This window comes from Pedobacter sp. MC2016-15 (assembly GCF_026239695.1).
GTDB lineage: Bacteria > Bacteroidota > Bacteroidia > Sphingobacteriales > Sphingobacteriaceae > Pedobacter.
This window is the reverse complement of the sequence record NZ_JAPIVS010000002.1, coordinates 344,847-806,219: the sequence shown is the minus strand read 5'-3', so window position 1 is coordinate 806,219 and position 461,373 is coordinate 344,847. Positions and strand designations below refer to the sequence as shown.

Genomic DNA, 461,373 nt, shown 5'->3' with positions numbered 1-461,373 from the left:
TTTTTTGGTGGTAATGATGATGACCCCGTTACCTGCCTGTGCACCATAAATTGAAGCTGCAGCAGCATCCTTGAGGATCTCTACGGACTCGATATCATTAGAGTTGAGGGAGCTCAATGGGTTTGATGAAGCAAGGTTGACCGTACGGCTACCTGCAGACACCTGTACCCCGTCGATGATGTACAGCGGCTCGTTTCCTGCGTTCACAGAACCCGTACCACGGATACGTACCTCGGTGGCACCACCCGGAAGTCCGTTGCTGGAGTTTACCTGCACACCCGCAGCCTTGCCCTGAATGGCGCGGTCCGGACTCGCAACGGCAAGGTTTGCTATTTCTGATCCTTTAACTGAAGATATGGCTCCGGAGATCTCTTTTCTCTTTTGTGTGCCGTAACCAACTACCACGACTTCATTGAGTCCTTCGTTTGTTTCAGGCAGTACGATGTCAAAGGAAGTCTGGTTGCCAGTGGCGATCTCCCTGGTTTCGTAACCAATGAAAGTAAATACCAGAACGCCGCCACCTGAAGGTACCGACAGGGAAAACTGCCCATCTGCACCCGTCGTGGTTCCTGTTGGCGTGCCTTTCAGCTTTACACTTACGCCGATTAAAGTTTCTTTGCCGGTAGCGCCGGTTACACGGCCCTTTAATACCCTTTGCTGTGCAAATCCCTGCACACAAAAAAGCACTGCCAGCATGAAAGTAAAAAGTAGATTTTTTCTCATAGCTGGAGTAGTTTAATGGTTAAAAATAAATGTGGTTCCATAATATTTATTTGTTTAGTTATGCATTTTTATTCCCGGAAGATTCTCGGGCATTCTTTTTTGCCAGTTATACTCCGGAGCTTTTACGGCCAGGGGAGCTACCTGATCCAGGGTATTCCCATCGTAAAGCCTTCCGTTTTTCATGACATATTTAATGGTGTTTGTATTCCGGATATTTTCCAGCGGATTTTTGTCCATGATCACCAGATCGGCCAGTTTTCCTGTTTCTACAGAACCCAGGTCGCCATCCAGTCCGATGCCCCTTGCCCCGTTAATCGTAGCGAGTTTGAGCACATCAATATTGCGCATGCCTCCCGCCTGGTTCATCCAGAGTTCCCAGTGATAACCCAAACCCTGCAGCTGCCCGTGTGCACCTATAGAAGGGTTACCTCCGGCTTTAAGTACCTCATTGATGATCTTCGACTGGCGGGTAAACACATATTCCTCATCCGCAAACCATTCCTTTCTGCGTCTCGCCCTGCGGTCAATATCTTCCTTTGCACTGAAGTGGTTCAGTTTGGTATCATTCTGGATATTCTCTTTCTCATAGAAATAACTCTCCCCACTCGGGCCACCATAACCCAGAATTAAAGCTGAGGAGTAGGTAATACCGGATTTGGCGATAAAATCTATGTAGTCGCCATACCAAGGGAACATCGGATAACCATGTTCATGCCCCGGATAACCATCCAGCACCTCTGTCAGGTTTAACTTCATATCCAGGTTTCCTTCAGTGGTCGGCATCAGCTGCTGCTCTTTAGCAGCCATGATCACCCACTGACGCTGCTGGCGGTTACCCACAGCATACATCTTAAGGGTTTTGGTATTCCAGTATTTCGAATATTGTTTGAGCACACTCCTGGTATGGTCAAGACTTTTCAGGTTATATGCCCAGTAGGCCAGTCCGGGACCTGTAGAATACAACCTCGGGCCGAGCATTTTCCCTGCATCAACCAGGTTTCCGTAAGTCAGGATATCAGTTGTTCCCGGCTGCGGGTCACGGATGGTGGTTACCCCATAGGCCAGCTGACTCAGATACGCGATTGGCTGCCCGATTTCGATTCCTGAAGCTCCACCCAGGTGGGCATGCAGGTCGAAAAATCCCGGAGTGATCGTTTTACCTTTTACATCGATCACCTTTGCTTTTGCTGAAGGCGATAGCGATCCCGAAGCACCTACGCCAACGATACGGTTATTCCTGATCAGGATGTCTCCATTCTCGATGACGTCATCCCCTTTCATTGTGATGATACGGCCACCCTGCAGCAGCAGTTCATCCTGTGGAATATCGCGGGCAATGCTCACCGACACTTCTGCTTCTTCAGGTGTGTATCCTGTAGTTTCCTTTTTGTCCAGATCGTAGGCGAACATACTCGAGCCGAGCGACCAGTACACTTTCTTTCCATCTTCAGACCATGACGGGAACTCCGCACCAATCTCAGTGATCTTCCAGCTGGGGTACGAGGCTTTGCTGACATCAGCTACGGAAATTACCGGTGTTACGGCCCCTGCTTCAGGAACGGTCACGATGTAAATATCATTGGCAATCAGGGCCAGTGCTTTATCCCCTTTTGGAGATTTGATGATCTTTGATGGTGTAGCAGTCCTTCTGAAGAAGCTGAACTGTGCGCCGTTGGTGTTGCTGAAATCGTAGGTAGTGATGCCTGTGAGTTTTACAGCCCCTTTTTTGTTCTGCCCTTTCCAGTCGACCGAAAACAGGCCATCTGCCATATTACTCATATAGATCAGTCCGTCGTTATTGGAGAAATGCGGTTTCGCACCAATAGCTTTGGAGATAAAATTAAGTTTTCCACCAGTTGCTGCAATCCAGCTGACAGACTGCTTCGCAGCAGCCCTGTTATTGGTCCCCAGGCGGTAACCTGTAGCCAGCCCCTGCACAAAGATGATCTTTGTCCCGTCGGGCGACCATACGGGTTCCTGAAAGAGAAACCCTTTTTCTGTGAGCAGCTGAGGTTTACTCCCCGCAGCGGCATTTATCTTATACAACGCCCCATCTTTGTCGTCCCAGGTGACATAGGCTATCGTTTTCCCGTCGGGCGACCATGCCGGTTGTGCTTCCGTAAGTTCCATACTGGTCATCCTTTTTGGCGTACCATTTGGATAATCCATGATATACAACCTGTTAAAAGCTGTAAATACCGCTTTTTTACCATTTGGAGATACCGTAAGATCCCTGATCTGGTTTGCCGCTATCTGTGCATCATCCCTGATCGGGTATTTGAACTCCAGCTTGGGGCCGATCATGATTTCCGTCTCTACCTGGAAAGGAATTTCTTTAGCTCCGGAGGCATCTATAGCGATGCTGTATATTTTACCACCATAGCTGGCCACCACATTTTTGCTGTCTGGCGTAAAAGACATGGCGGGCAGCACACCCATCGGGGCCAGCGACTCCTGTTCATCATGTTGCACCGGATAGGCAAGCCATTTCTCCTCAGCCGTAGCCAGGTTATGCAGGACCAGACCAGTTTCCGTATTGTAACGGGTACCGTATACCAGCCATTTGCCATCGGGCGATAGGGTTGGCGAAAATGCCGAGCCATATCTCGAGACTACGTTCTCCATCTCCCCCGTTTTACGGTCGAACGTAGCCAGGTTGTACTGTGGTAATTGTGCATTGTAATCCCACATCCCCTTACGGCGTGAGAACCAGATTTTTCCGCCATCCTTGCTAAAGGCAGGCTCTATGGTTTTGATATCATCCGGTGTGGGCGTCAGCAGGGAGCCTGTGCCCCCGGCGATATGGTAGAGGTTCAGTTTTGGGGTACCTACACCCTTGGCAACCACGATATATTGTCCGTCGGGCGACCATTCCAGTCCCTGGAAATATTCATCCCTGCTTTTGGTAAGCTGTTTGCCCATCGCTGCCGTTTCTGCATTCATGATCCAGGCATTTTCTGCACCATCCCTGTCAGAGATAAAAGCAATGGATTTGCCGTCAGGGCTATATTTTGGCTGGGAGTCAAAGGCAATACCCGAAGTGAGCTGTCTGGCTTTTCCCCCTGCAAAAGGTATCTCATAGATATCCCCCAGCATCGCAAATATGATCTTTTTACCATCCGGGCTCACATCGAGCGACAGCCAGGTACCCTCAGTAGTATTCAGTTTAATGCTCCTGCTACCTTTCAGCGGCAATTCTGCTGCACCTTCCAGTCTTGCACTGCTGGCAGGACGGAGAAAGAAGGGCTCAGTTTTATCTTCCGCTTCATGGTCATGATCTATCGTACAGGCGCCACTTTGGGCAGCTGCAAACTGAGGACTTACACTCAGGATTATCAGGCTAAATACAAGGCTGAAAGAGGTATTTGATATTTTCATTTGCTGATCGGTAATTTTGATATACATAGATATCAAAGAATCAGCAAAGAATCCCCCTTAGGTTCATATTGTTAAATCATTAGACAATATCAGCTAAGTCATGTCAGGGTGTCTTCATCTTGTCTGCCAGCACCTTCATGAAATAGCCCCCCACTACACTGCGGGCCTGGAAGCCTACCATCCTGCCGTCCAGCGTCTCATGCCAGTCGCTCATGGGCACCCGTGAAGAAGTTTCCATCGCATAGTTAAATACGGGCTCCGCCAGGGCTTTAAAGTCTACCCTCTTTTCGGCCATCGTTGCCGTCCAGATGATCCAGTCAGATTTAGTATAAGTTTTACGGCTATCGAGAGGCAGGCCGAACGCATTCTGGTGGTTCAGGTAAAACCTGATCTCACGGTCATACACCTGCTGCGGAAATAAATTCAGCGCCAGCACTTTGTCCCAGACCATATTGTATTTCTGGCTCCAGGTATTCTGGTCGTCAAAGACCAGCGCATAGTGGTCGCCCGCATCGGCTTTCTGCATCCATTTTGAGACCATGCCTGCGGCAAGCTGCCGGTATTTTGCCCCTGTCTGTTTTTCTCCCAGCATATCAGCCATGCGGGCATAGGCCCCTATAGCTACTATAGCTTTTACAGATAAGTTTGCGTTGTGGGCAAGGTGCCCCGCAAAGTCATCCGTACACAGCTGGTTGCCCGGATCAAAACCTGCCTGTGCCAGGTAGTCTGTCCAGACCGTCAGTGTCTTCCAGTGTTTCTTCGCATACTCAGCATTTTTCTCTGCCGCAGCAATGGCCGCCGTCAGGATAATCATGTTACCCGATTCCTCCACCGGCATATCTTCACCATAGGTCTGCCCGTTGGCTATAGGATAAGTACCCAGATCATGCGCAGCAAAGGGCTTTGTCCATTTGCCGCTTTCGCTATAGCTGAAGATACCGTTCAGCATTCCTTTCAGCAGTTCCGGGTTATAAAGAAGATATAAGGGTGCCGAAGGATAGGTCACGTCAACGGTATTGATAGAGCCGTTGCTAAAGTTTTCCTTGGAGAGGAAGAGCAGTTCCCCTTCCGGACTTCTCACCAGCTGGTGTGCGGCAATACTCTGGCGGTAGGCCAGGACACAAACTCTGGCATAATGCTCGCCACCCGCAGCAAGGGCATCCTTGTAAACGGTAGTATCCGTTAGATTACATTTCCCGATCACCTTGTCATAACCGATAGCTGCCTCACTGAGCAGCCCTTCCATGGTCGCTCCCGGAACATCGCGCCACAGCGGTTTCAGGTTTTGGTTGAAATACTGCACTGCATATAACTCATCGTAACCAAGGACCAGAAACTTCTTTTTACTTTCTGCCCCTACGCTGCCAAAAGGAATTATAGTATTGAGCATCAATGATGTTCCCCTGAGGTTGCGGCTTGGTTTGGCATCTTTCCTGAAGGAAGCCAAAGCATCTTCTGCACGCGTAATATATTGTTTTGCGTTGGCAGAAAAAGGTATCGAGACATATAGATATCCCCAATCAATCCGCACATCATCGCCTTTATTCTTCAGCAGGGGCTGAGCTGTAGTTCCCACTTTTAAGATCGACTGCCCTTTGCTGGTATAAGCTATTGCGCGTACTTCCTGTGAAGACTGGTTAACGGCAAGGTCAGAAGAAATCCCGGTAAAAACCGAAACCTGGTGCTGCAGTTCGTCGCTGGCACTCACTTCGAAGCTGAGGTAAGAGGCCGGACTGGATAGTAATTTAATATCCTGCAGGATCAATGGCGAGCTAAACGTTAGTTTAAGGTTTACCGCACCACATTTGAAAGTATATATCGTCTGCGTAGCCGTCATCTCTACATGAGTTTGTTCGGCCAGCGGAAAATGATCAATCGGGCGGTCGGCCACCTGCTCCGCAATACCTGCATCCAGCCATGCGCCGCCGCCTGTATTCAGACAATGAACAGCAAGGATATTTTCGCCGAGTTTTAAAGCCGATTTGATCTCCTCATCAAAAGGGATCACGACCATATTGCCCGTAGCACCTTTGCGGTTGACGATCAGCTTTCCGTTGAGAAAAACTTCAGCATCATCGTCCTGATGAAGTTTAAGCACCAGGGGTCCTGTGGGTATCGTCTTGAGCCTGAACTTACGGCGTACCCAAAGATCTTTACCCGTCCAGGCTGTGCCTACCCGGGCGCGGGCATCTCCGAAAGGTGACATCCCGATTTTCCATTTATGATCCGGGAATAACTCCCCCTGCCAGCCATCACCGGGGTACTCATCCTGATACTGCCATCGGGATGGCTTCTCCTCGCCAGTTGCCAGAATGCTGCTGTAGCGTGGCGCCAGAGTTCCCATAAAACGGTAAATCTGCTCATCAACTTTGATCAGGCCTACCATCGGCTGCTCTTTGCCCGTCCAGTGTTTACTGTTGGAAGCATTCAGCTGATCGGTACCAGACCAGATACTGAAATAAGGATTGTGGGTGACCAGCGGATAAGCCGGAGCATGGGCCGACTGTGAAAATGCCTGTTGTACAGCAGCAACAAAAGTCAGTAAAAAAAGAAATCGGAACGTGCGCGGTTTTTTGAAAAACTTCATATCTGGTTGTGATGGAAATATCACTAAAATATAAATAAAATAGTATTTTTAAATAAAAACACTTAACCCAAGATCAATGGAAAATTCAACTCCTGAAGAAAATTTTGCGAAAACCGGTTTAATCCTGCCGCCTGCCCCAACGCCCATCGGCGTTTACACCCCTTATCTGATTGATGGTAAATATTTATATATCTCCGGACACGGACCAGTACAGAATGACAAACAACTGATCAAAGGCCGCATTGGCAAAGACATCGATATGGAACAGGGTAAACTGGCTGCACAGCAGGTAGGCCTGACCATCCTCTCAACGATAAAAACCAATCTGGGAAGTTTAAATAAAGTGAAACGCGTAATCAAGGTACTCGGAATGGTCAACTGTGTTCCTGAGTTTGAAAAACATCCCTATATCATCAACGGATGCAGCGAACTTTTCGTGAAAGTCTGGGGTAAACAGAATGGTATCGGTGTAAGAAGTGCCGTGGGCTTTGGCTCATTGCCAGACAACATTCCGGTAGAGATCGAAGCGCTGTTTGAACTCGGACATTGGGAAAAAGGCCTGCTCGACTAAACCAGGCCTGTATTTTAGTAAAAAAAGAGATATACAGATATCTGTACATCTCTTTTTTTATTTGATTAACTTACCTTTTTCAGTTCTTCCTGAACGCGTTTGGCGACAATCTTGTCTTCACCCGGTTTCAGCATAAAAACAGTAATGTTAATGCTGTTTGGAGAGAACTTCATGATCTCCACAGAAGGGTTGCCATTGCGCAAGGCCAGGGCCAGATCATCACTGCTGATCTTTACCTTAGCTGTATCCCATGCAATATTTAACAGCGGGTTGTGGTTGGCAATCGGCGGAACAGTCACTGTAGTGGTTACGCCTCCAACGGTTTTAACGGCCGACTCAATTACTGCCACCCGTGCTTCCCAGTCTTTCCATTCTTTATCGTGGTCCAGTTTTACGTAGTGATCCAGTGCGGCGTACATACCCAGGATTTCTTCCTTGTTCACCTTCATCCCGCGACCGATGTTGTTCCCAAATGGCGGAGCATTCAGGCGTGCCGCTTTGATCAGGTCTGCCCTGCCCATCAGGATACCGGCACTCTGCGGACCACGGATAGCCTTACCGCCAGAAACACATACCAGGTCGAAGCCCAGCTCATTGAATTTCCAGAGATTGGTAACAGGGGGAATATCAGCAGCAATATCAATCATGGTTGGGATTTTGTGCTTTTTTGCGATGGCCAGCCATTCCTCATGTTTAATCTGACCATCATTGGTAGCCAGATTTAAAAACCACATCATGGCCGTTTTAGGGTTGATGGCTTTCTCCAGCTCTTCAGCAGTTTCCACTTCCACCACTTCGATACCCGTATTCGTTGGGGCATGCACATAATGCACGTTATGGGATTTTTGCACAATCATCTGTGTTTTCTCGAAACCCTGCAGGTTTGGCAGCTGGGCAATTTTCTTCAGGTCGGTACCCGTAAGGACCCCAGCAGTTCCCAATACTAAGGCCGACCAGCAGCCCGAGGTTACCATGGCCGCTTCGGCATGGCAGATCGCAGCGATCTTCTCTCCTACCTTATCCTGGATATCACCGATCATGATAAAATGTGTGGAGGAATCGTTGATGGCTGCAACCACATCTTCGTGCATCAGTGAAGCGGTATGTGTGGTATAGGTTCCCGCAGCATTGATAAATGTACGGAGGCCCAGTTCTTTGATCAGATCGCGTTTAGCAACGGTGGATACAGCCGCATTAGCGGAGAGGAATGGAATCCCTGCACCTACAGCGCCCACTACCGGAGCTACTGAAAGGTATTTAATGAGATCTCTGCGTTTCATATTTTTTGATATAAAATGGATATAAAAACAAATGGGGACAGAAATTAATCCCTGTCCCCATTATCATTAGCTATGAATTAATTGAAGTTGAAAGGTAGACCTGCCTTTTTATCCCACCATACTTTAGTGAGTAAGTTGTCATCAGTGTTCTCAGAGAATCCCTGTCTGCTTAAAGCTTCCAGGTAGTTCGCCTGGTTTACCAGTCTTTCAGAAATCGGAAGAGCGAAACGACGGAACATAAATCCACCTGTTACGTTACCTACATAGTTTACTTTTTTCAGGCGTGGGTAACCAGTACGTCTCCAGTTGGCATAAACCTCATAGTCATCACCAAACATAGATAACCATTTTTGTGTGTTGATCTGCTCAATCTGTGCTTCAAGAGAAGCAGTAGATACGTAAGGGTTAGCAGCCAGGTATGCGTCGATCTGAGCAGCAGTGATTACACCTGAGCTCACACCTACAGTTGGCCATAATGCCCATTGCGTCATTCCTGAACGTACAGCTGCATTGTATGCAGATGCAGCAGTAGTAGTGCTTGTCCATCCTCTTGCAGCAGCTTCAGCAACCAGTAAGTTGGCTTCAGCAGGGCCCATGATAAGGATAGGGGCAGCGAAGTTGATTACCAGCTGAGAAGGCTCAGAATAGGTATCAAAATCTGCAGGACGAGTATTCAGACTTGCACTCACCATACCTCTTTGTACAGCCGGGCTATTGTTGGCTACATATGCGCCACCAGCACCATTTTGTTGCCATACGATAGAGATCACAGATAAACGTGGGTCATTGGTCGACTTCAGTCTGTCGATAAAAGTAGCAGCATATTTACCACCCTCTACATTATCGCCACCCGGAGTTGCATAATCACCGTTTGTCAGGTTCTGAGTTTTAGGGTTGATGTTACCTGTAGTATTGGTATATGTGATCTTCGCGATATCTGCATCAGATGTCATGACACCACCTGCGATAGCAGTTTGCACCCATGTCTGAGCTGTTGCAGGGCTCGCCTCAGATAAACGCATTGCCAATCTCAGCATCAAAGTGTAAGCGAATTTTTTCCATTTGCTCACGTCACCTTTGTAGAATAAATCTCCTGTAGTGAATGAAGGGTTTGAAGGGTTTAATGCTTCTGCAGATTCTTTCAGTTCTTTCAGCATATCCAGATAGATGGCCTGCTGCGTATCATATTTAGGGCTCAATGTACCTTGTTCACCTTTCAGTGCGTCAAAGTAAGGAACGTCTCCGGCAATATCAGTTAACTGGTGGTAAGTATAGGCACGCAGGATACGCACAATCGATTTTTTGTTCACGTCAGTTGCGGCAAGAGCGTTGTTTAATACGTACAACCTGTTCAGGTTATTGGTATAGAAAGCAACAAAGTCAACCGATGCACCATTGAAGCTGAAATATTTATCTCCAACACCAGGAACTTCCTTGTAAGTTGAGAAATATTGCATACCGCTTGCCATTACTGAATAGCTGTTTCTTGGTGTGTTTAATAATACGTTAGTAAAGATATTTTCAGGAATAATAAATCCCACTGCATTCTGAGGTGCATTTAATTCTGCAAGTTTGTCCTTGCTGCAGGATGGCAATAACGCTATTGCCGTAGCAGCCACAAGACAGATGCTTTTTATAAATTTCGTTTTCATATTCTATCGATATAATTGTTAGAATTTAACATTCAGGTTCAAACCAATTGTGCGTGTTCTAGGCTCACCAGCTCCTGCAGTACCTGTGGCATTACCAACAGATTGTTGCATCTCAGGATCAAGTCCTGCTGCTTTGGTCTTTTTATCTCTGTATAGGATAGCAAGGTTACGTCCAACGATACCGATTGAAGCCGATTGGATACCGATTTTTTGTAGTTTCAACGAAGGCAGTGTATAGTTCAGGATGATCTGACGCAGTTTCACGAAATCTGTGCTGAAAGTTGAAATCTCTGAAATCGTGTTACCTAAGTTGTTATAGTAGTTATCTACATCGGCAACGCCCCATAGTCTGCTGAATGGCGCACCTGTCTGGTCAACACCTGTTAACTGCACACCTGTATCCCTGCCTGGTAAAGTTTCGTTGGTTAAACCGAACCTCGAAGCGTATAACCACATGTTGTTATAGGCAACAGCACCAAATTTGGCATCGAACAATACGTTTAGTGAGAATTTTTTGTATTTGAAATCGTTACCAAAACCCATAGTCCAAGGTGGGTTAGCCACACCAAGATCTTTTTCTACGCGCACTTCATAACCACTCGCTCTGTTATAAACCTGGTTGCCATTGGCATCTTTCAATAATCCCCAGCCACGAACAGTACCATATGGAAGTCCTACGGCGTTCAGGATTCTCACCTGGTTAGAGATACCTTGTCCTACTTCAATTGTTGTTAAACCCGGAGCAAGCTCAACGATTTTACTTTGGTTGTAAGCAAAAGGAATGCTTACGTTCCAGCTGAAATCTTTAGCCTGAACCACAGAACCACTCAGTAAGATCTCGATACCTTTGTTAGTCACTTTACCTACGTTAGTGAAACCAGCAAGGAAACCTGATGTTGGAGAGATTGTTGGTGCCAGCTGATCGTCTTTAGTTACGCGGCTATAGTAAGTAGCGTCAAAGCTCAATCTGTTTTTGAGGAACCTTACCTCGAAACCACCCTCTGTAGTGTAAACACTTAGCGGACGGATACCGAAGTCGATCAATGTATTGGTATTGTTTTGTACCGGTACACCACCAAATGATGTTCCGAAGCTATATACCTGGTTGATCTGGCCCGGAGTTACGGTATTACTACCTACTTTAGCCCATGAACCACGCAGTTTTAAGAAACTTACTGCTTCAGGTAATTTAACCAGGTCTGACATGATCACACTTGATCCTACTGATGGATAGAAGATAGAGTTGTTTCCAGCCTGCAGTGTTGAGAAGGTATCTTCCCTTCCTGTGAATGACAGGTAAACGATTCCTTTGTAGTCAAAATCAGCCGATCCGAATACAGAGTTAGTACCGGAAGTACCACGGTTTCTGTAAGGAACAAGGTCAGTATTAGGGTTAATTGTAGCTAAGTTAGAGATGTGGATAAAGTTTGGCACCTGGAAGTTGATACCACCAAGGTTTGTGTTTAAGTCCGACAAACGCTCACGGTTGGCGCCCACCATTGCATTCACTTTAAAGTCTTTGAGGAACGTAGTATTGTAGTTCATCATCGCGTTAAAGTTGGTACGGTCATTCTGACGCTGACCAGTATTTAAATAACCAAGCGGTGTAAAAGCTGTTCCCATTGGTACATAATCCTGAAGATCTGTGTAAGCAAAGTCTCTTGCTACAGTACCTTTGATGAATAAGTTTTCCAACAGGTTCACACGGATACTACCGTTTGCGATTAAACGCTGAGTTTTATCACTGTTACCAGTGCTGTACGCTACAAAGTAAGGGTTGGAAGCTGCAGGAACCGGATTCCATTGGATCTCATTTCCGTTTGCGTCTGTACCATTACCATTAGGACCTGCGAAGTTTCTCACATCCACTGTATTGGCGGCAAGGAAAGTTCCCCAGCTTGAGTTACGTTCTGCATAACCTACACCCGGTCTGTTTTTAGCATCTTCGATGTTGTATTGGATGGTAGACTCCAGGTTAACCAGGTTGTTTTTACCCATGTTAGCTCTGGTGCTTAAGTTCACCGTTTTTCTGTTATAGGTAGAGTTTGGCGTTTGCGCTTTAGAGCTCAGGTCTGAAACTGATAACCTGAAGTTCAATTGCTCGCTACCACCAGAGAAGGCAACAGTGTTTGTCCAGTCGCGGCTCAGGTTGTAGAAGTTGTTGATGTTGTTTTTTACTCCAACTGCTGAGTACGGACGTGAAACGCCATCAAACTGAACTACGCTGGATCCATCGACTTTGGCACCAAATGATAAACGGCCGGAACTTAAGGCTGCTGCCTGAGTTGTAGGTTTTACCCCATCGATACCAGCTCCATATTGTTCCTGGAAGTTTGGATAAGCAGATGGAGAACCATAAACAACGTTAGAGCTGTATTCTACACCGATACCTTTTTGAGCCTTACCGGATTTGGTAGTGATCAAAATTACACCGTTTGCAGCCTGGCTACCATAAAGTGCCGCTGCTGCACCACTTTTTAATACAGTGATCGTTTCGATATCATCAGGGTTGATGGAAGAGATACCATCACCACGGTCAACGTTCAGACCTACAGTGTTTGTACCTGCACCACTGTTACCAGAGTTGATCGGTAAACCGTTTACAACATATAAAGGCTGGTTGTTTGCGTTAGGGTTGATCGCGCCTGCTCCCCTGATTACCACGCGGCTTGATCCGCCTGGTCCTGAAGAGATCTGGCTTGCATCCACACCGGCGATTTTACCAGTCAGTGAGCTTGCTACGTTATTTTCACGTGCTTCTGTCAGTGAAGAACCTGTAACCTCAGAGCTGGAATATACCAGGCCTCTTCTTGCTCTCTTCACACCAAAAGCCGTAACTACTACTTCACTTAAACCTTTGGAGTCTTCAGCTAAAGTAATATTGATTGATGTTCTTTTGTTTACCTCTACTTCCTGTGTTGCAAATCCGATGGAAGAGAAGATCAGGGTAGATACGTCAGGTGCATTGATGGAGAAATTACCATTTGCATCTGTAGTTGTTCCTGCATTGGAACCTTTAACTTTTACACTTACACCAGGAAGCGGTGCACGTTTGGCATCAGTTACCTTACCTGTAATTACGATTGGCGGAACAGGAAGGTGGTTAGCGATTGGGCTTTCATTAATGAAAAACGGTTTAGTCGTTTTAACAAAAGAAAGGTTTGATGATGGCGCTGCGGCGGCTTGCAGCACTGCCGCTACAACCAGGATACCGGTAAGTTTCATTGCTTTCAATGACGAAGAAACATGGGTTTTGTTCTTCTTTGTAGCGAAACTCTCGTGTACGGTTAAGCGGGCATGATTACATTTTTCATGTAAAGAATTTTTCATACTTCGGATGTTTGGTGAGTGGGTTAGTAAAATTTTCGAATTTTTTGCCGGATGTATCAAATGCTTACTTGGGTAGATCGCATCGGAGATCTGGTCGGGCGAAAGTTTAGCTACTGTTGGTTTTCATTGTTTTGTATTTAGTTAAAGTTGATATTTTGAGCTTTCGTTTCTGGTATGTTTGGGACAGAAACTCCGCTTTTATTTCCTTTTTTATCACTAAAATGTATTATTCGATTTAATCATCCAAATTTTTCAACCAAAATCTGATATTTTTTGTGTTTTCACACTTTTAAACCACAGATTTTATCCTTTTTGATTTTAATGCCGGAATAATCCTACAAATACTAAGTGTATTTTAAACACTAAGCCTTATTCTTTATCCCGAATCTTCAAAAGAGCCAGTTTTACACTTGGTTAGCAATCCAATATTATAAAAGTATTACTTTTTTTCAATAATAAATATTAAAAATCAATTATTTATTATTCATATCCACAAAAAAGCCAAATAAGCTCTGATTTTATTAAAAACTCAATAATTTAAAATCCCAAATAAAATGAATATCCTCCAGATTGAATATTGCTACTTCTTATGTGGTATAACAGGTAAAGTACTCACCACCTGTAAGAGTAAACGCTTATAAAGTCTGGCTTTTACGATAAAAAAATTAATATCATTCCTGTTATATATGCGGAGGACTGAAGATTTTCTGTTAGTTTCATCCTTATTATTAAACTTTAAACTCACATTATGTATAAGATCCCACTCTTATTCACTGCACTGGCAATGCTTTTTGCCGGCAGTACACATGCCCAAAGCAGTCCTGCTTACAGCATGGTCATTAAGGGAGGTCATGTCATTGACCCCAAAAACAAAATCGATGCACTGATGGATGTAGCTGTAAATGACGGGAAGATCGTCATGGTTGCCAAAAACATTGATGCCAAACAGGGCCGTCAGGTTGTAAATGCCAAAGGTCTCTATGTTACTCCCGGACTGGTAGACATACACGTACACTTTTTCTGGGGAACGGATCTTCAGGGAACCTACAGAAACGGACCTCTGGCCTTACCTGCAGATGGGTTCACCTTCCCTGCCGGAGTAACTACGGTTGTAGATGCCGGATCATCCGGATGGAAAACCTTTGAAACATTCAAAAAACAAACGATAGACAGGTCACAGACCCGGGTATTTTCAGAGCTGAATATCGTAGGCGAAGGGATGGCCGGTAGTAAATTTGAGAATGACATCGATCAGATGGATGCTCAGAAGACTGCCGAAATGGCTAAAAAATATCCTGAGAATATTGTTGGCGTAAAACTGGCGCATTTCAATGGCCACCGCTGGGAACCCGCAGAAAGAGCCGTCGAAGCCGGAAAACTTGCGAACATCCCGGTAATGATTGATTTCGGTGGTGCCGATCCTTACCTGCCGCTGGATTCATTGTTTAGTGTAAAACTGCGTCCCGGCGATATCTATACGCACTGCTTTGGTGGTGATGACGGTGTAGGTATCACAAAAACAAACGGAAGAGAGCAAATTGTGGATATCAAAACCAATAAGGTAAAACCTTTCGTGCTGAAAGCCCGCGAGAGAGGGATTATCTTTGACGTAGGCTTTGGTGGTGCCAGTTTCCTTTTCTCACAGGGAACTCCTGCAATCAAGAGTGGCTTTTATCCAAACTCCATCAGTACCGACCTGCACACGGGCAGTATGAATGGCCCGATGAAGAGCATGCCTAATATCATGTCGCTGTTTATGGCCATCGGTATGCCTTTCAATGAGGTGATTGCTGCCAGCACCTGGAACCCTGCAAAGGAGATTAAACACGAAGAACTGGGAAACCTTTCTGTAGGTTCTGTAGCAGATATTGCGATCTTCAACCTGCGTGAGGGCGACTTCGGTTTTTATGCCAGGGATGGTCAGGTGAAAGGTAAAAACAGACTGGAGACTGAGATGACGATCAGAAACGGAAACATCGTTTATAACCTGAATGCTATCGCTACTCCAAATATCTTACCTGTTGCTCCTCAGGAGAGAAAGCCAGTGAAAGAACACTAAGAGATATCTTTATATGTTTACATCAAAAGGGGCTTGAATCATATGATTCAAGCCCCTTTTTTTATGATCCTTACTTTGTTGCCGTGGCGGGCTTTGGCAATTCTTTTCTCGGGATCATCTCCTCACGCTGTGAGGTTTGATAAACAAAAGTTGCCACTACTGTAGCAGCCTGTTTCAGATCGTCCTCAATCAGACGGTCGTACGTATCCTGGTTACTGTGATGCGTACGGGTGCCATAATCAAGCCTGTCCTGAATAAACTGAAAACCCGGAATTCCAATAGCATCAAAAGGTATATGGTCTGTACTGCCGGTATTATTGAGCGTAACAGTTGCTGCCCCAAGATCTTTGAAGGGTTCTAACCATGATTTAAATACTGCGCCTGCGGCATCATTGCCCTGCGCATAGATTCCACGGATCTTACCCGCCCCGTTATCTAAGTTATAGTAAGCAGAAACCTTTGCCTGTGCAGACTTAAGGGTCATTGTTTTTGGATCCCCATAGTGGTTCAGCACATAATTTCTTGAACCATGCAGACCTTGTTCTTCAGAGCTCCATAACACTACACGGAGGGTACGGCGCGGCTTAAATCCTAAAGACTTTAAGATCCTCATGGCTTCTAACATGACCGCGCTGCCCGCAGCATTATCAGTAGCGCCGGTAGCTGCATGCCATGAATCCAGGTGACCACCAATGATCACGAGTTCATTTTTTTTATCGGAGCCTGCAAGCTCCCCCACTACGTTATATCCCTGCAGATCATCAGCAAAAAATTGAGTTTTCACCTCCGCTTCCATCTTTACAGGCACACCAGCATTTACCAGGCGCAAGATCCGCTGAAAATCCTCACTGCTTGTTTCCAGCTCAGGTGCCGGAGTTTTAGACGTATCGGCATAATCTCTGCCACCACTGGTAAATATCGTACCATCTGTACCGCGGCCCTGGCTCAATACCAGACCTACGCCCTCTTCCACATAAAATTTACTGAGTGCAGCACGAAAGTTTACCAATGCAGCCATGTTTCCTGCCGCTCTTGGTCTTGCTCCTGCCGAAGCTTTTGCAGCTGCCATTTCTGAGAGCTGGGCATCAGTAATACGTGTAGCGTCTGCCTCAAAAGATCGCTCTGCCAGAGGTTTTGTATTCAGCATGACAATTTTACCCTTCAGCTTGCCTTTGTATGAAGCAAGATCTACAATCGAGTCGGCCTTGACAACCACCACTTCCGATTTGATCGGGCCGTTGGTCCCTGGTGTCCAGGCTTTTGGTATAGCAATCACAGCATGATAATACGGTACGGTGATCGCTGCATAGTTTTTCTGTACTTCCCATCCTTTTCCAAACTTGCCCCATGGCTCGCGTTTTACATTCACCAGTCCCCAGGTTTTCAGGGCGTTTACCGACCAGTCCTGTGCACGTTTCAGACCCGGCGAATTGGCCAGTCGTGGTCCCGTTACATCGGTCAGGTTAAATGCAGTTTCCATCACTTTGGAATGTGACATCCCCTCTTCCCTGATCCGGCTGATCATCTGTGCATCAGATCCTTTTTGAGAAAATGCGTTGCCAAAAGTTGCTGCTGCGAGCAGAAAGCTAAAAAGTACTTTGTGTTTGGTCATGAGGCGTTATTGGTTTAATGGTAAAACGATCTAGTAATAACTGCTGTTCAGGTTGGAATTTGCTTTTTCTGCAGCCTCAATAATAGAGAAATCAGAAAGAATCAGCGGCGCTCCCTTTTTCACACAAACGTTATGTTCAAAGTGTACTGCCGGCGACTGGTCTGCAGACACTACAGTCCATCCGTCATCAAGCATATAAATTTTGTGTGTACCCATGGTAATCATCGGCTCTATCGCCAGCACCATATTTTCCATCAGCTTCTTGCCCTTACCCTGCTTACCATAATTTGGGATCTGAGGATCTTCGTGCATTTCACGGCCTACGCCATGTCCCACGAAATCCCTGATCACACCATAACCATGCTGGCCATTGGTGTAACTTTCTATTGCATGTCCGATGTCACCGGTACGCTTCCCGGTAATCGCATGTTTGATACCTTCGTACAGTGACTCTTTAGTGATTCTCACCAGGTCGAGCACTTCAGGAGTACTTTCCCCAATTACAAAAGTATAGGCATGATCTCCATGGAAGCCATTTTTATAGACTACTGTATCAATGGAAACGATATCGCCTTCTTTTAAAATATATTTACCGGGAAACCCGTGTACAACCTGTTCATTCACAGAAATACATAGTGAATAGGGATAGCCGTGGTAACCTTTGCAGGATGGTGTAGCACCATTATCCCTGATGAAGGTCTCTGCCATTTCATCCAGCGAAAGTGTAGTAATACCCGGCTTTAATATTTTTGCTACTTCAGTTATTGTAGCGCTAACGAGCAGGCAGCTTTCACGTTGAATAGCAACTTCCTCATCAGATTTATATACGCTCATATTAAATATTTTTTACAAAAATAAGAATTCTGAAGGAATATACTTTGAATTGAAGTCCCATAATGTCAGCGCTCCAGCCATTTTAAAAAAAGCTGCGCCTTAATTCTGCTGACGATGATCTTTTCAGGAGATTTTACCTTTGAGAAAATCACCAGCTTTCTGTTGAAGTAAGATTCCACGTCGTCAATAAAGTCCCTGTTGACAATAAACTGCCGGTTTGCCCGGAAGAACTGATAGGGATCGAGCAGCAGCTCCAGCTGTTCCAGGGTGTAGGACACGATAAAGCTCCTGTTGTCCTGAAGATACAGAGACACGGTCCCCTCAGAGGAATAGATCAATCCAACCTCAGCCAGCTTAACAGGAATGATTTTTTCCCTGTAGTTCACCAGCAGGGTCTGCTTGTAGGGAGACTCCATTTGCTGAATTACCCGCTCCATATTGACGGCACGTTCGCCGCCAGACAACAGATGCTCTTTAAAACGTAAATACTTCTCCACGCTTTTCTGCAGCATATACTCATCTATGGGCTTCAGCAGGTAGTCTATCCCATTGGATTCGAAAGCTCTGATCGCATACTCATCAAAAGCAGTACAAAAAATGACCGGAACTTCAATGCTGATTTTTTTGAATACTTCGAAACTCAGTCCATCGCCAAGCTCAATATCAGAGAAGATCAGCTCTGGCATCGGGTTTTGCTCAAACCAGGCCAGGGCAGCGGCAACGGACCCCAGAATGACCTCCACCTGAATATCACCATCGATTCCCAAAAGCATGTTTTTCAGCTCATTCGCTGTTCTCTCTTCATCTTCTATTATAATTACTTTCATGATTGAGCAAGGGTATGGTGACCGTGAATTTTTCATTGTCATTGGTCACCTCCACGGATTCGCCGACCAACAACTTATAGCGTTCAATGATGTTCTTTAAGCCCATTCCCGGGCGCTCCAGCCTGGAACGTTTGGGCTGGAAATTGTTTTCCACTTTTAAAGCAGGCAAATCTGTCGTGCTGATCGAGATATACAAAGGCCTTTCTTTGGAACAGACATTGTGTTTGATGGCATTCTCTATCAATAGCTGCAGGGAAAGCGGCGGTAATAGTAGTGACTGATGCGCTGGCTGGATATCAATATGCACTTTAAGCATATCTCCAAAACGCTCGTTGAGGATATGAAGGTAGGAGCTGATAAACCTGAGCTCTTCCTCAAGAGTTGTCAGGTACTGCTCGTTAAAACTCAGTAAATACCTGTATACCCCGGCCAGGTGGACGATGTAATTTTTTGCCGGAGGATCGCTGACCATAGTCTTGAGGGTACTGAGTGAATTGAAAAGGAAATGCGGGCTGATCTGCTGCTGGAGCGATGTCAGTTGTGCCCTGAGATGAGCCTGCTCAAGAAGGGCCTTTTCCACTATGGTGGTCTTGAGCCTGGCACTGGTGTATCTGTCGGAAAAAATAAAATAGCACACCAGGCTAAGGAAGGTATTCCCCCCGAGGTGCACGATGAGATCCTTTACTGAGCGGTATCCGATTTCATTGGTGTAGAGATAGTTTTCGGGTCTGATCCGATCGATGAGGAAACCCAGCACAAAAAGCACTACCATTCCCAGCAGGATAGCCAGAAAATGTTTAACAAAACCCGACAGCCGCGTAAAATGATTTGTAAGGAAGTAGCCATCGATCAGCCAGCAACCGGCCATAGGGACAAAGATCTTGAAGGCATGGTCTAAAAAATGCCACCATTTTGCCTTCGCCAGATCTTCCTGTCCTAGAAGTGCCGTACCGGTGATCATGACTGCCGCAAGTATCAGCAGCCACTTGATCTGGTATTTTTTATACATATCCAAAGGTAGCACAAATGTATTGATTTGGCTGTTAATCAGCCTGTCAGTTCAGCATAGCAATTTGGCTGCTTCATTCCCAATTTGGATCACTTGGGTTCAAATCTGACATTCCGGACAACTGCAGGTGCTACCTTTGAGACTCAAAATAAATAATATAATCTGACAAATATGAAAACATCAATTTTAATTCTGGTATTTGGAATACTATCCTTTAATACCTCTTTCGCACAGAAATACTTCGGAAAAACGTACCCGGCAACGCAAAATGTAGATGAGTATTTTGACGCCGCCGATGTCACAAAGGCGCATACTGTAATGGGTAAAACCGAGCTTGGTAAAGGCTTTCGTTCGCTGGAAAAAACGCAGGCAAAGATTGTCGAGCTGGCAAAACAGAAAGGCGCTGATGGCGTGATCTTTTCTATGGAGGAAGAAGTCTTTGCTACTTCTACATCCAATGGTGGTACTATCAGTACAAAAAAGGAGAACAAGGCAACAGTCTCTTCAAACAGCACCACCAGCAACTTAAAAGAAAAGAAAATAAGAGCAGTATTTATTAAGTACAAATAATTTAATTTTTACCTCAGCAAAGCCGTTTGTCTTAAACGGCTTTGCTGTTTCCGACGCTTTCTCTTTCAAAAATCATCTCCTATGAAAAAGAAAATCATTGTTATTGCGCTGATCTTACTGGGTCTGTATTATACGATAAATGCACAGGAAAATCCAAAGAAAACAGTACCTGGAAACCCGGCATTAGTATCCAGTAAAGAGGAACTGCAGAAGCTCATGGACGCTTCGCAGGGAAATTTTAAATACCAGGTTGAAGACTATTTCAAGGCGCCAAAGTCTTCGAATTTTTCACTCTCCCCCAATGGAAAATCTTTAGCGTATAAAGAGCGAAACGAGCAAGGCAAAGCTGTCGTGCGCATCAAAGAAACCAGCTCAGGCAAGGTCACTACTGCCCTGGAAGAAAAAGATAAGTTAATCGCTGCTTTTGGATGGGCAAATGAAGGCAGGCTGATCTATATGATGGACAATAACGGAGATGAGAATTTTCATCTTTATGCCGTCAATACCGATGGCAGCAACAATATCGACCTGACACCCTATGAGGGTGTAAAAGCTAACCTGATCAACAGGCTTCCGGAAAATGAGGACTTTGTGATTGTGACCATGAACCTGGAGGACAAACAGATCTTTGAACCATACAGAATCAATACACAAAGCGGAAAAGCAGAGAAATTATATGAGAACAAGGATATCTCAAATCCGATCAATCAGTTCGACTTCGACAAAGACGGCAACCTGAAAGGATTCAATAAAATCAGTCACCTGGATATCCAGCATTACTACAAAACAGAAAAAGACCAGGATTTCAAGCTGATAAAAACCACAAAATGGGATGATAAATTCTCCATCTTGTCCTTCAATTATGCTACAGAAAATCCTGATGATGCTTATGTGCTTACTGATCTTTACAATGACAAGGCACAAATCGTCCTGTTCGATTTTAAAAAGAAAAAGGTAATAAAGAAAGTTTATACAGACCCGGTATTCGACCTTTCCAACTTAAAGTTAGCAAAGACACGAAAATGGGAACTGGATTATGTGGATTACCAGGGAGAGAAATATACCATCAAACCGATCAGCAAATCCTTCAGGAAAATTTATGCAGACCTGCAAAAGAAGTTTAAAAACTATCAGATTGAGATCACGGGACGTACCCTTGATGAAGATCAGTATCTGATTAAGGTGTCGGGCGACCGCCAATACGGGAAATTTTATCACTATGACATTGCGACAAAAAAATCAACCTTACTGATTGAGCTGAAACCTGATCTCAGGGAAGAAGATATGGCGGTGATGAAACCTATTCAATTCCAATCCAGAGACGGCCTGACAACTCATGGCTATATTACCCTGCCAAAGGAAGCATTGAATGGAAAGAAAGTGCCAGTGATCGTGAATCCGCACGGAGGACCGCATTTATTCAGAGACCTCTGGGGATTCAATGCAGAAGCACAGTTGTTTGCCAGCAGGGGGTATGCAACGCTGCAGATCAACTTTAGAATATCTGACGGATATGGGAAGAAGTTTTATCAGGCAGGTTATCATCAGACCGGCAGAAAGATCATGGCCGACCTGGAAGATGGTGCAAATTATGCCATCAGGCAAGGCTGGGTAGACAAACAGAATGTGGCAATTTTCGGCGCCAGCCATGGTGGATATGCGACGCTGATGGGCTTAATTCAAAGTCCCGGATTATACAAGACAGGTGTGGATTATGTAGGTATTTCCAATATTACTACTTTCTTTAAGTCGCTGCCTTCATTTACTGGCCCTTACATTGAATGGTTAAAATACATCTGGTATGACATCGATACCCCGGAAGGAAAAAAACTGGCGGATGAGGTTTCCCCTATCTATTTTGCAGACAAGATCAAAGCTCCGCTCTTTGTTGTGCAGGGTGCTAACGACCCGAGGGTAAATATTGCTGAGTCTGACCGCATAGTAGAGGCCATCAGAAAGAAAGGTCTTGATGTACCCTACATGGTAAAATACGACGAGGGACATGGTTTTATCAGAGAATCCAACCAGATTGATTTCTATAAAGCAATGATGGGCTTTTTCAGTCGCCACTTGAAATAAGCCCATCATACTCCATTCTGTCAGTTATTTTTTATCCTCCAGGAGGATCCATCTGTTAACTGTATTGTTTGGCGCCTCTAATACTACCTTGTAAAATTTGGAAGGCTGATCTTTGACACTGATAAAAGCATGCTGATCTGTCACCGGCACTTCAGCCATAAGTTTGTATGTGTCTGGCTTGCCATCTTTGAAAGCATTGGTGGTGGCCAGCCATACTTTTACTGTGCCTGCCGGATCAACCGCTTTCCAGGTAATATCCACATTACCCTGAACATAGATAGCTGCAGGCTCTGCAACAGAAACTTTGCCGATCAGGGCTGTGCCGTCAATTTCACGCTTCACATTTTGTGGCACATTGATATTCATGAAACGGGTAATCGTAGGCATAATGTCTACGATCGCTGGCTGGTATCGTGCCGCATACGCATTGAGCGGGCGATAGTTGCTCAGCATCCAGGTGTTACGCTGGCGTGGCGACTGCCCGCCATGGCCACTACCTGTTTTCTCGTCGCGACCGTGGTCGGTCGTCACTACCAGCAGCCATTCTTCTTTAAAATGTGCTTTCCGATACGCTATCGCCTCATATAATTTACCCAGTTGCGCATCCAGCATTTTCACGCTGGCATAAAACTCAGGACTATCGCCATGCATGTGACCCATATCATCGGTATATTCCAGGTACACCCATGAAAGATCAGGACCATGCTGCTTTATTGTTGCCGAGGCTTCCTGTATGACCTTTTCATCTATCAGGTGCATAAAGTTACGCGCGGGATCGTGTTTGAATTTTACCGTATCCAGTTCATATCCATCAAAGAAATAGTCGACGTCGAGATTCCCCGCTTCCGGCAGGTGGTAGCCCAGCAGTTTGGTACGGTTATCTTCCCAGCTGGAGAAAATAGCGGTTTTCTTTGCCGGGTACTGCGCTTTTAACAACCTGAAAACATTCTGATAGTTATAGTTCGGAGCTTTGATATCATTGTCAGGAACATTGTGTTTATTGACCCAGGTGCCTGTCAGCAAGCTGTTATAACCTACCGCAGATATCGTAGGTGTTTGATTATAGGCTGCCACATCACCACCCACATGCATGCGGGTATAACTGCCTTCTGATCTGATCTTTTTGATATTTGGCAAATCCAAACGCTCAATCACATCCGCCGGGATGCCATCAGCAATAACGTACACGGTCTTTCTGGTTTGCTGTGCAAATCCTGCTGAACTGAAAAGCAGCAGCAAGAGGGATAAAATTGATCTGTTGGTCATCTTCATTATTTGAATAAATGTATTGATTTATATCTTCAGTACTATGGTTTCAGCAGCCACATTACCCCATTAATATTATCCCCCTCAGGAAATTGTCTGCTGATTGCCTCAGCAACATGCTGCTGGTTCAGCTGCAATTCGGTCTCGGGATACATCCAGCGTTTAGGAATCTTTCTGTCATTCAGCATACCTGCACCAGATACATCAAAGACAGGGAAGCCCGTTCTGCGCTGCTCATAAAATGACTGCCAGCCGCTGTTCATGAAGGATGCAATATACTTTTGTGTGATGATCTGTTTGATAGGATCACCATTGTTGAGTTTGGTGCTGCTTTGCGCAAGGTAGGCATCGATTTCCGGCTGTGCGATATTGTAGAACTTCATCGAGGCATTCACACCCTTCTGATAGTAATCTTCAGCATTTCCGGCAATCCATCCTCTTACCACGCCTTCGGCAAGTATAAACTGCTGCTCAGCATAACCCAAAGCGACACTTGGCTCGTTCACAGGATTATTGTAATATCTTGGATTAACCTTGGAGGCTTCACCCGCAACTACACGGATCTTGTTTTCATTGACAGCGGCACTTCCTTTTACGCCACCATAGGCGTTAAAATCTGTAGCTGGCAGTGCCGAGTTTTTTGGTGCTTTATCGGCAAAGCTAAACAACCTCACATCTCTCAGTGATTTTAACAGATCCACAAAGGTCTCCTCCATATAATTGGTGGTTTGAATATCATTGTTGTTAAAATATGGATAGCGGTTACCCTGCAGATCGTAAAATTTCAACTGAGCATTGTCATCATTACTCGTGTACAAGGGAAAGGTTCCGGGTGTATTCACGATATCTGAAAAGCGCTTTTTGATATCAAACTTTGCATTGTCCTGCTTGAGAGACATACTCATCAGCACCCGTAAAGACAGGGAGTTAATAGCAGCTTTCCAGCGCTGCATATTGCCACTATACACAATATCGCCCTGCACTGCTGCAGTAGATGAGCTGATCAGGGCATTGGCAGCCTTCAGATCATCAAGGATGCTCAGATAAATATCTTCCTGCTTGTCGTAGACAGGCTGCGTCATCCCCTCCTCAGCCTTGAGCGCCGCACTGTAGGGAATGTCCCCGAATGTTTGCGTGAGTTGCAGAAAATACCAGGCCCTGAAAAACTTAGCCAGCGGAAGATATTCTGGTTTGCCCTGTGCAGCTGCCGCCTGCTCCATCTTTAAGACCTGGCGCAGGTTATCATAGGTGCTGAAGCTTGTCCTTGCCCAGCCATAATACTGGTTAAGGCTTACCGCATCAGTATATACCATCTGGCGGGTGGTAAATGCAACGGTAATATCCGTCGATTGAAAAGCAGTTTGCTCTATTGAGTTCAGCAGCAGATCCGGTGTTGCAACTGTCGACTTATTTGGGTCGGTCTGGAACTCGCTGAATTTTTTACAGCCTGACTGCATGATTAGCATACTAACCATCAGTATTGAAATAAATTTGTTCATATTACCAGTGATTAAAATTTCATATTAAGATTTAAACCAATTGAGCGTACAGATGGAGTCTGCAGGTTATCCTTCGCCGGATCCGGATCTACGTTTGGCATTTTTGACAGTAACAAAAGGTTTCGCCCCACCGCAGATACATTCAGGCCTTTGATAAAACTTTTAGACAGCCACTGGTTTGGCACCTGCCAGGTTAGGGTTACCTCACGCAGTTTCAAAAAGGATTGCGAGAAATAATTATAGTTATTATAGGCAGCGTTGCTGGTGGTGGTCATATAATCAATGTAGTTGACCGCCTTGGTATTTGGCGCGAACGTACGTGTATCACTGGTAATATTTCCCAGAGCGTCATAGCTTGCCGCACCACCGGTGATCACTACACCCTGGCCCACAAAAGTGGCTTTACCCTGATTGGCATCCTCACGGAACTGGTTAACTGTACCCGGGTGAGTTCCACCCCACCACATTTTCTGGTTGGTAGTGGAGTACATCATCCCTCCCAAACGACCATCAACCAGGAACTTCAGGCTGAAGCTTTTATAGTTAAACGTGTTTTCCATACCATAAACCCAGTTTGGATCTCCATTTCCTACAGCGCGAGCAAAGTTGTCATTTACCGGGAAACCATTACTGCCATAGATGACATTTCCATTTGGATCTGTCTGATACACTGTAGTCAGGATCTTATCTGTACGGTCGCCCACTTTTAAACCATTTAGCGTTGCTGCACCCCCATAAATCTCTTTCAGGTAACGGCGATATTGGGCGAAGTTGACCGCTACATCCCACTTAAAATCTCTGCTGCGAACAGGTGAACCGCTAAGCACAAACTCTACACCTTTGCGTTGAAATACGTTACCATTCACCAACTGACTGCTGTAAGCACTTGAAACAGACATCGGAATGCTGGCTATATTGTTGAAGTCACGCGTTTGATAATAAGTAGCTTCAAATCCAATGCGGTTATCAAAGACTTTGGTATCCACACCGATCTCCCAGCTATCAGAAGTCTGTGGGTTTAAGTTATTCGTCAGTAACACATTTCCGTAGGTTAAAGAAGGCTGACTGTTCCAGATGACCCCCTTTGTAAATGAAGGCAGGTACGCATAGGTATAGTCATCATCAGTAAGCTTTCCACTTGATACTCTCGACCAGCCACCTCTCAGTTTTAAGTAAGTGATATCTTTTGGTAATTTAAAGAGCTGAGAAAGTACAAATGAAGTATTCAGCGAGGGATAGAAGAAGCTGTTATTGGCAGTAGGCAGGGTGGAAATGATATCATTTCTACCCGTCGCGGTTACATAAATACCATTCAGGAACTCTAAATCCAATACACCGTAAACACTGCTTGTCCTTCTTTCCTCCAGAAAGTTCTCTCCCTGAAGGGGGCTCGCTGAGTTACTCAGGTTATAAAAACCGGGGATGATCAGCCCGTCAGTGTTCGTAGAACCGTATTTGTTGTTGCGGTAATAATTGGCGGCCCCAACCTGAGCATGGATCTTGAATTTGTCAGTGAATGTATGGTTATAGTCGCCAATAAGGTCGGTATTGATATCAAAGTAATTACCGGTTTCCACAGTAAACTGACCTCTCGACTTATTACCATAGCCAATATAACTTTTAGGCTCTTTGAAAGTACGGTTCAATCCATATGTGTTTATCCCGTTTCTGAATTGTACTGAAAACTCAGGACTTACTTTGTAAGACAGGTTCAATGAGCCAAAGGTATTGTCCTTATTGTAACCACGCAGGTATTCATATGCCTGGAAATAAGGATTATTATAGTAGGATACATTATAATTACGCTGCTGCAGGCCAACCTGTCCCGGCGCCCAGTAATTCCTGAGGTCTTTAACGCTTACATCAGCACCAGTCCATAAAACAAGGTTATAGAGATAGTTGGTGGGGCCGTATCCGGTTTCGGGATAGTTATCGGTGAACTGTTTGTTGTAGCTCAGCCTTGCATCCATAGTGATGGCGTCTGATAATTTATAATTCCCTGATATAGTGAATGAACTATTATTGAGATCGGTATTTGGCACAATACCCTTCTGATAGATATGCGAGGCCGAAGCACGGAACGATCCTTTTTCGGAGCTTTGCATAATACTGATGTTATTACTTGATATAATACCCGTATTAAAAAAATCTTTGACATTATCTTTACCTCTTGAGATATAGGGTAGCGGAACCAATTTTCCTGTTACAGGATCTACAGGGCTGTTAAACTGCGGCGTTTCAAAAAAACCACTTGGCGTGCCGGGATCGCGCTGATCAAGTTTAGGACCCCAGATCCATCCAGAACCCTCAGCTCCTCCGCCAGAACCATCAACATACTCATACTTACCATAATTACCGGCACCATAGGTAGTTTGAACTTCTGGAATACGGATGAAACCTGGCTGCACCTGGTTTGATGAATTTACTTCTACGCTCAGGCTTTTACCTTTACCGCGCTTGGTAGTAATCATAATCGCACCATTGCCACCAATGGAACCATACAGTGCAGATGCGTTGGCACCCTTTAACACAGTAATACTTTCAACGTCGTCGGCATTTACTTTGTACAAATCCGCGGTTTGATCGGGAATCCCATCAATTACGATCAGCGGTTTGCGACCACGTAAGGAGATACCGGGATCCTGAAACAGGTCAGTTGAGGTGCTTATAGTTAAACCCGCCACACGACCTGTAAGTGAGTTTACCAAATTGGGTTCCCGTGCTTTGACTAAGCTTTCGCCTTCTACTTCCTGTACCGCATAACCTAATTTAGCTTTTTCCTTTTTGATACCAAGGGCAGTTACTACCACCTCGGACAGACCATTGGCGCTTTCTTCCAGCACGATGGTATAAGTGTTTTCATTACCAACAACAATTTCCCTGGGCTGAAAGCCGATATAGTTACATACCAATACATCACCAGCATTGGCTTTCAGGGAGAAATCGCCATCCTGATTGGTTACAGTCCCGGTATTTGTTCCCTTAATGATAATAGACACACCCGGAAGACTTTCCTTTTTAATATCGGTGACGTGGCCTCTGATCATTTTTGCTGCAGGAGCAACTGCTGAAGCAATAACGGGTTTCACCATGATCTGGCTGCCCGACTGGCTGTAGGTAAAGCCCAGGTTTTTACCAATGGTGTTCAGCACTATAAATACATTTTCGTCATTTACGCTGAGGTTGACTTTTTTATTGAGCAGGTTTGTATTGTCAACACACACAAAGCTGAAGTTCGTTTGTTTTTGTATCACATCAAATACAGTGCTCAGCGGCATGTTTACGGCCTTTAGTGAGCATTTCGTTTTTGTGATTTCGGGATTTCCATCCAGGCCACCGGCATAAGTGATTTGACAGGATAATAAAAGCAGTATCAGGGTAAATGCCCTGGAAAGGGTGGAAATTAAAGACGTAGGGTAAATCTTTTTTTTCATAAGTTTGTAATTCGTTTATTAGATATCCAATAATTTGATAGCGATTGGACCGGCATTTGCAGATGTCGGTTCTTGATTTTTAAGCCGCAGCCTGGCAGGACTTAAAGGGTTGATGTGGACTTTTCCTTATAAGATTTTGATTTGATGTAAATTTTGTTCCCTTCCCGGTGATAGGCCAGCGTGCCCGATGCACAGATGGTATTCATCACTTCAGTGAGGGCTTGATTATTGAACATGGCATAGAGTTTTGTGTCTGCCGTAGCCTGGTCGGTAAAGACTATCTTCACGCCGTACATTTTCTCTATGCGCGGGGCAACTTCTCCCAATTCCTCATTTTTAAAGATCAGGACATTGTTTAACCAGCCTAAAACCGATGCTGAGTCAAGCTGATCCTGAAATACCCGCTGCGTATGGCGATTCACAGACAGCTCCTGCCCGGGTTTTAACATGTATTCTTCGCTCTGCTCATCTTTCAGTTTAACTCTTACTTTTCCTTCAAACAGGGATACTGTGTTTACTGCATCGCTTTTGCCGGCGCTGATGTTAAAATGTGTACCTAAAACCTGTACATTCATTGCTGCTGTTTGTACGATGAAAGGTCTGTGTGGATTTTTGCTGACCTCAAAAAAGGCTTCTCCGGTGATGGAAACCTTACGGTTGGCATCGTCAAATGATTTTGGATAAGAGAGTGAGCTTTCAGGTCCCAGGATGACTTTGGTGCCATCTTCGAGTGTCAGCTTTTTCTTTTGGCCCGATGTGGTGTTAACGCTTAAATAAATTGCTGATCCTTCAGCCCTCAATGATTCAAAAGCAAACCATCCTGCAGCAATGACAATTACTGCTGCGGCCGCAGTGATGTAGCGGTTAAAGCGGTGCCATCTGGCAGGGGCTAAAGCCGGCTGCTCCGCAGCTATTCTGGAATGCAGTCTATCCAGCGCATTCATGCTTTCTGCATCAGCAGACCTTTGATACCCAAGCCAGATGAGCTTGATTTCTTCAAATGTTTGTTCGTTTTTTTTATCTGCAGCGAGCCAATCCGCCAGTACTTCGTTTTCTTCAGTGCTGGTAGTGTTAGACAGGTATCGTGTGATCAGCAGATAAAGCTCTTTCTCTTCCAAATCAATCTTGTTTTAAGTCAGGACGTAAAACAGAGATGAACTCATGACAAGAAAAAAACTTTTTTTTTTTAAAAGGCCATATTATCCAGGCGATAGCTTTCTTTGAGGTATTTTACGGCCCTGTACATCTGTGTTTTTACAGAGTTAAGGGAGATCTCCAGCAGATCAGCAATTTCCTGATAACTCAGGTTATCTTCCCTGCTCATTCTGAAGATGACCTGCATTTTTTCTGGCAACTTTTTAATGAGGCGTTCAAGATTTTGTGCCAGCTCTTTGTAATCGAAGACCTGATCGGGGCTTGCATAATGAAGATCCAGGTCTTCAGGCATTTCTTCCAGAGTGGTGAGAACGGCCATTTTGTGCTTACGGTAATGGTCGTACACACGGTTTTTAACACATTTGTACAGTAATGCAGAAAGAGAAGAATGAATGATGATAGAGCTGCGGTCCTGCCACAGTTTATGAAATACTTCAATCACCAGGTCTTCGGCAGCATCACTGGGATAGGGTAACAATGACCTGGAGAAACGCAGAAGGTTAGGGTGATACTTTAAAAATAATTGATCAAAAGCCGGCGTTTCGCTGTTTTTGATGCGGGAAAGCAACAGATTATCTTCTAAGGCGTTGTTAGTCATATCGCTTCAAAGATGTCGCGATGATATTAACTGACTGTTAAAATGAGTTGATTAAATTAATAAATGACAGCAGAAATCGCTGTAAAACAAAAAAGCTTCAGATTTCTCTGAAGCTTTTTGCAGAAGTGGTGCGGGACGGGATCGAACCGCCGACACAAGGATTTTCAATCCTTTGCTCTACCGACTGAGCTACCGCACCAACTTTTATTGAACTTGATTTCGATCATGTTCCCCGTTGTTGGGAGTGCAAATGTAGTTTCTTTTTTTTAATAACAAAACTTTTTTTGAAATAATTTTAAAAAGGCCTTTCAATTATTTAAAACTGCTCTAAATTTTAAATAATTATGCAAGCATAGTAATTTCTTTCTGCTATTTATTTTAACTTAGCATGAAGTAAAAGATATCCCGGTAATGATTTCACAAATTCTATTTATAGCCCTCACCATAGCGGCAATCGCATTTTTCAGCATCAACCTGAAAAAAGTGATCCGTAATATCAGGCTTGGCCGGCCGGCAGATCGCTCAGATCAGCCAGCTAAAAGACTGACAACCATGCTAAAGGTTGCCTTTGGTCAGACCAAAATGGTAGTGCGCCCCATCCCTGCTGCCCTCCACTTTATCGTCTATGTGGGCTTCGTTATTATCAATATTGAAGTACTGGAGATCATGATCGACGGCGTATTTGGTACGCACCGCATCTTCGGTGGCCTCGGCAGTCTGTACAATTTTCTGATTGGTGGCTTCGAAATTCTCGCCCTTGGTGTATGGATTTCCTGCGTCATCTTCCTCATCAGAAGAAATATTTTAAAATTAAAAAGATTTATGGCCCGCGAGCTGACAGGATGGCCAAAATCTGATGCCAACTATATTCTCTTCACCGAGATCCTGCTGATGACCGCCTTCCTGCTGATGAACGCTGCAGATGCAAAACTACAGCTGCTCGGTTCGCATCACTACATCAGTGCCGGGGCTTTTCCGGTTAGTCAGTACCTGCAAAACCTGCTGCCTGCAAATGAGGCAAGCCTGATCGCCATAGAAAGAGGCTGCTGGTGGTTCCACATTATTGGAATCCTCGCCTTCCTCAACTACCTGCCCTACTCCAAACATTTCCACATCCTCTTTGCGTTTCCAAATACCTATTTCTCCAATCTGGAGCCAAAAGGCGAATTTACGAACATGCAGAGTGTAACCAACGAGGTGAAGGCCATGCTTGATCCTTCATTTACTCCTCCTGAGGGAGATCCCGGACGTTTTGGTGCAAAAGATGTAAATGATCTGACATGGGTAAACCTCATGAATGCCTATACTTGCACTGAATGCGGACGCTGTACTGCAGTATGCCCGGCAAACATCACCGGCAAACTCCTTTCCCCACGTAAGATCATGATGGATACCCGCGATCGTATGGAGGAAGTAGGGAAAACGCTGGACAAGGGTGGTGCTGCATTTGAAGACGGCAAATCCCTGATCGATGATTATATCACCCGTGAAGAGTTATGGGCCTGTACCAGCTGCAATGCCTGTGTAGAAGCCTGCCCGATCAACATTGACCCGCTGGCCATTATTACCGACCTGAGAAGGTATGCCGTAATGGAGGAGTCGCAGGCGCCGTCAAGCATCAGCAGCATGCTGGGCAATATTGAAAACAATGGTGCGCCATGGAAGTATTCACCGGCTGACAGGTTTAACTGGGCCAAAGAAAACTAATTAAGCTGCATAATGACTGAGAAACTAAATATAGAAGTGCCTACCATGGCAGAAATGATGGCAAGGGGCGAAGAACCTGAAATCTTGTTCTGGGTAGGCTGTGCCGGAAGTTATGACGAACGTGCACAAAAAACTACCCGCGATATCTGCAAGATCCTTCATCACGTAGGCATCAAATATGCAGTGCTTGGTACAGAAGAAAGTTGCACCGGCGATCCTGCAAAACGTGCCGGAAACGAATTCCTGTTTCAGATGCAGGCGATGACCAATATCGAGGTATTGAACGCCTACAACATCAAAAAGATCGTTACCGGATGTCCGCACTGCTTTAACACGATAAAAAACGAATATCCCGGACTGGGCGGTATTTACGAGGTAATCCACCATACCCAGCTGATCCAGGACCTGATCAATGACGGAAAGCTGAAAGCCGAAGGCGGAGAAAGTTTCAAAGGCAAAAAGATCACTTACCATGACCCCTGCTATCTGGGACGTGGTAATGGTATCTACGAAGCACCGCGTGCGGCGCTGGAAGTACTGGATGCACAGCTCGTAGAAATGAAACGCTGTAAATCCAATGGCTTATGCTGTGGTGCCGGTGGTGCCCAGATGTTCAAAGAACCCGAAAAAGGAAACAAAGACATCAACATTGAGCGCATCGAAGAAGCACTGGAAACCAGCCCAAATATCATCGCGGCAGGATGCCCTTTCTGCATGACCATGCTGAGTGATGGTGTGAAGATGAAGGATCAGAATGACAATGTAAAGGTTTTAGATATTGCAGAAATTACAGCAAGAGCGAATGGATTGTAACCCGCTATTTATTACGTCGTTAAACTCCGGCAGCAACGGAAACTGTTATTATGTTGGGAACTCGAAAGAGGCCATCATGGTAGATGCAGGGATCTCCTGCAAGGAGACCGAGAAAAGGATGCTCCGCCTGGGTTTATCGATGAAAAAGGTAAAAGCGATTTTCATTTCCCATGAACATGGAGACCATATCCGTGGCCTGACAGTACTGTCCAAAAAATTTGGTATTCCGGTGTATATCACGCCGGGCACGCTGAACAATTGCCGGCTCAACCTGCCTGAAGAACTGACGCGAACGTTTTCGAGTCACGAGACTGTGCAGATCGGGTCCTTAAACATTACCTGTTTTCCAAAAATACATGATGCCGCAGAACCCCATAGTTTTATGGTTTCCTGTGGTGACATCAAAGTGGGGGTCTTCACCGATCTTGGCCGCGTCTGCGATCAGCTGAGTCTGCATTTTCAGCAATGTGATGCTGCCTTTCTTGAAGCCAACTATGATGAAGATCTTTTACAAAACGGAAAATATCCCTATTACCTCAAAAGGAGGATCAGTGGTGGCTGGGGTCACCTCAGCAATACACAGGCGCTGGAATTGTTTAACAACTTCCGGCCAGCCAAACTGAGTCACCTGCTGCTCTCACATTTATCAAAAGATAACAACGACCCTGAACTCGTAGAGCACCTGTTTAACCAGCATGCCCGGGGCACAACAATTGTGATCGCTACGCGTCATATGGAAACACCGGTATTTACTATTGGTGCAGCTTCAGGCTCATCTGCCGGAACTTATCTGACAGGTCAATCAAGTCTTCAGCTTCAAGGTTTTTAAGCGGTATGGCTATGAAAGTGGCCATACTGTCAATATCTCCGCCCCTGCGGTCGTTATAGGTCTGCACAATGACGTCATCCCCCCTGGTTCTGAGAAATAAAGTGCCCGATAAATTGGTGCCGATATAATCAAGCACACTGTATTTCATCAGGTTACAGGAGAAGTACTCCACTTTCCCGTTATTGAAATAACGTTTGTAACGGCAAAAGCCCCTGTCCGTAATCTGAAGTTCGTACTTCTTTATATTTTTTGGACCAGATTCCGCGTTATAATGTTCTGTAAGCTTCTGCTGCATATACCCGGCCTCTTCTTCCGCAGGTCCGGACGAAGAAAAAGAAATAAAACCCAGACACAACAGCAGTGCTGCACATATTTTCAAGGAGAATGTAAACTTTTTCATCTGGCCGGCTATTACAGGATATGAAATTAAATAAAATGTTAAATTTGTACTATGAGTTTTTCTCCACAATCTAAAGTCTGGATCTATCAGGGTGACCGTCCCTTCACCGAAACCGAAATGACATCCATCCGTGCGCAGCTGGATGATTTCACTTCGCAATGGAAAGCTCACGGCCATCAGCTACAGGCAAAAGCAGAGATTCTTTACAATTATTTCATCGTCTTTATCGTTGATGAGGCCACTGCAGGCACCACAGGCTGCTCTATTGATGCTTCTGTAAGAATTATCAAAGGTTTTGAACAGGAATACGGCATCGATCTTTTTAACCGTTTCAATATGGCGTACAAGGTTGATGACAAAGTTGTGGTGGTCAACAAGGAAGATTTTGAGACGCTGATCAGTATCAATAAAGTAAACCGTGACACCATAGTTTTCAACAATCTGGTACAAACACTGGCAGATTTTGAGACCAAATGGGAGGTTCCTTTTAAAGACAGCTGGCATAACAAGGTGTTTGCCGACCTGCTCTAAGCACTAAAACTTCAGCGGTCCCAGTCTCCGGATATTCTTCATGATAAGGAAATGCCGGTGCCGGATAAACTTTGTGGGATTACGTGGTGTCCAGCGTATCGGATTTGGAAAACAGGCGGCAATCATGGCGGCCTGCGAACGACTCAGATCTCTGCATGACTTACCATAGTAAGCCTGTGCTGCAGCTTCAGCCCCATAGATCCCATCGCCCATTTCAATCACATTCAGGTATACTTCCAGAATCCGCTGCTTGCTCCAGAAGATTTCGATGAGTATCGTAAAATAAGCTTCGAAGCCCTTCCGTACCCATGATCTGCCCGGCCACAGGAACACATTCTTCACCGTCTGCTGCGAGATGGTACTGCCACCCTTCATCTTGGTAGAATCTGCCTTATTTGCGCTATATGCAGCCCTGATACCGGCAACGTCAAAACCTACGTGATGTATAAACTTCTGATCCTCACCCGCGATGGCGGCACGCTTCATGTTATCGGACATCTGCTCCAGGTCTACCCATTTCTTTTCTGTTTTAAAAGATTTACCATCCGATTTCCTTTCGATGTTTTTCATGATCATCAGTAAGGTGAAAGGAGGATTGATAAATCTGTAGGCCAGCACCCATAGTACGGTGACCAGGATAAAATACAGGAGTACCTTTCCTATCGTTAACTTCAGTTTCTGCAGATTGAATTTGCTTGTTTTACTTTTAGCAGTACGCTTTTTTGCCATCGCTCAAAGGTAGTAAAAAGCCGACATTTGTCATGTCAGTGCATATATTTAAAGCAATATAAACATTCACACGGGCTCATCTGTTACTCCTCAAATTGAGTTACTATGGAAACGAATAAAGTAAAGAAAATACACGATTTTGGTCAGAGTATCTGGCTCGACTTTATTGACCGGGAGATCATCAAATCCGGCAAGCTAAAGCAACTGATCGACGAAGATGGCGTGAGAGGACTTACCTCCAATCCGGCCATTTTCGAAAAAGCGATCAGCAGCAGCTCAGATTACGATGCAGATATCGCCGAGTTATCAAAGGAGAACCTGAGTAATGACGACATCTTTTACCGCCTCGCCGTAAAGGATATCCAGCAGGCCGCGGATATCTTACTGCCGGTGTACAATGAAGAGGTGAAAGGTGCTGACGGTTATGTGAGCCTGGAAGTTTCGCCCCTGCTGGCACTGGATACTGAAGGTACCATCAAACAGGCCCTGGAACTGTGGAAGGCTGTGGACCGCAAAAACGTGATGATCAAGATCCCGGGTACGCAACCTGGACTGGCGGCGATTAAAAAAACTATTTCCGAAGGACTGAATATCAATGTAACCTTATTGTTTGGTCTTGAGCGCTACAGAAAAGTTGCTGAAGCTTATATTGAAGGACTGGAAGAGCGTGTGGCAAAGGGACAAAGTATCAATGAGATTTCTTCTGTAGCCAGTTTCTTCCTGAGCCGTATTGATGTCCTGATTGATCCGATCCTGGAAGAAAAACATTTGGGTGAGCTGAAAGGCGAAGTAGCTATTGCTTCTGCAAAAAAAGCCTACGAAATCTACAAGGAACTGTTCAGCGGAGAACGATGGGAAAAACTGGGTGCCAAAGGTGCCAGGCCACAGCGTTTGCTATGGGCAAGTACCAGCAGCAAAAACCCTGCTTTTAAAGACACCAAATACGTAGAGGCACTGATCGGCCCTGATACCGTAGATACGATCCCTATGGAAACCTTAGAGGCCTACCGTGATCATGGAGATCCGGAAAGCAGGCTGGAAATTGACCTTGAGGGTGCTTCATCTGTACTGGCACAGCTGCGTCATGCAGAAATTGATCTCGATCAGCTGACACAGCAGCTGGAAGATGAGGGTATTGAAAAATTCAATGCACCTTATGAGAAATTATTAAATGCAATAGAACAGCAAAAACAATCTGCTTAATACCTAGATTTGTCCAGGTTATAACAGACAAAAAAATGAAGTTTACAGCATCAAGACTTTCAGAAGGAAACAAGGTTTTCCCGGCAGAGATCCATTTAGAAGAAAACAGTATTGAGGTAAAGATCCCCGGCTTGTTCAGCGGTGATTCCAAATACCTGAATTATGAAGATATTACTTCGATTGAAGTAGACTCTCCTATGATTGGATTTGCAACACTACGCCTGTTCACTACCGGCACTAAGGTAGAGGTTCACGGATTCTCTAAGAGTGACATCAAGGAAATCAGAAGGATCATTGATGAGAACAGATCGAAAAAAAGAAGATTCTAATCTTCGCTGAAAAAACTAAAGCATAAAAAAAGCGCTCCAAATGGAACGCTTTTTTTATATCGTTAAAGATGAGATTACTCAGCTACAACTTCGAAAGGAACTTTAACTTTCACTTCTTTGTGTAAGTTTAAGTTGGCTACATATTCACCAACAAATTTAGGTTCAGTTTCGAAAGTGATACGGCGACGGTCAACATCAAAACCTTGTTGTTTCAAGGCGTCAGCAATCATAATGGTGTTTACTGCACCAAAGATTTTACCAGTTTCACCAGCTTTAGCACCGATAGTCAGCTTAACATCAGTTAAACGTGTAGCGATACCTTCAGCATCTTTCTTAATTTTATCTTGTTTAAACGCTGCTTGCTTTAAGTTTTCTGCCAATACTTTTTTAGCAGAAGTAGTAGCTAAAGCTGCAAATCCTTGTGGGATTAAGTAGTTACGACCGTAACCTGGCTTTACGTTCACAATATCATCTTTCTCTCCAAGAGATTTGATGTCCTGTTTTAATATAATTTCCATGTCTCAGATCCTATTTTAATTGGTCAGCAACGAAAGGTAACAAACCAATGTGACGAGAGCGTTTTACCGCCTGAGCCACTTTACGTTGAAATTTCAATGAAGTACCGGTTAAACGGCGTGGTAAAATTTTACCCTGGTCATTGATGAATTTTAACAAAAAGTTTGCGTCTTTGTAATCAATATATTTAATACCATTCTTTTTGAAACGGCAATATTTTTTTCTGTTATCGTCCACTTTTGGAGCGGTAACATATTGTATTTGATCCTTAGCCATTATGCTGCAGCCTCCTCTTTCTTAGGTTTTTTGTTAAAAGCACCACTGCGTTTCTTCTCATTATACGCAACCGCGTGACGGTCTAATCTAATGGTCAGGAAACGTAGAACACGCTCATCGCGTTTTAGTTCTAATTCCAATTTGTTAATTAATTCACCTGAAGATTTGTACTCTGTAAGGTGGAAAAATCCGCTTGCTTTTTTCTCAATCGGATACGCTAATTTTCTCAAACCCCAATTGTCCTCTTGAACAATTTCGGCTCCGCTGTCAGTGATGATTTTGCTGAATTTCGCTAATGCTTCTTTCGCAACTTCTTCTGACAACAACGGGGTTAGAACGATAACAGTTTCGTACTGATTCATTGTTATGATTATTTTATGTTAAATTCCCGTATGAAACGGGGTTGCAAACTTAGGAATAAATTTCTATAAATCAAACGGTTCAGCTGAAAAATTATACAGCTTTTTTATTCCATACGCTTTTGACCCATAGCGTATTGGATACCGCCCAGCAGGTGTTTGAGGAACAGCGGATCAGTATAAGAATCATCAACATGCCCCAAACCTGTGTAAAAAGCCCTGCCCCCATCATAGTCATGATACCATGCCATGGGATGATGTGCCCCGTTCATGCCGCCACTGTAGGTGCTTTCATCGAGTTCGATCAGCACTTTGAGATCAGGGTTGATCTCCTTAAAGTTATACCATTCGTCTTTCCTGGACCAGGTGGCCGGCAGATGTTTGGTGGAAATGCTCTTGCGGTTGATCACATGCAGATCAGCCATTTGCTGCGCAGGGTGTTTCACGAAGTACGCCCCTACGAGTTTGCCGTACCAGGGCCATTCATATTCCGTATCTGTAGCCGCATGTACGCCCACAAAACCACCTCCTGCTTTGATGTACTGTTCAAAGGCTTTCTGCTGCTCATCACCCAGAACATCACCGGTGGTATTTAAAAATACTACTGCAGCATATTTTTTCAGGTTCTGCGGACTAAACTGCGCAGCATCTGTAGTGGTATCGACACCAAATTTATTGTCGATCCCCATTTTCTGAAGAGCGGGGACGCCCACAGCAATAGAGCCATGGTGATATCCTGCGGTTTTGGAAAAGACAAGAATCTTGTATTTCTGCGCACAAACGGCATTTCCGATAAATACTGCCACTACGATAAGCAGATATTGCAAAATAGATTTAGATTTCATTTCAGGTTATATTTGTGCATACAAGCTACCTAATCTAAATAAGAAACGAAAATCTATTATATATTTTAAGACCCATGCCGGCGTATTATTTTCCCACATCTCTCTTCTGCTCCACAAAAATTTTATAATTTCGCATTGAAATGGAAAATTTTATTGTTTCTGCCCGTAAGTATCGTCCGGCAACGTTTGAAACCGTTGTAGGGCAACAGCATATTACGGGAACTTTAAAAAATGCCATTAAAAACAATCAGCTTGCCCAGGCCTTCCTGTTTTGCGGACCAAGGGGTGTAGGTAAAACCACCTGCGCCAGGATCCTTGCCAAAACCATCAACTGTACCAATCTTACCAATGATGTTGAAGCCTGCGGAACCTGCGAATCCTGTGTTTCCTTTCAAACCGGGCATTCCTTTAACTTCCATGAGCTGGATGCGGCTTCGAATAACTCTGTAGACGATATCCGCAGCCTGATTGAGCAGGTACGTATTCCGCCACAGGCCGGAAAATATAAGATCTATATTATTGATGAGGTGCACATGTTGTCGGCAAATGCATTCAATGCCTTTCTGAAAACACTTGAGGAACCGCCTTCCTATGCGATCTTCATCCTGGCCACAACAGAGAAACACAAGATCCTGCCTACCATTCTATCGCGTTGTCAGATATTCGACTTCAACAGGATCCAGGTAGATGACATCTCGGGTTTACTTAATAAGATTGCCGGACGTGAAAATATCAGTGTCGAAGCTGACGGTCTCCATATTATTGCCCAGAAAGCCGATGGTGGGTTGCGCGATGCGCTTTCCATGTTCGACCAGATTGTCAGTTATACCAATAAAAACCTGACCTACAAGTCGGTGATCGACAACCTGAATATTCTTGATTACGATTACTACTTCAGGTTAACACAATACCTTACCAGCGCAAATGTGAGTCAGGCGCTCGTCTTATTTGATGAGATCCTCAACAATGGCTTTGACGGGAACAATTTTATCAACGGACTGGCCAGTCATCTCCGGAACCTGCTGGTTGCCAAAGATCCGCAAACCGTGAAACTGCTGGAAGTGAGCGAGAATATCAGGCAGAAATACCTGAGTCAGAGTCAGCAAACACAGATATCTTTTATCCTGACCGCCCTAAACCTGGCGAACCAATGTGACCTTACGTACAAAAACAGTAAGAACCAGCGGCTGCAGGTGGAGCTTGCACTCATCAAGATGTGCCACATCCCTTCCGTGCTACAGCTGGCGCAGATGCCAATTACCGCTTCCACAACGGCAACTGACTCAGATCAGATTAAAAAAAAAACTAGCATAAGTTCTGAGGCACCGGCAGTAACAACGCCGAAGGCTCCTGTAGAAACGGCCCCAAAAGCAGCTACAGAAAGTACGCCGATTGCAGAATTACCAAAGACCATTCCGATCACGCCGCAGCCGGCAAATCCTGAAGCTGCCCGTATACCGGCAATGCCGAATTTGAATTCGATCAATAAAATCGCGCTTAAGCCCAACAACGCCGGAAGTCCTGCAAAAGGAACCATGATCCCTTCACTGACATCGATGACCAATGCCGATGGGGAGATTGAGAGTGATGAACCGAAGTATGTTTTTGGTGAGGATAAAGAGCCTTTCAGCTTTGAGGAGCTGATGGTACTGTGGGATGAATACGTGCTGAAAGTTAAAGATGAGAATAAAATTAACTTTTATACGATCCTGACTACCAATGAGCCGGTGCTGACTGGTCCGGCAGAAATTACCGTACTGATCACGAACCTGGCACAGGAAAGTATCCTGCAAAATGAACTGGTAGAATTCCTGAACTTTTTAAGAACCAGGCTGAAGAACTTTGACCTGGGGATTGTGACTAAAAAGGTAGAAAATAAAATTGAAAACCGGCTGTACACCAGTATCGAAAGATACCACTACCTGGTAGAAAAAAACCCCAAACTTGAAGATCTGCGCAAGCGCTTCAACCTGGATCTTCTTCCTTAGCTCTTGTTGGGATCGTCATTAATGGGATAACCTTCTTCGTCCAGATCGGTGCGGTCATCTTCAGGTGTCCTTGCCAGATACTCATCTTCAGCATCCAGTTCTACAATATCTCCCTTATCAATGTGCATACCCAGATCGTCGAGGTCAGACTCCTGCTGCTCTCCCTTATTGGCATATTCGTCACCTATATATGGATTGGCTTCGTCATAATCAGAGTTATCATCGCCACCATTGGCAGCCGTAGTTTCATAAGGCAGCGGATGATCATAATCCTTATCAGGACTTTTTACGTCCAGTTCATAGCTGCCTTTTTCTTTATTATAAGATAAGTCGTTAAAATCTTTTGTTTCGCCAAGATCAGAACTGTGAAGTTTGTCCTGAGCTTTTAAATTTTCATCGTTATTATTTTCATTCGTACCCATATGCTTCGTTTTATGTCAATATAACGTTACATAATCTTTATTTGTTTTTGTAATTTACGCCGGAATGAGGCTATAATCTCAAAATTTATATCTTTGTTTCTTTCATAAGTAATAATTGAAATCATAATATGTCTATACAAAAAATTAAAGTAGCCCAGCCGGTTGTAGAGTTAGATGGTGATGAGATGACCCGCATCATTTGGAAATTCATTAAGGATAAACTGATCCTGCCTTACCTTGATCTTGATATCAAATATTATGATCTTGGCGTAGAATACCGTGATGAAACCAATGACCAGGTAACGATCGACTCAGCTGAAGCCATTAAAAAATATGGTGTGGGTATTAAATGCGCAACGATCACTCCTGATGAGGAGCGTGTAAAAGAGTTCGGTTTAAAACAAATGTGGAAATCTCCAAACGGAACTATCCGTAATATCCTGGATGGAACTGTTTTCCGTGAGCCAATTGTAATGAGCAATGTGCCACGTTTAGTACCAAACTGGACTGCTCCGATCTGCATCGGACGTCATGCTTTTGGCGATCAGTACCGTGCTACAGATTTCGTAACAAAAGGAAAAGGTAAACTAACCATCTCATTTACTCCTGAAGATGGCAGCGAAGTTCAATCTTTCGATGTATATAACTTCCAGGGTGATGGCGTTGCATTGGCAATGTACAATACTGATGAGAGTATCCGTGGTTTTGCTCATGCTTGTTTCAACCAGGCACTGATCAAAAAATGGCCTTTATACTTATCTACAAAAAATACGATCCTTAAAAAATATGATGGCCGTTTCAAAGATATCTTCCAGGAGATCTATGAAAGTGACTTCTTAGAGAAATTCAAAGAAGCAGGTATCACTTATGAGCACCGTCTGATTGATGACATGGTTGCTTCTGCATTGAAATGGAACGGTAACTTTGTATGGGCTTGTAAAAACTATGATGGTGACGTACAGTCTGACACAGTTGCTCAAGGTTTCGGTTCATTGGGATTAATGACTTCTACACTGGTTACACCAGATGGAAAAACTATGGAAGCTGAAGCAGCACATGGTACAGTAACCCGTCACTACCGTGATCACCAGGCTGGAAAACCAACTTCTACAAACCCTATTGCTTCTATCTTTGCATGGACAAGAGGATTAGAATTCCGTGGAGTATTGGATGGCAACCAGGAGCTGATCGATTTCTGTCACGCTTTAGAGCAGGTTTGTATCGAAACTGTTGAAAGTGGAAAAATGACTAAAGATTTAGCTGTTTGTATCCATGGTAACAAAGTAGAGCACGGTAAGCACTACTTATATACTGAAGAATTCTTAGCTGCAATTGACGAAAACTTACAGTCAAAATTAGGTTAATACCTGAATAAACTAAAAGCTTTAAATATTTCAAAAAGCCTGTTCGTATCTGATATGAACAGGCTTTTTTTTTTGAATAGGTTCGAGAGAAAAAGGTATTAAAAAAGTATTAAACAAGAGATCAACAGGTAGTTATTGTGGGGTTGATCTGGGGTTGTTCTGAGGTTGTTCTGCATAGAGGCATGGCAACCCCAGAGCAACAGCACAGCAAGCCCAGACCAACCCCAGAGCAACCACCTGTTTAATACAAGTTTATTAGGAATTTAACCCCATTTTTTACAAAAGCAATCCAGAACTCAACAAAAACCGATCTGCAATCGTTATCTTGAGCAAAATGAAAAACATCGCTACACTTATTTTAGCCGCTTCAGCGCTGTCTGGATTTAGCCAGATCAAACAGGATACTTCCAAAAAACTCAATGAAGTCGTGATTCGTCCTTACTTCAGTTCGCAACCCCTGATCAGATCTACCGGCGCGGTTGGAACCATAGATTTCAATACCATATCCATGCAATCTGCAGGCTCCCTTGTACCTGCGATGAACACCATACCTGGCGTACGCATGGAAGAACGTTCCCCGGGCAGTTATCGCTTATCCCTCAGGGGTAGTCTGCTCCGCTCTCCTTTCGGGATCCGGAACGTTAAAATCTATTTTGATGATTTCCCCTTAACGGATGCAGGGGGAAACACCTATCTGAACGCCCTTGATATTGCCGCAGCAGGAAGCATCGATGTACTCAAAGGTCCGCAAAGCAGCATCTATGGTGCAAACTCAGGTGGGGTAGTACTGATCCATCCCCAGCTACCGGGTGCCGACAGCACGCGGGTCGACCTGAACGTTGCAGGGGGGTCCTACGGATTGTTCCGGCAGAATGTGGTACTGGCCAGACAATGGAAAAAGTACCAGCTCAGTATTGTCCAATCCTATCAGCGCAGCGATGGCTACCGTGAGAACAGCGCCATGGAGCGCAAGTATATACAAGTCAACCAGAAATGGGACTATGCCAAAAATGCAAGTTTGTCGGCCCTCGCATTTTACTCTGACCTGGATTATGAAACACCGGGCGGGTTAAACGCGGCGCAGTTTGCCGCCAATCCAAAAGCTGCCCGGCCTGCAGCAGGTTCTATACGGGGTGCCAGTCAACAACAAGCCGGTATCTCTACCAAAACCATCTACGGTGGTATAACCAACAACTGGCAGATCAGTCGCGCTTTTAAACATGTGATATCCGTATTTGCGACGCATACGGATCTGGAAAACCCATTTATTACCAACTATGAGTTCCGCAAAGAGTCTACATTTGGTGTCCGTACCTATGCAGAGTATGAAAAAAATACGGCAGAAGTGAACTGGAAATTCAACCTCGGACTGGAAAGCTCTTCTACATCAACAGATGCGAAAAACTACGACAATAATTTCGGTACCGCTGCCAACCCGCAGGCATTTGATAAACTGAGGGCCGGGGCCAACTTCGGCTTTGCCAATCTGAACATTGACATCTCCAGAAAACTATTGCTGGAACTATCGGCCAGCGGAAACCTGTACGGCTACCATTACAAAAGCAGCTTCCCCATAGTGGTAGCGGAGCGAAAAAAAAGTTTCGATCTGCAGTTTATGCCAAGGGCAGCACTTTCCTACCTGTTTACTCCCGACTTCTCCGCAAGGGCTTCGGTGAGCAAGGGCTATTCACCGCCGACCCTGGCAGAAATCCGTTCATCGGACAATGTCATCAACACAGACCTACAACCTGAAAAGGGCTGGAATTATGAAACCGGTCTGCGGTATCAGCTGACAGAAAAAAGGGTCACCATTGATTTAACAGGCTTCTACTATCGCCTCAACAATGCCATTGTACGCAGGCAGAACGAAAGCGGTACTGAATACTTCATCAATGCGGGTGGCACCAAACAACTGGGCCTGGAAACATCCTTGTCGGCATGGCTTATTCCACAGAACAGCAGCGAATTTGTACGAGGTTTATTGCTGAACAACTCCTACACCCTCAGTCATTTTCAATTCGACAACTATTTCAGCGGAACCACTGACCTCAGTGGCAAAGACCTTACAGGCGTGCCACGAAGTGTTATCGTCACAGGCGTCCAGCTGCTCTTACCAAAAGGTTTGTATGTGTTTATGCAACACAACTACACGGCGAAACTACCCCTTACCGATGCCAACACGATCTATGCAGGGAAATACCACCTGGTACAGGGGAAAATCGGCTGGAAGGACATTAAAATTGGTAAAACCCAACTGGAAGTTTATGCAGGTGCCGATAACATCCTGGATCAGAAATACAGTTTAGGGAATGACCTGAATGCCGTAGGTGGCAGGTATTTCAATGCCGCAGCTCCAAGAAATTTCTACGGTGGATTAGCCCTGCACTATTAAGCAGGTGCCCCCGGCACAGATGAATTAAACCGGAAGCCCTTCGCTGCTTTCCGGTTTAATTTTACAACTGATACCGGTCTACGATTTCCAGCTCATTGACCACAATCTCCGTCGTGTAGCGCTGCTCCCCCGCTTTATCCGTATAAGCCTGCACACTCAGTTTTCCCTCTACACGTAATGCCGCCCCTTTCTTGACCACATCTTCTACCAGTTCTACCTTCTGGTTCCAGAAAACCAGCTGAAACCACTGTGTCTGATCAACAGCTTCACCCTGGCTGTTCTTGTAAAACTCATGAACACCAATACTTAGCCTGGCCAGCTTTTTTTCACTGGCAAAAGTGATAATCACGGGATCCGCACCCGCATAACCTGTTAGCCGCACACTGTTTTTTACTTTTTCCATAAGCCTTGGTTTTAATTAGAAGAATCATACAGGGCAAATATGAAATACTGACAGCATTACAGTCGTGTATTAACCGGTTAAAAACGGGTAATTGAATTTTAACTGGACATTTAATCCGCTTCAAATTAATTTTACCACAGAACAACCTATAACTATGAACCATTGTCTGGATTGTGGCGCAAAATTATCGGGACGCCTGGATAAAAAATTCTGTGACGACTACTGCCGGGGGCATTACAATAACCAGCTGAACAGAGACAAGCACAGCAGGCTGAAGGAGATCAACAGTATTTTAAAAAAGAATGCTTCAGTTCTGGAAAAATTCGCAGAAAAAGGAATCATTACATTGAGCCGGCAAACACTGCAAGCCGCAGGTTTTGATTTCAACTTCTTTACGCATCAGTTATCAGGACAACAGGGTGAGCTTTATCACTGCTGTTATCACTATGGCTATCATTTTGTGAGCGATGATGAACTGGTGCTTAAATTTATACCCTGGACAAATGTGAAGTGATACGTTCGTAGAGCAATTGCTGGTCCACGGGTTTTGTCATGTAATCATTTGCTCCGATATCAAAAACCCGCTCTTTCGTTTCCTGCATCAGATCGGCCGTGAGCGTAATAATGGTGATATCACGGTATTTTTCGCCCGCAAGTCCGTCACGTATGGCAATAATTGCTTCATATCCGTCCATCACCGGCATTTGCAGATCCATGAGAACGATATCAAACTCCTCTTGTCTCATCGCCTCCAAACCCGCAAGTCCGTCGGCTGCAAATTTGACAGCGGTATTTTCCCATTTGCTGAGCATCATTTTGAGCACCATTTGGTTCATCGGATTATCTTCAACCACCAGAATCTTTTTATTTAGCAAATCGTAACGGTCTGCAGGAAAAATGCTCTTTGGTTTGACTTTCGTTTTGCTTTGTAAATACAGCAGATCTACCTTGCAGGTGCTGCCCTGTCCCACTTTACTTTCGAGGCTGATTTCTCCGTTATGAAGTTCTACCAAAGCCTTTACCACACACAAACCAATCCCGAAACCTCCAAACCGCCTTTTATTATCTACCTCAACCTGCGAGAACATGTGAAATACGGTTTCTAACTTCTCAGGAGGAATACCTTCACCAGTATCTTCAATGGTCATCACCATTTTCACTTCATTATTCTCATTCATCGTAGCATCAACCAGGAACAGAATATGCCCTTTGGAGGTAAATTTGATCGCATTGTTGAGCAGATTATTCAGGATCTGATCAAGGCGTGCCGCATCCCCGATTACCAGCACATCGTCGCCTAATGAGGACCGGAACTCGAAAATCAGTCCTTTATCATGAGCCTGTGCAGCAAAACGCTTTTGCACTGCCCGAAAGACCCCTGAAGGAGAAAAAGCAGCATATTCCAGCTTCAGTTCTCCCTTTTCAATTTTAGAAAAATCAAGAATATCATTCACCGAGGAAATCAGGTTTGAAGATGCCTGTTTGATCATTTCAAAGTTTCCGCGAAGCTTCTGATCCTGAATCTCATTTTCCATCAGCTGCGTGAGACCGATGATCGCATTGAGGGGCGTCCGCAGCTCATGACTCATATTGGATAGGAACTGGGTTTTGACATCGTTCATTTCCCTGGACCGTTGAAGGGCTACATACTGCAGTTCTTCCTTTTTTGATTTCAAAAGCCTGATACGGTTGGCCATGGACAGTGAAAGGGCGACAAGCTCGAGCGCAATACCCATTTTTGTCAGGTTGTCGAGAAAAATTGTATGATAACTATAACCGAAATTGAGCAGGATCACGATGGTAAAACAGATAAAGAGCACTGTAATCCCTGAGGCATAAAACCTGTCGATTTTTATTCCTCTGACCAGCATGGTGATGATGGCACTCACAATGAGCAACATTCCGGATAAGGTGAGCATGTTCACCAGCGGATAGATCTGATGTACATGCGAAGGCAGAAGAATGGTAACAAGTAAACTCATGGCCAATAAAAAATAGAGGAGCTTGAGCACCTTGTGGATCAAGGGCGTCCTCGCTTTAACCTGCAGCACAATTTCACTGTATTTTCCAAAAAAATAACAGCCTGCAATTGCAAAAATCAGCACTGCATGTAAGTTAAACCAGTTATTCCCACGAACGATATACTGATGGAAATATCCATCCAGCGCCGAGTGGCACAGACCTGTAAAAACAACATACAGGGAGTAATAAAGGAAGGTGATTTCCCTCAGTGCCACAAAGAAAAACAGATAGGTGAAGGCTATAGTAAACAGGATTCCGTAAAACACGCCAAAGAGCAACTGTTCGTGATAGGTTTTAAACAATAATTCCTCCTGGCTGTGCAATAATAAGGGTAGTGTATTTTTCTCTCCATCGTTTTTGATTTCGATAAAGGCCTGCTTTTGTTCATGAGGCTGCAGACGAATCACAAACAGGGTCTTCCGGTTATCAACCGCTCTTTCTGAAAAGCCAAGTTTATCACCACTTTTCTGGACTTCCATCTTACCTTCCTGGTTAAAGAGATACAAGTTTGCATTGTCTGTTACAGGCTCGGCGGTTTCCAGATAATGGGTTAATGGGATATCGAGATCATTCCGAAGTTGAAAACGGATCCAGAAAGTATTTTTGGTAAAACCGAGATTGCCAAAGTTCCCGGATAATGCACGATAGGAAAGTTGGGCTTTACCCTTCCGTACATCATCAATGCTGAGGTCTTTATTTCCCGCATCGGCGATCTCGGCATGTTTGAGTAAAGATACGGACCGGGGAAGATCGCCATCTTTAAAAATATATTGAGCAGAGCCTGAATGAATAGCAAAACAACATATCAGGAAGAGAAGAAATCGTTTCAATATAAAGTTGCAGTGGTGACTTAAAGGGCCAAAGCTAAATCAAGTTCAACAGCATTCCAAGTAAGTTTGGCTTAAACACATTCCTCAGGGAGGTAAGCGCAGGAGCTGATAAATTCTTCCACGATTTCTGAAACCTATTGTTTTGATTTAGTAATTTGGCCAGTCAATTCAAGAGAAATGATATCAACAAAAGAACTGTCCTTATTACCTGATAGTGGGAAATTGAAAAGTGCATGTAAAGCTATGGCCGTGCTGGATGCGATCCTGTGTCAGGAATGGGTTTACCGGTACTATTCTTACAACAGTGAATGGAGTGAAGACGAAGAGTTTTTTGAGATGCGCAATGGGGAGGGTGACCAGCTGCTGATCCTTTTCAGGGCGGAGGGCACTGTCATTAACGGTTTCTTTGCCGATGCAGAACAGGGCGACAAAATACAGCTTACACAAGGTTTGCCGGAAGTTTTCCATGAGTTTATGTTCGGTGAGCCGGTAAATTCTGCAGGTACTACTTTCTGTGTCTGGAAAACTGAAGGTCAGGATTGGTCAACCGGCTTGACTGCCAGCACTGATGACCACTCTGAAGAACTGCTGAACCCGCTGGACGGAAAGCCCGAAACTTATATCAAATGGGCCACAGATTATTTCAAAGGACACTACAAAGAAGAAGGCATTTCAGCTGAGGTGGTAACCGCGGTTTACAATCATGAAACACTCAGCAAGGAAATGGTCTTAAGCCTTGTACCTCAGCTGGAAGACTGGGATTTACTGTATGAAGATCTGGCAGAAATTTCATACCCGTATCATATAAACAGCTAAACCGTTTTCAATAACATATAATTCATACTTTTGCAAAAAAATTGCGCATAGTATGAAGCTACTCAAACTGATCTCAAACACAAAAACAAGTCTGATTACCCTCTGCCTCGGCGGTATCACCCTCGGGATGACAGAATTTATGATGATGGGCGTTCTGCCTGATGTAGCTAAATCCCTATCTGTCAGTATTCCTGAAGCAGGTCACCTTATCGCTATTTACGCCTTAGGAGTAATCATTGGTGCACCGGTAATGGTGGGGGTTTTGGGTAAATATCCACCCAAAAGAGTGTTGATTGGTTTGATGATCACAGTAGCCTGTGGAAATATTTTATTCAGCATTGCCCCTACTTACGGCTTGCTGCTGATTGCCCGCTTCCTGGTGGGTCTGCCCCATGGTGCTTTCTTTGGTATCGGAGCTGTTGTAGCCAGCAAGCTTGCCGATAAAGGCAGTGAGGCGAAATCAGTATCAGTGATGTTCGCCGGATTGACGATTGCCAATATCCTGGGGGTGCCGCTGGGTACTTTCATCGGGCATAACTTCAGCTGGAGAATTTCTTTTTTCCTGATCTCTGCAATGGGGCTGATCACCGCAGCAAGCATCAAACGCTGGCTGCCGATGTTACCTTCTCAGTCGGATGTGAAGTTTGCCGACAGTTTAAGGGTATTCAAAAAGCCGGAGCTCTGGATTATCATTGGTATCTCTGCCATCGGTACCGGTGGTTTATTTGCCTGGATCAGTTATATCGCGCCGCTGATGACTGAAGTAGCACATTTCGACAGTAATATGATTACCCCGATTATGATTATCGCTGGTTTGGGTATGGCCGTAGGGAATTTTGTGGGAGGGCGTCTGGCGGACAGGTTCTCACCCCTGAAAACGACCTTATACCTGTTGCTGGCCATGATCATTGTTTTGATACTCGTAGCCTTGCTGAGCCAGTTTAAAGTAATTGCCCTGATCCTCACATTTATTACCGGCGGACTGGCATTTGCCGTGATTGCGCCGATGCAGATGCTGATGATCGGTGCTGCTAAAGGGGCGGAAATGCTGGCTTCATCGGCCATGCAGGCCAGTGCCAACATGGGAAATGCCCTGGGGGCTTTCCTTGGCGGACTGCCTATCGCTGCAGGCTTTGGCTATACCTCTCCAGAATATGTTGGGGCTTTGCTTGCCTTTGTCGGCTTTTTACTGTGTCTCCTGCTCAGCTGGAGATTCAGTGCAAAAGTAAAACTGGATCAGGCGGCTATTGCCTAGCCATATCAAGTGCTGTTGCTTTCTCTCTTTTCAGGTACATGATCAGCAGACCGGTGAGAATAAACGGAATACTCAGGATTTGTCCCATATTTAAGAGCATCCCCGCTTCGAAAGCACTCTGATCTTCTTTGATAAATTCTACGGCGATCCTGAAGCAGAAAATCAGGAAGATCACCATTCCGAAATAAAAGCCTGAGGCCTTTGCATATTTGCTCATCAGAAAATAGACCAGGCTGAAGATCAGGATATAGGCAATTGCTTCGTACAATTGTGCCGGATGACGCGGGATTTCATCGACCTTCAGAAATACAAAGGCCCAGCTCAGATCTGCAGGTTTGCCAATGATCTCGGAATTCATCAGGTTTCCCATACGGATAAAAGCTCCTGCCAAAGGCACCACCAGTGCAATCTGATCGAGCATAAACCATAGTTTCAGCTTAAACTTGCGGCAAAACAGGATCAGACTGACCATAATCCCTATGCCACCGCCATGACTGGCAAGCCCCTGAAAGCCTGTGATCTTGAACTCGGGTGTAAAGGTAAAGGGCAGGATGATTTCCAGCGGGTGCTGAGAATAATAATCGAAATCATAAAAAAGGCAGTGCCCCAGTCGCGCGCCGATGAGCGTGCCGAGTACTACATATACCGTTAAAGAATCCATCAGGGCTACATCTATCCCGTGTTTCACAAACTGCTTTTTAACAACGATGTAACTGGCGACAAAGGCCATCAGGAAAAACATCGAGTAATACCTCAGGGCGAAGAATCCTAAATCGATCAGAGAATCACTGGGATTCCATAGTACTGTATCTAAAACCATATACGGGTTAAAATATTTTGCTTAACTGCCTGCAAATATAGACCATATCCGCAGTTATGCAATGAGGTTGCAGCATATAGGGGAATTGCAAGCGGAATCTTATATTTGTATGCTAATCAAATATCCGGTACCTGCATCAAGTATGTTCAATCGCTTTAAGATCTCCTTTTTCTCTCTGTTGCTGACGATAAGTCTGTGTATTGCTTTGTCTGCCACGGCGCAGAAAGTTGTGGCTGTAAATGACAGGGTTGACCAGCATATGTTCACATTCACTGAAATTGAATGGCTGAAGGATGATTCAAATCAGCTGACTTTCAATGACATCAGCAGCAAAAACTATAGTGGTCGTTTTCAGCCCAACCTGAGCAGCACTCCCCAGACCAAAGACCTGAAGGCTACCTACTGGTTCAGGATTAGGATTAGACACAGTAGTCTTGCAGAAAAAAGGTTTATCCTCGAGTTTTTTGACCAGACGATCGACCATGTTACAGCCTACTTACCGCAGAAGGATGGCAGTTACCGGCTAAAGGAATTTGGGGATACTTTTGATTTTGAAGAAAGGGAGTTGCACCATAAAAACTTTGAACTGAATATCCGCAATGACAACGATCAGACGCAGAGCTATTATTTCAGATTTAAATCCTCACAGATCGCAGATGTAATTATAGTACTGCGATCGGTCGACTGGTTCATTTCCTATGCGCTGGACGAGTATTTCTACTTCGGTATCTTCTACGGGATGATCCTGGTGTTCAGTTTCTACAACCTGATCATGTTTATTGCCATGCGGCAGCGGCAGTACCTCTATTATGTATTGTATAACCTGAGTGTGGGTTTCTTTGAGATGAGCACCGATGGTATCGCTTATCAGTACCTCTGGTCTTCAGCCACACACTGGAACCAGATTGCCTATGCTTTTGCGCTGTATGCTACGAGTGTATTTGCATTGTTATTTACAAGGGAGCTGCTGTTCGTTAAGTCGAAAGCCCCCAGGTTAAACCAGCTGATACTTTATATCATTGCGATCAGGACGGTCTTGTTCCTGTATGGACTGCTGGTCGACCGCTCCTTGCTTACCTATAAGTTTATTGAGTTTATACCCCTGGCAGTGGCTTTTTATACCGGCATTTACATTTATAAAAACGGGTACAAACCCGCGCGTTTCTTTGTGCTGGGATACAGTTTTCTGTTCGCGGGCTTTAGCCTGAAGCTGCTGATCATGCTGGGGCTGACCTGGCTGAACTTCGGGGTGGCCACCTATTACAGCCTGAGCATTTGTTTTGTGCTGGAAATGGTGTTTTTGTCTTTCGCCATTGGTGATAAGGTGAGGATATTGAAGCATAAAAAGGATAAAGTGCAGCGACAGATGATGCGGCAGATGGCCGAGAACGTGAAGCTGAAAGATACACTGAACCAGCAGCTGGAAGTAAAAGTTGAAGAACGTACCAAGGAAGTGTTTCATAAGTCGCTGATCATTGAGGCAAAAAATGCAGAGCTGCAGGAAGCGAACGACCTCCTGAAACAACAGGCAGAAGAGATCTCCAGGATGAATGTGCTACTGGAACAGGACAACCAGGAGCTACAGTTTAATGTAGAGAAGGTGACGCGCGACCGCGTGATGTCAGCGGATGTGGACTTCGAAGAGTTTAGTAAGATCTACCCGGATAAGGAAAGCTGTAACCTCTTCCTGTCGGAATTAAAATGGAAGGACGGCTATCAGTGCCGCAAATGCAAAAACACCCATTATTACAACGGACATATCCCCTACAGCAGACGCTGCAGCAAATGCGGATACGAGGAATCGGTAACGACGTATACCGTGTTCCATAACACACGGATTCCGATCAATAAAGCTTTCTACATGATCTTCCTGATTTACTCTACCAAGGGAAAAATCTCTTCCCATAAACTCGCAGAAATCCTGAATATCCGTCAGAGTACCTGCTGGACTTACGGTTCAAAAATCAAACTGCTGATGGAAGAACGGAAGACTATCCTCAAAAAAACCAACAAAAACGGCTGGAGCAAGCTGGTACTGGAGTAAAATTCTGCTATTTTTTGCTCAGGTATCGTAGCGTATCATTTCTCTCTGCAGCGCCTTAGCGTAAAGGACCTTTACACGCTGATTTACAGCACTAAAGGCTGCAATTCTACTGTGGTATTATAGCGTATTAAAATACTTATAACAACCTATATATCAATAAGTTATACAAAATAAATTTCTGATTTTGCTTGCATTTGCCCCGGAAATGAGCTTAACTTTAGCCCACCAAATAAAAATCAAATACACGCAAAATCATGAAAAAAAAAGTTACTCTTTTTATCTTTTGCCTCTTGTGCGGGTTCACAGCTGCAATAGCGCAGAACATCACGATAAAAGGTGAAGTCAAAGATCAGCAGGGTTTGCCCCTGCCGGGAGTTTCGGTAACGGTTAAAGGTTCTACGCAGGGCGTAGTTACCGGGACCAACGGAAGCTACCAGTTATCAGCTCCAAAAGAGGGCACACTGGTTTTCTCCTTTATCGGGTACAAAAGCATCGAGGAGCCGGTCAGTAACCGGACAACAGTAAGTATCACCTTAACAGACGACAACCAGCAACTGAACGAAGTTGTAGTAGTTGGTTATGGTACACAGGTAAAGAAAGACCTGACCACGGCCGTAGTATCGGTGTCTTCCAAAGATATCCAGAACCAGCCGATCACCAATCCACTGCAGGCCTTACAGGGTAAAGCAGCGGGTGTGCAGGTAAACTCGCAGTCGGGAAAACCAGGCGCAGGAATTACCATCAGCATCCGTGGAAATACATCGATCACAGGTTCAAACAGTCCGCTCTACGTCATTGACGGGGTGACCTCAAGGGATGCAAGTTTCATCAACCCCAATGACATTGAGTCGATGACCATCCTGAAAGATGCATCGGCTGCTGCCATCTACGGTTCCAGCGGTGCAAACGGCGTAGTGCTCATCACCACCAAAAAAGGTACTGCAGGTAAACTCAAGGTGGGCTTTAACGCTTTCACAGGTTTCTCCAACTTCTGGAAGAAACAGGATGTACTGAACAGCGAGCAATACATCGCCCTGCAAAGGGAACTGGGTTATACTTCATTTGGCGGCACGCAGAATACCGACTGGCAGAAAGAAACTTTTGGAACGGGTACACAGAACAACTACCAGGTTTCTCTATCCGGTGGTACCAAAGGCGGACAGTACTACTTCTCATCCGGATACCAGCAGGATAAAGGGGTAGTGGCGCCGGCAAAGCTGGACAGGATCAGCATGAACTTTAACGGTACCCAAAATATCACCAAATGGCTGAAACTGACCGCTACGGCATCATTGACATCCAACAACTCTGTAGACGTTCCGGATAATGCAGGCTCTACCAAGGGTGGTGTCATCTTAGGGGCGCTGACTACTCCCCCTACACTCACCATTTACGATCCAAATGGTAATTTCACGGCAGTTCCGGCAGGGTATGATTCTCCGATAGGAAACGCCTTTGGATCGACCAACAGAAACAGACAGTTCAGGTTTATCGGTGCTTTTGCCGGAGAAATAAAAATTACACAGGACCTCTCGTTCAAATCAAGCATCAGTACCAATGGCAATAAAGCCTATTACAACTACTTCCTGGACCCGTATAAAACTGTCTACGGACGGACGGAAAGAGGTATCTATAACAACAGCAAAACCAAAGACAATGTATGGCTGAATGAAAATATCCTGAGCTATAACAAGACGATCGGGAAGAATGTATTCGGTGCGGTAGCAGGTTACACCATCCAGGAATCCAACTACTCACTGAAACCATATTCAGAATCACGTTATATTGATGCTTCTACAGGTGCGCCGATTGCTCCTACGCTGGCCGTAAACGTAAATACTGATGCACAGTGGGCCAAGCAGTCGTACCTGGGAAGGATTACTTATGCTTATGACAGCAAGTATCTCTTCAGTTCCAACTTCAGGGCTGACGGATCATCCCGTTTCGCGCCCGGACATCGCTTTGGTTACTTCCCTTCGTTCTCTGCAGGATGGAGAATCTCAGGGGAGAATTTCCTGAAGGACAGCAAAACGATTAACGACTTGAAACTACGTGGTAGCTGGGGTCAGGTAGGTAACGATGAGGGTATTGGCGATTACGCGTATCTGAAACTGTACCAGATCACCGCACAGAATTCATACAACCTGACACAGCCTGCAAATGAGCTGCTGTCATGGGAGAAAACTACACAGACCAATATCGGGATCGACTTAACGATGTTTGACAACCGTGTAACCTTTACCGCGGATGCCTATCTGAAAAAAACCAATGATCTGCTGATCAATGTGCAGCTGCCGCCGTCCACAGGACTGGGCACACAGGCGCTGAACGTGGGTTCAATGGAGAATAAAGGTTTGGAGTTTAACCTCTCAACCAAGAACTTCCAGAAAGAGAAATTCAGCTGGACGACAGACCTGAACATCTCCTTCAACAAAAATAAAGTGACCAGCCTTGGTGCTGCTACCAGCTCGCTGGATTACGCTGGACTATATGAGCGTGATGCCGCAGTAAAAGTTGTGGCTGGACGCCCTTTGGGTAGTTTCTTTGGTTATGTGTATACAGGTGTCAATCCCCAGACGGGAGATGCGATGTATCAGGATACGAATGGCAATGGCGTAACGGGGGCTGATGATCCCGCAGACCGTACTTTCATCGGCAATGCACAGCCAAAATATACTTATGGGGTAAACAACAATCTGACTTATGGAAACTTCGGATTATCACTGTTCTTCCAGGGTGTTCAGGGTAGCCAGATGTTCAATGCCTCGCGACTGGACCTCGAAGGTATGTATGACACCAAAAACCAGAGTACAGCAGTGCTGGACAGGTGGACTACACCGGGACAGATCACGGATATCCCAAGGGCACTGGTAGCTTCGTCGAGAAACTCACTGACATCAAGCAGGTTTGTGGAGAACGCTTCGTACCTGAGGCTTAAAACGGCTACCCTGTCTTACAACTTTGGTAAAACTACTTTAGGCAACTGGAAGATGGATAAGCTGATGATTTTTGCATCCAGTTATAACCTGCTGACTTTTACCAAGTACAGCGGATTAGACCCTGAAGTAAGCCGTTATACCTCAAACACGCCGGATATGGGTGTTGACTATGGTACTTACCCACAATCCAGGACTTTCATATTTGGTGTAAACGTTGGCTTTTAATTCTTAGAAAAATGAACTCAAAAATATATTCACTGATCGCCGCCGGGGCTTTTGTCCTCTCAGTTCAATCTGGCTGCAAAAAAGATTTTTTAGATAAAAAACCGATTAACCAGGTAACGGCCGACCAGGCATTTACCGATGCCGCAGCAGCGGAAAAGTTAATCAAGGGTGCCTATGACGGAAGATACAACGACTATAACATCTGGGATTACCAGGTAAATGGGGATGTACAATCTGACAATTGCTACGCAGGAGGTGATAACCAGGCAAATATACAGATCGACCTGTTCACACCAAATGCCACCAATGGCAACGTATCCAGGGACTGGTCGGCACTCTACGGAGATATCAAAAATGCCAATGAGGTTTTGGAGAATGTGCCGAAGATCAATGACGCGGCGCTGGATGCCGGCGGCAGAAGAAACCAGATCCTGGCAGAAGCAAGTGGTTTACGTGCCTATGCTTACTTTAACCTGGTAAGGTTATTTGGACCGGTGCCACTGATCCTGAAAACACCGTCGACCATTGCCGAAACACAGCCTGCAAAGGCCACGGTAGATGCGGTATATGCCCAGATCATTACAGATCTTGAATTTGCAGCAACCAATGCGATGAGCAGCGCTGCAAACAAGGGAATCTTTACCAAAGGCGCAGCAAATGCCTTGCTGGCGAAAGTACATGCGTCTAAACCTACGCCCGACTGGGCGAAAGTGAATACCTATGCCGATGCAGTGATCGGAGGTGGTTATACACTGTTTGCCAATTTCAGCGGCCTGTTTGATGAAGCGAATGAGAACAACTCCGAATCTATCTGGGAGATGCAGTTTGACGGCAGTCAGCATAGTAACTGGATGCCGGGAATTATTACTGGTACAGGATGGAAAAGGTTTGATACCCCAACCAATGACCTGGTAACGGCATACGACAACGAAGGTGATGCCATCCGTAAAAATGCGAGTGTGCTGTTTAAAGATGTCAGCTCAGACGGATGGTCAGACAATTACTGGCCAAAATCGAAATACCCTTTCATCAACAAATTCAGGGCGGATACCAAAACCAATATCTATATGTTGCGTCTGGCGGATATCCTGCTGTTAAAAGCTGAGGCACTGAACGAGATCAGTGGCAGCGGCTGGTCACAGTCGAAAGTGATTGTAGACCAGATCCGGAGAAGGGTTAGTCTGGCAGGTACGCCGGCAGCAGATCAGGCATCCATGCGTCTGGCGATTGAGAAAGAGCGCCGTCTGGAACTTGCATTTGAAGGCCACAGATGGTTCGACCTGCTGAGAACCAACAGGGCTATTACTGTCATGAATGCACAAAGAGACGGTAACGGTGGTTTATTGAACTATAACGTGACCGCAGCAAAACTATACTTCCCTATCCCTCAGGCAGAGGTTGACAGAAATCCAAATATCAATAAATAATGAAGAGATATATCATATGTGCTGTTGCGATGGCCCTATCGGCTTGTTCAGCGAAAAAAACTTCGAGCGACGTTTCCTTCTGGCTTACCAAAGGTGACCGTTCTGCCCTGCTGGCAAAGCAGGATGCGGTCATGAATTTTACGGAGGTTGATAATGCCAACCCGACCATTACTGTTGATGCATCCAAAAAGTTCCAGAGCATTGACGGCTTCGGGTATACCCTTACCGGTGGCAGTGCCGGTCTGATCCATGCGATGGCCCCTGCGGCGCAGGACTCGCTGCTGCAAAATCTGTTTTCTACGGAAAAGGATGGTATCGGGGTGAGCTACATCCGGGTAAGCATCGGTGCCTCTGATATGAGTGCCGATACCTTTACCTACAATGACCTGCCAGCGGGACAAACGGATGTTGAACAGGCAAAGTTTTCCATCAGCAAGGACATGGGCGCGCTGGTGCCGGTATTGAAGAAGATCATTGCCATCCAGCCAAACATTAAGATCCTCGGTTCACCCTGGTCGCCCCCCACCTGGATGAAGACCAACAACAACTTCAAAGGAGGTAGCCTTAAACCTGAGTATTACCAGTCGTACGCAAAATATTTCGTTAAATATATCGAAGCAATGAAAGCTCAGGGGATCACCATTGATGCGATCACGATACAGAACGAGCCTCTTCATCCGGGCAATGTACCGAGCATGTATATGGAAGCCAAAGACCAGGCGATTTTTATCAAAACTGCTCTGGGACCTCTGTTCAAATCATCGGGTATCAAAACCAAGATCATTTTATATGACCACAATGCAGACAGACCTGACTATCCCCTGGACATCCTGAATGATCCGGAAGCGAAGCCTTATATAGATGGTTCTGCCTTCCATTTATATGCCGGAAAGATTTCTGCCTTAACTGCTGTGCACAATGTACATCCTGATAAAAACCTGTACTTCACCGAGCAATGGGTGGGTGGCCCGGGTAAATTTGATGAAGACCTGAAATGGCATGTATCTACGCTGATCATTGGTGCTACCCGCAACTGGAGCCGCAATGTGCTGGAGTGGAACCTGGCCGCAGATCCTTCCTATGGTCCGCATACAAAAGGCGGATGTGTCACTTGTCTGGGCGCCCTTACGATCAGTCCTGAGGTAAGCAAAAATGTTGCCTACTATGTGATCGGCCATGCTTCAAAATTTGTGAGCCCGGGATCGAAAAGGATTGCATCTGACATTACTGGTGATTTGCAAAATGTAGCATTTGAGACACCAGAAGGAAAAACAGTGCTGATCGTTGCGAATGTGAACAGTGAAGAGCAGACCTTTAATATCCGCAGCAAAGGCAAGGCCGTAACCGCTGTGCTTGCTGGTGGTGCCGTAGGAACATTTGTGTGGTAAAACATTTGCTTTGGCAAGGCTATTGCTGAAAAATTAAAAAGCACACATATGAAAAAACTGATTGTACTATTTGGCGGGCTGGCGGTCTGTATGGCTGCCTGCCAGAGCAAAACTACCGAAGAGAAAATTGACAGCCTGGCGACAGCGCCGGATACTGCAGTGTCATCCTCCAAAGCATGTTATGCTTCAATGAAAAACAGGGATACAGTTACGCTGTCCTATACGAAGGCGGGAAACACCATCGCTGGGGAGTTTAGCAATAACCTGTTTGAGAAGGACAAAAACTCTGGTCAGATCAATGGAATTATCAAGGGAGATACCATTATTGCAGATTACACGGCCAAAGGCGAAGGGGTAACCTCAGTAAGACAAGTGGTGTTTCTGAAAAAAGGCGACCAGTTGCTGGAGGGCTATGGTGATACGGAAGAGAAAGATGGCAAGATGGTCTTTAAGCAGATCAGCAGCCTGAAGTTCATCAGTGCTGTGGGGCTGACGGCAGTAGATTGCAAGTAAGCGTTCCGAATTTAAAATCCTTCGAAACGCTCCCAAAAGCCATCGACCGGCAGTTTGGCAAATATATTTACAGGCTCCTTTTTTACGGGATGTAAAAACTGCAGCCTGCGTGCATGTAAACAGATACTACCTTTACGGCTGCCCCTTGGGTAGCCGTATTTGTTATCGCCCACAATCGGGCATCCCATGGTTGACAGCTGCACCCTGATCTGGTGTGAGCGTCCTGTAAGGGGGTCCACTTCAATGAGGTAGTAGCCACCAAGTTCACCCAGCAGCCTGTAGCTCAGCTCTGCGCGCTGGCTGCCCTCCACTTCTTTCAGATGCGGGGTAACCACATTGGTCTTCGGATTCTTCACCAGCCAGTGTACCAGCGTTGCTGAAGGTACGGCAGGTTTGTTGCGCACAATTGCCCAATAGGTTTTCTTTACCTCACGGTTTTTAAAAACTGCATTCATGCGCTCCAGTGCCTTACTGGTTTTGGCAAAAAGGATAACCCCACTCACGGGGCGGTCCAGCCGGTGCACAACGCCCAGAAAAGCACTTCCGGGTTTGTTATATTTTACGGCAATGTACTTTTTTACCATCTCATCCAAAGGCTCATCTTTGGTTTCGTCTACCTGTACGATATCACCTGCCCGCTTGTTGATGGCGATCAGGTGATTATCTTCGAAGAGTATGTCTTTGTCTGTTACCGGCATTTAGTATTGCTCCTTTTCATTTGGAAAGTCGTTCGCTTTCACGTCTCTGATATATGATTTTGCTGCACCCAGGATTTCTTCGTACAGGTTCACATACTGGCGAAGGAAACGCGGCTTAAAGCCTTTGGTTAAACCGATCATATCGTTTACCACCAACACTTGTCCGTCGCAGTGCTGACCCGCACCGATACCGATGACAGGGATGTGCAGGCTTTCAGCTACTTCTTTAGCCAGTGCTGCCGGGATCTTTTCGAGTACCACGGCAAAACATCCTGCGTCCTGCAGCGCCTTTGCATCGGTTTTAAGTTTCTCTGCTTCGGCTTCATCTTTGGCTCTCACCGTATAGGTACCGAATTTATAAATCGACTGTGGCGTTAAGCCCAGGTGTCCCATCACCGGGATCCCTGCAGTGATGATCCTTTCGATAGAATCCACTATCTCCGTTCCCCCTTCAAGTTTTACCCCATGGGCTCCGGATTCTTTCATGATCCTGATGGCTGAGCTCAGTGCTTCCTTGGAGTTACCCTGGTATGAGCCAAATGGAAGGTCTACCACTACAAAAGCGCGGGTAGCTCCCCTTACTACACCCTGTGCATGATAGATCATCTGATCCAGCGTGATAGGCAATGTAGTTTCGTGACCAGCCATTACATTCGATGCTGAATCACCTACCAATAAAACATCCAGACCTGCATCATCGAGAACGGTAGCCATGGAATAATCATAGGCTGTTAACATCGATATTTTTTCGCCACGATGCTTCATTTCCTGCAGTATGTGGGTCGTGATACGTTTTACTTCTTTATTTACAGACATAAATTTATGCTTTAAGCGGACAAAATTAGGGTATTCATTTGAGAAACCGGTGTCTTCACACTTATTATCTCCGGCATGGAACGTAACATTTTAATCCTTTCAAAAAAAATCTTGATTTAACTCCGCAAAAACGTATCTTTGTATCCCGAAATGAACGGAGTATTCAACACTATATTTTTAAGCTCTTACAACGGTATCAATCCGTTAATCTCCGGTTCATTAACCCCTTTTTTCAAATTATTTTCTCATTTTAATTACAATGACTAACTACACCAAGTTACCTGCGATCTTGTTATTGGCTGACGGTACCGTTTACCACGGTAAAGCTGCCGGAAAAATTGGTACAACAACAGGAGAGATTTGTTTCAATACCGGAATGACAGGGTATCAGGAAATTTTTACTGATCCTTCTTACTTTGGTCAGATCATGGTCACTACCAATGCCCATATCGGTAATTACGGAATCCATAAAGAGGAAATCGAATCAGATTCGATCAAAATTGCAGGTTTGGTTTGTAAGAATTACAACATAGGTTACAGCCGTAAAGAAGCAAGTGAATCGATCCAGGATTATTTCCAGAATGAGAACATAGTGGGTATTTCAGACATCGACACCCGTTCACTGGTAAGAAAGATCAGGGACCAGGGGGCAATGAATGCGATCATCTCTTCAGAAATTACTGACATTGATGAACTGAAAGCAAAACTGGCAAGCGTACCATCAATGGACGGTCTTGAGCTGTCTTCACAGGTATCTACCAAAGAACCTTATTTCTATGGTTCTCCTGAAGCTAAATATAAAGTAGCGGCAGTAGATTTCGGGATCAAGAAAAACACCCTGCGTAACTTTGATAACAGGGATTTATATGTACAAGTGTTCCCGGCTAAGACTTCATTTGCAGAAATGGAAAAATGGGGTGCTGATGCTTATTTCATCTCTAACGGCCCTGGTGATCCGGCAGCGATGCCATATGCCATTGAAACCGTAAAAGAGATCCTTGAGGCAGACAAACCATTGTTCGGTATCTGTTTAGGTCACCAGTTACTGGCACAGGCAAACGGTATCGGTACGATGAAGATGTTCAACGGCCACAGGGGCTTAAACCACCCGGTTAAAAATATCATTAAAAATCACTGCGAGGTAACTTCCCAGAACCACGGTTTTGGTGTGATCCCTGACGAAGTGAGAAACTCAGATAAAGTAGAAATTACCCACATCAACCTCAACGATCAGTCGATCGAAGGTATCCGTGTAAAAGGCAAGAGAGCATTCTCGGTACAGTACCACCCTGAATCTTCTCCGGGTCCGCATGATTCACGTTACCTGTTTGATGATTTTGTGAACATGATCGGTGCTGAGAAAACCTGGTAATCCCTACCCGCGTTTAATCATCATTTGACAGCCATATTTGAAAAGGATTGTGTAAAAACAATCCTTTTTGCATGAAACCTAATTACATTTATCCTATGGATAGCAACAATGCCATTATCAGTGTCCGTAATCTTGTAAAAAGTTATGCCGACTTCAAAGCGGTGAAGGGCCTGAGCTTTGATGTCTATGAAAACGAGATTTTCGGGCTGCTGGGTCCCAATGGCGCAGGTAAAACGACGACGCTGGAAATCATTGAGACCCTGCGGGAGAAAACTTCCGGTGAGATCTTCGTGGATGGCCTTTCTGTAGATCAGGATGCCAATGCGATCAAACGTATCATCGGGGTGCAGCTGCAGGCGGCAGGATACTATCCAAACCTGAACCTGGTAGAGCTGATGGAACTTTTTGCAGGTCTGTATGGCGTAAACATCAAACCGATGGAGATGCTGGAGAAGGTAAACCTGCAGGATAAGGCAAAAGCAAAATACAAAGCCCTTTCGGGCGGGCAGAAGCAGCGTTTTTCTATTGCTACCACCCTGCTCAATTCTCCGAAGATCATCTTTCTGGATGAACCTACTACCGGACTTGATCCGCAGGCCAGGAGAAACCTCTGGGACCTGATCACTGAGATCAGGAAAAATGGAACTACCGTAGTGATCACTACACATTATATGGACGAAGCCGAGCAGCTGTGCGACCGTGTTGCCTTTGTGGAGCATGGCGAAATCATCGCTCTGGATACCCCGGATAACCTCATCGATCAGTTGCTGAGCCGTGGTTTTGAACGGAAAAAGGAAGTAAAAAAGGCCAACCTGGAGGATGTTTTCATCAGCCTGACGGGCAGAGAATGGCGCGAAGGCTAAAAGATACCTACAATGAACAAACCCTATAACCATACCAAGGCTACCCTTGCGCTTGCCAAAGCAAGTTTCCGCTCGATCATGCGCAGCCCTTCGGCCGTAGTCTTCACTTTAGCTTTCCCGCTGATATTTATCCTTGTTTTCGGATTTCTGGGTGGCGGTGGCATTAAGGTAGACCTGGCTATTGCTCCGGGATCGGACCTGGAGAACCCTGTGATCAAGACCCTGGAATCAACATCTGTAGTGAAGCTGCTGAAAGATAAAACTGCGGCAGAGATCGACCAGGAACTGGAAAAAGGTAATATTGCCGGAGTAATCGATGTGCATAAAAATATAGCGCCGCAGCCAGCCTACCTGGCGGATGTGAGGTATACCTCGGCTGCGCCGGATAAGGGGAATATCCTTAAATCGGTATTGAACAACCTGATGTACAGCCTGAACAGCAGAGACCTGAAACCTTCGGTAGCGGAGTTCAGGGAGAGCACCGTGCATGGCAGGACATACAGAACGATCGACTTTATTTTACCGGGGCAGCTGGGTTTCTCGCTGCTGAGTACGGGTGTTTTTGGTACGGCCTTCGTTTTTTTCAGCCTGAGGCAAACCCTGGTGATCAAACGTTTTTTTGCGACACCGGTAAAACGGGCGAGCATCATTCTGGGTGAGGGACTGGCAAGAATCGGCTTTGCCCTGCTGGGAGCGATATTTATCATCCTCATCGGCCATTTCTTTTTTCATTTTACGCTGATACACGGGGCGCTGACGGTGCTCAATATGCTTATCCTTTCTATTATCGGGCTGGTGGTCTTTATGGGCTTCGGCTTTGTGGTATCGGGCATTGCCAAGAGTGAAAGTACTATTCCACCGATCGCCAATATTATTACCCTGCCCCAGTTTCTATTGTCGGGCACTTTTTTCTCGATAGACCATTTCCCGGTATGGCTGCAGCCGATCAGCCGCGCCCTGCCCCTGACCTATCTGAACGACGCGATGCGCAAGGTTGCATTTGAGGGCGCAGGACTATGGGATGTGAAATTACAGATTTTGATTATGCTGGTCTGGGGTGTTGGAATCTACGCACTGGCAGTCAAGGTTTTCAAGTGGGAGTAATTTTTATAGGGCAATCCGTCCCTATAGTTTAAATTTTATTTTAACTTTGATTATCAACTGGGTAATTGTAATATTTACACTAAGGATATATAACACTTAAAACAAATAAAATGAGTTTAATTATTGATGTTCATGCAAGGCAAATCCTCGATTCAAGAGGTAACCCTACTGTTGAAGTAGAAGTAATCACTGAAAATGGTCAGATGGGCCGTGCGGCTGTACCTTCTGGTGCAAGTACTGGTAAACACGAAGCTGTTGAATTAAGAGACGGTGATAAAAAAGTCTACATGGGCAAAGGTGTTTTAAAGGCTGTTGACAATGTAAACAAGAAAATTGCTAAAGAACTTCAGGGAATTGATGTTTTCGAGCAAAATCTGATTGACAAAGCGATGATCGACCTTGACGGATCAGAAAACAAAGGTAATTTAGGTGCTAACGCGATCTTAGGCGTTTCTTTGGCAGTTGCCAAAGCTGCTGCTGCTGAGAGCAGACAACCACTGTACCGTTATATTGGCGGCGTAAATGCAAACACTTTACCTGTACCAATGATGAACATCCTGAATGGTGGTGCTCACGCGGATAACAAAATTGACTTCCAGGAGTTTATGATTATGCCATTGGGTGCAGGCAGTTTCTCTGAGGCCCTTCAAATGGGAACTCAGGTATTTCACCACCTGAAAGACGTATTAAAGAAAAAAGGATATTCTACAAACGTAGGTGACGAAGGTGGTTTTGCACCAAACATCGGTTCAAACGTTGAGGCTATCGAAACAGTATTGACTGCTATCGAAACTGCCGGTTTTACTCCTGGAAAAGATATCTGGATCGCTATGGATGCTGCTGCATCTGAGATGTACGATTCAAAAACCAAAACTTATAACTTCCACAAATCTTCAGGTGAGAAATTATCATCTGATGAGATGGTGAAATACTGGGTAGACTGGGCTAACAAATACCCTATCGTTTCTATTGAGGATGGTCTTGATGAGGATGACTGGGCTGCATGGGAAGCTTTAACTTTAGCTATCGGTAACAAAGTACAGTTAGTAGGTGACGACTTGTTCGTAACTAACGTAAAACGTTTACAACAAGGTATCGATAAGAGCATCGCTAACTCGATCCTGGTTAAAGTAAACCAGATTGGTTCATTAACTGAAACTATCAACGCGGTAACACTTGCACAAAACAGCGGTTATACTTCTGTAATGAGTCACCGTTCAGGCGAAACTGAAGATACTACTATTGCTGACTTGGCAGTAGCATTAAACTGTGGTCAGATCAAAACCGGTTCTGCTTCACGTTCAGACAGGATCGCAAAATACAACCAGTTGTTACGTATTGAAGAAGAATTAGGTTCTGCAGCACGTTTCATCGGTAAAGACTTCAGATTCATCAAAAAATAAGGTTTTCCTTATTCGCTGACATGGATTGTTAACATCCGTGAATATGAGCATTTTAAAAACATCCGGAGTTTTAAACTTCGGATGTTTTTTTTTATATACATTTGTCTTATGAACAGAGTGCTGGATATCTTTAGGAACAAATACTTTCTGTCGGCCGCAGCCTTTGTGGTATGGATGTTATTCTTTGATAAAAATGACATGCTCTCTCAATACGAATACCGTGCAGAAGTGAACAAGTTGCAGGACGAGAAAGATTTCTATGAGAAGGAAACTGCCAAAGTAAAGAAAGACCTCAACGAACTGAATACCAACCTGAACACTGCTGAAAAATTTGCCAGGGAGAAATACTTCATGAAAAAGGACAATGAAGACGTGTTTATCATCATCCGGGAAACGCCGAAAGACTAAACAGCGCCATTTCTTTTCCTGATAAACCACTCCGTACTGAGCAGCAGCAGCAACAGGGCGAACAGCCACCTGAAGTTGATCAGCTCATCATACCTGCGGTCTTCATAACTCAGGGTCTTCATCTGCCCGCTCTTCAATAATTCACGCTGCAGATCCTGTACCTGGTTAGCCCCATACAGTTTCCCATTTGTCTGCTCTGAAAGCTGGAACAGCAGCTGGTGATTGGCTACCGTCTGCTGAAACTCTGCCACCAGCGCATTGATAAAAAAGGATCCCTTCGCTGTGTATTGCTGTTTGCCGATTTCCGTACTGGCGACATAACTATAATTTCCCGGCGGCAATATGCCTGCATCCAGCTGGTAGGCAGATTCAAATCTGGAGAAGCTGAAATTGTAGGATTTACCACTTTCATTTTTCAGCCTGATAGACACATCGGCAGTATTTACGGGGAGATAGCTGTCGTTATAGAGGCTGGCATTGATGAGGATATGCTCATTTTCATCAAAGATCGGTTTCGCCGGGCGTACCACAAACTTTCGTTTATCATCCTGCACAGACAGGTATTGTACCACCTTAGCCATAAGGGAGGAGAATACGGGCACCTGCTGGTTTTCTTTGGCTTCAGAGAACTTCCATTTCCATAATCCTTCACCGATGAGGTAGCCGGTTTTACGGCCATTGAGGTTCATAAAAAACAATTGCGGCAGCTGCGTAGGTTGCTTGCCCCGGCGCTGGTTCAGGATCGACTGGAAGTCGCCCAGGGTTTTCAACTCTCCTGCCGGCGCCTGCAAAGCATCAAAATTCTCTACCACTTTCCTGGAAGCCGCATCCAGGTCGAAGAGCGAAGTACCTGTGTTGATATCACTGTAAGCATAGGTTATTCCGCGGCCATTGGCAGCGATATTCACACCATTTTGCAGCTGGTTAAACTGACTGATATTGCTCTGGGCGCCTACAATAAACCACAGGGGTACCTTTGCAGAACGGATCTTTTCCATGAAAGCGCCCGCATCAGCAGCAGTGCCGGGCAACTGGTAAAGAATAACCAGTCCGTACACTTTTGGATCAACACGCGCCAGCTCCTCTCCCGTGTGCAGGGATACCTCATAGTGTTTGTTCAGAGCTATGGCCCCTTTCAGCGCTGCCAGATCAGGATGTGGCGCCGCAGCAGCAATCAGCACCTTCTGCCGGTCGTCTATCACCTCTACGATCAGCTTTTGGGTATTGTTTTTCAGGGATACCTCTCCTGATACTGCAGAAAGGCTGATGGTATACTGGTGTGTACCGAGGCTATTCGCCTTGAGCGATACAGGTATGTTTTTGATGAATTGTGCCGAATTGACTTTGAGGAGTTGCTCATGGAGTTTCTTTCCGTTTTCGGAAACGGTCAGCCTTGTCTCCATCCCAGTGCACTGATAGGCTTCTGCCTGCACCTCAATCCTGAAATCATTATCCAGATAAACGAGGTCGTTACTGCTGACATTTGCTATCAGCACATCTTTCTGTGCTGTGGTATCACCAAGGGCGATGGTATATACGGGTGCTTTTAGTTCGGCAATGTCATTGACAGGACTGCCTCCCCTGTTGAATATGCCATCAGTGGCAAGCACTACTGCCCCTACGTTTCTGTTCAGCAGTTCATCCTTCAGCTGACTGACCAGCAGCGATGCATTGCTCAGCTTGCCGGAATAGCTAAAATTAAGCCCCTGGCTTACCTGATTAGCAAAGCTATATGTTCTTACCTCATATTTGGACGATAACTGATCTCTGAGCTCCTGAATAGATTTTCTGTAACGGAGACTGTCAAAACCCGCAGGCATCACTGCAGTGATGGACTGGGAATTGTCCTGAGCGATCACGATGATGGGTTTCTCCAGCGTGTAGCTGATCTGCCTGATCAGCGGCGAAAATAACAGCCAGAGGATCAATGCTAGGGCCAGCCCACGGAGGGCAGCCAGCGTAATCCGCATCCGCTTTGCCATTGCCTCAGCACGACCATAGAGCAGCCACGCAAAGAAAAGCCCCGACAGTATGCAGCCCAGTACCGCTAAAAATGAATAGAAAGTAAATGAATTGCCCATTGCCTGAAAGTAAAGATGCAAAAAAAAAGCGTCAGGGAGAACCCCTGACGCCAGTATCTGTTGCAGTTTGCAGACTATAACATACCGCCGCAAACCGACAGCACCTGTCCGGTTACGTAAGCACTCATGTCTGAAGCCAGGAACACACAAACGTTAGCCACGTCTTCAGGCTCTCCTGCTCTTTTCAAAGGAATACCTTCTTCCCATCCCTTAACTACTTTCGGATCCAGCACTTCTGTCATCTCTGTGCGGATAAATCCGGGAGCGACAACGTTGGTGCGGATATTTCTTGAACCGAGTTCTTTGGCTACCGATTTAGAGAAGCCGATGATACCTGATTTTGAAGCTGCATAGTTCGCCTGTCCGGCATTTCCCTGAACACCTACTACAGAGCTCAGGTTGATGAATGACCCTTTACGGGCTTTCATCATGATCTTCGATGCTGCTTTAGTTACATTGAACACTGATTTCAGATTCACATTGATGACATCATCCCACTGCTCTTCGCTCATACGCATCAACAGGCCGTCTTTAGTGATACCGGCATTGTTTACTACGATATCCAATGCTCCAAATTCAGCAACAATATCATTGATCAGCTTTTCAGCTTCATCAAATTTTGAGGCATCAGAGCGGTATCCTTTGATTTTTGTTCCAAAAGATTGCAGTTCCTGCTCCAGGGCTTCCCCTTTTTCTACTGAAGACAAATAGGTGAAAGCTACGTTAGCGCCCTGCTCAGCAAATTTCTCTGCAATCTTGCGGCCTATGCCTTTCGAAGCACCGGTAACCAGTGCTGTCTTTCCTTCTAATAATTTCATATATAATATTTTTATAATTAAATAGCGGGTTCCTGCTGACTCAGGCAGTGAAAACTACCCAGTCCCCAGATGATATCTGTAGAATCTATACCTACCACTTTTCTGTCAGGGAACACACCACGGATAATTTCCAGTGCGATCTCATCATTTACATCCCTGAAAGTAGGTACGATCACGGCAGCATTGGCAATATAAAAGTTGGCATAGGAAGCCGGCAGCCTGGTGTCTTCATGAATAACGGGCGAAGGCATCGGCAGCTGCACGATATTCAGGGGCATCCCGTTGATCAGGCGCATTGCTTTCAGCTCTTCCAGGTTTTCTTTCAGCAGGATATAGTTTTCATCCAGGGGATTAGACTCAATTACCGTTAATACCGTATTTGGGTTTACAAATCGGGTGATGTCATCAATATGCCCGTCAGTATCGTCACCAACAATACCATCGCCTACCCACAGCACCTGCAGCGCACCGTAGCATTCTTTAAGGTACTCTTCTATCTGCTCCTGGTTAAGATGAGGGTTTCTGTTTTCGTTTAACAGACATGCCCTGGAGGTTAAGATCGTACCGGCACCGTTAAATTCAACAGATCCGCCTTCCATGACGATACCCGGGTTAAATACCGGCAGGCTGAAATGGTCGGCAATCCTGGTAGGGATCACATCATCCAGCTCGTAGGGCGGATATTTGTTACCCCAGGCATTGTAGCCCCAATCTACTACCACCTTTTTATCATCAGCCGCAGGGTTGATCAGAAAAGCAGGTCCGTGATCACGGCACCAGGCATCATTGCTGGGGTTAAAGTAAAACTCTATCTGCGTCAGGTCTGCACCGGCTTCTTCCAGCTTGCCAATAGCAAAAGCTTTGGTAGCCTCATCATTGACATTGATACGCACTTTTTCTCCGGTAGCCACGATCTTGATAAATTCGCAGTACGGCGCATAGATCGTATCCAGTTTGCCGGGCCATGAGGCTTCTTTATGCGGCCATGTGAGCCATGTAGCTTCATGTTTTTCCCATTCTGCCGGAAAGCGGTACCCGGCTCTCCTTGGCGAGTGATCAAATAGACTCGTCATCAATATATCTTTTAGTAATTTGCGAATAGCTGTCAATTCTTCTGTCACGCAGGAAAGGCCAGTGTGTTCTGTAGTTGTTCGACTGCGTCAGATCCAGCTCTACCACTTTCAGTTCTTCCTGATCATGTGAAGCCTTGTACAGCAGCGAGCCGAATGGATTGGATACAAAAGATCCGCCCCAGAAAGATACGCCTGCTTCTTCACCTACACGGTTGATGCTCACTACAGGTACCCCGTTGGCGATCGCATGTGAACGCTGTATGGTTTGCCATGCATTGTATTGCTCAGTATTGGTGGCTTCATCCTGTGTGGTTGCCCATCCGATTGCGGTAGGGTAAACCAGGAAGTCTGCACCCATCAGCGCCGTTAAACGGGCAGCTTCAGGATACCACTGATCCCAGCAGATCAGCACCCCAATTTTTGCATATTTCGTTTTGAATACCTTATATCCCAGATCGCCGGGAGTAAAGTAGAATTTCTCATAAAAGCCCGGATCATCAGGGATATGCATCTTGCGGTATTTACCCAGGTAAGCACCGTCAGCATCCAATACAGCAGTAGTATTGTGGTATAACCCTTCAGCTCTTTTTTCAAAGAGAGAGGCTATGATCACGACGTTCAGTTCAGCAGCTACGGCCGACAAAGCATCGGTTGAAGGACCAGGAATAGTTTCTGCAAGCTTGAAGTTTTCATAATCTTCTTCATCGCAGAAATACAGCGATGTAAACAATTCCTGCAGGCACACCACCTGGGCACCCTGCGCTGCAATCTCGCGGATCTTTACAATTGCCTTATCTAAATTTTCTTGTTTGTTACTGGTACAGCTCATCTGCACCAATCCAACTTGTACTTTAGCCATTCTATGAAATTTTGTGGTGCAAAGTTAAAGAAAATATCGAAACCGATCTTATCAGATATCTTTTCCCTGATTATGGGGATACGGGAGGGACCTGTAAAACAAGGCTATCCTTGTACTCATCCTGCAATTCAAACAGGCATTTGGCACAGAGACAGCTGTCATAGTGCTCACTGATATACTGCACCTCATTGAGATCGAGATGTACCACACTGCACTGGCATTTGGTATAGGAGTTAGCCTTACACTCTATTGCCGAACCGCAGCGCTCGCATGGTATGATTTCGTGTTTAGCCATTGACTCCGTTTTAAAAAACAAAAGTACGGTAAAATGAATTACCGTACTTTATCTCTTTAACTTTATGAGATTTAGATTATCCTGAGCAGCTGATGCATCCTTCTTCCATAGAGCAAACAGGGCCGTCAGTGATTTCTTCCACAACCTGCTCGATCACCTCAGGGATCACAGGCTCCATCGCTTTACCGGCCTGGTTCTCCACCGTGAACTTAACAGCCTGTGCAGCTGCCTGCGTACGCAGGTAGTACATACCAGTTTTCAGACCTTTCTTCCATGCGTAGAAGTGCATTGAAGTCAGTTTGGAAGTATTAGGTGCATTGATAAACAGGTTGAGAGATTGCGACTGGCAGATATAGGCACCACGATCGGCCGCCATATCAATGATGCTGCGCATTTTAATTTCCCATACTGTTTTATACAGTTCCTTGATATAATCAGGGATTTCTGCAATGTCCTGTACAGATCCGTTAGCCAGGATAATCCTGTCTTTCATCGCTGGTGTCCATAACCCCAGAGAAACCAGGTCTTTCAGCAAGTGTTTGTTTACGACAACAAACTCACCACTCAGTACACGTCTGGTGTAGATGTTTGAAGTATAAGGCTCAAAACATTCGTTGTTACCAAGGATCTGTGAAGTAGAGGCCGTAGGCATCGGTGCTACCAGCAGCGAGTTACGCACACCATCTTTTACCACCTTCTTACGCAGGTCTTCCCAGTTCCAGCGGTTGCTGGCCGGTGTTACATTCCAGAGGTCAAACTGGAACTTACCTTCAGACAAAGGAGAACCTTTGAATGTTTCGTAAGCACCTTCCTTCAGCGCAAGATCGTGCGAAGCCGTCATGGCCGCGAAGTAAATCGTTTCGAAGATCTCTTTGTTCAGTTCTTTGGCACCATCACTTTCAAAAGGAAGACGCATCAGAATAAAGGCATCTGCCAATCCCTGTACACCCAAACCTACGGGACGGTGACGCATGTTGGAATACCTTGCTTCCTCGATCGGGTAATAGTTGTGATCGATCACCTTGTTCAGGTTTACGGTAGCCTGGTATGTCACCTCATATAACTTCTGGTGATCAAACTCTCCGTTAACCACAAACCTTGGCAGTGCCAGCGAAGCCAGGTTACATACGGCAACCTCATCTTTAGAGCTGTACTCCATGATCTCTGTACAGAGGTTGGAACTTTTGATCGTTCCTAAGTTCTGCTGGTTGGATTTGCTGTTTGCAGCATCCTTATATAAAAGATATGGTGTTCCGGTTTCGATTTGTGAATCGAGGATGGCAAACCACAATTCCTGTGCTTTGATCGTTTTACGGGCACGTCCTTCTTTTTCGTAACGTGTGTATAAGTCTTCGAACTCCTTGCCAAAGCAGTCGGCCAGTCCCGGTGCTTCATCCGGACTAAACAGGCTCCATTCGCCATTTTCCTCCACGCGCTGCATAAACAGGTCGCAGATCCAAAGGGCATAGAATAAATCACGTGCACGCATCTCTTCCTTACCGTGGTTTTTACGCAGATCGAGGAAGGAGAACACATCCGCATGCCATGGCTCTAAATAGATCGCGAAGGCACCTTTACGTTTACCACCGCCCTGATCTACATAACGTGCAGTATCATTAAATACTTTTAACATTGGAACGATACCGTTACTGGTACCATTGGTTCCGCTGATATAAGCACCTGTAGCCCTGACGTTGTGGATGCTTAATCCGATACCGCCGGCACTTTGTGAAATTTTGGCAGTTTGTTTAAGCGTATCATAGATCCCTTCGATACTGTCATCCTGCATCGTTAACAGGAAGCATGAAGACATCTGTGGTTTTGGTGTTCCGGCATTGAACAAGGTAGGTGTACCATGTGTAAACCAGCGCTCGCTCATCAGGTTATAACTAGCGATCACACTGTCGATATCACCTTTGTGGATACCCACCGCCACACGCATATATAAGTGTTGCGGACGCTCAACGATCACGCCATTGATTTTCAGCAGGTATGACTTTTCCAGGGTTTTGAATCCGAAATAGTCAAATCCGAAGTCCCTGTCATAGATAATCGTACTGTCCAGGATTTCTGCATTGGCTTCGATCACGGCCCATACATCATCTGCAATCAGCGAAGCAGATTTGTCAGTTTTAGGGTCTACGTAGCGGTACAGCATCTCCATCGTTTTTGAAAACGACTTGGTGGTATTTTTATGCAGGTTTGATACAGCGATCCTTGATGCCAGCAGCGCATAATCAGGGTGCTTGGTAGTTAAAGAGGCAGCAGTTTCTGCGGCAAGGTTATCTAATTCTGATGTCGTAACGCCATCATATAAACCTTCAATTACCTTTTTGGCTACATCAATAGGATCAACCAATTCGGCATTAAAGCCATAACATAACTTCTCGATGCGGGCAGTGATCTTATCAAACCGCACCGCTTCTTTGCGACCATCTCTTTTTTCTACAAACATATTTCTTAGGGTTTTGTATTATCTAATTAAAAATCATCGTCCAGGGAGAAAGCTGATGCTTTGTCTTCTGAAGATGTAAGTACTCCACTTTTCTGGTAATCACCAACACGTTTCTCGAAGAAGTTGGTTTTTCCCTGTAAGGAAATCATTTCCATGAAATCAAAAGGGTTAGTGGCGTTGTATATTTTATCATATCCCAGTTCTGCAGACCATCTGTCGGCCACAAACTCAATATACTGGGACATTAATTTGGCATTCATACCAATTAAAGCAACCGGCAGGGCGTCAGTTACAAATTCTTTTTCGATCTCCACGGCATCTTTGATAATACCATGCACAGCTTCCTGTGATAGTCTGTTGTTTAACATTTTGTAAAGCAGGCAGGCAAATTCGCAGTGCATACCTTCATCCCTTGAGATCAGCTCATTGCTGAAGGTCAGTCCCGGCATCAGGCCACGTTTCTTTAACCAGAAGATCGAGCAGAAACTACCGCTGAAGAAAATACCTTCAACTGCAGCAAAAGCCACCAGACGCTCGGCAAAGTTTCCGTTATCGATCCATCTCAATGCCCATTCTGCTTTTTTCTTTACACATGGTACAGTTTCGATGGCGTGGAATAACCTGTCTTTCTCGGCTTCATCCTTGATGTAGGTGTCTATCAGTAAGGCATAGGTTTCAGAATGGATATTCTCCATCATGATCTGGAAGCCATAGAAGCAGCGTGCTTCGGGCAGCTGCACTTCGCTCATGAAGTTCACAGCAAGGTTTTCGTTGACGATACCGTCGCTGGCAGAGAAAAACGCGAGGATATGTGAGATAAAATGACGCTCTCCATCATTCAGGTTGTCCCAGTGTTTCTGATCGTCAGAGAGATCTATCTCTTCTGCTGTCCAAAAACTAGCTTCACTCTTTTTGTACATTTCCCAGATTGCCGGGTACTTGATTGGCAACAGGACAAAGCGATCTTTGTTCTCTTTCAGTAATACTTCTTCTTCCATGGTTGAATTTAAAAATGATGTAAGCCTAAGCGGTTAGCTATTAAATCCTTAGCCAATAATATTTTGATAAGATTGACAGGATTTTTATTATAACAAATATAAACTTTGAGGCATTTATTCGTTAGCAATAGTTGTTAACAAGTGTGCGTAATTATCCACATGAAGGGGAAAAGATTACCGATAAATTACTTTAGAAAGTTGTAAATGATTCAGGGCTGGACAAAGCAATCCCGTATAAATGTGAATAACATTTAGGAATCTGACTATATGCGAATGAAAATCAATAATTAAGAAGGCTGGCCGTAAGCGATGCTAACTTTTGACTGGCCTTTGTTGTAGAATCCAAGTTCTTTGGCAGCACTTTCGGAAACATCAATGATGTAACGTTTGCTGTGCGGGCCCCTGTCATTGACCTCAACTTCTACGGATTTACCATTGTCGAGGTTGGTTACAGTAACGATTGTTCCAAGGGGAAGAGACATATGGGCACAAGTGAATTTCTTTGCCCGGTATTTTGCGCCGCTGGTTGTTCTGCGGCCTTCAAATCTTTTATGATAATACGTTGCTAGTCCTGTTCTTATCCGTGTTACTATGCCTGTTCCGGGATCTGTGCCGGTGTCTTCCGACTGTGCGCTGACCTGCAGAAACACGAACATACTCAAAAAAAGCAAACAGTATTTGATCTTATTCATCTATTGATTTTTAGTTATCAGATGGAGCCTTTGATGATTAAAATAGTTATTTTAATCAAGTCGGGTTCATGTTTAATTTCGTTAGTGAACGCTCAAAGATAGGTAAAAAAACCCGGGCTTTCCAAACGAAAAATGCCCAATGAGCTGATCATCGGGCATTTATGCGGTTTATGGGTCATTAGACCCTATTTATCGGGTACAAAATTCATCGAAACTGAGTTCACACAGTGACGTGTATTTTTGGCAGTGAAACCCTCTCCAAGGAATACATGTCCGAGGTGTGCCTTACAATTTGCACATACAATTTCTGTACGGGAACCGTCTGCATCAGGAATTCTGAGTACGGCACCTTTGATCTCATCATCAAAACTTGGCCATCCGCAGTGCGAGTCAAATTTAGAATCAGAGCGGTAGAGGGCCGCGTTACAACGCTTGCAGGTATAGGTTCCTTTTGCCTTGTTGTTGAGCAAAGTTCCGGTACCCGGATATTCAGTGCCTTTGCGCACGATTACATCTTCTTCCTCTTTTGTTAATTTATTCCATCCCATTTTGCTGGTAGTTTTAGTGGTATTTTCTTTTTCTTGTTTCTGGGCACAGGCAGTTAAACCGGTGATCATGACGAAGCTCATGATTAAGATTAGTTTGTTCATCATTTTTCTGTGTGTTAAGCCTTATATACGATTAACAGCAACGGCTGGTTTTTAGTGTTTAGGCCGGGCAAATTGACAGTATTTTGATGATATCACACAAAAAAAATGAGGCTTAACCAATTGGCAAGCCTCATCTTACAGGATATGTTAAAATACTATTTCTTTAACAGGTCAGCCATAGCCTGACCAATTTCAGCAGGGCTTTCTACAACACGGATACCGCATTCTGCCATGATTTTCATTTTTGCAGCAGCAGTATCATCAGCACCACCAACGATTGCACCAGCGTGACCCATTCTACGGCCTGCAGGAGCAGTTTGTCCGGCGATGAAACCTACAACTGGTTTAGTACCATTTTCTTTGATCCACAATGCAGCTTCAGCTTCCATACCACCACCGATCTCACCGATCATGATGATACCTTCAGTTTCAGGATCGTTCATCAACAGTTCAACAGCTTCTTTAGTGGTTGTTCCAATGATTGGGTCACCACCGATACCGATAGCTGTAGTGATACCTAAACCTGCTTTTACTACCTGATCAACAGCTTCGTAAGTAAGTGTACCTGATTTAGACACAACACCAACAGTACCTTTTTTGAAGATAAAGCCTGGCATGATACCAATTTTAGCTTCATCAGCAGTGATTACACCAGGACAGTTAGGACCGATTAAACGGCAATCTTTTCCGGCGATATATTCTTTTACCTGAATCATATCCTTTGTAGGGATACCTTCAGTAATACAAACAATAACTTTAATTCCAGCTTCAGCAGCTTCCATGATAGCATCTGCAGCAAATGCAGGTGGAACAAAGATGATAGATACATTGGCACCAGCCTGATCAACCGCATCTTTAACCGTATTAAAAACCGGTTTGTCTAAATGAGTTTGTCCGCCTTTACCAGGTGTTACCCCGCCAACTACGTCAGTTCCGTATTCTATCATTTGTGAAGCATGGTAAGTACCTTCATTTCCGGTAAAACCTTGTACAATTACTTTCGAATCTTTATTTACTAAAACACTCATGTATCTATAATTTTTTATGCAAATCTAAGATTATTGCATGGATTGCCAAATGCAATTCCAACATTAATGAAAAGAAACAAAAATGCTACTTAGCGATGCCTTCTGAATGGAACTGTAAATCGTACAGACGTTTATAATAGCCATCCAGCTTCAGCAGTTCCTGGTGGCTGCCCCTTTCCATAATCTCCCCCTTATCAAGTACAATGATCTGATCTGCTTTTTGGATCGTAGACAGGCGATGGGCAATCACAATAGAGGTGCGTCCGTGCATGAGCTTGTCAATGGCCGACTGGATGAGCATTTCTGTTTCGGTATCTACAGAGGAAGTAGCTTCATCCAGCACCAGGATTGAAGGGTTATACACCAGCGCCCTGATAAAGGAAATCAGCTGGGCCTGTCCGGCAGAGAGAGTGGCCCCTCTTTCCATCACATTATACTGGTACCCTCCCGGGAGTCGCTCGATAAAATCATGCGCCCCAACTTTCTCCGCAGCCTCCACTACCTCATCCATCGTAATATCAGGGTTGTTCAGGGTAATGTTATTGAAGATCGTATCCGAGAACAGGAACACATCCTGCAGTACGGTACCGATGCTTTTTCTCAGATATCCCAGCTCATAGGCTTCGATATTTACGCCGTCAACTTTGATATCGCCTTTCTGGATATCATAAAAGCGGTTCAGGATATTTATCGTGGAAGATTTACCAGCACCGGTGGCACCTACCATGGCTACAGTCTGCCCGGCCTTCACAGTAAAGTTTAGATTTTTGAGTACGTATTTATCGTCATTGTAGGCGAACCAGACATGACTGAACTCGATGTTGCCTTCGATTTTTGCCGGGGCATAGGTGCCGTTGTTGACCGTCTTTTCATCAGTATCCAGCACTTTGAAAACGCGCTCTGCCCCAACCATCCCCATCTGTAAGGTATTGAATTTATCCGCCAGCTCGCGGATTGGCTTAAACAGCATACCTATATAAAGGATAAACTCTGCAATGGTTCCCGGGGTTACATCCAGTGGTTTGGAGAGGATACTTTTGGCGCCATACCAAACCAGCAGCCCTAAACACATGGCCGAGATGATCTCTACTACCGGAAAGAAGATGGAGTAGTACCAGTTGGAACGGATATTGGCATCGCGGTAGCGCTTATTAATCTTTTTAAACTTACGGTATTCCTGCTCTTCACGGGCAAAGTACTGGATGATCGAAATTCCGGTGATATGTTCCTGCAGATAGGTGTTAAGGTTGGATACCTCTGTGCGGATCTCCTGGAAAGCCGACTTAATAGAGCGCTGGAATATGGAGGTAGCGATGATCAGCAGCGGCATGGGCAGCAGTACCATGAGCGTCAGACTCCAATCGGCATAAAACATAACACAGATAATCGCAATCACCTGCAGGATATCACCGATGATCACGATCAGTCCTTCGGAAAAGATATCGGATATCGTTTCCAGGTCTGACACGGTACGCGTGATGAGTTGCCCGATGGGTGTTTTATCAAAATATTTTAAGCGCAGTGTGGTGATATGGTTGAATACATTTATCCTGAGGTCGCGTATGGCAGACTGCCCGAGGATGTTGGTATACAGCGTATGGCTGTACTGGATGGCACTTTGTAACACGAGCAGCAGCAACATCACTACCGTCATCATGAGTAAGCCATTGTACTGACCTTTCAGGATGTAATGATCCAGTGTATATTTGATCAGGAAAGGCCTCACCGGAGCTACCAGCGCTAACAGGATCGTGAGCACTACCGACCAGATAAATATCCTGCGGTAAGGCTTTACGTATTGAAAAACTCTTTTCAACAGGCCTACATTAAAAGCATCACCGGTAATTTTAGACATAATTAATTGACAAATGGATAAATGATGTTGACCAGGTAAAGTCCGCAGGCGGGTACAGACTGCCCGGCATTGCTTCTGTTTTTACTTTCTATAACCGCAGAAAACGCCGCGAGATCAATTTCTTTGCGCCCCACCAGCACGAGGGTACCCACAATTGCACGTACCATATTTCTCAAAAACCTGTCGGCCGTGATCGTAAAGACCAATCCGTTTTCGGTTTGCCTGAAAAAAGCTTCCGTGATTTTACAGTTGTTAGTCGCCGTATCTGTATTGCTTTTGCTGAAGCTGGTAAAATCTACAAAGTTCATCAGGCTTGCAGCGGCAGCATTCATGGCATCAATGTCCAGCGCTGCCTTGTACAGCCAGGAACGGTTGAGCTTGAAAGGGTCTTTATGAAAGTGAAAATGATATTCGTAAGATCTTGCAGTGGCATGGAAACGTGCGTGGGCATCTGCATCTACGGGAAAGATCCGCTTTACGGCGATGGCATAGGGCAGTAAGGCATTGATGCCGTTAACGCCTGTAGCAGCTCTCTCTGCCGGAACTCCCTGCAGGTCGATATGTGCGAAGAACTTGCTGGCATGTACACCTGCATCGGTTCTGCCACAGCCCAGGCTAACGACGGGCTGTCTGAAAAAAACAGAAAGTGCTTTATCCAGTTCCTGCTGTACAGTTACCGAGTTTGGCTGTGTCTGCCAGCCATGATAAGCTGTACCATCGTACGATAATTCTATAAAAAAACGTTGCGTATCCAATTGACTGCAAAAATACTTTTTTCCCTCCAACAAGACAGGCGTTTAGTTGTCTTTTAATATATTTGTTGGAAATTATTAAATTGATATGATACAAAGAGTACAATCTGTATGGCTTTTTCTGGCAAGTCTGACGCTATTTTTATTACTTATTTTACCGGTTGTGACTACAGCAACCAGCACAGGTGAAGTTTGGTTACAGGTAGGCGGAATTTATGAAAAAGTGAACAACGTTACTCAAAAGACTGTATCCTATTCAGCACTGTTTGGCGGCACGATCCTCGCCGGTATCGTTTCTCTGGCCGCTATATTTTTATTCAATAACAGGGCTCTGCAGAAGCGTATCATCCTTTTGACCATCTTTTTGATTGTGATACTGATCGCAGCGCTGATCAACTATGCGCTGAATATCCCTGGTGGAATTGTGGGTGCAACTTTTAATGTAGGCGCCTACCTCCCTGTTCTGTCTGTGATTTTTTGTGCACTGGCTTTCAGAGGTATCCGTAAGGATGAACAGCTGATCCGCTCGGCCGACAGGCTGAGATAAGGGCTATTTGATTATTATTTCGTTATGTACCAAACAAATACCAAATAATAAGCGTACCTTCGCGGCTTAATAAATAAAGTTATAATGATAAACCCATTTAAATTATTGGGGATAAGTGATGACGTTGTTAATGCCGTACAGGATTTAGGTTTCGAAAATCCAACACCTATTCAGGAGCAAGCTATTCCTGTGCTGTTAGAGGGCAATAATGACTTTGTTGGTTTGGCCCAAACAGGAACAGGAAAAACAGCAGCATTTGGTTTGCCGCTAATCGAACTGATTGACTTCAGTTTAAGAAAGCCTCAGGCATTAGTTCTGTGCCCTACAAGAGAGCTTTGCTTGCAAATTGCCAGCGACATCAAAAATTACTCAAAAAACATTCCTGGTGCGAGTGTAGTTGCCGTTTACGGTGGCGCAAACATTATGCAGCAGTTGCGTGAGATCAGAAACGGTGTACAAGTTGTTGTTGCAACACCGGGTCGTATGTTAGACATTATTGGCCGTAAGGCTATCGATTTCAGCAGTGTAAAGTACGTAGTACTTGACGAGGCTGATGAAATGCTGAACATGGGCTTCCAGGAGGATATCAACGATATCTTATCTACTACTCCTGACGACAAAAAAACATGGTTATTCTCGGCTACTATGCCTCCTGAAGTGAGACGTATAGCAAAGAACTACATGGACAACCCTACTGAGTTGACCATGGGTACCAAAAACACGGGTAACGTAAATATTGAGCATGAGTACTATGTAGTACGTGCAAGAGATAAATATGCTGCCTTAAAACGTATTGTGGATTTCAACCCTGAAATTTTCGCAGTAGTGTTCTGTAAAACCAAACTGGATACACAGGATGTTGCCGAAAACTTAATCAAGGATGGTTACAATGCTGATGCTTTACACGGTGATTTGTCACAACAACAACGTGATAAAGTAATGCAGCGTTTCCGTGACCGTAACATGCAGTTGCTGATTGCAACGGATGTTGCTGCACGTGGTATTGACGTAAACAACGTAACTCACGTAGTGAACTATTCATTACCTGATGAAATCGAAAGTTATACGCACCGTAGCGGACGTACAGGAAGAGCTGGTAAAACAGGTATCTCTATCTGTATCATCAATTCTAAGGAATTGGGTAAAATCCGTCAGATTGAAAGAATCATTGGTAAACCATTTACCAAAGCTGAATTGCCTACAGGATTTGATGTTTGCGAAAAACAATTGTTCTCTTTGGTACACAAAGTTCACAATGTTGAAGTAAACGAGGCTCAGATTGAGCAATACATCCCAAGGATCATGGATGAATTTGCTGAACTGAGCAAAGAAGACGTGATTAAACGTTTCGCATCTTTAGAGTTTAACCGCTTTTTAGAGTACTACAAAAATGCTCCTGACTTAAATGCAGCAGCAATGGATGAACGTGGCGAGCGTGGAGAACGTGGTGCAAGAGGCGCAAGAAACAGTGATTACACCCGTTTATTTATCAACTTAGGTTCGGTAGATGAATTCACAAGAGGCGACTTATTATCTTTTGTATGTAACAACGGTAAAATCAGTGGTAAAAACATTGGTAAAATTGACCTTAAAGGTGTTTATTCATTCTTTGAAGTTGAAAATGCAAGTGTTGATACATTGTTTGCAAACTTCAAAGATATCCAGTTTAACAACCGTGGTGTAAGAATCGAGAAATCTGGTGATGCTCCTGAAGGTGGCAGAGGCGGAGAAAGAAGATCTTACGGTGGCGGTGAACGCAGAAGCTACGGCGGTGGCGGTGGCGGCGAGAGAAGAAGCTATGGCGGCGGCGACAGAAGAAGTTCTGGCGGAAGACGTGAAGGTGCAAGCTCTGGCGGCGGATTCAGAGATTTCTCTGGTAAACCACGCGAAGGCGGAGAAAGAAGACGCAGATCTTAAGACACAGCTCTTATTTCATACAAAAGGCCCGGTTTATCCGGGCCTTTTCTGTTTGGATTAATATCCCAAACCGGTATCATTACCCCGTGGATCGGCACCAGTCTCCAGCTCTCCGTCTGGCCTGACCAGAATGGCATCTACCCTGCCGATACCACCACGTTCCTTGAATTTATATCCTTTGGCTTCCAGGTACGTCCTGGTTGCGGGGGCAATTGCGCCTTTCTCTACTCCAATCTCATCGGGAAGCCACTGGTGGTGAAAACGAGGGGCGGCAACCGCAGCCTGCATGCCCTGTCCGAAGGCCAGCACGTTCAGCACGGTCTGGAAAACAGAAGTAATTATCGTGGATCCGCCGGGGGTGCCTACAACCATCAGCAACTTACCCCCTTTTTCTATGATTGTGGGCGTCATCGAACTGAGCATGCGTTTACCCGGGCGGATGGAATTAGCCTCTCCACCGATCAGCCCGTACATATTTGGGGAACCTGGTTTTACAGAAAAATCGTCCATCTCATTGTTGAGGATAAATCCTCCGCCTTCAACAACAACCAGAGAGCCATAAGATCCATTCAGGGTAGTAGTAGCAGATACGGCATTGCCCTCGGCATCTACAATGGAAAAATGTGTGGTCTGTTCACTTTCATAACCCGGTAATACACCCGGTTTGATATCAGCGCTAGAAGTAGCCTTTTCGAAAGTTACATCTTTGATGCGCGACTGGATATAACCGGCATCCAGCAGTGCCGTTTGGGGCACCTTAAAGAAATCCGGATCGCCCAGATAGCTGGCTCTGTCGGCATAAGCCCTGCGTTCTACTTCTACCATCAGCTGCACCGTAGAATCCTGCTGAAAGCCCCATTTTGGCAAAGGATAATTAGCTACCTGTTTCAGCATAGTGAGCAGAGCGATACCACCACTGGAGGGTGGCGGCATAGAGATGACATTGTATTCCCCGTAACCGCCCGATACAGGTTTTCTCCAGACAGAAGTGTAAGCCTTCAGGTCCTGCGCAGAAATCACTCCCTGCGTATGTGCCATTGAGGCCACGATTGCCGCGGCAACCGGTCCTTCATAGAAACCTGCCCGACCTTTATCGCGGATCAGCTTTAAGGTATTGGCCAGTTCGGGCTGTTTTAACAGGTCACCCTCTTTCCATACGGCCTCTTTTACAAAAGCCACGGGTTTTCTGTTGTATCTGATAAAATCGTTCTTGTGCCTGTTTAGTTCTGATGCCTGCTGCGCAGTAACAGCGAATCCTTTTTCGGCGAGTTCAATCGCAGGCTGAATGTCTCTTCGCCATTTGAGTTTGCCGTATTTGTTATGAGCCTTTACCATGCCATCCACAGATCCCGGAATCCCGGAGGCCAGTGCGCCGAGCAAACTTTTATCTGTTACAGGATTTCCCTTCTCATCCAGGTACATGTCGCGGGATGCCTTTCCGGGAGCAGCTTCCCTGTAGTCGAGCGCATCAGCGTCCCCATTTTTACCTCTGTACACCAGAAAGCCGCCACCACCAATGTTTCCGGCATTGGGATATACCACTGCCAGCGCAAACTGAACGGCAATAGCGGCATCTACAGCATTGCCTCCACCTTTCATGATGGCTACTCCAACCTTTGAAGCCTCGGGATGTGCAGAAACTACCGCGGCATGTTTATATTTTTGGATTTCCTGCCCTGCAGCATCCTGAGAGGTACTGAGTTGCACACACAGAATAAGGAAAAGGGAGGTTAGGGATATCGCTCTGGTCATCATCAGGATTGTTTAGGTCCTTAAAAGTACCTGATTAGACTGGCATTAAAAACAGTTTGCTGCCGGGAAGGCAAAAAAAATCCGGATCAAATGATCCGGATCCGGTAATAAGAGGTAATAGATAAAATCTAAAATTAATTTGCGGGTTTATCCGAAATCTGAGAAGCTTTCAAATATACTTTTCCGCCTTTTTTGTTGACATAATATTTACGGTTTTTACCATCAATATATACATCAGTTCCATCCGGGGCCATTTTGCCCTTATAAGTTTTGTCTGCAACTTTCGAAGATCCCTTCACAGCAACTTCAGCAGTTTTATTTCCAACAGAGGATGCCGTTTTATCGATCGTCTGACCAACAGTTTTCTTTTTTTCCTGTGCTTGAGCAGATAAGGAAATGGTACCGGCAATTGCAAGGGTTAGTAAACCCGATAAAATGTTCTTGTTCATCGTTATAGATTTTAGGATATAACAGAACAAAATATGTATTGTTTTAATTTAACTGATCCGTAAGTTGCTGCATTTCAGGCGCCGGGGCATGACCTTCGTAAAGGATATTGTATACGGCAAGACAGATGGGCATCTCTACCCCGTATTTTTCATTAACAATGTGCATACATTTTGCGGCATAGTATCCTTCAGCCACCATGTTCATCTCCAGCTGGGCAGATTTTACGGTATATCCCTTACCTACCATATTGCCAAAGGTACGGTTACGGCTAAACTGTGAGTAAGCAGTAACCAGCAGATCACCCAGATATGCAGACTCCTTGATATCTCTTGAAATGGGATGAACGGCATCTACAAATCGCTCCATCTCGCGCACAGCATTGGATATCAGTACCGCCTGGAAGTTGTCGCCATAACCCAGGCCATGACAAATACCGCTGGCTACAGCATAAATATTCTTGAGCACGGCACCATATTCTGTACCGAAGATATCATCTGAAGTTACGGTTTTGAGATACCGGGTATTCAGCAGCTCCGAGAAATGAGCGGCTGCATCCACATTGATGGAAGCTATGGTGAGGTAGGAAAGTTTCTCCAGCGCCACTTCTTCTGCGTGACAGGGGCCACTGATTACCAGGATATCCTCCAGCGGCACGCCAAAATGCTCATGCATAAACTCACCGATGATCTGATTTTCATCGGGCACCACCCCTTTGATGGCTGAGACAATCTTTTTGCCACGCAGCATTTCAGGGTTTACATCTTTCAACGTTTCTTTTAAAAAGGCTGCCGGTACATTTAAGACAATATAATCAGCAGGACGGATGACCTCCGTGATATCACCTGATATATGGTCTGCAGGAATATCAAGCTGTACAGCACTGAGGTATTTAGGGTTATGTTTATATTTTTTCAGGTAGGTAATGGATGCTGTATCACGCAGCCACCAGTATATTTCCTTTTCCGTAAGGTTATCAGAGAGCATCTTTATCACAGCAGTTGCCCAGCTCCCTCCCCCAATCATTGCGACTTTTGGTATCATTCTGTATAAATAAAAAATCCCGGCTTATTGTTTAAGCCGGGACAAATTACTTATTTTATTGCTAAAGGATCAGCTTACTTTTTATCCGGAGAGGCAAAAAGCTGATCTTTAGTGGTTTTCTCTACCTTCATGCCATCCTTCAGTTTGTTCTGAATCGCTGAATAAGGGCCGCTTACCACTTCTGTACCAGCCTTTACTCCTGTTTTGATCTGGATGTACTGGTCGTTCTGAATACCGGTAGTTACCTCTACCTGTTTCACCGTGCCATTGGCGTAAGTATAAACATATTGTTTAATCGTTTTATCATTCAGCTTTGTTTTTTGCTTATCGGCATTTGCATCAGCATTTTTATTTTCGCCCTCATCCTTACCGCCTTTGGTAAATACCGACTGAATCGGAACGGACAGACTGGTTACAGATGAACTTTCGATATCAACTGTCGCAGAAAGCCCCGGTCTGAATGGTGAGGGCAGACCTTTTGCTCCACCTTTGATGCCGGAATAGGAATCTGTAGCAATGCGCACTTTTACGACAAAATTAGTCACCTGATCAGTGCTTGCAGTAGTGGTTGCAGTACCCACATCTTTGGATGAGCTGGCAATTTCTGTCACTACACCTTTGAATTTCTTATCCTCAAATGCATCCACCTCGATCACGGCGCTATCACCTACATTGACGCGGTTGATGTCATTTTCATTCACATCTACGTTTACCTCCATGGTGGTCAGGTTGGAGATTCTCATGATCTCGGTACCTGCAAACTGTGCTGTACCCAGGATCCTGTCGCCCAGCTCCACCGACAGCTTGGAGATCACCCCGTCAACAGGTGCAAAGATTGTAGCCTTTGCCAGGTTGGCACTCGCTTCCTGCACATTGGCACCTGAAGTTTCCAGGTTAAATTTGGCAGCGATCAGCGATTGTTTTGCTCCTTCAAGGTTAGTCTTAGCGGTAACGAACGCCGATTTTGCAGCGTCGAACTCAGCAACAGAGATTACTTTTTTCTTGAAAAGCTCTACGTTACGTTTATAGATTCCTTCCTCATTGGCAAAGCTGGCTTTAGACTGCTCCAATACCTGGGCTGCCGAAGCTACGCTGGCTTTTTGTGAGCTGTACGAAGCACTGGCCCTGTCGAAACCTGAGCGCAGCACATCTGGTCTTACCTTAAATAGCAGCTGACCTTTTTTTACGATGTCACCTTCTTTAACCAGTAACTCTACCACCTCTCCCGATACTTCGGAACTGAGCTTCACTTCTGTTTCGGGTTGCACTTTTCCGCTGGCGGTAACAGTTTCAATAATTTTGCGGCTTGCAGCCTTCTCTACAGTGACCTTCTCCATCTTTTCACCGCCAATCAGGCCCGTCAGTTTTGCTACAACCAGCAGGGCGATGAGTACACCTACGGTGATGAGTATGTGTTTTAACTTCATTTCTTTATGTTTATTTGTCTGGGTTTTTACTTAAAAATTGATCTGCCTTCCCAAGTAATAATCTATCACTTTGGATCTGAACAGCAGGTCGTATTTGGCCTGTATAAAATCTGTCTCCGCCTTGTTCCTGTTGGTCCTGGAAGTATTGTAATCCAGTGAATTCACCAATCCTACATTGTAACGCTGCTCGATCACATTGAAGGCATCTTTCTGTGCATTGAAGGTGTTCAGCGTAGAACTGTAACGGCTGTCGGCTGCACGAAGATCGGCAATTGCCTGTGCAATAACCTTGTATAAATTAATTTTTGCCAGATTTTCCTGCAGTTTGAAATCTTCAAAGTTGATCTGTGCTCTTTTCACATTTGAACGCGCCTGAAGCCCATTGAAGATCGGGATCTGCAAGCTCAGGCCGATACCCTGGTTAAACCTGGCACTGATCTGGTCAAACAGGTGCTGATTCTGACTTTCAGCAGCAAGCAGATAGGAGTATGAAGATCCAATATTACCGCCAAAAGAGACCCTCGGCGTAAGTGCGCCCTTTGCTACGGCAATCCCTCTTTCAGCGGCCTTTGTATTTAATGCAGCCAGCTTCACATCAGGAAAAACCATCATAGATGAGTTGAACACATCGTTTACGTTAAAAACTTTCTGTGCCATGGCAATATCCTGAACGGTTGGGGCCACCACAGTATACTCATTGGTTTCTGTCCTCATTTCCATCAGTTGTGACAGCGTAAGGTAAGAGATGGTAAGCTGATTCTGCGCATTGGTGACGTTTAACTCGGCAGTTGCAGCCTGGGCCTTTGCCTGCGACACGTCGGCCACCGTTTTATTTCCTGCATCCAGCAGTGCTTCTTCCCTTTCTTCGGTCTGCTTGGCTACCAGCAACTGTTCTTTGGAAGCTTTGAGCAATTCTACATTAAACACTACCTGGAAGTAGGCTGTAACCACCTGCAGGATCAGATCATTCTTCACCTTATCCAGATTACTGTTTCCGGCATCCAGCAAGATCTTATTCTGACGGATCTGGTTGATTTTTGACAATCCACCAAATAAATCCACCGAAGTACTCAGACTACCGTTACCCTGGTAAAACTTCTGGTTTACTACCTGGAAGGTGGTACTGTTCAAACCACGGCCAAAACTCAGGTTATTGTCGACATTGGCATTGAGGCTGGGATACAATGCGGCTTTCGACTGCTGAAGGTCTACCGCAGCAGAAGATACGTTAAGCACTGCCCGTTTAATATTGAGGTTATTTTGCAGCATCCTTTCAATAGCCTGCTGTATAGTTAATGTTTCTTGTGCCTGTGCAGAAACTGAAAGTCCCAGACTCAGGAACCCAATTGCAGCCATACAGGTTAATTTTGACAACAGACTATTGTTAGTAAACATTTTCATAATTCTAATTTCACAATATTAAGATAAACAACTCATTCAATTTTGTAATTTTCCCAGTACAAGCCTCTTTATTTCTTACATTTGGTCATGTACCTGGTTAAATCTCCTCTTTTATTAAAATGGTATTACCCATCCTTAGTCTGGAACAAAAGCCGCAACGAAAAAGTCATTTATTTAACCTTTGACGATGGACCCATACCTGTTGTTACAGACTTTGTTTTAAATACTTTAAAAAGTTTCAATTGCAAGGCAACTTTCTTCTGCATCGGTGACAATATCACTAAACATCCCGAAATATTTGAACGTGTCAAAAACGAAGGACACGCCATTGGAAACCATACTTTCAACCATCTAAAAGGCTGGAAAACAGCCGACCAGCAATATATTCAAAATTTTCAGCAATGCCAGCAGCTCACGCAATCTGACCTTTTCAGGCCTCCATACGGAAGAATCAAAAAATCTCAGATCTCCTCTCTTAAAACGATAAATCCTGCACTAAGGATCATCATGTGGGATGTTTTGAGCGGAGATTTTGACCTTCAGCTTTCCCCTCAGAAATGTTATGAGAATGTGATCAGGAATACGGGTAACGGATCGATCATCGTATTCCATGACAGTCTCAAAGCATTCGACCGCCTTAAGTTTGCTTTACCCGCTGCGCTGGCATATTTTGTTAAACAGGGTTATCAATTTCATACTTTATAATTTCAGCTGCTGACACGAAGTTCAGGCCAGAAATGGCAGAATAGCAAACACACTGTTTTACAATAGGTTAATTTAAATATTCAAATAACAACTGTTCGATTATGAACGCTGGAGTTCAGTAACGGACAGCAAATCAGGCACAGCGGCTGAATGCGTGTTTAAGCGCTTTTATTTAGAACATGTATAAATAATATAATGATATCAATATGATGCCCTTAGCCTGTTTTTTTTTGTAAATTCGCTAGAAATTTAATCTAATATATTACCTTTTAACACATATTATCAATGGCTTTTGATATTGAAATGATCAAAAAGGTGTATGCAAACTTTGGCCCCCGCGTTGAGGCGGCACGTAAACTAGTAGGCAGACCTTTAACACTCTCAGAAAAAATCTTATATACCCACCTTTGGGACGAAAAAGCGAATACCTCATATGTTAGAGGAACGGACTATGTAGATTTTGCACCTGACCGTGTTGCAATGCAGGATGCGACAGCTCAAATGGCTTTGTTGCAGTTCATGCAGGCTGGAAGGCCAAAAGTTGCCGTACCTTCAACAGTACATTGTGATCACCTGATCACTGCAAAATATGGTGCAGAAATAGATTTACCGGCTGCAAATACAGAAAGTAAAGAAGTATTTGACTTCCTTGCATCGGTATCAAACAAATATGGTATTGGTTTCTGGAAACCAGGAGCAGGAATTATCCACCAGGTAGTATTGGAAAACTATGCTTTTCCGGGTGGAATGATGATCGGTACTGACTCACACACAGTAAATGCTGGTGGGTTAGGAATGGTTGCTATTGGTGTTGGTGGTGCTGATGCCTGTGATGTAATGGCAGGATTACCATGGGAGCTTAAATTCCCTAAATTAATCGGAGTAAAACTAACCGGAAAATTAAACGGATGGACTTCTCCAAAGGATGTGATCTTAAAAGTAGCAGGTATCCTGACTGTAAAAGGTGGTACCGGAGCTATCGTTGAATATTTTGGTGAAGGTGCTGAAAGCATGAGCTGTACTGGTAAAGGTACCATCTGTAACATGGGTGCTGAAATCGGTGCAACAACTTCTACTTTCGGTTATGATGAGAGCATGGAGCGTTACCTGCGTGCTACAGACAGAGCTGATGTTGCTGATGCTGCAAATGCGGTAAAAGAACACCTTACCGGTGATGCTGAAGTGTATGCTGAGCCTGACAAATATTTTGATCAGTTAATTGAAATTGACCTTTCAACTTTAGAGCCTTACCTGAATGGTCCTTTCACTCCGGATCTGGCTACACCGATTTCAAAAATGAAAGAAGTGGCAGCAGCTAACGGATGGCCAATGAAAATTGAAGTAGGACTGATCGGTTCTTGTACCAACTCTTCTTACGAAGATATCTCAAGAGCAGTGAGTGTTGCTAAACAAGTTTCTTCAAAAGGACTGACAGCTAAAGCTGAATATTGTATCAACCCGGGATCTGAGCGCGTACGTTTTACGATTGCACGTGATGGTTTCCTGGATGTATTTAACCAGATCGGTGCAAAAGTATTTACCAATGCCTGCGGACCTTGTATCGGAATGTGGGACAGGGTTGGTGCTGAAAAACAAGAGAAAAACACCATCGTTCACTCTTTCAACCGTAACTTCGCTAAACGTGCTGACGGTAACCCTAACACTTTTGCATTTGTAGGTTCTCCTGAACTGGTAACAGCTTTGGCTATTGCTGGTGATCTGAGCTTCAATCCACTGACAGATACGCTGACCAATGCAAACGGTGAGCAGGTAATGCTTGACGAGCCTAACGGTGACGAACTGCCAAAACAAGGTTTTGATGTTGATGATGACGGTTATCAGGAGCCTGCTGCTGATGGTAGCGGTGTTCAGGTACTGGTATCTCCATCTTCAAACAGGCTGCAATTGCTTGATCCTTTTATCCCTTGGGAAGGTACAGACCTTAAAGGATTAAGACTGCTGATCAAAGCTAAAGGAAAATGTACTACTGACCATATCTCTATGGCTGGCCCATGGTTAAAATTCCGTGGTCACCTGGATAATATCTCTAACAACATGCTGATTGGCGCTGTCAATTTCTTCAATGAGAAAACTGACGATGTTAAAAACGTGTTGACTGAAGAGTACGGACCTGTTCCTGCAACTCAGCGTGCTTACAAAGCTGCTGGTATCGGAACTATTGTGGTCGGCGACGAGAACTATGGTGAAGGATCTTCACGTGAGCATGCTGCAATGGAGCCACGTCACCTTGGTGTTCGTGCCGTATTGGTAAAATCATTTGCACGTATCCACGAAACAAACCTTAAAAAACAAGGTATGCTTGGATTAACCTTCGTGAATAAAGATGATTATGATCTGATTCGTGAAGACGATACAATTGATATCGTTGGTTTAACTACTTTTGCTCCTAATGTGCCTTTAACGCTGGTATTAAACCATGCTGACGGTACTAAAGACGAGTTCCCTGTTAACCACAGTTACAATGCACAGCAAATCGAATGGTTTAAAGCCGGTGGTGCATTAAACATCATCCGTAAACAAGTAGCAGTATAATCACTGCTGATTTGATATCAAAAAGCTCCCGTATGATACGGGAGCTTTTTTTTTGCCTGCATTTTATTGAGCTATGCTACGCTTTACAAATAAAACCAGATGAGTAGAAATGCAATAATGGAGATCACAATCGCTATGGTCATGCTCCACCTTTCCCCCGGTCTTTTGCTCCTGAATTTATATGCTCTTTTTTTTAAACCTGGTGATTCCATATGTGTTCCTTTCTGATAGTATGATGCATAAAATACAATATTCCATAAATGTGGACCTATTGATGGTGATAAGGTTCTCCTTTTAAGATGCTGAAAGCACGGTACAACTGCTCTACAAAGAACAAACGTACCATCTGGTGAGAGAAGGTCATATCTGACAGGGAGATACTTCCATTGGCTCTTTTGTAAACGCTCTCGTCAAAACCGTAAGGACCGCCAATGACAAAGGTCAGTTGCTGAACACTTCCGATCATCTGTTTGTTTAGATACTCAGAAAATTGTACAGAACTGTATTTCTTCCCTTTCTCATCCATCAGGATCACGGTATCCAGGTTACTGATCTGCTTCAGGATCAGCTCAGCCTCTTTCGTCTTCTGCTGGGCTTCGGTCAGGTTCTTTGTGTTTTTGATATCAGGAATGATCAGGATATTAAAACCGATATAATGTTTAAGCCGGTTGAGATACTTTTCTATACCTTCAATAAGGTATTTATCTTCAGTCTTCCCGACCACCAGTAAAGTAATTTTCATGCTAGGTTCATTTGTATATATTTGTGCTGCAGCTATGGTTTAGCGATCTCAGCTGACCCGGCATTGAACAGCACAGCTTCAAAGATATGGTAAAATCGAAAGATAGTATTTTAAAGGACTATCAAAATAACGTAGAAATTCAGGCTTCGGCCGTCAGTGCCTTAAAGAAAACCCTCAATCAAATATCTTATTCCCGTCTGGGCATGTTCCTGATAGAGATCCTGCTGGTCGCCATTATCATTAGTTATGGCTATCACTGGAGCATGGGAATCCTGGCTGTGATACCCCTGATCGGATTTATGGCCTTGCTCAAACGGCAGGTAAAAGTACAGGATCAGCTCAATTATACAGAGAAGCTTCTTTTTGTATACCAGAATGAAGTCGATCTGATCATAACCGGCAAACAGAAATATGATGATGGCAGCATCTTCGCCGATGAATCTCATCCATACAGCTCAGACCTAGATATTTACGGTCCCTCCTCTTTGTATGCCTTGTTAAATCGTTCCAACACTGTAGAGGGAATGCAATTGTTAGCTGCCAGCCTCGGTAGCCCGGTACACACAAATGATCTTCCGGAACGCCAGGAGGCCATCCGGGAACTGCGGGAAAACATCATGAAGACTTTCCATTTCAGGGCAGGACTCCAAAATCATCAGCCGCAGCAGCTGGAGCTGATTAAATACAGGATGAGTCATGATATGGCTGAGGATGTAAAGTTTACGGAAAGCGCTGCATTAAAGGCCTACACTGCAGCAGTACCATTTATCTCTTTGGCGTTTTTAATTGTAGGAGCTATCTTCGGCGGTGTCGCCTGGTCTTTCCTCAGCTTGTACATTCTTTTCAACTGGTGCTTTACTGCCTATTACGCAAAAAAACTTCTGGCACTCAGCGGAGCCTTCAGCGGTGGTGCAATCCTGCTGGGAGCGGTATCAGGTTCGGTGAAATGGACTGAAGAAGTACAATGGAAAAGCAGCTATATCCAAAAGTTTTTTACAGGTGATTCCGGGAACCAGCAATTGAGTAAACAGATTAAAACCTTGTCTGGTATCGTGAATGCTTTTGACGCATCGAACAGCATGATTCTGGGACCTATCCTCAATGGTTTATTGTTATGGAGCCTCCGGCAGTCGGTATCCATGGGAAAATGGTATGCAGCATGGGGCATCAGACTGATCTCGGCCCTGCAGACCATCAGCCGCTTTGAAGAGCTGATCTCCTTTGCTACACTCGCACATAACGAACCTGAATGGCAGAACCCTATCTTTTCAGATGAGTTCCATTTTGAAGCCAGGGCTTTGGGCCATCCCCTGATCAGGGAGGAGAAGAGGGTTGTGAACCATTATGAGTTTGGGAAATTGCCGACGGTAGATATCGTTACGGGCTCCAACATGGCAGGTAAAAGTACCTTTCTGCGTACCGTGGGGATCAATATGGTATTAGCCTTTACCGGCGCCCCGGTATGTGCAGCATCCATGAAAACCTCGGTATTTGAGATACTCACTTACATGCGGATCAAAGACTCGCTCAATGATCAGACTTCTACCTTCAAGGCAGAATTAAACCGTCTGAAGATGATCCTTGAAGGCGTAAAAAAATTACAGCACCCATTGGTACTGATTGATGAGATGCTCAGGGGCACAAACAGTAAAGACAAATATCTCGGCTCCAAAGTCTTCATCCAGCAGATGATGAAAGAACATACGCCCACTTTGTTTGCTACACATGATCTCCAGCTGTCAGAAATGACAGACAGCCATCCCGATGAACTGAGAAACTATCATTTTGATATACAACTCTCCCATGGTGAAATGAAATTCGATTACCAGTTGAAATATGGTGCCTGCAAAACATTTAATGCTGCATTGTTATTAAAAGAAATAGGACTGAGTTTTAATCCTGAAGAATTGAATTGAGTTATATGCAGTCGTTAACAGGAAGTTAACACTAAATGCTCATATTGGCATCTATATCATGAACATATGATCAAAGCATCCGATTTCGGTAATGATTTTTCCTGGGGACTGGCAACGGCTGCCGCACAAATAGAAGGAGCCTCAGACATGTATGGTAAAGGGCCTTCCATCTGGGATACCTTTTCCAAACGTTCCGGCAAGATCAAAAAGGGGCATCACCTGGCCATGGCATGCGACTTCTATCACCGTTACAACGAGGATATTGCGCTGGTAAAGCTACTGGGCTTTTCGGTGTTCAGGTTTTCCATCTCCTGGCCCCGGATTCTGCCAGATGGAGAGGGACTGGTTAACGAGGAAGGGATCAGGTTTTATCACAATGTGATTGATGAATGCCTGGAGCAGGGACTTGTACCCTATATTACCCTGTACCACTGGGATCTGCCGGAAGCGCTGGAGCAGGAAGGCGGATGGACAGCCTTTGGCATCAATACGGCATTCAATGCATTTGTTTCTCTCTGTGCAAAAACTTACGGCGATAAAGTTAAAAACTGGATGGTACTCAATGAGCCATTTGGGTTTACCTCTCTGGGTTATATGCTGGGGGTACATGCCCCCGGAAAGACAGGACTCACCAACTTCTTTTCTGCCGTACACCATACTGCCATTGCGCAGGCCGACGGAGGAAGGATCCTCAGGGCCGAAGTATCCGGTGCAAATATCGGCACCACCTACTCCTGCGCAGAGATTGTGCCCTATACCCAGAGTGAAAGTGATATCCTGGCAGCCTCCCGTGTAGATTGCCTCATGAACAGGCTTTTTATTGAGCCCGCCCTTGGAATGGGATATCCGGGTGAAGAATGGGAGGTAATGGAAAAATTCTCTATATCACACTCTACATGGCGGCATACGGAACGGTTAACGTTCGACTTTGATTATATCGGTATCCAAAACTACTTCCCGCTAACCATTAAGTATAATGCATTTATCCCTACCCTGCAGGCCTGGGAGGTAAAAGCTAAAAGCAGAAAGAAACCACATACAGCTATGGGATGGGAGGTAAATGCAGACAGCTTCTATAATATCATTAAACAGTTTGCGTCCTATCCAAAAGTAAAAAGCCTGATGGTTACTGAAGGCGGAGCGGCATATCATGATAAACTGGTGGATGGAAAAGTAGATGATCAGGACCGGATAGAATATTTTCAACTTTACCTTGCGGCATTGCTGAGGGCTAAGCAGGACGGCATGAACATCACAGGTTATATGGCGTGGACCCTGATGGACAACTTTGAATGGGCAGAAGGTTACAATGCCAGGTTCGGACTTGTCCACAATGATTTTAAAACACAGAAACGCACCATTAAGTCGTCCGGCTACTGGTGGCAGGACTTTCTGAAAAAATAGACACAAAGAAGCCGGATGATTACTCATCCGGCTTCTTCAAACCATTCAGAGGCTAAACGCCTTTTTTACTGGTCATATTTACCTTTTTCGCTGGCTGAGCAGTTTTGCTCGGAGCTTTGGCATTTGAAGGTTTCGGCGCCGCCTTAACTTTCTTTTCTACTTTTTCCTCTACTTTGGCACCTTCAGCAGCAACTTCTGCTCCCGGAGTTTCTTCAGTAAACAAAGGAAGTTCCTTTAACAAATGGAACCAGGTAACGATTTTCTTCATGTCTGAAGTGTATACCTTTTCCTGATCATGTGCAGGGGCAACCTCAAGGAATAACTTCTTTAATGTAGCGGCATCAGCCTTTGCATCAGGAACATCTCCATTGATCGCTGCAAGATTTGCCAGAACATCAACCAGTTTCAGGTCATCATCTTCACCATAAATGGTAATGTCTTCCAGTGAAGCCAGTTTAGTGGTAGAGATATTAGCTACGATTTTAACTTTTTGAGCATCTAAGCCCTCCAGTACATACCCTGCCTTATTTTGTCCAACAAGTTTAAATAAACCTGGTCTGCCGGATATGGCTACAATTCCTCTTAAATTCATATCTTAATCTGCTAACACTTCAATACTTAAAATTCTGTCTCCTTGTCTGATATCATCAACAATGTCAACATTTTCAATCACTTTACCGAAAACAGTATGGTTTCTGTCCAGGTGAGCAGTGTTTGCTCTGCTGTGGCAAATAAAGAATTGTGATCCGCCAGTGTTTCTTCCGGCGTGAGCCATAGATAATACACCACGGTCATGGTACTGGTTTTCGCCAGACAATTCGCAATCAATTTTATAACCCGGACCACCTGTACCAGCTAAATGTGCTTTAGCAGGATCTTTAGAGTTAGGACATCCGCCCTGAACCATGAAGTTAGGGATCACACGGTGAAAAGAGATACCATCATAGAATCCTTCACCAGCTAATTTCTTGAAATTTGCAACAGTATTAGGTGCATCATTGTCATAAAACTCGACAGTCATGTCGCCTTTTTCAGTTTTTATTATCGCTTTGCTCATGTTCTTTTTTTTCTAACTGACAAATTTAGTAAATTGTAACGACTAGATGAACTAAATTCGTAATTGAATGCCTGAGGGTATTCCTCTTGCTCATCATATATCTTTGCGTACATCAATGAAACGAAGCTTCCTCACCCTCATATTGTTAGTATTTACCCTGGCATTAAAAGCCTCCTCAATCCTGATCAGCATGGATGAGGATCAAAAAAACCACCTGAAAGCCTATGGAATTGCCTATTGGAGTATCAAACAAAATGCTGAGGTAAGCTGGCTGCTCAACTACAGGGGAGGCAGCTTCATGATCCGCTATGATAAGGCTGTGGAAGATGAGTGTAAAGCACGCGGGGTATCCTATACGGTGCTGGCTGACGGTAAAGTCACGGCCATTCTGAATGAAATCAGTGATCCCGGTGTCAATATGGAAATGGTGAAACTGGAGAAAGCACCCAAAATTGCCGTGTACTCGCCAAAAAGCAAATTACCATGGGATGATGCTGTAACGATGGTGCTGACCTATGCGGAGATCCCCTACGATATCGTGTATGACGACGAAGTGTTAAAGGATAAACTGAACGGGTACGATTGGCTCCACCTGCACCATGAGGACTTTACCGGTCAGTATGGCCGTTTCTGGAGCAACTTCAGAAATGCCACCTGGTATAAGGAAGATGTAAGAACGCAGGAGGCCACAGCGAAAAGAAATGGCTTTGCCAAGGTTTCCCAAATGAAACTTGCGGTAGTGAAAAGGATGAAGGAGTTCTGTATAGGCGGTGGTTTTCTGTTTGCAATGTGCTCCGCTACTGACAGCTTTGATATTGCGCTCAGTGCTGAAGGGCTGGATATCTGCGCCAGCATGTACGACGGGGATGCTGAAGATCCTCATGCACAGTCGAAATTGAACTTCGACAGGACCTTCGCCTTTAAGGATTTCAGGCTGGACCAGAATCCCGGCAGCTATGAGTTCTCGGATGTGGATGTTACGCAAACGCGTACCTTAACCCAGCAGAATGACTACTTTACCCTGTTTGAGTTCTCTGCCAAGTCTGACCTGGTACCTACGATGCTCAGCCAGAACCACACACGTGTAATCAAGGGCTTTATGGGACAAACTACAGCTTTCAGAAAACAGCTGCTGAAACCCAGCATCACTGTTCTCGGCGAAAATAAGGGAGCATCAGAAGTACGCTACCTGCATGGGGAGATTGGCAAGGGGCAATTTACCTTTTACGGAGGACATGACCCGGAGGATTATCAGCACGCAGTGGGCGATCCGCCTACAGATTTAAACCTGCATCCTAACTCAGCGGGCTACCGCCTGATCTTAAACAATGTGCTGTTTCCCGCAGCGAAGAAAAAACCGCAGAAAACTTAATCGTAGAAATTCCAGTTTACCCCGATCTTGAACATTTTGTCGGGCATAGGATATCTGTATACCGTATAGTATCCCTGTGAGCCTATACCCTGGTTGGCATACTCGTACTTTAAGAAGATATTAGCTTTCCTCAAGCTGGCCCTGATCCAGAAATCCACTACCGGCACCGTCTGGAACTTTACACCCCTGCCAATATAAAACTGGCTGATCGCGGGGTTATATGCATAATTGGCGTACTTGGTATTGTAGCGCACATCCACTCCAAAGTTGGTCTTGAGTACTTTAAATACCGTCTGGTCGAGATAAAAACTGTTGAAGGTGTAAAACTCCGGCGTTGGCATAACGGTCTGGTTGCTGGTCTTCTGGTAAACGATGTAGCTATCCAGGTTAAAATTACCGAAGGTTACTTTTTTGCCCAGGGTGATCTTCAGGAGGTTGATGGCTCCGCCCTCTTGTGCCGGCGCAACTGCAGTAGAATCTGTGATCACGCCATCCGTCCTCGGTTGTGTGAAGTACAGATATCCATTGATACGGGTATATTCTGCCCCTGCATCCAGCCTCAGCTGGTCATTGATATATTTGAAGGAGAAGTTTGCCGTTTTAGTGCGGTCGAAATTGTTGAGCCAGTTGTAATGGTTTCCGTAATACCTGTCGTAAATCTCTGCGGGCGACTGGTTCTGCAGATACGCGCCCAAAACAATCCTGCCCACATTATTGCTCACGAGCACATTACTTTTAGCCTCATACAGGAAATCCCCGGCCTGACGACCCTGGAAGATCTGCTGCACATCAAAGTTGAGATCTACGCGGTTACTGAACCTGTAGCCTGCAGATCCCAGCAGCGTAATATTCTGAAAAGCTTTGGTGTGTTCATAAAAGTTGGTTTTATCAATACGCCCGACTACCTGTTTGTAGTTGTAAAAATCATGCCTGATCCCTGCATCGAGCTTCAGCTCATTTTTGATGATCGACTGTGATTTGCCTCTCAGGAAGAAGCTGTATATAAATTCGTTTTGGATATGTTGTACCGAAGTACTGTCATTGGTAAATGACAGGTCGTTCTCTCCTGCCGGCAGAACGGTATTTTCTGCAGAACCATAGGCTGTCTTTTGAAAAGCATAGGAATCTTTGTCGTACCTCAGACTATGCGTTATCTTGTTGGTAGGCAATACCTTTTTGGTAATCTCCTGGTCGATGCTATCAATGCGGCCTACGAAATAAGACTGCTTGATCAGGAAGGTATTTTTACGATAAATCTGGCGGGCACCTTCCAGTCTGTTCTGCTGTGCCGCCCTGTCTATAGTAGCACCGCTGTTAAAAAGGGTATCGTTTGTAATCGAACCATTTTCGTAAGCTTTCAGCGTATTGAAAATCGCATTTGCAAACAAGGTATAGCGCTTGCTTGGTGAGGTATACCAGGTGAATATTGTTCCGTTGAGCACATCCCCACGCTGACGGGCATAAGATCCGTTGGCACCGATCCTGTTATAGCTGGCCCCAATATTCCAGTTCTTTTTGATGTTCTGAGAGTGCAGCACCCTGAAGATCTGCTCTACGTCGCCACTGTACTGACCTGCATAATACAAGTTGGAGAAAGGCGTGCGCGCCTGATAATACATGATATCGTCATGGCCCTTTGCGTACCAGTCGAGCGAATGAAAGCCCGCATCAAAACCAATTCTTTTGGAAGGTTCGTAAAATAAAGACTGTGCTGCCAGCCCGATGTTTCCGGTATTGACCGTTGGTCGTCTGGGCTGTACAATGGGACTAAAGTTCTGCATGCCCCTCAAACTGGTATCAAGGGCTAAAGTCTGGATACTGTCTTTCGTCAGTTTTAATGTGGTGTAGCGGACAAACCTGGAGGTAAAGACTACCGAGTCTTTGCTGTTCTCCAGTTTATTTCTCAAAGAGTCCAATTCCTTATTTTCATTCACTGTGGTCTTCAGATCCTGGGCAATAACCTGCTGTACACCAAAGGCGAGGCAGATGAAGAAAAATAAAACAATTGTTTTGAACATTATAACTGAGAAATTAGCTGGCTTAAAATTTGGGTCATTCTTGGTTCCGCAATCCTGGCCGTTTCTATGATCTCCTCTAAACTTACGGGCTGCAGTTCCTCCGGGAAGCCCTCGTCAGTTAATACAGAAATAGCGAAAACAGGAATACTCATATGATTGGCAACAATCACTTCGGGTACGGTACTCATCCCAACAGCATCGCCGCCGATTATGCGCAGGTATTTGTATTCTGCCTTAGTTTCCAGGTTAGGGCCTGTTACAGATACATAAACCCCCTGATGGCAGGTGATTCCTTCTTCCGCAGCGATGTCCAGTGCTTTTTTGATCAGTTCCTTATGATAAGGCTGACTCATATCCGGGAACCTCGGGCCCATGTCAGGGTCGTTACTCCCGCGTAGCGGACTTTCCGGCTGCAGGTTGATATGGTCGTTGATCACCATCAGGTCGCCCTTTTTGAAGTCGGAGTTCAGCGAGCCTGCCGCATTGGATACAAACAGGTACTGTATGCCCAGGGCCTTCATAACCCTGATGGGGAAAGTGATCTGCTGCATGGAATAACCTTCATAATAATGAAGCCTGCCCTGCATGGCCACTACCTTCTTACCTTTTAAAGTTCCAAAAATCAGCTTTCCGGAATGAAATTCAAGTGTGGAGATGGGGAAGTTCGGGATATTTGAATACATCAGGCTAAACTCAACCTCTATTTCATTCACCAAACCGCCGAGTCCTGTGCCCAGTACTATTCCTATTTCCGGCTGGAAACTATCATTTTTTCTCTTTATATATTCAACGGTTTCGCGCAGTGTCTGAAACATATTTTAAAATCTTTTGATTAAAGGCCTGGGTATGGTTTTCTTCAATAATTACCTTAATAGGCAAGTAAAATACGGGCAAATTTAACAGTAATTCTTTGAATGTAACATCAAATAAACGTTGGGCATCCTTTTCTGTTGTGATGATGATCTTTTCTTTTGCAGGATGCTCTGAAAATGCCTCTGCCAGCTTCGCTATATTCTGTAAGCTGTACGAGTGGTGGTCAGGATAATCATGGTGTATGATAGCTGGTGTATACCGCCTGAGTTCATCCAGCAAAGGTTTTGGATTGGCAATTCCCGTCAGGAGGAAAACGGTTTTTCCTGCAAGAGCCTGAGCTTCCAGTTCTGCCTTGCTGAAAAGCCCGGTCAGGTTCCCATAATTTATAGCAGAGAAGTATATTTTTCCTGAGGCCCCTGAACCGAATTTTTCCGCACAGCTGGCTTTCTGCTCATCGCTCAGGGTTGCCGGGGCCTTGGTCACTAATAACAGATCTGCCCGTCGGTATCCCCAAAAGGGTTCCCTCATATTCCCTGCAGGCAAAACAAACTGTGGCTGCAGCAACTTCTGGTATTCGAAAAGCAGGATACTCAATCCCGGTTTAACACGTCTGTGCTGAAAAGCATCGTCCAGGATAACCAGGTCATGTTCGCCTTTCAATTTCTCTATACCCAGTACGCGATCTTCGCAAACAGCTACCGTAATCCCCGGAAATTTATGGTAGAACTGCAGCGGCTCATCTCCTACTGACCGTGCCGTTGCATTTTCATCAGCATATAAAAACCCCTTGGTTTCGCGGCCATAACCGCGGCTCAGGATGGCAATTTTATACTCTCCCAGCAGGTTCACGAGGTATTCTGTCACGGGGCTTTTCCCTGAACCGCCCAGCACGAGGTTGCCTACACAGATGACGGGGATATCAAACTTTCTGGATCGCAGAAGACCCCGGTCGTACAGCATATTGCGCAGTATAACTACGATACCGTACAACAAAGAAAAGGGCAGCAATAGTAACCGGAGATATTTTATCATGCTATGGCTTCAAAAATAAGAATTATTTAAGCAATGGGGCTACGCTACTAAAATTAGCTATAAGCAAATAGAAACCCTACCTTTGCAGAAAATAATAAATTTATACCATGCTCAAAGGATTTTTTAATGTACCAATACCGGTCAATGAACCAATCTTTGGTTATGCACCAGGAACTAAAGAACGCGAATTACTAGCCGCAGCTTTAACTGAGGCGCGTTCAAAAGAAGGTGATATCCCTATGTATATCGGGGGAAAACCTGTTTATACGGATACAAAAGGAAAAGTTACCCCACCGCACGATCACCAGCACATTCTAGCAAAATACAGTATAGGTAACAAAACACATGTTCAGCAGGCCATTGATGCATCTCTTGCAGCAAAAGCACAATGGGAAAACCTGGCCTGGGAACAGAGGGCATCGATCTTCCTGAAGATTGCTGATCTGATTTCCGGTCCTTACCGTTATAAGCTGAATGCAGCAACGATGCTCGGACAATCAAAAAATGCTTACCAGGCAGAAATTGATGCCGTTTGCGAACTGGTAGACTTCTTACGTTTCAACGTGAGCTATATGTCTGAAATTTATCAGCAACAACCTCCGGTTTCTCCAAAAGGGGTGTGGAACAGAGTAGAACAACGCCCGCTTGAAGGGTTTGTATTTGCACTTACGCCATTCAACTTCACGGCTATCGCAGCAAACCTTCCTACTTCAGCAGCGCTGATGGGAAATGTGGTAGTTTGGAAACCTGCTGACACGCAAATTTATGCCGCTAACTTACTGATGGAGATCTTCCGCGAAGCAGGATTACCTGATGGTGTAATCAACCTGATCTATGCCGACGGACCTGAAGTTGGAGAGGTAATTTTCAACAGTCCTGATTTTGCAGGTATCCACTTTACAGGCTCTACGGCAGTATTCCAGAACATCTGGAGAACTATCGGTACCAATATCCATAAATACAAAACCTATCCACGCATCGTGGGCGAAACTGGTGGTAAGGATTTTATCCTTGTTCACGGTTCTGCAGATGCTGAAGTATCAAGCACAGCAATTTTACGCGGTGCTTTTGAATACCAGGGACAGAAATGTTCTGCAGCATCAAGGGTTTATATTGCCAAAAGCCTGTGGCCGGCAATTAAAGAACTGATGCTTCGTGATCTGGCTACCTTCAAAATGGGCGGCACAGAGGATTTCGGTAATTTTATCAATGCGGTGATCGATGAGCGCTCATTTGATAAACTATCTAAATATATTGATCAGGCAAAAGCCGATGCAGCGGTAGAAATCATTGCCGGTGGAAACTACGATAAATCTAAAGGTTACTTTATCGAACCTACAGTTTTAGTGGTAGATGATCCAAAGTATACGACGATGTGCGAAGAGTTGTTCGGCCCTGTACTGACAATCTTTGTTTATGAAGACGATCAGTTTGAGCAGATTTTAGAAGTAATTGATACTACATCTATCTATGCTTTAACAGGTGCTGTAATTTCACAGGACCGTTATGCGATAGAACAGGCAACCATCGCGCTGCGTAATTCTGCCGGAAACTTCTATATCAATGATAAATGTACAGGTGCCGTTGTTGGCCAGCAGCCTTTTGGTGGTGCCAGAGGCTCAGGTACAAATGATAAGGCCGGTTCAATGATCAACCTGCTGCGCTGGGTATCTCCGCGTACAATCAAGGAATCATTTGATCCGCCAAAAGATTACCGCTATCCGTTTTTAGGATAACCGGAATGATAAAAAGGATGCTCCATAAGGGCATCCTTTTTTTATGTCCAAATTTTTAGCAAATTAGTGCTCTACCCGTTAATGGGGATTTCAGGCGGAAGCATTTTACCGCACATTTGCAGGAAAAACATCATGGAAGTACAATCCAATATCAAATCTACACTTCCCATTGCTGCCATCATCGTAGCTTCACTGGGATATTTTGTAGATATCTATGATCTGCTGCTTTTTAGTATTGTGCGTGTGCCCAGCCTCAGATCTTTAGGGCTCAGTCCCCAGGAAGTGACCTCCTCCGGAATTTTTTTACTGAACATACAGATGACCGGCCTCATGCTCGGTGGATTGTTCTGGGGAATTTTAGGGGATAAAAAAGGACGCCTGACCGTTCTGTTCGGCACTATATGTTTGTATTCCCTGGCCAATATCGCCAATGGATTTGTTCATTCTGTAGAAAGTTATGCCTTCTGGCGTTTTATTGCGGGATTTGGCCTTGCCGGGGAGCTTGGTGCGGGTATTACACTGGTAGCAGAGCTGATGCCTAAAGAAAAACGCGGCTATGCTACAAGCATGGTTGCAGGAGTTGGGATCTCGGGAGCTATCGTTGCATTTTATACGGCGAACTTCTTTGACTGGAGAACTTCCTTTTTTGTTGGCGGGGGACTGGGACTGATCCTTCTTGTACTGAGGATCGGTGTTTCAGAATCGTTTATGTATCACATCGCCAGGAAGGAAAACGTAGTCAGGGGAAATTTTTTCCAGCTGTTTAAGAACAGAAAAACCTTTTTAAAATACCTGCGCTGCATTGTCATAGGTTTGCCAATATGGCTGATTGCAGGTATCCTGATCACCCTCTCCCCTGAGTTCGGCAAAGCACTTGGCGTGCAGGGCACAGTGAATGCCGGTGTGGCCGTCGCCTGTTGTTACGGGGCATCGATGCTCAGCGACCTTTTCAGTGCACTGCTCAGCCAGTATCTAAAAAGCAGGATCAAAGTGGTCTGCATCTATCTTGTCATCGCTATCATCTCAATCAGTACCTTCTTTATCCTGCGGGATCTCAGCCTGCCCGCCTTTTACGGTGTTTGTCTTTTCCTCGGCTTTACCGCCGGCTACTGGGCGATGTTCATTACGATCGCTGCTGAACAATTTGGCACCAATATCCGCGCTACCGTAACTACTACTGCCACCAATTTTGTAAGGGGTGCACTGGTCCCGATCTCGCTGCTGCTGCAATATCTGCGTGGCATCTTTAACGGGTCCATTATCACTGCAGGGATCATTGTATCTGTCCTGGTGCTGGCAGTTGCCTTCCTGGCACTGAGCCAGATGGAAGAAACTTTTTCAAAGGATCTCGATTACAGCGAGGAGTAAATCATTTTTTGTTGATATCCTGTATAATCTGATCGGTTAACCTGGGCACAAAGTAATACTTTTTGATATTCTCAAGGGTCACCAGAATTCCTTTGGTGTAAGCATGGCGCTGGAAGTTGAAAATCGTTTCCAGCACATCGGGGTCTATATAGCGGGAGTTACTGCCATCGATGATGACATTGGTTTCCTTTGGAATATTGTTAAGTACGACCTGTATTGCTGCTTTGTTGAGAAATGAAACCTCTTCTGCCAGTTTAATCCTGAGGTTCTTTTTGTTACCCTCTTCCTGTATCCTGTAAAAAAAGGGGTTGCGCATATTGATCCTGAGCAGGTAAAAGATAGATAACACCATACCTATGGCTACGCCTTTTAGAAGATCTGTCAGCAGTATGGCGACAATGGTGACCACGAAGGGCACAAACTGATCCCAGCCTTTGGCAAACATCTGCCTGAAGAGACTGATCCTGGTCAGCCTGTACCCTGTTACAAGCAGGATTGCAGCCAGGCAGGAAAGCGGGATCTTGTTGATCAGTGCGGGGATAAACAGCAGGGCAACCAATAACCAGCAGCCGTGGAAGATCGCCGACATCTTTGTCCTTGCCCCGGAGTTAACGTTTGCTGAGCTGCGCACGATCACGGAGGTCATGGGTAAACCTCCCAGCATTCCGCTGCAGATATTCCCGATACCCTGTGCAAGGAGCTCGCGGTTGGTGGGAGATACTCTTTTGATCGGATCGATCTTATCAATGGCCTCCAGGCTGAGCAGTGTTTCCAGGCTGGCAACTATAGCGATAGTTGCAGCGACGGTCCACATCTCCCTGCTGTTAATGGCGCTAAAATCAGGATGGATGAACAGTCCGAGGAAGCCCTCCCAACCTTTCACTACGGGAATCTTGACCATCTGCTCTGCCCGTAGCGCATATGCCGTCTGATTTAACATTAACCCTAAAACTACGCCTGTCACCACTACAATCAGCGGTGCAGGTATACCGCTGGGCATTCTTACCCTTGTACCATAGACCAATATGGCGATAGAGAGTGTACTGATGATCAGTGCTGCAGGGTTAAACTGGCTGAAAGCTTCTCCCAGGGCGGCGTACGCTCCACGGTGGTCATTCCTGAAGACACTCTCATCCAGGAAATCCAGGTCTATCCCCAGAGCATGGGGAAGCTGTTTCAGGATCAGGATCAGTCCGATGGCAGCCAGCATGCCCTCAATGACACTTGAAGGAAAGTAGTTACCGATCGTACCGGCCTTGATCAGTCCGAGGATAATTTGCAGGCATCCCGCCAGGACTACCGCCAGCAGGAAAACAGGATACTTTTCGAGTTGTGTGATAGCCCCAAGTACGATCACGGTCAGCCCCGCTGCCGGCCCGCTTACGCTCAGCTGTGAGCCGCTCAGGGATCCCACGACAATGCCGGCTATTACGCCGGTAAGCACGCCCGCAAAGAGTGGAGCGCCGGAAGCCAGCGCAATGCCCAGACACAGTGGCAGGGCGACGAAAAAAACGACTAAACTCGACGGTAAGTCGCGCTTCAGATTCTTCTTCGAGATGTACTTTTTTACATCCCATTTCTGAAAGACAAATGTTCTGCTCTCCATAACATGATGATTTATTCAAAACCAAATCTATTTCCCCGATCTCTTGCAAATCCCGCACCTGCGATTCTATTGTCCTGAGAAATTATTGCATCATGTTATAAATGGGTCTTTTGGCGCTTAAATCTAAGTGTTCTAACAATAATTTTTCAGTATCGCGTAACAATTACCTGACAATAAATGTACTTTTGCAATCTAAACAAACCGATGAAAAAAGCTTATTTTCTCTTACTTTTATTTATTCCCGCAATATCTTTTAGTCAAAGTAACAATGCGCCCTCATCGTATGATCCTCATGATATCAAGATCACCGGCTATCTGCAGACGCAGTTTCAAAAGGCGCAGTCCCCGGGTATCTCTTCATTTTCAGGTGGCAATTTTGATGAAAACTCTGACAACAGGTTTATGATCCGCAGGGGCAGGTTAAAGATCGACCGGGTGGATAAATATTCAAGTATAGTATTTCAGCTGGATGCTACCCAGAATGGCGTAAACCTGATGGATGCCTTTATTCAGCTGCAGCAGCCTGATCACAACGAACTGCGTTTAACAGCAGGGCTTTTTAACAGGCCCTTCGGTTATTCTATCGTTTACTCTTCAGGTTACCGTGACTTCCCGGAGCGCGCCAGGGTGTTTCAGACGCTGATGCCGAGAGAACGTGATATTGGGGCTATGGTAAGTTATCAACCGCTGAAGTTTATCACTGCAGAACTGGCGCTCATCAATGGAAGTGGTTTGTATGCCAGGGATTATGACTCTAAAAAGGATATCGTAGGAAACCTGATCTTCAAATTTGATAGTCTGGCCAACAAAAAGCTGCTGGTCGACTTTGGGGCTTCGATCTACAAAGGTTCAGTCAGGAATGACACTGAAAGCTTCTTCACACCAGGTGCCAATGGTTTTATCAAAAATACCAGTACGCTAAATGAAGGTGCAAATCTCAAAAGAAATTATTACGGTGGAAACATACAGATGGAATACCGCCACCGCGCGGGCAACACGACATTAAAAGCCGAATATATTACGGGTACCCAGCCCGGCGTAGCTGCTTCAACCTCGGTGACAGGCCCTGTAGCAAGCCAGAGTTTTACTGAACAACCTGCAACAGACCTCTATCTTCGGGATTTCACCGGATATTATATCCTCTTTACGCAGCAGATCGCTAAAACGAAGTTAAATGCCATAGTGGGTTATGATGTCTATGATCCCAATAACAAAGTTGATGATAGTGAGATTGGTACTGATAACAATACCTCGGCAGGTGATATCAAATTCAGCACCCTCGGCTATGGCCTTACCTACCTCTTTAACACACGGGTAAAAGTAACTGCCTATAACGAGAGGGTAATCAATTCACCTACACAACTGGCTGACTACCGGAATGACATCAGGGATGATGTATTTACTTTGCGTCTACAATATCGCTGGTAATTGATACATTTATACAAACTATTCCTATGGATAATAAAATCTCATTACTACAGGACAAAATAAAAGAAGCCCATTTGGGTGGTGGCGCCGCAAGGATAGAAAGCCAGCACAGCAAAGGTAAATTGACCGCCAGGGAAAGAATCCACTTCCTGCTGGATGAGGGTTCTTTTGAAGAGATAGGCATGCTGGTGACTCACCGGAGTACCGATTTTGGTATGGAAACGGAAAAATATCCGGGGGATGGTGTGGTTACGGGGTATGGAAATATCAACGGTCGACTGGTATATGTTTTCTCACAGGACTTTACTGTTTTCGGCGGATCACTTTCCGAAACCCACGCAGAAAAGATCTGTAAGATCATGGATCTTGCTCTCCAGAACGGAGCGCCCCTGATCGGTCTGAATGACAGTGGTGGTGCACGCATCCAGGAAGGTGTGGTATCGCTGGGTGGCTACGCTGATATCTTTTACAGGAATGTGCAGGCGTCAGGGGTAATCCCGCAGTTGTCGGCCATCATGGGACCATGTGCCGGAGGAGCAGTTTATTCGCCAGCCATCACAGATTTTATCCTGATGGTGGAGCATACTTCGTACATGTTTGTAACGGGCCCAAGTGTGGTGAAAACCGTCACCCATGAGGAAGTAAGCTCCGAAGAACTTGGCGGGGCATTTACGCATGCTACAAAATCTGGTGTCACACATTTCGCCTGTGCCAATGAGCTGGAAGCCATCAACCATGTGAAACGCTTACTGAGTTTCATGCCCCAGAACTGCGAAGAAAGACCTGCAGCTTTGGCCTACGACTCCAGTCAGGATGAAAACAGACCGCTGCTGGACCAGGTGATCCCTGAAAACGCTAACCAGCCTTATGACGTGAGGACTGTGATCGAACAGCTGGGTGATGAGGACAGTTTCCTGGAGGTACATAAAGATTATGCAGAAAATATTGTAGTTGGCTTTGCACGCCTGGCCGGCCGCAGCATCGGCATTGTGGCCAACCAGCCTGCCTACCTGGCAGGGGTGCTGGACATCAATGCTTCTACTAAAGCTGCGCGCTTTGTGCGTTTCTGCGACTGCTTTAATATCCCGCTGCTGGTGCTGGAGGATGTTCCGGGTTTCCTGCCGGGAACGGATCAGGAATGGCAGGGTATCATCACCAATGGGGCAAAATTGCTGTACGCCTTTAGTGAAGCTACTGTTCCACGGATCACCGTAATCCTCAGAAAAGCCTATGGTGGCGCCTATGATGTGATGAACTCCAAACATATCGGTGCAGATATGAACTACGCCTGGCCTTCGGCAGAAATTGCTGTGATGGGCGCTAAGGGTGCTGCAGAGATTATCTTTAAAAAGGAAATCAGCACTGCTGCCAATCCTGCAGAAAAACTGCTGGAAAAAGAGCAACTCTACGCGGGTATCTTCGCCAATCCCTACAGAGCTGCAGAGCGTGGCTTTGTGGATGAAGTAATTAGACCATCAGAAACACGGGTAAAGCTGATTAAGGCATTCAGGATGCTCGAAAACAAAGTTGTAAATAATCCCCGCAAGAAACACGGCAACATTCCTTTGTAAATAAAGCAAACATGTTGTGATGCTTAGGGCCATCTTTATATATTTGTTTTTTTTATAAATATATAAAGATGGCTAAAAAGAAAGATGACCAGCAGAAACACGTATCTGTCGTAAATAAGAAATCATTAGAATTTTTTGAAGAATATATAAATAACCCATCCCCTACGGGCTTTGAATATCCTGGCCAGAAACTTTGGCTGGATTACCTTAAACCGTATATCGATGATAGCTTTATTGATAACTACGGCACAGCAGTTGGCGTAATCAATCCAAAAGCAGAATATAAGGTAGTGATTGAGGCTCATGCCGATGAAATCTCCTGGTTTGTAAACTATATCACCAGTGATGGCCTGATCTATGTGATCAGAAATGGGGGTTCAGATCACCAGATCGCTCCTTCGAAAAGAGTAAACATCCATACTGAAAAAGGATTGGTAAAGGCAGTTTTCGGATGGCCGGCAATTCATACCCGCGGTGCCGGAGAAAAAGAAGAAGCTCCTGCATTAAAAAATATCTTCCTGGATTGCGGATGTACCAGCAAAGATGAAGTGGAAGCATTAGGCGTACACGTGGGCTGTGTGATCACTTACGAAGATGAGTTTATGGTGCTTAACGACCGCTATTATGTTGGCCGCGCACTGGACAACCGTGCCGGAGGGTTCATGATCGCTGAAGTAGCGCGTCTGTTAAAGGAGAACATGCAAAAACTTCCATTCGGACTGTACATTGTAAACTCCGTACAGGAAGAAATAGGTTTGAGAGGTGCTGAAATGATTGCACACAGGATTAAACCTGATGTGGCCATCATCACAGATGTAACGCATGATACTTCTACACCGATGATCAACAAGATCACTCAGGGTGACCTGGCCTGCGGTCGCGGTCCGGTGGTATCTTATGCACCTGCAGTACAAACCAACCTGAATAAATTACTGATAGAAACAGCGCAGAAAAACAATATCCCATTCCAGCGCCAGGCATCTTCACGTTCTACAGGAACTGATACTGATGCTTTCGCTTATTCCAACGGCGGTGTTCCTTCAGCACTGATCTCTCTGCCGCTGCGCTACATGCACACTACGGTTGAGATGATTCATAAAGAAGATGTAGACAATGTGATCAGCCTGATCTATCACTCCCTGCTGAATATCAAAAAAGACCACGATTTTAAATACAACAAATAAGATTACATCTGAGCCTTAGATTAACCAAATTAAAAATGAAACCTACTTTATTAATTCTCGCTGCTGGCATGGCAAGTCGCTATGGCAGTATGAAACAAATTGATGGCTTCGGACCCAACGAGGAAACAATCATCGAATATTCAATTTACGATGCCATCAAAGCCGGCTTTGGCAAGGTAGTATTCATTATCAAAGAAGAGTTTGAAGATAACTTCAGAGCGCTGTTCGACCCTAAACTAAAGGGCAAAATTGAAACAGCGTATGTGTTCCAGAATTTCGATCTGAAGCAGTATGGACTTGATGTAGAAATAGAAAGAGCCAAGCCATGGGGAACGGGGCATGCTATTCTTGCTGCCAGACATGTGATTAATGAGCCTTTCTGTGTGATCAATGCCGATGACTTCTACGGACTGGACTCTTTTCAGAAAATGGTAAGTTTCCTTACTGAAGAGGTGACCGGCAGCAACTATTCGATGATCGGGTACGAGATCGCCAAAACTTTGTCGGACTTCGGCTCTGTATCCCGCGGAGTATGTAAGGTTAGCCATGATGGCTATCTCGAAGAGATCATTGAAAGAACTAAAGTATTGCGCGAAGGGGAAGCGATAGTGTATGAAGAAGAGGGTAAGCAATATCCTTTACCGCTGGAAACGCGAGTTTCTATGAACTTCTGGGGCTTTACGCCCGAGGTATTTAAACTGGCAGAGGAACTGTTCAGGGAATTTGCGCTGACACATCAGGAAGACCCTAAATCCGAATTCTTCATTCCTATCATTGTAGAAACTTTGCTGAATTCAGAAAAAGCAGACTTCAAGGTTGTGCCTACTGACAGCAAATGGTTTGGTGTCACTTATAAAGAGGACAAACCAGTGGTGAAAGAAAGTATAGATGAGCTCATCAAAGAAGGTGCTTATCCAGAAAATCTTTGGGCTTAACCTGGCGCTAAACATCGTATTCAACAGGAGGCCAGATAGGTCTCCTGTTTTTATTTAAGCTCGTTTAAACACATGCTAAATGCTTTAAGCTATCGCGCAAATATTTAAGGGCTGCAGTAATTTGATTCTCAACAGTCCTTTTTGATATCCCCAGTCGCAGCGCGATCTCCTGATTGGAAAGCTGTTCCATCCTGCTCATGCAAAATATCTCCTGACAACGTTTGGGAAGGTTCCCCAGAAAACCAAAAATCTCTTGTTGCAATTCCTGTTGTTCAATTTTATGCTCGCCAAGATTATTTTCCGAAGCATGATAGAGCACCATACTATCATCGGTATAGACCAATGGCAGCTTTGCAGCACGCATCCTGTTGTAGATCTGATACCTGATCGCGGTAAGCATATAACCGGAAAATGTTAGGATATATAAATCGCCACGCCTGCCCCATATATTCAGGAATACATCGTGCACAACTTCTTCGCTGCTCTCTTTGTCCTTCAGATATTGATATGCTGTCTTATACAACGGTATCCAATATCTTTTGAAGAGCTCATTAAAAGCTGCTTCATCGTCCTTTCGGATAGAGGACCATAACTCATGGTCACTGATTTGTGTTTGAAACATATTTGGTTAATAGTACCTTAATAACGCTCAAAAGAGTCAAAGGTTTATATTTCCATGCGTTTTTTTTATCTCTGAGGAAATTGGAGGGCTTTTCAGGCTCTGACAGAGGGATATGCCAGATTAAAAAGAAAATAAAAATTTTATAAATGTATGTGTGTGCTCCTGTAATTTCTACACTTAAGCATTGTAACCATAATATAAACCTTCATGATAAGCAGGGAAGAATTCCTCAATCTATACGAAAAACACTTAGCAGGATTATGTTCTGAAACAGAACACGAGCTTTTATTCTCTTATACAGATGATCTGAAACTATCAGATGATATGTGGACAGATCCGACTTCTACAGCGGATGAAATCTATAACCGTATCCGGGAGAAATTACACCAGAGCCGGCATTCGCAGCTCCTTTCCAAAAAAAACCAATCAAAAAACTGGCTTACAGCAGCGGCAGTAATCTTTTTTACTGCAGCACTGCATACGCTGCAACAGCCGCTCAATTAAATGCAAATAAACTCGACAAATAGCCTATAACAAACAACTAAAACAATTTATCTAACACAAGTAATTATGAATGATCGCTACCATAGCATTCAAATGAGATGCTTCAAAAGTTCCAGACTGCGAAGACTTGCAGGACTAACATTCCTCTTTATCTTCAGTACCTTGTTCCAGGTACAGGCAGCCAATCCTCTGCATCCAATGACATCGCATGAGGGAAACATCATCTTAACTTCGAAGCTCCAGCAGCAACAGGTTAAAGGACAGGTAAAAGATGACACAGGACAACCTCTGCCTGGTGTGAGTGTCAAAATCAAAAACGCACAGGGAGGTACCACCACTGATGCCTCCGGTAATTTTGCCCTCGCCGTACCGGATCTGAACATCACCCTGGTATTTACGAGTATCGGATTTACTACACAGGAGGTTGCCCTCGCTGGTAAATCCACACTGAATGTAGATATGAAAGGTGAGTCTAAGACCCTCAACTCAGTAGTTGTGGTAGGTTACGGCTCCAGCCGCAAGTCAGATCTGACAGGTTCCGTAGTAGCCGTAAAAGCTGAATCTCTGGCTCAAAGGCCTTCTACCAACGTAGAGCAGCAGCTCTCAGGTAAAGTATCAGGGGTAAACGTTTCTACCAATTCAGGACGTCCGGGTGGAAATACCAACATCGTCATCAGGGGTGCCAACTCGGTTAACTCCAGCAATAACCCGCTGTACGTAGTAGATGGTGTGGTGCTGAGTAATGGGGTTACGGATGTCAGCCCGATCAGTTACCTGAATCCAAATGATATCGAATCAATGAACGTGCTGAAAGATGCATCGGCAACTGCCATCTATGGTGCCCGTGGTGCCAATGGTGTAATTTTGATCACCACTAAACGCGGTCAGCAGGGCGGACAAATCAATTACAACAGCTACGTAAGTATCAGCACCATGGCCCGCAAGCTGGATGTGCTCAACTCAGCTGAGTTTGATGCCGTTCAGGACGCTTCATACCGCAATGCAGAAAAATATGATCCTGTAGGCTTTGCAAGTGGCAAATACAGAAATCCTGCAGAGGTCAGAAGAAGCCTGCCGGAACTATATGATGCCAATGGAAAAGCAAGGTACGATACAGACTGGCAGAAAGAAGCGACACGTCAGGCTTTCAGCCAGAACCAGAATCTGTCATTTACAGGTGGTAATGCAGAAAGTACCTATGGTCTCTTCCTAAACTATGCCGATGAAAACGGTATCCTGAGGGAGTCTAACCTGAAAAGATATTCAGGACGTTTTGTAATGGACAGCCAGATTAAACCATGGATGAAGGTTGGTGGAGCCTTAACATTCAACAGTGTTGAAGACAACAGGGTTGATGGTGGTCAGGGTGGATTGAACGTAACACGGATGCTGGTAGAGACGCTTCCGATCATTCCATTGAAGTTTGCTGATGGCTCATGGGGCTCAAATGCCGCTTACCCGGATATGGAAGGTGGTGAAAACCCGGTTAACCTTCAGCAAAACCGCAGAAATATCTTTAAAACACAAAGTGCCATCGGGAACGTCTATGCAGAAGTTAAACTGCTGAAAGACCTGCAGTTCAAAAGTACACTCGGTGTCAATGTGATCAACCAGACTGAGGATTTCTATTCAGGAAGGTTCCTGAGACAACAGAGTGCCGACGTACAGGGTGAGTCGCGCATTACAAATACCCGCACCAATTACTGGCAGTCGGAAAACTATTTCACGTACAACAAACAGATCAACGAGAATCACCGCTTAGATGCGGTATTGGGTATCAGCTGGCAGCATAGTGATCAGGAAGAAAATATGGCCGGAGCTCAGGGCTTTACGGACGACTTCTACAAATACTATAACCTGGGCGTTGGAGCGGTACCGCTGGCACCAACATCAGCCTACGAAAAATATACTTTCAACTCTTACTTTGGCCGTATCAACTACACGATCAAAGACAGGTATATGTTTACGGTTACTAACCGCTACGATGGTTCCTCACGTTTTGGTAACGACTTCAAATATGGTAATTTCCCTTCCGGTGCATTTGCATGGCGCGCCTCTGAAGAGGATTTCCTGAAAAACAGCCGCGTGATCTCCAACCTGAAATTACGTACAAGTTATGGTCTGACGGGTAACTCAGAAATCGGACAATACCGCTCGCTGTCGAGCCTGGAGAACAGTACTGCCATCATCGGAGGTGTGCGTGCTTCAGGGATAGGTATCAACACGCTGGCCAACCCGGATCTTAAATGGGAAAAAACAAGTCAGTTTGACGTAGGTTTTGAACTGGGATTATTCCAGAACCGTATCTCCATCGAAAGTGATTTCTATTACAAGAAAACAACAGATATGTTGCTGAATGCTCCTGTACCTACTTCAAGTGGTTATGCCAGCATTTACAAAAACATTGGTAGCTTAACAAACAAGGGTATTGAGTTTTCGATTACTTCAGCTAATATCCAGTCGAAGGACTTTAACTGGAGTACAACGTTTAATATTGCCATCAACGACAGTAAAATCAAAGCACTGGGTGATGCCAACGATGATATCTTCCCTAATCCTTACTTCCTGTCCAACACCAACATCATCCGTGTAGGAGAATCCGTAGGATCATTCTTCGGTCTGATCAGAGAAGGTACATGGGGTACAGCAGAAGCTGCGCAGGCTGCAACATTTAATGCTAAACCGGGTGACATTAAACACAGGGACGTAAATGGCGACGGGGCAATCAATGATGCCGACCGCGTGGTCATCGGAAAAGGTATCCCGACAGGTTATGGTACGCTTTCCAACACTTTCAAATACAAAAACCTGGACCTTACAGTTGATTTACAATACTCGTATGGTAACGATATCCTGAACCTCTCGCGTCACTCTGCTGAAGACCGTACGGGACAGGCCAACAGTTACGCCACTGTACTGAACGGATGGACACCTACCAATCAGAATACAATGATCGCAGAAAACAGGCCTTCATTAGCAGGATACAGCACCACAGTAGACAGCCGCATGGTTGAAGACGGATCTTACATCCGTGGAAGAAATCTGCTCCTTGGTTATAACTTCCCTGCTGCAGTAACTAAAAAATTAAAAATGAACAATCTCAGGGTATATGCTTCTGTGCAAAACTTCTTCCTGATCACCAAGTATACTGGCTATGATCCGGAGGTAACTACTTACGCGGACAACTTTGCACAAGGTATCACCTTCTTTGATTATCCAAAACCAAGAGTATTCTTGCTCGGTGTTAACGTAACCCTATAACCTGTTCATTTAAATCTAAAAAACATGAAATATCAATCTAAATATAATCCACTGTTTATCCTTTTGATTCTGGTGCTTCCCGGCGTGTTTACGGGATGTAAGAAATATCTCGATGAGGATAACCGTTCCAATTATACACAGGAAAATTTCTTCCAGACAGCTGATCAGGCGCAGGCCTCTATCAATAATTTATATGCGAGCCTCCGTACCATTACTGATGGTACAGGTACCTATGGAGAAAGTCCTTACATGATGCTGGAGTTCCCTACAGGGATCGCTTCTACAGAAGTAGGTCAGAGTCAGTTTAACAATACCCTCCGCACGCTCTCTGCCAATGCAGACAACAATTACTTTTACGTATGGTGGGCCAACTCCTACAATGCTATAGCCAACGCAAACCTGGCCATCGAACGTATCCCTGGTATTAACATGGATGAGGCACAGAAAAAACGTATGCTCGGTGAAGCCGCTTTCTTCAGGGCTTTCTACTACTTTCACCTGGTAAGGATTTATGGAGATGTTCCGCTGCTGCTGAAATCAGTAAATGCTTCTTCTCCTGAACTGTATCCTGAAAGATCATCACAGGCGAGTGTTTACGACGCGATTGTGGCAGACTTACTGACAGCAGAAGCTGCTGGCTTACCTACGGCCGACGTAACCGGAAGATTAAATGTGGGTGCCGTGAAGTCATTACTGGCAAGTGTTTACCTTACCATGGCCGGATATCCGCTGGAGAAAAAGGAGAACTATCAGAAGGCTGCGGATAAAGCAAACGAGGTGATTAACTCGGGTTCTTACCGCCTGTTCGCTACTTACCCGGAATTGCGTAATAAAGCAAACAAAAATCTGGGCGAGTTTATCTTCCAGAATCAGTATCAGGTGGGTATCAACACGACGAGTGTTACCCAGGCTTTCCTGCCAAGATCAAGAAAAATCACAAAATTCTCTGACGAAGTGGGAGCTGTAACGCCGGCACCTGAGTTCTATAATTCTTATGAAACAGGTGATTTGCGTACTAAAGAACAGCAGTATTATTACTCAAGTTATGTAAGCGTGCTGACAGGTCAGCCGGTAAACTTTGGAGGTCAGTATATCTTCAAGTTTTTTGATAACGAAGCTGCCACTACTGCGCAGAGCGATTTAAACTGGACCTTCCTACGCTATCCTGAGGTGCTCCTGATTTATGCAGAAGCATCAAATGAAGTAGGTGGCCCAACACCAGCGGCATTTAATGCAGTAAACCTGATCAGAACACGTGCACAACTGCCAGCACTGACAGGCCTTTCTCAAAGTGCTTTCCGCGAAGCGATCTGGCGTGAAAAATACCATGAACTGGCTTATGAAAATAAAGTATGGTTTGATATGGTACGTACAAGAAAGGTGTATAACCTTGCAAATGGCGGGTTTAATGACTTTGTAGGTCATGCCTTCCCTGGCGGACAGGTGCTGACTGCAAAATATCTGCTCTTTGGTATCCCTACAAGGGAAATCAACAACAACAAAAAACTCAGTCAGAATCCAGGCTGGTAAAACAAAAAAAGAGGGCAACCATTACAGTTGCCCTCTTTTTTTATCAGTACTAATTTCCTATTGAGGATTTTGAGTTACAACTCCGTTTGAGTTGATAATCTCATCCTGTGGAATCAGCAACTGCCATCTGATATCATTTGCAGGAACAGAAAGCAGACCACTTGCAAATGTTGCATTGTGATTCGCACCTGTTCTGTCCAGTGCAGAGTTTGTACGTTTAAGATCGTAAAAACGGAAGCCTTCACCCCACAGTTCCACACGTCTCTGGTTCATGATTTCAGTGATCAGCGCAGCACCAGTTCTTGTTGATAATACATAGCTAGGATCCCTGTTTACCGCCAGTGGCTGTAAGGCAGCAGCAGCAGCAGCGTTATTTCCGCTTCTGGCCAATGCTTCAGCTTCGATAAGATACATTTCTGCAGCTCTCATGTATGGAACATCACCCACACTTGAGTTCACATCTGCAACCTTGAATTTTCTGCTCATATATGCAAATCTCACCGACGTTGTAGTAGGCAGTACAAAATCAGCAGTATTTCGTCCTGTTGGATCCCAAACACGCTTACGCACATCCGTAGCAGATATAGTGTTATACAAAGCCGAGTTGATAGATTTCTGACTTACACGGTTAACTGTTGAGTTGTAGTTTGCACCCATGTTCGCGAAAAACGAATAGAAATAATTGGTCTGATCCGTTTGTATTCTCGAACCCCACATCCACTCTGAGTTTTCATAATTGTTGAATCCATTCAGATATTCAGGGCTAGTCTGGCTACTATTGTTCATCAACGCAAAACCAGTACGGGCTGCTTTTGCAGATTCAGCTGCTACTGTCCAGTTCTGTTGCGTTAATGCAATACGTGCCTTTATACCCTGTGCAACATTCACATTAAAGTTTGATTTGTTTGTGCGGCTATAACCTGCCAGGTTAACAATCGCTGCATCAATATCGGTATTTATCTGTGCATAAACCTCAGCAACTGTACTTCTTGGTGTAGCAGTTGTTGTTGGTGCAATAACGAGTGGCACTGCCAGTGAGCTATTTGTTCCACCAGCCACATAACGCTGCCCGAATAACTGTACCATCTGGAAATATGCCCATGCACGGTAAGTTAAGGCCTGACCTTTGATCGCTTTCTTGTCAGCATCTGTCCCTGTCGCCGCGTCTACATTAGCAATGATGTTGTTGGCATTACCAATAATATTGAAATAGAACTGGTAGTGGTACAGGTTGCTGGAAGAACTTGGGTTGGTATGTGCCAGCCATCTGTAATCACTCAATAACCATGTACTTGAAACACTATTAAATACCACGTCATCAGCAAGAATATCCATATACAACATATTGCCACTCTGTCCTCCCTGTACCTGAGTCCCCAGAGTCTGAGAATACATCATACGATGGATACCATTTACAGCAGCAGTTAAATTGGCGGTATTGCCTAAAGCTAATTCAGTTGATACCGACTCTGTGGGTGTTGTATCCAGGTAATCCTTCTTACAAGAAGCAAGGGTTGCCATAAACACAAGCCCTAATATTGCCTTATTATATTTTATTTTCATGTCTTTTATATTCAATGTTTAAATACTAGAAATTTACAGTTGCACCTAAAGAGATGGTACGGCTAAAGTTGTAGTTATTACCTACTGTACCATTGAATGATGTAGATGCACCCATACCTCTTCTTGCAGATGCCGTGGCAAGATTATCACCACTTACGTAAATGCTGGCGCGGTCGGCACCAATTTTCTGCATCCAGGTTTTTGGCAAATTGTAATTCAAAGTGACGTTGTTGATCTGGAAGTAAGATCCATTGGTTAACCAGCGTGTACTTCCCCCAGCCTGATTCGCAGTCTGGCTGTTATCTAATCTTGGAACGTCAGTGATATCTCCAGGGTTTTTCCAGGCATCCAGGGCGTCAACGTGCATCGCCGTACCATATGTTCCACCATGCATCAAGCCTGCATAAGCACTGTCATACACTTTTCCACCTGTCTGGAAAGAAAAGTTCACATTCAGTGTGAAGTTTTTATATCCCACAGAGTGTAACATGGAACCTGTCAGATCCGGGATAGCAGTATCACCGGTATAGCGGTAGTTAGCTTCGCCAATTACGTTTGTCACAGTATCTGTACCAATCACCCTTGTATTGGCAGTGATTGCATTTGTTTTATATAACGCACGTCCGTTGTCAGGGTCTACACCATAGAACTCACGCAGGTAGTAATCATATACAGAGTGTCCAACGCTCAGTCCTTTTGTTCCACTTTGAATCAGAGGCTGGCCGTCAGGCATTTTTGTAACCTGATTTTTTAAGTGGGTTAAGTTTAATGTAGCCGAGTAAGTAAAATTCCTTGATTTCACAATCTGACCGGTTACAGATAGCTCCACACCTTTATTGTAAACAGATCCAATGTTGGTAGCCACTTCAAAGTTTCCATCGCCAGGTGTTCCACCTACTGAAAGCGGACTCTGTACGTTAAAAATCAAACCATCAGTTGTTCTTTTAAAATATTCGATACTACCACTCAAACGGCCATTTAACAAACTGTAGTCAACACCGGCATCAAAGTTTTTAGAAGTTTCCCAGGTCAGGTTTTGATTTCCAAGTGATTGCTGAATGATACCTGCTGCGGTTTGGTTATTAATACCCAGCTGATATAAAGCCTGATAAGGGAAGTAGTCAGTATTATTATCACTGTTGAGTACACCATCGTTACCCAAAACACCATAAGAAGCACGTAATTTCAACTGGTCAACCCAGTCAGCCTTAAAGAATGACTCACGGTTCAGGTTCCAACCCGCACCAACAGACCAGAAATTTTCCCATCTTACAGAACGACCAAACTTAGAGTTACCGTCTCTTCTTAAACTTCCGCTCAAGAGATACTTGCCATCAAAGTCATAACTCAAACGTGATAAGTAACTATCAATTCGCGCATTACGCTCGTATGAATTGGTACCTAAAATTGTAGAGAAGTTAGTCAGTTCAGTGATACCCTGAACAATTTGACCACTGCGGCTGCCAGATAAGTAGTTGTATTTAAAATTATAGTTCTCATGACCTCCGATAATATTGAAATTATGCTTTCCAATATGTTTTGTATAGTCAAGGATTTGTGAAAGAGTAACAGTAGTGGTACGGAATGAATACTGGTATGATCTTCCACTTGGTGCACCATCACCCACCTGAGTATTGTCATATTCACGCTGTTGTGTATCCTGGAAATCGAATGCAACGTTGGCTGTACCAGTCAGTCCCGGAAGGATATTTACAGTAGCATAGGTTCTTCCATTCAAGGCACCTCTTGCCGTATTTTGTGTGTCGTTCAGGTTTTCATAAATCACGTTTCTACCTGAAGCAAAAGGACGTAATGCACCAATATCATATTGTGACTGACCATTAGCATCCAGGATTAATGCACCCGTTGTCGCATCGCGCAGGTGTACCGGATAGATAGGGCCTATAAACCTCGAAATATAAAAAGGATTGATGATTGCAGTCTGGCTATTTGCATCTACATTGGCGAACATTGCCTGGGTATAGTTACCTGCAATATTGAAACCTGTGTTAAACCATTTCGTAGGCTTGGTATTTACATTGATCCTACCATTATAACGTTTTAGGTTTGATGCAATCAAATATCCTTTCTCATTGGTATAACCCAAAGAGGTATAATAGTCACTCTTGTCGGTACCACCCGAATAGGTTAATGAATAATTTTGTCTGCTTTTGCCACCCTGCGCAGCCTGATCTGACCAGTCAAGGTCATCACCATATTTAAGACTGGCATTTGGATTTAATACGCCGTTGACATCAACTATTTCATTATCACCCACATTAAATGGATTGTAGCCTAACAATGTTTTGATACCTGAATAGTTCGCATTATTGTATCTTGTGGTTATACCTGATGCAATGCTGTTAGCAACGTCACGTGGAATAGCAAGACTACCGTACTGTAGGGTATTTCTATAGGTTTCCCACATTTTAGGATAATACTCCTGAGCAGTCAGACGCTCATATTCAGGCAAACCTCTGCTGATTACACCGGCACTGGCTTTGAATTGCAAATTGTCTTTACCCTTGCGGCCTTTTTTTGTAGTAATCATTACGACACCATTACCAGCCCTTGATCCATAAAGAGCCGCTGTAGCCGCATCTTTCAATAGTGAGATTGAAGCAACATCTTCCGGGTCAATGTTAGCGATATTGCCGTCATAAACTGCACCATCAACCACATAAAGAGCGTCATTTGAAGCGTTTACTGAACCAAAACCTCTGATTCTGATCGAAGGTGAGGAACCAGGTGCCCCGCTAGCTGTTGAAGCCTGGATACCAGGAGCAGATCCAGCGATGGCGCTCAATACGTTCGTAATAGGACGTTTTTCAAATTCAGCACTGCCAATTTGCGCTGTTGAACCCGTAAAAGTCTGCTTATTTACTTTACCGAAGGGAACAGTAACAAGAACCTCATTCAGCTGATTTTCATTTGGAACAATAGTTACATTGACTGTACTTCTTGATCCTGCTGATACTTCCTGAGTAGTAAAGCCAATATATGTAAATACCAAAACAGCACTATTGCCATTTGTTACTTTAATTGAATAATTACCATTGGAAGAAGTTTGTGTACCGATTGTAGTACCTTTTAATTTTATTCCTACACTAGGAATTGGTAATCCGTCATCTTTAGATATAACGGTACCAGTAATGGTTCTTTCCTGAGCCCATGCAGTCACTGCAACAAACATCAAGACGAACAAACTTTGTAAAAGTTTACGCATGTTGTGGGGTTTTAGATAAATAGTTAATAATCGAACCCCTAATTTATATTTCCAGAGGATTAAAACATACTGTTTTAACAAGAATTAGGGAAAATTAACTGCTTTTCTGAGATATTATTGTCCAATAGATAATAATTATTGTTTTTTGTAAAATAATCAAAACAATTTACCAGGGACATCTGTATACAAGCAGCATTTCCATCCAAAATTCTGCAAAACAGCACAAAAAAAAGAGGGCAACCATTACGGTTGCCCTCTTTTTAATTTGTATCAGAAATGAAACTTATTTCGTTTCGTCTTTTACTTCTTCGAAATCTACATCAGTAACGTTATCGCCACCTTGTGCTGCAGATTCTCCTGCCGGCTGACCTGCAGCTCCTTCAGGAGCGCCGTCCTGACCTGCTTTGTACATTTCTTCAGATGCAGCATTCCATGCAGCCTGAAGCTCTTCCTGAGCAGCATCGATATCAGCAAAGTTTCTTGCTGCGTGTGCAGCCTGTAATTTTGCCAGACCAGCTTCAATTGGTGCTTTTTTATCAGCTGAAAGTTTCTCACCGAATTCTTTCAATTGTTTCTCAGTAGAGAAGATCAATGCATCAGCACTGTTGATTTTATCAGCTTCTTCTTTAGCTACTTTATCAGCATCTGCATTTGCTTCAGCTTCTTCTTTCATCCTTTTGATTTCTTCATCAGTTAAACCAGATGAAGCCTCGATACGGATTTTTTGCTCTTTACCAGTAGCTTTATCTTTTGCACTTACATGCAGGATACCGTTAGCATCAATATCAAATGCAACTTCTACTTGTGGAACACCACGTGGCGCTGGTGGAATACCATCCAGGATGAAACGGCCAATTGTACGGTTCTGAGCAGCCATTGGACGCTCTCCCTGTAAAATGTGGATCTCAACTGAAGGCTGATTATCAGCAGCTGTAGAGAAAGTTTCAGCTTTCTTAGAAGGAATAGTAGTGTTTGATTCGATCAGTTTTGTCATCACGCCACCCATAGTCTCGATACCTAATGAAAGAGGAGTAACATCTAATAACAATACATCTTTAACCTCACCAGTTAATACACCACCCTGGATTGCAGCACCGATAGCTACTACCTCATCAGGGTTAACACCTTTAGAAGGCTCTTTACCGAAGAAAGCTTTTACAGCATCCTGGATTGCAGGGATACGTGTAGAACCACCTACTAAGATAATCTCATCGATATCTGATGTTTTTAAACCAGCATTTTTCAATGCAGATTTACAAGGCTCGATTGTGCGTTTGATCAGATCAGCAGCCAGTTGCTCAAATTTAGCACGGCTTAAAGTTCTAACCAAGTGTTTCGGACCACTTGCATCAGCTGTAATATATGGAAGGTTAACTTCAGTTGAAGTTGAGCTTGACAATTCAATTTTAGCTTTCTCAGCAGCTTCTTTCAAACGTTGTAATGCCATTGGATCCTGTGCAAGGTCCATACCATTTTCGTTTTTAAATTCTGCTGCTAACCAGTCAATAATAATGTGGTCAAAGTCGTCACCACCTAAGTGAGTATCACCATCAGTAGATTTTACTTCAAATACACCATCACCTAATTCTAATACAGAAACGTCATGTGTACCACCACCGCAGTCAAACACAACAATTTTCATGTCTTTGTGTGCTTTATCAAGACCGTAAGCCAAAGCTGCTGCTGTAGGCTCGTTGATAATACGTTTAACATTCAAACCAGCGATTTCACCAGCTTCTTTTGTAGCCTGACGTTGTGCATCATTGAAGTAGGCAGGAACAGTAATAACTGCTTCAGTAACCTCATGACCCAAAAAGTCTTCCGCAGTTTTTTTCATTTTTTGCAAGATCATTGCAGAAATTTCCTGTGGAGTGTATTTACGGTCGTCGATTTCAACTCTTGGTGTGTTGTTATCTCCCTTAACTACGTTGTAAGGAACACGGCCAGCTTCTTTAGAAACCTCAGCAAAGCTGCTGCCCATAAAGCGCTTAATCGAATAAATTGTTTTTGTTGGGTTAGTGATCGCCTGACGTTTCGCAGAATCACCTACTTTACGCTCACCATTCTCTGCAAATGCAACAATGGATGGCGTTGTACGTTTACCCTCACTGTTGGCTATAACTACAGGTTCGTTACCTTCCATTACGGCTACGCAAGAGTTTGTTGTTCCTAAGTCTATACCAATAATTTTTGACATGCTATTTATCTTGTTTATGTGATGAATTCTAATTTTCTAATTCTGTTTAACAAGCAATGTGCCAATCGGCATTTGGCAGGTAAACAGGCTGGTATTTTATAATTTTTGCTAAAATGTATTAAAAACGATTTACAATTCTGACAGGTTGTCATAAATCGGCTTTTGCTTTGGCAATAAACCTGTTAAAGACCAAGCAGTCTTTCAAGATGATGATAACCAATGCCAAAATAGCTCTTTGTATCTTTAATTTTCGTCGAAATATCGTCGTGCTTTATCTTAGTCCCTTTAACTTTTGAGCCGGTGATCAACACATTTTTCGGTGTATTCGCCTCTGATATAAATTCAAAAACTTTGGTCTTATATCCAAAGTACTCGAGGATCAGTGCCCGGATACCGTCAGTAACCATCACAGCCTGCCTCTCCAGGAAGATACCATGTCTGGTGATAAATCCAAGGTCATTCTCAGCCTTTCCTTTTTCCATTTCCCTGCGGATTTGTTTATGGCAGCAGGGCGCAACAACAATCAGCTCAGCTCCCGCGCTGATACCTTTGGCAATGGCGTCATCAGTAGCAGTATCACAGGCATGCAGCGCGATGAGTAAGTCGATACCTTCTTCCTGATAATCTTCAATAGTTCCCTGTACAAAGCTTAAGCCTGTAAAACCAGACTCGTCTGCAATCCTGTTACACAGATCCACCATGTCCTGCCTGTACTCCACTCCTCTCACACTTACCTCCATCTTTAACACATTAACCAGGTAATCATACAAAGCGAAAGTGAGGTAACCTTTGCCGGAACCCATATCTACAACTTTCTTCAACTTTCCCGCAGGCAGCTCTCTGATCAGCGGATCAAGCAAGGCTACGTACTGATTAATCTGCTTATACTTATCCTGTGCATTTTTAAAGACGATACCATTCTTATCCGTAATTCTCAGTGCCGTCAGATAGGGTTTCTGCAACGATGCAATGAGTCGTGCTTTTTCCTTATCATGGCTCAGCGGTAACTGATCCTGCATGGTCGCTTTGTTCATATTAAGAGAATAGCCCTTTGATGGATGAGATAAAAGAACAATGTCGTTGTCAACCGTAAAGCAGGTACAGTTCCGGAAACCACTCTCAAGATAATCGAAAACCAGACGGAGCCCTTCCTGGGGCGCATAGTTCTTAACGATATCCTTTGTTTTATACCTGTAGGTAAAAGCGAGCATCGGCATCCGTTTGATCAGCACTTTCCGGACATATATATTCTTGAGTTCAGGCTCCTCACCCATGTAGTTACCAAGGGTAATTTTGATGAAAGTATCATTGGTAACACTCTCCGATACGAGCGTCTTAAACTGTTCAATTTTTTCAGACTCTGACATGATATCAAAATTAGGCTAAACTATTTATGCATAAAAAAATGCCTTTCCGTTTTACAGAAAGGCATCTTTATTCCGGAGAATGGAAAATTATTCTCCTTTGTTATCTTTTGCTTCTTCAGCAGCCGGAGCTTCTGGAGTTGCTTCTTCTGTAGCCGGAGCTTCTTCAGCAACTGGTGCTTCTTCAGCAGCAGCTTCAGCTTTCGCTGCAGGTGCGTCAGATTTTTTAGCTTTAGTTCTGCCACGACGGGTAGTTTTCTTCTCAGCAGCTTCAGTATCTACACCATAAACTTCGTTGTAATCAACCAGTTCGATTAACGCCATCTCAGCGTTATCACCTAAACGATTGTTTAATTTGATAATTCTGGTATAACCACCCGGACGGTTAGCTACTTTAGCAGCTACGTCACGGAACAATTCAGTAACTGAATCTTTGTCCTGTAAGTAACTAAATACAATACGACGTGAGTGTGTAGTATCGTTTTTAGATTTAGTGATCAAAGGCTCAACATACATACGTAAAGATTTAGCTTTAGCTAATGTTGTAGAGATCCTTTTGTGTTTGATCAGTGATGAGGCCATGTTAGCCAACATCGCTTTACGATGGGAGTCAGTTCTGCCTAAGTGGTTGTTTTTTTTACCGTGTCTCATTTTTATTTTATTGAGTGCATACCGTCTCTTCTGAATTAAAGAGGGAATTATGCACTATTAACAATTTGTGATTTGTTATGCTTACTCTTCTTCCAGTTTGTATTTACCTAAGTTCATGCCGAAAGACAATTGTTTAGATTTTACAAGCTCCTGGATTTCAGTAAGTGATTTCTTACCAAAGTTTCTGAATTTTAACATGTCAGCTACATCATAAGAAACAAGATCAGCCAGTGTGCGGATATCGGCTGCTTTTAAGCAGTTTAAAGCACGAACTGAAAGATCAAGATCAACTAATTCAGTTTTAAGGATTTTACGCATATGCAGGATTTCCTCATCCACTTCTTTAGTTTCTTCTTTTGCCTGAGATTCAAGAACCAGGTTCTCGTCAGAGAATAACATGAAATGCTGAATCAAAATTTTGGCTGCTTCTTTCAAAGCTTCTTCAGGATGGATAGATCCATCTGTAGCGATTTCCAAAATTAATTTTTCATAATCTGTTTTTTGTTCAACACGATAGTTTTCAATCGTGTATTTTACATTTTTCATTGGGGTAAAGATCGAATCGATAGCAATTACACCAACAACAGCATCATTAATTTTATTTTCTTCAGCCGGAACATAACCACGTCCTTTATTGATAGTCAATTCTACCTCTAAAGTAACTGATTTCTCCATGTTACAGATCACGAAGTCTGGATTAAGCACTTCGAAATTGTTAGAGAATTTAGTGATGTCACCTGCTAGAAACTGATCCTGGCCATTAACTACAATAAAAACTTTTTCAGAGTCACCTGAATCACCAGCTTTTTTGAAACGAACTTGTTTCAGGTTCAGGATAATTTCAGTTAAATCTTCTACAACACCTTTCATTGTAGAAAACTCATGTGATACACCAGAAAAACGAATACTTGTAATGGCATAACCTTCCAGGGAAGAAAGAAGTATTCTTCTTAAGGCATTACCAATTGTTACACCGAAACCGGGTTCTAAGGGACGAAATTCAAATATACCATCGAAATCCGTTGATTTCTGCATGATGACCTTATCGGGTTTCTGAAATGCTAAAATTGCCATTTATAATGTTTTTAGATCGTTATGAATATTTTGTAACGCAAAAAATTTAGCTGCCCGCGAAGGCAGCTAATTAAATATATGATTACTTCGAGTAAAGCTCGATGATTAAGTTTTCTTTGATGTTCTCAGGAATCTCATCACGATTTGGATAAGCTAAAAACTTTCCGCTTAACTCAGATGCATTCCAGTCTAACCAATTGAATTTATTGATTACTCTGCCTGCTACTGAATTAGTGATGCTTTCCAAAGTTTTAGATTTCTCACGTACTGCTACAACATCACCTGCTTTTAATTGGTAAGAAGGAATGTTTACTACTTCACCGTTCACTGTTACGTGTTTATGGCTAACTAACTGGCGTGCAGCTGAACGTGTAGTCGCAATACCTAATCTATAAACTGTGTTATCTAAACGGGCTTCCAATAACTGTAATAAGTTATCACCTGTGATACCCTGACGGGAAGATGCTTTTGTAAACAAGTTACGGAACTGACGCTCTAATACACCATAAGTATATTTCACTTTTTGTTTTTCCATTAACTGTACTGAATACTCAGATTGTTTACCTCTTCTTTTAGACGCACCGTGCTGTCCTGGGGGATAGTTTTTTCTGTCTAGTACTTTATCAGGGCCGAAAATTGGCTCTCTGAATTTACGCGCGATTTTGGACTTTGGTCCTGTATATCTTGCCATTGCTTTTTGTTTTAAAGTATCATGCAACCTGAAGCTGCAGACTCTTAGCTTTAAAAATTAATAAATTAAACTCTTCTCTTCTTAGGAGGACGACATCCGTTGTGCGGAAGCGGCGTAATATCTTTGATCGAAGTTACTTCGATACCAGAGATCTGTAATGTTCTGATAGCAGACTCACGACCTGATCCAGGACCTTTAACAAAAACCTCTACTTTACGCAGACCTAAATCAAATGCTACTTTACCGCAATCACTTGCAGCCTGACCTGCAGCATATGGAGTGTTCTTTTTAGAACCCTTGAAGCCCATTTTACCTGCTGAAGACCATGAAATAGTTTGACCATTGTTGTTTGTTAAGGTAACAATGATATTATTAAAAGTCGCATTGATATGTGCCTGACCAACCGGTTCAATAACAACAATACGCTTTTTGGTTACTTTTTTACTCTTAGCCATAATTATTATCCGTTACTAATTTTATTTAGTAGCTTTTTTCTTGTTAGCAACTGTTTTTCTCTTGCCCTTACGTGTACGAGAATTGTTTTTAGTGCGCTGACCGCGAACTGGTAAACCTTTTCTGTGACGTAAACCACGGTAACAACCGATGTCCATTAAACGTTTGATGTTTAACTGAACCTCAGAACGTAAAGCACCTTCTACTTTCACGCCGTCGTTAATGATGGTACGAATTGCTGATAACTCATCATCAGACCAATCCTGTACTTTTTTGCTAAAATCGATACCTGCCTCAGTTAATATACGCTGAGCAGTTGATCTGCCTACACCGAAGATGTAAGTTAGTCCGATTTCGCCTCTTTTGTTTCTTGGTAAATCTATACCTGATATCCTTGCCATATTTGTACTAAATGTTGATTATTTGACGACAGATTGAGTAACCTGTACATTCAATCTAATCATACTGCAATAATTTATTATCCCTGACGCTGCTTGAACTTCGGATTTTTCTTGTTAATTACGTAAAGCTTGCCTTTACGACGAATAATCTTGCAATCAGCACTGCGTTTTTTAATTGATGACCTAACTTTCATTTTATTTATATCTATAAGTAATCCTGCCCTTTGATAAATCGTAAGGCGACATCTCTAATTTAACTTTGTCCCCAGGTAATATCTTAATGTAATGCATCCTCATTTTACCTGAGATATGAGCGATAATTTCATGTCCGTTCTCCAGTTCAACTCTGAACATGGCATTGGATAATGCTTCTCTTATTACACCGTCTTGTTCAATCGAGGCTTGTTTAGCCATATAATCTTGATTTTTACTTAATTAGCTGCTATTAAACAGGGTTGCAAATTTAAGAAAAATATTTAATTATTTACCTTTTTTCTTTTAAAACTTCTTCAATCAAAGAAAAGGTTGATAAAACATCTGCTTTCCCCTTTTTTATTGCAACAGTGTGTTCAAAATGTGCCGAAGGCTGACTGTCTCTGCTTGTTACTGTCCAGCCATCAGACCAAAACTCTATATTAGCTGTACCGGCATTGATCATCGGTTCAATGGCAATGACCATCCCCTCCTCTAACTTCATACCTGTACCCCGTCTACCGTAGTTAGGGACCTCTGGCTTTTCGTGCAGCTGAACGCCGACACCATGACCAACAAGCTCTCTCACCACACCGAAACCATTCTGCTCTGCGAAAGACTGTACTGCGAAGCCCACATCTCCGAGACGGGAACCAACAACAGCTTTATCAATAGCTCGCTTCAGACATTCCTGAGTAACGTCAACCAACTTCTGACGGTCAGCGCTGATTTCCCCTATAGAGAACGTGTAAGCCGAGTCACCAAAGAAATTGTTCTTGATCACACCACAATCAACGGAGATCAGATCTCCTTCCTGAATCACATAATCACTGGGAAAGCCATGAACAACCTGCTCATTAGGCGATATACAAAGTGAATAGGGAAACCCGTTGTAGTTTAGAAATGCCGGTATCGCTCCGTGATCTTTTATGTAAGTCTCCGCAAGTTTGTTCAGCTGCATTGTGGTTACCCCAGGGCCGATGATCTTTGCCACTTCTGCAAGTGTTTCAGATACAAGCATGGAACTAATTCTAATGAGCTCAACCTCCTCCGGAGACTTATAATAGATCTTAGACATTCATATTAAATTACCGCACTGCTGCCGCTTGTATTTGCAGCGGGAACACCAGTACGACCTGTAACTCTTCCGGTTTTCATTAATCCGTCATAGTGACGCATTAACAGATAACTTTCAATCTGTTGTAAAGTATCTAATACCACACCTACTAAAATCAGCAGGGAGGTACCTCCATAAAAATGGGCGAACTCTGATTTAATACCGAACTTAACGGCCAGTGAAGGAAGGATGGCAATGATCGCTAAGAATACAGAACCTGGAAAGGTGATCTTAGAAATTACATCGTCAATAAATGAAGAGGTATCCAGACCTGGTTTTAAACCCGGGATGAAACCACCATTTTTCTTCATATCATCAGACATCTGTACGGGATTAACTGTAATCGCAGTATAGAAGAATGTAAATGCAATAATTAAAAATGCGAAGGTTAAACTGTAAGCCAGTGATGTTGGATCACTGAACTGGATTAACCATGTATTTTGTAAAGTAGGGAAAAACTGTGTAAGTGTTGTTGGAATGAACATCAATGCCTGGGCAAAGATGATTGGCATTACACCAGCAGCATTCACTTTCAATGGGATGTATTGTCTAACCCCACCAAACTGTCTGTTACCAACGATACGTTTTGCATATTGTACAGGCACTTTACGTACACCCTGTACGATAAGGATCGTAAACATCACCACGGCGAACAAAGCAACGATTTCGAGTACAAGTGCAATTAAGCCCCCGTCTACAATAACCCTTGAAGTGATCTCCTGATAAAGAGCCATCGGAAGACGTGCGATGATACCAACCATGATGATCAGTGATACACCGTTTCCAATACCTTTATCGGTAATTTTCTCACCCAACCACATTACAAATAATGTACCTGCCGACAAAACGAATGTTGAAAGAACGAAGAATAAAGTAGGATCAATCAGAATAGCTTCCTTAGGAACCTGAGTTTTCACATATCCTACAGCCTGAACAGCTGTAATCACTACCGTCAGGTATCTTGTGATCTGATTGAGTTTATTCCTGCCGCTCTCTCCTTCTTTCTGCATTTTCTGGAAGGAAGGCACAGCAATACCTAATAACTGAACTACAATTGATGCAGAAATATATGGCATAACCCCCAGTGCAAGGATCGATACACGGGAAAATGATCCCCCGGCAAACATATCCAGCAGACCCAAGATTCCAGATTTCTGATTATCGCCTAGGGCTGTTGCATCAACGCCTGGTAAAACAACGTGAGAAACGAACCTATAGACCAAAAGAATTACGAGCGTAAATACTATACGCTCTCTTAATTCCTGAATTTTCCAAATATTACTTAAAGTAGTAAACAGCTTCTTCATTAATTACAATTTTTCGATTGAGCCTCCAGCAGCTTCAATTGCTTTTTGTGCAGTTGCAGAGAAAGCGTGAGCTTTAACTTCAACTTTAGATTTTACCTCACCACGGCCAAGGATCTTAACCAGGTCGTTTTTATGTGCTAAACCATGCTCTTGCAATGTAGCAAAATCAATTGAAGTAAGGCTGAATTTCTCAGCTAATCCTTGTAAAACATCTAAGTTTACACCTACATATTCAACACGGTTAATTGGTTTGAAACCTACTTTAGGTACGCGACGTTGCAATGGCATCTGACCACCTTCAAAACCGATTTTGGTTTTGTGACCAGAACGTGATCCGGCACCTTTATGACCACGAGTGGAAGTACCACCACGACCAGAACCAGTACCACGACCAATTCTCTTACTGTTTTTAGTAGAACCTGATGCAGGTTTTAAATTACTTAAGTTCATTTTTGAAACTTATTGTGCTGCCCTTCGCTTTCACTAATCAGGGACAACGGTTAAACATATACAAAGGTTGCAAATGTAATAGAAAATATTACACTTACAACCTCTGCGAATTATATACTTTCGATGGCAACTAAGTGATTCACTTTTCTTACCATTCCAATGATAGCAGCGTTTGCTTCAACTTCAACAGACTGGTTCATTTTGGTCAAACCTAATGCCTGCATCGTTCTTTTCTGACGTTCGCTTCTGTCAATGATACTTTTTACCTGGGTTATTTTGATCTTAGCCATGTTCTTATCCGTTAAAAACTTTGTTTAAATCAACACCACGCTGTTGTGCTACTGTGTAAGCATCACGCATTTTTGTTAAAGCATCAACAGTTGCTTTTACCACGTTGTGAGGATTTGATGAACCTTTTGATTTTGCTAATACGTTATGTACACCAGCACTCTCTAATACAGCGCGCATTGCACCACCAGCGATAACTCCGGTACCTACTGCAGCTGGCTTGATCAATACAAAACCACCTGAGAATTTACCGATTTGTTCGTGAGGAACAGTACCGTTTAACAAAGGAACCTTTACAAGGTTCTTTTTAGCGTCATCGATACCTTTAGCAATTGCTTCAGTAACCTCTTTCGCCTTACCTAATCCGTAACCTACGATTCCGTTTTCATCTCCAACAACTACGATAGCTGAGAAGCTGAAAGTACGACCACCTTTGGTTACTTTAGCAACACGTTGTATACTAACTAAACGGTCTTTTAATTCGACCTCGCTAGTCTTAACTCTTTTTATATTGATAGTTGACATTCTTCTCTTATTTTCAGATTAAAATACTAAACCAGCTTCGCGGGCACCTTCTGCCAACGACTTTACGCGTCCGTGGTATAAATAGCCATTTCTATCGAAAACAACTTCTTTAATGCCTGCTGCGATTGCTTTTTCAGCTACTAATTTACCAACAGCTACTGATTGCTCAGATTTGTTGCCATTACCAGAAAAATCTTTAGATAATGAAGAAGCTGATACCAATGTGTTTCCAGTTACGTCGTTAATGATCTGCGCATAAATTCCTTTATTGCTTCTATAAACTGATAAACGTGGACGGCTTTCAGAACCTTCTAGTTTTTTTCTGATTCCTTTTTTTATACGATCTCTACGAGATAATTTTTTCCCTGCCATGATGATTATTTTTTAGAAGCTGATTTACCTGCTTTTCTTCTTAACACTTCTCCTACAAACTTGATACCTTTACCTTTGTATGGCTCTGGTGCACGTAATGAGCGGATTTTCGCTGCAACCTGACCGATCAGTTGTTTGTCGATACTCTCTAAAATGATTTTAGGAGTCTGACCTTTTTCTGAAAGGGTAGTTACTTTAATCTCTACCGGCAATTGGAATACATAGTGGTGAGAATATCCTAACACAAGATCCAAAGTATTACCTTCGTTAGTAGCACGGTAACCCACACCTACTAATTCTTGCTGAATTTTATAACCTTCTGTAACACCAACAACCATATTGTTGATCAGTGAACGGTATAAACCGTGCAATGCTTTGTGTCTTTTTTGCTCAGTAGGGCGTAATACTGTAAGTACACCATCTTCCTGACTTACAGTGATCTCTGAATCTACTGCTTGTTGTAATTCTCCTTTAGGGCCTTTTACAGTTACTACGTTAGCAGCATCTACTGTAATGGTTACTCCTGCAGGTACATTAATTGGGGCTTTTCCTATTCTTGACATTTTGTAATCCTCCTTTAATTAATAAACGTGACACAAAACTTCGCCACCAATGTTTAGTCTGGCTGCTTCTTTATCAGTCATCACTCCTTTAGAAGTAGACAAGATAGCGATACCTAAACCGTTCAATACTCTTGGCATATTATCAACGCCTGCATACTGCCTTAAACCTGGTTTGCTGATACGCGCTAATGTGCGGATCGCAGGGATCTTAGTGATCGGGTTGTACTTCAAAGCGATTTTGATCGTTCCCTGAACAGTGTTGTCTTCAAACTTGTAGTTGGCGATGTAACCTTTGTCAAAAAGTACTTTAGTAATTTCCTTTTTAAGATTTGATGCAGGAATTTCTACAATTCTGTGATTTGCCTTGATGGCATTTCTTACCCTTGTAAGATAATCTGCTATTGGATCTGTATTCATTTTTATTGATTTGTGATAGTGGTTTCCTTTCCGAACCATTCGGAGCGACCTTCCATCGGTTAATTTTTCTTTTAAACGTACAACGTTAGCCGCTTCAGCCCTTGGGCGAATCGGCTAACGTAACACGATATTTTTTACCAGCTTGCTTTGGTAACTCCAGGAATTTTTCCTGCTAAGGCCATTTCACGGAAAGTAACCCTTGAAATACCAAAAGTACGCATGTAACCACGAGGGCGGCCAGTCAGCTTGCAACGGTTGTGCAAACGTACAGGTGACGAGTTTTTTGGTAACTTGTCAAGTCCTTCGAAATCACCAGCAGCTTTAAGTTCTGCGCGTTTCTCTGCAAATTTAGCAACCAGCTTCTGGCGCTTTACTTCACGAGCTTTTAAACCTTCTTTTGCCATTATTGCTCTGTATTAGATGTTTGATTCTTAAACGGTAATCCGAATTGTTTTAACAATTCCAATGCTTCAACATCAGTTGTTGCAGTAGTTACAAAGGTAATATCCATACCTAAGATCTTGTTGATCTTGTCGATGTTGATCTCAGGGAAGATGATTTGTTCGGTAATACCCAATGTGTAGTTACCTTTTCCATCAAATCCTTTGTCATTGATACCTTTGAAGTCACGGATACGCGGCAAAGCTACGGAAATTAAACGATCTAAAAACTCAAACATGTTGTTATCACGTAAAGTTACACGTACACCTACCGGCATACCCTTACGTAACTTGAAGTTTGAGATATCTTTTTTAGATTTTGCACCTACTGCCTGCTGACCAGAAATGGTTGTCATCTCTAAGATAGAGCTGTCCATGATCTTCTTGTCAGTTACAGAGAAACGTCCAACACCCTGGTTGATAGCAATCTTCTCTAACTTAGGAACCTGCATTACGCTTTTGTAATTGAACTTGCTTTTCAGGGCAGGAACAACTTCCTCTTTGTATTTAGTCTTTAATCTTGGTATGTAAGTCATTATTTGATCTCCTCTCCTGATTTTTTAGATACCCTAACTAATTTCCCATCAGCGTTAAGCTTTCTGCCAACACGCGTAGTTTTTCCTGATTTAGGATCAATTAACGCAACGTTAGAAATATGAAGAGCAGCCTCTTTTTTAATGATACCACCGTTTGGAGTAGCAGCATTTGGTTTTGTATGTTTAGATACAAGGTTCACACCTTCTACCAGAATTCTACTTTTAGTAATTAATACTGAAAGTACTTTACCTTCCTGGCCTTTTGAATCACCAGCGATAACCTTTACTAAATCTCCTTTACGGATTTTTATCTTTGGTTGAACAGTTACTTTATTTTTCATATTATAATACCTCCGGTGCTAATGATACAATTTTCATGAATTGTTTTTCACGCAGTTCTCTCGCTACCGGGCCAAAAATACGTGTACCACGCGGCTCATCTTGTGCATTCAATAATACTGCTGCATTATCGTCGAAACGAATGTAAGAACCATCCTTACGTCTGATCTCTTTTTTTGTTCTTACCACAACTGCTTTAGAGACAGTTCCTTTTTTAATGTTTCCTGAAGGAAGTGCGCTTTTCACGGTAACAACAATTTTGTCACCAATTGACGCGTACCGTTTTCCGGTTCCACCAAGTACACGAATTACGAGTACTTGTTTTGCGCCGCTATTGTCGGCTACATTGAGTCTTGATTCCTGTTGTACCATGTTATTTAGCCCTCTCTAAAATTTCCACTAATCTCCAGTTCTTGTTTTTACTCAGCGGACGAGTCTCCATGATCAGTACTGTATCTCCAATACCGCAATCGTTTTTCTCGTCATGAGCCATAAATTTGGTAGTTTTTTTTACGAACTTACCATAGATCGGGTGTTTCACTTTACGTTCTACAGCAACAACAACAGATTTATCCATTTTATTGCTTACCACCAACCCGGTTCTTGTTTTTCTTAATTGTCTTTCCATTTCGACCTAAAGTTATTTAGTTTCACTAGCAGACGCTGCTTTACGCTTTGTCAATTCAGTATTTAATCGGGCGATGTCTTTTCTTACCTTAGTGATACGGGTAGGATTCTCTATAGCCGAAATTGTGTGTGCAAATTTTAACTTTACTAAGTTTTCTCTCTCTTCTGCAATCCTGACTACTAGTTCTTCTTGTGAAAGCCCTGTGATTTCTGAGTTCTTCATTTTATTAATTTTTATGTTCTGGGTCTAGCGGTTATAATAACAAGTTACTTACAACATTGACCCCAAAACTCTTTATGCCTCTACGTAATCTCTACGTACTACAAATTTTGTTTGGATAGGTAATTTCTGAGCTGCTAAACGCATTGCTTCTTTGGCAATTTCCAAAGATACGCCTTCTGCTTCAAAAATGATACGTCCTGGTCTCACTACTGCTACCCAGTATTCAGGAGCACCTTTACCTTTACCCATACGTACTTCGGCTGGTTTCTTAGTTACCGGTTTGTCCGGGAAAATTCTAATCCACACCTGGCCTTCACGTTTCATGAAACGAGTTACCGCAATACGGGCTGCCTCTATCTGACGACTGGTAATCCATGTCGCCTCTAAAGATTTAATCCCGAAAGACCCGAATGACAGTTCAGCACCACGTGTTGCTAAACCTTTCATTCTGCCCTTTTGCATCTTTCTGAACTTCGTTCTTTTTGGCTGTAACATCTTATTTTAATATTATCGTTAAACGATCTGTTGACTAATTATTTACGGGGACCTCTGTTTGCAGGGTTACCACCTCTGTTATCTCTTCCTGGACCACCTTGACCCGGACCACCCTGACCTGGACCTCTTCCGCCACGACCGGCACCGCCTTTATTGTCGTTTCTTCTGTCGCCACCGCCACGGTTGTCTCTGTCTCTGCCGCCTGCACCGAAGTTACCTTCAGGTCTGCCACCTTTACCAGGAGCATTGTTTGCAGCGCCAATGTTAGGAGAAAGATCACGTTTACCGTAAACTTCACCTTTACAGATCCATACTTTCACACCGATCTTACCATAAGTAGTCAATGCTTCAGCTAATGCATAGTCAATATCAGCACGGAAAGTATGCAAAGGAATTCTTCCTTCTTTATACTGCTCGTTACGAGCCATCTCAGCACCACCTAAACGGCCTGAAGTCATGATTTTGATACCCTCAGCACCCATACGCATGGTAGAGGCGATTGTAGATTTCATGGCTCTTCTGAATGAGATCCTTGCTTCTAATTGTTTTGCAACACCTTCTGCTACCAGCTGTGCATCAAGCTCAGGACGTTTGATCTCAAAAATGTTAATCTGAATCTCTTTTTTTGTAAGTTTCTTTAACTCTTCTTTGATCTTGTCAACCTCAGCTCCTGCTTTTCCGATAACGATTCCCGGACGGGCAGTGTGGATAGTTACAGTGATACGTTTTAACGTACGTTCGATAACTACTTTAGCTACTCCTCCTTTGGCAATACGCACAGAAAGGTATTTTCTTATTTTTTCGTCCTCAACTAATTTGTCAGCATAGTTGTTGCCACCGAACCAGTTAGAATCCCAACCTCTGATGATTCCCAACCTTGCTCCTATTGGATTTGCTTTTTGTCCCATTTCTACTAATTAGTTTGAGTTTCAACGTTTTTACTATCTACTATCAAAGTCACGTGGTTAGAACGTTTACGTATTCTGTATCCACGGCCTTGAGGTGCTGGTCTCAGTCTTTTCAACTGACGGCCGCCACCAACCATTATAGTTTTCACGTATAATTGGTTTTCTTCAGGGCGAGAACCTTCATTTTTAGTTTCCCAGTTTTTGATCGCTGACAACAGAAGTTTCTCAACTCTGATTGCCGCATCTTTATTGGTGAATTTTAAAATATGTAATGCTTTCTCTACACGCTCACCTCTGATAAGATCTACAACCAAACGCATCTTACGTGGTGAGGTTGGACAATTGTTTAATTTCGCTACTGCTTCCATCTCTTAATTATTTTTTCTTTTCAGAGTGACCCCTAAATGTTCTGGTTGGAGCAAACTCTCCCAGCTTGTGACCAACCATGTTTTCTGTTACGTATACCGGTATGAATTTGTTACCGTTATGCACTGCAAATGTATGATTCACGAAATCTGGTGAAATCATTGATCTGCGAGACCAAGTTTTAATGACAGACTTTTTGCCTGATTCATTCATAGAGATTACTTTCTTCTCTACGTTATGGTCAATGTATGGTCCTTTTTTAATCGAACGTGCCATTATTTCTTCCTTTTCTCTATGATGAAACGATTTGAGTATTTTTTAAGTGTACGGGTCTTAAAGCCTTTAGAATAAACTCCATTCCTTGACCTTGGCTGACCTCCTGATGAGCGACCCTCACCACCACCCATTGGGTGATCGACTGGGTTCATCGCTACCGGACGAGTTCTAGGACGACGTCCTAACCAGCGTTTACGACCTGCTTTACCTAATACTTCATTTGCATGATCCGAATTGGAAACTGCTCCTATTGTTGCTAAACAAGTAGTCAGAATTGATCTAACCTCACCTGAAGGCATTTTCACAGTTGCATATTTACCATCACGTGCTGCTAATTGAGCATAAGCACCTGCACTACGTGCCAATTGTGCTCCACGTCCTGGTTGAATTTCAATGTTATGTACAATTGAACCTAACGGAATGTTAGCTAATTTTAAAGTATTTCCAACTTCTGGAGTTGCTGTATCTCCCGATACTACTTTCTGCCCCACTTGCAATCCTTCCGGTGCAATGATATAACGCTTCTCACCATCTGCATAATGTAATAATGCGATACGTGCTGTACGGTTCGGATCGTATTCAACAGTAGCTACTGTTGCAGGAATATCAAACTTATCACGTTTGAAATCAATCAAACGGTAAGATTTTTTGTGACCACCACCCATGTAGCGCATAGTCATCTTTCCTGTATTGTTACGTCCACCGGATTTCTTAGAAGAAACAACCAATGATTTTTCGGGCTTGGTTGCTGTAATCTCCGAGAAATCAGCCCCAACTCTAAAGCGGGTTCCCGGAGTGACTGGTTTAAATTTTCTTAAGCCCATAGTTATAAATTATTCAATTCTTATTAAATGTTCGCGTAATAATCAATTGTTTCACCTGCTGCCAGAGTTACAATTGCTTTCTTATATTTCGGGCTACGTCCCGTAACCAAACCACCTTTTGTATTTCTTGACTTTAATTTTCCGTTTACAACCATAGTGTTGATTGCAAGAACATTAACGCCATACATTTTTTCGATAGCTTGTTTAATCTGCAGCTTGTTTGCTTTGTGTTCTACTTTGAAAGTGAAGCGGCTGGACTTCTCTGTAAGAGCAGAAGCTTTTTCGGTTAATATTGGTTTCTTTAAAAATTCCATATTACTTGGCAAATGCCTCCTCCAATGTTTTAACAGTATTTGCAGTTAATAAAAGTTTACCGCAGTTTAATACATCATATGTGTTCAACTGATCAGCGGTGATAACTTTCACTTTCTGAATGTTTCTGCTTGATAAATAGATATTGTTATCCTGTGCAGGTAAAACCAATAATGTTTTTTGTCCTGTCAAGCTTAAAGCATTAACCAGGTTTAAATAATTTTTGGTTTTGATCGTATCAAAGCTGAAATCTTCCAAAACAAGGATGTGGTTATCCTGAGCTTTGTATGACAACGCAGATTTACGTGCAAGTGATTTTAATTTTTTGTTCAGTTTGAAACTGTAATCACGTGGCTGAGGACCGAATACACGACCACCACCATTGAACAAAGGAGATTTGATACTACCCGCACGGGCGCCACCAGTTCCTTTTTGTTTATACAATTTACGGGTTGAACCTGCGATTTCGTTACGTTGTTTAGATTTGTGTGTTCCCTGACGTTGGTTAGCCAAATACTGTTTCACATCTAAATAAATTGCGTGATCGCTAGGTGTTACACCAAATACCGACTCAGGAAGCTGCACCTTGGCACCTGTCTCTTTTCCTGAAATGTTTACTACATTAACTTCCATCTGCTTACTTGTCTAAGATTACGTAAGAACCTTTAGCTCCTGGAATGGAACCACTAACTACAACAAGATTTTGATCAGCATAAACTTTCAAAACCTGTAAGTTCTGAATTTTCACTCTGTCTCCACCCATTCTTCCTGCCATACGCATTCCTTTGAATACACGTGCAGGATACGAAGCAGCACCCAATGAACCCGGAGCACGCATTCTGTTATGCTGTCCGTGAGTTTGACCACCAACACCACCAAATCCGTGGCGTTTCACAACACCTTGAAAACCTTTACCTTTCGAAGTTCCCACAACATCAACAAAATCGCCTTCAGCAAAAATATCAACCGTTACAGTATCACCTAAGCTAAGTGATTCCTCAAATGGTTCAAATTCTACCAACTTGCGTTTCGGAGTTGTGTTTGCTTTCGCAAAGTGGCCTTTTAAAGGCTGGGTAGTGTTCTTCGCTTTAGCTTCATCGAAGCCTAACTGTACTGAAACGTAACCGTCTTTCTCTGCGGTTTTTACCTGTGTTACAACACAAGGCCCAGCTTCGATCACCGTACATGGAATGTTTTTTCCATCGGCGTCGAAAATGCTGGTCATTCCTACTTTTTTTCCAATAATACCTGACATTTTCTTTTTTTAATTTAACACCCATCGAAGCAGTAGGGCTTCGTTCAAGGTGGATACACTTCCCGTTAAGGGAGGGCAAAAATAGGAAAGAAATCTTAATTTTCAAATAGTTAGCGAATAAATTTTTCAAATAACTGCTATTATTTTTAAACAAATCAGGTAAAATGCAATTGAAGCTCGTTTTTATCGTATTTGCTTGTGAATCAAAGCAATCTATTTTTTCAGCCCTACCTAAAAATGCAGGAGTTTCATTTTTAAGATATCATTACTAAATTCGTATAAACGAACACTTATGAACAAACTCATTTTATCCCTTCTGACAGCGCTGATGATCAGCTTTTCGGCCGTCGCACAGGTTCCTGTCCCGGCTCCGGCCGCTGCAGATACCACCACCAAAGCCCCGATGACAGACTCGAGCCTCAAAGGCCAGTACCAGTCACTCCTATCCCGTTCCAAAAGTTATTATGGTGCTAAACTCATCAATCCCGCACGTCTGGGCGCTTTTTACAAGAGCGTTGCAGATTCCATCAGGAAAGAACGTTCAGGCAGTAAAACAGCACAAAATAAGATCAAAACCCAGGCACAGTTAATTGACACGCTCAATGGCCAGATCCAAGCCAGGGAAAGCGCACTGGAGGCCGCCAACTCAAAATTTGATGATATTGCTTTTCTCGGAATATCTTTCAGCAAATCTACTTATAATACGATTGTATGGTCAATCATCATCGTTCTGGCACTGGGACTGATATTTGTGATCAGCCGCTCGGCCAGAAACATACAGGAAGCAAAACACCGTACAGAGCTCTACGAAGAAATCTCTAAAGAATACCAGACTTATAAAACCAAGTCTAACGAAAAGGAAAAGAAACTCGCCAGGGAGTTGCAGGATGAGCGCAACAAGCTGGACGACTTAAAAAATAAAGGACTATAAACAAAAAGGCCTCCGGAAATCCGGAGGCCTTTTTGTTTAACGTAAAAAGCTAATTAAACTTTGATTTCTACTTCAACACCGCTAGGTAATTCAAGTTTCATCAATGCATCAACAGTTTTAGAGTTAGAGCTATAAATATCTAACAAACGTTTGTAAGCACATAATTGAAACTGCTCACGTGCTTTTTTGTTCACGTGTGGTGAACGCAAAACTGTGAAGATTTTCTTTTCTGTAGGCAACGGAATTGGTCCGCTAACCACTGCACCTGTAGGTTTTACAGTCTTAACGATTTTCTCAGCAGATTTATCTACTAAGTTGTAATCGTAAGATTTTAACTTAATTCTGATTCTTTGGCTCATGATATTTGTGTTAAGGCTGCCTGTTAGAGCTATTAATAACAGGCGGCCGGTTTATTTTAATACTAATCTATAGATTTGATTCTGCCTTTTGATTTGGCAATAACTTCATCCTGAACGTTTCTTGGAGCCGGATCGTAGTGATCAAATTCCATTGTAGACGTTGCACGGCCTGAAGTGATTGTACGCAGCTGCGTCACGTAACCAAACATCTCAGAAAGAGGTACAGTAGCTTTGATCACTTGTGATCCGTTACGTGTATCCATTCCTAAAAGCTGACCACGACGACGGTTCATGTCACCGATTACATCACCCATGTTTTCTTCAGGAGTAAGGATTTCGATTTTCATGATTGGCTCCATCAATACAGGGTTACATTTTGGTAATGCCTCACGGTATGCCATTTTAGCTGCCAGTTCGAATGACAAGGCATCTGAATCGACTGCGTGGAATGAACCATCAATCAAACGTACTTTCATGTCTGGAAGAGGATATCCGGCTAAAACACCGTTAGCCATAGAAGCTGCAAATCCTTTTTCCACTGAAGGGATAAACTCACGTGGAATAGATCCACCTGTGATTTCGTTTACAAACTGTAAACCACCTTTTTCAAAGTCAGCATCAATTGGAGAGATCACCACCTGGATATCAGCGAATTTACCACGACCACCTGATTGTTTTTTGTAGGTTTCACGGTGTTGTACTGTTCCGTTGATCGCTTCTTTGTAAGCAACCTGTGGAGCACCCTGATTAACTTCTACTTTGAACTCACGTTTTAAACGGTCGATCAGGATATCTAAGTGAAGCTCACCCATACCAGAGATTACAGTCTGACCAGTTTCCTCGTCAGTTTGAACTCTGAATGTAGGATCTTCCTCAGCAAGTTTAGATAATCCCATACCTAATTTATCGATATCAGCCTGAGTTTTAGGCTCGATCGCTAAACCGATAACCGGCTCAGGGAATACCATTGACTCCAGAACGATTGGTTTTTTCTCATCACAAAGTGTATCACCAGTTTTGATATCCTTGAAACCTACAACCGCAGCAATATCACCAGCTCCAACATTAGGAATAGGGTTTTGCTTGTTTGCATGCATCTGGAAGATACGCGAGATACGCTCTTTGTTTTCAGAACGTGCGTTATAAACGTATGAACCTGCTTCAAGGTTACCTGAGTAAACACGGATAAAGCAAAGACGACCTACGAACGGGTCAGTTGCAATTTTAAATGCTAAAGCTGCAAATGGCTCTTTTTCATCAGGTTTACGTAATTCTTCAGCACCAGTTTCGGGGTTAGTACCTACGATACCTTCTGAATCCATTGGTGAAGGCAATAATTCCATCACGTAATCCAGCATCGTCTGCACACCTTTGTTTTTGAAAGATGAACCACATACCATAGGAACGATTGTAGCATCCAGAACTGCTTTACGTAAAGCATCAAGGATTTCACGCTCAGTGATAGAGTTCGGATCTTCGAAGAATTTCTCCATCAAAGACTCATCATAATCAGCTACAGATTCCAGTAATTTCTCTCTCCACTCAGCAACCTCATCAAGCATATCCTCAGGAATTGGCACTTCAGTAAAGGTCATACCTTTATCATGCTCATTCCAAACGATACCACGGTTGTTGATCAAGTCAACCACACCTTTGAAGCTGTCTTCAGCACCGATAGGCAATTGCAGAGGAACTGCGTTACTGCCTAACATACTTTTAACCTGTCCAACAACTTTTAAGAAATCTGCACCTGAACGGTCCATTTTATTTACGAAACCGATACGGGCAACGTTGTAGTTGTTGGCTAAGCGCCAGTTAGTTTCAGATTGAGGCTCAACACCATCAACTGCTGAAAAAAGGAATACCAAACCATCAAGAACACGCAGGGAGCGGTTTACCTCTACGGTAAAATCCACGTGACCCGGAGTATCGATGATGTTGATATGGTAGCTCTGACCTCTGTATTTCCAGCCAACAGTTGTAGCTGCAGAAGTAATAGTGATACCACGTTCCTGCTCTTGTGCCATCCAGTCCATCGTAGCTGCACCTTCGTGCACTTCTCCGATTTTGTGACTTACACCTGCATAATAAAGGATACGCTCTGTAGTAGTAGTCTTACCAGCATCAATGTGCGCAGCAATACCGATGTTTCTTGTATATTTTAAGTCTCTTGACATCTTATGATTTCAATAATTAAAAACGGAAATGTGAGAACGCTTTGTTGGCTTCAGCCATTTTATGCGTATCTTCTTTCTTCTTAACAGCAGCACCTTCACCTTTAGCAGCTGAAACGATTTCTCCTGCTAATTTTTCTTTCATGGTTTTTTCACCACGTCTGCGTGCGTAAGAAATTAACCATTTCATGCCTAAAGCAATCTTACGGTCAGGACGAACTTCTGTAGGAACCTGGAAGTTAGCACCACCCACACGGCGTGATTTAACCTCTACTGCAGGCATTACATTTGTTAAAGCACGTTTCCATACTTCTAAACCGTTCTCACCAGCTTTTTTCTCAGCTAATTCTACTGCATCGTAAAAAATAGAGTAAGCGATGGATTTCTTTCCATCATACATCATATTGTTTACAAATCTCGTTACCTGAACATCGTTAAATTTAGGATCAGGAAGGATAATTCTCTTTTTTGGTTTTGACTTTCTCATTTTCTGTTCCTCCTAATTATTTCTTTTTACCTTTTGTTGGTGCGGCAGCTGCCTGTCCTGGTTTAGGACGTTTAGTACCATATTTTGAACGACGTTGGTTACGACCAGCAACTCCTGAAGTATCTAAAGCTCCACGGATGATGTGATAACGTACACCTGGTAAATCTTTAACACGACCACCACGGATCAATACGATAGAGTGCTCCTGTAAGTTGTGACCTTCTCCAGGAATATAAGCGTTAACTTCTTTTCCATTGGTCAAACGTACACGCGCTACTTTACGCATTGCTGAGTTTGGTTTTTTAGGGGTAGTGGTATATACACGTGTACATACACCTCTTCGCTGTGGACAACTGTCCAACGCCGGAGACTTACTCTTGAACTCCAGTGCTACTCTACCTTTTCTAACTAATTGTTGAATGGTTGGCATTGCTATTTGTTTTTGTTGTTGTTATTTAAAACTTTACCCCTCAATAAGGGACTGCAAAGGTAAGACAATACATTTTATAAATCAAGGGGTTAACAGAGATTTAATGAAAAGTATTCAAATAAAGCTTCTCCACCTTTTTCCGGGCCCAGTCTGTTTTTCTTAAAAATGTAAGGCTCGACTTCAAACTGGGATCATTATTGAAACAGGCAATCTTTATCAGCTTGCCCAGTTCCGGCCAGCCATAATGCCACACCAGTTGTTTCAGAATGAACTCCAGGGTTTTCCCGTGCAGGGGATTGTTGGCTTGTTTTTCTTCTGTCATATGATTTTGCTGCCGCAAAGATAAAAACAATAGCACATTAATGAGGGTTTTGTTCTTAGTTTGTTCGTACTTTGTTCGTCCTTAAACTATAGTCTCACTATCCCTGGTCTATAGTCAGACTATATCATGTTTACCCCATCTCTACCTCAACTTAACCCTAACTTTACCAAATGGGTAAACAAGGAGTAGATTTATAGTAAAGTTAGAGTAGAGATGGGGTAAACATGGTATAGCCCAGGCATAGCTTAACTATAGTGGAAGTATAGCTTTACCACGAACAAACCACGAACAAAGGTACAAGCAAGATATATCTCAGGTGTGATCTGTTGATAATTCATTAGGTTTGTAGTAAATAGAGTAGAATACTCTGATTAGACATAAAATTATGAACTTGAATTTAGGTGATTTCGTTCGTTTTGTAGACGAAAATATAGAGGGTACCATTACCCGCATCATTGATAAAGACACGATTGGCGTAACAGATGCCAATGATTTTGAGATTCCCGTACTTGCTTCAAAAGTGACCTTGGTACATGGCGATATCCCGGAAGACAATGCTGTGGTCAGCAACAGACAGCAGGTTGCCGCGCCGGTAGCAGAATTCAAAAAAGAGGGTGTTTATCTTGCGCTGGTGGCCGATCAGCACAGTGCTGTGGTGGCACACTTTCACCTGGTCAATGAAACTTCCTTCCAGCTGCTGGCGAGCATGACCACAGAAAAGGGAGGCAACTATAAAGGTGAGTTTGCTGCTGCCATTCCGGCGAATAGCACAAAAAGAGTATACTCTGCCAATATGGGCAATATCCAGTTGTGGCCGAAGTTTAAGATTGAGGTCCTCTTCTCTACCGCAGCGAATGTAGAACCTCCTGCAGCACTTGTTTATGAAGAAAATATCAAAGGAAAGGATCTTTCTGTAGCTAAAGTTGAGATTGCCCTGCTCAAACAGAAAGGCTGGCTGATCAGGCTCGACGAACCGGCACCAGTATTGGACATGCAGAAATTAAAAGAGAGATTCCAGTAACCTGGAATCTCTCTTTCATCAATTAAGAATACTATTTCTTCCAGCTGTTATTGGAATCATCAGCATCCGGTAACACATGCTCAGGATCCAGCACTACTGATACTACCTCTTCGGTAGTGTCATAGTTCACCGTCCAGGTTTTATTTCTCATCCAAACATCTACCGGTATCTTGATGATGTCAGTTTTACCACTTGCAGTTTTCACTTCCAGGATTACTGGCATCGGCATTTGCTCCAGATTGGCAATAGCAATATTGTAGCCCTCGATCTTACCATCTTTTTTTGATGGCGTCACCGAAGTTACAGCCTGATCGGTTTTCCAGTTCTCCATAAACCAGCCTCTCCAGAACCAGGAAAGATCTTCACCTGCTCCATTTTCCATCGAACGGAAGAAGTCGAACGGTGTAGGGTGTTTAAAGGCCCACTGTTTGATATAATTTTTAAAAGCATAATCAAAACGGTCTTGTCCCAGCACATAATCGCGCAGGATATTCAATCCCCAGCCTGGTTTGCTATATAGGTTAACTCCTATATTTTGTTCCACCATCGCATCAGGTGTTAACATAATATATTCCCTGTTCGGCTGTGCCATATATTTTGCCGCTTTATGCAAGTCGTCACGTCCGTCTTTGTACTCCCCGTTATTAAATGCCGCAGACGATAAACCATTGATGAAAGTATTGAAGCCTTCATCCATCCAGCCATACTTCCTTTCGTTACTGCCCACGATCATCGGGAACCAGGTATGTCCGAATTCATGATCAATTACTCCCCACACCTGACCTTTTTTAGCTTTCCATCCGCAGAAAACGATACCAGGATATTCCATACCACTGATGTTTGCTGCAATATTTACTGCCATAGGATAAGGGTATTCAAACCATTTGTTGGAATAATGTTCAATCGAAGCCTTTACATATTCTACTCCCCTGCCATAGCTGTCAGCGCCATTGCTTTCAACCGGCTGTGCAGAAACAGCAAGAGATTTTTTACCACTTGGCAGGTTGATCCTTGCGGCATCCAGTACAAACGCTTTGGAAGATGACCAGGCAATATCCCTTGTATTGGACATTTTGAATTTCCAGGTCAGTTTATCCTTTGCAGGACGGGATTTCGGATCAAGCACTTCTTCCGCAGAACGGATCGATACCGTTTTATCGCTTTGCTTTGCCGCATTCCAGCGTTTCAGCTGCTCTGCTGTAAATACCTCCTGCGGGTTGAGTAGTTCTCCGGATCCCATCAGAATATGATTTGCAGGTGTCGTAACACTATAGTTTACATCACCGTATTCACAGTAAAACTCACCGGCACCCCAGTATGGAAGCGTATTCCAGCCCAGTACATCATCGTAAACACTCAGTCTTGGGAACCATTGTGCAATCGTATATATTTCTCCGTTTTGAGTAGTCAGGTGTCCCATTCTGTCAGATCCGTTGATAGGGATAACAAAGGAGAAGTCCATCTTTATCGTCACCACCTCTCCCGACGCAGCCAGAGGCTGGTCAAGACGGATCTGCATCCGAGTATCTTCAGTGATGGACGTAAATTTCACAGGACCTCCTTTTTTAGCAACCGTAAGTCCGCTGATCGTGTATCCACCATTTACCTTTTCTCCGCGGGCACCGTAACGGCTTCCCAGTTTGATCAGTGAGTTACCACGGGAATCCTTGTTGAAAAGATTTTGATCCAGCTGCAGCCAGATGTAAGGCAGTTGATCAGGGCTATTATTTTTGTAGGTGATCGTCACCGTACCGCTTACTGTATTGGTTTTGTCGTCAAGCGTTGCAGCAATATTATAGTCTGCACGGTTTTGCCAGTATTTTGCTCCCGGGTATCCGCTTGCCGAGCGAAATTCATTTCCATTCTGAGTGTAGAACAGCGGACTGAAAGCAGCATGTGGATCATAGTTTCCTGCAGCCGGGGCTTGCTGCGCATTAACGTTGATACCAAATGCAAAAAACACTGCCATAAGGAGTGTTCTCTGAATAAAAGTGTTATTCATTGTTTACGATTTATAGGTTTAGGAATGTTGTTTTTTCTAATTCTTTCTGCCAGTTGGTACAGGCGGTAATTTTCTGCCTTCAGGAGGTAGTTTCAACCAGGTTTGATACGCTTCTGCGATATAAAAATCGTAGTTAAAAGGGCGTTCGCTTTTTACCCGGGCCACCGAAGGGCGGTACATGTTAATAAAATCTTTCAGTTCCTGTCCCTGCAGCTTGATGAGATCAGCTACATGCTCTTCATTAAAATACTGGTTGATCTCGCTTTCGTAAGAAGAGGTTTCTTCAAGCCGTTTTACTTTGGCGCGCTCACGCTTGTCCTTTCCGGAACCAAAGGCCAGTCCTACACCACCGGCACGCTGGATATTCTTTGTTGGTGCAATGCCAGACACACGGCTGAAGCCGGGAGCATTGGGATCTTTCAGCTGCAGATCGTTAGACAACCTTGCTCCCTTTACATCCACCTGTTTCAGATTGGTAGACTGCGAAGGAAGATAGATAGTTTTGGCCTGCAGGTTAGTCAGGTATAAGGTATCCACATGGTAACCCGGCAGGGAGAATTCCAGCAGGTCGCCCTTATTGGCCTGAATCGTAAACTGCCCTGCGGCACCCGTTACCACCACCTTCTGGTTGTTCAGGTTTCTCACCGTAACCTTCTGAAGAGGGAAACTTTTATTTTCATAATCAAACACCCCGCCGCTGATTCCCGTCTGCGCAAACGTGTATAATGGTATCGTCAGCAACAGGACGATAAATAACCTCTTAAGCATTTCCATTTTATTCTCTTTTCAGGTGATGAGTCCTGCATGAATATGCAGCACCCAAATATAATTTAGTTTGTCACTATGTGTTATTCTTTAACAAATATTAACAGGTAATAGTTTAGTTATTTCAATAAAGCCGAGTACTGCGCTTCATCAAAACTAATTAGAACAGCCTTTCCATCCTGCTCCACTACAGGGCGTTTAATGGCACTCAGGTTTTCGAGCAGTACTGCAATGGCGCTTGCTTCGTCTTTCACCTGGCTCTGCTGTTCTTCAGAGAGCTTTTTCCAGGTTGTACCTTTTTTGTTCAGCACCTTCTCCCATCCAAAGACTGCACACCATTCCTGCAGCTTTGCGGCCGTGATCCCCTGTTTTTTAAAATCATGGAACTCATAATCAAACCCATGCTCTGCTAACCAGGTCCTCGCTTTTTTTACTGTATTACAATTGGGTATTCCGTATACTGTCATATCTTAGAAATAAAGCGCTAAAGCTAGCTATATTTCTTAATTCGTCACATTTTTTTAGCCGTTCATCACATTTTATCATATCAAATCAAAAACTACTGTAGTATTGTACCGATGAACATAAAAGATTTAAATAAAATAGAATTTTGGGCAGCAAGTTTGATTTATGGCTGCGCGGTATTGATACTCATATCAAATGGTTCCAATGCACATACCCAGGTTCCGGACCAGTTTAAGAATGCTGGAATCGAGTTTAGCTATGTTTCCAATTATTTTATCCCGGAACTGTTTCGCTATTCAATCCTCTATTTCAGTTTTCTGCTGCTAAACTTCTGCTGCCTGCCACCACTCTACAGAAAAAGCAATATCGGGTTTAACACTGCTATTCTAATTGCCACCTACCTCATCTCCGGATTGGTGATCAGTATTACCCAGACTTACACCAAAACCTATGTGCTCTCGCAATACCCCGATATTGATGATGCCTATAATCACATTTTCTTTCAGGGCTTCACCTATTCGGCCTGGCTGGTAGTTCTCATCTGCATTTATGTAGCACTAAAAAATCTGCTCATCTACTTTACAGATAACAAAGAGGGCAGCATCCAGGACAGGATGAAACTGGAAATTGTTTTTGGTCTTGCTTTCTGGTTTGTGGGGATGTTATTGTGGCTCGCTGCCGGTGTAGACTTTGAGGTGATCATTTGCTGGACTTTCGTGGTGATGGCCTGCATCTTTACCATCATCTATTCAATCTATTATCTCATCCCTTCAGTAGGATCCGCTGTTAGGCCATACCGTACCTATTATGGTAAAATTACCCTGATTACTATACTGCTCGCAGTACCTGTGGGCATAATGGCTGCGCTGATTGCCGGCAGAGGTGAACTCTTTATCGTAGTCAACCTTTTTCAGATCCCTGCGCAACTGTGCCTCAGCGCCCCGCTGGCCTGGTACATTTATAAAAACAGAAATGAAACCGAGCAGGAGATCTTCAGCCTCAAAAAAGAATTGGGAAAATCAGACGCTTCGCTGGGTTTTCTGAAGTCGCAGATTAACCCCCATTTCCTTTTCAATGCATTAAATACACTCTACGGGACAGCACTGCAGGAAAATGCAGAGCGCACCGGTGAGGGCATCCAGAAGCTGGGAGATATGATGCGTTTTATGCTGCAGGAAAATATGCAGGACAAGATTGCGCTCAGCAGGGATATCGACTATCTGAACAACTATATCGAGCTTCAAAAATTAAGAACATCCCTGTCTGTAGATATCGTCATCAGTACTCAGATCGAAGAAAACTTCAGCCCCCTGCAAATTGCACCTATGCTATTGATACCTTTTGTAGAAAATGCTTTTAAACACGGCATCAGCCTGCAGTCGCCCTCGCATATCAAAGTTACACTCCAGACCAGGGGAACAATGTTGTATTTCGATGTAAACAACAGTATCCATCTCAAAGCAGATGGCGATCCTGAAAAACTGCAGAGCGGAATAGGCCTGCCAAATGTGCGGCAGCGGCTGGATCTGTTCTATCCAAAAAAACATGAGCTGATCATCAGGGAAAGTGCCAAAGAGTTTTTCGTACATTTAACGCTGAATTTAGCTTAAAAAATGATTGCTATCGCGATAGATGATGAGCCTATAGCTCTGGATATTGTAAAATCTCATGCCTCCAAGGTGCCTTTTATCACCCTGGAGGCAGTTTTCACCAATGCCTTTGATGCCATGGCATGGCTGCAGAAAAACCCGGCAGACCTTATCTTTCTCGATATCAAAATGCCCGACATCAGTGGGATCGACTTTCTGAGCAGCCTCAGCAATCCTCCTCTGGTGATTTTCACCACAGCCTATGCAGAGCATGCGGTGAAGGGCTTTGAACTGAATGCGCTCGATTATCTTTTGAAACCCTTCTCCCTGTCCAGGTTCCTGAAGGCATGCAGCAAGGCCGAGGAATTATACAGCCTGAGAAACAAGACCGGCGGAATGTCCGCTGTGCCTGAACATCTTTTTATCAAAGATGGTTATGAACAGGTTAAAGTGATCATCAGCGACATTCTGTATATCGAAGCTGCCGGCAACTACACCCTCATCCATTTAAATAATAACACTTCCCTCAGCACCAGAATGCCAATCGGCGATATGCAGCTACTCTTGCCTGCCCGCAGATTTGTGAGAACACACCGGGCGTATATCGTAGCTAAAAGTGCTGTCAGCAAATTCGACAGAAACCAGGTATGGATCGGCGATAAAATTATACCAGTTGGCGCAACATACGCACAATCATTACTGGAGTTTTAGCAAAAAAAGACACATTTGTTCAAAAAAATCATTCCACTAATATGTGTAGGGGAACATTTTATCTGTATTATTGTCACATGTTTTAATCATATTAGGACAGAAATGGTTCATTTACCCGGCAATTTTTACCTTTTTATATGTTCAAATACACATTTAGACAACAGGTAGTACTAGGATTTACCCTCTCCTTATTGTTCGTACTGATCTCTGCAATTACTTCTTATCTGAGTATCAAATCCATGAATAACGATTCTGCATGGGAAAGTCACACTTATGATGTGATTGATCATGCCCAGAATCTAGAAGTCAGGATATTAAATACCGAGACTGGTTTGAGAGGCTTTATTCTCACGCAGCGCCCGAAATACCTCGACCCTTACAATCAGAACATGAATAAAATCATGCCGCTGGTAAAAGAATTACAGCGACTGACGGCAGATAACCCGGAGCAGCAGGCAAGACTGGATTCCCTGGAGTTTTATACAGGACAGAAAATCCGCGACATGCAGGAGATCCTGAATACCAATGCTTCACTGGGACAAAATGAAGCGATCAAAAAGGTACTTACCGATAAGGGAAAGCTGTTTAAAGATAACATGCTGAGGGTAAATAATCAGGTAATCAAAGCCGAAACAGAACTGCTGACCATTAGAAAGGATAAAAGAGTGTCCAGCGGACAACGCTCTACGGTTATTGTCCTGCTGAGCTCAGTAATCATATTAGGTCTGGTATTGTGGTTGTCGAGTTTTATTAAAAGAACCTTCAATGAACAAAAATTAACAGAGATAAAAATCCGCGAGAATAACGAGGAGCTGGCCCGGGTATCTGACGAAAATGAGCAGAAAAACTGGATGTTATCCGGAGCCTCTGTAGTGAATGAGTCGCTCCGTGGAGAACAGGAGATGGAGGAACTCTGCACACATGTCATCACAGACATGTGCAATTATGTAAATGCCAGCGTGGGGGCCATGTACCTCTACAATTCCAAAACACATAAACTTGAGCTGACAGGCAGATACGCCTTTGAAGTAAAAAAAGGGAAAAACATAGAAATCGGGCTGGGCGAAGGTATCGTAGGCCAGGTAGCGGTAGAGAAGCAGCTTAAACAGATGCACAACCTGCCTGAGGATTATATTAAGGTAAGTTCAGGTCTGGGCAGCACGGCCGCAAAATCACTGATTGTGATGCCCGTACTGTTTGAAGAGGAACTGAATGCCGTAATCGAATTAGCACTGCCGGTTATCCCTACCCCATTGCAGGTCAACTTTTTTGAAAGGATCACCACCAATATCGGCGTAGCCATCAACCGTACACAAGCCAGGGAGAAACTGCGTGAGCTCTTTATGCAGACACAACAGCAGGCCGAGGAACTGGAAAGTCAGCAGGAAGAATTGCGTACCACCAATGAAGAGCTCATCCATAAATCTGAAGAACTACAAGCTTCCGAAGAGGAGCTGAGGGTACAGCAGGAGGAACTGCGCGAAACCAATGCAGAGCTTGAAGAAAAAGCCAACCAGCTCGAGGAGCGCAACCAATTGGTAAACGAAGCCCGTGAGGCCATGAGCGTCAAAGCGGCAGAGTTGGAAGTATCAAGTAAGTATAAGTCCGAGTTTCTGGCCAATATGAGCCATGAGCTGCGTACCCCACTGAACAGTATCCTCATTCTGGCCAGGATCCTGAAGGAGAACAGACCGGACAACCTCAATGAAGAGCAGCTAAAATATGCCGGTGTAATCCATAATGCGGGTAACGACCTCCTGACGCTGATCAATGATATCCTTGATCTCTCAAAAATTGAATCCGGAAAAATTGAACTGGATATTGAGCCTGTGAGACCACAGGAGATCAAACAGAATATGGAATCGCTGTTTACGGAAATTGCCAAAAGCAAAAAGATAAGTTTCAGAACTGTTCTGGGTGCTGATGTGGCGGAGAAGTTCACTACCGATCTTTCTAAAGTAGAGCAGATTGTAAAAAACCTGCTGTCCAATGCCTTTAAATTTACTCCGGAACAGGGAGAAATTAAGCTGGAAATCAGTAAGGCCGGAAAAGATATCGCTTACTATTCTGAGCAGCTGCAAAATAGTACTGAGCAAATCCTTTCCTTCAGTGTCAGAGATTCTGGCATCGGGATTCCCGAGGATAAACAGAAACTCATATTTGAGGCCTTTAAACAGGCAGACGGTACCACCAGCAGAAAATACGGAGGTACCGGCTTAGGGCTGTCCATCAGTAAAGAACTGGCGAATATCCTCGGTGGCGAGATCCAGGTGGAAAGCGAGCCCGACAAAGGCAGCTGTTTCACCCTGTACCTTCCGGCAACACATATGGAAGGAACACTGTCGATAGAACAGACAGCGAATCTTCATCCGGAGACGATCATCAAACCACTGATTCCTGAACCTGTTATCGTACCCGTAAATAAAAACCAGAAACAGACGCTGCTGATTGTGGAAGACGACCTGGTGTTTGCCGATGTACTTAAAGATTACGCAGTGGAAAAAGGATTTAACCCTATCCTCGCCCATAGTGGTGATACCGGACTGCAGATGGCGGAGGATGAACTGCCTGATGCCATCATCCTGGATATTATGCTGCCTGTAATGGACGGCTGGGGCGTGCTGAAAAGACTGAAAGCAAACGCACTTACCAAACATATTCCCGTGCACATGATGTCCGCAGGCGAGGTTAAAGGTGAACGCGCCCTTAAAGAAGGAGCTATTGGATTCCTCAAGAAACCTATAGAAAAGGATGAACTGGACGATGCGTTTTCGGCGCTGAACTCCGGCAATATCACCTACGATTTCAAAACCGTGCTCGTAATCGAGGATCATGAACTGCAAAGCCTGGTGGTCAAAGAGCAGCTGTTAGAAAAGGGTATCGAGGTAGCGCAGGCCTTTACCGGCAAGGAAGCCCTGGAAATGCTTGATCAGCGTACCTTTGATTGTATTATCCTGGATTTAAACCTGCCTGACATCACCGGATTCGACCTCCTTGATCAGATCAAAACCCAGGAGAAATTCACCCATGTACCTGTCATCATCAATACTGCGATGGAGCTTGACCAGGATAATATTGCCCATATCATGAAGTATTCTGAGGCGATGGTGCTCAAGTCCAATAAGTCGAACGACAGACTGATCGATGAAGTAAGTCTATTCATGAATAAGCTCAATAAGCAGGGCGATACTAAATCTGCCCCTGCCGGAAATGCTAAATCCAAAACCGTTTCCACCATTGAAAAGGTATTAAAAGATAAGACCATTCTGATTACAGATGACGACATGCGGAACATCTTCGCCTTATCGAGTGCCCTGCAGGTGTATGACATGAACATCATTATCGCCAATAACGGCAGGGAAGCAGTGGATAAGCTACAGGAAGAAAATAAGATCGACCTGGTGCTGATGGATATCATGATGCCTGAAATGGATGGCTATGAAGCGATGAAACTGATCCGTGAGCAGAAGGAACACAAGAAACTACCAATTATCGCCTTAACAGCAAAAGCGATGAAGCACGACCGCGAAAAGTGTATTGAGGCTGGGGCAAATGATTACATCGCCAAACCTGTGGATATCGACCAGTTACTGTCGATGATGAGGGTTTGGTTAAGCTAACATAATGGGAAAACTACCGGAACAAAATGGCCAGGAGCTGATCAGCTTTGAGGAACTCAACGCCTTAACGGTCTTCATAAAGAACGTCCACGGCTTTGATTTCGGCGATTATTCTCCTGCTTCACTGAAGCGGAGAGTAACCAGAATCATGCAGCTGCAAAAACTAAGCCTCTTCGATTTACGTACATTGCTCACAAACGACCTGGATTACTTTGAATCTTTTTTGATTGAGGTGACAGTGAATGTGACCGAGATGTTCAGAGATCCTCTCTTTTACAAATCTTTAGCAGCAAATATCATCCCCTACCTGCAATCCTACCAAAGGATCAAGGTGTGGAATGCAGGATGTTCAACTGGTGAAGAATTGTATTCGTTTGCCATATTTTTTGCCGAACAGCAATTGTATGACAGGAGTTTTTTTTATGGTACAGATATCAATGCAGATGTTTTAGAATTTGCAAAAAATGGAATTTACGATTTGCAGAAGATGAAGCAATATTCTGAAAATTATCAGAAAACCGGAGCCACCCATACCTTGTCAGATTATTACTCTGCACGTTATGAGGCTGCCTCCATCAACCATTCCTTAAAAAAGAATGTGCTTTTCTCTGCGCATAACCTGGCTTCGGACGGGGTATTCAATGAGTTTCAGCTGATCTCCTGCCGTAATGTGCTGATCTACTTCAATACTGCTCTACAGGAGCGGGTGATCGACCTTTTTTATCACAGCCTTGCCAACTTTGGTTTCCTGTGTCTCGGCTCCAAAGAAACCCTCAGAAGTACCGAAATCGGACGCTTCAAAATAATCGATCAAAAAAATAATATATACCAAAAAATAGCCTAAGTCTTCCTTCTGCTGAAGCCCCCTAGTAATTATGGAAAAGATTAATATCCTCATTGTTGATGACAGACCCGAAAATATAATTGCTTTAGAGGCACTACTGGAACGGGACGATGTAAATTTAATCTCCACTACTTTACCCAATGAGGCGCTGCGCATGGCCTGGGAGATGGACATTGCTATTGCACTGGTAGATGTGCAGATGCCCGAAATGGATGGCTTTGAGCTGGTAGAGATCCTGAAAAGTAACCCCCGTACCAAGGATATCCTCGTGATCTTTGTGACGGCTATTTCAACGGATGCCAAGTATGCTGTACGCGGACTGAATACTGGTGCTGTAGATTATCTCTACAAACCACTGAACCCTTATGTGACTTCTGCAAAAGTAGATTCATTTATACAGTTTGTACGTACGCAGCGTGATATCGTAAAAAAGAACAAAGAACTTGAATCTTACCAGAAAGAGCTGATCAGGGCCAGAGACCTTGCAGAGCAGGGCAAAAAGATCAAAGAGAACTTCCTTGCCAATATGAGCCATGAGATCCGTACCCCGATCAACGGGATCATCGGTATCACCAACCTGCTGGAAAAAACAGAACTGACGGACGAGCAGAAAGAGATGATTGATCTGCTGGAAATCTCTTCCAACTCGCTGCTGGGTGTGATCAATGATATCCTCGACCTTTCTAAAATTGAAGCCGGAAAATTCAAGATCAACAGGGCCCCGACAGACCTCGTTGTGATCTGCCATTCGGTTGTAAACCTGCTGCGTATCCGCGCCAAGGAGAAAAACCTGGAGCTGGTTACGGAGTACGATGAAGACCTGCCCAAATCTATTATGGCAGACTCCCTGAGGCTGAACCAGATTCTGATGAACCTGATTGGTAATGCCATCAAGTTTACAAGTAACGGAAGCGTGACGCTGAAAGTTGAGATCACGGAAAGAAAAGCGAACAATGTAAGATTGAAATTCTCCATCAGGGATACCGGCATAGGTATTCCACAAAATAAGATCGACAAAATATTTGAAACCTTTGAGCAGGCAGATGACAATACTACGCTGAACTTTGGCGGAACAGGTCTCGGCTTATCTATTGTACGTAATTTAGCAGAGCTGAAAGGTGGAGAACTCACTGTTACCAGCGAAGAGAATGTCGGCAGTACATTCTGCTTTATCAACTGGTACGAAGTTCTGGAAACATCCCCTGAAGATGCGAAGAGAGTGCCGGAAAAACTGGCTGTATTTGAAGATGTAAAAATCCTTGTTGCCGAAGATAACCCCATCAATAAGTTCCTGATCGTAAAAGTACTGAAGGGCTGGAACATCATCGCTGATGTGGTAGAAAACGGGAAGGAAGCCCTGGATAAGCTGGCAGAGAACGAATACGATTTGATTCTTATGGACACCTTTATGCCGGTTATGAATGGCCTGGAGGCTACCAAGCTGATCAGGGAAGGTTATGTCGAAGGTAAAAAAGATGTCCCTGTCATCACCTTCTCAGCGGCTGTAATGGAAAATGATAAAAAAGCAGCGATAGATGCTGGTGCTAATGATGTGCTGAGCAAACCATTTGAACTCGGCATCCTTCATGAGAAGATTACCGAGTATGCTGCAAAAAAGTAAGATTATTTATTGAAAGCTGTCATCGTCTGGGCAGGCCCGATGGTGACAAAGCTTTTGATGAGTTCAACACTCCTGTCAATCAGTACCGGTAATTCAGGCTGTTCATCTTTATCAAAGGGGCCAAGCACATAATCTGCCTGCCGTCCTTTGGCAAAGTTATCGCTGATGCCAAAGCGAAGACGCGGATAAGCCTGTCCACCGCAGATGCCCTCTATACTTTTCAGGCCGTTATGCCCTGCACTGCTGCCCTGTAATTTGAGTCGTAACTTGCCCAGCGGTAGTGCCAGGTCGTCCACAATTACCAGTACATTTTCCAATGGGATGTTCAGATCATGCATCCAGTAATTCACTGCTTTTCCGCTTAAGTTCATGTACGTGGTCGGTTTGATCACATGCAGTTTTCTGCCTTTAAATGAAACTTCTGAGTAGTAGGCCAGGCGCAGGTTGGAGAAGGATCCATCCAGTTGTTTTACCAGTTCATCGGCGATATTGAATCCAATATTATGTCTTGTATTGGCATATTCAGGCCCGATATTCCCCAGACCCACGATTAAGTATTTCATCCTCAAAGATAAGATTTTGACATAAAAAAACAGCACTGAAAAGATTCAGTGCTGTTCCAATTTGCTGAAGGGTATTCAGCTTATTTTTTACCGGCTTGTTGCTCAGCTTGTTTCAATGCTCTTGACATACCTACAGAAACGATTGTATCTTCAGGAGTGTTAGTCACAGTGTAAGCACCTTTAGCAAGGTCACGTACACGGAACAAGTTACCTACTTCAAGTTTAGCAATGCTTACTTCAACTACCTGTGGCATATCTTTTGGTAAAGATTTAACACGCAGTTTACGTAATTTCTGAACCAGTTTACCACCCATTTTAACACCTGGAGAAGTTCCGGTTAATTTGATAGGGATCTCCATAACGATTTCTTTGTCTTCGAATAACTGAAGGAAATCAACGTGTAATAACACGTCAGTTAATGGATGAAACTGTAATTCTTTTATGATTGCTTTGGTTTTAGTACCATTGATATCAATTTCTAAGAAGTTAGCTTCAGGAGTATAGATAGCCTCCTTTAATTCAGTAATCACTACAGCAAAATGTGCTTGTTCTTTACCACCATACAATACTGCAGGAACTTTACCTTCATAGCGAAGCTCTTTAGCATCGCGTTTCCCTACGTTCTCTCTTGGAGAACCGCTAATTGCGATTGTTTTCATTTTATATATTTATTTATTGTTATTAATCTATTCTAAACAGGTCACTGATTGATCCGTGCTCATTTACATTGGCAATGGCCTTTGCAAATAGCTCAGCAGTACTCAGTACCCTGATTTTTGAGCTCTCCTGTTTCAGTGGAATAGAATCTGTTACGATCAGTTCCGTCAGTACAGAATTTTCAACAGTTTCATAAGCCTTACCTGATAATACAGGGTGTGTACAAACTGCTCTCACACTCTTCGCTCCCTTTTCCATGATCAGCGCTGCAGCTTTCGCTAATGTACCTGCAGTATCACAGATATCATCAATCAGCACGATATCCATTCCGGTAACATCTCCGATGATCGACATAGATTCGATTTCATTGGCACGTTTACGGCGTTTATCACAAATGACAACCTCTGCATTGAAGAACTTTGCAAAAGTACGTGCCCTGTAAGAACCACCCATATCCGGTGATGCGATAGTCAGGTTTTCCAGCTTCAGGCTCTTGATATAAGGAACAAAAATGATTGATCCGTCAAGGTGATCTACCGGAATATCAAAAAATCCCTGTATCTGTGCCGCATGTAAATCCATGGTCATGATACGGTGGATACCGGCAGACTTCAGGAGGTTAGCTACCAGTTTTGCACCAATTGCCTGACGGGGCCTGTCTTTTCTGTCTTGTCTTGCCAGACCGTAATAAGGAACAATAGCAGTAATATAATGTGCTGAAGCTCTTTTTGCGGCATCAACCATCAGGAGTAATTCCATGAGGTTGTCAGAAGGCTGATAAGTAGACTGGATCAGGAAAACGTCACATCCTCTTACGGATTCGTCATACGCGGGCTGAAATTCACCATCACTAAACCTGTTTATAGAAACACTACCAAGGGGTCTGCCGTAACTTTCGGCGATCTTGAGGGCTAATTCTTTAGTGCCTGTACCGGCAAAAAGTTTAACGGGGTTAAATTGCAGTGGCATGATTAGACGGGTATCAACACTGGGTTAAAAAAAATCGGATTGCGTATTTTACCTCACAATCCGAATATGTTTAGTTGCCCGACCAGGATTCGAACCTAGACAAACGGTACCAAAAACCGTTGTACTACCTTTATACTATCGGGCAATCTCCCTTCAGATTAACCGTGGGTTGTTCTGAATTGGAATGCAAATCTACGCAGATTTTTCATATTTGCAAATCCTCTGCAAAAATAATTGAAAATAATTATAAAAACGCGTCCTGAGGCCATTTAAGGCGTTATTTTTTGTTAAACTATAATTATCTATGTACTTATGTCAATCTTATTGATTATTTTCGGCTGCATTTTTATAGCCAAATTTATATATCAATTACAAAATGAACTACTCAAAAATTAATAACATTACAGGATGGCTCTGTTTCATCATTGCCAGCTTTACCTATATACTCACGCTGGAACCCTCAGTAAGTTTCTGGGACTGCGGTGAGTTTATAGCATCTGCCTTTAAAATGCAGGTAGTGCACCAGCCAGGTGCTCCATTGTTCTTAATGATTCAACGCTTCTTTTCGATATTTGCCTTTGGTGATACCCAGAAAATTGCCTACTTCATGAACATAGGCTCGGCTATGGCAAGTGCAGCAACTATATTGTTCCTGTTCTGGACCATTACGGCACTCGCCAAAAAGATGATCCCGAAACGCAACGAAGATCTGACCCTGGGTGATATGGTGATGATCATGGGTGCAGGTGCCGTAGGTGCCCTCGCTTATACCTTCTCTGACAGTTTCTGGTTTTCGGCAGTAGAGTCTGAGGTATATGCACTATCCTCCCTGTTTACCGCTATTGTATTCTGGGGCATCCTGAAATGGGAAGCCGTAGCTGATGAGCCGCGTGCCGACAGGTGGTTGCTGTTCATTGCCTATATCATGGGATTATCCATCGGTATCCACTTACTCAACTTATTAACTATTCCGGCAATTGCCTTTGTATACTATTTCAAGAAGGAAAAAAATCCAACCAACATGGGTGTATTCAAAACCTTCGCTGTTGGTATCCTGATCCTGGCCTTTGTTCAATATGGTATCATTCAATATGTAGTTTCCTTTGGTGCCTATTTCGACCTGTTCTTTGTGAATACGCTGGGTATGGGCTTTGGTACAGGGGTGATCTTCTTCGCCATCCTGCTGATCGCCGGTTTTGTATGGGGTATCCGTTATTCGATCAAAACACAGCATAAAATCTTAAACCTTGCATTACTGTCAACAGTTCTGATTGTTTTTGGTTACTGCTCGTTTGCCATGATCATCATCAGGGCTAAAGCGAATCCAAACTTAAACAACAGTAATCCTGATAATGCATTCTCATTCCTGAGCTACCTGAACAGGGAACAATACGGAGACAGGCCATTACTTTTCGGCCCTAACTACAACTCTGAGAAAGTCAGCCTTAAAGAGGGTAAAAACATTTACAGAAAAGGAGATACCAAATATGAAGTAGCCGGTAAAAAAACGGATTACGAATATGACAGAACTACACCTTTCCCAAGGATGTACAGTGATGAGCAGAGACACGTAAATGAATACAAAAGCCTGATGGGTTTTGACGACAGTCATTTCCCGGGTCTCATTGATAACATCAACTACCTGTTCAAATACCAGATCGGCAACATGTACATGCGTTACTTCATGTGGAACTTTGTGGGTCGCCAGAATGATGATCAGGGTGCAGGTATTTATCAGGGTCAGTTCCTGAGCGGGGTTAAACCTATTGATGCGATGATGCTGGGCGACCAGTCGCACCTCCCTCCTTCTATCGTGGACAACAAAGCTTACAACCGCTTTTTCTTCCTTCCGCTGATCATTGGTCTGATGGGAGCAATATGGCACTTCAAACGTAACCAGAAAGACGCTGGTATTGTAGGTCTGCTCTTCTTCTTTACAGGTCTGGCCATTGTGCTTTACCTTAACCAGAAACCATTGGAGCCAAGAGAAAGGGACTATGCCTATGCAGGCTCATTCTACGCCTTTGCAATCTGGATAGGCTTTGGTGTCTTCGCCATCAGGGACTGGGTATTCAATAAGATCAATGCGCAAAATGGCGCTATCATTGCCACAGTGATCTGTCTGCTGGGCGCTCCGGTAATTATGGGCGCACAGGGTTGGGATGATCACGACCGTTCTTCAAAAATGGTAGCACACGATATCGCAGTGGATTACCTGGAGTCATGTGCTCCTAATGCGATCCTGTTCACCTATGGTGATAACGACACCTACCCTTTATGGTATATTCAGGAAGTTGAAAATGTAAGACCTGATGTACGTCTGGTAAACCTGAGCTTATTTGATACAGACTGGTACATCGACGGCATGAAGCGCAAGCAAAATGAGTCTGAGCCACTTCCGATCAGCATGAAACCTTCGCAATATGTACAGGGTGTAAGAGATGTAATGTACTACCAGGATTATAAAATTGCGGGTTCTGTAGAATTAAAAAACATCCTGGATGTCCTGCTGTCTGATGATGATGCTGACAAAATTCCTTTGCAGAACGGAACCAAGGAAAACTTTATACCTACCAAAAACTTCAAGATGACAATCAATCCTGAAGAAGTGGTAAAAACAGGAACCGTTAGTGCGGCAGATTCTGCCAGGATTACCCCGGTAATGCAATGGACCTTCAATAAAGGTTACGTTACCAAAGGTACACTGGCGATGCTGGATATCCTTGCCAACAACAACTGGAAGAGACCGATTTATTTTGCAAGTACGGTACCTTCAGATCAGTTTAATGGTCTGGATAACTATTTGTACACCGAAGGACTGGCGATGCGTTTATTGCCGCTTAAAATAGATACTGCTGCCAGCAGAAATGAACTGGTAAATACTGATGTGCTGTACCGCAACATGTACACCAAGTTTAAGTGGGGTAACGTGAAAGAAGCGAAATATCTTGATCCACAATCTTCTGATGATATCTCTATCTTCAATAACATCTTCAATACTACGATCAGCGGATTGATCAAAGAGGGTAAAGTTGAGGATGCCAAAAAGGTTGTTACGCGTTATTTCGAAGTAATGCCTGATAAATTCTATGGCATGCGCTCTATGATGGGTACTTATTTCCTTGCAGAAAACCTCTACACCCTGGGCGATGCACAGCTTGCAAATACACTGATGTCCAAATCGGCTGATTATATCCAGAAGGAGCTTACCTACCTGGCAGATGTGTCGCAAAGCAGAGGCAGGTTCATCGGCGGACAAAACGTTCAGCTCGGATTGCAGTTCCTCAACCAGATGGTAAAAACTGCTACAGAGCAAAAACAAACCAAACTTGCACAGCAACTGGCACAACAATTCCAGGGACTGGAAGCGCGTTTCTCACCATACTTCGCTCAGCAGCCTCAAGAGTAGGCTGAGCGAAATCCAGGGCATAAAAAAGCGGCCTGCAAATCTGAGATTTGCAGGCCGCTTTTTTATGCCTTATGTACTTTCCCTTTTGAATAAAGTAACTCCCTGTTTCAAAGCCTTATGTTGCGTTTCAGCAACATACAGCTTTGAAACAGGGAGTTACTTTATTCATTCACTACTCCCATTGAACAAAACTTGTCAATACGGGTGGCTATCATTTTGTCAGTTTTCTCTTTACCCAGTTCTTTCAGGTCTGCCAGGATCTGCGCTTTCAGCGTTTCCCCCATGGCAGCAGGATTTTGGTGTGCACCACCCAGAGGCTCTTTAATGATGCCATCAATCAACTGGTTTTTGTACATATCAGTAGAAGTCAGCTTTAAGCACTCTGCTGCTCTCTCTTTGTAATCCCAGCTGCGCCAAAGGATAGAAGAGCATGATTCAGGTGAAATTACCGAATACCAGGTATGTTCAAGCATATATACTTTATCACCGATACCGATACCCAATGCACCTCCAGATGCTCCTTCACCAACGATGAAGCAAACGATAGGCACTTTCAGTACCGACATTTCGAGCAGGTTTCTGGCAATAGCCTCGCCCTGTCCGCGTTCTTCGGCCTCAATACCCGGATAAGCACCCATGGTATCGATAAATGAAATTACTGGTTTGTTGAATTTTTCTGCAAGACGCATCAGTCTTAATGCTTTGCGGTATCCTTCAGGATTGGCCATACCGAAATTGCGGTACTGACGTTCCTTTGTGTTTTTACCTTTCTGATGTCCGATGATCATTACCGTTTGTCCGGCGATGGTAGCAAAGCCACCGATAATCGCTTTATCGTCTTTCACGGTGCGGTCGCCATGCAGCTCAATGAAATCGTCACAGATCATGCTGATATAATCCAGCGTCTGTGGTCTTTCAGGGTGGCGTGACAATTGAACTTCCTGCCAGCCGGTCAGATTGGTGTACAGTGCGCTCTGAGTTTTGGCTAATTTCTCCTCCAGCTCTATCAGTGTAGCAGACATATCTACTTTTGTTTTATCAGCAACCTGTTTAACCTTTTCAATTTGCTGCATCAATTCAGCAATAGGTTTTTCAAAATCAAATGACGTTTTTATCTGTTCCATAAGTGGGCGGTAAAAATAGGTATTTTATTTAAAAAAAGGTCATTTTATTTCTCTTTGCCATTCTGAATATAAAGAACTGAGATTGCCCCCAGGATCATAAATATTCCTGCCAGTACAATCGCGTAAATCGCTTCGCCATGATAGAACTGCTTCACGATCAGCCCTCCGAACAAACCGTTCACAATTTGCGGCATGGTGATAAAAAAATTGAAGATCCCCATATATACCCCCATCTTCCGGGCAGGTATGGCGCCCGACAAAATCGCATAGGGCATCGAGAGGATACTTCCCCAGGCAAGACCGATACCGATCATAGAGATGATCAGGTAATCCGGATTACTGATAAAATAAATTGATAACAAGCCCGCTCCTCCGGCAGTAAGTGAAAAAGCATGCGCTATCTTACGACTTGTTGCCCGCGCTAAAGAAGGCAGAATCAACGCATAGATTGCCGAAACACCATTATATACCCCGAATAGAAATCCTACCCAGTTACCAGCATCCGCAAACTTTACCGATGATGTATCTCCGGGAAGTACTTTATAAATATGCTGTGCGATAGCAGGTGTAGTAAATACCCACATAGAGAACAGTGCAAACCAGGAGAAGAATTGTACCAGTCCCAGCTGTTTCATCGTCAAAGGCATATTAGAAAAATCCGAAAGGATGGACCACAGGCCTTTCTGTTCCTCTTCTTCAGGTTCCGCAGCATGATACAGCGCCATCTGTTCAGGCGGATATTCCTTGGTATTCAGTACCGTCCACAAGATGGTAAGTAGCAGGATTGCCGCCCCGGCATAAAAAGAGTAAATCACATTATGTGGTACCTGACCAGCGGCAGCTACTTTAGATGCCCCCAGGTATTCTGAAAACACATAGGGCAGCCATGAGCCCGAGATCGCACCTGCACCGATCAGGAAAGTCTGCATAGAAAATCCAAAGCTTCGCTGCTCTTCAGGGAGCTTGTCCCCAACTAAAGCCCTGAAAGGCTCCATCGCCACGTTGATAGATGCATCCATGATCATCAGCATCCCTGCACCAATGATAATCGGCGGCAGGAAACCTGCCATTGCACCCGCATTGGGCATCAGGATCAGCGCCATCGCTGTCAGTATTGCCCCTATGAGAAAATATGGCCTGCGGCGGCCAAACCTGTTCCAGGTTTTATCGCTGTAGTAACCGATGATAGGTTGTACAATCATGCCCGTCAGCGGTGCCGCCAGCCAGAACAGCGATAGATGTTCCACATCGGCGCCAAAAGTTTGCAGTATCCGCGACGCGTTGCCATTCTGCAGCGCAAAGCCAAACTGAATACCAAAAAATCCAGCACTCATGTTAAAGATCTGGAGGTTGGTCAACTTAGGTTTAACAGCAACAATTTTATTTTCTTCCATAGCAGGTTTATAGGTTCGGAGCTTAGAAAGCCAGGACCTGTGCGGTCATTGGCAATACCCATACAGGTATCGTATTCTCCCTGATATCGTTTATAGTTAAGTCGGACAACTGATCGCGTACAGTGCCAACAGCGTTGCCCTGCAATATTTCCGCAGGGATCTGCAGGTTGCATTCCATCCTGTAATGACGGTCAAAGTTGACCAGGATGAGCAGGCGCTGCATAGCCGTATAGCGCACATATCCGTACATCCTTTTGTTCATATTACCGGCAACAGGAATTTCCCAGAGCTTGCCATGGGCAATGGCTTCAGACTTACCGGCAAACTGCAGCAGTTTTACATAGTAATCCCGCAGCGCCTTTTGTTCGGTGCCCAGTCCGCCGCCATCAAAGGCGCCGTTGTTCATCCATTTCTGGTGCTCAGGTACGCCCCAGTAATCAAATATCGAAGTGCGGTTATCATCGCCGCCAAAACCCTCTGCAGCCCTGGCAGGCTCACCCACCTCCTGACCAAAATAAGTCATTACCGGACCGCCGGATAAAGTTGCAGACACCACCATTGCCGGCAGTGCCAGTTCGGCTCTTCCAACAAAACCATTTGAGGCAATCCGTTCTTCATCGTGGTTTTCAAGGAAACGCAGCATTTTGTCGCCAAAGCCCGCGCTTTCATGTTGCCACACCCTGCGGATATCATTAACATCCGCATGTTCCTCACTTCTGATCAGCCTTTTTAGTCCGTCATATAAGCCCACCTTATCATACAGGTAATCAAACTTACCCGTTGTCAGGAAAGACTCATACTTTGAAGGATCATAGGCTTCCCCAATAAATACAAGGTCAGGATTCACCTTCTTCACTTCAGGGATCACCCAGTTCCAGAAGGCCAGCGGTACCATTTCCGCCATATCACAGCGGAAACCATCTACCCCTTTATTTGTCCAGAACACCAGGATATCGCGCATTTTCGTCCACACTCCCGGAGTAGGATCAAAATGTTGTTTCTCGTGGTCCAGGTAATCTATGCCGTAGTTCAGCTTCACCGTCTCATACCAGTCGTCCACTGAGGGCCGCTCAGAAAACACGTTATTACCCGTGGCTTTGGCCGGTGATTCCTTATAATATTTTTGCTGCAAAGCGCTGAGTGGCGTTTGTTCATGAGATTTTGCGGCAGGAACCACAAAGTCCTTCCCCGGAACGTAATAGTAATCATTCGAAGCCCCAAAAGCCAGGTTCACATCATCAGCCTCGCCAAAGTCTTTTACACCGGCGGGCTTCATGCGCGATTTGTACTCACGCGCTACGTGATTAGGCACAAAGTCGATAATCACCTTCATGCCCTTGTCATGTGTCCTTTTTACCAGCGCCTCAAATTCTGCCATACGGTTTTTCACATCCGTAGCCAGATCGGGGTCTATATCATAGTAGTCTCTCACCGCATAAGGAGAGCCTGCCCTACCCTTCACCACATTGGCATTGTTTGCAGGCAGCCCCGCGCTGCTGTAATCCGTCAGCGTTCCATGAGCGATCAGCCCTGTATACCACACATGTGTAGTTCCCAGTTCATGGATACCCTCCAGTGCGCGGTTATCTATGTCAGCAAACTTACCACTGCCATTCTGTTCAATCGTTCCGTAAGGAACATTATTCTGCTGCTTATTGCCAAACAACCTTGGCAAAAGCTGATAGATCATTAGCTTGTTATTCTTGTTCTGTGCCATACCTGCATCCATAATTCCTGTAACCAGTAAAGTCATTAAGACAGCCGTGCGGCAAGAGCTCATCATACGGTCAACCCTTTATAAGCGATTACCGTTTCACCTGCCGGCACACTGTGCAATTGGTTAAAGATATTAATGTCCATTAATGTTTCTGCAGGATTCACGATAGTAATCTCCTCACGTGTCACTTTTATTTGCAGCTGCACACCACGGAAGCCAATTTTAAAAGCAAAAGACTGCCATTCTTCCGGCAGGAAAGGACTGAATGAAAGCTGGTTATTGCGCACACGCATACCTCCGAAACCTTCTACAATGCTCATCCATGTACCCGCCATCGATGTGATGTGCAGACCGTCTTCCGTATCATTGTTATAATCATCAAGATCCAGACGCGAAGTACGCAGGTAAAACTCATACGCTTTTGCACCATCATTCAGCTTTGCTGCCAGGATGCTGTGTACACAAGGCGACAAAGAACTTTCGTGTACCGTACGTGATTCATAGAAATCAAAATTGCGGCGCAGCGATTCGATGTCATAGTTATCCTCAAAGAAATACATCCCCTGCAGTACATCCGCCTGTTTGATAAAACATGAACGCAGTATCCTGTCCCAGCTCCATTTCTGATTGATCGGGCGTTGTGATGCAGGCAGTTCACTTACCAGCGTTTGTTCCTTATCCAGGAAGCCGTCCTGCTGCAGGAATATTCCCTTTTCCTCATCATATGGAAGATAGATATGCTCAGATACCCTTTTCCAGTCGGCAAACTCCTGCGACTCGTCGAGCGAAGTTTTCGTTACGATCTCCTGGTATCTTGCAGCGTTTTCCGCCTTAACAATCTCCGCAGCTTCCATCGCATAATCCAGACACCATGCCGCCAGCGTATTCGTATACCAGTTATTGTTTACGTTGTTCTCATATTCATTTGGTCCCGTTACTCCCAGCATCACATACTGCTGTCTGGCTTCACTCCAGTTTACCCTTTGTTTCCAGAATCTGGCAATGCCGATCAGCACCTCCAGTCCGTATTCAGCCAGGTAACTTTGGTCGCCCGTATAGCGGATATAGTTAAAGATCGCAAAGGCGATAGCTCCGTTACGGTGGATCTCTTCGAAAGTGATCTCCCATTCGTTATGGCATTCTTCACCATTCATCGTCACCATCGGATACAGCGCCGCACCCTTATCGAACCCAAGCTTCTCAGCATTCTCAATGGCCTTTTCCAGGTGTTTATAGCGATATACCAGGAGGTTTTTTGAAACTTCCTGCGGAGCTGTAGACAAGTAGAACGGAATACAATATGCTTCCGTATCCCAGTAGGTGGAGCCACCGTATTTCTCACCGGTGAAACCTTTAGGGCCGATATTTAAACGCGCATCCTTGCCTGTATAAGTTTGGTTCAGCTGGAAAATATTAAAGCGGATCGCCTGCTGTGCTGCAACATCCCCTTCAATGATAATATCACCTTCTTCCCATTTTGTTGCCCATGCAGCAGCCTGTTCTTCAAGCAAGGTTTTAAATCCTTTTAGTACAGCCGCCTCCAGCACAGATTTTGCTGTAGCTGTTAAGGCTGCAGGTTCATAGTTCTGTGAAGAAAGGTTAGTCGCTATTTTATAAATATCAACAGGAGTATCAAGTGTGATATCAAAAGATGCCTTCTCCGCAAGATATTTATCTTTCACGTCAGCATCTGCTTTAAGCGCGATCTGGTCAGCTTTTACATATACCAGAGTTTTTACGCCCGTAACCACTTCGAATTCCGTCTTCCTTGTGCGCATCGTCAGGAACGAACCACTATCATCCTGCGTTCTGCTTACCTCATCCCAGAACTTCTCATCATAATTGGAATCCTGGTTTTTAACATCGCCGTCAATGAAAGAACTCAGTTCCAGCTTTCCGGAGAAATTAAGTGCTGTCAGCTGGTAATGTAATGCAGCAACCTCATCATTTGCGATGCTGAAGAAACGTTGTGCCTTAACACTGATTTGCTTTCCTGAAGCCAGCTCTGCGGTAAAACTGCGTTGCAGGTAACCTTCCTTCATGTTCAGGATACGTTTGAAATCTCTCAGCTTGCAGGCATGTAAATCCAGCTCCTCGCCATCAAGGTGGATCTGAAGACCCATCCAGTTGGCAGCATTGAGCACCTTGGCAAAGTATTCAGGATAGCCGTTTTTCCACCAGCCAACCCTTGTCTTGTCAGGATAATAAACCCCCGCCACATAATTTCCCTGTAGTGTTTCGCCGCTGTAACTTTCTTCAAAGTTGGCACGTTGTCCCATGCGCCCGTTGCCGAGGCTAAAAAGACTTTCAGATATTTTATTTAAATGAGGATCAAAACCTTCCTCTATGATATTCCACTCTTCTGCTTGTATGTAATTCTTCATCAGCGTAACTTATTTATTCTTTTGAACCACCAGATCTATCAATTGCTGTACTGATACGCCAGCAAGATCTTTCACATAAATATCTGCACCCGGGAGGTTCTTTTCTTCTCCCACAGCCACGACGGCCATTTTTGCCGCTAGTGCAGCTTCTACCCCTGCCGCAGCATCTTCAAATACGATACAGTCTTCTGCTGAGGCCTCCAGTAGCCCGGCACCTTTCACAAATACTTCCGGATCAGGTTTAGATGTCGTTACGGCATTGCCATCAACGATAGCATCAAAAAAATGCGTCAGGTTTGTTCTTTCCAGTATCAGTCCGGAGTTCTTGCTGGCAGAGCCGAGGGCAATCTTAATCCCTTTTGCATGCAGCGCTTCCAGGAGTTCCAGCGAGCCCGGTAAAACTTCTGAGGCCGACATCTTACTGATCATATCTACATACCAGGTATTTTTCAGGGTCGCCAGTTCTTCTTTTTCCTGCTCCGTTTTTTGTACGCCGCCCCAGTCTAAAATTTTGTCGAGGGAGCGCATACGGTTCACCCCTTTCAGCTGTTCATTCTGCTCATGGCTAAAGTCAAAACCTAAAGAGTTTGCGAGTTTTTTCCAGGCCTGGTAATGATATACTGCGGTATCTACCAACACCCCATCCAGGTCAAAAATGCATGCTATCGTCGTATCTTTCATCTTAATTCAGTTCTAGTACCAGCGTAGTTTTAGCCGGAACGGTAATCTCCTTGGTTGTATTTAGTTTCCCGCCAGTAATCACATTCGTTAATCCTGCAGTGTTCTTTAGCTGTGCAGCAAACCTGTCAGTCTTCAAGGTTTTGGCTTTATCTTCAACATTAAGAATTACCATCACACTTTTCGGGCCGTTTTCAGTAGTTCTGAAATAGACATACATCCCATCTTCAGGCACATACTGGATCAGTTTTCCTGTGGTTAAAGCCGGGCTGTCCTTGCGGTAGTGCGCCAGTTTACTCACAAAGTTAAAGGCTTCATTTTCCTGCGGAGTACGTCCGGCAGCAGTAAATTTACTCATTTTATCTCCTGCCCATCCACCTGGAAAATCAGATCTTACCAGGCCATCCGGATCAGAATAATTTTTCATGAGAATTTCAGTACCGTAGTACAGCTGAGGTACGCCACGAAGCGTGAGCAGGAGCGCGATACCTGATTTATATTTATTGATATCTTCATTTACCATTGAATAAAAACGGCTCATGTCATGATTATCAAGGAAGATCTCATTGCGGGTAGCATCCTGATAAAGGAAATCCTGGGAGAGGATATTGTATAAACGGAAGATCCCGTCCGTCCATCCCGATTTACCATTCAGTGCCTCATAAATCGTATTCTTCAATACATTGTCTGTTACACCTGGCAGCTGTGAATCAAAGCCCCTGTTTACTGTATTTCCCTGCGTAAAGTACGCCTGTGAAGCTACAGAGTTTACCAGCGTTTCACCAAAAATCGACAAGTGAGGAAATTCAGCTTTCAGCTTCTGCGCCCAGTCGGCCATATATTCCGGTTCGTTATAAGGATAAGTATCCAGTCTCAGTCCGTCAATACCTGCATACTCGATCCACCAGATGTGGTTTTGTGTCAGGTAATTTTGTACGTATGGATTTCTCTGGTTCAAATCTGGCATCGTAGGTACAAACCATCCGTCCAGCATTTTCTTTCTATCGCCTTCCGCAGCATGAATGTCCATTACAGGCTCATCGCGGTAGCTGCTTTGCGTAAAAACCGGCCATTGGTTTACCCAATCTTTCATTGGCATATCCTTGAAGATCCAGTGACCTGTACCGATATGGTTATGAACAATATCTTTTATGATTTTAAAGCCATTTGCATGCGCTTTTTCTACGTAAGTTTTAAACAAGGGATTTGTTCCGTAACGCGGATCAATCTGATAATGATCAGTTACAGCATAGCCATGATATGATGCTTTTGGCATGTCATTTTCTATCTCTGGTGTCATCCAGAGTGTAGTCACCCCTAAGTCTTTGAAGTAATCAAAGTGGTTCATTACCCCCTGGATATCGCCCCCATGGCGGTAATACATAGAGTCGCGGTTCAGCGTTTGCTCTGCCAGCCCTTTCACCTTATCATTGGAAGGATCGCCATTTGCGAAGCGGTCTGGCATCAGGAGATAGATCAGGTCTTTGTTGGTAACACCTTGTATGCGGGATGGCGAGGCATCCCTGTTTTTCAGCTCATAGCTAAAATCGAATTTCTTTTTACCCTTCTCCAGAAATGAGATCGGGAATTTGCCGGCTTTCGCATCAGCGGATATTTCCAGGTCGATGAAGAGATAGTTAGGGTTTTCTACCTGGTGGATTTCTACCAGTTTTACACCAGGGTAGTTCAGCGTAGCTGTGTAGCCTTTAATGTTTTTACCATGCACCAGCAGCTGCAGTTTCGGATTTTTCATTCCGGTAAACCAGAACAGTGGATCTACATGATCCAATTTCGACTGTGCCCATGTATTTGCTGAGAGCAGCACCAGGAAAATAACGTATAACTTCTTCATTTTTTTGCTTGTTTTCTAAACTGACCGGAAAGATAATTTGAGAGGGATAAACTAAAAAAAGTGCCCTGATAAAGATCAGGGCACGGGTGGTGTGTGTTTGTTATTGTAATAGTATCGAGTAAACGTAATTTCCAGGGATACTTACGTTAAAGGTAATCTTATAAGTTCCTGCAGCAGCTACAGGAATAGCTGTTCCGCCAGCTACCAGCGTTCCGTCAGCAGTTGCGTTGCTTCCGAAGTTGATGGCGTCAGTACCGTTAGCCCTGAACTTCAATGTTCCGGCAGACAGTGCTTTGGTTACCGTCCATACTTTGGTAGTCATATCATAGGTCATTGGCGTTTCAACATTTCCAGTTGCGGCACCCATTACAGCCCATGTAGTTTTTACTGCCGAGTAAGTCAGTGCCGTAGTGTTTGCTTTTAGCAGGTAATATCCCGCACCTGTAACCTTCAGGTTATCTCCAGCTCCGGCAACTATTTTACCAGCTGCAGCTGTTCCGTATATCACATTGTCCCAGTTTGGTGCAGAAGTGATTTTGAATTCATTCACTGCGTCAGGGAAATAGATAAATCCTTCGTAAGCTTTATCATCAGCAACAGAAGAGATCTTCGCTGCTGAAGCAGGAGTCCAGGCAGTAGTCTGATAACTACCCGGCACATACAGTGACGGATAGTCAATGATGATCTGGTACGGAGTGATCGTATAGGTCAGCGTATTGGAGTAGGCTGCAGGATGTTTATCGCTGATGCTTGCTTTTACCCTTACATCAATCTTGCCTGCTACACCATTAACCAGTTTCAGCTGATTGCTGATACTGTTGATTTCAGCAACGGTTACTGTTTTTGTGAGTAATGATCCCGCAGATAATTCTTTGGGCGCTTTAAAGTTATTTCCTGCAACATCAACCTGAACGGTATAAGATACTACATTGCCTTCAAAACCAAAGCTGGATGCGCTGTAGTTAAAGACCCCAAAATTTGTTTCAGCGTTTTCCTCCTTCAGTACCTGCGTAGCTACTGCAGAAGAAGTTAATGCCGGTGCGGTACCGTTTCCGGCCACCACTTTATTTTCGTCCTTTTTGCATGACATGAACATCAGTACGATCATGCTGAAGGCTAAGCTTTTTATAGATAATGCGTTCATCTTTTTATGTTTATATTTTTATCTGAAAGATGGAGCCGTTGATAATTAAAATAATGATTGTAGTATATCTAATCATTATTTTAATTATCACGGGTTCATTTTACTTGAATTAATAGCCTGGATTTTGAACTAGGTTCGTGTTTGCGATGATATCAGCTGATGGCAGAGGGAAGATACTACGAGTGGCAGCAACTGCACGTCCTGCTCTAACACTGCCTTTCCATGGCCACAGGTAAGAACCGTCAGTGAATTTACCAAAACGGATCAGGTCAGTACGTCTGTAACCTTCCCAGTAAAATTCTTTTGCTCTCTCTGCTAAAATATTGTCCAGCGTCAGTGCAGCAACGTTTCCGGAGTCGTTACCATAAGCACGACGACGCAAACGGTTCACATAGGCAACGGCCTCAGCAGTTGAACCACCAGAACCACCACGCACTACAGCTTCAGCATAGTTCAGGTAAGCCTCAGCCAAACGGAAGATTGGGAAATCCACTGTACTGAAGGTACCGTTGGTAGAAGAACCAGCAACATTTCCCTGAGTTATGTTTCTGAATTTGGTGACACGCAGACCATCTGTAAAGACACCGATATCATCATTGGCAGCTTTCGTACCGAAAAACATATATCTGGAGTCAGTAGTTGTTGCATTACCAAACATTGCCGGCAAAGTAGAGCTGGCATGGATACCGCCCCATCCGCCATTTGGCACACCAAACGAAGTAGGGTTCATATCACTGTTGATCGATGCATTGATGATGAAAGTTGTTCCACCATAGTTCTGCGTAAAGTTTCCATCGTAGTTGATAGCCAGGATAGTTTCCGGATTACTTTTATCATTATCCGCCAGGAACAGGTTTCTGTAGGCCGAATGCAATTGGTAAGGACCAGCGATTACCTTGTTGGCATAAGTAATGGCCTCAGTATTTTTTGCAGTACCTGTATACACTGCGGCATTCAGGTATAAACGAGACAATAACATATCTGCAGCACCTCTTGTAGCCCTGCCATATTCATTGGCAGTCTGCAATTCAGGTTCAATAGCCAGCAATTCAGATTCTACATATTTGAATAATTCTGCACGTTTGATCTGCTGTGGAGAAACAATTCCAATTTCGTTTGCTTCAGTCAGGATTGGCGGGTTACCAAACAAGTCCATCAGCACCCAGTACTGGTAAGCACGTAAAAACCTTGCCTCAGACCTGTATGCAGCAATGGCAGTTGCATCAGCACCCGTGATGTTACGGGACGCCAGTTTCTCAGGCGTACTTTCACGTAAAAACTCATTCGCTACAGTAATCTGGTACAAACTTCTGGTGTACAATCCGCGCAGGATGATGTTTTCTGAGCTGAACGTAAGGTAGTTCAGTTCATATACCCCAGGGTCATTCCATACACACAGACCTTCATCTGTGGTCAGTTCCTGAGCATTCCAGTACAGACGGATAAAGTCAGAGGTACCCGCGTCGATACCGCCAAGATCACTCTTGTCAGATGCCAAACCACTGGTTGTAGCATAACTTGCATAAACTTTTGCAAGAACTTGTTTATATCCTGCCGCCGAGCTGTATACCTTATCGGCAGTCAGGTCATTGGTAGGCGTTAGATTCAGGTCTTTTTTACAAGACGAGAGCGTAGCCACCAGGATGGCTGAAGCCGTAAATATTTTGAATAGTTTCATCTTCTTAAATTATAAATGTTAAAAACCAACGTTTACACCCAGACTGTATGTTCTTGGTCTTGGGTACAGGTTGTAATCAATACCCAATGCATTTTCAGGGTCGATACCTTTGTAATCAGAGATCACAAATACGTTCTGAACGTTTGCACTGATGCGCAGCGTAGTAGCTCTGTTTGGTGAGAGCCTGCCGAAGTTATAGGCAAGACCTGCGTTATCCATTTTCAGGAATGAGGCATTACGTACATAATAATCACTCAGGAACTGGTTGGATGTGAAGTTGGTTTGCAGCAGTGAGCTACCTGCGTTATTGATCAGTCCGCTTGGGCTCAGTACATTTCTGTTTACACCCAGGTTAGAAGACACGTTGTCATAGATGTAGTTGCCCAGGTTACCACGAAGCACTGTACTTAACGTCCATTTCTTATAGTTCAATGAAGTCGTATAGCCCAGGATTACTTTCGCCTGTGGTGCTTTATAGAAATATCTGTCCTGATCATTTACCACGCCATCATTGTTCAGGTCGTCATAAACACCTTCGATTGGTAAACCCTGCTCATTATATACTTGTTTGTACACAAAGAACGAACCTGGCTGATATCCTGCAGCATTCCATTTTAACGTAGTACCGGTAGCACCAGTGATATCACCTGCTCCGATTTTATAGTTAGGATCCGGATTTAAGGAAAGGTTAGTTACTTTATTTCTGTTGTAAGTTACGTTAAAGCCCATATCCCAGGTAAGATCTTCAGTTTTGATGATACCCACGTTGATACTTGCCTCAATACCTTTGTTCTCCATGTTCCCCACATTGGTCAGCAATAAGTTGCTGAAGTTGGTTCCTACCGGAATAGGTACAGTACTCAGCAGGTCTTTGGTTTTTTTGTAATACACATCTACACTACCAAAAACACGTCCTTTAAACAAACCGTAGTCGATACCGGCGTTATAAGTTGTAGAAGTTTCCCATTTCAGGTTTCTGTCGTAAGCAATTGGCGTATAGAAATGGTAGTACTGACCACCGATATAATACTGCTGCTCATTGGCACTGTTGTAATAGTTTGGCAGGAAGCTATAGTTAGCAATACCGTCCTGCTGACCAGTGATACCGTAGCTTAAACGTAGTTTTAAATCAGACAGAACTTTACTTTCTTTCAGGAAAGACTCATTGATTGCCTTCCAAGTAAAAGCTGCTGAAGGGAAATAACCCCATCTGTTGTCTTCGCTGAATTTAGAAGATCCATCGGCACGCATTGTACCAGAGAAGATGTACTTATCTGCAAGCGTGTATACCACACGACCATAGTAAGAAAGCAATCTGTTCTGCTGTGTATCGAAAGGAAATACTGGAGTGCTCAATACAGTACCTGTAGCTCTGTAGCTGGCGAAGTTATAAGTGGTAGTTGAGTTATCATAGTAACCGTAACCAGCCGTAGCATTGATATTACTGTTAATACTTTTCAGGTCTTTGGCATAGTTGAAGTAAAATTCAGCCAGTTTATTGTGCTGAACAGAACTGTATTGCGAGGCCAAACCTTCAGTACCAAAGCTCTGTGCTGCAAATGCAGGAATATTGGTTGTTCCATATCCTTTGGATACATCGTAACCTACGTTCGCATTAGCGTGTAACTCAGGCAGGAAATGGAAAGAGTAGTCCAGTCTTAAGTTACCAAAACTTCTGTCCGCTTTGCCTCTGTCTGTTTTTTGCTCAATCAGTCCCAGTGGGTTTCTTGGTGCATTAGGATTTAACTGTCCTGTAGAACCTACCCATTCAAAGTATCCGCCATATTGATTATTTGCATAAACCGGCTGAGTTGGGTCAAACTGGATAGCAGCTTTTACGGCATCCTGGTTTGCAAAGCGAGATTCGCTCAGCGTACCTTTCAGGTTTAAGTCTACTTTCAGGTGGTCTTCAAAGAATGATGGGTTTAACGTTAATGCAGCTGAGGCACGCGTTAAGTTATCTGTACGGAGCGAACCTTTTTGATCAAGATACCCTCCTGAAAAACGGTAAGGAACTTTTTTAAATGCGCCGGCAATACTCAGATTGTTGTCTGTGCTGAATACATTTTTGTAGATAACATCCTGCCAGTCGGTATTTGCCGTTCCCAGCAAAGCTTTCTGGTCTGCATTTCCATTCGCATTTACATAAGCACGGATCTGGTCAGCATTTAAGACATCCACTTTTTTAGCAACCGTCAGGTAAGAATTAGTAGAACTGAAGTTGATTACCGGAGCGCCCGATTTACCTTTTTTGGTAGTGATCAGGATTACACCGTTAGATGCCCTTGATCCATAGATCGCAGTGGCATTTGCATCTTTCAGAATAGTAAAAGTTTCGATATCATTAGGGTTGATCAGACTGAGTGGGTTACCTACACCGGCAATTACATTACTGCTGGTAGCACCAGGCAATAAGTTACTGCTGAAAGGAACACCATCAACTACGATTAAAGGGTCGTTACTTGCGTTTAGTGAAGCACCGCCCCTAACGCGGATCGTGCTTCCTGAACCTGGTGCACCACCATTTGAGGTAATAGATACACCGGCAACTTTACCAGAGATCAGCTGTTCAGGAGAAGTGATATTACCCTGTTGAAATTCTTTGGCACCAACAGTAGTGATAGATCCTGTAAGATCTTTTTTCTGTGCGGTACCGTATCCGATTACCACTACTTCGCTGAGATTTTGTGCATCTGGTTTGAGGGAGAAGTTGGCCACAGTACTGGCTTTCACCACGATGTCCATATCTTCAGAACGGTAGCCTATATAAGTGGCTGTCAGCGTCACAGGTCCGTTTGCCAGACCTGTCAGTCTGTAGTTACCTTTTGCATCTGTACTGGAAACTTTTGGCTGGCCTTTTACCTGGACAGAAACACCGGGAAGTCCCAGTCCTGTTTCGTCAATTACTTTACCAGTAACGGTGCCGGTTTGTGCTTGTACGGCAATTGCTGCGAAGGTTAAAACCAGCAGCAAAACTCGCCTCATCACGTAAAATACTTTCATATTTATTGCTCTTTTTGGGTTATATATTTGGGTAGTGTTTAAGTGTTTAATACACTCCGGTTAAATTTACATCTGCCGTCATTATTTCCAAATTTTATATCAAAATAAATTTTAGCACGATATTTTATACTCCCAAAAAGAGATTTATCACCAATAAATTCTTAACAACTATTTACACATTTTAAACAAATACAGATACATGATATTGATTTACAATGTATTACATCGATTTAAAAACGAATTAAAGTGTTTTTTATACACTAAGCCTAATTTGACTATTTTTCCGGGAACGATTCCGGGAACGTTCCCGGAATTACTGACTATTTTACAGCAGCAGTCAGATTAAAAATCAGTAATTCTGCGTATTTTGAGTCGGACACCGATTTTTTTTTCAAAAAACAGAGACAAAAACGGGCTGAAAAACAGCAGCCCGGACTTAACTTTTTGCGGTAGAATTCCGCTTGATTAATTTTGAATCGAGGACCACAGTTTCACTGTTGTTAACCTGCTCCGGAGCAGCTAACATTTTGAACAGAAGCGATGCAGCTTCAACACCTATCTGTGTAGAAGGCTGGGTTACTGTAGTGAGTGAAGGGTTTAGCAAAGGCGCGATCTGAAGGCTTGAAAAACCAACAACTTTCACCTGCTGAGGTATCGATAAATTCAAATCGTAACAGGCATAATAGGTAGCGAATGCCAAACGCTCTACGGAAGTAAAAACGCCATCGGGTTTTAGCTTTTTGAACATGTCCTTGAGGATGACATCATTTCGTTTATAACTATTGGTACAGTCTACGATCAGGTCGTCATCAAATGGGATATCATATTTTTCCAGTGCATCCAGGTATCCCTGCATCCGGGTTTTTCCGATAGACAGGTTTTTGTTGATCACCAGATAAGCAATGCGTTTACAGCCCTGTTTGATCAGGTGTTTCGTAGCAGAAAAACTACTGTTATAGTCGTTGGTAATCACGCGGGGCGTGATAATATCCTCATAAACCCTGTCGAAGAACACCAGCGGCAGGCGTTGCTGATTAAGCTCATTCAGGTAGTTATGGTCGTTTTCTTCGCCAGAAACAGACATAATGATGCCGTCTGCACGGCCATTGTGCAGGTGCCTGATAAAGGCGACCTCTTTTTCATAATCATCATCCGTAGCGTAAATTAGGATGTGGTAGCCCTTTTCACGGGCCACACGTTCTATCCCATGGATAGCCTGTGAAAAGAAGTTATTTCCCAGTTCAGGAACAATTACCGCTATAGTTTTACTGCGTTGCTCACGCAGGTTACTGGCATAATGGTTTGGCTGGTAGTTATGCTCCTTTGCCGCAGCCAATATCTTATCCCTGGTTTCTTTGCTGATATCACCATTATCCCTGAAGGCCCTGGAGACCGTAGAGGTGGATAGGTTCAGCACCCTGGCCAATTCTTTTATATTGAAGTTACTCATTTAAGCAGCTATAACGATTAATCTTTCCAGCGCCATTCACCGGCAATCTTCAAAGGTAGCTCCAGTTTGTTCTCAATCAGGAAAGCTTTCAGGTTTTCTTCTGTTTGTCTCTGCACAGGAATAACCGGTGTATTCGCCAGTGCATCGAGCAGCATCGCACTGTACCGTACTGTATTTTTAAGTTCCTGCTCGTCTACCAGACTAAAATCATCTCCGTCAGAGTGGTAAAACTGTCCTGAGTGGTTTGGCAACTCGCCTCCTGCTCCGCCACCTGTAGGTATTCCCTCCAGCATGAATGGCTGGTGGTCACTATGGAGGCCTGCGCCCGCACGGAATACATTTTTAAAGCCTGTATCAATCTTTGCGATCTGACTTCCCCAGCCGGTGAACAGTTCCTTCATCTCTGCTCTGCTTGTTGCAAATCCTTTCGGATCATTTGTCATGTCATAGTTCAGCATAAACTTCAGCTGATCCAGTTCATTGTTAGCCTTTGCAGACCTGATATAAGCTTTTGAACCCAGCAAGCCCTGTTCTTCGCCCATAAACAACACAAACTCTACCGTGCGTTTTGGTTTCAGATTCAACACTTTGAAAGTCCTAGCCATATCAATTACAGCAAATGAACCAATTCCGTTGTCTATCGCTCCTGTTGCCAGGTCCCAGCTATCCAGGTGCCCGCCTATTACGATTTTTTCTTTTGGCAGGCTACTGCCTTTCAGCGTTGCAACTACGTTTCTGGCCTTGATCATCCCAGAGAAGTTGGTCATGTTCAGACTGGCATATTGTGGTTTTGACTGCAGCTGTTCTTTCAGCTGCATGCCATCTTCCAGGCCGATACATACTGCAGGCACAGGAATTAGTTTTCCCGTTACAGATGCTGTACCTGTCAGCAAAACACCGCCTTTAACACCATTGATGATGATCACTCCAGCTGCACCATATTTGGTAGCTATAGCCGTCTTTTCAGAACGGTGCAATGTTGGTGTTCCTGCCGGCGATCCCGGTAAAACACCCAAATATATCAGGGCGATCTTCCCTTTTACTTTGTCTTTATCTTTGAGGTAATCCTCTTCCAATCCATTTCCCATATCTGCAATTGCGGCAGAAACCGATGCCTTTACAGGGGAGTGGGCAAGTGTTACAGATTTCACTCCACTCAGGCCATTTGGAGAGTCTCCAATTTTAGTCTCATTTGTCAGTCTGCTCCAGCTTTCAACCTCAAATGGCTGGTAGCGGACTTCATAACCATAAGATTTCAGCAGTTTATACACATATTCTTCGGCTTTGGCTCCGTTAGCAGATCCTGTCAGGCGGTGCCCAATGGTTTCCGTGGCAGATTTCAGGTTACTATAGGCAGCAGAATGCGCCTGTACTTCGGCATTGATTTTTTTGAAATCTGTATTTAGGTCATCCTGGGCATATGCCGATACGGCCAGCCCCGCAAACAGGAGGGAAAGGGAAAGCTTCATGAATAAAAATTTTGATGAAAATAAGCTTAAAAATAACGCCTGCGAAATTATTTTACAACAAAAAGCCTGGTGGGGACAAAAAGCCTACTTTTTGCGCTCTGTGGTATAGCGAACCAATTGTTCCAGACCAGTTCTGGCGTCGCTTTCAGGGAAAGTATATAAAATATCAAATGCTTCCTGCTGATATTGCAGCATTTTCTGCTCAGCATAGTGCACGCCTTCATTCTGATTTACAAAATCAATGATCTGCTGTATTTTGACAGGTTCATCATTGTGGTTTTTTACCAGGTTGATTACCTTTTTCTTTTCTGGTTTACTCGTACGGTTCAGTGCATAGATCAGCGGAAGCGTTACCTTTTTCTCCTTGATATCTATCCCCAGCGGTTTACCCACGTCATCTGTACCAAAGTCAAACGTATCATCTTTGATCTGGAAGGCTATACCCACCTTTTCACCAAAGAGACGCATTTTTTCGATTGTTTCTTCATCGGCACCTGCCGAGGCTGCACCACAGGCACAGCAGGAAGCAATCAGGGAGGCCGTTTTCTGGCGGATCACATCGAAGTACAGCTCTTCGCTGATGTCCATTCTCCTTACTTTCTCAATCTGCAGCAGCTCACCCTCGCTCATCTGTTTCACCGCTTCAGAGACAATCTGCAGCAGACGGAACTCCTGGTTATTTACCGAGAGCAGCAAGCCTTTCGCCAGCAGATAATCGCCCACCAGAACGGCAATTTTGTTTTTCCAGAGTGCATTGATGGAGAAAAAACCCCTGCGCTCATAAGCATTGTCTACTACATCGTCATGTACCAGTGTAGCAGTATGCAGTAATTCTACCAAAGCAGCACCACGGTGTGTAGATTCGATTATTCCACCACAAAGCTTGGCAGCAAAAAACACGAACATGGGTCTGATCTGTTTGCCTTTTCTTTTTACGATATAGTGCGTGATACGGTCCAGTAATGGCGCATCACTATGCATTGAGGCTTTGAACTTTTCTTCAAAGACATCTATATCTGTGGCTATGGGTTTCTTAATCTGATCTATTCCTGGCATTCAGGTCTTAAAATTTGTGCAAACTTAATTAAATTCAGTCAAACTGACGCTTAATTTAAAAATGATGTTATTTTTTGGAACTGATGTGCTGAAAGATCTGCTCTGCGTGTACCCTTGAATTTTCAATAAACCATTTATGTGTATCCATTCCGCCGCACACCACTCCTGCGAGGTATAAGCCCGACTGATTGGTTTCCATTGACTCAGGATTATATAAAGGTACATTAGTGATCTCATCCGCAACCTGAACACACAGTTTTCTGAGCATTTCAAAATTGGGTTTATATCCCGTCATCGCGATCACAAAGTCATTTTCAAGGACCACATCACCCTCAGGGGTTCTTACAGAAACGGAATGCTCTTCAATCCCTGTCAGTTCAGAATTAAACAAAGCTTTGATCGAGCCTTCCTTAATGCGGTTCTCAATATCAGGGCGCACCCAATATTTAAGATGCGGTCCGAGTTCGCCACTGCGGATCACCAGGGTTACGTTAGCACCTTTGCGGTAGGTTTCCAGTGCCGCGTCAATAGCTGAGTTATTTGCACCTACAACCACTACGTTCTGAAAGGAATATAAATGCGGGTCTTTGTAGTAATGGGCTACTTTCGGCAATCCTTCACCCGGAATATGCATCAATACCGGCACATCATAAAAGCCTGTGGAAATCACTACGTTTTTTACTTTATAGGAGTTCTTTGATGTGCTTACTTCAAAATCATTAGCTGCTTTTTTATTTACTGCTGTAACTTCTTCAAACAAATGCAGGTTCAGCTCAAACTTTTCAGCCACCCGGCGATAGTATTCTACCGCTTCATTTCTGTTGGGCTTAGGGTTGATACTTACAAAGGGTACGCCTCCTATTTCCAGCTTCTGAGAGGTGGAAAAGAAAGTCATAAATACAGGATAGTTATACAGACTGTTTACCAGGGCCCCTTTGTCTACAATAATGTAGCTCAGGCCAGCTTTTATCGCTTCTATGCCACAGGCCAGTCCTATCGGGCCCGCACCTACAATCAGTACGTCATATTCTTCCATTCGTCAATCAGTTCCTTATATCTTAGTGTGAGGCAATAGTATCTGTTCTTGTTAAACCGGTAGTTTTGATCGCGGCATATCCGCCTGCAACATCGATCACATTATCCACACCCCTGGCCTTTAATATAGATGCAGCTACCATCGATCTGTAACCACCTGCACAATGCAGGTAATACGTTCCTGAGGGGTTGACCTCATTCGTCCAGTCGTTGATATAATCAAGCGGACGGCTATCTGCAGATTCCAGATGTCCTGCCTCATATTCACCAGGTTTGCGAACATCCAGGATAGATAATGCAGGATTTTCATTCAGCCTTGCTTCAAAGTCCTGCACGGATACTGAAGTGACAGTGTCCAGTTCTTTTCCTGCTGCTTTCCAGGCTGCGATTCCACCTTCCAGGTAACCTATGGTGTAGTCGTATCCAACCCTTGCCAGGCGTGTAATCGCTTCCCCGGCTTTGCCATCTTCCACGATCAGCAATAGCGGTTGTTTCAGGTCGGTTATCAGAGCACCTACCCAGGGCGCAAATTGTCCGCCCAGACCAATATTGATTGAGCGCGGAATAAATCCTGAAGCAAATTTCTGAGGATCCCTCGTATCTAAGAGCAATGCACCTGTATGGTTTGCCGTAGCTTCAAATTCCTCAGCTGAAAAAGGAACATTTCCCTTTTTCTGTACATCAGCAAAACTCGCATAGCCTTGTTTGTTCATGGCCGCATTTTTGGCAAAGTACTGCGGCGGCGGTAAAATACCATCGGTTACCTGCTCAATGAACTCTTCCCTGCTCTTTGCTTTCAGCGCATAGTTTACCTGTTTCTGGTTTCCCAGCGTGTCAAAGGTCTCCTTGCTCATGTTCTTTCCACAGGATGAGCCTGCACCATGGGCAGGGTATACCAGGATATCATCCGGCAGTGTCAGGATTTTAGCATGCAGCGAATCGTACAGCACTCCTGCCATCTCCTCCATTGTTTGCGTTCCCTTTTGCACCAGGTCTGGCCTGCCTACGTCGCCAATAAACAAGGTGTCCCCCGTAAAAATACAATAAGGTTTACCATCCTTATCGCTCAGCAGGTATGTTGTAGATTCCGGAGTATGCCCGGGAGTATGTAATGTTTTAATACTGAGTTCGCCGATGTAAAAAACCTCAGCGTCTTCAGCTATATGAGAATCAAAATTGGTTACTGCCGTGGGGCCGTAAATGATCTCCGCACCTGAATGCTTCGCAAGGTCTACATGGCCCGAGACGAAGTCGGCATGAAAATGTGTTTCAAAGATATATTTGATACGGGCACCAGCCTGTTCTGCCTTTTTCAGATAGGGTTGAACTTCGCGCAGCGGATCAATGATTGCAGCCTCGCCGTTACTCTCTATATAGTAAGCTGCTTCAGCAAGGCAACCGGTATAAATTTGCTCTATCTTCATGATATTCAAAAATAAGTTTAATATCCTTGGATTGATGTTCTAAATGTCCTTCTTACACAAGTTTTACTTTAAGAAGTTAACTCACCCCGGATGGATTGTTCCATCAGAAAGGCAATCTGTGCATGGGAAAGATCCTGACCCATCAGGTACATCAGCTTAGTCACCGTAGCCTCAAAGGTCATGTCAAAGCCGCTGATGATGCCCATCTGCTGTAAGCGTTTGCTGGTTTCATATTTGCCCAGCTCCACAGAACCACCCTGGCACTGAGAGATATCTACAATCAGCTTATCCTGGTCTATGGCCTCCTGCAAACTTGCGATAAACCATGAAGCAGTAGTGGTATTACCCGAGCCGAAAGTTTCCAGGATGATCGCATCCACGGACGACCGTGTGATGGCTTGTACAGCCTGTGGCGTAATACCGGGATATAACTTCAGCACACCGATGTTGGCATTGAAACGGGATTGTATTCTCAGTTCCTCCAGCGGATGTGGATTGATGTAGTTTGAGTAAAATGACAGGTTTACTCCTGCTTCTGCCAGGATATGGTAATTGGGCGACAAAAAGGCTTCAAATTTCTCTGAATTGTATTTGATGGCTCGGTTACCCCTGAACAGCTGGTAATCGAAATAGATACAGACCTCGGGCACCATTGCCTTCCCCTTGTTTTTTGTAGCTACGATCTCCAGTGCCGTGATCAGGTTCTCCTTGGCATCAGTCCTGATCTCTCCTATAGGCAACTGCGAACCCGTTAATACTACGGGTTTGTTCAGGTTCTTGAGCATGAAGCTGAGTGCCGAAGCGGTGTAAGCCATGGTATCAGAGCCATGGAGGATCACAAATCCATCATAGTCGTGGTATGAATCACCGATAATGCCAGCCAGTTCCGCCCAGATCACAGGATTCATATTAGAGGAATCCAGTATCGGATCAAAGGAGTGCACATCCAGCTGATAGTTGAGACGGGCAAGTTCAGGAACATTCTGCTGGATCTGTTTAAAATCGAAAGGAATCAACGCGCCGGTTTGCGCGTCATTGACCATACCAATGGTTCCTCCGGTATAGATAATTAGAATTTTAGTCATATCAGACGTTGAATATTTTGATAGAATTGGCAGTAGTTACTTCTGCCACCTCATCGACAGAGATATTGTAAATGTCTGCCACCCGCTGTGCAATGTGAATCAGGTAGCTGCTTTCATTGGGTTTGCCCCTGAAAGGTACAGGAGCCAGGTAAGGAGAGTCTGTTTCCAGTACCACATGTTCCAGCGGTACGTTCATTAAAACAGCATCCAACCCAGCTTTCTTGTAGGTCACTACCCCACCAATGCCCAGGTAAAAACCAAGTTCGATGGTGCGCTCCGCCTGTTCCAGATTACCGGTAAAGCAATGCAAAATCCCCCTGAGGTCATCTCCTTTTTCGGATTCCAGCACTTCAAACACCTCATCAAAAGCTTCACGGCAATGGATAACAATGGGTAGCTGCAGTTCCTTTGCCCATCTGATCTGCTCAGAGAAGGCTTTTTGCTGCATACCCAATGTAGTTTTATCCCAGTAAAGGTCAATTCCAATCTCTCCAATGGCATAGATTTTCCGGCCTTCGATACTGTTGTGGATCTCTTCCAGCACAGCATCATAACCTTCTTTTACATCGCAGGGATGCAGTCCCATCATGGCGAAACAGTTTTCCGGATACCGTTTTACGACATCGTCTATTTTGGCGATAGAAGAAATGTCAACATTGGGCAGAAATAAACGGTTAATGTCCAGATCAAAACAGCGTTGAAAAAGTGCAGCCTGTTTTTCTTCATCTGTTTCATAGTACAAATGCGTGTGGGTATCTGTTAAAAGCATAAAACAAAGTTAATAAAAAAACCCTGTCCGGATTAGGACAGGGTTTTTCCATGGGTAAAAACCAAATAATTATTTAGCTGCAGGAGCCGTAGTTGGCGCAGCAGCTACAGGAGCACCTGTAGGTTTTTTGATGTCAGTAAGCTCTACTTCAAAACATAATGGAGAGAATGGAGTGATACCACCCTGTGGCATACCACCTTCACCGTAAGCTAAAGCTGAAGGAATGATCAAAGTGATTTTTCCACCTTTACCGATTAATTTCAAACCTTCGTCAAATCCAGGGATCGCTCTTCCCAATGTGAAAGGACGTGGACCGTACTGAGCCATAGGGCTGAATTTATTATTTTCTTTTGCTACTTTCTCTACGCTTGTATCAAAGATATTTTCTTTACCGTCAGATTTTTTTGTCAGTAATTTACCAGTGTAGTTTACCATCAAAGTATCAGCAGGAGTTGCTCTTTGTGCATCACCAGGAGCAGTGATTACATATTGCAAGCCAGAAGCTGAAGTCTGAACTTTCAGTTTGTTGTCTGCGATGAAGTTTTTGATTTTTCCAGCTTCAGCAGCTTTATGTTTTTCAACTGTAGCTTTGAAATCAGCCTGGAAGAATTCAGTTGCTTTTCTCTGGAAAGTTGAATCAGCTTCACCAGCAGCTTTGTGCATTACTTTTTCGATCTTCACAGTAAACACCATGTATTTATCTTTTTGAGTAGCTGGTTTTGGCTGGTTAGAATATTTAGCCATTGAATCCAGGTCAATTTTAAAAGTAGCACTGTCACCTTCAGCCAATAACATCAGGGCGTCAGAGATATCACCTGCCCATTGTTTTTTAGATACAGGGAATACAGCTGGTTGCTGAATATCGTAAGTACTGCTGGTTACAGAGTCTTTTTCAGTTTTTTGAATCGCATTGATTTTGATGATATCACCTTCAACGATTTTCGGTTTATCTTCGGTTTTATGAATCTGGTACATTAAACCACCCGGACCTTTTTTAAAGTTGTTACAAGCTGCTAAACCAAGTGTAGCAGCAAAAAGAAATACTAATGTTTTTTTCATTTTTTTGTTTGATTGTTTTTCAATTGTAATGAAGCTTGCTGCGGCTGTTGGCCTCGCAGGTTTCATTGTTTGTTTTATTGTAATAATTGAGTTTTATATTCAGGCACTATTGATTTAAAGTAGCTGATGGTATCTTCCAGGTTTCTGTCAGAATAGCCACCGGCAGCATTCCTGTGACCACCGCCGTTAAAGTATTTTTTGCAGATCTCATTGGCAGGAAAATCTCCTGTAGAGCGCAAAGATAATTTAACTTTATCAGATCTCTCAATGATAAAGGCCGCCAGTTTAATCCCATTAATAGACAAAGCGTAGTTTACAATCCCCTCAGTATCTCCGGTCACAATTTCAAAGTGTCTCAGTTCTTCAGCAGTAACCGATATGATTGCCGTATTCAGTTCTCTGATGATCTCCAGTTTATTTGTGAGGCAGTTCCCCAGGAAACGTAAACGGTTTTCTGTAGCATTATCGTATACCAGCTGGTGTATTCTCCAGTGTTCAGCTCCTGCATCAATCAGGTCGGCACCGATGCGGTACACGTCAGACGTTGCAGAGGCAAACCTGAAAGAACCGGAGTCTGTCATAATACCAGTATACAAACACGTAGCAATGTCCTTAGTCATTGCTTCAGCATCCTTCAGTTCATTGACGATAAAATCGTATACCAATTGTGCAGCAGCACAGGCATTGATATTCCAGTGTCTGTAATCATCAAAATCCTCAGGATCCAGGTGATGGTCGATCATTACCTTATATGCGGGAGAATTGCGTATTACCTCGCCCAGTTCATTGATGCGTGTCAGGGTATTAAAATCGAGACAAAACACAATCGCTGCATCGGCAACCAGCTGTTCAGACTTCTCTTTTTCTTCGGTATAGATCATTACATCGGCATTGTTTGGCAGCCAATGTAAGAAGTAAGGATAGTCTGTAGGCGTGATTACTTTTACATGATGCCCCTTTTGAATCAGGTAAGCATACAAGCCCAAAGAAGAGCCCATCGCATCACCATCAGGTTTATGGTGCGTTGTAATTACAATTTTCTGCGGCGTTGCCAGCAATGATTTGAGTTCAGAAAGGGATAGCATATTCGCTGCAAAGCTAAGAATTTAATGATTAAATGATTCCTTTATATTTGATGTTTAATATTAACAGCAGAAAATGTAGTTTTGCAAAACAAATAAATCTAAGATGAGTACAAACAGAACATTTACAATGATTAAGCCAGATGCGGTAGCAAATGGACATATCGGTGCAATTATCAATGACATTACTGCTGCGGGTTTCAAAATCATTGCCTTAAAATACACTAAGCTAACTGAAGAAACTGCCGGTAAATTTTATGAAATTCACAAAGAACGTCCTTTCTATGGTGATCTGGTTACTTTCATGTCTTCAGGACCTATCGTAGCTGCAATTCTTGAGAAAGACAATGCTATTGAAGATTTCAGAAAACTGATCGGTGCTACAAACCCTGCACAGGCAGAAGATGGTACTATCCGTAAAAAATATGCACAGTCAATTGAAGCCAATGCTGTTCACGGATCTGATTCAGATGAAAATGCTGCAATTGAAGGAGATTTCTTCTTTACTGCTGCTGAACGTTTCTAGTTCCTGCTGATGATCTCAAAATAATACAATATAAGCACCCCAAAAAGGTGCTTATTTTTATTTAAAACCTAAACCAACCGAAAAATTATATTCATGAAGAAATTATTGATTACGTTATTGATCCCTTGCTGTGCAATTGCAGTAGATGCCCAAACCAAAAAACCTGTGGCTAAAAAAACTGTCAGCACTGTTGCTGCCCCTGTAAAATTTGCAAGCACAATGGATTCTGCAAGTTATGCTTTTGGGATGTCTATGGCTGCCAGCCTTAAAAATGGCGGATTAAAAACGCTTAACTACGACCTGCTGATGAAAGGGTTTAAAGCTGAATTCAGCGGACAAAAAACGGCATTAACACAGCAATCGGCAGAAAAAGCAATTGGCAATACGTTCAAAACAGTAAGCCAGGCCAAATATGCCGGCATCATTGCAGAAGGAAAACAATTTCTGGATAACAATAAAAAAACAGCAGGTGTACAAAGCACTGCCAGCGGTTTGCAATACCTGGTATTGACACAGGGAACAGGCACAAAACCAGGGCCAACTGATTCTGTACTGGTACATTATAAAGGAACCCTAATTAGTGGTAAACAGTTTGACAGCTCGTACGATCGCGGAGAGCCTATTACGCTGACACTTAACGGAGTGATACCAGGATGGACAGAAGGCATGCAGCTGATGTCTACCGGCAGCAAATACAAATTCTTTATTCCCTATCAGCTGGCTTATGGAGAGCGTGGCGCAGGTCCTGATATTCCGCCTTACAGCACACTGATTTTCGAGATTGAATTGCTTAAAGTGAACGGGAAGTAACATTTGCCCCAAACCATTCCTGTGATAGTTTGTTGTAATCGCATAAATTAAAACAAACTATTATGAACATTAGGAAATATTCCCCGCTTGCATTCGTTGCACTGTTAGTTACAACTCTATCCAGCTGCTCCCTGGTTGAAGGTATTTTTAAAGCAGGAGTATGGACGGGTATTATCGTAGTAGTGGTGGTACTTGCCCTGATCATCTGGTTGATCAGTAAGATCTTTGGTGGCGGCAGAAGCTAGAATTATAAAAATATAATCTCATTGATAACTTCAGAACCGGCGCGTTCATTCAGTTTCTGGATGATGCCGGTTCTCACCATCAGCAGTTCATTTTTTATGACTGACGATTCTATGCGTACAAAAAGCTTTTTATGCGCAATGTAGATCTGGGTAGTCCTGTTGCCAATAGCAGTACCCATGATTTCCGGCCACATGGCTATTACCCCTGTTTCATCAAATTTCCCTCTTAACCTGTAAACCGACAGCATTTTTGCAATGGCGTCTTTCAGGGGCATATCATTAGGTTTACGCATGATGTATAGATCCGTTTACGACCTCAAACAAAGTTACAGGAACTTTGATCCGATCAAAAATATTTACTACTCTTTCTCTGCCCGTGTCTGTGATGAAGATCTGTCCAAAATCATGATGTGATACCATCTCCATCAGCTTGTGCATCCTGTGGTCATCAAGTTTATCAAATATATCATCCAGTAGAAGCAGCGGTTTAAACCCTTTATACTTTTCAACATAGGCATATTGCGCAAGCTTCAAAGCAATCAGGAAGGATTTCTGCTGACCCTGTGAGCCAAATTTTTTCAGCGGCATATCAGCGATGCTGAAAATCAGGTCGTCTTTATGGATACCTGTTGTTGTTCTTTCCAGCACCTTATCCTTTTCTATGGATTGCTGCAGTAAGGTTGCAAAGGGAGTATCATTTAATTGTGAATGATAAACCAGGCTCACCTGTTCTGCCTCCGTCGTCAGGTACTGATAGTATTTATTAAACAGCGGTATGTAATCCTGCATAAACTGCCTGCGTTTTTCAAAGATCTTTTGTCCGGAAATCAGCAGTTGCTCGTCAAAGATTTCCAGCAATGCCGGATCATACCGTCTGGTGGCGGCAATTTGTTTCAGCAGTGCATTTCTGTTGAGGAGGTGACGGTTGTAAGTAATCAGTTCATCGAGGTAGGAGGCATCCGTCTGCGAGATCACATTATCCATAAAACGGCGGCGTTCTTCACTTCCGTCCATGATAATCGTTACGTCATATGGAGAAATCATCACCAGCGGAAACAGGCCAATATGGCTGGCCAGCTTATCGTACTCCTTTTTATTTCTCTTGAACTGCTTTTTCTGATTCTTCTTTACCCCGCAGGTGATCTTCTCATTTTTTTCCTGGCGGTCAAAATCCCCCTGGATTAAAAAAAGCTCTTCGGCAGTTTTGATTTGCTGACTATCGATCGGGTTGAAATAGCTTTTGCATAGGCAGAGGTAGTGAATTGCATCCAGCAGGTTGGTTTTCCCGGCACCATTATTCCCTACAAATGCGTTTACAGTTTTGGAAAACCGTAAATCAGCATCAGAATAGTTCTTAAAATTGAGCAGAGTAATATTTTTTAACCACATAGTATGAGCTTCAAAGTTACCGTTTAGCTTTGTTAAAATAACCTGATGTGGAGATTTGTTTACCTTAAGAAGCTATCCCTATCAAATTCAGGAGGTTCGAAAGCCCGGTGTCTGTTATTTATTTATGTAAATACTAAAAAAAGAGGTTGATACTTTAACCGAAAAATGTATTTTTGCAATCCTTAATTTTTTTAAAAAAAATGTCCACAACAGAAAAAGAAGTAAATCATAATGTCAGAAAAGGCTCATTCTTAGAGGAAAACTCTAAAAGCCTTTTATTCATTGCCGCTGCGGTAATCGTATTAGTGATCATATACTTTTGGTATCAGAATGTATATTTAAAAGACAGGGCCGAAGAAGCTAACAAAAAAATGTACAAAGCCGAGCAATATATCGGAGTGGATTCATTGGCTAATAAAGCGATCAACGGAGATTCAGGATATCCTGGATTTGAGAAAATTGCTGAAGAATATAACAACACCAAATCTGCAAACTTAGCCAACCTTTATCTTGGCGGAATCTATTTACGTAAGGGTGAATACAAAAAAGCAGCAGACGTTTTAGGTAAATATTCAGAAACCGGAAGTCCTGTAGCAGATCCATTGGCTTTAGGTATGCTGGGCGACGCTTACAGCGAGCTTAAAGATTACAGCCAGGCGATTACTTATTATAAAAAGGCAGCAGACAAATCCAGCAACAAATTTACTTCACCTATGTTCCTTAAGAAACTGGGTCTGGTTTATGAGACACAAAAAGATTTTGACAACGCTGAAAAAGCATATACAAAAATTAAATCTGAGTTCCCTGCAAGTCAGGAAGCAGCCATGATCGATGAATATATTGCTCGTGTAACTGCCGCTCAGGGAAAGTAAAATAAAATATTTTGACAAAGGCCTGCATTTTATGCGGGCCTTTTTTTATGGCTAATACTTACATTTGCTCCATGGCAACAAATTTAAAAAACCTATCCGATTTTTCTCACACCACCGTTCCTGACGGCAGTGCTTACAAAATAGCCATCGCTGTGGCCGAATGGAATGCAGACGTAACCGGCAGCTTGTACAAAGGCGCTTATGACACCCTGATCAAACACGGTGTTAAAGAAGAGAACATCCTTTCAGTACCTGTTCCGGGCAGTTTTGAATTAACCGGCGCAGCCGAAATCCTGCTGAACAAACACTCCGAACTGGATGCCGTAATCTGCTTAGGTTGTGTCATTCAGGGAGACACCAAACATTTTGATTTTATCTGTGATGCCGTAGCAAATGGAATAACACAGGTGGGTATCAAATACAGCAAACCCGTTATTTTTGGCGTGCTTACAACCAACGATTTACAGCAGGCGCTGGACAGGTCGGGAGGCAAACATGGCAATAAAGGTGACGAAGCAGCGATTACAGCTATAAAAATGGCTCATTTACTGGTAACTATCTAGTCTCCTGTTTGTTTTTTTTCTGAAATAGCGTAGCTTAGCGCAAGAAAAACAATATTCACGGGGACAGTCAAATGAAACATCACGATCGATTGATTCATAACCGCTGCACAACAAACAAATACTTATGAAAAAAGTAGCGATCGTAATGCTTGGCGTATTTTTTGCAATTACAGTTTTAGAGTCTTGCGGATCACGGATCTGCCCTGCATACCAGTCTTATCCCAAAGGCAGCCGGAGAAAGTAAGCTCTTAAAAAATTTTCAAAGACAATGACAGAGTGGAAAAACATTACTGATCTTAACCAGATCAGCGATATAAAGGCAATGCCGGGTTTTAGTTTAATCTTCAAACATAGCACCCGGTGCTCAATCAGCATGATGGTTAAGAAAAGGTTTGAGCTCGACTGGGATGTAATCCCTGAGAATACAAACCTGTATTTTCTGGATCTGATCAGCCACCGTGCTATTTCTGCTCAAATCGCAGATACATTTCAGGTACGTCATGAGTCGCCGCAGATCTTACTGATCAAAGACGGTAACTGCGTGCTTGATGCTTCTCACGGAGATATCTCTGCAGATGAGGTGGCAGGAGTGATCAATAATTAAATGACATTTCAACTTTATTACATTTCAAACCTATTGCTTAACTTTGTGGTATGATCGCACTTCCGGTTGTTCCAGCAAACACAGTACAACGTAAACCAGATTGGCTTAGAGTTAAGCTTCCGGTAGGTAAAGAATATGCGCAGGTGCGCAGCCTTGTAGACACCCATAAGCTACATACCATTTGTGAGAGTGGTAACTGTCCTAATATGGGCGAATGCTGGGGTTCTGGTACCGCAACCTTCATGATCCTTGGTAATATCTGCACCCGTTCCTGCTCATTTTGCGCAGTGGCAACAGGAAGACCTAAAGCTGTAGACACTGATGAGCCCAACCGCATTGCAAATTCGGTAAAACTCATGCAGGTAAAACACTGCGTTATTACTTCGGTAGACCGCGATGATCTTAAAGATGGTGGCTCTATCATCTGGGCAGAAACACTACAGGCTATCAGACGCGAAAGCCCTGAAACAACCTTGGAAACATTGATTCCAGATTTCAGAGGCATCTGGGATAACCTGTACCGGGTTCTCGAAGAACGCCCTGAAGTGGTATCTCACAATATAGAAACTGTGCGCCGCCTAACCAAACAGGTTCGTGTTCAGGCTAAATACGACAGAAGTCTTGAATGTTTAAAAAGAATTTCCGACTTTGGTGTAAGAACTAAAACAGGTATTATGCTTGGGTTGGGAGAAACAGAAGATGATGTGTTTGAAGCCATGGATGACCTGGTAGCAAATGGTGTGCATATCCTTACATTAGGACAATACCTGCAGCCTACACGCAACCACCACCCTGTGCTTGACTGGATTCATCCTGATCAGTTTGCCAAATATAAAGAGATCGGTTTGGCTAAAGGATTAAGGTATGTGGAGAGTGGTCCTTTGGTGAGGTCATCATATCACGCTGAGAAACATCTTTTTGATTTTTAAAAAGGGGTTTTCTTTCAAACAAATCATGTTTGAACTTGTTAGACTTTCTGTATATTAGCAACATTGGCAGCGACTAAAAAAATATCCCTCACAGAAGATGACCTGGTGCGTGCACTCAGAGGTCACGAGACTATTGCCATACAGGCACTATACGATATGTATTCTGGTGCCCTGTTAGGGGTTATCTCCAGAATCATCCAGCAATCCGAAATTGCTGAGGACCTGTTACAGGAAACTTTCATAAAAATCTGGAACTCTGCTGACAGTTACGACAGCAGCAAAGGGCGTCTTTTTACCTGGATGATCAATGTTGCACGCAACATAGCTATAGATAAACTTCGTTCCAAAGACTTTAGAAATTCTAATAAAAACCAAGACATAGAAAATAACGTAGATTTCATTGACTCGCAAAAAAAGATCACTTTTAATGCTGATACACTTGGTCTAAGGGATATGGTTACTGCACTTAAACCAGAATATAATGATGTATTAAACATGGTATACTTCAAAGGTTATACCCATGTTGAGGCCGCAGAGGAACTGAATTTACCATTGGGTACGGTGAAAACCAGAATCAGGATGGCTATTATGGAATTAAGAAAGCATTTTAATTAAGTGGAAGAATCAAAGGCATACATCGAAACAGGCATACTTGAACTTTACGTGCTCGGGCAATTAAACGCCCAGGAACAACGGGAGGTTGAAGCGATGGCACACCAGTTTCCTGACATCAGGGAGGAACTAAACGCCATCGAGATTGCTATGGAGCATTATGCCTTAAGTCATTCAATAGAACCTACTGTAGGTTTAGAAAAACAAATATTCGAAAAAATTATCCCTGCTCCTGCTCAGGAGCCTTCAGTAAATTCTGCTACGCAGAAAGAAGCAATTGTAGTGCCTTTACATGATGACAGATCTGCATCCACCATCAGAACATTAAAATTTTCTTTGGTGGCCTGTATTGCACTCCTGGTAATCAGTACCGCAGCACTGTATTCTGCACACGACAAGCTGAATTCTGCAAATGAGCAGATCGCTTCTTTAAGTACAGACAGAGAAAAGTTTGCCGCTACCGTTAGTTATATCAAAAATGAGAACAAAGAGCTGCAGGAGATTGCAGCAATTGCTTCTGATCCGACGTGGTCATCGGTAAAGCTTGCAGGTACAAAAATATCACCACAGGCAAACATGATGGTTTACTGGCATAAACAAGGCCAGCATGTCATGGTAGACAACACCAAAATGGAACTGCCTGAAAATGATGATACCCATCAGTATCAGTTATGGGCTATCGTAAAGGGTAAACCCGTTGATCTTGGTGTATTTGATGCACAAACACAACCTAAGAAGTTACTTCTTCCTATGAAAGAAGTAAGTGATGCACAGGCTTTCGCAGTTACGCTGGAAAAACGTGGCGGAAGCGCAGCACCTACTATGGAAAAGATGGTTGTAATTGGTTCCGTGTCTATTTAATTAATCCTTTTAGCGTGTAAGCGAGGTGGTCTGCCAGAGCAGATGCCGAAACACTTACCTGTCCTTCTGCCAGTTCATCCCCTGTTTTACCATGGAGATAACACGCAATAATTGCCGCATCCTTTGCACTGTATCCCTGGGCTGCAAATGACGCCGTTAAACCTGTAAGAACATCTCCCATTCCACCCTGTGCCATCGCAGGATTTCCTGTAGAATTTACCGTAACGCTTCCACTCTGATCAATGATAAAGGTAAACTGATTTTTCAGGACAATGATGCAATTGAGCGCTACTGCTTTATTTCTTGCAGTCTCCAACCTCTCCCACCAGGATTGATGCTTACCAAACAGATGATCAAACTCCTTCATGTGCGGCGTCAAAATTGAATCCGAAGGAAGGTGATTTAAAAACTCAGGGTAATTGCCGATAATATTCAGTGCGTCAGCATCAAGGATGAGGGGACGGTTGAGTTGAAAAATGCTCTTCAACAGATCGGTACTTTCTTTTCCTGTTCCCAGGCCCGGACCTATCGCTATAGTACTGTACTTTTGGATGCTCCTTGCACTCAGCTCCCCCCTGTCCAGATACATTACCTCTGGTAAGCTGGTATTGAGGGCCGTGAGACCACTTTCAGGGATGGATACTGTCGTAAGCCCGGCACCTCCGTGTAAACAAGCCCTGGCTGCTAAAAGTGCGGCCCCCATAGTTTGCTGCTGACCAGCGATGATCAGCGCATGTCCATATGTCCCTTTATGTGAAAACAACTCCCTTGGCTGCACCATTTCTCTGAGGTCTGAAGCCTCAACCAAATGATATAACGACGGACATTGCTGAATAAAGTCTTCATCAAGACCAATAGATACTACCTTGAAGTGTTTAAGTGCCTGCGCAGCTTCCGGAAAGAAAAAGTTAATCTTGGGGCGCTCAAAACAAATTACCAGATCGGCCTTGAGGTATACACTATTTTCTTTCAATTCTCCCTCAGCAGGAAAGCCAGTAGGTACATCAATAGCGATCACATGTCTCTTTAAAGCATTCACCTTTTGAGCCAGTTCTTTATATGGGCCTTCCAGTGGAGCATTCAGCCCCGAACCGAGGACGGCGTCAATAATTACTTCATCTTTGATATCAGGCAGGTCTTCAACCTTATTAACAGCCAGCATCGGGAACCATAAATCCTCGAGCCTTTTCAGGTTAGCGGTATAGTCTGCACTCTCTTTTTCTGAAAAAGCGATAAGATATACAAATACACTCGTATACCCTTGAGCCTTTAACAGCCTTGCTACCGCAAGACCATCACCACCATTATTTCCTTTACCACACAAAACGGCTATGGTAGTTTCATGATCTGCCACCTCCTCTATAAATGCCTCAACAAACGCTTCTGATGCAGATTCCATCAGGTCGATGGATGTTATTTCCTTGTTTTTAATCGTGATTGCATCTGCATCACGCATCTGTTTTGCGGATAACAAGTTTTTCATGTGTAAACATTTATTTTTTTAGGTTATGCAGAAATCATGCCCGTCACATCAATACAAGTTAATAATTTATATTCATTTCTTTTTTAAGAAATTTACCTGTCAGACTGATAGGATTTTGGGTCAATCCTTCCGGTGTACCTTCAAAAATAATTCTTCCTCCACCTGCACCACCTTCTTCACCAAGGTCAATTACCCAGTCGGCAACCTTAACCACATCCAGATTGTGTTCAATTACGAGTACAGTATTTCCTTTATCCACAAGCTCATTGAGTACACCGAGTAAAACATTGATATCCTCAAAATGCAAACCTGTGGTAGGCTCGTCAAGAATGTAAAACGTTCTGCCTGTATCCTTTTTAGAAAGCTCTGTAGCCAGTTTTACACGTTGTGCTTCACCACCTGACAAAGTGGTTGAGGATTGTCCCAGGGTAATATACCCGAGTCCCACATCTTTCAGTGTTTTGATCTTCCTGTAGATCACAGGCATATTTTCAAAGAAATCACAGGCATCCTCGATGCTCATATCCAGCACATCACTGATAGATTTGCCACGATAGCGCACTTCAAGCGTTTCCCTGTTGTACCTTCTGCCCCCACATTCTTCGCATGGCACATGCACATCAGGAAGGAAATTCATTTCGATTACCTTCATTCCTGCACCCTGACAGGTTTCACATCTCCCACCTTTCACGTTAAATGAAAAACGTCCGGGTTTGTAGCCTCTGATCTTTGCTTCGGGTAGCTGCACATATAAGTTCCTGATATCCGAGAACACCCCTGTATAAGTAGAAGGGTTTGATCTTGGCGTCCTTCCTATTGGCGCCTGGTCAATTTCTATCACTTTATCAATCTCCTTTAAGCCATTGATCTTTTCGTATGGCAGGGGATGTTTTTTTGCCCTGAAGAAGTGATGATTTAAAATCGGGTAGAGCGTTTCTGTAATCAGACTTGATTTACCACTGCCCGACACACCTGTCACGGCAATGAACTTACCCAATGGAAAATCTACCGAAACATTTTTCAGGTTATGGCCACTGGCCTTCAGGATCTGTAATTTATGTCCGTTACCTTTTCTTCTTTTCTTAGGAACCGTTATTTCCTTTTCACCGTTCAGATAAGCGGCAGTAAGCGTTTTTGATTTCAGGATCTTTGCAGGAGTTCCCTGTGCAACGATCTGCCCACCGTGTAAACCCGCAGCAGGTCCTACATCAATCACCCAGTCGGCTTCAAGGATCATATCTTTATCATGCTCTACCACCAGTACCGTGTTACCGAGGTCGCGCAGGTTTTTTAATGCCCCGATCAGTCGTTCGTTATCTCTCTGGTGCAAGCCAATACTTGGCTCATCCAGAATATACATCACGTTCATCAGCTGCGAACCGATCTGCGTTGCCAGACGTATACGCTGTGCTTCACCTCCTGAGAGTGTTCTTGCCGTCCGGTCGAGCGACAAATAATTCAAACCCACATCTGAGAGAAAGCCCAGACGGATACGGATCTCCTTCAGAATCTCTTTGGCAATAACATTCTGACGTTCCGTTAAACGGGTATCCACATCAGCGAACCAGCCTTTAAGGCTGTTAATATCCATTTCTGCCAGTTCAAAGATATTCTTACCGTCAACCTTAAAATGCAGGCTTTCCTTTTTCAACCTTGCCCCTTCACACACAGGACAGGTTTTAAGCTTGCGGAAAGTCTCCATATCGTCTATAGCTCCTTCGCCTTTTTTCTCATTCTGCTCTTCGAGCAGTTTAATGATTCCGTCAAAGGTAATCTGGTAGTTCTGAACATTCCATTTATTGTATTCCACAGCTACAGACAGCAGCTCCGGCGTACCGTTCAGGATCATGTCTATATTTTCTTCCGTAAGCTTCTCTATAGGCGTAGAAAGTGAGAAGTTATATTTTTTTGCCAGGGCCTTGATCACCTGGAACAACCAGATATCCCTATACTCACCCAGCGGTGCCAGACCACCGTTAAGGATACTCAGCTTGGGGTTAGGCATCACTGACTCCCTGTCTACTACAAAAATATAGCCCAGTCCGTCGCATCGTTCACACGCACCATACGGTGAGTTGAAAGAGAAACTGTTTGGCTGAGGTTCATCATAGGAGATACCTGTTGTCGGACACATCAGGAAGCGGCTAAAGTGAGAAACGTTATTCTCCTTGTCGCTGATCTTGATGATGCCCTTACCTAAACGCATGGCGGTCTGCACAGAGTCGACAAGGCGTTTATGGTCTTTCCTGTCCACCATCAGGCGGTCTACTACAATTTCAATATCATGGATCTTGTACCTGTCTACCTGCATTTTGGCAGTCATATCCTGAATTTCACCGTCAATCCTCACCTTCACATAACCCTGCTTACGGATCTGCTCAAATAATTCGCGGTAATGACCTTTACGTCCCTTTACAACCGGCGCAAGGATGTTTACTGCCAGTCCGTCATATTTTGTATAAATATTGTTCAGGATCTGATCTTCGCTCATCCGCTCCATCTTCTCTCCTGTATTGTAAGAGAAAGCATCCGCGGTACGGGCATAAAGCAAACGCATGAAATCGTAGATTTCTGTGATCGTGCCTACAGTAGATCGTGGGTTTTTACTTGTTGTTTTTTGCTCAATTGCAATTACCGGGCTCAGGCCCGACACTTTATCCACGTCCGGGCGCTCCATACCGCCCATAAACTGGCGTGAGTAGGCACTGAACGTCTCCATGTAGCGGCGCTGCCCTTCGGCATATATGGTATCAAAAGCCAGTGACGACTTCCCGCTACCGCTTAGTCCGGTGATGACCACCAGTTGGTTACGCGGAAAAGATATATCTATATTTTTAAGGTTGTGGACCCTGGCACCATACACTTCTACATCTTTTTGCTCGCCCAGGTCAATGGTATTTTTGCTCATATATATTTATAAACGCTATTGAAATCTTCAAAATAAAGACAGCAAATTTGCAGCCACAAAAATGCTAAAAATTTTATCATTAAAAAAGGGGATGCAGCTTTTGATAATCTGCCTTAAAGCAGATTCTTAATGATCTTCTCAATGGAAAGACCTTCCGCTTCTGCGCGGTAGTTCCTAACGATCCTGTGGCGTAATATTGCCTCTGCAACAGCCTGTACATCCTCAATATCCGGAGAGTACTTACCAGATATCGCTGCATGACATTTGGCGCCAAGAATCAGGAACTGGGATGCTCTCGGGCCGGCGCCCCAGTTAACATACTGATTGATTTCTGTTGTTGCCAGCGGACTTCCCGGGCGGGTTTTGCCCGTCAGTTTCACGGCATATTCCAACACATTATCCGTAACCGGGATTGTTCTGATCAGTTGCTGGAAATACTGGATCTGATCTGCATTGATCAGCTTTCTGAGGTTTACCGTTTCGCCCCCGGTAGAATTCCTGACGATCGTCATTTCATCCGCGAAGCTTGGATATGTCAGCTGGATATTAAACATGAACCTGTCCAGCTGCGCTTCCGGAAGAGGATAAGTACCTTCCTGCTCAATCGGGTTTTGTGTTGCGAGTACGAAAAATGGTTTGGGGAGAATATGTTTAAATCCTGCGGCAGTAACCGCTTTTTCCTGCATGGCTTCGAGCAGGGCGGCCTGAGTTTTTGGCGGCGTTCTGTTGATCTCATCTGCCAGTACAATATTAGAAAAGACAGGACCTTTGATAAATTTAAAGTTCCTGTCTTCTCCTAAGATCTCTGCGCCGATAATATCGCCAGGCATGAGGTCTGGCGTAAATTGTATGCGGTTAAATTGTAAATCCAGCACATCTGCAACAGTTTGCACCAGGAGGGTCTTAGCCAGTCCCGGAACACCCACCAATAAACAGTGGCCATTGCTGAAGATGGAGATGAGCACAGCTTTCACTGCTTCATCCTGACCAATAACGACTTTACTTATCTCATTCTTAATATCAGTATAAGACTGGTGTAAGGCATCTACTGCCGCGATGTCGTTATGGTATGCTGTCATCTATTTTGTTTCTGTGCTCGTTTGAGGTTTCGTCCAGATTTTCAGTTCACTGCAATCCTGGTAATCGCTATCGATCCTAATGTAAGTGTTCTTTCTTCTTTTTTCAAACCATTCACTCATTACACGGTCACTTTTTTGTTGCTGGGCTTTCTCCTTAAACTTGGTATAATCCTGATCAAGATTTCCCTTGTGTGCCGGAACACTGGATTTAAGGAAGACGATTTTGTAACCCTGTTTACCATCCTGACCTGTAAAAGGTACCGGTTTAGAAATTTCGCCCACTTTCATGGTATCAATCACCTGGTAAACTTTAGGGTCTAATTTATCCGCAGGAATGAACGTTGTTCTTGCAGTAACGTTATCGGCAAAAAGGATCATCCCTCCGTTGTACTTAGATTCTTTGTCGGCAGAGTACAGTGAAGCTGCTGTGGAGAAGCTTAGTTTTTTATCCATGATGTTCGTGTAGATACTGTCAGCATGTAGTTTTGCACGATCTAAACTTTGTGGCGTATTCTGCGGGCGGATCAGGATATGGCGTGCATGAACCTGCTCACCCCTTCTCTCAATTACCTGCAACACATGGAATCCAAACTCAGTCTCAAATACAGGAGAGATTTCTCCAGCCTTAAGTTTAAATGACCATGCAGTAAACTCTTTGGCCATATCGCCACGGCTAAAGAAACCCAGGTCGCCACCTTCAGGAGCAGATCCAGGATCTTCAGAATAAGTTTTTGCCAGGAAGCCGAAATCTTCACCGCTTTTCACGCGGAGTCTGATGGCATCCAGTTTATCCATATATCTTTGTTTTTCAGCTTTTGTAAGTTCCGGATTCAGCGTAATTTCCCCAACTTCATATTCTGCCGGGATATCCGGTAAGCTGTCTTTTTTATAAGAATCAAAATATTTCTTTACTTCTGAAGGCGTAATGCTCACCTTTTCAGTAATTGTTCCCTGCATTTTATTGGCCTGCAGCTGATCTTTAACATCAGGTCTAAGCTCATCTTTATACTGCAACACAGATTTATTCAGGAATTCTTCCAGTTTATCCTGTCCGCCTGCACGTTGCATCTGGTAACGCATCCTTCTTTCAAGTTCGTCGTCTACCTGCTTATCATCCACCATTACAGAGTCAATCTCTGCCTGTTGTTTTAAGAGGTGCTGAACCAGCATCTGCTGCATGATATAACATTTTACCTTTTCATCAGGTGGATTACCCGAGTTAAGGTACATAACGTATTGCTGATTAAGTTCAGATAACAAGATCACTTCACTTCCAAGTACGGCGATCACCTTATCTACGCTTTTGTTCTGAGCCTGTACATTCATCATAAACAAGAGGAGCAACCCACCTGCCATCAATAAAACTTTCTTCATTATACTTTCTTCAATTATATTTTATTTGCAAATTTACTATTATTCAACCATTTGTATGGTGTATCATCTGATCAACTTGCCAAGCAAATTCTGATCGATGGTTATTTTATATTTATTTCTCAGTGAAGTTACCCAGTCGCACTCAATTTTCTTCTGGTAATCTGCGGTCACTTCAGTTTGTACCTCATCAAAGGGTTTGGAAGAATAATCCTGTTTGTGGGTATTATAATATTGCTGTATCGTATCTTCTTCTTCACCTATCTTGTCCCAAATCTTTACCTGCGAGATGTTGAAAAGCAGTAAAGCTTCTTTGTATTCCCTGATCACCAGAGAATAATCTACCTGCTGGGCTTCAGGCGGTGTCGCCGATGTTAGCGCATCTTCATAGTTCTTTGTGTCAGCCAGATAAGTACTGTCTTTATCCAGACCCGCTGCCCTGGCATCCTCAACTTTGAGTTTAAAGTCTATGTAAATGTTCAGGAAAGAGATCAGTTCAGTTAATGTAGGCTGGGTATTTCCGGGGCGGTGTTTTTTATACACCCATACAAATTCCTTCTGGCTGATGGGATTGCTGTTTACTACAGCAACGTTTTGTGCAACAGTACCGAAATAGAAAAAACAGAGAATAATAATACAGCAGGTTTTTCTCACAAAAGATTTGCTAGGGTATTTTTTAAGCTATAAAAGTAATAAATAAAGGCGCTATAATAGGATATTTAACTAATTTTAACACAAAAAATATTCCCATATCATACTCCATTCATGGCAGAACAATTGACTACAAGTGCCGAAGCACTTCGTTTATTTTTTACTGATGATATCTATCTGGTGAGGACTGAAGATGTTGCAGCACCCCTGGTAACGGCAGTTCCCGCAGCTCCGGCTCCAGAAATTGCGCCGGCAACAGTGTTCAAATACCTCGGTAAAAACCAGAAAAATGTGCTCATCCTCGTGAATGATAGTGAAAATGACGTGAGTTCTGAGAGTGGCAGAGAGTTGCTGCGGAATTTGGTGAAAGCGATGCAGCTTACTGCAAATGATTTTGCTTTGCTGAACTACTTTAACTACAGCCATGTGAAATTTGAGGAGCTGAGTACGTTTTTTAGCAGTACGCTTGTACTGGCATTCGGGGTCAGTCCGGCCCAGCTTGGTCTTATTGATCAGCCACAACATAGTATCGGCACACAAGGAGAAATAAAGCTGGTCTTTACTGGCAGATTAGACCTGCTGTCAGCAGATCAGGAGGGGAAGAAGAAATTATGGAGCAGCCTTAAACAATTTACATTTTAGATGAGACAACTCGTATTTGCCACCAACAACCAGCATAAAACCAATGAAGTAAGAACCCTGCTTGCAGGTCAGTATGAAGTGCTTAATCTAACAGACATCGGTTGTACTACCGATATACCTGAAACCGCTGATAGTTTTGCCGGGAACGCAGAGCTGAAGAGTAGCTTCGTTGCTGAAAACTTTAAGCTCGACTGTTTTGCTGATGACAGCGGACTGGAAGTTGAGGCGCTGAATAATGAACCCGGCATTTACTCGGCACGTTATGCCGGAGGGAGGAGTGATGAAGCAAACCTAAACCTTGTACTGCAAAAGCTGGAAGGTGTGCAAAACAGGAAAGCCCGTTTCAAAACAGTAGTTTCACTGATCAGGGACGGTGAGAAATTTCTTTTTGAGGGCACCATAGCAGGTACGATCAGAGAAAAGCCAACCGGCGGTAATGGATTTGGATATGATCCTATTTTCCAACCGGATGGATATGACTGCACTTTTGCGGAAATGGATATGGCCGAGAAGAACCAGATCAGTCACCGCGCTATTGCCATGCGTAAGCTTATTGCTTTTTTAAAGGAAGAAGCTGTTTAGACAAAGAGTCTGCTTTCTTAATAATCTTAGGCATAGCTTTCGTAGCCGAATCAATTACTTTTGTGGGTATAATTGCCTTTAAGCCCTTTGGTGCTGCCTTTGCAGGAACCGGCTTTTTAGGCTTCGGTGCCAGCCTCGGGTTGGTCACGTCTTTTTTGGATCGTGGCCTTAACTCTGGTTTCCATATAAAACCAGTCAGAATGACCTCCTGTTTGATATCTGCTACAGGAGTGGTGGCTCCTTCCACATTTTTTATAGGTACGACATCACCGATTTCACTGTTCCTGAAGACGATCTTGATCCTGCTGCTCACAGTTTGGTTCATCTTATCATATTTCTTCCCGTCATCGGTTTTTGTGAAATAAACACTTTCTGCGTTTCCATCCACATACATGCTGCTCAGCTTTCCATCAGTAAAAAATCCGGTGATCATCTTGCCTTTGATCTGATTGAATTTGGTAGTATCAATAGGGTCTACATTTACGGCAAAAGCCTTTTGGATCACCTGCACAGAGTTGATTTTTTTATTTCTCAGCTGCAGATAAATGGTGTCACCAGTTTGCTGTGAGCCTTGTGACCATATAATCGGATCCCTGTACCAGCGCAGGGTAGAATCTGCACTCGTATAAAAAAGTGAATCGGCCTTGGCCTGCATGTTAGATTTAAACACATTTACATGCCTGTATGCTTTGATACTCCGGGTACGTATCGTGTCCAGCGGGTTTACAGGGAGGCTATCTTTTGCTACGGGCTTTTTGACCCCAAGCTGCATTTTAGCTTTCGGAATTGAATCTACCTTTTTCATCCCCGGGGGTAGCTTTAGCGTGTCTGTCTTGAGCGAGTCTTTTTTTAACGCTAAGACCTTTGTCTTCTGCAAGCTGTCTGTTTTTAAGCTGTCTTTCTTACTTTCAGGCGGTTTGATTGCTGCGGGTGGATTTTTCTTATTTTTATCCGGCGCAGGTGCTTTCTTGCTTACGCCGTTCATTTTGCTTTCGCGATCTTCCTCACCAAGCTCGTTATCCTTTTTAATCATCGGCCCTTTGATGAGTTTCAATGATTTCTGGAGCACCATCTGCGTTTCCAGCGTGTCGGCACCCAGCCACAAACTATCAGGCTGTTTTACATTATTCACCATCACTGAGTCGTTGGTACCCATTCCGGCATATGCATTTTTGGTGACCACCGTTCGCTGGTCTGCCTTATAATAATATCCAAGCTGACCGCGCATGAGCATCTTATCTACGGTATCCCTAAATGTGATATTCCGCACTGCCCTGCCATAACCTGCCAGACCATCATAGTACAAACTATCACCCTTCATAGATCTGCTGCCAGAGGTGTAAAGGTTTTTCTTTCCAAAATAAGCATACCTGGTTTTGGTATTGTAGGCCCCATTTTCTGTGTAGAGGTTGCCATCCTTTTCTTTGATATTGGTAGGGCCATAGAAGTACGCCCAGTTAGAAAAGGTATTGTATCTCAGCGTATCAGATTTGATAGTACTCTGCTCAGTAACTACCAATACGTTGTATCTGAAATAAGCATCCCTGGTATTGGCAAAATAATAGCCGTTTTTACTGGTGATGGTAGCATCTTTATTCACGATTTTTCCGCCATCCACATATGTTCCAACTTTGGGTCCCATACTGTAGTCGAGCACATTGGTTGTCAGTACAGAACTTTTATCCACCAGCCTTACATTGCTGGTTAAATGCGCAAGTTTGGCATTTCCGTCGTAAGTGAGGAAATCCGAATAAATATTGATCGTATCAGCCTGGTTGATATGTACATTGTTATAGGCTTCAAAGTAATTTTTTGCAGTATAAAAAACAGCACTATCGCAGGTTAGAATGGCATTATCCTGTTTAAAAACAGGTTTTCTTAAATAGGTGATATCGGTTTTGGTAATGATCCTGCTTCGCTCTGAACTTTGCAGAATGATCTTGGTTTTCTGCTGTGCAGAAAGGCACAGGGGCAGCAGAAAAAACAGGAAAAATCCTGCTAGCATTTTCCCGGATGTGGTATGAAGTAAATTCATGAAAGCGCCATGAATGTTAAAAGCGTGGTTTTTTTGCACTTTACAAAGTTAGTTTTTTGCTCAGCAATATTCATATAGTTAATTCTTGTTTTTTCTGTAGTTTTGAAGATGTTGCCTCTGCAAACTTTCGCTGAATACATACGTCAAAATGACCTTTTTGGTCGTCACCATAAAATATTACTTGCTGTAAGCGGAGGAAAAGACTCTGTCCTGATGGTTCATTTTTTTAAAGAGGCAGGGTTTAATTTTGGTATTGCACACTGTAATTTTGGATTAAGGGCCGGGGAGTCTCAAAGGGATGAGCATTTTGTCCGTACTCTTGCCGCTAAAATGGATATCCCTCTGTATGTAACGCATTTCGAGACAAAAACTTATGCGGCAACACATAAAATATCTACCCAGATGGCAGCCCGCGAATTGCGTTACCGCTGGTTTGAAGAAGTGCGGACAGCAGAAAACTTCGATTTTATCGCTATTGCGCAACATCAGGATGATGCCATAGAAACGGTTTTACTCAACCTGGTAAGGGGTACCGGGATTGCAGGTCTGCATGGTATTCTCCCTAAGCGGGATTTCCTGATCAGGCCTTTACTCTTTCTCTCCCGGAAAGATATTGACAGACTGATCAGTTCAAATGCGATAGAATATGTTGAGGACAGCTCTAACCTCAGTGCCAACTATGCAAGAAATAAACTCAGGCTGGAGGTGATTCCAAAGCTTAAAGAGATCAATCCCAATCTGGAGGAGACTTTTGCACATAATATTCAACGCTTCTCCGATACGGAGATCATCCTGCAACAGCGGGTATCGCAACTCAGGGAGGAAATCTGTGAAGAAAGGGTAAATGGGGTTTATCTAAATATTGATAAGATCAAAGCGCTGCATCCGCAAAGGTTGCTGGTATATGAACTTCTGAAGCCTTACGGATTTACTGAAATGGTTGCTGAAGAGCTCATAGCTTCACTGGACAAACAAAGTGGCACTTCCTTTTACAGCAGCACATACCGCATCACGATAGACAGGAATTTGCTGATCATCACAGCACTGGCAGAGGTACATGAGCACCATACAATTCACCGGGCAGACAAAACAGTTGACCTTGGAAGACAGCTGATTGAAATTACTTATACAGAGGAACCGGGCTTCGGAAAAAATAAAAATCAGGCTTATGTAGATCTCGACAAAGTGATTTTCCCGCTGATCGTTAGAAACTGGCAGGAGGGCGACCGCTTTATGCCGCTGGGAATGAAAAACTTTAAAAACCTCAGTGATTTCTTTATTGATCTGAAGGTGCCCCTGCCCGAAAAAGAGAACATCCCGATCCTTGTGAATGGCAATGGGGAAATCATCTGGGTGACAGGTTTACGACAGGACAACCGATATAAAGTGAGGGCAACCACAAAAAAAGTCGTTATATTCGAACAGAAATTTAAATAAATGAGCAACAAGTACGCTTTTCTTGAAAAACAATACATTGGCCGCGATTATATTAGGATCTGTATCCGTTTATTAATGGCAGCCTTCTGTTTTGGTGCATATGTATATGAAAGAGACCGCGATAATACACAGGATCTCTTTCTGGTGGTCGGTTTTGGGATCATTGGAATCTCTATTATCCTGCTGTTTATGATACAGTACAAGATTATCATCCACAATAAGAGCATCGTTCTCGATGGATTGTGGACGGCCAAGAAGGTGAAGATCGACCTTAACAGCATTGTAAGTGTGAGAAAAGATACCTACAGCAACTATTTATTTAACAACCCTGTATATAATTTACACCGTAAGGGCAGCATCCGTTTTTATTCTTCAGGTAAGGATGCGATAGTTTTGACAGACCGAGATGGTCTGATGTATTACATTGGCACACAGCGACCTAATGAGATGTATCTGGTGATTCAATCGGAAATGGGACAATAATCTCGTTACGTACGAAATAATTGCAATTGTTTAACATAAAGCTCAGGTTTAGTACTGTAATTTGCAATCGCAAAACAAAAGACTTGTGAATGTGTAATACACTTATGCAATCATTATAACCATTATTAAGAATAATCTCTCATGAAGATAGGTATTGTTTGCTATCCCACATTTGGCGGTAGCGGTGTTGTGGCTACAGAACTGGGAAAGGCGCTGGCCGATGAAGGGCACCAGGTACATTTTATTACCTACAGCCAACCTGCCAGGTTAGATTTTTTCTCTGCCAATTTGTACTACCACGAAGTTTCTGTAAGAGATTATCCTCTCTTTGACTACGCTCCCTATGAGTCTGCCCTGGCCAGTAAACTGGTAGATGTCGTACGCTTTGAAAAACTGGATATTCTCCATGTTCACTATGCCATTCCACATGCTTCTGCAGCTTTTATGGCAAAACAGATCCTGGAGACCTATGGCATCCATATTCCATTTGTTACTACCTTGCATGGTACTGACATAACGCTCGTAGGTAAAGATCCAACATACAAACCTGTAGTAACGTTCTCCATCAATAAATCAGACGGGGTAACTACAGTGTCAGCAGATCTTAAAGAAGACACGAAAAAGCATTTTGATATCACCAATGAGATTGAGGTTATCCCCAACTTCATTGACTTCTCCAGGTTTAGCCTGAAGCCAAAAGATCACTTTAAAAAGGCTATTGCGCCAAATAATGAAAGGATCTTAATCCATACTTCTAACTTCCGCAAGGTGAAGAGAACAGCTGATGTGATCAGGATGTTCAAACTGATCCATGATCAGATCCCTTCGAGGTTACTGATGGTTGGAGATGGTCCGGACCGCGCAAATAATGAGCAGTTATGCCGTGACCTCGGTATCTGCGATCAGGTGCGCTTTTTGGGTAAACAGGATGCTATTGAAGAAATTCTCTCGGTGTCTGACTTATTCCTGATGCCTTCTGAAACGGAAAGCTTTGGATTGGCAGCATTGGAAGCGATGGCCTGCAAGGTGCCGATTATCACCTCAAATGCCGGTGGATTGCCGGAACTCAATGTAGACGGTTTCTGTGGTTATATGAGTAATGTAGGTGATGTAGAAGATATGGCCGCTAAGGCAGTGTCAATCCTTAAGGATGATGAAGTGCTTAACCGCTTTAAAGAAAATGCATTTACCCGTGCAAAAGACTTTGATCTGAAGAAGATCCTGCCATCTTATATAGAGATGTACAATAAGATTATTGATAAAAGCGCTGCACAGGTCATGTTGACGCAGGGTGTATAAAAACTTTATTTCTTAGGTACAAAAATAAAACAAACGGGAGCACCTATCTCAATCTTTTTACCGGTGTCTTTAATTTCACCGGTAATTTGATTACGCTTAAAAATTACGATATCATTGGTATTCTGGTGACCAACCAGCAGCCAGTTTCCGCTGGGATCAATGGTAAAAGCTCTTGGGTTTTTACCATTGGTATTTACCTGGCCTTTTTTGGTGAGCTTGCCGTCTTTGCCGATGGCAAAAGTAGTGATGGTGTTTGCTGTACCTCTGTTTGCAGCATACAAGAACTTGCCATCTGCCGAAATCTGGATATCTGAGCCGCCGTTTTCTCCCTTAAAATTTTTGTCGACCATACTGGTTTCCTGAATCTTATTGAGTGTACCTTCATTATAACTGAAGGCGGTGATATCACCATGCATTTCCTGTATCAGGTAGGCATATTTGCCACTCTTGCCAAAAACGATGTGTCTTGGGCCGCTACCGGGTTTAACGCTGATACTGTCTTTAAGGGTTAGCACATTTTCTTCAGCATCTTTATCATAAGCATAGAGGCTTACTTTATCTTCACCCAGGTCGTTACATACGATATATTTACGGTCAGGAGTAAAGCGCACCATATGAACGTGTGCGCTTTCCTGCCTTGATTTATCTATACTCGATCCTGTATGCTGTATTACCTGTTTTGCAGGCGTTAAAGCACCGCTACGATCTCTTTCAAACACTGCAATGCTGCCACCGCTGTAATTGGCGGTAATCACATGCTTGTCGTCAGCAATGAGGTAGCAGGGATCGGCACCCTCCGAGTTTTGTTTGTTGAGAAAACCTAATTTACCTGTGGCTGCATCAAAACTAAAAGCACTCACTGTGCTCTTGTCTGCATCTTCATTCACGGCATAGATAAATTTTTTATCTGCTGTCAGTGCAAGGAAACTGGGATTGATCACATTCTTCTGTACGCTTACCTGATTAAGGTCGGCAGTAGCAGTATTGAAATCATATACATAAATCCCCTCGCTTTTGCCCGGAGCTGTATAAGTTCCGATCACCAGACGATAGTCGGCTTGTTGTGCTTCTGCAGTAAAGGAAGATGTAACCACGGCTAACAGATAAAGTAATTTTCTCATTCTAACAAAATAACGCTTAGGGGTGATATTTATTGGATCAAATGTTTGATCTGGATCAGTTCATGCTCCTCTAAATAGCGCCATCTTCCGCGAGGAAGATCTTTTTTAGTCAGGTTACCATAAACTACACGGTCCAGTTTCACAACTTCGTAGCCTAAATGTTCAAATATTCTGCGGACGATCCTGTTTTTACCGCTGTGGATCTGAATACCAACTTCGCGTTTTGAACCACCTGCAACATAAGAAACAGAATCTGGTTTGATGATACCATCCTCAAGCTCCAGTCCAAACTGAATCTTGTTGAGGTCGCCCTGGCTCAAGCTTTTGCTCAGCTCAACATGGTAAATCTTAGTGATACCATTTTTAGGGTGCGACAGTTTATCTGCCAGATCACCATCATTGGTCATCAATAATAATCCTGTGGTATTACGGTCTAAGCGACCTACAGGGTATATACGCTCTCTGCTTGCTTTTTCTACCAGTGACATTACTGTACGGCGCTCCTGAGGATCATCCGTAGTGGTAATATAATCTTTAGGTTTATTCAGCAATACATATACTCTCTTCTCGCGTTTAAGCAACTCTCCGTTGTAGCGTACTTCGTCTTTCGACGGGTCAACTTTATGTCCCAGTTCAGAAACAGGAACACCGTTTACCGAAACTACACCTGCAGCAATCAGCTCATCAGCTTTACGGCGTGAACAGATACCTGAGTTAGCAATGTAACGGTTCAAACGGATTTTGCCGTCATCCACGCTATTGCTTTCTTTTCTGCTTCGCATTACCGGCGCTGCTGCCGGACGGTCTTTGGAGAATGGTTTTCCACCTGATAAAAGTGGGCTGCCATCTGCTCTTTTTCTGAACGGCCTGCTGTCTGTACTTCTTGAAGTGCTGGATTTTTTATCGAAAGTTCTGAATGGTCTTTCGCCATCTGAACTGAAATTGTCTTTTTTTACATAACTGCGGCTTTCATTTCTTGGCATCTCTTTGGAACTGCCTTCCTTGAATGCGCGTGGTTTGAAGCTGGAAGGTCCTCCTGCGCTTCTCGGGCTTTTTGGTCTGAAGCTGCCTTCAGTATCTCTGCCTTCTCTTGGTTTAAAGCTGCTTCTTTCTCCATCTCTCGGAGGCCTGCTTTTAAAGTCTTTATTGTCTCCCTCTCTTCCGCCTCTCGGTTTAAAGCTGCTTCTCTCACCATCTCTTGGTGGTCTGCTTTTGAAATCGTCACCATCTTTTGCAGCTCTCGGTCTGTAGTTGTCTTTCCCTGCTCCGGATTTTCCTTTATCGTTCCCGTCTTTACCCTCAAACTTGCTTTTACCTTTGTAAGAATTATCTGTTCCACTCTGGCTTCTACCTGTTGTGCTTCGGTTTCCCGGTTTGGACTTGTCATCCCGACTGTTCCTGTTGTTATTTTTTATCATGATACGCTGTTAACCACATACTTAATGCGGGGTGCAAATTTAATAAAAATAGCTCAAACCACCTCTTATATTTTCCATCCAAATGTTAAATTTAAAATCGTGCTCTACAGGCGTTTAAACCGGACTTTTGGCCCTAAATCCTGTAAAAGCTTGATAATTAGCTTTATATATTGTATGTTTGCAGGCGTTTTATAATTGTTAACCAAAAAAAGGAGGAAAATGATAAAGAAACACATAATAACATGTTCAGTAATTTTAGGGTTACTGGTTATGGCAAAAGTGTTTGCTTACTACATGCCCCAAGCAGCAAAAAGTCAAAAAAAAGAAGTCAATACCACTGTTAAAAACACATTAATACCCACAATACCTACTATAAAAAAAGAGCCGGCAACTCTGATGGCTCAGTTAAATTTCGCAGAAGAATCCCTGCCCATCGGCGACAGGAAAGTAGAGCGAAAAATGAAGAGAGTTCTTGCTGCACATAATTTCAGCAATCTTCAAACCAATCGTTTACATCATTTAGCAGCAGAATGGTTCCCGATTATCGAACCCATCCTCGCAGCTTACGGTATCCCGGACGATTTTAAATATGTTCCGCTGGTTGAATCGGGTATCCAGGGCGGAATGTCTCCAAAAGGAGCAAACGGATTCTGGCAGTTTATGCCTGGCACTGCCAGAAGTTACGGACTGAAAGTGAATTCGGAAGTCGATGAACGCAAAAACCTGCGTAAATCTACTATCGCTGCCTGCAAATACATCAAAGAACTTTATGGGATCTTCGATAGCTGGACCTTAGTGGCTGCAGCCTACAATGTAGGTGATAACCATATGAGAAAACAGATCAACAGGCAAAGCCAGGATAATTATTTCAAAATGAAGCTTAACCGTGAAACAGGCGGTTATGTATATAAGCTCATTTCAATGAAACAGATCCTGAAGAATCCTTCGCGCTATGGTTACCATGCACCTAAACGTGTGCTGGCAATGAATACCGGAAGAGAATAATTATATTGACATGCAATTGGGGAAGCCGGCACATGATGCCGGCTTTTTGCGTTTTTAACCTCTTAGGATCTCCAGCTTACTGGTCCAGATTTTTTTATACCCTGCTTTGTAATCGTCGTTTAGAAAGGACTGATCAATAAGTTCAGAAACTTTTGTGGGCTCGGTTGTAAATTTCTTCAGCACTCGGTTGCAAACAACTGGTGATATTCCTAGTACAGTGGCTAATTGCTCAAAATCATGACGTGAGATTCTTTTTTTTCTGCCATTCAACTGTAATGCCATATCCTCCTTGTCTTTTGGATTGATCAGCTGCCCGTTGGTGAGGTCGTAAGCAGGTGCAAGTTTGATTTCATTTTCTAAATGGAGCACAGAAAAGTTTTTCATATGCATATCGTTGTTTCCGCTTAGGAAGGAGAATACCAGGATTTCGAAGTAGTTTAACAGATCCAGCCCTACACTGTGGCAATATTTCTGTATTAACTTACCGCAACGTTCATAGGTACTGTTGTATTTCTGTTCTGTCTGAAATTCTGCCAGCTGACAGAAATCTTCCATATGTATTTTTACTTTTTTTAATCTGTCAAACCGCCTGGCCAGATAGACCAGATCTCCGTTTGATGCCGGGAGCAATGTATGAGCACAAGTGTCAATCCTGAATAACTTTGCCAGGTGCATTGTGAGGTCCTCAACCTCGGGCATATGATCAATAGCTGTATGCTGAGGTTTCAAAATATAATCACCCCATAATCCAACAATTGTCAATCTGGCGCCTCTTTCTCCCTTACTCAAAGATACTGATAGCTTGGGCTGAACACCTGTAAGGGATATTCGCTGATGAACAGTTGTATTCGCCAGTTTAAGCAGCAGATCTTTATTGAGCTCCAGCACTGGTAAATTCTCACTTCCAAAAAAACGCTTACAGCATTTTGGATGATACGATCTGTCGGTATCTACAGGTTGATAGCAAAAGTAGCAATTACTCATTTTTATCCTCCTCAACCGGATAGACAGTTACTGCCCCAATAGTATCTCTGCACAATGTTAATAAGAGCTCAAATCTGTCTGCACCCTTAAAGTGCCAGTGCTCTCTGGCGATGTTTAGCAACCATCCTTCGGGTATAAGTCCATCGAAAAACGCGAAGAGGATTCTACTGGTATAAGGATAGGGAGAGAGTGGTAAAGTGAGGCTGATAGGCTTTGGATTGCTGCTCTCGAGATAAGCCTGTTCATATATAAACCGATAACCATCATCATACTGTTCCAGCCAGCCGGCCAGCACATCACGATATAAAATCTTCGCTTTTTGTGCCATGTTTATCCAATTTTATCTATGACACCAACTTGTTTACCAAACAGCCTTAAGACTTCATTAACTTTATCAAGGCGAAGCGTAGGTTTTCCTCTTTCAAGTTCCCTGATGAAACGAATACCTACGCCTGCTTTAAAGGCCAATTCCTCCTGTGAAAGCTTTAGGCTCTTCCTTTTTTCTTTGATAAATAATGATAATAGCTCCATATTGTACCCCTTAGGGTATAAATATAATGAATTTTATAAATATTGTACCTTATCGGGTATAATATATTTCAATGCTCTTAAAAGATACCCGATAGGGTATCAATTGTCAAAAGTCATCAACTAAAGAAATTAGTATCTTTCGCTTTGCTTATTTAACTTTGTAACATGCAAGGATTTAATGTTAATAAAATTAAGACTTTGAATGCTGCGCTGTATGTGCTTAACCACCTCGGCGAAGCTGACTGCCACAAAACTTTCAAAATCCTTTATTTTGCGGATCAGGCTCACTTGAAAACGTACGGCAGACCAATTACGGGTGATGCTTATCAAGCTATGAATTTTGGTCCTGTACCTTCATTTCTGTATGATATTTTTAAAGCAGCAGAGAAAGGATCTCACCCTCTTCAGGAGGCCATGGAAGTGTCTCATTCCTTTTCGATCCGCAGAGAGGCAGGGGTACCAATTGTCACTCCTACAAAAGATGCAGATGTTGACGAACTTGCAGAGTCTGAAATCAACGTTCTTAATAAATCACTGACTGAAAACGAAGGACTAAACTTCGAACAATTGGTTACAAAATCGCATGACCATGCATGGATAGAAGCATGCGAAAATGTAGATATTGAAATGTCATATTTAAATATTGCAAAAGCAGCTGGTACTAGCGATGATATGCTTTCGTACATTACATTAAATGCTGAGAACGATCAAAAAATTTATTAAATACTATTGCTATTTTGATTAAAAAACCGGGAATGACCATCAGTCACCCCCGATCCTCATTACTCCTATCACAAATCAGCAATTCCGTCTATCTTCCTCTTCTGGCTTATGATCCTCTCCAGGATCAAATGATTTCATGGTTATTCTGTTTTGAGCCTAGGTGCATCTCTCATGTCCACTAATGGCCATGCCTGTCCACAATTGACCAGATATGTCCATATTTAGCAGCATCAAAAAAATCATTTATGGCAGTGTTGGTTTTGCTTTTCGTTTCAGGAAGTCCGCCTATACTACGCCTGTCCTGCACATTCAGAGCGCGTCCTTAGGTAGTAAAAAACGCGCTGACAATATGGACCACAGGCGGAGTATACGCGGACTTTGGTAGAGCGATCACCGGACATAGCTCGTTAGTAACAGCAGTTGAATTTGTCTATCAAATTCTGCGCTAACTGCCGAAGCTTGCGTAATTACAGTTGAAATTTGGCCAGATAATACGCTATTAAATAAACAGTCTTATTGACAGTTGCGTTTTATGACCTTCATTGTATCCCTACAGGATTGTGCTTTATTATCAGAAACCTGATAATCTGTATACCGTGAGTTCATACATGCATCTTTCAACATCCTGTACTGAGTATTGATTGCAGGTAAATAAATTTTAACCAATTGAGCCTTCAAGGCATGTTTACTTAGCTTGCTATTGTTCTCATTATGCTGAAAATCACAATATGCATTAAAGGATTCAAAATCCTTATCTCCGTTTGTAAGAGGGAATAGTTTAGACTCTACAAAATGAATACAAGCGTAGAATGCTGTTGTAACTACCCAATCATTAAAACGTTTCTCTAATCCTAATAGATGATCACATAATTCCTCGTTATGCTCTCCGTGTTCAAATCTCATTCTTCCAGCTAGTCAGTATTAAGCTTAAGTACAAATCCATCACAATGGAGTACATAATCATTAATTTCTTCCTGGTAATCAACGAATGAAAAATTTACAGTACAGGTATCTGTATTAAGATCTTCTTCAAGTTCTTCCACAAAATCATAAACTGGCAAAAATGATTCTTTGAAAAAATCCTCTTCTTTAACAGAAATTAATATTGTGAGATAATTCCAAGAATTTATTTTCAAAAATGCTTCATTATTATGGATATCCCTGGCATTTAGATGATGCAAAAGATCGGTAACCTTCTCACCAGATTTATCTAAATTGTTTTTAAGCTGATCAAGAAAAACTTTCTGAGCAATTTGAAGACCTTCTCGTTTTCCTGTAAGATATGCATCTATAACCTGATCGCCAGTAAAAAGCTTCTGCTGGGAAGTCTCGACTTTCCATTTTTCAGAGAAGTTAGTTGAAGTAGTGATGGTTGACATATTCCTCTTAATTAAGGGAGCGCAAAAATAGTGTTTTTTTTTCAACAACTTACAAGCTGTAAAAAAATATGCCACAAGGACATACACACGTTTTATTACTCTATCTATATTACAGTTATGTAACATCACTAATGTACTGTTGTTTTCAATGTAAACAAATATATTACCTAATATATTGTGTAAATATTACAAGTATACACATAGTGATGTGCTAGCTTTAGGATCAAAAGTCCCAAAAAGAATGGTAAAGATATTTTGAAGCCACGTCACTGATTGCGGCATCCTGCTTCCTGAGCTTTAATCTTTATCTCTTCCATTTTCCCAGCCCATTCTTTGATCAAAGGTCTAAAAACCTTTAAGCGTTTTTTATAATTCTTTACCGGTTTCAAATCTTTGAAAAGCTCCTCAAATTTCTTCCCATATTTTTCGATCACTGCTGTTTGAGCGTCCGTTCTTGGCACAAAAACATCTAGCTTATCACCCCATAGGCATTCAAAAAACTTCATCACCATTTCATTATTATACGGGTTCCCGGGATATGCATGTGCATATACATAACACATTGAAATGCGCTGCATGTGTATTTGCATATATCTTCTGATCTTGCGCCCAAAATGAATGTTGATGAGCATGAAGTCAAAACTTAGCCGAAGTTTGCCTCCACCCTCCAATAGTATCTCTTCAGGATAATTGATCAGTGGTCGCACTTCCTTCTCCCAGTCTTCGATCAACAGCCTGCTCTGGTCATCATGTGCTTTTGGTGCCAGCCGGCGATCCTTACTGAGTTTGATCAGTAGTTTACCATACCGGTGATTAATTTCTGCAAGTACCGGATCAACATAGATATTTCCGCTACGCTGAAACTCCGTTAAGCCATGTCTGATCCTGGACAGGAGACATGATTTTTCCTGTTCGCTTCTCGTGCTGAAATAAGGATAAAAGCGAAAGCTATTGATATAACATTGCATCATTTCAGTAGTATTGATGTGCAATGCGGTAACCGTATCCCTCAAATCCTGAGGGATACGGATAGGTTTTCTAACATTGTTCATAACAATATGGTTCTTGAGATGACCCTACCAACCTTAATTTATCATTACTCTCTGCGAGATATCTGTCTAAAGCAGATTGGATAAAATAAGAACTTAAGGGCTCGGGCGTCATGTTATTGATGGTCTTGAAGATTTCATATGGCAATTTTGACTCAAAGAAATAACCAGTTCGGGTGAGTACATCTATGATATCGTTTAAAATATTGAAGGTTTCTTCCGTTTTCATCATCTCATCGAACTCGGAAAATTCTTCTTCATACAACCTAAAAAGCTCTTCCTGATAAACTTCCTCATTTACACGATAGTAAGCGTGAACGAAGCTACCCTCAGAATACTCGTTAGTGACGGCAATCTTAAGCAGAGCTTCATTGCTGATGGATGAACATAAAGAATCCGGATTGCACTCTTCCAATGCAATAGCAATCCTTGCCAAATCATGCGGGGTATAAAAAGGTCTTTCCAGCGCTTCAATTTCCTGAATGTAGCCTTCCGGGGCACCAAGAAGGAATGTTAGTTGCGCAGCAGTATAACCCTTACCAATTCTCTTGAGCATGATGCGGTAAGTAGTATCTAATTGATAAGCCGGGATTTCATGAATGGTTGTCATTTGATTTTAGTTTATGATTGATAATTGGACAATTTTGGGCAAAGCGTAGCCACAACGAGTAGTTTCATCGTTAGCAGAATTCAAAAAAAGGCAAAGAAGATCTGGATCAATCCGGCGGCTTGGCCGTGATCTGATACGTGTGGGAAGAAAGGTGGTGACTGTTGGCGGCGGTTGATTTCTTGTGTTTCATTTTGATGCTATTGATTTAAGTTGTCAATAGAACCATTGTACAAGAAATGAAAGAAGGCCTTAAATAAAACAGGTCCGGCAGCAGTTCTTGTAGCCCAATGCATACCCGGTGAAAGCGGGGAATAGTAAAACTATTCTAAGCACTACAATAAGCTGCGCCGGACCTATATTTGCAAATATAGGCACCCCGGGGCTCTACTTATCTCGTGCTTAGTAAAGTTTCACATTTGCAATGGACGAGGTTCTTAGTAGAACACCTCAATTTTTTTGAGATGCTATAAAATTAATATATTGTTTAACAAATACTCATATATGCTTTATTTTAACATTACAAATGTAATCCTAAAGATTTAATTAAACAATAAAGAAATTATTTATTTTATTTGAGAATACCCCTACAATCACTTCATCCCCCATATCGTACGTTTCACACGTCAGAATATCAGCTTCACTATTTTAGTACCTTAGCTTGCTATTTATATACTGTATACTTGAACATCCTTTTTGTTCTATGCTATATGAATCAGTTTGTAATCATCCTTTCTACAATGATCACTGCGATCTATCAGGTAAATCAAATGCAGTTAACACTGAGTACCTTTGACAGCATCATCAGCTGGACATGCGACCTCGAAGATGAAGATAAAGTTTTACGTCTGGTAACTACTGAGGATATATCAGTGCCCGTAATGATAGAATTGAGGAGAGCAGGCATCATATCCAGTGTAATGCAGATCTTTATCACAGAAAATCAGAATAGTTGATTCAGGTATAAGACAAACCATCATCGCATTTCTGTCATCGTATCTACTGGGGAGCAGTGTCTCCCCCGCTTCTACAACTGGTAACATTGTTAATATTTTAGAAATCAGATTCATACATATATTTATTTTTTATTGATGAATGACAAATTACACTTAACACAATAGCGCGGTCAGAATATATCGTTATCTTTGAGTCAAGACTTATCCGCTTACTTATCGCTCTCTGATTAATGGCCCATACTCTACAAAAAGTTAAAACGATAAACCTCATCCAGTGGCTCTCCTATGTGCTGATCTTATGCACTGTTTGTTCACTGACACTCGTTTTTTCTCACAGCTGGCCGAACGGACTATCGATGACAAAGCTTTTCCTGCTGGATGGAACTCCATATAATGCCGACTCATGGGGGCCCATGATTTCAGCCTTAAAATATATTAAAGGTAATCTGGGTGACGATGTTTACGATGCTCTTTTTTTAAAGGGTGTAAAATTCCAGTATCCCCTAACTAGTCTGCTCCTGTTTGACCTGCCTTCAAAATTTACAGGTTTATCCTACGATCAGCTGATTGTCCTCTTTAACCTGATCTCCAGGATATCTGTTTTTGGCACTGCTCTGCTTACCGCGCATTTGCTTCTGCAGGTACTCAAACGTGCCAAAGGGTTACCCGCGCAGGTTAAACCCTATAACCCGGTAGTTCTTTATGGTCTGGTGATGTTGTTAACACTGATGTTTTACCCACTGATTCAATCATATTTGCTGGGACAGATTCAAACTTTGCTTACCTTCCTTACTACACTTGCGATCTTATGCTGGCTGCAAAACAGAAAAGTTGCCGTAGGGATTATTATCGGATTTATTTGTCTGATTAAACCACAGCTGGGCCTGCTGCTGGTATGGGCGCTCCTGCGCAGAGAGTGGAAAATGTTCATCCCTGCAGCTGTAGTGGTTTCCATATTTGGAGCCATATCCCTGGCCATGTACGGTTTTAAGCTGAATTTTGAATACTTCTCAGTACTCTCTTACCTTTCCCATCATGGTGAAAGTTACTATGTGAATCAGTCTGTAAATGGATTAATGAACAGGATAACTTTTAATGGTGCCAACCTGGAATGGGATCAGAAATTCCCTGCCTATTCTCCTCTGGTATATTATGTAACACTGGTTTCTTCACTGGCCTTTATTGGTTATGGTCTGTTTGCAGGAATAAAAAACAGAAAGCCACATGTCATTGAGTTTTGTCTGGCAATCATGTGTATTACAATGGCATCCCCAATTGCATGGGAACACCACTATGCAATCCTGCTACCCATATTTGTAGTCATGTCGCCCTTTGTCTGCTATTATTATCAGAACAGCAGGAAATCGCTCCTGCTGCTTGCATTTGGATTTCTCCTGATTACTGAATACTTTGAATTTGTAAAGGTAACCGCAGATACACCATTCAATTTCCTGCAGTCCTATTTATTCTTTGGGGCATGCATTATGCTGTATTACTTAGCTGCAGTAGCAAAAAAAATAACCACACCTGGCCCCGTAGAGGTTCCTTATTTCACACCCGACCAACTTAAGAAAGAAGAAGTTTACGCTTAGGGCAACTCTACACGTGAGAACAGGTTAGGGTAATCTGTAATAATCCCGTCAACCCCTAAACCAACCATATACTGCATCTCTTTGGGGCTGTTTACTGTCCAGGGTACAATCTTAATCCCCGCAGCATGACAACGGTCTACAAGACCCTTGCCCACTAAAACAGAATAAGGGCTATATACCGTCGGGTTAAAGCCAAGATCTTTGATGTTATTCTCAAAATCCTCTTTCTCATCAATCATCAGCGCAGTCTGCATCTTCGGATACTTCTCGTGAACATACTGGAGGCTCCTGATGTCAAAAGCCTGGATGATCGTGCGCTTACTGATTTTCTTCGCATTTACTACATCCATCACCAATTGTGAAAACTCTCCAGGCTCAGGGTGAAACTCAAGGTCGCCCTTACGTACGGTCTTGATCTCAATCCCATAATTTGGCTTAGGCAGCTTATGCAGCTTGACGTAAGCCTCAACCGAGTCGATCACCTCCGATAACAAAGGTTTGTACGCTTTATACTTCTGCTGACCAGGAAAACGTGCATGCACCTTACTTCCCACATCAAACTTTTTGATATCTGCATAATTCATCTTATACATATTAAAAGTTCTTTCGGTTTTCAGAGGTATTGCTTTCCCTGCCGGCGTAAGACTGATCTCGTTATTAAAATAAGGCTCATGAGAAAGTACTACCTGATTGTCTTTAGAAATCACCACGTTCATGCCCAGCGTGGTTACGCCAAGATCAAGTGCCCGCAGCATTGAGCCGATGGTATTTTCCGGCATTAATCCCCTGGCACCTCTGCTTCCCTGTTTGTCAAAATGCTGTGCATGTGTATGCAGGCACAACATAACAAGAGCCACTAATGCGGTTGCTTTTACTTTTCTCATCATTCAAATTTGGTAATCACTTCTTTTATTTTTCAACAGGCGTATAGATCTGCTCAATCAGGTTCCAGTTATGATCTGGCTGACGCTCGTAGATAAATACATAGTTGAAAGTTTCTCTCAGGTTAGCCCTGTAATCTACCGTAGCCACACCATAGGTATAAGCGAGGTCTCCCCCATTGGCTTTGTCTGCCTGTGTAGTTTTATACGTAACTCTTTCCATCAGACTATTATAGAAAGCTACAATTTTGTCTTTACCGATGACAGGCTCATATCCCGGGAAAAGCACCCTGGAATCGGGATTCAGGAAGCCACCATAGGCACCGATACCATGAGATTTAATCATGGCGCTCAACGTTTTTTCTGTAGTAAGGATAATCTCCCTGCCCGCAGCAATTTGTTTTGGCCCCAGGAACTGTGGTTTAAAATAATCTTTAGCTTCTACAAAACTTTCCTTTACCGGACGCAGGGGTTTATTGTTGGCTGCCCCCATGTCAATTACCAGTTCCCATTTTCCGTTGATAGCTTTCCAAACCGAGAGGTACTGACCATAAGATTTTGAAGTGCCATCAACCACATAGGCACCACTGGTAACACCCCAGTCGGCACTACGCGATACCCGCGCAAAGTCTGGCGTCCAGCTTAAGTTCTTATTGTTGGGCTGGTTGGCATAATAGGTTTTCGCGTTTACAGGATTGGGTCTGAAAACCACAGCATTTTCTGCACTGAAAGAGTTGTAGGCAGATTTTTCACCATTTTTAGCCACTGCTTCGGCAAATTCCTGTTCTGCTTTTAAAAGAGATTTGGTAGTACCATCTGTACGTTGCGCATAGGCGCTGATGGTTATGGATGCGGCCAGCAGGCTGCAGATAAGTTTATTGATCATTTGAGATATGTAGTATTAAATTATATTTTATTCCAGGTGGTACCTTCTTTACTGTCTTTTAACTGGATACCGATATCCTGCAGACCAATGCGGATCTTATCTGAGGTTGCATAGTCTTTGTTCTCCTTCGCGCTTTTGCGGATATCGATCACCATATTCAGCACGTCATTCAGTTCAGTATTGGAAGAATCCTCATCCTTAAGACCAAAGATATCATACACAAACTCCTGCATCAAATGCTTCAGCGTATCCAGCTCACGGGCCGAGATCTTACCTTTACCATCATACACAGTGTTGATGATCCTTGCGGCTTCAAACAGCTCTGCAATTACAACAGGACTGTTAAAGTCATCGTTCATTGCTTTGATACAATTCTGTCTGATGGCTTCGATGTCAAACTCAGTGGTATCAGAAGGAGACAGCTTATCCAGTAAGCTCAGCGAGTTCATCAGTCGCCTGAAACCCTTTTCCGAAGCATCCAGTGCATCATTAGAGAAATCCAGTGTACTGCGGTAATGTGCCTGCAGCATAAAGAACTTCACTGTCATCGGGCTGTAGCCCTTTTTCAGCAGAGGATGCTCGCCGCTAAACAACTGCAGCGGCATGAACCCATTACCTGCTGTTTTAGACATTCTGGATCCGTTTACCGTTAACATATTCGTGTGCATCCAATACTTCGCAGGATGTTTATGATAGCAGGCTTCAGACTGCGCAATTTCATTGGTATGGTGTGTTGCAGCAAGGTCCATTCCACCGCCGTGGATATCAAACTCAGCACCGAGGTACTTGGCACTCATGGCAGAACATTCGATATGCCAACCCGGGAAACCCACTCCCCATGGTGAAGGCCAGCGCATCAGCGTTTCCGGCTTGGCTTTAATCCAGAGCGCGAAATCCAAACGACCACGTTTCTCATCCTGCCCCGTCAGCTCCCTGGTGTTCGCCATCATATCATCAAGGTTCCGGTTGGTCAGGATGGTATAGTTATAAGTATTATTATATTTCTCTACGTCAAAATATACGGTACCATCAACCTCATAGGCATAACCGTTTTTGATGATATCTTTGATCATTTCAATCTGCTCAATGATATGACCTGTAGCGGTAGGCTCAATGCTGGGTGGCAGGGTATTAAACATCCGCAGCACATCATGGAAGCCCAGTGTATACTTCTGCACAATCTCCATAGGCTCCAGCTGCTCCAGCTTTGCGCGTTTGGCAAACTTATCGTCACCCTCGTCGCGGTCGCCCTCCAAATGTCCTGCATCCGTGATATTCCTCACGTAGCGCACTTTGAAGCCCAGAAATTTAAGGTACCTGAAGATCAGGTCAAAGGAGATGAAAGTACGGCAGTTACCCAAATGAACATCACTGTAAACTGTCGGACCGCAAACGTACATTCCTACGTGATCACCATTCAGCGGTTCAAAGTTCTCTTTTTTACGGGTAAGGGTATTATATAGCTGCAAGCCGTGTTCCATCGGTATATGATATTATTTCGTTATCCGGGACAAATTACTGATCCCAACTGGCAAAGTTAAATATTTGCCGATATATTAATTGATCCTAATGTCACTTCTTATGGGAAAATGGTCAGACAATTTAGCCTGTATAATCCGGTGATTGATGATCTTTATGGGTTTGGTGGCCGAGATATAATCGATCTGGAAATTAGGAAATTTCCCGTTATACGTACGGCCAAGTCCTGTGCCCTCTTCCACAAAAGAGTTATTCAGAGATTTTGTAAGCTGCGTTACCGCATAAGAAGCAGGTGTATCATTGAAATCCCCGGCTACCAGAAATGGCGTCTGACAGGTCTTCATATGCGCTTTCATGATGTCCACCTGTGCAGCACGTTTGCTGAAAGCTGCTTTCAGCATTCTCAGAATGCGTTTGGCTGGGGTGATCTTAGCATCCATGTCCTTTTTTACCTGATCCAGGTACTCATAGTCCTGCTTCACGAAGGAGATCGACTGCAGGTGGACATTATAGACCCTGAGTTTTTTATTCTTTACCATGATATCTATATAGATACTGGCATTCCCACCACGGTTGGTATTAAAAGATATGGTGCCTTTATCTACAATAGGATATCTCGAAAAGATAGCCAGCCCCATCGCCTCGTAATTATTTTCTGAAGTTGGTATAAAATAATAATGAGGGATCTTCAGCATCTTTTTTAAACTATCCGTAATATCAAATGGGCCTTTGCGCCGAGAGTAATATTCCTGGAAACAGATGATATCAGGATCTTCATTCTGCACTACTGCCAGCATCTGCTGTTTCACAGACTCATTGTTATCCTCGCCATAGGGTTTAAAGCTATGCACGTTGTAAGTCATCATCCGTACCAGATCAGGGCTGCTCTTCGGTCCTACACCAGACTCACCAACAATGCCGACAGTAGCGATCAGTGCATGCCAGCCTGAAGCAATCAGGACAACCGTGATCAGCGCAAAGATGATCCTGCGCTGCACCAGCCAGAAGGCTACCATCAGTACATTAAGCAGCAGGAAGAATGGATATGCCAATCCAAAAAACGCAATCAAAGCATGTTCACGGGGATCAAATTTACCGGCAACCATGCCCAGCACCAGCGCAATTGCCAGCACTACAGCCAGGAACAGGTAGATCTTGGTGAAAAATGTGATTCTACGTTTCTTCATTAACTTTTGCTCGCCTTAAACAAGGTTTCCTTTTCTTCTTTACTCAATTTATCATATCCTGATTTAGAAATCTTATCCAGGATCATGTCCACTTCCTTTTGGTTTACCTTACTGGCGGCATTCTTTGATCCGCCTTTGGGTGCATCATTGCGGACGACCTTAAGTTTAGACTTTTTCTTAAAAATACCACTCCAGTCTTTCCCGTTCTGCAATAACTTGATATAGATAAAACCCATAAAGGCGCCGCCCAGATGCGCAAAACTTCCACCAGGGTTGGAATATCCTATCCCAATCAGGTCGATCAGCAGATAGACCAGCACCACATAACGCAATTTTACCGTACCGATGAACATCAGGCTGATAGAATAATCTGGCAGCAGCGTTGTCACCGCCACGGCAATAGCCATTACCGATGCCGAAGAACCAATCACCGTGGCCGCATAGGCACTCGGGATAAATGGAGGGAACACATTAAATGCCAGTGCAAAAAACAGTGCGCCCATCACACCCCCGCTGAGATATACAAAATGGAACTGCCTGGGCTTTAAGAAATCAATAAAGATGTTCCCCATCCAGAACAGCCACAGCATATTAAATAAGATATGAAAGATATCCTCATGTAAAAACTGATACGTCAGTACCGTATAAAAACGGATAGGTATTTTTGGCAGCGCCGCCGGGAAAGCAAAATATTCCCTTGCATAGTCGAGAAAACGGATATTCGTATTACCGGCAAGAAAATAGGTAACGCCAAAAAGCGCCACGGCAACAAACACAATGGTATTGATCCCGATATAGAAAAACACAGGGTTACCAGAGCGGAAAACTTTATATTTAAGATCTGCTAAAAGATTATTCTTAGTCATAATAGTCGTAAAATGTATTTTTGTCTTTCCAGATTTTCACTAAAATGAAGCCCAGCAGTGCCCCTCCCAGATGCGCATAATGCGCTACAGAATCTCCGGCAACACTGGCCACGCCCAAACTCAGCTCTATCAAAATATACACCGGAATGATGTACTTCGCTTTTACAGGCACCGGGATAAACATGATGTACAGCTCTGCATTAGGGTACAGCATACCAAAGGCTACCAGCAATCCAAAGATAGCACCCGAGGCGCCTACCATTGGGCCAGAGTAAATCCCCAGCAGCGTTTGCCCCTGCTCCGGACCAATACCTGCGAGGTTAAGGGAAGACATCCCCTTGAATAAATCAATCGTTACTGCTCCGGGGTTAATTGCCGATCCCGTGATCTGATAAACTTCAAAAGCCTGTACCGCCCACTGCAGGCCCAGTGCCCCCAGCCCTGTGATCAGGTAAAAGTTGATAAAACGTTTTGGCCCCCAATGCCCTTCAAGCACTGATCCGAAGGTATAAAGCGCAAACATGTTAAACAGGATATGCGTAAAACCACCATGCATAAACATGTAGGTAATAGGTTGCCATATTTTAAACAAGGGAGAGTCGAAGTAAAAAGCCCCCAGGTAGAAGCCCAGCTCTATTCCTTTTGACTCAAAAACATATTTAGCCGCAAAAAACAGCGCATTGATGATGAGCAGGTTTTTAACAACAGGAGGTATATGGATATTATTCATTCTTTTATTTATCAAATTTCTTGTCCAGTTCTGCCAGTGACATGGTCTGGATCACCGGTTTACCACTGATACTAAAGTTAGGTGCCTTGCAGGCAAATAACTGCTCGATCAGCATATTCATCTCTTCCTGCCCCAGCACCACGCCGCTTTTAATCGAGCTGTTCCTGGCCATGCTTCTTGCCAGTGCATCCCTTTTGTCCAGCTTCAGCTCCTGCTGCGAATTTTTAAAGCCCTCGATCAGGTGTTCAAAAAGCTGGGTTTCATTGATCTGATTACTACCCAGGTCTACAGGTATCCCTTCAATCACGAGCGTATTCTTCCCAAAGTCACGCACCTCAAATCCAAGGCTCTTGATATCTTCCAGTAAGCTTTTTGCCAGTTCATAATCATTGGGGCTCAGCGTAACCGTCTGCGGAAACAGACTCTGCTGCGATGCCCCTTTCCTGTCTTCCAGGTGAAGGCTGAAACGCTCATACAAGATCCTCTCATGTGCCGCCTGCTGATCGATCAGCATCAGTCCTGATTTGATCTGCGAGATAATATATTTGTTATGCAGCTGCATCAGCTGTTTCTGCACGGGCGCATATTTATCCTCAGGTCCATTGCCAGGCAGCTCCATCGTTACCTGCGGCGCAGGTTCATGTTTGGAGATTTCGTACAGTGAGCCCCAGTTTTTGGTGCTCTGCTCTTTGGGTTCGCTGGTTCTGAAGGCACTGAAACCACGTTCTGCAGGCTCCGGAGACTTGTCGCCACTAAAGGGATTGAAATCCGGGTTAAAGCTGATGCTTGGCGGCACAATCTCGTCCAGTGATTTAGGACTGATCATTCCGCTGAATGCCGTCTCCTGGTCAAAGTCGATCGTCGGACTGATATTAAACCTGCCCAGCGAGCGTTTCACCGCAGAGTGGATAATCGCATAGATAGACTTCTCGTCCAGGTATTTGATCTCCGTTTTTGTAGGGTGCACGTTCACATCGATCTTTGAGGGATCGATATCGATGAAGAGCACATAAAGAGGAAAGTTATCTTCTCCCAGCAGCTCATCATAAGCCTTATTAATGGCGTGGTTCAGATAAGCATCTTTAATGAAACGGTTATTCACAAAAAAGAACTGCTCACCACGGGTTTTCTTTGCAAACTGAGGTTTACCGATAAAGCCCTTTAAGTTGATGATCGTCGTCTCTTCCTCAACAGGGATCAGTCGTTCGTTATAGTTATTTCCAAATAAATGGACAATACGTTGTTTGAGTGGTGACGAAGGCAGCCTGAAAATCTCCAGTCCGTCATGGTGCAAACTGAATGCAATGGAAGGGTTGGCCAGCGATACCCGCTGAAACTCGTCAATCACATGGCGCATTTCGGCAGGATTGCTCTTCAGGAAGTTCCGTCTTGCCGGCGTATTAAAAAATAAGTTTTTGATACAGATGCTGGTTCCTTCAGGCGTAGCCACCGGTTCCTGTAAGGTCACTGTAGCGCCATCGATCTCGATCAGCGTTCCCAGCTCATCTTCATGCCTGCGCGTTTTCATTTCCACCTGTGCAATGGCCGCAATAGAAGCCATAGCCTCGCCCCTGAAGCCCATTGTACGGATCGCAAAGAGGTCTTCTGCTTTGCGCACCTTAGAAGTAGCATGGCGCTCGAAACACATACGTGCATCTGTTACGCTCATTCCACATCCGTTATCTATTACCTGAATTAATGCTTTCCCTGCATCCTTAAGGATCAGCTGTATCTTATTTGCACCCGCATCTATCGCATTCTCCAGTAACTCTTTTACTGCCGAGGCAGGCCGCTGAACTACCTCTCCGGCAGCTATTTGATTGGCAACATTCTCGGGTAAAAGTTGTATTATATCTGACATTTATCTCCTTCGTAAAGGTTGCTAATTTAACGAAAATAAGCCTTATACATAAATCTTTTGATTATAAATACCATTTCGTGACGAAGCCGGGACAAGCTTTTTATATCTTTAACGTTTTCTATGTACTAACGTCATTTATGCTAAAAAACAACCTTTTACAAAGCCTTACCATTTGTCTCACGGCAATCTTCAGCCTCAGTGCCTGCGCGCAGGAACACGGAAAAAATGAAGACCTGCTCAAGATGAATACCACCATCCTTCAGCGCACGGTGCTGCTCAATAACCAGTCGGCCCTCGTTCCACTCGCCGGCCTCGATAAAGCCACAATTGCCTCGGTGAGCCTCGGTTTTGGATTCCAGTCCATCTCTGACAGCCTGCTCAATAAATACAGCAAAATTACTTCCTTCAGCTCCGGCAGTTATGAGCCTGCGGCTGATCTGTATAAACTTGAAGACGACCTCAAGCTATTCAACACGGTGATTATTTCCATTTCAGATCTGGAAACCACCAACCCGAAATACACCAATTTTATCAGTTCCATTGCTAAGAATAAAGCAGTAATTATTGCTTTGTATGGTGATCAAACTGCCCTTGCCGCATTTGATACCATCAACTCTCCCCTGGTGTGGTCGCAGCAAAAAAGCGCTGAGGCAGCGGCACTGATCCCACAGATCATCTTTGGAGGTATCGCGGCAGAGAACAGACTGACCACTGCGATCTCAGCAAAATACACGATCGGATCTGGGTTCAGCACTACCGCTACCCGCTTAAAATATACCCTGCCTGAAGATGCGGGTGTAAACGCAGATAACCTGCGCGACATTGATAACATTACCGCTGAAGCTATCAATGCTCATGCCGCCCCAGGTATGGTGGTACTGGTAGCCAAAGATGGCAAGGTGATCTTTAACAAAGCTTATGGCAGTCATACCTATGGTGGCCCTGCTGATAAAATTACGGATATCTTTGACCTGGCCTCGGTCACCAAAATCACAGCCACCACTCCTATGGTGATGCGACTGGAAGAAGAGAAAAAGCTGAAGCTGGACACTAACATCGGTGCTTATATCGCACTGGCGAGAAACACGCCGATGAACAATATCCCTGTTCGCGAAGTGATGCTGCATCAGGCAGGCTTCATCCCTTACATCCCTTTTCATGATAGCGTGAAACCTACCGATCACAGTTCAGATTCATCAGCGGCCTATCCTACGAAAGTAGCCGACGGATATTTTATCCGGAAGGATTATTTCAGGGATGTGATGTGGCCGCGCATGCTCAATGCACCGATCAGAACCCCGGGTAAATATGTATACAGCGATATCAGCATGTATGTCATGCGTGAAATTGTAGAACATATCAGCGGTGAGAAGTTAAATGATTATACCCAGGAAAACTTCTATGCCCCATTGGGGATGCAGACTGCCGGATTTTTGCCAAGGGATAGGTTCAGCAAAGAGCAGATCATCCCTACCGAGCAGGATACTTACTTCAGAAAAACACTGCTGGTGGGCTTTGTGCACGACCAGGGGGCGGCACTTGCCGGAGGTGTTTCCGGACACGCGGGTCTCTTTGCCAGTGCCAACGATGTCGCGATTATGTACCAAATGTTCCTGAACAAGGGCACGTACGGCGGCCAGCAATATTTCAAACCGCAGACGGTAGAAACTTTTACTTCCAAACAGTCGAACGTGAGCAGAAGAGGACTGGGCTTTGACCGCTGGGATCCGGATCTGGCAAAGAAATACCCTTCAGAAACGGCATCATCCCAAACATTTGGACATACCGGTTATACAGGAACCTGTGTCTGGGTAGATCCTTCACGTGGATTGGTCTATGTATTTCTGTCCAACCGTGTGAATCCGGGCGTGACAGACAGACTGGTAAAAATGGGTATCCGCTCCCGCATACAGGAAGTAATCAACAAGGCGATCGACAAAGGCCTGTAATTTTTCTTACTCAGATACAGGAGGATATACACCGAATGTTAAAGAATTGAAAAAAACATTTTGTAATCAGAATCAATTCTGCTATCATTGCAGCCTGTTAAGCAATTAACAGGCTTCAAAGCCTTCTTAGCTCAGCTGGTAGAGCAACTGACTTGTAATCAGTAGGTCATTGGTTCGATCCCGATAGAAGGCTCAGGTTTAAAAGCACAAAAAAATCCGTCAGTATCAATGATACTGGCGGATTTGGCATTTTAAGGGCTCTTATTTCTTTAATCCGATTTCCCTCAGCCTTTCGTCAAGGTACTCACCGGCAGTCATATCGCTGTACAATTTCGGATGCTCCTCATCAATACATGACTCCAGGCTGGTCAGGTCCATATCCGCACGCGGATGCAGGAAGAATGGCACAGAGAAACGCGAAGTTTTCATCAGTTCCCTTGGCGGGTTCACTACTCTGTGTGTGGTAGAACGCAATTTATTATTTGTTAAGCGCTGCAGCATATCACCAACATTCACGACAATATCAGAATGATGTGCTTTGATAGGCAGCCATTCGTTACTTCTTGTCAGCACTTCCAGTCCATCAGCACTGGCACCGATCAGCAGCGTGATCAGGTTGATATCCTCATGTGCACCAGCACGCACAGCATCATCAGGTAAGGCATCCGGATCCTGAATAGGGAAATAGTGTATTCCTCTCAAAATAGAGTTACCGTTATGGACATGAGCATCAAAGTAATCAATCGGCAGTTCCAGATAGGTTGCAATAGCTCTCAGCAAATGTTTACCATTACTTTCCAGCTTCTGGTATACCTCGTTGGTAATCTCATTAAACTGAGGGATCTCTTCCAGGAACTCGTTGTCAGGATATGTGAATTTCACCGGGTCTCCGTCGGTTACCGTCTGGCCAATCTGCCAGAATTCCTTCAGGTCGGCCGTCTTAGCACCTTTTGCTGTTTCTTTACCAGGGCTTGTATAACCACGCTGACCGGCAAGCTCCGGCTTTTCATACTGGGCTTTCTGATCTGCAGGCAGGTTGAATACCGCCTGGATGTTTTCATATAATTTATCGATCAGTTCCTGGCTTAAGCCATGATTCGTAATCGTTACAAAACCTGAATCGTTGAAAGCCCTTCCCAATTCATCAGAAAACTTTTTACGTTGCTGCTCGGTTCCGTCAATGTAAGAACCAAGATCCAGGGTTGGAATATAAGGTGTAGACATAGATAATAACTTAATTTTTATATGATCGAAAGTATAAAACAATTGTTAATAAAGTTATCTTTTCAAAATTAACAACCGTCATTCTCCTAATTTACAATAATTTAAGTTATTAACATTCAAATCATCTTATTTGTGTTTATCAGCAGACTGTAATTTTGGTTTAGAATCCCTGGATTTGAAATCTGTGCTCTCCTGCAATCCGTTAATTAGGAACAAACACATAAACAAATGAAAATGAAATATCTGTCAATTATGATTCTGGTCCTTCTATCTGTGCAGGGTGCAGATGCACAGCAGCAGAAACTACAAAAAGCCACCTTCGGCATGGGTTGCTTCTGGTGTACAGAAGCGTTGTTTGACCGTTTAGTGGGTGTTAAATCAGTAAAATCAGGCTTCGAAGGCGGGCAGATTGCCAATCCTTCTTATGAAGAAGTATGCACAGGAACCACTGGTCATGCAGAGGTAACTGAAATTACCTATGATCCTGCAAAGATCTCTTACGACGAACTGCTGGAAGTGTTCTGGAAAAGCCACGACCCTACAACGTTAAACCGTCAGGGTGCAGATGTGGGTACACAATACCGTTCGGTGATTTTTTATCACACACCGGAGCAGAAAGCCGCAGCAGAGAAATATAAAGCGGAGATCAACAAGACCAATGCCTACGGAAAACCTGCGGTTACAGAGATTACCAAAGCGCAGCCTTTTTACCTGGCAGAAAGTTATCACCAGGATTATTTTGCTAAAAACTCTAACCAGCCATACTGCAGACTGGTAATTCTTCCAAAAATGGAAAAGCTGGAAAAACTATTTAAAAGCAAGCTTAAACACTAAGCTATTTAAATAGCTTATTTTCAGACTATTAAACTTCTAATCCCCTTTTTAGGGGATTTTTGCTATACTGAGATTTCTCTTCCTTTGGATATACATAAATGAAAAGAAATGAGCACAAAAGCAAAATTTGAAAACCTGAAAAACGCTGAATCAGTTTTAAATCCGGAAGATCTGGATACCTTTTATGACACACTGGAACCGATCAGTATCGAAGAGATTCTTGGCGAATGGACAGGTGGAGAGCTTAAGACCGGTCATCCTATTGTGGCTGCACTGGAAGGTATTGGCTGGTATGGAAAAACCTTCATTTCACAGCTGGATGTACAGCCACTGATCTGCCTCAGCAAAGACGGCACGCTCTTTTCTGATACGGAGTCGATGAATGGTGAAGCTAGCATCTGGCCTGTAGAATACAGAGGTAAGGTTTCTACCGCACTGGTTTATGATGGTGTGCCTATTCTGGCGCATTTCAGAAAAGTGGATGAGGATACCCTCATAGGTATAAGAGATGGTAAAGATGCCCGTGATCAAAACGGAAACCTCTTCTATTTTTTCCTGGAAAGAATTTAATCCGGCAGATCGAAATCCCCCTGTGCGGGGGGATTTCATCAACGATTAGCACCCTTATCGGGGATTTTACAGCAACTGTAAAAGCTGTTACTTTGACACGATAATTAACTGAAAACAAGACGACTAACACGCATGCTTTCACAAAGAATGTCAAAAGAAACAGATATGAAAACACTAGCAACAACCATTTTTTTATGGTTAACAATTGCCGCTACACATGCGGCAGAAACAAGCAATCACTGCCGGTCCGTAAGGGACAGCCTGCGTCAGGATTTTAAAAGCGTAATCGTGACCGGAAATACCATCGTGTATTTTGTTCAGAGCAGGAAAAATCAGATAACCCTTGACGAGGGTGATCCGGGAGACATCTCCATCACAAAGGTAGGACACAAAATCCGTATCAGTTCCAACAAAATCATCCCTCTGGTGGTAACGGTATATTTTAAAGATATCTATTGTATAGAGGCTACAGATCATGCCCAAATCCGCTCCTTAGGGAAAGTAAACCTCAGGAATCTGCAGGTCATCCTCAGAGATAATGCTTTCGGACGCATTAAGGCAAATACCACGAGCCTTTATACCGTAACTGCAGGCGATTCAAAATTGGAGTTAAGAGGTAAAACTACCGAGCATTTTGTGCTGGGAAACCAAAATGTGAATACCAGTGATTTCATGGCCAGCAATACGGAACGCAGGGACCATAGCGAAATGATTGCCCGATGGGAAAAATAAAAAAAGGCTGCAGGTATACTGCAGCCTTTTTTTATTAAGGGAATTTCACACCCCTGTATTTGGTAATATCCACAATTGGAATACTTGATGAATATTGCGTATTGATCGCTTTGATAAAAGCATTGGCTACAATAGCATATCCCATTGGCGTGAGGTGAATACCATCCAGTGAGAACAGGTTGCCGGTCACAAAAGCTGCACTTACTGTTGCACCATTGACCGTTTTACCAGCACTGTATTCTTTCAGCAATTCATAAGCATCTACTACTGCCAGACCTTTGGCGGCAGCGACAGACTTAATCGTGGCGTTATAGGCCGACACATAATCATTAACCACTGCAATCTCTTCCGGATCCAGCACCCACTTGCTTTCAATTGGGTTCAGAGGACTCAATCCGTAAGGCACCCCTCCGGTAGGAACACCAATTACTCCAGCAGATCCAAGCGGAAGCACAAAACGATCCTGTGCAGTTGCCGCCCGTGTTGTGCCAGCCCCGGTCCTGATGTACAATGCATTTACAGAAGGAGCTGTGGCCCTAACCGTGGCCAGCAGTACTGGTAAAGTAACGGTATTAAAATGAGGTGTACTCAGCACATCCGGAATGGTAGCTACCACCCCTTTGGCACCAGTGCCGGTAAGCTTACCAACTGCCGCATTGTACAGCGCTGAGAATGTTGCTTTCGGTGTAGGTACATCTCCGGCACCACCAGTTGTTGCATACAGGAGGATATCGTTATTACCTAACCACATACTAAAAAAAGTAAATGGTTTTGCCGTTACAAAATCCAGGTATGCCGTTCTGTTTGAAGGCGGCGTATTTGGCAGTAAGCGCTCAAAATATCCGTTCAGATTCCCATATTCCTGGGTTGTGATCTGCAGCAGTTTGATCCCCGGCACACCATAATTGTTTATGTCACCGGTATACTTTGTGTAATAGGTTAAAGGGCCAAAGGTAGGGTCTGTTACCTGTGCACGTATTGCCAGGTTGCTGGTTTCAGTGGTGATCACCGGATTGCCCGTTGCAGTAAAACTGGTCAGCTTCAGATAACCCGAGCCGTTAGCCTGGGCCTGAGTAAAGAAAGGCGTAAAGAAGTCTCCCCCTCCCACAGTTTTCATTTGTCCGGCGAGCATCTCCGGATAGGAGTTTTGCTGCCCCTCCAGATACAGGCCACCGTCTGCATATCCGGCAGTGAGTGAATTACCCACGGCGATATACCGCGAAAAATCTGCCGATCCTTTGGAAGGCACAACTTCCTTAAACTCTGGCTTGCAGGATGCCATAGCCAGTACGGCCACGACAAAAATATTTTTGATGATATATATAGGTTTCATGATATTGTCTTTAAGATTACCATTTATAGGTTAGTGCGATCCCCGGGATATAAACAAGAGTTTTGAAAGATCCGTCAAGGTTGGTTTCAATATTCCTTTCCGTCCGTGATTTCACATTTTCATAGAGGAATGAAAGGTCTATGTTAAACCGTTCAGATGCCTTGTAGCCCAGACCGGCACTCAGCAGGACACGGTCAGCATCCGGCACTTCCGGCGTTACATAACCCTTGCCAACAGGAGTAAAAGCATAACCCACACCTGCGCGCAGTACCAGCTTCGCCGTAGTCTGATTCTGGAAACCCAGTCGCAGTGCCGCAGCATCGTGATAATTCCGCGGTGAATCCGAATCAGGGATCCTGCTATTGTTATCGTAATCAAAAGAGAGATCTTTATACTTGTTCCAGTGAACCCAGTTGGCGTCAAACAGAATGGTAGTTTTATCAGATGGATAAAATCCGAAACCAATAGTAGAGGTTGCCGGAAGTGGCAGCGTTGCATTAAATTTTGTCGGGAAACTGCTGATGAGCGCATCTGGTATATCAAAGGTGGCATCCCCGTTTTTCACTCTCGCGTTTACTGAAGAGCGGTGGGTAACACCGATAGAAACACCCGATATCGTTTCTACATAAATCCCCGCATTCCAGCCAAAATCATGTGTACTGCCTTCAAGTTTTGCCATACCAGACTGCCCGTTGTTTAAGGTCAGCGGTACTGCTCTTCTCAGGTCTACATGACCATTGGAGTAGACAAGTCCGGCACCGATCCCGATCTGGTCAGTAATTTTATAACTCAATGTAGGCTGTACAAATATTGCCCTCAGATCCAGCGAAGTAACCGTATATTTTCCCGTCCAGTTTTCGTCCCAGTGCATGGCACCACCAAAAGGCGTATAGATGCCGAGTCCGAACCGCAGACGGTTGGATGGTGAACCAAATACTGCATACCCCATAATAGGTGTGGCAATCTTATCCTTATTATGCTCCGTGATGTTTGATCCGCTCTCCCTGAAAGATGTTTTCAGAAAAATGGGACTGATCCCCGCCTGTACGCCATTTTGTTTCAGAAAGGATACTGCTCCGGGGTTGAAGAACACGGAAGCTTCATCTAATGCAGCACCCGTTCCGGCACCGCCCATGGCAATTTGCTTTTGTCCCTGAAGGTTGACCTGAAAAGATTGGGAATAGCCAAGAAAGGGCAAGCCCAGTAAAAAAATGAGTAATTTCTTTTTCATAATATTTGGTTAGTTGTCTTCATTGTTAACGGGTAAGATCCTATGCACGCATAACAATATACGAGTTTAGCAATTAATTAGATCACCGCCAAAAAAAAGAGCCAGTTTTTTCTGAGAAATCTTCATTTCAGGACGATATTTCGCAATCTGTAATTTAAAAGTAAAAACGGTCTCCACTATATAATTCACGTTGCAACAACTATACCTTTGTAACAAGTTCTAACAACTATTGTTTGAACGGTTTACCTAATCTTGAAAATTGAAATTATGAGCTTATTAGACGCGCTGAAATGGCGATACGCAACAAAGAAAATGAGCGGAGAAGCAGTTCCGCAAGACAAAGTTGATCAGATTATAGAAGCAGCCCGCCTGGCACCTACTTCATCAGGTCTGCAGCCTTTCAGAGTGATTGTGGTGACCAATCCTGAACTGAAAGAGAAGATTAAACCAATCGCTTATGGTCAGCCGCAAATTACAGATGCTTCTCACCTGTTGATCTTTGCCTCATGGGATAACTATACTGAAGAAAGAATCAGGTCTGTTTTCTCTCATGCCGCACAGGAACGTGGATTGCCTGATGATGCTCCTTCAGATTATGAAGTGCAATTAACTGGTGGCCTTTTAGGTAAAACAGCTGAGCAAAACCAGGCACATACAGCAAAACAGGCTTACATCGCTTTTGGAACTGCCATTGCTGAGGCCGCACTTTTACAGGTTGATGCCACTCCGATGGAAGGTTTTAACAATGCACAGCTGGATGAACTGCTGGGACTGCATGAAAGAGGTCTGCGCAGTGTGACGATCCTTGCTTTGGGTTATCGCGCACAGGAAGGCGACTGGCTGGTAAATCTGAAAAAGGTACGTACTCCTGCCAACCAGTTTCAGATCGACTTTAACTAAGAATTTACAATAGATAAAAAAGGGGGAATCAGGGCAATCTGGTTCCCCTTTTTCGTAATCAGGGCCGCTACAGTGCCTCTTTTTAAATGTCAAAATATGTTAAAGACTTTAGCAACATAGGCAAGCTCTTGCTTAAATCAATATATTAGCACATTAATTCCGCATTATCAGAAATACATGAACTACTTAAAATTATCATTTGCATTTTTTATACTTTGTTTTTCTATAAGTATAAGTGCATCAGCCCAGCAGGACACCGCCATTTTAAGCAACATTCTTAACAAATCCAAGATCATTGCCGAGCGCTATCCTGCAGAAAAGGTCTATCTGCATTTCGATAAACCTTATTATAGCGTAGCTGACACGATGTATTTTAAGGCATACCTGACGTTTGAACAGAATGTGCCCTCACCATTGAGCAAGGTGGTGTATGTGGACCTGATCAACAGCCAGGACTCTATTGTAAAATCACTCAAACTACCCGTAACCAATAGCGTAGCCTACGGAAGTCTGGACCTGGACATGGTCAATATCAAACAGGACAATTACCATGTGAGGGCCTATACGGTATGGATGTTCAATGCCGGACCGGAGTATTTCTTCACCAAGAACATCCCGATCGGAGAAGCGATCGACAAAAAGGTGATCACACATATCAGCTATAACAATACACAGACCGATAAAAGTCAGGTCATCAATGCAAAAATCCAGTTCAAAAACCTGGATAAAATACCGGTGGCAGGAAAGGCTGTCAACTGGAGCGTCACTTCAAATTATGAAGTGGTAAGCAGAGGGAAGGGGGTGACCGACCAGAGCGGGATCTTAAAACTCAGCATCAGTCCCCGCAAAAATGAGCCAATCACCACGGGAAACCTGGTTACGGAGGTAAATATGGGTCCTCAGGATCCTCCCGTAACTGCTTCATTTGTGCTGAAGCCGGTTGTAGGAAACAATGATATCCAGTTTTTTCCTGAAGGCGGAGAGCTGGTAAAGGGTGTACCTACACAAATAGGCTTTAAGGCAATCAATCAGAAAGGTCTGGGCATAGAACTTACCGGTGTACTGACGGATAATGATGGCAATCAGATCACTACTTTCAGCTCAACGCACCTGGGAATGGGCTCTTTTTACCTGAATGCTGAAGGCAGTAAAACCTATAAAGCAAACATCACCTTCAAAGATGGTACGAAAAAGACTTTCAATCTGCCAAAATCCGTTGAATCTGGCATGTCGATACAGGTAAATGCAACTAACCCGGATGTGGTGAACTTCAAAATCGTTGCAAACGATGCCTACTTCCAGCAAAATCAGGGAAAAAGCATTTCCATCGTAGCACAGAACGGCGGAAGGGTTTATTATGCGGCACAATCGAAACTGTCAACGCAGGTCACTGCAGCTAAAATCCCTGCCGATAAATTCCCTTCAGGGATCATCCAGATGACTTTGTTTGGAGCAGACGGACAGCCGGTAAGTGAAAGGATGTTTTTTGTGCTGCGCAAAGACGGTATGAATCTGAGCCTGAAATCTGACCTGCCTGCCTACAAACCACGACAAAAAGTTAGGATGACCATATCAGCTAAGGATTCTACCACCCGCCTGGTTGGGGATTTCTCCCTCAGTGTGACAGACCTGCAGAAGGTACCTGTTGATGAAAATACTGAAACAACGATCTTAAGTTCGCTGCTGCTGACTTCAGACCTGCAAGGTTATGTGGAACGCCCGAATTATTATTTTATTAAAACCGATGAGAAAAAACGTCAGGAACTGGATGTGCTGATGCTGACACAGGCCTACCGCCGCTTCTCTTATAAGGAGATCCTGGCCAACAAATTCCCGGTGACGAACTTCATGCCTGAGGAAGGTATTACCTTTACGGGTACCCTGAGAGACAGAACGGGGATGCCCCTGAAAAAGGCCGGGCTCCGCTTAACAAGTCCGGGCAGAACGCTTTCTTCACAGGCGCTCACCACCAACATGGGTGTCTTCACCTTCAAAAACCTGGTTTTTGAAGATGGTGCCGAACTGGTGATCAATGCCAATTACGGTGCAGGAAACAACAACATGATCATGCTGGATGCGCCATTCATACCGGAAATAACGAAAAACCCTGCAGCAGCCGTTGAACAGGTGAACATTGACAGTACTTTATCTTCGTACCTGGACAACAGTAAAAAACAATACAGCAACCTGCGCACCTTAAAGGAGGTAAAGATTACCGGGGCGACAGTGAAAAAACCAAGTCATGCAGACCACATTGCCTTAACGGGCTTAAGTATGATGGCGGATCACACAGTGGCAGGCGAACGCCTGCAGGATTGTAACGACCTGCTGATGTGTCTGAAGACATTTGCTACAGGGATGACTTTTGATACCGACAAATTCTATGTGAGCCGCAGCTATAACCAGGGTGACAGAACTCCGGCGCAGATCTTTATCAACGGAAATGCCGTGGATGCCATCTCGGTGAATAGTGTCATGCCGAAGGATGTGGAGTCGGTAGAGATATTTACTCAGGATCAGCTTGGCCTGGTGTTCAAACAATACCAGTGTAATGGTGTGATCGTGATCAATACGAAAAAGGTAGAGAAATCAAATATGACACTGGCAGACCTGAAAAAGATGATGCCGCAAAACAACATCCTCAAGTTTACGCCTAAAGGATATACCAGGGCTAAAGATTTCTACTCTCCGAAATATACTACACAAACAAGTTCTTATACCGGTAATGATCTGAGAACAACGATCTACTGGAACCCGAAAATTGTAACCAACGCCGCAGGAGATACTGTTGTTGAGTTTTACAATTCTGATGGTAAAGGTACCTACAGGGCCGTGATCGAAGGCGTGGATATCAATGGTAACGTGGGCCGCTTTGTGTACCGTTACACTGTAAAGTAAAAAAACAACATAGCCTAATCAATGCTGGTTGCTGCTGAAACGCAGCAAAAGGCATCAATTAGGCTATGTTGTTTTTTTACCAGATCCTACTGATCAAAAACGCACTTCAGCCCCTCAGCAGTCATGATCGCCTGATAAGGTTCCTCGCGGTGTTCCTCATCCCCGCAATCCCATAGAGAATAACCCTGCAGGTAACGGTCGAGATCCCTGTCGATATTCAGTTTAACCCCAACCGGAACTCTCAGCACCAGTTTAACCTGCTGATTACGCCAGTTTACATTTTTCATCAGGTGCAACTGCGGACTAAACTTCAGCACAGAATCTTTCTGTGTGAAATCATAATGTATATTTTTAGCATGATACAATGCCGTTTCAAAGTTTATCCCCTGTGAGCTGTAGCTTTCCGTAAGTGATGGTAAAGTTCCTTCACTCTTCTCGATCCTGATACTCACATTTCTGGGCGCCTTAAATGGCCCACTTTTGTCATCCTGAATAATCCTGCCCGTATACTCTTTTGCACTCAGCTGGTAACGCAGACTGTCTTCCCTGCTGAAAAAGCGTGATCTGTCAATAGACAGTGTATATAGCGGATAAGCTTTCACAGGAACATTCTGAGTAAACTCGGCATCTTCTTTAAATTCAGTGCTGATCTTGGCGGTATAAAAGATAGCTACAGACAAGGCACAGATCCATAACAGCAGCAAGGCATAGGAAAACATCTTGTTGATGCTGCGGCTGTTGAATGCCACACGGATAGACAGCAGAATCAGCGAAAACAGCGGGATGATAACAACAAACAGTGCCGCAATAACAAAAGTGCTGAAATACGCTTTATCAACAATGTTTAAGGGAAAGATCTCCGTGGTAGAAGAATCCCAGAAACCAAGCAGCGCAGCAACGCTGATCAGGGCAGAGATCAAAGCCATGGATGCGCTGATCATTATGACAATCGCTATAAACTTCAGGATCGTCTTCCCGGCTGTTCTTATAAAAGTGCCCAGCACCTCTGCAAATTCTGTCACAAATGTACCCGACTCCTTAACGAAAGGCCGCATATGGTCGCCCGCATTCCTGAAACTATCTTTCAGATTGGACATCTCCTCTTCAAAGTTCCTTTTGAAACCCTGCAGGTTGAAGGCTTCCCCTTTCATGGCCATCTTCTCGGCGCGCGTTACTGCCCTTGGTATCGATACCCACAGGATCAGATAGGCAATCAAACCCGAGCCACCCAGAAAAACAGTCATCACCGCAATGATCCTCAATATACTTACATCCATCCGCAGGTAATGACTTAAGCCCGCACAAACCCCCGCTGCCATTGCCTCCTCGGTATCCCTGAAGATCTTCCTCTCCCCGAAGCCCGAGGAATGAGCATTGCGGTAAGGTTCCGGTTCCTCCTCTGCGGATTCATTCTCAAAATCTTTTACCGATCCCATCAGTTCAATCACCACCTGCACATCTGCCAGCTCAATCACCTGCTTCTGCTGCGTATGCAGCATTTCGGAAAACATCTCGGCAATCCTGTTTTCGATATCACTGACAATCTCAAAGTCGTCGGCACTCTTGCCAAAATGCTGTTTAACTTCAATCAGGTAAGTATTGAGCAGTTCGCAGGCATCCTCTTCGATATGGATGATCGAGTTGCCGATATTGATGTTTAGTGTCTTTTTCATAGTCTGAGGTTAATTTTTCTTTGATTCTTTTGATTGTGCAATGGCGAAGGACAATTCCTGCCAGGTACCATCCAGCTGGGAAAGTATAGAAACACCTTCCGGAGTGAGCGTATAATATTTCCGCGGGGGCCCACCCGTAGACTCCACCCAGTTATAATTGAGCAGCCCGTTGTTCTTCAACCTGGTGAGCAGCGGATATAAAGTGCCCTCCACTACCAGAAGCTTGGCTGATTTGAGTTCTGCAATAATATCAGAGGCATAGATCTCTCCCCTTGATATGATCAGGAGCACACAATATTCGAGTATGCCCTTGCGCATTTGTGTTTGTGTATTTTCTGCTATCATAAAACAAAGTTATGTGTTTAAAACAGTAATATGCAATACATAGTACTATACGTACCAGAAAGACACACACAACACATTGATTATCAGGAAGAATATTTTTTATTATTTTAATACTACAATAACAGTAGGATATCATGGAAACAATATTCTACTTTTGCAGATTAAAAATGATTAAGATTTTATGCTCAAAAAATCTATTGACCTCATCAGAATTGAAGCCGCGGAAAACTCAGACCAGTCGCTCAAAAGAACCCTGGGACCTGTAAACCTGATTCTGATTGGCGTAGGACTGACGCTCGGCGCCGGACTTTTCTCTATCACAGGGCTTGCCGCTGCAAATTATGCCGGACCTGCCGTTACCCTTTCATTTATCATTGCCGCCCTCGGCTGTGGCTTTGCTGCATTATGTTATGCAGAATTCGCCTCCATGATCCCCGTAGCAGGCAGCGCCTACACCTACTCCTATGCCACTATGGGCGAGTTTTTTGCCTGGATCATTGGCTGGGACCTGGTCCTTGAATATTCAGTAGGATGTGCTACCGTAGCCATCAGCTGGTCCCAGTACCTGACACGTTTTCTGGCATCTTTCGATATCTATCTCCCTGCACAGCTTACCCTGTCGCCTTTTGAAACGGCGAAACTCAGCGACGGATCTATCGTACATGGCTGGATAAACATTCCCGGAGCCCTCATTGTCGTCCTCATGACCCTTGTCGTGATTCGCGGTACCAAAGGCTCTGCCATCGTCAATGGAATCATCGTATTCCTGAAGGTGGGCGTAGTGCTCGTATTTATTGCACTCGGATGGAGATACATCGATCCTTCAAACTATAAACCCTATATTCCTCAGAACACCGGTGAGTTTGGTCATTTCGGCTGGAGTGGCGTGCTGCGCGGAGCAGCATTGGTATTTTTTGTATTCATCGGCTTTGATGCCGTAGCCGCATCAGCACAGGAGACTAAGAAACCATCAAGGGACCTTCCTATCGGGATACTGGGTTCATTGCTGGTATGTACTGTACTCTTCGGTTTGTTTGGGCATGTGATGACGGGACTGGCAAACTACAAGGAATTTGCCGACAGTGGTGCACCGGTAGCCATAGCGATTGAGAAAACTCCGTTCGCCTGGCTCAGTCAGGCCATCATCCTGGCCATCCTGATCGGTTATACTTCAGTGATTCTCATCGATCTCATGGCGCAGTCGAGGATGTTCTATTCGATCAGCCGCGACGGCCTCCTGCCAAAAGTATTTTCAGAGGTGCATCCTAAATACAAGACACCCTATAAATCAAACATTTTGCTCTGTGGCTTCATCGCCATCTTCGCAGCTTTCGTTCCTATTACTGTAGTAGGCGAGATGACCAGCATTGGCACCTTACTGGCATTCCTGATGGTTTGTGTAGGTATTCTGATCCTGAGAAAGACCGATCCTGATGCTGAGCGTCCCTTCAAAGTTCCTCTGGTTCCGCTGATTCCTATACTCGGTATTCTGACCTGTTTAGCTATGATGGTGTTTATGCCATGGGAAACCTGGCTCCGTCTGATTGTATGGCTGGCATTGGGTCTTATCATCTATTACTGTTATGGAAAAAAGAACAGTGTGCTGCGGAAATCGTTGCATAAATAGTACATCTATATGTTTCAACATATTAAAAATCAAGGTTATGATCATCATTACAAAAGCATTGTCAACACAAAGAAAGAATTAGTAACATTTTAGTATAGGCCAGGGTTTTGGCGCAGCGTTTGTACTTAATCTGGTACCTACTAAAAACATCAATTCTATGCTGGCTAAAATGAATCTTCTTTTCCCCGCAATTGCAAGGCAAGAGCGTGAGACAAAACAAAAAGCATTAACTCACAAACAATGGGTAAGTGTAGACAGAATCGTAATGGTCGTATTATTTGTAGTCACCGTCGCAGGAGCGATTATTTTCTCCTGATCTATATCACATAAGAACCTAAATAATAGATTAATTTTTAGCACCTGGAGATACCGGGTGCTTTTTTTTTTGCCCCTACAGCAGTAAGGTATCAATACGATGGGCCTGAACACGCTCCTGAGATGCAGCCCAGGAATAGATGGTGAAATGCCCGTCCTGTGAAGCTACCATGGCGATGGCATCATTCTGATCATGTACAAACTGCGCCGCCGAAAGGTGTCTTGTGCCACCCACTTTTGCAGCATGCATGGTCACTGCTCCGCCACCGGCAATAGGCTCTACAAAAGAGATATCCTCAATGGCATCCTTTCCCTTGGCACGTCCGATCTTGGCACCAAAAGCCAGCAATTCAAATTCATCAGTAATTACCGTAGCTCCATCTACGGCAGTAAGGCCCGCAAGATGCTCTACTTCCCTTCTCAAAGCCGTTTGCCAGAAGATCTGGCTCGCTTCCTTACGTTCCTGCCGTAACAGGTTGGAGAGGCCCACAAAGGCAGGCTGTATGCCATACTGGATAGGCTTGACGATCGACTGTAACCAGCTTCCTGTACCATGGGGCACCACGAGCAATGTCCCGCCACGCTGATGCGAGCGCATGGATACGGCCAGTTGGATCATCACATTTACGGTATCGTTCCAGTACGAAGGCGCGGTAAGGTCTAATAATGATAATAAAATCGGCGGACAATCCGGAAGTCTTGTCGTATCGCCATCTACAATTTTAATCTGGTCACCCTTGAGTACTGCGATGTTGGTGAATTTGCCAAAACCGTATATACGCCTGTGTTTGATCACCAGCAATGCCGGCTCAGAAACATCCACGACAAAACAGAAATTCGGGATACTGGTGGTTGTTCCCCAGATATACAATCCGTCATCCTCCAGCCAGATGCCCAGGTGAATTCCCGCACGCTCAATACCGGGCGCAATCTTCACCAGCGTAGTAGGCGTTAAAGGCAGGCGCTGTCTGAAAAGCAGTGGATTTCCCGCTTGTACCGGCGGTAAAAAGGCCAGTGAAATCTTTGGCGAATGTCCCTCTTCCTTACGTATACTCGCCCAGAAAGCAGCATCGAGAATAGCCTCCACGATCTCTGCCGAAGGCAAATGTGCAAGATCTTCTTCCCCACTATCCCTGGCAGTGTCAAGATGCCCGGCAAAAATAGCTTCAACTTTTGTAGCAATAATGCGCGCTGCCTGATAGGTAGGTTTATAGATCATGGCTTAAAGTTACTAAAAAACTCCATGCCACAAAACGGCTTTGCTTCTGTCCCTGCGACATGCCAACCGTTCTCACTGCAGTAGCTCCTGCCCTGTCAATCGCATCATATACCATCGGCAAATGGGCGCTTTTGGAAACCAGTGTTGTAAACCAGCGGCATTGACTGCCGATCTCAGCGCTCTCCCGCACCATCTTCCTGATAAACTCCACTTCACCACCTTTACACCAGAGTTCAGCATGCTGTCCGCCAAAGTTCAGCACTACTTCTTTCCCCTTTTGTTTCCCCAGATTTCTTACTTTACGCTGCGAGCCCATCTGCGCTTCTTCTGCAGAAGTATGAAAAGGTGGATTACACATGGTAATGTCAAATAATTCTCCGGGCTTTACAATGCCCTTAAAAATATGAGCTGCGGAGTGCTGAAGGCGGAAAGTCAGGTCGTTTTTTAAGGCCGGGTTTACAGCCGCAATATTCTGAGCCGAACTGAGTGCCCGTTTATCTACGTCAGAACCTACAAACTGCCAGCCGTAGGACTGGTGACCAATAATCGGATAGATGCAGTTGGCACCTACCCCAATATCCAAAACTCGCACTTTGTTTCCAGTGGGGATGACATTGTTATTTCCTGCAGCCAGCAAATCTGCCAGGTAATGGATATAATCGGCTCTGCCGGGTATGGGGGGACAAAGATAATTTGCTGGGATATCCCAGTTTACAATCCCATAAAAATGCTTTAGCAAAGCGGCATTCAATGTTTTTACCGCTTCAGGGTCGGCAAAATTTACAGACAGGTCGCCATAGGGATTCGTAAACACGAAACGCGCCAACTGCGGGTAACTTTGAATTAATTCCGGGAAATCATACCGCGAACGGTGTAAATTCCTGGGATGGAGTTCCTGTTTTTCAAGAGACATACTTTAATGATTTACCCTTACCGGTCCGTCTAGTGACACTTGTACGCGTTTCATACAGTATAAACCGAAGAACAGGATGTAGGCATAACAGGCTACAGGCAGGAAAAACGAGTTCTGGATACCGATAGAATCGGCCATCGCGCCCTGAATCACCGGAACCAGCGCACCACCTAAAATCGCCATCACCAGCAGTGATGAACCCTGACTTACATATTTACCCAAACCTGAAATAGCCAGCGTATAAATATTTGAGAACATGATCGAGTTAAACAAACCAATACCTAAAATCGGATACAAAGCCATACTGCCTTTGCTGAATACTGAGATCAGCAGCAGTGCGATATTTACACCCGCAAACAATACGAGCGTACGCGCAGGGGCAGATTTACCGATGACAAAAGCAACGATATTAAGAACAATAAAAATGATAAAGAAGCTCGTTTGTGCAAAGGTCAGGTCTACGATACTGAATACCACGGCATAAACCGCTGCAGCAGCAAGGATCATATAAATGAATTTCTTTGCCTGTGCCAGGCTGCTCAGGGAGATCGCTCCAAGGAACCTTCCGATCATCGCACCACCCCAGTACAGGGCAAGGTAGTTTTTGCTCACCACCTCCGGCAGGTTCATGATATCCTCCTGTGCCATGAAACTGATCAGTAAACTTCCGATCCCCACTTCAGCACCTACATAGCAGAAAATCCCGAACACGCCCATTTTCAATTGCGGAAACTTTAAGGCACCCAGTCCTCTTTCAGCAGATTCTTCAGAACTGAAAGAAGGCAGTTTCACACGGCTGATGATTACCGCCAGGGCAATCAGGATACCGGCAAAGATCAGATAGGGAATACGTGTAGAATCGGCGGTAACTTTACCATCAACTAAAAATAAGGTATAGATCAAATGGCCTCCCAGAACCGGAGCGATCGTTGTTCCAAATGAATTGAAAGCCTGGGTAAGATTTAAGCGGCTCGAAGCACTTTCTTCAGGACCCAGCAGCGTAACGTAAGCATTTGCAGTGATCTGCAGGATGGTAAAGCCCAGGCCCAGAACAAACAGGGCCGCAAGGAATACGCCATATACAGACATACTGGCTGCAGGATAAAACAGGCAACAGCCGATAGCGGACAGGATTACACCCGAAATAATTCCTTTTTTATAACCAACTTTGTTGATGGGGTCACCATTATAATAAGAGATCATGAAATAAATCAGGGAGCCGATAAAGTAAGCGCCGAAAAAGGCAAACTGAACGAGCATCGACTGCAGGAAAGTTAAGCTGAACATCTCTTTCAGATGCGGGATTAAGATATCGTTCATGCAGGTGATAAAGCCCCACATGAAGAAAAGAAGTGTCATTGTAATGAGAGGGATAACTGAACTGGTTTTTTTAACGGGAGTACTGATTTCCATGTTTAAATTAATGAATCTGGTTTATATATGTATCTGGTTTAACAAAAGGGTAAGTGTAACAAGTACACAAATAAACTGTTTACTCAACGAATAATTGTGTTGAGAAGGTAAAAAAGTGATTATATAGTGCATCACATCAAATAATAGTTATAATTTATACGTTTGAGGCAATATTAAAATGATATGCGAAGATTAGTAAAAAGTTTTGGATATGCGTTATCCGGAATCACTTATACTGCAAAAACACAAATGAACTTCAGGATTCATCTTGCTGCGATTGCTATGGTAGGGATTGCCGGCTGGTATCTTCATTTGTCGGCCGCCGAGTGGACCTGCATCGTCATCGTCATTGGTCTGGTACTGGTAGCAGAACTTTTAAATACAGCGGTAGAATTGCTGGTCGACCTGGTTTCGCCGGGTTTTAATGCACAGGCAGGCAAGGTCAAAGATGTTGCTGCAGGCGCAGTCCTCGTTGCGGCAGGTATTGCGGTGATCTCAGGGGCTATTATTTTTATTCCAAAGCTGATCTGACATGCTGCACAAAACCCGCGGTATCGTCTTAAAAACTACGCTGTACAGTGAAAGCAGTGTGGTAGTGCAAATCTTTACGGCAAAGTTTGGGATTCAGTCCTACCTGATCAACGGCGTGAAAAGACCCAAGGCAAAGATCAGGATGAACATGCTGCAGCCCCTGCACCTGGTAGACATGGTGGTTTACCACAAAGCCAACACCAGCATCCAGCGTATCTCGGAACTCCGCCCTTCACCGGTTTTCCGCACCATCCCCTACGATATCATTAAAAGTACCATTGTGATCTTTTTAAACGAGGTGCTGTATAAAAGTATACGGCAGCAAAATGCGGATGAAAATATCTTCGACTATATCTTTAACGCCATATCCTGGTATGACGAATCCGAAAATGCAGGCGCCAACTTTCACCTGGCCTTTCTGTTAAAACTTTCACGCTTCCTGGGTTTTGCCCCAAGCACGCAAACCAAGAGCAATCAGAGTTTTTTCGACCTGCAGGAAGGTGAATTTAAATCCCTGCCCCCTCTGCACCCCTATTTTATCGAAAAAACACCGGCATTGTTGTTTATTTCGCTTTTCAGTACCCCTTTTGAAAATTTATCTGAAATAAAAATTGACAATACCACCCGGCGACTGATTTTGGATAAAATACTGGTTTACTACACCTTACACACCGCTTCTTTTGGAGAAATAAAATCGCATCAGGTACTTCTTGATGTGTTATCATAAAAATATGCGAAAAGTTTTGGAGTTTTAAATTAGAGGTGTATATTTGCACTCCCAACAACGGGGAACAGCTTACTCAGCTGGCTGAAAAGCGAAAGAGTAGAACCAAGGGGAGATTAGCTCAGCTGGTTCAGAGCACCTGCCTTACAAGCAGGGGGTCACTGGTTCGAACCCAGTATCTCCCACCAAATAAACCCTTCAGACACCTTTTGAGGGGTTTTTATTTGAGAAACAGCAGTCATGCTGAATACAAATGGCAGAACCGAAGGGAGATTAGCTCAGCTGGTTCAGAGCACCTGCCTTACAAGCAGGGGGTCACTGGTTCGAACCCAGTATCTCCCACTAAAAAAACCGCTTTCCAAAAGGAAGCGGTTTTTTTGTGTCCAAATGATATTCATAAAAAAATCCCGGGAAACGAATTTCCCGGGATTTTTTATATCCTCTATATAGAAGGAATCATAGGTTCCTAGTTAACATCCCAGAATAACTTGGTTGTTACTAAGTCGCCACCGATTGCTGCAGCAGCTGCAGCTCTCTGAGTACCGTTTAATGTTTGCTCGTTGATCGGATAGATCAAACGTACCGGAATGGTTAAACCAGAAGGTACACTTTGTCCCGGAGGCGCAGTTGCAGCACTTGGTGGAGCAAGCACAGGGAAATCCAAACGTCTCCATTCAGTCCAGCTTTCGTAACCACGGTTATACAAAGCGATCCATTTCTGGTTACCGATTTTCTCTTTATAATTTGTAGAAGCAGTTGCATAAGCTACAGCTGGCTGTGCAAGATAAGTTGCAGCAGCGGCAGCACTTCCACCCCAGTAAACGATAGAGGCAGTAACCGCATTGTTATAATGTGATGCAGCAGTTCCAGGGACAACAAATCCTCTTTCCGCTGCTTCTGCCAATGCAAATTCAGTTTCAGGATAATCTAACAACAAAGCTTCAAAATCATATGCTGTAATTCTTGTAGCCATGGTAGAGAAGTTTGCATAGGAGTTAGAGAAACCGTAATAACCACCCACATAAGCACCACCAACAGTAGTGAAGAAGCCTGGGCGACGTGGATCTGCCAGTGTATTCATCCTGTCAACTAAAGCACTTGCAGCAATATAGTCAGTTCTTGATGTTAAAGCTCTGTTTGCATTTGTTGAAATAGGGTTATTGTTTGGTGTAGAAGTAGTATAAGGGAAACGTGCATTATCTGCCGCAGAAGCCAGAACATTTGGAGCCGCAGCTTCAATTACTCTTTTTGCTGTTGCAGCATCTTTATCTGCAAGAATAAGACCTAGTCTTAACTTCAGAGAGTTTGCAAATTTAACCCATGCAGCAATAGGAGCTGCGTTTGAACTGTAAATTAAGTCGGCAGTACCAAAACCAGCTGCCGCAGGTTTAAATCCAGCAATAGCCGCATCAAGACGTACCAGTAAATCAGCATATACTGTAGCAGCATCATCATACTTAGGCTGAACGTTGTTGATGTTCAAAGATTCAGAATAGGGAATGTTACCGAAAGTATTTACCAGTGTAGACCATGCCAATACTTCCATTACCCCAATCTGCGCCAGTTGATTTGATTTCACATCAGCATTCATCAGGGCATCAGCATTGATGATTCTTTTAGACTCATTCAGGTCGCTCAGTACATCCTTATAAATTGCACTCCAGAATGCCTGTGGCAATGGTCTGGCTAACAAGTTATATCTTGGCTCATCCAGGTATTCTGTGGTTGTCCATTGCTGAACATAGAAACGGAATACGTTTGTGTTTACACTCGGACTGGTCAGTACATCTGCAAAACTTTTCTGCGCCGCTGTAAACAGCGTAGCAGCAGGCACTACAGTAGCCCGTTTCTGGTCGATATTATATTCGTCCAGGTTTTTGGCGCAACCGCTTAATAAAGCTGCTGCGATTAAAATGCTATATAATCTTTTCATCTCGTATCTTATAATCTTAATTTAACATTGAAACCGATCGTTCTCACAGCTGGGTAAGCACCACTCTGGTATCCTTGCAAGTTACCTGAACTCAAACCGTCTTCAGGATCTGCATAAGGAACATTTTTGTGGATGATCCAAAGGTTACGTCCAAGCAATGAAACGTCAATACCTTTGAATGCGCGCAGTTTGCTTACAAATTTTTGTGGTAATGAATAGCTTAATGCTACCTCTCTCAGCTTGATATAACCAGCGTCATAGATCGCAGAAGCACGTGGAGGGTTGTTTGGATATCCGTATGGAGAGTTACCTGAGTTAGACACATCAATACGAGTTGTATTTGGCTGACCGTTAGCCAGTACACCCGGAAGGATGATACCACCACCATTTGCCAACGTATTTCTAACCGGGTTGCCCAAGTCATTTGTACCTACAGAGTTTGGATATAAACCTGTTCCCTGACCATACCATTGATCCAGCGACCACAGGTCACCGCCTTTACGAATATCAACAAGGAAGTTTAGGGATACGTTTTTGTATTTGAAAGTATTTCCGATACCGCCCATCCAGTCAGCATTTGGATCACCAATGATTTCCGCTGAACTTGGAGTAGCAGCATAGTAACCGTTAGCGTTAACTACTGGCTGACCATTAACATATACATAGTTTGTTCCTTTGATCACGCCATAAGGCTGACCAACAGCTGCGTTGTAAGTAACCGCGCCTGACAGTGAAGCCTGGTTGATCTCGATGTTTTGTACATCAGCATACAATGAAAGTACTTTACTTCTGTTCATTGACCAGTTCAGGTTCATTGTCCATGAGAAATCCCTGGTTTTAACAGGAGTTACGAAAGCCGAAACCTCGATACCTTTATTCTGTACCTCACCGGCATTTACATATTGTCTCAAGAATCCTGTAGCAGTAGTTACAGAAACAGGAGTAATCTGGTCGATCGTGTTAGTTTTATATACAGTAACATCCAATCCTACACGGCTGTTCAGATAAGAAGTTTCTAAACCAGCCTCGATACTTTTAGTACGTTCCGGTTTAAGCGCTCCGTTATTTTTAGTATCAGGAAGAGAGAACAATGGAATAGAACCATAAGCAGTTGGCTTAGTATAAGTGTCAAATACACTTAGTGGAATCGCATCGTTACCTACTTCAGCATAGTTTAATCTCAACTTAGCATAAGAAAGCCATTTCCAGTCTTTCAACAGATTAGAGAAAACAAAACTACCTGCTACAGATGGGTACCAGAAAGCGTTATTGCCATCAGGAAGGGTAGTCGACTGATCTCTTCTGATGGTACCATCAAGGAAGAACAAGTCTTTGTAGCCAAATGTTACACTGGCAAAGTGACCGTCTACTCCTCTTCTTTCATAAAGCTCAACCGGAGCCTCAATCGGACTTACTGAGTTAGACAGTGAATATAATCCCGGAACAACCAAACCACCGTTGGTAGTCGCTCTGATGTTGGTCAGTCTGCTACGGCGAATGTTTGTACCTAATAAACCTTTGAAAGAGATATCTTCAGTGATGTTCCTGTTAAAGTTTAAGAACAGGTCAAAGTTAGTTTCTGAGAAAGTACCATTCGCACGGGTGTAAGAAGGTACGCCCACAGCACCGATAGCCTGATGCTCTTCCTGAATGTCTGATGTTCCGTCATATGAAACACGACCTACCACATCAAACCAATCGTTCACTTTGTAGTTAGCAGTAGTATTACCGAAGAAGTGATCTCTTGTATCGGTAGCTACATTCTGGTAGCGGGAGAAATAAGGGTTATCGGCATAGATTGGTCTTGAGCCTGTAGCATCACTCCAGTTCCAGCTTATGTTTTGCTGATTTCTGTTATAAGCTTCTTCCAGTTCTTTGATATCCGCACCAACGTTCCACCATTGACGGAAACCCTGGTTAGGGTTCAGCCCGCTGTAACCAGTACCATAACGGCCACGGCCATCAATTTTTGAATAGTTGGCAGAAGCCGATATTGTCAGGTTTTTAGCAACTTCATACGATCCGCCGAAGTTGAATAAGTTTTTTGTGATTTTACTGTTTGGTAGAACGCCTCTTTCATCGTTACGGGTGTAACCGATTTTAAAAGTACTTTTTTCACCACCACCATCAATAGCTATACTTTGGTTAGAAGTTACAGCAGTTTCATAGAAAGTATCCGGACCATTTTTAGCAGCCACCCATGGAGTAGCAGTTTTATAGTTCGGAGAGAATGGATCTAAAGCAGACCATTGGTAAACCAACAGGTTCGGATCAAATTTTGGTCCGTAAGAAGCATCAGAGCTGAACTGAGATGTCATTACTCTTCCGGTTCCAAAGATATCCCTGTACCAGAAACCTGGAGTAGGAACAGTGTTGCCCACCCCGTCAGTAGCCGGAGAGTTGTAACCTTGTCCGTATTCAGTCTGGTATTTGGCAAAAGTAGATTTATCGATTTTGCCAAAGGTTACGCCGCTGTTTACAGTGATGTTTGTAGAATTTTTAGCTCCTTTTTTTGTAGTGATAATGATTACACCGTTTGCAGCCCTTGAACCATAAAGCGCTGTCGCAGCAGCACCTTTAAGTACAGTCATGGAAGCAACGTCATCAGGGTTGATATCTGCCGCAGCGTTACCATAGTCATAACCTGCGCGACCAGTTTGCTGGTTAGTCGTATTTGCCGATGCATTACTTACCGGAACCCCATCAATAACGAATAAAGCCTGGTTATTTTGAGTAATCGATTTAGCTCCGCGGATCACTACGTTAGTAGATCCACCCATAGCGTTACTACGTTTGATATCCAAACCTGCAACCTTACCACCCAATGAGTTTACCAGGTTGTTATCTCTGGTTCTGGTCAGCTCTTCAGCTTTCAGTTCCTGAGCAGCAAATGGCAATTCATTTTTCTTCCTGGTAATACCGAGAGCGGTTACTACAACCTGCTCCAGTTGCTGAGAATCTTCAGATAAAGAAACGAGAACTCTGTTAGAAGAAGGAATGTTTACACTTTGCATCAGGTATCCGATAAAAGATACGTCGATTGTGGTTGCACCTTGTGGTACTTTAAGTGAAAATTCACCGGCTGCATTTGACATTGCACCTTGTCCGCCTTTAACTCGAATGGTAACTCCCGGAAGAGGTTGTCCGTCGGTTTTTGAGGTCACTTTTCCTGTGACGGTTTTGTCTTGTGCTATCGCTCCTATGGCGATAAGCAGGAAGACAAAACAAAAGAGTAGTTGTTTTGTCATTGATTTAGGTTTATAATAATTAATAGTGCCGCAATATATATTTTTAAAAGCAAATCTTGCAAGTTTTTTTTGCTAAAATTTGCATTTTGAGACTAAAGAACCAAAATTCAAGCTCTAAAAAAGCCAAAAAAGCGCTATTTTAATATAAAAAACCCCGATTTCATTTAAAAATTATATTTTCTGGTTTTTTTTCAGAGAGTATTTCCAATTTAACCCCTATAATCTCCTAAAATAACCACAAATTGGTGGGATTTCAGACCTCAATGACCTGCAATTGCCGAATTATCACAAAAAAGCAATTATAAAAATAAACCCTATAGAATTAGTAGAATACTATTACATTTGCACAAATTTTTATTACCATACTAATTCATATGTCTAAACTTTACAAGCTTGTACTAGGGATAGTTCTATCCTTTTTCACAGTTCAGATGGCGCTTGCGCAATCTGTTAAAATATCCGGTGTGATCACCGAGAAAGCCACAGGCCAGCCCGTTCCGGGTGTAAGCATCTCTGTAAAGGGGAGCACAACAGCCACACAAAGCAACGGAGAGGGTAAATTCAGTATCAGTGCCAATGAGAACGATATCTTAAGAATCTTCTCCATCGGTTATACTGAGCAGGACATCAAAGTGACCAGCCGCAGTACAACCCTGAATATCGCTATTGAAGAATCACAGAATGCACTGAGCGAGGTGGTAGTAACCGCACTGAATATTCCTAAGGAAAAGAAGTCGCTCGGTTATGCCGTACAGGAACTGAAAACAAAAGATATTGCCGAAGCCCGGGAGGTTAACCTGGTAAATGCCCTTGCAGGGAAAATTGCAGGTGTAAACGTAACCAACAGCCAGGGGGATATGGGTTCATCAAGGATCATCATCCGCGGGGAAACTTCCATCTCAGGTAATAACCAGCCCCTGTTTATTATCGACGGAGTGCCGGTAGATAATACGCAGGCTTTAGGAAATTCTGCATCGGCAATCACAGGATCGAGAGATTATGCCAACCCGATTTCAGACATCAACCCTGATGATATCGAATCGATGAGCGTACTGAAAGGCCCAAATGCTGCCGCACTTTACGGATCACGTGCCGCAGCGGGTGTGGTACTTGTTACTACTAAAAAAGGTAAAGGTGCACAGGGACTGGGTATCACGGTTACTTCAAATGCCACTTTTTCCAGTTTGCAGATTCTGCCGGATTACCAGAATTCATACGGACAGGGTGCCAATGGCGAGTTCAGCTATGTAGATGGCGCCGGTGCCGGCCTCAACGACGGAGTGGATGAGAGCTGGGGACCACGACTTGACGGAAGGTTAATACCTCAGTTTTATTCAAATGGCGTTGCAGTTCCTTTTGTAGCCCATCCCGACAATGTGAGGGACTATTTCAGAACAGGACGCACACTCAATAACGGTATCGCCTTTGCAGGTTCCGGCGAAAAGTTTGATTACCGCATGTCTTACAACAACATGGACCAAACGGGCGTAATACCAAACTCTTCACAATCAAAAAACTCCTTCCTGTTTAATTCAACCTACAGGATCACGCCTAAACTGACACTGAATACTTACGCAAACTATGTCAACAGCAGTGCAGATAACATCCCGGGATCGGGTGGTAAAAGATCTACCAGTACCATGCTCCAGTTCACCTGGTTTGGTCGCCAGGTAGATGTAAACCAACTCCGCGATCTCTATGAAAGCGGACAAAACATCAACTGGAACAACAGCTATTACAGCAACCCTTTCTTTGTTGCCAATGAAAACACCGTCAGCCAGGTACGTAACCGTATTATCGGTAGTGCAGAGTTAAACTATAAAATTATCGATGGCCTTTCTGCAAACTTCAGAACAGGTAATGATAACTATACCGACCGCAGAAAAGCAAAAATCGCTTTCGGCACCAACGGAACACCATTTGGTTCTTATGAAGAAGATGCATATACTTTTAATGAAAACAATACCGAAGCCAGACTGGATTACACCAGAAAACTGAGCAAAGATTTCAACCTCGATGTATTACTAGGCGGAAACATCCGTACCACAACGCTGGAAAATAACGACCAGATCGCAAACAGGCTTGCCGTACGTGGTCTGTATACCTTAAGTAACTCCAGAGATCCACTCATCTCTTCTAACTATTATACAAAACAGAAGATCTATAGTGCGTTCAGTTCTGCACAGCTATCCTTCAGGAACTATGCTTACCTGAACCTTACTGCCAGGAACGACTGGTCCTCTACCCTTCCTGAAGCCAACCGTTCGTACTTCTACCCATCAGTTAACGGAAGTTTAATCCTGACTGAAGCCTTTGACATCAAAAGTGATGCGCTGACCTTTGCGAAACTTCGCGGGGGATGGTCTAAGGTAGGTAAAGATGCCAACCCATACCAGCTGATCAATACCTATGCCTTCATTGCGCCTTTTGATGGTAACCCGCAGCAATATGCAAACACTACAGACCTCAATCCAAATCTGAAACCAGAAACCACCAACTCTACAGAGGCAGGTTTTGAACTCGGCTTCTTCAAGAACAGACTGAGATTAGACGCGAGTGTTTACAATACCAACAGTATTAACCAGATCCTGAGCCTGGATGTAAGTACCTCTACAGGATTTAGCAGCAAGCTGGTCAACGGCGGAACGATCAATAACAAAGGTATCGAGCTTCAACTGGGTATTACACCTGTGAAAACAGCCAACTTTACCTGGGATATCAATACCAACTTCTCCTCAAACAAAAGCAGGGTGAAATCGCTGTATGGTAATATCCAGAACTATGTACTGGGTTCATACGGTACCGCACAGATCCTGGCAGCAGTGGGACAGCCTTATGGTACAATATACGGAACAGCCTATGAAAGGAATGCCGCAGGCGATATCCTGGTAAGTGCCGACGGCAGACCAGTGGTAAGTGCTACAAAGAAAGTGCTGGGCAAATACACACCAGACTGGATGGGCGGTATTACCAACAGCTTTACCTACAAAGGTATTAACTTAAGCGTGCTGGTAGATGCCCGTGTAGGTGGCAAGATTTATTCAGCTACCAACAGGACCGGAACAACAACAGGTGTGCTGGCCTCAACCCTTCCGGGCCGTGGTGCGGAGAACGGTGGTTTAACTTACTATTTCCCTGATAACAATACCGGAGCCAGAGCAGTACAAATTCCTGCCGGCAGCGCAGCCCCTGGTGGTGCAAGGGTATATGATGACGGTATGATCTTCAATGGCGTACTGGCAGACGGCAGCGCCAACAGCAGAATCATCCCGGCATCACAGTATTATAAGTCGACCGTTAACAGCGATGAGGCCTATGTATACAGTGCATCTTATGTGAAACTGAGAGAGATCAAATTGGGTTACAGCCTGCCGCAGTCATGGATCAAATCTGTGGGTCTGCAAAATGCAACAGTATCCCTGGTTGGCCGCAACCTGCTGATCATCCACAAAGATGTGCCAAACATCGATCCTGAAACAGCCTTTAACACCGGCAACGGACAAGGACTGGAAGCATTGACACTTCCTGGAGTACGTAACATCGGGTTCAACCTCAACCTTAAATTTTAATGATAATGAAGATCAAATATATATATCCTCTGCTGGCAGTACTTGTACTGGCTACTGCATCCTGCAAAAAATCCCTGGATGAAAGCAATGTAAATCCGAATGCTTCGGAGACGGCACAGCCAGACTACCTGCTTACCGGCGTAATCAAATCAACCACCGATACCTACCATTACTGGAGCAGTGGCAACACCCTTAACCCGGCTTCTCTGTTTATCCAGCACTATGCGAAGATCCAGTATACCGATATGGACAGGTACATCTTCAGCAATGCCGATTTCCAGACACTATGGTCTGTAAACTACTCCCGTGGCGTAGTGAACCTGAACCAGATCATCAAACTGGCGGATGCTTCGGCTACGCCAAACTACAAAGGTGTAGCCCTGGTATGGCGTTCATGGCTGTTCAGCGTGCTGACGGATGTGTATGGCGATATTCCCTACACGCAGGCGGGCAACATCAGCGAGTACCTGCTGCCAAAGTATGATACCCAAAAAGATGTCTATGTTGGTTTGCTGAACGACCTGAAGACTGCCCAGGCGGCACTGGACCCAAGTGGTAAAGCCATCGCAGGAGATATTCTCTACGGAAACTCTATCGCCTCATGGAAGAAATTCGCAAACTCCCTGCGCTTGCGTATCGCCCTGCGTATTGCCGACCGTGAGCCAGAGCTGGCACGCCAGACGATTGCAGAGATACAGGCCTCAGGCATTGGTTATATCAGCTCGAACAGCGAAATCGCTCAGCTGGCCTACAAAACTTCGCCAAACCAAAACCCCATCAGCAACCTGTTTGATACCCGCCCCGACGAACACAGAGTGAGTAAAACACTGGTTGATCAGCTGACCGCATTGAACGATCCGCGTTTAGCTGTCTTTGCACAGAAAGCGGTAGCTACACAAACCTATGTTGGTGCAGCGAACGGATTGGTGTCTAACCTTCCGGGAAAAGATCAGGTATCCAAACTGGGTTCATTCTTTGTTGCCCCTGCGGCGCCGGGCTTGATCATGAGTTACTCAGAAGTATTGTTTAACCGCGCTGAAGCTGCCGCAAGAGGATTCACCGGTGAAGATGCTGCTGCTCTCTATAACCAGGCAGTGGAAGCCTCACTATCACAATACAGTGTGTCTGCAGCGGACATTGCTACCTATAAGGCCAGTCCTGCGGTGCAGTACAATGCGGCAAACTATAAGAAATCTATTGGTGATCAGAAATGGATTGCCCTTTATAGCCAGGGACTGGAAGCCTATACAGAATGGAGAAGATTAGATTATCCACAGCTAACTCCTGCGGTGGGTGGCGTTCTCAGCGGACAGATCCCTGTCAGGTTCCTCTATCCAGGAACAGAGCAGTCGTTAAATCCCGATGGATATAAAGCGGCAGTAGCCCACCAGGGTGCCGATGCCTTAACCACCAAACTGTGGTTTGATGTAAATTAATAAAGAAAGCCTTAAATCGAAAGAGCCCCTTAGAACGAAATCTAAGGGGCTTCTTTCTGCCTATTTACCTAATACTCCCAACGCCTTACCAACCACGTTGTCAACAGTAAAGCCGAACTCTTTGTAGAGTTCATCCGCCGGTGCAGACTCGCCAAAAGTCGTCATAGCAATAATATCACCTTCATCGGTTACATATTTATGCCAACCCAGCGGGGATCCTGTTTCAACTGCCAGACGTTTTCTGACAGCCTTAGGGAATACCTCTTCTTTATATACAGTATCCTGTTTTTCGAAAAGCTCCCATGAAGGCATACTAACTACTCTCGCTGCGATACCTTTTTCTTTCAGTTTTGCCTGTGCATCAAGCACCAGCGCTACTTCAGAACCTGTCGCAATCAGGATCAGCTCAGGGGTACCCTCACTGTCTGATAAGACATAAGCACCTTTTTCCAGTCCTTCGGCCTTGCCATATTTATCCTGGTCGAGCACCGGCAAGCCTTGTCTTGTAAATACCAGTGCTACCGGACCATCCTTGTGTTCCAGTGCCACACGCCATGCATGTGCTGTTTCATTGGCATCTGCCGGGCGGATCACTGTAATATTAGGGATCGAGCGCAGCGATATCAGCTGTTCTACCGGCTGGTGTGTTGTGCCGTCTTCACCCAAACCTATACTATCATGTGTATACACAAAAATCGGACGTATCTTCATGATGGCGGCCAAACGGATTGGCGGACGCATGTACTCAGAGAACATGAGGAAGGTTGCGCCAAAAGGAATGACCCCTTTTGTAAGTGCCATACCTACCAGGGCAGAACCCATGGCATGCTCGCGGATACCAAAGTGGAAGTTACGTCCGCCCCTGTTTTCAGAGGTAAAGGAATCGTATTCTTTCAGGTTTGTTTCTGTGGATGGTGCTAAATCTGCAGCACCGCCAATTAATCCCGGAAGACTTCCTGCAATAGCGTTGAGTACTTTTCCGGATGCCTGGCGCGTAGCCATTTTATCTTTAGACGCAGGGAACACCGGCAGTGCATCTTTCCAGTTTTCCGGAAGCTCACCTTTCTGTGCCAGCTCATACTCTGCAGCCAGTTCAGGGAACTTTTCTTTGTACTTGAGAAAAAGCTCGTCCCATTTCTGGTTGGCATCTGTTCCTTTTTTACCGGCAGCCTGATAAAACTCTGCTACCTCATCAGGAACATAGAAAGATTTTTCAGGATCAAAGCCAAAGAACTCTTTTACCAGTTTAATCTCATCAGCACCCAGTGGAGAGCCATGGGAGCCTGCGGTATTTACTTTATTCGGACTGCCATAGGCAATCTGTGTACGCACTTTGATCAGGGAAGGTTTTTGTGTTTCAGCCTTTGCGTTGCGCACAGCGTTGATGATGCCAGTAATATCATTCCCGTCGTTTACTACCTGCACATGCCAGCCATAAGCTTCAAAACGTTTGGCTACATCTTCATTAAAGGCGATATCAGTACTACCCTCAATAGAGATATGGTTATCATCATACAGGTAGATCAGGTTGCCGAGCTCCAGGTGGCCAGCCAGAGAAGCTGCTTCTGAAGTCACACCTTCCATCATATCACCATCACTGCAGATAGCATAAATTTTATAGTCAAAGAGATCAAATCCCGGTTTGTTATATCTTGCTGCCAGGTGTTTCTGCGCGATGGCAAAACCGATACCGTTGGCAAAGCCCTGACCCAGCGGACCAGTGGTTACGTCTACCCCGTCAATCAGTCCGTACTCCGGGTGACCGGCAGTTTTACTGTGCAGCTGGCGGAAGTTTTTTAAATCATCGATGCTTACATCAAATCCTGTTAAATGCAATAAACTGTACTGCAGCATACATCCGTGTCCGGCAGATAAAATAAACCTGTCCCTGTTGGCCCAGTCGGGGTTTTTAGGGTTAAAGTTCATATAATGCCCATACAGGACGTGCCCCATAGGTGCGGCGCCCATCGGCATACCCGGGTGACCGGAGTTTGCTTTTTGTACCCCGTCTATTGATAAAGTTCTTACTGTGTTAATTGCCAGTTCTTCAATTTGATGAGTTGAATCCATTTTAAAAATATTTTATGATACTTAAATAATGTCTGTGACCAGAATTTGTTTGATAAACCTTATTTTTTGACAGAGAATCTATAAACTGTATTTGTGCTATAGGTAGCTCCCGGTTTTAACACCGTTGATGGGAAAGAAGGCTGATTAGGGGAGTCAGGAAAATGTTGTGTTTCCAGACATAAGGCAGAGCGGTAACCATAAGTAGCCTTTCCCTTTCCATTGTTGATTTTATCCGTCATAAAGTTTCCACTGTAAAACTGTATTCCCGGCTCTTCGGTAAGCACTTCCATGATGATGCCGGTTTTCTGACTGCTCACTGTAGCGGCCTTACGTAATCCGGAGCCTTTTCTTAACACCCAATTGTGGTCGTACCCTTTACCGCTTTTCAGCTGCGCGTTATTGTCGTCGATATTCAGCCCGATCAGTTTTGGCTTAGTGAAGTCGAAAGGTGTACCGGCAACTTTTTCCAGTTTACCTGTTGGAATCAATGTCGTATCTACAGGGGTGTACTCGTCAGCGTCAAGCTGCAGCGTATGGTCTGTGATCGTTGGATCACCGGCACCATTCAGGTTAAAATACGCATGGTTTGTTAAATTCACCACTGTAGCTTTATCTGTAGTTGCTTTGTAGGCAATTTTGAGTGAATGGTCGTCTGCTAATGTATAGGTAACTTTTACATTCAGCGTACCCGGATAACCACCTTCTCCATCTTTGGAAACATAACTCAGTTCCAGCGTATTGTCACTGGTCTTTTTGCCATCCCATACTTTTTTATAGAAGCCGTTGGCACCGCCATGCAGTGTATTCTGACCATTGTTGATATCCAGCTGATACGATTTACCATCGAGTGAAAATTTACCTTTTGCAATCCTGTTCCCGTATCGTCCTACTACTGCACCAAAGAAGTTTTCTTCCTTTCCCTGGTAAGGAGCCAGGCTATCATGACCCAGGATGACATCTGTCAGCTGGTCTTTGTTATCTTTAACCAGTAAAGAGACCAGTCGCGCGCCAAAGTTGGTGATTGCCACCTCATCGCCGCTTTTATTCTTCAGCGTATATAAATGGATTACCTTATTGTCTACAGCAACGTCAAAAGCTGCAGAATCAGGAATTACAGCGGCTGCAGTACTGGTTTGCAGTGTGTCTGCGGTATCCGCTTTTTTTGTTGAATTGGAATTACAACTTGCCAGTACGCCTGCAGACAGGAGCAAGACAAAAAATAAATTTCTGTTCGTGTTCATGATTTCATTATTGGTTTATATATAGTCAACGCCAAAATAGAGAAAATTATATTAACCGTCAAAACAACGATTAACATAATTCTTCTTAAGTTTGCACTTATCAAGCTTTTGGCTAATATTAACAGGGATTATCTTAAAATACGTGAATGACATACAATACAACAGAAACAAAAATGCTGCTTGCAGTAGATTGCATTATTTTTGGTTTTGATGGAGAAAACTTGAAGATCCTGCTGATCAAGAGAGGCTTTGAACCGGAGAAGGATAAATGGAGCCTGATGGGTGGATTTATCAAAGAGGGGGAAAGTCTGGACGAAGCAGCAAACAAGATCCTTCTTCAGCTGACAGGCCTGGAGGGAGTTTACCTGGAACAGTTGTATGCTTTTGGCAACCCATCGCGAGATCCTGATGAAAGGATTGTCTCTGTAGCTTATTTTGCGCTTATAGATATTCATAAATATGAAACACAGCTCAGTGACAGGTATCATGCCGAATGGTTTTTGGTAAACGAAATGCCGGCACTGATCTTCGACCATGGACAAATGGTAGAGATTGCCCGGCAAAAAATCAGGTATAAGGCTGCGCTGCACCCCCTGTTGTTTGAGCTGCTGCCAAAGAAATTCACCATCCCGCAGCTGCAAAGCTTATACGAAGGGGTATACAATACTAAAATTGATAACAGGAACTTTATCCGGAAGCTCACTTCGACAGGGCTGCTGATCAAGCTGGAGGAAAAAGACAAGTCCAATTCTAAAAAGGGCGCCTTTTATTTTAAGCTGGATAAGAAGAAGTATAAAGCGAAGTTCCAGGCATTCCTGAATTTCATTCCCAACCCTGAAAACCTCATCAGTTAAGCCTTTTATCACCTTAAATTTAATCAACATCCATTATTTCTTTCCTGTTTTCTGATACTTCTGGAAGCTACAGCTGCATGCCCGGTATTTGCTCTGGATAAAATTGTATTAAAAGACTAAAAAAATTGCCAGCAAATGCTTCTTCTGCAGGGGTTGGTCTGGGGTTGTTCTAGGCTTGTTCTGGGGTTCATTTGTGCTGGCCCAGAGAAACCCCTGAGTAACCCCAGACCAACCCCTGCGTGATCAGCTATACAGTATATCTTTCTTTACTTTTCAATACGTATTTATACTGAACAAAGACAGTATAAATACTTACAACATACTACAAAACAGGTATTTACCACCTTGTATATCCAAGCAGGATATTTTAAATTGGAGGATTATTTCACTTCAGCAAGTATTTAATCTTATGGGAATTTTAGATGGTGCCTTTGGCGATTTTACAGGTAGAATTGGAAACATGGTGTTCTACAAGCTCAATGGAAAGATTGTAGGCCGCACGATCGGCAAGGTAGACAGCCGCTCAGAAAGTCAGGAGGAGATATTAATGAGGACCTCCCTGATCTCTCCTTTTCTCACACCTCTCAAGGAGTTTATACGGATAGGATTTAAGCATACGCCTAAACCCCAGGACTGGGATTTTTACAGCGTAGCTACCTCTTTGAATAAACCCGGCGCAATTATGGGTAAATACCCGAAGCTAAAAATCAATTACAAAAAAGTTATCCTTTCAAAAGGGAATGTTAGTCCGGCAAAGGATGTCAAGGTAAGCCTGAATGATCATCAGCTTCAATTTAGCTGGAAGCCCGATCTGGAGGCTAAAAATGCAGATGCATCGGATCAGGTGATGCTGGTAGCCTACTTCCCTGAAATGTTAAAAGCAGTATTTGTAACCAGTGGAGCAAGACGCTCAGCAGGCACAGACATGCTGCAGTTGCCAACTTTTACGGAAAGAACAATCATTGAAACATATATTTCTTTCATTACTGACGAAAGGAACGATGTTTCAGACAGTGTTTACGCAGGTCGGCTGACCTGGAATAAAAGCCTGCAATAATGGCAATTTTACGAAAAGGTTTTCTGGGAGGGTTCAGCGGGCCGGTCGGCCCCGGCAGTGGCGCGCTGTGGAAAGGGCGTAATATCCTGAAAAGCCGGCCGGGAAAAAGAACCAAACCAGTGCAGCCACAGCCGCAGCATGCCATTATGGATGTGTTGTCCAGGTTCCTCAGCCCCTTTAAGCGTTTTATTAAAACAGGTTTCTACCACAAGAAAAATAAGGACAGCCCCTTCAACCGTGCGATGCACTACAATTGGGACAGAGCCCTCATTGGCTCTGCCCCAAATTATAAAATCGACTATAAAAAAATTATTTTAAGCAGGGGTTCCCGGGAGCCTGCCTGGGCTGGAACAGCGGTACTGGAAGCAGCGGATCAGATCAAGGTCAGCTGGGAAGTGCCGGTAACAGCTAAGATGAAGTTGATTGGGAGTGACAGGGCAATCATTATGGTTTATAATGAGAACGAACCGCAGCATATCTGCTATTCCGATAAGGCAATCAGATCGGACCTGTCTGCTACCGTAGAAATGCTCTACATATACCGGGGTCGCGAATCTCATGTATGGATATTCTTTGTTTCTCCTGATGGCAAGAGTGTGTCCAACAGCGATTATCTGGGTTCGGTACTGACAGGAACCATTGATGATTCCATCAATTAAATACCTCAACAGGAATGCCATATTTACAGGCGAGAAGAGCGATATTCTCTATTATATCTTTGCCTTCAGGAGAATCCAGCGCCAGTTCCCACTGCGATAACCGGATTTTCTTTACATCTCTGCTTAACAGGATTTCTGAGTGAATCTGGGCTTCGATGTACAGTAAATCACTCACATCACCTGGTCTCAGCTGTATATTTGTTACACTTGAACATAAGACGCTAAATGTAGGATCACTCAGTTCCATGATGATCTTGTCCAGGTAAAATATGTTCGCCAGACGCCCGGCGGGATCGGCCCCTTCAATATTAAATGAATCGTCACTGGTAAATGTGCATCTGTGTTTGACATAGTCCTTAAAAATGAAATGTGATTGTCCGTACGTTGAATTGCCGGCACCGCCCTCCCTGAGGTTGAAGATATTTAAAGCCCCATATTTAGGACGGATCCTTGGATCAAATGAGGAGTTATTACCACCCTGATAACTCCCTTTCTTCCTCATTCTGTCAATTACATCCTGCACATTAAGAAAATCACTTTCCGGATAGCTATACTGGAACAATCCATCTTCTACCCTATCGCGGCTATTCATGTAATTTGCCCCCATATGCTTACGTTCAAATACATTTTGCAGCTGATTCGCCGGCATAGAACTAAAAATAGTCTCGGGTAAAAAATTGTATGTTAAATCTGCACTCTGCATCAGTGTAACTATATCTGTATAAACAGACTCTGCCTCAGTCGCAGAACAACCAATTCTGTCGATGATTCTTTGTTTCACAGCATCCTCAGCATCCTCAGAATCGTTGATGATACGTTTGCCTGCTCGTGAACTTACTTCGGCAGTAGTCATTCTTGTTTGCGCCCCACCTTTTCTCTTAAATTTATCAAACATCGTCTGTTCTTTGCTAATCAAAATATTCTACTGCAATAAATGGGTTGTGTGCTAAAAAGGACCCCAGCGTTGCAGCGAGCTGCCGGTTATCCTGAGCCGTTCCCCGGCTAAGCTCATAATTATCAAAACATATTTTTGATACATCTCTCGTCAGCAGCACCTCGGCATGAATCTGTGCCTCAAGAAAATAATTCGTCAATATTAAGTCGGGGAGGTTTTGATGCTGCCCCTGGGATTTTCGGTAGAGGATATCAAATGCATTGTCATCCATACTGCGCAGCAGTGCTCCCATATTAAAAAAATTGCTTAACCACTTTGGTCCTGTCGCTAAAAATGAGTCTGCCCCGGTAAAAGTGCATCGCTGCTTCATATAGTTTTTAAGTACCAGGTAAGAATGACCGTAATCATCTGCTGCACCTGTACGATGTTCAAAAATATTTAGTGCTCCATATTTAGGGCGTATGACCGGTCTGAAAGCAGCATTATTGCCTCTATCATAGCTTCCATTTCTTCTGATCCTGTCAATAACCTCCTGAGCTTTAAAATCAGGCTCTATTGTTCCATATCTGAACAGGCGGCTTTCGAAATGATCTCTGTTACTTTTCAGCTCAACATCATCACTCCGTTCAAAAATATTTTCATAACGCGCTGAGATATTCTGATTAAAAACCTGATCGGCATTAAAGTTCACCGTAAGTTCTGCGTTCTGCACATACGCAACCATATCCCTGTAGGCTTGTCCTGCTTCAGCTGGTTTTTTGCCATATTCTACAACAATATGTTGCCTTACTGCCGCCTCATTTTCACGGTCATCGTCACTGATGCGCTTACTGGCCCAGGAATTCACGTCCCCTGCCGTCAGCGTTGCCATAACTGCCTCCGCTTCACCTGGCATAAGTTGAGCCTCCATTTCTCGCAGAGCCTTATTCTGATCTATTTTCTTAATCGGTGTCATTGCAATTAGATTATGAATTAACAATATTAAACATCTCGGCAATCGCGATAAATACCCGATACCGGGGAGTTAAGCTGTCATCACTCCTATATACCCCTGATAATCCCCTACTACTTAGCAACAATTATTTGACAAGGAATTTTCCTGAAAAATTTCGTTTAATAAATAATTAAACGTTAATTAGACATTTAATCATTTAACGAAGCCAAATATGTATGTTATAGGAGTAGATTATGGTTCAGACTCTGTCCGTTCCGTACTCGTAAATGCCGGGAATGGCGAAGAGATCTCATCATCAGTATTCAACTATCCCCGCTGGCAAAAAGGACTGTATTGTGATCCTGCCATCAATCAGTTCAGACAGCATCCGCTGGATTATACCGAAGGCCTTGAACATACGATCAAAGATTGCCTGGCCAAAGCCAGCGGACGGGTAGCTGCAGATGCAGTAAAAGCTATTGCTGTAGATACGACAGGCTCAACCCCTGTGGCGGTAAACGCCGCGGGCACACCCCTGGCCCTGACCCCGGATTTTGAGGAGAACCCTCATGCCATGTTTGTCCTCTGGAAAGACCATACCGCAGTAAAAGAGGCAGCCCAGATCAATGAACATGCCCTGAAATACAAGATCAATTATCTGGATTATGAAGGTGGCATCTATTCTTCGGAATGGTTCTGGGCAAAGCTCCTGCGTACCCTGAGGACAGATGAAAAAGTGCGTGAAGCCTGTTACTCATGGGTAGAACATTGCGACTGGATTCCTTTCCTGCTTACGGGTGGAAATGATGTCAAAGAAATGAAACGCAGCCGCTGTGCCGCGGGACATAAAGCATTATGGTCAGAAGAATTTGACGGCCTTCCTCCCAATGAGTTTTTCACAGATCTTGATCCCCTGCTGGATGGCTATACTTCACGATTATTCAAAGAAACCTATACCTCAGATCAACCTGCCGGAACGTTAAGTGAAGAGTGGGCAGCCCGTCTGGGCCTAAACACTTCGGTAGTGGTGGGCGTTGGTGCCTTTGATGCACATATGGGCGCCGTTGGCGGGCAGATTGAGCCTTATCACCTGAGTAAGGTGATGGGCACCTCTACCTGCGATATCCTGGTAGCACCCACTGCTGATATCGAAGGCAAGCTGATCAAAGGCATCTGCGGTCAGGTAAACGGTTCTGTTATCCCCGGAATGATGGGCCTGGAAGCCGGACAGTCGGCCTTTGGCGACACCTATGCCTGGTTCAAAAATATCCTGAGCTGGCCCCTCAAAAATCTGCTGCACCAATCGGTGCTGATTGAAAAAGCTACAGCCAATGCGCTGCTGGAAGAAATGCTGGACAGGATCATTCCGGAGCTGAGTAAACAGGCGGCGTTACTGCCAAAAAATGATGACGATGAACTGGGGATCGACTGGTTCAATGGCCGCAGAACGCCGGATGCCAATCAGGAACTTAAAGGTGCGCTGAGCAACCTCGACCTGGGCACGGATGCGCCACGCCTGTTCAGGGCACTGGCCGAAGCAACCTGCTTTGGTGCCAAAAATATCGTAGACCGATTTATTGCTGAGGGTATTCCTGTTAAAGGGATTATCGGCATCGGCGGCGTAGCCAAGAAATCACCGTACATCATGCAGATGATGGCCGACGTGCTGAACATGCCGATCCGCATCCACCAGTTTGAACATACCTGTGCGCTGGGAGCAGCGATGTTCGCCGCCGTAGTAGGAGGCATCTACCCAACAGTTGAAGAAGCGATGAAAGGGATGGGCAGCGGATTTGATTCGGAATACTTCCCGGAGGAGAAAAATGTGGCTTACTATGCCGGCCGCTATCCGCAATACCAGTCGCTGGGCACTTACATTGAACAACATACACATCATGAATAATCAACCGAACTTATACCAGGACATCAGGGAAAAAGCATATGCCGCAAATATGCAGCTGCCGAAACTGGGTCTTGTGCTTTTCACCTTTGGAAACGCTAGTGCTGCCGACAGAGAGAAGAAGGTTTTTGCAATCAAACCGAGTGGGGTTCCCTATGAGGAGCTGTCGCCGGAAAATATGGTCATCGTAGATTTTGACGGAAATACCGTTGAAGGAACGCTAAGGCCATCGTCTGATACCAAAACCCACGCAGTGTTGTACAAACACTGGGAAAATATTGGCGGTATTGTGCATACTCACTCTACCTATGGAACTGCCTGGGCGCAATCCCTGAAGCCTATCCCGGTGTATGGCACGACACATGCCGACCATACCACTGCAGCCATCCCCTGTGCCCCGCCAATGAGCGATGAGAAGATCAAGGGTAACTATGAGTATGAAACTGGTTTTCAGATCATTGAGCACCTCAATGAACAGGGATTGAATTACAGTGATGTGGAGATGATCCTGGTGGGCAACCATGCTCCCTTTACCTGGGGCAAGACGGCCGACAAAGCGGTATACAACAGTGCCGTGGTAGAAGAACTGGCGAAAATGGCATTCCTGACCGAACAGATCAGAGCCGACGTACGCCCAATGAAAGATGCATTAATTCAGAAACACTATGAGAGGAAACACGGTGTGGATTCCTATTACGGTCAATAAACAAATACTATGACAAGCAACCTAAAACAACTCGAAGCCTGGTTCATTACCGGAAGCCAGCATTTATACGGAGAAGAAACCCTGAGACAAGTAGCAGAGCACTCGCAGCAAATCGCAGGAGCACTGAATGATTCTCCACAAATCCCTGTAAGAATCGTCTTTAAGCCTACAGTAAAAACAGCGGATGAGATCTATGCTGTATGCCAGGAAGCCAACAATGCAGAAAACTGTATCGGCATCATTGCCTGGATGCATACCTTCTCTCCGGCAAAAATGTGGATCGGCGGATTAAAAATATTGCAGAAACCTTTACTGCACCTGCATACACAGTTTAACCGCGATATTCCATGGAGCACGATGGACATGGATTTCATGAACCTGAACCAGAGTGCACATGGCGACCGTGAGTTTGGCTTTATCATGTCGCGGATGCGCATCAACCGTAAGGTGGTTGCCGGACACTGGGAAGATCCGGAAGTCAGGGAAAGTGTAAATACCTGGCTACGTGCCGCTGCGGGATGGTTTGACATGCAGGGAGCAAAATATGCGCGTTTTGGCGATAATATGCGTAATGTGGCCGTAACTGAAGGTGATAAGGTGGAGGCCGAAATCAAATTCGGCTTCTCAGTGAATACCTATGGTATCGGCGACCTGGTAGCGGTGATCAACCAGACTACGGATGCTGATATCGACCGCCTGGTAAAAGAATACGCAGACAGCTATGTGATGGCGGAAAGCCTGATTAAGGGCGGCGCGCAGCATGGCTCCTTAAGGGAAGCAGCGAAGATTGAGATTGGATTACGTAATTTCCTGGAGCAGGGTAATTTCAAAGGGTTCTCGGATACTTTTGAGGATTTACATGGCATGAGTCAGCTGCCTGGTATCGCGGTGCAGCGACTGATGAGCGATGGATATGGTTTTGCGGGTGAGGGCGACTGGAAAACAGCTGTACTGGTGAGGACGATGAAGGTGATGGGCAGCGGCCTGGAAGGTGCGAATGCGTTTATGGAAGATTACACCTATCACTTTAACCCGAACAATTCCTTTGTTTTAGGATCACATATGCTGGAAGTTGATGCTGCCCTGGCCAAAGGTCCTGTAAAATGCGAGATACATCCACTCGGTATTGGTGGCAAAGCAGATCCGGTAAGGCTGATCTTTGATGCAGCAAATGGCCCTGCCCTGAATGCATCGATCATTGATATGGGCAACAGATTCCGAATGCTGGTGAATATGGTAGACGGTGTGGATGAACAACATGAGCTGCCTAAGCTGCCGGTTGCACGTGTATTGTGGAAACCGCAGCCGGATATGAAGACAGGTTGTGCAGCCTGGATTTATGCCGGCGGAGCCCATCATACCTGCTATAGTCAAAATTTAACTGCAGAACATCTTTTAGATTTTGCAGATATCGCAGGGATTGAGTATGTTGGCATCGATAATCAAACTACTATAAATCAATTGAAGAACGATTTAAAGTGGAATGAGGTATATTATCAGTTAAACAAACATTAAATACCATGAAAATTTCTAACCAAATTAAATTATGACCAACAGCTTAGCAACTACAGACTACGTAGTTTTTATCGTTTATTTCCTGGTTGTTTCCCTGTATGGATACTCAATCTATCATAAGCGGCAGAGAAATGAACATGATGCAAAAGCATTCTTCCTTGCGGAGGGTACCTTAACCTGGTGGGCCATCGGCGCCTCCCTGATTGCATCCAATATTTCCGCAGAACAGTTTATCGGTATGAGCGGAGAGGGTTTCTTCCTCGGTGTTGCTGTAGCCGCCTATGAGTGGATTGCGGCCATCGCACTGATCATTGTGGCCGTCTGGTTTATTCCGGTTTACCTGAAGAATAAGATTTACACGATGCCACAGTTTCTTAAAACGAGGTATAATGAGTCGGTAGCCCTGATTATGGCGATCTTCTGGTTGTTCCTCTATGTTTTTGTAAACCTGACCTCGATCCTGTACCTGGGTGCAGTAGCCATCAACGGGCTCACCGGCGGGGAGTATCTGCATGTGATTATGATCGGCCTTGCCGTATTCGCCTTGTTTATTTCACTGGGCGGAATGAAGGTAGTTGCCTATACTGACGTAATCCAGGTGGCGGTGCTGATCTTCGGCGGACTGGTAACGACCTATATCGCGCTTACTGTCGTTGGTGAGAAATATGGCGTGGGCAGCAATGCCATTGCCGGTTTCAAGGTACTGATGGATCAGGCTCCTGACCATTTCAAGATGATCATTCCAAGACCTACGGCTACATCTACACAAAATGAGATCAGCAAGTACCTGACTTTCCCTGGTCTGGCCTCTTACCTGGCGGGGATATGGATCATCAACCTGAACTACTGGGGTTGCAACCAATATATCACCCAACGGGCGCTGGGCGCAGACTTGCATACCGCAAGAACGGGTATCCTGTTTGCGGGTTTGCTGAAACTGATGATGCCACTGATCGTGATGCTGCCGGGTATCGCGGCTTATGTACTGTATAAAGGCGGACACCTTCCGCAGCTGATTGGTGGAAAAGACGGAGCCTATTCGGCAGTGCTGACATTCCTCCCTACAGGATTAAAAGGCCTTTCTGTTGCGGCCCTCACCGCAGCTATTGTAGCTTCTCTTGCAGGTAAGGTAAACAGTATCTCGACGATCTTTACACTGGATGTGTATTCAAAATATTTTCAGAAGGAAACGGATCAGAAAAGCCTGGTTTATGTAGGACGTGTTACGGTAGTGATCGGCCTGGTACTGGCTGTGCTATTTACCTGGAACGACTTGCTGGGTATTGGTGGTGTGGGTGGTTTCACCTATATCCAGAAATACACCGGTTTTATCAGTCCGGGAGTATTCGCTATGTTTTTCTTAGGGATGTTCTGGAAAAGGACTACCGGTGCAGCGGCGATTGCGGGTGTACTGGCGGGCTTCCTGTTCTCAGTGTTCTTTAATGAGCTGGCTCCGGGACTGCTTGGTCATGAGACGATCTTGTATACCGCCTATCCAAACGGCTCCGGCGGATGGGAAATCCCCTTCCATATCTGTATGGGATTGTCCTTCGCCTTTACGATGGTGATTATGATTGCCATGAGTTATGCCGGACCTAAAGTAAACCCTAAAGCTTTTGAGCTGGATAAAAGCATGTTTAATGTGAAGCCTTCAACATTGGCGCTGATCATTCTGACACTGCTGATCATTACAGCTTTATATGTCAAATTCTGGTAAGAACAAAAAAGCCGTCCCCCTATTAGGAGACGGCTTTTTCTTTGTTATTTATCCCACCAGACGCGGGTATTGATATTGTCTGCCCCTTGTCTTGCGATTGCTGTATTAAGCGCATCCGGGTTTTGCAGACGCTCATCCAGCGGATATTTTAACCTGCGCGGTATGAGACCGCCGTTCTGGTTATCCGGACCTGCTTTCAGCACTGGGAAACCTGTTCTTCTCCACTCAAACCAGTTCTCCAGTCCGGTATAAAACAGAGAGATCCATTTCTGTGTAATGATCTGGTTTAGCGCAGTGCTGTTATCAAACCTCACACCCGTACGTGTCAGGTAGTCGGCCGGCATCGTCGTGTTCAGGTAAGTAAAAGCACCCTGGATACCCTTTTCATAATAGCCCTGTGCAGTTTCCGTACTGATCAGGTTTTTGAGCCTCGCCTCGGCCAGCAGGAACTGCAACTCTGCGAAGCCCATGATATAACCTTTAGCTACAAGCAGACCTGCAGGAGTGATTGAATTTTCGTAGTAAAAGGCACCAATACGGCTGATGTTGTTTGATCCACCGTTAAAGTTGAGTGCTTCCGTATCACTCAGGCCGTTTGGCATGCCCACATACTGAGGGTTTCCGGCAGTTACGGATGAGGCTGTTGGCCTTGCAAAAATCGCCAGTCGCGGGTCACCGAATGCCTGCAGCGTATTGCCGAAGGTATTACTCAGGCGGTACTCATCAAAACCACCGATCCTGTTGGTATAGTTAGGAAACTGGTTCGGGGCTTCAGCATAGTAGGAATAATCGCCGTCATCGGCATTGCCGCTAAACAGAGGATAGGTTGCAGGCGTAGAAACGATCGTCTGCAGGGTAGCGGCTACCGACTGCTTTGCCGAGATACGCATCAGGTATCTTACCCTGAGGCTGTTCGCGAGCTTTCTCCATTTCAGTAAATCCCCCTGGTAAATCAGGTCTCCCTTCACCGTTGCATTGGCAGTGGAGAGGATCGTATTGGCTTTTTCCAGGTCTGCCAGAATACCAGCGTAGATCACTTCCTGTGAATCATATTTCGGTTTCAGGATATTTACATCTCCTGAAGTAGCTTCTGTGTAAGGGGCATCACCATAGGTATCTGTTACTACGGAGAACATCCATGATTTAAGGATCAGCGCTATCCCTTCATAGGCAGGCTGCGCCGTGGATGCAGACAGCTCGGATAGTTTTTTCACGTCCCTCATGTTGCTGTAATAAGAGTTCCAGACATTGTCTTTGTTATCCCAGAGATAGCGGTCGTCATCTACAAACTGATATTTCGCAGTTTGCTGCACCACCAGCGTTCCTATACCCCAGGCCTCGCCCATCTGGGTATTGATGGCTGAGCGGATGATGGATGGAAGTAAGAGGTCAGGCGTGATGACCGTAATGGCATTGGGGTCCTGGTTCTTCTCGGCAAAGTCTTTGGTACATCCTGCAGCGATCATCGTGCAGAACAGGCCGCTGAAGAGAAATTGTTTTATAGTGATTTTCATTTTTTAGCTGTTAAGGGTGTGTTAGAAGTTGAATTTCAGGTTCAGACCATAGGAACGGGTTGTAGGTATAGACGAAGATTCTACACCGGGAACATAGGTTCCGCCAGACATCGCAATCTGTTCCGGATCAATATGGGGAACATTAGAATGTACCAGCCAGAGGTTACGTCCCACCAGGGAAACTGAAAGGTTGCTGATGTTGTACTTGCTGAGGAATTTGGAAGGAATGCTATAGCCTAAGGTCAGCTCACGAAGTTTCACGAAAGAAGCATCATATACCGCAGGCTCTGCGATAGACCTTCCGTTGGTGAATGCCGAGTTCCATGCCCTTGCTGTCAGGACGACATCATTGGGGCGGAAACTGCCGTCAGCATTCTGGATTACTCCCGGACTGATCACTCCGTTGCCGGCAACACTGAGGTCATATCCATTGGCACGCCCCAGTAATGTTTCTTCCAGCTGCCCTGCCTCACGTCCCACTACCTGCGTCAGTGAGTACACCTTACCGCCTTTGCGGATATCAAACAGGAAGCTCATGTTTACCCCTTTGTAGGAGATGGTATTGCGCACTCCTGCCAGCCAGTCTGGATTGTAGTTACCCAAACGCTCTCTGGTGCCTGTACTGAGCGGGCGACCATTAGCGTTATTGATCACCTGACCAAAGTACGGGCTGCTGGCATCAGTTACTCTCTGGTAAACCTCGCCGTACATATCACCCATGCGGTTTCCTACCCTGGCTTCGATAGAGATAGCCTCTTTGCTGGCCATCTGGTACACGCTGATGTTATCCGTCAGCTCGATCACCTTACTTCGGTTCATAGAGAAGTTGACATCAAAATCCCATCTTACCGCTCTTTTCACAGGTGTTGTCGTTACCGACAGTTCCAGTCCTGAGTTGCGGATCTCTCCTGCGTTCAGGATCTGTGTGTCCCATCCGCTGGTAATAGATACAGGAACGTTGTTCAGGATCTGGTTTTTTGTAGTCACGTGATAGTAACTGAAGTCGAAACCTAACCTGTTATCCAGGAATTTCCACTCCAGACCACCTTCCAGTGAAGTACTGATCTCAGGTTTGATATTGTAGTTTCTCAATACACCCGGCGTACTGAACACAGGGTTGTTTCCGATCGGGTTCTGCTTGTTATAAGCTTGTGTAAATGCATAAGGGCTGGTATCATTACCACCTCTTGCAGCACTCAACCTGATTTTACCATAGCTGATCCACTTTGGCAGGGCAACCATTTCAGAAACCAGCGCACTTAATGACGCTGAAGGATAGAAATAAGAGTTATCGGTAATACCGAGTGTAGCATAATTTACCGGCAAGGTAAGAGCGCTCGACCAATCATTACGTGCAGTTACGTCCAGGTACAGGTAGTTGCGGAACGAAAGCTGCCCGAAACCGTATACACTGTTAACTCTTTTTCTTGGGTTAAAGATTTCTGTAACCAGTGGTATTGATGAGTTGTTCAGGTTATAAAGACCCGGTGTCAGCAACTCTGTTGTAAAAGTAGTGATCTGGTCGGTATTGTTGATCCTGGCATTGGCACCCGCATTGAGTGACAGGCGGAAATCCTGATTTAAATCCTTATTGGCACTGATCAGGAAGTCGAGATTTGTCTCTGTGTTTTCCACACGTTCTTCACGGTAGGCACCACGCGGGTAACGCTGAGTACTGAAAGAACGTTTGCGCTCCCTGATTTCGTTACCATAGTCCGTTCCGCCGCGGAGCAAAACGTTTAACCAGCTATTGATGTCATATTTTACGGCGATGTTTCCGATCAAACGGTGCGCATCCTGTGAGTTGGTATTTTCATAGAGGTTGAAGTAGGGGTTATCATGGTAGTTGTAGTTGAAATTGAACTGCTGACGGTTCTCCATTCCCCTTACCCAGTATTCTTTGAGTGAATTGAGATCTACCTGTTGGCCCATCCAGTTATTGAGCAGGTAGATGATATTTTCTGTACCATAACTGATGTTGGGTCTGTTGCCGCTTTCGCTAAGGATATAGTTGATACTCGCCTTTACACTCAGCTTTGGTGTGAGCTTGTAATCTGAGTTGAAGGCGAAAGTGTTCCTTTTGAGGTCTGTATTGGGAACGATACCTTTCTGATACAGGTTGGTATAAGACACCCGGAAGTTTCCTTTGTCGTTAGCACCCGTAACAGCGATATTATTATTGGTAGTCAGCCCTGTTTCGTAGAAATCGTTGAGATTGAACTTGTTGGTCCATGGTGTGGCAATGATATTACCACGGGCAGCGAGGTTGGCTGCAGAACCAAGGCTTCCGTCGTTGATCAGGTAAATATCCCCTCCACGATAGCCGTTGGTAGTGGGTGAGTCAAACTGCGGGATCAGCTGACCGTTAAAAGCAGGTCCCCAGCTTTCGTCGACACCGTCCCTGATCCCCGAACCCAGACCATCTACAAAAGAAAATTCCCCGTCGTTACCCTGCCCGTATTTCTTCTGGAATTTAGGCAGCACCAGCGGAGATTCAAGCGTTAAGCCTGTGTTTACACTCACTCCTACGCCTTTGGATTTCTTTCCGCTTTTAGTAGTAATGAGGATTACCCCGTTCGCAGCACGTGAACCATACAGCGCCGCAGCATTGGCACCTTTCAGCACGTTTACCGATTCCACATCATCAGGATTGATGAGTGAAGCACCATTTCCGTAATCTACCTCCTGGTAGTTGTTTCCTGAAGAGCCATAGTTTTCATTGCTGATGGGAATACCATCGATCACATACAGCGGCTGGTTGTTGTTGATGTTGAGTGATTTATCGCCCCTGATCGTGACACGTGCAGAGCCGCCGACACCCGAAGGACTGTTCATAACGGTTACACCGGCGATTTTACCTGCCAGTCCGTTGGAGAAGTTGGTTTCACGGGCCTTATCCAGGTCGTCCCCTTTAATCTCCTGTGCAGCATATCCCAGGGATTTTTTCTCTCTGGAGATACCGAGTGCGGTGACCACCACCTCTGTCAGTTCATTATTGTCCTCACCCAGCGTGATACGCAAGTCACTGCGGCCGTTCACCTCTACCTCCTGGCTTTGGTAGCCAATGAAGCTGAGGAGCAGGACAGCTTTTTCATTGGGTATACTCAGGCTGAACCGCCCGTTGCGATCGGTCGTAGTACCGCCGCCCCCACCTTTGATCCTCACGGAAACACCAGGCAGCACGAGGCCATTTTTATCGGTTACGGTTCCGGTAACGGTAATTGCTTTCAGCTGCTGGTTGCTGGTAACTGGACCGGGCACTGCCGCCATGGCTGGCACTATTCCCGAAGCGCCAAGAAAAAGTAGGGAAAACATCCCTTTCCGTAAAGAAAGGGGCAATTGTTGAAGGGTAAAATTTCTCATATATTGCTAATTATTTCGTTGGATTGCCAAATCAGGCTTTATCCTGCAATAATAGAGATCAGGTGTTACCCTAAATATAGTTTTAGGTTAAATTTAATGATTGCTAAACCGTAATAGCACAAATGAAAAAGAGCACCTTACCAAGTGCTCTCATTAAAAAGTTTACAATTACTTAATTAAAAATGTAGTTCTGATGGTCTTAAAATTTACCCTGACTGTCTGGTGTTTCTGCCAGTGGTGCTTCAGGGTCAAGCTCCACACAGCCTTCCTTGTCTTTTCTTGCAAACAAAATCGGATACAAAAACAAGAGTGCTCCCAGCATCAGGAACAGTCCCGAAGCTTCCAGCACATATCTGCTCCAGCTGACATCATTGGCATCCATGATTAAATAGGCAACCAATGCCAGCACACCAAGGATAATGGCGATTAGTGCTTTCTGTAGTTTCATTGCTTTTATCATGACCTTAATTTTTTTGATGAGTAAAGATAGTCAACAAAAACCAAACCAATTTAAGAATTTGAAGATCAATGTATTTCCTGCAACTTCTACCTTTTTTCATTCTAAATCCGTAACTTTGCATCCTTATTTTTTTTAAGATACTGGATTGATGTATAGGGAATTTAAACAATTAGAACTACCTAAAATAGGTAAAGAGATACTGGAGTTTTGGAAAGCAGAGAACATATTCGAAAAAAGCATCTCCACGCGGCCAAAATCTAACCCTTTTACTTTTTACGAAGGCCCGCCTTCTGCTAATGGAATGCCTGGTATTCACCACGTTATGGCCCGCGCCATCAAAGATATCTTTTGCCGCTATAAAACACTCAAAGGTTTCCAGGTGAAACGTAAAGGGGGCTGGGATACTCACGGGCTTCCGATCGAACTTGCTGTTGAGAAAAAACTGGGTATCACCAAAGTGGATATCGGGGTTAAAATCTCTGTAGAAGATTATAACGCAGCCTGCCGTGAGGAAGTGATGCGCTATACCGATATCTGGAACGACCTGACAGAAAAAATGGGTTACTGGGTAGATCTTGAAAAACCTTATATCACCTACGAAAACGATTATATTGAATCGCTTTGGTGGATCTTAAAAACATTTTACGACAAGGGTCTTTTATACAAGGGATATACTGTACAGCCTTATTCTCCGGCTGCAGGAACAGGTTTGAGCTCACATGAGCTGAACCAGCCGGGTACCTACAAGATGCTGAAGGATACTTCTATCACCGCACAGTTTTTCCTGAAAAAAGATCAGCAGCATCCTCTGATGCCTGTACTTTTTGAAGATGAAACTGATGATACTGCCATCATCGCGTGGACAACCACCCCATGGACATTGCCTTCTAACGGAGCTCTGGCCGTAGGTGAGAAGATCAGCTATGTGAAGGTGAAAACCTTTAACCCCTATACTTTCCTGCCGGTGAGTGTCATCCTCGCGAAAGACCTGCTGGCCAAGCATTTCAAAAAAGATGCAGAAAACCTTTCTTTTGAAGATTACAAGGAGACGGATAAACTGATCCCATGGAAGATCGCCGCAGAGTTTACAGGTAAAGAGCTGGTGGGTCTGCGTTATCATCAGCTGATGAACTATGTGACCAATGCCGAACTCGAAGAAAAAGCTTTCCGCGTGATTCCGGCCGACTATGTAACTACTGAAGACGGAACGGGTATCGTGCATATTGCTGCAGTTTTTGGTGCGGACGATTTCCGGGTATCCAAAGAAAGCGGCATTCCTTCCGTGATGGTAAAGGATGATCAGGGCAATGAACTTCCGCTAGTGAACAAACAGGGGAAATTTGTTGACGAAGTGACTGATTTTGCGGGATATTATGTAAAAGAGGAATACTATACTGATGAAGAACGTAAAGCAGCAGATTTTAAATCTACTGATGTACTGATTGCCATCAAGTTGAAAGAAGACAATAAAGCATTTGACGTAAAAAAATATGAACACAGTTATCCGCACTGCTGGAGAACTGATAAACCTGTATTGTACTACCCACTGGATAGCTGGTTCATCAAAACTACTTCTGTAAAGGAGAAAATGGTAGAGCTGAACAAGACGATCAACTGGAAACCTGAAGCTACAGGCACAGGGCGTTTTGGCAACTGGCTGGAAAACCTGGTAGACTGGAACTTGTCGCGTTCACGCTACTGGGGTACTCCCCTGCCGATCTGGAGAACAGCTGACGGTACGGAAGAAAAGTGTATCGGCTCTATCGCAGAACTGAACGCAGAGATCAAAAAATCTGTAGATGCAGGTTTCATGGAAGCTTCTTTTGAGCTGAAGGATATGCACCGCCCATATGTAGATGATGTCATCCTGACCTCTTCCAAAGGGGAGAAAATGGTTCGCGAAGCGGATATGATTGATGTGTGGTTTGACAGCGGGGCAATGCCTTACGCGCAATGGCACTTCCCTTTTGAGAACAAGGAAGAGTTTGAAAACGCTTATCCTGCAGACTTTATCGCTGAAGGTGTAGACCAGACACGCGGATGGTTTTTTACGCTGCACGCCATAGCGGTGATGCTGAGCGAGACCAGTGACGAGATCAAAGCGATCAATGAGCGTGTAGGCAATAAAGGTATCGCTTACAAAAACGTGGTATCCAATGGTCTGGTGCTGGATAAAAACGGTAACAAGATGTCCAAACGTCTTGGAAATGGTGTAGATCCTTTCCATACAATTGATACGTACAGTGCTGATGCGACAAGGTGGTATATGATCAGCAATGCTTCACCATGGGACAACCTGAAGTTCAATATGGACGGACTGGACGAGGTGCGACGTAAATTCTTTGGTACTTTATATAATACTTATGCTTTCTTCGCTTTATATGCGAATATTGATCAGTTTGAAATTGATGAGCAAAATGAGACTCCGGTAAAAGACCGTACGGAACTTGACCGCTGGATCCTGTCACTGTTGCAAAACCTGATCAATGAGGTGGATGAAAGCTACAATACCTATGAGCCTACAAAGGCAGCCAGGTCTATACAAACTTTTGTGGATGAGCACCTGAGCAACTGGTACATCCGTTTGTCGCGCCGCCGCTTCTGGAAAGGTGAAATGACGGCTGATAAAAAAGCAGCATACGAAACTTTATATACCTGCCTGGTAACGGTATCACAACTGATGTCGCCTATCGCACCGTTTTTTGCCGACTGGCTGTACCAGAACCTGACGGTAAACAAAGCTGCAGATGCTGAGCAGTCGATTCACCTGACGCTGTGGAAAGAAGGTGATACTTCACTGATTGACACAGAATTGAACGAGCGTATGCACCTGGCGCAGGATATTTCTTCGATGGTTTTATCACTGAGAAAGAAATCAGGAATCAATGTTCGTCAGCCACTGGCGAAGATCTTAATTCCAATCCTGGATCCTGCTTTTAAAGGAAGGGTAGAATTGGTTAAAGAAATTATTTTATCGGAAACCAACATCAAAAATATTGAGTATATTACAGACACTGCCGGATTCATCACCAAGAAGATAAAACCGAACTTTAAAGCCCTTGGCCCGAAAGTTGGTAAGGACATGAAATCTGTTGCAGAACTGATCAGTAATATGACTCAGGAAGACTTGAGTAAGTTTGAAGCCGAAGGCCTTTACAGGGTTCCGGGCACCAGTTACGAGATTCTTTTAGCAGATGTTGACATTATTGCTGAAGATATTCCGGGATGGCAGGTGACCAACCTTGGCAGCCTTACCGTTGCCCTGGATGTAACCATCACGGGAGAATTAAAAGAAGAAGGACTTTCAAGGGAACTGATCAACAGGATCCAGAACCTGAGAAAAGAATTAAATTTTGAAGTAACGGACCGTATAGCAGTTACTTTACAAAACGATAACCTGATCAGGGCAGCAGTAGAGAATAATAAAGCCTACATTTGCGCAGAAATTCTCGCAGATGAGCTTACCCTCACTGATGGTTTCGACAGAGGAAACAAAATCGTAATTGATGACATTGAACTACAAATTTTGATTGCAAAACAATAAATAGATTTATGGAAAACCCGAACAAAACGCGTTACTCGGATAGCGAACTTCAAGAATTTAAAGTGCTTATACAAGACAAACTTCGTATGGCCAGAGAGGAATTTCTTGATTTAACGAATTCATTAAGCAGTCCAAATTCTAACGGTACTGAAGATACTTCAGGAACGTACAAAACTCTGGAAGACGGATCAGCAACAATGGAGAAAGAGCAGCTAAACCAGCTTGCAGCGCGTCAGAAAAAATTCATTGATAACTTAGAGGCTGCCCTGGTGCGCATCGAGAATAAAACATATGGTATCTGCCGTGAAACGGGTAAACTGATCCAGAAAGAACGTCTGCGTGCAGTACCTCACGCCACATTAAGTATGGAAGCTAAACTGAAGCAGGCATAATGAAAGGTTATACTAAACCATTGCTGGTGATATTCCTTGTGTTGCTTGCCGATCAGGCACTGAAGACATGGATCAAAACCAATATGTACATTGGCCAGGAGTTTAAGGTCATTGGCAACTGGTTCATTATACATTTCACTGAAAATAACGGAATGGCCTTTGGAATGGAGTTTGGCGGCGAATTCGGGAAACTGGCATTATCGCTGTTCAGAATCGGCGCTGTAGCAGGTATCGGCTACGGGCTGGTACACCTGATCAAACATAAATACCACAGAGGGCTGATTTTAAACGTGGCGCTGATCTTTTCTGGCGCACTGGGTAATATCATTGACTCGGTGATCTACGGAAAAATCTACGGCTATGCCGCGCTCTTCCACGGAAGGGTGGTGGACATGTTTTACTTCCCGATACTGGAAGGTATCTTCCCCCGCTGGGTCCCTATCTGGGGTGGTCAGGATTATATCTTCTTCAGACCGGTGTTTAACATTGCAGATGCCGCCATCTCAGTAGGTGTGATTGCCATCCTGATCTTCCAGAAAAGTTATTTTAAGGAAGAGGTGAAAGAAGAGATTGGCCCCAATAATGAAATGGTTGAAGATTAACGACATACATGATTAAAAAAACGCCCGCACAAAAAATGCGGGCGTTTTTTATGGAATTGGCATATTTATTACATCTATCCTGTATACACACAAACAGAAGTATTATGAAACACTTATTCACCTTTGCCCTTGTAGCCTTATTTAGTGTAAGTGCCATGGCCCAGCAGGCAGACCTGCGTAAAAAGATCAACGTTAGCGGAACAGCAGAAACAGAAGTGACGCCTGATATTATCTATATCAGCATTTCATTAAAGGAATACCTGAAAGATGGCAACAGCAAGAAAAAGGTAGAGATCAATGAACTGGAAACACAACTGTATAATGCGATACAGGCTGCCGGTATCTCTAAGGAAAACCTGATGATCAGTAACCTGTCGGGATACAATACTGCCGCGCAGAAAAAGAAAAACCCGGACTTCCTGGTGAGTAAACAATACCGCCTGAAAGTAACGGACCTGAACAAATGGAATGCAATCATTGGTGATGTGGATGCCAAAGGGGTAGCTTACACCAATGTGGACAGCTATGAGTACTCCAAAATTGAAGCACTGAAAAAGGAGCTTAAAATTAAAGCACTGCAGTCTGCCAAAGCCAAAGCAACTTACCTTGTTGAAGCGCTGGGCAATCAGCTGGGCAGTGTGCTGGATATCCAGGAGATCAACAATGAGACTTATCCTCAGCCAATGTATGCTGCCAGCAGGATCATGTTAAGGGGCAACAACGCACTTGCTGAAGATGCACCTGCTCCGGAGATTGATTTCAAGAAGATCAAGCTCAGCTATGTGATGAATACAGTGTTCGAAATCAAGTAATGACCACTAGAGTAGACAGCACAAAAAGATAAATTTTATCAGCAGAGATAAAAAAAAGGCTTTTTCAGCACAATTAACCAATTTTAGCATAAAAGAGACCTACCAAAACTTTTGGTAGGTTTTTTGTTTTAGTAGAGGTATCACGTACAATTAAAACTCAACTTAAATCGTTATGAAAAAATTAATTTACTCTTTCGCCCTGATCTTCATGTTAGGTATTAGCATGAACACTGTTTCTGCAGCAACAACTAAAGACAAAGTGGAAATGACAATGGAGCAAAAAGCTCAGTTGGAAAAAATCACAAACCGTGTTGAGGAAATCAAAGCAATGGACAAATCTAATATGTCTAAAGCTGAGAGAAAAGAATTGCGTAAAGAACTTAGAGAGATGAAAAAAGAAGCCCGTGCAATGGGTGGAGGTGTTTATCTTTCAGTAGGTGCAATTATCATCATTATCCTATTATTGATCCTGATTTTATAATCTGAGGATTTATCTTATAAAAAAAGCTCCATCTGCATTAGATGGAGCTTTTTTTATGTCTGGTGCTGATTAGTCGATACGGTCAAAACCAGTATAAGGTCTCAGTACCTCAGGGATGATTACCCCCTCTTCAGTCTGGTAGTTCTCCAGGATGGCAGCTACAATACGTGGTAATGCCAAAGCACTTCCGTTTAAAGTATGTGCCAGCTGCGTTTTACCTGTAGCACCTTTGAACCTTAGTTTTAAACGGTTGGCCTGGTAAGCCTCGAAGTTGGATACTGAAGATACTTCCAGCCAGCGTTGCTGCGCTGCACTCCAAACCTCCATATCATACGTCATGGCCGAGGTAAAACCCATATCACCGCCACATAGACGCAGTACGCGGTAATGTAAACCCAGATCCTGTAGTAATGACTGCACATAAGTGCTCATCTCTTCGAGAATGGCGTAAGACTGATCTGGATGTACCACCTGTACCAATTCTACTTTATCAAACTGGTGCAACCTGTTCAATCCGCGCACATGCGCACCATATGAACCTGCCTCACGACGGAAACATGGTGTATAGGCCGTATTTTTTATTGGCAGCTCATCTTCTTTGAGGATCACATCCCGGTAAAGGTTGGTTACAGGAACCTCAGCAGTAGGGATCAGGTACAGGTTGTCCACTGTAGAGTGGTACATCTGTCCTTCTTTATCAGGCAGCTGCCCTGTTCCAAAACCTGAAGCTTCGTTTACCATCAGTGGCACCTGCATCTCCCTGTATCCGGCTGCTGTAGCACGGTCGAGGAAGAAGTTGATCAGCGCCCGCTGTAAACGGGCTCCCTTACCTTTGTATACAGGAAATCCTGCGCCGGTAATTTTGGTGCCGAGTTCAAAATCTATAATGTCGTATTTAGCCGTCAGCTCCCAGTGTGGTAAAGCATTGCCATGTAATTCTGCCGGTGCACCGTGCAGGTAGGTTACTTCATTATCTTCCGGCGTAGCACCTGAAGGCACCTGCTCGCCCGGCAGGTTTGGCAACTGCACAAGCGCCTGGTAAAGCTGCTGCTCTACCACTGCCAGTTGCTCTGACAGGACTTTACTTTGCTCCTTACTGTTTGCCGTCTGTGTTTTAAGCACTTCAGCTTCTTCTTTTTTACCTGTGCGCATCAGCTCACCAACCTGTTTGGCGTTTGCATTGGCGATCGCAGAAAGGTTATCCAGCGAAGTTTGAGTTTGTCTGCGTTCTTCATCAAACCTGATGATTTCATCAACCAGCTCTGGTTGTTTAAAATTGCGGACACTTAAGCGTTCTAAAACTTTCTCTCTATTTTCACGGATATAGTTAACTTGCAGCATTATTTAAATTTTTTAACAAATATAACAAGAGTTTGGAGAATAATATGGGCGGTAAACTATTTCTGGTGCCTACACCTATAGGAAACCTCGAAGATATGACCTTCAGGGCTGTCCGCATATTGAAGGAAGCCGACGTGATCCTGGCTGAAGATACCCGCACAAGTGCACCTTTGCTGAAGCACTTCGGCATTGACAAAAAAGCTTATTCGCATCATCAGCACAATGAACATAAAGCGACCTCAGAAATTATTAAGTTTCTGAAGGAAGGCAAGAGCGTAGCGCTGATCTCAGACGCAGGTACCCCGGCGATATCCGACCCGGGTTTCTTTCTGGTGCGCGAGGTGCTGAAGAATGAGCTGCCTGTGGAGTGTTTACCGGGAGCAACAGCCTTTGTGCCGGCACTGGTAAATTCAGGGCTGCCTACGGATGCTTTTGTGTTTGAAGGTTTTCTGCCGGTAAAAAAGGGGCGTCAGACAAGGATGAAGAAACTCGCCGAAGAAGAGAGAACCATCATCCTCTATGAAAGTCCGCACCGCCTGCTGAAAACCCTTGAAGAGTTTGCGCAGTTTTTTGGTGAAGAAAGACAGGCCTCGGTAAGCCGCGAGCTGACGAAGATGTACGAGGAGACTGTCAGGGGCACATTGACCGAAATAAAATCACATTTTGAAAACAATATATTAAAAGGCGAATTTGTAATTTGTGTTGCCGGTAAAGAGGAAACTAAAAAGGAAAAACGTTCTTACGAGAAAGATTAATTGAACATACGATGATTTTAATAGATAGATTTTTAAGTGACGAGCAGGACCCTAAAGCTGTAGAAAAAGTTTTGGGCAAACTGAATGATATGCTGACAACTAACGAGGAGCTGATTTACCTGGCGGTGCAAAAGAAACCTGCAGTGAACCTGCTTCCGGACTGTATCGCTGTCAGTAATAAACGGATCTTCTATTGTGAGCCGGCTAACTTCGGTATTACGATGAATTTTAAGGATATCTCCTGGAAAAGTATCAAAGAGGTATCTTTCAAGGAAGAGCTGTTTGGATCCAAGTTTATCTGTGTGCCTCAGCATGGTGAGAATATTATCACTGAATATATTCCTAAAGCGCAGGCCCGCAAATTGTACCAGGCGGCCTATGAGCAGCTGGAAGGATTTAAAGAGCAGCAGCAACAGGCGGAGCAGGCAGAACGCAGGGCACAGCAGTCTGGTACAACTGAACGCCATCCCTCTGCGATAGATATTCCTTTTGTAGACATTACCGCAGCAGAGACGCCGGTAGCGGAAACTCCCGTTATTCCTGCGGCACCAGTTGAAGAGCCTGAAGATGAAACGACGCTGAAACTGCGTAAACTGAAGACTTTATATGATAAACAGCTGATCACCCAGGAAGAATATGAAGCCAAAAAGGCAGATATATTAGATAGTTTCTAGTTCTTACACATCAATGAAATCAAGATACCCTCTGCTGCTTGCCCTGTTAAGCGCATTTCTCTTATGGCTGGCCTGGCCGCCGCATACTTTTGCCGCTCCGTTATTACTGGTGGGTTTGGTTCCATTGCTGATTGCGCTGGACCAGATTGTTGAAACCAGCGAAAAGAAAACAGGTAAGAAGGTTTTCCTTACTGCCGGATTAACCTTCCTGGTCTGGAATACAGCAGGCACCTACTGGGTGTATAACGCCATCAGCGCCTATAACAGTCCTGTAGTGGCGTTCCTTATTTCATTGATTCCATATGGACTTGGGGCTCTATTAATGACCTTTTCTTTCTGGCTCTGGTACAGGTTTAAGAAAGTGGTGACGAAAAAGAGTGTAGCCTATCTCGCACTGGTTTCCTTCTATATCATGATGGAATACCTGCATGCCTGCTGGGATCTTGCCTTCCCATGGATGAGCTTAGGGAACGGTTTTGCCGCGATGCACCAGCTGGCACAGTGGTATGAGTCGACCGGCGTTTATGGTGGCTCTGTATGGATTTTACTGAGTAATATTCTGGCCTTTGAGGCTTATAAAGGGTTTAAAACCCAAACAGGTTATCTGAGGTTCAGACCTGCGATCGCATGGCTGGTAATCCTCATTGTACCCATAGCGATATCCCTGACCCGCTATTACAGCTACAATGAAAAGACGGTGCCCGTAAACGTGGTTACTGTCCAGCCTAATATTGATCCCTATGAGAAGTCAGGGGGTATTTCTTCGGGCGACCAGCTGAAGACGATGACCAAATTGTCTGATTCTGTGGCGCAGGTGAATACGGAATATTTCATCTGGCCGGAAACGGCGATCCCGAACTTTGCTGATGAGGACAGGATCCGCAGCAACAGGGAGTATGAAGAAGCACAGCATTTTTTAAGCAAATATAAAAACGGCACACTGCTGACGGGTATTGAAAGCATAAAGATTTACAACGACAGAAAGACGCTTTCCGCAAAATTTGATCCCAACAGCAGGCTGTATTTTGATAACTTTAATACGGCCATGCAGGTAGAGAATTCCAGCAATGTACAGTTCTATCATAAGTCGAAGCTGGTACCCGGCGTAGAAAAAATGCCTTTCCCGGAGACTTTATCCTTCCTGGCGCCTGTATTTTCTGGACTGGGAGGAACGGTTTCAGGCTGGGGATGGCAGGATGCTCCTGGTGTATTTTACTCACAGGCTGGTGTGGGCGTTGCCCCGGTAATCTGTTATGAATCCCTCTGGGGAGGATGGATTGCGGAGTCTGTGAAGAATGGTGCACAGTTTATCGCCATCATCACCAACGATGGCTGGTGGGGTAATACCTATGGTAAAGACCAGCATTTTGAATATGCAAAGTTAAGGGCCATTGAGACCCGCCGCTGGGTGGTGCGCTCTGCCAATACCGGGATCTCCGGTTTTATCAACCAGCGTGGTGATGTAGTGAAAGCTTCGAAATGGTGGACACGTGATGCATTGAAGATGGATATCAACCTGAATGATCAGCTGACACCTTATACCAAAAGCGGCGATATTATCGCCCAGATCTTAAGTGTGATTGGCGTCATCATGGCACTGTTTATACCTTACGGGATTTTCTTTAGAAACAAATCCCGTAAGGCTTAATGTTATGCGAGGTACTTCCCTACAATAGGCATCCTGCGTCCCATACCAAAAGCTTTTGGTGATACGCGCAGGATGGGTGGGGTCTGGTATCTTTTAAACTCTGCAGCATTTACCATTTTCATGATCCTGCGCACGAGTGTTTCGTCAAATCCCTGTGCAATAATCGCCGCGGAACTCTTTTTCAGCTCGATAAACTGGTACAGTATCGCATCCAGCGTATCGTAATCCGGCAGGGAGTCAGAATCCTTCTGTCCTGGTCTGAGCTCTGCAGATGGTGGTTTCACAATCGTATTCTCAGGGATGAGCTCTCCGTCTTTGTTGATATAATGTGCCAGCTGATAGATCTGTGTTTTGTACACATCCCCGATCACGCCGATGGCACCGCACATATCTCCGTATAAGGTACCATAACCTACGGCACACTCACTTTTGTTGGAGGTATTGAGCAGAATATATCCAAACTTGTTAGACATAGCCATCACGACAATGCCCCTGCTCCTCGCCTGGATGTTCTCTTCTGTCAGGTTGAATGGCAAACCTTCGAAAGCATGGGCCAGCATGCTGTCAAATGCATCGGCTGCTTCTTTGATCTCAATAATCTCGTATTTGCAGCCAAAGTTTTTCACAAGGTCCAGCGCATCTTTGATGGAATGGTCTGAAGAATATTTCGAAGGCATCAGTACTGCCATCACATTTTCAGGCCCCAGAGCACGACAGGCGAGCGCTGCTACAATAGCAGAATCTATCCCACCTGATAATCCCAGTACAGCTTTTGAAAATCCCGACTTGCTGAAATAATCTTTGATCCCCAGCACCAGCGCATCATGGATCTGGGCGATGTCTGGCACACTCACATGTTCTTTCTTTACAAATCCCTCAAAGGTTCCCTTGCTTAGCGTATAGGTACTTAAATGCTCTTTAAAATAAGGCATTTCATCCAGCAGGTTGCCTTCTTTATCATAAACCAGCGAACCGCCGTCAAAGATGATCTCTGTCTGAGCCCCTACCTGGTTCACATACAGTAATGGCAGCTGGTATTTCTTCGCATTATCAGATAACACCACCATACGTTCATCATCATGCTGATAAGAAAACGGGGATGCCGCGATATTGATCATCATGTCCGGCTGCTGCGTGATCAGCACATCCATAGGATTAGAGATGTACAGCGGGTTATTGTTGATATTCCAGAGGTCTTCACAGATCGTCAAAGCGATGCGTGTGCCTTTGAAATCTATACATTCAAAAGTTGTTGCAGGCTCAAAATAACGGTACTCATCAAAGATATCGTAGTTTGGCAGCAGGGCTTTTTTTACTGTTGCCTTAACCGCACCCTCTTCAATGAAATAGGCGGCATTGAACAAGTCTTTTCCGGCTATAGCATCGTTTTTCACCGGTAATCCGATGATACAGGCGATTCCATGGCAATGCGCTGCAATTTCTTTGGCCGCATTTTCACACAGTGAGATAAACTCCTCAAACTCCAGGAAATCACGTGGCGGATAACCACATACTGCGAGTTCTGCAAAAACGACCAGGTCGGCACCATCGGCCTTTGCCAAAGCAATATGGTCAATGATCTTTTTAGTATTGTATTCAAAGTTACCGATGTGGTAATTGAGTTGCGCTAATGCTATCTTCATCATCTTTTAAAAGAAAACCCCAAAATTGATACCTATGAAGTGGTTTTTTACACTTCTGCTTTTGTCATCAGAGATATCCGTAAATCCGTTGTTAAAAGTAAGTCCGGTGGTTACACTGGTATTGCCGGCGATATCATATTCCAGTCCGCCGCCAATAATGAGTCCGGCACGGTAGAAGTTGATATCTTTTTTGATATGCTGCCCGTCGATGATCCTCGTGTTATTTACCGAGACGTTCTGTTTTGCACCGATGTTGAAATCGTTGGATAAACCAAACTGACCATACCAGCGTACCAGTCCGATTTTATCAGTTTTGAGTTTCAGCGTCAGCGGGATCTCCACATACTGCAACATATATTTAAGTTCGTAGGCTGTAGGATTGGGGTTAGCAACGGCATTATGATATGGACTTGGGTTGATCTCTGTGGATTTACCATTGATACTGGTGATGGTTAAACCAGTGGAGAAACTGTAGTTTTCAGCAAAATTGAAGTCGGCCAGCAAGCCATAGGCAAAACCCAGGTTTACCCCATTGCTGGTACCTGTCTCAGGTTTTGTCCATCCGATAGTTGGGTATGCAGCCAGCCCGAGTCTGAACCCGTAATAAGGTTCTGATCCACCCTGTGCTACAGCACTGCCAGTTATAAATAAAAATAAGATTCCGGTTAGTAATTTTTTCATGCTTTGTACAATGTATTTTAGGATGATGAAGCGAGAGTCAATCTGCTTATATTTGTTATCAATGAATGATAACGTAAAACATTTCCAAATTTATCTAATTTTTCTAAGTGTAACTGCATTTTTTTCCTGTAAACAAGGAACAAAGCCCGATGTCAGTGGCATCGACCTTAATATAAAAATAGAAAGATTTGACCGCGATCTGTTTGCGGGGAAGCAAAAAGGGATCCCACAGACGGATGTTTTCCTGCAGAAAAAATACACCGCTTTTTATGATGATTACGTCCACCAGATGGTGGGCACCCCTGAGTATGACAACGCCACGATCCTGTCTACCCTCTATAAAGATCAGGCTTATACCGACTTAAGCCGGGATGCTGATAGTGTATTCAAAACAATGGAGCCACAGGAGAAAGCACTGACCGAGACTTTCAAATACATCAAATATTACTATCCGCAGGTGAAGGTGCCAAAGTTTATCGCCTTTATTTCGGGCTTCTCGGTACAGACACCAATTGGCGATGATTATATGGGCATTGGCCTGGATATGTTCCTCGGCAAAGACAGTAAGTACTACAGGGCAATAGTGAAAAGTGTACCCCTGTACATTTCCAGGAGATTTACTCCAGATTATGTAGTTCCCAGGATCACAGAGACCTTTGCCAGGGAAGAGCTGTTTCCGCAGCGCGATGAAAACCGTTCCCTGCTAGCAAAGATGGTAGAAAACGGGAAGGTCCTGTACTTTATGGACCAGGTGCTGAATGATCAGGTACCGGATTCCGTAAAAATAGGGTATACTGATAAACAACTGAGCTGGTGTAAGGCCTATGAGGGTGACATCTGGGCCTATTTTATGCAGAACAATCTGCTTTTTGAAACCGATTTCCAGAAGATACAGATGTTCCTGAGCGAAGCCCCCTTTACGCCGGGACTGGGCGAGAAGAACGAATCTGCACCAAAATTAGGGATCTGGATCGGCTGGCAGATGGTCAGGAAATACATGACCGAAAACCCGAAGGTAAGCCTGCAGCAGCTGATGGCAGAGCAGGATGCACAAAAGATATTAAACGGAGCAAAGTATAAACCCAAAATGGAACCCTAGATGAAGAAAGTAGGAATTGTTTTGTCTGGCGGTGGCATCAGAGGAATTGCACATTTGGGCGTATTAAAGGCGCTGATCAATGCGGGTATTACCTTCAGCCATATCAGTGGCACCAGTGCCGGTTCTATCGTAGGGGCTTTTTATGCCGCAGGAGTGGATCCTGAAGAAGCACTGAATGTCTTTATGAAAACCAAACTGCTGCGCTTTATACGGCCTGCCGTAGGCTCTTTGGGACTGATCGGGATAGAACATACTTCCAACCTGCTGAAAACCTTCTTCCCGGAAGATAAGATCGAAGATCTCCACATCCCGCTGACCATCGCTGCCACAAACTTCAGCGAGGGGAATCTGGTGTATTTTACAAAAGGTCCCCTGATCAGGGCTATCCAGGCTTCCTGCTGTCTGCCCGGGATCTTCAGGCCAATCATGATCGACAACCAGATGTATGTTGACGGGGGGATCCTGAATAACTTTCCTGTAGAGCCTTTACTGAACAACTGTGATTTTATCATCGGCTCTTCCTGCAATCACCTGAAACCGGTGAGCAGCATTACAAATATCACCACACTGATGTCCCGCGCGGGACTGATGACCATCAATAAAGATATGGAACAGAAATCCGCTTTCTGTAACCTGCTGATCGAGCCTAAAGGCATGGGAGAGATCAGTACTTTCGACATGAAAAAAGCAGAAACCATCTATTGGCTGGCCTACGAGGAAACCCTCAAAACCATCAAACATCATGAGCAGTTTCAGCAGCTGCTGAAAGATATTGCGTCTTAAAGGGCAACCAGTTTATCGCCTTGCAGTACCGGGATGGCCTGACAGATATTAAGCTGGAGGCAGAATTTGATATCCTCTTCGATATTCAGTGCGATCATACGGTGACTGTGCGCAGATTTACCTACGTATGCTCTGAGGTTATCTTTAGCCATCACATACAGATCTTCTGCAGCAACTCCGGCGTCATCAAAATCTGTAAATAATGGGCGCAGTTCCTGCACTACGGCACCGGCGAAGATCGTATCCTCGAGATTAAACTGGTCTTTCCATCCCGCACAGAGCAAAAGCACATCCTGATCCTGGCTCTTCAGCCAGTCGCACAAAGGCTGGAGGTTCAGAAAAGAACCTATCACTACTTTGCTGGCTTTTCTTGCCAGGTGCAGCGCTTTGGTGCCATTGGTTGTCGTCAGCACTACAGTTTTACCTGCTACCTTATCGGCACTGTAAGAAAATGGGGAATTACCAAAGTTATAGCCTTTAACCACCTCCCCATTTCGTTCTGCTGCCAGGAGGTATCCCCTGTCTGCATAATTTAAACAATCTTCTACCTGTGCCACTGGAATGATTGCCTCTGCTCCGTTATCTATTCCATAAACGATGGAGGAGGTTGCTCTTAAGATATCAATGACAACTACAATGCTGTTTTCTATCGCGTATAAATCTATGAGAGCGGGCGTAAGACAAACTTCTATTTTTCTTGGCATAACAGGTGAGGATCGGAATTATTTAAAAAAGGGGAACTTTACTACTTTGGCTTTAATATGATTGTTGCGGATGCTGATAAAGATTTCAGCTCCTTCTTTTGCATTTTCTTTGGTTACGTAACCCATGCCGATGGCTTTCTGAAGAGAGGGCGACTGCGTACCGGAAGTTACCTTGCCGATTACTGTTCCTGCAGCATCCACGATTTCGTAATCATGACGCGGAATACCACGGTCGATCATTTCAAAACCGATCAGTCTGCGTTTTACACCTGCTTCTTTCTCTGCCTGCAGGGCTTCAGAATTGGTAAAAGGCTTACTGAATTTTGTTACCCATCCTAAACCGGCCTCGATCGGAGAAGTGGTATCATCGATATCATTTCCGTAAAGGCAGAAACCCATTTCCAGGCGGAGGGTATCACGTGCACCTAAACCGATAGGTTTGATGCCAAAAGCAGCACCAGCTTCGAACACCGCATTCCAGATCGTTTCTGCGTGTGCATTGTCGCAGTAGATCTCAAATCCTCCCGCACCGGTATAACCTGTAGCGGATACGATTACGTTTTCCACCCCTGCAAATACCCCTTTGGTAAAAGTATAGTATTCCATGGAGGCGAGGTCAATTTCCGTCAGGCTTTGCAGTGCTTCAGCGGCTTTGGGACCCTGAACGGCCAGCAGGGAAGTCTGACCGGAGATATTGTGCATCTCCACTCCTGCAGTATTAAATTTACTGATCCAGTTCCAGTCTTTTTCAATATTGGAAGCATTGACAACCAGCATATATGTTTTTTCATCTATCCTGTAAACCAGCAGGTCGTCCACAATACCACCTTCTTCGTTTGGAAGATAAGCGTACTGGACTTTACCATCGTACAGTTTTGAAGCATCATTACTAATCACGCGTTGAATCAGGTCCAGTGCATTCTCACCTTTGAGGATAAACTCTCCCATATGACTTACATCAAATACACCTACAGCTTTTCTTACTGTAGCATGTTCTGCATTAATGCCTTCATACTGAACTGGCATATTGTATCCTGCAAATGGTACCATTTTGGCGCCCAAAGAAATGTGTTTGTCTGTTAATGCGGTATTATTCATGCTTTAATGGTTAGATTTTGGGCAAAAGTACATATTTTTTATCCATTTACTAACCGCTCGTATACATTGAGCATCCTTTTGGAAACAGTGATCAGATTGTGGTCGCGTTCAGCAGTTTTACGTGCATTTTCACCGATTTCGCGCCAGCGGTTGGGATGTGTGACACACTGCAGGATACAGCGGTAAAACTCATCCGGGGTATTTGCAATGAGGATATCTTTTCCGTTTTCACAGTTAAGTCCCTCGGCAGCATAGGTAGTAGCGATCACACATTTCTTCATGGCCATGCCTTCAATGATCTTTACGCGCATTCCGCTTCCGGAGAGTAATGGAACGATCATGATCGCTTTGGAGTTCATAAATTCTACGGCATCGAAGATCTCTCCTTCCACCACCAGGTTTTCCGAATCGTAGTCGTAGAAATGCTGTTGCATGCTCTTGCCCGCAATATAAAAGCGAAGCTCACTGTTGAGTTTCTCAATATCAGGCCAGATCTCCTCGATAAACCATTCCAGTCCTTCCTTATTGGGCCTGTAGTCCATTGCCCCCAGGTGGAACAGCGTGGGGAAACTTGTTTTTTTAAGGTCTACCACATACCTGTCCATATCCACGGCTACGGGAAAAACATCCAGACAGGTTTCACATCCAAAGTGGAGGATCGCCTGGCGGTCGGGCTCACTGATGGCAAAGATCTGGTGAAAACGGTTGATCTGTTCTGTTTCATACTCCTTCAGCCTGCGTGCAAGAAACTGGAGGTATTTGCGCCTTGGGGTAAAACGCTCAGAAGTTGCCAGCCGCTCCCACACATCAAACACAATATTGTGGGCACGGTAGATCAGCTTGGCATTGCTGTTATTTTTAACCACTTCGAGATAGGGAACCACAAAGAGCCCTTCAAACTGGATGATATCGAATTCTGTTTCGCGGAGGATATTCTCCAGCAGCTTGGCGGCATCCTCATCATAAAAGCGGGACACGTTGTAGGATTCGTTGGAAAAGATATTGAAAAAGGCACCCCAAAGGTTGACTTCAGTATCGAGGTCGAACGAGTGAAACTGGATCCTTTCATACACTGGATCGTAAATATCATCTACATCTACCCTGTGTTTATTGGTGTTAATACTGAACAAAGTAATATCCACACCCACATTGAGCAGCCCCTTGATCGTGTTATACACTACGATGGGATAGCCACTATTGGGCGGAAAGGGAACGCGGTTACTGAGTATTAACGTTTTCAATAAGGTGAAAATACAAATTATAGCGCATTATCTGCAACGAAAATCAGATCGGGATCGGTGATGCTAAAAGTTTTACGATGATATGGTGAAAGGCCATGTAATAATGCTGCCGAACGGTGAACCTTAGTAGGGTAACCTTTGTTCTTTTTCCACTGGTAGTGTGGATATTCATCCGAAAGGTTGTCCATAAACTCATCGCGGTGTGTTTTTGCGAGTATGGAAGCAGCAGCAATGTTGAGGTATTTACCATCGCCCTTGATGATGCAGCTGTGCGGAATATCAGGGTAAGCCTTAAAGCGGTTTCCGTCGATACTCAGGTAGCGCGGTGGGATGCTCAGTTTTTCAATCGCCCTGTGCATGGCCAGGAAGGAAGCATTGAGGATATTGATTTCGTCAATCTCATGGTTATCTACGGAAGCTACGGCCCAGGCCAGCGCTTCTCTTTCGATAATGGGGCGTAATGCTGCGCGCTGCTGGTGTGTCAGCTTTTTGGAGTCGTTCAGTTCACCCGCAACAAAATCAGGCGGCAGAATCACTGCAGCAGCAAATACTGGTCCGGCAAGGCATCCCCTGCCCGCTTCATCGCAACCAGCTTCTAAAAATTCCAGTTGAAAACAGTTCAGCAGCATGGTACAAAATTAGGAAAAAAAACTAAACGCTAATATTTTGGGCCTTGATGTCGAAGGCATCGCGCAGTCCGATGGCCATCAGGTTAAAGGCATATACAGTAAGCATGATTGCCATGCCCGGCAGGATGGCGAGGTAAGCGGCATCCATCACGATATAGCCATAGTTTTCCTGGATCATGCTTCCCCAGCTGGGCATAGGGGGCTGGGCCCCGAAACCCAGAAAACTGAGACCTGTTTCCAGCAGGATTGCCGAAGCGAAGTTGGCAGAAGCTATCACAAGTATGGGGCCTGCAATATTGGGCAGGATATGTTTCAGTAAAATGCGTTGTGCCGGGAAACCCAATGCCCGGGCAGCCTCTACAAATTCGGCTTCCTTAATCGCCATCACCTGACCCCGTACCAGACGTGCCACATCCACCCAGGTGGAAAGCCCTACGGCGATAAATATTTGCCAGAAACCCTTGCCCAGGGCAAAGGAAATCGCAATCACCAGCAGCAGTGAGGGCAGCGACCAGATGACATTCATGAGCCAGCTGATTGCAGCATCCGTAGTTCCGCCGAAGTAGCCGGCAAGGGCGCCCAAACTGACGCCAATACTCATGGAGATGACCACAGCGATCAGACCTACGGAAAGGGATACCCTGACGCCCAGGATCAGCCTGCTAAGCAGGTCTCTTCCATAGCCATCCGTACCCAGCAGGAAGGTCTGCCGGTATATGTGTTTCGGGATAAACTCTTCAGGACTGCCGATAATAGGGTAACTGCTTTCTGCGGCTTCTTCATCATCCCCAATATATTCTTTGACCAGTAGGCGGTTTCCGGAAATTCTGTAAGCTGTGATAGGGATACTCTTGATGGCCGGCTCCTGTCCGTACATCATCTTTTCCAGCAAGCCAGCTTTCTGCACATGTGTTTTGGTGCTGACCACCAGGAACTGAAAGCTGCGTCCCGGTTTTTTGTTGCTGAGCTGCAAGTGCATGGAGTTGGCCATCGGCGATTGGTCGGGCGTGATCACATAGCCCAGGATACCCATCACCAACAGCAGTAAAATAAAGATCAGTCCCCCCAATGCAGGTTTATTCCTTTTAAAACGTACCCATATCTTTTTCGCAGGACTATTGCTTTCCATTATTTAACCATTCTGCCTTTCCAGTTGTATTTGCCCGAGTTTCCGGCGACACCAATATAAATAATATAAAGTACATGAAGCACATTCAGCACCGGTAATAATACCAGCAGGCTTGTTCTTTGCGCAAACCTGGTGACGCCGGTAAGGAAGATGTACTCCACCAGGATCTTAAGTGCCAGTTGTATCAGAACGATCTTCAGGAATCCAATAAAAAATATGCCTGTAAGGAGGTTCAGCAGGATGCTCAGGTTAAAAAACCAGATAAATACACCCAGGACAATGATCGACTTATTCTTATACCTCGTACTTTTTGATGCCCATCGCCTGCGCTGCTGCAGGAACTCGCTCAGATTAGGCTTAGCGTGAGTATACACAATGGCATCCCTGTTTCTCAGAAAGCCAATCTGGTTGTTGTAGCGGGCAGCAATTTTGTGCAGCAACAATTCGTCATCCCCAGAAGCCAGATCGTCTATACCCTGGAAGCCGCCTACTTCGTAAAAGGCTTCACGTTCATAGGCGAGGTTGGCACCATTACAGGTGGATGGTTTATTGTTGCCGATGGTTGACGCTCCGAGACCGATCAGATACAGAAACTCGAGCGACTGCGATCTTTCAAAGAAGCTCTTTTCTTCATCATAAGCCACAGGCGAAGAGATCATCTTAAAGCCATTCTCCTCGTAATAGGCAACGATGGTTTTCAGCCAGCTGGTTCCCATCCTGCAATCAGCATCAGTAGTGATGATGAGACTGCCCCTTGCCTGGCCTATGGCCGTCTGGATGGCTTTCTTCTTATAAGAGTTGAGTGCCCTGTCCTCATTGAGGGTAATCAATTTTACGCCCGCATATGAGCGCACGATCTCAGCGGTATTGTCGGTGGAGTGATCATCGATAAAGATAATCTCTGTGAGATTTTTATCATAGTCCTGTGCCAGCAGGGCCTCAATGGTACGGTGTATGCTTTCTGCTTCATTACGTGCTGCAATGATGATAGAAACGCTGGTAACTCCTTTTTTTCCCTTGTACTGAAAGGGTATTAATTTATGCCATCCTCTGATAAATCCAAAAACAACGAACAGGTAGATTAAGGTTAAAAATGATGACAGGTAACTAACGACGGTTAAGACTTCCAAAAAAATTTAATTTAAAAACGAAATAAGATCCTAATATAGCAGGAATAATAATATTTATCAGCCATATACTTGCGGTACATGCGATAACTGCTACGTCATGGCCGGTTACAAAGCTAAAAAAGTAAGATGCAGTGACACTTCTGACGCCAATATCAAATAAATCCAATGAAGGGAGAGTCGACTGAACAAAAAACAGGATACATACCATCATGAGGATATCCAAATAATTGATATCTGGAATCAGCCAGTAGAACATAATGAAATACTGGGTGCTGAAGACTACATATCTGGCGAGGCAAAGGGACAATATGCGTAATAGTTCTTTCTTCTGATACCTGCCCAGGATGCTGTAAAACTTCTTGTACTTGCGTGTGAAACGCATCGACAGTAATATGCCGTTGAGCCAGCGGATGTTGAAATAGAACACCAGAAAGAAGGTACAGAACATGACCGACAAAGCGATCAGCGCATAATCCAGACGGTAATCCAGGTCGACAAAGCGATAGATAAACAGGCAGACGGCAATGGCACCAAAAATGTTGGTGAGTACCATCTGGCCGATGTTGCCAACCGCCATGGCTACCACGCCTACAATGCGTCGTTTCGGGGATAAGAAGAATACCCTTCCGCCGTATTCACCAATGCGGTTTGGCGTAAACACCGCCCAGGTTAATCCGCAGAAAACAGACTCCACAGAGCGCCAGAGGCTGATGGTTTCCACTTGCCTGAGCAGCCTCTTCCATTTCACTGCTTCCAGCCCCCAGTTGATGAACATCAGCAGGACTACCAGTGACAGTACTGCCACAATCTGTGGCACAGGGATACCTGACAGGATGTTTTTAAATTCTTTCAGGTTGGCATTTGCAGAGAGTTTACGGTATATGAACCAGAAGGTAAAGGCAACAATTGCGACTTTCAGAACATTGGAAAATATACCTTTATATTTGGAGATCAATTTATCGTTTCTTTTATTTCATGCAAATATGCTTAATATTGTTCTATGTTGGTTGGAAAAAAGGAAAGGGTGATCATGGGTATAGACCCGGGTACAGCGATTATGGGCTATGGGGTGATACTGGAAAAAGGCAATAAAATAGAACTGATTGCAATGGGTGTAGTGAAGATGGACCACCTTGACGACCACTTTCTGAAGCTGCAGCGCATCTTTGCGAAGACAGTAGCACTGGTAGATGAGTACAAGCCCGATGTGGTTGCACTGGAAGCCCCATTTTATGGCAAAAACGTGCAGGTGATGCTCAAACTGGGCAGGGCACAGGGCATAGCTATGGCTGCGGCCCTATCGAGAGATATCCCGATCACAGAATATGCCCCAAGGAAAATCAAACAATCGATCACAGGGAACGGGAGTGCCGGAAAAGAGCAGGTAGCAGCAATGCTGCAGCGGCTGCTGAACTTTAAGGAAACCCCGGAGTTTCTGGATGCTACGGACGGATTAGCCGTTGCGGTATGTCATTCCTTTCAGAAGGTTTCTGCCGCAGGCAATGGTAAATCCTACTCCGGTTGGGACAGCTTTGTAAAAGGTAATCAGAAAAGGGTTAAATAAAAAAGCCTTCATCAGCATATGCTGTGAAGGCTTTCCTTTGAATATTTTTGAGTTTAAGCGTCCAGTATTTTGAATACTGCTTTACAGCAGACAAACGATCCGACAAATAAGATTGCCCAGGATACGATTGATAAAATCATAGAGTCACCTGCAAAACGCAGAAATACTCCAACCATGCAAATCACGACTCCAATCACCATCAGGCTATAGATAGATGACTCATTTGCGTTCTGTATACTTTTAGTGTTGCGTGTCGGCTTTTGATCCATTTGTTTATTTTTAAATTACTGTGCAAAACTAATATTATTTCAACAAAAAAAGCATGTTACTCAGAGAATTATTTCTTTAAAAACCTTTTAATCCTTCTACGCGCTGTCTCGATTTCTCCGTTTCGTCAAGTTTAGAGCCTTTATAAAGTATTTTCTCCCAGTCGCCATACATTGGATTGGGCAGTACAATGAAACGGGTGCCAAATTCTGCCTTCGCAGCGTCCACTTCTTCGCGGGTATTTTTTCCCTCTCTGTAAAAGACATTGGAGAAATCGCTGAGGTTATCACCGCAAAGTAACAGTATGTTATGCTGCTCCAGTACCTTTTGCCTGCGGGCTTCTTTATCAGAGCTGCCTGCTGACAGCATCAGGTGCTCTTCATCCGCATAAGGGAAGCCCAGCCGCTGCAGGTTCTTCAGCGTGGCCTGTTGATCCTGTGTCGTCCTGTTGGAAACATAGAAAGTTTCTACCTGCTTTGAAGCGGCATATTTAAGGAATCCCAGTGCTCCGGGCACTGTATCTGCGGCAGCAAGGGCAGTCCAGGCCGACCAGTCTTTGGGGTTCCAGGCTACACCTTTCTGCACTTGCATGGCAGAAAAGGGAGAGTTATCCAACAGCGTTTCATCAATATCTACCACCACACAATTTACTTTGCCTGCAACGGCTTCTTTGAGATGCTGATCCAGGGAAAGTCTGGCAAAATTATAGGCCTGGAAAGACAATGCACGATACTCACCGGAGTGTTGCTGCCAGGCTACAGCAGCCGTATAATCTTTCTGTGCGATGAGCTCAGGGCTCGTCTGGGCGATTAATCCAAGCGGAAACAACAAGGCCAGGAAAACAGGATAAATAAGCTTTTTCATGTCTTAATGAGTTGATTAAAAAAAAGAGGCTATCCTTTGCAAGATAGCCTCTTCTGTGTATGGAACAAAGAACGGTTAACCATTCAGTGCTGCTGCACCACTCACGATCTCGGTCAGCTCTGTAGTAATCGCTGCCTGACGTGCCTGGTTGTAAGATAATTTAAGTGCTTTCAACAGGTCTCCCGCATTTTCAGTAGCCTTATCCATTGAAGTCATCCTTGCACCATGTTCAGATGCATGTGAGTCCAATACTGCTTTGTAAAGCTGTATTTTGATCGATTTAGGAATCAATTCTTTAACGATCTCTTCTTTCGAAGGCTCCAGGATATAGTCAATCTGCTGTTTGGCAGATTTTTCTGTTGCTTTAACTTCTGTTTTTGGCAATGGAAGCAATTGCTCTGTAGTAACAATTTGTACAGCTGCATTTTTGAATTGGTTGTATACCAGTTCTACTTTATCAAAGTCACCCGCTTTGAAGCCGGTCATGATGGCATCTGTAATTTTGGTTACGTTTTCAAAGGTCAATGCAGTATATACATCGTTATTGTTTCCGATTACCTTATAGTCTCTCTTTTCGTAGAAATCCTGTGATTTTTTACCGATAGATACGATGCTTACATTACCGTTTTTATATTGTGTGCTGTATTTCTCTGCGATCAGGTTGTTGGTTGCTTTAATCACGTTCATGTTAAAAGCACCGGCCAGACCACGGTTAGAAGATACCACTACAATTAAAACTTTGTTAGGCTCGCGTTCTTCAGTAAAAGGAGATGAAGATCCTTCGAGGTTGGCAGAAAGATTCCCTAAGATCTCTTTAAGCTTCGTAGCATACGGACGCAACTGTATAATAGCATTCGTTGCGCGCTTCAGCTTTGCTGCCGAAACCATTTTCATGGCTTTGGTAATCTGCTGCGTAGATTGCACCGATGATATACGAATTCTTACTTCTTTTAAATTTGCCATTCTTTTTTAATCTTCTTCCTGTATAATTAGTAGTTCGCTGAAAGTTCTTTAGCTACAGTTTCCAACACTGATGTAATTTCATCATCCAGTTTACCAGCTTTCAAAGCAGCCAGTGTTTGTGGGTAACGTAATTCCAGTTGTTGTAAATATTCAGCTTCAAATGCCCTGATTTTGTTTACAGGAACTGAACGCATCAGGTTTTTTGTACCGATATAGATGATCGCTACCTGTTTTTCTACAGACATTGGAGAGAACTGACCTTGTTTTAAGATCTCTACGTTCCTTGAACCTTTGTCGAGTACAGATTTTGTAGCTGCATCAAGGTCAGATCCGAATTTAGAGAAGGCCTCTAACTCACGGTACTGTGCCTGATCCAGTTTCAAGGTACCGGCAACTTTCTTCATTGACTTGATCTGTGCGTTACCACCTACACGTGATACCGAGATACCTACGTTAATAGCCGGACGTACACCTGCGTTGAACAGGTTTGACTCTAAGAAGATCTGTCCGTCAGTAATTGAAATTACGTTGGTAGGGATATATGCAGAAACGTCACCAGCCTGAGTTTCGATAATCGGAAGTGCAGTTAATGAACCACCACCTTTAACGATATCTTTGATAGAGTCAGGTAGATCGTTCATCTGCTTTGCGATTTCATCGTTCATGTTGATCTTCGCAGCACGCTCTAATAAACGGCTGTGCAGGTAGAACACGTCTCCAGGATAAGCCTCACGTCCCGGTGGACGACGTAACAACAGTGAAACCTCACGGTAAGCTACAGCTTGTTTAGACAAATCATCATAAACAATTAATGCCGGGCGACCAGTATCACGGAAGTACTCACCAATTGCAGCACCTGAGAACGGCGCATAAAACTGTAATGGAGCAGGATCAGCTGCAGAAGCAGAAACAACTACTGTGTAAGCCATTGCACCGTTTTCTTCTAATGTACGGACAACGTTTGCTACAGTACTGGCTTTCTGGCCACAGGCAACATATATACATAAAACAGGGTTACCTGCTTCATAAAATTCTTTTTGATTGATGATAGTATCGATACAAACAGCACTTTTACCTGTCTGACGGTCACCAATAACCAGCTCACGCTGACCACGGCCAATCGGGATCATCGCATCGATAGCTTTGATACCAGTCTGAAGAGGCTCAGCAACTGGCTGACGGTAGATTACACCCGGAGCTTTACGCTCGATAGGCATCTCATAAGTCTGGCCAATGATTGGTCCTTTACCATCAATAGGCTCGCCAAGAGTGTTAACCACACGGCCTAACATACCTTCACCAACTTTGATAGAGGCAATTTTCTTGGTACGTTTAATCGTGTCACCTTCTTTGATCTCAGCTGATGGGCCTAATAAAACCACACCTACGTTATCTTCTTCAAGGTTCAAAACAATACCTTGCAGGCCATTTTCAAATTCAACGAGCTCACCTGATTGAACTTTAGTTAAACCATAAACACGGGCAATACCATCACCCACTTGTAATACGGTACCAACTTCTTCAAGTTCGGCTTCTGATTTAAAGCCCGACAATTGTTGCCTGATAATTGCCGATACTTCGTCTGGTCTTACCTCTACCATAATTTTATATTATTTCTTTTGTAATTCTGTAAATGATTCCGGGACCTAAACCACGCCGTGGGACAGTTCCTTTTTTAGTTTATTTAAGCTACCAGAGATACTGGCATCAAATTGTTTATCGCCAACTTTCAGAATAAAACCGCCAATCAGCTTTTCGTTTACTTTTTCCTTGATCACTACTTCCTTCGCGCCTACTTCTTTTTTTACTACAGCAACGATCTCTGCTTTACTCGCCTCAGTCAAGGCCGTTGCAGAAGTAACTTCTGCAGTTACAATGCCTTTAAGCACGTTATATTGTCTGATGAATGCTTTAGTAGTATCAAATAAAATACCAGCACGCCCTTTGCTCACGATCAGTTTCAGATAGGCTTTGGTGATGCCATTGATATCCTTACCGAAGATGCCTTCTAAAATAGAATGTTTTTTATCCAGAGGGACAACAGGGTTCTGAAGAATTGCAGCAAGCTCACTGTTGTGGTGGATTACCTGCTCAATAAGAACCATATCATTTCTCATTTCTTCCAGGGAGTTTTGCTCTGTTGAAAGGTCAATTAATGATTTGGCGTATCTTGATCCAGCTTTATTTTCTGACATGTTATATTATTTTATGAGGCTAGAATTAGTTCAACTCAACATCTTTCAACAGACCTGCAACTAATTCCTGTTGCTTAGCTTTATCAGCTAACTGCTCACGTAAAACGCGCTCAGCGATGTCGATAGATAATGTTGAAACCTGATTTTTCAATTCAGCCAGAGCAGCTTTCTTTTGGTTCTCGATTTCTATTTTAGCTTTTTCAATCAACTTGGCACCTTCAGTATGTGCCTGTTGTTTAGCTTCGTTAACAATAGAATCTTTTAATGTTTTTGCTTCTTTCAGGATCAGGTCTCTTTCTGCACGAGCCTGTTTCATGGTTTCTTCATTCTGGGCAGCCAGACGCACCATTTCCTGTTTAGCCAGTTCAGCCTGGTTTAAAGCTTCATCGATAGTATGCTCGCGTTCTTTGATCGAAGCTAAAATAGGCTTCCATGCAAATTTAGCTAAAACGAACATCAACAATAGAAATGCTATTGTCTGAAAAACAACTAAACCAATTTCCGGTAATAATAATTCCATCTAAGTATATATATGTAAATCTTCTTTCTTAAACAATAGATTGTACTTTGTAGCAATCCTACAAAGTACAATACCATTTTTCGTTACACTAATGCAACTACTACCGCGAAAAGAGCAACTGCCTCAACGAATGCAGCAGCGATCAACATCGCAGTTTGAATTTTAGAGGCTGCTTCCGGTTGACGGGCAATACCTTCCATAGCTGAGCTACCGATTTTTCCGATACCCATACCAGCGCCGATAGCAGCTAATCCAGCACCAATTGCAGCAATACTTCCTGTAATCATGATTATATATATTAATTGTTGTTAAAAATTCTAATTAATGGTGTTCTTCTACAGCCATTCCAATGAACAGTGCAGATAATATGGTAAAGATAAATGCCTGTATAAATGCAACCAGCAATTCTATTCCGTAGATAAACAAGGCAAACGGAACAGACACGAAGGAAACAAATACAGAGTTGAATACGAAGATCAGTCCGATCAGTGCAAGTACCAGGATGTGGCCTGCAGTGATGTTGGCAAATAAACGTATCGCCAATGCGATAGGCTTGGTGAAGATACCAATGATCTCTACCGGTACCAGGACAATGTATAACCACCATGGTACATCAGGTGTAAAGATGTGTTTCCAGTAGTATTTATTACCATTGAAGTTTACCAGCAGGAAGGTGATCGTCGCCAGCACTACGGTGATGGAAATATTCCCTGTTAAGTTGGCTCCTCCCGGAAGGAAAGGAATCAGACCCAGCATATTGTTAAACCAGATAAAGAAAAACACGGTTAACAGGTAAGGCATGAAACGCTCGTATTTATGACCTAAGTTAGGCTTAGCAATATCATCACGAACAAACATGATAATAGGCTCAAACCATGACTGCAATCCTTTCGGAGCTTTACCGTTCCTCACTTTATATCCGTTGGCTACTTTAAGGAATACCGCAAGAAGCAATACTACAGAAAGAAACAGGGTACAAACATTTTTTGTGATAGAGAAATCTAAAGGACGGGCATTTTTGACATGACCTGCATCATCGTGTTCTGCATAGGCGCCATGTTCATTGGCTCTTTCGGAGGCATAATAGATCTTATCATGAGCCATCACAAAACGCTGACCGGCTCTTTCTACTACAACCTTAGCTTCTTCATCATGATGAAATTCGCTTGCATTGAAGAATACTAATCCTGATGGGGTATAAAGGATAACCGGCAGACCAATTGTGTAGTCACCGAATACATGCCAGCTATGCGAATCAGCAACGTGATGCAGAGCAAACTTACCCAGGTTAAACTTTTTCTCTGCCTCTGGTTCGGCATGAGCGGCTTCAGTTGTCTTCAAAGTGTCCTCCTGCGCATATAACAGGGGTGTTACAAAGAAAAACGCTAAAAAAAGCGTGAAAACAACAATTAACCTACTTACTTTAAAATCAAAAACGTGGCTACAATCCATTTACTGGCAGATTTTTACTATTTATTTTGGTGGCGCAAGTTACATAACAGGGAGTATATTTCAAAGAAGCTGAACAATAAATATAAAGAAAAAAAGTTAAGCGCGAAAACTATACCCTTCTCAGCGCTGTTGAGGCTGTAAATCAGCACGAAAGCTAAAGAAAATATCATTTTCAAAACTATCGAGCCCATAATCGCCATTACGCCGGCCTGCGGATCCATTTTAATGCCAAAAAAGGCAGTCAGGTAAGCAATATAGGTGAGCCCCCCGAGGAAGCAGAATACCAGCCAGAACTTTTTTACAAGTAAAGTGGTGTGCGGAAATATATGGGGCAATGCATACGCGATCCCGGCAAGGAATAACGTATAAAGGAGGTAGTAAATGGTAAATTTGGCTAAACTCAAATCTCTTTTTTTTACAAAAGTATAAAAATAGCGGATGAATCCATTTGTTAATCTTTACTATTCAGTTGTCGCACAACCTGGTAAAGTGAAATAATTACACCTATCAATCCTAAAATTGCCATGAAGATGAACTTATCACTATTCCGGTACGTATCTATTTTATATCCCGCAAAGGCAAACAGACCAATTACAGCCAGCATCTGGAAGCCCATACCGGTATATTTAACAAAGTTTGTTGTGTTTTTTCCTCTCCGGTTATTATTCATAGGTTATGCAAACTTAAAATTTAAATTAATTTACTTAGAATAATAGTTTGAATAAAATACTTTTGTCATATTCTGCTACATTTGTAATGAACCAATTCTGTCTCTTGAAGAATACAGCTTACAGCAACATCAGATTAATTTTTGCGCTTACAGGACTGTGTCTGCTGGCAGCCTGTGGCACTCCTAAAGATACAGCAATGAGCAGGGGAATGCAAAACCTCACTGCCAGATATAACTATATCTACAACTCCAATCTGATCCTCGACAACTACGAAGAACAGCTGTACGAAACTTATAAAGACAATTACAATGAGATCCTCCCGGTTTATACTGTTCCGGAAAAATTCAGCTACAGTACTGTAGCCAATGTTCCTGTGAACGAGAGGGACCTGGACAAGATCATCACCAAGGCGCAGACAATCGTGGAGGATAAAGCCTTCAGTAACTATATTGATGAAGCTTATATCCTGATGGGAAGGGCACAGTATTACAAAACCAATTATTTTGTAGCTGAAGAATACTTCGATTATACGGCCAAAACTTATATAGAGAATCCTGATATCAGGCAAAGTGCCCTCAACTGGAAAGCCCGGAGCCTCATGCAGCTGGACAATCTGAAGGATGCTGCGCTGATCCTGGACACGGTTTACAGGGACCTCCCGGATATCAAAAATCATAAATCTGAACCGCTGGCAACAATTGCTCAGATGTATATTTACCAGGGCCGCTACAATGACGCCATTTTATTACTGACCAACGCTGTGAAGCTGAGTCCGCTAAAACGTAACCGCATCCGCTGGACCTATATCCTTGCCCAGCTGTATGAACGGCAGAAGGATTATCAGGAAGCACTGGCTCATTACCTGCATGTACAGAAAAGCAATGCGGCTTTTGAATTGTATTTCAATGCAAACCTGAACAGGATCAGGCTCACAGGCATGCTGAACGGAGAACGCCTGAACAGGAAGAAGCAGTTGACGGCATTGTTGCGGGATGATAAGAATCTGGAATATATTGATCAGATCTATTACCATATCGCAGAGAGTTATGCAGATGACAGCGATTTTACAGGTGCCGAGAAATATTATAAGTTATCTATCCGCAACAGCAACAGGAATAATTTTCAGAAGGGAATTTCCTATCTGAGGCTCGCTGATTTGAATTTTAAGGAGTTCAGAAACTTTCTCAAGGCTAAGGACTATTACGACAGTACGGTTACGACCCTGCCTAAAAGCTATCCCGGTTATGAGCAGATCCTGAAAAAAAGTGAGAATCTGGAATATATCAGCAAACGCTATGAAGCTATTGCTTTTCAGGATACTTTGCAGTTGCTGGCTAAATTACCTGAAGCAGAACGCCTGACAAGGATCAAACAGATTACAGATCGGGCAAAACCGGCAGCAACCGACAACGGAAGCTTCAAAGAAGATCCTTTTGCTGCTGCCAACCAGGCGCCGACGAGGCCTGGCAGCTCTGCTTTTAGCGGAAACTCTTCCTTTTATTTCAGCAACAGTGCTGCTATGAGCAGAGGCAGTGCCGATTTCACGACGAGATGGGGAAACAGGAAACTGGAGGACGACTGGCGCCAGAGTCTGAAGTCTTCTGCACAGGCCACTACAGAAAGTATTGTGAAGGTGGAAAATGGCGGCAAACTCCCTGTAAACGCAGAAGCCGGAGGCAATGGTGCTGACACTTCTGTTAACAGATACCTTTCTGCTCTCCCGCTGACCGCAGCACAACTGGCCGTATCCAACCAGCAGATCATTGATGCCTATTATGAAATGGCTAACTTTTATCAGCAGGAACTGGAAGACCAGGCAGAGGCGCTGAGAATATACCAGCTGATCCTGACCCGCTTTCCGGAGAACAATCGACTGGCATCAATCTATTACAGTTTATATCTGGGCTATAAAGAAAGTAATACGGGGAGTTCAGACAAATACAAAAAACTGGTCCTTGAGCAATTCCCAACAAGCGTTTACGCAAAAACTATTCTCGATCCGCAGTATTCTGTGAAACAATCGGAAATGGAAGCCAGGGTGCTGAGCTTATACAATGAGGTATTTGGGCAATACGAACGGAAAGCGTTTCCACAGGTCATTACTGCTGCCAACAGTTCTATTGCGCAATATCCGAATAGTATGGTCAATCCACAGCTGAGTTACCTGAAGGCCATCGCTATCGGCAGGACACAGCCGGTGGACAGCCTGGTGGATGCCTTTACGGAAATTACAACGGCCTATCCTATGGATAAGGTGATCGTGCCCCTGGTGCAAAGTCATCTGGCCTACATCGCTGCACATCGGGAGGAATTTAACAATAGGAAGGTGGCACTTCCGGATTTTGACACGAATGAGCCACAGTTCTTTGTTTCCGAACCCCTGCCCTCGCAGCCAGTGCCGCAAAAACCCGTACCTGCAACCGAAGCTCCAAAACCGGAGGTTAAAACTGCAGAGGTGATCATAAAGGAAGAACCAAAAGCCGCGGTTCCGGTTCCGGTCGCACCCGTGCCGGCAAGCCAGATTTTCAGTACTGCGGAATCTGCGGTTTATTATTACGTGATCGACGTGGAGGATGCCAGTTTAAGGCTCAGTTCTTCACGTTTCGGTATCGGCCAGTTCAACAGGGGTAACTACCCGGGCTCCGGACTAAGGCACCAATTAACAGAATTTGACAATGACCAACTGATATATGTTGGGAACTTTAGTAGTTTTGCAGAAGCAAAAAGTTACGCTGATGGAATAACTCCACAATTGAAGCAGATTATGAAAGTCCCGGCCGGAATATATTCCAGCTTTATTATTAGTAAGGAAAACTTCGATAAACTCCAGAGTAAAGATCTTGTAACTAAATACTTAGATTTCTACAATAACACCTATCAAAAATGACCAAGAATATTTCAGCTGCAGAGATAAAATCATATAACCTCACCCTCTGGAAGCTTTTAATCGGAGCACTTGTTATATTTTCGTTATTCATCGTTGCAATTGGATTCGGATTATTCGGCGCTCTGCCTTCGTTCAGGGATATTGAACACCCAAAAAGCAACCAGGCATCTGAAATCCTGACAGAGGATAAAAGGGTTCTGGGTACTTACTTTGTACAGAACCGCTCTAACGTAACTTATGCTCAGATCTCCCCTAATGTGATCAATGCGCTGATATCTACTGAGGATACACGTTTCAAAGAACACTCGGGGATCGACTTTAAACGTACATTCACAATCATATTCTATAACCTTATCGGTAAAAAGCAGGGTGCAAGTACCATCACACAGCAGCTGGCACTAAACCTGTTCTCCGAAGAAGGACGTCAGCGCAATTTCTTCAAAAGGCTGATGCAGAAGTTCCAGGAATGGATTGTCGCGGTAAAACTGGAACGTAACTACACGAAGGAAGAGATTATCACGATGTACCTGAACACGGTAGACTTTGGTAACCAGGCTTATGGAATTAAATCGGCGGCAAGGGTTTACTTTAACACTACCCCTGATCAGCTGACAGTGCCGCAGGCTGCCACGCTGGTAGGCCTGCAAAAAGGAATCACCCGTTACTCTCCTACCCGTAATCCGGAGCGCTCTCTGGCCCGCCGTAATACGGTAATGGCGAATATGGTGAAGGAGGATATGCTTACGCAGCAGCAATTTGATGAGGAAAGGGAAAAACCTCTGGCTCTGCACTTCAGCGCAGCAACGGTAAATGACGGTATAGCACCATACTTCAGGGCTGTCCTGAAAAATGATATCAAAAGGATCTTCCTGGAGCGTTCGATCATGAAGGCAGACGGAACGCCTTACGATCTGGACAGGGACGGACTCCGCGTGATTACGACCATCAACTATGACATGCAGGTGTATGCTGAAGATGCTCAGAAAGATGCCATGAAACTGTTACAGGCACAATTCCTGAAAAGCTGGAAGGGCAAAGACCCATTCAAGGACAAACAGCTGCAGATTGATCAGGGGATCAAAAGATCTGACCGCTATAAAGCTTTACAGCTGGAAGGGAAGTCTGACGAGGAGATCAAAACCGACTTCAATACGCCAACCGAGATGAGCATCTTTACCTGGAAGGGTGATATTGATACGCTGATGAAACCGATAGATTCGGTAAAATATTATAAGTTATTACTGAGAAATGCCATGATGGCGATGGACCCGAAAACAGGTTATGTTAAAGCCTGGGTGGGTGGTATCAACTATGAGCATTTTAAATATGACCAGGTGAAAATGGGAACAAGGCAGGTAGGTTCAACGGCAAAGCCTTTCACCTATTCTGTAGCGATTGAAAACGGATACTCGCCCTGCTATCAGGTGCTCAACGAACCGGTGACCATCGAGGTACCGGGAAGTGCGCCGTGGACGCCTAAATCGGGAGGTACGCTGCCGGGATACCTGACTTTACAAAAGGCGCTGGCCTATTCGCAAAACTTTATCGCCGCTTACCTGATGAAACAGGTAGGACCAACTGCGGTAGCTACGCTGGCAAAAAAAATGGGGATTACCTCAAATGTACCTGCCTACCCATCTATTGCACTGGGTACTTTTGATGCGTCTGTTTTTGATATGGTAGGTGCCTACAGTGTATTTGCCAACAAAGGGGTATGGACACAGCCTACCTACATCCTGAGAATTGAAGATAAAAACGGGGTGGTATTGTTCTCACAAACTCCTCAGAAACACCCGGCAATGAATGAGGAAGTGGCCTATGTGATGACACGTATGCTGATCGGAGTGGTAAAAACAGGCTTCGGCTATCCGCTGATCAGTAAATATGGCATCACTACTCCTATCGGAGGAAAAACGGGTACCACACAAAACAACTCCGACGGATGGTTTGTTGGTATCACGCCAGACCTGGTTGCGGGTGTATGGACAGGTTGCGAAGACCGTGCATTTCACTTTATCAATACTTACCAGGGTGAAGGTGCGAAGACTGCAATGCCAATTTTTGGAGGTTTCTTCAAAAAGGTCTATGCAAACTCAAAGTTGAAAGTAAGCAAAGGTGATTTTGAAATGCCTAAAAACGGGGTTTCTATCACTTATGATTGCAATCAGTATCAGCAGCAGCAAACAGATACCACAGCACTTGACCAGAAGTTAGGGTTTTAAATGAGCAGTTTTGATTACAGAAAAGCATTAGCGGATATTCCGCATAATCCTGGCGTATACCAGTACTGGGATCAGGAGGACACGCTGATTTATATCGGTAAGGCCAAAGATCTGCGCAACCGCGTTGGTTCGTATTTCAATCAGGACACTCAGATGAATGGGAAAACCAGGGTGCTGGTGTCAAAAATCCGTAAGATCACTTTTACCATTGTTGACAGTGAAATCGATGCCTGGCTACTGGAAAACAGCCTGATCAAAAAACATCAGCCAAGGTATAATATCATGCTGAAGGATGATAAAACCTATCCCTGGATTATTATCAAAAAGGAAGCCTTCCCGCGCATCTACTGGACAAGGAATAAGATCAAGGACGGATCCACCTACTTTGGCCCCTATGCTTCTGTAGGCATGATGCATACGATTCTGGACCTGATCAAAGAAACTTATCCGCTCCGTACCTGCAACCTTCCGCTAACGGAAGAGAACATCGACAGCGGCAAGTTTAAAGTGTGCCTGGAATACCAGATCGGGAATTGTAAAGGCCCCTGCCAGGCTTACCAGTCGCGCATTGACTATGATCAGAACATCGAAGAGATCAAGGATATCCTCAATGGAAAGATCGGGAATGTCATCAGGGATGTGAAGCAGATCATCAAAAATGCTGTGGCAGACCTCAACTTTGAATACGCCCATCAGTACCAGAAAAAGCTGCTGGTGCTGGAGAAATACCAGAGCAAATCTACCGTGGTGAACAGCTCTATCACTAACGTGGATGTAGTCAATATTGCATCTGATGAGAGATATGCCTTTGTAAACTACCTGAAGATTATGAATGGCAGCATCATTCAGACGCAGACCATAGAGATCAAGAAACGTCTTGATGAATCTGATGAGGAACTGCTCACGATTGCCATTACAGAATTCAGAACAAAATTCAGCAGTACATCCAGGGAGGTGATTGTGCCTTTTCAGATTACACTGTCAGACGAGGACCTGAAATTTACGGTTCCCAAACTCGGAGAGAAGAAGAACCTGCTTGATCTTTCCCATAAAAACGTTTTATTTTTCAGACGTGAAAAGCTGAACCAGTACGAGAAACTGAATCCCGACCTGCGTTCTGAGCGCATCCTGACGCAGATGCAGAAGGACCTCATGCTCACACAGCTGCCGGTACATATCGAATGTTTTGATAACTCCAACTTCCAGGGTGCCTACCCTGTTTCTGCCATCGTGGTATTTAAGGATGCCAAACCCTCGAAAAAAGACTACAGGCATTTCAACGTGAAAACCGTTGAAGGTCCTAATGACTTTGCGACCATGGAAGAAGCTGTATACAGGCGATATAAGCGCATGATGGACGAAGGAGATAGTTTGCCTCAGCTGATCATCATTGACGGCGGTAAGGGGCAGTTATCTTCTGCGGTGAGCAGCCTGAAGAAACTGGGTATTGACAAGCGGGTAACTGTTATTGGTATTGCGAAACGTCTCGAAGAATTATACTACCCGGGCGACAGCTATCCATTACACCTGGACAAGAAGTCGGAAACCCTCAAAGTCATCCAGCAGCTGCGCGATGAAGCACACCGTTTTGGAATCACTTTCCACAGGAAAAAAAGGGATCAGGGCACCTTGAAGACAGAGCTTGAATCTATTCCGGGCATCGGGAAAACCACGGCCGACAAGCTGCTGCGTCATTTTAAATCCGTAAAGAAGATCAGGGAATCCGGCTTAGAGGAATTGGAAAAGGTATTGAACAAGGCGCAGGTAAAAACACTGATGGCCTTTTTCGCAGCCAAAAACGCATCATAAAATGAAAGCCCGCTACCAATGGCAGCGGGCTTTCATTTTAATATCATTTGATTAGTACTCCCAGAGACTCTGTTCGTAATCTGACATGCTTTTCTTGATACGGTCAGACTCATATAACTTTCTCGGATCCTTTGGATCAGTCTGGTTAAGAATCTCGATGATCGTCTTGTTAGCAGGATTCGTTTCCTTCACAATGTTGCTGGAGAACAAACGTCTGACAAAGAAGTCGTCATAAGTAAGTACCGATGCATCATTGGCTGGATTTACCAGTTTAGACTTGCTCAGCAATGGTCTGGCTTCATCATAATAGATCCAGAAAACCGGCTGCCAGTTGCCTTCTACCATTTTCATTGGTGCAATACCGATGATACGTGGTTCAAAAACAGATCTTTTGGCATCAAAAATCCAGTCTTCCTTAATTCTGTATTTCAGGAACTCATCTGGTCTCAGTCTTTTCAGCACCGGGGCGCCAACTTTACCATTTGCATCAGGATCTCCTTCAGAAGTTCCCCTTGCGCCTGTCAGTGCTTCCTGTGCAGATAAGGCAATCTTGAAAGAGTCATTATCTTCCAGTAATTTTCCTGCAGTGGTATCTTTTGGAGAATACACTGTCAGTTCTTCATTGGCGACAGCATCCATCAGGATTTCAATCAGTTTTGAAGTTTCTGATTTCAGTACTGAGTTGATGGTATCACGCAGGTCGATCTCGCGCCAGATACGTTTTGAGTAAAACACATCTTCTTCTCTAACATCCGCAAAAGGGACCATCACACTACTATCCACATCTTTTCTGGCATAAAAACCGTCTTTAGGTGGTGTCTTGATCTTGGTCTTTTTAAGAACAGGGGCACTAACCGGTGTAGCCGGTGTCTGCGCAAAAGATGCTGTTCCAAATAACAGCAGGATAACAGTGTACAGAACTTGTTTCATCATCTATTTATTTAGCTATAAATGTTATTGCATCCAGGCTTTTTTGTCTGCCATCAGGGCCTTCAACAACAATATCCTTAAAGATAACCGTTGCACCTGGTTTAATTGAGTTGAGGGCACCTTTAACTTGTCCGCCAAAAGAACCACCCGGGTTTGCTAACGTAACAGCATCCGATCTTGGGTTGATAAATGTCGTATTGAATCTGATCACCTTGTAGGTAATATCAAAGACGAAATCATCCAGCTGGGTTTCGATAGCGTTGGATCTCGACAGCCATTCCAGGTCTACATTACCGCCGGACTTACCCTTGATAAATGCTTTAGGCGTTGGAAGTGCTTTCACCCTGAATGCCTGAGAACCCAGGTTAAGAGTTTTACCGGCGTTGCTTGCCGATACAGAGATATTCAATGTTTTGCCCACCTGGTCTGCACCAACTTTCACAGAGAACTTACCATTAGAACCCGTGATAGATCCTCCCGGCATACTCGCTCTTACGCTTTCCAAAGGAAAACCTGCAGCAGATACCGAGAATGGGTTAGGTATACCTGCGTAAATTACGTTCATCTTATCCGGTGACACCGTCGCCGATGGCTTAGCCACCTGGTATGTTTGTTCCGGCGTTCTGTATTCTTTTACCTGACCGTCAGTTTGTTTCACACGGATCACACCTGCCCATTTGAACACACCTACAGAGTTTGTACCACCTGTATAAGTTCCCTTGCCGTCTTTAGTAGTTAATTTGCTTCCATTAACAGTAATCTCCGGACTTGATTTGGAGTCACTGGCAGTTAGGAATACCTGTGCAGCATAAGGCTGACCCTGGATAATATAAGAACTTGGTGCTACTGCTACCGCAGCAAACTGATCCAGATTAACCAAAGATTTATCCATATTTCCGAATAATTTCTTTACGATCTCGGCTTCAGCATTTTTTGTATCCGCCTGGATCTTGGTCAGCACTGTGTTTGCAGCTGTTAATGGAGTTCCTTCACCAAAGTTGATGTCTTCCCAAAGCTTTTTACCGTTAACATTTTTATCGGCATCTTTAGCTTCCAGTGAGAAGGAAACGCTTTTGCGGTCCTGAGGCTCCAGTAAAGCAATTAGTTTCTCTCTTGTTTCATTGATCTTCGCTTTCAGCTTTTCCCCTTCTTTCTGGTTGATCATGATTCCCTGAGCAATATCGAGGTTACCCCTTTCAACAAGGTCGCCCGTTTCATCGCTCAATCCGCCACCAGCAGTACTGAACTGTTGCTTGATCTGTTGCACATATGCATTCAGGTCATCCGCATATTTTTTCGCCTGATTTGCTTTTTCCCAAATAGGCTGTGCCCTTGCCGGCTCTTCTTTCAGCTTTGTATTCTGGAAAGCTGTAAAGAGCTGGTCAATGCTTGTATTTACATTGGTTCTTGAAGATTCAAGACTATCATTGATATTCTTGAATGCGTTCAATATCGTATCAGATACGTTTAGCGCAAGCATAGCCAACAATACCAAATACATGATATTGATCATCTTCTGCCTTGCTGATTCTTTTCCTCCGGCCATTATATAAGCTCTCTCTGGTTAAGTTAAATAATTAATTATCTGTAACTAGGTACGAGGCTGGTTCATTGCTGTCAGCATATTGCCATAGATCGCATTAAGTGAAGACAGATTTTTAGCCAGTTTACCCACCTCTTCCTTGAACTGTTTCGAATCTTCCATAGATTCGTTGAAGTTGTTCATGGTAAGGGATAAGTTCTGATAAAATTTATTCATCGATTTCAGATGTGCACTTGAATCCTGTAATTCCAGTTCATACACTGCATTTAATGAAGAAAGGTTCTTTGCCAGGTTAGTTACCTGTTCGTGGTATGCTTTGGCATCTGTGCTGGTTTCACCCAACTCTGCCAGCTGAGCAGTAGCTTTGCTGAAAGAAGCATTCAGGTTGTCAAAACTTGCAGAAGCCTGTTTTACCTTACCTGTATATTCGGTTGTTGCAGATGAAGCATCGGCTACAGTAGAAATTGCAGCAACCTTATCGCCAAAAGTACGAAGGCCATTACCCAAACTTTCGATCAGCTCTGGTCCGATCTTGGCATCTCCCAGCATTTTGTCCAATGCTGCAGTAGATGAAAATCCTGTAGCAGGAGCTGCAGCAACCGGTCTTGCCGAAACAGTTGGTAATTCTCCGCTAAAATCTTCATTCAATTCAGGGTATACTCTATCCCATGCTGGTTCTGGTGCTGGTGGAAAAAATCCTGTAAGGAAGAACAAAAATGCTTCTACACCAAGACCGATACCGATCATATAATTTCCCCAAATACCTCCAAGGTGAAGGATTTTGAATAATGCTCCAATGATAACGATACTTGCACCCCATGATATAGCTACGTGTAACCAATCAAACTTCTTTTTTGCTGCCATGTTTTAAATAAGATAAATGTTGATGTATAAGTTTTTACGAGAATTTTTAGAATAAGGTTTTAATTCTTGAAATTGATGTCCGTTCCGGCGAACGAAGAAACGCATCTGAAACCGATGTAAGACCTTGCCTGATCCTGGTACTCATATGTACCTACAGAGTTTTGGAGGAAGAAACCTATGTCTTTCCATGAACCGCCTCTTACGACTTTACGTTTCATGTATTTGCTGTCAGATCCCTTGGCCACGTAGGTGAAGTTAGGGTTGAAATCCAGCAATAATGGCGAGGCAGAGTTGTTATAAGCAGTAACTGTCCACTCAGAAACGTTACCGGCCATATTGTACAATCCGTAGTCATTAGGGAAATAAGATCTTACATTCACGGTATACAACCCCCCGTCGTCGGCATAGTTTCCTCTGCCCACTTTGAAGTTAGCCTGCATACAGCCTTTTGTATTCCTTACATAAGGACCACCCCATGGGTATTTGGTTTTAGAATTACCACCTCTTGCTGCATATTCAAATTCAGCATCAGTAGGCAACCTGTACTCAGGACGTGAACTGATCGGCAGCTTTCTCTGCGCAGCAACCGGCTCATACAAACGGGTACGCCAGTGGCAGAAGGCATTTGCCTGCTCCCATGATACACCTACTACAGGATAATTATCATAAGAAGGGTGATTGAAATACGATTTCACCATCGGATCATTCTGTGAATACGAATAATCTATTTTCCAGACCATCGTGTCAGGATATACACTGACAGAAGGAAACTGGTTAGGGTTATTTGGATCAGGAGAGTCTACATAGCTCTCGATAAAATCTTTACGTTTTTTTGTAGGGTCTTTTCTTCCGGCTTCGGCAAGATCAAGGTTTACAAAACTGTAGGCATACCTGAATTTTCTTACATCCAGTTCTGAACGACCCGGCAAAGCATCATCACCACTGTAGTACATGTCCTGTAACTTCGCGTTTAAACCACCGCTCTTGTTGCTCCATAGTCCGGAACCGTTACCCACTTTTTTCCAGTTGATATTTTTCTGCGAAGAAAGACTGGCACCGCCCGGTGTTGTTTTCGCATTGATGAAATATGCTGCTGCCGCACCCGGACCTAAAGTAGTCAGGGCTACTGAATCTCTTACCCAGTTCACAAACTGCCTGTATTCGGCATTTGTGATCTCAGTCTCATCCATATAGAATGCACTGAAGGAGGTCATTTTGCTGGGAGCAGTCTGAGAATTGTTGATATCCTCATCAGACATTCCGATCAGCGTTTTACCCTGGGGAATGTAAACCATTCCGCGTGGCATTTTCTTATTATTGAATTTCCGGTTATATACGCCTACAAGTTCTCCCTGCCCACCTTTTCCGCAACTGGAGACAAGTATTGCGATCATTATAAAACCAAGCGTGTAAATTTTCCTCATAAGCCGTTGAGCAATTTTACACAATTTTATAGATTATCCTTGACATAAACAACTATTTGCATAGAAAAATCTCTCCTAAACGCAAAATAGGCAAGCCGTTACCCTTTTGTTAACGACTTGCCTATGATTTTTTTTTAAGAAAATGCAATATTTTTAGATTCCCCACTGTGGGGAAATGAAGCAACAACTCCGTGTTACTTGTTAGATTTTTTGATATAATTCTCAATTGCCATGATCATCGAAGGCGACTCAGGAGATGGTGCAGCAATATCTACAATCAGGTTTTTATCTGTCACAGCTTTATGTGTATTTACACCAAATGCTGCCAGCCTTGTGTTATTTTGTTGAAAATCAGGGAAATTCGTATAGAGCGACTGGATACTTGAAGGACTGAAGAACGCAATCACATCATAAGTAACATCCGCCAGGTCTGACAGATCGCTCACTACAGTTTTAAATAACACTGCCGGAGTAAGATCATAACCGTTCTTCTGCAGGAAATTCATGGTATCTTCAGTAGCTACATCAGAACATGGGTACAGGAATTTCTCCCCCGAATGTTTCTTGAGTACCTCTGCCAGATCCGCAGCGGTCTGCTTACCAAAAAATATCTTACGCTTACGGTACTGAATATATTTTTGCAGGTAGAGCGCGGTGGATTCTGAGATACAAAAGTATTTCAGATCTGCGGGCACTTCGTACCTCATTTCCTCACTAATCCTGAAAAAATGGTCTACCGCATTTCTGCTGGTAAAAACTACAGCAGTATAATCACTCAGCGTGATCTTATCTTTTCTGAAATCCCGTGCAGGAATGCCTTCCACGTGAATAAAGGATCTGAAATCAACCTTCAGGTTGTATTTCTTTGCCAAATCAAAATAAGGCGATTTTTCTGTTTCGGGTTTTGGCAAAGTTATCAGTATACTTTTTACTTTACGCAACCTATCTTCTGTCATTTCTTGCATTTTAACTAGTTACAGCTGTAATCCTATTGCCTTGATTAATATCAAAATAGGGCATATTTCGAGGGCACAAAAGTACATAAATAAATAGAATTTTGAAAACCGATAATGAGATAAAATATTTACCCCGGCCCTTATAAATTGAAACGTGAATGTTATCGCCAGTAATATGAAAGAGATAACTATGTAATAGATACCATATTTCAAAGGTGATAAAGCAAAGGCCACCACCACCGGGATAAATATTAATGAGATATTAAAATAACTTAAATATAATATAGAGACATATTCACTGACTGCTTTCTGAATATTAAACAAATGCCCCAGCAGACGCAGCAGCACGATCTTAAAAGCATACAGTACCACAATCAATACGGAGATGCTTGCAAAGAAACGGAAACCCTGATGCACGTAAGCCAGCTGGTAGTACTGTGCCACCAGGTAAAAGAACATGCCTATAGTAAAGCCAAACTGGATAAACAGGAATAGAAAAGGCCAGGAGCTGAACAGGTTATCCTCTTTATTGAGGTTGTTTAAACCGCGGTTGCTGTAAAATGACTGGATGATATTCTGCAGTTGTTTGGAAAAGGAAATGCGCAGAATTGCAAACACAACGAGCAACAGACAGATGAAGCCCAGCACCCAGGTTTTTCCTTTGGGCATGGGGTTTCCGGTCCTGAATTTATTCTCTTTTTTATACTTGCCATATTTCTTAAACCAGGCCTCTAGATCAAGCTTCTCAAAAACATTGGCTTTTACAATGCTGTCTATTAGTATATGGCGGTTGATCAGGGAGTCGGGCAGAATCCAGGTATGTGTCATGATAGAATCGGTCACGAACTTTTGCCTGGCCAGGAATGCAGAATCCCGGACAACCCTGGGCTTGTAATATTTTTGTTTTACAACAGTGTCACCCGCGACAGATACATCCTGAGCGACTACATGAAAGCCCAGTCCGCAAAACAGAAGTATAGTTAGCAGAAGGTTTTTATATATGGAGCTGATCACTGGAAAGGATTGCATTACTGCAAATTTAAGATAATATTGTTTACAATATCACCAATGGAGCAAAATGCTTTACCAGCTGCCGCAGTTCTTCGAAGGAACGATCCCTTCTTTGTCCCGCTGCAATACTCTGTTTTTCTTTTTTCCTGTGACCATCCATATAGAATCGTAGTCGGCACCATTCCAGACAAGCTTTCCTTTTATTCCCAGTGCCTTTACAAGGCCGGCTATATTATCGTGGTCCCAAACAAAAAGTACAGTGCCTTGTTGTTTTTCCAGATCTTTCATGATGCTGTCGAAATCAGTACCGCTGTATTTACTGTTGATAGTCGAATTATGTACCGAAGCAAAAGGGCTGATGGTCTGGAACATTCTGGAATGAGTGGTCTTGCTACCATTGCCCAGGGAAGGCACATAGATCGTATTGGGAACACCAATTTTTTTGTACAATACATTCACAAGTTTTAATGACCGGTTGAGACCCGCACAATTCAGGTTTTCCAATTTTTCCTGTTTTTCTCCATGACGGATGATCACGATCTTTAAGGATTGTGCCCCCGCTGTTAGCTGAGTGGCCAGACACAGGAGCAGGCATGCTAAAGCAAAAATTCCTTTCTTCATCTTACGAAAATACGATAAAAGAATCCCGAATTGCGCTTACCTTTGCCGCATGTCCGGAATTTACATCCACGTCCCCTTCTGCAAACAAGCCTGCAACTACTGCGACTTCCATTTCAGCACTTCCCTGCAGTTTACAGAAGAGATGACTGATGCGATATGTAAGGAGATCATCATTAAAAAAGACAGAATCACCGATCAGGTAGGCAGCATTTATTTTGGTGGTGGCACTCCCTCCATCCTGCCCCAGAAGTCTTTTGAGAAAATATTTAACACCCTGATCACGCATTTCTCCATCGCCTCGGATGCAGAAATTACGATAGAGACCAATCCAGACGACCTCGATGCCAAAAAAATTGCAGAGCTGCGCCAGCTACCTGTAAACCGCTTCAGCATCGGCGTACAGTCTTTCTATAATGAAGACCTGATCTGGATGAACAGGGCACACAATGCCACTGAGGCCGATACCTGTATCAAACGAAGCCAGGATGCCGGCTTCGAAAACCTCAGTATTGACCTGATCTATGGCTACCCTTTACTGACGGATGAAAAATGGCACAGCAATATTAATAAAGCGATTGACTTGCAGGTTCCGCATTTATCTGCCTACTCTCTTACCGTAGAACCTAGAACCGCACTGGCTGCCGCCATAAAAAAGGGTAAACAAATTCCTGTGAATGACGAACAAAGTGCCGCCCAGTTTATTTCGCTCATTGAAAAATCTGCTGCAGCAGGCTTCGACCATTATGAGATATCAAATTTCAGTTTGCCCGGCAGGCATGCTGTTCACAATACCAATTACTGGCGCGGCATCCCCTATCTGGGGATCGGACCATCTGCCCACGGTTTTAACAGCAGCACCAGATATCTCAATGTCGCTAATAATGCCAGGTACATGAGCCAGATTGCCGAAGGTAAACTCCCTGAAACGATAGAGGAGTTAGATATATACGACCGTTTTAATGAGTATGTCATGACCTCCCTGCGCACCATGTGGGGAACAGATTTAAAGAAAATTGAAAGTGATTTCGGCAAAGTATTTCTTGCTGAAACACTAAAAAACAGCAGGTCTTTTATACAGAAAAACTGGCTGCAACATCAGGAAGATTTGCTCATACTTACACAGGAAGGTAAGCTTTTTGCCGACTATATTGCCTCTGAATTATTTCTGATTAACGAAGAAGAAGAGGGTTAAATATCAGTATAACTGTTGGTTACACTTTAAAAAACCAAGCGCAATTATTCCACGTATCTTTTCCCATAAAACAAATATCGATTATGAAAAGATTATTCTTGCCTTTGATTGCTGTAGTAGCAATGGCATTCACAACAAACGTTTACGCTCAGAAAAATCCAATGGTTGGCGGTGCCGAAATGTACCCTACAAAAGACATTGTTGACAACGCAGTAAATTCTAAAGATCACACTACACTGGTTGCCGCTGTTAAAGCTGCAGGCCTGGTAGAGACTTTGAAAAGCAAAGGACCATTTACGGTTTTCGCACCTACAAATGCAGCGTTCGACAAATTACCTGCCGGTACTGTTGAAACATTGGTGAAACCAGAAAACAAAGCTACGTTAACAAAAATCCTTACTTACCATGTAGTTGCAGGTAAAATGGACGCTAAAACTATTGCAAAAGCGATTAAAGCTGGGAATGGTAAAGCAGAACTCACTACAGTGTCAGGTGGAAAACTTTGGGCTGCAATGGAAGGCGATAAGTTAGTCCTGACTGATGAGAAAGGTGGAACAGCTACGGTAACAATTGCAAACGTAATGCAAAAGAATGGTGTTATACATGTAATTGACACGGTTTTAATGCCGAACTAGTTAGAACAACATACCTAAGTAATAAAAAAACACAGCTAAAATAGCTGTGTTTTTTTATTGTCAGAATTTTTGATTTCTCAAAAGGGGTGTTGATTGCTATATCTATTTTTATCTAATTTTACATGATTTAACATTATATTAACATGAAGTTTGAATTATCTCAGATTGATTGCGTTGATGACATTTCTAAAGAAGATTTTGAGAAGAACTATCTCAGAACCCGCAGGCCGCTTGTTATAAAGAATATGGCTAAAAACTGGCCTGCGTATGAAAAATGGTCGATGGATTATATGAAAACTGTTGTTGGCGACCGGATGGTGCCGCTATATGACAGTTCCAAAGCGGATCCCTCTAAGCCTATTAATGCATCTGCAGCCAATATGAAATTCGGAGATTATATAGACCTCATAAAAAGCAAGCCTACCGACCTCCGCATATTTCTTTTTGACCCTATTAAACAGGCGCCAAAACTGCTGGATGATTATATCGCTCCCAAAAACCTGATGGGCGGCTTTCTGGATAGTTATCCAAACATGTTCTTCGGCGGAAAAGGCTCTGTGACCTTCCTGCATTACGATATTGACATGGCACATATTTTCCATACGCATTTCAATGGCAGAAAACATGTGATCCTGTTTGAAAATAAATGGAAAGAAAGGCTGTATCGGATCCCCTACGCAACTTATGCTCTCGAAGACTATGATGTCGAAAATCCTGATTTTGATAAGTTCCCGGCATTGAAAGGTGTAAAAGGTATCGAAGCATACCTGGAACATGGTGATACCCTTTTTATGCCAACAGGCTACTGGCACTGGATGAAATATCTCGACGGCTCCTTTTCTATCAGTCTGCGGGCATGGGATAAATCATGGGCAGTAAAAGCAAGAAGCCTGTACAACTTAACGATACAGCGTAAATTTGACGACTTTATGAAGGGTAATTTCAGGGAGAAATATATGGCATGGAAAGAGCGGCTGGCGATAAAAAGAGCCAATAAAGCATTGGATAGTCATCTTCCTCAGTAAATACTGCCGAAACTTCTTTTTATTTAAATAAATAGAATTTAATTTACACTTTTGTTCTCTAACAAGATTTATCCCCATTATGAGCTTCATTCTTAAGCCTGTAGATACCGTAGAGAGCATAAGTCCATCCGATTTTAAAAAAAATTATTTAGAGGCCGGAAAGCCGCTGATTATTAAGGGCCTGACTAAAAACTGGCCAGCGAGGGAGAAATGGACTACTGAATATCTGAAAGAAATTGCAGGCCAGCTTGAAGTTCCCTTATACGATAATGCCAAGGTTGATCCTTCCAAACCGATTAACTCTGCAGCGGCACATATGCGCTTTGGCGATTACCTGGATCTCATTAAATCTGAACCTACCGAACTACGCATATTTTTCTTTAATCTCTTCAAACACGTACCCAGTTTGATCAATGATATTGTCCTTCCAAAGGACCTGATGGGTGGTTTTATAGAAAGTATGCCGGCTATGTTTTTTGGGGGCTCCAACTCGGTGACTTTTCTTCATTATGATATCGACCTGCCCCACCTCTTCCATACTCACTTTGGTGGCCGCAAACATATCATCCTGTTTGACAACAAATGGAAAGAACGTCTGTATTGTATTCCCAATGCTACCTATGCACTGGAAGACTATGATGTGGCCAATCCAGACTTCGAAAAATTCCCTGCATTAAAAGGTGTGGAGGGGTATGAGGTTTTTCTGGAACACGGAGATACCCTCTTTATGCCTACCGGGATGTGGCACTGGATGAAATATCTGGACGGTTCCTTCTCCCTCAGCCTCAGGGCATGGGATGCTTCAGTACTCAGGAAGGTGCAGAGCTTGTCTAACCTGGCGATCAAAGGCGGACTGGACAGTCTCCTAAAGATGGCATTCAAAGCTCCTTACGCCAATTTCAGGGAGAAGCTGGCAGTTAAACGTGCAAACAGAGCACTGGCAAAAGGATACCCCAAGCCTTAATTAAGCCCCTTTATGGCCTAAACTATTTTTACAAGCGGCTAACATTACTACGGGGCTAAACTTTTACCTTCGATATACCGTTAATATAAGTATATGAGAGGTTTCCATTTTTCAAATTTTCAAGCTGATGACCTGCCGAAAGGTGGATTTGATGAACTGCTGAAACTATTCACACAATTGTTGAATTATACAGCAGGTGATGCAGGTGAAACGCTGGCCTGGATGAATGAGCTGGATAAACAGTATAAGTTTACCAATGGCGATTATGGGATGGGCGATTTCATTGATGAGCTGAAAGAAAAAGGCTACATCAAGGAAAACCCAAAAGATGGGGAGATGGAGATTACCTCGAAAACTGAGCAGACCATCCGCAAATCTGCATTGGAGGAGATCTTTGGTAAACTTAAAAAAGCCGGAAAGGGAAACCATAATAGTAACTTGTCCGGTATCGGTGAAGAAAAGAATGCCGACCGCCGGGAGTATTCTTTTGGGGACAGCCTCGATCAGATCGATATGACGGCTTCTATTCAGAATGCACAGATCAATCACGGTATAGGGAATTTCACGCTTACAGAACGGGATCTCGAAGTAGAAGAAAAAGATTTTAAAACGCTGACTTCTACAGTTCTGATGATCGATATCTCGCACTCCATGATCCTCTATGGTGAAGACAGGATCACTCCCGCAAAAAAAGTAGCCATGGCTCTTGCCGAGCTGATCAAAACCAGGTATCCAAAAGATACGCTGGATATTGTGGTATTTGGAAATGATGCCTGGCCGATCACGGTGAAGGATCTTCCTTATCTGCAGGTTGGCCCTTACCATACCAATACTTTCGCCGGACTTGAACTGGCTGCCGATTTGCTCCGACGCCGTAAAACTCATAACAAACAGATCTTTATGATCACGGATGGCAAACCTACCTGTCTCAAGGAGAATGGCCGCTACTATAAGAACAGTATGGGGCTCGACAGGAAGGTGATCAATAAAACGCTGAACATGGCGGCACAATGCAAGAGGCTGAATATCCCTATCACCACTTTCATGATTGCCCAGGACCCTTACCTGCAGCAATTTGTAAGGGAGTTTACGCAGATTAATGGTGGAAGAGCATTTTACAGCTCCCTGACAGGTTTGGGAGAATACATATTTGAAGACTATATCAAAAACAGAAGAAAAACGGTACGTTAACCGGAGATACATATCATATGGATTATAAATCAATTAAAACTCTTGGCGAATTAAAAGCCTCCAATTACGTTTCGTTAACAGTTAAAGATGAATTGCGCAAAAACCTTATTCAGCAGCTGCAAAATAAAGATGCTGGCTTTGAAGGTATTTTAGGTTATGACGACACCGTTATCCCCGAATTGCAAACCGCTATCCTCTCCAGACACAATATTCTCTTGCTGGGTTTAAGAGGTCAGGCCAAAACCCGTATTGCACGTTTGATGGTCAACCTGTTGGATGAATATATTCCCTATGTAACGGGAAGTGAAATATTTGATGATCCGCTGAACCCTATTTCTTGGTATGCACAGCAGGAAATAGAAACGCATGGTGATGCAACTCCGATCAGCTGGCAGCACCGCTCTGACCGCTATACAGAAAAGCTGGCTACGCCTGACGTAACTGTGGCAGACTTAATTGGTGATGTAGATCCGATTAAAGCAGCTACCCTAAAGCTGACCTACAATGACGAACGTGTAATCCATTTCGGATTGATCCCGAGAGCGCACCGCAGTATTTTTGTGATCAACGAACTTCCGGATCTGCAGGCACGCATCCAGGTAGCCCTGTTTAACATGCTGCAGGAAAAAGACATACAGATCAGGGGCTTCAAATTACGTCTGCCACTCGATGTGCAGTTTGTGTTTACCGCAAACCCTGAAGATTATACCAACAGGGGTTCTATTGTAACTCCGCTGAAAGACAGGATAGAAAGCCAGATCTTAACGCATTATCCAAAAACTATCGCCATCTCCAGGAAGATCACTTTCCAGGAAGCGAAAATTACTGAATCGCAGAAGCTAAAGGTTGAAGCTGATGGCCTGGTGAAAGACCTTGTGGAGCAGGTAGCATTTGAAGCACGTAAAAGTGAATTTATCGATCAGAAATCAGGGGTATCTGCACGTTTAACGATCTCTGCCTATGAAAACCTGATCAGCTCTGCCGAAAGGAGAATGCTGATCAACAGGGAAGAAAATACTTTTGTAAGACTCTCAGACCTGACGGGAATTATTCCTGCTGTAACGGGAAAAATTGAGCTGGTATACGAGGGAGAACTGGAAGGGCCGGCAAAAGTTGCCAACACCTTAATCGGAAAAGCGATTAAAACGCTGTTCAGCCGTTTCTTCCCGGATCCTGAAAAAGCAAAGAAAAGCAAAACTGCCAATCCTTATCAGGAAATTACAGACTGGTTTACGGATGGTAATACCCTGGATATTGCAGATGGGCTTACGGCAGCGCAGTACAAAAAGGAGCTGATGCAGGTAAAAGGACTCAACGAACTGGTGAAGAAGTTCCATCCTAAGCTCAGCGCCAATCAAACCCTGTTACTGATGGAGTTTGTCTTGCACGGACTGGCAGAATATTCTCAGCTGAGCAAGAAATATCTTGACGGAGGTTTTGGATTCTCAGACATGTTCGACAGCTTGTTTAATACCGAGATTGGCGAAGATGAAGACGATGAGGATATCGACTTCAGATAATTAACAAAATTTATTTTACTATACTTACTAATGGGCCGACTACCCTTTCTTATTGCAGGATGCCTGTTAATTCTGGCCTTCGATTACTATTTTGTTAATGCAGCGCTTTCTGTCTTCAAAAACTGGACTGAAAAAACTAAAAGGATATTTACCCGCATTTACTACGGGATCAGTATTGCGCTGATCATCGGCGTATTTGCCGGTATATTTTTCAATATCTTCCTGTCCCTCCGGGCCGTGATCCTGGTCTCTTTTTTCCTGATCACTGCCAGTAAATTTGTGATGCTGTTGTTCCTGCTGGTGGACGACCTGCGCCGGGGACTGGTCTTTATCTACCGGAAAATTTTCGGAGGTCCGCAGAAACCACATACAGAAAAAATCAGTACCTCTGAAGACGATACAGAGAAAATCAGTCGTTCTTCATTTATTGTAAAAGCGGGTATTGTAGCTGCTGCTGTGCCACTTTCTTCTCTAACCTGGGGAATTGTCTCGGGTGCCTACGACTATCAGGTGAGACGAAAAACATTGTACTTCCCAAACCTGCCTGCAGCATTTGACGGCATTACGATGGCGCAGATATCCGACATCCACTCGGGCAGTTTCTACAATCCCAAAGCTGTCAGGGGTGGTGTAGAAATGCTGCTGGGCGAGAAACCCGACTTCATCTTTTTTACGGGCGATATCGTCAATGATATGGCCAATGAGATGAGGGATTACCAGGATATTTTCAGTAAAGTGAAAGCCCCTCTGGGGGTGTTCTCCTCCCTGGGGAACCATGATTACGGAGATTATCACTTTGGCAGGGAACCTTCGGCAGCTAAAGCCAGAAACCTGCAGGATGTTATCAAAACACACAAAGTGATGGGCTGGGACCTGCTGATGAATGAACACAGAAGGCTTAAAGTTGACGGTGAAGAGATCGGAATATTGGGTATCGAAAACTGGGGTACCGGCCGTTTCCCTAAGTATGGGAAGATGGAACTTGCCGTAAAAGATACGGACGACCTGCCGGTGAAGTTACTTTTGTCGCACGACCCATCTCACTGGCGTGCAGAAGTGCTGCCGAAATATCCTCAGATTGATGCCATGTTTAGCGGCCATACACATGGAATGCAGTTTGGCGTGCGTACTGAGAAGTATCAGTGGAGCCCTGTAGAATATATTTATAAGGAATGGGCCGGCTTATATCAGGAGCAGCAGCAACAGCTGTATGTGAATGTTGGTTATGGCTTCCTTGGCTTCCCCGGAAGAGTGGGTATTTTGCCTGAGATCACGGTTTTCACCCTTAAAAAAGGACCAAAAGTATAGCCTGAGATCCTCAGGCTATACCAGTTTTTAACTACCCTGCATTGAAGCGGTAACCAATACCCCGTACAGTTTGTAACAACTGCGGATTATCCGGGTTCAGCTCAATTTTCTTTCTCAGGCGTACAATGTGCATGTCCAGCGTACGTGTGTTCACGTCAGAGTTATAACCCCATACCACCAGCATCAGCTCATCACGGTTGATCACCTTATTAGGGTTTCTGAGGAAGTATAACAGTATCCTGTTCTCCAGTATAGTCAGCTCGATTTTCCTTCCGTTACGGTACAGCGTATGAATATTTGGGTGGTGTTCCATATCCCCGAAACGGTGAATCTCCGAGCGGTCATTGTTCAGGAGGAATTTAACTTTGCTCTCGATCATTGCTACCAGCACATCCATATTAAAAGGTTTCGACACATAGTCGGAAACCCCGAAATTATAAGCATCGATTTTATCTACGTCCTGCGCCTTAGCCGTCATCATGATGATCAGGTTTTCAAAGCCTTTCTGGCGTACCTCTGCACAAACCTCAGAGCCTTGTTTTCCCGGCAGCATCCAGTCGAGCAGCACAATATCCGGTTTCTCTTCCAGGATCATTTTTACAGCAAGCTCACCGTCGCCATTTTCCAGCACGTCATAACCTTCCGATTTCAAACGGTGTACTACTAAAAATCTTAAATTCTCATCGTCCTCGACTATTAGTATTTTAATTCCTTTAGACATATTATTAATTATTATAAGGCAGTACTATTTTAAATTCTGTTCCTTTATTTACTTTGCTTTTTACCGTAATTTCCCCCTTCATAAATACCACCAGCTCCTTACAGAATGCCAGCCCCAGTCCTACACTGCCATTCTGGTTATACTGATTCTGTATGCGGTAAAACTTCTTGAAGATATTATTGATCTCCGGCGTCGGAATCCCAATTCCATGATCTATAAACCTGAAAACAACTTTCCCCTTGATCAGTTTCGCCGAGATATGCAGCTTTTTTAATTCCGGTGGCGAATATTTATAGGCATTCTCCACTAAATTATCAAAAAGGCTGCCTAATAATACAGGATCGGTGATAAAAGTAATAAAACCTGATACCTCATAGGTCACATTGAAATCAGGATGTTTAAGCTGGTGAGATTCAACAGTACTCTCTATAAAGTCTTCAATATAGATCTCATCCCTGTTCAGTTGAATGGCCTTATTCTCAATCTGTGTAAAGGCCAGCAGTTTATTCATCAGTCCATTGAGCTTGTCGGCCTCCTCATCTAGGATCTTACCGTATAGTTTCAGCTCACGCTCCGTCAGTGCATTGGCGCTTTTGATATTATTTCCGGCAATCTTGATCACACTTACAGGTGTCTTAAACTCATGCGTAAGGTTGTTTACAAAATCGTACTGCAATTTAAACATCTTATGGTTGATGTTCAGGTTTCTGTAGATCAGGTAAGCCACCAGCACCAGCAGACTATAGAACAATAAGATCAGCAATGCAATCGGAAGAAAATAGTTCAGTATCTCCCGGTCTACAAATGACTTCGCAGAAATAAAGTAGAGTTTATAATCTGAAAAGGGTCCCGGCAGTGTGATTTCTGTAGCCACATAATCCGATGAAGTATTCAGAGGATCATAGGTCAGCGGTTCTATCCTGATGTTCTGGTATAACTTTTTCCTCGTATTGATGATCTTTATCTTATAGGGATCGAGGAAGAACGATAACATATCCTGCTGGTACACCGGCATCGGGTCAAGCTTCTTATGCAACATCTCCTTGTACACCTTCAGGTCTTCAATCCGGGGGATATTCAGATATGTAATCTTATTGGAGCGGATGATACTGAAGTTGGTAAACAGTTCATCCTGGCTGTGCGCTTTGGTGGTATCGAGCGCCGCGATATAGGAGATAAACTTGATGCCAAGGGCATTGAAATCGTCCCCTATCGTGAAGTTTTTTGTGTTCTCCTTTGAAAAGAGCTTTACCGAATCAAGGGGCACAAAATCTCCGAACTGGTAGATATTCTTGGGACCGAATGAGAAATGCTGACGTGCATTCAGTCCGTCTTTCACATAGAAGTTATTGATCTCAGAGTCATAAAAGATCACCTTTGAGACAAAGGGATAATCATTCAGGACAGTATCAACGAACTTGGCTGTAGTGGCAGAATCGAGGTATCCGTTGTAATACGAGATCTCAGGCACCTTATTCGTAAAAAACTCATTGTAGGGTTTGATACTTTCCTCCAGCACCTTAACTTTCTCAGAAACAAACTCATTTTCAATGAATTTCTTGCTAAAGTTGTAGGCCAGAAAGAGTGACAGCACAAAAAGGGCAGAGATCAGAACAATAAAAGTCAGGATCAATAAAAAATTTTTACGATAGCCACTGTATCTCTCTGATGCCATTCTTGTTTTTATCTATTTCTTAGACAGATTAGCGGATAAAAATTGCTCGAGGCCGGCGTATAACTTTTGACGGACTTCTTCACCACTGGCAGAAGATTCATTATTTTCCTTTTCCAGATAGGTAACTTTTACATTTCGCTTTTGCAACTCCTTCACAAACTGTATGGCCTCTGCAGAATTGCCGGCAAGGTCTTTCGGACTTTGCGCAATAAAAACAGGGACTTTAAACTTGTCTGCATGAAAAACCGGAGATGCCTGCCTCATATAATCAACTTCGGTAACCGGGTTTCCGATAATCTCGTAGTACATCTGCAGGTTAGTCTTCAAAAATGGAGGTATAGATTTTAAATAACTGAATAAATTAATCACCCCAGAGTTGGAACCACCGCATGCGTACATTCCCGGACTCGAATATAAGCTATTCAAAGCAATATATCCTCCAAAACCTGTACCATAAATAGCTATTCTTTTGGGATTCGCTATTTTCTCTGCTATGAGCCACTTCACCCCATCACTGATATCGTCACGTATTTTTTCTCCCCACTGCTTAAATCCTGCAGCGTTGAAGGATTTGCCATAACCCGTGGATCCCCTGTAATTGATCTGGAATACGGCGTAGCCCCTGTTGGCAAGAAATTGCACCTCTGCATTGTAACCCCATGAATTTCTCATTCCAGGGCCATTATGGGGTAATACCACTACGGGAAGATTTGCGGCAGCTTTATTCAGTGGAAGCGTCAGATAGCCCTGAATCTTTAGTCCGTCACGCGCAATGAAGCTTACCGGCCTCATGTTACTCAATTCCGACTCCTTCACATAGGGATTAAAGTCGCTCAGCTTCCGTATCGTACCCTTGCCGGCAAAATACAGATAGTAGGACCCCGGATTTCTATCCGTAAACGTCCGCACAATAAAGGCACTTTCCGCTTTATCCCTGCCTATGATACGAGATTCTGTTCCAGGAAGTAGTTTATCCAGCTTTTTATAGAGTTGCTTGGCGCTACTGTCCAGGTAATATTTTTCTTTTTTCCAGCTTTCACAAACCACAAAGGAAATTCTTTTTTTGGATTCCGAGTACTGCGCATCCACTACATTGAGCGTATCATTCCTGAAGAGGATCTTATTTTCCTTGCCCGTTGTGCAATCCAGTTCTACCAGGGCATTTTTGTCCCTGTTTACATTGGATATGGCATATACAATATGAGGTCTGTCACCAGCGATAGCAATGGGCTTAAGTGTAGTTTTAAAATTATTGGTGATCACAGGTTTGAAGACCCTGGTTTCCGTATCCCGGTACAGCAGCGTCTCATTTACCCCATCGCTGGACGTTGCCAGTCTCAGCTTACCTCTTGAATCTGTAATCCAGTCGGTAATATTGCCAGGGTTTTTCGCTGCCATTTCCATATGGCCATCCCTAACATTTAAACGGTAAACATCAAATACCGTAGAGTCCCGCTTATTGGAGGATACCAGCAGAAACTTACCATCAATAAGCTCGTCTTTTAATACCCGCATCCGGCTTTGTCCGTTATCGCTGAGCTTCCGTTCCTCAGCACCTTCCTTATTGATAATAAAAATATCCGACAGCCGTTCAGCGCCCCCCTTCTCTTTGTAATAGATCAGCTCATCATTACTTACCCAGGAATAATAATTGATATTTTTATCCTCCACCTTAGTGATCTGCATGGATTTTCCGGAGCTAAGGTCTTCTACAAAAAGATTTTGTTTATTATCAACCATCTTAAGATAGGAGAGTATTTTACCGTTTGGAGATAACGCGTAATAACCCCTTTCCTGCGATTTAAAGAAGTCGGCCACAGGAATTATTCTTACTTGCTCCTTTTGCTTACAAGCGGCGAAGAGGAAAATAAAAACAAGCAAAAAATATCTTTTGTCTAAGATCATAGCATGCAAAAATACATAACGCTACCTGCCTATCAGGTAATACAGTAATATTGTTACCTTATGTCAAAACATGAAAGCGGATTTGAAAATAGCCATATTTACCGAATGCAGAAATAATTGGAGGTAACAATTAAAGTACTTAGGAATAGGATTTCTTTCTTAATTTAGTAAATCCAGCATCCACGCGTCATGATAAAAAGATTTGTGCTCCTGATTTTCGCCCTGCTCCCCCTTCATATCATTGCCCAAACCAACAACGATGATGACCTGGCTATGCAATATTACCAGCAGGGAAACTTTAAGAAGGCGGCCGAAGTTCTGGAAAAGCTTTTCTCAAAAACAAAGGATGAAGCTTATTTCGGTCTGTATTTCAATGCACTGCTCAAGTCAAAACAGTATCAGGAAGCTGAAAAGGTAACCAAAAAACTAATCCGTCAGAATCCCGCCTCCCTAAAATATGAGATTGCGCTGGGAAGAATCTATAAAGAGGAAGGGCAGCAGGACAACGCAGCAAAAACCTTTGAGCATATCGTCAGCAACCTGCCCAAAGATGAAACGGCGATCCGGGAAATTGCCAATAACCTCTACCAGATTGAAGAATATGATGTGGCGATCAGGGTCTTTCAGCAGGGCCGCGAAATATTGGGTAACCCCGGCGCTTTTACCTTTGAACTGCTGAGCCTGTACCGCTACAAGAAAGACAAGAACATGCTCATTCAGGAGTTTGTGAATGCACTCTCCACCATGCCGCAGATGCTCGCGCAGGCACAAACCGTGCTATCTGCGGTATTTGAGGGCAATGGCGACTACCTCAATCTGCAGAATGCGCTCTTTAAGAAAATTCAGAAGCAGCCGGAAAATGAATCCCTCAGTAAATTACTGATCTGGCAATACCTGCAGCAGCAGGAATATGAGATGGCCCTGCGCCAGCTGATTGCCCAGGATAAGAGAACCCGCGGAGATGGCACAGCCGTGTTTGAGCATGCCCAGATCTTCAGTTCCAATAAGGCTTATGACACAGCTATCAAAGCCTACGAATACCTGCTGGCGAAAGGCAAGGACAATCCCTGGTATCTATCTTCCCGTTTATCCCTTGTAGACGCCCGGTATCAGGCACTGCTGCAGGGTAAAAATACTCAGGCGGAAGTCAATGTACTGGCCAGTCAGTATCAGGCAATCCTCACAGAATACGGCAGCAATTCGAAGACACTTTTCGCCCTGCGCAAATGGGCCATGATACAGGCTTACTACCTGCAGCATCTGGACAAGGCCGAAGAAGCACTGGAATCTGCAATCCGGATCCCCGGAGCAACCGCCCCGGAAATTGCGGAGATGAAACTGGAGCTTGGGGATGTCTACGTGCTCACAGGTCAACCCTGGGAGGCTATCCTCGTATACGGGCAGGTAGCTAAAGATTATGAAAACCAGAATATCGGCAATGAGGCAAAGTACCGCTCAGCAAAATTGTCATTTTACCAGGGCAACTTCAGCTACGCCAAGTCACAGGCTGATGTTCTCAAAGCCTCTACTACGCAGCTGATCGCCAATGATGCACTGAACCTCAGTCTGCTGATCTCGGATCACCTGGAAAGCAGCAGCGACACCCTGGCACTTAAAATGTATGCAGCAGCCGAATTTATGCAATTCAGGAACAACTACAAATCAGCATTAGAGAAGCTGGACAGCATTTCAGTCCTCTATCCCCAGCATAGCCTTGCCGACGATATCCTGATGGCCAAATCAAAGATATACCTCAAAAAAGGGGATTTCATGAAGTCGGCAGCATTACTCAAAGAGCTGGTGGATCATCCCCAGAAAAACATCTGGACAGACGATGCGCTGTTTATACTGGCCGGCCTGTATGAGGAACAGCTGCAGCAGCCGGAGGAGGCAAAGCTGCTTTACCAGAGGCTGATCTCGGAATTCCCGGGCAGTATGTTCACAGCAGAAGCCCGGAAACATTTCCGGAAACTTCGTGGGGACAATATTGAATCATAGTTTATATCTTTGCTTTATGTTATTATACAACGTTACGCTGATTATAGAAGAGGCTGCTGAAGAAGCATGGCTTCAATGGATGCAGGCAGAACACATTCCGGAAGTAATGGCTACCGGTATGTTTGTTTCCAACAGACTTTTAAAAGTACTGGATTCTCCGAATGAAGGTGTTACCTATTGTGTACAATACGTTGCTCAATCGATGGAGGAGTACGATACTTATCAGCAGCAGTTTGCACCAGCATTACAGGAAGAATTAAACAACCGGTTCAGGGACAGATTTGTGGCCTTCAGAACCTTAATGGAATACGTAGCTTAATCATATGAATTTTATACCGACACCGATAGCAGATCTGTTTATCATCGAACCAAAGGTTTGGAAAGATAACCGTGGCTATTTTTACGAAAGCTTCAGCGGCCGTGCTTTTGCGGCGGCAGGCATTGAGGCCGATTTTGTTCAGGACAACCAATCCTTCTCTCAGAAAGGTACTTTACGCGGCCTGCACGCTCAAAAAGCTCCTTTTGCCCAGGGTAAACTGGTACGTGTAATCCAGGGAAGTGTGCTTGACGTTGCTGTAGATGCAAGAAAAGAATCTCCTACTTACGGTCAGCATTTCAGTGTTGAGCTGAGCGGCGACAACCACAGACAGCTTTGGGTACCACCAGGATTTCTGCATGGCTTCCTGACGCTAGAAGACAATACGATCTTCACCTACAAGGTGACAAATTACTACGACAAGGACTCCGAAGTGGGTGTGATATGGAATGACCCTGATCTGAACATCAACTGGGTTGCAGACCTAAACCCTGACGAGCTGCTGCTCTCCGATAAGGATCTGGTATTGCCCCAATTTAAAGATTGGACAAGTCCCTTCTAATAAAGGAAACTGATATAAACCATCTGTTAGCATTTGCTGATGAGCACCCTGCTACATACAATCTAAAAAAAACGATACCCTTCATCATGACCTGGCGTTCTTTTGCGCAGCAAATTAATGCAGTCATGATGAAGGGTATCGTTTTTTTTAGCGAAGCCGGAATTAACCTCAGCTCCCCCTAAGATAAAGTATAGGGAAATGGAAAGAGAGATGGAAAGGTAATGGCTATTGTTTAATCAGATTATACAATTCATCCAGCTTAGGCGACAGTACGATTTCAATCCGTCTGTTCTTGCTTCTTCCCTCCGGAGTAGTATTTGCCTCCAGGGGTTGAAATTCTCCCTTACCCGTCGCTGTAAGTCTTATCCCTGGTACTTTCTCATTCTCTGTAAGAAAACGAACCACAGAGGTAGAGCGCAACACGCTCAGGTCCCAGTTATCTTTGATCTGACCAAGGTTATTGATCTTTTGTGAATCTGTATGACCTTCTACTGCAATAATTATCTCAGGCTGCTCTTTCAGTACTTTTGCGAGCTGCGACAAGGCCTGTTTGCCCTTCTCGTCTATTACAATACTGCCAGACGGAAATAGTAATTTATCCGTAAGTGAAACATAGACCTTCCCGTTCTTCATCTCTACTGTGAGCCCGCTCTTCGTAAATCCAAGCAAAGCTCCCTGCAGTTTTTCCTTTAGTTTATTTGATGCTTCATCGCGTTTGCGAAGCACGTCTTCTACTTCTTTCAAACGCTGTTCACGTTTCTTCAGGTCGTCAGACAGCTTGCTGATCTCCGTTGAGCTATTGGTCTTAAGTTTTTTATAGTTACCACTTACCTGGTCATACTTTCCCTGCAGTTCATTTAACCGCCCATTAAGGTCTGCTGTATCACGTCTTAATTTAGTGACCGCTTTTTCCAGGTTGCTACCAGATAACTGCGATTCAGACCAGCCATTATTCAGGGAGTCCTGTCTCGCCAGCAATGCTTTATATTTCTTGGGAGATAACACCACGCAAGAGGTAAATGCGCTGCCCATTAAAGCGATCGCCAGAAACAAAAATATTCTATTCATGGTTATTGTACTACGGCTCTTTTCAGAAACTGAATAAAGGGGTAAATACCCTCAAAAGCCTTTTTTAAATGGTTAACAATTGATGGTTTAAATAATTCCTCATCGCTGATGGGGAAAGAAGCGATGTAGCTCTTAAGCTTGAGCAGCTCAATCTGCGGATGCGAAGGATCGTATCCTTTCGGCGCTTTTTTCAGCGAGTCTTCCGTACTCAGGGTATAGAGAGAGGTAAAGCCCTTAGCCTCTATAATCTCAAGAAATTCAGAAGTATTGTAATCTATCTCTTCTCTGATATTTTTGAGATCTGCTGCTTCAGGCATCCAGTAACCTCCGGCAAAGAAAGACTTGCCTGGTTGCAAATGAAGATAGTACTCAGGTCCTTTACTCCCTTTAATGGAGAAAGAAATTCCATAATTATTTTTGTAGGGACTTTTATTCTTACTGAACCTGATGTCCCTGTAGATTCTCATCAGGCACTTTTTCGGTTCAGTTTGTGTTTCAGGGTCTATAGCCGACAACACCGGGATCAGCTCTGCAATAAACGCCAGTACGTCAGCCTTTGCGGTTTCGTAGCGCTCTTTATGCTCGGCAAACCACTCTCGGTTATTATTGTCGACCAACTCCGTCAAAAAAGCCAGGGTTTCTCGCTTGATCATATCATGTATTAATTCGCTATGAAATTTTGGTTGCGTTGGTACGGTATTTTTTATACCATAACACTCCCAGGGCACCTATCATGAGATAAGGAATAGCCATCAGGTACAATACACCCGAGTTGATACCCTTAGCCTGCGTATTTCCATTCTTCACGCCCTGCTCTGCATTGATTGTACACATGGCACACTGTGCCGATGCAGAACTCATTCCAGTACCACCCAGTACAGAAATAAACAGAATAATGATCAGGATTGTCTTTTTCATAATATTATATTAATAACGTGTATACTACACTAAAAATTGTAATAAGGAGAGATCATCAGGTAAACAATTACACCAGTAACTGCCACATATAACCATACAGGATATGCCCATCTCACGATCTTGCGGTGACGTTCCACCTGCATACTGAAACCACGTAGAAAGCTAATTAAAATCAGTGGCAGCACCACAATCGCCAGCATAATGTGTGTGAACAGGATGAAGTAATAGATAAAACGCGTAATCCCTACACTTGCCTTTTCTGCTGCTGTTACAATCCCATTATGGTCTATATCTCCAAATTTAGTATCCTTTTCATATAAATGGAAAAGAATATAGAAAACAAGAAATAAGGCTGACAAAACAAAAGTAATTACATTCGTCACCTTATGTGCCTGGATGTTCTTGCGTTTGATAAAGATCAGCGAAATAATCAGCAGGACAGAACATACTGCATTGATGCCACCAATCACATGCGGCAAGATGTAGATGAAAGAAGGTCGCGGTTCAGGAGGTGGCACTAATTTCAGCGCTACAACTACCACCAATACTACGGCTGTAACTATCCAGATCAGCCGCAGGAAAATTTTATCATTTATATTCATTGAAATCTTTTGTATGGATGTGAAACATCCTTTTTAACATCAAACAGGTTCTTTTGCTCTTCTCGCACGTAATTCCTCAGCTACCAGTACCTTCACCTCATCATTGAGCTTAGACAATGCCTCCTGATTGGTGGCATCATAATAGCCCCTGATCCGGTGCTGTGGGTCCAGCAGTACAAACAGGTTACTATAAATAAACTTACGCTCCCCCTTATCAAATTCCTGATGCGCATCAATAAACAGCCCCTTGTTGATCCAGTTATACACAGCCGTGCTGTCACCTGTCAGCAAATCCCATTTACCGGCCTTTGCGCCCAGTTTGGCAGCATAAGGTTGCAGCTCAGCCGCATGGTCTGTTACAGGGTCTATACTCAGTCCTGCAAGACGGATCATATTGTTTGTACCATAAGTCTGCAGGTAGGCCCCCATCGCCTTATTGGCGAACTCCACGGCATAGTTATTGCCTTTGGTATAAAACAAGTTCAGCACCACTATCCTTCCCCTGAAATTATGCCAGCTTAAGGTATCTGCTTCCTGGTTTACAAATCTGAAATCCGGCAGTTTGTGATAGATCGTATCCGGGATCTTCTTGCCGTGGAAAGTATGAAAAGTGGAAGCCACTGCTTTGGGACCAAAGAAAGGAAGCGGTTTATACCTGTTCTTTCCCTTGTCGACAAGCTCATAATATAAAAATCCCGGTACCGCTAAGATGGCTACCAGGATTAATACTTTTTTTATTGAAGCAAGCTTCATGAATGAAGAGGCATATGATCGTGCAGGTAACCGCCTTCAATCAACATCAGCGTAATAAAGTAAGCGATGAAGATAAATGCGAGTCCCATTGACAAGATAAGACCTGTTTTCTCAAATTTAAGGTGCATAAAGAAAGCCACAATGTAATAAGCTTTCAAAAGCGTTAACAGAATATAGGCAATGTTAGCAGCTCCGCGTGGGATCATACCTGCTGGCAGGATCACCAATGCAATGATAAATTCTACTACAGTTATTCCCAATAAAATAAAGAATACCTGCCAGATTTTTGATTTACTCAAGCCTGCATGATCATCATGCTCATGGCCATCTGTTGTGTGTATGTGTTGTTCAGACATAATATATTTTTCTAAGGAAATTAAACTAAATAGAAGAAGGTAAATACGAATACCCATACCAAATCCACAAAGTGCCAGTACAGACCTACTTTTTCAACCATCAGATAGTGACCACGTTTCTCGAAAGTACCGTTGATAGTCATTAACAAAATGATAATATTGATCACCACACCACTGAAAACGTGGAAACCGTGGAAACCTGTAATCGTAAAGAACAAGTTAGCAAACTGCTGTGCAGCTACATTTGAAACAGGGCCGGTAAAAAACTCCTGTAATTTTTCTGCATCAGGAATAGATCCCCACCAGAAACCTTCATGGTGAAGGTGAGTCCACTCTAAAGCCTGACAGCCAAGGAACATAAATCCACCAATAATGGTAGCGATCATCCAGCCTACAACCTGGCTTTTCGCGCGTCTGTGGCCAGCTTCAACAGCTAATACCATCGTCACCGAACTCATGATCAGGATAAAGGTCATGATACCTACAAACACCAACGGTGCACCTGAATCTTTAATACCAGGAATCGACTGGAATACCAGATCCGGATTTGGCCATGCAGTTTTAGAAAAACGTTGGGCTCCGTAATAAACTAATAGCGAAGAGAAGGTAAACGCATCAGATAGCAGGAAAAACCACATCATTAGTTTTCCATATTCTATCGACCATGGTGAACGGCCGCCACTCCATGGAGTAGTCTTTACCTGATCTAATTGTGATAATGAATCCATTTTAAAAATTGTAATAGTTTGTTAAAAAGTCTAACTGTTCAAAAGTAAAAAAACATACAGATATATCCACAATATATCTATAAAATGCCAAAATATAGAAGCGATCTCGATACGATAAACCGCTTTTTGTGCCGGAACATTTGTGAATGCCCCGTAGAGACTAATAGCAATGAAGATCAGACCAGCCACAATGTGCAGCAAGTGCATTCCTGATACAATATAGATCAGAGAAATTGCTGCATTGTTGTTCACCAGCGTAGCACCCGTTTGGTATAAGGCAGACCAGGCATCAATCTGGAACCAGCCAAATACAAGACCCAGGATCAGCGTAGCCGATAAGAAGATCTTTTGCAATTGCAGGTTCTGATTACGTACCGCCTTGGCACCCAGGAACAGGCAGATGCTGCTCAGCACCAGTACTGCCGTGCTGTACATAAACACATCAGGAAGAACCAAACCATGCCCCTTACCTTTTGATGCTGCAAACACGATATAAAAACTTGTAAATCCACCGAACATAATCGTGGAGGAAACTACAAACAGCCAAAGTATAAACTTCTTGGCCTTCAACGATGGTGGAAGCTCCTGCCCCATTTCTCCCTGATTTAATGTATGTACCATATTAAAACCCTATTTTCCTATAAAATCAAACAATAAAACCAACTGCACCAGAGGGATGTAAAAGAATGAAGCAAACATCACCTTACGTGCACTCACTATATCCTGCTTCATCATCAGCTGCAATCCATACCAGGCAAATATCAGCCCTGCGATCAGGGAAAATCCTGCAATATAGTAACCGCCAAAGTTATATATCGTTGGCAGCAAACTTACAGGTATCAGTATCAGCGTACTTACAAATACAAAAACCGCACTGATCTTATCCCTTTTCTTTGTCGGCAGCAACCTGAATCCTGCCTTTTTATAATCATCATCAAGTACCCATGCAATCGCCCAGAAATGTGGGAACTGCCATACAAATTGTACCAGGAACAAGATTCCCGCAATTTCGTAGTCCACCGGCATAAAATGCCTGATGTGTCCCAACGCGGCAAGGTATCCTATCAGTGGCGGCAATGCCCCGGGAATAGCACCTGCAAATACCGCTATGGGAGACTTTCTCTTCAGAGGCGTATACACAAAGGCATACAGCAGAATAGAAAATACAGACAACAAACCCGTTTCCAGGTTGAGCTTGCCCAAAAGCCATGTACCCAGCATCCCCATGATCAGCCCCATTACCAATCCCTGTCCGGTAGTCATTCTGCCGGCAGCCATAGGACGGTCCATGGTACGCGTCATCAGTTTATCCAGGTCTACCTCAATGATCTCATTAAAGCAATTCGCGGCAGCAGTAACCAGAAAACCACCAGCTACCAGGATCAGCCAGTTGCCCCAGTCGATTCCGGGAACCTCTCCACGGGCCACCTGCATTCTTGAGCCAATCAGAAAAGTGATTGAAGCAGAAAATACAACCAGGAATGTAAGCCTGAATTTGATGAGTTTGGATAGATCTGCGAAAAATAATTTCAATTCTTATTTATTTTAATGTTACTGATTATAAGTATTTGTTCTGTAAACCAGCAGATATAGGTAAAACTGAAGAGTAAACAAGACTGTTGAGAACACTAAATGTACGACCTGCATTACCGGAGGCAGCGCAAAGTTAGACAATAATAGCCCACTTGCAATTTGAATTAACAAAACCACCAGGATTGAATTACCAAGCCTCAGCTCCGTCGCCCTGCCACCAAACCTGTTCATCACAATCTGGTATACCAGCACATTGACAATCGCAACAAATATCGCCAGATCCCTGTGGTAAGAGAACATCTGCCCTGCCTTAATTACCCAGGTCTCCCGCTGTTGGTACAGTAACTGTTTTGAAACCGCATCAATAGCCTCCCTTACTTCCGTTCCCAGCGTAATCTGGATCACACTCAAAACAATAGAAGCCATTATCAGCACCCTTAGCCACACCACCTTCGACATGATCACCGTTTCCTCTTTATGCAGTGCATTCGCATAGTAATACGTATACACGAGAATGGCGAGGATAACCAGTGCCAGCAGCATGTGCAGCGTAACAATCCAGGCCAGCAGGTTTGTAGAAACCACTATCGAGCCCAGCCAGCCCTGAAAGCCTACCACTATCAGATTGAAGATACTCAGAACCACAATCCTTTTAGCGTTTTTCCTGTAAGTAAATGAAAGAACAACCAGTCCAATCAGTAAAAAGCCTGTGGCTGCACCGGTAAGCCTGTTGATATATTCCGTATACGTTTTTGCTACGTTAAAGTCTTCAGGGACAGTAATCGTCTGGTCGTGGCGTATACTGTCAGCCATGTCCTTCCTGCCCATTTTGTCCAGCATTGCAGCAAAACGTTCATTCTTTTTGATCCTCCCGGCCACATATTTCTCCTTGTAATCCTTTGGCAGCTGATCTACAGCTGTCGGCGGAATATACTGGTCAAAACACTTAGGCCAGTCCGGGCAACCCATTCCAGAACCCGTACTTCTTACAATGCCACCCGCGAGGATCAGCACAAGAGTTACAATAATCGTGATCAGGTTTAGCCGGATAAATCTATGCTCAGATTTAGGAACCATTGATATAGTTATGTTAAAAAAAATGAGGTTACTGACAAGTATATACTCATGCAGATAACCTCATTGTATATTTTAAACCACCGGATTAGTGAAAATGCACTTCAGTTTTTTCCGGGGCATTTTTAGCATCCCACTCTCTCTGGATACGCTCAGATTCAGCGTTACCTTCAAAGTCATGTGGCATGTTAGACAACATTGTTTCAGAGTAAGGAACAGTCTGAGGGATGAAATCCTGCTCAGCACCTGGTTTACTGTAGTCATATGGCCAGCGGTGTACTGTAGGAATTTCTCCCGGCCAGTTACCATGGATATGTTCAACCGGTGTAGTCCATTCTAATGTATTAGATTCCCAAGGGTTCTGTGTAGCTTTTTTACCGAAGAAGATCGAGTAGAAGAAGTTGAACAGGAAGGCCACCTGAGCCAGTGCTGCTACAATTGCAGACCAGGTTACAAAAACGTTTACAGTAACCCATTTTTGCATAAATTCAAACTCAGTGAATGCATAGTAACGTCTTGGTACACCATCCAGACCTAAGAAGTGCAGCGGGAAGAATACCAGGTAAGCACATACGAAAGTAACCCAGAAGTGCAGGTAACCTAGTTTAGCGTTCATCATTCTGCCGAACATTTTAGGATACCAGTGATAAACACCGGCAAGCATACCAAAGATTGCTGCAGATCCCATTACAAGGTGGAAGTGGGCAACAACAAAGTAAGTATCGTGTAAGTTGATATCCAGTGAAGCGTTACCCAGGAAGATACCTGTTAAACCACCAGAGATAAAGAATGACACCATACCGATCGCACATAACATTGCAGGAGTAAACCTGATATTACCGCGCCATAAAGTAGCCAGATAGTTGAAAGTCTTAACCGCAGATGGTACTGCAATGATCAGCGTTGTGATCATAAATACACCACCCAGCAGCGGGTTCATACCTGTTACAAACATATGGTGACCCCATACGATGAACGACAGGACAGTAATACCAATCAGTGAGTAAACCATCGCATGGTAACCAAAGATCGGCTTTCTTGCGTTTACAGAGATCACCTCTGAAGAGATACCCAAAGCAGGCATAATTACGATATATACCTCAGGGTGACCAAGGAACCAGAATAAGTGTTCCCAAAGGATTGGAGAACCACCTTCATTTGGCAATACCTGGCTGCCCATTACGATATCAGATAAGTAGAAACTTGTACCGAAGCTACGGTCAAAGATCAACAGAACCACACCCGCTACAAGAACCGGGAATGAAAGTACACCCAGGATAGCAGTAAGGAAGAAAGCCCAGATTGTCAAAGGCATTTTCCAAAGGTCCATCCCTTTAGTACGCATGTTTAATACTGTACTTACATAGTTGATACCACCCATCAGCTGTGAAGCCACGAACAATACCATACTCGTTAACCATAACGTCATACCTAAACCAGAGCCCGGGATTGCTTTAGGCAAAGCCGACAGCGGCGGATAAATTGTCCATCCGGCACTTGCAGGACCTGTTTGTACGAAGAACGAGCTCATCATAATGATACAAGCCACAAAGAACAACCAGTAAGACAGCATGTTCATAAATGGCGAGGCCATATCCCTTACTCCCAGTTGAAGCGGGATGAGCAAGTTACTGAAGGTACCACTTAATCCTGCAGTCAGTACAAAGAATACCATGATGGTACCATGTATCGTTACAAGAGCGAGGTAAAAGTCAGGTTTAATCCTTCCGCCTTCAGCCCATTTACCTAAAAATGTCTCAAGGATAGGAAAGCTTTTATCCGGCCAGGCCAGCTGAATACGGAATAAGATAGACAATCCCATTGCAATAACAGCCATAACGATACCAGTTATTAAAAACTGTTTAGCGATCATCTTGTGATCCTGGCTAAATACGTACTTCGTTAGGAAAGATTGTTCGTGGTGCCCATGATCGTGATCGTCATGGTGACCGTTGTTATGTGTATCGTGTAATGTTATAGTTGACATAATGCGCTATTCCAGTATAATTATTTTTTTAAAGCCGGTTTATTCATTGCTACAGCAGACGAGTCTTTTGGAGCAGCTGTACTGTCAGCAGGAGCTGCTGCAGGTGCTGCCGCGTCAGGCACTAAAGGCAATTTAAATTCTTTTCTCAAATCGTTATTGATGAACAGAGGTTGTTTAACTATCCATGCATCATACTCAGCCTGAGAAACAACTCTAATCACTTTTTTCATGTTATAGTGACCTGATCCGCAGATTTTAGAGCAGAACAACAGATACTGGAATGCAGGATCATTTGTTTTAAGCTTCATATCTTCTGACGTGATCGTAGGCGTAAACTCGAAATAAGAAGTCATACCAGGAACACTGTTCAACTGAACCCTGAAGTGTGGCATGTAAACACTATGTACAACATCCTTACTGGTAATGATCAGTCTTACCGGTTTGTTTACCGGAATAACCATTTCATCAGCATTCTGATCATCAAGGTTGTTTTTATCATTGAAGTCCATACCCAAACCATTGGTACCGGTGATCAGTTTGTAGTTTTTCAAACCTACAACACCGTCAGCACCCGGGTAACGCAGTGTCCACAGGAACTGCTGAGAAGTAACCTCAATACTCAGTGGTTTATTGTTTGGATCATCGATTTTGTAGAAAATTGATCTCCATGTTAAGAAACCCATCAATACCAGTACAGTCAGTACAAGAGCAGGAACGATAGTCCAGATACGCTCAAGTGAATTGTTGTGCGGGTAGAAATATGCTTTTCTTTTTCCTGAGTTTCTGTAGAAGAATGAGAACAGGAACAGGGCGATGTGTGTACCGATAAATACGATAGTAGTCAGGATCAACGTGATGTTGAACATCGAGTCGATTTTCTTACCATGCTCCGAAGCAGCATCAGGAAGAATCATGTTACCATGAACAGTATATTCGAAATATACACCTCCTAAACCTACGATTAAGAAAAGTACGAAGATCACAGCGTTCACAGTATCCCAGTTGATTCCTTCTGGTTTTTCCTGCGCTTCACGTGTCAGTTCATATACCCTGATTGCTTTTCCTACGATTGCTACGAATAAGCAAAGCAGTAAAAATAACATGGTATAGAATACAGCCGACTTATAGATCGGAACCATATCGATTTGTTTCGGGGCGGCTGCAGCGGCGCCGGCGGCTGCTTCTTGTGCAAATGCGCTGGTATTTGCAAATACAGTAACGAGTACTGCCAGGGCCGCCATTGTCTTATTGCTTATAAATTTTCTTAAACTCATTTTCTTAAAAGTAGTACGATGTACTTCTACTATACTATTAATTTATATACTCTCTAATCCAACCGATTACAAATGGTGATTCAGACTCTCCGAAAGAAGAGGGTGATTCTTTGCAATCAGTGGTTTCTTACTTAATGCAGTCAGTACTGTAAAGGTAAACAAGCCTATAAAACCAATAGCTGTTCCTATTTCAATTATTCCAAATCCGTTATGTCCGTCTTCAACCGTACCTGGCATAATCATCTGGTAGTAATCTACCCAGTGACCACAAAGTACAATTATAGAAACAGTTAACAGGATATTTTCTTTCCTTTTGTTGTCACGGTCCATCAATAACAGTACCGGTGCAAGGAAGTTCATTACCAGATTCAGGAAGAACCAGAACTTATAAAATTCAAATCGTTTGTAAAAATACACAGTTTCTTCCGGCATGTTGGCATAATAGATCAACATAAATTGAGCAAACCATACATAAGTCCAGAATATAGAGAATCCGAAGATAAACTGTCCTAAGTTGTGAAGGTGACTGTTGTTCACCCATTGCATGTAACCAGCTTTTTTCAGCAGGATGATGATCACTGCCATTGTTGCCAGACTGCTCACCCACATTGCTGCGAAGTTATACCAGCCAAACATCGTAGAGAACCAGTGTGCTTCAAGAGACATCACTGTATCAAAAGCAAAGATCGGAGTAGTAAATCCGTAGATTACTAAAAATATACAAGAGTATTTGAAACTTTTAGTGTAAGAATTCAAACCACCTTCAAGATCTTCATTGTTAGACAATTTGGTCAATAACATGGAGAACATGCTGTAGATTCCCAAGAAGATTACCTGACGGCCCATAAAAAACGGAACGTTAAGGAAGGCCGACTTACCGTCGATCAGTTTATCATAGTTAGGACTGTTTGGATCAGTTAATCCATCTGCATGCCAGTGGTGGTAAAGGTTATGTGAATACAAACCGGCACCGATTACGGCGATCAGTATCACTACAGCTATAGGCAACGTTTTAGCCATTGCCTGAGGTACACGAAGGATTGAAGCTGACCATCCGGCTTGCGCGACAAACTGAACAGCTAAAAAGAATGTACCCGACATACATACACAAGCAAAGTAATATGCCATCAGTAACAGGTTACCGAAAGTGCGCTCATGAAGTTCATGATCAGTAAAACCGTAAGCAATACAAGCAATACCGATTACGATACCGACTATACTTAAAGTTTTAGCCTTTCCTGTAAACTCAAACTGCTCAGTTAAATTATAATTGTGAGTTCCCATTTATATCTGCTTTTCTATTGTATTTGTTGTAATTGTTGAACATACATCACTACTTTCCATCTTTGATCTGGTGTAAGTTGTGAAGCATGCGAACCCATGTTATTTAGACCATACATGATCGTATGATAGATCTTTCCTTCAGACAGATCCTTCATTAAACCACCACGTGATGATGCTGCGTCGCCATGATATGAAGGAACACCCAAAAATTTCTCAATCTTAACCAGGTGACCTTTACCATCTCCCTGCTCTCCATGGCAAGGGCCACAGAATACAGTAAAATAGTGTTTACCTGACAACAGGTTTTGAGGTGACTTAGCCAATGGGTTTTTAAGGTTTGCACCAGCAGCTTCGTATCCTTCCTTCGTATTTGCATACTCATATTTTACAAATCCTACAGGATCAGTATTTGGTGGAGGAGTCTGATTGGTCAGTCCGTTTGCAAAGTTCTTGTTTGGCCTGTTCGGCTTGTAAGCAACATTGTCATACATGTTCCTTGCATACTCTAAACCCCTGCTCTCTTTGTTGCTGCACGCTGCAAGCGATGTAACAATTGTAAGAACAACAAATGAGGCCAGAACTATTTTATTCTTATTCATAGCTAATATACTTCCTTTCATTGTGCTTAACTTCTATAGCACCGGCGTCTTTTAATAATCCATCAATTTTACTGTGTTCAGCATTAAGCTGGGCATCAACAGCGATAATAAATCTATCATCAGTAGCTCTTAAATCCATCACCCTTGGTGCTCTTCCCGGGAAGAGGTGAGTGGAGGCATAATAAGATAATACCAAACCAAATGCAGTAAACAAAATGGTCAGCTCAAACATGATCGGAATAAAATCCGGTAATGCAAAGGCAGGCTTACCACCGATATTGTTTTTCCAGTCCACCACCGAAGTAAGGTAGATCAGTGCGAATGCAGACATTGTACCGGTAATCCCGCAGAAGAAAGCGAGTACGTCCAGTCTGGATCTTTTAATTCCTAGTTTGGCTTCGATGCCGTGAATTGGCATAGGCGTATACACATCATGTATCTTAATGTTGTTTTCCTGCAACTTCTCGATGCCATGCAGCATCTCTTCAGGATCGCCAAAACTGCCTAAAATATATTTGATATTACTCATTGTTATATTTTTGCGTAATCTTCTTGTTTAACACTATCAAATTTCTCTAACGACTCTACGTATTCTTTTACGTAAGTTTTATCAAGGTGTCCTTCCTTAATTTGTTTCAGTTTCTCCTGCTCACTTGAAGATTTCAGGATCATTTTCACCTCTGCAATCGCAATTGAAGGCAGAACTCTCAGGAACAACAGGAACAAGGTAAAGAATACACCGATTGAACCTACGAACACGCTCACATCTACCCATGTCGGATAGAACATCGCCCAGCTTGACGGAAGGTAATCACGGTGCAGTGAAGTCACGATAATTACGAAACGCTCGAACCACATACCAATGTTCACTACCAGTGACAGAATCCAGGTAGCAGGAATGCTCAGACGGATCTTTTTGAACCACAGTAACTGCGGTGAGATTACGTTACATGTCATCATCATCCAGTATGCCCACCAGTAAGGACCGGTAGAACGGTTGACGAAAGCATATGCTTCATATTCAGAACCTGAATACCAGGCGATGAAAAACTCAGTGATATAAGCTACACCTACGATTGATCCTGTCAGAATAATGATTTTGTTCATTGATTCAATGTGGAACATGGTGATGTAGTTCTCAAGGCCTAATACTTTACGTGCTACAAGTAACAGCGTTAATACCATCGCAAATCCGGAGAAGATCGCACCCGCCACAAAGTATGGAGGGAAAATCGTAGTGTGCCATCCGGGAATTACAGATGTTGCAAAGTCCATGGATACAATCGTGTGTACCGAAAGTACAAGTGGAGTAGAGATACCTGCAAGGATCAGAGACACCGTCTCAAAACGCTGCCAGGTTTTCACATTACCATTCCATCCGAAAGAGAAGATAGAATAGATTCTGCGGCGTAATCCTGTTGCACGGTCACGGATAGTAGCGATATCCGGCAGTAAACCTGTGTACCAGAATAATAATGATACAGAGAAGTAAGTAGAGATCGCAAACATATCCCAAACCAGTGGGGAGTTAAAGTTTACCCAAAGAGATCCGAACTGATTTGGTAATGGTAATACCCAGTACGCTAACCATGGTCTTCCCATGTGGGATACAACATATGTTGCGGCGCAGATTACGGCGAAGATCGTCATCGCCTCTGCAGATCTGTTAATAGAGTTCCTCCAGTTTTGACGGAAGAGTAAGAGTACTGCCGAGATCAGTGTTCCGGCGTGACCGATACCTACCCACCATACGAAACCGGTGATATCCCATGCCCATCCTACAGTCTTATTCAGACCCCAGGCACCGATACCGTTCCAGAAGGTATAACTTACAGCTACCAGCCATAAGGTTGCTCCGCAGAGCGCAGCGATAAATCCTATCCACCAGGCCTTGTTAGGCTTGTTCTCAACCGGCTCCAGAATATCGCTCGTAATTTTTCCATACGTGATATCCCTTCCGGTGATAAGTGGTTCTCTTAATATTGATTCGTTATGTCCTGACATAATGTATTTTCTTTAATATCAGCTTACGCTATTGTTTTTGGTGAATCTGTGTTTCTGATTTTGGTCATGTAACCTATTCCTGGCTGAGTGTTAACTTCTTCCAGTACATAATAGATACGCTCACTGCGCAATGCTTTCGAAACTTCTGATTCCGGATCATTCGCGTCACCGAAAATGATTGCATTTGCTGAACAAGCTTCCTGACATGCCATTTTGATATCTCCGTCTTTTAAAGGACGTTTCTCAATCTTAGCTTGTAATTTACCAGCCTGAATACGTTGAACACACATCGAGCATTTTTCCATTACACCACGTGAACGTGCAGTAACATCAGGGTTAAGTACCAGTTGAGTAAACTCGTTGTTCAGGTAGTTATCGAAACGTGAGTCATTCCAGTAGTTAAACCAGTTGAAACGGCGAACTTTGTACGGGCAGTTGTTTGCACAGTAACGTGTTCCTACACAACGGTTATAAGCCATCATGTTTAATCCGTCTGAAGAGTGAGTAGTAGCCAGTACCGGACAAACCGTTTCACAAGGAGCGTGGTCACAGTGCTGACATAACATCGGCTGGTGAACAACACTTACATTGTCAAGGTTCTCCATGTGAGCAATCTCTTTTTCTTCAGTTACGCTCTTATCACCTTCTTCATAGCTGTAGTAACGGTCGATACGGATCCAGTGCATCTCTCTGCGTCTGCGAACCTCATCACGTCCCACTACAGGAATGTTGTTTTCTACGTTACATGCAACGATACAAGAACCGCAACCTGTACAAGCGTTCAGGTCGATTGCCATTACCCAGTTGTTTCCTGGCTTTTCGTATTTATCCCAAAGATCGTAAGACTTATGTCCGCCTTCTTTTTTACCTAATCCTGCAGCAGGGTTTTTCTTGTATTCAGCGAAGCTTGCTTCACGGATAATATCTCTGCCTTCGAAAGAGTGGTGGGTTTGTGTTTGTGCAAGTTCATAAGTACCGCCAGTTTTGCTGATCGTTACTGTCGTTGCATATTGTAAAGTTCCGTTGCTGAAGCTCAGGAAAGGGAAAGCGTTTTTACCAACGTTATCACCAGCTTTACCTACTTTGGTACGTCCGTAACCCAAAGCGATAGATGCTGTACCTCTTGCCTGTCCCGGTTGAATCAGAACTGGCAGGATGATGGCGTAACCATTGCTACCTTTAACCTCTACCAGATCAAATTCTTTCAGACCTTTTTCTTCTGCAAATTTAGGTGCAAGGGCAACATAGTTATCCCAGGTAACTTTTGATACAGGATCAGGCAATTCCTGAAGGAAAGCATTGTTGGCATGTTTACCATCACGCATTGCTACAGTTTCGTAGATTTCCAGCTCGATGTCTTTTGCAAGAGATTTGCTGGTGCTTACTACTGATGGTGCAACGGCTGCCAGTGAAAGGCTGAAAGTATAAGTTCCCGCTGGTTTCTCAGCAGCAGCGAATACACCGTTTTGCAACAGTTCATTCCAGGTTTTACCTAAAACAGGCAATATGTTTTTCTCCCAGTTGTTACGTACATACTGGTAGTAATCTTTAACAGGAGCGTTAGACCAGATCAGTAAACTCTGCTCAGCCTGACGTGAGTCAAACACAGGGTTGATCGTTGGCTGAACGATTGAATAAGATCCTTCGTAAGTGTTGGCATCACCCCATGATTCCAGGTAATTCTGGTTAGTGGCAACAACATCACATAATGAAGCCGTTTCATCCTTACGGTCAGAGAAAGATACTTTAAGCGCAACCTTAGCCAATCCTTCAGTGAAGGCTTTAGCGTTGGCTACATCATAAGCAGGATTTGAGTCCAGGAAGAAAACAGCAGCAACTTCGCCTCTGTTCATCTCGTTCTGGAATTCTGCGAATTCAGCATCGTTACCTGAGAAACGTTTCGAAGGATTATCAAGATCGATTGTAGTACCGTAGCTACCGATAGCAGAGTTGATGGCGTTTACCAGAATTTGCGTAGAAACATCGTTCGATCCGCAAACAACCAGGGCTTTGCCTTTTTGCTGTACTAATTCTTTAGCTACTAATTTTAATGCTTTATCTGCAGTAACATTGTTTGGCAATGCACCACCAGCCAGGTTAGCACCTGTAATCGCATTATATAAGGTAATTAACGCTGGTCCCTGCTCTGATAATTTAACAGGAACACGCGTATCTGCATTGGTACCTGTCAGGCTCATTCCGGCTTCGAACTGGAAGTGACGTGACATTTTACCTTTTGCAAGCGTTTTATAATTTCTGTTCTCGATGTACTGAGAAGTAAACTCTTCACCGCTGATCCATGTTCCCAGGAAGTCGGCACCAAAACTCACTACAAGGTCAGCTCTGTGGAAGTTATACTTAGGAATAACAGCTTTTCCAAAACTATTCTCATTCGCTTTGATGATACCTGTATAAGAGATCGCATCGTACTGAACGTGTTTGGTAGTTGGATAAGCAGCAATAAAGTCGGCCACTACAGCAAGTGTAGAAGGACTATATACTGATGAAGAAACAATTCTGATTTTTTTGCCGGAAGCTTTAGCTTTCGCCAGCTCGGCACTTACAAATGCATCAACTTTAGACCATGTAGTTTCCTCATTCTTTAAAACCGGGGCTTTAAGTTTTGAAACATCATATAAATCTAATACTGAAGCCTGAGCTACTGCGTCTGTACCACAATTGAACTGACCTGCATTAGGATTTGGTTCAATTTTAATAGGACGCCCTTCTCTGGTTTTAACCAATATACTTTGTCCTTTAAAACTAGATACATAGTAATTCGGTACGCCCGGGATTACTTCTTCTGGTTTGATCAGGTAAGGTACTGATTTGTGTATCGGGGCAGGCTGACAAGCCGCCAGTGATACCGCACCCAGACCAAAGCCTAAGGCTTTTAAGAAGTCACGGCGCGGGGTTACTGTACTTAACCCTGCTTCATTTAAAACATCTTCTATTGGAAGCGGCTCTGCGAATTCGTTTTTGTTGTTTTCAACAAAATCGGAGGTCTTATTATATTCCTCTAAGCCTTTCCAGTATTTTTTATTGCTTTCCATTTAAGCTATATTACTGTTTATCGAACGTTCTTTTTATTAAACTCTACTATTAATAGTGACATTTGCCACACTCCAAACCACCTAAAGCTGCAGGTGTCATTTTCTCACCTTTCTTGATCTTCTCATGCGCAGCAATAATCTTCGTATAGAAAGCATTGTCTTTCACTTCCAGTTTCGTGTCTTTGTGACAGTTGATACACCATTTCATGGTCAGAGGTGAGTATTGGTATATCTCTTCCATAGTGTTCACTGGTCCGTGACATGCAAAACAAACTGGCTCGTTAGGTTTCAAACCTTTTTCTTTACGGATAGCTTCTTCAGCTACAACAACGTGTTGTGAGTGGTTGAAGTAAGCGAAATCAGGAAGATTGTGTACCTGAACCCATTCGATTGGTTTTTCTTTAGACTTGTCGTAAGTCATTTTATCCGCATCGTAACCCAGTGCATTGTAGATCTTCTGGATTTCAGGAGAGATGTTACCATCATGGCTATCTCTTGCCTGAACCGATTTGTGACAGTTCATACAAACGTTAAGAGATGGGATTGTTGCATTTCTTGATTCGAATGCACCTGCGTGACAGTACTGGCAGTCGATCTGGTTTGTACCCGCATGCAGTTCGTGTGAGAACTTAATTGGCTGCGTTGGCTGGTAACCTGTGTTCACACCAGTGTTCCACATTCCCATCCATCCCCATGATCCTAAGCTGATCACTAAACATAAGATAAAGAAGAAAACGAATTTCTTGTTTTTGAACAACCTGTTTACACCGGCAGCCATTGAAAGATTTTCCTCTTCAACAATTACTACGCCTTGTTTCTGAAGGATCAGACGCTCGAGCATTTTGATCGCACGGCCTAAGATCACCAACACAGCGATGGAGATCAGGATTACCGCAACAACTCCTGCAAGAGAAAAGTCAGACACTTCCTCAGAAGCACCAGCTCCTGCTGCAGCGTCGCCTGCTTTTTTAGGCTCACCAGCTTTGATGTAAGCAAGGATATTTTTGATATCCTCTGGTTTTAATGTCGGAAATGCAGTCATCTCCGCACTTGGATTAAACTTGGAAGCCTCGATAGCTTCTTTATCTCCTGATGCAATCAGCGCCGGAGCATTGTTAATCCATTTTAATAAAAACGCCTCGCTTTTTGTAGGGACTACTGTCTGCAGTGCCGGACCAATCAGATCGCGGTCCAGAGCATGACATGAAGTACATTTTTCCTTGAAGATTGTTCTTCCCGCTGCTGCGTCTTGTGCTTGTGTACCTGAAACGATTAAAACAGATAGAGCCGTAACCATAAATGCCGACTTCCAAACTCTTCTAATGATCAATGAGATATTCCTCATAATGAGTATTTTATGCTTTATTTTAAAAAACTTTAACAACCGCAATTGATGTTTAAACTTCTGTTCTCCGTCAAAGCGTCCACAAAAGTAAAATTTATTAATTTACCAATGACAAAGAAATGACAGTAAATACAATTTATAATCATTCTAAACATTGCCTTTTTTAGCCTTTAAACGAAGAAAATCAGCAATTTTTTAATTTTGCTGATTTTCTGATCCTCCAATTTTTTCATGAAAATTTGGAAGTTATTATTACATTTTTAATATCCATGCAAAAATCAATGGGGCCACAATTGTAGCGTCAGACTCTACGATAAATTTCGGTGTATTGATGTCCAGTTTACCCCAGGTGATCTTCTCATTTGGCACAGCTCCTGAGTATGAACCATATGAAGTTGTAGAGTCAGAAATCTGGCAGAAGTAACTCCAGAAAGGAATATTCTCCATTTCCATATCCTGATATAACATCGGTACCACGCAGATCGGGAAGTCGCCCGCAATACCACCACCAATCTGGAAGAATCCAATTCCTTTACCTGCACTGTTGGCAATATACCAGTCGGCCAGGTAGCCCATGTATTCAATTCCGCTTTTCATGGTTGTCGCTTTCAGCTCGCCTTTCATCACATACGAAGCGAAGATATTACCCATTGTAGAGTCTTCCCATCCCGGTACAACAATCGGCAGGTTTTTTTCAGCCGCTGCCAGCATCCATGAATTTTTAGGGTCAATCTCATAGTATTGCTCCAGGTCGCCGCTCAGCAGCATCTTGTACATAAACTCGTGCGGGAAATAACGCTCTCCTGCATCTTCAGCATCTTTCCAGATTTTGTATACATGTTTCTGTAAACGTCTGAAAGCTTCTTCTTCAGGGATACAAGTATCCGTTACACGGTTATAGTGGTTCTCCAACAGATCCCATTCGTCCTGCGGACTAAGATCACGGTAGTTAGGTACACGTTTATAATGTGAATGGGCAACAAGGTTCATGATATCTTCCTCAAGGTTTGCACCTGTACAAGAAATGATAGCTACCTTATCCTGACGGATCATCTCAGCCAGGGAAATTCCAAGCTCTGCCGTACTCATCGCTCCGGCAAGGGTGATCATCATTTTACCGCCTTCGTCCAAATGTGTTTCATAGCCTTTAGCCGCATCCATCATTGCCGCTGCATTGAAATGGAGGTAATGCCCTTCCATGAATTTAGATATTGGTCCTCTTGTTACGCTCATCTTATTTAATATTTTGTTATCAGCCGCAAAAATAGAATAAATAATACAAAACAGTAGTTTTGAATCTACAATATAACAACCTTCTTCAGCGTTATTCTGCATCGAGATATGGATTGGTCAGCATATTGGCATTAAAAATGTTTAATTTGGCTACCTTTTAATCCTGTACCGCAGCATTGGCGATTAAAACTATTCTATCCCATTGCTGTTAATACCAAAAAGCGCTTACCACACCGCAGCCCCTGTTGAAGCAACCATTAATGAAAAAACTATTTATCTGTAACTTCCTGATGCTCTCTGCCCTTTCCGGGTTCGGACAAATGAAACTGATCAAACGCATGTTGTCTGAAGACATGGATACAACGCGTAAAGCCAGCTTTATGCCGTTGCCATTTTTAAGATATTCTCAGGAAGTAGGGATGGAGTTTGGGGTAGGTGCCCTATATTCTACCTACCTGGATAAAGAAGACCCCCTCAACAGAAGCTCCAACTTTGCCACTATACTGTCAGTTTCTACAAAAAAACAATACAACGTTACCTTCAAAGGCGACATCTGGACAAAAAATAACGACTATCATATTATAGCAGATCTGCGTATGCGGAGTACGCCATTCGACTTCTTTGGCATTGGCAACCAAACCCTCGAAGCCAACAAGGACCGTGTTGTTCAGCACCAGATCAGAACCGGCTTTGATGTAGAAAAGAATATTTTTCCCTTTGCCTACACCGGTGTATCCATTGGGTTTGAAAGAAATACCTTCAGGGATGTAACGCCGGGAGGAATCATAGATACTGACCCCCGCGTACTGGATAAAACAGGTGGCAGTGTGGCTTTCCTCGGTTTATCACAAACATACGACACGAGAAACTCCAACAACTATCCCACGAGGGGCTTCTTTGGCAGAATAAGTTACCAGTATGCTCCGGAAATATTCGGAAAAGAGGACTTCAGTGGCAGCCAGATCAGGGTGGTGCTCAAGAACTTCTGGCCCCTTGCCAAAAAGCTGGTACTGGGTGTCAACGGAATATATTATACCGTGCAGGGAAATGACGTTCCATTTTATATGCTTCCCCAGATGGGAAACGAAGATATCATGCGCGGATACTATGCGGGACGCTACAGGGATGAAAACCTGATGGCTGCACAGGCCGAACTCCGCTACCGCTTTAGCAACCGCTTCGGTGTGGCATTTTTTGCCGGCGGCGGACGTGTATTCCAAAACGGAGACTTTTCCCTGAAACAGTTTAAGCCCTCATGGGGTGGCGGAATGCGGTACTTCTTTGATCCGGCAAAAGGCCTCAGCGTAAGAGCAGATTATGGTATCGGCGAGAAACGCCCGAATGAAGTGCGCCAATCGGGCTTTTACCTCAGTCTCGCAGAAGCCTTTTAATATTTGATCTTAAAGTGCTCCTTCGCCTGTCCTTTTTTAAAGTACACCAGCCCGATCCAGAACAAGTCTACGGTAACTGTTACATCAGGATGGCTCTTGATCTCTTCCCAGGCTTCTTTCATGCCCTTACTCCAGTAGATATCATCAAAGATCATCAGGGAGTCTTCATGGATCTTTGGCAGACACCATCTGAAGTAATTTAACGTAGCATCTTTACGGTGGTTCCCATCTACATACACAAAATCAAGTTTCGTATGTTCGTCGATGACCTTTGGTAAGAGCTCATCAAAATTGCCCACCTGCAGTTCTATATTGTCAAGTTCCAGATCCTGGAAGTTGCTGTAGGCCTTTTTTGCCGTTTCCGGGCAACCTTCGATAGTGATGATATCAGCTTCCGGTGCAGCCCTGGACAGGTAAGCAGTAGTGATACCCAGACAGGTTCCCAGCTCCAGGATAGTTGCCGGTTTGCTATGCTGCGCCAGCCGGAAGATCAGCTTTGCCAGGCGCGGGCTCTTCAGCGCGTTCTTCGCAATCTCCTTAATCTTCTTCGTACGGTTTTTGTTCAGGTGTGAACCGGCACCCAGATCGGTTACAGTGATGACAGTATCGTCATTTAAAAGTTTTTTTCGCTGCGCCTCAATCCCGGAATATTCAGTTTTGGAGTTAAAATCGTAAATTACCTCATCCACCAGCTGGTAAACAAAAGGTGAGTGGGTACCATGCCTGCTTTTAGCAGTTAAACGATGCTTCAGGTAATCGCTGAAAAATTCTAAGACCATAAGGCAAAAATAGGCAAAGACAACATTGTAATTCGCATTTAATGGAAAATAGTACAGAAATAAGCGCTTTGGTGAAATTACTGGACGATCCTGATCAGGAAGTTTTCTCGCAGGTACGCGAACGCCTGCTTGAACATGGTAATTCTGTGATCCATTTCCTGGAAACAGAATGGGAGAAATCCCTGGATACCCTGCTGCAGGAGAGAATAGAAAATATCGTGCACGACATACAGTTCAATAGTGTGAAGGAAGACCTGAATCTCTGGTATCAGAGTGGGGCGTTCGACTTATTACAGGGGGCGCTGGTGATCAATCGTTACCAGTATCCCGACCTGGATGAACAAAAGATCATCAACCAGATCGAAGAAATCAAGAGAGAAGTATGGATGGGGCTTCAGTACGAAATGAGCTCTGTAGAAAAGATCAAACTGATCAACCATATTTTCTACAATATCAACGGCTTCAGCGGAAATACCAAGAATCATCACGATCCTCAGAATTCCTATATCAATCAGGTTCTGGAAACCAAAAAGGGGAACCAGATCTCACTGGCAATCATCTATTCTACCATTGCCCAGAAACTGGATATACCGGTTTATGGTGTCAACCTGCCGCAGCATTTTATCCTCGGATATATTGATGAGGGCAAGATGGACGAGCATGAATTTGGAGTATTGTTTTATATCAATGCCTTTAACAAGGGAGCGATCTTTGGCAAACATGATGTAGACCAGTTTCTGCGTCAGCTCAACCTGCAGCCCCTGCCGGGATTTTATGCGCCATGCAGCAACGTCGAGATTATCCGCAGGATCATCAGGAACCTGATCTCCTCTTACGAGAACCTGGGCTCTGCAGAAAAGGTGGAAGAATTAAAGGAATTGCAGGAAATTCTGCTGAACAGTGATATTTAAAGCTGATTGGCCTTCATCCAGTTTTCCAGACGCTCAAACCAGTCGTCCGCTGTCGTTTTATTATGCAGTCCGAAGCCGTGGCCTCCTGCCTGGTAAAGATGCGTTTCTACAGCCACCTTGTTTTTTACCAGCGCCTGGTTAAATAAGATGCTATTTTCCACAGGTACCGTCTTATCATCATTGGCATGCACTAAAAAGGTACTGGGCGTTTCTGCATTTACCTGCAGCTCATTGGAAAAATATTCGCGCTGTGCCTGTGTACCATTGGCGCCAATCAGGTTTTTCACTGATCCTGTATGCGGCGAAGCCAAAAAGCTGACCACCGGGTATACCAGCACCGCAAAGTCGGGCCTCAGGCTAAGTTTTTCCTTGTTTTCGATTTTGCTGTCGCCATAATGCACGGCGAGTGATGAGGCCAGGTGTCCTCCGGCAGAGAAACCCATGATCCCTATTTTAGCGGGATTGATTTTCCAGCGGGCAGCATTCTTGCGCACCATGTAGATCGCCTGTTCGGCATCCTGCAAAGGCCCGAAGGATTTGTCTACCATCGTGGTATCATCCGGCAAACGATATTTCAGCACAATGGCTGTCACGCCCTTTTCATTAAACCTTTTAGCCACTTCCTCCCCTTCGTGCGAAATAGCAAGGTGCTGATAACCACCTCCCGGGCAAATGATCACCGCTGTACCGTTGGCCATGGCAGCAGCAGGCTGATATAAGGTGATGGTAGGCTGAAAGACCTTCGACAGGCCTGTCACCTTACCATCTTTAACTGTCTGACGTTCTTTATAGGATGCCGGCGCAGCCTTTGCTCCGGGTATGGCACCCGGGTACAGCTCTATTACCTGCTGTGCCTTTACTGTCTGCAATCCAATCATACCTAGTCCTAAACTTAACAGCCAAAATTTCCTCATTAGAATTCCATTAAATAAGCTTTTAAAAAGTCGTTCAGCTCCCCGTCCAGCACCGCCTGCGCATTCGAAGTTTCAAAGTTTGTCCTCAGATCCTTCACCAGCTTATAGGGATGCAGCACATAGTTCCTGATTTGCGAACCCCACTCTATTTTCATTTTCGAACCTTCCACCGCAGCAGATGCTTCCATCCTTTTGCGCATTTCAGCTTCGTATAACTGCGATTTCAACAACCTCAGCGCGTTCTCCTTGTTCTGTAACTGCGATCTCGACTCCTGGTTTTTGATCACAATTCCCGAAGGTTTGTGGTACAAACGCACGGCAGTCTCCACCTTATTTACATTCTGTCCGCCGGCACCGCCAGAACGGAAAGTCTCAAACTCAATATCAGCATTGTTGATCTCAATCTCAATGGTATCATCTACCAGCGGATACACATATACCGAGGCAAATGAAGTATGTCGGCGTGCATTGGAATCAAAAGGAGAAATACGCACCAGACGGTGTACCCCGTTTTCCCCTTTCAGGTATCCATAGGAGAACTCTCCGTCAAACTGAAGGGTTACAGACTTTACACCCGTTACCTCACCAGCCTGGAAATCCTGCTCTGTGACCTTGTATCCGTTTTTCTCGCCCCACATGATATACATCCGCATCAGCATGGCTGCCCAGTCGCAACTTTCTGTGCCTCCCGCGCCGGCAGTAATCTGCATCACCGCGTTCAGCTGGTCTTCCTTGCTGCTGAGCATGTTCTTCAGCTCCAGGTCTTCGATCAGGCGCAGGCATTTTTCATACTGCTCCTCCATCTCTTCCTTGCTTGCATCTCCCGATTGCAGGAAATCAAACAAAACCTGTGTATCTTCAAATTCAGCGTTCACTTTCTGCCAGGCATCTGTCCATACCTTTTTAGCGTTCAGTTCTGCCAAATGCTTTTCGGCCTTCTTGGGATCATCCCAAAAATCCGGTTGTAAGGTAAGCTCCTGTTCTATATAAATAGCTTCGAGTCGTGTTTCGACGTCAAAGATGCCTCCTCAGCGACGCTACTCTGTCCCTTAAATCCTGTATTTGTTCTTTTGTCATACCAGCAAATATATCATTATTTCTTCATCGCCATATAATCCAGCGCCAGATTAGACAATGCATTAACTCCCAGTACAAATCCACTTTCATCGATAAAAAAATCCGGTGTATGGTGTGAGGGAGCCTTCAGCGGGTCCTGTCCTTTGGGCATCCCACCCAGGAAAATAAACAAGCCCGGTATCTTCTCCTGATAGAAAGAGAAATCTTCTCCACCCGTAACTGCGGGCTTCAGATGAACGTGATCGGCGCCTGCCGAAGCTTTCAGGCTGGGCAGCATCTTTGCCGTCAGCGCCGGGTCGTTATACGTCACCGGGTAGTGATAGCTGAAAGGGATCTTCAGCTCTGCCGTAGCCCCGCCAGCCTCCGCAGTTTTAGTGACGATGGTCCTGATCCTGTCGATAAACAGCGCTTCATCTTCCTTACTCAGGTTCCTCACCGTACCCAGCATCTCCACTTTCTCAGGGATAATGTTAGACCTGATGCCCCCCTGTATAGAGCCTATGGTTACTACCCCTGCATTTTCAGTAACGTTCAGGTTGCGGCTCACGATCGTCTGCAGGTTATTCACAATCTGTGCCGAGATCACCACCGGGTCTATGCTGCTCCATGGATATGCGCCATGTGCCTGCCTGCCCATTACAGTGATCTTCATGTCGTTTACTGCCGCCATAATCCCACCCGGGCGGTATGAGATATTGCCTACAGGCGTCTGTGAATTGATGTGCAAACCAAAGATCACCTCCACAGCCGGGTTTTTAAGCACCCCTTCCTTCACCATCAGCTCTGCACCGCTGAGCACACCGGATTGCACCCCCTCCTCGGCAGGCTGAAAGATAAATTTTACTGTTCCCGGAATATCTTTTTTCATGGAAGCCAGCACTTCTGCCACCCCCATCAGTATCGCCATATGTGAATCATGTCCGCAGGCATGCATGATACCTGTTTCCTGACCATTGTAGGTAGTTTTGACCTTTGAAGCAAAGGGAATCTTCACGCGCTCCGTAACCGGCAGTCCGTCCATATCTGCACGCAGAGCCACCACCGGGCCTGGTTTGCCACCTTTCAATATCCCCACCACACCGGTTTTAGCCACCCCTGTGGTGACAGTCATGCCCAATGAGGTCAGGTGTTTGGCTATGATCTCCGAAGTCCGCTGTTCTTCGTTGCCCAGCTCAGGATGTTCATGGAAGTCGCGGCGCCAGGCGATCACCTTTTGCTCAATGCCTGCAGCTTTTTTAGCTACCTCTGCTCTTAACATATTCTTCTGCGCAAAGGACTTTGAAGATATCAGGATCAACAGGCCAAAGTAAAATCTTTTCATGAGGACGTTATTTTTATGTTAAATATAATCGAATCTTCCGAGATTTATTTTATCGGCAGAAATATTGTGACTAGCTTCATCAATAAAATTAAACCAGTACATTTAAAAAAAATACCTTATTATGCTTCCAACCGTAAACTTTACAGAAACCGCAGCCTACAAATACCTGGCTGATCACTTCATTGATATCAATGACAAAAACTTAAAACAGCTGTTCGCAGAAGATGAAAAGCGTTTTGAGAAGTTTTCAGTGATTTTTGAAGATATCCTTTTAGATTATTCCAAGAACAGGATTAATGATGAAACCATTGCATTACTGCTGCAATTAGCAAAGGAATGTAAACTGGATGAAGCCATTAAGGCGATGTTCAGCGGGGAGAAGATCAACCAGACTGAAGACCGTGCGGTGCTGCATATAGCTTTACGTAACCAGAGCAATACGCCAATCCTTGCGGATGGTGTTAACATCATGGACGACGTGAATGCCGTACTGGCAAAAATGGAGAAATTCTCAGCGCAGATTATCTCCGGTTCATGGAAAGGTTATACCGGCAAGCCGATCACTGACGTGGTTAATATCGGTATCGGTGGTTCAGATTTAGGCCCGGTCATGGTTACTGAAGCCCTTAAATCTTACAAAAACCACCTTAACCTGCATTTTGTATCCAACATTGATGGTACACATATCGCAGAAACCCTGAAAGAAGTAGATCCTGAAACTACTTTGTTCATCATCGCTTCCAAAACCTTCACCACACAGGAAACCCTGACCAATGCCAACACGGCTAAAGACTGGTTCCTGAGCAAAGGTGGCAAACAGGAAGATGTAGCCAAACACTTTGCCGCATTGTCTACCAATGCTAAAGATGTATCTGCTTTTGGTATCGACACCGAGAACATGTTTGGCTTCTGGGACTGGGTAGGTGGAAGATACTCTCTGTGGAGCGCTATCGGATTGCCTATTGCCTTAAGCATAGGTTTCGACAACTTTAAACAATTACTGGAAGGTGCACATGCTGCAGATCAGCATTTTGAAAGCACTCCGTTTGAAAGCAATATTCCTGTGATCCTGGGCTTACTGGGTGTGTGGTATATCAACTTCTTTGATGCAGAAACACAGGCGATCCTGCCATACGATCAGTACATGCACCGCTTTGCAGCGTATTTCCAGCAGGGAGATATGGAAAGCAATGGTAAACATGTAGACCGCAATGGCGAAGAAGTAAGCTACGAAACAGGCCCGATCATCTGGGGTGAGCCAGGTACTAACGGACAGCACGCATTTTATCAGCTGATCCACCAGGGAACACGTTTGATTCCATGTGATTTCATCGCTCCGGCGCAAAGCCTGAACCCTATCGGTGAGCACCACCCTATCCTTTTATCCAACTTCTTTGCTCAAACTGAAGCCCTGATGAACGGTAAAACCGAAGAGCAGGTAAACGAGGAACTGAAGAAAGATGGCAAAACTGAGGAAGAAATCAAAAAACTATCTCCGTTCAAAGTTTTCGAAGGTAACAGACCTACCAACTCGATTCTCCTGAAAAAGGTGACACCTCGGAGTCTGGGAACGCTGATCGCGATATACGAGCACAAGATATTTGTTCAGGGAATCATCTGGAACATCTTCAGCTTTGACCAGTGGGGTGTGGAGCTTGGAAAACAGCTCGCAAAAAGCATCCTGCCGGAACTGAAAGGAGATGAACCTGTATCTTCTCATGACGGTTCTACAAACGGCCTGATCAACCAGTACAAAAACTGGAGATAAGCCCCTTTAAATAAGCGTTTTCATCTGTCTGTCTATTGTTTTTCAATTGTTAGATGGAGCCTTTGATAATCATACTAATTATTGCCTTTCAGGTTTAATAATTAGTATGATCATGTCGGGTTCTTCTGTAACATTTTGGTATATTTATACGTTTACTTAAACCTGAAGACAGGTATACAGTCAAACTGATCACACATAAACCAAATACAGATGAAAACGCTTAAAAATATCCTCATTCTTGCTTTGCTGTTCTCTGCGGTAACATTGAATGCCCAGACAGACAAAGCGACTACTGCACGCATCGTTGAGGCACAAAACTATGTTTTTGTAGCTACGACAGCGCTTCCGCTGAATGCCGCAGACATCAACCAGATCATGAACAGGATGCCCGGCTATAACGGCGGTGGCACCATCAACCTGAGCGGATCAAACTATGACCTTTCTGTCACTCCTGACAGCCTGGTATCCTACCTGCCCTATTACGGAAGATCCTTTACGCCCAAATATGGCACGATCGATGAAAACGGAATAAAGTTTAAATCAAAGAAATTCAGCTACAAAAGCAGTGCGCGCAAAAAAGGCGGATGGAACATCGCGATCGACCCAAAGGATGTGAAAGAAAACTTCAGGCTGAATCTGGTGATTACCGAATCAGGATATGGAACACTCACTGTTATCAATAACAATCAGCAACCGATCACTTTCAACGGCTATCTCTCAGAAACAAAACCTAAAAAGAAAAACTGAGTTATTTCGCGATCAGTTCGATCTGGAACAGTTTGGAGAACTTTTTCCCGGTTACAAAAAGACGTTTCCCCGCAGCATCCCAGGCAATGCCATTCAGGACGTCTGTATTGGGAAATCTATCTTTCGCCGGCAAGATACCCGTCAGATCTATATATCGTTCTACTGAGCCGTTCTTAGGGTCAATTACAGCAATTTTGTCCGACTGATAGATGTTTGCAAAGATTTTACCATCGATGTATTCCAGTTCATTGAGCTGGTCTACCTGCCCCTTGTTGTCATAAACATCGATATAGCTCTCCTCCTTGTAGTCTGTTCCGTTCAGGAACCAGATCCTGTTGGTACCGTCAGATTTAATCAGGCGCTGTCCGTCGTACGTTAAGCCCCATCCTTCCCTGCTGTTCTGGTATGGAAAAGTACTCAGCTGCTTTAGCGTTTTGGCATCATAAACAAAGCCAAGGTTCTCTTTCCAGGTCAGCATTACCACTTTATCACCCACCAGTGAAGAGCCTTCAGCAAAATACTTCTCTTCAATATCTATCCGCTGGACTGCCTTGCCTGATTCCAGGGCTACCCACCTCAATGTAGAGGCACCGTATTCTCCCGTGCTTTCCAGGAATTTCCCACCGTGATATTCAAGCCCCTGTGTATAGGAGCTGGTATCGTGGGGAAAAGTATTGATCACCTTATAGCTGAATTCCGCAGGCTTCAGTGCCGACTTCAGCACGATATTGATCGTTACCGTATCTTTTTTCTGTCCATTATCCACCACTGCAGATATCAGTTTATAACCCAGTGAAAGATCTGCTGTCTGTAAGGTAAATTCCTCTGTATTGGTTTTAGAGCCTACTGCCTTCCCCTCTACCAGATAAGTCACGCTGCTGACTTTGCTGTCTGCAGGCATATCCAGCTGCACTTTTACTGCTTCGCCAAGACTATAGGTCTGCCCCTGTTCCGGAACTTTAAATCCCAATACAGCATCTTTACTGCCTTCGTTTTTACAGGCACTGACAAGAGTTATCGCGACAAGCACACCAGCCAGAGTTATCATTTGAGAAAGTTTTAGAGAGCGTGATAAAAAGGTATTACGTAGGCCAGAATGCATCTTCAATATGATTAATTTTATAAAGTTCCTTATTTTCAAAAACAATTGCAATAATATCAAACCGGATCTCCCCCTGGTGGTTCCTCCTGTCGATATAAACCGATGAAGCCATTTCCAGCTGTTTCTCCTTTTTCCAGTTTACAAACTCTTCGGGCTCTCCGTGATCTACAGACCTGCGGGTTTTGACCTCCACAAAGATGAGGGTATCCTGGTACAGGGCAATCAGGTCAATATCCGCCCTTCCATACACCCAGTTCTGTTCGAGTATCCGGTAACCCAGCTTTTCCAGGTATGCCTTTGCCAAAAGCTCTCCGTATCTGCCCAGTTCGTTATGCTCTGCCACTTACTTCAGGATTACAGAGCCCAGGAATTTGGAGATCTCACGCTCCACATTTTTGATATATGCATACCGCTGCATCAGGATTTCCTGGTTAACAGGGTCGTTTTCTGTTTTAATTTCCTGCAGCAATCCCAGCAGAATACGGTCTACTTTCCGCTTTTTCAAATGGAAAAGACCACCCAGGATGGTAGCTTTCAGGTTTACCGTTTCATCTCTTACGTAAATCTGGTGTTTGTTATACCAGTTTTCACTCAGCGCATACGGCGAGGTAGATAAAGTGATGGCCAGGTCGGCTATGGTACGGTTTTCATTTTTTATGAACTGATTGGCCACCGGCAGATGCCCGTTTTCAATTTCTTCCTTATAGTTCTCGATGATCAGTTTGCATACCTCGTCTTCAAAGGTCACGTCTGCCAGGTTCTGCATGATAAAAGAACCGATATACATGTTGTCGATATTGTCCCAGCTCACCAGTTCATGGCCAAAGGCCAGCAGGAGCCTTACAATCTCATGTTCCTGCAGCTGATCATTGTCGACCGTGCTTTCCACCTCCGGCATATCCGGAGAAAAGTTATCATCAAACAGGTTGTCCGGCGGACCGTCTGGTGCACCAAAGCCCGCATTGGCTGAAAACTGCTGTTTTGGAGGGTTCTGCTGGTTGAAGGCCTTTTTGCTTCTGGCCGACTTCATTTTGTTGAGTTCGGTGAGCAGCATCCGCTCTTCTACCTGCAGCAGGCGGCTGCATTCCCTGATAAACACCGAAGCTTTGATATCATCCGGGATCTTCGCAATACTCTCTACGATATCCCTGATTATGCCCGCCCTTTTGATCGGGTCTGTACCTGCTTCCTTCAGCAGGATATCCGCCTTGTACAGGATAAAATCCTTACGGTTATTCTCAATATAGAGTTTAAATGCCCCTGCACCTACCTTGTGCATGTACGAATCCGGGTCGTGTCCGTCGGGAAAGTTCACAACCTTCACATTCAGCCCCTCTTCCAGGATCATGTCCAGTCCGCGCAGTGAAGCCTTAATACCCGCCGCATCACCGTCATACAGGATCGTCACATTCTGCGTAAAGCGGCCGATCAGCCTGATCTGCTCTACCGTCAGTGAGGTTCCTGAAGAGGCCACCACATTCTCAATACTGGCCTGATGTACCGATAGCACATCCGCATACCCTTCTACAAGATAACAGTTATCAAAATCACGGATAGCCTTCTTGGCCTGGAAAAGTCCGTAGAGGACATTCGATTTATGATAGATATCACTCTCGGGAGAGTTGACATATTTTGGAACATTTTTGTCCGTCTTCAGCGTTCTGCCACCAAAGCCGATCACCCTGCCGGTAAAGTTGTGGATAGGGAACATCACGCGGCCACGGAACCTGTCGTACACCCTGCCCTTGTCATTGCGGACGGATAAACCTGTACGTTCCAGGTATTCTTCCTTATGTCCGGCAGCTTTTGCACTCAGGATCAGCGCATCCCACTGGTCGGGCGAATACCCCAGTTCAAATTTCCTGATGATATCTTCCCTGAAACCCCTTTCCTTGAAATAGCTGAGCCCGATAGCGCGGCCCTGCTCTCCAGTCCAGAGTTCATTCGCAAAGTAATGCGCCGCATACTGCGACACCACGTATAAACTTTCACGGGCATTGTTCGCTTCTATATTCTGCGGACTCTGCTCTTTCTCTTCAACCTCTATATTGTACTTCCGCGCGAGATATTTCAACGCCTCCGGGTAGGAGTACTTCTCGTGGTCCATGATAAAATGCACCGCGTCGCCACCCTTACCGCAACCAAAACATTTGTAGATACCTTTGGTAACCGAAACATTGAAAGACGGCGTTTTCTCGTTATGAAAGGGGCAATTGCCGATTAAGCTTGTACCACGTTTCTTCAGCGACACAAAATCACCTACCACCTCCTCAATACGGGCGGTGTCCATGATCTTGTTAATGGTATCCTGTAGTATCATTAAAATGTATTACTTCAATAGCGGCAGTAAAACATCTGCTACTGCCTTGTTGCCCTTAGGGTTTAAATGAACACCATCTGTTGTCAGCACCCCTTTTTCAAGGTCGTCCGGGTTATTCGCCAGGTCAAACGCCACAAACTGATCTCTCAGGTCTACCAGCGGCAGTTTGTTTTTCTGCGCCAGCTCACGGATAGCTGCTGAATATTTGTCCAGTTCAGCATCCATTTCATTTCTGCCACCTTTCTTTTCGCCGATCACAGCTGGTGTGCAGAGGATAACTTTGGCATTGCCCGACTGGATCTTGGCGATCAGTGCCTGGTAGAATTTCACAAACTTGTCCAGATCAGTACCGGTATGTGACGTCTGTTTATGCCATACATCATTTACGCCGATATAGATTACTACCAGATCCGGCTTTTTGTGGAGAACATCATCTTCAAGGCGAAGGTAAAGGTCATATATTTTGTTTCCGCCAATACCGGCGCCGATCACTTCATATTTCGAGGAATCCAGCGATTTCTTTATCAGATCCACATATCCGCCAGGTTTAACCCCCTGCTGCGTGATAGAATCACCAAAGAAAATTATTTTTTTAGGCTTGACTTTCATAGCCAGGAACGAGACAGCAAAACAGCATATAGTCAGGTAAAGGATAGATTTTAACAACTTCTTCATCAATATTTGTTTTTAGGTAACTGGTTCAGATAAAGTTCAAATATAACCAATTCAATTTTTTTTCAGCACACCTTTCAGAACTTCTATGTTCCCATCGATCTCTTCTGTGTAATTCAGCCCCAGGATATTACTGATCAGGGGATACACATTGACATTCTCAAACTTCGGGATTTTGAGGTGCTCCCTGAAGGCCGGGCCCCAGGCAAAAAACGTGGCCTGCATGTCTTTCACCTTCCGTGGGTCAAACCCGTGATGCCCCATACCAGGGGTTTTATCGCCAAATACCCGCGGCCATTCCGGGATCAGGATGATATCCCCGATGCGGTTCATTTTGTCATCCTCTGCCCCGTAATGCAAATGCTTTGGCATCGCTGTTTTCAGGTATACTTTATAGTCTTTTGCAGATTTGCGCAGCTCTTCATACATGGGCTGGATATCAGCTTTATTTTTCGCGTATAGTGCCAGCGTCGTGCTGGAAAAGGTAGTTTTAAACTTAGCCGGATCAATATTTTTTGGCGAAGGAATAGGGTTTGCAGTATCTACCTGCGTCATACCGTGATCAGACACAAAGACGAAGTTTACCGGCAGACCTGTAGTTTTCACTGCCTGCGTAAGCTGGTAAACCACAGAATCCACCATTTGTACCGCAGCTGCAGTTTCGGGCGTCTCCGGACCGGAATGATGACCGGCGTGGTCAGGCTCAGAAAGATAGAAAGTTATCAGGTGCGGCCTTTTCTCTTCCGGCAATTTTAACCAGTTGAGCACAATCTCTATTCTGTCGGGCATACTGATTTTATCATTATAACTGTAGTAGTAAGTTGGCCTTACACCCTTAATTGCCGCCTCAGAACCTACCCAGAATAAACTCGCCGCCAGCATCTTTTGTTGTTCTGCCAGCACCCATAAAGGCGTGCCGCCATACCAGTTGCCATCCTTCACTTTGAGCGTATTTCCCATGGTGTACTTGTCATCCTGCGCGGCATTAAAAAAACTGTTGCCCACGAGTCCGTGATGAGAAGGGTACATCCCCGTCACCAAAGTATAATGGTTGGGAAAAGTTACCGAAGGAAAGGAAGGGATCATGGCTTTGGCCTGTACGCCATTGCTGCTCAGCTCCAGCAAATGTTCGGCATGGTATTTCTTAGCATAATCATGCCTGAAGCCATCGGCAGAAATCAGGATAACATAAGGCTTTTTCTGTTGTTCCTCTGCATTGCTGCGCCCTGGAACAGTATAGGAAACAGAGTCAGTTTGTGCGGATAATTGCAGCACGGCAAACGACAGCGCAAGGAAGGAAAGCACTTTTTTCATGAAGGGAAGTTGAGGTAAATAATGTCGGCCGCAAGTTAAGCAAAACAAGAACGCCTTATTGATAATCCTTGTGTAAAATCAGGAAGCTCGCACGCTCTTCCTTCTTGAAGGGAATATTCCAGTTCCCCTGGTAGGTGATTTTTGATGGCAATTTCTCTTCGCCAAAGTAGCTCATCTCGATGTTCATCTGCACATCAAAATCAAAAAGCATATTGCTGTATTTCATATCCACATAACGCCCCAGGATGGCAAAGTTGCGTTTGTCAAATATCGTCACCAGCTCCTTGATCATCAGCCCGTCCTTTGTCCAGTTGCTCAGTCCGTCTTTCACGCTCACCCTGAACCGGTATACAGGGATAGAATCCAGGTAAGTACCACTCTGAAACCCATAGTCATAATACTGGCGCATATTTGCGGTAAAAATCTCCGTTTTGCTGCCAATAAAAGGAATCCCCTTCACCGGTCTGCCGGGATTAAAGATCAGCGTTTTCAGCTTGCTTTTATAACTCTCATTGGACTCCCCCTTAGGGCTGCCGGTAGAAGCGTCAGCCACGAAATCCGTTTTGTAGGCATTCATAAAGATGTAGTCAAACATCTCTACCGTATACAGCTGATACTTTCCATTTTTCTTAAACACCTTGCCCGTATCCTGCTTCACCAGGTATTCCATTTTTACCGGTTTGGCCGTATGCCTGATTTTCCTGTAAATCTTTCCGTTTACCTTGTTCTTTTTGTCGTAGGTAAAAATCCTGTTTTCAGCGATGAAGCTGTGTGCCTTCATCCTGCGGAAAGCGGCGTAAAAAGTGGTATCTGTGGTTACCGCATTGATAAAAGTCTCCACACTCAGCTTCTGGGCAACGATATTCACGTTTGAATCCAGGGTGATCGTTTTGATCGTATCCGGGTTAAAACGGTCTATCTGCTGTGCAGATGCGCCCACTCCCCATACAGCCAGTACAGCAGTTAAAATTCTTTTAATCATCTGTTAGTTTCCCAGCTGTTTCAGGGCGATATAGGCCATTAAACCTGTTGATATTTTCAGGGCGTCCTCATCCACGTCAAAATTAGGGTGGTGCACCGAGTATTTTGTGTCTTTTGCGGCATTTCCCGTTCCCAGGCGATAGAAACAGGCATCAGTAACCTGCGAATAATAGGCGAAGTCTTCTGCAGCCATCCAGATATCCAGGTCGACCACGTTCTCTTTGCCCAGGTAATCCTCTGCAAAGCCACGTGCATTTGCCGTCAGCTGTTCTTCATTGATCAGGAAAGGATAACCATCCATGATCCTGAACTCACAGCTGCCACCCATACTTTCTGCGATGCCTTCAGCCATTTTCTTCATCAGTCGCTTTGCTTCCCTGCGCCAGTCTTCATTCAGCGTTCTGAACGTACCCTCCATTTTCACTTCATTGGGAATGATGTTCGTAGCACCATTGGCATTTACTTTTCCAAAAGAAAGCACTGAAGGCAATCTCGGATCGGCATTGCGGCTCACAATCTGCTGCAGTGCCACCAGAATATGTGCACTGATCAGCACCGGATCTATATTTTGCTGAGGCTGTGCCCCGTGGCCGCCTTTACCATGTACAGTGACATAAAGTTCATCTGTAGAAGCCATATAGATCCCTGAGCGGAAGCCTACTTTTCCTGCATCTATCAGAGGCATTACATGCTGACCGATGATATGCTGAGGTTTCGGGTTTTCCAGTACACCTTCGGCAATCATGATGCTCGCGCCGCCAGGCAATAACTCTTCACCCGGCTGAAAGATCAGTTTAACCGTTCCCCCAAATTCTGCTTTGAGGCTGTTTAAGATGTACGCAGCCCCTAACAGGGATGAAGTGTGCACATCATGTCCGCAGGCATGCATTACCCCCGGGTTCTTTGAGATATAGGGCTTATCATTAGCCTCATTGATCGGCAGGGCATCGATGTCACCACGCAATGCGATAACGCCATCAGAGGGAAGATCTCCCTTGATCAGACCTACCACACCAGTATTTGCCATTACCTCGAAAGGGATGCCCCATTCAGTAAGCTTTGATTGAATGAATGCCGACGTTTCAAATTCTTTAAAGGACAGTTCCGGGTTGGCATGAAGATGACGACGGAAACTGACCACCTCTTCAAAAATGGTACCTGCTAAATCTTGAATCTGCTCTTTATTTATCATTGCTCTGCTCTAAACTGGGTGCATTAATTTTTTCTCTGATCACAAAGAGCGTGGCGAAAACCGGCCGCAGCTCATTCATCATCCGCTGGGCTTCCAGGCGTGTCCTGAAATCTCCTGCACGTAAGTAATAATTCGGTTCTTTATAAGTGATATAGGTATTGATCTTTGGGTAGGAGCTTTTGAAACGCTGCTGCTGACTAAAAACTTCTCTGCGGTCAGACCCATAAAATATTTGTACACGATAGCCCATCTGTGTGACAATAGGGCCATCCCTGCGTGTAGTGACTGTGGTTGTTTTCCTGCTGAGTTCAATGCGTCTTTCAATCAGGCTGTCGATCAGCGGATCTTTGATAACCGTCACTACGCCCCTTTTCTGGGCAAATGAGATAAAGGAAAAACAACAAATAACCAGCGTAAAGAATAATTTCATAAAAGTTTATAAAAAAAGAATGCCGACTTCTTTTTACAAAAATCGGCATTCTTTGTGTGTATTACAAATTACATTCCTGCACCGTGGCAGTTTTTGTATTTCTTACCGCTTCCGCAGAAACAAGGATCATTTCTTCCGATCGTCACTTCTTTACGTACAGGCTGCTGTGGTGCCTGCTCACGGGTATCTTCAAACTGAACCTCGTCACCCGTAGATGAAGCAAATTCAGGTTTAGATAACTTCAGCTTGCTGGCAGGTTTTGGTGCCTGTGCCTCGCGCAGATCATCCGCTTCCTGTTGTACAGGGATGCCACCTTTATATAAGAAACTTACTACTTCTTTATTCACTGCGTTCAGCATGTTTTTGAACAGGTTGAAAGCTTCCATTTTGTAAATGATCAAGGGATCTTTCTGCTCATAAACCGCATTCTGCACAGACTGTTTCAATTCGTCCATTTCACGCAGATGCTCTTTCCATGACTCATCGATCAGCGCCAGAACAATCGTTTTCTCAAATGATTTGGTCACTTCCCTGCCATCGTTCAGCATCGCTTTTTTCAGATCTACTGCCACCTGAACACTTCTGATACCGTCTGTAAAAGGAACCACAATCTGCTCTACATGGTCGCCACGCTCTTCAAAAACCTGTGTCAATACCGGCATTGCCTGACTGATGATGGCGTCCGACTTCCTGGTATAGAAAGCAACAGCTTCTTCGAACAGTTTATCTGTTAAAATATGTACGCTTCTTGAGCTGAATTCGGTTTCTGTAATCGCAGTATCCAGAGAGAAGTTTTTGATGACTTCCAGTTTGAAGCCTTCATAGTTATTTTCCTCTTTGTACTCACTTACTACATCTTCAGCCACATCGAACACCATATTGTTCATATCTACATCCAGACGCTCACCAAACAAGGCGTTTTTACGTTTTGAGTAGATTACGGAACGCTGAGAGTTCATTACGTCATCATATTCCAGCAAACGCTTACGGATACCAAAGTTGTTTTCTTCAACTTTTTTCTGTGCACGCTCGATAGATTTTGTAATCATTGAATGCTGGATCACTTCACCATCTTCAATACCCATTTTTACCATGATATTGGAGATACGCTCAGAACCGAACAAACGCATTAAGTTATCTTCCAGTGAAACGAAGAACTGGGATGAACCCGGATCTCCCTGACGACCGGCACGACCACGCAGCTGTCTGTCTACACGGCGCGACTCATGACGCTCTGTACCTACGATGGCCAGACCGCCTGCTTCTTTCACACCTGCACCCAGCTTAATATCCGTACCACGACCAGCCATGTTGGTAGCGATCGTTACTGTTCCTGCCTGACCAGCTTCAGCTACGATATCAGCCTCTTTCTGGTGCATTTTAGCATTCAGTACATTGTGTTTGATACCTCTCAGTTTCAGCATGCGGCTCAACAGCTCCGAAATCTCTACTGAAGTGGTACCTACCAGTACCGGACGGCCTGCTTCGGTCAGTTTCACAATTTCTTCTGCAACTGCATTGTATTTCTCGCGGATGGTACGGTAAACGTAATCCTGCTCGTCTTTTCTCGACATTACCCTGTTGGTAGGAATCTCTACCACATCCAGTTTGTAGATCGACCAGAACTCACCGGCTTCTGTAGTTGCTGTACCTGTCATACCGCAAAGTTTGTGGTACATACGGAAGAAGTTCTGTAAGGTTACAGTAGCATAAGTTTGTGAAGCATCTTCAACTTTTACATTTTCCTTTGCCTCGATCGCCTGGTGCAAGCCATCCGAATAACGGCGGCCATCCATGATACGACCTGTCTGCTCATCTACAATCTTGATCTTACCTTCATCGATAATATATTCTACATCGATCTCAAATAAAGTATAGGCTTTCAGTAACTGATTTACCGAGTGTACACGTTCAGCCTTGATGGAGTAATCGCGCATCAGCTCATCTTTCCTCGCGATTTTATCTTCGCTGTCCAGTTTCGATTTCTCAATTTCAGCGATCTCAGTACCGACATCAGGCAATACGAAGAAATGCTCATCTTCGCCTGATTTGGTGATCAGCTCAATACCCTTTTCAGTAAGCTCTACCTGGTTGTTTTTCTCATCGATATAGAAATAAAGATGTGAATCTACTTTAGGCATGTTCTTAGACTGATCAGCCATGTAGTGGTTTTCAGTTTTCAGAAGAAGCTGCTTGTTGCTGCCTTCACTTAAAAACTTGATCAGTGCTTTATTTTTTGGTAAACCACGGTGTGCTCTCAATAAAGCCAGACCACCTTCACCTTCTTCGGTGCCGGTTTTACCTTCGTTAATTAATTTCTTTGCATCGTTCAGCGCTTTGGTCACATACTCTCTCTGTGCATTCACCAGTCGCTCGATCCTTGGTTTCAATTCATGGAACTCATGCTGATCTCCAAAAGGAACAGGTCCTGAGATGATCAATGGTGTACGTGCATCATCGATCAGTACTGAATCGACCTCATCCACCATAGCGAAGTGTAATTTGCGCTGCACCAGTTGTCCCGGTTCCTGAGCCATGTTATCACGCAGGTAATCGAAACCAAACTCATTGTTGGTACCGTAAGTAATATCTGCCAGATAAGCATCCCTGCGCTGCTGCGAGTTAGGCTCATGTTTATCGATACAGTCTACACGTAAACCATGGAATTCAAACAGCGGTCCGTTCCACTCCGAGTCACGTCGTGCCAGGTAATCATTCACTGTTACAATGTGAACCCCTTGTCCGGCCAATGCGTTCAGGTAGGCAGGTAATGTACTTACCAGCGTTTTACCCTCACCCGTTGCCATCTCAGCGATTTTACCGTTGTGAAGCACAATACCACCGATCAGCTGCACATCATAATGCACCATGTTCCATTGTACCGTGCTGCCGGCAGCATCCCATGAGTTAGCCCAGAAAGCTTTGTCGCCCTCAATCTTCACATTCGCCCTGCGCGAAGCATATTCGCGGTCGTATGCCGAAGCAGTAACTTCGAGCTGTGGATTCTCTGTAAAACGTCTTGAGGTTTCTTTTACCACGGCAAAAGCCTCAGGAAGAATCTGCAGTAATACCACTTCCAGTTCTTTGTCCCTGTCTTTGATCAGAAGGTCGATCTGCTCATAGATAGAAGTTTTCTCCGGCAGGGATAAATCCTGACCTTCAGCATCTGCTTTGAGGTTACTTATTTTAGTATCAATTTCTGCTAAAGATTTGGCAATAACGTCTTTGAAATAGACAGTTTTGTTACGCAATTCGTCATTGCTTAAAGCCGAAAGCTTAGCATATTCTTCCTTTATTTTGATGACAAGTGGTTGGATTGCCTTAATATCTCTATCCGATTTGCTTCCAAAAACTTTCGTTAAAAATCCTAACATTGTTTTTATCTGTGTTTATTTATTTAAAAATCATGATTTTACAACAACCAAGCCATATCAGCCAACAAGTCACTTTGGCAGTTGTCGGGGGATAAAAATACAAATTATCTTCCAAATTGCTCAGACAGTATTGCTTTATTCGGCCAGACAAGTACAAATTGTCATCTTGTTGTAAGTATAAATCAAAAGATAAACTATATAATTTAGGCAAAGCGGTTATCTTTGCCGCTATGAATATCTTATTATTAGGTTCCGGCGGCAGAGAAAGTGCTTTCGCCTGGAAAATCAGCCAGTCTGAATTATGCTCCAAACTATTTATTGCACCGGGCAACGGCGGCACGGGTGCATATGGTAAAAATGTAAACCTGAACCCAAATGATTTTGAGGCTATCAAAAAGTTTGTGTTAGCAGAAGGCATTACCCTGGTAGTAGTTGGTCCCGAAGAACCTTTGGTAAATGGTATTCATGATTTCTTTGTTGCCGATGAGCAGCTGTCGAAAATCCCGGTGATCGGGCCAAAAAAAGAAGGTGCAATCCTGGAAGGCAGCAAAGACTTTTCAAAAGAATTTATGGCCCGCCACGGCATCCCTACCCCGGGATCAAAATCTTTCACCAATGATACGCTGGCTGAGGGGCTTGCTTACCTGGAAAACCACAGCCTGCCGGTAGTACTTAAAGCCGACGGACTGGCTGCGGGCAAGGGTGTTGTCATCTGCGAAAGCATTGCTGATGCACAGGCAGAACTGAAGCTGATGCTGGGTGGTAAGTTTGGCACTGCCGGATCTCTGGTGGTGATCGAAGAATACCTGACAGGTATTGAACTTTCTGTATTTGTACTGACCGATGGCGACAGCTATGTGATCCTGCCGGAGGCGAAAGATTACAAGAAGATCGGCCAGGGAGATACGGGACTGAACACGGGCGGTATGGGCTCTGTTTCACCGGTTCCCTTTGCAGACCAGAAATTTCTGAACAAAGTAGAACAGACAATTATCATTCCTACGATTGAAGGACTGAAAAAAGACAATATTGATTATACAGGTTTTATTTTCTTTGGCTTGTTCAAAGTAGGTGATAAACCGATGATCATCGAGTATAACTGCCGTATGGGCGATCCGGAAACGGAAAGTGTTTTACCAAGGATTGAGAACGACCTGGTAGAGCTGTTTGTGGCCACTTCAGAAAAACGCCTGAAGGATGTGCAGCTGAAGACCAGCCCTAAGAGTGCTGCTACAGTCATGATCGTTGCCGGTGGATATCCGGGAGATTATGAAAAGGGCAAGGTGATGGCAGGAATTGATAACCTGCGCAAATCCCTGGCTTTCCATGCGGGAACAACGCTTGAAGGTGGCCTGATCAAAAGCAATGGCGGCCGCGTACTGGCGGTGACGAGCCTGCAGGACGATATGTTTGATGCCCTGCAGTCGGCCACTGCTGATGCTGCAAGGGTTTATTTTGACGGTAAGTATTTCAGGGAAGATATCGGGTTTGATTTGATGTAACATCGTGTACTCTTCGTACACTGTTCGTAGTTTGTTATGGGTAAAGCTATGGTTAGCCTATACTTCAACTATGCCTGAGCTATACCATGTTTACCCCATCTCTACTCCAACTTCACCATAACTTTACCCAAAGGGTAAACAAGGGGTAAAGTTAGCGTAAAGTTGAGGTACACCTGGGGTAAACATGGTATAGTGCAAGTATAGTTCAGCCATAGTCAAACTATAGCTTGACCACGAACAGTATACGAACGAAATACGAACAGTGTATAGGCCTTACAGCAACTTCTGATAAGTTCTCCACCATAGATCAGGCATCTCCCCATCCACAGCTATGGTATAATCTTCATAGCGGCAGGGAACAAGGTGGTAACGTTCATTTTTAGATACCCCTGAAGGGTAAGGCACCTGCATCCACCAGCGGTCAGACTTCTTGCTTTTCACAAAAAGCATTTCTCCTGAGCCATCTTTCAGACTGGCGCGGTAAATCAGGTACTGTGATTTGGGATTTAATGGGAAATCCTTTTTCCTGTTATAAAAACCATCGACGAAGTACCACACCATTTGTGCCAGCAGCATCGCCGTCTGGCTGCTGTTGTCAAATGCCGGGTTAAACTCATAAAAACCGATAGATGTCAATTTATCATTCAACCCTGCATAATGGGCAATCTTACAGGCCTGCTCGCCATAAAAGCCATTAGGACCCGTATTGCCATTGGCAGGGGCATCAGAAGAGCGGATAGCCGACAGGTCGAAACTCACCATATTGGCGTTTCTCATGACCGGTTCTACAGAGCTGATCTCATTGAGAAATTCTCCAAGGCGGTGCACATCAAAATATAACTTGTTCATCACCTTCAGGCTGTCCTGGTTCACAAAATAGGTCTGGTAGCCTACATTGCTAAAGTTAAACAGGTAATTGGGCTGGTGTAAAAATATCTTGTTCAGGTAGCTGTTCGACTGAGTAGCGATGCTCGCTTCGTCATAGTCGTCCTCGTCCAGATCAAACTTATTGTCGACCACCACCAGGTCTACTTTCTGCTCCAGGCTCTCGTATGCCATATACTGTGCGTAGGTAAGATCCTGTCCGCCACCGATAATTACGGGAATAATATTGAGTTTGATCAGTTCTGTGACTACCGTTTTCAGTGCCACGTAGGTATCCGCGATGGTCTCCCCCGCAATGATATTTCCCAGATCGATGATCCTGCTTTCAAAAGCGCCTTCATTCAGCAGGTAGAACTGCTCTCTGAAGTAATCCGGTCCCAATGAACAGCCGTTGTTATTCACCGCAGCACGGTCGTCCTTTACCCCGAAAATCGCAATATCATATTCTTCATCCCCGAGTTCGGGAAATTTATCAGTATAAAATCTAGCCTTTAATCCCAGCTGACTGGTATAAAATCCCTGTTTAGGTGTAAATTTTTCGGGAATTAAAGGGGAGAAAAAATCGGATAATGACATAATTGATATAATGTATGCTGTCAAATATCTATTTTTGAGACCACATATTAATGAACATCCTAAAAAAAATGAAATGATTTTAGTTACCGGCGCCACAGGTTTTTTAGGATCTGAGCTGATTGATCAGCTGACGCGGCAGGGAAGAAAATTACGGGCATTAAAGCGGGCAGATTCTCTCATTCCGGTGTCCATCAGAGATAATCCACTGGTAGAATGGCTGGTCACAGACATCAATGACCTCGCGGCACTGGAAGATGCTTTTGAGGGAATTACGCAGGTATATCATTGTGCTGCGCTCGTTTCTTTCAATCCGGCCGACAAAGCGAAATTACTAAAAATCAACATCGAAGGAACCAGTAATATTGCCAATCTGTGCGCACATTATGGGGCAAAGCTACTCCATGTAAGTTCCGTTGCAGCACTGGGCGAAGCCAAAAAAGGGATGCAGATTACGGAGGACGACTACTGGGAATATGATCCTAAAGTACATTCCTACGCCATCTCGAAATATGAAGGCGAAATGGAAGTCTGGCGTGCAATTGCCGAAGGACTGGACGCTGTAATTGTGAACCCATCCGTGATGATCGGTGCCAACGCAGGTTACACCGGCAGCGGAGCGATTTTCAAGCTGGTGAAGAACGGCCTCAGCTATTACACCTCCGGCGCTACCGGCCTCGTGGATGTGAGTGATGTGGCAAAAAGCATGATCACACTGATGGAAAGCCCGGTTAGCGGCGAAAGATTTACCATATCGGCAGAGAACTACCACTATAAACAGTTTTTTTCAGAAATTGCAGCAGGTTTTGGCGTAAAAGCACCTGCTAAAGAAGCGGCTCCATGGATGCTGGGTCTGGCATGGCGCGCAGAGAAAGTCCGTTCTCTTCTTACGGGAAAAGCACCGGGACTTACCAGCGATGCGGCACGCAGCAGCATGAACATCAGTCTCTACAGCAACGAAAAAATCAAAAATACTACAGGTATTACCTTTAAGCCCCTGCATGAAAGCATCAAGGAAGTGTGTGCAGGTTTAATTAAAAACTAAGATGAAGCAGAAGAACATTTACATTATTGATTTCGACAGTACCTTTACACAAGTGGAAGCATTGGATGAGCTTGCACGGATTTCTTTGAGTAAACACCCGGACAAGGAGGCGATCTTCCAGAAAATTGAAGACCTTACCAACCTGGCCATGGAGGGTAAACTGTCATTCAGTGAAAGTCTGGCACAGCGTGTAAAACTGCTTGAAGCTTCTGAAGAGCATCTTAAACAACTGATCAAAACTTTAAAAAAGAAAGTTTCCAGCTCATTTTCCCGCAATGCGGCCTTCTTTAAAAAACATGCCGATCAGGTGCTGATCGTTTCTGGCGGTTTTAAGGAATTTATCACTCCGGTAGTGAGCCAGTACCACATCAAAAAAGAAAATATTTACGCCAATACTTTTGTGACTACAGGAGATGGCAAAATCATAGATTACGACCACGCCAACCCGCTGAGCGAAGAGGGTGGCAAGGTAAAACTGATGCAGCAGCTTGACCTGGAGGGCGACCTCTATGGGATCGGCGACGGATATTCTGATTTCCAGCTTCGCGAAAGCGGCATGATCAAGAAGTTCTATGCCTTTACAGAAAACATTTCCAGAGACAGCATCGTCAGCCGCGCAGACCATGTTACGCCGAGTTTTGATGAATTTCTCTATGTGAACAACCTGCCAAGGGCAATCTCCTACCCGCGGAACCGAATCCTCTGCCTGGTGATCGGTGAAGTGCCGGCAGAAAGTATCACGCTGCTAAAAAAAGATGGTTTTTCTATCCGTCATAAATCCACCTTTGAGGATAAATACGTAAAAGATGTACATATGGTACTGCTGGCGGATGGGGAAAAAATGGACCCGGAAAAGTTAAAGCTTGCGGTAAAACTGAAAACGGTGGGCTATCTGGGTAACGGTAAAAACTACCTGGATATGAAGACTTGTACCGATATGGGTATCGTGATCTTTGAAGATCCAAAGCATAACCCGAGGAACAGTAATTTTATCCCTAAGCGGATGATGGACTTTATGAACACAGGAACTACTTACCTGAGCAGTAATTTCCCGAACCTGCAGCTGCCGAGGTTTAACCAGAGCCACCGTCTGATCCACGTACACCATAACGTGCCGGGGATTATGGCGCAGATCAACACTGTTTTTGCCAAACACAGCATCAACATTGTGGGTCAGTTCCTGATGACCAATACGACGATCGGTTATGCGATCACGGATATCAATGCAGAATACGATAAAGATGTTTTTAAAGCCCTAAAGAAAATTGAACACACTATAAAATTCAGAGTACTCTATTAGCACTACCATGGAACTTACCCCTGAAATTAAAGAAAAGCTGGATAAACTCCAGGAAAAATATGCCGCTATGGGTCAGGATATGGCGGCTTACCTGGACGGCCTGCTGTATGCAGACTTCCTCACGTACTGGGATTATATCCACCTGGATACGCTGCTGAGCCTGCAAAGCCCTAAAACGCCATTTCCTGATGAAGAGATCTTCATCATGTACCACCAGATTACTGAGCTTTACTTTAAGCTCAGCCTGCATGAGTGTAAGCAAATTGCAGAACATCCGGCACTGACCGTACAGTTTTTTACCGATCGCGTCAAGCGGATCAACGCGTATTTCAATGCGCTGGTGAGTTCGTTTGAAGTGATGGTCAACGGAATGGAGAAAGAGCAGTTTCTTAAATTCAGGATGTCCCTGTTACCGGCAAGCGGCTTTCAGTCGGGCCAGTACCGCATGATAGAAATCTGTGCGACCGACTTCAGCCGGCTGGTAGATAAAAGCCGTCGCGACGAGCTGGCGAATGCCAGCATTGAAGAGAAATTTGAACATATCTACTGGAAGTTTGGCGCCACGGAGCTTGCCAGTGGCAAACAGACACTAACGCTGAAGCAGTTTATCAGCAAATATGCAGAACAGTTCATGCAGCTGATCAGGGAACGTGAACACACTAATTTCTCTGCCCTGTACCATCGCCTGCTGGCTGAGGGACAGGATGTAACGCTGCTGGCAGAAGAACTGAGGAAGCTGGATCTGTTTGTCAATGTGGAATGGCCGCTGTCACATTATAAATCTGCAGTGAGATACCTGGAACGAGATCCCGTAGACATCGCCGCAACGGGGGGCACCAACTGGCAGAAATATCTTCCGCCACGTTTTCAGAAAAGAATTTTCTATCCCTTTTTATGGACAGAAACCCAGCTGGAAGAATGGGGTAAGTCGTGGGTAATTAGTGTATTAAAAACACTCCACTCTTAGAAAATAAACTGGCTAAGGAAAATTATTTTTCCTAAATTTGAAGAAAACTAATACCGAGGACCGTGATAGAGACATTGACCATAAAAACCACGAAAACTGCACATTCCAGACTGGCTGAAACGGATAAAACCGACCTGCCCTTTGGAAAGTATTTTACCGATCATATGTTTGTTGCCGATTATATTGATGGGGAATGGACAAACTTTGAGATTGTGCCTTATGGCCCGATTCCAATGAGCCCGGCAATCTCTGCCCTTCATTACGGACAAACGATTTTTGAAGGCATGAAAGCCTATAAACAGGCTGACGGTAGCGTGAGCGTATTCAGAGCTGACAAAAACTGGGCACGATTGAATAAATCTGCCGAAAGGATGTCGATGGCTACGCTTCCTGAAGAGGTGTTCATGCAGGGCCTTGCCGCACTGATTGATGTGGACAGGGACTGGGTACCGGATATCGAAAACTACTCTTTGTATATCAGACCAACGATGTTTGCTACAGACCCCTTTCTGGGCGTGAGACCTTCATCAACCTATAAATTTCTGATCCTGATGAGCCCTAGTGCTCCTTATTACAGCAAGCCGCTGAAGGTGAAGATTGAGACAAAGTACACGCGCTCTGTAGACGGTGGTGTGGGTGCTGCAAAAACCGGTGGAAATTACTCCATGGCGATGCTGCCTACAACCAAAGCGCTTGAAGAAGGTTTTGACCAGCTGATCTGGACAGACGCGAAAGAACACAGATTTGTGGAAGAATCCGGTGCAGCGAACCTGATGTTCGTAGTAGACGGAAAAATCCTGACGCCTGAAGTACGCGAAACTATCCTCGATGGTATCACCAGGGATACGATCATCCATCTGGCGAAGAGCCTTGGATATGAAGTTGAGGAAAGAAGGGTAGAGATCAAAGAGGTGCTGGAATACGCAGAAAGCGGACGTCTTACCGAAGCTTTTGCAGTAGGTACTGCGGCTACGGTTACGCAGATCTATGAGATGAACTACGAAGGCAAAGCTTATCCGCTGACTGACCCTGCTACACGTACAATTTCTACAGGGATCGCAAAAAAATTAAATGAGATCCGCTATGGTCTTACGGCCGATGAATTTGGCTGGAACTGGATTGTATAACCCACAATAAAACATTGACAATACGAGGCGCCCCCACACGGGCGCCTTTAATTTTATATTATGAAGCTTTCTAAATCACTCTCTTCAGGCAGCAGCCTGATTGTAACATTAACTGCCAGTTTCGCGTTGATGGCGGGTACAGGCATTACAGCTCATGCCCAGCAACGATTAACCTTCCAGCAAACTCAGGGCAAAGTGCCCTCGCTCAGCAAAACCATTGGCGTAATCTCTGGCTGGAGTGATGACAGCCATTATATCGAAACAAGCCCGGGCTCACAGCAGATGTACGCTGTGGACATCCGCAGCGGCGAACGTAAGGCCTACACTCCACCACCAAAAAGCAATGTAAATGTGATGGTGAAGGACAAAGATGTGTATATCCAGTACGGAAAGGATGAGCCTAAGAAATTAACTACCGACACTGCCGAGGAGAAAAACCCAACCCTTTCTCCGGACGGAAAATATGTGGCTTTTACACGAAACAGCGACCTGTATGCGGTAGAAGTGGCTTCGGGCAAGGAAATCAGATATACTACAGATGCAACAGATGTGATCTATAACGGATATTCTTCATGGGTATACTTTGAGGAGATCCTCGGCCGTCCTACCAAATACAAAGCTTTCTGGTGGGCTCCGGACAGTAAACACCTTGCTTTCATGAGGTTTGATGACACCAAGGTGCCGATGTTCCCCATCTACGGCTCTACCGGTCAGCATGGATATACTGAAAAAACACGTTACCCAAAGGCTGGTGATCCAAACCCCGAAGTGAAGATCGGCTTTGTGCCTGCTGCCGGCGGAGCAGTGGTATGGGCGGATTTCAATGAAAAGGACGATCAGTATTTTGGTACGCCCTACTGGAGCTTTGACGGCAGCAGCCTGATGGTGCAATGGATGAACCGCGGACAGGATAACCTGAAGTTCTACACGGTAAAACCTGAAACAGGTGCCAAAAAGGAAATCTATGATGAGAAACAGCCTTCATGGGTAGACCTGGATTATGATGGCCGCATCACTTACCTGGAGGATAAAAAACATTATATCCTGAAAAGTGATAAAACTGGCTGGGCACACTACTACCTGTATACGCTTGACGGAAAGTTACTGAATCCGCTGACCAGCGGAAAATGGCAGGTGACGAACCTCCTGCAGGTAGATGAGAAAAATAAAGTGGTTTATTTCACGGCGCGCAAGGAAGCTTCAACACGGACAGACCTATATCGCGTAAACTATAATGGTAAAGGATTAAAAAGACTGACATTTGGAGAGTACAGTCACCAGGTGAAGATCTCGCCTACGGGAAAATATTTCATTACGACCTATTCCAATGTGACTACACCTGTTAAGCAGACCTTGCTGGACAACACTGGAAAGGTGATCAAAGAGATTGCCGATAGTAAGTCGGCAGGTTTTGCCAGCTATAACATTGGCAAGACGGAAATGATCACGATCCCTACCGATGATGGCTATAATCTGCCGGCGGTAATTACCTATCCGGTAGATTTTGACCAGACAAAAACATATCCTGTAGTTTTCAGTATGTATGGCGGCCCGGATGCGGGTACTGTTACCAACACCTGGAAAGGAACAGCCAACCAGTGGTGGGCCAATGAGGGCATCATCCAGATCTCTGTAGACCACCGTGCTTCGGGGCAGTTTGGCAAGGAAGGCGTGGCTTTGATGCACCGCAACCTGGGTAAATGGGAGATGAAAGATTATATCACCGCAGCAAAATGGCTGAAATCGAAGTCGTGGGTAAATCAAAAAAAGTTGCTGATTACAGGACATAGCTATGGCGGTTATATGACCAGCATGGCCCTGACTTACGGCGCAGATTATTTTGACTTTGGCTATGCAGGAGCACCGGTGACGAGCTGGGAATTATACGATTCTGCCTACACTGAAAGATTTATGGACACCCCGCAGGAGAATCCTGAAGGATACAAAAATGCTTCTGTATTGACCTATGTGGATCAGTACAAAGGCTTGCTGCGTATCATGCATGCTGATATGGACGACAACGTACATATGCAGAATACCATACAGTTCATCAATAAGATGGAGGATGCAAATAAACATTTTGAGCTGATGATCTATCCGGGAGGAAGACATGGCTGGAGCGCTACGGTAAAAGGCAAGCATGACTTTACGGAGCGTGCAAGGTTTTATTATCAGAACTTACTGGAGAAAGCGGTACCGGATGAGTTGCTAAAATAACGATTCCCGCTTTCCTTAAAAAAATAAGCCTCTGTACACATACAGGGGCTTATTTTTTTCCCTTCGCATCCTGTCTTTTCTGACGGTTCTCCCTGCGCTGTTCCCTGTCGGCTTTCATCTTTTCGAACTCTGCAATCTTCGTTGCTATTTCTGCTTCCTTTTGCGGGGTAAGTCCTACGGTGTATTTGATGCCCTGAAAAAGAGACTGCCAGATAAAGCTAAAAAAGGAGTTTGTAGGGTCACGTTCAAATTCTATAGGCGCCGTGATGAATTTACCCTCTTTATTGGGATTGGCGGGATTGATCACCAGGGCATTCGCCAGCATAGAGATCAGCTTCTGCTTCACCAGTCTGTTGTTCCCCTCTACCTTTTTCAGCAGTCCGATAGACAGATCATCATAAGCAAAAGACAGCTTTCCCCTGGCCTTTGTTTCATCAGCAACCACATCAAAGTTTAGCTTCTGCACTTGTCCGCTTTTTACCTGCACCAGTCCCAGTGGTTTGGTAATCTTGTTCAGCACCGAGCCTTTCATGTTGGTGAGCTCCCCGTTGTAGGAAAATGCGCCATTCCTGGCATTCAGATCGAATTTAAAATTCACATGCAGTTTACCCTGACCCATCATATAACTATCCAGGCTGGCCAGCATAAAGGGGTTCTTTGATTTCACCCTGGCTTCATTGGTTACATTGGTAATCGTGCCGGAAGTATTCTCAAAAGAGATCTTTCCCTTCTGCCTCGTATAGCGGTCGAACAGCGCATACCTGAAGTCTATATTATTCAGATTGAGCCTTTTTACCGACAGTTGTCCTTTTACCGTTTGCAGCAGCTGGTGCGGAAACTTGCCCATCCTGGCTACACCCTTTGAGGGAAGTTCATTGTTGTTGAATACATTCACAAAACCATTATTGATGGTCATATCCCTGGCAGAGAGCTGCAGCTTTTTCACGTAGAGCGGCAGATCAATCCCGGTTAAGCGGATGTCGCTCATCTGGATATTAAACCGGTCTTTCGCATAACCTGCGACACGTCCGAAGTCCATTTCAGAATACCTTGGTGAAAGGCTGAACCTGTTGACATGAAGCAGCCCTGTGGAAGCCTTAAAGGACAATGAATTGATGCGCATCCGGTAGAGGCTGTCAGGGGTAGCAAAATCATAATCATTCAGGTTGATCAGAACATCTTTGATCAGGTAAAAACGGGAAGGGTCTGAAGCAGAATTTGCATCGATCAGCCAGTCTTTGAAAGTAATGTCCAGGTTATCCAAAGAATCTGCTTCGGCTACAGGCAGGTTCTTGTTGACATATTTGAAGGAGATATTTTTGAAATCAATGCTGTTGACGCAAACCCGCTGTAAGAATTTGGAGATATAGCCATAAGGAGATTTATAGGGCCTTGCAGAACGATTTTCATTGAAATCAAATTGCCTGTTGATCATCACTACGCTGGGATGTTCGAACAGCAGCTGGTCTACATCCAGGGTTTTATCCTTAAATAAACGAAAGGGATGAAAATTCCAGATGGTCAGTTTCTTCAGCCGTACTTCATAGATATTATTTGGGGCACGTTTTAAACGCACCAGTTTGTTAAAGATATTGGTATCCGGCAGGATGTTCACATCCAGGATCGAGGCATTTCCCAGCAGATAGTTGGTGTTCACGGTACTGAATTCGATACGATAGAGGCTGTCCGTAGCATTCAGTACCAGGTCTTTCAGTTCTTTGGTGACGATCGGACGGCGTTTGGAGCTCAGGTACCATGATGCAGCATCTGCAGTCATGAACAGCACAAACACGATTCCGGCGATCCATTTGAGTATAGTAAATGTCTTACGGGAAGTTTTAATCATGCATTACCGTTCATTTGATTTTACAATATACGTTTTTTCTCAAGCGGGAATCTACTTAATTCTTTTCCTTTTCAGCTTTCCACTGTGCTCTTCTTTCCTGTCTTTTCTCTTTGCGGCTTTGCTGTTTTTCTTTCCGTTCCTCCAGCTTTTTTACTACGGCTTTACGTCCTGCTTCCGGGCTCTTCATCGGGACTATACCCAGGCCTACTGTTTCCCGAATACCTATGAAGACGCTTTTCCATAACAAGTTGAAGAAGGAGGCTCCCGGCGGGCGTTCAAAAACGATATCCGCCCTGCGTACCGGTTTCCCTTTGGAGGGGTTCTCGTCTTTAACGATCAGGGTATTGGCAAGGAAGGAGAGCAGTCCCTTTTTCTTGCTTGGCTTCCCGTCCTCACCTTCTTTCAGCAGCTCTATCTTCAGGTTGTTGTAATACATGTACATGGTACCCCTGGAGCCGCTTTTGTTGGCTTTTACATCAAAATTGATTTTCTGAATCTGACCACTTTCCACCTTCAGCATACCCAGGGCTTTGGACAGGGGATTGAGCTTTACCATATCCACTTTGCCGATATTACCCTTAAAGTTGAAAGCCGCGTTGGCAGCAAGCAGGTCGAAGTTAATGACGATATGGAGTTGTGCCGCTTTCACCAGATAGGCATCAAGATCTGCCACTGCATATTTGCTCTTTGCGATGGAGGCAGAATCATTGGTCACGTTATAGATATTTCCGTTGAGTCGATCGATATTGATGGTTCCTTTTTCCTGTGACATCGGATTATATTCGGTGTAGGCAACGTTGACCTTGCGGAGCTGAAGGGTATCTATGGTAGTTTCTACAGGTAGCCTTCTCAGCGCCATATGGGGGAAATTGCGTGATTTATCGCCATGTCCCGGCGGCATTTCCCTATTCATGAAAACCTTTGCTTCTGCATTACTGATGCGCAGTGATTTTGCCTGCAGGACACCCCTGATGTTCAGCCTGTAGAAGTTCACTCCCCTAAAATCAATCTCATCAAAGGCCAGGTCATACCTGTCTTTCTGCCTCTTCAGCATTTTGCTGAACTGTATTTCGGGATACATGGGGATCATTTTGAGCCCCTTGATATGTACCTTTCTTCCGATAGCCGATCCGGTAATGGTATCTATTTTCATGGTGTACATCTTATCCTTTGATAAGGAATGATAACCAGCCAGTTCGAAAGAGATATCTTTTGTATAGTAAAATCTTGTGGTATCAGACCTGGAATGTTCATTGAGCAGCAGGTCTTTTACATGCACATTTAAATGTTTGACTGAGTTTAAGATCTGTCCCGATGCCCCGCTTACATAGTCGAAATCTGCATCTTCGATTTTGATTCCCTTGATATGGACAGACTTCAGTGTTTTGGAGATTCTTTCATATAAGCTCCGGCGGTCTTTGACCGGAGTAGGCTTGTGATAGACCTTATTATAGATCATATTGATGGAAGGATGTTCCAGAATGATATCATTCATCTCTATTTTTTTCTTGAAATAGATGGTGAGAACCGATATTCTGCGGAGCTGCAGCTTCTCCAGTTTCACCTGAAATAAGTGCGTTGGGGCATCCCCTGTTTTTTTCCTTGCATTGAAAATTGCAGTGTCAGGGGCAAGTAAAATACTGTCAACCGTAACACTGCCTGTGAGGAGGTTTAAATGGATATCCTTAAAGTTCAGCGTGTACAGCTGATCGGAACCCTGGTACACTACATCCTTAATTTTCTGTGTCAGTACCGGCTTCCAGCGAATGCTGAAATAGACAGAAAAACCGGCTACAATAATGATCAGGGCCAGAAATATTCCTGCAATCCATTTCCATATTTTTCGCATTCCTGATTTGCTGCCGCCCATAGTTTAAGTTTATTTTATACCATACAAGCACCATGCCTACAATGTTTGGAAGAGCTCATTTAAATTCTGCCAATTTGTCATTTATGAATAAATTTCATATTTTTGTACCCCAGTAATAGGATTTTACTTTATGATTGATTTACAGCTAGCAGACAAGACACACGATGAAGCACGCCAGGGTGAAGCCCTGATCATTGACGCACCTAAAGCGCTCAATGCGAGGAAGCTATATATTGAGAGTTATGGTTGTCAGATGAACTTTGCCGATAGTGAAATCGTAGCTTCGATCCTGCTTGATCAGGGTTTTGAGACTACGGGCGACTACCATGAGGCAGATGCAATATTTATTAATACCTGCTCTATACGGGAGAACGCCGAACAACGCGTACGTAACCGTTTATCGCAGTTTGGCATAGAAAAACGCAGGAACCCCAAACTGATTGTGGGCGTACTTGGCTGCATGGCAGAGCGTTTGAAATCTAAATTTTTAGAAGAAGAGAAACTTGTTGATATGGTTGTTGGCCCGGATGCTTACCGCGATCTGCCACAGCTGATCGAACAGGTTGGTGAGGGACAGAAAGCGATCAACGTATTGCTTTCGAGGGAAGAAACTTATGCTGATATCAGTCCGGTGCGCTTAAACGGAAATGGTATTACTGCATTTATTTCGATCATGCGTGGTTGTGATAACATGTGTTCTTTCTGTGTAGTTCCATTTACCAGGGGCCGCGAACGCAGCAGAGACCCACATTCCATTCTTGCAGAAGCACAGGATCTTTTTGACCGCGGATACAAGGAAGTGACTCTTTTGGGACAAAATGTAGACTCCTACAAATGGAAAGGCGAAGATGAGTCTTCGGAGGTAATGGTGAACTTTGCCCAGTTACTGGAAAAGGTAGCCCTGATCAGTCCTGAATTGCGCATCCGTTTTTCTACCTCACACCCTAAGGATATTACCGATGAGGTGTTATACACGATTAAAAAATATGATAACATCTGTAATAATATCCACCTGCCGGTTCAGTCGGGCAGCAGCAGGGTATTGGAACTGATGAACCGTACCTATACCCGCGAGTGGTACATCAACAGGGTTGATGCCATCAGGAGGATTATCCCTGATTGTGCAATCTCGACCGATGTCATCGCAGGATTCTGCACAGAGACGGAAGAAGAGCACCAGGAAACTTTGAGCATGATGGATTATGTGGGGTATGACTTCGCATTCTGCTTCAGCTATTCCGAAAGACCAGGTACACTCGCTGCCAGGAAATTTGAAGATGATATCCCTGAGGACGTGAAAAAACGTCGTCTGAAGGAGATCCTGTTAAAGCAGCAGGTGACGTCATTGCAAAGACTGCAGGCTTCGGTAGGCAAAACGGTGAGAATCCTTGTAGAAGGGTTTTCGAAAAAGTCTGACAAAGACTTATGCGGAAGAAATGACCAGAACGCCATGATCGTATTTCCGGCAGCAGAGAATGTTGCTCCGGGCCAATACGTGAATGTGGTGATCGAGCGTTGTACTTCTGCAACACTTTTAGGCAGAATTGCCGGTTAAGACAAGAATATTTTAAACAAATTCAATTTATTTTGGACGTACAGGATATTAAAAATCGATTTGGAATTATTGGTGGTTCTCCACTATTAAACCGGGCAATTGATATTGCCAGGCAGGTAGCTCCAACGGACATGTCAGTATTGATTACGGGTGAAAGTGGTAGTGGAAAGGAAGTATTTTCGCATATCATCCACCAGCTGAGCGCGCGTAAACATGGTTCCTTCATTGCCGTAAACTGCGGTGCCATACCAGAAGGGACGATAGACTCAGAATTATTTGGTCACGAGAAAGGTTCATTCACCGGGGCCCATGAAGCCCGTAAGGGATACTTTGAAGTGGCCAACGGGGGGACGATCTTCCTGGATGAGGTAGCAGAACTGCCTTTAGGTACTCAGGCGCGTCTGTTGCGTATCCTGGAGAGTGGCGAATACCTGCGTGTGGGCTCTTCAAAAGTGCAGAAAACGGATGTGCGTATTGTTGCAGCTACCAACGTGGATGTGTATAACAGGGTAAAATCCGGCAAATTCCGTGAGGATTTGTATTACCGTTTAAACACGGTGCCTTTGCGTATCCCTGCCCTGCACGAGCGGAAAGAAGATATTTTCCTGTTGTTCAGAAAGTTTTCTGCTGATTTCAGCGATAAGTACCGCAGTCCGGGAATCCACCTGGAGCCCGATGCGATACAGATGCTGAGCAATTACAGCTGGCCGGGAAATGTGCGTCAGTTGAAGAATATTGCTGAGCAGGTGTGTGTGCTGGAGAAAGAACGCAATGTGACCGCCGGTGCATTACTGAATTATATCCCGAATGAAAACGGCAGCAACCTGCCGATGCCGATCAACGGGAACAGTAAGGAAGATTTTTCTGAACGTGATATTTTATACAAGGTTCTTTTTGACATGAAAAAGGACATGATGGATCTGAAAAAACTGGTGGCGGAGATTATCCAGAGTGGCGGCAACACTTCACATATCGTGGCAGACAACCCTCACTATATTAACCAGCTTTACCAGGAGATCGACCAGACAGGCAATCACGATTCGACATTAACGATCAAGAAGCCTTCGCAAAGTAATCCGGTAGATTACAATTACACACATGAGGCCGAAGAAGTTGAGGAATCGCTTTCTTTGATTGATAAGGAATCTGATCTGATCAAAAAGGCTTTAAAGAAACATAAAGGCAAACGCAAGTTCGCCGCACAGGAATTGGGCATCTCGGAACGTACCTTATACAGGAAGATTAAAGAACTGAACTTAAATTAAGAGATGAAGAAAATATATTTGTTGCTCCTGTTGCCTTTAGCGCTGCTTGTAAATTCGTGTTCTGTAAAGCTGAACGGGGCTTCCATCCCTAAGGACATGAAAACCATCACGGTGCTGTTTTTTGAAAACAATGCTCCGCTTGTGGTACCTACGCTGAGCCAGGATTTTACCGAGGCACTGAAGACCAGGATCCGTAACCAGACCAGTCTGAATATTATTACTTCTGATGCACATGCGGTGTTTGAAGGCCGGATCACGGGATATGACATCAGACCGGTTGCTTTGCAGAATAACAACAATCCAAGCGCAGGTGCCAACAGGCTTACCATTAAGGTAAATGTGAAATATACCAACAACCTGGACCCTAAACAAAGCTTCGAAGAATCTTTCGAAAGATACAGGGACTTCCCGGTAGGAACCACAACATTTGATATTGCTCAGGTACAATTAATTAGAGAAATCAATGTCATGCTGGTTGAAGATATTTTCAACAGGGCCTTTGCGCAATGGTAAGAAAATTGAATTTCAATCATTAACTTAGCAACGTGGAGCTGGACAAAAACATAGAACAAGAACTCGCCGTATTACTTGCTGATCCTGAAAAGGTATCGGTAGAACATACGTCGATGTTACATGATTTGTTGCAGGAATACCCGTATTATCAGCCGCTGCATTTGCTGCTAGCCAAAGCCGGTCAGGATTCAGGAGAGTATCAAGCACTTGCAAAGGCCTCTCTTTATACCAACGGACAAAGGCTTCACCGTTTTCTCTTTGAAAGAAGGGAGAACAATACTCAATTCCAGTTAAACGAAGTTCCTGCTGAAATTGGTGCCGACCTGCAGGTGGTGTCTGATGAGCAGGAAATTTATGAAGAAATCTCGGAACCTCTTACAGTTTCTTCATTTGAACCTGTCAGCGAAGAAATTGCCGCAGCTGAACAGCCTGCCGACGAAGCTTCAACAGCTGACGAGCAGGAGACTTTTGAAGAAATCTCTGAGGCACTGCCTTTTCAAACCATTCCACCGCCAACAGAACATGATATTCCTGCCGAAGAAATTTCTGCCGGAGCTGAAGAGACTGTTTTTGAGGAAATCGGAGAGGTGGATTATAATGCTTACCGTCCGTTTAAAAACACGGTACAGCCCGAAACAGGGTCTGAAGAAAGTTTGGAAACAGCGGATGCTGAGTTAGAACCGGCAGAAGAATGGCAGACAGAAGCGGAGCCTGAAGAAGATACAGCAACTGATGCTCAGAAGAACACACTTGAAAATGATTTCGTTTTTGAAAGCATTGTATCTACAGATTTCTTTGCCTTTGAAGATAACTTCAGTGTCGTAGAAGAAGTTCAGGAAGAAAAACCTGAAGTAGTAGCTGCGCCGCCTGTTATTGAAGAACATAATGAAGCTGCCGCTGAGGAAGTAGCGAACGGCAGGGTAAGCAATTACAATGACGATAAACTTCCCTACACCTTTTTATGGTGGCTGGCGAAGACCCGCAAGGAGCACCAGGAAAGTTTCCAGCCTTATGTTACAGTAAAAAAAGCCGGTGGAAATGAACTGCAGCAACAGTATGTTGAACACATTTTTCATTTGCAAAGCCACCTTACCGGAAGTGAAGAGCTGCTGGACACTCCAGAATCGCCGAAACCACTGAGCAGGGATTCTCAGATCATCGATAGCTTTATCAAGAATGATCCCCAGATCCATCCGCCAAATGCGGAGCAGATCGACAATGAAAATAAGGCTAAAAGAAGTGCCGAAGATCAGAACGATCTCGTTTCTGAAACCCTTGCCGGAATTTACATCGAGCAAATGCTTTATGACAAGGCGATAGATACTTATGAAAAATTAAGTTTGAAGTTTCCGGAAAAAAGCCGTTACTTTGCCGACCTTATCCAATCTATAGAAAAGAAAATTTAACCATTTAACATACTATGCTTTTTTTAATTATTTTATTAATCATTATTTGTGTTGCATTAGGCCTGTTTGTTTTGATACAAAACCCTAAAGGCGGTGGTCTGGCAACAGGCGGATCGGGCAGCAATATGTTCGGCGTGCAACGCACAGGAGATGTACTTGAAAAGGGCACCTGGATTTTGTTGACACTTATTGTAGTGTTCTCACTGGCCGTTACTGCTATTGGCAAAAATGGTGGTTCTTCTGCAGGAAGTTCAGAATCAAAAATTCAGGAACAACTGGATAAAACTCCTGCTCCATCTCCTATCGGAGGCGCATTGGGTACAGCACCATCTGCTGCTCCGGCAACTACGGATACAACTAAAAAATAGCTTTTAGCTACCCTTATACGAGCCCGTCAGGAATCATCCTGACGGGCTTTTTTTTTGCATCCCTGCCAGTCTGACACAAAAAAAACACGCCCATAATCTATTAGCTGACAAGCCTGTGTAAATTTGTCAAGCAAAGAGCGCTTGGCATAAAAACTGATGTACTTATCGTGTTTAATAAAATTTATACATTAACCTTTAAATTAAAACAATAATTAAGTTATGGCTTTAAACATTAAACCCATTGCAGATAGAGTAGTTGTTGAAGCTGCTCCTGCCGAAGAAAAAACTGCTTCGGGTATTTACATCCCGGATACAGCGAAAGAAAAACCTCAGCAAGGAACAGTTGTAGCAGTAGGACCAGGTAAATTTGCCGAACAAACAGGGAACTTAGTACCATTGAGCGTTAAAGTTGGAGATGTAGTTTTATATGGAAAATATGGCGGTACTGAAATTACTTATGAAGGTAAAGAGTATCTCATTATGCGTGAAACTGATCTTTACGCAGTTCTTTAATCGCTGGTTTCAATTCCGGCAAATCCCACCAAATATTTAAACAACATTTTAAAATGGCAAAACAAGTAAAATATAACGTAGAAGCCCGCGACGCCCTCAAAAGAGGTGTAGATACTTTGGCTAATGCAGTTAAAGTAACTTTAGGTCCAAAAGGACGTAACGTAATTATCGACAAAAAATTTGGTTCACCAGCAATCACTAAAGATGGTGTTACTGTAGCAAAAGAAATTGAGTTGAAAGACCCGATTGAAAATATGGGTGCACAGATGGTGAAAGAAGTTGCTTCTAAAACTGCAGATATCGCAGGTGACGGAACAACTACTGCAACTGTATTGGCTCAGGCAATTGTTACTGCAGGTATTAAAAACGTTGCTGCCGGTGCAAATCCAATGGATTTGAAACGTGGTATCGACAAAGCTGTAACTGCAATCGTTGCTAACTTAAAAACGCAATCACAAACAGTTGGCGAAGACAACAACAAAATCAAACAAGTTGCCTCGATCTCTGCCAACAATGACGAAGTAATCGGTTCACTGATTGCTGAAGCAATGGGTAAAGTAGGTAAAGATGGTGTGATTACTGTTGAAGAAGCAAAAGGTACTGAAACTGAAGTAAAAACAGTTGAAGGTATGCAATTTGACCGTGGATATTTATCTCCATACTTCGTAACCAATGCTGATAAAATGGAAGCGGAATTAGAAAACCCTTACATTTTGATCTATGACAAAAAGATCAGCAATATGAAAGAATTATTGCCGATTCTAGAGAAACAAGTTCAGACTGGTAAACCATTATTAATTATCGCTGAAGATTTAGACGGTGAAGCATTAGCTACTTTGGTAGTGAATAAAATCCGTGGTTCACTGAAAGTTGTTGCTGTTAAAGCTCCGGGATTTGGTGACCGCAGAAAAGCGATGCTGGAAGATCTTGCGATCTTAACTGGTGGTACTGTAATTTCTGAAGAAAGAGGTTATAAATTAGAAAATGCTGACCTTACTTATTTAGGTACTGCTGAGAAAATCGTTGTAGATAAAGACAATACCACGATCATCAACGGTGCTGGTCAGTCAGAAGATATTAAAGGTCGTGTTAACCAGATCAAAGCTCAGATTGAAACTACTACATCTGACTACGATAAAGAAAAATTACAGGAGCGTTTAGCCAAATTATCTGGCGGTGTTGCTGTTCTTTATGTAGGTGCAGCTTCTGAAGTTGAAATGAAAGAGAAAAAAGACCGCGTTGATGATGCTTTACATGCAACCCGTGCTGCGGTTGAAGAAGGTATCGTTGCAGGTGGTGGTGTTGCTTTCATCCGTGCTATTGAATCATTATCTGGCCTTAAAGGTGATAACGAAGATGAAACTACTGGTATTGCTATCGTGAAACGTGCGGTTGAAGAGCCATTGCGTCAGATCTGCGAAAATGCAGGTATCGAAGGTTCTATCGTAGTTCAGAAAGTTAAAGAAGGTACTGCTGATTTCGGTTACAATGCACGTACAGACGTGTATGAAAACCTGATTGGCGCTGGTGTTATCGACCCAACTAAAGTAAGTCGTGTAGCATTGGAAAATGCAGCTTCTATCGCAGCGATGTTGTTAACAACAGAAGTTGTGTTAGCAGATGATCCTGAAGATGCAGCTCCTGGTGCTGGCATGCCTCCTATGGGTGGCGGTGGCATGGGCGGCATGATGTAATTCAGCGTTCAACCATATATTTTTGATAAAAAATCCTGCTGTAAATAGCAGGATTTTTTATTATGTAGAAATTTCAACTCTTTGTAGACCAGTTATTTGGAAGATGTCAAAATATTTTGATAGTTTGTATTTAACGCTACAATATGAGGAAAGTTTTACACGCTCTATTTTCTCTTGTTTTGGTTTTTGTGTTTACAATAGCCAAGGGGCAGATTACGAGTGTAACGGTCGATCCCGGACCTTACACACCGAACTCAACGATCGCTGCCACGTTTACCCTAGGACCTGATTGTATCGGCAGGAACAATGTCTTTCAGATGTACTTGTCGGATGCAAACGGGAACTTTGTGTCCGCTACGCCAATAGGTACTTACACAGGATTTTATTCTACTTATGTAAATGGGATAATTCCAACGGGAACACCTACAGGTACAGGATATCGAATCAGGATTTCCACAAATCCTGCAACAACATCGTTAATATCTGCGCCTTTTTCAATTGTGGCGACAGGTACCCCAGCGATAGCCCGACTTACATCAATTTCAACAATCAATACCAATCCAGTAATTTTCGGTTCTTGTAACAGCAGTAACAATGCTAGTTTCAGGTTTGTTAATGAATCCAACACAGGGGTTGTTACGGTAACGATCAACAACGAACTTACACCGGGTGCACCAACGCTGCTAACATATACAGCCATTAATGATGGCAGAACATTCAGTCAGGTACCTCAGGCACATTTCACCGTCTTTGCGCGGGCTGTAATGCCAGATGGTACAATCGGAACACAAGCGTATTTTCTGGTAAATAACCGTGCCGTTACTGCCTTTTCCACAACCGGAACTACTACAGTATGTTTCCCAAACGGACTGTTTCAATATAATGTCGATGTCAACACTGATATCGGAATAAAGGTTAATTTTCCTGGTAATACTTATTTAATTAATTGGGGTGACGGTACATCCAACGAATATACTTTCTGTGACATACAAAAAAATAATGGTCAGGTACAACATACATTTACGCAGTCTTCCTGTGGCCTGACCTATTCGTCTGGCGTCGAAACTACATATAACGCATTTGGTGTCAACGTCGGAGTGGTCAGCCCATTCTGCGGGAGGGTTGGGGCTCCCCTATCAACTCCTGCTATTGTTGTTTCCAAACCTGATAACCGGTTCAGCTTCCCGGCTGTTGCCTGCTTACCTGATCCCGTAACTTTTGTAAACCAATCTCTCGCTGGTCAAAAACCAAATTCAAATTCTCCGGGATGTACCGACAATACAGTGTATTATAACTGGTATGTTGACGGGGTACTCATTGCAGAAGAAAAACCCAGAAATTTTGATTTTGTCTATACCTTCCCTACCAAGGGCCAGCATATGGTTCGCCTTACCTCCCTGAGTGAAGGGGGCTGCCAGGCTGATCCCGTAGAATTTCCAATTTGTATCCAGGACCCGCCTGCACCAGGTTTCACCTTACCTGCAACTACCCTTTGCTTAAGTTCTGCAACGCTAACACCAACCAATACCTCTGTTATAGATAACACGTGTACTAACGTTGGTGCTCCGGTATATACCTGGGCAATTACACCACCTTCAGGGGCTACATATAATGTAAATGGCTTTAGCCCTACATTTAATTTTACACAAATTGGGGTATATAGTATTACTTTAAATATCCAGTCGGCAACATGTAACAGGACTACCGCTCCACAAGAGATTGTTGTTAACAGTACACCACAAACTACAATGTCTGCCAATGCCAGACTTTGCTCAAAGGGAGGTGAATTTAGTTTTGGCCCAAATGGCGGTATTACGCGAACGGTGACGACAGGAACGGCGGCAGCGTTGAACGATACCTATACATGGACTGTCACAGGAGGAACAAACTATTCCTTTGACCCCTCAACTCCTGCCAATAGTCAGTACCCCAAAATCATATTTACTGATTATGGCAGCTACACGGTAACGTTGGTACATAAAAACAACTGTAACCCTACGGGGCTGACAACAAGTCAAACACTTACCTTCCTGCCATCTCCATCACCTGTGGTAACCGTTGATCCTACAGTATGCTATGGGGCTAATATTGATCTTATTGCTACGATTAACAATAATAATCCCGGCACGACCTTTAGTTGGAGCAGCAGTGGTAATGGTACATTCTCCGATCCGGCCAGTCTGACGCCAACATATACCCCATCCGCAGCAGACCTCAATGCACTGAGCACAACGATAACATTACTCGTGAATACAGGAATTCCGGGAGAGTGCGAACTGGTGAGTGCAATTAAAACTGTAACAATTCTCCCAGATAATACGGGAACAAATACTATCCAGAACATCTGCTCCGGTCAGGCCCTCGCTTATACACCTGAATCAAGTGTATCTACAAGTTCTTTTAGATGGACAGCTGTCAATGCCGATGGGAATGCCCAGCCCGGCACCTACCCAACATCAGGTATCGGTGACATTAATGCATCATCGATTATCAATACGAGTTCAACAGCAAGGGCTCAGATTATTTATACCATAACTCCTGTAAGTACAAATGGGGTAATTACCTGTAACGGTGTACCATTTACACTTACAGTAAATGTCGATCCCCTTCCTGTGTTAACAGCCTCGCCAGGAACAACACCAATTTGCAGTGGCGAGCAGCTGGGCATCACGATGACATCAAACCTTCCTAATACCCTTTATACCTGGTCATCAACCGTAACAGGCGTTACTGATGGGGTTGTGACTGGAAATGTTCCACAACCGACCCCACTCAATACTGATGTGATCAACAACCGTGTCAGCAATACCGGAACAACACAGGCAACAGTTACTTACACCATCACTCCGCATTATAATGTAACAGCACAAAATCCCGATGGATGCATTGGGGACTCAAGAATTATTGAAGTTAAAATTGATCCGGCACTTACAGTGGCCAATGCAGGACAACCTGAAGATATTTGCGACCGGCCGACATATACATTAAACGGAAATACGCCTGTTGTAGGCACCGGCCTCTGGACCTCTGACGCTGATAACCCTCCTGGGGTGACATTCAACAATCCTGCTTTACCAAACGCCACGGTATCCGGCCTTATCGCGGGACAGGATTACACTTTTATCTGGACAATCAGTGCTCCGGGAGCATGTAACCCAACATCCAGTGAAGTGACAATCACAGTAAATACCCCTACAAACCCGGGGCAAACCTCAACAGTGAGCACTATTGTTTGTGAAGGTACCAACAGCGGCACCATCACGCTTTCCGGAAATAACGGTACAGTACTGAGCTGGGAAAGCTCCATCAATAACGGTGCAAGCTGGCAGCCCATTGCCAATACAACCTCTACGCTCAATTACACCAATATTGTCGCGACCACACAATACAGGGCCGTAGTGCAGAACGGGCAATGTGCAGCGGCAAATTCTACGATCACGACAATAACCGTTACTCCTGCCACAACAATCGCGAACGCAGGTGCTGATCAAACCCTTTGTAACGAGACAACTGTGCAGCTCAATGCAATTTCGGCTTTAAAATCGGGGGAGACAGGCCTATGGACAGTAAGTCCAAACTTACCAAATACCGTAATCGTTAACCCAACAAACCCTTCCACGCAAGTGAACAACCTTGCTCCCGGAACCACCTACACCTTCACCTGGACCATCACCGGCCCATCACCATGCGGCCCAACAAATGATGCCGTCACCATTACAGATCTTCTCCCATTAACCAACAGCATCAGCAGCACCAGCACCGAAGTCTGCTACAACCAGGTCATCACGATCACCGGAAGCAGTCCTACCGGAGGAAACGGCACCTATGCCTACCAATGGGAGGCCAGCTCTGATGGAACCAACTGGGGCCCGATCAACGGACAAACCGGTAAAGACCTCAGTTTCCAGCTGCAGTCTACACAAAGTTTCAGACGTGTAGTCAGCAGCAGCAGCTGTACCGCTATCAGCAATGTCATCAGAGTTATCGCTCAACCTCCGATTGCCAACAACACCATAGCAGCAAATCAAACAATCTGTACAGGCATCATCCCGGCAGGCCTGACGGGCTCTATACCTACAGGATCTGACGGCAACTTTAACTATCAGTGGCAGTCGAGCACCAACGGCAGCACATGGACAGACATCAATGCGGCCGTATTCGCGACCTATGCACCACCTGCCCTGACCACAACCACCTTATACAGACGTATCGTCAGCACCATCACCTGTAACGGCGACCTCAGGAGCATCAGCAACACCGTAACCATTACCGTCAGGCCAAATGCAGAAGCAGAATATACCTATACCACAGACCAGGCCTGTGCACCATTTGTCATCAATGCCAATAATGTAAAGGCTGTTCCTTACCCTGACCGCAATGCCACCTACAGCTGGTACGCCAACGACCAGCTCATTGGCACCGGCATCACCTTCCCGGGATATACCATTACCACAAGCAATACCAGCGTAACGATCAAACTCGTCACTACGGCAAGCACCGGTTGTCAGCCGGACGAGATGCTGCACGATTTCAGTACGAGTCAGGCTGTGACTCCTTCCTTTACACAAAGTGCGGCATCCGGCTGCGGACCGCTGGTTGTGAACTTCGTCAACACCTCTTCATCACTGCAGGGCGTAACCTTCAGGTGGGATTTCGGCAATGGACAGACCTCTTCGCAAACCATGCCCGGGGGCGTAACCTTCCAGCCAGACCCTACAGGCAAAGACACTACTTATACTGTACGACTTACCGCCATCACCGTCTGCGGGACAAGCTCGACCACCTCTACGGTTTTCATCAAGGCAAAACCGATCTCGATCTTCTCCCCAAGCAGAACAGTAGGTTGTTCGCCGATGACAGTGACCTTCACCAATACTTCACCCGGGTCTACCAATACCTATTACTATGATTTCGGCGACGGCACCTTACTCACCAAAACCGACAAATCTCCGGTATCACATACTTTTATCACCAATGTAGTCCGGGATTATACCGTGAAAATGGTTTCCGAAAACGAATGCGGCAGGGATGAGAGCTCTTACACGATCCGCGTTTCGCCGAATACCGTGCTGCCGGAGCTGGTGGTGAATGCAAATGAACAGACCGGATGTGCTCCTTTTACTGTCAACTTCTACAATAACAGCAGGGGCGCCAACCTGTTCAGGTACGACTTCGGCGATGGCAGCACGCCAACCATTACCAGGACCGCACCGGAGGTAGTCAGACATACCTTTACCACTGCAGGCACCTATACGGTAACACTGACCGCATCCAACGGATGTTCTGACACTACCACTACAGAACAAATCACCGTCCTGCCGCAGCCCATCACCGGCTTTAGTGCAGATGTGACGCTGGGATGCCCGGGATTGGCCGTGCAGTTCAGGAACACCAGTGTTGACGGCGTAAGCTACCTCTGGGACTTTGGGGATGGCAGCAGCTCGACGGAGTTCCAGCCTAGACATGTATTTAGCGGGGCACAGGAATATTATACCGTCAGCCTTACCGCCACAAACAGCCTCGGATGTACTGCCACGACCACCCTCAACCAGTATATTCATGTCGTACCGCCTCCAACAGCGCTGTTCAATGTAGCCCCTTCTACGGTCATCAGTATTCCAAATTATACCTTCAGATTTGAAGATGAGAGCACCAATAACCCAACGATATGGGCATGGGACTTCGGGGATGGCACCACATCCTCCTTGAGGAATCCGTCACATACCTATCCCGATACGGGCAAATATGTAGTAACCCTCAGAGTGAGCAACCAGCAGGGATGTTTCACCACGACTTTCAAAACCGTAACCATCGTCGGCGTGCCGGGATACCTCTTTGTACCGAACTCCTTTATGCCGGGCAGTCCGACACCGGAGCTACGCACATTCATTGCCAAAGGTTCGGGTATTAAATCATGGAAGTTCAGTGTCTTTAACAAATGGGGACAAACCTTATGGGAAACTACAGAACTGAACGAAGGGCGCCCCGTGCAGGGATGGGATGGAACCTATAATGGCGTGCTACAGCCGCAGGGCGTCTACTTCTGGAAAATAGATGTAGAGTTTGTCAATGGCAGTGCATGGAAAGGGATGACTTATGATTCATCGGCACCAAAGAAAACAGGAGTAATACATCTGATCAGATAATATGAAATTGCATTTAAGACATATCGCAATGGTGCTTCTCGCCGGCTGGTCGTTCTCCGCATCGGGGCAGGACCATATCTATTCGCAATTTTATAACGCCCCATTGTACCTGAACCCGGCACTTACCGGACAATTTGAGGGGGATATCAGGCTGAATATGATCTACAGGAATCAATGGACAGGTATCAATGGTACCCTTTCTTATGTCAATGCTTCAGCTGATCTGAATATCCCGAACTTTGGGGGTGGCGTGGGACTTCAGTTTAACCGCAGCACAGAAGGAACGGCATTCCTGGTGAAGAACAACATCGCTGCCACTTATGCCTACAGTGTAGGTAGTGATGATTTTGTGCTTTCTTTTGGGATACAGGCCGGATTTACCAACAGACGTATCAACTGGGATAAACTGGTATTCTCCGATCAGATTGATAACCGGCTGGGATATATTCCGGGTAGTGTGAGCTCCGCACAACCACCCGATCTCGCACAGCGCTTTTTCTTTGACCCGGGGGCGGGTGTAAACCTCGTATACGGCAACTTCATGGCAGGAATAGGTGTATACCATATCAATCAGCCCGATGAATCTTTCAGTGGTGCCCAGGCGCGACTGCCCCGCAGGTTTGCAGCGAATGCCAGCTACAGGCTCCCGCTGACACGGAGTTACAATTATGGCTCGGATGATGGTTCGTACCTGATCCCTTCGGTGGTATATTACAAACAGGGCAACGTGTCTTCGATGAGTGCCGGTGCGCAGTATAAGTACAAAGGAGTGAATACCGGTTTATGGTACCGTACTGCAGGTGAAGGCGGACCGGATGCGATCGTGATCTCATTGATATTTGATATTTTTTCGAGCGACCGCAGGAATGGGGAGAAACTCAGAGTGGGAGTCAGCCATGATGCCACGACATCCAAAATCAATTATACCAATACCAACGGAACGTCTGAAGGCAGCATAGGGTACCAGAAATATTTCCCTAACAGCTCCAGCTATAACAAATTCAACGGCCTGCGCTGCTACGATTTTTATTAAAAAACCATCGTTTATTCTGCCGAAATCACGTAAATCTGTTTAGCTTTATCACATGTTTAGAGAGCAAATCTCCGTATTTGATATTTTCAAGATCGGCATCGGTCCTTCCAGTTCACACACTTTGGGCCCATGGCGGGCAGCCCAGCAGTTTACGGCATCGCTGCTGCAGCAAAACCAACTTGAAGAGGTGGTTCAGGTGAAGATATTACTGTACGGCTCTCTCGCAAAAACCGGCGTTGGTCATGGTACCGACATCGCGATTTTACTGGGACTGATGGCGGCTGATCCGGTGACTTTTGATGTGGATGCCATCGATCCCACGATCAAAGCTATAAAAACAGAACGTTCACTATCGCTGGGCGGAACGCATACAATAGATTTCGACTTCGAAGAAGACCTGGTATTTCTATACGCCGAAAGTCTGCCCTTCCACCCCAATGCGGTGACCTTTCAGGCATTCCTGAATAACGGGAAGGCGCATTCCGAAACCTACTATTCTGTAGGTGGCGGATTTGTAGTGAAGGACGGGGAGCTGAACAACGATAAAGAAATGGTGGAACTTCCCTTCCCGGTAGAGAAGGCGGGCGATCTATTGCACTGGTGCCTCACCACAGGGTTGAAAGTTTCTGAAGTAGTAATGGAAAACGAACTGGCCTGGCGCTCTGAAGCTGAAACCGTCAAGGGAGTGATGCACCATTTCAGGATCATGCAGGAATGCACGTTCCGCGGTTGTCATGCCGGGGGTTTTCTTCCCGGAGGATTAAATGTTGGCCGCAGGGCTGCAGCGTTAAATAAAAGACTTATTGGCGGAAGGCCATATACAGATTACAACAGCTGGATTGAGGCCATCAGGGCCGGAGGCAACAGCTTTAACTATACACTGGACTGGGTAAGCTGTTTTGCTCTGGCGGTGAATGAGGAGAATGCTTCCTTTGGCCGCGTGGTTACGGCACCAACCAACGGGGCAGCGGGAGTAATCCCCGCCGTTCTTCAATATGCGATTGCTTTTTGTGATTGTTTTTCTGAGAAAAAAATCCTGCAGTTTATTCTCTGCGCTTCAGAGATCGGCAGCATCTTTAAAAAAGGGGCCACTATTTCTGCCGCCATGGGCGGATGCCAGGCCGAGATCGGTGTTTCTTCTGCCATGGCTGCCGCAGCATTGACAGAATGTATGGGTGGTTCACAGCGTCAGGTGATGATGGCTGCCGAAATAGCAATGGAGCATCATCTGGGGTTAACCTGCGATCCTATCGGCGGACTGGTACAGATTCCCTGCATCGAAAGAAATACGATGGGTGCGATCAAAGCCATCACGGCGAGTCAGCTCGCCCTGCAGAGCAATCCTGATAAGGCAAAAGTAAGTCTGGGCGCAGTAGTGAATACCATGTGGGAAACTGCGCTGGACATGAACTCGAAATATAAGGAAACATCTGACGGCGGACTGGCCACAAACATCCCCATCAGCTTACCTGAGTGTTAATGCCTTTGAAACTGCAGGTGCCAGCAGCGTTACCCAATCCTTATACATTAAAGCGGAGGGATGTAAACCATCTGAGGCCACCAGGGAATTGTCTGTCGCTGCATTTCTGGAACCCGAGGTGATATCTGTATAACTGAGTCCGGCTTTAAGTGTTTCTTCTTTATTTACGGCATTAAAAGCATCAATCTCTCTGGCGATATTCTGCACTCCCCTGCCACTTTGTTTACCAAAAGGCGTAGCCCCCCAGTCGGGTATGGAAACCACAAAAACATGTGATTTATTCCCCCCTGCAAAAGTGATTGCCTGTTGCAGCAGTGCCACAAATTCCTTTCGGTAAGTATCTATGGAATTACCCCTGTACTGGTTGTTGACGCCAATCAGCAGCGTAACCACATCAAACTTGCTGCTCAGCGCTTCAGCTTTTATCGCATCCTGCAGTTCATCGGTAGTCCAGCCTGTCCTGGCAATAATCTTTGGGCGACCCAGATCTATGCCCTGGCTTTTCAGTGCCGCAGCCAGCTGATAGGGAAAGGAAGAGCTTTGTGCGACCGCCTCACCTATGGTATAAGAATCACCCAGTGCAAGGTAGCTTTGCGCTGCGGCAGGGATAGTTGTTTTCGTGGTATCAGTTTTACTCATTCCGTTGGTTGAACTTTTCTCGCATGCCATCAGCGATAGCAGAAGCAAGAATGCAGCAGTGATTTTCATAGGTAAATCTACGAAAGAACTAAAGAAACAGATGCTCTTTACAGGATAATCTCCATTTCGAACAGACGAGCAATATGGCCCCGCAGCGTTTCTTTTACAGCAGCCATATTCAGCTCATGTCCCAGCTCACGCTGCATGGAAGTCACGTCTTTATCGTCGATCCCACAGGGCACAATGTTATTGAAGTAATCGAGGTTGGCATTGACATTAAAGGCGAAGCCATGCATAGTTACCCAGCGGCTGCACCTTACGCCCATGGCACAGATCTTCCTTGCCTTCTCGTTATCCGCATCAAGCCAAACTCCTGTAAAGCCAGGATATCTGCCTGCAGGGATGCCGTAATCCGCCAGGGTCAGAATCACCGCTTCCTCCAGCGTTCTCAGGTACAGATGAATATCCGTAAAGAAATTGTCCAGGTCGAGAATCGGATAACCTACCAGCTGACCCGGCCCGTGATAGGTGATATCACCTCCACGATTAATTTTGTAATAAGTAGCGTGTTTTTCTTCCAGTCCCTTTTCGTCGAGCAAAAGATTCTCGGGATGCCCGCTTTTACCCAAAGTATAGACATGAGGATGTTCACAAAAAATCAGAAAATTCGGAGTTTGTTCCTGGGTACCGTTATTCCGGTTACTGGTTTTGATGGCAACGGTCTCATTCAGCAGGAGCTCCTGACGGTCCCATGCCTGCTGGTAATCTACCATTCCCCAATCCACAAATTTTACGTTCTTATTCATCCTGTATATTTAAGCAACCACATAACCAAGCATATAGCCCGGTATGGTATTAAAATAGCATACTGTTAATGTCTGCGTACCTGTTGGCAGATCTACAAGCACTGTCACGGAGCCATGGTCCTCCAGCATGAAAGGCTGAATATGGATATGCTGCCTGAACTCAAGTCCTTTTTTGCCGTACCATTTGTATACCGCTTCCTTGATGCACCAGCAGGCATAGAGCACCGCGGTATTGTTCTTCACGCCGGGCTGCGCGAGTTCGGGTTCATTGAGGAACTTCTGCTGTATACGGTGGATCTTTGGTTTGATCAGCTCGATATCCACGCCCACACCTTTGTCTTTGCCGATCATCACCGCGGCGTAATCGTAAGAGTGGCTGAGTGAAATGCTGTACGGGGAATTAACGAGGTAGGGCTTTCCGTGTTCATCCAGCCGGCAGTCGATATACTCAGAGGTGTTGAGCATTGTGCGCAGCAAAAACCGCGTACTTAACCACTGCAGGAGACGTTTACCCTTACTCAATGTGTCCAGGAAATCCAGCTCATGCTGCTTTAACTGGAGGCCGGAGAGCAGCTCTTCTTCCCCCTCTTCGATCTTCCATACGGCGAGTATGGTGTGATCGTCAATGTCTTGATTATAGATTACAGGCATCCTATTTAAAAAATCAATGCAAAAGTATCTTAAATTAATCATAATTTCGCCCAAAGACTAAACAAATGATACTTTCGGATAAGCGTATATTAGAGGAGATTGACAAAGGAACAATTATTATTGAGCCCTTTAAACCAGAGTGTTTAGGCACCAATTCATATGATGTTCATTTGGGCAAATATCTGGCAACATATGCAGACAGGGTGCTGGACGCCAAGGCACACAACAAGATTGTCCATTTTGAGATTCCGAAGGACGGATTTGTACTGCAGCCCGGCACTTTATACCTGGGGGTGACATTAGAATATACTGAAACACATGCACATGTTCCTTTCCTGGAAGGGAAATCGAGCACCGGCCGTTTGGGCATTGACATCCATGCCACAGCCGGTAAAGGCGATGTAGGTTTCTGCAACACCTGGACGCTGGAGATCTCCTGTGCACAGCCGGTGAAGATCTACGCTGGCATGCCGATCGGACAGCTGATCTATTTTACAGTGGAGGGCAATATCGAAAAGATGTACAATGCCAAGGACGATGCCAAATACAGCAACAAAACTACCAAACCGGTAGAGAGCATGATGTGGAAGAATAACTTTTAAACGCTGGATTAATAAGTATAGCTTTTGAGCCTCAATATTCTTATATTGAGGCTTTATTTTTTAGCTCATACCTATGAACTCAAAATTCCTGAAAGTCTTTTTATTCCTGCTGGCGGCTGCAAGTTTTTGTGCTTTCAGGCTTGCGGATGATCCTTTTGAAGCGCTGCTGAAAAAACTCGCCACTTACAATGAAGAGCATCCACAGGAAAAAGTATACCTCCATCTGGACAAACCCTATTACGCTATAGGAGATAATATCTGGTTTAAGGCCTATGTGACCGATAACAGCAGTGGTCAGCTCTCAAAGATCAGCTCTGCACTTTATGTAGACCTGATCAGTGAGAATGACTCCATCAAAAGACAGATTAAACTTCCACTGGTGAGCGGACTGAGCTGGGGAGATTTTAAACTGACGGACACGCTGAAAGAAGGGAATTACAGGATCAGGGCGTACACACAATGGATGAGAAATGCCGGTCCGGATTTCTTTTTTGATAAAACCATCAGAATCGGAAATGCCTGGGCCAACAAGGTGTTTACCAGTACTACTTATACCTTTGGAAAAAAGAACAATGCAGAAGTGGTTGATGCTGTCATCACTTTTAAGGATAAGGATGACAAGCCCTACGCTGGACAAAATGTAAGTTACGAAGTGCGGCTGAAGGATAAACCCTCCGGGCGTGGCAAGGGGATGACCAATGCACAGGGTGAGCTTAACTTCTCCTTCCAGAATACCAGCGGACGTCCTGCCTCAGGAATGATTACCGCAACGATTACTCTGCCGAATAAACAGCAGATTACGAAGACCATCCCCGTAAAAACTACTGCCAGCAGTATTTCTGTACAGCTCTTTCCCGAAGGGGGAAACCTGGTAGAAAACCTGCCTTCGAAAGTGGCTGTCAAAGCCATCAATGCTGCGGGACTGGGAGCAGATGTTTCGGGAACGATCAATGACAGCGACGGTACTGAAGTTCTGAGGTTTAGCACCAGCCACCTCGGAATGGGGAATTTCATGGTGAACCCGCAACCAGGAAAAACGTATACAGCAAAGATAAAACTGAAAGACGGCAGTGTGATGGACGTACCCTTACCAAAAGCCGCTCCAACGGGGTACGTGCTGAGTATCAACAATATTGATAGCGGTAAAGTGGCCATCAGGTTGCTCTGTGGCGAGGGGATGGCCAGCCAGGGGGAATTGAAGCTGGTTATTCAGCACAATAATAACGTGCTTGCCGTGCAGAAGATCACTTCTCCCAAGCAGGTCAATACACTATCATTACCCAAGAAAGATCTTCCATCCGGCATTCTACACTTTACATTGTTTACTGCTGCCAATCTGCCGGTGGCAGAGCGTCTGATTTTTATCAACAACGCTGCAGACCAGATGGATGTAAGTTTAACGGGATTAAAAGGCAGTTATGGTACACGTGAGCGTACCGACCTAAGCCTGTCGGCAAAGGATGGCGGTAAAGCTACAGTGGGCAGTTTCTCAATTGCTGTGACTAATACCAGTGTGGTGACCCCCGATCCAGACAACGAAAGTAATATCCTGACAGGTTTATTGCTGGCTTCCGACTTGAAAGGGTATATAGAAAAACCGAATTACTACCTGAATAACAATACAAAGGAAAGCCGCGAGCACCTGGATAACCTGATGCTGAGTCAGGGATGGAGCAGATTTGTATGGTCAGACTTAACAGCAGCCAGCCCTAAACCGGTAGCTTTCCCCGCAGAGAAATCACTGAAAGTAAGTGGTACGATTACTACCACAGGTGGAAAGCCTGTTCCTAAAGGGAAGGTTTCATTGTTTTCTACCGGCGGCGGTTTGTTTATGGTGGATACGCTTACTGACGACAAAGGGCGCTTTAACTTTGACAATCTCTCTTTTGGTGACAGTACCAAGTTTGTGGTACAGGCCAGAAATGCGAAGAATAAAAAGTACGTAGAGATCAATGTAGATGTTACTCCAGGGCAGGTGGTGACCAGGAGTAAAAATACAGGCGATATAGAAATTAATGTGAATGAGTCTATCGCGGGATACATCAAAAAAAGCAACGACTATTTTGACGGATTGAATAAACGGGGTTTACTGGAAAGGACAATTTTACTGGACCAGGTAAATGTGGTGGAGAAGAAAAACGCCAAGAGTTATTCGTCTAACCTGAACGGCCCGGGGCATGCCGATGCCGTGATTTACGCCAAAGATCTCCAAATGTACTCTAATCTTGGGCAGGCTTTGCAGGGCAGGGTTGCCGGCTTAAATATTTTTATGAACCCGCAAACAGGTGAATGGGTACCTACACTGGCCCGAAATAATGGGAAAGCTATGCAGGTTATCATAGATGGGATGTATACTGATATTAGTGGCCTGTCTACAGTATCTGTGTTTGACGTAGAGACTGTAGAGATCTTAAAAAGTGTAGCCAATACATCGATATATGGCTCAATGGGCGGTGGAGGCGTTATTATTATCACTACCAAACGTGGTGGCGGCGATATGAGTTACACAAGATATTCCCCGGGCGTCATCACCTATTCTCCGAGGGGATACTATGCGGTGAGAGAATTTTACTCTCCGCAATACACCCCTGAAAACACCTCTAAGGATGAAGACAAACGCTCTACAGTATACTGGACACCACACCTTCCAACGACAGATGGAAGCGGCAAATTCAGTTATTACAATACAGATGAAACCGGAACTTACAGGATCGTCATTGAAGGCATCAACGAAGAAGGGCATCTGGCAAGAAAAGTATATACGTACGAAGTAAAATAAATATGAACACCATCAATGTAACTATAAAAGACCGTTTAGCGCTCATTACTCTTAATCGTGGCAAATCAAATGCCCTGGACAGGGAGATGATCACTGAGCTGACAGATATGCTCCACAACATCAATAACGACGACAACATCGGCGGAGTGATCATCACCGGCAAGGAGCATTTCTTTTCTGCAGGACTGGACCTGATTGCCCTTTACGGGTATAACGAAGAGGAGATCAAATCCTTCTGGAAACTGTTTCTGGATTTCACAGCGAAGATAGTGTCATTTAAAAAACCTATGGTTGCTGCCATTAACGGACATGCCCCTGCGGGAGGATGTGTAATCGGACTCGCCTGTGATGCACGGGTGATGGCAGAGGGAAAATATATCATTGGTTTAAATGAGGTTCCGGTGGGGATTATCGTCCCTGACAGTATATTTCAGCTCTATTCTTTCTGGCTGGGTAAAGCACATGCCAGCAGAAGTCTGCTGGAAGGAAAGCTGTTCAGTCCGGAAGAAGCCATGGCCATTGGCCTGATAGACGAAGTGGTGAGCCCGGCAAGCATCATGACCGCCGCAGAACGAAGGATCAGGAAATACATGGCCATGGAGCCCAATACCTGGCAGCAGAGCAAACTCAATATCAGGAAAGAACTGATCTCGGCGACTGCCGCGGACCAGTCGGCCACCCTTGACACCCTGCTTGCCCAATGGTGGTCGCCCTCCAGCAGAAACCTCCTGAAAATGATTATCGATAACCTGCAAAAGAAATAAGCTCATGTACAACCAACCGATGTTAAGAGATGATGCGCTGAAAGGCAAAACTATAGTCGTTACCGGCGGTGGTACCGGCCTTGGCAGAGCGATGGGTACTTACCTGCTGCAACTGGGTGCAAACCTCGTCATCACCAGCCGCAAGGCGGATGTGCTGCAGAAGACCGCAGAAGAGATGGAAAAGGAAACCGGGGGAAAAGTGCTTGCAGTAAGCTGTGATGTGCGCGACTATGAGCAGGTAGAAAACGTACTGGCAGAGACACTGAAAACCTTCGGCTCTGCCGACAGCCTGATTAACAATGCTGCGGGTAATTTTATCTCTCCGACAGAACGTTTATCCGCCAATGCTTTCTCTACCATCATCGACATTGTGCTTAAAGGCTCCGTAAACTGCACCCTCGCCTTTGGTAAACACTGGATCAGGGAAAAACAGGCAGCAAGTGTGCTGAATATCGTAACTACCTACGCCTTTACCGGCTCGGCTTATGTGGTACCTTCGGCCTGTGCCAAAGGAGGTGTACTGGCCATGACGCGTTCACTGGCGGTAGAATGGGGCAAGTATGGTATCCGCAGCAATGCGATAGCACCGGGGCCGTTCCCTACCAAAGGAGCATGGGACCGCCTGCTTCCGGGAGAGCTGGCAGAGCAGTTCGACTTCAAAAACAGGGTACCCCTGAAACGGGTGGGCGACTATCAGGAACTGGCTAACCTGGCCGCCTTCCTGGTCAGTGATTTCTCTTCCTATATCAACGGTGAGGTGATCACGATTGACGGCGGAGAATGGCTGCAGGGCGCGGGGCAGTTCAATGGCCTGGAGGCGATTCCGGACGATCTCTGGGAGAGTTTTGCACAAATGACAAGAGCAGCTAAAGGGAGCTAAGCTGAATCATTTCAGCAATTTTTTTTTTAACATCTTCTTTATTTATAATTAGCTTATTTTTGTATCATGTCAACAGAAACAAAAGAAGAGACCTTTACACTTGAGGAGATATTAACCTCGCTCAAAACCACCCATCGTTTGATCTTATGGAACGATGACGTCAACACTTTTGATCATGTGATATACTGTATGACTAAATACCTTGATTACACTGACAGTCAGGCTGAAAAAATTGCCTGGGAAGTGCATAATAAAGGAAAATGTGCCGTTCTTGAAGGCTCTTTTACTGAAATGGAAGTATACCGCAAGATCCTTCAGCAGGAAGGTTTAACTGTAACGGTAGATTAATTCCGATATCCCACAAAAATATTACTGTATTCGGCCTTAAAAGGGCTGTAATAAAATAGTTACGGCCAGTTTTTTAAACTATCCCGCCGTTACTTTGTCCCACTAATCAAAAGGACCTAAAACGATATACCATAAATGAATATTTTCCGCTATAAATTCATATTTATACTGCTCGCCATTTCTATTACTTCCATTTCTTTTCAGCTAAAGGCACAAAGCCCGGGTTCGGGTAAAGTTACCGGGAAAATTATAGACGCCCAGACCAATGAAACGATCCCTTTTGCTTCTGCAGTGATCATGAACAGGGAAACCAAGGCTAATGTGGCCACCGGCCAAACAGATATCAATGGAAACCTACAGATCAATGGTATCCCCGATGGGCTATTCACGATCAAGATCAGCTATGTAGGCTACCAGACTTTGTACAGGGATTCTGTCATAGTCAACAAATCGAAACAACTGCTCGCCCTCGGAACAGTAAAGATGAAAGCGGCAAAAGGAACGGTACTTAACGAGGTGCAGGTGACCGCCAAAAAAGCACCTATCCAGCTGGGTATTGATAAAAAAGTTTTCGCGGTTGACCAGAGTCTGGTGAGCCAGGGTGGATCGGCATCTGACCTGCTCACCAACGTCCCTTCTGTGCAGGTGGATGTGGATGGAAACGTAAGCCTGAGAGGATCTACGGGTGTAAGGGTACTGATTGATGGTAAACCTTCCCTTATTGGAGGAGGTGATGTAGCAGCTATCCTGGCTTCTATCCCGGCAAGTTCTATTGAAAATGTGGAGGTGATTACTAATCCATCGTCAAAATATGATGCAGAAGGTAATTCCGGAATTATCAATATCATCCTGAAAAGAAATTCAAGGCTTGGCTTTAATGGCAACGTCGCGCTGACTGCCGGTAACAGGGATAACTATAATGGAAACGCCAGCTTAAGCTTTCAGAATAAAAACATCAATATCTATGGTAACTACGGCTACCGCTATGGCAAACGCATCGGCGGAGGATTTAACAATATCAGGTACCTGAACCGTACGGACTCACTGGGATCAGCGGAGCAGTTGACTAACTCAAACCAGATCGAGAAAAGCCAGAATATTAAAGCAGGTATAGATTATTACCTCACCAAAAAGGACATTCTGAGTTTTAACGTAGCCTACAATAAACGTGACCAGGAAAAAAGGGATTTACTGGATGTAAACACATACAGGATTGACGGCTCTCCTATCCTGGTTAGCGACAGGATCAACACGACTGATGGTAATGGTAACAGCTACGACCTGAACTTTGATTACAGTCATAAGTTTAAACCGAGTCAGGAGCTGACCTTCAACTTTGGTTATTCACGTGGTGACAATGATAACTTCCAGCAGTACAATACCACAGTAAGCAGCCTGAATGGTTTGCCTGTAACGCAGCCGCTGGACATCCTGACCAACAACAATCAGGGTAAAAACAAAAACTATAATGTGCAGGCCGACTACAATATGCCTCTGGGCAAGCTGGGGAAACTGGAAAGCGGATACCGCAGCCAGATCAGGTATTCAGACAACAACACCATCGCACAAGCATTGAATGCAGAAACTGGTGGCTTTGAGAATGATTTCCAGCTGTCGAACTTATTTAACAGTAAGGAGCAGGTTCATGCCCTTTACACAAACTACTCAAACCAGATCAATAATTTCGGTTACCAGATCGGTCTGAGGGGTGAAATTGCGAGGTTAAATACTAATTCCGGAGGATATGACCTGAACGGAAATGTAAGTAACGCTGCAGGCCGTATTGCCTACGACAGGCTTTATCCGAGTATCTTCCTGACGCAGAAGTTCAAAGGGGAACAGCAGTTGCAGCTGAGCTATACCAGGAGGGTAAACCGCCCGAGACCATGGGACACCAATCCCTTTATAGATTATTCTGATCCGCTAAGCTGGCGTCAGGGTAATCCAAACCTGCTGCCTGAGGATGTACATTCCTACGAGCTGGGCTACAGCAAATTCTGGTCAAAATTAACTTTGATCGGAAGTATTTACTCACGCCATACCAACGACCTGATACAAAGGGTACGTTCAGCTCCGGATTCAACTGGGGTAATTATCATGAGACCACTGAACTTAACGCAAAGTACCAATAGCGGGCTGGAGCTTATCGCAAAGGTAGATGCGCTGAAGGCATGGAGTTTTACGGCGAATGTCAACGGATACCATAGTAATATCAAGGCTGTACCTGAGTACAACATCGCTGAAGTATCAGGTTACAGCTGGAATGCCAACCTCACCAACAACATCACTCTTCCGGGCAACATTACACTGCAGATCCGCGGAGACTACAATTCGAGAGAAATCCAGGCTCAGGGAAAACCTAAGGCCATGTATGGGGTAGATGGCGGTGCCAAATATGATTTCCCGAATAAAAAGGCTTCGCTGAGTTTTAACATGAGGGATATCTTTAACACCAGAAGGTTTGGTGCCATCATCCAGGACGCCAATACGATCACCGATTTCCAGCGCTACCAGAAAGGGCAGATGGGTAACATCACCTTTGCGTACCGCTTCGGACAAACTACTTTCCAGAAGAAACCGAAAAAACAAGAGCAGGAACAAAGACCTGACGAAGGAACATTTTAAGAATTTCGTATCTTGCGGCATGGAAGAGACCAATCCCTGGACCACCTTAGAAAGCCGCAAGATATATGAAAATAACTGGATCAGTCTCACTGAACATCAGGTAATCAATCCCTCCGGAGGCAGAGGAATCTATGGTGAGGTACACTTCAGGAACCACGCCATCGGGATCCTCCCGCTGGATGAAGAGCTGAATACCTGGCTGGTGGGGCAATACCGTTTTCCGCTGAAGGCTTACAGCTGGGAGATCCCTGAAGGGGGTGGACCACTGGATCAGCCCCTGCTGGACAGCGCTAAGCGTGAGCTGCAGGAGGAAACAGGATTGATCGCAGGTAGCTGGACGGAACTGCTGAGGATGCACCTCTCCAATTCTGTGAGCGACGAAGCCGGGGTGGTTTTTATCGCCCGGGAGCTGACCATGGGTCCGGCTGAACCGGAAGAAACCGAAGAACTTGTACTGCGTAAACTGCCCTTTGAAGAGGCTTACCAGATGGCCCTCGATGGCAGAATTACCGACAGCATGAGTATTGCTGCTCTACTGAAAACCAAACTATTATTATTGGAAGGCAAACTATAACCGTATGAACAAATTTTTGGGGTATATCTTTTCTCCTGTATTTTATATCTTCTTTTTACTGTCCCTGCTCATTTTTCATCCTGTACAATGGATCTGCTATCGCCTGTTCGGCTATAAAGCACATAAACTATCGGTAGACTACCTGAATTTTTTCCTGACCTACAGTCATATTTTCCTGGGTTCTTCCTCGACCTTTATCAACCGCCAGAATCTACCGCTAAACCAGCCCATTATTTTTGTGGCAAACCATCAGAGCATGTACGATATCCCCGGCCTCATCTGGTTCCTGAGGAAATACCATGTTAAGTTTATCTCCAAAATTGAGCTCACGAAAGGGATTCCATCTATTTCCTTTAACCTGAAATATGGCGGGGGGGCAAACATCAACAGGAAAGACAGCAAGCAGGCCATCTCTGAGATCATCAAACTGGGTCGCCGGATGAAAGAAAAGCAATGGTCGGCAATGATCTTTGCAGAGGGCACAAGGGCTAAAGACGGGAAGTTAAAACCCTTCCAGGTCGGAGGAATTGCGACCCTGCTGAAGGCAGTACCCAATGCCCTGATTGTGCCGGTGGCGATAGAAAACTCCTGGAAAACCGTTCAGTATGGTATGTATCCGCTTAGTTTTGGGGAAAAGATCCGCTGGACAGTCCTGGAGCCTATTAACCCTGAGGGCAGAAATCCAGAAGAACTGACGCTGATGGCAGAAACTGCAATCAGGAAAGCCCTGAAACAGGAAACTGTTTAGATATTTTTATTCTCGATCTTCTTGAAAAACTCATCCCTGTAGGTATCTCCAATAGGGATAATCTTACCGCAGATCGTAATCCTGCTGCGTTCAATACTTTCTATTTTGTCGAGCGCAATGATATAAGATTTATGTACCCTGATGAACTGAGATTTGGGAAGTGTCTCTTCCATCCTCTTCATGTTCTGCAGGGTGATTACCCTTTCCGCTTTGGTAAAGATCGAGATGTAATCTTTCAGTCCTTCAATATAAAGGATATTGTCCAGCTCAATCTTCTGTATTTTATGTTCCGTTTTGACAAAGATAAAGTCCTGTACAGGTTGTATTTCGGCCACTACCGGTGCCGGGGCAGGCGCTACAGGGGCAGGAGTCAGCACTGGTTCAACATTGTTCTTATGCTGACTATGTACCTTCTCTACTGCTTTATAAAACCTGTCGAATGCTATCGGTTTGAGCAGGTAATCAGAAACGTTTAAATCGTAGCTCTCCAACGCATATTGAGAGTAAGCAGTAGTTAAAATATAGCTGGCTTTATTATTGGCGATCTTCAGGAATTGTATCCCCGTCAGGTCTGGCATCTGGATATCCAGAAACACGAGGTCGATCCCTCCTGCCTGTACCAGCTGCAGCGCTTCAATAGCATTTTCCGTTCGTTTTACCAATTCCAGAAATGGCACTTTTGAAACATAATCTTCAATAATATCCAAAGCCAGCGGCTCATCATCTACAGCAATACATTTTAGCGTCATTGTTATCTTTTTAAATCTGAAATTTTATATATCAAGCATAAGTTCACTCGTGTAATGTGTAGCCGAATTTACGATATTTAGCTTATATCTTTCGGGATATAGCAGTTGCAGACGGCGTTCCACATTATTTAAACCTACTCCGCCAATATTGTCTTTATTGGCATTGTTCTTTTTATTGGTAATACTGAAGTGTAATATCTTTTGATTAGCGATGATATTGATCCTGATCGGATCTGATGGATCATTGGCTACTCCATGTTTAAAGGCATTCTCGACAAAAGAGATCAGTACCAATGGCAGTATCTGCTGGTTGTCGATTTCGCCATTGAGGGTCATCACCACCGAAGCACCATCTTTAAACCGTAGCTTTTGGAGCTCTATATAACTTTGAACGTATTCAATCTCCTTGCTTAGCGCCACCCAGCTGTCATTGCTTTCATAGATCATATAACGCATGATCTCCGATAGTTTAAGTATCGCATCTGCGGTTTTATCTGATTTCTGATAGGCCAGGGAATAAATATTATTGAGGGAATTGAACAGGAAATGCGGGTTAAGCTGTGATTTGAGGAATTGTAGTTCCATATCTTTTTTCTCCGTTTCCAGGCTGCGCTGGATGCGGATGTTTCCAAACCAGTCGATACCAAACTTGATCAGGCAGCCTGAAATGATAAAAAACCCGGAGGTAAATATCGTAGCCACACTAAAGGTCATCAGACTGAGTTCCTCAACAGCACCGGTTTTGGAATTGGTATGCTCCAGCACCTGATCCCTGTACAGTACGGCAACAATAGTTTTAGCGGCAGACATCACGATCAGTAACGCAATGAGAGAAACAATATAATACCAGTATTTCTTTAACAACTGCGGAATAAGCAGCGTGTAGTTGATATAAAATATTGAGACATTAATGATGGTAAAGTAGCCGATATTGACGACGTAATAATTGATATCATGTTTGGTACGATTAAAAATCATACTTACAGCAGCCAATCCCACAATGAGCAGCCAATACACAGAATGTACTATCAACTCTCTTTTACCTTTCATTTGTGTGTGTTGATTCAATTTGTAATTGCGGTATTGGTGATCTATTCTACGGGATTTTTATACCCTTCTGTTGAGAACCAAAGTACTGAAAGTAATACTTTCCGACCATAGCTTTCGACGAACGGGCAATTTTTTTCTACCAACGGCTAAAATAACAACATTTTGCGTTTTTTCTCAAAATCACCTGTTGATCTATGATTATTTCCACTTGGTATAAAACATTTTAGCAGCATGAATTTTATGATTCTATTTGTTTCAACAAAACGATACAACTATGAAAACTGCATCTGTTCAACACCTCGACACGCTATCGCATCATACTCATACCACTTATCAAATAGATTTCAGTCCGCTGATCAACATATATACTTATATCATGAAAAAACTAACTAACGTCTCTCCTTTTTTATTGTTACTCGTACCAGTATTTATGATGATGATCCTGACACTGGCAGGCAATGCCGGAACACAGGAGCAAAAATTGGCTGAAATAAAAGCTAACAGCACTACCAGCATTGCTGATGTGCCTCGTGCAACGTTAAAATAAATACTGCGTCTTATAGTTATCAAAAGCAGTGTTTGCTTAAAAAATTTAGTTTTAGTTATAGTTAATAGTAGTAGATGGCGGCTGGATGGCCGCCATTACTTTTTAAGGGGTTTTTGAAAAAAAAATATCACAATATTTTGAAACTAAGAATATAGTTCATACATTTAACTATATTCTTAGTTGATATAAAAATCTAAACCTCAATATTATGGAAATAAAAGACCTGACTAAAGCTGAAGAACAAATCATGCAGGTGCTATGGCAAATTGAAAAAGGCTTCGTCAAAGAAGTGATAGAATTTCTTCCTGAGCCCAAGGCTGCCTATAATACAGTATCTACTATCATCAGGATTCTGGAAACAAAAGGTTTTATCGGGCATACTCCATTTGGCAAATCCCACCAGTATCATCCACTCATTTCCCGTGAGGACTATAAACGTCACGCTACAGAGAAACTTCTGGGCAATTATTTCGAAAATTCTGTGGAGAGCATGTTTTCATTTTTTGTGAAAGAAGAGAAGATGGACCTGAACGATGCAGATGAGATTCTAAAAATGATTAGCAAACTTAAAGATAAATCAAAATGAACTGGGCCTGGTATCTAATTCAAGTAAATATATACATCGTTATATTTTACGCATTCTACAGAGTTTTCCTGAGCAGGGAGACATGGTTTACACTTAACAGGTTTTATCTGCTTTCAGCGGCTGCGTTATCCTTTCTGATCCCCTTTATCAAACCGGAGTGGATCATGCCCGAAACTGCCCGTCCGGCCTTCAGTATCAGTGCCGGGCAACTGGAAATATTGATGGTAGAGGGGGAGGATGCTGCAGCTTCGGCATTTAACTGGGGAGCAATGATCTCAACGGTTTATGTTTGCGGTATTATCTTTTTCGCGGCACTGTTCATATGGCGGTTAATTCACCTGCGCCTGCTGATTGCTGCAAATCCTGCGGGGATGGCCTTTTCATTTTTTGGCAGAAAAGTAATTGACAAGAACCTGCCCGGGCAGCATGCCATCCATAGTCATGAAGATGTTCATATCAGGCAGATGCACACGGCAGATGTTGTATATTTTGAGCTGTTAAGTATTGTGCTATGGTGTAATCCTGTTATTTATTTCTTCAAAAAATCCATTAAAAACATACATGAATATCTTGCCGATGAGGCTGCAGCGGAGTCAGAGGGTAATAAAGAATCCTATGCCATGCTGCTACTGTGCAAGGCTTTTAATGTAGACCAAAGCGCTCTTACCAATAGTTTTTTTACACAGTCACTTATTAAAAAACGAATCATTATGCTGAAAAAACAACGATCTACCAAGACCGCCATCCTCAAGTATGGCCTCTTTCTTCCGCTATTTGCGGGAATGCTTTTGCTGTCATCTGCAAAGATCAGCAGGAATGAAGAAATTAAAGACCTGGCTGAGCGCATTCCGGCGCCTGTACCGGTGCTATTGGATGCGGCTAGCATAGCGGGATCCAATAGCACTGCTGATGCCAGACCTGTTTCGCAGGACACAACAAAGAAACGACGCCAGTCCAAACCAGCCATCATTACATTTACTCCCTCCAATCAAACTTCGACCAAATCTGACACCGGGAAAGTTTTTGCGTTTACCTCCATTGACAGACAACCCAGCTTCCCTGGAGGTATGGACAAGTTTTATCAATACCTTGGAAAGAGCATAAAGTACCCACAGGAAGCAAAAAACAAGAAAGTACAGGGAAAGGTCTTTCTCTCTTATATTGTAGAGAAAGATGGAAGACTGACCGAAATTGAAGTGAGAAGATCATTGGGAAGCGGCACGGATGAAGAAGCAGTACGAGTTCTTAAAGCTTCACCTAAATGGATTCCCGGAATAAGTAATAACCAGCCCGTACGTGTGAAATACAACATACCTATTACCTTTGCGCTTTCTAAAAATACTGAGGAAACCGATTTAAATAAAGCACCGGTTGTAACTCCCCAGGAAGGAGCCCAGACAAAGATCAGCATTACAGGTCCTAATAATCCAATTGTATATTTTGACGGTGTTCGTACCGACTTGACAGAAGCGAAAAAAGTAGATCCAAATACGATTGAATCTATACAGGTCATCAAAGATAAAGCAGCACGAGATCAATATGGCGAAGATGGCAAAAACGGAGTAATTCTGATCACTTCAAAAAAAGTGAAATAAGTACCGGATACAAGTGTCAGCAAAACTCCTAAAAACACGAAACCCCTGCTAAAAATTAGCAGGGGTTTTTGTGTTAAATCCTTGTCTCGTAGAGCCTAAATTTATTAAACTTCTTCCTCAGAAACAAATTTTGCAGCATAAAAATCTCTGTTCATCCTTGCGATGTTCTCCAGAGAGATTCCTTTAGGACATTCCGCTTCGCAAGCACCGGTATTGGTACAGTTTCCGAAGCCTTCAGCATCCATTTGCGCAACCATGCTTTGTGCACGGCGATATCTTTCAGGCTGTCCCTGTGGCAACAATGCCAGCTGGGAAATCTTTGCTGAAGTAAACAGCATAGCTGATGCATTTTTGCAGGTAGCTACACAGGCACCACATCCGATACAAGCTGCAGCTTCGAAAGCGGCATCTGCCTGTAGCTTTGGAATAGGAAGCGCATTCGCATCCTGCGCATTACCTGTATTCACTGAGATAAAACCTCCCGCAGCGATAATTCTGTCAAATGCAGTACGGTCTACCGTTAAATCTTTGATTACCGGAAATGCAGCTGCTCTCCATGGTTCTACAACGATAGTATCACCATCCTTGAAAGAACGCATATGCAACTGGCATGTAGTTACCAGGTCTTTTGGTCCGTGGGGTCTGCCGTTGATAAACATTGAACATGCGCCGCAGATACCTTCCCTGCAATCATGGTCAAATACAACAGGCTCGTCTCCTTTATTGATCAGCTGTTCATTCAGCACATCAAACATCTCAAGGAAAGACATATCCGGAGAGATCTCCGATAATTTATAATCTACCAAACTACCTTTGGCTTTGTTATCTTTCTGACGCCAAACTTTCAGCGTTAAATTCATATTTCCTGTACTCATGGTATGGATATTTTAGTACTAGATTATTTATAACTTCTTTGTGCGATCTTGATGTTTTCAAATTTAAGCTCCTCTTTATGGAGTTCAAACTTCACACCTTCCTTGAATTCCCATGCAGCAACATATGCATAGTTTTCATCATCCCTCAAAGCTTCACCTTCCTCAGTTTGATATTCTTCCCTGAAGTGACCTCCGCATGATTCATTTCTGTTGAGTGCATCGATACACATCAGCTCACCCAGCTCGATGAAGTCGGCCACACGACCAGCTTTCTCCAGCTCAGGATTGAATTCATTGATGTTGCCTGGTACACGAACATCGCTCCAGAAGTCTTTACGCAGCTGCTGAATTTCTGCAATTGCTTCAGTTAATCCCTGAGCATTACGAGCCATTCCGCATTTCTCCCACATGATCAGACCCAGTTTTTTATGGAAGAAGTCGACCGATTTTGTGCCTTTGATATTGATGAATTTCTCGAGGATACCACGAACACTCGCTTCAGCTTCAACAAAAGCAGGGTGATCCAGCGGAATTGGCTTTGTAGCCAGTTCTTTTGAAAGATAAGCACCGATAGTATAAGGAATTACGAAGTAACCGTCAGCAAGTCCCTGCATCAACGCAGAAGCCCCTAAGCGGTTAGCACCGTGATCGGAGAAGTTAGCTTCACCTAATGCATATAAACCAGGAATTGTAGTCATCAGGTTATAATCTACCCAAAGACCGCCCATGGTATAGTGAACCGCAGGATAGATACGCATTGGAGTTTCATACGGGTTCTCACCAGTAATCTGCGCGTACATATCGAAGAGGTTACCATATTTCTCTTTAATTACTTCCAGTCCCAGACGTACGCAAGTTGCTTTATCAGGATTGTGGATGTTATGTTTTGTAGCTTCGATACGACCGTAACGTTCTGTATTGGCAGCAAAGTCCAGATAAACTGCCAGTTTAGAGTTACCTACACCATAACCTGCATCACAACGTTCCTTAGCTGCTCTCGAAGCTACGTCACGTGGTACAAGGTTACCGAAAGCAGGGTAACGGCGCTCCAGATAATAATCTCTTTCATCTTCAGGAATGTCAGATGCTTTCCTGTTATCGTCTTTTTTCTTAGGTACCCAGATCCTTCCGTCATTACGAAGGGATTCAGACATCAGTGTTAATTTAGACTGGTGATCCCCTGATACAGGGATACACGTAGGGTGGATCTGTGTAAAGCAAGGGTTACCAAAGAATGCACCTTTTTTGTGCGCTTTCCAGGCGGCAGTAACGTTACTTCCCATTGCATTTGTAGACAGGTAAAATACGTTTCCGTAACCACCAGATCCAAGTAATACAGCGTGACCGAAATGACGCTCCAGTTCACCGGTGATAAGGTTACGTGCGATGATACCGCGCGCTTTACCTTCGATCACTACCACTTCAAGCATTTCATGACGGGTGAACATTTCTACCTTACCCATACCGATCTGACGCTCCAGGGCACTGTAGGCACCTAAAAGCAATTGCTGACCTGTTTGTCCTGCAGCATAAAAAGTACGCTGAACCTGGGTACCACCAAATGAACGGTTATCCAGTAATCCACCATATTCCCTTGCCAGAGGTACACCCTGCGCCACACACTGGTCGATGATACTTGTACTTACTTCAGCCAGACGGTGAACGTTTGCTTCGCGGGCACGGTAGTCGCCCCCTTTAATGGTATCATAGAATAAACGGTAAACGCTGTCACCATCATTCTGATAATTCTTTGCTGCGTTGATACCCCCCTGGGCTGCGATAGAGTGCGCCCTTCTCGGAGAATCCTGGAAGCAAAAACATTTTACTTTATATCCCATTTCGGCCAGAGTAGCTGCTGCCGAAGCACCTGCCAGTCCTGATCCTACTACTACTATTTCTATACTTCTTTTATTAGCCGGATTTACCAGAGGCATTGAAGACCTCAGTTTAGTCCACTTTACGGTTAGTTCCCCTTCCGGTATATTTGCATTAAAATCTGCCATTTTATTTTAGCGTTATACGTTCGAAATTATTTAATAAGACCTGTATAAAATGCTACAGGCATGGCTGCAAAAAGCAACGATATAATGATAGAATACCATACCCCGATACCTTTAATCAGCGGACTGTATTTTCTGTGGTTCCATCCTAAAGTCTGGAATGCAGAAGCAAATCCGTGCAGTAAGTGGTAAAGCAGGGAAACCATTGCCAATTCATATAAAACGACGATCCAGATATTCTGAAATGTTTGCTGCATTACAGCATACAGGTTTTCCAATCCATTTACATCTTCAGTAGGGATACCAGTGAAACGCGATACCACCCAGAAGTTAGACAGGTGGACGATAAGGAAGATCAGCAATAAAGTACCCAGTAAGCCCATTGAACGGGAGTACCATTTACTGTTTGCATTTCCATTGTTCACTGCATACTTTACCGGGCGTGCTGCCTGGTTTTGGAAAGTCAGACGAAGGCCTTGTACAGCGTGTACAATGAGACCCAGCATCAGGATAACCTCTGAGCCTCTGATCAGCCAGTTGGTAGCCATAAAGTGAGCACCAAGGTTAAAGATTAGACCACCGTCATTCAGGAATATCAATGAATTGATAAAGCAGTGTACGATGAGAAATAAAATTAGGAACAGGCCGGTGATACCCATTATTAGTTTTTTTCCTATAGATGAGGAAAAAGCGTTTCCGAAACTAGCCATTAGATTTTTATATTTGAGTTCTATTCCTGCAAAAGTATTTAATAAATGACTTAATTTAAACACGAATATCATCTATTAGTAATAAAAAAGCTATTTAGAAACGTTCTACGTCATAATGTGTAATAAATGATTATGGCCCTCTTAAAACAAAAAAAGGGGCAATTTTCATTGCCCCTTAATGGATATTTAATTTATAATGTTAGTTGAAACTGAAAGTATAGTTTCCGTTAGGACCTATTCCTGAGATTGTAGTTTTCCCGTTTCTTGAAGTCGGCAATGCTGCCTCCACATCTTTAGAGCTGTTTACAGGTTTACCGTTTACTGCTGTCACCAGCAGTCCTCTTCTGATATCGAAGGAATCAAAAAGCTTTCCTTCTTCCACAGCCGTTACGACTACACCACTTTTGGCACCGAACTTTGCTTTAGTAGCAGCCGATGCAGGTGCAAAGGTAGCCCCCAGTTTATCCAGTGTAGTACCTGTCGTTCTTGCAGCAAGAACAGGCTTAGGTTTTACACCAATGCTGGCATCACCTTTCAGTGTTACATTAACATTCTGTAGTTTTCCATCTCTGGCTACAGATAATGCAACCTTATCGCCAGGGCTCATACGCCCGATTTTTTCCTGCAGGTCTGGTGAGTTGAATACTTCCTTACCGTCAACCTTTTTGATGATATCACCTTTTTTGATACCTGCTGCAGCAGCACCGCCATTTGGCAGCACATCACTTACATATAATCCGCTTACGTCATCAATTTTGAGCTCCTCTGCCACATCAGCATTCAGCTCCTGGAAAGTAACGCCCACATATCCGCGTTTTACACTGCCATATTTTTTGAAATCCTCAAGGATCTTTTTGGCCAGGTTTACAGGAATGGCGAAACCATAACCTTCATTGGTACCAGTTTGTGAAGCAATGGCGGAGTTAATACCTACAAGTTCACCATTTGCATTTACCAATGCACCACCGCTGTTTCCAGGGTTAATTGCCGCATCAGTCTGGATGTAAGATTCAATTGCAGGGTTACCGCTTCTCACAGGGATTTTTCCTGTACGCTGATATTCCTCATATTCTTCTTCTGTAGGCTGTTGTCTTTCTCTGCCGAGGATACCAATCTGACGGGATTTTGCACTTACGATACCCGCAGTAACAGTAGTTTGCAGATCCAGAGGGAATCCTACAGCAAGTACCCATTCACCTACCTGAACGTTGTCAGAGTTACCCATTTTCACTACCGGAAGATCAGTAGCATCAACTTTGATCAAGGCAAGGTCCGTATTGGAATCCCTGCCAATAACTTTGGCCTGCACTTTTCTTCTGTCAGAGAGAATAACCTGGATCTTCTCTGCGTTTTCTACCACGTGATTGTTGGTTACAATGTAACCGTCAGGTGTAAGGATTACGCCTGATCCTGATGCCGCTCTGGGCACTCTTGATCTTCTGCCGCGGCTTCCGCCACCGAAGAACTCTTCCATCATATCCATTGGAGATGAGCTCTCGCCTGAACCGCCGGAACTGAATGTCGTTTTGATGTGTACTACTGCGGGAGACACTGCCGCAGATGCCTGAACGAAATCCGGCAAACCTGTGGATGCAGTAGTGCTGGGGTTGCTGGCGAAAAGAAGATTCTGCTTTTCGGTCAGCGTCAGATCGCTGGATTTATTTTCCAGCATTTTATAACCTCCAATGGCTGCTGCACCTCCGATGAATGCAGCTAAAACTATCAATGCTATTTTTTTCATGTGTGTGTGTATATTATTTTTTTGTGCTAGACCTAATGTGATTCCTTTATTTGACTGTATTTTGCCTGCTTTGGTTTAATGCTGCTGGAGCCCTTTATGTCATTTCAAGGTATCATTTGTTAAATTCGTTTGATTATATTCAAATTTAATACCATTACACCGATATTTGTATCACTACAACATCACATAAATTGTTAAAAAATGTTAAAAAATCACCCTTCAGACGAGCAACAGACACATTTTTATAAATATCAGGGAGCAGGCAATGACTTTGTTCTTATTGATAACCGCTCACTGAATTTCCAATATAAAGATAACAAAAATGTGCTGCAGTTGTGTGACAGGCGTTTTGGCATTGGAAGCGATGGTTTGATGTTGCTACAGGACCACCCGGACTATGATTTCGAGATGCTTTATTTCAATGCTGACGGGAACCTGGGAAGCATGTGCGGCAATGGCGGCAGATGCATTGTAGCCTTTGCGAAAGAGTTAGGAATTATTGACAGAGAAACTAACTTTCTGGCAGTTGACGGCCCGCACTATGCCAAGATCTCTGAAGAAGGCAACTGGGTTGAACTGCAGATGATTGACGTTAAAGATATTGCAAACGACGGCTCAGCTTATGTACTGAATACCGGCTCACCTCATTATGTAGATCAGGTTACAGACTTGAAAGATATGGATGTGTTCAGCCTGGGAAAAGCCATCCGCAACAATGCCACCTATAAAGCTGAAGGGATCAATGTGAATTTTGTGGAAGATAAAGGCGATCATCTTTTTGTACGCACTTTTGAACGTGGTGTGGAGGATGAAACTTTTGCCTGTGGTACAGGAGTTACAGCAGTAGCACTCGCTATGGCTAAAGCAAAAGACCACAAAGGGAGTTTAAAAACGGACATCACCGTGCTGGGTGGCAAGCTCCGTATCGAGTTTGATTACGACGGCAAAGATTTTAGCAACATCTTTTTGTGCGGCCCTGCCGAGCTTGTTTTTGAGGGTGACGTAAAACTCTAGCGTCTAACTTTCGCCGGCAAGATGTGCTGCAATGCCGATCTTAATTTCGCCGAAGGAGACACTGGTTCCCAGATGTGTACGCAAGGGATTTAGGTTGACAGTTTTAAGCTCATTGATTGCTTCGAGGATTTTACTCAGCTTTTTCTTACCGAGAATATCTTTGGCATCAAGCTCCTGACGGGCAACATAATGTGCCAGATGCGTTTCGATAGTCCCTACAACCATATTGCGGAGCGTTGCAATTTCAGCTATACTCCTTCCTTTGCGGAACAGTTCCAGCGAGACCTCCTTCGTATCTTCCTTTGGGGGTTTCGGGGCTTTGGGAGCCTTTGCCACCGCCGCCTTTTTGGGTTTTTCCTTTTTGGCGGTAAAGTCAAGCTTATTGGGCATAGCAAAAACCTTTTTCATCTGAGCCTCACGCTCCGACTGGTTTAAGAGCAGCCCGACATCAGATTTCGTAAATTCCGTTCCGTTGATGGTGGATTGCAGCAAAGCTGTAGCCTTTCTGATCTTCTTGAACTGTTCATAGAACAGCGATTCCATCTCCAGCAGCTCGGTGAGAAATGCCGTCACCTGTTTATCCTGCTTTACCAGCTCCATCCTTTCAAAAATCCGCTTGGAGAGATCTAGCAGCAAAGGATTGAAATAATTCTCCGCTGCCGTAGTTCTGAGCAGCATGGCAGATAAACCTTCAGGCGTCTGGTCATAGCTGAGGCGTTGGATCTGGGCAAGAAACTTACTGGCATTGGCCTTGATTTCACTCAGTTCTTTGAGCAGTGCCTGAGCCCACTTCACGTGTTTCTGTTTGGCGGACTTATTGATATCCTTACTATAAGAATGCACATGTTCATATACATAATTATCAAGCGGCGTAAGGTCGAAACACTGTAACAGATAGCTTCTGAGAAAAGCTTCACTTTCAGCTTTGATCTGGATTTTAAGCTCCTCTTCCTGCTGCTTGTTTTTAGAGAAATGTGAAACATTCTGATCCTGTCTGATTCCCGTTTTTGAGATCTGTGAGGTCAGCACCAGCCCGTCGAGCGAACGAAGACGCGAAAGCGCAACATAAATCTGCCCAGGGGCAAAGGCATTACCGATGTCTATGATCGCCTTATCGAAAGTGAGTCCCTGGCTTTTGTGCACGGTAATGGCCCAGGCCAGTTTGATCGGATACTGAATAAACTTGCCTATCACCTCCTCTTCAATCTCATTGGTCACTTTATGATTGGTATACTTGATATTTTTCCAGGTATACTTCTCCAGGATAATCCGCTCCCTTTCTCCTTCGGTTTCTACCTCGATCTGGTCAGGCTTCAGATTTATTACCGTTGCAATTTTTCCGTTGAAGAACCTGCGTTCGCCACTCTGATCATTCTTGATGAACATAATCTGGGCGCCCAGCTTCAGTTCCAGGATTCGCTCTGCCGGGAAAGAGCTTTCAGAAAACTCATCCTCTATCGTAGCCTGGAAAAGATAAGATACCCCATCAAGATCATCCAGGCTTTTTTTATTTAAGGTATCTGCGCGCTGGTTATGTGTGGTCAGCGTGATATATTTTTCTTCTTTTGCAGGCACAAAGTCCGCTTTGTAATATTGCTCGAGCAAGGCTACATCGCCGGGAGTAATTTCATTATTGCGCAGATTGTTCAGCAGGTTGATAAATACCGAATCTGCCTGGCGGTAAATCTTTTCCAATTCTATATAAACCGGTGGACTTTGCTGCAAGGCATGGGCATCAAAGAAATAAACACTGTTGTAAAACTCACCCAGCAACTGCCATTCATTAGACTTCACTACCGGCGGAAGCTGATGGAGGTCGCCAATAAACAAAACCTGAACGCCACCAAAGCTGGCATTGTTCTTACGGATATACCGCAGCACCATATCAATGGCATCCAGCAGATCTGCACGAAGCATACTCACCTCATCAATGATCAGCAGTTCGAGATCCAGAAAGATCCTCCTTTTGGTACTCGTCATCTGCAGATGGCGGACAATAGACCTTGGAGTATTGTATTGCTGGTTGGGATGTTCTGCCGTGGGCTGTTTTGGGAGGTAAGTGCCAAAGGGTAGCTGAAAAAGTGAATGAATGGTTACCCCTGCGGCATTAATTGCAGCAATCCCTGTAGGTGCGGCAATCACGGCTTTTTTGTGCGTCAGTTCTATCAGGTTCCTCAGGAAGGTAGTCTTCCCGGTTCCGGCCTTTCCGGTCAGGAAAATGTGCCGGGAGGTATAATTGATGAATCTTGCAGCAATCTCAGCGGGGTTGTATTCAGACATATTTTGCAACAGTTTTGCAGCAAAGGTACTAAAGATTGGAACAAACTAATTATATATAAAATTAATCATCCATCACTAAACAAAAATAATAAGTGTAATTTGTTAATTTACCAGTAACTTATATCCTTTTCCGTGTACGTTCAGGATCTCTACTTTGGGATCTTCTTTCAGGTATTTCCGCAACTTGCTGAGGAAAACATCCATGCTTCTGCCATTGAAATAATTGTCGTCATGCCAGATGCTCAGCAAAGCTTCTTCCCTTGTCAGCACCGCATTTTGTTTGAGGCAAAGCAACTGCAGCAGTTCTGCTTCCTTGGTGGAGAGCTTTTGCTGCTGTCCGTTATGCTGGATCATCTGTGTAGTATAGTCGAAGGTATAATTACCGATCTGAAACTGGCTCTGTACTGGCTCCACAGGCTTCACTTCTTTAACCGATGCGCGTTTAAGCAGGGCATTGATTCGCAGCAGCAGCTCCTCGATACGGAAAGGCTTGGTGATATAGTCATCGCCCCCCAGGTCATAGGCCGAAGCTTTGTCTTCCATCATCGCCTTTGCCGTAGCAAAGATGATAGGCACACTTTCATTCATCTTACGGATTTCTTTACCCAGGGCAAAGCCATCTTTCTTTGGCATCATCACATCCAGGATGCAAAGATCGAAGTTCTGCTTGTTAAATGCACGCAGACCTTCTTCACCGTCTACACATAAAACAATCTCAAACTTGCCTTTCAATTGTAAATAATCCTGCAAAAGCATCCCTAAGTTAGGATCATCTTCGACCAATAGAATTTTCTTCATTTTAATTCAGGGGTATAATTATTTCAAAAAGTGTTCCTTTATCCTTCTCACTGCGCAGCTTGATATGCCCGTTCATTTGTGTGACGATATCCATCACATAGTTAAGTCCCAGTCCAAATCCTTTGACATCATGAAGGTTACCCGTAGGCACCCTGTAAAACTGATCGAACGCACGCTTACTCTGTTCCTTGGTCATCCCGATGCCTTCATCCTCTATCTCTATTACGAGATTTTTACCTGAATTTCTGGTACGGATGGTAATTCTGGGTGCATTTATACTGTATTTATTGGCGTTATCTATCAGGTTATAGATAACATTGGAAAGGTGCAGCTCATCGCCCTTCACTACCGGATGTGCCGCATCAAGCTGGAGTATAACCTCAGCATCTTTCTTTTGCAGCTGAAGGCTCATGCTATCCGTCACCGCAGCCACCAGTGCATTTACATCCACCTCTTCTTCTTCCAGCTTCAGCTCTTTTTTCTCCAGTCTGGCGATACTCAGCACCCGCTCGATATGATTACCCAGGCGTACATTTTCATCGTAGATAATTCCTGCCAAACGTCCTATACGTGCTTTATCGTCCAAAATCTCCGGATCTCTCAGCGCTTCACTGGCAATCATGATCGTAGAAACCGGCGTTTTAAATTCGTGGGTCATGTTGTTGATAAAGTCTGTTTTCATTTCGGAGATCTTTTTCTGTCTCAGGATTGCGTACAGCGTGTAGGAGAAGATAGAGATCAGCACGAGCAGCAAGGCAGCAGAGGAAGCCATGGTCACTTTCAGGTTACTGAAAAGCAAATACTCCCGATCGGGAAAATTGATATAGAGCATTCCCGGGTCCCGGATCACGTCATTGCTGAATAGCGTAGTTTTAAACGTATTTGCGGGTAATATTTCACCTTTAACATACGCAACCTTACTAAACAGCACTGTATCATGTGCGACACTTTTAAGCCAGAAATCATAATCCAGCCGGATATTTTTATTAAGCAATTCTGCACGGAGCAGCGTATCCAGGGTAGCTTTGGAAACCCGCTGATCGAGAGGGATATCCAGCTGACTCATTTCCTTGGCTGCAGCTTCGAGCACGTTGAAGTCGCCATCATTGATGAGCTTCACCGTATCTGCCTGCAATTCGCTTAGTGCATTGCTGCGTCTTCTGGCAGCCACCTCATCTTCAATTTTAAACTTGATGCGCATATCACCATTGAGGCTGGGCAGGGAAATCCGCAGCGGCCGGCCATCATTGGGGCTGTATACCAGGTACCTGATACTGTCGGGCAGTTTTTTTGGTTCAAGGCTAAACGTTTTGCCAGATCCCAGCCGAAATACCTTGCGCACATTGCTGCCAATCATATTAAGGTCGGCATCAAATCCTACATTTACATCAACATTCAGGGGTGTAGTATTCTGATTGGCGAGGGCAAAGAAATCAGCTTCGGAGATGATAGTTGGGCTGAGGTACATTTTGCGGATCATGCCATCCTGATAATTGAGTTCATCGATCATCTGTTTCTGCTGATCGTATTTTCTTTTTCGTTCGTCCTCTTTAAATTTCTGGTCGAGATCAATCAGCCTGCGGGTTCTGTCACGGCGCTGATTTTCCATCTTAATCCGCCATTCGTAATCCGTTTTAGTGATATGGCTCACAGCATTTAGGCGCTGGATTTTATTAGCCACGGAGCTGAGTGCCTGATTGACTTCCTGTTCAAAAAGCTGGGATTTTAGCCGATATGCCTCCCTGATGTAATACAATTGCATTACAAATACACCAAGCAGAGCGATGGTCATGAGTCCGGTAATCAGCCAAAGGCTTTTTTTCTTCATTTCTTTCTGAGTTCAAAAATAAGGAAGAGTAGGTGGATACCTGTTATTTTAACAATTTTTAACAGAGCAGGATAGAGCCGGCTGATAAAAAAAAAGTGCCGGAGATAAATCTCCGGCACTCGCAGTACAATTTGTTTCCTAAAAAAGTTCTTAAAACGGCAAATCGTCTTCTTCACCTGGCGCGTTGTTCAAATCTGCCGGTGGAGCGTATTGCGGAGTTGAAGGCGCTGCTGCACTGTTGGTCAATGCATTGATTCTCCATACTACCAAACTGTTGAAATAAGAAGTTTTTCCTGTTTTGTCTGTCCATGGACGTCCGCGCAGGTTAAAAGAAACTTCTACATCATCACCAGTTTTTAAGCTGTCAAATAAAGCAGTTTTGTCTTGCAAAGCTTCAAATCTTATATATTCAGGATAAGTTGGGTTTTCCGCGTACTCAATGATGAGATCACGTTTTTTAAAAGTCTCACTTACCTGTTGTAATGCACCAATTTCGTGCACTTTTCCTTTTAATTCCATAACAATACTCTTTTATTCTACTAACTAGTCCAAATCTCTATATTTTTATTGATAACTTCGCACAATAAATTATGCAAGTTTTCCACAACAAAAGCAAGGTGATTATCACCTGTAACAAAAGGCTTTCACCATATCTGGTGGAGGAAGTTCAAGCGCTTGGCTATGAAATCGTAAGGGATTTCCCGACAGGTGTTGAACTCAATATCACACTCACAGAATGTATAAAACTAAACCTTAACTTAAGATGTGCCAGCCAGGTCTTATACCGTGTGGGAAGTTTTAAAGCAAATAACCCCGAAGAACTTTACCGAGAGGTAGTGGATATTGCCTGGGAAGACCTGATCGATTTCGCTGGATATTTCTCTGTTACTTCTAATGTGGATAATCCTACAATCACGACTCCGCTTTTCACCAATCTGAAAGTTAAGGATGCGATTGTAGACAGAATAAAAGAAAAGAAAGGCATGCGCCCTAACTCAGGAGCAGACGCCAACAAAACTGTAGTTCACCTTTACTGGAAAGATGACCAGGCAGATATTTTCCTGGACACCTCAGGAGAAACCCTTGCCAAACACGGATATCGCAAGATTCCGGGAAAAGCGCCAATGCTGGAAGCACTGGCTGCGAGCGTGGTGATGAGTACTACCTGGGACCAGAAGTCGCCCTTTATTAACCCGATGTGCGGTTCCGGAACACTTGCTATTGAAGCTGCCCTGCTGGCTACCAACCGCAGACCGGGACTATTCAGAATGAATTATGGCTTTATGCATATTATTGGTTATGACGAGGAAGTGTTTTTTGCCGAACGCCGTATCCTGAAGGACCAGGTGATCAAAAACACCGACCTGCAGATTATCGCAACAGATTTATCAGAAGATGCCGTGGATGTGAGCCGTAAAAATGCCAAAACAGCCGGCGTTGATACCCTGATCACTTTCGAAGTTTGTGATTTTGCAGACACTCCTGTGCCGGAAGGCGGAAAGGGCGTGGTTGTATTTAACCCTGAATATGGAGAACGCCTGGGGGTACATTCACAGCTTGAGCTGACCTATAAACGTGTAGGTGATTTCATGAAAAAGGAATGCAAAGGATACAACGGATATATTTTTACCGGCAACCCTGATCTTGCAAAAAAGATTGGCTTAAAAGCCTCCAGAAAACTTGAGTTTTACAATGGCAAGCTCGACTGCCGTATGCTGGAATATGAATTGTACGATGGCTCTAAACGTGCAGACGATGAACGGCCAAAGCCAAAAGCACCAAGGGCTGAAGATTAAACTTCAGCCTGCGCCGGCAGAGGAAATTGCTTCTGCCACATCGCTGCGTAGGCAGATTTATGCCTCAGCAGTTCAGAATGTGTACCTTCCTCAATGAGTTTTCCGTTGTTCAACACACAGATCCGGTCAGCATTGACCACCGTACTTAAACGGTGAGCAATTAAGATAATTGTTTTCCCCCTGGCCCGAAGGTAAGCAATCGTCTGATAAATATATTCTTCAGCTGTAGAATCCAGTGAGGATGTAGCCTCATCCAGAATCAGGATCTCAGGCTCTCTGTACAAAGCCCTGGCTATCGCCAGCCGCTGTCTTTGTCCACCCGAGAGGTTTGCTGCATTTTCACCCAGCCAGGTTTCAAACCCATTTGGAAGTTTCTCAATAAACCCGAGGATATTGATCTCACCGCATATTCGGATCATCTTTTTCATATCAGGCTCCAGATCGCCTATGGCAATATTATCGATGACATTGCCGGCAAAAAGGTGCACATCCTGAGGCACTACACCAACCATTTTGCGCAGGCTGCCGTTTGAGAGGTATTTGATATCATAATCGCCAATTTGTATACTTCCCGATTGTAATGGGTAGATGTTCTGCAACAATGAAAGCAATGTGGTTTTCCCCGACCCGCTCTCGCCTACTATAGCTGTGATTTTCCCTTTCGGTATCAGCAGACTGAAATCTTCGAAAACTGTTACCCGAGTGCCATATCTGAAACTCACATTTTTAAATTGAATATCCCCCAGCATATCTGTCGTGAGCTCTGTCCTGTTTTCTGTAGATTCCCTTTCCAGATCCATAATTTCGAAAAGGCGATCGGCCGCAATCCGTGCATCCTGCAATACCTTGTTCATACCGATCAGGCTGACTACCGGACCGGTAAAATAACCGATAATGGCATAGAAGGAAAGTAGCTCCCCTGCCGTAATTGTATTGGCAACTACAAAAGAAGCCCCTGTCCAGAGCAGAATGACGGAAAACAGACTGGAAATAAATGCCCCAGCATAGTTTACCCACAGGGAGTTCATGCCCGAAGTGTAAATGCTGCGCAGCAGATTGACAAACCTGATCTCGGTTTTCAGATTGGTGAAATCTTCAAGGCCAAAACGCTTGATTGTACTTACGGCCGTGACAGACTCTACCAGCTGATTTTCCAGCTCTGCGGTTTTTTCCATCAGCTTTCGCTGCGTGTGTTTATTGAGCTTGTCAGAAAAATAGTAAACCACCGCATACAGCGGCACGACAATCAGCATGATCAGCGCCAGCTTCCAGTAATAGGTAAACATCAGCGCGAACGAAAAGAAGATGATAAATACATTTACTGCAAAGCCTATCAGCACATCATTGATGAAGGCCCTGATCTTTACTGCATCATTCATTCTCGAAATGATCTCTCCCACCCGCATTGTATCAAAAAACTGCTGGGGAAGTTTCATCAGATGTTTATAGTATCCGAGGATTAGCCTTGCGTCTATCTGCTGTCCGGTTTTGATCGTCAGCATGGTCTTTGTGTGATTGATGAAAAGCTGAAGGAGGATGATGCCGACCATGACCGTACCCATTAAATTGAGCAGGTTCATGTTCCCATCCGGCAATACGTTATCAACAATTTTCTGCAGGAATATAGAGGAAGATAAACCCAGGATAGTGTAAAACACAGCTCCGGCAAGGACCTGCATGAGTACAGAACGATGTGGTTTCAGCAAATAAAAAAAGCGCTGTCCGATACTGATTTTTTCGTTTCCTGCAGAAAAGTCATCCCCCGGCAGCAGCATCACCAGTACACCTGTCCATTTTTTCTTAAATTCATCAGCAGTAATCCTTTGCCTTTCGCCATATGCAGGGTCCATGATCTCCAGAAAGGCCGGCGTAATGGTATAGATCACTACATAATGCGCCATGTTATCCTGGTTCACATGTGCAATTACAGGCATGGGTATATTGGGAAGGTTTTCATATGTTCCCCTCACACCCCTGGCGGTAAATCCAATGCGTGCCGACGCTTCTATGAGCCCCAGAATATTTGTCCCTTTGGTATCTGTAGAGGCCATTTGCCGGATTCGCGCTATAGTCAGATCGAGGTTGTAAAAAGCAGCTATAGAGGCAATGCAGGCAGCACCACAATCGGTAGCGTCATGCTGCCTGATGTTTGTCTTTTTTAAGTGCTTTTTCATGAGGTCGTCATTTGGTTCGTCGTAACATTAGGGTTTAGCCAGTCATCAGCTTGATCATACAGCAACTGGAAGAGTGTTCTGCGTGTAACAAAAAATCTGGCCTGCATAGTCATGCCTTTCCTGATTTTACCCACATAACCGTTTTTTAGCACAAGCTGCTTCTGGTTCAGCGAACACCTCACCTTAAAATAGGGCTGCTTCCCGTTCTCCATAAAGATATCGTTGGAAATAGAGATCACCTTTCCTTGCAGCATTCCCCACTGGTTATAGTTATAGGCATCTACCTGGAATTTGACGCCGGTTCCTATTTTAAGCAATCCTATATCCCTGGGCAGCACATAGGTTTCAGCAATGATCCCGGAATCAGGGGATATTTCCCCCAGCAATTCGTTGGCCGCCACAAGAGTTCCCGGCTGAATACCCTTTAACTGTTGTACGGAGCCTGCCACTGTGGCCCTTAGTGTATAAAACTCTTTTTCTTCTGCATATTGCCTGCTCTGAGAGTTGAGTTCCCGCTGCTGGATTTTGAGGCTGTTAAATTCTGTCTGCCATTTGCTTCCCTGATCTTCTCCGATCAGCGAAAGTTCATTATGGATATTATCAACCTTAAGTTTTGCATCTTCATATTCCAGTGAAGATATCGCTCTTCGCTGGAACAGGTAGAGATAGCGGTCGAAGTTTCGCTGTGCCACGCGGTACCTGGAACGGGCTTCTTCCATTCTCTGCATAAAGTAACTATACTGCTGGCCATATAATCCCGACTGCAGATTAATGCGTTGCGGCCAGCTATTGCTTTTGGCGGCAGAGATTAGTGCTTCGAGATCATTAAGCTGCGCCCTGATGTCATTCCGTTGCAATGAGGTCATGTCATTTTTCCCTTCCAGGGATTCCCGCTTCAGGGTGAATAGGATCTGTCCTGACTTCACATGAGTATTTTCAGTAACAAGCACAGAATCAATCCTGCCAGACACGAGGGATTTGATATCATTACGTTCCGATACAGGACGAAATAAACCCATGCTTTTAACATTTACATCTACCTTGATAAAGAACATGCCCAGAAGTACACTGAATAAAACCAGCAGCATCACCTGATAGATCACAGTTGTTGCTGAACGGTGTGTATGAAAATGAAATTCAGCAGTGTTCTCCACAATCTCCTGCGGAAAAATGTATTGATCCTGATTCATATGATGAATAAAAAGCAAAAGGGAGAAATATTAAATTTCTCCCTCTGTTTGATAAATGTTTGGTTTAAACAATCAATTTTATAGACTGAGGTTAAGACCATTCATTAGTCCACCTAAGTTGAGACCATTTGTGAGGTTGGTAAGTGGGCCTGTTGCCAGTAAAGCTGTTACACCCGACTGTGAATTTACGCTCAGAGACAACATGTTTCCGATAGTCACAGGACCAATAAGATTACCCTGGATCAGATTTGTTCCATCTAATAATCCGCCACCATTGATTGTTGCCATTTCATTTTGATTCAATTCTTGAAAGTTCATACGTTATTTAAATTTTGGTTATTGCCTACAATTTTTCAGGTATTCGGCTACTCCTGGATCGACTCAAAATGCTTGTGCTTTCTCAAATAATAGAACGAAAAGAAGAATTATCAGGATTTTTTTAGCAGCCGGCACAACACAACCCTAAGGAATACATTACCCCCTGTGGTTGTGTTAGTTAGATCAACTTTAGGCCCCCAAAATACGTACGAAAAAACTCCATATCAGTGATTATCAGGACTTGATTATTCATAAAATGTTTAAACAGAAATCCGGCATCTTAAATATTTCGTTAATTACAAAATCCAATTTAAAAAATTAGATTTATGAAAGACCCAATTGATTTAAAACCAAAAGTTGTAGCAGGCAACATCAGAAAGATTAGAGAGTATAGAAATTATACACAGGATTACCTGGCGGCAAAACTGTCGATCTCACAAAATGCCTACAGCAAAATTGAACTGGGATATAGTAAGATTACTTTAGACAGGTTATTTCAGATTGCCATCATCCTGGATGTAGAAGTGGTGCAGCTGATTACTGTTGATCACAGGGTAACCGTTAAACTTGATCCTTCTTCAAACGATACGCTGAAAATTAAGTCGAGTTAGATTACCTTTGTTCCATGCAAATGGACTTTGATAAGATAACAGGCCTAACTATAACTTTTGTAAAGGAAACTCTTGCCCATGCGGAAGCAGGACATGACTGGTTTCATATTGAGAGAGTCTACAAAACCGCTCTTAATATTAATACGCAGGAGAATGGAGATTTACTCACCGTTGCACTTGCTGCGTTGCTACATGACATCGCCGACAGCAAATTTAATGATGGCGATGAAGAGATTGGCCCAAGGACAGCGGCAGCATTTCTTGATACACTTGGGATTCCGGCTGGTGTAATTTTACATGTACAGCAGATCATCAGGAACATGAGTTATAAAGCAAGCTTATCGGGACCTAACTTTAGTTCCAGAGAAATGGATATTGTTCAGGATGCCGACAGGCTTGATGCCATCGGTGCGATAGGCATTGCAAGGGCTTTTACCTACGGCGGTTATAAGAACAGAATCATGTATGATCCTGCTATCCCAAGTAACCCGAATCAAAGTAAAGAAGCATATAAAAATTCAACAGCTCCTACAATCAATCATTTTTACGAAAAACTACTGCTTCTCAAAGATCTGATGAAAACCAGTGCAGGCAGAAAGCTCGCTGATGAAAGGCATCAGTTTATGCAGCTTTATCTGGAGCATTTCTATGCCGAATGGGACGGCAAATAGCCTGTTTCTATTCGTGAAAGGAATGCTTTAAACTAATTTTACTAGCAATTTATTGCTATATTTGTTAGTAAAATAAAGATTATGTCTGAACGCATTAGAGAAAAGCTCAATATCCTGGCTGACGCAGCCAAATATGATGTTTCCTGTTCTTCCAGTGGAGGCACAAGAAAGAATGATAATAAGGGATTGGGAAACAGCCACGCTTCCGGTATATGTCATACCTATACTGAAGATGGACGATGTGTATCATTGCTGAAGATCTTGCTGACGAATCATTGTATTTTTGATTGTGCTTATTGCGTTTCGCGTAAAAGCAATGATATTGAGCGCGCCGCCTTTACTGTTGAAGAGGTAGTAGAGCTGACAATGAACTTTTACCGCAGAAATTATATTGAAGGTCTGTTCCTTAGTTCCGGTATTTTCAAAAATGCAGATTTTACCATGGAACGTCTGGTAAGGGTTGTCAAGAAATTGCGGCTGGAAGAACGTTTCAACGGTTATATCCATCTTAAAACTATTCCTGGTGCAAGTGATGAGTTGATCCGTGAAGCAGGTATGTATGCCGACCGTATGAGTATCAACCTGGAGATGCCTACTGAAAGTGGACTAAAGCTGCTGGCACCGGATAAGAGCCATCAGGATGTGATCAAACCTTTAGGATATGTACAAAACCAGATTGTACAGTTTAAGGAAGAACGTAAACTGATCCGCAGTGTGCCAAAGTTTGTTCCTGCAGGTCAGAGCACACAAATGGTAATTGGTGCTACACCTGAAACTGACAAGGACATCATGCATACCGCAGATGCTTTTTACAGAAACTTTTCATTGAAACGGGTCTATTATTCAGGTTATATACCGATCAGCAATGACAGCAGGATGCCCGTTCTGGGTACGCAGCCTCCACTGATCCGCGAAAACCGTTTATACCAGACCGACTGGCTGATGCGCTTTTACGGCTTTCATGTGAATGAACTCCTGAATGATATCAACCCTCACCTTGATATTGATATTGATCCGAAACTGAGCTGGGCCTTGCGTAACCTCCAGCATTTTCCGGTAGATATTAATGTGGCTGCTTATAAAATGATTCTCCGGGTTCCGGGGATCGGCGTAGGTTCGGCAAAAAAAATTGTACAGGCCAGGAAATTTGGCAAGCTTCGTATCGACCAGCTGCAGAAAATAGGTGTTGCCTATAACAGGGCCAAACATTTTATAAAATGTGCCGACAGCCCTTATCAATTGAAGGATTATCAGGGTACGCAAATCAAATCTTTCATTCTTGCGGAAAGTCAGAGTAAATATATTAAGAACGATACCAGTCAGCTGATTCTTTTTTAAGATGCAGACCTATGTATTTGACGGAAGTCTGGAAGGTTTGCTGTGTTCAGTTTTTGAATGGTTTGAGCGCAAGCCCGGTCCTATCCGACTCATCACCCGTGCCGCATTTCAGCCTGATGCTTTTTCTGAGCATCTGGAGATATTTTCTGAAGAAAGAAAGGCCGACAGGGTTTGGAAAGGCTTGCAGTCGCGATTACCAAAAGCCTGGATCCGCAGGTTTTATTGCACCTATCTTTCTGAGACGGAACAGGCTTATATCAACTTATTTGAGTTTACCTGTTATATATTTTCCAATGTAGCCGGGGCTGAAAACAATTATGGCAACCCATATGTGCTTGCTATCAGTCAGACTGCCATCAAAGTAGAACGTGAAAAACACAGGATGGAGGCTTTTATCCGCTTTCAGCATACTGCTGACGGTATCTTTTATTGCGGAATAGATCCTGATTTTAACGTGTTGCCATTGATAATGAATCACTTCAGGAATCGCTATGCGGATCAGCAATGGATCATATACGATATCAACCGTAAATATGGCCTGTTCTATGACCTGGAAAAAGTGGAAGAAATAAAAATGGATTTTAATGAACAGCAAAAATCCATGCAACCCTCAGCTTCAGCCTTATCAGACAAAGAGGCGTTATACGCTGTTCTGTGGAAGGATTATTTCAAAAGTGCGAATATTGTAGCAAGGAAAAACACGAAACTCCATGTGCAGCATGTACCCAAAAGATATTGGAAATACCTCACAGAGAAACAGCTGTAATTTATAAATTTACTTGTAAATTGCCTACATGAAGTTAAGTGTCCTCGTTCTGATCACTGCGCTTGCAGTTGCGCTCTCTATTGCATTGGTAAATTTCCACTTTCAGCAAAGCTGGTACTACCTGCTGGTATCTTTTGGGATATCTTTTGCCACAAGCTTTATCCTCTTTTATTATTTGCTGGAGAAATATATCTATTCTAAAATCAAACTGATTTATAAACTTATCCACAACCTGAAACTTGGAAAGGATCTTAAAGATGCTCTGGGGGAATACGTAAGTTCTGATCCGATCAACGATGTGGAACAGGAAGTAAAGGAATGGGCCGGAGCTAAAAAAAATGAGATTGATGTACTGAAAAAACAGGAACAATTCAGAAGAGAGTTTCTATCCAATGTCTCACATGAATTTAAGACCCCTCTCTTTGCCATCCAGGGATATATTGAAACCTTGCAGGACTGCCTGATCGACGATCCGGAAATGGCTGTAAAATTCTTACAAAAGGCAGAAAAGAATGTAGAGCGTTTAAGCTACCTGATTAATGATCTCGACTCGATTTCGAAACTTGAATCCGGAGAAATCCCTATCGACTATCAGAAGTTTGATTTTGTACTGCTGGCAAAAGAAGTGATGGAAGGACTGGAGGATAAAGCGAAAAAAAGAGAGATATCACTATCTTTCAAAGAAAAATATATGCATCCCGCATTTGTAAGGGCTGACCGCGAAAAAATCAGACAGGTAATGATCAATCTGATCTCTAACTCTATCAAGTATGGTAAAGAACATGGATCAACAGCGATCAAAGTCTTTGAACTTCATGACCAGTTTCTGGTAGAAGTAACAGATGACGGAATCGGGATTGATGAAAAACACTTATCCAGATTATTTGAACGTTTTTACAGAATAGATTCTCACCGCTCCCGTGAAGTTGGTGGAACCGGATTGGGTTTAGCTATTGTGAAGCACATCTTAGAAGCTCACCAACAGATCATTACAGTAAGGAGTACATTACAGATTGGTACTACTTTCGCCTTTACCCTGGAGAAGACTGGTTAAATATATCAGAAATATGTGGCATTAGTTAACAGTTAACATTAACTTAACATTGTCTTACTACTTTTGTACCATATTTTACAGTCAGCATGAATAACATTTTCAAGTTCTTTACACCAAAAGACAAAAAGTTCCAACCCCTTTTTGAACAAGCAGGAAATAATGTTTTAAAAATTTCTGAAGCTCTTTTTCTAGCATTAAGCACTAAGGATCTGGAAAAGAGAAAAGAATACATCAAGGAAATTGAACGTTTAGAACACGTTGGAGATGATATCACGCATTCTATCTTTCTGGAACTGAGCAAAAACTTTATTACTCCATTCGACAGGGAGGATATCCATGCTCTCGCAAGTGCAGTTGATGATATTGCAGATTACATTCATGCCTCAGCAACAAATATTGAATTATACAACATCAAGAATATTGGTGATGCAATGATCAAACTTGCAGAGCTTCTGGTAGAGATGTGTACGGATTTGGACAAAGCGATCAGGGAACTGAGAAGCTTCAAAAATATCCGTGTAATCGCAGATGCATGTGTACGTATCAACAGCGGTGAAAATCAGGCAGACTACGTATGTAACCTGGCTATAGCAAGATTATTTGAATTTGAAACCAATGCAATTGAACTGATTAAACAAAAAGAAGTTCTGCAAACACTGGAAATGGCAACGGATAAATGTGAAGATGCCGCGAATGTGTTGGAATCTATCCTGGTTAAGAACGCTTAAAAATAATAAAGATGGTAACTACCTTATTGGTTGTTGTAATAATTCTGGCTATTGGGTTTGACTATATCAATGGTTTTCATGATGCGGCCAACTCAATCGCTACGGTTGTATCTACTAAAGTCCTCACGCCTTTTCAGGCGGTATTATGGGCAGCACTGTTTAACTTTGCCGCTTATTTCTATTTTACTGATCATAAGGTTGCCAATACAATCGCCAAAACTGTTCTGGAAGAATATATCACTTTAGAGGTGATCCTTGCCGGACTTGTAGCTGCAATTGTGTGGAACCTCTTTACCTGGTGGTATGGTATACCATCAAGTTCATCACATACACTTTTAGGTGGTTTTGCTGGGGCAGGTATGGCCAAAGCGGCGTCTATGGGCGCCAGTGCAATGGCAGCTATTAATTTTACGCCCATCCTTAAAGTAATCGCTTTTATTGTTCTTGCCCCGGTTATAGGTATGTTCATTTCAGTGATCATCTCCATTATTCTGTTACATCTCGCAAAAAATGCACGGCCATCTGTCGCAGAATGGTGGTTTAAGAAACTACAGTTAATATCATCTGCAGCCTTAAGTTTTACCCATGGAGGTAATGATGCGCAAAAAGTGATGGGTATCATCTATGTTTCAATGGTTGCTGCCAATGTACTGCAAACAGGTGATGCAATGCCGGAATGGATTCCTATTTCGTGTTATGCAGCAATTTCTCTGGGTACCATGAGCGGTGGATGGAAGATTGTAAAGACCATGGGTTCCAAGATTACTAAGGTGAATGCTTTCGAGGGAGTAGCAGCAGAAACAGCCGGTGCGGTGACACTTGGTTTAACGGAGCATTTTGGTATTCCGGTATCTACGACACACACCATCACAGGATCTATTGTTGGTGTGGGATTACTGAAAAGGGTATCAGCAGTAAGGTGGGGTGTAACGGTGAACCTGCTTTGGGCATGGGTTTTAACGATCCCCGTTTCGGCTACTCTAGCAGCAGTCATCTTCAGCCTGATACATTTGATTTTCTCTTAGTATTTGAATAAAGAATTTACCACAGATGCCGGAACTGGATTTCCGGCATTTTTTTTTAAAAAAGGATTTGGATTTAGAAGGCTATTGTATAACTTATTCTAGCCCCGGTAGCTTTTGGCTGCTCCCACTTTGGTCCTTCTTTGATCAGACGTATAGCTTCATCGGCATATTCTTTTACTGCACCTTTCTCTACTTTAATATCTGAAGGGCTACCTTCAGCATCAATCATAAAGCTAAGCTCTACAAACTTGCCGGCACTACCTTCCTGCGCGAGTTTATTATGATCAGAAATATAGCTGTTGAGATTGGCCCATCCTCCTACCGGAGCTGCAGCTGCGGGCAGAACTGAAGCTATTCTCGCAGTTGCTTTACTGGCAGCCACCTGACTTTCTATGGCTGCAGTATCCTGTTTCATCGCCTGAATATCAGCAGAGGTCACCGCAGCCTGTACAGGCTGATTTTCCGCTTGTCTTCTGGGACTAATCTGGCCAACGCCTACAGGGTTTATCTTTGCTTCCGGAGTGGCAGTAGCTACAGGAATGTTTATGGCTGAATCTACAGCAGCCACTGTAGGTGCAATATTTACTTCGATATTTTTGGGGCGATTTTTAATTTTCGTTAGTTCCTCCTGCCGTCCCTGCTCACGCATAAAGAAGATAATGCTGACAGAGATAAACATCACTGCGGCAGCAGCGGCAATGCTAAGGCGCTGCCAGGTATATACGCTTTCTTTCTTTACGACCTGTTGCTGACCTATACGTTCATAGAGTTGCTTTTGCAGCAGCGATACATTTTGCGAGGCTCGCTTAGGCGATTCAGCCAATCCGGCAAGTGCCTGCGCAACAAACGGATCTTCAAGCGCCTGCTTTTCTATCCGGTGCATAGCTTTGCTGTCAAGCTTACCATCCAGGTAATCTTCCAGTAATTCTATATCTAACCAATCGTTATTCACTGCTGTTTTTCTCTATACAATTTTTTAAGTTACGCTTTCCGTTTTGAATATAACTCTTTACTTTGAGCATTTCATAACCCGTGATATCGGCAACTTCCTTATAACATTTTTCCTGCAGATAAAATAGGTCTACACTAATTTTCTGCTCTTCAGGAAGCGTATCCATGCATTTCTCCATAATGGTTAGCTGCGTCTCTTTTGTATCTTCGATATCAAGATGCACAAAATCGGCATTTTCCACAAATACATCTTCGATAGATACCGTATCCTGTTTTGCCAGCTTACGAAGTGCCATCAGACAATGGTTCCTGGTGAGCACATGTAACCAGCTTTTAAAGTTTTTCACTTCATGCAAACGCAGCTTCAGCACCAGTTCCTCAAAGATCTGCATCACAGCATCTTTACTGGCTTCCTCATCTTTGAAATAGGAAAGGCATACCCCATAGACCAGGGGCATATACCTGCTATACAAGACACCAAGCAGCTCCAGGCTCCCTGTACTCTTGTACTGAGCAAGAAGCACCGCATCATCCTGGTCCTTCATTCCGGCTGTATTCTTTATAAACTTCAAAGTATAGATGGAGGAAAATTCTTTTCAAGTATAAAAATATTTTTTGACTCATTTGCGTAAATTCTGAAAGTTCGTACAAATGGCCAGAGATTTGCTTACTATTGGATATATTAACTATCAGGAATGAATCATATAAAATCTCTGGCTATTACTTTATCTGCCATCATCTTAATGAGTTACAATGTTCAGGGCCAGTCGAAATTAGGCGACCTGATCAAAAAGGTAACCACTACAAAAAAAGAGCCGGGAAAAACTACGACAACTACTACTACCACCACCACAACCGCAGCTAAACCTACCACATCAGAAATTGGAACGGGGATCAAGGAAGCGCTGGAAGTAGGAATATCCCGCGGAGCGGATCTGCTCTCTGCAAAAGATGGATACCTGGGCAACATGGCTGTAAAGATTCTGTTCCCACCAGAAGCGCAAAAAGTTGAAAAAACACTGCGCAGCCTGGGACTCGGTTCACTGGCAGACAACGTGATTACCAGCTTAAACCGCGCAGCAGAAGATGCGGCGAAGGAAGCCAAACCTATCTTTGTATCAGCGATTAAACAAATGACGGTGACAGACGCGACCAACATCCTCCTGGGCAAACAGAATTCTGCTACGGAATATTTCAAAAAAGCCACTACAGCGCAGCTGATGGAGAAATTTAAGCCTGTGATTGCTTCAAGCCTGGATAAAGTTGGCGCTACAAAATATTGGAGCACTGCAACCGGACAATACAACAAACTGCCAATGGTAGCCGCAGTAAATACCGATCTTTCTGGCTATGCGACACAAAAAGCTATTGATGGAATGTTTATTCAGGTAGCCCAGGAAGAATTGACGATCAGGAATAACATTGGAGCCCGTTCCTCTACTTTACTGCAAAAGGTGTTTGGTTATGCTGATCAATTAAAATAGCCAAAAAAACAATTACTCATAAAAAAAAGCTACTTTTATAGAGAACAATTACGAATAACATACAAGTATATTGGATTTTAAAGATTTTAATTTTAACCCCGATCTTTTAGAGGGTTTATTAGCGATGGGTTTCAGAAATGCAACTCCGATACAACAGGAAGCAATTCCACTCATCCTTGCGAAAAAAGACTTAATAGCGTGTGCTCAAACTGGTACTGGTAAAACAGGAGCCTATCTGCTGCCGGTCATGAATATGATCAGCCATACAGAGAACCGCCATAATAATACGCTTATTCTTGCCCCTACACGTGAGCTTGCCCAACAGATAGACCTACAGGTTGAGGCCTTGTCGTATTTCACCAATATCAGTTCATTGACTGTTTATGGTGGTGGTGACGGCATTGCATATGAACAACAGAAACGCAGTATGCGTGAAGGTGTAGATATTATTATCGCCACACCAGGCAGGCTCATCTCGCACCTTTCTTCGGGCCTTCTGAAGCTGGATCAGCTACAGCACCTGATACTGGATGAGGCAGACAGGATGTTGGATATGGGTTTTTATGATGATATCATGCGTATTGTGAGCTTTCTTCCTGAAAAACGGCAGACGGTACTTTTTTCAGCGACTATGCCTCCAAAAATCAGGAAACTCGCGGGCAACTTGCTTCACAACCCTGAACAGATCAGCATTGCGATTTCAAAACCCGCAGCGGGAATCAACCAGCAGGCTTATCTGGTACATGATGCGCAAAAGGTAAAGCTGCTGACGGAACTGATGAAAAATGTGGAATACCCAAGTATCCTCATTTTTGCTTCTACAAAGGATAAAGTTAAAAACCTGGGAAAGGTTTTTCGCGGATTGGGTTTCAAAGCCCAGGCTTTTCACTCTGATCTGGACCAGAAGGAACGTGAGGCGATCCTGTCAGAGTTTAAGAATAAGCGCGTACCGGTGCTGATCGGAACAGATGTATTATCCAGGGGTATCGATGTGGAAGGTATTACGCTGGTCATCAACTTTGATGTGCCACATGATCCCGAAGATTATATCCATAGGATAGGGCGTACTGCCAGAGCTGCAACAACTGGAACAGCGATTACTTTAGTGAATGATAAAGACAAACGTAAGTTTGCCAACATAGAAAAACTGATCGACAAAACGATCACCAGAATGCCTTTGCCAGAACATCTTGGCGAAGCACCTGCAGAGGGAGAAATTCCATCTACCGGCGACCGCAAGCCACAACAAAGAAAGCCTCAGCGCAAATTCTGGAAGAAGAAACCCAAGACTGCCGGCAGCGCGCCGAAGTCTGAATAACACTGAACAGGAGTAACAAATTTGCTCCTGTTTTTTTATCTTTACTGTTATGCAAAACCTACCTCCATTAGCAGAACGTATGCGTCCGCACAATCTGGATGAGTATGTTGGCCAGAAACACCTGGTAGGGCCAGACGCGGTTTTGCGCAAGGCCATACAAAGCGGTCAGCTGCCATCTATGATCTTCTGGGGTCCTCCGGGAGTCGGTAAAACTACTTTGGCTTATATTATATCACAGGCCTTAGACCGCCCATTTTTTAATTTAAGCGCCATTAATTCCGGCGTAAAAGATATTCGTGAAGTAATTGATAAGGCAGCATTGCTGAAAGATAGCCTGATGGGTTTACCTATTCTGTTTATTGATGAGATCCACCGTTTCAGCAAATCACAGCAGGATAGCCTGCTGGGTGCTGTGGAGCGAGGTTTGGTAACGCTGATCGGTGCCACTACAGAAAATCCTTCCTTTGAGGTGATCTCCGCTCTCCTCTCCCGTTGTCAGGTATATATCCTGAAATCATTGGATGAAGCTGAACTTTCTGGTCTGCTGCAAACGGCAATACGGGAAGACGTGATACTGAAAGAAAAACAGATCAGCATCAAGGAGCACGAAGCACTGATCCGTTTATCCGGAGGTGATGCCAGGAAATTATTGAATGTACTGGAAATTGCCATAAACGGAATAGGTGGCAAGAGCATTGTACTGACAAACGAGAATGTACTGGAACATGCACAGCAGAATCTGGCTCTATATGACAAAGCCGGTGAACAGCATTATGATATTATTTCTGCCTTTATCAAATCCATCAGGGGCAGTGATCCCAATGCCGCAGTATACTGGCTGGCCAGAATGATTGAAGGCGGTGAAGATCCGTTGTTTATCGCACGCCGCTTGCTCATACTTGCCTCCGAAGATATCGGCAATGCCAACCCTAATGCATTGCTGCTGGCCAACAATTGCTTTCAGGCAGTAAATGTAATTGGTTACCCTGAAGCAAGGATTATTCTTTCGCAGGCCGTAACCTATATGGCTTCTTCAGTAAAGAGCAATGCCTCCTACGAAGCAATCAACCATGCACAGCAACTGGTGAAACAGACCGGAAACCTGCCTGTGCCGCTGCACATCAGGAATGCCCCGACCAAACTGATGAAGAACATTGGTTATGGAAAGGACTATAAATATTCACATGGTTATGAAGGGAATTTTGCTGCTCAGGAATATCTGCCCGACCTGATCAGTGGCACCAAACTCTATGATCCGGGGAAAAATCCTGCGGAAGATAAACTGCGGGAAAAACTGAGGCAGAACTGGAAAGACAAATATAATTACTAAGTATGTTCTCGACCTTTTTACGACACCAGTGGACTGCTTTCTGGCGATCCAGAAATAAAGGGGCAACTATTGCTGCGCAGGTGATTATGGGCATTTTTGCCTTATATCTGCTTGGGGTATGTCTTCTGGTGGGTTTCGTAATGGAAGACCTTATCTATAAATTCATGCCCGATAAGGATGTATTTATGGTATTCAATGGGATGATCCTGTATTACTTTGCTGTAGATTTTATTGCGAGACTACAGATACAGGAATTACCTACACTATCAATTGTACCTTATCTGCACCTGAATATCCCAAAAAGGAAACTGGTCAGCTTCCTGCAGTTTCGCTCTCTGCTGTCGGTACTCAATATCTTTCCGCTAATTATCTTTTTTCCTTTCTGCTTCCGCAACGTATGGCCTGAATATGGAGGCTTTGCCTGTACTACTTATCTGGTTGTAATTTTTTCACTGGTGATCTTTAATAATTATGCTGCCCTTTATTTTAAAAGGGTTTCTGCAGAAAACATAAAGATAGTCATCCCGGCAATTCTGGTTGTAGCTGCGCTGGCAGGACTTGAATACCTGCAGCTGTTTTCCATTGCCTCATTTTCAGATATGTTGTTTAGCTATATTGCCGTTTATCCACCTGTTGGGCTGATCTTTCCGGTTTTAGCAGTCGTTATTTTTCTGCTCAACGACAGGTATCTGAAGAATAACCTTTATGTAGAAGACCTGACTGCAGGTGAAGAGAAGAAATCAAGCACAGACTATCCTTTTCTTGATCGCTTTGGTGCAGCAGGAACCTTAGCCGCCCTGGAGATCAAACTTATCCTGCGCAACAGACGCCCGAAGGCCACAGTAACCAAGGCTTTACTATTGCTTTTCTATGGTTTTCTGTTTTACAACAGGAAGGTTCTGGAAAACAACGACTTTGCAAAGATGCTGTTCGCAGCAGTGTTTATGACAGGAAATACCATTCTGATATACGGACAATTTATGTTTGGCTGGCAGGCTGCAGAGTTTGACGGCATGCTGGCCAATAAGGTAAACATAAGAGATTTTTTCCGCGCGAAATTTATCCTTCTCACCATATCAGCATCTTTGTTAACGGTGCTCACTACTTTTTACAGCTTTCTCAGCTGGAAAATACTGGCGGTACATTTTGCTGCTTATCTCTACAACATTGGCGTGAGCAACATTCTTGTTTTATACTTTGCAACAAGAAATTATAAATATATCGATATCAGCAAGGGTGCAAAATTCAGCTGGGAAGGTGTCAGTGCTTCCACGATGTTGCTTTCGCTGCCGGTGCTTTTATCACCGTATATCATTTATTTTCCACTCTCAATCATCAACCCATACATTGGCTTGATTGGAATTGCTATTCCTGGTATCGCCGGGCTGTTCAGCCGCCGCTACTGGATTAATTTTCTGGTGCGGGAATTTGAGAAAAGAAAGCATAAAATCGCCGCTGGCTTCAGAGAAAGATCATGATTATAGAAATAAACAAGCTTACCAAAACATATGCCGGCCGCAAGGTGACGGACATAGAAAAGCTGACCATCAATACTGGTGAAACAGTTGGAGTAATCGGCAATAATGGCGCAGGAAAGACTACTTTGTTCAGGATGCTCCTTGACCTGATCAGGCCGGACTCGGGAGAAATTGTATCTAAGGGCGTTAATGTAGCAGAGAATGACCATTGGAAAAACTATACGGCATCTTACCTGGATGAAGGCTATTTAATCGATTACTTAACTCCTGAGGAATATTTCATATTCATTGGCGGGTTGCAGAAGATGAGCGTTAGACAAGTTATGGATTACCTTCAATCCTATGAAGAATTTTTTAATGGTGAAATCCTGGACAGGGGCAAATACATCAGGGATTTCTCGAAAGGGAATCAGAACAAGATAGGTATCACCGCAGCGCTGATGCAGCAACCGGAACTGCTGGTACTGGATGAGCCTTTCGCTAATCTTGATCCTACAACTCAAATCAGGCTGAAAGCACATCTGAAATCATTGAAATCCGGCAATCTGACTACAATGATTTCCAGTCATGACCTCAATCACGTTACTGATGTATGCGACAGGATCATCCTTTTTGAAAAGGGGCGGGTGATCAAGGATATCTACACCAATGAAAATACGCTGGAAGAGCTGGAAGCATATTTTTCGCAATAATGTACAGAATTGTAGTCAGCCGCAAAAGGGAGCATGACAATTGGACAGGAAATGAAATGTAATATACTTGTCTTTATCTAATAAATTCAACAAAACTTTAAGTTGGCATTACCTTTGTTTTAGAGCTATTGATTAACAAAAAGATTATGAATATGACTACTTCAAGATTTAAAATAGCAACATTCAGTATAGCTTTAGCAATAACTGCAATGGGATTTCAAGGCTGCGACAGTTTAACAAAAACTCAAAAAGGAGCTGGTATTGGAGCTGCTGCAGGTGGTGTACTGGGTGCTATTATTGGAAAAAAAGCCGGTAATACTGCTGTTGGAGCAATTATCGGTGGAGCAGTTGGTGGTACAGCTGGTGGATTTATCGGTAAACGTATGGATAAACAAGCTGCCGAAATTCAGAATACAATCCCTAATGCAGAGGTAGTACGTGAAGGTGAAGGGATTATTGTAAAATTTGACAGTGGTATTCTGTTTGACTTTGACAGTGCGAACTTAAAAGCACAGGCTAAGGACAACGTAAAATCTTTGGCTAATTCAATCAATGAATATCCAAACACAGAAATCAGGGTGATTGGTCATACAGACAATAAGGGAGCAGAAAATTACAACCTGAGCTTATCAGAGAAAAGAGCTGCGGCAGTAAAAGCCTATGCTGTTGCACAAGGTGTACCTGCATCACGTTTGAGTACATTGGGCAAAGGTTTCTCAGAGCCTATCGCAGACAATACTACTGAAGCAGGAAGAGCTGCCAACCGTAGGGTTGAAGTGGTGATTACTGCAAATGAGCAACTGAAAAAAGAAGCTGCTGCACAGGCAAACTAATCTATCTGTCAGCCATGAAATAGAAAAACCCGGGAGAGATTCTTCCGGGTTTTTTGTTGATATACGGTTTTATTCGTAGATGTCTTCGAAATAAGAGATGGCAAGAGACTTTAATAGTAGTTCCTGTTCCATCATTGCGAATGAGGGAACGGGTTTTACTAATTTCCAGTGCGGCCATCCATCCTGGTCTAGTCCTTCCAGCTCATAAAAGCCCATCTCGCTCAGCAAACGGCAGGTTGCAATATGCATTAATTCTTCTTTCTGACGCTTACTGTACTTGCCCGGCCCCTTGCCTAATTCCTGAACACCTATCAAAAATAACATAACCTTCAGATCAGGTAGATCTGAGTCGAATTCCTGAGCAATCTTTTGCTGCAGAACTTTCCATTTTGCGTTTATTTCTGCTGGCTTCATATGCAAAGATAAAATTAATAGAAAGGTTTATGACAATATAATTAATACTTAAGTTTTGAGATTTGTTACTTTTAAGCCATAAAACTAAACGCATGAGTACAATAATATCAACAGGGCTTTTGGCCTACGGCATGTCCGGCAAATTATTTCAGGGTCCTTTTATAGAAGCACACCCAGGCTTCAAACTATATGCTGTGACCGAACGCAATGAAAAGAAAGCGGAGAAAGACTTTCCGGGTATCATCAGTTATGACAGTATTGACGAGCTGATTGCTGATGAGAATATTGACCTCGTAGTAGTTAATACGCCCAATTTCCTGCATTATGAACATTCAAAAAAAGCCCTGGAGGCTGGAAAGCATATCCTTGTTGAAAAACCCTTTGCAGCAAATACCGCAGAAGCCAATGAGATATTTGAACTGGCAGACAAACTTGGGAAAAAGGTATTCGTTTTCCAAAGCCGCAGATGGGATAGTGATTTTAACTCAGTAAAAGATATTGTTGAAAGCGGTAAGTTGGGTAAGTTATCTGAAGTACATTTCAGATACGACCGCTACAAAGCAGGGATAGGTGTGAAAAGCTTTAAAGAAGAGCTTGTAGCTGCTACCGGACTTCAGTATGATCTTGGTCCTCATTTGCTGGATCAGGTGATCAGCCTGTTTGGCAAGCCGGATTCTTTTCACAAAATTCTTGGAAAAAACAGGGCAGGAACTAAAGTGGACGACTACTTTTCTATCCACCTGAGTTATCCCAACAGCGTAAATGTATTTGTACACGCCAGCATGCTGGTAGTAGATGCACTGCCTTCATTTGTGCTGCATGGTGAAAAAGGAAGCTTTATCAAAGAACGTGCTGACATCCAGGAGGAGCAGCTACTAAAAGGTATTAAGCCAGGTGAGCCTGGTTTTGGAGTAGAACCAAGAGGAAAGGAAGGACGATTAACTCTGATTGATCAAAATGCTGAAAAGACTCAGGAACTGATCACGGCTGACAGTGCAACTTATCTTTCCCTTTTTGAGGATGTATATCAATCAATTGTTAACGGCACGGAATTTCCTGTTACCCGCGAACAGGTGTTGACACAACTTGAGATATTACAGGCATAATTAGCCCTCTTGTATAAATAAGCATCAGCAGCGGTTGTGTCGCTGCTGATGCTCTGATTAAAGACTGCCTAAGAGTGCTTCAATAAACTTTTTGGGTACTTCCATATGTGGGATATGCCCGCATCCCTCAAACTCTATTAGCCTGGCTTTAGGAATACGAGCTGCAGTTTGTTTTCCTAGGTTTTTATACTGCCCGTGAAGAGCCTGCTGTTCTGGACTAAGTAATCCTTTACCTACAATAGTTCTGTCCTCTTTACCAATAAAAAGAACAGTGGGAACACTGATGTTAGGAAATTCATGTAACACAGGCTGTTCATAGATCATGCTAAAGGTCATTGCAGCAACTTTGGCATATCGTGGAAAGTCCGCACTGCCAGTAACTCCTGCACCTATCCTCACGAGTTCATCATACTCAGGCTTCCATGAGGTAAAGTAAGAAGTTTGATAGTATTTTTTGACACTTTCAGCAGTGGCTTTCAATTCGGTTTTATATTGTTCTTCTGTGGTTATATAAGGTACAAACTGACGGTAATCTTCCAAACCTATAGGATTTTCAAGCAATAGCTTTTCTGTAAGCTTAGGGTACATGAGGGCAAATCTTGTGGCCAGCATCCCTCCCATAGAATGACCAAGAATATTTGCCTTTTGAATACCAAGGGTATCTAACAAGGTTTTATTCCAGCGGGCCAGCTGATGAAAGCTGTAATGGATATATGCTTTGGAAGATTTACCAAATCCGATCTGATCGGGAACTATTATCCTGAAGCCTTTTTCTGTTAAAGCTTTGATTACGTTTGTCCAGTAATATCCGCCGAAATTTTTACCATGAAAAAGCACTACTGTCCTGCCATTTGCATTTTGCGCAGGTAATATATCCATATAGGCCATGCGTATGTCCTGCCCCTCGGTATGGATGGGAAGAAATTTTACAGGGTATGGATATCTGACATTCTCAAGGGTAACCGACAGGGTATCCATTTTTTGAGAAAATGCAGGTACTGAGATACAAATTAACAGCAAGAATGATAGTAGGATGCTTCTGAACATATGGTTTATTTTATTCTCTTCAAACAGGCATAGGTGGCTTAAAGTTTTATTGTTTAAGCGTGAAGGGAATATTTACACCGAATGTAATGTTCCGGCCCATATTATAAATACCCAGTGTTGGATCCTCATCGCTCAGTCTTCCTGGTTTAAATCGGCTCAAATGATCATAATAAGCTTTGTTCAGCAGGTTTTTACCCGCAGCGTACACAGTAATCACCTGATTTTTGCTCAGCTTCAGCGTGGTTCCGATAGCGGCATTTAACAGGGTATAACCAGAAGTAGGTTGTTCAAAACTATCAATCTTACTTTGTCTCCAGAAGTTATCAATCCCAACAGAAATATACGAGTGTGAAGTTCCCGCGATCTTTGGTTCAAAACGTAGTTCATTACGCAAGGTAGCTGCCGGGGTAAATGGAAGTGATTCCTTTGTTGTGCGGTTAGTTGCCCTGGTGTACGAGAAACTATTCTCGAAGTGTATCAGGCTCACCGGATGCAGGGTCAGGCTGGCTTCTATTCCGCGCAGAAATGCATCGTCCTGCACAAAGTTGTAAACGGGAAAATCCCTTCCATCTACATCAATGTTTTGTCCGCTGGTACAGTAGTAGATATAGTTATTAATGATATTTGCAAAGGCACCTACACTGGTACTGATGTATTGATTCTGATAGTCAAAAGATGCATCAGCCTGGTAACTTTGCTCAGGTTTGAGATCTGGATTACCTACTTCATAGCGGAATGCTCCTTCATGTACTCCATTGGCAGAAAGCTCTGCAATGTTTGGAGCCCTGAACGCACTTCCTGCATTGGCTTTGAAACTAAAGGCATCATTAAATTCATGCGTATAACCCAAAGCTCCGGTAACATGTGAGAATTTGTTGCTAAAAGCACTGAACTGAGAATCTCCATCAAAAGCTTTACCTGTCATTTTTCTCCAGTCGAAGCGGATACCGGCGTTGAAAGTATCATTGTCCCAGGTCTTTTTCACATATGCGAAACCACCAAAGGCCTGAGAATCGTAATCTGGGATCAGCTGTTCGGCGCCCGTAGTATTGACACTGTGCATAAACTCACCCGAAGCACCCAGGACAGAAGCCCATCCGTTGAAGTCCTTAAATGAATATTTGAGATCGTAGCTGTAGGTATGGCTGTTGAGAAACAAGGCAAGCCCATCGTTTCCGGCACCTTCCAGCTCCCTTCGTAAGTTATGCTGATAACCCAATGTCGCTTTTAAGCTTCCTTCTCCCAAAAGTATATTACTATTGAGTGCGATTTTGTAGTGGCGGACATCCTGTTTTGGATAAGCTAAAGTTCTGTCTTTGTTCTGTGCATCAGAAAAGGTATTTCCTTCGTCATCGACCAACTGACCTGCATCATTTCTTACCGGTTCATAGAAACCTATATTTGTGCGGAAACTGGAAGCGTCCAGATGCGCATAACCCCATTTTTTATTGAGGCCGATCTGACCTTCAAAGTTTGTTTCATTAAATCCTGAATTCGGAACATATTCAGTAGGAGTTTTATAGGAATATGCGTTTTTATAGGTTCCACGGACTTTATACACGAAGCCATTCTCATTTCCCTGCAGCATAAGTGAATTTCCTGTCAGTCCGTTGTTGGTTGCATAATTAGTAAGAAGCTCCCCCCTTAAGGTACCATCTGGTGCAGGCAGGCCATCAAGTATATTGATCACCCCACCCAGGGCGTCAGAACCATACATTAAGCTGGCAGGGCCTTTAAGTACCTCTACATGGTCGGCACTATACTGATCGATCTCAATGCCGTGCTCATCACCCCATTGTTGTCCCTGCTGTTTTACACCATCGCTTACTGTAACCACACGGTTATAGCTTAAACCACGGATTACCGGTTTTGAAATACCCGGCCCAGTTGTTACCTGGGCAACACCCGGAACGCGGGAGATTGCATCAATTAAGTTTGTTGAAGGATGGTATAACAGATCGGCTTTGCTTACTGCTGATACTGAAGTGCTGTTCTTGCGGTTATCGGAGCTTGAAGCAGAGCCTGTAATCACGACTTCGCGGCCCTCAATCACGCTGGCCTGTAAGGCAAAGCTGAGCTCTCCTGCTTTGGCAAGATCTACAGTCTGTGTGATGGTCTTGTAACCAATATAGCTAACCTGAACCAGAAAACGTCCGCGTGCAGGAATATTTTTAATTACAAATTCACCATTCTGATCAGTTATTGCCGAACTGCGCAGATCCGGTATAGATATGGCAGCACCCGGTAAAGGTGCCTGTGTTTGGGCATCTGTAATTTTGCCACTGAACTCAGTCTGTGCGGCAGCAGATGTAATATTAGAAGTAATAGCGGAAAGTAGAACTGCTAAAAATAGAAGTATCTTGTTCATAAGATTATAATTTTCGCCAATGGCCCGCAATGCTGTTAACTTAAAGCAATTGCAAAATCCTATTAGCACATGATTTCATTTGTGTATTAGTTACTGAAAGACAGATAGCTGTCCATCAGACACCTGTGTACTAATTGACACAGGCCTTTAGAATTTCTGGGTTTGAAATCAGGCAACTGGAGGGCCGCGGAGAGAAGTACCTATCAGCTCAGTATAACTTGCCTGAAGCAAAACATAAGTTTTGATCATAGCAACGCTGTGAGACTTCATCTCAAAGGAATGGGTAACTGTAAGATAATCTTTTTCGAAATGCGCAGAACAGACCAGACAGTTATGTGTCTGATTACCAATATGCGCCCTGTGCATACACATCTTAGCATATTTCACACAGCCGGTCTGCTCCTCTTCATGGTGGTGAAGAGTACTCCATGGGGTTAATGCGATGGCAAATACCAAAAGCATTAAAACCGCAAAGGCCCGGTGCATATGTAAGCGTTTCTTTTTCAATTGATCTGTAAAAGTAAACAAATAAGGCTTAAACGTGTAATTACAAAGTAACAAAGCGTTTATAATACTTCAAAAAGTATGAATACCCTGTAATAATGTACTTATGGCATAGTAACTGTACGTATTTTAGGGGAAATTCTTTTAAAAACACGAATCACATGGCAACAGCACAGCAAATAAAAACAGGCTATATCGATTACGTTCTTACACATGACGAGCAACCTAAATCTGTTTACAGTTTTGTGAAAAAGCTGAAGATCACAGAATCTGAATTTTACCAGTTTTATGCCTCTTTTGAAAGCATTGAGAAGCTCATCTGGGCAGACCTCACCGTTGATACGATTGATACGATACAACAGCAGGAAGTATGGGCACAGTACTCATCACGGGACAGGGTGCTTTCGTTCTTTTACAGCTATGTAGAGGTGCTCAAAAAGCAACGTAGCTTTATTGTGTATAGCCTGAAAAAGCATGGAGCTAAGTTCGCTACGCCTCCCGTATTATCTGGAGTAAAACCCATATTTGAAAACTTTGCTGAAGAACTGATTAATGAGGGAGTGGAAAGTGGAGAGCTGGCCGACCGTAAGTTCCTGACCAAAAGATATAAAGATGCCCTTTGGATACAATATGCCTTTATAGTAAACTTTTGGGTAAATGATGATAGTACCGGTTTTGAGAAAACCGATGAAGCTATAGAAAAAGGGATCAACGTTACCTTCGACCTGTTTCAGCGCTCGCCGCTGGACAACCTGTTTGAGTACGGAAAATTCCTCTCAAGAAACAGCAGGTTTACAGAAAAAATGAAAAAATAATCATGGACGAACAGAACAGTATCCCTGTCACCAAAGTTGAGCGGTCTGCCAAATTTGTAAAAACTGGTTTTCAGATTGGCGGAAACTATATCAAACATTATTCTAAAAAGCTGTTTAACCCTGAATTGGGCAGGGATGAGCTAAACGAGGATAACGCTACAGACATTTACAAATCATTAAGTGAACTGAAAGGAAGTGCTTTGAAGATTGCACAGATGCTCAGTATGGATAAGAATATTCTTCCCAAATCTTACGTTGATAAGTTCACACAATCGCAATATAATGCTCCTCCGCTATCAGGACCACTGATAATACGGACTTTTACCAAAAACTTTGGTAAAACGCCCGAAGTGATCTATGATAAATTCAATATTGTTTCATCCAATGCAGCTTCTATTGGACAGGTGCATCAGGCAGAACTGAATGGCAGGAAACTAGCCGTAAAGATTCAGTATCCAGGTGTGGGCGACAGTATTTCTTCTGACCTTAAACTGGTCAAACCTTTTGCCTTCCGTTTGCTGGGTATGAGCGAAAAGGAACTGAATATCTATATCAAAGAAGTGGAGGAAAGATTGCTGGAGGAAACAGACTACGAACTGGAAGTGCGCCGTTCCATAGAAATCACAGAAGCCTGTAAGGTGATTGACAATATCGTTTTTCCAACATATTACCCTGAACTATCGGGCAAGCGGATAATTACAATGGACTGGA

400 protein-coding genes and 5 tRNA genes (2 of these 405 running past the window's edge) are annotated in these 461,373 nt (G+C 44.1%); 162 read left to right on the top strand and 243 right to left on the bottom strand.

The window, feature by feature from the left end; all coding sequences use genetic code 11:
* From OQY15_RS08265 to OQY15_RS08255, 3 genes are all read right to left on the bottom strand, one after another.
* Positions 1-723: the start of a TonB-dependent receptor gene (locus OQY15_RS08265; protein ID WP_265790050.1), read on the bottom strand. Its footprint begins 2,274 nt before the window's first position; 723 of the gene's 2,997 nt are visible here — the first part of the coding sequence; the start codon lies at positions 721-723; the stop codon falls past the left edge of the window.
* Positions 724-777: 54 nt separating this feature from the next.
* On the bottom strand, positions 778-4,101 hold the full coding sequence (locus OQY15_RS08260; protein WP_265790047.1) for an amidohydrolase family protein: 3,324 nt from the start codon (positions 4,099-4,101) through the stop codon (positions 778-780).
* Positions 4,102-4,204: 103 nt separating this feature from the next.
* Positions 4,205-6,688 (bottom strand): glutaminase family protein, encoded by a 2,484-nt coding sequence (locus OQY15_RS08255; protein ID WP_265790045.1) that lies wholly within the window; start codon positions 6,686-6,688, stop codon positions 4,205-4,207.
* A gap of 76 nt (positions 6,689-6,764) precedes the next feature.
* On the opposite strand from OQY15_RS08255, the gene OQY15_RS08250 reads away from it, so the two are divergent.
* Positions 6,765-7,259: a RidA family protein gene (locus tag OQY15_RS08250; RefSeq protein ID WP_265790043.1), complete on the top strand. Its 495-nt coding sequence runs from the start codon at positions 6,765-6,767 to the stop codon at positions 7,257-7,259.
* Between the two features lie 65 nt (positions 7,260-7,324).
* Here the strand turns inward: OQY15_RS08250 and OQY15_RS08245 are convergent, their stop codons facing one another.
* From OQY15_RS08245 to OQY15_RS08235, 3 genes are all read right to left on the bottom strand, one after another.
* On the bottom strand, positions 7,325-8,539 hold the full coding sequence (locus OQY15_RS08245) for a PLP-dependent transferase (protein ID WP_265790041.1): 1,215 nt from the start codon (positions 8,537-8,539) through the stop codon (positions 7,325-7,327).
* A gap of 77 nt (positions 8,540-8,616) precedes the next feature.
* Positions 8,617-10,191: a SusD/RagB family nutrient-binding outer membrane lipoprotein gene (locus OQY15_RS08240; RefSeq protein WP_265790039.1), complete on the bottom strand. Its 1,575-nt coding sequence runs from the start codon at positions 10,189-10,191 to the stop codon at positions 8,617-8,619.
* 18 nt (positions 10,192-10,209) lie between these two features.
* Entirely contained in the window at positions 10,210-13,521 is a 3,312-nt protein-coding gene (locus tag OQY15_RS08235) for a SusC/RagA family TonB-linked outer membrane protein (protein WP_265790037.1), read from the bottom strand.
* Between the two features lie 748 nt (positions 13,522-14,269).
* On the opposite strand from OQY15_RS08235, the gene OQY15_RS08230 reads away from it, so the two are divergent.
* On the top strand, positions 14,270-15,580 hold the full coding sequence (locus OQY15_RS08230; protein WP_265790034.1) for an amidohydrolase/deacetylase family metallohydrolase: 1,311 nt from the start codon (positions 14,270-14,272) through the stop codon (positions 15,578-15,580).
* Between the two features lie 70 nt (positions 15,581-15,650).
* Here the strand turns inward: OQY15_RS08230 and OQY15_RS08225 are convergent, their stop codons facing one another.
* The 4 genes from OQY15_RS08225 to OQY15_RS08210 form a co-directional block, all read right to left on the bottom strand.
* A complete protein-coding gene (locus OQY15_RS08225; protein ID WP_265790032.1) occupies positions 15,651-17,192 on the bottom strand; it encodes a M20/M25/M40 family metallo-hydrolase in 1,542 nt (513 codons plus the stop codon).
* A gap of 30 nt (positions 17,193-17,222) precedes the next feature.
* On the bottom strand, positions 17,223-18,026 hold the full coding sequence (gene map / locus OQY15_RS08220) for a type I methionyl aminopeptidase (RefSeq protein ID WP_265790024.1): 804 nt from the start codon (positions 18,024-18,026) through the stop codon (positions 17,223-17,225).
* A gap of 65 nt (positions 18,027-18,091) precedes the next feature.
* Positions 18,092-18,853, bottom strand: a complete 762-nt coding sequence (locus OQY15_RS08215; protein WP_265790018.1) for a LytTR family DNA-binding domain-containing protein — start codon at positions 18,851-18,853, stop codon at positions 18,092-18,094.
* Positions 18,828-19,862, bottom strand: a complete 1,035-nt coding sequence (locus OQY15_RS08210; protein WP_265790016.1) for a sensor histidine kinase — start codon at positions 19,860-19,862, stop codon at positions 18,828-18,830. Before OQY15_RS08210 ends, OQY15_RS08215 begins: the two co-directional genes overlap by 26 nt.
* Before the next feature lie 171 nt (positions 19,863-20,033).
* Between OQY15_RS08210 and OQY15_RS08205 the strand changes: the two genes are divergently transcribed.
* A complete protein-coding gene (locus OQY15_RS08205; RefSeq protein WP_265790014.1) occupies positions 20,034-20,432 on the top strand; it encodes a hypothetical protein in 399 nt (132 codons plus the stop codon).
* 81 nt (positions 20,433-20,513) lie between these two features.
* Positions 20,514-22,511 carry a S9 family peptidase gene (locus tag OQY15_RS08200; RefSeq protein ID WP_265790012.1) on the top strand — a complete coding sequence of 666 codons (1,998 nt, stop codon included), beginning with the start codon at positions 20,514-20,516 and terminating at the stop codon, positions 22,509-22,511.
* A 24-nt stretch (positions 22,512-22,535) separates the two neighbouring features.
* Here the strand turns inward: OQY15_RS08200 and OQY15_RS08195 are convergent, their stop codons facing one another.
* From OQY15_RS08195 to OQY15_RS08170, 6 genes are all read right to left on the bottom strand, one after another.
* Positions 22,536-23,777, bottom strand: a complete 1,242-nt coding sequence (locus tag OQY15_RS08195; RefSeq protein WP_265790009.1) for an alkaline phosphatase family protein — start codon at positions 23,775-23,777, stop codon at positions 22,536-22,538.
* A gap of 41 nt (positions 23,778-23,818) precedes the next feature.
* Positions 23,819-25,276, bottom strand: coding sequence for a SusD/RagB family nutrient-binding outer membrane lipoprotein (locus tag OQY15_RS08190; protein ID WP_265790007.1), 1,458 nt, complete (start codon positions 25,274-25,276; stop codon positions 23,819-23,821).
* A gap of 11 nt (positions 25,277-25,287) precedes the next feature.
* On the bottom strand, positions 25,288-28,710 hold the full coding sequence (locus OQY15_RS08185; protein ID WP_265790004.1) for a SusC/RagA family TonB-linked outer membrane protein: 3,423 nt from the start codon (positions 28,708-28,710) through the stop codon (positions 25,288-25,290).
* A gap of 101 nt (positions 28,711-28,811) precedes the next feature.
* Positions 28,812-29,828 carry a FecR family protein gene (locus OQY15_RS08180; protein WP_265790002.1) on the bottom strand — a complete coding sequence of 339 codons (1,017 nt, stop codon included), beginning with the start codon at positions 29,826-29,828 and terminating at the stop codon, positions 28,812-28,814.
* 68 nt (positions 29,829-29,896) lie between these two features.
* A complete protein-coding gene (locus tag OQY15_RS08175) occupies positions 29,897-30,463 on the bottom strand; it encodes an RNA polymerase sigma-70 factor (protein WP_265790000.1) in 567 nt (188 codons plus the stop codon).
* 126 nt (positions 30,464-30,589) lie between these two features.
* Positions 30,590-30,662: transfer RNA gene (locus tag OQY15_RS08170), tRNA-Phe, on the bottom strand.
* 212 nt (positions 30,663-30,874) lie between these two features.
* Here OQY15_RS08170 and OQY15_RS08165 point away from each other — a divergent pair.
* Genes OQY15_RS08165 through OQY15_RS08155 form a run of 3 tightly spaced genes read left to right on the top strand, consistent with a single transcriptional unit; the run spans position 30,875 to position 33,812 of the window.
* Entirely contained in the window at positions 30,875-32,170 is a 1,296-nt protein-coding gene (locus OQY15_RS08165; RefSeq protein WP_265789998.1) for a 4Fe-4S dicluster domain-containing protein, read from the top strand.
* 12 nt (positions 32,171-32,182) lie between these two features.
* On the top strand, positions 32,183-32,983 hold the full coding sequence (locus tag OQY15_RS08160; protein ID WP_265789995.1) for a (Fe-S)-binding protein: 801 nt from the start codon (positions 32,183-32,185) through the stop codon (positions 32,981-32,983).
* The gene (locus tag OQY15_RS08155; RefSeq protein ID WP_265789992.1) at positions 32,973-33,812 is read left to right on the top strand and encodes an MBL fold metallo-hydrolase; all 840 of its coding nucleotides are present in this window, start codon (positions 32,973-32,975) and stop codon (positions 33,810-33,812) included. Before OQY15_RS08160 ends, OQY15_RS08155 begins: the two co-directional genes overlap by 11 nt.
* Here OQY15_RS08155 and OQY15_RS08150 read toward each other — a convergent pair.
* Positions 33,736-34,212 (bottom strand): hypothetical protein, encoded by a 477-nt coding sequence (locus tag OQY15_RS08150; protein ID WP_265789989.1) that lies wholly within the window; start codon positions 34,210-34,212, stop codon positions 33,736-33,738. The genes OQY15_RS08155 and OQY15_RS08150 overlap by 77 nt on opposite strands.
* A 51-nt stretch (positions 34,213-34,263) precedes the next feature.
* Here OQY15_RS08150 and OQY15_RS08145 point away from each other — a divergent pair, with 51 nt between their 5' ends.
* The gene (locus OQY15_RS08145; RefSeq protein ID WP_265789987.1) at positions 34,264-34,743 is read left to right on the top strand and encodes an ABC transporter ATPase; all 480 of its coding nucleotides are present in this window, start codon (positions 34,264-34,266) and stop codon (positions 34,741-34,743) included.
* A 3-nt stretch (positions 34,744-34,746) separates the two neighbouring features.
* Here the strand turns inward: OQY15_RS08145 and mtgA are convergent, their stop codons facing one another.
* Complete coding sequence (mtgA, locus tag OQY15_RS08140) at positions 34,747-35,472, bottom strand: monofunctional biosynthetic peptidoglycan transglycosylase (protein WP_265789985.1); 726 nt, start codon at positions 35,470-35,472, stop codon at positions 34,747-34,749.
* 105 nt (positions 35,473-35,577) lie between these two features.
* On the opposite strand from mtgA, the gene tal reads away from it, so the two are divergent.
* Together tal and OQY15_RS08130 are read left to right on the top strand one after the other, a co-directional pair.
* A complete protein-coding gene (gene tal / locus OQY15_RS08135) occupies positions 35,578-36,675 on the top strand; it encodes a transaldolase (protein WP_265789983.1) in 1,098 nt (365 codons plus the stop codon).
* Positions 36,676-36,710: 35 nt separating this feature from the next.
* Positions 36,711-37,004, top strand: a complete 294-nt coding sequence (locus OQY15_RS08130; protein ID WP_265789981.1) for a PH domain-containing protein — start codon at positions 36,711-36,713, stop codon at positions 37,002-37,004.
* Positions 37,005-37,078: 74 nt separating this feature from the next.
* On the opposite strand, the gene rplI is transcribed toward OQY15_RS08130, so the two are convergent.
* From rplI to OQY15_RS08110, 4 genes are all read right to left on the bottom strand, one after another.
* Complete coding sequence (rplI, locus tag OQY15_RS08125) at positions 37,079-37,522, bottom strand: 50S ribosomal protein L9 (protein WP_265789978.1); 444 nt, start codon at positions 37,520-37,522, stop codon at positions 37,079-37,081.
* A 10-nt stretch (positions 37,523-37,532) separates the two neighbouring features.
* Positions 37,533-37,796 (bottom strand): 30S ribosomal protein S18, encoded by a 264-nt coding sequence (rpsR, locus tag OQY15_RS08120; protein WP_008244392.1) that lies wholly within the window; start codon positions 37,794-37,796, stop codon positions 37,533-37,535.
* Positions 37,796-38,158 (bottom strand): 30S ribosomal protein S6, encoded by a 363-nt coding sequence (gene rpsF, locus OQY15_RS08115; RefSeq protein ID WP_037444035.1) that lies wholly within the window; start codon positions 38,156-38,158, stop codon positions 37,796-37,798. The genes rpsR and rpsF overlap by 1 nt, the downstream gene beginning before the upstream one ends.
* 104 nt (positions 38,159-38,262) lie before the next feature.
* On the bottom strand, positions 38,263-39,000 hold the full coding sequence (locus OQY15_RS08110; RefSeq protein WP_265789968.1) for a ThuA domain-containing protein: 738 nt from the start codon (positions 38,998-39,000) through the stop codon (positions 38,263-38,265).
* Between the two features lie 140 nt (positions 39,001-39,140).
* On the opposite strand from OQY15_RS08110, the gene OQY15_RS08105 reads away from it, so the two are divergent.
* Positions 39,141-40,988 carry a DNA polymerase III subunit gamma/tau gene (locus tag OQY15_RS08105; RefSeq protein ID WP_265789966.1) on the top strand — a complete coding sequence of 616 codons (1,848 nt, stop codon included), beginning with the start codon at positions 39,141-39,143 and terminating at the stop codon, positions 40,986-40,988.
* Here the strand turns inward: OQY15_RS08105 and OQY15_RS08100 are convergent.
* Entirely contained in the window at positions 40,985-41,410 is a 426-nt protein-coding gene (locus OQY15_RS08100) for a hypothetical protein (protein ID WP_265789963.1), read from the bottom strand. The two genes, OQY15_RS08105 and OQY15_RS08100, sit on opposite strands and share 4 nt — an antisense overlap.
* Before the next feature lie 134 nt (positions 41,411-41,544).
* On the opposite strand from OQY15_RS08100, the gene OQY15_RS08095 reads away from it, so the two are divergent.
* Both OQY15_RS08095 and OQY15_RS08090 read left to right on the top strand, forming a co-directional pair.
* Positions 41,545-42,774: an NADP-dependent isocitrate dehydrogenase gene (locus OQY15_RS08095; RefSeq protein WP_347343834.1), complete on the top strand. Its 1,230-nt coding sequence runs from the start codon at positions 41,545-41,547 to the stop codon at positions 42,772-42,774.
* 334 nt (positions 42,775-43,108) lie between these two features.
* On the top strand, positions 43,109-45,166 hold the full coding sequence (locus OQY15_RS08090; RefSeq protein ID WP_265789958.1) for a TonB-dependent receptor: 2,058 nt from the start codon (positions 43,109-43,111) through the stop codon (positions 45,164-45,166).
* Between the two features lie 61 nt (positions 45,167-45,227).
* Here OQY15_RS08090 and ssb read toward each other — a convergent pair whose 3' ends face one another.
* Entirely contained in the window at positions 45,228-45,569 is a 342-nt protein-coding gene (gene ssb / locus OQY15_RS08085; protein ID WP_265789956.1) for a single-stranded DNA-binding protein, read from the bottom strand.
* 154 nt (positions 45,570-45,723) lie between these two features.
* Between ssb and OQY15_RS08080 the strand changes: the two genes are divergently transcribed.
* A complete protein-coding gene (locus tag OQY15_RS08080) occupies positions 45,724-46,083 on the top strand; it encodes a hypothetical protein (protein WP_265789954.1) in 360 nt (119 codons plus the stop codon).
* Here the strand turns inward: OQY15_RS08080 and OQY15_RS08075 are convergent.
* Complete coding sequence (locus OQY15_RS08075; protein WP_265789952.1) at positions 46,058-48,421, bottom strand: hybrid sensor histidine kinase/response regulator; 2,364 nt, start codon at positions 48,419-48,421, stop codon at positions 46,058-46,060. The two genes, OQY15_RS08080 and OQY15_RS08075, sit on opposite strands and share 26 nt — an antisense overlap.
* 177 nt (positions 48,422-48,598) lie before the next feature.
* On the opposite strand from OQY15_RS08075, the gene OQY15_RS08070 reads away from it, so the two are divergent.
* Positions 48,599-49,237 carry a hypothetical protein gene (locus OQY15_RS08070; protein ID WP_265789950.1) on the top strand — a complete coding sequence of 213 codons (639 nt, stop codon included), beginning with the start codon at positions 48,599-48,601 and terminating at the stop codon, positions 49,235-49,237.
* Positions 49,238-49,289: 52 nt separating this feature from the next.
* Entirely contained in the window at positions 49,290-50,492 is a 1,203-nt protein-coding gene (locus OQY15_RS08065) for an MFS transporter (protein WP_265789948.1), read from the top strand.
* On the opposite strand, the gene lgt is transcribed toward OQY15_RS08065, so the two are convergent.
* Positions 50,482-51,312: a prolipoprotein diacylglyceryl transferase gene (lgt, locus tag OQY15_RS08060; protein ID WP_265789946.1), complete on the bottom strand. Its 831-nt coding sequence runs from the start codon at positions 51,310-51,312 to the stop codon at positions 50,482-50,484. The genes OQY15_RS08065 and lgt overlap by 11 nt on opposite strands.
* 109 nt (positions 51,313-51,421) lie before the next feature.
* On the opposite strand from lgt, the gene OQY15_RS08055 reads away from it, so the two are divergent.
* The 5 genes from OQY15_RS08055 to OQY15_RS08035 all read left to right on the top strand — a co-directional run bounded on the left by OQY15_RS08055 (position 51,422) and on the right by OQY15_RS08035 (position 59,848).
* Entirely contained in the window at positions 51,422-53,356 is a 1,935-nt protein-coding gene (locus OQY15_RS08055; RefSeq protein WP_265789944.1) for a 7TM diverse intracellular signaling domain-containing protein, read from the top strand.
* 254 nt (positions 53,357-53,610) lie between these two features.
* A complete protein-coding gene (locus OQY15_RS08050) occupies positions 53,611-56,520 on the top strand; it encodes a TonB-dependent receptor (RefSeq protein ID WP_265789942.1) in 2,910 nt (969 codons plus the stop codon).
* Positions 56,521-56,531: 11 nt separating this feature from the next.
* On the top strand, positions 56,532-57,947 hold the full coding sequence (locus tag OQY15_RS08045; RefSeq protein ID WP_265789939.1) for a RagB/SusD family nutrient uptake outer membrane protein: 1,416 nt from the start codon (positions 56,532-56,534) through the stop codon (positions 57,945-57,947).
* The gene (locus OQY15_RS08040; protein WP_265789937.1) at positions 57,947-59,335 is read left to right on the top strand and encodes a glycoside hydrolase family 30 beta sandwich domain-containing protein; all 1,389 of its coding nucleotides are present in this window, start codon (positions 57,947-57,949) and stop codon (positions 59,333-59,335) included. Before OQY15_RS08045 ends, OQY15_RS08040 begins: the two co-directional genes overlap by 1 nt.
* Before the next feature lie 48 nt (positions 59,336-59,383).
* Positions 59,384-59,848: a hypothetical protein gene (locus tag OQY15_RS08035; protein WP_265789935.1), complete on the top strand. Its 465-nt coding sequence runs from the start codon at positions 59,384-59,386 to the stop codon at positions 59,846-59,848.
* Positions 59,849-59,859: 11 nt separating this feature from the next.
* Here the strand turns inward: OQY15_RS08035 and OQY15_RS08030 are convergent, their stop codons facing one another.
* Together OQY15_RS08030 and panB are read right to left on the bottom strand one after the other, a co-directional pair.
* Positions 59,860-60,546 (bottom strand): RluA family pseudouridine synthase, encoded by a 687-nt coding sequence (locus tag OQY15_RS08030; protein WP_265789933.1) that lies wholly within the window; start codon positions 60,544-60,546, stop codon positions 59,860-59,862.
* Positions 60,547-61,362 (bottom strand): 3-methyl-2-oxobutanoate hydroxymethyltransferase, encoded by an 816-nt coding sequence (gene panB, locus OQY15_RS08025; RefSeq protein ID WP_265789931.1) that lies wholly within the window; start codon positions 61,360-61,362, stop codon positions 60,547-60,549.
* Positions 61,363-61,621: 259 nt separating this feature from the next.
* Between panB and carA the strand changes: the two genes are divergently transcribed.
* The 5 genes from carA to OQY15_RS08000 all read left to right on the top strand — a co-directional run bounded on the left by carA (position 61,622) and on the right by OQY15_RS08000 (position 66,512).
* A complete protein-coding gene (carA, locus tag OQY15_RS08020; RefSeq protein WP_265789929.1) occupies positions 61,622-62,734 on the top strand; it encodes a glutamine-hydrolyzing carbamoyl-phosphate synthase small subunit in 1,113 nt (370 codons plus the stop codon).
* A 71-nt stretch (positions 62,735-62,805) separates the two neighbouring features.
* Complete coding sequence (locus OQY15_RS08015; RefSeq protein ID WP_265789927.1) at positions 62,806-63,597, top strand: ABC transporter ATP-binding protein; 792 nt, start codon at positions 62,806-62,808, stop codon at positions 63,595-63,597.
* 12 nt (positions 63,598-63,609) lie between these two features.
* Complete coding sequence (locus OQY15_RS08010) at positions 63,610-64,701, top strand: ABC transporter permease (RefSeq protein WP_265789925.1); 1,092 nt, start codon at positions 63,610-63,612, stop codon at positions 64,699-64,701.
* Positions 64,702-64,811: 110 nt separating this feature from the next.
* On the top strand, positions 64,812-66,104 hold the full coding sequence (eno, locus tag OQY15_RS08005; RefSeq protein WP_265789923.1) for a phosphopyruvate hydratase: 1,293 nt from the start codon (positions 64,812-64,814) through the stop codon (positions 66,102-66,104).
* 108 nt (positions 66,105-66,212) lie between these two features.
* Complete coding sequence (locus OQY15_RS08000) at positions 66,213-66,512, top strand: septum formation initiator family protein (protein WP_265789921.1); 300 nt, start codon at positions 66,213-66,215, stop codon at positions 66,510-66,512.
* Here the strand turns inward: OQY15_RS08000 and OQY15_RS07995 are convergent.
* The 12 genes from OQY15_RS07995 to truA form a co-directional block, all read right to left on the bottom strand.
* Positions 66,509-68,593, bottom strand: coding sequence for a hypothetical protein (locus OQY15_RS07995; protein WP_265789919.1), 2,085 nt, complete (start codon positions 68,591-68,593; stop codon positions 66,509-66,511). The two genes, OQY15_RS08000 and OQY15_RS07995, sit on opposite strands and share 4 nt — an antisense overlap.
* 74 nt (positions 68,594-68,667) lie before the next feature.
* Positions 68,668-69,411: a 3-oxoacyl-[acyl-carrier-protein] reductase gene (gene fabG / locus OQY15_RS07990; RefSeq protein ID WP_265789917.1), complete on the bottom strand. Its 744-nt coding sequence runs from the start codon at positions 69,409-69,411 to the stop codon at positions 68,668-68,670.
* A 17-nt stretch (positions 69,412-69,428) separates the two neighbouring features.
* Positions 69,429-70,484, bottom strand: coding sequence for an agmatine deiminase family protein (locus OQY15_RS07985; protein ID WP_265789914.1), 1,056 nt, complete (start codon positions 70,482-70,484; stop codon positions 69,429-69,431).
* On the bottom strand, positions 70,468-71,343 hold the full coding sequence (locus tag OQY15_RS07980; RefSeq protein ID WP_265789912.1) for a carbon-nitrogen hydrolase: 876 nt from the start codon (positions 71,341-71,343) through the stop codon (positions 70,468-70,470). Before OQY15_RS07980 ends, OQY15_RS07985 begins: the two co-directional genes overlap by 17 nt.
* Before the next feature lie 70 nt (positions 71,344-71,413).
* A complete protein-coding gene (locus OQY15_RS07975) occupies positions 71,414-71,638 on the bottom strand; it encodes a cysteine-rich CWC family protein (RefSeq protein WP_265789910.1) in 225 nt (74 codons plus the stop codon).
* A 76-nt stretch (positions 71,639-71,714) separates the two neighbouring features.
* Complete coding sequence (locus OQY15_RS07970) at positions 71,715-74,093, bottom strand: ribonucleoside-diphosphate reductase subunit alpha (RefSeq protein ID WP_265789908.1); 2,379 nt, start codon at positions 74,091-74,093, stop codon at positions 71,715-71,717.
* A gap of 26 nt (positions 74,094-74,119) precedes the next feature.
* Positions 74,120-75,091 (bottom strand): ribonucleoside-diphosphate reductase small subunit, encoded by a 972-nt coding sequence (locus OQY15_RS07965; RefSeq protein WP_265789906.1) that lies wholly within the window; start codon positions 75,089-75,091, stop codon positions 74,120-74,122.
* A gap of 287 nt (positions 75,092-75,378) precedes the next feature.
* Positions 75,379-75,783: a septal ring lytic transglycosylase RlpA family protein gene (locus OQY15_RS07960; RefSeq protein ID WP_265789904.1), complete on the bottom strand. Its 405-nt coding sequence runs from the start codon at positions 75,781-75,783 to the stop codon at positions 75,379-75,381.
* A 185-nt stretch (positions 75,784-75,968) separates the two neighbouring features.
* Entirely contained in the window at positions 75,969-76,436 is a 468-nt protein-coding gene (locus OQY15_RS07955; RefSeq protein WP_265789902.1) for a methionine-R-sulfoxide reductase, read from the bottom strand.
* 152 nt (positions 76,437-76,588) lie between these two features.
* Positions 76,589-77,461 (bottom strand): succinate--CoA ligase subunit alpha, encoded by an 873-nt coding sequence (gene sucD, locus OQY15_RS07950; protein WP_265789900.1) that lies wholly within the window; start codon positions 77,459-77,461, stop codon positions 76,589-76,591.
* An 85-nt stretch (positions 77,462-77,546) separates the two neighbouring features.
* Positions 77,547-79,316: an ABC transporter ATP-binding protein gene (locus OQY15_RS07945; RefSeq protein WP_265789898.1), complete on the bottom strand. Its 1,770-nt coding sequence runs from the start codon at positions 79,314-79,316 to the stop codon at positions 77,547-77,549.
* Between the two features lie 2 nt (positions 79,317-79,318).
* On the bottom strand, positions 79,319-80,071 hold the full coding sequence (gene truA / locus OQY15_RS07940; RefSeq protein ID WP_265789896.1) for a tRNA pseudouridine(38-40) synthase TruA: 753 nt from the start codon (positions 80,069-80,071) through the stop codon (positions 79,319-79,321).
* An 85-nt stretch (positions 80,072-80,156) separates the two neighbouring features.
* Between truA and OQY15_RS07935 the strand changes: the two genes are divergently transcribed.
* Complete coding sequence (locus tag OQY15_RS07935; RefSeq protein ID WP_265789892.1) at positions 80,157-80,615, top strand: DUF4293 domain-containing protein; 459 nt, start codon at positions 80,157-80,159, stop codon at positions 80,613-80,615.
* Positions 80,616-80,699: 84 nt separating this feature from the next.
* A complete protein-coding gene (locus OQY15_RS07930; RefSeq protein ID WP_265789886.1) occupies positions 80,700-82,532 on the top strand; it encodes a DEAD/DEAH box helicase in 1,833 nt (610 codons plus the stop codon).
* A gap of 57 nt (positions 82,533-82,589) precedes the next feature.
* Here OQY15_RS07930 and ggt read toward each other — a convergent pair whose 3' ends face one another.
* From ggt to OQY15_RS07905, 5 genes are all read right to left on the bottom strand, one after another.
* Positions 82,590-84,287 (bottom strand): gamma-glutamyltransferase, encoded by a 1,698-nt coding sequence (ggt, locus tag OQY15_RS07925; RefSeq protein WP_265789884.1) that lies wholly within the window; start codon positions 84,285-84,287, stop codon positions 82,590-82,592.
* Between the two features lie 131 nt (positions 84,288-84,418).
* Positions 84,419-84,733 carry a hypothetical protein gene (locus tag OQY15_RS07920; protein WP_265789882.1) on the bottom strand — a complete coding sequence of 105 codons (315 nt, stop codon included), beginning with the start codon at positions 84,731-84,733 and terminating at the stop codon, positions 84,419-84,421.
* 43 nt (positions 84,734-84,776) lie between these two features.
* Positions 84,777-85,775 carry an NAD(P)H-dependent glycerol-3-phosphate dehydrogenase gene (locus OQY15_RS07915; protein WP_265789878.1) on the bottom strand — a complete coding sequence of 333 codons (999 nt, stop codon included), beginning with the start codon at positions 85,773-85,775 and terminating at the stop codon, positions 84,777-84,779.
* Between the two features lie 74 nt (positions 85,776-85,849).
* Positions 85,850-87,202, bottom strand: coding sequence for an efflux RND transporter periplasmic adaptor subunit (locus OQY15_RS07910; RefSeq protein WP_265789876.1), 1,353 nt, complete (start codon positions 87,200-87,202; stop codon positions 85,850-85,852).
* Positions 87,203-87,232: 30 nt separating this feature from the next.
* Complete coding sequence (locus OQY15_RS07905; RefSeq protein WP_265789874.1) at positions 87,233-88,558, bottom strand: TolC family protein; 1,326 nt, start codon at positions 88,556-88,558, stop codon at positions 87,233-87,235.
* A 132-nt stretch (positions 88,559-88,690) separates the two neighbouring features.
* On the opposite strand from OQY15_RS07905, the gene OQY15_RS07900 reads away from it, so the two are divergent.
* Together OQY15_RS07900 and OQY15_RS07895 are read left to right on the top strand one after the other, a co-directional pair.
* A complete protein-coding gene (locus OQY15_RS07900) occupies positions 88,691-89,308 on the top strand; it encodes a polysaccharide deacetylase family protein (protein WP_265789872.1) in 618 nt (205 codons plus the stop codon).
* A 285-nt stretch (positions 89,309-89,593) separates the two neighbouring features.
* Positions 89,594-91,861, top strand: a complete 2,268-nt coding sequence (locus OQY15_RS07895) for an aconitate hydratase (RefSeq protein WP_265789870.1) — start codon at positions 89,594-89,596, stop codon at positions 91,859-91,861.
* Between the two features lie 268 nt (positions 91,862-92,129).
* Here the strand turns inward: OQY15_RS07895 and rlmH are convergent, their stop codons facing one another.
* On the bottom strand, positions 92,130-92,603 hold the full coding sequence (gene rlmH, locus OQY15_RS07890; protein ID WP_265789867.1) for a 23S rRNA (pseudouridine(1915)-N(3))-methyltransferase RlmH: 474 nt from the start codon (positions 92,601-92,603) through the stop codon (positions 92,130-92,132).
* Between the two features lie 86 nt (positions 92,604-92,689).
* On the opposite strand from rlmH, the gene OQY15_RS07885 reads away from it, so the two are divergent.
* Together OQY15_RS07885 and OQY15_RS07880 are read left to right on the top strand one after the other, a co-directional pair.
* A complete protein-coding gene (locus OQY15_RS07885; RefSeq protein ID WP_265789865.1) occupies positions 92,690-94,519 on the top strand; it encodes a DNA mismatch repair protein MutS in 1,830 nt (609 codons plus the stop codon).
* Positions 94,520-94,585: 66 nt separating this feature from the next.
* On the top strand, positions 94,586-95,923 hold the full coding sequence (locus OQY15_RS07880; RefSeq protein ID WP_265789863.1) for a GH1 family beta-glucosidase: 1,338 nt from the start codon (positions 94,586-94,588) through the stop codon (positions 95,921-95,923).
* Between the two features lie 52 nt (positions 95,924-95,975).
* Here OQY15_RS07880 and OQY15_RS07875 read toward each other — a convergent pair whose 3' ends face one another.
* Both OQY15_RS07875 and OQY15_RS07870 read right to left on the bottom strand, forming a co-directional pair.
* Positions 95,976-96,515: a DUF5606 domain-containing protein gene (locus OQY15_RS07875; RefSeq protein WP_265789861.1), complete on the bottom strand. Its 540-nt coding sequence runs from the start codon at positions 96,513-96,515 to the stop codon at positions 95,976-95,978.
* 3 nt (positions 96,516-96,518) lie between these two features.
* On the bottom strand, positions 96,519-96,980 hold the full coding sequence (locus tag OQY15_RS07870; RefSeq protein ID WP_265789859.1) for a peptidylprolyl isomerase: 462 nt from the start codon (positions 96,978-96,980) through the stop codon (positions 96,519-96,521).
* 115 nt (positions 96,981-97,095) lie between these two features.
* Between OQY15_RS07870 and OQY15_RS07865 the strand changes: the two genes are divergently transcribed.
* Complete coding sequence (locus OQY15_RS07865) at positions 97,096-98,352, top strand: asparagine synthetase B (RefSeq protein WP_265789857.1); 1,257 nt, start codon at positions 97,096-97,098, stop codon at positions 98,350-98,352.
* Here the strand turns inward: OQY15_RS07865 and OQY15_RS07860 are convergent.
* The 3 genes from OQY15_RS07860 to lpxK are packed head-to-tail and all read right to left on the bottom strand — an operon-like array spanning position 98,349 to position 102,215.
* Positions 98,349-100,370, bottom strand: coding sequence for a putative porin (locus OQY15_RS07860; protein ID WP_265789855.1), 2,022 nt, complete (start codon positions 100,368-100,370; stop codon positions 98,349-98,351). The genes OQY15_RS07865 and OQY15_RS07860 overlap by 4 nt on opposite strands.
* Positions 100,370-101,185 (bottom strand): purine-nucleoside phosphorylase, encoded by an 816-nt coding sequence (locus OQY15_RS07855; protein WP_265789853.1) that lies wholly within the window; start codon positions 101,183-101,185, stop codon positions 100,370-100,372. The genes OQY15_RS07860 and OQY15_RS07855 overlap by 1 nt, the downstream gene beginning before the upstream one ends.
* The gene (gene lpxK, locus OQY15_RS07850) at positions 101,157-102,215 is read right to left on the bottom strand and encodes a tetraacyldisaccharide 4'-kinase (RefSeq protein ID WP_265789851.1); all 1,059 of its coding nucleotides are present in this window, start codon (positions 102,213-102,215) and stop codon (positions 101,157-101,159) included. The genes OQY15_RS07855 and lpxK overlap by 29 nt, the downstream gene beginning before the upstream one ends.
* 107 nt (positions 102,216-102,322) lie before the next feature.
* Between lpxK and pruA the strand changes: the two genes are divergently transcribed.
* The gene (pruA, locus tag OQY15_RS07845) at positions 102,323-103,951 is read left to right on the top strand and encodes an L-glutamate gamma-semialdehyde dehydrogenase (protein ID WP_265789849.1); all 1,629 of its coding nucleotides are present in this window, start codon (positions 102,323-102,325) and stop codon (positions 103,949-103,951) included.
* A 132-nt stretch (positions 103,952-104,083) separates the two neighbouring features.
* Positions 104,084-105,319, top strand: a complete 1,236-nt coding sequence (locus tag OQY15_RS07840) for an MFS transporter (RefSeq protein ID WP_265789847.1) — start codon at positions 104,084-104,086, stop codon at positions 105,317-105,319.
* A 1-nt stretch (position 105,320) separates the two neighbouring features.
* Here OQY15_RS07840 and OQY15_RS07835 read toward each other — a convergent pair whose 3' ends face one another.
* Positions 105,321-106,925 (bottom strand): SulP family inorganic anion transporter, encoded by a 1,605-nt coding sequence (locus OQY15_RS07835; RefSeq protein ID WP_265789845.1) that lies wholly within the window; start codon positions 106,923-106,925, stop codon positions 105,321-105,323.
* Between the two features lie 204 nt (positions 106,926-107,129).
* Here OQY15_RS07835 and OQY15_RS07830 point away from each other — a divergent pair, with 204 nt between their 5' ends.
* The 4 genes from OQY15_RS07830 (at position 107,130) to OQY15_RS07815 (ending at position 112,043) form a co-directional block, all read left to right on the top strand.
* Positions 107,130-108,353 (top strand): porin, encoded by a 1,224-nt coding sequence (locus OQY15_RS07830; protein WP_265789843.1) that lies wholly within the window; start codon positions 107,130-107,132, stop codon positions 108,351-108,353.
* Between the two features lie 26 nt (positions 108,354-108,379).
* On the top strand, positions 108,380-109,924 hold the full coding sequence (locus tag OQY15_RS07825) for an acyl-CoA carboxylase subunit beta (RefSeq protein ID WP_265789840.1): 1,545 nt from the start codon (positions 108,380-108,382) through the stop codon (positions 109,922-109,924).
* A gap of 68 nt (positions 109,925-109,992) precedes the next feature.
* A complete protein-coding gene (locus OQY15_RS07820; protein WP_265789834.1) occupies positions 109,993-111,108 on the top strand; it encodes a M42 family metallopeptidase in 1,116 nt (371 codons plus the stop codon).
* 35 nt (positions 111,109-111,143) lie between these two features.
* Positions 111,144-112,043: a sugar phosphate nucleotidyltransferase gene (locus OQY15_RS07815; RefSeq protein WP_265789832.1), complete on the top strand. Its 900-nt coding sequence runs from the start codon at positions 111,144-111,146 to the stop codon at positions 112,041-112,043.
* Positions 112,044-112,107: 64 nt separating this feature from the next.
* On the opposite strand, the gene OQY15_RS07810 is transcribed toward OQY15_RS07815, so the two are convergent.
* Positions 112,108-112,665: an RNA polymerase sigma-70 factor gene (locus OQY15_RS07810; RefSeq protein ID WP_265789829.1), complete on the bottom strand. Its 558-nt coding sequence runs from the start codon at positions 112,663-112,665 to the stop codon at positions 112,108-112,110.
* Between the two features lie 207 nt (positions 112,666-112,872).
* Here OQY15_RS07810 and OQY15_RS07805 point away from each other — a divergent pair, with 207 nt between their 5' ends.
* The 3 genes from OQY15_RS07805 to OQY15_RS07795 all read left to right on the top strand — a co-directional run bounded on the left by OQY15_RS07805 (position 112,873) and on the right by OQY15_RS07795 (position 117,960).
* On the top strand, positions 112,873-113,169 hold the full coding sequence (locus OQY15_RS07805) for a hypothetical protein (protein WP_265789827.1): 297 nt from the start codon (positions 112,873-112,875) through the stop codon (positions 113,167-113,169).
* Positions 113,170-113,262: 93 nt separating this feature from the next.
* Entirely contained in the window at positions 113,263-116,430 is a 3,168-nt protein-coding gene (locus OQY15_RS07800; RefSeq protein WP_265789825.1) for a TonB-dependent receptor, read from the top strand.
* A 24-nt stretch (positions 116,431-116,454) separates the two neighbouring features.
* Positions 116,455-117,960 carry a RagB/SusD family nutrient uptake outer membrane protein gene (locus OQY15_RS07795; protein ID WP_265789823.1) on the top strand — a complete coding sequence of 502 codons (1,506 nt, stop codon included), beginning with the start codon at positions 116,455-116,457 and terminating at the stop codon, positions 117,958-117,960.
* Between the two features lie 57 nt (positions 117,961-118,017).
* Here OQY15_RS07795 and OQY15_RS07790 read toward each other — a convergent pair whose 3' ends face one another.
* The 33 genes from OQY15_RS07790 to rplC form a co-directional block, all read right to left on the bottom strand.
* The gene (locus OQY15_RS07790) at positions 118,018-119,523 is read right to left on the bottom strand and encodes a RagB/SusD family nutrient uptake outer membrane protein (RefSeq protein ID WP_265789821.1); all 1,506 of its coding nucleotides are present in this window, start codon (positions 119,521-119,523) and stop codon (positions 118,018-118,020) included.
* A 25-nt stretch (positions 119,524-119,548) separates the two neighbouring features.
* Positions 119,549-122,749: a SusC/RagA family TonB-linked outer membrane protein gene (locus OQY15_RS07785; protein WP_265789819.1), complete on the bottom strand. Its 3,201-nt coding sequence runs from the start codon at positions 122,747-122,749 to the stop codon at positions 119,549-119,551.
* A gap of 283 nt (positions 122,750-123,032) precedes the next feature.
* The gene (gene dnaK, locus OQY15_RS07780) at positions 123,033-124,946 is read right to left on the bottom strand and encodes a molecular chaperone DnaK (protein ID WP_265789817.1); all 1,914 of its coding nucleotides are present in this window, start codon (positions 124,944-124,946) and stop codon (positions 123,033-123,035) included.
* Positions 124,947-125,128: 182 nt separating this feature from the next.
* A complete protein-coding gene (locus tag OQY15_RS07775) occupies positions 125,129-126,313 on the bottom strand; it encodes an SAM-dependent methyltransferase (RefSeq protein ID WP_265789815.1) in 1,185 nt (394 codons plus the stop codon).
* Between the two features lie 87 nt (positions 126,314-126,400).
* A complete protein-coding gene (gene rplQ, locus OQY15_RS07770; RefSeq protein WP_265789813.1) occupies positions 126,401-126,961 on the bottom strand; it encodes a 50S ribosomal protein L17 in 561 nt (186 codons plus the stop codon).
* Positions 126,962-127,042: 81 nt separating this feature from the next.
* Positions 127,043-128,035 (bottom strand): DNA-directed RNA polymerase subunit alpha, encoded by a 993-nt coding sequence (locus OQY15_RS07765; RefSeq protein WP_265789811.1) that lies wholly within the window; start codon positions 128,033-128,035, stop codon positions 127,043-127,045.
* 82 nt (positions 128,036-128,117) lie between these two features.
* On the bottom strand, positions 128,118-128,726 hold the full coding sequence (gene rpsD / locus OQY15_RS07760; RefSeq protein ID WP_265789809.1) for a 30S ribosomal protein S4: 609 nt from the start codon (positions 128,724-128,726) through the stop codon (positions 128,118-128,120).
* A 65-nt stretch (positions 128,727-128,791) separates the two neighbouring features.
* The gene (gene rpsK, locus OQY15_RS07755) at positions 128,792-129,181 is read right to left on the bottom strand and encodes a 30S ribosomal protein S11 (protein ID WP_041878538.1); all 390 of its coding nucleotides are present in this window, start codon (positions 129,179-129,181) and stop codon (positions 128,792-128,794) included.
* 21 nt (positions 129,182-129,202) lie between these two features.
* Positions 129,203-129,580, bottom strand: a complete 378-nt coding sequence (gene rpsM, locus OQY15_RS07750; protein ID WP_090555277.1) for a 30S ribosomal protein S13 — start codon at positions 129,578-129,580, stop codon at positions 129,203-129,205.
* Positions 129,581-129,657: 77 nt separating this feature from the next.
* On the bottom strand, positions 129,658-129,774 hold the full coding sequence (gene ykgO / locus OQY15_RS22400; protein ID WP_082434884.1) for a type B 50S ribosomal protein L36: 117 nt from the start codon (positions 129,772-129,774) through the stop codon (positions 129,658-129,660).
* A 1-nt stretch (position 129,775) separates the two neighbouring features.
* On the bottom strand, positions 129,776-129,994 hold the full coding sequence (gene infA, locus OQY15_RS07740; protein ID WP_008244555.1) for a translation initiation factor IF-1: 219 nt from the start codon (positions 129,992-129,994) through the stop codon (positions 129,776-129,778).
* 70 nt (positions 129,995-130,064) lie between these two features.
* Positions 130,065-130,850, bottom strand: coding sequence for a type I methionyl aminopeptidase (map, locus tag OQY15_RS07735; RefSeq protein ID WP_265789786.1), 786 nt, complete (start codon positions 130,848-130,850; stop codon positions 130,065-130,067).
* A gap of 5 nt (positions 130,851-130,855) precedes the next feature.
* Entirely contained in the window at positions 130,856-132,196 is a 1,341-nt protein-coding gene (gene secY / locus OQY15_RS07730; protein WP_265789783.1) for a preprotein translocase subunit SecY, read from the bottom strand.
* Positions 132,197-132,199: 3 nt separating this feature from the next.
* Positions 132,200-132,646: a 50S ribosomal protein L15 gene (rplO, locus tag OQY15_RS07725; protein WP_142528361.1), complete on the bottom strand. Its 447-nt coding sequence runs from the start codon at positions 132,644-132,646 to the stop codon at positions 132,200-132,202.
* A 110-nt stretch (positions 132,647-132,756) separates the two neighbouring features.
* Positions 132,757-132,936 (bottom strand): 50S ribosomal protein L30, encoded by a 180-nt coding sequence (rpmD, locus tag OQY15_RS07720; RefSeq protein ID WP_041878535.1) that lies wholly within the window; start codon positions 132,934-132,936, stop codon positions 132,757-132,759.
* A gap of 4 nt (positions 132,937-132,940) precedes the next feature.
* Positions 132,941-133,459: a 30S ribosomal protein S5 gene (gene rpsE / locus OQY15_RS07715; RefSeq protein WP_090555282.1), complete on the bottom strand. Its 519-nt coding sequence runs from the start codon at positions 133,457-133,459 to the stop codon at positions 132,941-132,943.
* Between the two features lie 18 nt (positions 133,460-133,477).
* Positions 133,478-133,831: a 50S ribosomal protein L18 gene (gene rplR, locus OQY15_RS07710; RefSeq protein ID WP_265789776.1), complete on the bottom strand. Its 354-nt coding sequence runs from the start codon at positions 133,829-133,831 to the stop codon at positions 133,478-133,480.
* A 5-nt stretch (positions 133,832-133,836) separates the two neighbouring features.
* Positions 133,837-134,394 carry a 50S ribosomal protein L6 gene (rplF, locus tag OQY15_RS07705; protein WP_265789774.1) on the bottom strand — a complete coding sequence of 186 codons (558 nt, stop codon included), beginning with the start codon at positions 134,392-134,394 and terminating at the stop codon, positions 133,837-133,839.
* A gap of 18 nt (positions 134,395-134,412) precedes the next feature.
* Complete coding sequence (gene rpsH, locus OQY15_RS07700; protein WP_265789772.1) at positions 134,413-134,811, bottom strand: 30S ribosomal protein S8; 399 nt, start codon at positions 134,809-134,811, stop codon at positions 134,413-134,415.
* A gap of 134 nt (positions 134,812-134,945) precedes the next feature.
* Positions 134,946-135,215 (bottom strand): 30S ribosomal protein S14, encoded by a 270-nt coding sequence (rpsN, locus tag OQY15_RS07695; protein WP_265789769.1) that lies wholly within the window; start codon positions 135,213-135,215, stop codon positions 134,946-134,948.
* Positions 135,215-135,787 (bottom strand): 50S ribosomal protein L5, encoded by a 573-nt coding sequence (gene rplE, locus OQY15_RS07690; RefSeq protein WP_322973316.1) that lies wholly within the window; start codon positions 135,785-135,787, stop codon positions 135,215-135,217. The genes rpsN and rplE overlap by 1 nt, the downstream gene beginning before the upstream one ends.
* On the bottom strand, positions 135,787-136,128 hold the full coding sequence (gene rplX / locus OQY15_RS07685) for a 50S ribosomal protein L24 (RefSeq protein WP_037442591.1): 342 nt from the start codon (positions 136,126-136,128) through the stop codon (positions 135,787-135,789). The genes rplE and rplX overlap by 1 nt, the downstream gene beginning before the upstream one ends.
* A gap of 1 nt (position 136,129) precedes the next feature.
* Positions 136,130-136,498, bottom strand: coding sequence for a 50S ribosomal protein L14 (rplN, locus tag OQY15_RS07680; protein ID WP_041878524.1), 369 nt, complete (start codon positions 136,496-136,498; stop codon positions 136,130-136,132).
* Position 136,499: 1 nt separating this feature from the next.
* Positions 136,500-136,754, bottom strand: a complete 255-nt coding sequence (gene rpsQ / locus OQY15_RS07675; protein ID WP_037442595.1) for a 30S ribosomal protein S17 — start codon at positions 136,752-136,754, stop codon at positions 136,500-136,502.
* A 12-nt stretch (positions 136,755-136,766) separates the two neighbouring features.
* On the bottom strand, positions 136,767-136,976 hold the full coding sequence (rpmC, locus tag OQY15_RS07670) for a 50S ribosomal protein L29 (RefSeq protein ID WP_265789764.1): 210 nt from the start codon (positions 136,974-136,976) through the stop codon (positions 136,767-136,769).
* Between the two features lie 72 nt (positions 136,977-137,048).
* Complete coding sequence (gene rplP, locus OQY15_RS07665) at positions 137,049-137,471, bottom strand: 50S ribosomal protein L16 (RefSeq protein ID WP_037442599.1); 423 nt, start codon at positions 137,469-137,471, stop codon at positions 137,049-137,051.
* 38 nt (positions 137,472-137,509) lie between these two features.
* Positions 137,510-138,379 (bottom strand): 30S ribosomal protein S3, encoded by an 870-nt coding sequence (rpsC, locus tag OQY15_RS07660; RefSeq protein ID WP_265789759.1) that lies wholly within the window; start codon positions 138,377-138,379, stop codon positions 137,510-137,512.
* 5 nt (positions 138,380-138,384) lie between these two features.
* Positions 138,385-138,747: a 50S ribosomal protein L22 gene (gene rplV / locus OQY15_RS07655; protein ID WP_012780780.1), complete on the bottom strand. Its 363-nt coding sequence runs from the start codon at positions 138,745-138,747 to the stop codon at positions 138,385-138,387.
* Between the two features lie 7 nt (positions 138,748-138,754).
* Complete coding sequence (rpsS, locus tag OQY15_RS22395) at positions 138,755-139,021, bottom strand: 30S ribosomal protein S19 (RefSeq protein ID WP_265789754.1); 267 nt, start codon at positions 139,019-139,021, stop codon at positions 138,755-138,757.
* Positions 139,021-139,845 (bottom strand): 50S ribosomal protein L2, encoded by an 825-nt coding sequence (gene rplB, locus OQY15_RS07645; protein ID WP_265789752.1) that lies wholly within the window; start codon positions 139,843-139,845, stop codon positions 139,021-139,023. Before rplB ends, rpsS begins: the two co-directional genes overlap by 1 nt.
* Positions 139,846-139,868: 23 nt before the next feature.
* Complete coding sequence (gene rplW / locus OQY15_RS07640) at positions 139,869-140,159, bottom strand: 50S ribosomal protein L23 (protein WP_142528370.1); 291 nt, start codon at positions 140,157-140,159, stop codon at positions 139,869-139,871.
* A 1-nt stretch (position 140,160) separates the two neighbouring features.
* Complete coding sequence (rplD, locus tag OQY15_RS07635) at positions 140,161-140,790, bottom strand: 50S ribosomal protein L4 (RefSeq protein ID WP_265789747.1); 630 nt, start codon at positions 140,788-140,790, stop codon at positions 140,161-140,163.
* Positions 140,791-140,794: 4 nt separating this feature from the next.
* Entirely contained in the window at positions 140,795-141,412 is a 618-nt protein-coding gene (gene rplC, locus OQY15_RS07630) for a 50S ribosomal protein L3 (protein WP_265789745.1), read from the bottom strand.
* A gap of 292 nt (positions 141,413-141,704) precedes the next feature.
* Between rplC and OQY15_RS07625 the strand changes: the two genes are divergently transcribed.
* Positions 141,705-142,343, top strand: coding sequence for a hypothetical protein (locus OQY15_RS07625; RefSeq protein WP_265789743.1), 639 nt, complete (start codon positions 141,705-141,707; stop codon positions 142,341-142,343).
* Positions 142,344-142,396: 53 nt separating this feature from the next.
* Here the strand turns inward: OQY15_RS07625 and rpsJ are convergent, their stop codons facing one another.
* The 5 genes from rpsJ to OQY15_RS07600 form a co-directional block, all read right to left on the bottom strand.
* Positions 142,397-142,702, bottom strand: a complete 306-nt coding sequence (gene rpsJ, locus OQY15_RS07620; protein ID WP_008244591.1) for a 30S ribosomal protein S10 — start codon at positions 142,700-142,702, stop codon at positions 142,397-142,399.
* A gap of 62 nt (positions 142,703-142,764) precedes the next feature.
* Entirely contained in the window at positions 142,765-144,879 is a 2,115-nt protein-coding gene (gene fusA, locus OQY15_RS07615) for an elongation factor G (RefSeq protein WP_265789682.1), read from the bottom strand.
* Positions 144,880-144,895: 16 nt separating this feature from the next.
* Positions 144,896-145,363 (bottom strand): 30S ribosomal protein S7, encoded by a 468-nt coding sequence (rpsG, locus tag OQY15_RS07610; protein ID WP_041878496.1) that lies wholly within the window; start codon positions 145,361-145,363, stop codon positions 144,896-144,898.
* A 16-nt stretch (positions 145,364-145,379) separates the two neighbouring features.
* Positions 145,380-145,793: a 30S ribosomal protein S12 gene (gene rpsL / locus OQY15_RS07605; protein ID WP_109926363.1), complete on the bottom strand. Its 414-nt coding sequence runs from the start codon at positions 145,791-145,793 to the stop codon at positions 145,380-145,382.
* A 100-nt stretch (positions 145,794-145,893) separates the two neighbouring features.
* The gene (locus tag OQY15_RS07600; protein WP_265789676.1) at positions 145,894-146,115 is read right to left on the bottom strand and encodes a VF530 family protein; all 222 of its coding nucleotides are present in this window, start codon (positions 146,113-146,115) and stop codon (positions 145,894-145,896) included.
* A gap of 385 nt (positions 146,116-146,500) precedes the next feature.
* On the opposite strand from OQY15_RS07600, the gene OQY15_RS07595 reads away from it, so the two are divergent.
* A complete protein-coding gene (locus tag OQY15_RS07595; protein WP_265789674.1) occupies positions 146,501-147,136 on the top strand; it encodes a hypothetical protein in 636 nt (211 codons plus the stop codon).
* Positions 147,137-147,167: 31 nt separating this feature from the next.
* Here the strand turns inward: OQY15_RS07595 and OQY15_RS07590 are convergent, their stop codons facing one another.
* The 3 genes from OQY15_RS07590 to OQY15_RS07580 form a co-directional block, all read right to left on the bottom strand.
* Positions 147,168-149,138 (bottom strand): M1 family metallopeptidase, encoded by a 1,971-nt coding sequence (locus OQY15_RS07590; RefSeq protein WP_265789671.1) that lies wholly within the window; start codon positions 149,136-149,138, stop codon positions 147,168-147,170.
* 36 nt (positions 149,139-149,174) lie between these two features.
* Positions 149,175-149,912 carry a hypothetical protein gene (locus tag OQY15_RS07585; RefSeq protein WP_265789669.1) on the bottom strand — a complete coding sequence of 246 codons (738 nt, stop codon included), beginning with the start codon at positions 149,910-149,912 and terminating at the stop codon, positions 149,175-149,177.
* Between the two features lie 110 nt (positions 149,913-150,022).
* A complete protein-coding gene (locus tag OQY15_RS07580) occupies positions 150,023-150,370 on the bottom strand; it encodes an ArsC family reductase (protein ID WP_265789667.1) in 348 nt (115 codons plus the stop codon).
* 111 nt (positions 150,371-150,481) lie between these two features.
* Between OQY15_RS07580 and OQY15_RS07575 the strand changes: the two genes are divergently transcribed.
* The 5 genes from OQY15_RS07575 to OQY15_RS07555 all read left to right on the top strand — a co-directional run bounded on the left by OQY15_RS07575 (position 150,482) and on the right by OQY15_RS07555 (position 158,753).
* Positions 150,482-151,978 carry a histidine kinase gene (locus OQY15_RS07575; RefSeq protein ID WP_265789664.1) on the top strand — a complete coding sequence of 499 codons (1,497 nt, stop codon included), beginning with the start codon at positions 150,482-150,484 and terminating at the stop codon, positions 151,976-151,978.
* 3 nt (positions 151,979-151,981) lie between these two features.
* Positions 151,982-152,668, top strand: coding sequence for a LytTR family DNA-binding domain-containing protein (locus tag OQY15_RS07570; protein ID WP_265789662.1), 687 nt, complete (start codon positions 151,982-151,984; stop codon positions 152,666-152,668).
* A gap of 137 nt (positions 152,669-152,805) precedes the next feature.
* Positions 152,806-156,288 carry a response regulator gene (locus tag OQY15_RS07565; protein WP_265789660.1) on the top strand — a complete coding sequence of 1,161 codons (3,483 nt, stop codon included), beginning with the start codon at positions 152,806-152,808 and terminating at the stop codon, positions 156,286-156,288.
* Positions 156,289-156,292: 4 nt separating this feature from the next.
* Positions 156,293-157,132 (top strand): protein-glutamate O-methyltransferase CheR, encoded by an 840-nt coding sequence (locus OQY15_RS07560; RefSeq protein WP_265789658.1) that lies wholly within the window; start codon positions 156,293-156,295, stop codon positions 157,130-157,132.
* A 31-nt stretch (positions 157,133-157,163) separates the two neighbouring features.
* Entirely contained in the window at positions 157,164-158,753 is a 1,590-nt protein-coding gene (locus OQY15_RS07555) for a response regulator (RefSeq protein ID WP_265789656.1), read from the top strand.
* Between the two features lie 2 nt (positions 158,754-158,755).
* On the opposite strand, the gene pth is transcribed toward OQY15_RS07555, so the two are convergent.
* From pth to OQY15_RS07535, 4 genes are all read right to left on the bottom strand, one after another.
* Entirely contained in the window at positions 158,756-159,316 is a 561-nt protein-coding gene (gene pth, locus OQY15_RS07550) for an aminoacyl-tRNA hydrolase (RefSeq protein WP_265789654.1), read from the bottom strand.
* Between the two features lie 80 nt (positions 159,317-159,396).
* Positions 159,397-159,975, bottom strand: coding sequence for a 50S ribosomal protein L25/general stress protein Ctc (locus OQY15_RS07545; protein ID WP_265789652.1), 579 nt, complete (start codon positions 159,973-159,975; stop codon positions 159,397-159,399).
* Between the two features lie 22 nt (positions 159,976-159,997).
* Positions 159,998-160,942, bottom strand: a complete 945-nt coding sequence (locus tag OQY15_RS07540; protein WP_265789650.1) for a ribose-phosphate pyrophosphokinase — start codon at positions 160,940-160,942, stop codon at positions 159,998-160,000.
* A gap of 74 nt (positions 160,943-161,016) precedes the next feature.
* A tRNA-Gln gene (locus OQY15_RS07535) sits at positions 161,017-161,087 on the bottom strand.
* Positions 161,088-161,318: 231 nt separating this feature from the next.
* Here OQY15_RS07535 and OQY15_RS07530 point away from each other — a divergent pair.
* Entirely contained in the window at positions 161,319-164,351 is a 3,033-nt protein-coding gene (locus tag OQY15_RS07530; protein WP_265789643.1) for a DUF2723 domain-containing protein, read from the top strand.
* A 161-nt stretch (positions 164,352-164,512) separates the two neighbouring features.
* On the opposite strand, the gene OQY15_RS07525 is transcribed toward OQY15_RS07530, so the two are convergent.
* The 18 genes from OQY15_RS07525 to OQY15_RS07440 form a co-directional block, all read right to left on the bottom strand.
* The gene (locus tag OQY15_RS07525; RefSeq protein WP_265789641.1) at positions 164,513-165,475 is read right to left on the bottom strand and encodes an acetyl-CoA carboxylase carboxyltransferase subunit alpha; all 963 of its coding nucleotides are present in this window, start codon (positions 165,473-165,475) and stop codon (positions 164,513-164,515) included.
* A 44-nt stretch (positions 165,476-165,519) separates the two neighbouring features.
* Positions 165,520-166,869 (bottom strand): MFS transporter, encoded by a 1,350-nt coding sequence (locus tag OQY15_RS07520; RefSeq protein WP_265789639.1) that lies wholly within the window; start codon positions 166,867-166,869, stop codon positions 165,520-165,522.
* A 22-nt stretch (positions 166,870-166,891) separates the two neighbouring features.
* Positions 166,892-168,652 carry an alpha-amylase family protein gene (locus tag OQY15_RS07515; RefSeq protein WP_265789637.1) on the bottom strand — a complete coding sequence of 587 codons (1,761 nt, stop codon included), beginning with the start codon at positions 168,650-168,652 and terminating at the stop codon, positions 166,892-166,894.
* Positions 168,649-170,970 carry a glycoside hydrolase family 65 protein gene (locus OQY15_RS07510; RefSeq protein WP_265789635.1) on the bottom strand — a complete coding sequence of 774 codons (2,322 nt, stop codon included), beginning with the start codon at positions 170,968-170,970 and terminating at the stop codon, positions 168,649-168,651. Before OQY15_RS07510 ends, OQY15_RS07515 begins: the two co-directional genes overlap by 4 nt.
* Positions 170,971-170,979: 9 nt before the next feature.
* On the bottom strand, positions 170,980-171,651 hold the full coding sequence (pgmB, locus tag OQY15_RS07505) for a beta-phosphoglucomutase (RefSeq protein WP_265789633.1): 672 nt from the start codon (positions 171,649-171,651) through the stop codon (positions 170,980-170,982).
* 1 nt (position 171,652) lies between these two features.
* Positions 171,653-173,500 (bottom strand): glycoside hydrolase family 13 protein, encoded by a 1,848-nt coding sequence (locus OQY15_RS07500; RefSeq protein ID WP_265789630.1) that lies wholly within the window; start codon positions 173,498-173,500, stop codon positions 171,653-171,655.
* 100 nt (positions 173,501-173,600) lie between these two features.
* The gene (locus tag OQY15_RS07495; RefSeq protein WP_265789628.1) at positions 173,601-174,644 is read right to left on the bottom strand and encodes a SusE domain-containing protein; all 1,044 of its coding nucleotides are present in this window, start codon (positions 174,642-174,644) and stop codon (positions 173,601-173,603) included.
* Positions 174,645-174,753: 109 nt separating this feature from the next.
* A complete protein-coding gene (locus OQY15_RS07490) occupies positions 174,754-176,322 on the bottom strand; it encodes a RagB/SusD family nutrient uptake outer membrane protein (protein WP_265789626.1) in 1,569 nt (522 codons plus the stop codon).
* Positions 176,323-176,340: 18 nt separating this feature from the next.
* Positions 176,341-179,325 carry a TonB-dependent receptor gene (locus OQY15_RS07485; RefSeq protein ID WP_265789624.1) on the bottom strand — a complete coding sequence of 995 codons (2,985 nt, stop codon included), beginning with the start codon at positions 179,323-179,325 and terminating at the stop codon, positions 176,341-176,343.
* Between the two features lie 436 nt (positions 179,326-179,761).
* The gene (locus OQY15_RS07480) at positions 179,762-180,775 is read right to left on the bottom strand and encodes a LacI family DNA-binding transcriptional regulator (protein WP_265789622.1); all 1,014 of its coding nucleotides are present in this window, start codon (positions 180,773-180,775) and stop codon (positions 179,762-179,764) included.
* Between the two features lie 17 nt (positions 180,776-180,792).
* Positions 180,793-182,244: a M28 family peptidase gene (locus tag OQY15_RS07475; RefSeq protein WP_265789620.1), complete on the bottom strand. Its 1,452-nt coding sequence runs from the start codon at positions 182,242-182,244 to the stop codon at positions 180,793-180,795.
* Between the two features lie 84 nt (positions 182,245-182,328).
* Positions 182,329-183,300 carry a polyprenyl synthetase family protein gene (locus OQY15_RS07470; RefSeq protein WP_265789618.1) on the bottom strand — a complete coding sequence of 324 codons (972 nt, stop codon included), beginning with the start codon at positions 183,298-183,300 and terminating at the stop codon, positions 182,329-182,331.
* Between the two features lie 67 nt (positions 183,301-183,367).
* Complete coding sequence (locus tag OQY15_RS07465) at positions 183,368-184,336, bottom strand: YpdA family putative bacillithiol disulfide reductase (RefSeq protein ID WP_265789616.1); 969 nt, start codon at positions 184,334-184,336, stop codon at positions 183,368-183,370.
* Positions 184,337-184,358: 22 nt separating this feature from the next.
* Complete coding sequence (locus OQY15_RS07460) at positions 184,359-185,759, bottom strand: MBL fold metallo-hydrolase (RefSeq protein ID WP_265789614.1); 1,401 nt, start codon at positions 185,757-185,759, stop codon at positions 184,359-184,361.
* 68 nt (positions 185,760-185,827) lie between these two features.
* Positions 185,828-186,844, bottom strand: coding sequence for a type I asparaginase (locus tag OQY15_RS07455; RefSeq protein WP_265789612.1), 1,017 nt, complete (start codon positions 186,842-186,844; stop codon positions 185,828-185,830).
* Position 186,845: 1 nt separating this feature from the next.
* A complete protein-coding gene (locus tag OQY15_RS07450) occupies positions 186,846-187,613 on the bottom strand; it encodes a TatD family hydrolase (protein WP_265789610.1) in 768 nt (255 codons plus the stop codon).
* A gap of 69 nt (positions 187,614-187,682) precedes the next feature.
* Positions 187,683-188,672, bottom strand: coding sequence for an FKBP-type peptidyl-prolyl cis-trans isomerase (locus tag OQY15_RS07445; RefSeq protein ID WP_265789608.1), 990 nt, complete (start codon positions 188,670-188,672; stop codon positions 187,683-187,685).
* Between the two features lie 74 nt (positions 188,673-188,746).
* Positions 188,747-189,757, bottom strand: a complete 1,011-nt coding sequence (locus tag OQY15_RS07440; RefSeq protein WP_265789606.1) for a DHH family phosphoesterase — start codon at positions 189,755-189,757, stop codon at positions 188,747-188,749.
* Positions 189,758-189,860: 103 nt separating this feature from the next.
* Between OQY15_RS07440 and OQY15_RS07435 the strand changes: the two genes are divergently transcribed.
* The 3 genes from OQY15_RS07435 to OQY15_RS07425 all read left to right on the top strand — a co-directional run bounded on the left by OQY15_RS07435 (position 189,861) and on the right by OQY15_RS07425 (position 191,335).
* Positions 189,861-190,280, top strand: coding sequence for a nucleoside-diphosphate kinase (locus OQY15_RS07435; protein ID WP_265789604.1), 420 nt, complete (start codon positions 189,861-189,863; stop codon positions 190,278-190,280).
* Positions 190,281-190,373: 93 nt separating this feature from the next.
* Positions 190,374-191,090, top strand: a complete 717-nt coding sequence (locus OQY15_RS07430) for an FKBP-type peptidyl-prolyl cis-trans isomerase (protein WP_265789602.1) — start codon at positions 190,374-190,376, stop codon at positions 191,088-191,090.
* Between the two features lie 62 nt (positions 191,091-191,152).
* A complete protein-coding gene (locus OQY15_RS07425; protein ID WP_265789600.1) occupies positions 191,153-191,335 on the top strand; it encodes a hypothetical protein in 183 nt (60 codons plus the stop codon).
* A gap of 2 nt (positions 191,336-191,337) precedes the next feature.
* Here OQY15_RS07425 and OQY15_RS07420 read toward each other — a convergent pair whose 3' ends face one another.
* On the bottom strand, positions 191,338-191,628 hold the full coding sequence (locus tag OQY15_RS07420) for a DUF721 domain-containing protein (RefSeq protein ID WP_265789598.1): 291 nt from the start codon (positions 191,626-191,628) through the stop codon (positions 191,338-191,340).
* Positions 191,621-192,724, bottom strand: coding sequence for a DNA replication and repair protein RecF (recF, locus tag OQY15_RS07415; RefSeq protein WP_265789596.1), 1,104 nt, complete (start codon positions 192,722-192,724; stop codon positions 191,621-191,623). The genes OQY15_RS07420 and recF overlap by 8 nt, the downstream gene beginning before the upstream one ends.
* Positions 192,725-192,924: 200 nt before the next feature.
* On the opposite strand from recF, the gene OQY15_RS07410 reads away from it, so the two are divergent.
* From OQY15_RS07410 to OQY15_RS07385, 6 genes are all read left to right on the top strand, one after another.
* Positions 192,925-193,596 carry a tetratricopeptide repeat protein gene (locus OQY15_RS07410; RefSeq protein WP_265789594.1) on the top strand — a complete coding sequence of 224 codons (672 nt, stop codon included), beginning with the start codon at positions 192,925-192,927 and terminating at the stop codon, positions 193,594-193,596.
* A 71-nt stretch (positions 193,597-193,667) separates the two neighbouring features.
* The gene (gene ribH, locus OQY15_RS07405) at positions 193,668-194,159 is read left to right on the top strand and encodes a 6,7-dimethyl-8-ribityllumazine synthase (protein WP_265789592.1); all 492 of its coding nucleotides are present in this window, start codon (positions 193,668-193,670) and stop codon (positions 194,157-194,159) included.
* 268 nt (positions 194,160-194,427) lie between these two features.
* A complete protein-coding gene (ytxJ, locus tag OQY15_RS07400; protein ID WP_265789590.1) occupies positions 194,428-194,763 on the top strand; it encodes a bacillithiol system redox-active protein YtxJ in 336 nt (111 codons plus the stop codon).
* A gap of 50 nt (positions 194,764-194,813) precedes the next feature.
* Complete coding sequence (gene lipA / locus OQY15_RS07395; RefSeq protein WP_265789588.1) at positions 194,814-195,692, top strand: lipoyl synthase; 879 nt, start codon at positions 194,814-194,816, stop codon at positions 195,690-195,692.
* Positions 195,693-195,755: 63 nt separating this feature from the next.
* Entirely contained in the window at positions 195,756-196,307 is a 552-nt protein-coding gene (locus OQY15_RS07390; protein WP_265789586.1) for a sigma-70 family RNA polymerase sigma factor, read from the top strand.
* Entirely contained in the window at positions 196,308-197,165 is an 858-nt protein-coding gene (locus tag OQY15_RS07385) for an anti-sigma factor (protein ID WP_265789584.1), read from the top strand.
* On the opposite strand, the gene OQY15_RS07380 is transcribed toward OQY15_RS07385, so the two are convergent.
* The 5 genes from OQY15_RS07380 to OQY15_RS07360 all read right to left on the bottom strand — a co-directional run bounded on the left by OQY15_RS07380 (position 197,158) and on the right by OQY15_RS07360 (position 204,660).
* The gene (locus tag OQY15_RS07380; protein WP_265789582.1) at positions 197,158-198,648 is read right to left on the bottom strand and encodes an NAD(P)H-hydrate dehydratase; all 1,491 of its coding nucleotides are present in this window, start codon (positions 198,646-198,648) and stop codon (positions 197,158-197,160) included. The genes OQY15_RS07385 and OQY15_RS07380 overlap by 8 nt on opposite strands.
* A gap of 58 nt (positions 198,649-198,706) precedes the next feature.
* On the bottom strand, positions 198,707-201,556 hold the full coding sequence (gene uvrA / locus OQY15_RS07375; RefSeq protein WP_265789580.1) for an excinuclease ABC subunit UvrA: 2,850 nt from the start codon (positions 201,554-201,556) through the stop codon (positions 198,707-198,709).
* Positions 201,557-201,669: 113 nt separating this feature from the next.
* Positions 201,670-202,635 carry a MoxR family ATPase gene (locus OQY15_RS07370; RefSeq protein ID WP_265789578.1) on the bottom strand — a complete coding sequence of 322 codons (966 nt, stop codon included), beginning with the start codon at positions 202,633-202,635 and terminating at the stop codon, positions 201,670-201,672.
* Positions 202,636-204,009: a peptidylprolyl isomerase gene (locus OQY15_RS07365; protein ID WP_265789576.1), complete on the bottom strand. Its 1,374-nt coding sequence runs from the start codon at positions 204,007-204,009 to the stop codon at positions 202,636-202,638.
* A 63-nt stretch (positions 204,010-204,072) separates the two neighbouring features.
* Entirely contained in the window at positions 204,073-204,660 is a 588-nt protein-coding gene (locus OQY15_RS07360) for a hypothetical protein (RefSeq protein WP_265789574.1), read from the bottom strand.
* Between the two features lie 111 nt (positions 204,661-204,771).
* Here OQY15_RS07360 and OQY15_RS07355 point away from each other — a divergent pair, with 111 nt between their 5' ends.
* Complete coding sequence (locus tag OQY15_RS07355; RefSeq protein WP_265789572.1) at positions 204,772-205,299, top strand: hypothetical protein; 528 nt, start codon at positions 204,772-204,774, stop codon at positions 205,297-205,299.
* Entirely contained in the window at positions 205,300-205,881 is a 582-nt protein-coding gene (locus OQY15_RS07350) for a non-canonical purine NTP diphosphatase (RefSeq protein WP_265789570.1), read from the top strand.
* On the opposite strand, the gene OQY15_RS07345 is transcribed toward OQY15_RS07350, so the two are convergent.
* Positions 205,850-207,916, bottom strand: a complete 2,067-nt coding sequence (locus OQY15_RS07345; protein ID WP_265789568.1) for an OstA-like protein — start codon at positions 207,914-207,916, stop codon at positions 205,850-205,852. The genes OQY15_RS07350 and OQY15_RS07345 overlap by 32 nt on opposite strands.
* Positions 207,917-208,024: 108 nt before the next feature.
* On the opposite strand from OQY15_RS07345, the gene tilS reads away from it, so the two are divergent.
* The 3 genes from tilS to bshA all read left to right on the top strand — a co-directional run bounded on the left by tilS (position 208,025) and on the right by bshA (position 211,135).
* Positions 208,025-209,353: a tRNA lysidine(34) synthetase TilS gene (tilS, locus tag OQY15_RS07340; RefSeq protein ID WP_265789566.1), complete on the top strand. Its 1,329-nt coding sequence runs from the start codon at positions 208,025-208,027 to the stop codon at positions 209,351-209,353.
* Positions 209,354-209,836 (top strand): hypothetical protein, encoded by a 483-nt coding sequence (locus OQY15_RS07335; protein ID WP_265789564.1) that lies wholly within the window; start codon positions 209,354-209,356, stop codon positions 209,834-209,836.
* A gap of 141 nt (positions 209,837-209,977) precedes the next feature.
* Entirely contained in the window at positions 209,978-211,135 is a 1,158-nt protein-coding gene (gene bshA, locus OQY15_RS07330; RefSeq protein ID WP_265789562.1) for an N-acetyl-alpha-D-glucosaminyl L-malate synthase BshA, read from the top strand.
* Between the two features lie 5 nt (positions 211,136-211,140).
* Here the strand turns inward: bshA and OQY15_RS07325 are convergent, their stop codons facing one another.
* Positions 211,141-212,256: a lactonase family protein gene (locus OQY15_RS07325; RefSeq protein ID WP_265789560.1), complete on the bottom strand. Its 1,116-nt coding sequence runs from the start codon at positions 212,254-212,256 to the stop codon at positions 211,141-211,143.
* A gap of 29 nt (positions 212,257-212,285) precedes the next feature.
* The gene (locus tag OQY15_RS07320; protein ID WP_265789558.1) at positions 212,286-213,674 is read right to left on the bottom strand and encodes a pseudouridine synthase; all 1,389 of its coding nucleotides are present in this window, start codon (positions 213,672-213,674) and stop codon (positions 212,286-212,288) included.
* Between the two features lie 396 nt (positions 213,675-214,070).
* On the opposite strand from OQY15_RS07320, the gene OQY15_RS07315 reads away from it, so the two are divergent.
* Positions 214,071-214,679, top strand: coding sequence for a lytic transglycosylase domain-containing protein (locus OQY15_RS07315; protein ID WP_265789556.1), 609 nt, complete (start codon positions 214,071-214,073; stop codon positions 214,677-214,679).
* 54 nt (positions 214,680-214,733) lie between these two features.
* Here the strand turns inward: OQY15_RS07315 and OQY15_RS07310 are convergent, their stop codons facing one another.
* Genes OQY15_RS07310 through OQY15_RS07300 form a run of 3 tightly spaced genes read right to left on the bottom strand, consistent with a single transcriptional unit; the run spans position 214,734 to position 216,194 of the window.
* Positions 214,734-215,663, bottom strand: a complete 930-nt coding sequence (locus tag OQY15_RS07310) for a HipA domain-containing protein (RefSeq protein ID WP_265789553.1) — start codon at positions 215,661-215,663, stop codon at positions 214,734-214,736.
* The gene (locus tag OQY15_RS07305) at positions 215,656-215,991 is read right to left on the bottom strand and encodes a HipA N-terminal domain-containing protein (protein WP_265789552.1); all 336 of its coding nucleotides are present in this window, start codon (positions 215,989-215,991) and stop codon (positions 215,656-215,658) included. The genes OQY15_RS07310 and OQY15_RS07305 overlap by 8 nt, the downstream gene beginning before the upstream one ends.
* A 2-nt stretch (positions 215,992-215,993) precedes the next feature.
* The gene (locus OQY15_RS07300) at positions 215,994-216,194 is read right to left on the bottom strand and encodes a type II toxin-antitoxin system Y4mF family antitoxin (protein WP_265789550.1); all 201 of its coding nucleotides are present in this window, start codon (positions 216,192-216,194) and stop codon (positions 215,994-215,996) included.
* Positions 216,195-216,359: 165 nt separating this feature from the next.
* Here OQY15_RS07300 and OQY15_RS07295 point away from each other — a divergent pair, with 165 nt between their 5' ends.
* Positions 216,360-216,917, top strand: a complete 558-nt coding sequence (locus OQY15_RS07295; protein ID WP_265789548.1) for a Panacea domain-containing protein — start codon at positions 216,360-216,362, stop codon at positions 216,915-216,917.
* A 911-nt stretch (positions 216,918-217,828) separates the two neighbouring features.
* Here OQY15_RS07295 and OQY15_RS07290 read toward each other — a convergent pair.
* The 3 genes from OQY15_RS07290 to OQY15_RS07280 all read right to left on the bottom strand — a co-directional run bounded on the left by OQY15_RS07290 (position 217,829) and on the right by OQY15_RS07280 (position 219,955).
* Positions 217,829-218,296, bottom strand: a complete 468-nt coding sequence (locus OQY15_RS07290) for a hypothetical protein (RefSeq protein ID WP_265789546.1) — start codon at positions 218,294-218,296, stop codon at positions 217,829-217,831.
* 266 nt (positions 218,297-218,562) lie between these two features.
* Positions 218,563-219,348: a hypothetical protein gene (locus OQY15_RS07285; RefSeq protein WP_265789544.1), complete on the bottom strand. Its 786-nt coding sequence runs from the start codon at positions 219,346-219,348 to the stop codon at positions 218,563-218,565.
* Positions 219,335-219,955, bottom strand: coding sequence for a hypothetical protein (locus OQY15_RS07280; RefSeq protein ID WP_265789542.1), 621 nt, complete (start codon positions 219,953-219,955; stop codon positions 219,335-219,337). The genes OQY15_RS07285 and OQY15_RS07280 overlap by 14 nt, the downstream gene beginning before the upstream one ends.
* Positions 219,956-220,662: 707 nt before the next feature.
* Here OQY15_RS07280 and OQY15_RS07275 point away from each other — a divergent pair.
* Together OQY15_RS07275 and OQY15_RS07270 are read left to right on the top strand one after the other, a co-directional pair.
* Entirely contained in the window at positions 220,663-220,908 is a 246-nt protein-coding gene (locus OQY15_RS07275; RefSeq protein ID WP_265789540.1) for a hypothetical protein, read from the top strand.
* A gap of 230 nt (positions 220,909-221,138) precedes the next feature.
* Positions 221,139-222,500 (top strand): glycosyltransferase family 87 protein, encoded by a 1,362-nt coding sequence (locus tag OQY15_RS07270; protein ID WP_265789538.1) that lies wholly within the window; start codon positions 221,139-221,141, stop codon positions 222,498-222,500.
* Here the strand turns inward: OQY15_RS07270 and OQY15_RS07265 are convergent.
* From OQY15_RS07265 to mutL, 7 genes are all read right to left on the bottom strand, one after another.
* The gene (locus OQY15_RS07265) at positions 222,497-223,387 is read right to left on the bottom strand and encodes a glycerophosphodiester phosphodiesterase family protein (protein ID WP_265789536.1); all 891 of its coding nucleotides are present in this window, start codon (positions 223,385-223,387) and stop codon (positions 222,497-222,499) included. The two genes, OQY15_RS07270 and OQY15_RS07265, sit on opposite strands and share 4 nt — an antisense overlap.
* 22 nt (positions 223,388-223,409) lie before the next feature.
* Positions 223,410-224,267 (bottom strand): nuclear transport factor 2 family protein, encoded by an 858-nt coding sequence (locus OQY15_RS07260; RefSeq protein ID WP_265789534.1) that lies wholly within the window; start codon positions 224,265-224,267, stop codon positions 223,410-223,412.
* 20 nt (positions 224,268-224,287) lie between these two features.
* On the bottom strand, positions 224,288-225,748 hold the full coding sequence (gene cysS / locus OQY15_RS07255) for a cysteine--tRNA ligase (RefSeq protein ID WP_265789529.1): 1,461 nt from the start codon (positions 225,746-225,748) through the stop codon (positions 224,288-224,290).
* A 75-nt stretch (positions 225,749-225,823) separates the two neighbouring features.
* A complete protein-coding gene (locus OQY15_RS07250; RefSeq protein ID WP_265789527.1) occupies positions 225,824-226,933 on the bottom strand; it encodes an endonuclease/exonuclease/phosphatase family protein in 1,110 nt (369 codons plus the stop codon).
* The gene (locus tag OQY15_RS07245) at positions 226,933-227,799 is read right to left on the bottom strand and encodes a rhomboid family intramembrane serine protease (RefSeq protein ID WP_265789524.1); all 867 of its coding nucleotides are present in this window, start codon (positions 227,797-227,799) and stop codon (positions 226,933-226,935) included. Before OQY15_RS07245 ends, OQY15_RS07250 begins: the two co-directional genes overlap by 1 nt.
* Complete coding sequence (locus tag OQY15_RS07240; protein ID WP_265789522.1) at positions 227,792-228,529, bottom strand: rhomboid family intramembrane serine protease; 738 nt, start codon at positions 228,527-228,529, stop codon at positions 227,792-227,794. Before OQY15_RS07240 ends, OQY15_RS07245 begins: the two co-directional genes overlap by 8 nt.
* A 4-nt stretch (positions 228,530-228,533) precedes the next feature.
* Entirely contained in the window at positions 228,534-230,390 is a 1,857-nt protein-coding gene (gene mutL, locus OQY15_RS07235; protein ID WP_265789520.1) for a DNA mismatch repair endonuclease MutL, read from the bottom strand.
* Between the two features lie 137 nt (positions 230,391-230,527).
* On the opposite strand from mutL, the gene OQY15_RS07230 reads away from it, so the two are divergent.
* Positions 230,528-232,339, top strand: a complete 1,812-nt coding sequence (locus tag OQY15_RS07230; RefSeq protein ID WP_265789518.1) for a serine hydrolase — start codon at positions 230,528-230,530, stop codon at positions 232,337-232,339.
* A 120-nt stretch (positions 232,340-232,459) separates the two neighbouring features.
* Positions 232,460-232,532: transfer RNA gene (locus OQY15_RS07225), tRNA-Thr, on the top strand.
* Between the two features lie 68 nt (positions 232,533-232,600).
* Here OQY15_RS07225 and OQY15_RS07220 read toward each other — a convergent pair.
* Positions 232,601-233,563: a 2-oxoglutarate and iron-dependent oxygenase domain-containing protein gene (locus OQY15_RS07220; protein WP_265789516.1), complete on the bottom strand. Its 963-nt coding sequence runs from the start codon at positions 233,561-233,563 to the stop codon at positions 232,601-232,603.
* Between the two features lie 228 nt (positions 233,564-233,791).
* On the opposite strand from OQY15_RS07220, the gene msrA reads away from it, so the two are divergent.
* The 3 genes from msrA to OQY15_RS07205 all read left to right on the top strand — a co-directional run bounded on the left by msrA (position 233,792) and on the right by OQY15_RS07205 (position 235,699).
* Positions 233,792-234,397 carry a peptide-methionine (S)-S-oxide reductase MsrA gene (msrA, locus tag OQY15_RS07215; protein WP_265789514.1) on the top strand — a complete coding sequence of 202 codons (606 nt, stop codon included), beginning with the start codon at positions 233,792-233,794 and terminating at the stop codon, positions 234,395-234,397.
* Between the two features lie 108 nt (positions 234,398-234,505).
* Positions 234,506-234,967, top strand: a complete 462-nt coding sequence (locus OQY15_RS07210) for a DUF4334 domain-containing protein (RefSeq protein WP_265789512.1) — start codon at positions 234,506-234,508, stop codon at positions 234,965-234,967.
* 165 nt (positions 234,968-235,132) lie between these two features.
* Entirely contained in the window at positions 235,133-235,699 is a 567-nt protein-coding gene (locus OQY15_RS07205; RefSeq protein WP_265789509.1) for a DUF2807 domain-containing protein, read from the top strand.
* Positions 235,700-235,733: 34 nt separating this feature from the next.
* Here OQY15_RS07205 and OQY15_RS07200 read toward each other — a convergent pair whose 3' ends face one another.
* Both OQY15_RS07200 and OQY15_RS07195 read right to left on the bottom strand, forming a co-directional pair.
* The gene (locus OQY15_RS07200; RefSeq protein ID WP_265789507.1) at positions 235,734-237,032 is read right to left on the bottom strand and encodes an SGNH/GDSL hydrolase family protein; all 1,299 of its coding nucleotides are present in this window, start codon (positions 237,030-237,032) and stop codon (positions 235,734-235,736) included.
* Between the two features lie 16 nt (positions 237,033-237,048).
* Positions 237,049-238,263 carry an outer membrane protein transport protein gene (locus tag OQY15_RS07195; protein ID WP_265789505.1) on the bottom strand — a complete coding sequence of 405 codons (1,215 nt, stop codon included), beginning with the start codon at positions 238,261-238,263 and terminating at the stop codon, positions 237,049-237,051.
* Positions 238,264-238,530: 267 nt separating this feature from the next.
* Between OQY15_RS07195 and OQY15_RS07190 the strand changes: the two genes are divergently transcribed.
* Positions 238,531-239,163, top strand: a complete 633-nt coding sequence (locus OQY15_RS07190; protein WP_265789503.1) for an NAD(P)H-dependent oxidoreductase — start codon at positions 238,531-238,533, stop codon at positions 239,161-239,163.
* A gap of 177 nt (positions 239,164-239,340) precedes the next feature.
* Entirely contained in the window at positions 239,341-242,061 is a 2,721-nt protein-coding gene (locus OQY15_RS07185) for a carboxypeptidase regulatory-like domain-containing protein (RefSeq protein WP_265789501.1), read from the top strand.
* 86 nt (positions 242,062-242,147) lie between these two features.
* Here the strand turns inward: OQY15_RS07185 and OQY15_RS07180 are convergent, their stop codons facing one another.
* Positions 242,148-243,734 (bottom strand): PspC domain-containing protein, encoded by a 1,587-nt coding sequence (locus OQY15_RS07180; protein WP_265789499.1) that lies wholly within the window; start codon positions 243,732-243,734, stop codon positions 242,148-242,150.
* A 9-nt stretch (positions 243,735-243,743) separates the two neighbouring features.
* Entirely contained in the window at positions 243,744-244,079 is a 336-nt protein-coding gene (locus OQY15_RS07175) for a PadR family transcriptional regulator (RefSeq protein ID WP_265789497.1), read from the bottom strand.
* Between the two features lie 181 nt (positions 244,080-244,260).
* Here OQY15_RS07175 and OQY15_RS07170 point away from each other — a divergent pair, with 181 nt between their 5' ends.
* The gene (locus tag OQY15_RS07170) at positions 244,261-245,706 is read left to right on the top strand and encodes an amino acid permease (protein ID WP_265789494.1); all 1,446 of its coding nucleotides are present in this window, start codon (positions 244,261-244,263) and stop codon (positions 245,704-245,706) included.
* A 391-nt stretch (positions 245,707-246,097) separates the two neighbouring features.
* Here OQY15_RS07170 and OQY15_RS07165 read toward each other — a convergent pair whose 3' ends face one another.
* Genes OQY15_RS07165 through OQY15_RS07155 form a run of 3 tightly spaced genes read right to left on the bottom strand, consistent with a single transcriptional unit; the run spans position 246,098 to position 249,566 of the window.
* Positions 246,098-247,240 (bottom strand): putative sensor domain DACNV-containing protein, encoded by a 1,143-nt coding sequence (locus OQY15_RS07165; protein WP_265789492.1) that lies wholly within the window; start codon positions 247,238-247,240, stop codon positions 246,098-246,100.
* A complete protein-coding gene (gene rlmF, locus OQY15_RS07160; RefSeq protein WP_265789490.1) occupies positions 247,230-248,153 on the bottom strand; it encodes a 23S rRNA (adenine(1618)-N(6))-methyltransferase RlmF in 924 nt (307 codons plus the stop codon). The genes OQY15_RS07165 and rlmF overlap by 11 nt, the downstream gene beginning before the upstream one ends.
* A gap of 3 nt (positions 248,154-248,156) precedes the next feature.
* Positions 248,157-249,566 carry a sugar MFS transporter gene (locus OQY15_RS07155; RefSeq protein ID WP_265789488.1) on the bottom strand — a complete coding sequence of 470 codons (1,410 nt, stop codon included), beginning with the start codon at positions 249,564-249,566 and terminating at the stop codon, positions 248,157-248,159.
* A 183-nt stretch (positions 249,567-249,749) separates the two neighbouring features.
* On the opposite strand from OQY15_RS07155, the gene OQY15_RS07150 reads away from it, so the two are divergent.
* The 4 genes from OQY15_RS07150 (at position 249,750) to OQY15_RS07135 (ending at position 251,163) form a co-directional block, all read left to right on the top strand.
* The gene (locus tag OQY15_RS07150; RefSeq protein WP_265789486.1) at positions 249,750-250,097 is read left to right on the top strand and encodes a diacylglycerol kinase family protein; all 348 of its coding nucleotides are present in this window, start codon (positions 249,750-249,752) and stop codon (positions 250,095-250,097) included.
* Between the two features lies 1 nt (position 250,098).
* Complete coding sequence (gene recO, locus OQY15_RS07145; protein ID WP_265789479.1) at positions 250,099-250,824, top strand: DNA repair protein RecO; 726 nt, start codon at positions 250,099-250,101, stop codon at positions 250,822-250,824.
* A 107-nt stretch (positions 250,825-250,931) separates the two neighbouring features.
* Positions 250,932-251,009 (top strand) — tRNA-Val (locus OQY15_RS07140).
* A gap of 79 nt (positions 251,010-251,088) precedes the next feature.
* Positions 251,089-251,163, top strand: a tRNA-Val gene (locus OQY15_RS07135).
* Between the two features lie 124 nt (positions 251,164-251,287).
* On the opposite strand, the gene OQY15_RS07130 is transcribed toward OQY15_RS07135, so the two are convergent.
* Together OQY15_RS07130 and OQY15_RS07125 are read right to left on the bottom strand one after the other, a co-directional pair.
* Positions 251,288-252,754, bottom strand: a complete 1,467-nt coding sequence (locus OQY15_RS07130; RefSeq protein ID WP_265789477.1) for a SusD/RagB family nutrient-binding outer membrane lipoprotein — start codon at positions 252,752-252,754, stop codon at positions 251,288-251,290.
* 8 nt (positions 252,755-252,762) lie between these two features.
* A complete protein-coding gene (locus OQY15_RS07125) occupies positions 252,763-256,002 on the bottom strand; it encodes a SusC/RagA family TonB-linked outer membrane protein (protein ID WP_265789475.1) in 3,240 nt (1,079 codons plus the stop codon).
* Positions 256,003-256,376: 374 nt separating this feature from the next.
* Here OQY15_RS07125 and OQY15_RS07120 point away from each other — a divergent pair, with 374 nt between their 5' ends.
* Positions 256,377-259,571 carry a SusC/RagA family TonB-linked outer membrane protein gene (locus OQY15_RS07120; protein ID WP_265789473.1) on the top strand — a complete coding sequence of 1,065 codons (3,195 nt, stop codon included), beginning with the start codon at positions 256,377-256,379 and terminating at the stop codon, positions 259,569-259,571.
* 5 nt (positions 259,572-259,576) lie between these two features.
* Positions 259,577-261,007: a SusD/RagB family nutrient-binding outer membrane lipoprotein gene (locus OQY15_RS07115; protein ID WP_265789471.1), complete on the top strand. Its 1,431-nt coding sequence runs from the start codon at positions 259,577-259,579 to the stop codon at positions 261,005-261,007.
* 60 nt (positions 261,008-261,067) lie between these two features.
* Here the strand turns inward: OQY15_RS07115 and tkt are convergent, their stop codons facing one another.
* Positions 261,068-263,077 carry a transketolase gene (gene tkt, locus OQY15_RS07110; protein ID WP_265789469.1) on the bottom strand — a complete coding sequence of 670 codons (2,010 nt, stop codon included), beginning with the start codon at positions 263,075-263,077 and terminating at the stop codon, positions 261,068-261,070.
* A gap of 59 nt (positions 263,078-263,136) precedes the next feature.
* The gene (locus OQY15_RS07105) at positions 263,137-264,318 is read right to left on the bottom strand and encodes an aldose epimerase family protein (protein ID WP_265789466.1); all 1,182 of its coding nucleotides are present in this window, start codon (positions 264,316-264,318) and stop codon (positions 263,137-263,139) included.
* Between the two features lie 146 nt (positions 264,319-264,464).
* Between OQY15_RS07105 and OQY15_RS07100 the strand changes: the two genes are divergently transcribed.
* The 3 genes from OQY15_RS07100 to OQY15_RS07090 all read left to right on the top strand — a co-directional run bounded on the left by OQY15_RS07100 (position 264,465) and on the right by OQY15_RS07090 (position 266,888).
* Positions 264,465-265,172: an NUDIX domain-containing protein gene (locus OQY15_RS07100; protein ID WP_265789464.1), complete on the top strand. Its 708-nt coding sequence runs from the start codon at positions 264,465-264,467 to the stop codon at positions 265,170-265,172.
* Positions 265,173-265,581: 409 nt separating this feature from the next.
* Positions 265,582-266,229, top strand: coding sequence for a DUF6266 family protein (locus OQY15_RS07095; RefSeq protein ID WP_265789461.1), 648 nt, complete (start codon positions 265,582-265,584; stop codon positions 266,227-266,229).
* A complete protein-coding gene (locus OQY15_RS07090; RefSeq protein ID WP_265789459.1) occupies positions 266,229-266,888 on the top strand; it encodes a DUF6266 family protein in 660 nt (219 codons plus the stop codon). The genes OQY15_RS07095 and OQY15_RS07090 overlap by 1 nt, the downstream gene beginning before the upstream one ends.
* Here OQY15_RS07090 and OQY15_RS07085 read toward each other — a convergent pair.
* Positions 266,881-267,783 (bottom strand): DUF3626 domain-containing protein, encoded by a 903-nt coding sequence (locus tag OQY15_RS07085; protein ID WP_265789457.1) that lies wholly within the window; start codon positions 267,781-267,783, stop codon positions 266,881-266,883. The two genes, OQY15_RS07090 and OQY15_RS07085, sit on opposite strands and share 8 nt — an antisense overlap.
* 13 nt (positions 267,784-267,796) lie before the next feature.
* A complete protein-coding gene (locus OQY15_RS07080) occupies positions 267,797-268,738 on the bottom strand; it encodes a DUF3626 domain-containing protein (protein WP_265789455.1) in 942 nt (313 codons plus the stop codon).
* Between the two features lie 211 nt (positions 268,739-268,949).
* On the opposite strand from OQY15_RS07080, the gene OQY15_RS07075 reads away from it, so the two are divergent.
* From OQY15_RS07075 to OQY15_RS07060, 4 genes are read left to right on the top strand one after another with little or no spacing between them, the layout of a single operon-like run.
* Positions 268,950-270,620 (top strand): ribulokinase, encoded by a 1,671-nt coding sequence (locus tag OQY15_RS07075; RefSeq protein ID WP_265789453.1) that lies wholly within the window; start codon positions 268,950-268,952, stop codon positions 270,618-270,620.
* Positions 270,613-271,323, top strand: coding sequence for an L-ribulose-5-phosphate 4-epimerase (locus OQY15_RS07070; RefSeq protein WP_265789446.1), 711 nt, complete (start codon positions 270,613-270,615; stop codon positions 271,321-271,323). Before OQY15_RS07075 ends, OQY15_RS07070 begins: the two co-directional genes overlap by 8 nt.
* 9 nt (positions 271,324-271,332) lie before the next feature.
* Positions 271,333-272,838, top strand: a complete 1,506-nt coding sequence (gene araA / locus OQY15_RS07065; RefSeq protein ID WP_265789444.1) for an L-arabinose isomerase — start codon at positions 271,333-271,335, stop codon at positions 272,836-272,838.
* 31 nt (positions 272,839-272,869) lie between these two features.
* Positions 272,870-274,555 (top strand): sodium/solute symporter, encoded by a 1,686-nt coding sequence (locus OQY15_RS07060; RefSeq protein WP_265789442.1) that lies wholly within the window; start codon positions 272,870-272,872, stop codon positions 274,553-274,555.
* A gap of 44 nt (positions 274,556-274,599) precedes the next feature.
* On the opposite strand, the gene OQY15_RS07055 is transcribed toward OQY15_RS07060, so the two are convergent.
* From OQY15_RS07055 to OQY15_RS07045, 3 genes are all read right to left on the bottom strand, one after another.
* Complete coding sequence (locus OQY15_RS07055; RefSeq protein WP_265789439.1) at positions 274,600-276,069, bottom strand: SusD/RagB family nutrient-binding outer membrane lipoprotein; 1,470 nt, start codon at positions 276,067-276,069, stop codon at positions 274,600-274,602.
* Positions 276,070-276,090: 21 nt separating this feature from the next.
* Complete coding sequence (locus OQY15_RS07050; protein ID WP_265789437.1) at positions 276,091-279,432, bottom strand: SusC/RagA family TonB-linked outer membrane protein; 3,342 nt, start codon at positions 279,430-279,432, stop codon at positions 276,091-276,093.
* Positions 279,433-279,631: 199 nt separating this feature from the next.
* Complete coding sequence (locus OQY15_RS07045; RefSeq protein WP_265789434.1) at positions 279,632-279,892, bottom strand: isoleucyl-tRNA synthetase; 261 nt, start codon at positions 279,890-279,892, stop codon at positions 279,632-279,634.
* 148 nt (positions 279,893-280,040) lie between these two features.
* On the opposite strand from OQY15_RS07045, the gene ileS reads away from it, so the two are divergent.
* The 5 genes from ileS (at position 280,041) to OQY15_RS07020 (ending at position 285,723) form a co-directional block, all read left to right on the top strand.
* Positions 280,041-283,436, top strand: a complete 3,396-nt coding sequence (gene ileS / locus OQY15_RS07040; protein ID WP_265789432.1) for an isoleucine--tRNA ligase — start codon at positions 280,041-280,043, stop codon at positions 283,434-283,436.
* A gap of 8 nt (positions 283,437-283,444) precedes the next feature.
* The gene (locus tag OQY15_RS07035) at positions 283,445-283,828 is read left to right on the top strand and encodes a TraR/DksA C4-type zinc finger protein (protein WP_265789430.1); all 384 of its coding nucleotides are present in this window, start codon (positions 283,445-283,447) and stop codon (positions 283,826-283,828) included.
* Positions 283,828-284,430: a lipoprotein signal peptidase gene (locus OQY15_RS07030; RefSeq protein ID WP_265789429.1), complete on the top strand. Its 603-nt coding sequence runs from the start codon at positions 283,828-283,830 to the stop codon at positions 284,428-284,430. Before OQY15_RS07035 ends, OQY15_RS07030 begins: the two co-directional genes overlap by 1 nt.
* A 104-nt stretch (positions 284,431-284,534) precedes the next feature.
* Positions 284,535-285,242 carry an SIMPL domain-containing protein gene (locus tag OQY15_RS07025; protein WP_265789426.1) on the top strand — a complete coding sequence of 236 codons (708 nt, stop codon included), beginning with the start codon at positions 284,535-284,537 and terminating at the stop codon, positions 285,240-285,242.
* Between the two features lie 172 nt (positions 285,243-285,414).
* Complete coding sequence (locus OQY15_RS07020) at positions 285,415-285,723, top strand: hypothetical protein (protein ID WP_265789425.1); 309 nt, start codon at positions 285,415-285,417, stop codon at positions 285,721-285,723.
* 69 nt (positions 285,724-285,792) lie between these two features.
* Here the strand turns inward: OQY15_RS07020 and serS are convergent, their stop codons facing one another.
* Positions 285,793-287,064: a serine--tRNA ligase gene (gene serS, locus OQY15_RS07015; RefSeq protein ID WP_265789423.1), complete on the bottom strand. Its 1,272-nt coding sequence runs from the start codon at positions 287,062-287,064 to the stop codon at positions 285,793-285,795.
* 44 nt (positions 287,065-287,108) lie between these two features.
* On the opposite strand from serS, the gene rsmI reads away from it, so the two are divergent.
* From rsmI to lnt, 3 genes are read left to right on the top strand one after another with little or no spacing between them, the layout of a single operon-like run.
* Positions 287,109-287,819, top strand: a complete 711-nt coding sequence (gene rsmI / locus OQY15_RS07010) for a 16S rRNA (cytidine(1402)-2'-O)-methyltransferase (protein WP_265790436.1) — start codon at positions 287,109-287,111, stop codon at positions 287,817-287,819.
* An 11-nt stretch (positions 287,820-287,830) separates the two neighbouring features.
* Positions 287,831-288,493, top strand: a complete 663-nt coding sequence (locus OQY15_RS07005; protein ID WP_265789421.1) for a PH domain-containing protein — start codon at positions 287,831-287,833, stop codon at positions 288,491-288,493.
* Between the two features lie 13 nt (positions 288,494-288,506).
* A complete protein-coding gene (gene lnt / locus OQY15_RS07000; RefSeq protein WP_265789419.1) occupies positions 288,507-290,141 on the top strand; it encodes an apolipoprotein N-acyltransferase in 1,635 nt (544 codons plus the stop codon).
* Positions 290,142-290,143: 2 nt separating this feature from the next.
* Here the strand turns inward: lnt and OQY15_RS06995 are convergent, their stop codons facing one another.
* Both OQY15_RS06995 and OQY15_RS06990 read right to left on the bottom strand, forming a co-directional pair.
* Entirely contained in the window at positions 290,144-291,784 is a 1,641-nt protein-coding gene (locus OQY15_RS06995) for an NAD+ synthase (protein WP_265790434.1), read from the bottom strand.
* Between the two features lie 6 nt (positions 291,785-291,790).
* On the bottom strand, positions 291,791-292,465 hold the full coding sequence (locus tag OQY15_RS06990) for a porin family protein (RefSeq protein ID WP_265789417.1): 675 nt from the start codon (positions 292,463-292,465) through the stop codon (positions 291,791-291,793).
* A 61-nt stretch (positions 292,466-292,526) separates the two neighbouring features.
* On the opposite strand from OQY15_RS06990, the gene gldB reads away from it, so the two are divergent.
* Both gldB and OQY15_RS06980 read left to right on the top strand, forming a co-directional pair.
* On the top strand, positions 292,527-293,564 hold the full coding sequence (gldB, locus tag OQY15_RS06985) for a gliding motility lipoprotein GldB (RefSeq protein WP_265789415.1): 1,038 nt from the start codon (positions 292,527-292,529) through the stop codon (positions 293,562-293,564).
* Complete coding sequence (locus OQY15_RS06980) at positions 293,565-294,347, top strand: patatin-like phospholipase family protein (protein ID WP_265789413.1); 783 nt, start codon at positions 293,565-293,567, stop codon at positions 294,345-294,347.
* Here OQY15_RS06980 and OQY15_RS06975 read toward each other — a convergent pair.
* From OQY15_RS06975 to OQY15_RS06945, 7 genes are read right to left on the bottom strand one after another with little or no spacing between them, the layout of a single operon-like run.
* On the bottom strand, positions 294,344-295,051 hold the full coding sequence (locus OQY15_RS06975) for a 2-phosphosulfolactate phosphatase (protein WP_265789411.1): 708 nt from the start codon (positions 295,049-295,051) through the stop codon (positions 294,344-294,346). The two genes, OQY15_RS06980 and OQY15_RS06975, sit on opposite strands and share 4 nt — an antisense overlap.
* An 18-nt stretch (positions 295,052-295,069) precedes the next feature.
* Positions 295,070-296,149 carry a glycine cleavage system aminomethyltransferase GcvT gene (gcvT, locus tag OQY15_RS06970; RefSeq protein ID WP_265789409.1) on the bottom strand — a complete coding sequence of 360 codons (1,080 nt, stop codon included), beginning with the start codon at positions 296,147-296,149 and terminating at the stop codon, positions 295,070-295,072.
* Positions 296,150-296,187: 38 nt separating this feature from the next.
* Entirely contained in the window at positions 296,188-297,390 is a 1,203-nt protein-coding gene (locus OQY15_RS06965) for a glycosyltransferase family 4 protein (RefSeq protein WP_265789407.1), read from the bottom strand.
* 17 nt (positions 297,391-297,407) lie between these two features.
* The gene (locus OQY15_RS06960) at positions 297,408-298,019 is read right to left on the bottom strand and encodes a ribonuclease HII (RefSeq protein ID WP_265789405.1); all 612 of its coding nucleotides are present in this window, start codon (positions 298,017-298,019) and stop codon (positions 297,408-297,410) included.
* Positions 298,020-298,041: 22 nt separating this feature from the next.
* A complete protein-coding gene (locus OQY15_RS06955; RefSeq protein WP_265789402.1) occupies positions 298,042-299,148 on the bottom strand; it encodes an ABC transporter permease in 1,107 nt (368 codons plus the stop codon).
* The gene (locus OQY15_RS06950; RefSeq protein WP_265789400.1) at positions 299,148-300,278 is read right to left on the bottom strand and encodes a glycosyltransferase; all 1,131 of its coding nucleotides are present in this window, start codon (positions 300,276-300,278) and stop codon (positions 299,148-299,150) included. The genes OQY15_RS06955 and OQY15_RS06950 overlap by 1 nt, the downstream gene beginning before the upstream one ends.
* Positions 300,256-301,233 (bottom strand): lysylphosphatidylglycerol synthase domain-containing protein, encoded by a 978-nt coding sequence (locus tag OQY15_RS06945; protein WP_265789398.1) that lies wholly within the window; start codon positions 301,231-301,233, stop codon positions 300,256-300,258. Before OQY15_RS06945 ends, OQY15_RS06950 begins: the two co-directional genes overlap by 23 nt.
* A 45-nt stretch (positions 301,234-301,278) precedes the next feature.
* Here OQY15_RS06945 and ruvC point away from each other — a divergent pair, with 45 nt between their 5' ends.
* On the top strand, positions 301,279-301,842 hold the full coding sequence (gene ruvC / locus OQY15_RS06940; RefSeq protein ID WP_265789396.1) for a crossover junction endodeoxyribonuclease RuvC: 564 nt from the start codon (positions 301,279-301,281) through the stop codon (positions 301,840-301,842).
* 53 nt (positions 301,843-301,895) lie between these two features.
* Here ruvC and OQY15_RS06935 read toward each other — a convergent pair whose 3' ends face one another.
* From OQY15_RS06935 to OQY15_RS06890, 10 genes are all read right to left on the bottom strand, one after another.
* Positions 301,896-302,111, bottom strand: coding sequence for a hypothetical protein (locus tag OQY15_RS06935; RefSeq protein ID WP_265789394.1), 216 nt, complete (start codon positions 302,109-302,111; stop codon positions 301,896-301,898).
* Between the two features lie 76 nt (positions 302,112-302,187).
* Positions 302,188-302,973: a 5'-nucleotidase, lipoprotein e(P4) family gene (locus OQY15_RS06930; RefSeq protein ID WP_265789391.1), complete on the bottom strand. Its 786-nt coding sequence runs from the start codon at positions 302,971-302,973 to the stop codon at positions 302,188-302,190.
* Positions 302,974-303,048: 75 nt separating this feature from the next.
* Positions 303,049-303,936, bottom strand: a complete 888-nt coding sequence (atpG, locus tag OQY15_RS06925; protein ID WP_265789382.1) for an ATP synthase F1 subunit gamma — start codon at positions 303,934-303,936, stop codon at positions 303,049-303,051.
* Positions 303,937-303,962: 26 nt separating this feature from the next.
* Entirely contained in the window at positions 303,963-305,537 is a 1,575-nt protein-coding gene (gene atpA / locus OQY15_RS06920; protein WP_265789380.1) for a F0F1 ATP synthase subunit alpha, read from the bottom strand.
* Between the two features lie 45 nt (positions 305,538-305,582).
* Positions 305,583-306,131 (bottom strand): ATP synthase F1 subunit delta, encoded by a 549-nt coding sequence (gene atpH / locus OQY15_RS06915; protein ID WP_265789377.1) that lies wholly within the window; start codon positions 306,129-306,131, stop codon positions 305,583-305,585.
* 25 nt (positions 306,132-306,156) lie between these two features.
* A complete protein-coding gene (gene atpF, locus OQY15_RS06910; protein WP_265789375.1) occupies positions 306,157-306,651 on the bottom strand; it encodes a F0F1 ATP synthase subunit B in 495 nt (164 codons plus the stop codon).
* An 83-nt stretch (positions 306,652-306,734) separates the two neighbouring features.
* Positions 306,735-306,935 carry an ATP synthase F0 subunit C gene (atpE, locus tag OQY15_RS06905; protein WP_090555667.1) on the bottom strand — a complete coding sequence of 67 codons (201 nt, stop codon included), beginning with the start codon at positions 306,933-306,935 and terminating at the stop codon, positions 306,735-306,737.
* A 37-nt stretch (positions 306,936-306,972) separates the two neighbouring features.
* Positions 306,973-307,992 carry a F0F1 ATP synthase subunit A gene (gene atpB / locus OQY15_RS06900; protein ID WP_322973306.1) on the bottom strand — a complete coding sequence of 340 codons (1,020 nt, stop codon included), beginning with the start codon at positions 307,990-307,992 and terminating at the stop codon, positions 306,973-306,975.
* Positions 307,993-308,120: 128 nt separating this feature from the next.
* Positions 308,121-308,507: a hypothetical protein gene (locus OQY15_RS06895; protein ID WP_265789362.1), complete on the bottom strand. Its 387-nt coding sequence runs from the start codon at positions 308,505-308,507 to the stop codon at positions 308,121-308,123.
* Positions 308,508-308,554: 47 nt separating this feature from the next.
* Positions 308,555-308,773: an AtpZ/AtpI family protein gene (locus OQY15_RS06890; protein ID WP_265789360.1), complete on the bottom strand. Its 219-nt coding sequence runs from the start codon at positions 308,771-308,773 to the stop codon at positions 308,555-308,557.
* Positions 308,774-308,877: 104 nt separating this feature from the next.
* On the opposite strand from OQY15_RS06890, the gene OQY15_RS06885 reads away from it, so the two are divergent.
* Genes OQY15_RS06885 through uvrC form a run of 3 tightly spaced genes read left to right on the top strand, consistent with a single transcriptional unit; the run spans position 308,878 to position 315,692 of the window.
* Positions 308,878-311,661, top strand: coding sequence for a tetratricopeptide repeat protein (locus OQY15_RS06885; protein WP_265789358.1), 2,784 nt, complete (start codon positions 308,878-308,880; stop codon positions 311,659-311,661).
* Positions 311,658-313,883: a transglycosylase domain-containing protein gene (locus OQY15_RS06880; protein WP_265789356.1), complete on the top strand. Its 2,226-nt coding sequence runs from the start codon at positions 311,658-311,660 to the stop codon at positions 313,881-313,883. The genes OQY15_RS06885 and OQY15_RS06880 overlap by 4 nt, the downstream gene beginning before the upstream one ends.
* Positions 313,884-315,692: an excinuclease ABC subunit UvrC gene (uvrC, locus tag OQY15_RS06875; protein ID WP_265789353.1), complete on the top strand. Its 1,809-nt coding sequence runs from the start codon at positions 313,884-313,886 to the stop codon at positions 315,690-315,692.
* Between the two features lie 51 nt (positions 315,693-315,743).
* On the opposite strand, the gene gldN is transcribed toward uvrC, so the two are convergent.
* From gldN to OQY15_RS06840, 7 genes are all read right to left on the bottom strand, one after another.
* Positions 315,744-316,625 carry a gliding motility protein GldN gene (gene gldN, locus OQY15_RS06870; RefSeq protein ID WP_265789351.1) on the bottom strand — a complete coding sequence of 294 codons (882 nt, stop codon included), beginning with the start codon at positions 316,623-316,625 and terminating at the stop codon, positions 315,744-315,746.
* A gap of 4 nt (positions 316,626-316,629) precedes the next feature.
* Positions 316,630-318,168: a gliding motility protein GldM gene (gene gldM / locus OQY15_RS06865; RefSeq protein ID WP_265789348.1), complete on the bottom strand. Its 1,539-nt coding sequence runs from the start codon at positions 318,166-318,168 to the stop codon at positions 316,630-316,632.
* Between the two features lie 45 nt (positions 318,169-318,213).
* Positions 318,214-319,029, bottom strand: coding sequence for a gliding motility protein GldL (gldL, locus tag OQY15_RS06860; RefSeq protein WP_265789346.1), 816 nt, complete (start codon positions 319,027-319,029; stop codon positions 318,214-318,216).
* Positions 319,030-319,088: 59 nt separating this feature from the next.
* Entirely contained in the window at positions 319,089-320,423 is a 1,335-nt protein-coding gene (locus tag OQY15_RS06855) for an SUMF1/EgtB/PvdO family nonheme iron enzyme (protein WP_322973305.1), read from the bottom strand.
* Positions 320,424-320,647: 224 nt separating this feature from the next.
* Positions 320,648-321,418: a uroporphyrinogen-III synthase gene (locus tag OQY15_RS06850; RefSeq protein ID WP_265789342.1), complete on the bottom strand. Its 771-nt coding sequence runs from the start codon at positions 321,416-321,418 to the stop codon at positions 320,648-320,650.
* Between the two features lie 9 nt (positions 321,419-321,427).
* A complete protein-coding gene (locus OQY15_RS06845) occupies positions 321,428-322,438 on the bottom strand; it encodes a DUF4271 domain-containing protein (RefSeq protein ID WP_265789340.1) in 1,011 nt (336 codons plus the stop codon).
* Positions 322,439-322,492: 54 nt separating this feature from the next.
* Positions 322,493-323,041, bottom strand: a complete 549-nt coding sequence (locus OQY15_RS06840) for a histidine phosphatase family protein (protein ID WP_265789338.1) — start codon at positions 323,039-323,041, stop codon at positions 322,493-322,495.
* A gap of 49 nt (positions 323,042-323,090) precedes the next feature.
* On the opposite strand from OQY15_RS06840, the gene hemW reads away from it, so the two are divergent.
* The 7 genes from hemW (at position 323,091) to OQY15_RS06805 (ending at position 330,876) form a co-directional block, all read left to right on the top strand.
* Positions 323,091-324,233 carry a radical SAM family heme chaperone HemW gene (gene hemW / locus OQY15_RS06835; RefSeq protein WP_265789336.1) on the top strand — a complete coding sequence of 381 codons (1,143 nt, stop codon included), beginning with the start codon at positions 323,091-323,093 and terminating at the stop codon, positions 324,231-324,233.
* A gap of 83 nt (positions 324,234-324,316) precedes the next feature.
* A complete protein-coding gene (locus tag OQY15_RS06830) occupies positions 324,317-324,868 on the top strand; it encodes a fasciclin domain-containing protein (RefSeq protein WP_265789334.1) in 552 nt (183 codons plus the stop codon).
* A 143-nt stretch (positions 324,869-325,011) separates the two neighbouring features.
* Complete coding sequence (locus tag OQY15_RS06825; protein WP_265789332.1) at positions 325,012-325,893, top strand: cupin-like domain-containing protein; 882 nt, start codon at positions 325,012-325,014, stop codon at positions 325,891-325,893.
* Between the two features lie 79 nt (positions 325,894-325,972).
* Positions 325,973-326,857 (top strand): cupin-like domain-containing protein, encoded by an 885-nt coding sequence (locus OQY15_RS06820; RefSeq protein ID WP_265789330.1) that lies wholly within the window; start codon positions 325,973-325,975, stop codon positions 326,855-326,857.
* A 93-nt stretch (positions 326,858-326,950) separates the two neighbouring features.
* Complete coding sequence (locus OQY15_RS06815) at positions 326,951-328,048, top strand: VWA domain-containing protein (RefSeq protein WP_265789328.1); 1,098 nt, start codon at positions 326,951-326,953, stop codon at positions 328,046-328,048.
* 17 nt (positions 328,049-328,065) lie between these two features.
* Positions 328,066-329,568, top strand: coding sequence for a sigma 54-interacting transcriptional regulator (locus OQY15_RS06810; protein WP_265789325.1), 1,503 nt, complete (start codon positions 328,066-328,068; stop codon positions 329,566-329,568).
* 30 nt (positions 329,569-329,598) lie between these two features.
* Positions 329,599-330,876, top strand: a complete 1,278-nt coding sequence (locus tag OQY15_RS06805; protein WP_265789323.1) for a metallophosphoesterase — start codon at positions 329,599-329,601, stop codon at positions 330,874-330,876.
* 31 nt (positions 330,877-330,907) lie between these two features.
* Here the strand turns inward: OQY15_RS06805 and OQY15_RS06800 are convergent, their stop codons facing one another.
* Genes OQY15_RS06800 through OQY15_RS06790 form a run of 3 tightly spaced genes read right to left on the bottom strand, consistent with a single transcriptional unit; the run spans position 330,908 to position 335,177 of the window.
* Positions 330,908-331,597: a response regulator transcription factor gene (locus OQY15_RS06800; protein WP_265789321.1), complete on the bottom strand. Its 690-nt coding sequence runs from the start codon at positions 331,595-331,597 to the stop codon at positions 330,908-330,910.
* A gap of 4 nt (positions 331,598-331,601) precedes the next feature.
* Complete coding sequence (locus OQY15_RS06795) at positions 331,602-333,272, bottom strand: HAMP domain-containing sensor histidine kinase (RefSeq protein WP_265789319.1); 1,671 nt, start codon at positions 333,270-333,272, stop codon at positions 331,602-331,604.
* A 12-nt stretch (positions 333,273-333,284) separates the two neighbouring features.
* Complete coding sequence (locus tag OQY15_RS06790; protein WP_265789317.1) at positions 333,285-335,177, bottom strand: prolyl oligopeptidase family serine peptidase; 1,893 nt, start codon at positions 335,175-335,177, stop codon at positions 333,285-333,287.
* A 189-nt stretch (positions 335,178-335,366) separates the two neighbouring features.
* Here OQY15_RS06790 and OQY15_RS06785 point away from each other — a divergent pair, with 189 nt between their 5' ends.
* From OQY15_RS06785 to rfbC, 3 genes are read left to right on the top strand one after another with little or no spacing between them, the layout of a single operon-like run.
* Positions 335,367-337,175 (top strand): tetratricopeptide repeat protein, encoded by a 1,809-nt coding sequence (locus tag OQY15_RS06785; protein WP_265789315.1) that lies wholly within the window; start codon positions 335,367-335,369, stop codon positions 337,173-337,175.
* A 16-nt stretch (positions 337,176-337,191) separates the two neighbouring features.
* The gene (locus tag OQY15_RS06780; protein WP_265789313.1) at positions 337,192-337,494 is read left to right on the top strand and encodes a DUF4286 family protein; all 303 of its coding nucleotides are present in this window, start codon (positions 337,192-337,194) and stop codon (positions 337,492-337,494) included.
* 4 nt (positions 337,495-337,498) lie between these two features.
* Complete coding sequence (gene rfbC / locus OQY15_RS06775) at positions 337,499-338,053, top strand: dTDP-4-dehydrorhamnose 3,5-epimerase (protein WP_265789310.1); 555 nt, start codon at positions 337,499-337,501, stop codon at positions 338,051-338,053.
* A gap of 225 nt (positions 338,054-338,278) precedes the next feature.
* Here the strand turns inward: rfbC and OQY15_RS06770 are convergent, their stop codons facing one another.
* From OQY15_RS06770 to OQY15_RS06680, 19 genes are all read right to left on the bottom strand, one after another.
* Positions 338,279-339,121: a flagellar motor protein MotB gene (locus OQY15_RS06770; protein WP_265789308.1), complete on the bottom strand. Its 843-nt coding sequence runs from the start codon at positions 339,119-339,121 to the stop codon at positions 338,279-338,281.
* 2 nt (positions 339,122-339,123) lie between these two features.
* Entirely contained in the window at positions 339,124-339,774 is a 651-nt protein-coding gene (locus OQY15_RS06765; protein ID WP_265789306.1) for a DUF2461 domain-containing protein, read from the bottom strand.
* Between the two features lie 16 nt (positions 339,775-339,790).
* Positions 339,791-340,039 (bottom strand): hypothetical protein, encoded by a 249-nt coding sequence (locus tag OQY15_RS06760; protein ID WP_265789304.1) that lies wholly within the window; start codon positions 340,037-340,039, stop codon positions 339,791-339,793.
* Between the two features lie 29 nt (positions 340,040-340,068).
* Positions 340,069-340,641 (bottom strand): DUF420 domain-containing protein, encoded by a 573-nt coding sequence (locus tag OQY15_RS06755; protein WP_322973303.1) that lies wholly within the window; start codon positions 340,639-340,641, stop codon positions 340,069-340,071.
* Positions 340,642-340,680: 39 nt separating this feature from the next.
* On the bottom strand, positions 340,681-341,394 hold the full coding sequence (locus OQY15_RS06750; protein WP_265789302.1) for an SCO family protein: 714 nt from the start codon (positions 341,392-341,394) through the stop codon (positions 340,681-340,683).
* Positions 341,391-341,750 carry a cytochrome C oxidase subunit IV family protein gene (locus OQY15_RS06745; RefSeq protein ID WP_265789300.1) on the bottom strand — a complete coding sequence of 120 codons (360 nt, stop codon included), beginning with the start codon at positions 341,748-341,750 and terminating at the stop codon, positions 341,391-341,393. The genes OQY15_RS06750 and OQY15_RS06745 overlap by 4 nt, the downstream gene beginning before the upstream one ends.
* A gap of 20 nt (positions 341,751-341,770) precedes the next feature.
* Complete coding sequence (locus OQY15_RS06740; RefSeq protein WP_265789297.1) at positions 341,771-342,478, bottom strand: cytochrome c oxidase subunit 3; 708 nt, start codon at positions 342,476-342,478, stop codon at positions 341,771-341,773.
* Positions 342,479-342,508: 30 nt separating this feature from the next.
* A complete protein-coding gene (locus OQY15_RS06735) occupies positions 342,509-343,099 on the bottom strand; it encodes a cytochrome c oxidase subunit 3 (protein ID WP_265789295.1) in 591 nt (196 codons plus the stop codon).
* Positions 343,100-343,108: 9 nt separating this feature from the next.
* Positions 343,109-344,011 carry a heme o synthase gene (gene cyoE, locus OQY15_RS06730; protein ID WP_265789293.1) on the bottom strand — a complete coding sequence of 301 codons (903 nt, stop codon included), beginning with the start codon at positions 344,009-344,011 and terminating at the stop codon, positions 343,109-343,111.
* A gap of 18 nt (positions 344,012-344,029) precedes the next feature.
* The gene (locus OQY15_RS06725; protein ID WP_265789291.1) at positions 344,030-345,088 is read right to left on the bottom strand and encodes a COX15/CtaA family protein; all 1,059 of its coding nucleotides are present in this window, start codon (positions 345,086-345,088) and stop codon (positions 344,030-344,032) included.
* A gap of 85 nt (positions 345,089-345,173) precedes the next feature.
* On the bottom strand, positions 345,174-347,072 hold the full coding sequence (locus OQY15_RS06720) for a cbb3-type cytochrome c oxidase subunit I (RefSeq protein ID WP_265789289.1): 1,899 nt from the start codon (positions 347,070-347,072) through the stop codon (positions 345,174-345,176).
* 20 nt (positions 347,073-347,092) lie between these two features.
* Positions 347,093-348,346 (bottom strand): cytochrome c oxidase subunit II, encoded by a 1,254-nt coding sequence (locus OQY15_RS06715; RefSeq protein WP_265789287.1) that lies wholly within the window; start codon positions 348,344-348,346, stop codon positions 347,093-347,095.
* A 66-nt stretch (positions 348,347-348,412) separates the two neighbouring features.
* Positions 348,413-349,630: a quinol:cytochrome C oxidoreductase gene (locus tag OQY15_RS06710; protein WP_265789285.1), complete on the bottom strand. Its 1,218-nt coding sequence runs from the start codon at positions 349,628-349,630 to the stop codon at positions 348,413-348,415.
* Positions 349,631-349,644: 14 nt separating this feature from the next.
* Positions 349,645-350,229: a cytochrome c gene (locus OQY15_RS06705; protein ID WP_265789282.1), complete on the bottom strand. Its 585-nt coding sequence runs from the start codon at positions 350,227-350,229 to the stop codon at positions 349,645-349,647.
* A complete protein-coding gene (locus OQY15_RS06700) occupies positions 350,222-350,758 on the bottom strand; it encodes a DUF3341 domain-containing protein (protein ID WP_265789279.1) in 537 nt (178 codons plus the stop codon). Before OQY15_RS06700 ends, OQY15_RS06705 begins: the two co-directional genes overlap by 8 nt.
* A gap of 2 nt (positions 350,759-350,760) precedes the next feature.
* Positions 350,761-352,233 carry an NrfD/PsrC family molybdoenzyme membrane anchor subunit gene (gene nrfD / locus OQY15_RS06695; RefSeq protein WP_265789277.1) on the bottom strand — a complete coding sequence of 491 codons (1,473 nt, stop codon included), beginning with the start codon at positions 352,231-352,233 and terminating at the stop codon, positions 350,761-350,763.
* 23 nt (positions 352,234-352,256) lie between these two features.
* Positions 352,257-355,286: a TAT-variant-translocated molybdopterin oxidoreductase gene (locus OQY15_RS06690; RefSeq protein ID WP_265789275.1), complete on the bottom strand. Its 3,030-nt coding sequence runs from the start codon at positions 355,284-355,286 to the stop codon at positions 352,257-352,259.
* Positions 355,287-355,335: 49 nt separating this feature from the next.
* Positions 355,336-356,631, bottom strand: a complete 1,296-nt coding sequence (locus OQY15_RS06685; RefSeq protein WP_265789273.1) for a c-type cytochrome — start codon at positions 356,629-356,631, stop codon at positions 355,336-355,338.
* Positions 356,632-356,883: 252 nt separating this feature from the next.
* The gene (locus tag OQY15_RS06680) at positions 356,884-357,864 is read right to left on the bottom strand and encodes a deoxyhypusine synthase family protein (RefSeq protein WP_265789266.1); all 981 of its coding nucleotides are present in this window, start codon (positions 357,862-357,864) and stop codon (positions 356,884-356,886) included.
* A gap of 260 nt (positions 357,865-358,124) precedes the next feature.
* Between OQY15_RS06680 and OQY15_RS06675 the strand changes: the two genes are divergently transcribed.
* The gene (locus OQY15_RS06675) at positions 358,125-359,255 is read left to right on the top strand and encodes a BamA/TamA family outer membrane protein (RefSeq protein ID WP_265789264.1); all 1,131 of its coding nucleotides are present in this window, start codon (positions 358,125-358,127) and stop codon (positions 359,253-359,255) included.
* On the opposite strand, the gene OQY15_RS06670 is transcribed toward OQY15_RS06675, so the two are convergent.
* On the bottom strand, positions 359,252-360,034 hold the full coding sequence (locus OQY15_RS06670) for a class I SAM-dependent methyltransferase (RefSeq protein WP_265789262.1): 783 nt from the start codon (positions 360,032-360,034) through the stop codon (positions 359,252-359,254). The genes OQY15_RS06675 and OQY15_RS06670 overlap by 4 nt on opposite strands.
* Positions 360,035-360,075: 41 nt before the next feature.
* Between OQY15_RS06670 and OQY15_RS06665 the strand changes: the two genes are divergently transcribed.
* Positions 360,076-360,945: a transglutaminase-like domain-containing protein gene (locus OQY15_RS06665; protein ID WP_265789259.1), complete on the top strand. Its 870-nt coding sequence runs from the start codon at positions 360,076-360,078 to the stop codon at positions 360,943-360,945.
* Here the strand turns inward: OQY15_RS06665 and OQY15_RS06660 are convergent.
* From OQY15_RS06660 to OQY15_RS06650, 3 genes are all read right to left on the bottom strand, one after another.
* Positions 360,942-361,859 (bottom strand): alpha/beta hydrolase, encoded by a 918-nt coding sequence (locus OQY15_RS06660; protein ID WP_265789257.1) that lies wholly within the window; start codon positions 361,857-361,859, stop codon positions 360,942-360,944. The two genes, OQY15_RS06665 and OQY15_RS06660, sit on opposite strands and share 4 nt — an antisense overlap.
* Positions 361,859-362,936 (bottom strand): peptide chain release factor 2 gene (prfB, locus tag OQY15_RS06655; protein WP_265789255.1). Its coding sequence is split into 2 segments (ribosomal slippage): positions 361,859-362,875 and positions 362,877-362,936, totalling 1,077 coding nucleotides; the frame shifts between segments, so codons are not numbered across the junction. The genes OQY15_RS06660 and prfB overlap by 1 nt, the downstream gene beginning before the upstream one ends.
* A 16-nt stretch (positions 362,937-362,952) precedes the next feature.
* Positions 362,953-364,257 (bottom strand): amidohydrolase, encoded by a 1,305-nt coding sequence (locus OQY15_RS06650; protein WP_265789253.1) that lies wholly within the window; start codon positions 364,255-364,257, stop codon positions 362,953-362,955.
* A 121-nt stretch (positions 364,258-364,378) separates the two neighbouring features.
* Between OQY15_RS06650 and pgi the strand changes: the two genes are divergently transcribed.
* Together pgi and OQY15_RS06640 are read left to right on the top strand one after the other, a co-directional pair.
* Complete coding sequence (pgi, locus tag OQY15_RS06645) at positions 364,379-366,025, top strand: glucose-6-phosphate isomerase (protein WP_265789251.1); 1,647 nt, start codon at positions 364,379-364,381, stop codon at positions 366,023-366,025.
* A gap of 210 nt (positions 366,026-366,235) precedes the next feature.
* Complete coding sequence (locus tag OQY15_RS06640) at positions 366,236-366,772, top strand: DUF4251 domain-containing protein (protein WP_265789249.1); 537 nt, start codon at positions 366,236-366,238, stop codon at positions 366,770-366,772.
* Between the two features lies 1 nt (position 366,773).
* Here the strand turns inward: OQY15_RS06640 and OQY15_RS06635 are convergent, their stop codons facing one another.
* The 9 genes from OQY15_RS06635 to secA all read right to left on the bottom strand — a co-directional run bounded on the left by OQY15_RS06635 (position 366,774) and on the right by secA (position 378,157).
* The gene (locus OQY15_RS06635; RefSeq protein ID WP_265789247.1) at positions 366,774-367,820 is read right to left on the bottom strand and encodes a glutaminyl-peptide cyclotransferase; all 1,047 of its coding nucleotides are present in this window, start codon (positions 367,818-367,820) and stop codon (positions 366,774-366,776) included.
* 34 nt (positions 367,821-367,854) lie between these two features.
* A complete protein-coding gene (locus OQY15_RS06630; RefSeq protein ID WP_265789245.1) occupies positions 367,855-368,217 on the bottom strand; it encodes a YraN family protein in 363 nt (120 codons plus the stop codon).
* Positions 368,218-370,194: a DNA primase gene (gene dnaG / locus OQY15_RS06625; protein WP_265789243.1), complete on the bottom strand. Its 1,977-nt coding sequence runs from the start codon at positions 370,192-370,194 to the stop codon at positions 368,218-368,220.
* A gap of 9 nt (positions 370,195-370,203) precedes the next feature.
* The gene (locus tag OQY15_RS06620) at positions 370,204-370,869 is read right to left on the bottom strand and encodes an SGNH/GDSL hydrolase family protein (protein WP_265789240.1); all 666 of its coding nucleotides are present in this window, start codon (positions 370,867-370,869) and stop codon (positions 370,204-370,206) included.
* A gap of 51 nt (positions 370,870-370,920) precedes the next feature.
* Positions 370,921-372,180 (bottom strand): ectonucleotide pyrophosphatase/phosphodiesterase, encoded by a 1,260-nt coding sequence (locus OQY15_RS06615; RefSeq protein WP_265789237.1) that lies wholly within the window; start codon positions 372,178-372,180, stop codon positions 370,921-370,923.
* A 55-nt stretch (positions 372,181-372,235) separates the two neighbouring features.
* A complete protein-coding gene (locus tag OQY15_RS06610) occupies positions 372,236-373,162 on the bottom strand; it encodes a hypothetical protein (RefSeq protein ID WP_265789233.1) in 927 nt (308 codons plus the stop codon).
* A 3-nt stretch (positions 373,163-373,165) separates the two neighbouring features.
* Positions 373,166-374,353, bottom strand: a complete 1,188-nt coding sequence (locus OQY15_RS06605) for a M20 family metallopeptidase (RefSeq protein ID WP_265789225.1) — start codon at positions 374,351-374,353, stop codon at positions 373,166-373,168.
* Complete coding sequence (locus OQY15_RS06600) at positions 374,343-374,783, bottom strand: SPOR domain-containing protein (protein WP_265789223.1); 441 nt, start codon at positions 374,781-374,783, stop codon at positions 374,343-374,345. Before OQY15_RS06600 ends, OQY15_RS06605 begins: the two co-directional genes overlap by 11 nt.
* Positions 374,784-374,851: 68 nt before the next feature.
* Positions 374,852-378,157 carry a preprotein translocase subunit SecA gene (gene secA / locus OQY15_RS06595; protein WP_265789221.1) on the bottom strand — a complete coding sequence of 1,102 codons (3,306 nt, stop codon included), beginning with the start codon at positions 378,155-378,157 and terminating at the stop codon, positions 374,852-374,854.
* Between the two features lie 230 nt (positions 378,158-378,387).
* Here secA and purD point away from each other — a divergent pair, with 230 nt between their 5' ends.
* Positions 378,388-379,659 carry a phosphoribosylamine--glycine ligase gene (purD, locus tag OQY15_RS06590; RefSeq protein WP_265789219.1) on the top strand — a complete coding sequence of 424 codons (1,272 nt, stop codon included), beginning with the start codon at positions 378,388-378,390 and terminating at the stop codon, positions 379,657-379,659.
* A gap of 273 nt (positions 379,660-379,932) precedes the next feature.
* Here the strand turns inward: purD and OQY15_RS06585 are convergent, their stop codons facing one another.
* On the bottom strand, positions 379,933-381,120 hold the full coding sequence (locus OQY15_RS06585; RefSeq protein ID WP_265789217.1) for a formimidoylglutamase: 1,188 nt from the start codon (positions 381,118-381,120) through the stop codon (positions 379,933-379,935).
* A gap of 73 nt (positions 381,121-381,193) precedes the next feature.
* Between OQY15_RS06585 and OQY15_RS06580 the strand changes: the two genes are divergently transcribed.
* The 5 genes from OQY15_RS06580 (at position 381,194) to OQY15_RS06560 (ending at position 387,773) form a co-directional block, all read left to right on the top strand.
* Complete coding sequence (locus OQY15_RS06580) at positions 381,194-382,162, top strand: NAD-dependent epimerase/dehydratase family protein (protein WP_265789215.1); 969 nt, start codon at positions 381,194-381,196, stop codon at positions 382,160-382,162.
* A gap of 1 nt (position 382,163) precedes the next feature.
* On the top strand, positions 382,164-383,462 hold the full coding sequence (locus OQY15_RS06575; protein WP_265789213.1) for an HAD-IB family phosphatase: 1,299 nt from the start codon (positions 382,164-382,166) through the stop codon (positions 383,460-383,462).
* A 7-nt stretch (positions 383,463-383,469) separates the two neighbouring features.
* Positions 383,470-384,429, top strand: coding sequence for a tryptophan 2,3-dioxygenase family protein (locus OQY15_RS06570; RefSeq protein WP_265789211.1), 960 nt, complete (start codon positions 383,470-383,472; stop codon positions 384,427-384,429).
* A 62-nt stretch (positions 384,430-384,491) separates the two neighbouring features.
* Positions 384,492-385,556, top strand: coding sequence for a branched-chain amino acid aminotransferase (locus OQY15_RS06565; RefSeq protein ID WP_265789209.1), 1,065 nt, complete (start codon positions 384,492-384,494; stop codon positions 385,554-385,556).
* A gap of 60 nt (positions 385,557-385,616) precedes the next feature.
* A complete protein-coding gene (locus OQY15_RS06560; RefSeq protein ID WP_265789207.1) occupies positions 385,617-387,773 on the top strand; it encodes a DPP IV N-terminal domain-containing protein in 2,157 nt (718 codons plus the stop codon).
* 49 nt (positions 387,774-387,822) lie between these two features.
* Here OQY15_RS06560 and OQY15_RS06555 read toward each other — a convergent pair whose 3' ends face one another.
* Positions 387,823-389,619, bottom strand: coding sequence for a hypothetical protein (locus tag OQY15_RS06555; protein ID WP_265789205.1), 1,797 nt, complete (start codon positions 389,617-389,619; stop codon positions 387,823-387,825).
* 55 nt (positions 389,620-389,674) lie between these two features.
* Complete coding sequence (locus OQY15_RS06550) at positions 389,675-391,489, bottom strand: DUF748 domain-containing protein (protein WP_265789203.1); 1,815 nt, start codon at positions 391,487-391,489, stop codon at positions 389,675-389,677.
* Between the two features lie 130 nt (positions 391,490-391,619).
* On the opposite strand from OQY15_RS06550, the gene miaB reads away from it, so the two are divergent.
* The 10 genes from miaB (at position 391,620) to OQY15_RS06500 (ending at position 407,462) form a co-directional block, all read left to right on the top strand.
* Complete coding sequence (gene miaB / locus OQY15_RS06545; RefSeq protein ID WP_265789201.1) at positions 391,620-393,044, top strand: tRNA (N6-isopentenyl adenosine(37)-C2)-methylthiotransferase MiaB; 1,425 nt, start codon at positions 391,620-391,622, stop codon at positions 393,042-393,044.
* Between the two features lie 32 nt (positions 393,045-393,076).
* Positions 393,077-394,309 carry a sigma 54-interacting transcriptional regulator gene (locus OQY15_RS06540; RefSeq protein WP_265789198.1) on the top strand — a complete coding sequence of 411 codons (1,233 nt, stop codon included), beginning with the start codon at positions 393,077-393,079 and terminating at the stop codon, positions 394,307-394,309.
* Positions 394,310-394,312: 3 nt separating this feature from the next.
* Positions 394,313-394,822 (top strand): LptE family protein, encoded by a 510-nt coding sequence (locus tag OQY15_RS06535; RefSeq protein ID WP_265789196.1) that lies wholly within the window; start codon positions 394,313-394,315, stop codon positions 394,820-394,822.
* Positions 394,823-394,854: 32 nt separating this feature from the next.
* Positions 394,855-396,228: a hypothetical protein gene (locus tag OQY15_RS06530; protein WP_265789194.1), complete on the top strand. Its 1,374-nt coding sequence runs from the start codon at positions 394,855-394,857 to the stop codon at positions 396,226-396,228.
* Positions 396,229-396,242: 14 nt separating this feature from the next.
* A complete protein-coding gene (gene secG, locus OQY15_RS06525) occupies positions 396,243-396,596 on the top strand; it encodes a preprotein translocase subunit SecG (protein ID WP_265789192.1) in 354 nt (117 codons plus the stop codon).
* 219 nt (positions 396,597-396,815) lie between these two features.
* Positions 396,816-397,109: a co-chaperone GroES gene (groES, locus tag OQY15_RS06520; RefSeq protein WP_142529249.1), complete on the top strand. Its 294-nt coding sequence runs from the start codon at positions 396,816-396,818 to the stop codon at positions 397,107-397,109.
* A gap of 53 nt (positions 397,110-397,162) precedes the next feature.
* Complete coding sequence (groL, locus tag OQY15_RS06515) at positions 397,163-398,803, top strand: chaperonin GroEL (RefSeq protein WP_265789187.1); 1,641 nt, start codon at positions 397,163-397,165, stop codon at positions 398,801-398,803.
* 143 nt (positions 398,804-398,946) lie between these two features.
* The gene (locus tag OQY15_RS06510) at positions 398,947-404,949 is read left to right on the top strand and encodes a PKD domain-containing protein (protein WP_265789185.1); all 6,003 of its coding nucleotides are present in this window, start codon (positions 398,947-398,949) and stop codon (positions 404,947-404,949) included.
* Between the two features lies 1 nt (position 404,950).
* Positions 404,951-405,982 (top strand): PorP/SprF family type IX secretion system membrane protein, encoded by a 1,032-nt coding sequence (locus OQY15_RS06505; RefSeq protein WP_265789183.1) that lies wholly within the window; start codon positions 404,951-404,953, stop codon positions 405,980-405,982.
* Between the two features lie 52 nt (positions 405,983-406,034).
* Positions 406,035-407,462 (top strand): L-serine ammonia-lyase, encoded by a 1,428-nt coding sequence (locus tag OQY15_RS06500; RefSeq protein ID WP_265789181.1) that lies wholly within the window; start codon positions 406,035-406,037, stop codon positions 407,460-407,462.
* Here OQY15_RS06500 and OQY15_RS06495 read toward each other — a convergent pair.
* From OQY15_RS06495 to OQY15_RS06485, 3 genes are read right to left on the bottom strand one after another with little or no spacing between them, the layout of a single operon-like run.
* The gene (locus tag OQY15_RS06495; protein ID WP_265789179.1) at positions 407,448-408,170 is read right to left on the bottom strand and encodes an SGNH/GDSL hydrolase family protein; all 723 of its coding nucleotides are present in this window, start codon (positions 408,168-408,170) and stop codon (positions 407,448-407,450) included. The two genes, OQY15_RS06500 and OQY15_RS06495, sit on opposite strands and share 15 nt — an antisense overlap.
* A 38-nt stretch (positions 408,171-408,208) precedes the next feature.
* On the bottom strand, positions 408,209-408,907 hold the full coding sequence (lipB, locus tag OQY15_RS06490) for a lipoyl(octanoyl) transferase LipB (RefSeq protein WP_265789177.1): 699 nt from the start codon (positions 408,905-408,907) through the stop codon (positions 408,209-408,211).
* A 9-nt stretch (positions 408,908-408,916) separates the two neighbouring features.
* A complete protein-coding gene (locus tag OQY15_RS06485) occupies positions 408,917-409,558 on the bottom strand; it encodes a 4'-phosphopantetheinyl transferase superfamily protein (protein WP_265789175.1) in 642 nt (213 codons plus the stop codon).
* 65 nt (positions 409,559-409,623) lie between these two features.
* On the opposite strand from OQY15_RS06485, the gene dcd reads away from it, so the two are divergent.
* The 8 genes from dcd (at position 409,624) to OQY15_RS06445 (ending at position 418,878) form a co-directional block, all read left to right on the top strand.
* The gene (gene dcd, locus OQY15_RS06480) at positions 409,624-410,160 is read left to right on the top strand and encodes a dCTP deaminase (RefSeq protein WP_265789172.1); all 537 of its coding nucleotides are present in this window, start codon (positions 409,624-409,626) and stop codon (positions 410,158-410,160) included.
* Positions 410,161-410,233: 73 nt separating this feature from the next.
* Positions 410,234-412,939, top strand: a complete 2,706-nt coding sequence (locus tag OQY15_RS06475) for a TonB-dependent receptor plug domain-containing protein (RefSeq protein WP_265789170.1) — start codon at positions 410,234-410,236, stop codon at positions 412,937-412,939.
* Between the two features lie 2 nt (positions 412,940-412,941).
* Positions 412,942-413,703, top strand: a complete 762-nt coding sequence (locus OQY15_RS06470) for an enoyl-CoA hydratase/isomerase family protein (protein WP_265789168.1) — start codon at positions 412,942-412,944, stop codon at positions 413,701-413,703.
* Between the two features lie 4 nt (positions 413,704-413,707).
* Positions 413,708-414,583 (top strand): SDR family oxidoreductase, encoded by an 876-nt coding sequence (locus OQY15_RS06465; protein WP_265789166.1) that lies wholly within the window; start codon positions 413,708-413,710, stop codon positions 414,581-414,583.
* A gap of 66 nt (positions 414,584-414,649) precedes the next feature.
* Positions 414,650-414,931 carry an ATP-dependent Clp protease adaptor ClpS gene (locus OQY15_RS06460; RefSeq protein ID WP_265789164.1) on the top strand — a complete coding sequence of 94 codons (282 nt, stop codon included), beginning with the start codon at positions 414,650-414,652 and terminating at the stop codon, positions 414,929-414,931.
* Between the two features lie 135 nt (positions 414,932-415,066).
* The gene (locus OQY15_RS06455) at positions 415,067-417,556 is read left to right on the top strand and encodes a TonB-dependent receptor (RefSeq protein WP_265789162.1); all 2,490 of its coding nucleotides are present in this window, start codon (positions 415,067-415,069) and stop codon (positions 417,554-417,556) included.
* A 19-nt stretch (positions 417,557-417,575) separates the two neighbouring features.
* Entirely contained in the window at positions 417,576-418,130 is a 555-nt protein-coding gene (locus tag OQY15_RS06450; RefSeq protein ID WP_265789161.1) for an NUDIX hydrolase, read from the top strand.
* A gap of 4 nt (positions 418,131-418,134) precedes the next feature.
* On the top strand, positions 418,135-418,878 hold the full coding sequence (locus tag OQY15_RS06445) for a lysophospholipid acyltransferase family protein (protein WP_265789159.1): 744 nt from the start codon (positions 418,135-418,137) through the stop codon (positions 418,876-418,878).
* On the opposite strand, the gene OQY15_RS06440 is transcribed toward OQY15_RS06445, so the two are convergent.
* Together OQY15_RS06440 and OQY15_RS06435 are read right to left on the bottom strand one after the other, a co-directional pair.
* Entirely contained in the window at positions 418,875-419,627 is a 753-nt protein-coding gene (locus OQY15_RS06440; RefSeq protein WP_265789157.1) for a LytTR family DNA-binding domain-containing protein, read from the bottom strand. The genes OQY15_RS06445 and OQY15_RS06440 overlap by 4 nt on opposite strands.
* A 24-nt stretch (positions 419,628-419,651) precedes the next feature.
* Positions 419,652-420,677 (bottom strand): sensor histidine kinase, encoded by a 1,026-nt coding sequence (locus OQY15_RS06435; RefSeq protein WP_265789154.1) that lies wholly within the window; start codon positions 420,675-420,677, stop codon positions 419,652-419,654.
* A gap of 274 nt (positions 420,678-420,951) precedes the next feature.
* Between OQY15_RS06435 and OQY15_RS06430 the strand changes: the two genes are divergently transcribed.
* From OQY15_RS06430 to OQY15_RS06420, 3 genes are all read left to right on the top strand, one after another.
* Positions 420,952-421,224 (top strand): hypothetical protein, encoded by a 273-nt coding sequence (locus OQY15_RS06430; RefSeq protein WP_265789147.1) that lies wholly within the window; start codon positions 420,952-420,954, stop codon positions 421,222-421,224.
* Between the two features lie 208 nt (positions 421,225-421,432).
* Positions 421,433-421,810 (top strand): BlaI/MecI/CopY family transcriptional regulator, encoded by a 378-nt coding sequence (locus tag OQY15_RS06425; protein WP_265789144.1) that lies wholly within the window; start codon positions 421,433-421,435, stop codon positions 421,808-421,810.
* Positions 421,807-423,405, top strand: a complete 1,599-nt coding sequence (locus OQY15_RS06420) for a TonB family protein (protein ID WP_265789142.1) — start codon at positions 421,807-421,809, stop codon at positions 423,403-423,405. Before OQY15_RS06425 ends, OQY15_RS06420 begins: the two co-directional genes overlap by 4 nt.
* Positions 423,406-423,509: 104 nt before the next feature.
* Here the strand turns inward: OQY15_RS06420 and OQY15_RS06415 are convergent, their stop codons facing one another.
* The 4 genes from OQY15_RS06415 to OQY15_RS06400 form a co-directional block, all read right to left on the bottom strand.
* Positions 423,510-424,280: a succinate dehydrogenase/fumarate reductase iron-sulfur subunit gene (locus OQY15_RS06415; protein WP_265789140.1), complete on the bottom strand. Its 771-nt coding sequence runs from the start codon at positions 424,278-424,280 to the stop codon at positions 423,510-423,512.
* 23 nt (positions 424,281-424,303) lie between these two features.
* Positions 424,304-426,283 (bottom strand): fumarate reductase/succinate dehydrogenase flavoprotein subunit, encoded by a 1,980-nt coding sequence (locus OQY15_RS06410; protein WP_265789138.1) that lies wholly within the window; start codon positions 426,281-426,283, stop codon positions 424,304-424,306.
* A gap of 26 nt (positions 426,284-426,309) precedes the next feature.
* The gene (locus tag OQY15_RS06405) at positions 426,310-426,990 is read right to left on the bottom strand and encodes a succinate dehydrogenase cytochrome b subunit (protein ID WP_265789137.1); all 681 of its coding nucleotides are present in this window, start codon (positions 426,988-426,990) and stop codon (positions 426,310-426,312) included.
* A 199-nt stretch (positions 426,991-427,189) separates the two neighbouring features.
* On the bottom strand, positions 427,190-428,731 hold the full coding sequence (locus tag OQY15_RS06400) for a Do family serine endopeptidase (protein WP_265789134.1): 1,542 nt from the start codon (positions 428,729-428,731) through the stop codon (positions 427,190-427,192).
* A 201-nt stretch (positions 428,732-428,932) separates the two neighbouring features.
* Between OQY15_RS06400 and dapF the strand changes: the two genes are divergently transcribed.
* The gene (dapF, locus tag OQY15_RS06395; RefSeq protein ID WP_265789132.1) at positions 428,933-429,745 is read left to right on the top strand and encodes a diaminopimelate epimerase; all 813 of its coding nucleotides are present in this window, start codon (positions 428,933-428,935) and stop codon (positions 429,743-429,745) included.
* Between the two features lie 3 nt (positions 429,746-429,748).
* Here dapF and OQY15_RS06390 read toward each other — a convergent pair whose 3' ends face one another.
* From OQY15_RS06390 to OQY15_RS06375, 4 genes are all read right to left on the bottom strand, one after another.
* Positions 429,749-432,025 carry a helix-turn-helix domain-containing protein gene (locus OQY15_RS06390; RefSeq protein ID WP_265789130.1) on the bottom strand — a complete coding sequence of 759 codons (2,277 nt, stop codon included), beginning with the start codon at positions 432,023-432,025 and terminating at the stop codon, positions 429,749-429,751.
* Positions 432,026-432,127: 102 nt separating this feature from the next.
* Positions 432,128-432,823 carry a response regulator transcription factor gene (locus OQY15_RS06385; RefSeq protein ID WP_265789128.1) on the bottom strand — a complete coding sequence of 232 codons (696 nt, stop codon included), beginning with the start codon at positions 432,821-432,823 and terminating at the stop codon, positions 432,128-432,130.
* A 1-nt stretch (position 432,824) separates the two neighbouring features.
* Positions 432,825-434,651, bottom strand: coding sequence for a HAMP domain-containing sensor histidine kinase (locus OQY15_RS06380; protein WP_265789127.1), 1,827 nt, complete (start codon positions 434,649-434,651; stop codon positions 432,825-432,827).
* A 150-nt stretch (positions 434,652-434,801) separates the two neighbouring features.
* Positions 434,802-435,170 (bottom strand): DUF3127 domain-containing protein, encoded by a 369-nt coding sequence (locus OQY15_RS06375; protein WP_265789125.1) that lies wholly within the window; start codon positions 435,168-435,170, stop codon positions 434,802-434,804.
* Positions 435,171-435,241: 71 nt separating this feature from the next.
* Between OQY15_RS06375 and OQY15_RS06370 the strand changes: the two genes are divergently transcribed.
* Complete coding sequence (locus tag OQY15_RS06370; RefSeq protein WP_265789123.1) at positions 435,242-436,447, top strand: class I SAM-dependent RNA methyltransferase; 1,206 nt, start codon at positions 435,242-435,244, stop codon at positions 436,445-436,447.
* Here OQY15_RS06370 and OQY15_RS06365 read toward each other — a convergent pair.
* From OQY15_RS06365 to OQY15_RS06355, 3 genes are all read right to left on the bottom strand, one after another.
* Complete coding sequence (locus OQY15_RS06365) at positions 436,444-438,621, bottom strand: peptidase domain-containing ABC transporter (protein ID WP_265789121.1); 2,178 nt, start codon at positions 438,619-438,621, stop codon at positions 436,444-436,446. The two genes, OQY15_RS06370 and OQY15_RS06365, sit on opposite strands and share 4 nt — an antisense overlap.
* Complete coding sequence (locus tag OQY15_RS06360) at positions 438,618-439,811, bottom strand: HlyD family efflux transporter periplasmic adaptor subunit (protein ID WP_265789119.1); 1,194 nt, start codon at positions 439,809-439,811, stop codon at positions 438,618-438,620. The genes OQY15_RS06365 and OQY15_RS06360 overlap by 4 nt, the downstream gene beginning before the upstream one ends.
* Before the next feature lie 78 nt (positions 439,812-439,889).
* On the bottom strand, positions 439,890-440,129 hold the full coding sequence (locus OQY15_RS06355) for a bacteriocin (protein ID WP_265789117.1): 240 nt from the start codon (positions 440,127-440,129) through the stop codon (positions 439,890-439,892).
* Positions 440,130-440,455: 326 nt separating this feature from the next.
* Here OQY15_RS06355 and OQY15_RS06350 point away from each other — a divergent pair, with 326 nt between their 5' ends.
* The 7 genes from OQY15_RS06350 (at position 440,456) to OQY15_RS06320 (ending at position 446,322) form a co-directional block, all read left to right on the top strand.
* Positions 440,456-440,740 (top strand): helix-turn-helix transcriptional regulator, encoded by a 285-nt coding sequence (locus OQY15_RS06350; protein ID WP_265789115.1) that lies wholly within the window; start codon positions 440,456-440,458, stop codon positions 440,738-440,740.
* 14 nt (positions 440,741-440,754) lie between these two features.
* Positions 440,755-441,411 carry an HD domain-containing protein gene (locus OQY15_RS06345; protein WP_265789113.1) on the top strand — a complete coding sequence of 219 codons (657 nt, stop codon included), beginning with the start codon at positions 440,755-440,757 and terminating at the stop codon, positions 441,409-441,411.
* A gap of 81 nt (positions 441,412-441,492) precedes the next feature.
* The gene (locus OQY15_RS06340; protein WP_265789111.1) at positions 441,493-442,749 is read left to right on the top strand and encodes a putative DNA modification/repair radical SAM protein; all 1,257 of its coding nucleotides are present in this window, start codon (positions 441,493-441,495) and stop codon (positions 442,747-442,749) included.
* Between the two features lies 1 nt (position 442,750).
* Positions 442,751-443,515: a TIGR03915 family putative DNA repair protein gene (locus tag OQY15_RS06335; RefSeq protein ID WP_265789109.1), complete on the top strand. Its 765-nt coding sequence runs from the start codon at positions 442,751-442,753 to the stop codon at positions 443,513-443,515.
* Between the two features lie 28 nt (positions 443,516-443,543).
* A complete protein-coding gene (locus OQY15_RS06330) occupies positions 443,544-444,569 on the top strand; it encodes an ATP-binding protein (RefSeq protein WP_265789107.1) in 1,026 nt (341 codons plus the stop codon).
* Positions 444,570-444,655: 86 nt separating this feature from the next.
* Positions 444,656-445,297, top strand: coding sequence for a DUF47 family protein (locus OQY15_RS06325; RefSeq protein WP_142529290.1), 642 nt, complete (start codon positions 444,656-444,658; stop codon positions 445,295-445,297).
* Positions 445,298-445,308: 11 nt separating this feature from the next.
* A complete protein-coding gene (locus tag OQY15_RS06320; RefSeq protein WP_265789104.1) occupies positions 445,309-446,322 on the top strand; it encodes an inorganic phosphate transporter in 1,014 nt (337 codons plus the stop codon).
* Between the two features lie 73 nt (positions 446,323-446,395).
* On the opposite strand, the gene OQY15_RS06315 is transcribed toward OQY15_RS06320, so the two are convergent.
* Together OQY15_RS06315 and OQY15_RS06310 are read right to left on the bottom strand one after the other, a co-directional pair.
* Positions 446,396-447,274: a hypothetical protein gene (locus OQY15_RS06315; RefSeq protein ID WP_265789102.1), complete on the bottom strand. Its 879-nt coding sequence runs from the start codon at positions 447,272-447,274 to the stop codon at positions 446,396-446,398.
* Positions 447,267-447,845, bottom strand: coding sequence for a sigma-70 family RNA polymerase sigma factor (locus OQY15_RS06310; RefSeq protein WP_265789100.1), 579 nt, complete (start codon positions 447,843-447,845; stop codon positions 447,267-447,269). Before OQY15_RS06310 ends, OQY15_RS06315 begins: the two co-directional genes overlap by 8 nt.
* 123 nt (positions 447,846-447,968) lie before the next feature.
* On the opposite strand from OQY15_RS06310, the gene OQY15_RS06305 reads away from it, so the two are divergent.
* The 6 genes from OQY15_RS06305 (at position 447,969) to OQY15_RS06280 (ending at position 454,408) form a co-directional block, all read left to right on the top strand.
* Positions 447,969-448,757 (top strand): DUF4197 domain-containing protein, encoded by a 789-nt coding sequence (locus OQY15_RS06305; RefSeq protein WP_265789098.1) that lies wholly within the window; start codon positions 447,969-447,971, stop codon positions 448,755-448,757.
* A 70-nt stretch (positions 448,758-448,827) separates the two neighbouring features.
* Positions 448,828-450,075 carry a DEAD/DEAH box helicase gene (locus OQY15_RS06300; protein WP_265789096.1) on the top strand — a complete coding sequence of 416 codons (1,248 nt, stop codon included), beginning with the start codon at positions 448,828-448,830 and terminating at the stop codon, positions 450,073-450,075.
* Positions 450,076-450,124: 49 nt separating this feature from the next.
* Positions 450,125-451,405: a replication-associated recombination protein A gene (locus OQY15_RS06295; protein WP_265789094.1), complete on the top strand. Its 1,281-nt coding sequence runs from the start codon at positions 450,125-450,127 to the stop codon at positions 451,403-451,405.
* A gap of 2 nt (positions 451,406-451,407) precedes the next feature.
* The gene (locus OQY15_RS06290) at positions 451,408-452,883 is read left to right on the top strand and encodes a DUF5687 family protein (RefSeq protein ID WP_265789092.1); all 1,476 of its coding nucleotides are present in this window, start codon (positions 451,408-451,410) and stop codon (positions 452,881-452,883) included.
* A complete protein-coding gene (locus tag OQY15_RS06285; protein WP_265789090.1) occupies positions 452,880-453,575 on the top strand; it encodes an ABC transporter ATP-binding protein in 696 nt (231 codons plus the stop codon). Before OQY15_RS06290 ends, OQY15_RS06285 begins: the two co-directional genes overlap by 4 nt.
* 152 nt (positions 453,576-453,727) lie before the next feature.
* Positions 453,728-454,408, top strand: a complete 681-nt coding sequence (locus OQY15_RS06280; protein WP_265789088.1) for an OmpA family protein — start codon at positions 453,728-453,730, stop codon at positions 454,406-454,408.
* A 69-nt stretch (positions 454,409-454,477) separates the two neighbouring features.
* Here OQY15_RS06280 and OQY15_RS06275 read toward each other — a convergent pair whose 3' ends face one another.
* A complete protein-coding gene (locus OQY15_RS06275; protein ID WP_265789086.1) occupies positions 454,478-454,822 on the bottom strand; it encodes a hypothetical protein in 345 nt (114 codons plus the stop codon).
* Between the two features lie 92 nt (positions 454,823-454,914).
* Between OQY15_RS06275 and OQY15_RS06270 the strand changes: the two genes are divergently transcribed.
* The gene (locus OQY15_RS06270; protein WP_265789084.1) at positions 454,915-455,928 is read left to right on the top strand and encodes a Gfo/Idh/MocA family oxidoreductase; all 1,014 of its coding nucleotides are present in this window, start codon (positions 454,915-454,917) and stop codon (positions 455,926-455,928) included.
* A gap of 57 nt (positions 455,929-455,985) precedes the next feature.
* Here OQY15_RS06270 and OQY15_RS06265 read toward each other — a convergent pair whose 3' ends face one another.
* From OQY15_RS06265 to OQY15_RS06255, 3 genes are all read right to left on the bottom strand, one after another.
* On the bottom strand, positions 455,986-456,975 hold the full coding sequence (locus OQY15_RS06265) for an alpha/beta hydrolase (RefSeq protein ID WP_265789076.1): 990 nt from the start codon (positions 456,973-456,975) through the stop codon (positions 455,986-455,988).
* A 46-nt stretch (positions 456,976-457,021) separates the two neighbouring features.
* Positions 457,022-459,343: a TonB-dependent receptor gene (locus tag OQY15_RS06260; RefSeq protein ID WP_265789074.1), complete on the bottom strand. Its 2,322-nt coding sequence runs from the start codon at positions 459,341-459,343 to the stop codon at positions 457,022-457,024.
* A 168-nt stretch (positions 459,344-459,511) separates the two neighbouring features.
* Entirely contained in the window at positions 459,512-459,850 is a 339-nt protein-coding gene (locus tag OQY15_RS06255) for a hypothetical protein (protein WP_265789072.1), read from the bottom strand.
* Positions 459,851-460,008: 158 nt separating this feature from the next.
* Between OQY15_RS06255 and OQY15_RS06250 the strand changes: the two genes are divergently transcribed.
* Complete coding sequence (locus OQY15_RS06250; protein WP_265789070.1) at positions 460,009-460,662, top strand: TetR family transcriptional regulator C-terminal domain-containing protein; 654 nt, start codon at positions 460,009-460,011, stop codon at positions 460,660-460,662.
* A 2-nt stretch (positions 460,663-460,664) separates the two neighbouring features.
* On the top strand, positions 460,665-461,373 hold the 5' portion of the coding sequence (locus OQY15_RS06245; RefSeq protein ID WP_265789068.1) for an AarF/ABC1/UbiB kinase family protein. 593 nt of this gene lie beyond the right edge of the window; the window shows 709 of its 1,302 coding nt (coding positions 1-709); its start codon is at positions 460,665-460,667; the stop codon falls past the right edge of the window.

Excerpts from the sequence above, each read along its gene's own strand:
- OQY15_RS06535 (WP_265789196.1), top strand. The coding sequence starts at position 394,313 with ATGAAGAAAATATATTTGTTGCTCCTGTTGCCTTTAGCGCTGCTTGTA.
- OQY15_RS07555 (WP_265789656.1), top strand. The coding sequence starts at position 157,164 with ATGGAAAAGATTAATATCCTCATTGTTGATGACAGACCCGAAAATATA.
- OQY15_RS06700 (WP_265789279.1), bottom strand. The coding sequence starts at position 350,758 with ATGAGTAATATCAAATATATTTTAGGCAGTTTTGGCGATCCTGAAGAG.
- atpA (WP_265789380.1), bottom strand. The coding sequence starts at position 305,537 with ATGGTAGAGGTAAGACCAGACGAAGTATCGGCAATTATCAGGCAACAA.
- carA (WP_265789929.1), top strand. The coding sequence starts at position 61,622 with ATGACTAACTACACCAAGTTACCTGCGATCTTGTTATTGGCTGACGGT.
- OQY15_RS07095 (WP_265789461.1), top strand. The coding sequence starts at position 265,582 with ATGGGAATTTTAGATGGTGCCTTTGGCGATTTTACAGGTAGAATTGGA.
- rpsH (WP_265789772.1), bottom strand. The coding sequence starts at position 134,811 with ATGAATACAGATCCAATAGCAGATTATCTTACAAGGGTAAGAAATGCC.
- rplQ (WP_265789813.1), bottom strand. The coding sequence starts at position 126,961 with ATGAGACACGGTAAAAAAAACAACCACTTAGGCAGAACTGACTCCCAT.
- OQY15_RS07080 (WP_265789455.1), bottom strand. The coding sequence starts at position 268,738 with ATGACACCGATTAAGAAAATAGATCAGAATAAGGCTCTGCGAGAAATG.
- tilS (WP_265789566.1), top strand. The coding sequence starts at position 208,025 with ATGTTGCCTCTGCAAACTTTCGCTGAATACATACGTCAAAATGACCTT.
- OQY15_RS06680 (WP_265789266.1), bottom strand. The coding sequence starts at position 357,864 with ATGAGCGTAACAAGAGGACCAATATCTAAATTCATGGAAGGGCATTAC.
- OQY15_RS07070 (WP_265789446.1), top strand. The coding sequence starts at position 270,613 with ATGAATAATCAACCGAACTTATACCAGGACATCAGGGAAAAAGCATAT.
- OQY15_RS07600 (WP_265789676.1), bottom strand. The coding sequence starts at position 146,115 with ATGACAGAAGAAAAACAAGCCAACAATCCCCTGCACGGGAAAACCCTG.
- rlmH (WP_265789867.1), bottom strand. The coding sequence starts at position 92,603 with ATGAAAATTACTTTACTGGTGGTCGGGAAGACTGAAGATAAATACCTT.
- bshA (WP_265789562.1), top strand. The coding sequence starts at position 209,978 with ATGAAGATAGGTATTGTTTGCTATCCCACATTTGGCGGTAGCGGTGTT.
- OQY15_RS07285 (WP_265789544.1), bottom strand. The coding sequence starts at position 219,348 with ATGAACAATGTTAGAAAACCTATCCGTATCCCTCAGGATTTGAGGGAT.
- OQY15_RS06755 (WP_322973303.1), bottom strand. The coding sequence starts at position 340,641 with ATGAATATAAATGATAAAATTTTCCTGCGGCTGATCTGGATAGTTACA.
- OQY15_RS08070 (WP_265789950.1), top strand. The coding sequence starts at position 48,599 with ATGATATCAACAAAAGAACTGTCCTTATTACCTGATAGTGGGAAATTG.
- OQY15_RS07420 (WP_265789598.1), bottom strand. The coding sequence starts at position 191,628 with ATGCGTAAACCTAATGATATGCCCCTGAAAGACGCCATTGCAAAAATG.
- OQY15_RS06610 (WP_265789233.1), bottom strand. The coding sequence starts at position 373,162 with ATGATTAAAAGAATTTTAACTGCTGTACTGGCTGTATGGGGAGTGGGC.
- OQY15_RS06745 (WP_265789300.1), bottom strand. The coding sequence starts at position 341,750 with ATGTCTGAACAACACATACACACAACAGATGGCCATGAGCATGATGAT.
- OQY15_RS07825 (WP_265789840.1), top strand. The coding sequence starts at position 108,380 with ATGGATAATAAAATCTCATTACTACAGGACAAAATAAAAGAAGCCCAT.
- OQY15_RS07455 (WP_265789612.1), bottom strand. The coding sequence starts at position 186,844 with ATGACTAAAATTCTAATTATCTATACCGGAGGAACCATTGGTATGGTC.
- OQY15_RS06675 (WP_265789264.1), top strand. The coding sequence starts at position 358,125 with ATGAAAAAACTATTTATCTGTAACTTCCTGATGCTCTCTGCCCTTTCC.
- OQY15_RS08175 (WP_265790000.1), bottom strand. The coding sequence starts at position 30,463 with ATGACTAACAACGCCTTAGAAGATAATCTGTTGCTTTCCCGCATCAAA.
- OQY15_RS06785 (WP_265789315.1), top strand. The coding sequence starts at position 335,367 with ATGATAAAAAGATTTGTGCTCCTGATTTTCGCCCTGCTCCCCCTTCAT.
- OQY15_RS06740 (WP_265789297.1), bottom strand. The coding sequence starts at position 342,478 with ATGGATTCATTATCACAATTAGATCAGGTAAAGACTACTCCATGGAGT.
- ssb (WP_265789956.1), bottom strand. The coding sequence starts at position 45,569 with ATGGAAAAAGTAAAAAACAGTGTGCGGCTAACAGGTTATGCGGGTGCG.
- OQY15_RS07355 (WP_265789572.1), top strand. The coding sequence starts at position 204,772 with ATGGCAGAACAATTGACTACAAGTGCCGAAGCACTTCGTTTATTTTTT.
- OQY15_RS07100 (WP_265789464.1), top strand. The coding sequence starts at position 264,465 with ATGACATACAATACAACAGAAACAAAAATGCTGCTTGCAGTAGATTGC.
- OQY15_RS06765 (WP_265789306.1), bottom strand. The coding sequence starts at position 339,774 with ATGATCAAGCGAGAAACCCTGGCTTTTTTGACGGAGTTGGTCGACAAT.
- OQY15_RS06475 (WP_265789170.1), top strand. The coding sequence starts at position 410,234 with ATGAACTCAAAATTCCTGAAAGTCTTTTTATTCCTGCTGGCGGCTGCA.
- OQY15_RS06340 (WP_265789111.1), top strand. The coding sequence starts at position 441,493 with ATGTCTGAACGCATTAGAGAAAAGCTCAATATCCTGGCTGACGCAGCC.
- OQY15_RS07275 (WP_265789540.1), top strand. The coding sequence starts at position 220,663 with ATGAATCAGTTTGTAATCATCCTTTCTACAATGATCACTGCGATCTAT.
- OQY15_RS06270 (WP_265789084.1), top strand. The coding sequence starts at position 454,915 with ATGAGTACAATAATATCAACAGGGCTTTTGGCCTACGGCATGTCCGGC.
- OQY15_RS07245 (WP_265789524.1), bottom strand. The coding sequence starts at position 227,799 with ATGACTAAGAATAATCTTTTAGCAGATCTTAAATATAAAGTTTTCCGC.
- OQY15_RS07860 (WP_265789855.1), bottom strand. The coding sequence starts at position 100,370 with ATGTTCAAAACAATTGTTTTATTTTTCTTCATCTGCCTCGCCTTTGGT.
- serS (WP_265789423.1), bottom strand. The coding sequence starts at position 287,064 with ATGCTGCAAGTTAACTATATCCGTGAAAATAGAGAGAAAGTTTTAGAA.
- OQY15_RS06290 (WP_265789092.1), top strand. The coding sequence starts at position 451,408 with ATGTTCTCGACCTTTTTACGACACCAGTGGACTGCTTTCTGGCGATCC.
- OQY15_RS06880 (WP_265789356.1), top strand. The coding sequence starts at position 311,658 with ATGACCAAGAATATTTCAGCTGCAGAGATAAAATCATATAACCTCACC.
- OQY15_RS07450 (WP_265789610.1), bottom strand. The coding sequence starts at position 187,613 with ATGCTTTTAACAGATACCCACACGCATTTGTACTATGAAACAGATGAA.
- OQY15_RS07985 (WP_265789914.1), bottom strand. The coding sequence starts at position 70,484 with ATGACGAGTCTATTTGATCACTCGCCAAGGAGAGCCGGGTACCGCTTT.
- OQY15_RS07005 (WP_265789421.1), top strand. The coding sequence starts at position 287,831 with ATGATTTTAATAGATAGATTTTTAAGTGACGAGCAGGACCCTAAAGCT.
- OQY15_RS08255 (WP_265790045.1), bottom strand. The coding sequence starts at position 6,688 with ATGAAGTTTTTCAAAAAACCGCGCACGTTCCGATTTCTTTTTTTACTG.
- rplE (WP_322973316.1), bottom strand. The coding sequence starts at position 135,787 with ATGACTTACATACCAAGATTAAAGACTAAATACAAAGAGGAAGTTGTT.
- OQY15_RS06505 (WP_265789183.1), top strand. The coding sequence starts at position 404,951 with ATGAAATTGCATTTAAGACATATCGCAATGGTGCTTCTCGCCGGCTGG.
- secA (WP_265789221.1), bottom strand. The coding sequence starts at position 378,157 with ATGTTAGGATTTTTAACGAAAGTTTTTGGAAGCAAATCGGATAGAGAT.
- OQY15_RS06605 (WP_265789225.1), bottom strand. The coding sequence starts at position 374,353 with ATGATAAATAAAGAGCAGATTCAAGATTTAGCAGGTACCATTTTTGAA.
- OQY15_RS08010 (WP_265789925.1), top strand. The coding sequence starts at position 63,610 with ATGAACAAACCCTATAACCATACCAAGGCTACCCTTGCGCTTGCCAAA.
- OQY15_RS06305 (WP_265789098.1), top strand. The coding sequence starts at position 447,969 with ATGAATCATATAAAATCTCTGGCTATTACTTTATCTGCCATCATCTTA.
- OQY15_RS06760 (WP_265789304.1), bottom strand. The coding sequence starts at position 340,039 with ATGAAAAAGACAATCCTGATCATTATTCTGTTTATTTCTGTACTGGGT.
- OQY15_RS06335 (WP_265789109.1), top strand. The coding sequence starts at position 442,751 with ATGCAGACCTATGTATTTGACGGAAGTCTGGAAGGTTTGCTGTGTTCA.
- OQY15_RS07410 (WP_265789594.1), top strand. The coding sequence starts at position 192,925 with ATGTCCACAACAGAAAAAGAAGTAAATCATAATGTCAGAAAAGGCTCA.
- rplB (WP_265789752.1), bottom strand. The coding sequence starts at position 139,845 with ATGGGCTTAAGAAAATTTAAACCAGTCACTCCGGGAACCCGCTTTAGA.
- OQY15_RS07020 (WP_265789425.1), top strand. The coding sequence starts at position 285,415 with ATGAAAAAATTAATTTACTCTTTCGCCCTGATCTTCATGTTAGGTATT.
- OQY15_RS07345 (WP_265789568.1), bottom strand. The coding sequence starts at position 207,916 with ATGAATTTACTTCATACCACATCCGGGAAAATGCTAGCAGGATTTTTC.
- ruvC (WP_265789396.1), top strand. The coding sequence starts at position 301,279 with ATGTTGGTTGGAAAAAAGGAAAGGGTGATCATGGGTATAGACCCGGGT.
- OQY15_RS07885 (WP_265789865.1), top strand. The coding sequence starts at position 92,690 with ATGGTAAAATCGAAAGATAGTATTTTAAAGGACTATCAAAATAACGTA.
- OQY15_RS06345 (WP_265789113.1), top strand. The coding sequence starts at position 440,755 with ATGCAAATGGACTTTGATAAGATAACAGGCCTAACTATAACTTTTGTA.
- OQY15_RS06660 (WP_265789257.1), bottom strand. The coding sequence starts at position 361,859 with ATGAGGAAATTTTGGCTGTTAAGTTTAGGACTAGGTATGATTGGATTG.
- OQY15_RS07105 (WP_265789466.1), bottom strand. The coding sequence starts at position 264,318 with ATGAACACGAACAGAAATTTATTTTTTGTCTTGCTCCTGTCTGCAGGC.
- OQY15_RS07810 (WP_265789829.1), bottom strand. The coding sequence starts at position 112,665 with ATGTTTCAAACACAAATCAGTGACCATGAGTTATGGTCCTCTATCCGA.
- OQY15_RS08105 (WP_265789966.1), top strand. The coding sequence starts at position 39,141 with ATGGAAAATTTTATTGTTTCTGCCCGTAAGTATCGTCCGGCAACGTTT.
- rplD (WP_265789747.1), bottom strand. The coding sequence starts at position 140,790 with ATGGAAGTTAATGTAGTAAACATTTCAGGAAAAGAGACAGGTGCCAAG.
- OQY15_RS07575 (WP_265789664.1), top strand. The coding sequence starts at position 150,482 with ATGAACATAAAAGATTTAAATAAAATAGAATTTTGGGCAGCAAGTTTG.
- OQY15_RS06640 (WP_265789249.1), top strand. The coding sequence starts at position 366,236 with ATGAAAACGCTTAAAAATATCCTCATTCTTGCTTTGCTGTTCTCTGCG.
- OQY15_RS07875 (WP_265789861.1), bottom strand. The coding sequence starts at position 96,515 with ATGAATTTAAGAGGAATTGTAGCCATATCCGGCAGACCAGGTTTATTT.
- uvrC (WP_265789353.1), top strand. The coding sequence starts at position 313,884 with ATGAGCAGTTTTGATTACAGAAAAGCATTAGCGGATATTCCGCATAAT.
- OQY15_RS07030 (WP_265789429.1), top strand. The coding sequence starts at position 283,828 with ATGAAAGGTTATACTAAACCATTGCTGGTGATATTCCTTGTGTTGCTT.
- OQY15_RS07280 (WP_265789542.1), bottom strand. The coding sequence starts at position 219,955 with ATGACAACCATTCATGAAATCCCGGCTTATCAATTAGATACTACTTAC.
- OQY15_RS07310 (WP_265789553.1), bottom strand. The coding sequence starts at position 215,663 with ATGAGTAATTGCTACTTTTGCTATCAACCTGTAGATACCGACAGATCG.
- OQY15_RS07165 (WP_265789492.1), bottom strand. The coding sequence starts at position 247,240 with ATGATCTATAAACCTACCTATCAGGCAGCGCGCATTATTGCTACAAAA.
- OQY15_RS07520 (WP_265789639.1), bottom strand. The coding sequence starts at position 166,869 with ATGGAAGAAAATAAAATTGTTGCTGTTAAACCTAAGTTGACCAACCTC.
- OQY15_RS07805 (WP_265789827.1), top strand. The coding sequence starts at position 112,873 with ATGATAAGCAGGGAAGAATTCCTCAATCTATACGAAAAACACTTAGCA.
- hemW (WP_265789336.1), top strand. The coding sequence starts at position 323,091 with ATGTCCGGAATTTACATCCACGTCCCCTTCTGCAAACAAGCCTGCAAC.
- ykgO (WP_082434884.1), bottom strand. The coding sequence starts at position 129,774 with ATGAAAGTTAGGTCATCAATTAAAAAACGCAGTGCTGATTGCAAGATT.
- OQY15_RS07910 (WP_265789876.1), bottom strand. The coding sequence starts at position 87,202 with ATGAAGTTAAAACACATACTCATCACCGTAGGTGTACTCATCGCCCTG.
- OQY15_RS07290 (WP_265789546.1), bottom strand. The coding sequence starts at position 218,296 with ATGTCAACCATCACTACTTCAACTAACTTCTCTGAAAAATGGAAAGTC.
- OQY15_RS07315 (WP_265789556.1), top strand. The coding sequence starts at position 214,071 with ATGGCTCAGTTAAATTTCGCAGAAGAATCCCTGCCCATCGGCGACAGG.
- OQY15_RS06250 (WP_265789070.1), top strand. The coding sequence starts at position 460,009 with ATGGCAACAGCACAGCAAATAAAAACAGGCTATATCGATTACGTTCTT.
- OQY15_RS07975 (WP_265789910.1), bottom strand. The coding sequence starts at position 71,638 with ATGGCTAAACACGAAATCATACCATGCGAGCGCTGCGGTTCGGCAATA.
- OQY15_RS06780 (WP_265789313.1), top strand. The coding sequence starts at position 337,192 with ATGTTATTATACAACGTTACGCTGATTATAGAAGAGGCTGCTGAAGAA.
- OQY15_RS07580 (WP_265789667.1), bottom strand. The coding sequence starts at position 150,370 with ATGACAGTATACGGAATACCCAATTGTAATACAGTAAAAAAAGCGAGG.
- OQY15_RS08035 (WP_265789935.1), top strand. The coding sequence starts at position 59,384 with ATGAAAAAACTGATTGTACTATTTGGCGGGCTGGCGGTCTGTATGGCT.
- OQY15_RS06380 (WP_265789127.1), bottom strand. The coding sequence starts at position 434,651 with ATGAAGAAAAAAAGCCTTTGGCTGATTACCGGACTCATGACCATCGCT.
- OQY15_RS06440 (WP_265789157.1), bottom strand. The coding sequence starts at position 419,627 with ATGACGCTAAAATGTATTGCTGTAGATGATGAGCCGCTGGCTTTGGAT.
- OQY15_RS06405 (WP_265789137.1), bottom strand. The coding sequence starts at position 426,990 with ATGGCTAGTTTCGGAAACGCTTTTTCCTCATCTATAGGAAAAAAACTA.
- tkt (WP_265789469.1), bottom strand. The coding sequence starts at position 263,077 with ATGGATTCAACTCATCAAATTGAAGAACTGGCAATTAACACAGTAAGA.
- OQY15_RS08205 (WP_265790014.1), top strand. The coding sequence starts at position 20,034 with ATGAAAACATCAATTTTAATTCTGGTATTTGGAATACTATCCTTTAAT.
- OQY15_RS08110 (WP_265789968.1), bottom strand. The coding sequence starts at position 39,000 with ATGAAATCTAAATCTATTTTGCAATATCTGCTTATCGTAGTGGCAGTA.
- OQY15_RS07585 (WP_265789669.1), bottom strand. The coding sequence starts at position 149,912 with ATGGAAATGCTTAAGAGGTTATTTATCGTCCTGTTGCTGACGATACCA.
- OQY15_RS07335 (WP_265789564.1), top strand. The coding sequence starts at position 209,354 with ATGAGCAACAAGTACGCTTTTCTTGAAAAACAATACATTGGCCGCGAT.
- rplR (WP_265789776.1), bottom strand. The coding sequence starts at position 133,831 with ATGGCAGGGAAAAAATTATCTCGTAGAGATCGTATAAAAAAAGGAATC.
- OQY15_RS06720 (WP_265789289.1), bottom strand. The coding sequence starts at position 347,072 with ATGTCAACTATAACATTACACGATACACATAACAACGGTCACCATGAC.
- gldN (WP_265789351.1), bottom strand. The coding sequence starts at position 316,625 with ATGATGAAACAAGTTCTGTACACTGTTATCCTGCTGTTATTTGGAACA.
- lipA (WP_265789588.1), top strand. The coding sequence starts at position 194,814 with ATGATCGCACTTCCGGTTGTTCCAGCAAACACAGTACAACGTAAACCA.
- OQY15_RS06550 (WP_265789203.1), bottom strand. The coding sequence starts at position 391,489 with ATGGGCGGCAGCAAATCAGGAATGCGAAAAATATGGAAATGGATTGCA.
- OQY15_RS08040 (WP_265789937.1), top strand. The coding sequence starts at position 57,947 with ATGAAGAGATATATCATATGTGCTGTTGCGATGGCCCTATCGGCTTGT.
- OQY15_RS07995 (WP_265789919.1), bottom strand. The coding sequence starts at position 68,593 with ATGGGCAATTCATTTACTTTCTATTCATTTTTAGCGGTACTGGGCTGC.
- araA (WP_265789444.1), top strand. The coding sequence starts at position 271,333 with ATGACAAGCAACCTAAAACAACTCGAAGCCTGGTTCATTACCGGAAGC.
- OQY15_RS06990 (WP_265789417.1), bottom strand. The coding sequence starts at position 292,465 with ATGAAAAAATTACTAACCGGAATCTTATTTTTATTTATAACTGGCAGT.
- OQY15_RS07900 (WP_265789872.1), top strand. The coding sequence starts at position 88,691 with ATGTACCTGGTTAAATCTCCTCTTTTATTAAAATGGTATTACCCATCC.
- OQY15_RS07800 (WP_265789825.1), top strand. The coding sequence starts at position 113,263 with ATGAGATGCTTCAAAAGTTCCAGACTGCGAAGACTTGCAGGACTAACA.
- OQY15_RS07120 (WP_265789473.1), top strand. The coding sequence starts at position 256,377 with ATGTCTAAACTTTACAAGCTTGTACTAGGGATAGTTCTATCCTTTTTC.
- OQY15_RS07240 (WP_265789522.1), bottom strand. The coding sequence starts at position 228,529 with ATGAATAATATCCATATACCTCCTGTTGTTAAAAACCTGCTCATCATC.
- OQY15_RS07570 (WP_265789662.1), top strand. The coding sequence starts at position 151,982 with ATGATTGCTATCGCGATAGATGATGAGCCTATAGCTCTGGATATTGTA.
- OQY15_RS07775 (WP_265789815.1), bottom strand. The coding sequence starts at position 126,313 with ATGTCAGAGTCTGAAAAAATTGAACAGTTTAAGACGCTCGTATCGGAG.
- OQY15_RS07470 (WP_265789618.1), bottom strand. The coding sequence starts at position 183,300 with ATGCCAGGAATAGATCAGATTAAGAAACCCATAGCCACAGATATAGAT.
- OQY15_RS06265 (WP_265789076.1), bottom strand. The coding sequence starts at position 456,975 with ATGTTCAGAAGCATCCTACTATCATTCTTGCTGTTAATTTGTATCTCA.
- atpG (WP_265789382.1), bottom strand. The coding sequence starts at position 303,936 with ATGGCAAATTTAAAAGAAGTAAGAATTCGTATATCATCGGTGCAATCT.
- rpsC (WP_265789759.1), bottom strand. The coding sequence starts at position 138,379 with ATGGGACAAAAAGCAAATCCAATAGGAGCAAGGTTGGGAATCATCAGA.
- groL (WP_265789187.1), top strand. The coding sequence starts at position 397,163 with ATGGCAAAACAAGTAAAATATAACGTAGAAGCCCGCGACGCCCTCAAA.
- groES (WP_142529249.1), top strand. The coding sequence starts at position 396,816 with ATGGCTTTAAACATTAAACCCATTGCAGATAGAGTAGTTGTTGAAGCT.
- OQY15_RS08195 (WP_265790009.1), bottom strand. The coding sequence starts at position 23,777 with ATGACCAACAGATCAATTTTATCCCTCTTGCTGCTGCTTTTCAGTTCA.
- OQY15_RS07175 (WP_265789497.1), bottom strand. The coding sequence starts at position 244,079 with ATGATAGCAGAAAATACACAAACACAAATGCGCAAGGGCATACTCGAA.
- OQY15_RS06845 (WP_265789340.1), bottom strand. The coding sequence starts at position 322,438 with ATGCAATCCTTTCCAGTGATCAGCTCCATATATAAAAACCTTCTGCTA.
- OQY15_RS07855 (WP_265789853.1), bottom strand. The coding sequence starts at position 101,185 with ATGTTTCAGACACTGCGCGAAACCGTTGAATATATAAAGAGAAAAAAT.
- OQY15_RS07370 (WP_265789578.1), bottom strand. The coding sequence starts at position 202,635 with ATGACAGCATACCATAACGACATCGCGGCAGTAGATGCCTTACACCAG.
- OQY15_RS07035 (WP_265789430.1), top strand. The coding sequence starts at position 283,445 with ATGGAAAACCCGAACAAAACGCGTTACTCGGATAGCGAACTTCAAGAA.
- OQY15_RS06580 (WP_265789215.1), top strand. The coding sequence starts at position 381,194 with ATGATTTTAGTTACCGGCGCCACAGGTTTTTTAGGATCTGAGCTGATT.
- rplV (WP_012780780.1), bottom strand. The coding sequence starts at position 138,747 with ATGGAAGCAGTAGCGAAATTAAACAATTGTCCAACCTCACCACGTAAG.
- rpsJ (WP_008244591.1), bottom strand. The coding sequence starts at position 142,702 with ATGAGCCAAAGAATCAGAATTAAGTTAAAATCTTACGATTACAACTTA.
- OQY15_RS06855 (WP_322973305.1), bottom strand. The coding sequence starts at position 320,423 with ATGATCGCAATACTTGTCTCCAGTTGCGGAAAAGGTGGGCAGGGAGAA.
- rpsS (WP_265789754.1), bottom strand. The coding sequence starts at position 139,021 with ATGGCACGTTCGATTAAAAAAGGACCATACATTGACCATAACGTAGAG.
- OQY15_RS07060 (WP_265789442.1), top strand. The coding sequence starts at position 272,870 with ATGACCAACAGCTTAGCAACTACAGACTACGTAGTTTTTATCGTTTAT.
- OQY15_RS07530 (WP_265789643.1), top strand. The coding sequence starts at position 161,319 with ATGAACTACTCAAAAATTAATAACATTACAGGATGGCTCTGTTTCATC.
- fabG (WP_265789917.1), bottom strand. The coding sequence starts at position 69,411 with ATGAAATTATTAGAAGGAAAGACAGCACTGGTTACCGGTGCTTCGAAA.
- recF (WP_265789596.1), bottom strand. The coding sequence starts at position 192,724 with ATGTGGTTAAAAAATATTACTCTGCTCAATTTTAAGAACTATTCTGAT.
- OQY15_RS08130 (WP_265789981.1), top strand. The coding sequence starts at position 36,711 with ATGAAGTTTACAGCATCAAGACTTTCAGAAGGAAACAAGGTTTTCCCG.
- OQY15_RS08190 (WP_265790007.1), bottom strand. The coding sequence starts at position 25,276 with ATGAACAAATTTATTTCAATACTGATGGTTAGTATGCTAATCATGCAG.
- OQY15_RS07220 (WP_265789516.1), bottom strand. The coding sequence starts at position 233,563 with ATGTCTACACCTTATATTCCAACCCTGGATCTTGGTTCTTACATTGAC.
- OQY15_RS06500 (WP_265789181.1), top strand. The coding sequence starts at position 406,035 with ATGTTTAGAGAGCAAATCTCCGTATTTGATATTTTCAAGATCGGCATC.
- OQY15_RS06285 (WP_265789090.1), top strand. The coding sequence starts at position 452,880 with ATGATTATAGAAATAAACAAGCTTACCAAAACATATGCCGGCCGCAAG.
- OQY15_RS07295 (WP_265789548.1), top strand. The coding sequence starts at position 216,360 with ATGCAAGGATTTAATGTTAATAAAATTAAGACTTTGAATGCTGCGCTG.
- rplI (WP_265789978.1), bottom strand. The coding sequence starts at position 37,522 with ATGGAAATTATATTAAAACAGGACATCAAATCTCTTGGAGAGAAAGAT.
- OQY15_RS07895 (WP_265789870.1), top strand. The coding sequence starts at position 89,594 with ATGGCTTTTGATATTGAAATGATCAAAAAGGTGTATGCAAACTTTGGC.
- OQY15_RS07230 (WP_265789518.1), top strand. The coding sequence starts at position 230,528 with ATGCTAAAAAACAACCTTTTACAAAGCCTTACCATTTGTCTCACGGCA.
- ggt (WP_265789884.1), bottom strand. The coding sequence starts at position 84,287 with ATGATGACCAGAGCGATATCCCTAACCTCCCTTTTCCTTATTCTGTGT.
- OQY15_RS06415 (WP_265789140.1), bottom strand. The coding sequence starts at position 424,280 with ATGAGTACAGGAAATATGAATTTAACGCTGAAAGTTTGGCGTCAGAAA.
- OQY15_RS06790 (WP_265789317.1), bottom strand. The coding sequence starts at position 335,177 with ATGATCTTAGACAAAAGATATTTTTTGCTTGTTTTTATTTTCCTCTTC.
- rplX (WP_037442591.1), bottom strand. The coding sequence starts at position 136,128 with ATGAAAAATAAAGTAACTGTTCAACCAAAGATAAAAATCCGTAAAGGA.
- rpmD (WP_041878535.1), bottom strand. The coding sequence starts at position 132,936 with ATGGCTAAGATCAAAATAACCCAGGTAAAAAGTATCATTGACAGAAGC.
- OQY15_RS07915 (WP_265789878.1), bottom strand. The coding sequence starts at position 85,775 with ATGATACCAAAAGTCGCAATGATTGGGGGAGGGAGCTGGGCAACTGCT.
- rplN (WP_041878524.1), bottom strand. The coding sequence starts at position 136,498 with ATGGTACAACAGGAATCAAGACTCAATGTAGCCGACAATAGCGGCGCA.
- OQY15_RS06800 (WP_265789321.1), bottom strand. The coding sequence starts at position 331,597 with ATGTCTAAAGGAATTAAAATACTAATAGTCGAGGACGATGAGAATTTA.
- rfbC (WP_265789310.1), top strand. The coding sequence starts at position 337,499 with ATGAATTTTATACCGACACCGATAGCAGATCTGTTTATCATCGAACCA.
- OQY15_RS07155 (WP_265789488.1), bottom strand. The coding sequence starts at position 249,566 with ATGGAAATCAGTACTCCCGTTAAAAAAACCAGTTCAGTTATCCCTCTC.
- OQY15_RS06930 (WP_265789391.1), bottom strand. The coding sequence starts at position 302,973 with ATGAAAAAGCTTATTTATCCTGTTTTCCTGGCCTTGTTGTTTCCGCTT.
- OQY15_RS08250 (WP_265790043.1), top strand. The coding sequence starts at position 6,765 with ATGGAAAATTCAACTCCTGAAGAAAATTTTGCGAAAACCGGTTTAATC.
- nrfD (WP_265789277.1), bottom strand. The coding sequence starts at position 352,233 with ATGTCAGGACATAACGAATCAATATTAAGAGAACCACTTATCACCGGA.
- rlmF (WP_265789490.1), bottom strand. The coding sequence starts at position 248,153 with ATGTCTCTTGAAAAACAGGAACTCCATCCCAGGAATTTACACCGTTCG.
- OQY15_RS08215 (WP_265790018.1), bottom strand. The coding sequence starts at position 18,853 with ATGAAAGTAATTATAATAGAAGATGAAGAGAGAACAGCGAATGAGCTG.
- OQY15_RS07480 (WP_265789622.1), bottom strand. The coding sequence starts at position 180,775 with ATGAGTAACTTCAATATAAAAGAATTGGCCAGGGTGCTGAACCTATCC.
- OQY15_RS07525 (WP_265789641.1), bottom strand. The coding sequence starts at position 165,475 with ATGGAACAGATAAAAACGTCATTTGATTTTGAAAAACCTATTGCTGAA.
- OQY15_RS08260 (WP_265790047.1), bottom strand. The coding sequence starts at position 4,101 with ATGAAAATATCAAATACCTCTTTCAGCCTTGTATTTAGCCTGATAATC.
- OQY15_RS08230 (WP_265790034.1), top strand. The coding sequence starts at position 14,270 with ATGTATAAGATCCCACTCTTATTCACTGCACTGGCAATGCTTTTTGCC.
- OQY15_RS06460 (WP_265789164.1), top strand. The coding sequence starts at position 414,650 with ATGTCAACAGAAACAAAAGAAGAGACCTTTACACTTGAGGAGATATTA.
- atpH (WP_265789377.1), bottom strand. The coding sequence starts at position 306,131 with ATGTCAGAAAATAAAGCTGGATCAAGATACGCCAAATCATTAATTGAC.
- OQY15_RS07260 (WP_265789534.1), bottom strand. The coding sequence starts at position 224,267 with ATGATCAATAAACTTATCTGCAGCCTGCTGGCCGCATCCATAACCATC.
- OQY15_RS06810 (WP_265789325.1), top strand. The coding sequence starts at position 328,066 with ATGGATTATAAATCAATTAAAACTCTTGGCGAATTAAAAGCCTCCAAT.
- OQY15_RS07945 (WP_265789898.1), bottom strand. The coding sequence starts at position 79,316 with ATGTCTAAAATTACCGGTGATGCTTTTAATGTAGGCCTGTTGAAAAGA.
- OQY15_RS06410 (WP_265789138.1), bottom strand. The coding sequence starts at position 426,283 with ATGGCAGATTTTAATGCAAATATACCGGAAGGGGAACTAACCGTAAAG.
- OQY15_RS06770 (WP_265789308.1), bottom strand. The coding sequence starts at position 339,121 with ATGAATAGAATATTTTTGTTTCTGGCGATCGCTTTAATGGGCAGCGCA.
- rpsR (WP_008244392.1), bottom strand. The coding sequence starts at position 37,796 with ATGGCTAAGGATCAAATACAATATGTTACCGCTCCAAAAGTGGACGAT.
- recO (WP_265789479.1), top strand. The coding sequence starts at position 250,099 with ATGCTGCACAAAACCCGCGGTATCGTCTTAAAAACTACGCTGTACAGT.
- OQY15_RS07170 (WP_265789494.1), top strand. The coding sequence starts at position 244,261 with ATGCTCAAAAAATCTATTGACCTCATCAGAATTGAAGCCGCGGAAAAC.
- mtgA (WP_265789985.1), bottom strand. The coding sequence starts at position 35,472 with ATGGCAAAAAAGCGTACTGCTAAAAGTAAAACAAGCAAATTCAATCTG.
- OQY15_RS08090 (WP_265789958.1), top strand. The coding sequence starts at position 43,109 with ATGAAAAACATCGCTACACTTATTTTAGCCGCTTCAGCGCTGTCTGGA.
- rplW (WP_142528370.1), bottom strand. The coding sequence starts at position 140,159 with ATGGAATTTTTAAAGAAACCAATATTAACCGAAAAAGCTTCTGCTCTT.
- OQY15_RS07795 (WP_265789823.1), top strand. The coding sequence starts at position 116,455 with ATGAAATATCAATCTAAATATAATCCACTGTTTATCCTTTTGATTCTG.
- OQY15_RS08200 (WP_265790012.1), top strand. The coding sequence starts at position 20,514 with ATGAAAAAGAAAATCATTGTTATTGCGCTGATCTTACTGGGTCTGTAT.
- rpmC (WP_265789764.1), bottom strand. The coding sequence starts at position 136,976 with ATGAAGAACTCAGAAATCACAGGGCTTTCACAAGAAGAACTAGTAGTC.
- OQY15_RS07930 (WP_265789886.1), top strand. The coding sequence starts at position 80,700 with ATGATAAACCCATTTAAATTATTGGGGATAAGTGATGACGTTGTTAAT.
- rpsD (WP_265789809.1), bottom strand. The coding sequence starts at position 128,726 with ATGGCAAGATATACAGGACCAAAGTCCAAAATCGCGCGTAAATTCAGA.
- OQY15_RS06400 (WP_265789134.1), bottom strand. The coding sequence starts at position 428,731 with ATGAAAAAAATAGCATTGATAGTTTTAGCTGCATTCATCGGAGGTGCA.
- OQY15_RS06690 (WP_265789275.1), bottom strand. The coding sequence starts at position 355,286 with ATGGAAAGCAATAAAAAATACTGGAAAGGCTTAGAGGAATATAATAAG.
- OQY15_RS06665 (WP_265789259.1), top strand. The coding sequence starts at position 360,076 with ATGGAAAATAGTACAGAAATAAGCGCTTTGGTGAAATTACTGGACGAT.
- rplC (WP_265789745.1), bottom strand. The coding sequence starts at position 141,412 with ATGTCAGGTATTATTGGAAAAAAAGTAGGAATGACCAGCATTTTCGAC.
- OQY15_RS06560 (WP_265789207.1), top strand. The coding sequence starts at position 385,617 with ATGAAGCTTTCTAAATCACTCTCTTCAGGCAGCAGCCTGATTGTAACA.
- OQY15_RS08000 (WP_265789921.1), top strand. The coding sequence starts at position 66,213 with ATGAACAGAGTGCTGGATATCTTTAGGAACAAATACTTTCTGTCGGCC.
- OQY15_RS07195 (WP_265789505.1), bottom strand. The coding sequence starts at position 238,263 with ATGAAAAAGAAATTACTCATTTTTTTACTGGGCTTGCCCTTTCTTGGC.
- OQY15_RS06670 (WP_265789262.1), bottom strand. The coding sequence starts at position 360,034 with ATGGTCTTAGAATTTTTCAGCGATTACCTGAAGCATCGTTTAACTGCT.
- pth (WP_265789654.1), bottom strand. The coding sequence starts at position 159,316 with ATGAAATACTTAATCGTGGGTCTGGGGAATATCGGGCCTGAATATGCC.
- infA (WP_008244555.1), bottom strand. The coding sequence starts at position 129,994 with ATGGCTAAACAAGCCTCGATTGAACAAGACGGTGTAATAAGAGAAGCA.
- OQY15_RS07025 (WP_265789426.1), top strand. The coding sequence starts at position 284,535 with ATGAAACACTTATTCACCTTTGCCCTTGTAGCCTTATTTAGTGTAAGT.
- OQY15_RS06890 (WP_265789360.1), bottom strand. The coding sequence starts at position 308,773 with ATGAATAATAACCGGAGAGGAAAAAACACAACAAACTTTGTTAAATAT.
- OQY15_RS07325 (WP_265789560.1), bottom strand. The coding sequence starts at position 212,256 with ATGAGAAAATTACTTTATCTGTTAGCCGTGGTTACATCTTCCTTTACT.
- OQY15_RS08160 (WP_265789995.1), top strand. The coding sequence starts at position 32,183 with ATGACTGAGAAACTAAATATAGAAGTGCCTACCATGGCAGAAATGATG.
- rpsG (WP_041878496.1), bottom strand. The coding sequence starts at position 145,363 with ATGAGAAAGTCAAAACCAAAAAAGAGAATTATCCTTCCTGATCCTAAA.
- OQY15_RS07490 (WP_265789626.1), bottom strand. The coding sequence starts at position 176,322 with ATGAAACTATTCAAAATATTTACGGCTTCAGCCATCCTGGTGGCTACG.
- rpsN (WP_265789769.1), bottom strand. The coding sequence starts at position 135,215 with ATGGCAAAAGAAGGTTTAAAAGCTCGTGAAGTAAAGCGCCAGAAGCTG.
- lipB (WP_265789177.1), bottom strand. The coding sequence starts at position 408,907 with ATGAATAAGAACGTAAAATTTGTGGATTGGGGAATGGTAGATTACCAG.
- OQY15_RS07955 (WP_265789902.1), bottom strand. The coding sequence starts at position 76,436 with ATGATGAACAAACTAATCTTAATCATGAGCTTCGTCATGATCACCGGT.
- eno (WP_265789923.1), top strand. The coding sequence starts at position 64,812 with ATGAGTTTAATTATTGATGTTCATGCAAGGCAAATCCTCGATTCAAGA.
- OQY15_RS06385 (WP_265789128.1), bottom strand. The coding sequence starts at position 432,823 with ATGAAGAAAATTCTATTGGTCGAAGATGATCCTAACTTAGGGATGCTT.
- OQY15_RS06445 (WP_265789159.1), top strand. The coding sequence starts at position 418,135 with ATGAACAAATTTTTGGGGTATATCTTTTCTCCTGTATTTTATATCTTC.
- OQY15_RS06320 (WP_265789104.1), top strand. The coding sequence starts at position 445,309 with ATGGTAACTACCTTATTGGTTGTTGTAATAATTCTGGCTATTGGGTTT.
- OQY15_RS07090 (WP_265789459.1), top strand. The coding sequence starts at position 266,229 with ATGGCAATTTTACGAAAAGGTTTTCTGGGAGGGTTCAGCGGGCCGGTC.
- rpsQ (WP_037442595.1), bottom strand. The coding sequence starts at position 136,754 with ATGGAAAGACAATTAAGAAAAACAAGAACCGGGTTGGTGGTAAGCAAT.
- msrA (WP_265789514.1), top strand. The coding sequence starts at position 233,792 with ATGAAAATGAAATATCTGTCAATTATGATTCTGGTCCTTCTATCTGTG.
- OQY15_RS06465 (WP_265789166.1), top strand. The coding sequence starts at position 413,708 with ATGTACAACCAACCGATGTTAAGAGATGATGCGCTGAAAGGCAAAACT.
- OQY15_RS08015 (WP_265789927.1), top strand. The coding sequence starts at position 62,806 with ATGAAACCTAATTACATTTATCCTATGGATAGCAACAATGCCATTATC.
- OQY15_RS08245 (WP_265790041.1), bottom strand. The coding sequence starts at position 8,539 with ATGAAACGCAGAGATCTCATTAAATACCTTTCAGTAGCTCCGGTAGTG.
- OQY15_RS06935 (WP_265789394.1), bottom strand. The coding sequence starts at position 302,111 with ATGGATCAAAAGCCGACACGCAACACTAAAAGTATACAGAACGCAAAT.
- gldL (WP_265789346.1), bottom strand. The coding sequence starts at position 319,029 with ATGGCAGCAAAAAAGAAGTTTGATTGGTTACACGTAGCTATATCATGG.
- OQY15_RS08030 (WP_265789933.1), bottom strand. The coding sequence starts at position 60,546 with ATGCCGGTAACAGACAAAGACATACTCTTCGAAGATAATCACCTGATC.
- OQY15_RS08225 (WP_265790032.1), bottom strand. The coding sequence starts at position 17,192 with ATGACCAAACACAAAGTACTTTTTAGCTTTCTGCTCGCAGCAGCAACT.
- OQY15_RS07565 (WP_265789660.1), top strand. The coding sequence starts at position 152,806 with ATGTTCAAATACACATTTAGACAACAGGTAGTACTAGGATTTACCCTC.
- OQY15_RS06435 (WP_265789154.1), bottom strand. The coding sequence starts at position 420,677 with ATGAAAGGTAAAAGAGAGTTGATAGTACATTCTGTGTATTGGCTGCTC.
- atpF (WP_265789375.1), bottom strand. The coding sequence starts at position 306,651 with ATGGAATTATTATTACCGGAAATTGGTTTAGTTGTTTTTCAGACAATA.
- OQY15_RS07820 (WP_265789834.1), top strand. The coding sequence starts at position 109,993 with ATGGCTAAAAAGAAAGATGACCAGCAGAAACACGTATCTGTCGTAAAT.
- OQY15_RS07545 (WP_265789652.1), bottom strand. The coding sequence starts at position 159,975 with ATGAAAACAATCGCAATTAGCGGTTCTCCAAGAGAGAACGTAGGGAAA.
- OQY15_RS08165 (WP_265789998.1), top strand. The coding sequence starts at position 30,875 with ATGATTTCACAAATTCTATTTATAGCCCTCACCATAGCGGCAATCGCA.
- OQY15_RS06455 (WP_265789162.1), top strand. The coding sequence starts at position 415,067 with ATGAATATTTTCCGCTATAAATTCATATTTATACTGCTCGCCATTTCT.
- OQY15_RS06830 (WP_265789334.1), top strand. The coding sequence starts at position 324,317 with ATGAAAAGATTATTCTTGCCTTTGATTGCTGTAGTAGCAATGGCATTC.
- OQY15_RS07905 (WP_265789874.1), bottom strand. The coding sequence starts at position 88,558 with ATGGCTGCAATTGGGTTCCTGAGTCTGGGACTTTCAGTTTCTGCACAG.
- lpxK (WP_265789851.1), bottom strand. The coding sequence starts at position 102,215 with ATGATAAAATATCTCCGGTTACTATTGCTGCCCTTTTCTTTGTTGTAC.
- OQY15_RS08055 (WP_265789944.1), top strand. The coding sequence starts at position 51,422 with ATGCTAATCAAATATCCGGTACCTGCATCAAGTATGTTCAATCGCTTT.
- OQY15_RS07125 (WP_265789475.1), bottom strand. The coding sequence starts at position 256,002 with ATGACAAAACAACTACTCTTTTGTTTTGTCTTCCTGCTTATCGCCATA.
- OQY15_RS07840 (WP_265789847.1), top strand. The coding sequence starts at position 104,084 with ATGGAAGTACAATCCAATATCAAATCTACACTTCCCATTGCTGCCATC.
- rsmI (WP_265790436.1), top strand. The coding sequence starts at position 287,109 with ATGGGCGGTAAACTATTTCTGGTGCCTACACCTATAGGAAACCTCGAA.
- OQY15_RS07210 (WP_265789512.1), top strand. The coding sequence starts at position 234,506 with ATGAGCACAAAAGCAAAATTTGAAAACCTGAAAAACGCTGAATCAGTT.
- OQY15_RS06375 (WP_265789125.1), bottom strand. The coding sequence starts at position 435,170 with ATGGAATTAAAAGGAAAAGTGCACGAAATTGGTGCATTACAACAGGTA.
- OQY15_RS06355 (WP_265789117.1), bottom strand. The coding sequence starts at position 440,129 with ATGAACTTTCAAGAATTGAATCAAAATGAAATGGCAACAATCAATGGT.
- OQY15_RS08150 (WP_265789989.1), bottom strand. The coding sequence starts at position 34,212 with ATGAAAAAGTTTACATTCTCCTTGAAAATATGTGCAGCACTGCTGTTG.
- OQY15_RS07200 (WP_265789507.1), bottom strand. The coding sequence starts at position 237,032 with ATGAAACCTATATATATCATCAAAAATATTTTTGTCGTGGCCGTACTG.
- OQY15_RS07180 (WP_265789499.1), bottom strand. The coding sequence starts at position 243,734 with ATGAAAAAGACACTAAACATCAATATCGGCAACTCGATCATCCATATC.
- OQY15_RS08100 (WP_265789963.1), bottom strand. The coding sequence starts at position 41,410 with ATGGGTACGAATGAAAATAATAACGATGAAAATTTAAAAGCTCAGGAC.
- OQY15_RS06585 (WP_265789217.1), bottom strand. The coding sequence starts at position 381,120 with ATGTCATTATCCGATTTTTTCTCCCCTTTAATTCCCGAAAAATTTACA.
- OQY15_RS08240 (WP_265790039.1), bottom strand. The coding sequence starts at position 10,191 with ATGAAAACGAAATTTATAAAAAGCATCTGTCTTGTGGCTGCTACGGCA.
- OQY15_RS07935 (WP_265789892.1), top strand. The coding sequence starts at position 80,157 with ATGATACAAAGAGTACAATCTGTATGGCTTTTTCTGGCAAGTCTGACG.
- rpsK (WP_041878538.1), bottom strand. The coding sequence starts at position 129,181 with ATGGCTAAGAGTAAAAAAGTAACCAAAAAGCGTATTGTTGTTATTGAA.
- OQY15_RS07075 (WP_265789453.1), top strand. The coding sequence starts at position 268,950 with ATGTATGTTATAGGAGTAGATTATGGTTCAGACTCTGTCCGTTCCGTA.
- OQY15_RS06650 (WP_265789253.1), bottom strand. The coding sequence starts at position 364,257 with ATGAAAAGATTTTACTTTGGCCTGTTGATCCTGATATCTTCAAAGTCC.
- OQY15_RS07595 (WP_265789674.1), top strand. The coding sequence starts at position 146,501 with ATGAACTTGAATTTAGGTGATTTCGTTCGTTTTGTAGACGAAAATATA.
- OQY15_RS07540 (WP_265789650.1), bottom strand. The coding sequence starts at position 160,942 with ATGCCACTGCAATTTAACCCCGTTAAACTTTTTGCCGGTACAGGCACT.
- rplO (WP_142528361.1), bottom strand. The coding sequence starts at position 132,646 with ATGAACTTAAGTAATTTAAAACCTGCATCAGGTTCTACTAAAAACAGT.
- OQY15_RS06370 (WP_265789123.1), top strand. The coding sequence starts at position 435,242 with ATGCAAGTTTTCCACAACAAAAGCAAGGTGATTATCACCTGTAACAAA.
- lgt (WP_265789946.1), bottom strand. The coding sequence starts at position 51,312 with ATGGTTTTAGATACAGTACTATGGAATCCCAGTGATTCTCTGATCGAT.
- pgi (WP_265789251.1), top strand. The coding sequence starts at position 364,379 with ATGCTTCCAACCGTAAACTTTACAGAAACCGCAGCCTACAAATACCTG.
- rplF (WP_265789774.1), bottom strand. The coding sequence starts at position 134,394 with ATGTCAAGAATAGGAAAAGCCCCAATTAATGTACCTGCAGGAGTAACC.
- OQY15_RS08080 (WP_265789954.1), top strand. The coding sequence starts at position 45,724 with ATGAACCATTGTCTGGATTGTGGCGCAAAATTATCGGGACGCCTGGAT.
- OQY15_RS06620 (WP_265789240.1), bottom strand. The coding sequence starts at position 370,869 with ATGAAGAAGTTGTTAAAATCTATCCTTTACCTGACTATATGCTGTTTT.
- miaB (WP_265789201.1), top strand. The coding sequence starts at position 391,620 with ATGATTGATTTACAGCTAGCAGACAAGACACACGATGAAGCACGCCAG.
- OQY15_RS06955 (WP_265789402.1), bottom strand. The coding sequence starts at position 299,148 with ATGGAAAGCAATAGTCCTGCGAAAAAGATATGGGTACGTTTTAAAAGG.
- ytxJ (WP_265789590.1), top strand. The coding sequence starts at position 194,428 with ATGACAGAGTGGAAAAACATTACTGATCTTAACCAGATCAGCGATATA.
- secG (WP_265789192.1), top strand. The coding sequence starts at position 396,243 with ATGCTTTTTTTAATTATTTTATTAATCATTATTTGTGTTGCATTAGGC.
- lnt (WP_265789419.1), top strand. The coding sequence starts at position 288,507 with ATGAAATCAAGATACCCTCTGCTGCTTGCCCTGTTAAGCGCATTTCTC.
- OQY15_RS07250 (WP_265789527.1), bottom strand. The coding sequence starts at position 226,933 with ATGAAGAAACGTAGAATCACATTTTTCACCAAGATCTACCTGTTCCTG.
- OQY15_RS07365 (WP_265789576.1), bottom strand. The coding sequence starts at position 204,009 with ATGAAGAAAGTTTTATTGATGGCAGGTGGGTTGCTCCTCTTGTTTATG.
- OQY15_RS06575 (WP_265789213.1), top strand. The coding sequence starts at position 382,164 with ATGAAGCAGAAGAACATTTACATTATTGATTTCGACAGTACCTTTACA.
- pgmB (WP_265789633.1), bottom strand. The coding sequence starts at position 171,651 with ATGAAAGATACGACGATAGCATGCATTTTTGACCTGGATGGGGTGTTG.
- OQY15_RS06840 (WP_265789338.1), bottom strand. The coding sequence starts at position 323,041 with ATGAAGAAAGGAATTTTTGCTTTAGCATGCCTGCTCCTGTGTCTGGCC.
- OQY15_RS07870 (WP_265789859.1), bottom strand. The coding sequence starts at position 96,980 with ATGAGCAAAGCGATAATAAAAACTGAAAAAGGCGACATGACTGTCGAG.
- pruA (WP_265789849.1), top strand. The coding sequence starts at position 102,323 with ATGCTCAAAGGATTTTTTAATGTACCAATACCGGTCAATGAACCAATC.
- OQY15_RS06275 (WP_265789086.1), bottom strand. The coding sequence starts at position 454,822 with ATGAAGCCAGCAGAAATAAACGCAAAATGGAAAGTTCTGCAGCAAAAG.
- OQY15_RS07430 (WP_265789602.1), top strand. The coding sequence starts at position 190,374 with ATGAAGAAATTATTGATTACGTTATTGATCCCTTGCTGTGCAATTGCA.
- OQY15_RS07460 (WP_265789614.1), bottom strand. The coding sequence starts at position 185,759 with ATGAAGATAGAGCAAATTTATACCGGTTGCCTTGCTGAAGCAGCTTAC.
- OQY15_RS07130 (WP_265789477.1), bottom strand. The coding sequence starts at position 252,754 with ATGAAAAGATTATATAGCATTTTAATCGCAGCAGCTTTATTAAGCGGT.
- OQY15_RS07960 (WP_265789904.1), bottom strand. The coding sequence starts at position 75,783 with ATGAATAAGATCAAATACTGTTTGCTTTTTTTGAGTATGTTCGTGTTT.
- OQY15_RS07425 (WP_265789600.1), top strand. The coding sequence starts at position 191,153 with ATGAACATTAGGAAATATTCCCCGCTTGCATTCGTTGCACTGTTAGTT.
- OQY15_RS07055 (WP_265789439.1), bottom strand. The coding sequence starts at position 276,069 with ATGAAAATCACTATAAAACAATTTCTCTTCAGCGGCCTGTTCTGCACG.
- OQY15_RS06365 (WP_265789121.1), bottom strand. The coding sequence starts at position 438,621 with ATGAAAAAGCACTTAAAAAAGACAAACATCAGGCAGCATGACGCTACC.
- OQY15_RS06260 (WP_265789074.1), bottom strand. The coding sequence starts at position 459,343 with ATGAACAAGATACTTCTATTTTTAGCAGTTCTACTTTCCGCTATTACT.
- OQY15_RS07190 (WP_265789503.1), top strand. The coding sequence starts at position 238,531 with ATGAGCTTATTAGACGCGCTGAAATGGCGATACGCAACAAAGAAAATG.
- dnaK (WP_265789817.1), bottom strand. The coding sequence starts at position 124,946 with ATGTCAAAAATTATTGGTATAGACTTAGGAACAACAAACTCTTGCGTA.
- OQY15_RS06975 (WP_265789411.1), bottom strand. The coding sequence starts at position 295,051 with ATGCCAAGAAAAATAGAAGTTTGTCTTACGCCCGCTCTCATAGATTTA.
- rpsF (WP_037444035.1), bottom strand. The coding sequence starts at position 38,158 with ATGAATCAGTACGAAACTGTTATCGTTCTAACCCCGTTGTTGTCAGAA.
- OQY15_RS07865 (WP_265789857.1), top strand. The coding sequence starts at position 97,096 with ATGAAACGAAGCTTCCTCACCCTCATATTGTTAGTATTTACCCTGGCA.
- OQY15_RS06725 (WP_265789291.1), bottom strand. The coding sequence starts at position 345,088 with ATGGTTCCTAAATCTGAGCATAGATTTATCCGGCTAAACCTGATCACG.
- OQY15_RS06710 (WP_265789285.1), bottom strand. The coding sequence starts at position 349,630 with ATGGGAACTCACAATTATAATTTAACTGAGCAGTTTGAGTTTACAGGA.
- OQY15_RS06280 (WP_265789088.1), top strand. The coding sequence starts at position 453,728 with ATGACTACTTCAAGATTTAAAATAGCAACATTCAGTATAGCTTTAGCA.
- OQY15_RS06960 (WP_265789405.1), bottom strand. The coding sequence starts at position 298,019 with ATGCTGCTGAACTGTTTTCAACTGGAATTTTTAGAAGCTGGTTGCGAT.
- OQY15_RS06815 (WP_265789328.1), top strand. The coding sequence starts at position 326,951 with ATGAGAGGTTTCCATTTTTCAAATTTTCAAGCTGATGACCTGCCGAAA.
- OQY15_RS06750 (WP_265789302.1), bottom strand. The coding sequence starts at position 341,394 with ATGAAGCTTGCTTCAATAAAAAAAGTATTAATCCTGGTAGCCATCTTA.
- secY (WP_265789783.1), bottom strand. The coding sequence starts at position 132,196 with ATGAAGAAGCTGTTTACTACTTTAAGTAATATTTGGAAAATTCAGGAA.
- OQY15_RS06825 (WP_265789332.1), top strand. The coding sequence starts at position 325,012 with ATGAAGTTTGAATTATCTCAGATTGATTGCGTTGATGACATTTCTAAA.
- OQY15_RS07920 (WP_265789882.1), bottom strand. The coding sequence starts at position 84,733 with ATGAACAAGAACATTTTATCGGGTTTACTAACCCTTGCAATTGCCGGT.
- OQY15_RS07590 (WP_265789671.1), bottom strand. The coding sequence starts at position 149,138 with ATGAATAACACTTTTATTCAGAGAACACTCCTTATGGCAGTGTTTTTT.
- OQY15_RS06420 (WP_265789142.1), top strand. The coding sequence starts at position 421,807 with ATGAACTGGGCCTGGTATCTAATTCAAGTAAATATATACATCGTTATA.
- OQY15_RS07475 (WP_265789620.1), bottom strand. The coding sequence starts at position 182,244 with ATGAAGCTTTCCCTTTCCCTCCTGTTTGCGGGGCTGGCCGTATCGGCA.
- OQY15_RS07445 (WP_265789608.1), bottom strand. The coding sequence starts at position 188,672 with ATGAAAAAAACATTAGTATTTCTTTTTGCTGCTACACTTGGTTTAGCA.
- OQY15_RS07815 (WP_265789832.1), top strand. The coding sequence starts at position 111,144 with ATGAAACCTACTTTATTAATTCTCGCTGCTGGCATGGCAAGTCGCTAT.
- dcd (WP_265789172.1), top strand. The coding sequence starts at position 409,624 with ATGATACTTTCGGATAAGCGTATATTAGAGGAGATTGACAAAGGAACA.
- OQY15_RS06995 (WP_265790434.1), bottom strand. The coding sequence starts at position 291,784 with ATGAAGATAGCATTAGCGCAACTCAATTACCACATCGGTAACTTTGAA.
- tal (WP_265789983.1), top strand. The coding sequence starts at position 35,578 with ATGGAAACGAATAAAGTAAAGAAAATACACGATTTTGGTCAGAGTATC.
- OQY15_RS06685 (WP_265789273.1), bottom strand. The coding sequence starts at position 356,631 with ATGAGGAATATCTCATTGATCATTAGAAGAGTTTGGAAGTCGGCATTT.
- purD (WP_265789219.1), top strand. The coding sequence starts at position 378,388 with ATGAATATCTTATTATTAGGTTCCGGCGGCAGAGAAAGTGCTTTCGCC.
- OQY15_RS07495 (WP_265789628.1), bottom strand. The coding sequence starts at position 174,644 with ATGAACGCATTATCTATAAAAAGCTTAGCCTTCAGCATGATCGTACTG.
- OQY15_RS06850 (WP_265789342.1), bottom strand. The coding sequence starts at position 321,418 with ATGCAAGAAATGACAGAAGATAGGTTGCGTAAAGTAAAAAGTATACTG.
- OQY15_RS08210 (WP_265790016.1), bottom strand. The coding sequence starts at position 19,862 with ATGTATAAAAAATACCAGATCAAGTGGCTGCTGATACTTGCGGCAGTC.
- rpsL (WP_109926363.1), bottom strand. The coding sequence starts at position 145,793 with ATGCCAACCATTCAACAATTAGTTAGAAAAGGTAGAGTAGCACTGGAG.
- OQY15_RS07785 (WP_265789819.1), bottom strand. The coding sequence starts at position 122,749 with ATGCGTAAACTTTTACAAAGTTTGTTCGTCTTGATGTTTGTTGCAGTG.
- OQY15_RS06425 (WP_265789144.1), top strand. The coding sequence starts at position 421,433 with ATGGAAATAAAAGACCTGACTAAAGCTGAAGAACAAATCATGCAGGTG.
- OQY15_RS07265 (WP_265789536.1), bottom strand. The coding sequence starts at position 223,387 with ATGATGAGAAAAGTAAAAGCAACCGCATTAGTGGCTCTTGTTATGTTG.
- OQY15_RS06635 (WP_265789247.1), bottom strand. The coding sequence starts at position 367,820 with ATGATAACTCTGGCTGGTGTGCTTGTCGCGATAACTCTTGTCAGTGCC.
- OQY15_RS06325 (WP_142529290.1), top strand. The coding sequence starts at position 444,656 with ATGAATAACATTTTCAAGTTCTTTACACCAAAAGACAAAAAGTTCCAA.
- OQY15_RS06570 (WP_265789211.1), top strand. The coding sequence starts at position 383,470 with ATGGAACTTACCCCTGAAATTAAAGAAAAGCTGGATAAACTCCAGGAA.
- OQY15_RS07560 (WP_265789658.1), top strand. The coding sequence starts at position 156,293 with ATGGGAAAACTACCGGAACAAAATGGCCAGGAGCTGATCAGCTTTGAG.
- gldM (WP_265789348.1), bottom strand. The coding sequence starts at position 318,168 with ATGGCCGGAGGAAAAGAATCAGCAAGGCAGAAGATGATCAATATCATG.
- OQY15_RS07045 (WP_265789434.1), bottom strand. The coding sequence starts at position 279,892 with ATGATAAAAGCAATGAAACTACAGAAAGCACTAATCGCCATTATCCTT.
- OQY15_RS07965 (WP_265789906.1), bottom strand. The coding sequence starts at position 75,091 with ATGGAAGAAGAAGTATTACTGAAAGAGAACAAAGATCGCTTTGTCCTG.
- OQY15_RS06450 (WP_265789161.1), top strand. The coding sequence starts at position 417,576 with ATGGAAGAGACCAATCCCTGGACCACCTTAGAAAGCCGCAAGATATAT.
- OQY15_RS07500 (WP_265789630.1), bottom strand. The coding sequence starts at position 173,500 with ATGAAGAAGTTATACGTTATTTTCCTGGTGCTGCTCTCAGCAAATACA.
- OQY15_RS06295 (WP_265789094.1), top strand. The coding sequence starts at position 450,125 with ATGCAAAACCTACCTCCATTAGCAGAACGTATGCGTCCGCACAATCTG.
- dapF (WP_265789132.1), top strand. The coding sequence starts at position 428,933 with ATGTTAAAAAATCACCCTTCAGACGAGCAACAGACACATTTTTATAAA.
- OQY15_RS07830 (WP_265789843.1), top strand. The coding sequence starts at position 107,130 with ATGAAAAAAGCTTATTTTCTCTTACTTTTATTTATTCCCGCAATATCT.
- OQY15_RS07320 (WP_265789558.1), bottom strand. The coding sequence starts at position 213,674 with ATGATAAAAAATAACAACAGGAACAGTCGGGATGACAAGTCCAAACCG.
- OQY15_RS07510 (WP_265789635.1), bottom strand. The coding sequence starts at position 170,970 with ATGAAGAATTACATACAAGCAGAAGAGTGGAATATCATAGAGGAAGGT.
- OQY15_RS06715 (WP_265789287.1), bottom strand. The coding sequence starts at position 348,346 with ATGAGTTTAAGAAAATTTATAAGCAATAAGACAATGGCGGCCCTGGCA.
- rpsM (WP_090555277.1), bottom strand. The coding sequence starts at position 129,580 with ATGGCAAGGATATCAGGTATAGATTTACCAAGAAACAAAAGAGGCGAA.
- OQY15_RS07085 (WP_265789457.1), bottom strand. The coding sequence starts at position 267,783 with ATGTTTGATAAATTTAAGAGAAAAGGTGGGGCGCAAACAAGAATGACT.
- sucD (WP_265789900.1), bottom strand. The coding sequence starts at position 77,461 with ATGAGTGTTTTAGTAAATAAAGATTCGAAAGTAATTGTACAAGGTTTT.
- OQY15_RS07380 (WP_265789582.1), bottom strand. The coding sequence starts at position 198,648 with ATGAAAAACTTGTTATCCGCAAAACAGATGCGTGATGCAGATGCAATC.
- map (WP_265789786.1), bottom strand. The coding sequence starts at position 130,850 with ATGTCTAAGATCTATTATAAGTCTCCGGAGGAGGTTGAGCTCATTAGA.
- OQY15_RS07485 (WP_265789624.1), bottom strand. The coding sequence starts at position 179,325 with ATGAAAGTATTTTACGTGATGAGGCGAGTTTTGCTGCTGGTTTTAACC.
- OQY15_RS07205 (WP_265789509.1), top strand. The coding sequence starts at position 235,133 with ATGAAAACACTAGCAACAACCATTTTTTTATGGTTAACAATTGCCGCT.
- OQY15_RS06350 (WP_265789115.1), top strand. The coding sequence starts at position 440,456 with ATGAAAGACCCAATTGATTTAAAACCAAAAGTTGTAGCAGGCAACATC.
- ribH (WP_265789592.1), top strand. The coding sequence starts at position 193,668 with ATGGCAACAAATTTAAAAAACCTATCCGATTTTTCTCACACCACCGTT.
- uvrA (WP_265789580.1), bottom strand. The coding sequence starts at position 201,556 with ATGAGCAAAAATACCATTGACCTGGGCGAGCAAAAAGATGTAGAAGTG.
- OQY15_RS07050 (WP_265789437.1), bottom strand. The coding sequence starts at position 279,432 with ATGAGAAATTTTACCCTTCAACAATTGCCCCTTTCTTTACGGAAAGGG.
- panB (WP_265789931.1), bottom strand. The coding sequence starts at position 61,362 with ATGTCTGTAAATAAAGAAGTAAAACGTATCACGACCCACATACTGCAG.
- OQY15_RS08065 (WP_265789948.1), top strand. The coding sequence starts at position 49,290 with ATGAAGCTACTCAAACTGATCTCAAACACAAAAACAAGTCTGATTACC.
- rpsE (WP_090555282.1), bottom strand. The coding sequence starts at position 133,459 with ATGTCAACTATCAATATAAAAAGAGTTAAGACTAGCGAGGTCGAATTA.
- gldB (WP_265789415.1), top strand. The coding sequence starts at position 292,527 with ATGAATGATAACGTAAAACATTTCCAAATTTATCTAATTTTTCTAAGT.
- OQY15_RS07835 (WP_265789845.1), bottom strand. The coding sequence starts at position 106,925 with ATGGAGAGCAGAACATTTGTCTTTCAGAAATGGGATGTAAAAAAGTAC.
- ileS (WP_265789432.1), top strand. The coding sequence starts at position 280,041 with ATGTATAGGGAATTTAAACAATTAGAACTACCTAAAATAGGTAAAGAG.
- OQY15_RS06390 (WP_265789130.1), bottom strand. The coding sequence starts at position 432,025 with ATGTCTGAATACAACCCCGCTGAGATTGCTGCAAGATTCATCAATTAT.
- OQY15_RS06805 (WP_265789323.1), top strand. The coding sequence starts at position 329,599 with ATGGGCCGACTACCCTTTCTTATTGCAGGATGCCTGTTAATTCTGGCC.
- OQY15_RS07880 (WP_265789863.1), top strand. The coding sequence starts at position 94,586 with ATGATCAAAGCATCCGATTTCGGTAATGATTTTTCCTGGGGACTGGCA.
- OQY15_RS07465 (WP_265789616.1), bottom strand. The coding sequence starts at position 184,336 with ATGGAAGAATATGACGTACTGATTGTAGGTGCGGGCCCGATAGGACTG.
- OQY15_RS06795 (WP_265789319.1), bottom strand. The coding sequence starts at position 333,272 with ATGGCATCAGAGAGATACAGTGGCTATCGTAAAAATTTTTTATTGATC.
- OQY15_RS06330 (WP_265789107.1), top strand. The coding sequence starts at position 443,544 with ATGAAGTTAAGTGTCCTCGTTCTGATCACTGCGCTTGCAGTTGCGCTC.
- OQY15_RS06615 (WP_265789237.1), bottom strand. The coding sequence starts at position 372,180 with ATGAAAAAAGTGCTTTCCTTCCTTGCGCTGTCGTTTGCCGTGCTGCAA.
- OQY15_RS07515 (WP_265789637.1), bottom strand. The coding sequence starts at position 168,652 with ATGATGAGCTCTTGCCGCACGGCTGTCTTAATGACTTTACTGGTTACA.
- OQY15_RS06600 (WP_265789223.1), bottom strand. The coding sequence starts at position 374,783 with ATGAAATTATTCTTTACGCTGGTTATTTGTTGTTTTTCCTTTATCTCA.
- OQY15_RS06510 (WP_265789185.1), top strand. The coding sequence starts at position 398,947 with ATGAGGAAAGTTTTACACGCTCTATTTTCTCTTGTTTTGGTTTTTGTG.
- OQY15_RS07435 (WP_265789604.1), top strand. The coding sequence starts at position 189,861 with ATGAGTACAAACAGAACATTTACAATGATTAAGCCAGATGCGGTAGCA.
- OQY15_RS06470 (WP_265789168.1), top strand. The coding sequence starts at position 412,942 with ATGAACACCATCAATGTAACTATAAAAGACCGTTTAGCGCTCATTACT.
- OQY15_RS07350 (WP_265789570.1), top strand. The coding sequence starts at position 205,300 with ATGAGACAACTCGTATTTGCCACCAACAACCAGCATAAAACCAATGAA.
- OQY15_RS07625 (WP_265789743.1), top strand. The coding sequence starts at position 141,705 with ATGAACAAACTCATTTTATCCCTTCTGACAGCGCTGATGATCAGCTTT.
- OQY15_RS08050 (WP_265789942.1), top strand. The coding sequence starts at position 53,611 with ATGAAAAAAAAAGTTACTCTTTTTATCTTTTGCCTCTTGTGCGGGTTC.
- OQY15_RS07305 (WP_265789552.1), bottom strand. The coding sequence starts at position 215,991 with ATGGCACAAAAAGCGAAGATTTTATATCGTGATGTGCTGGCCGGCTGG.
- OQY15_RS07150 (WP_265789486.1), top strand. The coding sequence starts at position 249,750 with ATGCGAAGATTAGTAAAAAGTTTTGGATATGCGTTATCCGGAATCACT.
- OQY15_RS07790 (WP_265789821.1), bottom strand. The coding sequence starts at position 119,523 with ATGAAAATAAAATATAATAAGGCAATATTAGGGCTTGTGTTTATGGCA.
- gcvT (WP_265789409.1), bottom strand. The coding sequence starts at position 296,149 with ATGAATAATACCGCATTAACAGACAAACACATTTCTTTGGGCGCCAAA.
- OQY15_RS06485 (WP_265789175.1), bottom strand. The coding sequence starts at position 409,558 with ATGCCTGTAATCTATAATCAAGACATTGACGATCACACCATACTCGCC.
- mutL (WP_265789520.1), bottom strand. The coding sequence starts at position 230,390 with ATGTCAGATATAATACAACTTTTACCCGAGAATGTTGCCAATCAAATA.
- OQY15_RS06980 (WP_265789413.1), top strand. The coding sequence starts at position 293,565 with ATGAAGAAAGTAGGAATTGTTTTGTCTGGCGGTGGCATCAGAGGAATT.
- cysS (WP_265789529.1), bottom strand. The coding sequence starts at position 225,748 with ATGGAACACGGCTTGCAGCTATATAATACCCTTACCCGTAAAAAAGAG.
- OQY15_RS06820 (WP_265789330.1), top strand. The coding sequence starts at position 325,973 with ATGAGCTTCATTCTTAAGCCTGTAGATACCGTAGAGAGCATAAGTCCA.
- OQY15_RS08145 (WP_265789987.1), top strand. The coding sequence starts at position 34,264 with ATGAGTTTTTCTCCACAATCTAAAGTCTGGATCTATCAGGGTGACCGT.
- OQY15_RS06360 (WP_265789119.1), bottom strand. The coding sequence starts at position 439,811 with ATGAATCAGGATCAATACATTTTTCCGCAGGAGATTGTGGAGAACACT.
- OQY15_RS07270 (WP_265789538.1), top strand. The coding sequence starts at position 221,139 with ATGGCCCATACTCTACAAAAAGTTAAAACGATAAACCTCATCCAGTGG.
- OQY15_RS06495 (WP_265789179.1), bottom strand. The coding sequence starts at position 408,170 with ATGAAAATCACTGCTGCATTCTTGCTTCTGCTATCGCTGATGGCATGC.
- rplP (WP_037442599.1), bottom strand. The coding sequence starts at position 137,471 with ATGTTACAGCCAAAAAGAACGAAGTTCAGAAAGATGCAAAAGGGCAGA.
- OQY15_RS06555 (WP_265789205.1), bottom strand. The coding sequence starts at position 389,619 with ATGATTAAAACTTCCCGTAAGACATTTACTATACTCAAATGGATCGCC.
- OQY15_RS07440 (WP_265789606.1), bottom strand. The coding sequence starts at position 189,757 with ATGCTATCCCTTTCTGAACTCAAATCATTGCTGGCAACGCCGCAGAAA.
- OQY15_RS07970 (WP_265789908.1), bottom strand. The coding sequence starts at position 74,093 with ATGTTTGTAGAAAAAAGAGATGGTCGCAAAGAAGCGGTGCGGTTTGAT.
- OQY15_RS06705 (WP_265789282.1), bottom strand. The coding sequence starts at position 350,229 with ATGAATAAGAATAAAATAGTTCTGGCCTCATTTGTTGTTCTTACAATT.
- OQY15_RS07300 (WP_265789550.1), bottom strand. The coding sequence starts at position 216,194 with ATGGAGCTATTATCATTATTTATCAAAGAAAAAAGGAAGAGCCTAAAG.
- OQY15_RS06735 (WP_265789295.1), bottom strand. The coding sequence starts at position 343,099 with ATGGTACATACATTAAATCAGGGAGAAATGGGGCAGGAGCTTCCACCA.
- map (WP_265790024.1), bottom strand. The coding sequence starts at position 18,026 with ATGAGCGTATATAAATCTGATGAGGAAGTTGCTATTCAACGTGAAAGC.
- OQY15_RS07765 (WP_265789811.1), bottom strand. The coding sequence starts at position 128,035 with ATGGCAATTTTAGCATTTCAGAAACCCGATAAGGTCATCATGCAGAAA.
- OQY15_RS07185 (WP_265789501.1), top strand. The coding sequence starts at position 239,341 with ATGAACTACTTAAAATTATCATTTGCATTTTTTATACTTTGTTTTTCT.
- OQY15_RS08185 (WP_265790004.1), bottom strand. The coding sequence starts at position 28,710 with ATGAAAAAAAAGATTTACCCTACGTCTTTAATTTCCACCCTTTCCAGG.
- OQY15_RS08155 (WP_265789992.1), top strand. The coding sequence starts at position 32,973 with ATGGATTGTAACCCGCTATTTATTACGTCGTTAAACTCCGGCAGCAAC.
- fusA (WP_265789682.1), bottom strand. The coding sequence starts at position 144,879 with ATGTCAAGAGACTTAAAATATACAAGAAACATCGGTATTGCTGCGCAC.
- OQY15_RS06430 (WP_265789147.1), top strand. The coding sequence starts at position 420,952 with ATGAAAACTGCATCTGTTCAACACCTCGACACGCTATCGCATCATACT.
- OQY15_RS08235 (WP_265790037.1), bottom strand. The coding sequence starts at position 13,521 with ATGAAAAATTCTTTACATGAAAAATGTAATCATGCCCGCTTAACCGTA.
- dnaG (WP_265789243.1), bottom strand. The coding sequence starts at position 370,194 with ATGATACTACAGGATACCATTAACAAGATCATGGACACCGCCCGTATT.
- OQY15_RS08045 (WP_265789939.1), top strand. The coding sequence starts at position 56,532 with ATGAACTCAAAAATATATTCACTGATCGCCGCCGGGGCTTTTGTCCTC.
- OQY15_RS07980 (WP_265789912.1), bottom strand. The coding sequence starts at position 71,343 with ATGGCTAAAGTACAAGTTGGATTGGTGCAGATGAGCTGTACCAGTAAC.
- OQY15_RS07115 (WP_265789471.1), top strand. The coding sequence starts at position 259,577 with ATGAAGATCAAATATATATATCCTCTGCTGGCAGTACTTGTACTGGCT.